At 43.2% G+C, this 461,373-nt stretch carries 434 protein-coding genes, 5 pseudogenes, 1 riboswitch and 1 other annotated feature (2 of these 441 cut by a window edge); of the genes and pseudogenes, 72 read left to right on the plus strand and 367 right to left on the minus strand.

Annotated elements, in window-relative coordinates:
- The 45 genes from BMX69_RS09820 to BMX69_RS10030 all read right to left on the minus strand — a co-directional run.
- A protein-coding gene (locus tag BMX69_RS09820; protein WP_100042244.1) for an MATE family efflux transporter crosses the window boundary here: on the minus strand, window positions 1–484 show its start. The gene continues 836 nt to the left of window position 1, outside the view; the window shows 484 of its 1,320 coding nt (coding positions 1–484); it begins with the start codon at window positions 482–484; its stop codon lies beyond the left edge, outside the window.
- A gap of 195 nt (window positions 485–679) precedes the next feature.
- On the minus strand, window positions 680–832 hold the full coding sequence (locus BMX69_RS24085) for a hypothetical protein (RefSeq protein ID WP_157724404.1): 153 nt from the start codon (window positions 830–832) through the stop codon (window positions 680–682).
- Between the two features lie 49 nt (window positions 833–881).
- On the minus strand, window positions 882–2,018 hold the full coding sequence (locus BMX69_RS09825) for a sodium ion-translocating decarboxylase subunit beta (protein WP_100042245.1): 1,137 nt from the start codon (window positions 2,016–2,018) through the stop codon (window positions 882–884).
- A 315-nt stretch (window positions 2,019–2,333) separates the two neighbouring features.
- Window positions 2,334–3,530, minus strand: a complete 1,197-nt coding sequence (gene hydF / locus BMX69_RS09830) for a [FeFe] hydrogenase H-cluster maturation GTPase HydF (RefSeq protein ID WP_100042246.1) — start codon at window positions 3,528–3,530, stop codon at window positions 2,334–2,336.
- An 85-nt stretch (window positions 3,531–3,615) separates the two neighbouring features.
- The gene (gene hydG / locus BMX69_RS09835) at window positions 3,616–5,031 is read right to left on the minus strand and encodes a [FeFe] hydrogenase H-cluster radical SAM maturase HydG (protein ID WP_174715211.1); all 1,416 of its coding nucleotides are present in this window, start codon (window positions 5,029–5,031) and stop codon (window positions 3,616–3,618) included.
- 103 nt (window positions 5,032–5,134) lie between these two features.
- On the minus strand, window positions 5,135–5,386 hold the full coding sequence (locus BMX69_RS09840) for a TM1266 family iron-only hydrogenase system putative regulator (RefSeq protein ID WP_054789961.1): 252 nt from the start codon (window positions 5,384–5,386) through the stop codon (window positions 5,135–5,137).
- 247 nt (window positions 5,387–5,633) lie between these two features.
- A complete protein-coding gene (locus BMX69_RS09845) occupies window positions 5,634–6,068 on the minus strand; it encodes a MarR family winged helix-turn-helix transcriptional regulator (protein WP_025233560.1) in 435 nt (144 codons plus the stop codon).
- A 105-nt stretch (window positions 6,069–6,173) separates the two neighbouring features.
- Entirely contained in the window at window positions 6,174–7,073 is a 900-nt protein-coding gene (locus BMX69_RS09850; RefSeq protein ID WP_100042247.1) for a lipoate--protein ligase, read from the minus strand.
- The gene (lpdA, locus tag BMX69_RS09855; RefSeq protein WP_100042248.1) at window positions 7,073–8,755 is read right to left on the minus strand and encodes a dihydrolipoyl dehydrogenase; all 1,683 of its coding nucleotides are present in this window, start codon (window positions 8,753–8,755) and stop codon (window positions 7,073–7,075) included. Before lpdA ends, BMX69_RS09850 begins: the two co-directional genes overlap by 1 nt.
- Window positions 8,756–8,824: 69 nt before the next feature.
- A complete protein-coding gene (locus BMX69_RS09860) occupies window positions 8,825–9,265 on the minus strand; it encodes an OsmC family protein (RefSeq protein WP_092250826.1) in 441 nt (146 codons plus the stop codon).
- Between the two features lie 323 nt (window positions 9,266–9,588).
- Window positions 9,589–10,560, minus strand: coding sequence for a PHP domain-containing protein (locus BMX69_RS09865; RefSeq protein WP_054789958.1), 972 nt, complete (start codon window positions 10,558–10,560; stop codon window positions 9,589–9,591).
- 19 nt (window positions 10,561–10,579) lie between these two features.
- Window positions 10,580–11,839 carry an MFS transporter gene (locus tag BMX69_RS09870; protein WP_242941434.1) on the minus strand — a complete coding sequence of 420 codons (1,260 nt, stop codon included), beginning with the start codon at window positions 11,837–11,839 and terminating at the stop codon, window positions 10,580–10,582.
- Between the two features lie 11 nt (window positions 11,840–11,850).
- The gene (locus BMX69_RS09875) at window positions 11,851–12,849 is read right to left on the minus strand and encodes a PHP domain-containing protein (protein ID WP_100042250.1); all 999 of its coding nucleotides are present in this window, start codon (window positions 12,847–12,849) and stop codon (window positions 11,851–11,853) included.
- Between the two features lie 77 nt (window positions 12,850–12,926).
- Window positions 12,927–14,309, minus strand: a complete 1,383-nt coding sequence (locus BMX69_RS09880; RefSeq protein ID WP_054789957.1) for an ABC transporter substrate-binding protein — start codon at window positions 14,307–14,309, stop codon at window positions 12,927–12,929.
- Window positions 14,310–14,438: 129 nt separating this feature from the next.
- Window positions 14,439–15,848, minus strand: a complete 1,410-nt coding sequence (locus tag BMX69_RS09885; RefSeq protein ID WP_100042251.1) for an alpha-L-fucosidase — start codon at window positions 15,846–15,848, stop codon at window positions 14,439–14,441.
- Window positions 15,849–15,862: 14 nt separating this feature from the next.
- Entirely contained in the window at window positions 15,863–17,038 is a 1,176-nt protein-coding gene (locus BMX69_RS09890) for a glycoside hydrolase family 88 protein (protein ID WP_100042252.1), read from the minus strand.
- 92 nt (window positions 17,039–17,130) lie between these two features.
- On the minus strand, window positions 17,131–19,296 hold the full coding sequence (gene gnpA, locus BMX69_RS09895; RefSeq protein WP_100042253.1) for a 1,3-beta-galactosyl-N-acetylhexosamine phosphorylase: 2,166 nt from the start codon (window positions 19,294–19,296) through the stop codon (window positions 17,131–17,133).
- A gap of 68 nt (window positions 19,297–19,364) precedes the next feature.
- Window positions 19,365–20,198: a carbohydrate ABC transporter permease gene (locus BMX69_RS09900; protein WP_100042254.1), complete on the minus strand. Its 834-nt coding sequence runs from the start codon at window positions 20,196–20,198 to the stop codon at window positions 19,365–19,367.
- 14 nt (window positions 20,199–20,212) lie between these two features.
- Entirely contained in the window at window positions 20,213–21,136 is a 924-nt protein-coding gene (locus BMX69_RS09905) for a carbohydrate ABC transporter permease (RefSeq protein WP_100042255.1), read from the minus strand.
- A gap of 146 nt (window positions 21,137–21,282) precedes the next feature.
- On the minus strand, window positions 21,283–23,160 hold the full coding sequence (locus BMX69_RS24685) for a sensor histidine kinase (protein WP_242941392.1): 1,878 nt from the start codon (window positions 23,158–23,160) through the stop codon (window positions 21,283–21,285).
- Complete coding sequence (locus BMX69_RS09915; RefSeq protein WP_100042256.1) at window positions 23,147–24,784, minus strand: response regulator transcription factor; 1,638 nt, start codon at window positions 24,782–24,784, stop codon at window positions 23,147–23,149. Before BMX69_RS09915 ends, BMX69_RS24685 begins: the two co-directional genes overlap by 14 nt.
- 216 nt (window positions 24,785–25,000) lie before the next feature.
- Window positions 25,001–25,465 (minus strand): GNAT family N-acetyltransferase, encoded by a 465-nt coding sequence (locus BMX69_RS09920; RefSeq protein WP_330387700.1) that lies wholly within the window; start codon window positions 25,463–25,465, stop codon window positions 25,001–25,003.
- 77 nt (window positions 25,466–25,542) lie between these two features.
- Entirely contained in the window at window positions 25,543–26,118 is a 576-nt protein-coding gene (locus BMX69_RS09925; protein WP_100042257.1) for a bifunctional adenosylcobinamide kinase/adenosylcobinamide-phosphate guanylyltransferase, read from the minus strand.
- Window positions 26,118–27,197, minus strand: a complete 1,080-nt coding sequence (cobT, locus tag BMX69_RS09930; protein ID WP_100042258.1) for a nicotinate-nucleotide--dimethylbenzimidazole phosphoribosyltransferase — start codon at window positions 27,195–27,197, stop codon at window positions 26,118–26,120. The genes BMX69_RS09925 and cobT overlap by 1 nt, the downstream gene beginning before the upstream one ends.
- A 38-nt stretch (window positions 27,198–27,235) precedes the next feature.
- On the minus strand, window positions 27,236–28,624 hold the full coding sequence (locus BMX69_RS09935; RefSeq protein ID WP_242941394.1) for a cobyrinate a,c-diamide synthase: 1,389 nt from the start codon (window positions 28,622–28,624) through the stop codon (window positions 27,236–27,238).
- A complete protein-coding gene (gene cbiT, locus BMX69_RS24690) occupies window positions 28,617–29,189 on the minus strand; it encodes a precorrin-6Y C5,15-methyltransferase (decarboxylating) subunit CbiT (RefSeq protein WP_242941395.1) in 573 nt (190 codons plus the stop codon). Before cbiT ends, BMX69_RS09935 begins: the two co-directional genes overlap by 8 nt.
- 59 nt (window positions 29,190–29,248) lie before the next feature.
- Window positions 29,249–30,709, minus strand: a complete 1,461-nt coding sequence (cobK, locus tag BMX69_RS09940; protein ID WP_100042259.1) for a precorrin-6A reductase — start codon at window positions 30,707–30,709, stop codon at window positions 29,249–29,251.
- Entirely contained in the window at window positions 30,702–31,442 is a 741-nt protein-coding gene (cobJ, locus tag BMX69_RS09945) for a precorrin-3B C(17)-methyltransferase (protein ID WP_054789955.1), read from the minus strand. The genes cobK and cobJ overlap by 8 nt, the downstream gene beginning before the upstream one ends.
- Entirely contained in the window at window positions 31,439–32,536 is a 1,098-nt protein-coding gene (locus BMX69_RS09950; RefSeq protein ID WP_242941396.1) for a cobalt-precorrin 5A hydrolase, read from the minus strand. The genes cobJ and BMX69_RS09950 overlap by 4 nt, the downstream gene beginning before the upstream one ends.
- Window positions 32,533–33,297, minus strand: a complete 765-nt coding sequence (gene cobM / locus BMX69_RS09955; protein ID WP_054789954.1) for a precorrin-4 C(11)-methyltransferase — start codon at window positions 33,295–33,297, stop codon at window positions 32,533–32,535. Before cobM ends, BMX69_RS09950 begins: the two co-directional genes overlap by 4 nt.
- A 2-nt stretch (window positions 33,298–33,299) precedes the next feature.
- A complete protein-coding gene (cobI, locus tag BMX69_RS09960; protein ID WP_054789953.1) occupies window positions 33,300–33,977 on the minus strand; it encodes a precorrin-2 C(20)-methyltransferase in 678 nt (225 codons plus the stop codon).
- 3 nt (window positions 33,978–33,980) lie between these two features.
- Window positions 33,981–35,174, minus strand: coding sequence for a cobalt-precorrin-5B (C(1))-methyltransferase CbiD (gene cbiD / locus BMX69_RS09965; protein ID WP_242941397.1), 1,194 nt, complete (start codon window positions 35,172–35,174; stop codon window positions 33,981–33,983).
- A gap of 265 nt (window positions 35,175–35,439) precedes the next feature.
- On the minus strand, window positions 35,440–35,661 hold the full coding sequence (locus tag BMX69_RS09970; RefSeq protein ID WP_100042262.1) for a small, acid-soluble spore protein, alpha/beta type: 222 nt from the start codon (window positions 35,659–35,661) through the stop codon (window positions 35,440–35,442).
- A gap of 157 nt (window positions 35,662–35,818) precedes the next feature.
- On the minus strand, window positions 35,819–36,007 hold the full coding sequence (locus BMX69_RS09975) for a PspC domain-containing protein (RefSeq protein ID WP_025233585.1): 189 nt from the start codon (window positions 36,005–36,007) through the stop codon (window positions 35,819–35,821).
- Window positions 36,008–36,103: 96 nt separating this feature from the next.
- Window positions 36,104–37,006 carry a DUF4097 family beta strand repeat-containing protein gene (locus BMX69_RS09980; RefSeq protein ID WP_100042263.1) on the minus strand — a complete coding sequence of 301 codons (903 nt, stop codon included), beginning with the start codon at window positions 37,004–37,006 and terminating at the stop codon, window positions 36,104–36,106.
- Window positions 37,003–37,746, minus strand: coding sequence for a DUF1700 domain-containing protein (locus BMX69_RS09985; protein ID WP_100042264.1), 744 nt, complete (start codon window positions 37,744–37,746; stop codon window positions 37,003–37,005). The genes BMX69_RS09980 and BMX69_RS09985 overlap by 4 nt, the downstream gene beginning before the upstream one ends.
- Window positions 37,743–38,063, minus strand: a complete 321-nt coding sequence (locus BMX69_RS09990) for a PadR family transcriptional regulator (RefSeq protein WP_025233588.1) — start codon at window positions 38,061–38,063, stop codon at window positions 37,743–37,745. The genes BMX69_RS09985 and BMX69_RS09990 overlap by 4 nt, the downstream gene beginning before the upstream one ends.
- A gap of 187 nt (window positions 38,064–38,250) precedes the next feature.
- Window positions 38,251–38,499 carry a PspC domain-containing protein gene (locus BMX69_RS09995; RefSeq protein ID WP_025233589.1) on the minus strand — a complete coding sequence of 83 codons (249 nt, stop codon included), beginning with the start codon at window positions 38,497–38,499 and terminating at the stop codon, window positions 38,251–38,253.
- Between the two features lie 196 nt (window positions 38,500–38,695).
- On the minus strand, window positions 38,696–39,736 hold the full coding sequence (locus BMX69_RS10000) for a TRAP transporter substrate-binding protein (protein WP_100043817.1): 1,041 nt from the start codon (window positions 39,734–39,736) through the stop codon (window positions 38,696–38,698).
- A gap of 66 nt (window positions 39,737–39,802) precedes the next feature.
- Window positions 39,803–40,879, minus strand: a complete 1,077-nt coding sequence (locus BMX69_RS10005) for an ABC transporter substrate-binding protein (protein WP_054790021.1) — start codon at window positions 40,877–40,879, stop codon at window positions 39,803–39,805.
- A 26-nt stretch (window positions 40,880–40,905) separates the two neighbouring features.
- Entirely contained in the window at window positions 40,906–41,955 is a 1,050-nt protein-coding gene (locus tag BMX69_RS10010) for an ABC transporter permease (RefSeq protein WP_100042265.1), read from the minus strand.
- Window positions 41,956–41,957: 2 nt separating this feature from the next.
- Window positions 41,958–43,502 carry a sugar ABC transporter ATP-binding protein gene (locus BMX69_RS10015; RefSeq protein WP_025233593.1) on the minus strand — a complete coding sequence of 515 codons (1,545 nt, stop codon included), beginning with the start codon at window positions 43,500–43,502 and terminating at the stop codon, window positions 41,958–41,960.
- A gap of 177 nt (window positions 43,503–43,679) precedes the next feature.
- Window positions 43,680–44,489 (minus strand): response regulator transcription factor, encoded by an 810-nt coding sequence (locus tag BMX69_RS10020; RefSeq protein WP_054789949.1) that lies wholly within the window; start codon window positions 44,487–44,489, stop codon window positions 43,680–43,682.
- Entirely contained in the window at window positions 44,461–45,978 is a 1,518-nt protein-coding gene (locus tag BMX69_RS10025; RefSeq protein ID WP_054789948.1) for a sensor histidine kinase, read from the minus strand. Before BMX69_RS10025 ends, BMX69_RS10020 begins: the two co-directional genes overlap by 29 nt.
- A 148-nt stretch (window positions 45,979–46,126) precedes the next feature.
- Window positions 46,127–47,362, minus strand: coding sequence for a D-alanyl-D-alanine carboxypeptidase family protein (locus BMX69_RS10030; protein WP_054789947.1), 1,236 nt, complete (start codon window positions 47,360–47,362; stop codon window positions 46,127–46,129).
- A gap of 188 nt (window positions 47,363–47,550) precedes the next feature.
- On the opposite strand from BMX69_RS10030, the gene BMX69_RS10035 reads away from it, so the two are divergent.
- Both BMX69_RS10035 and BMX69_RS10040 read left to right on the plus strand, forming a co-directional pair.
- The gene (locus tag BMX69_RS10035; RefSeq protein ID WP_054789946.1) at window positions 47,551–48,960 is read left to right on the plus strand and encodes a polysaccharide deacetylase family protein; all 1,410 of its coding nucleotides are present in this window, start codon (window positions 47,551–47,553) and stop codon (window positions 48,958–48,960) included.
- Window positions 48,961–49,167: 207 nt separating this feature from the next.
- Window positions 49,168–49,554, plus strand: coding sequence for a VOC family protein (locus BMX69_RS10040; RefSeq protein ID WP_054789945.1), 387 nt, complete (start codon window positions 49,168–49,170; stop codon window positions 49,552–49,554).
- A 117-nt stretch (window positions 49,555–49,671) separates the two neighbouring features.
- Here the strand turns inward: BMX69_RS10040 and BMX69_RS10045 are convergent, their stop codons facing one another.
- Together BMX69_RS10045 and BMX69_RS10050 are read right to left on the minus strand one after the other, a co-directional pair.
- Entirely contained in the window at window positions 49,672–50,625 is a 954-nt protein-coding gene (locus tag BMX69_RS10045; RefSeq protein ID WP_242941398.1) for a TIGR03943 family putative permease subunit, read from the minus strand.
- Between the two features lie 68 nt (window positions 50,626–50,693).
- Window positions 50,694–51,845 (minus strand): CobW family GTP-binding protein, encoded by a 1,152-nt coding sequence (locus BMX69_RS10050; RefSeq protein ID WP_100042266.1) that lies wholly within the window; start codon window positions 51,843–51,845, stop codon window positions 50,694–50,696.
- Window positions 51,846–52,092: 247 nt separating this feature from the next.
- Between BMX69_RS10050 and BMX69_RS10055 the strand changes: the two genes are divergently transcribed.
- Window positions 52,093–53,118 carry a PTS sugar transporter subunit IIC gene (locus tag BMX69_RS10055; RefSeq protein WP_100042267.1) on the plus strand — a complete coding sequence of 342 codons (1,026 nt, stop codon included), beginning with the start codon at window positions 52,093–52,095 and terminating at the stop codon, window positions 53,116–53,118.
- Between the two features lie 65 nt (window positions 53,119–53,183).
- Here the strand turns inward: BMX69_RS10055 and BMX69_RS10060 are convergent, their stop codons facing one another.
- The 14 genes from BMX69_RS10060 to BMX69_RS10125 all read right to left on the minus strand — a co-directional run bounded on the left by BMX69_RS10060 (window position 53,184) and on the right by BMX69_RS10125 (window position 69,376).
- On the minus strand, window positions 53,184–53,384 hold the full coding sequence (locus BMX69_RS10060) for a FeoB-associated Cys-rich membrane protein (protein ID WP_100042268.1): 201 nt from the start codon (window positions 53,382–53,384) through the stop codon (window positions 53,184–53,186).
- A gap of 21 nt (window positions 53,385–53,405) precedes the next feature.
- Entirely contained in the window at window positions 53,406–54,059 is a 654-nt protein-coding gene (locus tag BMX69_RS10065) for a potassium channel family protein (RefSeq protein WP_025233603.1), read from the minus strand.
- An 18-nt stretch (window positions 54,060–54,077) separates the two neighbouring features.
- Window positions 54,078–55,439 (minus strand): TrkH family potassium uptake protein, encoded by a 1,362-nt coding sequence (locus BMX69_RS10070; protein WP_100042269.1) that lies wholly within the window; start codon window positions 55,437–55,439, stop codon window positions 54,078–54,080.
- 7 nt (window positions 55,440–55,446) lie between these two features.
- Window positions 55,447–56,304 (minus strand): metal ABC transporter permease, encoded by an 858-nt coding sequence (locus BMX69_RS10075; RefSeq protein ID WP_330387730.1) that lies wholly within the window; start codon window positions 56,302–56,304, stop codon window positions 55,447–55,449.
- 8 nt (window positions 56,305–56,312) lie between these two features.
- Complete coding sequence (locus BMX69_RS10080; RefSeq protein WP_100042271.1) at window positions 56,313–57,017, minus strand: metal ABC transporter ATP-binding protein; 705 nt, start codon at window positions 57,015–57,017, stop codon at window positions 56,313–56,315.
- A complete protein-coding gene (locus BMX69_RS10085; RefSeq protein WP_408610340.1) occupies window positions 57,014–58,021 on the minus strand; it encodes a metal ABC transporter substrate-binding protein in 1,008 nt (335 codons plus the stop codon). The genes BMX69_RS10080 and BMX69_RS10085 overlap by 4 nt, the downstream gene beginning before the upstream one ends.
- Before the next feature lie 120 nt (window positions 58,022–58,141).
- Window positions 58,142–59,209 carry an LCP family protein gene (locus BMX69_RS10090; protein WP_242941400.1) on the minus strand — a complete coding sequence of 356 codons (1,068 nt, stop codon included), beginning with the start codon at window positions 59,207–59,209 and terminating at the stop codon, window positions 58,142–58,144.
- A gap of 32 nt (window positions 59,210–59,241) precedes the next feature.
- Window positions 59,242–59,895: an HAD family hydrolase gene (locus tag BMX69_RS10095; RefSeq protein WP_054789944.1), complete on the minus strand. Its 654-nt coding sequence runs from the start codon at window positions 59,893–59,895 to the stop codon at window positions 59,242–59,244.
- 145 nt (window positions 59,896–60,040) lie between these two features.
- Complete coding sequence (locus BMX69_RS10100; protein ID WP_100042273.1) at window positions 60,041–61,960, minus strand: PTS fructose transporter subunit IIABC; 1,920 nt, start codon at window positions 61,958–61,960, stop codon at window positions 60,041–60,043.
- Complete coding sequence (gene pfkB / locus BMX69_RS10105; protein ID WP_054789943.1) at window positions 61,960–62,877, minus strand: 1-phosphofructokinase; 918 nt, start codon at window positions 62,875–62,877, stop codon at window positions 61,960–61,962. The genes BMX69_RS10100 and pfkB overlap by 1 nt, the downstream gene beginning before the upstream one ends.
- Window positions 62,878–63,203: 326 nt before the next feature.
- Window positions 63,204–65,270, minus strand: coding sequence for a methyl-accepting chemotaxis protein (locus BMX69_RS10110; protein ID WP_054789942.1), 2,067 nt, complete (start codon window positions 65,268–65,270; stop codon window positions 63,204–63,206).
- A 300-nt stretch (window positions 65,271–65,570) separates the two neighbouring features.
- Window positions 65,571–66,425: a MurR/RpiR family transcriptional regulator gene (locus BMX69_RS10115; protein WP_025233613.1), complete on the minus strand. Its 855-nt coding sequence runs from the start codon at window positions 66,423–66,425 to the stop codon at window positions 65,571–65,573.
- Between the two features lie 109 nt (window positions 66,426–66,534).
- Window positions 66,535–68,079 (minus strand): metallophosphoesterase, encoded by a 1,545-nt coding sequence (locus BMX69_RS10120; protein ID WP_100042274.1) that lies wholly within the window; start codon window positions 68,077–68,079, stop codon window positions 66,535–66,537.
- 124 nt (window positions 68,080–68,203) lie between these two features.
- Entirely contained in the window at window positions 68,204–69,376 is a 1,173-nt protein-coding gene (locus BMX69_RS10125; RefSeq protein ID WP_100042275.1) for an SAM-dependent methyltransferase, read from the minus strand.
- A 174-nt stretch (window positions 69,377–69,550) separates the two neighbouring features.
- Here BMX69_RS10125 and BMX69_RS10130 point away from each other — a divergent pair, with 174 nt between their 5' ends.
- On the plus strand, window positions 69,551–70,483 hold the full coding sequence (locus tag BMX69_RS10130; RefSeq protein ID WP_100042276.1) for a DMT family transporter: 933 nt from the start codon (window positions 69,551–69,553) through the stop codon (window positions 70,481–70,483).
- On the opposite strand, the gene BMX69_RS10135 is transcribed toward BMX69_RS10130, so the two are convergent.
- The 30 genes and pseudogenes from BMX69_RS10135 to lgt all read right to left on the minus strand — a co-directional run bounded on the left by BMX69_RS10135 (window position 70,407) and on the right by lgt (window position 104,836).
- Window positions 70,407–71,048, minus strand: a complete 642-nt coding sequence (locus tag BMX69_RS10135; RefSeq protein ID WP_100042277.1) for a 4'-phosphopantetheinyl transferase family protein — start codon at window positions 71,046–71,048, stop codon at window positions 70,407–70,409. The genes BMX69_RS10130 and BMX69_RS10135 overlap by 77 nt on opposite strands.
- Window positions 71,049–71,066: 18 nt before the next feature.
- Complete coding sequence (locus BMX69_RS10140) at window positions 71,067–71,723, minus strand: MBL fold metallo-hydrolase (protein ID WP_242941401.1); 657 nt, start codon at window positions 71,721–71,723, stop codon at window positions 71,067–71,069.
- 361 nt (window positions 71,724–72,084) lie between these two features.
- Window positions 72,085–73,383 (minus strand): phosphopyruvate hydratase, encoded by a 1,299-nt coding sequence (eno, locus tag BMX69_RS10145; protein ID WP_054789939.1) that lies wholly within the window; start codon window positions 73,381–73,383, stop codon window positions 72,085–72,087.
- Window positions 73,384–73,766: 383 nt separating this feature from the next.
- Window positions 73,767–75,122 carry an NCS2 family permease gene (locus BMX69_RS10150; RefSeq protein ID WP_054789938.1) on the minus strand — a complete coding sequence of 452 codons (1,356 nt, stop codon included), beginning with the start codon at window positions 75,120–75,122 and terminating at the stop codon, window positions 73,767–73,769.
- Window positions 75,123–75,500: 378 nt separating this feature from the next.
- The gene (locus tag BMX69_RS10155) at window positions 75,501–75,743 is read right to left on the minus strand and encodes an RDAC family protein (RefSeq protein WP_100042278.1); all 243 of its coding nucleotides are present in this window, start codon (window positions 75,741–75,743) and stop codon (window positions 75,501–75,503) included.
- Between the two features lie 8 nt (window positions 75,744–75,751).
- Window positions 75,752–76,843, minus strand: a complete 1,092-nt coding sequence (gene trpS, locus BMX69_RS10160) for a tryptophan--tRNA ligase (RefSeq protein WP_054789937.1) — start codon at window positions 76,841–76,843, stop codon at window positions 75,752–75,754.
- A gap of 211 nt (window positions 76,844–77,054) precedes the next feature.
- On the minus strand, window positions 77,055–79,493 hold the full coding sequence (locus tag BMX69_RS10165; RefSeq protein WP_100042279.1) for a homocysteine S-methyltransferase family protein: 2,439 nt from the start codon (window positions 79,491–79,493) through the stop codon (window positions 77,055–77,057).
- A 28-nt stretch (window positions 79,494–79,521) separates the two neighbouring features.
- Window positions 79,522–80,166 (minus strand): vitamin B12 dependent-methionine synthase activation domain-containing protein, encoded by a 645-nt coding sequence (locus tag BMX69_RS10170; RefSeq protein WP_092250934.1) that lies wholly within the window; start codon window positions 80,164–80,166, stop codon window positions 79,522–79,524.
- A 73-nt stretch (window positions 80,167–80,239) separates the two neighbouring features.
- Window positions 80,240–81,097, minus strand: a complete 858-nt coding sequence (gene metF / locus BMX69_RS10175; protein ID WP_025233625.1) for a methylenetetrahydrofolate reductase [NAD(P)H] — start codon at window positions 81,095–81,097, stop codon at window positions 80,240–80,242.
- A 114-nt stretch (window positions 81,098–81,211) separates the two neighbouring features.
- Complete coding sequence (locus BMX69_RS10180) at window positions 81,212–82,276, minus strand: hypothetical protein (RefSeq protein WP_100042280.1); 1,065 nt, start codon at window positions 82,274–82,276, stop codon at window positions 81,212–81,214.
- A 15-nt stretch (window positions 82,277–82,291) separates the two neighbouring features.
- Window positions 82,292–82,618 (minus strand): hypothetical protein, encoded by a 327-nt coding sequence (locus BMX69_RS10185; RefSeq protein WP_054789934.1) that lies wholly within the window; start codon window positions 82,616–82,618, stop codon window positions 82,292–82,294.
- 145 nt (window positions 82,619–82,763) lie between these two features.
- On the minus strand, window positions 82,764–84,104 hold the full coding sequence (gene ftsZ / locus BMX69_RS10190; RefSeq protein ID WP_054789933.1) for a cell division protein FtsZ: 1,341 nt from the start codon (window positions 84,102–84,104) through the stop codon (window positions 82,764–82,766).
- A 121-nt stretch (window positions 84,105–84,225) separates the two neighbouring features.
- Window positions 84,226–84,951: a cell division protein FtsQ/DivIB gene (locus tag BMX69_RS10195; protein ID WP_100042281.1), complete on the minus strand. Its 726-nt coding sequence runs from the start codon at window positions 84,949–84,951 to the stop codon at window positions 84,226–84,228.
- Entirely contained in the window at window positions 84,948–86,198 is a 1,251-nt protein-coding gene (gene murA, locus BMX69_RS10200; protein ID WP_100042282.1) for a UDP-N-acetylglucosamine 1-carboxyvinyltransferase, read from the minus strand. The genes BMX69_RS10195 and murA overlap by 4 nt, the downstream gene beginning before the upstream one ends.
- A 68-nt stretch (window positions 86,199–86,266) precedes the next feature.
- Window positions 86,267–87,418: an FtsW/RodA/SpoVE family cell cycle protein gene (locus tag BMX69_RS10205; protein WP_025233631.1), complete on the minus strand. Its 1,152-nt coding sequence runs from the start codon at window positions 87,416–87,418 to the stop codon at window positions 86,267–86,269.
- Between the two features lie 196 nt (window positions 87,419–87,614).
- Window positions 87,615–88,958, minus strand: a complete 1,344-nt coding sequence (murD, locus tag BMX69_RS10210) for a UDP-N-acetylmuramoyl-L-alanine--D-glutamate ligase (RefSeq protein ID WP_054789932.1) — start codon at window positions 88,956–88,958, stop codon at window positions 87,615–87,617.
- 12 nt (window positions 88,959–88,970) lie between these two features.
- Window positions 88,971–89,939 (minus strand): phospho-N-acetylmuramoyl-pentapeptide-transferase, encoded by a 969-nt coding sequence (gene mraY / locus BMX69_RS10215; protein ID WP_054789931.1) that lies wholly within the window; start codon window positions 89,937–89,939, stop codon window positions 88,971–88,973.
- 75 nt (window positions 89,940–90,014) lie between these two features.
- Window positions 90,015–91,775, minus strand: coding sequence for a peptidoglycan D,D-transpeptidase FtsI family protein (locus BMX69_RS10220; RefSeq protein WP_092250948.1), 1,761 nt, complete (start codon window positions 91,773–91,775; stop codon window positions 90,015–90,017).
- 74 nt (window positions 91,776–91,849) lie between these two features.
- On the minus strand, window positions 91,850–94,006 hold the full coding sequence (locus tag BMX69_RS10225) for a peptidoglycan D,D-transpeptidase FtsI family protein (RefSeq protein ID WP_100042283.1): 2,157 nt from the start codon (window positions 94,004–94,006) through the stop codon (window positions 91,850–91,852).
- Between the two features lie 40 nt (window positions 94,007–94,046).
- A complete protein-coding gene (locus BMX69_RS10230) occupies window positions 94,047–94,529 on the minus strand; it encodes a hypothetical protein (RefSeq protein WP_054789930.1) in 483 nt (160 codons plus the stop codon).
- A 17-nt stretch (window positions 94,530–94,546) separates the two neighbouring features.
- Entirely contained in the window at window positions 94,547–95,485 is a 939-nt protein-coding gene (rsmH, locus tag BMX69_RS10235; protein WP_100042284.1) for a 16S rRNA (cytosine(1402)-N(4))-methyltransferase RsmH, read from the minus strand.
- A complete protein-coding gene (mraZ, locus tag BMX69_RS10240) occupies window positions 95,482–95,907 on the minus strand; it encodes a division/cell wall cluster transcriptional repressor MraZ (RefSeq protein WP_025233638.1) in 426 nt (141 codons plus the stop codon). The genes rsmH (BMX69_RS10235) and mraZ overlap by 4 nt, the downstream gene beginning before the upstream one ends.
- 269 nt (window positions 95,908–96,176) lie before the next feature.
- Window positions 96,177–97,094, minus strand: a complete 918-nt coding sequence (locus BMX69_RS10245; RefSeq protein ID WP_092251203.1) for an ABC transporter permease — start codon at window positions 97,092–97,094, stop codon at window positions 96,177–96,179.
- Between the two features lie 8 nt (window positions 97,095–97,102).
- Window positions 97,103–98,167: an ABC transporter permease gene (locus BMX69_RS10250; RefSeq protein ID WP_092250954.1), complete on the minus strand. Its 1,065-nt coding sequence runs from the start codon at window positions 98,165–98,167 to the stop codon at window positions 97,103–97,105.
- A 3-nt stretch (window positions 98,168–98,170) separates the two neighbouring features.
- Window positions 98,171–99,709, minus strand: a pseudogene (locus BMX69_RS10255) (ABC transporter ATP-binding protein).
- 64 nt (window positions 99,710–99,773) lie between these two features.
- Complete coding sequence (locus tag BMX69_RS10260; protein ID WP_054789929.1) at window positions 99,774–100,817, minus strand: BMP family protein; 1,044 nt, start codon at window positions 100,815–100,817, stop codon at window positions 99,774–99,776.
- A gap of 234 nt (window positions 100,818–101,051) precedes the next feature.
- Window positions 101,052–101,810, minus strand: a complete 759-nt coding sequence (locus BMX69_RS10265) for a response regulator transcription factor (protein WP_100042285.1) — start codon at window positions 101,808–101,810, stop codon at window positions 101,052–101,054.
- A complete protein-coding gene (locus BMX69_RS10270) occupies window positions 101,788–103,608 on the minus strand; it encodes a cache domain-containing sensor histidine kinase (protein ID WP_100042286.1) in 1,821 nt (606 codons plus the stop codon). The genes BMX69_RS10265 and BMX69_RS10270 overlap by 23 nt, the downstream gene beginning before the upstream one ends.
- A 194-nt stretch (window positions 103,609–103,802) precedes the next feature.
- Window positions 103,803–103,955: a Spo0E family sporulation regulatory protein-aspartic acid phosphatase gene (locus tag BMX69_RS10275; protein WP_174715213.1), complete on the minus strand. Its 153-nt coding sequence runs from the start codon at window positions 103,953–103,955 to the stop codon at window positions 103,803–103,805.
- Window positions 103,952–104,836: a prolipoprotein diacylglyceryl transferase gene (lgt, locus tag BMX69_RS10280; protein WP_100042287.1), complete on the minus strand. Its 885-nt coding sequence runs from the start codon at window positions 104,834–104,836 to the stop codon at window positions 103,952–103,954. The genes BMX69_RS10275 and lgt overlap by 4 nt, the downstream gene beginning before the upstream one ends.
- A 205-nt stretch (window positions 104,837–105,041) precedes the next feature.
- On the opposite strand from lgt, the gene ychF reads away from it, so the two are divergent.
- Both ychF and BMX69_RS10295 read left to right on the plus strand, forming a co-directional pair.
- Window positions 105,042–106,139 (plus strand): redox-regulated ATPase YchF, encoded by a 1,098-nt coding sequence (gene ychF, locus BMX69_RS10285; protein WP_054789927.1) that lies wholly within the window; start codon window positions 105,042–105,044, stop codon window positions 106,137–106,139.
- Window positions 106,140–106,373: 234 nt separating this feature from the next.
- A pseudogene (locus BMX69_RS10295) lies at window positions 106,374–107,012 on the plus strand (formate/nitrite transporter family protein); the annotation flags it as partial.
- A gap of 593 nt (window positions 107,013–107,605) precedes the next feature.
- On the opposite strand, the gene BMX69_RS10300 reads toward BMX69_RS10295, so the two are convergent.
- The 15 genes from BMX69_RS10300 to BMX69_RS10370 all read right to left on the minus strand — a co-directional run bounded on the left by BMX69_RS10300 (window position 107,606) and on the right by BMX69_RS10370 (window position 126,637).
- Window positions 107,606–109,093, minus strand: coding sequence for a glutamate synthase subunit beta (locus BMX69_RS10300; protein ID WP_100042288.1), 1,488 nt, complete (start codon window positions 109,091–109,093; stop codon window positions 107,606–107,608).
- Window positions 109,094–109,106: 13 nt separating this feature from the next.
- Entirely contained in the window at window positions 109,107–113,666 is a 4,560-nt protein-coding gene (gene gltB, locus BMX69_RS10305; protein ID WP_100042289.1) for a glutamate synthase large subunit, read from the minus strand.
- A gap of 582 nt (window positions 113,667–114,248) precedes the next feature.
- Window positions 114,249–114,515, minus strand: coding sequence for an HPr family phosphocarrier protein (locus BMX69_RS10310; protein ID WP_025233660.1), 267 nt, complete (start codon window positions 114,513–114,515; stop codon window positions 114,249–114,251).
- Window positions 114,516–114,636: 121 nt separating this feature from the next.
- Window positions 114,637–115,272: an epoxyqueuosine reductase QueH gene (locus BMX69_RS10315; protein WP_054789924.1), complete on the minus strand. Its 636-nt coding sequence runs from the start codon at window positions 115,270–115,272 to the stop codon at window positions 114,637–114,639.
- 71 nt (window positions 115,273–115,343) lie between these two features.
- Window positions 115,344–116,486, minus strand: a complete 1,143-nt coding sequence (rpoD, locus tag BMX69_RS10320; RefSeq protein ID WP_025233662.1) for an RNA polymerase sigma factor RpoD — start codon at window positions 116,484–116,486, stop codon at window positions 115,344–115,346.
- A 104-nt stretch (window positions 116,487–116,590) separates the two neighbouring features.
- Window positions 116,591–117,523, minus strand: coding sequence for a diacylglycerol/lipid kinase family protein (locus BMX69_RS10325; RefSeq protein ID WP_054789923.1), 933 nt, complete (start codon window positions 117,521–117,523; stop codon window positions 116,591–116,593).
- A 4-nt stretch (window positions 117,524–117,527) separates the two neighbouring features.
- The gene (gene mutY / locus BMX69_RS10330; RefSeq protein WP_100042290.1) at window positions 117,528–118,625 is read right to left on the minus strand and encodes an A/G-specific adenine glycosylase; all 1,098 of its coding nucleotides are present in this window, start codon (window positions 118,623–118,625) and stop codon (window positions 117,528–117,530) included.
- Complete coding sequence (locus tag BMX69_RS10335; RefSeq protein ID WP_100042291.1) at window positions 118,625–119,602, minus strand: biotin--[acetyl-CoA-carboxylase] ligase; 978 nt, start codon at window positions 119,600–119,602, stop codon at window positions 118,625–118,627. The genes mutY and BMX69_RS10335 overlap by 1 nt, the downstream gene beginning before the upstream one ends.
- 5 nt (window positions 119,603–119,607) lie before the next feature.
- Complete coding sequence (locus BMX69_RS10340; RefSeq protein WP_100042292.1) at window positions 119,608–119,916, minus strand: DUF6637 family protein; 309 nt, start codon at window positions 119,914–119,916, stop codon at window positions 119,608–119,610.
- Between the two features lie 3 nt (window positions 119,917–119,919).
- Window positions 119,920–120,855 (minus strand): ornithine carbamoyltransferase, encoded by a 936-nt coding sequence (gene argF, locus BMX69_RS10345; RefSeq protein ID WP_100042293.1) that lies wholly within the window; start codon window positions 120,853–120,855, stop codon window positions 119,920–119,922.
- Between the two features lie 158 nt (window positions 120,856–121,013).
- A complete protein-coding gene (locus BMX69_RS10350) occupies window positions 121,014–122,186 on the minus strand; it encodes a patatin-like phospholipase family protein (RefSeq protein ID WP_100042294.1) in 1,173 nt (390 codons plus the stop codon).
- Window positions 122,187–122,334: 148 nt separating this feature from the next.
- On the minus strand, window positions 122,335–123,273 hold the full coding sequence (locus tag BMX69_RS10355) for an SPFH domain-containing protein (protein WP_054789922.1): 939 nt from the start codon (window positions 123,271–123,273) through the stop codon (window positions 122,335–122,337).
- Window position 123,274: 1 nt separating this feature from the next.
- Window positions 123,275–123,715 carry an NfeD family protein gene (locus BMX69_RS10360; RefSeq protein ID WP_100043821.1) on the minus strand — a complete coding sequence of 147 codons (441 nt, stop codon included), beginning with the start codon at window positions 123,713–123,715 and terminating at the stop codon, window positions 123,275–123,277.
- Between the two features lie 217 nt (window positions 123,716–123,932).
- Window positions 123,933–124,712, minus strand: a complete 780-nt coding sequence (locus BMX69_RS10365; protein WP_100042295.1) for a TrmH family RNA methyltransferase — start codon at window positions 124,710–124,712, stop codon at window positions 123,933–123,935.
- A gap of 14 nt (window positions 124,713–124,726) precedes the next feature.
- Window positions 124,727–126,637, minus strand: a complete 1,911-nt coding sequence (locus BMX69_RS10370) for an NAD(+) synthase (protein WP_054790019.1) — start codon at window positions 126,635–126,637, stop codon at window positions 124,727–124,729.
- A gap of 273 nt (window positions 126,638–126,910) precedes the next feature.
- Here BMX69_RS10370 and BMX69_RS10375 point away from each other — a divergent pair, with 273 nt between their 5' ends.
- On the plus strand, window positions 126,911–127,351 hold the full coding sequence (locus BMX69_RS10375) for an RrF2 family transcriptional regulator (protein ID WP_025233674.1): 441 nt from the start codon (window positions 126,911–126,913) through the stop codon (window positions 127,349–127,351).
- 79 nt (window positions 127,352–127,430) lie between these two features.
- Here the strand turns inward: BMX69_RS10375 and BMX69_RS10380 are convergent, their stop codons facing one another.
- The 11 genes from BMX69_RS10380 to BMX69_RS10435 all read right to left on the minus strand — a co-directional run bounded on the left by BMX69_RS10380 (window position 127,431) and on the right by BMX69_RS10435 (window position 139,279).
- A complete protein-coding gene (locus BMX69_RS10380; RefSeq protein WP_100042296.1) occupies window positions 127,431–128,702 on the minus strand; it encodes an HD-GYP domain-containing protein in 1,272 nt (423 codons plus the stop codon).
- Window positions 128,699–129,520 (minus strand): oxygen-binding di-iron domain-containing protein, encoded by an 822-nt coding sequence (locus BMX69_RS10385; protein WP_100042297.1) that lies wholly within the window; start codon window positions 129,518–129,520, stop codon window positions 128,699–128,701. The genes BMX69_RS10380 and BMX69_RS10385 overlap by 4 nt, the downstream gene beginning before the upstream one ends.
- Window positions 129,521–129,770: 250 nt before the next feature.
- The gene (locus tag BMX69_RS10390; RefSeq protein ID WP_100042298.1) at window positions 129,771–131,138 is read right to left on the minus strand and encodes a sodium-dependent transporter; all 1,368 of its coding nucleotides are present in this window, start codon (window positions 131,136–131,138) and stop codon (window positions 129,771–129,773) included.
- Between the two features lie 179 nt (window positions 131,139–131,317).
- Entirely contained in the window at window positions 131,318–133,684 is a 2,367-nt protein-coding gene (locus BMX69_RS10395) for a ribonucleoside triphosphate reductase (RefSeq protein WP_100042299.1), read from the minus strand.
- Window positions 133,685–134,005: 321 nt separating this feature from the next.
- Window positions 134,006–135,277: a GTPase HflX gene (gene hflX / locus BMX69_RS10405; protein ID WP_054790018.1), complete on the minus strand. Its 1,272-nt coding sequence runs from the start codon at window positions 135,275–135,277 to the stop codon at window positions 134,006–134,008.
- Window positions 135,278–135,290: 13 nt separating this feature from the next.
- Window positions 135,291–136,070 carry a tetratricopeptide repeat protein gene (locus BMX69_RS10410; protein WP_100042301.1) on the minus strand — a complete coding sequence of 260 codons (780 nt, stop codon included), beginning with the start codon at window positions 136,068–136,070 and terminating at the stop codon, window positions 135,291–135,293.
- A gap of 50 nt (window positions 136,071–136,120) precedes the next feature.
- A complete protein-coding gene (locus BMX69_RS10415; protein ID WP_100042302.1) occupies window positions 136,121–136,558 on the minus strand; it encodes a dUTP diphosphatase in 438 nt (145 codons plus the stop codon).
- Complete coding sequence (gene scpB, locus BMX69_RS10420) at window positions 136,555–137,226, minus strand: SMC-Scp complex subunit ScpB (RefSeq protein WP_242941402.1); 672 nt, start codon at window positions 137,224–137,226, stop codon at window positions 136,555–136,557. The genes BMX69_RS10415 and scpB overlap by 4 nt, the downstream gene beginning before the upstream one ends.
- Window positions 137,210–138,043 (minus strand): segregation and condensation protein A, encoded by an 834-nt coding sequence (locus BMX69_RS10425; RefSeq protein WP_054790016.1) that lies wholly within the window; start codon window positions 138,041–138,043, stop codon window positions 137,210–137,212. The genes scpB and BMX69_RS10425 overlap by 17 nt, the downstream gene beginning before the upstream one ends.
- A gap of 84 nt (window positions 138,044–138,127) precedes the next feature.
- A complete protein-coding gene (locus BMX69_RS10430) occupies window positions 138,128–138,982 on the minus strand; it encodes a metallophosphoesterase (RefSeq protein WP_054789918.1) in 855 nt (284 codons plus the stop codon).
- 78 nt (window positions 138,983–139,060) lie between these two features.
- Window positions 139,061–139,279, minus strand: coding sequence for a hypothetical protein (locus tag BMX69_RS10435; RefSeq protein WP_100042303.1), 219 nt, complete (start codon window positions 139,277–139,279; stop codon window positions 139,061–139,063).
- 94 nt (window positions 139,280–139,373) lie between these two features.
- Here BMX69_RS10435 and BMX69_RS10440 point away from each other — a divergent pair, with 94 nt between their 5' ends.
- Window positions 139,374–139,649: a helix-turn-helix domain-containing protein gene (locus BMX69_RS10440; protein WP_054789917.1), complete on the plus strand. Its 276-nt coding sequence runs from the start codon at window positions 139,374–139,376 to the stop codon at window positions 139,647–139,649.
- Between the two features lie 47 nt (window positions 139,650–139,696).
- Here the strand turns inward: BMX69_RS10440 and BMX69_RS10445 are convergent, their stop codons facing one another.
- From BMX69_RS10445 to BMX69_RS10455, 3 genes are all read right to left on the minus strand, one after another.
- Window positions 139,697–140,977: a serine hydrolase gene (locus BMX69_RS10445; RefSeq protein ID WP_100042304.1), complete on the minus strand. Its 1,281-nt coding sequence runs from the start codon at window positions 140,975–140,977 to the stop codon at window positions 139,697–139,699.
- A gap of 135 nt (window positions 140,978–141,112) precedes the next feature.
- Complete coding sequence (locus BMX69_RS10450; RefSeq protein WP_054789916.1) at window positions 141,113–141,799, minus strand: NUDIX domain-containing protein; 687 nt, start codon at window positions 141,797–141,799, stop codon at window positions 141,113–141,115.
- Between the two features lie 24 nt (window positions 141,800–141,823).
- On the minus strand, window positions 141,824–142,303 hold the full coding sequence (locus BMX69_RS10455; RefSeq protein ID WP_025233690.1) for a COG2426 family protein: 480 nt from the start codon (window positions 142,301–142,303) through the stop codon (window positions 141,824–141,826).
- Window positions 142,304–142,632: 329 nt separating this feature from the next.
- On the opposite strand from BMX69_RS10455, the gene BMX69_RS10460 reads away from it, so the two are divergent.
- On the plus strand, window positions 142,633–143,289 hold the full coding sequence (locus BMX69_RS10460) for a phosphatase PAP2 family protein (RefSeq protein WP_100042305.1): 657 nt from the start codon (window positions 142,633–142,635) through the stop codon (window positions 143,287–143,289).
- Between the two features lie 69 nt (window positions 143,290–143,358).
- Here BMX69_RS10460 and BMX69_RS10465 read toward each other — a convergent pair whose 3' ends face one another.
- Both BMX69_RS10465 and BMX69_RS10470 read right to left on the minus strand, forming a co-directional pair.
- Complete coding sequence (locus tag BMX69_RS10465; protein ID WP_054789915.1) at window positions 143,359–144,378, minus strand: glycosyltransferase family 2 protein; 1,020 nt, start codon at window positions 144,376–144,378, stop codon at window positions 143,359–143,361.
- Window positions 144,375–145,118 (minus strand): CPBP family intramembrane glutamic endopeptidase, encoded by a 744-nt coding sequence (locus tag BMX69_RS10470; protein ID WP_054789914.1) that lies wholly within the window; start codon window positions 145,116–145,118, stop codon window positions 144,375–144,377. The genes BMX69_RS10465 and BMX69_RS10470 overlap by 4 nt, the downstream gene beginning before the upstream one ends.
- Window positions 145,119–145,490: 372 nt before the next feature.
- Between BMX69_RS10470 and arcC the strand changes: the two genes are divergently transcribed.
- A complete protein-coding gene (gene arcC / locus BMX69_RS10475; RefSeq protein WP_100042306.1) occupies window positions 145,491–146,429 on the plus strand; it encodes a carbamate kinase in 939 nt (312 codons plus the stop codon).
- 140 nt (window positions 146,430–146,569) lie between these two features.
- Complete coding sequence (gene pdaA, locus BMX69_RS10480; RefSeq protein WP_242883329.1) at window positions 146,570–147,346, plus strand: delta-lactam-biosynthetic de-N-acetylase; 777 nt, start codon at window positions 146,570–146,572, stop codon at window positions 147,344–147,346.
- A gap of 102 nt (window positions 147,347–147,448) precedes the next feature.
- Here pdaA and BMX69_RS10485 read toward each other — a convergent pair whose 3' ends face one another.
- The 27 genes from BMX69_RS10485 to BMX69_RS10615 all read right to left on the minus strand — a co-directional run bounded on the left by BMX69_RS10485 (window position 147,449) and on the right by BMX69_RS10615 (window position 174,081).
- The gene (locus BMX69_RS10485; protein WP_100042308.1) at window positions 147,449–148,513 is read right to left on the minus strand and encodes a tyrosine-protein phosphatase; all 1,065 of its coding nucleotides are present in this window, start codon (window positions 148,511–148,513) and stop codon (window positions 147,449–147,451) included.
- Between the two features lie 4 nt (window positions 148,514–148,517).
- Window positions 148,518–149,003 (minus strand): PTS sugar transporter subunit IIB, encoded by a 486-nt coding sequence (locus BMX69_RS10490; protein WP_054789911.1) that lies wholly within the window; start codon window positions 149,001–149,003, stop codon window positions 148,518–148,520.
- Window positions 148,978–149,460 carry a PTS sugar transporter subunit IIA gene (locus BMX69_RS10495; RefSeq protein WP_166433189.1) on the minus strand — a complete coding sequence of 161 codons (483 nt, stop codon included), beginning with the start codon at window positions 149,458–149,460 and terminating at the stop codon, window positions 148,978–148,980. The genes BMX69_RS10490 and BMX69_RS10495 overlap by 26 nt, the downstream gene beginning before the upstream one ends.
- 15 nt (window positions 149,461–149,475) lie before the next feature.
- Window positions 149,476–150,351, minus strand: coding sequence for a PTS system mannose/fructose/sorbose family transporter subunit IID (locus BMX69_RS10500; protein WP_054789909.1), 876 nt, complete (start codon window positions 150,349–150,351; stop codon window positions 149,476–149,478).
- On the minus strand, window positions 150,348–151,154 hold the full coding sequence (locus BMX69_RS10505) for a PTS mannose/fructose/sorbose/N-acetylgalactosamine transporter subunit IIC (RefSeq protein WP_100042310.1): 807 nt from the start codon (window positions 151,152–151,154) through the stop codon (window positions 150,348–150,350). The genes BMX69_RS10500 and BMX69_RS10505 overlap by 4 nt, the downstream gene beginning before the upstream one ends.
- 151 nt (window positions 151,155–151,305) lie before the next feature.
- Window positions 151,306–153,189, minus strand: coding sequence for a BglG family transcription antiterminator (locus BMX69_RS10510; protein ID WP_100042311.1), 1,884 nt, complete (start codon window positions 153,187–153,189; stop codon window positions 151,306–151,308).
- 306 nt (window positions 153,190–153,495) lie between these two features.
- Window positions 153,496–154,413 (minus strand): transporter substrate-binding domain-containing protein, encoded by a 918-nt coding sequence (locus BMX69_RS10515; RefSeq protein ID WP_100042312.1) that lies wholly within the window; start codon window positions 154,411–154,413, stop codon window positions 153,496–153,498.
- 41 nt (window positions 154,414–154,454) lie between these two features.
- Window positions 154,455–155,720: a nitrogenase component 1 gene (locus tag BMX69_RS10520; RefSeq protein ID WP_054789902.1), complete on the minus strand. Its 1,266-nt coding sequence runs from the start codon at window positions 155,718–155,720 to the stop codon at window positions 154,455–154,457.
- Window positions 155,721–155,780: 60 nt separating this feature from the next.
- Window positions 155,781–157,241, minus strand: coding sequence for a nitrogenase component 1 (locus tag BMX69_RS10525; RefSeq protein WP_100042313.1), 1,461 nt, complete (start codon window positions 157,239–157,241; stop codon window positions 155,781–155,783).
- A gap of 25 nt (window positions 157,242–157,266) precedes the next feature.
- The gene (locus BMX69_RS10530) at window positions 157,267–158,022 is read right to left on the minus strand and encodes an amino acid ABC transporter ATP-binding protein (protein ID WP_100042314.1); all 756 of its coding nucleotides are present in this window, start codon (window positions 158,020–158,022) and stop codon (window positions 157,267–157,269) included.
- A gap of 17 nt (window positions 158,023–158,039) precedes the next feature.
- A complete protein-coding gene (locus BMX69_RS10535; protein ID WP_100042315.1) occupies window positions 158,040–158,747 on the minus strand; it encodes an amino acid ABC transporter permease in 708 nt (235 codons plus the stop codon).
- Window positions 158,748–158,761: 14 nt separating this feature from the next.
- On the minus strand, window positions 158,762–159,478 hold the full coding sequence (locus BMX69_RS10540) for an amino acid ABC transporter permease (RefSeq protein WP_100042316.1): 717 nt from the start codon (window positions 159,476–159,478) through the stop codon (window positions 158,762–158,764).
- Window positions 159,479–159,499: 21 nt separating this feature from the next.
- The gene (locus tag BMX69_RS10545) at window positions 159,500–160,255 is read right to left on the minus strand and encodes an amino acid ABC transporter ATP-binding protein (RefSeq protein ID WP_100042317.1); all 756 of its coding nucleotides are present in this window, start codon (window positions 160,253–160,255) and stop codon (window positions 159,500–159,502) included.
- On the minus strand, window positions 160,248–160,958 hold the full coding sequence (locus BMX69_RS10550) for an amino acid ABC transporter permease (protein ID WP_100042318.1): 711 nt from the start codon (window positions 160,956–160,958) through the stop codon (window positions 160,248–160,250). The genes BMX69_RS10545 and BMX69_RS10550 overlap by 8 nt, the downstream gene beginning before the upstream one ends.
- Window positions 160,955–161,656 carry an amino acid ABC transporter permease gene (locus BMX69_RS10555; protein WP_100042319.1) on the minus strand — a complete coding sequence of 234 codons (702 nt, stop codon included), beginning with the start codon at window positions 161,654–161,656 and terminating at the stop codon, window positions 160,955–160,957. Before BMX69_RS10555 ends, BMX69_RS10550 begins: the two co-directional genes overlap by 4 nt.
- A gap of 4 nt (window positions 161,657–161,660) precedes the next feature.
- Window positions 161,661–162,491, minus strand: a complete 831-nt coding sequence (locus BMX69_RS10560) for a transporter substrate-binding domain-containing protein (protein ID WP_054789896.1) — start codon at window positions 162,489–162,491, stop codon at window positions 161,661–161,663.
- Window positions 162,488–162,922 (minus strand): NifB/NifX family molybdenum-iron cluster-binding protein, encoded by a 435-nt coding sequence (locus BMX69_RS10565; protein ID WP_054789895.1) that lies wholly within the window; start codon window positions 162,920–162,922, stop codon window positions 162,488–162,490. Before BMX69_RS10565 ends, BMX69_RS10560 begins: the two co-directional genes overlap by 4 nt.
- A gap of 26 nt (window positions 162,923–162,948) precedes the next feature.
- A complete protein-coding gene (locus BMX69_RS10570; RefSeq protein ID WP_100042320.1) occupies window positions 162,949–164,247 on the minus strand; it encodes a nitrogenase component 1 in 1,299 nt (432 codons plus the stop codon).
- The gene (locus BMX69_RS10575) at window positions 164,247–165,710 is read right to left on the minus strand and encodes a nitrogenase component 1 (protein ID WP_100042321.1); all 1,464 of its coding nucleotides are present in this window, start codon (window positions 165,708–165,710) and stop codon (window positions 164,247–164,249) included. Before BMX69_RS10575 ends, BMX69_RS10570 begins: the two co-directional genes overlap by 1 nt.
- Window positions 165,711–165,730: 20 nt before the next feature.
- Window positions 165,731–166,720, minus strand: a complete 990-nt coding sequence (locus BMX69_RS10580; protein WP_100042322.1) for a PLP-dependent cysteine synthase family protein — start codon at window positions 166,718–166,720, stop codon at window positions 165,731–165,733.
- A 31-nt stretch (window positions 166,721–166,751) separates the two neighbouring features.
- Complete coding sequence (gene nifH, locus BMX69_RS10585; RefSeq protein ID WP_334292482.1) at window positions 166,752–167,591, minus strand: nitrogenase iron protein; 840 nt, start codon at window positions 167,589–167,591, stop codon at window positions 166,752–166,754.
- 80 nt (window positions 167,592–167,671) lie between these two features.
- A complete protein-coding gene (locus BMX69_RS10590; protein WP_054789892.1) occupies window positions 167,672–168,031 on the minus strand; it encodes a NifB/NifX family molybdenum-iron cluster-binding protein in 360 nt (119 codons plus the stop codon).
- A gap of 22 nt (window positions 168,032–168,053) precedes the next feature.
- Window positions 168,054–168,926 carry a radical SAM protein gene (locus BMX69_RS10595; protein ID WP_100042324.1) on the minus strand — a complete coding sequence of 291 codons (873 nt, stop codon included), beginning with the start codon at window positions 168,924–168,926 and terminating at the stop codon, window positions 168,054–168,056.
- A gap of 257 nt (window positions 168,927–169,183) precedes the next feature.
- Complete coding sequence (locus tag BMX69_RS24695; RefSeq protein ID WP_242941403.1) at window positions 169,184–169,348, minus strand: YezD family protein; 165 nt, start codon at window positions 169,346–169,348, stop codon at window positions 169,184–169,186.
- A gap of 560 nt (window positions 169,349–169,908) precedes the next feature.
- Entirely contained in the window at window positions 169,909–171,546 is a 1,638-nt protein-coding gene (locus tag BMX69_RS10605) for a SulP family inorganic anion transporter (RefSeq protein ID WP_100042325.1), read from the minus strand.
- A 112-nt stretch (window positions 171,547–171,658) separates the two neighbouring features.
- A complete protein-coding gene (locus tag BMX69_RS10610) occupies window positions 171,659–172,327 on the minus strand; it encodes a Crp/Fnr family transcriptional regulator (RefSeq protein ID WP_054789891.1) in 669 nt (222 codons plus the stop codon).
- A 20-nt stretch (window positions 172,328–172,347) separates the two neighbouring features.
- Complete coding sequence (locus BMX69_RS10615; RefSeq protein WP_100043825.1) at window positions 172,348–174,081, minus strand: restriction endonuclease FokI recognition domain-containing protein; 1,734 nt, start codon at window positions 174,079–174,081, stop codon at window positions 172,348–172,350.
- 179 nt (window positions 174,082–174,260) lie between these two features.
- Here BMX69_RS10615 and BMX69_RS10620 point away from each other — a divergent pair, with 179 nt between their 5' ends.
- Window positions 174,261–175,421: an acyltransferase gene (locus tag BMX69_RS10620; protein ID WP_100042326.1), complete on the plus strand. Its 1,161-nt coding sequence runs from the start codon at window positions 174,261–174,263 to the stop codon at window positions 175,419–175,421.
- A gap of 3 nt (window positions 175,422–175,424) precedes the next feature.
- Here the strand turns inward: BMX69_RS10620 and BMX69_RS10625 are convergent, their stop codons facing one another.
- The 5 genes from BMX69_RS10625 to BMX69_RS10645 all read right to left on the minus strand — a co-directional run bounded on the left by BMX69_RS10625 (window position 175,425) and on the right by BMX69_RS10645 (window position 180,727).
- Window positions 175,425–176,582, minus strand: a complete 1,158-nt coding sequence (locus BMX69_RS10625) for a DUF4317 domain-containing protein (RefSeq protein ID WP_025233702.1) — start codon at window positions 176,580–176,582, stop codon at window positions 175,425–175,427.
- 129 nt (window positions 176,583–176,711) lie between these two features.
- Window positions 176,712–177,086: a desulfoferrodoxin family protein gene (locus BMX69_RS10630; RefSeq protein ID WP_054789888.1), complete on the minus strand. Its 375-nt coding sequence runs from the start codon at window positions 177,084–177,086 to the stop codon at window positions 176,712–176,714.
- A 104-nt stretch (window positions 177,087–177,190) separates the two neighbouring features.
- On the minus strand, window positions 177,191–177,955 hold the full coding sequence (locus tag BMX69_RS10635) for a response regulator transcription factor (protein WP_054789887.1): 765 nt from the start codon (window positions 177,953–177,955) through the stop codon (window positions 177,191–177,193).
- Window positions 177,948–179,666, minus strand: coding sequence for a sensor histidine kinase (locus BMX69_RS10640; RefSeq protein WP_100042327.1), 1,719 nt, complete (start codon window positions 179,664–179,666; stop codon window positions 177,948–177,950). Before BMX69_RS10640 ends, BMX69_RS10635 begins: the two co-directional genes overlap by 8 nt.
- Window positions 179,663–180,727 carry an extracellular solute-binding protein gene (locus BMX69_RS10645; protein ID WP_100042328.1) on the minus strand — a complete coding sequence of 355 codons (1,065 nt, stop codon included), beginning with the start codon at window positions 180,725–180,727 and terminating at the stop codon, window positions 179,663–179,665. The genes BMX69_RS10640 and BMX69_RS10645 overlap by 4 nt, the downstream gene beginning before the upstream one ends.
- Window positions 180,728–180,860: 133 nt before the next feature.
- Between BMX69_RS10645 and BMX69_RS10650 the strand changes: the two genes are divergently transcribed.
- Complete coding sequence (locus BMX69_RS10650; protein WP_100042329.1) at window positions 180,861–181,706, plus strand: hypothetical protein; 846 nt, start codon at window positions 180,861–180,863, stop codon at window positions 181,704–181,706.
- 68 nt (window positions 181,707–181,774) lie between these two features.
- Here the strand turns inward: BMX69_RS10650 and BMX69_RS10655 are convergent, their stop codons facing one another.
- The 14 genes from BMX69_RS10655 to BMX69_RS10725 all read right to left on the minus strand — a co-directional run bounded on the left by BMX69_RS10655 (window position 181,775) and on the right by BMX69_RS10725 (window position 199,191).
- Window positions 181,775–183,223 carry a phosphoglucomutase/phosphomannomutase family protein gene (locus tag BMX69_RS10655; RefSeq protein ID WP_100042330.1) on the minus strand — a complete coding sequence of 483 codons (1,449 nt, stop codon included), beginning with the start codon at window positions 183,221–183,223 and terminating at the stop codon, window positions 181,775–181,777.
- Window positions 183,224–183,286: 63 nt separating this feature from the next.
- Complete coding sequence (locus tag BMX69_RS10660) at window positions 183,287–184,939, minus strand: ABC transporter permease (protein WP_100042331.1); 1,653 nt, start codon at window positions 184,937–184,939, stop codon at window positions 183,287–183,289.
- The gene (locus BMX69_RS10665; RefSeq protein WP_092251036.1) at window positions 184,933–186,012 is read right to left on the minus strand and encodes an ABC transporter ATP-binding protein; all 1,080 of its coding nucleotides are present in this window, start codon (window positions 186,010–186,012) and stop codon (window positions 184,933–184,935) included. Before BMX69_RS10665 ends, BMX69_RS10660 begins: the two co-directional genes overlap by 7 nt.
- Before the next feature lie 116 nt (window positions 186,013–186,128).
- Window positions 186,129–187,244, minus strand: coding sequence for an ABC transporter substrate-binding protein (locus BMX69_RS10670; protein ID WP_025233711.1), 1,116 nt, complete (start codon window positions 187,242–187,244; stop codon window positions 186,129–186,131).
- A 280-nt stretch (window positions 187,245–187,524) separates the two neighbouring features.
- On the minus strand, window positions 187,525–188,151 hold the full coding sequence (locus BMX69_RS10675) for a VOC family protein (protein ID WP_054789883.1): 627 nt from the start codon (window positions 188,149–188,151) through the stop codon (window positions 187,525–187,527).
- Window positions 188,152–188,193: 42 nt separating this feature from the next.
- Complete coding sequence (locus BMX69_RS10680; protein ID WP_100042332.1) at window positions 188,194–189,945, minus strand: ABC transporter ATP-binding protein; 1,752 nt, start codon at window positions 189,943–189,945, stop codon at window positions 188,194–188,196.
- Complete coding sequence (locus tag BMX69_RS10685; protein ID WP_100042333.1) at window positions 189,938–191,761, minus strand: ABC transporter ATP-binding protein; 1,824 nt, start codon at window positions 191,759–191,761, stop codon at window positions 189,938–189,940. Before BMX69_RS10685 ends, BMX69_RS10680 begins: the two co-directional genes overlap by 8 nt.
- A 126-nt stretch (window positions 191,762–191,887) precedes the next feature.
- Window positions 191,888–192,505, minus strand: coding sequence for a TetR/AcrR family transcriptional regulator (locus tag BMX69_RS10690; protein ID WP_054789882.1), 618 nt, complete (start codon window positions 192,503–192,505; stop codon window positions 191,888–191,890).
- 143 nt (window positions 192,506–192,648) lie between these two features.
- On the minus strand, window positions 192,649–193,518 hold the full coding sequence (locus BMX69_RS10695) for a cysteine ABC transporter substrate-binding protein (protein WP_100042334.1): 870 nt from the start codon (window positions 193,516–193,518) through the stop codon (window positions 192,649–192,651).
- A 27-nt stretch (window positions 193,519–193,545) separates the two neighbouring features.
- Window positions 193,546–194,298 carry an amino acid ABC transporter ATP-binding protein gene (locus BMX69_RS10700; protein WP_100042335.1) on the minus strand — a complete coding sequence of 251 codons (753 nt, stop codon included), beginning with the start codon at window positions 194,296–194,298 and terminating at the stop codon, window positions 193,546–193,548.
- Window positions 194,299–194,302: 4 nt separating this feature from the next.
- Window positions 194,303–194,980, minus strand: coding sequence for an amino acid ABC transporter permease (locus BMX69_RS10705; protein ID WP_100042336.1), 678 nt, complete (start codon window positions 194,978–194,980; stop codon window positions 194,303–194,305).
- Window positions 194,961–195,620, minus strand: a complete 660-nt coding sequence (locus BMX69_RS10710; protein ID WP_054789879.1) for an amino acid ABC transporter permease — start codon at window positions 195,618–195,620, stop codon at window positions 194,961–194,963. The genes BMX69_RS10705 and BMX69_RS10710 overlap by 20 nt, the downstream gene beginning before the upstream one ends.
- Window positions 195,621–196,182: 562 nt before the next feature.
- The gene (locus tag BMX69_RS10720; RefSeq protein ID WP_330387731.1) at window positions 196,183–196,479 is read right to left on the minus strand and encodes a HAMP domain-containing protein; all 297 of its coding nucleotides are present in this window, start codon (window positions 196,477–196,479) and stop codon (window positions 196,183–196,185) included.
- A gap of 18 nt (window positions 196,480–196,497) precedes the next feature.
- On the minus strand, window positions 196,498–199,191 hold the full coding sequence (locus tag BMX69_RS10725; protein ID WP_100042337.1) for a diguanylate cyclase: 2,694 nt from the start codon (window positions 199,189–199,191) through the stop codon (window positions 196,498–196,500).
- Between the two features lie 227 nt (window positions 199,192–199,418).
- Between BMX69_RS10725 and BMX69_RS10730 the strand changes: the two genes are divergently transcribed.
- Complete coding sequence (locus BMX69_RS10730) at window positions 199,419–200,324, plus strand: DUF2935 domain-containing protein (protein WP_100042338.1); 906 nt, start codon at window positions 199,419–199,421, stop codon at window positions 200,322–200,324.
- A gap of 196 nt (window positions 200,325–200,520) precedes the next feature.
- On the opposite strand, the gene BMX69_RS10735 is transcribed toward BMX69_RS10730, so the two are convergent.
- The 4 genes from BMX69_RS10735 to BMX69_RS10750 form a co-directional block, all read right to left on the minus strand.
- The gene (locus BMX69_RS10735) at window positions 200,521–200,868 is read right to left on the minus strand and encodes a VOC family protein (protein ID WP_054789872.1); all 348 of its coding nucleotides are present in this window, start codon (window positions 200,866–200,868) and stop codon (window positions 200,521–200,523) included.
- Between the two features lie 47 nt (window positions 200,869–200,915).
- Entirely contained in the window at window positions 200,916–201,314 is a 399-nt protein-coding gene (locus tag BMX69_RS10740; RefSeq protein ID WP_100042339.1) for a RidA family protein, read from the minus strand.
- A gap of 187 nt (window positions 201,315–201,501) precedes the next feature.
- Window positions 201,502–202,065: an HD domain-containing protein gene (locus BMX69_RS10745; RefSeq protein ID WP_100042340.1), complete on the minus strand. Its 564-nt coding sequence runs from the start codon at window positions 202,063–202,065 to the stop codon at window positions 201,502–201,504.
- Between the two features lie 591 nt (window positions 202,066–202,656).
- Entirely contained in the window at window positions 202,657–203,145 is a 489-nt protein-coding gene (locus tag BMX69_RS10750) for a GNAT family N-acetyltransferase (protein ID WP_054789871.1), read from the minus strand.
- Between the two features lie 745 nt (window positions 203,146–203,890).
- On the opposite strand from BMX69_RS10750, the gene BMX69_RS10755 reads away from it, so the two are divergent.
- Complete coding sequence (locus BMX69_RS10755; RefSeq protein ID WP_100042341.1) at window positions 203,891–204,145, plus strand: hypothetical protein; 255 nt, start codon at window positions 203,891–203,893, stop codon at window positions 204,143–204,145.
- Between the two features lie 193 nt (window positions 204,146–204,338).
- Here BMX69_RS10755 and BMX69_RS10760 read toward each other — a convergent pair whose 3' ends face one another.
- Window positions 204,339–204,812 (minus strand): peptide-methionine (S)-S-oxide reductase, encoded by a 474-nt coding sequence (locus BMX69_RS10760; protein WP_100042342.1) that lies wholly within the window; start codon window positions 204,810–204,812, stop codon window positions 204,339–204,341.
- Window positions 204,813–204,852: 40 nt separating this feature from the next.
- Here BMX69_RS10760 and BMX69_RS10765 point away from each other — a divergent pair, with 40 nt between their 5' ends.
- From BMX69_RS10765 to BMX69_RS10775, 3 genes are all read left to right on the plus strand, one after another.
- A complete protein-coding gene (locus BMX69_RS10765) occupies window positions 204,853–205,275 on the plus strand; it encodes a YkvA family protein (protein ID WP_100042343.1) in 423 nt (140 codons plus the stop codon).
- Window positions 205,276–205,614: 339 nt separating this feature from the next.
- Window positions 205,615–205,947: a hypothetical protein gene (locus tag BMX69_RS10770; protein ID WP_100042344.1), complete on the plus strand. Its 333-nt coding sequence runs from the start codon at window positions 205,615–205,617 to the stop codon at window positions 205,945–205,947.
- 227 nt (window positions 205,948–206,174) lie between these two features.
- Window positions 206,175–206,450, plus strand: a complete 276-nt coding sequence (locus BMX69_RS10775) for a hypothetical protein (protein WP_054792167.1) — start codon at window positions 206,175–206,177, stop codon at window positions 206,448–206,450.
- A gap of 192 nt (window positions 206,451–206,642) precedes the next feature.
- Here BMX69_RS10775 and BMX69_RS10780 read toward each other — a convergent pair whose 3' ends face one another.
- The 5 genes and pseudogenes from BMX69_RS10780 to BMX69_RS10800 all read right to left on the minus strand — a co-directional run bounded on the left by BMX69_RS10780 (window position 206,643) and on the right by BMX69_RS10800 (window position 211,110).
- Window positions 206,643–207,353, minus strand: coding sequence for an SDR family NAD(P)-dependent oxidoreductase (locus BMX69_RS10780; RefSeq protein WP_100042345.1), 711 nt, complete (start codon window positions 207,351–207,353; stop codon window positions 206,643–206,645).
- A gap of 242 nt (window positions 207,354–207,595) precedes the next feature.
- Window positions 207,596–208,108 carry a dihydrofolate reductase family protein gene (locus BMX69_RS10785; RefSeq protein ID WP_100042346.1) on the minus strand — a complete coding sequence of 171 codons (513 nt, stop codon included), beginning with the start codon at window positions 208,106–208,108 and terminating at the stop codon, window positions 207,596–207,598.
- A gap of 233 nt (window positions 208,109–208,341) precedes the next feature.
- Window positions 208,342–208,569, minus strand: a pseudogene (locus BMX69_RS25110) (MBL fold metallo-hydrolase); the annotation flags it as partial.
- 95 nt (window positions 208,570–208,664) lie between these two features.
- A complete protein-coding gene (locus BMX69_RS10795; RefSeq protein WP_242941404.1) occupies window positions 208,665–209,093 on the minus strand; it encodes a GNAT family N-acetyltransferase in 429 nt (142 codons plus the stop codon).
- 349 nt (window positions 209,094–209,442) lie between these two features.
- On the minus strand, window positions 209,443–211,110 hold the full coding sequence (locus BMX69_RS10800; RefSeq protein WP_100042347.1) for a DUF2207 domain-containing protein: 1,668 nt from the start codon (window positions 211,108–211,110) through the stop codon (window positions 209,443–209,445).
- Window positions 211,111–211,538: 428 nt separating this feature from the next.
- Between BMX69_RS10800 and BMX69_RS24090 the strand changes: the two genes are divergently transcribed.
- Window positions 211,539–211,688, plus strand: a complete 150-nt coding sequence (locus BMX69_RS24090; protein WP_157724405.1) for a hypothetical protein — start codon at window positions 211,539–211,541, stop codon at window positions 211,686–211,688.
- Between the two features lie 238 nt (window positions 211,689–211,926).
- Window positions 211,927–213,690 (plus strand): exosporium glycoprotein BclB-related protein, encoded by a 1,764-nt coding sequence (locus BMX69_RS10805; protein ID WP_100042348.1) that lies wholly within the window; start codon window positions 211,927–211,929, stop codon window positions 213,688–213,690.
- A gap of 240 nt (window positions 213,691–213,930) precedes the next feature.
- Here the strand turns inward: BMX69_RS10805 and BMX69_RS10810 are convergent, their stop codons facing one another.
- Both BMX69_RS10810 and BMX69_RS10815 read right to left on the minus strand, forming a co-directional pair.
- Window positions 213,931–214,422: a DUF6773 family protein gene (locus BMX69_RS10810; RefSeq protein ID WP_100042349.1), complete on the minus strand. Its 492-nt coding sequence runs from the start codon at window positions 214,420–214,422 to the stop codon at window positions 213,931–213,933.
- Entirely contained in the window at window positions 214,419–214,619 is a 201-nt protein-coding gene (locus BMX69_RS10815) for a helix-turn-helix transcriptional regulator (protein WP_025233742.1), read from the minus strand. The genes BMX69_RS10810 and BMX69_RS10815 overlap by 4 nt, the downstream gene beginning before the upstream one ends.
- A 170-nt stretch (window positions 214,620–214,789) precedes the next feature.
- Between BMX69_RS10815 and BMX69_RS10820 the strand changes: the two genes are divergently transcribed.
- The 3 genes from BMX69_RS10820 to BMX69_RS10835 all read left to right on the plus strand — a co-directional run bounded on the left by BMX69_RS10820 (window position 214,790) and on the right by BMX69_RS10835 (window position 217,898).
- Window positions 214,790–215,539 (plus strand): GNAT family N-acetyltransferase, encoded by a 750-nt coding sequence (locus tag BMX69_RS10820; protein WP_054791688.1) that lies wholly within the window; start codon window positions 214,790–214,792, stop codon window positions 215,537–215,539.
- Window positions 215,540–215,631: 92 nt separating this feature from the next.
- Entirely contained in the window at window positions 215,632–215,946 is a 315-nt protein-coding gene (locus BMX69_RS10825; protein ID WP_054791689.1) for a nuclear transport factor 2 family protein, read from the plus strand.
- A 1,580-nt stretch (window positions 215,947–217,526) separates the two neighbouring features.
- Window positions 217,527–217,898: a YmaF family protein gene (locus BMX69_RS10835; RefSeq protein WP_054791691.1), complete on the plus strand. Its 372-nt coding sequence runs from the start codon at window positions 217,527–217,529 to the stop codon at window positions 217,896–217,898.
- Between the two features lie 305 nt (window positions 217,899–218,203).
- On the opposite strand, the gene BMX69_RS24430 is transcribed toward BMX69_RS10835, so the two are convergent.
- The 12 genes from BMX69_RS24430 to BMX69_RS10895 form a co-directional block, all read right to left on the minus strand.
- Entirely contained in the window at window positions 218,204–218,989 is a 786-nt protein-coding gene (locus BMX69_RS24430; RefSeq protein ID WP_054791692.1) for a CAP domain-containing protein, read from the minus strand.
- A gap of 140 nt (window positions 218,990–219,129) precedes the next feature.
- Entirely contained in the window at window positions 219,130–219,561 is a 432-nt protein-coding gene (locus BMX69_RS10845) for an RrF2 family transcriptional regulator (protein ID WP_054791693.1), read from the minus strand.
- A 24-nt stretch (window positions 219,562–219,585) separates the two neighbouring features.
- Complete coding sequence (locus BMX69_RS10850; RefSeq protein ID WP_174715214.1) at window positions 219,586–220,755, minus strand: PP-loop family protein; 1,170 nt, start codon at window positions 220,753–220,755, stop codon at window positions 219,586–219,588.
- Window positions 220,756–220,759: 4 nt separating this feature from the next.
- A complete protein-coding gene (locus BMX69_RS10855) occupies window positions 220,760–221,530 on the minus strand; it encodes a tRNA threonylcarbamoyladenosine dehydratase (protein ID WP_054791695.1) in 771 nt (256 codons plus the stop codon).
- Window positions 221,531–221,769: 239 nt separating this feature from the next.
- On the minus strand, window positions 221,770–224,469 hold the full coding sequence (locus BMX69_RS10860; RefSeq protein ID WP_242941405.1) for a cation-translocating P-type ATPase: 2,700 nt from the start codon (window positions 224,467–224,469) through the stop codon (window positions 221,770–221,772).
- A gap of 19 nt (window positions 224,470–224,488) precedes the next feature.
- Window positions 224,489–225,127 carry a helix-turn-helix domain-containing protein gene (locus BMX69_RS10865; RefSeq protein WP_054791696.1) on the minus strand — a complete coding sequence of 213 codons (639 nt, stop codon included), beginning with the start codon at window positions 225,125–225,127 and terminating at the stop codon, window positions 224,489–224,491.
- Between the two features lie 204 nt (window positions 225,128–225,331).
- Window positions 225,332–225,580: a hypothetical protein gene (locus BMX69_RS10870; RefSeq protein ID WP_054791697.1), complete on the minus strand. Its 249-nt coding sequence runs from the start codon at window positions 225,578–225,580 to the stop codon at window positions 225,332–225,334.
- Between the two features lie 71 nt (window positions 225,581–225,651).
- Window positions 225,652–226,200, minus strand: coding sequence for a hemerythrin domain-containing protein (locus tag BMX69_RS10875; protein ID WP_054791698.1), 549 nt, complete (start codon window positions 226,198–226,200; stop codon window positions 225,652–225,654).
- The gene (locus BMX69_RS10880; RefSeq protein WP_054791699.1) at window positions 226,188–226,808 is read right to left on the minus strand and encodes a hypothetical protein; all 621 of its coding nucleotides are present in this window, start codon (window positions 226,806–226,808) and stop codon (window positions 226,188–226,190) included. The genes BMX69_RS10875 and BMX69_RS10880 overlap by 13 nt, the downstream gene beginning before the upstream one ends.
- Before the next feature lie 15 nt (window positions 226,809–226,823).
- The gene (locus tag BMX69_RS10885) at window positions 226,824–227,006 is read right to left on the minus strand and encodes a DUF1858 domain-containing protein (RefSeq protein WP_025233757.1); all 183 of its coding nucleotides are present in this window, start codon (window positions 227,004–227,006) and stop codon (window positions 226,824–226,826) included.
- Between the two features lie 33 nt (window positions 227,007–227,039).
- On the minus strand, window positions 227,040–228,632 hold the full coding sequence (gene hcp, locus BMX69_RS10890) for a hydroxylamine reductase (protein WP_174715215.1): 1,593 nt from the start codon (window positions 228,630–228,632) through the stop codon (window positions 227,040–227,042).
- 44 nt (window positions 228,633–228,676) lie between these two features.
- Complete coding sequence (locus tag BMX69_RS10895; protein WP_025233759.1) at window positions 228,677–229,012, minus strand: cupin domain-containing protein; 336 nt, start codon at window positions 229,010–229,012, stop codon at window positions 228,677–228,679.
- Between the two features lie 112 nt (window positions 229,013–229,124).
- Between BMX69_RS10895 and BMX69_RS10900 the strand changes: the two genes are divergently transcribed.
- Window positions 229,125–229,802, plus strand: a complete 678-nt coding sequence (locus BMX69_RS10900) for a Crp/Fnr family transcriptional regulator (RefSeq protein ID WP_100042351.1) — start codon at window positions 229,125–229,127, stop codon at window positions 229,800–229,802.
- A gap of 86 nt (window positions 229,803–229,888) precedes the next feature.
- Here the strand turns inward: BMX69_RS10900 and BMX69_RS10905 are convergent, their stop codons facing one another.
- Window positions 229,889–230,590, minus strand: a complete 702-nt coding sequence (locus BMX69_RS10905) for an ATP-binding protein (protein WP_054791700.1) — start codon at window positions 230,588–230,590, stop codon at window positions 229,889–229,891.
- 159 nt (window positions 230,591–230,749) lie between these two features.
- Between BMX69_RS10905 and BMX69_RS10910 the strand changes: the two genes are divergently transcribed.
- Both BMX69_RS10910 and BMX69_RS10915 read left to right on the plus strand, forming a co-directional pair.
- The gene (locus BMX69_RS10910; RefSeq protein WP_054791701.1) at window positions 230,750–231,745 is read left to right on the plus strand and encodes an SPL family radical SAM protein; all 996 of its coding nucleotides are present in this window, start codon (window positions 230,750–230,752) and stop codon (window positions 231,743–231,745) included.
- 362 nt (window positions 231,746–232,107) lie between these two features.
- Window positions 232,108–234,435, plus strand: coding sequence for a methyl-accepting chemotaxis protein (locus BMX69_RS10915; RefSeq protein ID WP_160117911.1), 2,328 nt, complete (start codon window positions 232,108–232,110; stop codon window positions 234,433–234,435).
- A gap of 51 nt (window positions 234,436–234,486) precedes the next feature.
- Here the strand turns inward: BMX69_RS10915 and BMX69_RS10920 are convergent, their stop codons facing one another.
- The 3 genes from BMX69_RS10920 to BMX69_RS10930 all read right to left on the minus strand — a co-directional run bounded on the left by BMX69_RS10920 (window position 234,487) and on the right by BMX69_RS10930 (window position 238,333).
- Window positions 234,487–235,644 carry a glycerate kinase family protein gene (locus BMX69_RS10920; protein WP_100042353.1) on the minus strand — a complete coding sequence of 386 codons (1,158 nt, stop codon included), beginning with the start codon at window positions 235,642–235,644 and terminating at the stop codon, window positions 234,487–234,489.
- A gap of 51 nt (window positions 235,645–235,695) precedes the next feature.
- A complete protein-coding gene (locus tag BMX69_RS10925) occupies window positions 235,696–237,087 on the minus strand; it encodes a GntP family permease (protein ID WP_054791704.1) in 1,392 nt (463 codons plus the stop codon).
- A gap of 121 nt (window positions 237,088–237,208) precedes the next feature.
- The gene (locus BMX69_RS10930) at window positions 237,209–238,333 is read right to left on the minus strand and encodes a CdaR family transcriptional regulator (protein WP_100042354.1); all 1,125 of its coding nucleotides are present in this window, start codon (window positions 238,331–238,333) and stop codon (window positions 237,209–237,211) included.
- A 221-nt stretch (window positions 238,334–238,554) separates the two neighbouring features.
- On the opposite strand from BMX69_RS10930, the gene BMX69_RS10935 reads away from it, so the two are divergent.
- Window positions 238,555–238,938 (plus strand): DUF6483 family protein, encoded by a 384-nt coding sequence (locus BMX69_RS10935; RefSeq protein WP_054791705.1) that lies wholly within the window; start codon window positions 238,555–238,557, stop codon window positions 238,936–238,938.
- 74 nt (window positions 238,939–239,012) lie between these two features.
- On the opposite strand, the gene BMX69_RS10940 is transcribed toward BMX69_RS10935, so the two are convergent.
- The 13 genes from BMX69_RS10940 to BMX69_RS11000 form a co-directional block, all read right to left on the minus strand.
- Window positions 239,013–239,216, minus strand: a complete 204-nt coding sequence (locus BMX69_RS10940) for a DUF1858 domain-containing protein (protein ID WP_330387711.1) — start codon at window positions 239,214–239,216, stop codon at window positions 239,013–239,015.
- Entirely contained in the window at window positions 239,217–241,634 is a 2,418-nt protein-coding gene (lon, locus tag BMX69_RS10945; RefSeq protein WP_100042355.1) for an endopeptidase La, read from the minus strand. It abuts the gene before it with no gap.
- Window positions 241,635–241,747: 113 nt separating this feature from the next.
- Complete coding sequence (locus tag BMX69_RS10950; RefSeq protein WP_100042356.1) at window positions 241,748–242,311, minus strand: TetR/AcrR family transcriptional regulator; 564 nt, start codon at window positions 242,309–242,311, stop codon at window positions 241,748–241,750.
- Between the two features lie 340 nt (window positions 242,312–242,651).
- Window positions 242,652–243,350 (minus strand): tryptophan synthase subunit alpha, encoded by a 699-nt coding sequence (locus tag BMX69_RS10955; RefSeq protein WP_100042357.1) that lies wholly within the window; start codon window positions 243,348–243,350, stop codon window positions 242,652–242,654.
- Window positions 243,350–244,630: a PTS ascorbate transporter subunit IIC gene (locus tag BMX69_RS10960; RefSeq protein ID WP_054791724.1), complete on the minus strand. Its 1,281-nt coding sequence runs from the start codon at window positions 244,628–244,630 to the stop codon at window positions 243,350–243,352. Before BMX69_RS10960 ends, BMX69_RS10955 begins: the two co-directional genes overlap by 1 nt.
- 39 nt (window positions 244,631–244,669) lie before the next feature.
- Complete coding sequence (locus tag BMX69_RS10965) at window positions 244,670–244,945, minus strand: PTS sugar transporter subunit IIB (RefSeq protein WP_025233773.1); 276 nt, start codon at window positions 244,943–244,945, stop codon at window positions 244,670–244,672.
- Complete coding sequence (locus tag BMX69_RS10970; protein ID WP_160117912.1) at window positions 244,939–246,975, minus strand: BglG family transcription antiterminator; 2,037 nt, start codon at window positions 246,973–246,975, stop codon at window positions 244,939–244,941. The genes BMX69_RS10965 and BMX69_RS10970 overlap by 7 nt, the downstream gene beginning before the upstream one ends.
- A gap of 241 nt (window positions 246,976–247,216) precedes the next feature.
- Window positions 247,217–248,002: a MurR/RpiR family transcriptional regulator gene (locus BMX69_RS10975; RefSeq protein ID WP_100043830.1), complete on the minus strand. Its 786-nt coding sequence runs from the start codon at window positions 248,000–248,002 to the stop codon at window positions 247,217–247,219.
- Between the two features lie 121 nt (window positions 248,003–248,123).
- Window positions 248,124–249,500 (minus strand): M24 family metallopeptidase, encoded by a 1,377-nt coding sequence (locus tag BMX69_RS10980; protein WP_100042359.1) that lies wholly within the window; start codon window positions 249,498–249,500, stop codon window positions 248,124–248,126.
- A 16-nt stretch (window positions 249,501–249,516) separates the two neighbouring features.
- On the minus strand, window positions 249,517–250,965 hold the full coding sequence (locus tag BMX69_RS10985; RefSeq protein ID WP_054791709.1) for a M81 family metallopeptidase: 1,449 nt from the start codon (window positions 250,963–250,965) through the stop codon (window positions 249,517–249,519).
- A 147-nt stretch (window positions 250,966–251,112) separates the two neighbouring features.
- A complete protein-coding gene (locus BMX69_RS10990; protein WP_100042360.1) occupies window positions 251,113–252,483 on the minus strand; it encodes a PTS transporter subunit EIIC in 1,371 nt (456 codons plus the stop codon).
- A 195-nt stretch (window positions 252,484–252,678) separates the two neighbouring features.
- The gene (locus tag BMX69_RS10995) at window positions 252,679–254,088 is read right to left on the minus strand and encodes a glycoside hydrolase family 1 protein (RefSeq protein WP_100042361.1); all 1,410 of its coding nucleotides are present in this window, start codon (window positions 254,086–254,088) and stop codon (window positions 252,679–252,681) included.
- Window positions 254,089–254,312: 224 nt separating this feature from the next.
- The gene (locus BMX69_RS11000) at window positions 254,313–255,164 is read right to left on the minus strand and encodes an N-acetylmuramoyl-L-alanine amidase family protein (protein ID WP_100042362.1); all 852 of its coding nucleotides are present in this window, start codon (window positions 255,162–255,164) and stop codon (window positions 254,313–254,315) included.
- 204 nt (window positions 255,165–255,368) lie between these two features.
- Here BMX69_RS11000 and BMX69_RS11005 point away from each other — a divergent pair, with 204 nt between their 5' ends.
- The 3 genes from BMX69_RS11005 to BMX69_RS11015 all read left to right on the plus strand — a co-directional run bounded on the left by BMX69_RS11005 (window position 255,369) and on the right by BMX69_RS11015 (window position 257,135).
- Window positions 255,369–256,151 carry a class I SAM-dependent methyltransferase gene (locus BMX69_RS11005; protein WP_100042363.1) on the plus strand — a complete coding sequence of 261 codons (783 nt, stop codon included), beginning with the start codon at window positions 255,369–255,371 and terminating at the stop codon, window positions 256,149–256,151.
- A 64-nt stretch (window positions 256,152–256,215) separates the two neighbouring features.
- A complete protein-coding gene (locus BMX69_RS11010; RefSeq protein WP_054791711.1) occupies window positions 256,216–256,644 on the plus strand; it encodes a hypothetical protein in 429 nt (142 codons plus the stop codon).
- Between the two features lie 266 nt (window positions 256,645–256,910).
- A complete protein-coding gene (locus BMX69_RS11015) occupies window positions 256,911–257,135 on the plus strand; it encodes a hypothetical protein (RefSeq protein ID WP_100042364.1) in 225 nt (74 codons plus the stop codon).
- 130 nt (window positions 257,136–257,265) lie between these two features.
- On the opposite strand, the gene BMX69_RS11020 is transcribed toward BMX69_RS11015, so the two are convergent.
- Window positions 257,266–258,165 carry a UbiA family prenyltransferase gene (locus BMX69_RS11020; protein ID WP_242941406.1) on the minus strand — a complete coding sequence of 300 codons (900 nt, stop codon included), beginning with the start codon at window positions 258,163–258,165 and terminating at the stop codon, window positions 257,266–257,268.
- 355 nt (window positions 258,166–258,520) lie between these two features.
- Here BMX69_RS11020 and BMX69_RS11025 point away from each other — a divergent pair, with 355 nt between their 5' ends.
- Entirely contained in the window at window positions 258,521–259,069 is a 549-nt protein-coding gene (locus tag BMX69_RS11025) for a GNAT family N-acetyltransferase (RefSeq protein ID WP_100042366.1), read from the plus strand.
- A 93-nt stretch (window positions 259,070–259,162) separates the two neighbouring features.
- Here the strand turns inward: BMX69_RS11025 and BMX69_RS11030 are convergent, their stop codons facing one another.
- Window positions 259,163–259,666, minus strand: coding sequence for a GNAT family N-acetyltransferase (locus BMX69_RS11030; RefSeq protein WP_330387732.1), 504 nt, complete (start codon window positions 259,664–259,666; stop codon window positions 259,163–259,165).
- Between the two features lie 42 nt (window positions 259,667–259,708).
- Window positions 259,709–260,362, minus strand: coding sequence for a class I SAM-dependent methyltransferase (locus BMX69_RS11035; protein ID WP_197678664.1), 654 nt, complete (start codon window positions 260,360–260,362; stop codon window positions 259,709–259,711).
- A gap of 355 nt (window positions 260,363–260,717) precedes the next feature.
- Here BMX69_RS11035 and BMX69_RS11040 point away from each other — a divergent pair, with 355 nt between their 5' ends.
- The gene (locus BMX69_RS11040; protein ID WP_100042367.1) at window positions 260,718–261,392 is read left to right on the plus strand and encodes a DUF5680 domain-containing protein; all 675 of its coding nucleotides are present in this window, start codon (window positions 260,718–260,720) and stop codon (window positions 261,390–261,392) included.
- A gap of 147 nt (window positions 261,393–261,539) precedes the next feature.
- Here the strand turns inward: BMX69_RS11040 and BMX69_RS24100 are convergent, their stop codons facing one another.
- The 9 genes from BMX69_RS24100 to BMX69_RS11085 form a co-directional block, all read right to left on the minus strand.
- Window positions 261,540–262,019: a hypothetical protein gene (locus tag BMX69_RS24100; protein ID WP_157724406.1), complete on the minus strand. Its 480-nt coding sequence runs from the start codon at window positions 262,017–262,019 to the stop codon at window positions 261,540–261,542.
- 232 nt (window positions 262,020–262,251) lie between these two features.
- Window positions 262,252–262,539 (minus strand): DUF4491 family protein, encoded by a 288-nt coding sequence (locus BMX69_RS11050; protein WP_100042368.1) that lies wholly within the window; start codon window positions 262,537–262,539, stop codon window positions 262,252–262,254.
- Window positions 262,540–262,552: 13 nt separating this feature from the next.
- Window positions 262,553–262,948: a YbaN family protein gene (locus BMX69_RS11055; protein WP_054791714.1), complete on the minus strand. Its 396-nt coding sequence runs from the start codon at window positions 262,946–262,948 to the stop codon at window positions 262,553–262,555.
- A 205-nt stretch (window positions 262,949–263,153) separates the two neighbouring features.
- Window positions 263,154–264,125 (minus strand): phosphate acetyltransferase, encoded by a 972-nt coding sequence (gene pta, locus BMX69_RS11060; protein ID WP_100042369.1) that lies wholly within the window; start codon window positions 264,123–264,125, stop codon window positions 263,154–263,156.
- A gap of 125 nt (window positions 264,126–264,250) precedes the next feature.
- Window positions 264,251–265,639: a HAMP domain-containing sensor histidine kinase gene (locus BMX69_RS11065; protein ID WP_054791715.1), complete on the minus strand. Its 1,389-nt coding sequence runs from the start codon at window positions 265,637–265,639 to the stop codon at window positions 264,251–264,253.
- Window positions 265,636–266,343 carry a response regulator transcription factor gene (locus BMX69_RS11070; RefSeq protein ID WP_025233792.1) on the minus strand — a complete coding sequence of 236 codons (708 nt, stop codon included), beginning with the start codon at window positions 266,341–266,343 and terminating at the stop codon, window positions 265,636–265,638. The genes BMX69_RS11065 and BMX69_RS11070 overlap by 4 nt, the downstream gene beginning before the upstream one ends.
- An 83-nt stretch (window positions 266,344–266,426) precedes the next feature.
- A complete protein-coding gene (gene copZ / locus BMX69_RS11075) occupies window positions 266,427–266,633 on the minus strand; it encodes a copper chaperone CopZ (RefSeq protein ID WP_054791716.1) in 207 nt (68 codons plus the stop codon).
- Between the two features lie 22 nt (window positions 266,634–266,655).
- On the minus strand, window positions 266,656–267,378 hold the full coding sequence (locus BMX69_RS11080) for a hypothetical protein (RefSeq protein ID WP_100042370.1): 723 nt from the start codon (window positions 267,376–267,378) through the stop codon (window positions 266,656–266,658).
- Window positions 267,379–267,385: 7 nt separating this feature from the next.
- A complete protein-coding gene (locus tag BMX69_RS11085) occupies window positions 267,386–269,866 on the minus strand; it encodes a heavy metal translocating P-type ATPase (RefSeq protein ID WP_100042371.1) in 2,481 nt (826 codons plus the stop codon).
- A gap of 230 nt (window positions 269,867–270,096) precedes the next feature.
- On the opposite strand from BMX69_RS11085, the gene BMX69_RS11090 reads away from it, so the two are divergent.
- Window positions 270,097–270,465 (plus strand): winged helix-turn-helix transcriptional regulator, encoded by a 369-nt coding sequence (locus tag BMX69_RS11090; RefSeq protein WP_025233796.1) that lies wholly within the window; start codon window positions 270,097–270,099, stop codon window positions 270,463–270,465.
- Here BMX69_RS11090 and BMX69_RS11095 read toward each other — a convergent pair.
- The 5 genes from BMX69_RS11095 to BMX69_RS11115 all read right to left on the minus strand — a co-directional run bounded on the left by BMX69_RS11095 (window position 270,462) and on the right by BMX69_RS11115 (window position 275,012).
- A complete protein-coding gene (locus BMX69_RS11095; protein WP_054791719.1) occupies window positions 270,462–271,016 on the minus strand; it encodes a DUF2318 domain-containing protein in 555 nt (184 codons plus the stop codon). The genes BMX69_RS11090 and BMX69_RS11095 overlap by 4 nt on opposite strands.
- A 220-nt stretch (window positions 271,017–271,236) precedes the next feature.
- The gene (locus BMX69_RS11100) at window positions 271,237–273,114 is read right to left on the minus strand and encodes an urease accessory protein UreH domain-containing protein (RefSeq protein WP_100042372.1); all 1,878 of its coding nucleotides are present in this window, start codon (window positions 273,112–273,114) and stop codon (window positions 271,237–271,239) included.
- A gap of 139 nt (window positions 273,115–273,253) precedes the next feature.
- Window positions 273,254–273,700 (minus strand): chemotaxis protein CheX, encoded by a 447-nt coding sequence (locus BMX69_RS11105; RefSeq protein WP_054791720.1) that lies wholly within the window; start codon window positions 273,698–273,700, stop codon window positions 273,254–273,256.
- Window positions 273,693–274,118, minus strand: a complete 426-nt coding sequence (locus BMX69_RS11110) for a bacteriohemerythrin (protein WP_054791721.1) — start codon at window positions 274,116–274,118, stop codon at window positions 273,693–273,695. The genes BMX69_RS11105 and BMX69_RS11110 overlap by 8 nt, the downstream gene beginning before the upstream one ends.
- Window positions 274,119–274,229: 111 nt before the next feature.
- The gene (locus BMX69_RS11115; protein WP_100042373.1) at window positions 274,230–275,012 is read right to left on the minus strand and encodes a shikimate kinase; all 783 of its coding nucleotides are present in this window, start codon (window positions 275,010–275,012) and stop codon (window positions 274,230–274,232) included.
- A 225-nt stretch (window positions 275,013–275,237) separates the two neighbouring features.
- Here BMX69_RS11115 and BMX69_RS11120 point away from each other — a divergent pair, with 225 nt between their 5' ends.
- The gene (locus BMX69_RS11120) at window positions 275,238–275,870 is read left to right on the plus strand and encodes a GyrI-like domain-containing protein (protein ID WP_100042374.1); all 633 of its coding nucleotides are present in this window, start codon (window positions 275,238–275,240) and stop codon (window positions 275,868–275,870) included.
- Window positions 275,871–276,100: 230 nt separating this feature from the next.
- Here the strand turns inward: BMX69_RS11120 and BMX69_RS11130 are convergent, their stop codons facing one another.
- From BMX69_RS11130 to BMX69_RS11140, 3 genes are all read right to left on the minus strand, one after another.
- Entirely contained in the window at window positions 276,101–277,795 is a 1,695-nt protein-coding gene (locus tag BMX69_RS11130; RefSeq protein ID WP_100042375.1) for a methyl-accepting chemotaxis protein, read from the minus strand.
- 685 nt (window positions 277,796–278,480) lie between these two features.
- Entirely contained in the window at window positions 278,481–279,701 is a 1,221-nt protein-coding gene (locus BMX69_RS11135; protein ID WP_100042376.1) for a DUF438 domain-containing protein, read from the minus strand.
- A gap of 101 nt (window positions 279,702–279,802) precedes the next feature.
- A complete protein-coding gene (locus BMX69_RS11140; protein ID WP_024346194.1) occupies window positions 279,803–279,991 on the minus strand; it encodes a ferredoxin in 189 nt (62 codons plus the stop codon).
- 227 nt (window positions 279,992–280,218) lie between these two features.
- Here BMX69_RS11140 and BMX69_RS24105 point away from each other — a divergent pair, with 227 nt between their 5' ends.
- Together BMX69_RS24105 and BMX69_RS11145 are read left to right on the plus strand one after the other, a co-directional pair.
- Window positions 280,219–280,383 carry a hypothetical protein gene (locus BMX69_RS24105; RefSeq protein WP_166433190.1) on the plus strand — a complete coding sequence of 55 codons (165 nt, stop codon included), beginning with the start codon at window positions 280,219–280,221 and terminating at the stop codon, window positions 280,381–280,383.
- Window positions 280,384–280,426: 43 nt separating this feature from the next.
- Window positions 280,427–280,798 carry a nuclear transport factor 2 family protein gene (locus BMX69_RS11145; RefSeq protein ID WP_100042377.1) on the plus strand — a complete coding sequence of 124 codons (372 nt, stop codon included), beginning with the start codon at window positions 280,427–280,429 and terminating at the stop codon, window positions 280,796–280,798.
- A gap of 82 nt (window positions 280,799–280,880) precedes the next feature.
- Here the strand turns inward: BMX69_RS11145 and hcp (BMX69_RS11150) are convergent, their stop codons facing one another.
- The 4 genes from hcp (BMX69_RS11150) to BMX69_RS11160 form a co-directional block, all read right to left on the minus strand.
- Window positions 280,881–282,512, minus strand: coding sequence for a hydroxylamine reductase (hcp, locus tag BMX69_RS11150; protein WP_054791763.1), 1,632 nt, complete (start codon window positions 282,510–282,512; stop codon window positions 280,881–280,883).
- Entirely contained in the window at window positions 282,509–282,664 is a 156-nt protein-coding gene (locus BMX69_RS24110) for a hypothetical protein (RefSeq protein ID WP_157724408.1), read from the minus strand. The genes hcp (BMX69_RS11150) and BMX69_RS24110 overlap by 4 nt, the downstream gene beginning before the upstream one ends.
- 88 nt (window positions 282,665–282,752) lie before the next feature.
- Window positions 282,753–282,974: a hypothetical protein gene (locus BMX69_RS11155; protein WP_025233807.1), complete on the minus strand. Its 222-nt coding sequence runs from the start codon at window positions 282,972–282,974 to the stop codon at window positions 282,753–282,755.
- Between the two features lie 152 nt (window positions 282,975–283,126).
- Window positions 283,127–283,738 (minus strand): sugar O-acetyltransferase, encoded by a 612-nt coding sequence (locus tag BMX69_RS11160; RefSeq protein WP_100043832.1) that lies wholly within the window; start codon window positions 283,736–283,738, stop codon window positions 283,127–283,129.
- A 205-nt stretch (window positions 283,739–283,943) separates the two neighbouring features.
- Here BMX69_RS11160 and BMX69_RS11165 point away from each other — a divergent pair, with 205 nt between their 5' ends.
- Both BMX69_RS11165 and BMX69_RS11170 read left to right on the plus strand, forming a co-directional pair.
- Window positions 283,944–285,752 carry an aminotransferase class I/II-fold pyridoxal phosphate-dependent enzyme gene (locus tag BMX69_RS11165; RefSeq protein ID WP_100042378.1) on the plus strand — a complete coding sequence of 603 codons (1,809 nt, stop codon included), beginning with the start codon at window positions 283,944–283,946 and terminating at the stop codon, window positions 285,750–285,752.
- 18 nt (window positions 285,753–285,770) lie between these two features.
- Window positions 285,771–286,355: a class I SAM-dependent methyltransferase gene (locus BMX69_RS11170; RefSeq protein ID WP_054791764.1), complete on the plus strand. Its 585-nt coding sequence runs from the start codon at window positions 285,771–285,773 to the stop codon at window positions 286,353–286,355.
- A gap of 147 nt (window positions 286,356–286,502) precedes the next feature.
- On the opposite strand, the gene BMX69_RS11175 is transcribed toward BMX69_RS11170, so the two are convergent.
- From BMX69_RS11175 to BMX69_RS11220, 10 genes are all read right to left on the minus strand, one after another.
- Window positions 286,503–288,113, minus strand: coding sequence for a response regulator transcription factor (locus BMX69_RS11175; protein WP_100042379.1), 1,611 nt, complete (start codon window positions 288,111–288,113; stop codon window positions 286,503–286,505).
- A gap of 275 nt (window positions 288,114–288,388) precedes the next feature.
- On the minus strand, window positions 288,389–289,408 hold the full coding sequence (locus BMX69_RS11180; RefSeq protein ID WP_054791766.1) for a hypothetical protein: 1,020 nt from the start codon (window positions 289,406–289,408) through the stop codon (window positions 288,389–288,391).
- 17 nt (window positions 289,409–289,425) lie between these two features.
- Window positions 289,426–294,933: a polysaccharide lyase family 8 super-sandwich domain-containing protein gene (locus tag BMX69_RS11185; protein WP_100042380.1), complete on the minus strand. Its 5,508-nt coding sequence runs from the start codon at window positions 294,931–294,933 to the stop codon at window positions 289,426–289,428.
- Between the two features lie 59 nt (window positions 294,934–294,992).
- Window positions 294,993–299,708: an Ig-like domain-containing protein gene (locus tag BMX69_RS11190; RefSeq protein WP_100042381.1), complete on the minus strand. Its 4,716-nt coding sequence runs from the start codon at window positions 299,706–299,708 to the stop codon at window positions 294,993–294,995.
- Window positions 299,709–300,086: 378 nt separating this feature from the next.
- Entirely contained in the window at window positions 300,087–300,956 is an 870-nt protein-coding gene (gene aroE, locus BMX69_RS11195; protein ID WP_100042382.1) for a shikimate dehydrogenase, read from the minus strand.
- A gap of 132 nt (window positions 300,957–301,088) precedes the next feature.
- On the minus strand, window positions 301,089–301,802 hold the full coding sequence (locus BMX69_RS11200; protein WP_330387713.1) for a DUF554 domain-containing protein: 714 nt from the start codon (window positions 301,800–301,802) through the stop codon (window positions 301,089–301,091).
- A 93-nt stretch (window positions 301,803–301,895) separates the two neighbouring features.
- Window positions 301,896–302,582 carry an MgtC/SapB family protein gene (locus tag BMX69_RS11205; protein ID WP_092245953.1) on the minus strand — a complete coding sequence of 229 codons (687 nt, stop codon included), beginning with the start codon at window positions 302,580–302,582 and terminating at the stop codon, window positions 301,896–301,898.
- Window positions 302,583–302,596: 14 nt separating this feature from the next.
- Entirely contained in the window at window positions 302,597–302,920 is a 324-nt protein-coding gene (locus BMX69_RS11210) for an RNHCP domain-containing protein (RefSeq protein ID WP_100042383.1), read from the minus strand.
- 156 nt (window positions 302,921–303,076) lie between these two features.
- A complete protein-coding gene (locus BMX69_RS11215) occupies window positions 303,077–303,856 on the minus strand; it encodes a hypothetical protein (RefSeq protein ID WP_100042384.1) in 780 nt (259 codons plus the stop codon).
- Window positions 303,857–304,070: 214 nt separating this feature from the next.
- Window positions 304,071–304,589, minus strand: a complete 519-nt coding sequence (locus tag BMX69_RS11220) for a YehS family protein (protein ID WP_054791770.1) — start codon at window positions 304,587–304,589, stop codon at window positions 304,071–304,073.
- 149 nt (window positions 304,590–304,738) lie between these two features.
- Between BMX69_RS11220 and BMX69_RS11225 the strand changes: the two genes are divergently transcribed.
- On the plus strand, window positions 304,739–305,701 hold the full coding sequence (locus BMX69_RS11225) for an aromatic acid exporter family protein (RefSeq protein ID WP_054791771.1): 963 nt from the start codon (window positions 304,739–304,741) through the stop codon (window positions 305,699–305,701).
- 107 nt (window positions 305,702–305,808) lie between these two features.
- Here BMX69_RS11225 and BMX69_RS11230 read toward each other — a convergent pair whose 3' ends face one another.
- The 14 genes from BMX69_RS11230 to BMX69_RS11295 all read right to left on the minus strand — a co-directional run bounded on the left by BMX69_RS11230 (window position 305,809) and on the right by BMX69_RS11295 (window position 318,270).
- Window positions 305,809–306,378 carry an N-acetylmuramoyl-L-alanine amidase family protein gene (locus BMX69_RS11230; RefSeq protein WP_100042385.1) on the minus strand — a complete coding sequence of 190 codons (570 nt, stop codon included), beginning with the start codon at window positions 306,376–306,378 and terminating at the stop codon, window positions 305,809–305,811.
- Window positions 306,379–306,489: 111 nt separating this feature from the next.
- Window positions 306,490–307,467 carry a hydrogenase expression/formation protein HypE gene (gene hypE / locus BMX69_RS11235; protein WP_054791783.1) on the minus strand — a complete coding sequence of 326 codons (978 nt, stop codon included), beginning with the start codon at window positions 307,465–307,467 and terminating at the stop codon, window positions 306,490–306,492.
- 23 nt (window positions 307,468–307,490) lie between these two features.
- Complete coding sequence (gene hypD / locus BMX69_RS11240) at window positions 307,491–308,528, minus strand: hydrogenase formation protein HypD (RefSeq protein WP_054791772.1); 1,038 nt, start codon at window positions 308,526–308,528, stop codon at window positions 307,491–307,493.
- A 3-nt stretch (window positions 308,529–308,531) separates the two neighbouring features.
- Window positions 308,532–308,747, minus strand: coding sequence for a HypC/HybG/HupF family hydrogenase formation chaperone (locus BMX69_RS11245; RefSeq protein WP_025233824.1), 216 nt, complete (start codon window positions 308,745–308,747; stop codon window positions 308,532–308,534).
- Entirely contained in the window at window positions 308,704–311,064 is a 2,361-nt protein-coding gene (hypF, locus tag BMX69_RS11250) for a carbamoyltransferase HypF (protein WP_100042386.1), read from the minus strand. The genes BMX69_RS11245 and hypF overlap by 44 nt, the downstream gene beginning before the upstream one ends.
- Window positions 311,028–311,690: a hydrogenase nickel incorporation protein HypB gene (gene hypB, locus BMX69_RS11255; RefSeq protein WP_100042387.1), complete on the minus strand. Its 663-nt coding sequence runs from the start codon at window positions 311,688–311,690 to the stop codon at window positions 311,028–311,030. Before hypB ends, hypF begins: the two co-directional genes overlap by 37 nt.
- Before the next feature lie 14 nt (window positions 311,691–311,704).
- Window positions 311,705–312,043, minus strand: a complete 339-nt coding sequence (locus BMX69_RS11260; RefSeq protein ID WP_025233827.1) for a hydrogenase maturation nickel metallochaperone HypA/HybF — start codon at window positions 312,041–312,043, stop codon at window positions 311,705–311,707.
- Window positions 312,010–312,375 carry a 4Fe-4S dicluster domain-containing protein gene (locus tag BMX69_RS25115; protein WP_115639891.1) on the minus strand — a complete coding sequence of 122 codons (366 nt, stop codon included), beginning with the start codon at window positions 312,373–312,375 and terminating at the stop codon, window positions 312,010–312,012. The genes BMX69_RS11260 and BMX69_RS25115 overlap by 34 nt, the downstream gene beginning before the upstream one ends.
- Window positions 312,376–312,429: 54 nt before the next feature.
- Entirely contained in the window at window positions 312,430–313,509 is a 1,080-nt protein-coding gene (locus BMX69_RS11270; RefSeq protein WP_025233829.1) for a hydrogenase large subunit, read from the minus strand.
- A 36-nt stretch (window positions 313,510–313,545) separates the two neighbouring features.
- Window positions 313,546–313,887, minus strand: coding sequence for an NADH-quinone oxidoreductase subunit C (locus BMX69_RS11275; RefSeq protein ID WP_025233830.1), 342 nt, complete (start codon window positions 313,885–313,887; stop codon window positions 313,546–313,548).
- Between the two features lie 18 nt (window positions 313,888–313,905).
- A complete protein-coding gene (locus BMX69_RS11280; protein ID WP_025233831.1) occupies window positions 313,906–314,328 on the minus strand; it encodes an NADH-quinone oxidoreductase subunit B family protein in 423 nt (140 codons plus the stop codon).
- Between the two features lie 47 nt (window positions 314,329–314,375).
- On the minus strand, window positions 314,376–315,236 hold the full coding sequence (locus BMX69_RS11285) for a respiratory chain complex I subunit 1 family protein (RefSeq protein WP_025233832.1): 861 nt from the start codon (window positions 315,234–315,236) through the stop codon (window positions 314,376–314,378).
- Between the two features lies 1 nt (window position 315,237).
- On the minus strand, window positions 315,238–317,145 hold the full coding sequence (locus tag BMX69_RS11290; protein ID WP_100042388.1) for an NADH-quinone oxidoreductase subunit 5 family protein: 1,908 nt from the start codon (window positions 317,143–317,145) through the stop codon (window positions 315,238–315,240).
- Window positions 317,146–317,697: 552 nt separating this feature from the next.
- Complete coding sequence (locus BMX69_RS11295; RefSeq protein WP_054791774.1) at window positions 317,698–318,270, minus strand: ferritin family protein; 573 nt, start codon at window positions 318,268–318,270, stop codon at window positions 317,698–317,700.
- A 172-nt stretch (window positions 318,271–318,442) separates the two neighbouring features.
- On the opposite strand from BMX69_RS11295, the gene BMX69_RS11300 reads away from it, so the two are divergent.
- The 8 genes from BMX69_RS11300 to BMX69_RS11335 all read left to right on the plus strand — a co-directional run bounded on the left by BMX69_RS11300 (window position 318,443) and on the right by BMX69_RS11335 (window position 326,608).
- A complete protein-coding gene (locus tag BMX69_RS11300; protein WP_100042389.1) occupies window positions 318,443–318,880 on the plus strand; it encodes an iron chaperone in 438 nt (145 codons plus the stop codon).
- 199 nt (window positions 318,881–319,079) lie between these two features.
- The gene (locus BMX69_RS11305; RefSeq protein ID WP_054791775.1) at window positions 319,080–319,793 is read left to right on the plus strand and encodes a response regulator transcription factor; all 714 of its coding nucleotides are present in this window, start codon (window positions 319,080–319,082) and stop codon (window positions 319,791–319,793) included.
- Window positions 319,783–321,111 (plus strand): HAMP domain-containing sensor histidine kinase, encoded by a 1,329-nt coding sequence (locus tag BMX69_RS11310; protein WP_100042390.1) that lies wholly within the window; start codon window positions 319,783–319,785, stop codon window positions 321,109–321,111. Before BMX69_RS11305 ends, BMX69_RS11310 begins: the two co-directional genes overlap by 11 nt.
- 6 nt (window positions 321,112–321,117) lie before the next feature.
- Window positions 321,118–322,650 carry an amino acid adenylation domain-containing protein gene (locus BMX69_RS11315; protein WP_100042391.1) on the plus strand — a complete coding sequence of 511 codons (1,533 nt, stop codon included), beginning with the start codon at window positions 321,118–321,120 and terminating at the stop codon, window positions 322,648–322,650.
- Window positions 322,631–323,803: a diaminopimelate decarboxylase family protein gene (locus BMX69_RS11320; protein ID WP_054791778.1), complete on the plus strand. Its 1,173-nt coding sequence runs from the start codon at window positions 322,631–322,633 to the stop codon at window positions 323,801–323,803. Before BMX69_RS11315 ends, BMX69_RS11320 begins: the two co-directional genes overlap by 20 nt.
- 13 nt (window positions 323,804–323,816) lie before the next feature.
- Complete coding sequence (locus BMX69_RS11325; RefSeq protein WP_100042392.1) at window positions 323,817–324,044, plus strand: acyl carrier protein; 228 nt, start codon at window positions 323,817–323,819, stop codon at window positions 324,042–324,044.
- Window positions 324,045–324,047: 3 nt separating this feature from the next.
- The gene (locus BMX69_RS11330; protein WP_100042393.1) at window positions 324,048–325,631 is read left to right on the plus strand and encodes an MBOAT family O-acyltransferase; all 1,584 of its coding nucleotides are present in this window, start codon (window positions 324,048–324,050) and stop codon (window positions 325,629–325,631) included.
- An 11-nt stretch (window positions 325,632–325,642) separates the two neighbouring features.
- Entirely contained in the window at window positions 325,643–326,608 is a 966-nt protein-coding gene (locus BMX69_RS11335) for a hypothetical protein (protein ID WP_100042394.1), read from the plus strand.
- 56 nt (window positions 326,609–326,664) lie between these two features.
- On the opposite strand, the gene BMX69_RS11340 is transcribed toward BMX69_RS11335, so the two are convergent.
- From BMX69_RS11340 to BMX69_RS11360, 5 genes are all read right to left on the minus strand, one after another.
- Entirely contained in the window at window positions 326,665–327,882 is a 1,218-nt protein-coding gene (locus BMX69_RS11340) for a pyridoxal phosphate-dependent aminotransferase (protein WP_100042395.1), read from the minus strand.
- A 68-nt stretch (window positions 327,883–327,950) separates the two neighbouring features.
- Window positions 327,951–328,205, minus strand: a binding site (T-box leader).
- Window positions 328,206–328,283: 78 nt separating this feature from the next.
- On the minus strand, window positions 328,284–329,273 hold the full coding sequence (locus tag BMX69_RS11345) for a Gfo/Idh/MocA family protein (RefSeq protein ID WP_100042396.1): 990 nt from the start codon (window positions 329,271–329,273) through the stop codon (window positions 328,284–328,286).
- Window positions 329,274–329,303: 30 nt separating this feature from the next.
- Entirely contained in the window at window positions 329,304–329,846 is a 543-nt protein-coding gene (locus tag BMX69_RS11350) for a beta-class carbonic anhydrase (RefSeq protein WP_025233846.1), read from the minus strand.
- 39 nt (window positions 329,847–329,885) lie between these two features.
- Window positions 329,886–330,836 (minus strand): peptide-methionine (R)-S-oxide reductase MsrB, encoded by a 951-nt coding sequence (gene msrB / locus BMX69_RS11355; RefSeq protein WP_100042397.1) that lies wholly within the window; start codon window positions 330,834–330,836, stop codon window positions 329,886–329,888.
- A 54-nt stretch (window positions 330,837–330,890) separates the two neighbouring features.
- Window positions 330,891–331,466, minus strand: coding sequence for an NUDIX hydrolase (locus tag BMX69_RS11360; protein WP_242941408.1), 576 nt, complete (start codon window positions 331,464–331,466; stop codon window positions 330,891–330,893).
- Between the two features lie 364 nt (window positions 331,467–331,830).
- Here BMX69_RS11360 and BMX69_RS11365 point away from each other — a divergent pair, with 364 nt between their 5' ends.
- A complete protein-coding gene (locus tag BMX69_RS11365) occupies window positions 331,831–332,562 on the plus strand; it encodes a class I SAM-dependent methyltransferase (RefSeq protein ID WP_054791780.1) in 732 nt (243 codons plus the stop codon).
- A gap of 196 nt (window positions 332,563–332,758) precedes the next feature.
- On the opposite strand, the gene BMX69_RS11370 is transcribed toward BMX69_RS11365, so the two are convergent.
- The 13 genes from BMX69_RS11370 to BMX69_RS11435 form a co-directional block, all read right to left on the minus strand.
- The gene (locus BMX69_RS11370; protein WP_100042399.1) at window positions 332,759–333,355 is read right to left on the minus strand and encodes a DNA-3-methyladenine glycosylase; all 597 of its coding nucleotides are present in this window, start codon (window positions 333,353–333,355) and stop codon (window positions 332,759–332,761) included.
- A gap of 63 nt (window positions 333,356–333,418) precedes the next feature.
- Complete coding sequence (locus tag BMX69_RS11375) at window positions 333,419–334,525, minus strand: DHHW family protein (RefSeq protein WP_054791782.1); 1,107 nt, start codon at window positions 334,523–334,525, stop codon at window positions 333,419–333,421.
- Window positions 334,526–334,536: 11 nt separating this feature from the next.
- Window positions 334,537–335,898, minus strand: a complete 1,362-nt coding sequence (locus tag BMX69_RS11380; RefSeq protein ID WP_330387716.1) for an MBOAT family O-acyltransferase — start codon at window positions 335,896–335,898, stop codon at window positions 334,537–334,539.
- 49 nt (window positions 335,899–335,947) lie between these two features.
- Window positions 335,948–336,484, minus strand: coding sequence for a hypothetical protein (locus tag BMX69_RS11385; RefSeq protein ID WP_025233853.1), 537 nt, complete (start codon window positions 336,482–336,484; stop codon window positions 335,948–335,950).
- A gap of 313 nt (window positions 336,485–336,797) precedes the next feature.
- Window positions 336,798–337,202 carry a VOC family protein gene (locus BMX69_RS11395; protein WP_100042400.1) on the minus strand — a complete coding sequence of 135 codons (405 nt, stop codon included), beginning with the start codon at window positions 337,200–337,202 and terminating at the stop codon, window positions 336,798–336,800.
- A gap of 176 nt (window positions 337,203–337,378) precedes the next feature.
- A complete protein-coding gene (locus tag BMX69_RS11400; RefSeq protein ID WP_054791561.1) occupies window positions 337,379–338,107 on the minus strand; it encodes an MBL fold metallo-hydrolase in 729 nt (242 codons plus the stop codon).
- Window positions 338,108–338,156: 49 nt separating this feature from the next.
- Window positions 338,157–338,627 carry a pyridoxamine 5'-phosphate oxidase family protein gene (locus BMX69_RS11405; RefSeq protein ID WP_054791562.1) on the minus strand — a complete coding sequence of 157 codons (471 nt, stop codon included), beginning with the start codon at window positions 338,625–338,627 and terminating at the stop codon, window positions 338,157–338,159.
- Between the two features lie 60 nt (window positions 338,628–338,687).
- Window positions 338,688–339,110: a GNAT family N-acetyltransferase gene (locus BMX69_RS11410; RefSeq protein ID WP_174715217.1), complete on the minus strand. Its 423-nt coding sequence runs from the start codon at window positions 339,108–339,110 to the stop codon at window positions 338,688–338,690.
- Window positions 339,111–339,175: 65 nt separating this feature from the next.
- A complete protein-coding gene (locus BMX69_RS11415) occupies window positions 339,176–339,511 on the minus strand; it encodes a metallophosphoesterase family protein (protein WP_054791563.1) in 336 nt (111 codons plus the stop codon).
- 26 nt (window positions 339,512–339,537) lie between these two features.
- The gene (locus BMX69_RS11420; protein WP_054791564.1) at window positions 339,538–340,230 is read right to left on the minus strand and encodes an aspartate/glutamate racemase family protein; all 693 of its coding nucleotides are present in this window, start codon (window positions 340,228–340,230) and stop codon (window positions 339,538–339,540) included.
- Window positions 340,231–340,362: 132 nt separating this feature from the next.
- Window positions 340,363–341,373, minus strand: coding sequence for a GNAT family N-acetyltransferase (locus BMX69_RS11425; protein ID WP_054791565.1), 1,011 nt, complete (start codon window positions 341,371–341,373; stop codon window positions 340,363–340,365).
- A 48-nt stretch (window positions 341,374–341,421) separates the two neighbouring features.
- A complete protein-coding gene (locus BMX69_RS11430; RefSeq protein ID WP_025233860.1) occupies window positions 341,422–341,937 on the minus strand; it encodes a VOC family protein in 516 nt (171 codons plus the stop codon).
- Window positions 341,938–342,017: 80 nt separating this feature from the next.
- The gene (locus tag BMX69_RS11435) at window positions 342,018–342,980 is read right to left on the minus strand and encodes a helix-turn-helix transcriptional regulator (RefSeq protein ID WP_100042401.1); all 963 of its coding nucleotides are present in this window, start codon (window positions 342,978–342,980) and stop codon (window positions 342,018–342,020) included.
- 256 nt (window positions 342,981–343,236) lie between these two features.
- Here BMX69_RS11435 and BMX69_RS11440 point away from each other — a divergent pair, with 256 nt between their 5' ends.
- A complete protein-coding gene (locus tag BMX69_RS11440; protein WP_100042402.1) occupies window positions 343,237–344,919 on the plus strand; it encodes a flavin monoamine oxidase family protein in 1,683 nt (560 codons plus the stop codon).
- A gap of 80 nt (window positions 344,920–344,999) precedes the next feature.
- Here the strand turns inward: BMX69_RS11440 and BMX69_RS11445 are convergent, their stop codons facing one another.
- The 17 genes from BMX69_RS11445 to BMX69_RS11525 all read right to left on the minus strand — a co-directional run bounded on the left by BMX69_RS11445 (window position 345,000) and on the right by BMX69_RS11525 (window position 359,609).
- Window positions 345,000–345,521, minus strand: a complete 522-nt coding sequence (locus tag BMX69_RS11445; RefSeq protein ID WP_100042403.1) for a GNAT family N-acetyltransferase — start codon at window positions 345,519–345,521, stop codon at window positions 345,000–345,002.
- Window positions 345,522–345,548: 27 nt separating this feature from the next.
- Entirely contained in the window at window positions 345,549–346,112 is a 564-nt protein-coding gene (locus BMX69_RS11450) for a methyltransferase family protein (RefSeq protein ID WP_100042404.1), read from the minus strand.
- Window positions 346,113–346,145: 33 nt separating this feature from the next.
- A complete protein-coding gene (locus tag BMX69_RS11455) occupies window positions 346,146–347,042 on the minus strand; it encodes a DUF1648 domain-containing protein (protein ID WP_242941409.1) in 897 nt (298 codons plus the stop codon).
- Between the two features lie 632 nt (window positions 347,043–347,674).
- Window positions 347,675–348,256, minus strand: a complete 582-nt coding sequence (locus tag BMX69_RS11460; protein WP_330387718.1) for a YdeI/OmpD-associated family protein — start codon at window positions 348,254–348,256, stop codon at window positions 347,675–347,677.
- A gap of 7 nt (window positions 348,257–348,263) precedes the next feature.
- Window positions 348,264–349,148: a LysR family transcriptional regulator gene (locus tag BMX69_RS11465; protein WP_054791611.1), complete on the minus strand. Its 885-nt coding sequence runs from the start codon at window positions 349,146–349,148 to the stop codon at window positions 348,264–348,266.
- 19 nt (window positions 349,149–349,167) lie between these two features.
- The gene (locus BMX69_RS11470; protein WP_100042407.1) at window positions 349,168–349,779 is read right to left on the minus strand and encodes a hypothetical protein; all 612 of its coding nucleotides are present in this window, start codon (window positions 349,777–349,779) and stop codon (window positions 349,168–349,170) included.
- A 138-nt stretch (window positions 349,780–349,917) separates the two neighbouring features.
- Window positions 349,918–351,891: an FtsX-like permease family protein gene (locus BMX69_RS11475; protein ID WP_100042408.1), complete on the minus strand. Its 1,974-nt coding sequence runs from the start codon at window positions 351,889–351,891 to the stop codon at window positions 349,918–349,920.
- Window positions 351,881–352,645, minus strand: coding sequence for an ABC transporter ATP-binding protein (locus BMX69_RS11480; RefSeq protein WP_100043836.1), 765 nt, complete (start codon window positions 352,643–352,645; stop codon window positions 351,881–351,883). The genes BMX69_RS11475 and BMX69_RS11480 overlap by 11 nt, the downstream gene beginning before the upstream one ends.
- A 17-nt stretch (window positions 352,646–352,662) precedes the next feature.
- The gene (locus tag BMX69_RS11485) at window positions 352,663–353,475 is read right to left on the minus strand and encodes a TraX family protein (RefSeq protein ID WP_100042409.1); all 813 of its coding nucleotides are present in this window, start codon (window positions 353,473–353,475) and stop codon (window positions 352,663–352,665) included.
- A 184-nt stretch (window positions 353,476–353,659) separates the two neighbouring features.
- Window positions 353,660–354,289, minus strand: coding sequence for a biosynthetic peptidoglycan transglycosylase (locus BMX69_RS11490; protein ID WP_054791568.1), 630 nt, complete (start codon window positions 354,287–354,289; stop codon window positions 353,660–353,662).
- Between the two features lie 221 nt (window positions 354,290–354,510).
- Entirely contained in the window at window positions 354,511–354,987 is a 477-nt protein-coding gene (locus tag BMX69_RS11495; RefSeq protein WP_174715218.1) for a VOC family protein, read from the minus strand.
- 108 nt (window positions 354,988–355,095) lie between these two features.
- Window positions 355,096–356,106, minus strand: coding sequence for a sensor histidine kinase (locus BMX69_RS11500; RefSeq protein WP_054791570.1), 1,011 nt, complete (start codon window positions 356,104–356,106; stop codon window positions 355,096–355,098).
- Window positions 356,103–356,765 carry a response regulator transcription factor gene (locus BMX69_RS11505; protein WP_054791571.1) on the minus strand — a complete coding sequence of 221 codons (663 nt, stop codon included), beginning with the start codon at window positions 356,763–356,765 and terminating at the stop codon, window positions 356,103–356,105. Before BMX69_RS11505 ends, BMX69_RS11500 begins: the two co-directional genes overlap by 4 nt.
- A gap of 53 nt (window positions 356,766–356,818) precedes the next feature.
- Window positions 356,819–357,319 (minus strand): GNAT family N-acetyltransferase, encoded by a 501-nt coding sequence (locus tag BMX69_RS11510; RefSeq protein ID WP_100042410.1) that lies wholly within the window; start codon window positions 357,317–357,319, stop codon window positions 356,819–356,821.
- A 44-nt stretch (window positions 357,320–357,363) separates the two neighbouring features.
- A complete protein-coding gene (locus tag BMX69_RS11515) occupies window positions 357,364–357,672 on the minus strand; it encodes a DUF6506 family protein (RefSeq protein WP_100042411.1) in 309 nt (102 codons plus the stop codon).
- A 278-nt stretch (window positions 357,673–357,950) separates the two neighbouring features.
- Window positions 357,951–358,709, minus strand: a complete 759-nt coding sequence (locus BMX69_RS11520; RefSeq protein WP_054791573.1) for a class I SAM-dependent methyltransferase — start codon at window positions 358,707–358,709, stop codon at window positions 357,951–357,953.
- Between the two features lie 39 nt (window positions 358,710–358,748).
- Entirely contained in the window at window positions 358,749–359,609 is an 861-nt protein-coding gene (locus tag BMX69_RS11525) for an AraC family transcriptional regulator (protein WP_100042412.1), read from the minus strand.
- Between the two features lie 237 nt (window positions 359,610–359,846).
- On the opposite strand from BMX69_RS11525, the gene BMX69_RS11530 reads away from it, so the two are divergent.
- Both BMX69_RS11530 and BMX69_RS11535 read left to right on the plus strand, forming a co-directional pair.
- Window positions 359,847–361,037: a coenzyme F420-0:L-glutamate ligase gene (locus tag BMX69_RS11530; RefSeq protein WP_025233877.1), complete on the plus strand. Its 1,191-nt coding sequence runs from the start codon at window positions 359,847–359,849 to the stop codon at window positions 361,035–361,037.
- A gap of 677 nt (window positions 361,038–361,714) precedes the next feature.
- The gene (locus tag BMX69_RS11535) at window positions 361,715–362,257 is read left to right on the plus strand and encodes a hypothetical protein (protein ID WP_054791574.1); all 543 of its coding nucleotides are present in this window, start codon (window positions 361,715–361,717) and stop codon (window positions 362,255–362,257) included.
- 48 nt (window positions 362,258–362,305) lie between these two features.
- On the opposite strand, the gene BMX69_RS11540 is transcribed toward BMX69_RS11535, so the two are convergent.
- From BMX69_RS11540 to BMX69_RS11610, 15 genes are all read right to left on the minus strand, one after another.
- A complete protein-coding gene (locus BMX69_RS11540) occupies window positions 362,306–363,145 on the minus strand; it encodes a nitroreductase family protein (protein ID WP_100042413.1) in 840 nt (279 codons plus the stop codon).
- Window positions 363,146–363,165: 20 nt separating this feature from the next.
- Window positions 363,166–363,456: a putative quinol monooxygenase gene (locus tag BMX69_RS11545; protein WP_054791575.1), complete on the minus strand. Its 291-nt coding sequence runs from the start codon at window positions 363,454–363,456 to the stop codon at window positions 363,166–363,168.
- 4 nt (window positions 363,457–363,460) lie between these two features.
- Window positions 363,461–363,988: a nitroreductase family protein gene (locus tag BMX69_RS11550; RefSeq protein ID WP_100042415.1), complete on the minus strand. Its 528-nt coding sequence runs from the start codon at window positions 363,986–363,988 to the stop codon at window positions 363,461–363,463.
- Window positions 363,989–364,014: 26 nt separating this feature from the next.
- Window positions 364,015–364,473 carry a MarR family winged helix-turn-helix transcriptional regulator gene (locus BMX69_RS11555; RefSeq protein WP_100042416.1) on the minus strand — a complete coding sequence of 153 codons (459 nt, stop codon included), beginning with the start codon at window positions 364,471–364,473 and terminating at the stop codon, window positions 364,015–364,017.
- A gap of 155 nt (window positions 364,474–364,628) precedes the next feature.
- A complete protein-coding gene (locus BMX69_RS11560) occupies window positions 364,629–365,912 on the minus strand; it encodes an RNHCP domain-containing protein (protein WP_242941410.1) in 1,284 nt (427 codons plus the stop codon).
- A gap of 146 nt (window positions 365,913–366,058) precedes the next feature.
- A complete protein-coding gene (locus BMX69_RS11565; protein WP_100042417.1) occupies window positions 366,059–366,337 on the minus strand; it encodes a CD3324 family protein in 279 nt (92 codons plus the stop codon).
- A 140-nt stretch (window positions 366,338–366,477) separates the two neighbouring features.
- The gene (locus tag BMX69_RS11570) at window positions 366,478–366,927 is read right to left on the minus strand and encodes a GNAT family N-acetyltransferase (RefSeq protein ID WP_054791579.1); all 450 of its coding nucleotides are present in this window, start codon (window positions 366,925–366,927) and stop codon (window positions 366,478–366,480) included.
- A 488-nt stretch (window positions 366,928–367,415) separates the two neighbouring features.
- Entirely contained in the window at window positions 367,416–368,018 is a 603-nt protein-coding gene (locus BMX69_RS11575; protein WP_100042418.1) for a class I SAM-dependent methyltransferase, read from the minus strand.
- 111 nt (window positions 368,019–368,129) lie between these two features.
- On the minus strand, window positions 368,130–368,609 hold the full coding sequence (locus BMX69_RS11580; RefSeq protein ID WP_100042419.1) for a flavodoxin family protein: 480 nt from the start codon (window positions 368,607–368,609) through the stop codon (window positions 368,130–368,132).
- Window positions 368,610–368,764: 155 nt separating this feature from the next.
- Window positions 368,765–369,328, minus strand: coding sequence for a PadR family transcriptional regulator (locus BMX69_RS11585; protein ID WP_054791580.1), 564 nt, complete (start codon window positions 369,326–369,328; stop codon window positions 368,765–368,767).
- A 236-nt stretch (window positions 369,329–369,564) separates the two neighbouring features.
- On the minus strand, window positions 369,565–370,320 hold the full coding sequence (locus tag BMX69_RS11590) for a MerR family transcriptional regulator (protein ID WP_054791581.1): 756 nt from the start codon (window positions 370,318–370,320) through the stop codon (window positions 369,565–369,567).
- Between the two features lie 132 nt (window positions 370,321–370,452).
- On the minus strand, window positions 370,453–371,001 hold the full coding sequence (locus BMX69_RS11595; RefSeq protein WP_100042420.1) for a flavin reductase family protein: 549 nt from the start codon (window positions 370,999–371,001) through the stop codon (window positions 370,453–370,455).
- A gap of 893 nt (window positions 371,002–371,894) precedes the next feature.
- Complete coding sequence (locus tag BMX69_RS11600) at window positions 371,895–372,809, minus strand: aldo/keto reductase (protein WP_100042421.1); 915 nt, start codon at window positions 372,807–372,809, stop codon at window positions 371,895–371,897.
- Between the two features lie 55 nt (window positions 372,810–372,864).
- The gene (locus BMX69_RS11605) at window positions 372,865–374,043 is read right to left on the minus strand and encodes an iron-containing alcohol dehydrogenase (RefSeq protein WP_100042422.1); all 1,179 of its coding nucleotides are present in this window, start codon (window positions 374,041–374,043) and stop codon (window positions 372,865–372,867) included.
- Between the two features lie 51 nt (window positions 374,044–374,094).
- Window positions 374,095–374,856, minus strand: coding sequence for an aldo/keto reductase (locus tag BMX69_RS11610; RefSeq protein WP_330387720.1), 762 nt, complete (start codon window positions 374,854–374,856; stop codon window positions 374,095–374,097).
- 315 nt (window positions 374,857–375,171) lie between these two features.
- On the opposite strand from BMX69_RS11610, the gene BMX69_RS11615 reads away from it, so the two are divergent.
- A complete protein-coding gene (locus BMX69_RS11615) occupies window positions 375,172–375,570 on the plus strand; it encodes a MerR family transcriptional regulator (RefSeq protein WP_025233899.1) in 399 nt (132 codons plus the stop codon).
- A 59-nt stretch (window positions 375,571–375,629) separates the two neighbouring features.
- Here the strand turns inward: BMX69_RS11615 and BMX69_RS11620 are convergent, their stop codons facing one another.
- From BMX69_RS11620 to BMX69_RS11640, 5 genes are all read right to left on the minus strand, one after another.
- Window positions 375,630–375,983, minus strand: coding sequence for a metal-dependent transcriptional regulator (locus BMX69_RS11620; protein WP_054791582.1), 354 nt, complete (start codon window positions 375,981–375,983; stop codon window positions 375,630–375,632).
- Window positions 375,984–375,999: 16 nt separating this feature from the next.
- Entirely contained in the window at window positions 376,000–377,730 is a 1,731-nt protein-coding gene (locus BMX69_RS11625) for an ABC transporter ATP-binding protein (protein WP_100042423.1), read from the minus strand.
- A 13-nt stretch (window positions 377,731–377,743) separates the two neighbouring features.
- Window positions 377,744–379,483 carry an ABC transporter ATP-binding protein gene (locus tag BMX69_RS11630; RefSeq protein WP_100042424.1) on the minus strand — a complete coding sequence of 580 codons (1,740 nt, stop codon included), beginning with the start codon at window positions 379,481–379,483 and terminating at the stop codon, window positions 377,744–377,746.
- Between the two features lie 73 nt (window positions 379,484–379,556).
- Complete coding sequence (locus tag BMX69_RS11635) at window positions 379,557–380,567, minus strand: helix-turn-helix domain-containing protein (RefSeq protein ID WP_054791583.1); 1,011 nt, start codon at window positions 380,565–380,567, stop codon at window positions 379,557–379,559.
- A 95-nt stretch (window positions 380,568–380,662) separates the two neighbouring features.
- The gene (locus BMX69_RS11640; RefSeq protein ID WP_054791584.1) at window positions 380,663–381,790 is read right to left on the minus strand and encodes a cysteine desulfurase family protein; all 1,128 of its coding nucleotides are present in this window, start codon (window positions 381,788–381,790) and stop codon (window positions 380,663–380,665) included.
- Window positions 381,791–382,141: 351 nt separating this feature from the next.
- On the opposite strand from BMX69_RS11640, the gene BMX69_RS11645 reads away from it, so the two are divergent.
- Complete coding sequence (locus tag BMX69_RS11645) at window positions 382,142–383,176, plus strand: lactonase family protein (protein ID WP_242941411.1); 1,035 nt, start codon at window positions 382,142–382,144, stop codon at window positions 383,174–383,176.
- Window positions 383,177–383,265: 89 nt separating this feature from the next.
- On the opposite strand, the gene BMX69_RS11650 is transcribed toward BMX69_RS11645, so the two are convergent.
- The 4 genes from BMX69_RS11650 to BMX69_RS11665 all read right to left on the minus strand — a co-directional run bounded on the left by BMX69_RS11650 (window position 383,266) and on the right by BMX69_RS11665 (window position 387,933).
- A complete protein-coding gene (locus BMX69_RS11650) occupies window positions 383,266–383,940 on the minus strand; it encodes a response regulator (protein WP_100042425.1) in 675 nt (224 codons plus the stop codon).
- Window positions 383,912–385,540: an ATP-binding protein gene (locus BMX69_RS11655; RefSeq protein ID WP_100042426.1), complete on the minus strand. Its 1,629-nt coding sequence runs from the start codon at window positions 385,538–385,540 to the stop codon at window positions 383,912–383,914. The genes BMX69_RS11650 and BMX69_RS11655 overlap by 29 nt, the downstream gene beginning before the upstream one ends.
- Before the next feature lie 161 nt (window positions 385,541–385,701).
- Complete coding sequence (locus tag BMX69_RS11660; protein WP_100042427.1) at window positions 385,702–386,685, minus strand: 2-keto-3-deoxygluconate permease; 984 nt, start codon at window positions 386,683–386,685, stop codon at window positions 385,702–385,704.
- A 75-nt stretch (window positions 386,686–386,760) separates the two neighbouring features.
- A complete protein-coding gene (locus tag BMX69_RS11665) occupies window positions 386,761–387,933 on the minus strand; it encodes an NAD(P)-dependent malic enzyme (RefSeq protein WP_100042428.1) in 1,173 nt (390 codons plus the stop codon).
- Window positions 387,934–388,286: 353 nt separating this feature from the next.
- On the opposite strand from BMX69_RS11665, the gene BMX69_RS24435 reads away from it, so the two are divergent.
- Together BMX69_RS24435 and BMX69_RS11670 are read left to right on the plus strand one after the other, a co-directional pair.
- Window positions 388,287–388,436, plus strand: coding sequence for a hypothetical protein (locus BMX69_RS24435; RefSeq protein WP_166429703.1), 150 nt, complete (start codon window positions 388,287–388,289; stop codon window positions 388,434–388,436).
- A gap of 29 nt (window positions 388,437–388,465) precedes the next feature.
- Window positions 388,466–388,705 (plus strand): hypothetical protein, encoded by a 240-nt coding sequence (locus tag BMX69_RS11670; RefSeq protein WP_025233908.1) that lies wholly within the window; start codon window positions 388,466–388,468, stop codon window positions 388,703–388,705.
- A gap of 96 nt (window positions 388,706–388,801) precedes the next feature.
- Here BMX69_RS11670 and BMX69_RS11675 read toward each other — a convergent pair whose 3' ends face one another.
- From BMX69_RS11675 to BMX69_RS11695, 5 genes are all read right to left on the minus strand, one after another.
- Entirely contained in the window at window positions 388,802–389,542 is a 741-nt protein-coding gene (locus BMX69_RS11675) for an SDR family oxidoreductase (protein WP_054791586.1), read from the minus strand.
- A gap of 181 nt (window positions 389,543–389,723) precedes the next feature.
- The gene (locus BMX69_RS11680; protein ID WP_054791587.1) at window positions 389,724–390,647 is read right to left on the minus strand and encodes a metallophosphoesterase; all 924 of its coding nucleotides are present in this window, start codon (window positions 390,645–390,647) and stop codon (window positions 389,724–389,726) included.
- A 71-nt stretch (window positions 390,648–390,718) separates the two neighbouring features.
- Window positions 390,719–393,151: a glycoside hydrolase family 94 protein gene (locus BMX69_RS11685; RefSeq protein WP_100042429.1), complete on the minus strand. Its 2,433-nt coding sequence runs from the start codon at window positions 393,149–393,151 to the stop codon at window positions 390,719–390,721.
- Window positions 393,152–393,170: 19 nt separating this feature from the next.
- Window positions 393,171–399,296 (minus strand): glucoamylase family protein, encoded by a 6,126-nt coding sequence (locus BMX69_RS11690; protein ID WP_100042430.1) that lies wholly within the window; start codon window positions 399,294–399,296, stop codon window positions 393,171–393,173.
- Window positions 399,297–399,616: 320 nt separating this feature from the next.
- Complete coding sequence (locus tag BMX69_RS11695; RefSeq protein WP_100042431.1) at window positions 399,617–401,512, minus strand: heavy metal translocating P-type ATPase; 1,896 nt, start codon at window positions 401,510–401,512, stop codon at window positions 399,617–399,619.
- 179 nt (window positions 401,513–401,691) lie between these two features.
- On the opposite strand from BMX69_RS11695, the gene BMX69_RS11700 reads away from it, so the two are divergent.
- The 3 genes from BMX69_RS11700 to BMX69_RS11710 all read left to right on the plus strand — a co-directional run bounded on the left by BMX69_RS11700 (window position 401,692) and on the right by BMX69_RS11710 (window position 404,464).
- On the plus strand, window positions 401,692–402,255 hold the full coding sequence (locus tag BMX69_RS11700) for a TetR/AcrR family transcriptional regulator (RefSeq protein WP_054791597.1): 564 nt from the start codon (window positions 401,692–401,694) through the stop codon (window positions 402,253–402,255).
- A 12-nt stretch (window positions 402,256–402,267) separates the two neighbouring features.
- Window positions 402,268–403,197: a LysR family transcriptional regulator gene (locus tag BMX69_RS11705; RefSeq protein ID WP_100042432.1), complete on the plus strand. Its 930-nt coding sequence runs from the start codon at window positions 402,268–402,270 to the stop codon at window positions 403,195–403,197.
- A 106-nt stretch (window positions 403,198–403,303) separates the two neighbouring features.
- Window positions 403,304–404,464, plus strand: a complete 1,161-nt coding sequence (locus tag BMX69_RS11710; protein WP_100042433.1) for a uroporphyrinogen decarboxylase/cobalamine-independent methonine synthase family protein — start codon at window positions 403,304–403,306, stop codon at window positions 404,462–404,464.
- 84 nt (window positions 404,465–404,548) lie between these two features.
- Here BMX69_RS11710 and BMX69_RS11715 read toward each other — a convergent pair whose 3' ends face one another.
- The 6 genes from BMX69_RS11715 to BMX69_RS11745 all read right to left on the minus strand — a co-directional run bounded on the left by BMX69_RS11715 (window position 404,549) and on the right by BMX69_RS11745 (window position 408,816).
- Complete coding sequence (locus BMX69_RS11715) at window positions 404,549–404,965, minus strand: RidA family protein (RefSeq protein WP_054791599.1); 417 nt, start codon at window positions 404,963–404,965, stop codon at window positions 404,549–404,551.
- Between the two features lie 63 nt (window positions 404,966–405,028).
- The gene (locus BMX69_RS11720) at window positions 405,029–405,661 is read right to left on the minus strand and encodes a type 1 glutamine amidotransferase family protein (protein WP_054791600.1); all 633 of its coding nucleotides are present in this window, start codon (window positions 405,659–405,661) and stop codon (window positions 405,029–405,031) included.
- Between the two features lie 123 nt (window positions 405,662–405,784).
- A complete protein-coding gene (locus BMX69_RS11725; RefSeq protein ID WP_054791601.1) occupies window positions 405,785–406,651 on the minus strand; it encodes a DUF2785 domain-containing protein in 867 nt (288 codons plus the stop codon).
- A 41-nt stretch (window positions 406,652–406,692) separates the two neighbouring features.
- Window positions 406,693–407,346 carry a GGDEF domain-containing protein gene (locus BMX69_RS11730; RefSeq protein ID WP_157724409.1) on the minus strand — a complete coding sequence of 218 codons (654 nt, stop codon included), beginning with the start codon at window positions 407,344–407,346 and terminating at the stop codon, window positions 406,693–406,695.
- Between the two features lie 743 nt (window positions 407,347–408,089).
- A complete protein-coding gene (locus BMX69_RS11740) occupies window positions 408,090–408,353 on the minus strand; it encodes a GNAT family N-acetyltransferase (RefSeq protein WP_166433191.1) in 264 nt (87 codons plus the stop codon).
- 124 nt (window positions 408,354–408,477) lie between these two features.
- Complete coding sequence (locus tag BMX69_RS11745; protein ID WP_054791606.1) at window positions 408,478–408,816, minus strand: winged helix-turn-helix transcriptional regulator; 339 nt, start codon at window positions 408,814–408,816, stop codon at window positions 408,478–408,480.
- A gap of 177 nt (window positions 408,817–408,993) precedes the next feature.
- Here BMX69_RS11745 and BMX69_RS11750 point away from each other — a divergent pair, with 177 nt between their 5' ends.
- A complete protein-coding gene (locus tag BMX69_RS11750; protein ID WP_100042438.1) occupies window positions 408,994–409,545 on the plus strand; it encodes a flavodoxin family protein in 552 nt (183 codons plus the stop codon).
- A gap of 106 nt (window positions 409,546–409,651) precedes the next feature.
- On the opposite strand, the gene pgmB is transcribed toward BMX69_RS11750, so the two are convergent.
- Window positions 409,652–410,308 (minus strand): beta-phosphoglucomutase, encoded by a 657-nt coding sequence (gene pgmB, locus BMX69_RS11755; RefSeq protein ID WP_100042439.1) that lies wholly within the window; start codon window positions 410,306–410,308, stop codon window positions 409,652–409,654.
- 117 nt (window positions 410,309–410,425) lie between these two features.
- Between pgmB and BMX69_RS11760 the strand changes: the two genes are divergently transcribed.
- Entirely contained in the window at window positions 410,426–411,436 is a 1,011-nt protein-coding gene (locus tag BMX69_RS11760; RefSeq protein WP_100042440.1) for a LacI family DNA-binding transcriptional regulator, read from the plus strand.
- A 43-nt stretch (window positions 411,437–411,479) separates the two neighbouring features.
- Here the strand turns inward: BMX69_RS11760 and BMX69_RS11765 are convergent, their stop codons facing one another.
- From BMX69_RS11765 to BMX69_RS11785, 5 genes are all read right to left on the minus strand, one after another.
- Window positions 411,480–413,651 carry a glycosyl hydrolase family 65 domain-containing protein gene (locus tag BMX69_RS11765; protein WP_100042441.1) on the minus strand — a complete coding sequence of 724 codons (2,172 nt, stop codon included), beginning with the start codon at window positions 413,649–413,651 and terminating at the stop codon, window positions 411,480–411,482.
- A 75-nt stretch (window positions 413,652–413,726) separates the two neighbouring features.
- Window positions 413,727–416,021: a glycoside hydrolase family 65 protein gene (locus BMX69_RS11770; protein ID WP_054791608.1), complete on the minus strand. Its 2,295-nt coding sequence runs from the start codon at window positions 416,019–416,021 to the stop codon at window positions 413,727–413,729.
- Between the two features lie 3 nt (window positions 416,022–416,024).
- On the minus strand, window positions 416,025–416,903 hold the full coding sequence (locus BMX69_RS11775) for a carbohydrate ABC transporter permease (protein WP_025233926.1): 879 nt from the start codon (window positions 416,901–416,903) through the stop codon (window positions 416,025–416,027).
- Window positions 416,904–416,914: 11 nt separating this feature from the next.
- Window positions 416,915–417,826 (minus strand): carbohydrate ABC transporter permease, encoded by a 912-nt coding sequence (locus BMX69_RS11780; RefSeq protein ID WP_242941412.1) that lies wholly within the window; start codon window positions 417,824–417,826, stop codon window positions 416,915–416,917.
- A gap of 83 nt (window positions 417,827–417,909) precedes the next feature.
- On the minus strand, window positions 417,910–419,346 hold the full coding sequence (locus BMX69_RS11785; protein WP_242941413.1) for an ABC transporter substrate-binding protein: 1,437 nt from the start codon (window positions 419,344–419,346) through the stop codon (window positions 417,910–417,912).
- 319 nt (window positions 419,347–419,665) lie between these two features.
- Window positions 419,666–419,780, plus strand: a riboswitch (FMN riboswitch).
- Between the two features lie 152 nt (window positions 419,781–419,932).
- Between BMX69_RS11785 and ribD the strand changes: the two genes are divergently transcribed.
- Genes ribD through ribH form a run of 4 tightly spaced genes read left to right on the plus strand, consistent with a single transcriptional unit; the run spans window position 419,933 to window position 423,359 of the window.
- A complete protein-coding gene (ribD, locus tag BMX69_RS11790) occupies window positions 419,933–421,033 on the plus strand; it encodes a bifunctional diaminohydroxyphosphoribosylaminopyrimidine deaminase/5-amino-6-(5-phosphoribosylamino)uracil reductase RibD (protein ID WP_100042442.1) in 1,101 nt (366 codons plus the stop codon).
- Complete coding sequence (locus BMX69_RS11795; RefSeq protein ID WP_054791609.1) at window positions 421,015–421,653, plus strand: riboflavin synthase; 639 nt, start codon at window positions 421,015–421,017, stop codon at window positions 421,651–421,653. Before ribD ends, BMX69_RS11795 begins: the two co-directional genes overlap by 19 nt.
- 11 nt (window positions 421,654–421,664) lie before the next feature.
- Window positions 421,665–422,864, plus strand: coding sequence for a bifunctional 3,4-dihydroxy-2-butanone-4-phosphate synthase/GTP cyclohydrolase II (locus BMX69_RS11800; protein WP_054791610.1), 1,200 nt, complete (start codon window positions 421,665–421,667; stop codon window positions 422,862–422,864).
- A 24-nt stretch (window positions 422,865–422,888) separates the two neighbouring features.
- Window positions 422,889–423,359, plus strand: coding sequence for a 6,7-dimethyl-8-ribityllumazine synthase (gene ribH / locus BMX69_RS11805; RefSeq protein WP_025233932.1), 471 nt, complete (start codon window positions 422,889–422,891; stop codon window positions 423,357–423,359).
- On the opposite strand, the gene BMX69_RS11810 is transcribed toward ribH, so the two are convergent.
- The 5 genes and pseudogenes from BMX69_RS11810 to BMX69_RS11830 all read right to left on the minus strand — a co-directional run bounded on the left by BMX69_RS11810 (window position 423,334) and on the right by BMX69_RS11830 (window position 427,559).
- A complete protein-coding gene (locus BMX69_RS11810) occupies window positions 423,334–424,611 on the minus strand; it encodes an MFS transporter (RefSeq protein WP_100042443.1) in 1,278 nt (425 codons plus the stop codon). The genes ribH and BMX69_RS11810 overlap by 26 nt on opposite strands.
- Before the next feature lie 281 nt (window positions 424,612–424,892).
- A pseudogene (tnpA, locus tag BMX69_RS11815) lies at window positions 424,893–425,363 on the minus strand (IS200/IS605 family transposase).
- Window positions 425,364–425,540: 177 nt separating this feature from the next.
- On the minus strand, window positions 425,541–426,029 hold the full coding sequence (locus BMX69_RS11820; protein ID WP_100042444.1) for a MarR family winged helix-turn-helix transcriptional regulator: 489 nt from the start codon (window positions 426,027–426,029) through the stop codon (window positions 425,541–425,543).
- Window positions 426,030–426,129: 100 nt separating this feature from the next.
- Complete coding sequence (locus BMX69_RS11825; protein ID WP_054792101.1) at window positions 426,130–426,660, minus strand: PadR family transcriptional regulator; 531 nt, start codon at window positions 426,658–426,660, stop codon at window positions 426,130–426,132.
- 50 nt (window positions 426,661–426,710) lie between these two features.
- Window positions 426,711–427,559, minus strand: coding sequence for a sialate O-acetylesterase (locus BMX69_RS11830; protein WP_054792102.1), 849 nt, complete (start codon window positions 427,557–427,559; stop codon window positions 426,711–426,713).
- Between the two features lie 228 nt (window positions 427,560–427,787).
- Between BMX69_RS11830 and BMX69_RS11835 the strand changes: the two genes are divergently transcribed.
- Window positions 427,788–428,741, plus strand: coding sequence for a CatA-like O-acetyltransferase (locus BMX69_RS11835; protein WP_100042445.1), 954 nt, complete (start codon window positions 427,788–427,790; stop codon window positions 428,739–428,741).
- 206 nt (window positions 428,742–428,947) lie between these two features.
- Here the strand turns inward: BMX69_RS11835 and BMX69_RS11840 are convergent, their stop codons facing one another.
- Window positions 428,948–429,397 carry a GNAT family N-acetyltransferase gene (locus BMX69_RS11840; RefSeq protein ID WP_054792103.1) on the minus strand — a complete coding sequence of 150 codons (450 nt, stop codon included), beginning with the start codon at window positions 429,395–429,397 and terminating at the stop codon, window positions 428,948–428,950.
- Window positions 429,398–429,453: 56 nt separating this feature from the next.
- Complete coding sequence (locus tag BMX69_RS25230; RefSeq protein WP_408610341.1) at window positions 429,454–429,528, minus strand: winged helix-turn-helix transcriptional regulator; 75 nt, start codon at window positions 429,526–429,528, stop codon at window positions 429,454–429,456.
- Between the two features lie 108 nt (window positions 429,529–429,636).
- On the opposite strand from BMX69_RS25230, the gene BMX69_RS11850 reads away from it, so the two are divergent.
- Window positions 429,637–430,173 carry a flavin reductase family protein gene (locus BMX69_RS11850; RefSeq protein ID WP_100042446.1) on the plus strand — a complete coding sequence of 179 codons (537 nt, stop codon included), beginning with the start codon at window positions 429,637–429,639 and terminating at the stop codon, window positions 430,171–430,173.
- Window positions 430,174–430,303: 130 nt separating this feature from the next.
- On the opposite strand, the gene BMX69_RS11855 is transcribed toward BMX69_RS11850, so the two are convergent.
- Window positions 430,304–430,825: a nitroreductase family protein gene (locus BMX69_RS11855; protein WP_100042447.1), complete on the minus strand. Its 522-nt coding sequence runs from the start codon at window positions 430,823–430,825 to the stop codon at window positions 430,304–430,306.
- Between the two features lie 249 nt (window positions 430,826–431,074).
- On the opposite strand from BMX69_RS11855, the gene BMX69_RS11860 reads away from it, so the two are divergent.
- Complete coding sequence (locus BMX69_RS11860; RefSeq protein WP_100042448.1) at window positions 431,075–431,578, plus strand: cupin domain-containing protein; 504 nt, start codon at window positions 431,075–431,077, stop codon at window positions 431,576–431,578.
- 225 nt (window positions 431,579–431,803) lie between these two features.
- On the opposite strand, the gene BMX69_RS11865 is transcribed toward BMX69_RS11860, so the two are convergent.
- Window positions 431,804–433,162, minus strand: coding sequence for an 8-oxoguanine deaminase (locus BMX69_RS11865; RefSeq protein ID WP_100042449.1), 1,359 nt, complete (start codon window positions 433,160–433,162; stop codon window positions 431,804–431,806).
- Between the two features lie 49 nt (window positions 433,163–433,211).
- Between BMX69_RS11865 and BMX69_RS24440 the strand changes: the two genes are divergently transcribed.
- The gene (locus tag BMX69_RS24440) at window positions 433,212–433,355 is read left to right on the plus strand and encodes a hypothetical protein (protein ID WP_166433192.1); all 144 of its coding nucleotides are present in this window, start codon (window positions 433,212–433,214) and stop codon (window positions 433,353–433,355) included.
- A 234-nt stretch (window positions 433,356–433,589) separates the two neighbouring features.
- On the opposite strand, the gene BMX69_RS11870 is transcribed toward BMX69_RS24440, so the two are convergent.
- The 7 genes from BMX69_RS11870 to BMX69_RS11905 form a co-directional block, all read right to left on the minus strand.
- Entirely contained in the window at window positions 433,590–433,931 is a 342-nt protein-coding gene (locus tag BMX69_RS11870; protein WP_025233944.1) for a phage holin family protein, read from the minus strand.
- Between the two features lie 326 nt (window positions 433,932–434,257).
- Window positions 434,258–434,701 carry an SHOCT-like domain-containing protein gene (locus BMX69_RS11880; protein WP_100042450.1) on the minus strand — a complete coding sequence of 148 codons (444 nt, stop codon included), beginning with the start codon at window positions 434,699–434,701 and terminating at the stop codon, window positions 434,258–434,260.
- A gap of 19 nt (window positions 434,702–434,720) precedes the next feature.
- Window positions 434,721–435,110, minus strand: coding sequence for a DUF2089 domain-containing protein (locus BMX69_RS11885; RefSeq protein ID WP_025233947.1), 390 nt, complete (start codon window positions 435,108–435,110; stop codon window positions 434,721–434,723).
- A 503-nt stretch (window positions 435,111–435,613) separates the two neighbouring features.
- Complete coding sequence (locus tag BMX69_RS11890; RefSeq protein ID WP_100042451.1) at window positions 435,614–436,897, minus strand: 4Fe-4S dicluster domain-containing protein; 1,284 nt, start codon at window positions 436,895–436,897, stop codon at window positions 435,614–435,616.
- A 47-nt stretch (window positions 436,898–436,944) separates the two neighbouring features.
- Window positions 436,945–437,454 carry a GNAT family N-acetyltransferase gene (locus BMX69_RS11895; protein WP_054792106.1) on the minus strand — a complete coding sequence of 170 codons (510 nt, stop codon included), beginning with the start codon at window positions 437,452–437,454 and terminating at the stop codon, window positions 436,945–436,947.
- A gap of 55 nt (window positions 437,455–437,509) precedes the next feature.
- Window positions 437,510–437,899 (minus strand): (deoxy)nucleoside triphosphate pyrophosphohydrolase, encoded by a 390-nt coding sequence (locus BMX69_RS11900; protein ID WP_054792107.1) that lies wholly within the window; start codon window positions 437,897–437,899, stop codon window positions 437,510–437,512.
- Window positions 437,900–437,982: 83 nt separating this feature from the next.
- Window positions 437,983–438,810, minus strand: coding sequence for a MerR family DNA-binding transcriptional regulator (locus BMX69_RS11905; protein WP_100042452.1), 828 nt, complete (start codon window positions 438,808–438,810; stop codon window positions 437,983–437,985).
- Window positions 438,811–438,912: 102 nt separating this feature from the next.
- Between BMX69_RS11905 and BMX69_RS11910 the strand changes: the two genes are divergently transcribed.
- A complete protein-coding gene (locus BMX69_RS11910; RefSeq protein WP_100042453.1) occupies window positions 438,913–439,539 on the plus strand; it encodes a GNAT family N-acetyltransferase in 627 nt (208 codons plus the stop codon).
- A gap of 17 nt (window positions 439,540–439,556) precedes the next feature.
- Here BMX69_RS11910 and BMX69_RS11915 read toward each other — a convergent pair whose 3' ends face one another.
- Complete coding sequence (locus BMX69_RS11915) at window positions 439,557–440,411, minus strand: helix-turn-helix domain-containing protein (RefSeq protein ID WP_054792108.1); 855 nt, start codon at window positions 440,409–440,411, stop codon at window positions 439,557–439,559.
- Between the two features lie 155 nt (window positions 440,412–440,566).
- On the opposite strand from BMX69_RS11915, the gene BMX69_RS11920 reads away from it, so the two are divergent.
- A complete protein-coding gene (locus tag BMX69_RS11920; RefSeq protein WP_054792109.1) occupies window positions 440,567–441,730 on the plus strand; it encodes an epoxide hydrolase family protein in 1,164 nt (387 codons plus the stop codon).
- 127 nt (window positions 441,731–441,857) lie between these two features.
- On the opposite strand, the gene BMX69_RS11925 is transcribed toward BMX69_RS11920, so the two are convergent.
- The 8 genes and pseudogenes from BMX69_RS11925 to BMX69_RS11955 all read right to left on the minus strand — a co-directional run bounded on the left by BMX69_RS11925 (window position 441,858) and on the right by BMX69_RS11955 (window position 449,989).
- Window positions 441,858–442,382 carry a GNAT family N-acetyltransferase gene (locus BMX69_RS11925; RefSeq protein ID WP_100042454.1) on the minus strand — a complete coding sequence of 175 codons (525 nt, stop codon included), beginning with the start codon at window positions 442,380–442,382 and terminating at the stop codon, window positions 441,858–441,860.
- Between the two features lie 42 nt (window positions 442,383–442,424).
- On the minus strand, window positions 442,425–443,672 hold the full coding sequence (locus BMX69_RS11930; RefSeq protein WP_100042455.1) for a flavodoxin family protein: 1,248 nt from the start codon (window positions 443,670–443,672) through the stop codon (window positions 442,425–442,427).
- Entirely contained in the window at window positions 443,669–444,223 is a 555-nt protein-coding gene (locus tag BMX69_RS11935; protein ID WP_100042456.1) for a PadR family transcriptional regulator, read from the minus strand. The genes BMX69_RS11930 and BMX69_RS11935 overlap by 4 nt, the downstream gene beginning before the upstream one ends.
- 278 nt (window positions 444,224–444,501) lie before the next feature.
- A complete protein-coding gene (locus tag BMX69_RS11940) occupies window positions 444,502–444,783 on the minus strand; it encodes a YciI family protein (RefSeq protein WP_054792113.1) in 282 nt (93 codons plus the stop codon).
- Window positions 444,783–445,661: an SDR family oxidoreductase gene (locus BMX69_RS11945; RefSeq protein WP_100042457.1), complete on the minus strand. Its 879-nt coding sequence runs from the start codon at window positions 445,659–445,661 to the stop codon at window positions 444,783–444,785. The genes BMX69_RS11940 and BMX69_RS11945 overlap by 1 nt, the downstream gene beginning before the upstream one ends.
- Window positions 445,662–446,552: 891 nt before the next feature.
- Entirely contained in the window at window positions 446,553–447,206 is a 654-nt protein-coding gene (locus tag BMX69_RS24705) for a hypothetical protein (RefSeq protein WP_242941415.1), read from the minus strand.
- Between the two features lie 20 nt (window positions 447,207–447,226).
- Window positions 447,227–448,222 (minus strand): annotated as a pseudogene (locus BMX69_RS25235) (collagen-binding domain-containing protein); the annotation flags it as partial.
- A 315-nt stretch (window positions 448,223–448,537) separates the two neighbouring features.
- The gene (locus BMX69_RS11955) at window positions 448,538–449,989 is read right to left on the minus strand and encodes a DEAD/DEAH box helicase (RefSeq protein ID WP_100042459.1); all 1,452 of its coding nucleotides are present in this window, start codon (window positions 449,987–449,989) and stop codon (window positions 448,538–448,540) included.
- 295 nt (window positions 449,990–450,284) lie between these two features.
- Here BMX69_RS11955 and rsmH (BMX69_RS11960) point away from each other — a divergent pair, with 295 nt between their 5' ends.
- On the plus strand, window positions 450,285–451,334 hold the full coding sequence (rsmH, locus tag BMX69_RS11960; protein WP_100042460.1) for a 16S rRNA (cytosine(1402)-N(4))-methyltransferase RsmH: 1,050 nt from the start codon (window positions 450,285–450,287) through the stop codon (window positions 451,332–451,334).
- A 254-nt stretch (window positions 451,335–451,588) separates the two neighbouring features.
- Here the strand turns inward: rsmH (BMX69_RS11960) and BMX69_RS11965 are convergent, their stop codons facing one another.
- The 7 genes from BMX69_RS11965 to BMX69_RS11995 form a co-directional block, all read right to left on the minus strand.
- Entirely contained in the window at window positions 451,589–452,920 is a 1,332-nt protein-coding gene (locus BMX69_RS11965) for an MATE family efflux transporter (protein ID WP_100042461.1), read from the minus strand.
- Between the two features lie 14 nt (window positions 452,921–452,934).
- Window positions 452,935–453,711: an ABC transporter ATP-binding protein gene (locus BMX69_RS11970; protein WP_054791616.1), complete on the minus strand. Its 777-nt coding sequence runs from the start codon at window positions 453,709–453,711 to the stop codon at window positions 452,935–452,937.
- Window positions 453,712–454,827: a FecCD family ABC transporter permease gene (locus tag BMX69_RS11975; protein WP_054791617.1), complete on the minus strand. Its 1,116-nt coding sequence runs from the start codon at window positions 454,825–454,827 to the stop codon at window positions 453,712–453,714.
- Between the two features lie 2 nt (window positions 454,828–454,829).
- Entirely contained in the window at window positions 454,830–455,861 is a 1,032-nt protein-coding gene (locus BMX69_RS11980; protein ID WP_100042462.1) for an ABC transporter substrate-binding protein, read from the minus strand.
- Between the two features lie 201 nt (window positions 455,862–456,062).
- A complete protein-coding gene (locus BMX69_RS11985) occupies window positions 456,063–457,103 on the minus strand; it encodes a helix-turn-helix domain-containing protein (RefSeq protein WP_100042463.1) in 1,041 nt (346 codons plus the stop codon).
- Window positions 457,104–457,384: 281 nt separating this feature from the next.
- Window positions 457,385–458,155, minus strand: coding sequence for a 4,5-DOPA-extradiol-dioxygenase (gene ygiD / locus BMX69_RS11990; protein WP_054791618.1), 771 nt, complete (start codon window positions 458,153–458,155; stop codon window positions 457,385–457,387).
- Between the two features lie 182 nt (window positions 458,156–458,337).
- Window positions 458,338–458,637: an MGMT family protein gene (locus BMX69_RS11995; RefSeq protein WP_054791619.1), complete on the minus strand. Its 300-nt coding sequence runs from the start codon at window positions 458,635–458,637 to the stop codon at window positions 458,338–458,340.
- 352 nt (window positions 458,638–458,989) lie between these two features.
- Between BMX69_RS11995 and BMX69_RS12000 the strand changes: the two genes are divergently transcribed.
- Window positions 458,990–460,573: a ClC family H(+)/Cl(-) exchange transporter gene (locus BMX69_RS12000; protein WP_100042464.1), complete on the plus strand. Its 1,584-nt coding sequence runs from the start codon at window positions 458,990–458,992 to the stop codon at window positions 460,571–460,573.
- A 231-nt stretch (window positions 460,574–460,804) separates the two neighbouring features.
- Here the strand turns inward: BMX69_RS12000 and BMX69_RS12005 are convergent, their stop codons facing one another.
- Window positions 460,805–461,152, minus strand: coding sequence for a VOC family protein (locus BMX69_RS12005; RefSeq protein ID WP_054791620.1), 348 nt, complete (start codon window positions 461,150–461,152; stop codon window positions 460,805–460,807).
- 121 nt (window positions 461,153–461,273) lie between these two features.
- A protein-coding gene (locus BMX69_RS12010; RefSeq protein WP_054791621.1) for an SLC13 family permease crosses the window boundary here: on the minus strand, window positions 461,274–461,373 show its end. 1,181 nt of this gene lie beyond the right edge of the window; only the last 100 of its 1,281 coding nucleotides appear in the window; its start codon lies beyond the right edge, outside the window; it ends in the stop codon at window positions 461,274–461,276.

Genomic DNA, 461,373 nt, shown 5'->3' on the forward strand with positions numbered 1-461,373 from the left:
CAATCATCGACAACTTAGGATTATTGTCATTTCTCACAAATGCCAGCATGACATTGTTCAGGATAAAAAACGGAGCAAAGTAGAGTATGGTGCTTAAATATGCCTTAGTCAGTGGCAATGTAGCTGCGTCGGCTCCCAATAATACAGCCAGAGTCCCGGTGCCCAGGACTCCTGTGATTGCAAACAGCACTCCCGCCAGAATTCCCATCTTTAAACTGGTGGTAAAAACGGTATTTATCCGTTTCCCCCCATTCTGGGATTTCAGAATGCTGTAGCGGGTGGCACCTCCTATACCGATCATCAATCCAGTACCATTAATCAGGCTGTAAATCCCAATTGAAAAATTCAGTGCTGCCAGGCCTGCAGCGCCCAGTGCCTTTGATACAAAAAAGGTGTCAGCCAGGATATAGCAGGATAGCCCGATCATCCCCAAAATATTAAGGCTCACATACTTGGTGTAGTCTTTTAAGACAGATTGTTCCATCTCATATCCTCCTTTGAACATAAAAAAGGTGTTCTTAAAATATTCCTTCTACGACCTAACGGAATATTTCAGAACACCTTAAAATTCTTTACCCGGTGGCAAAGAACAGGTTATTTATTAAAAACCAGAGTTATCATAATATAGTTTTGACTATTTGTCAATCCTTTGTAATTTTAACCCTATCTTTATGATATTTCATACATTACTTTGCTCATCTTTTTTATCCAAAATGTTTTTTTCAAACCACTGAAATGCCATAATAAGCAGTGTGATAATGATGATAACGATAAATATACTGAACATTCCCTTCCACATGATGTCCAGGGACAAAAGAAATTTATCAAGCATAACTGGCTCCTTTCTATCCGATAGCCGAATTTCCGCCCGCGGATACTGGTCATAATAAGGTGGTCAAAAGGTTTAAGACAATACCGCCTGCCAAAACAGATGCAATCTGCCCGGAAACATTGGCCCCGATGGCATGCATCAGCAAATGATTGGTGGGGTCTTCTTTTATGGACATCTTCTGAACGACACGGGCTGACATGGGGAAAGCGGAAATGCCGGCAGCGCCTATCATGGGATTGATCTTGTTTTTACGGAATAAATTAATGAACTTGGCAAACAGCACTCCTCCTATGGTGTCGAATACAAATGCCACAAGGCCAAGGCCGAGAATAACAAGGGTCTGCCAGGTTACAAAGGCTTCCGCTCTCATGCTGAAGGAAACAGTAATGCCCAGCAGAAGGGTGACCAGATTGGCAAGAATATTCTGTGCCGCATCTGATAAGCTGTGCAGAACGCCGCATTCTCTTAACAGATTTCCGAACATCAGAAAGCCCACCAGGGAAACGGACTGGGGTGCTACAAATCCAGCAATCATGGTGACTGCAATTGGGAAAATAATTCGGATCCTTTTGGATACGGATACTGGATTATAAGGCATCCGGATCAAGCGCTCCTTTTTGGTGGTAACCAGCCGGATAGCAAAGGGCTGGACCAAAGGAACCAGAGCCATATAGGAATAAGCCGCCACTGCAATTGGCCCGATGTAATTTGATTTGAGTATCTGGGATACCAGTATAGAAGTCGGCCCGTCAGCAGCGCCGATAATACCTATGGAAGCCGCGTCTCTAAGGTCAAATCCAAGTAAAACAGCTACAGAAATCGTTAAAAATATACCAAATTGGGCCGCTGCACCAAACAGCATCATGATGGGATTGGATAACAAAGGCCCAAAATCGATCATGGCCCCGATCCCGATAAACAAAAGAAGAGGCAGCGCTTCTGAGGCTTCGATCCCGGATTCAAACAGCCACTGGATAATACCATGAGTATTTCCTATGCCGGGCAGCGTCTGATCGATCACGCCGGACAGGGGCAGATTGACCAGTATCGCCCCAAATCCCATGGGAAGAAGAAGCGAAGGCTCGTACCCTTTTTTAATAGCAAGATAGATCAGCAAAAATCCGACGAGATACATGATTAACTGAGGAACGGTTACAGAGGTAAGACCTGACAGCAAAAAATTCATATTAAATCTCCCTTCATGCTAGTGCTCTTTTGTATCGGTGAGGTCATCATATACAACCAAAAAGACAAGACTCGGCCCTAAAATTAGGACACAGGTCTTGTCTTTTCAAATTAAACCAGAACATTGCTGTTCAGGATGTTGATTTAACTGCATGCTGATAAATTAGAAGGCCTTTTTTAGCCGGCGCATGCTGACTACTCCCCCATATCTGATTGACTTTACAATATCATAAATATAGCCATAAGTCAATGTTGTCAGGAACTTTTATAACCTCTTAACACATATAAATTACGTAAAAAGAAATGCTATCTCCAATTAAGGCAGCAGCTCTTCCAAATCAGGAAGCGCTTTTAAGCTCCTTTTTAAAATTCCCTTCATATAAGCGATTGCAATTCCATAATTGGTAAATGGTACACCGGCATCTGACGCACACTTTCTTCGGTATTCTATCTCCCTTTCATTTAACATGCAGCCGCCGCAGTGGATGATCAGCTTATAGGCTGACAAGTCTTCCGGAAATTCCCGTCCGGAGGAAGTTTCTATGAGAAGCTCTTTCCCCGTATACTGCCGAAGCCAGCGGGGAAGCTTTACGGTACCAATGTCATCACACTGTCTGTGATGGGTACAGCCTTCTGAGATCAGGATCCTGTCCCCATCCATTAAATCACCAATGGCCGCCACACCCTTTACCGCATCCTCTAAAAAGCCTTTATACCTAGCCAGAAGGATAGAAAACGAGGTGAGAAGAATCTCTTCCGGTGTATCCTTACTTACCTGCTCAAAGACCTGGCTGTCCGTAATGACAAGGGCCGGTCTGGTTCCCAGCCTTTTAAGAGTTTCCTTTAATTCCGTTTCACGCACTGCCACCGATATGGCACCGGCCTCCAGGATATCCCGGATCACCTGCTGCTGGGGCAGGATGAGGCGGCCTTTTGGTGCCGCCTTGTCAATGGGGATCACCAGTACCACCAGGTCGAATGGATTCAGCAAATCTCCTACGATCCTCATTTTTGTATCCCCGGTGTTTACAAGGCTTCCGATCCTTTCCTTTAATTCGTGGATGAACAGGCCCTTAAAAGCACTGACAGAAAGTCCGTCATCATAGGCCTGTGGTCCGGTCAGATCACACTTATTATAAGCAACCACATATGGAATCTTCTTTTCCTTAAACAAAAGGATCAATTCTTCATCGGTTTTTGTCTTTCCAACAGCCCCATCTACAACTAAGACTGCGCAATCAGCCCGGTTTAAAATCTGCTTTGTTTTCCTTACCCGCATCTTGCCCAGAGCGCCTTCATCGTCAAACCCCGGCGTATCAATGATGACCACCGGTCCCATGGGAAGAAGCTCCATGGATTTGTAAACAGGGTCCGTGGTAGTCCCTTTCACTTCCGATACAACGGACAGCTCCTGCCCTGTCACTGCATTGACAACGCTTGATTTTCCTGCATTGCGGCGGCCAAAAAAGCCGATATGCACCCGCTCAGAGGATGGTGTTTCATTAAGTCCCATGCCTGTCACCTCTCCCTACTGTCAATTTTTGCAATTGCAGCGAGCCAAGGCCAAGTTAACTTTGCCCTGGCAACTGCCTGTTTGATCAAAAACGGAAATCCCTGATACCTTTTTCTATTTTCTGCAAATGATCTTCACAGATCAAACGAACCTTTTCCTTTGGAATATGGTTCAGCTCCGCTGCGATCAGGGCCTCACCAACTTTTTTCGTATCTTCGGAAGCATAATCCATCAAATATTCTTTTAGTGTCATCAGGGCATTGGGCTGGCAGCAGTTCTGGATCTGGCCGCTTTTGCAAAGACTCATAAAACGGTCTCCCGTACGCCCCTCCCTGTAACAGGCGGTACAGAAGGAAGGAATATAGCCCATATCCATAAGCCAATGGACCACCTCATCAAGGGATCGCTGGTCGGATACGTCAAATTGCTCCGTATCTGTGGGACGGATGTCCTCCTGGTAACCGCCAACGCTGGTTCTGGAACCGCCGCTGATCTGGGATACCCCCAAACGGATCACCTTTTCTCTTACCTTCTGACTTTCCCTGGTCGAAATGATCATTCCGGTATAAGGAACCGAAATCCGGATCAAAGCACAGATCTTTGCAAATATCTCATCATCGATCCCATTATCAAAAGCACCAGGATCAATATCATCGGCTTTCTTGATGCGGGGAACGCTAATGGTATGAGGTCCTACTCCATGAACTGCCTCCAGATGCTCCGCGTGCATCAGAAGTCCTGCAAATTCATACTGGTACAGCTCAAGGCCAAAAAGAACGCCCAGGCCTACATCATCAATCCCGCCCTCCATGGCCCGGTCCATGGCCTCTGTATGGTAGGAATAATTATGCTTGGGGCCTGTTGGATGAAGCTTCTCATAGCTTTCTTTATGGTAGGTTTCCTGAAAGAGAATATAGGTCCCGATCTCTGCCTCTTTTAACTTGCGGTAATTCTCTACCGTAGTTGCCGCAATATTTATGTTGACCCGGCGGATGGCGCCGTTTTTGTGCTTGATGGAATATATGGTTTTGACGCAATCCAGGATGTACTCGATGGGATTATTCACAGGATCCTCACCTGCTTCAATGGCAAGGCGTTTATGTCCCATATCCTGAAGGGCAATGACTTCCTTCTCCACTTCTTCCAGGGTCAGTTTTTTCCTGGCAATGTGCTTGTTTTTTAAGTGGTATGGACAGTAGGTACAGCCATTTACGCAGTAATTAGAAAGATAAAGAGGGGCAAACATAACGATGCGGCTTCCGTAGAAATCCTTTTTGATCTGTTCCGCCAGATCATAAACTTCCTGTATTTTCTCCGGAATGTCACAGGCAAGGAGGACAGATGCCTCCCGGTGGGTCAGGCCTTTTGCCAGCCTTGCCTTTGCAATGATCTGGTCGATCAGATCTACATTGGCTTTGTTTTTCTCCGCATAATCAAGAGTTTCAAGAATTTCTTCATGGGAAATGAATTCTTCCGCTTTCAGCGATTTTGGATCATACATTTTAATACTTCCTTTCTTTAGGGTCAGCATTTGCTTTTCCGTCAGTGGTTTATTAATTTCACAGGTATTACCCTGGAAAAAACCGTTTCATTTCTAATCTTACTTAACCTTTCACGCCCTGATAGGCCGTCTTGGAGCTGACTCCCTTTAATTTCCCGATCTTACCGGTCAGTGCGGAAATGGTGCTCTGAGGCGCATCCACAGCAATGCTTATGATGCTTACCTGCTTTTTCGGATAGGGGATCCCCATGCGGCCAATGATACACTTCCGGTATTCATGAAGGATGTCGTTCAGCAGCTCCACAGATTCTTCCTCTTCCACAACGATGCCGATAACGGCGATTCTCGTTTCCATGCTTCTTCCTCCGTTCCTTTATCCTGGCGATAAATGCTTTATAAAAGCAAAAAACCGCGCCATTTAGGCGCGGCAAATCAAAGACTCCTCATATGCCGAACCTTCTACTTCAAACTGCGTTTTTCGTGTCAGGATGCTGCTATGTTTGTATCATAACATATATGAGAAATTTTTTCAATTTGGTTTTATTGTATATTTTAACCTCATTAAGCAGGATCGCGGATTGGGAATATCCGACTGACTTTTCCTATTTGCTGCCGTCCTCAATATTTATCAGCATTTTGTTAAGCGTTGATTTAAAAACATCGAGGTCTTCATGAGATATGCCATTAAGCACATCGGATTTAAATTTTTCCGCAACATCTAGCATAGCCGTCTCAATTTCTTTACCGCTATCGGTTAACATTAAAAACTTCATTCTTTTGTCATCGTTGCTGCTGATACGATTAACCCAGCCGTATAGCTCCATCTTATCTAATAACCTGACAACACTAGGCTCTTTTAAAGACATTTTATCGGCCAACTGCTTTTGAGTAATCATATTATTATTTTCAATATAATAAAGTGCAATCCATTGGCTTCTTGTTATATTAAAATTATTCAGCCTTTTTTCTAAGGTATCCGCTAAATCCTTTGCCCCTTTACAAGTGACAAAAGCAATGCAATCATCTAAATTAAACATAGTACTCACCATTTGATTTTTTTATTTCATATATTAACATAAAACGACCTGGTGTACAATATTTTTCAAGGTCTTTTCCTGATATTATGAAAAATCAAGATGATTCTAGAGATATCCCTCGATATGGTCCCAGATCTCCTGTTCGTTAAAACGGGTATGATAGAGTTCCTTTTCACAGGCATTAAAATCATAAAGCTCCAAACTATCCGTGTTTATTTTTACATTTTGAATCAGGTTATCAGCGATAGAGATAGAAACAGACATCGTTCCAAATGAATATCTGCGTTCCAATTCAACATCAAATTTAGGCGATTGGGCATACATCCAATTGTCAGACGAGAGGATTTTCTCTAATGGCGGTTGAAAATTCATTTTATTAATGGATTCTATATGATTGCATTCAAAGGCTTCAATAAAAGCCAGGATCACTGACTGGGCAGTGATTTCACTGTTTATTTCAGATAGATTGATAACTCTGCTCCTTACTGATTCGACGCCTTTGGACTCCAGCTTTATTTTAGACGGTGTAAGGGCATTTTCCAGCTGTTCAAAATTTACGTTGACCAGTACCGTACCATGATACATGTAATTATCACCGTCCGTATAATAAGCGTGACCGGAAAATTTTCGGTTTTTGAATAATAAGTCATTTCTGCCGCTAAATTCACAGTCGATCCCAAGCCGCTGCATTGCAGATTGTATGAGCTTGATAAAATGGTCTTGACTGGCTGATGCCTCTTTTGTAATAAAAGTAAAATTAACATTGCCCTTGTCATGATATACCGCCCCGCCCCCGGAAAATCTGCGGACTGCTTTTATGTCATGTTCCCTTAAGTAATTTAAATCGCATTCTGCGTACAGGTTCTGGTTCCTTCCTATAATTACAGAAGAATCGTTCTGCCATAGAAACAGATGCAGATCTTCCTCGGAGGTTAAAAACAGCTGATGCTCTGCGGCTATATTAAAACAGGGATCAAATTCTTCGGATATCACTATTTTTTTCATTATTGGTGTAAGGCTCCAATTCCAAAATCCAGTGCGGCTTCATGAATCGTTTCACTGGTAGTAGGGTGTGGGAATATGGTTTCAGAGATTTCTTTATCAGTAAATCCATTGGCAATCGCTAAGGTTAATGAGCTGATTAAAGAAGATGCATCGGCACCTATGACTGACCCGCCTATTATTTTTCCTGTTTCTTTGTTCTTAATCAGTTTTAAAAAGCCTCTCGCCTCATTCATCGTCAAAGCTTTTCCGTTTCCGGCAAAGGAAAATTTGCTTACATCAATATCAATGCCTTTGCTTTTTGCTTCGTCTTCTCCGATGCCGACACTTGCGATTTCCGGTGAAGTAAATATTACATTAGGGACTGCTGAATCATTCATTTCTTTATGCTTTCCTAATATATTTTCTACGGCAACAATCCCCTGATGGGAAGCTACGTGGGCCAGTTGCATGATATTTGTTACATCTCCAATTGCATAAATATTGTCAACATTTGTACGCATGGAATGATCCACTTGAATCCCTTTCCCATTGCCATTTAACAGGACACCGCTCTTTTCTATGGATAATCCGTCCAGATTCGGCTCCCTGCCAATAGCCACCAATACCTTTTCACTTACCACTAAATGCTCCCCGGCGTTGTTTTCATAAGTAATAACTGCCATGCCGTCAACGGAACTTTGAATTTTCTTGACCTTTGAACCTGTGTGAATGTGAATGTTATTTTCTTCTGCCATATCCTGTATCTCTTTTGAGATATCACTGTCTACCATGGTCAGTAATCGATCCATAAATTCAATCACATGGACATCAACGCCGAAATTTTTATAGATAAATGCAAATTCCATTCCGATCACACCGCCGCCAATAATGGTTATGGATTGGGGGAGTTTATGATCAGACAACGCTTTTGTGCTGTTCAGCACAAACGGAAGTTCTATACCAGGAATTGCAATATTAGAGATTTTCGAGCCTGTTGCAACGATAATATTTTGTGCCTTAATGATATAATTTTCTTCGCCATTTATTGTTACTGTATTGTTATCCATAAAGGATGCCTGGCCGGAGATTACATTGATTTCATTCTTTTTCATGAGAAAGTCAATTCCTGAAACCAGTTTGTCCTTAATCTTATCCTTACGGTCAATGACCTGTTTCATATTTACTGCAACCGGGCTGCCTGATTCAATCCCAAAGGCTGACGCATTCCTTACCGTGTGGCAGACTTCCGCAGATTTAACAAGTGCTTTTGTAGGAATACAGCCGACATTAAGACAGGTACCGCCTAATGCCGATTGCTCAACCAGAGTTACCTTCAGGCCGCTTTTAGCGGCATAAATAGCAGCTACATATCCGCCGGGACCAGCTCCTATGATAAGTAAATCGGCAGTGGCTTCTTTCCCGGTTTTCTGTGAAGCACAATCACAATCAGTTAACGCAGCCTCTTTGACTTCAGGATCCTCGGTGATTTCAAACATCTCAGCATTCGATGCTATGTCCATGCCCTCTTCACATAATATCTTACTAACTGTTCCATCTGATGCGGCTTTAATCTGTCGGTTTCCTTTCGCCGTTTCTATTTGTACAAGGATATCGCCGGCAGCGACCTTATCGCCTGTTTTTACATTTATTTTACCTACCTTGCCCGTTTTTCCGCCAGGAATTATTGACATTTTAATAAGCATAAATTTTCTCCTTTTCTATAGAAAAAGAGCCAATTTTATATTATAGGCTCTTTTTGCTTTTCATACTATTTAGTCAATTGCAACACCGGATAACACTAATTTAACACCGTTAGATAAACAATCACCTACAGGGCAGGTATTCTCGATGAACTTTGCAAACTCTTCAATTTTTTCTTTTGGTTCATTTGTTTTAAAATGCATTACAAAACGAATCTCCTGAAAACCATTTCTTACATCAGCCAGTCCCATAAATCCGTCTGGATCAAGATCCCCTTCCAGCTCAACATGGAATTCCTCAAAAGTAATATTGTGAGCTGCTGCAAATGCTTTCGCCACGATGGTCTGGCATGCGCCCAGTGCGCATAACAGGGCCTCCACAGGGTTCATCGCAGTATCGGTACCACCCAGATCTTCGGGTTCGTCAAAATGAATTTTAAAACCTCTTGAATTTGTTTCAACCTGTAACCCCTCTGGCAATGCTTTTGCTGTTGCTTTAAATGTAGTCAACATAATACCATCTCCTTTTTTTATATGTATTGAATAGTAACTTTATTTGTTAATAATATAACATAGATAAACAAGAAAATCAATAGTTAGCTAAGCATTTATTTTTAATCTTTTTTACTACGATGCATATTTTGCTGCAGCAAGTCAGATCAAGACTGATCAATTCTTTCTAATATAACCTATAACTCAAATTAAAAAAGTTCCTTTCCGATGAATATCAGAAAAGAACTTTTTAACATCATTAAGCAGCGAAGCGGATTGCGAATATCCGATTGACTATGGCAACGGGTGCATGTTCAGCCGGGCCGTCTCTGCCGTACCCGGATTCACTCCAGCTCGGAAAGAAAATAAGCATTGCTGTTAGCAAAAAGCCCTTTTTCATCCTTGCATTCCACCCGGATATAGGTTTCGTTTCCTTCAAGAAGAAACCGTGCTTCTGTGAGGGGTTCTCCCTGCACAGCCGCTCTTTGGCAGAATCTGGCACTGTCCGTGATCCCGCAGATGGCCTGAACCGGTCCAGTCTTCACCACAAGCTCCCTGCCCTCCACATAAATCTCTTTTATCTCCGGTCCCATGGAGCTGTAGAAATGGCCTTTCACCAGCGCATTGATAACAGCAGCATAGCTTAAATCTTCTGCCTTTATCATGGTAAAGCCTCCGAACGAATCGCACATGGGGTCATCAAACGGATGACTGTTGTGATTATCGTCTGTTGCCAGGCACCACAGCCGTTTTCCCAAACGAAGCATCTCATCATAAGACTGGGGATTATAACCATACAGTCCGTCAAGCTCGCATCCGTAATTGTAGATTTCCATGGAAAAGAGCCCATTTAAGCCTTTGTAATCGTCATAGTTCTGCAGGGACCAGTAAGGATGGTTATAGCAGGCAAGAAATCCCAGTTCCTTCATTTCCTCTAAATATCTGTTCATGTAATCAAAGTCACCGTACCTGCGTTCCGGACATATCCCCCGCTCCTTCCTGGCCCGCTCATATCCGGGGGCAGTATCGTACAAATTAATGTGATACGTCTTGTCCTCGGGACGCAGTCTGTCTGAGCTTACTTCATTGATATCCACTTCTACGGCAGCAAGTGCCAGGAATTCCTCATCGTTTAATTCTTCATGGTTCCGATAGATCCTGTGATCCGTAAACGCCATAATCTGATACCCATGCTTCTTATAGTGTTCCTTAGCCTCTTCCGGCGTCAATTTTCCATCTGATATGACTGTATGGCTGTGAAGGTTTGCTTTATAAAACCTTCCGGCCTCTGGTAATAAATAAGTTCTGTTATTCAACCTGTTTTCCTCCCATCCCTTATATACCGTTTTGCAAAAAACGCTTCCACCGGGCTTTTCCGGCCGTGCAGGCCACTGCTCCCAAAAGGGCGATGATGAACCAGATAAAAATGGTGGCATCCCAGCCCACGCTTTCAGACAATACTCCGATTCCATAGGCGGAGACTGCTCCTCCCGCATATGCGGAGGAATTCAAAATCCCCGAAGCAGTGGAGGATTTTCCGTATGGAGCGAAATAAATAGGCACCATGCTGACCAGCATGGTATTCACCGCCATCATCGCCGTGGTTGCAAGACCAAATAAGATCAGCACTGTTACCACAGATCCTCCATGATAGAACCGTAACAGAATCAGCGCACCCGCGCAAAGGACAAAAAATGAAGCGGATGTGGCGGTCTCACTTTTGAAAATCTTCCTGTTTGCAATGGAAGCCAGATATACACCGCTTAAGTTAAAAATCGGTATGACCGTGGTGCTGATAATGGAAATTACGGATTCCATATGATACTCTTCGCGGATATAGGTAGGGATCCAGGTGGTCACTCCATCCTTTAAAACTCCCTGAAACATCAGTCCAAAGCAAAAGAAAATCATTCCGGAAACCAGAACTAATTCCCACATGGAAACGTCTGCCTGTTTTTTATTCTGTAAAACAAGGACCTGGTCTTCTAAAATCCCGTTTTCTTCCAAATCCTTTCTTATCTTTCGGCTGCCTATAAACCAGATCAGGCTGATGGCCGCCAGACACAGGGAAGAGAAGAAAAAAACCGTTCTCCAATGGAATTTCCATACAATGAGTGCCGTCAGCCCATAGGCTGCAAACGTACCGATGGGAACGCTGCTGTTAATGTTGACGCAGAACTTTTTCTGGCTGCCTGTGGGAATCCAGTCGGAAAACAGTTTGATGATCGGTGACCAGATCAGCGACTGAAACAGTCCATTGACACACCATACCACCGCCATCTGCCAGACGGTTCCCGATAGTCCCATGATTCCATTGCAGATTCCTGAACCCAGAACCCCTGCAAAGATCATCTGATAAGGTTTTTTCTTATCTCCCAGTATACCGCTGAAAAGCTGTCCAACTCCATAGGAAAAAAAGAATGCGGTTCCTATAAACCCTGCCGCTCCCTTTTCAAAACCTTCTGCCCTGATAATTTCCGTTAAGCAGGCCGAATAATTCAGCCTTCCCAGATAGGTAGAAAAATAGGCTGCCCAGCATAACCAGAACAGCATGGACTGCATTTTTTCTGACCCGATCTTTTTCTGTTGTATCATTGTGTCCAACCTTATGTCTCCTGCTCTGTGATAGATTTTAAAGGCAGATCTTTCAGAAAATATGCATTGGAATTTGCATACAGTCCCTCTTCACTGCGGCAGACTACACGGATGTAGCCTTCCCTTCCCGTTAGAGGAAACCTTGCTTCCTCCAATGAATCTCCTTTAAGCGCAATTTTCATGCGGCAGTTCTTGCCTTCCATTTTCATATAAATCTTCTCTACAGGGCTGGTCTTTACAACCAGGTCCTTGCCTTCGATGTAGAGGGAATGAATCTCAGGACCCATGGAGCTGTAGAAATCTCCTCTTTTTAAGGCCTGCATCACCGCCGGATAAGTAAGCTCCCTTGCCCTGATCTTTATAAAACCTCCGAAAGAATCACTGAGCGGATGCCCCATGGAATGTTCATTCTGGTTGCCGTCTGATGCCAGGCAATAAATTTCCTTATGACAGCGCAGCATCTCATCATAAACCTGGGGATTATAGCCATCCAATCCCTCAAGGTCGCTGCGGTAATGGTAAATTTCCATGGCAAAAAGTCCTTCAAGTCCTGTATAATCATCATAATTCTGCATGGAACGGTATGGGTGGCAGTCACATGCCAGGAAGCCCAGCTGCTTCATTTTCTTTATGTAAGCATTGGCGCCCAAACCGCCATCCTTCCGATTTTCCGGTCCACAGGCTCCTGCCTTCTCTTCCTGCATCTCATCCGGGCTGCAGTCATAGAAATTCATATGAAACGTTCGTTCTTCTGCCTGAACTCCATCCATAGGATCGTTCTTTATGTCAGTCCCAAAGCCTGCCAGGGCCAGAAAATCCTTTGAGTTCAATTCCGGGTGAGGGCAATATTTCCCGTGATCCGTATAGGCTACGATCTGGTATCCCCTTTTCTGATACTCCTCTTTCACTTCTTCAGGTGTCAGCTTTCCATCGGAAGCTGTTGTATGGCAGTGCATATTCGCTTTATAAAAATCCCCCTCCCTGGGGAGAAGATAAATCCGTTCTTCCATTGCTCTTCCCTTTCCTGCCGGTTCTTTCTACATTGGAAAGAAAGTACTGCCATATATATGGCAGCACTTTCCTATTATTACTCTGCTTCTTTTATTGCCTCATTCGCTCTTTCCTGAATGGACTTCATAGTGTCTTCCAGTGACTTTTGTCCCTGTCCGTATAACTGACCTTCCTCGGTGTAGATCTGTCCGATGGTTGTATCAGCGGTACCCATGATCTTTTCATTTAAATACAGTCTGCTGTTGTCAAACCAGCCTGCCATAAAGTCTTCTACGGTTAAGTTGTCATCTTTAAATTTAGGAAGCAGGCTGCTTTCAATATAGGATTTTGCTTCGTCCTCTGTTAAGATCTTTGCAGGAACGCGTCCATAACCTAAAGTATATTTGTTTTCGCAGATTGTTTTGATTGCTTCAAATGCTGCTTCTTTGTTCTTAGAGGTCTTAGGAATCGCATAGCAGTTAGTAATTGTCAGGGAAGATGGTTCGGAGCCTTCCGGATAAGGCATCGGAAGAATTCCCAGTTCCCAGTCTCTTGGGTATTTTTCCTTATCAGATAAGGCGCTTGCTACCCAGCCGCCGTATACGTACATACCGATGTTTCCATTTACCATAAAGGAGTTATATGGATATGTACCGGAAGCCAGATCCAGGCAGTTAGGCTGGATCTTTAATTCATTGCCCAGGCTATAGAACCACTTCATAGCATCCGCATATGCCGGATCATCAAAATTAGCTGTTCCATCTGCCTTATAAGGGGATACGCCCTTCTGGTTTGCCTGCAGATAGTTGCATGCAACATCATCGCTCATAAAGGAGCCCCAGACATTGTTATCAGGATTGTTAAGCTTTTGAGCGGTCTCCACATATTTTTCCCATGTCCAGCCTTCTGCGGTAGGATATGGAACGTTTGCATCATCAAAAATCTTCTTGTTATAATAGGTCAGCCAGATATCTTTTTCTGCTGGAATTGCATATGTCTGATCTTCAAATTTTACTGTTTGACCACCATACACGGTTTCCATATCATAATTATCTGCTTTTGCAAACTCATCCATTGGCTCTAAAACGGCAGCTTTGTAGAATTCTTCTAATTGAAGCGGAGTTCTGTTTACAATGTCCATTTCTTCGCCAGCCATTAAGCTTACAAGCACCTTGTCCATTTCACCTGCTTTAGAAGTAGGTGTGATGAAAAACTCTACATTAATGCCTGTCTTTTCTTTGATTAAGTCTACCATCTCTTTTGTTTCAGCGCCAGTTGCAGCGTTATCTGTCAGTGCCCATTTTACAGTAACACCATCGTATGGTTTGCCGCTGTCTGCTTTTTGAGTGGTATCCGCTGCTTTACTGCTGTCCGCACCGGCCTTAGTATTACCGGATGCTCCACATCCGGCAGTACCTAAAACCATCGTTGCAGCCAGGCTGAAAGCAACGCTTCGTCTTAATGCACTTCTTAATTTCATATCTGTTACCCTCCTTTTGTTTATAACCCTATTATAGCTAACATTTTATCTGGTTTATATAGGTTGTATTTTAACTTTATATGTTATTTTTATCATTCTATCGGTATTTTCAAAAGAAAACCGATTTTTTTATTCATATATACCAATAAACGAAAGGACGGGTTCAATCCTTGAATCTAAAATTTGTATAATCAGTATATCCGATTCTATCTGAGGAAAGCGGGCGATTTTTTTATAACCGACGGTAGTCCCCTTATATACGCTGACAGGGCTTCCATTCCTCAAAGACAAAATTTCAAAAGCCTCAATTCTCTGGCTTTTTAATATGTTCTCTTTTAAAATAACGGCTGAAATCTTTTGGGGCGTATCCCAGGAAATCTTAAATTCTGCCTTTGGACCGTTTCCATGGTAACAGGTCTCATAATCATCTTTATATACGCTTTTTGCTGCATTCCATTCATTTTCTTCTTTGACCAGAATTTCAGCTCCTTCTATCAGGTTATTCCTATATCTATTATGTATTTCCCTGCCCAGCTCCTGAAGCCTTTTTACATCTTCCTCATGAAGCTGTCCGTTTGGCATCGGTGGAATATTCAAAAGAAGTGTTGTGTTTCCCCCTACGGATTTTTCATAAATATCAATTAAGTTTTCCAGGGACCGTACTTTATCATCCTCTTCCGGATGATAAAACCAGCCCGGCCTTATGGATACATCCACTTCTGCCGGATACCAGATCAAGTGTTGTTCTTCTGCTAAACGTTCCCTGCTTCCTAAATCCTCTTCCATACTGCTTATGACTCTTTGCCGGAAAGAGGGATCATCCGTATGCTGGCTTAAAGCTGCTATCCGCTCTGCCACGGATAAATCTGCCGGTACAACACTCCATTCACTGGGGCGGGTATCACCTGCCTCATTGCCGCACCAGCGGACATCAGGACCGCTTACGGAAATACAGGCTTCCGGCATATAGTTTCTTACGGTATCGTAATAACGCTGCCAGTCATAAACCTGTTTTTTACCATTCGGACCTTCCCCGCAGGCACCGTCAAACCATACGCTAAAAATATCTCCATATCCGGTAAGCAGTTCTGTAAGCTGTGCTGCGAAATAATCATCATATGCCTTTCCCTGTCCATAGGTTTCCTGATTCCGATCCCATGGAGAAAGGTAGATGCCAAATTTCAGACCAGCTTTTTTACAAGCCTCTGATACTTCTTTAACAATATCTCCTTTTCCATTCCCATAAGGACTGTACTTCACAGAATGATTGGTGTATTTACTGGGCCATAAGCAAAATCCGTCATGGTGCTTACAGGTAAGGATTGCGCCTTTCATTCCTGCCGCCTTAATCGCTTGGATCCATTGGTCTGCATCCATTTGATCAGGATTAAAAATTTCAGGTGATTCGGTTCCATATCCCCATTCTGTTCCGGTAAACGTATTTACCGTAAAATGAAAGAATGCATAAAATTCTGTTTTCTGCAGCATGACCTGCCTGTCAGACGGTACAATGCTTATAAGTCTTTCATCTAATCTCATTTTTACTCTCTTTTCTACCAGTAGACCTTCCACTGTCCTATGATCCGTACAAGTGCTTCTGTATAAAAGTAATCCCCCCACAGTGTGCACTCATCAACTCCGCTATCCTTTACCGTGTTATAAGGAGAACTTTTGGCATAGGTGGAATGAAGCAATATACCGTTGGTATTTTCCCCGGTATGGTATAAACAGTGCTTTGTCAGTGCTTTTATTAAACGTTTTGCCTGCTGCTGTAGATCCTTTGCTTCCTCCGGTTCCAGATATTTTGCCATCTCGAGCATACCGCAGGCTGCTATTGCTGCGGAAGAAGAATCTCTCGGTTCCCCACTGCCATCGGTAAAATCAAAATCCCAATAAGGAACCAGATCCTTTGGTAAATGCTCCAGAAAACACGCTGTAATCTTTCGAAAGCTTTCCAGATACATTGGATCTGGACAATATTTATAAGCGATTGCAGAACCATAGATACCCCACGCCTGGCCTCTGGCCCATATGGAACCGTCTCTATACCCTTGAGCCGTTACTCCGCGAACCGGATTTCCTGCCTCCGGGTCAAAATAATAGGTATGGTATGTAGAAGAGTCTTCACGGACTACGTAGTTCATGCTGGTTCGAATATGACGAAGTGCAGTTTCACGGTATTTTGAATCCTTGGTTTCTAGAGACGCCCAAAATAACAGCGGCATATTTAAAAGACAATCAATAATTAACCGGTATTCCTTAGGATCTCCCAGCGTTCCCCAGGCCTGAAAGAAATCTCCTTTATCCTGAAACCGCCCCATCAGGTTATCTGCTGCCATCAGAGCAGTTTCCCTTGCCAGCTTGTCACCAGTAAGTTTATAGGCGGCCACACAGGAGGGAGTATATAAAAAGCCCATATCATGATGGTCTACTACAATTCTTTTGATCAGCCGTTCCCTAAAGCCTGGGACTTGATAAAGGGCGGCTTCCTTGAAAGCCGCCTCCTTTGTCTGTTCATATGCAAGCCACAGCTGTCCGGTCCAAAATCCATTAGTCCAGTCATTGTTTTCTGTGGCAGGATATATCTGGTTTACACTGCTTGCCCCCGGGAAACTGTCATAAAATTTTGAACTATTATTTCTAATGCGGGCAACCACATGATCCAGCGCATGATGCGCTTCCTCTACGGTGATCGCCTCATATGTTTCAAGTGTTTCCTTTGTCTGCATAATGATAACGGGCCCTTTCTAGTCTTGTATATCCGATTGATTCACTCGGATGTCAATCGGATATTCGCAATCCGCATTGCTGCTTGATGAGGTTAAAATGAAAACCACAAAATATCATTTGCCTTTAACTGCATGGAGCAAGCCTGGCCATTTCCGTCATAAATCACGGTTTCCTGAGGCTCATACGTATTGTTTACGATACAATACTTGCCGGTAGCCGGATAATAATTAACTTCTACATGATAGTTGCTGCTATACCATTTCTTCATTTCCTGCTCCATGCCTGCAGCCCAGAAAATTGCCCGGTAAAGCATTCTGGAATTCTCAAAGGAATAGGGGATTCCGCTGATATATACGCTTCTTCCGTCTCCAAACTGGTTGACAGCCATCTGGACATCTTCCCCGTCCTTTTTTAAGATCTCTGCATCGGAAAGAGCATAGATGTTTTTCATCCCCTCTCCGAAATCAATGGCTTCGGAGGAATCCTCTGTAATAAAATGGCTGTGTTCTTCCCAGTTGTATTTATCAGTTGACATAGAAAAGCCCACTTCTTTATTTACGCCCAGCACATTTGCCAGGGTAAAATACCTGCCTTGATATTCACAGGCAGACGGCTCTCCCACTCCGATCAATCCGCCGCCCTGTGCAACAAAGGCCTTTACAGCGCTGGTGACTTTAGGATTGGTCCAATAGGTTCCGCCGCTTGGAGCCGTATAGGCATCGCCAACATTGATGACTACCTTGCATTTCTTTAATACATCCGGATCAGCGATCACATCCTCAAAGCTTAAGAATTCCACATCAAACGGCATTCCGCTTAAGGCTTCCAGCACTCCGGCATAGGAATAGGTCTGTTTATAATCAATGGCATGGGCTACCATATGAGTTCCCCAGGAACGGATCTTTCCCCAGGAATTCAGCACTCCCACCTTAAAGTGGCTGTACGGGCTTTGTCCCCCTACATTTTCATAAAGAAGGCGGAATTCATCGCATACCTCTTCTATATACTGGATAAAATCAGGGAATTCCAAAGCCAGCTTTAAATATCCGCCATATCCGATCCGGTCTACCGGTTTCCTTAAGATGGCCCGCCTAGCTGTTACCCAGTTTACCTTTGCCTCCTTGATCGGATCGCCGCCTTCACAGAATACATCAGGGAAGAAATAAGGTAAAAAGCGGCCTTCTGTATATTTTACTCCCGGAATATCGGAAATCAGGCGAAGGGTGGTGCCGTTGCCCACGCTTCCCACAACCGCATCCAGTCCTACGTTTTTAAAGTACTCTCCAAATGGTTCCGTACCGATCCAATGATCTCCTAAGAACATCATGGCTTCCTTGCCGCTATCGTGGCAGATATCCACAAGAACCTTCATGAGCTTTGATACCTCTCTCTGCTGGAACTCCTGGAAATCACGGAACTCCTTAGAGGGCACCCGGTTGGTATTGTTATGATAGCCTTGGTCAATGATATATTCCGGACGGAAGGGATAGCCTGCCTCTTTTTCAAACTGCTCTAAAATATAAGGGCTGATACTGGCGCTGTATCCAAACCAGTCAACGAATTTTTCTTTTGCATATTCATTAAATACAAGAGTGAACTGATGGAAAAACGTTGTAAAACGCACTACATTGCTGTCTGGATTTTCCTCCATCCAGAGTTTTAATTTTTCAATTACATGGCCCTGGGTCTTTGGCTGTCGCACGTCAAACGTGATCTGATGCTCCACATCCTGCCAGTCGTTGGTAATAAAATTATACATATGAACAGGATCCCAGATGATAAACGCCAGAAAACTTACCGTATAATCGTGATATCTCTCCGGATTGGAGATTATGACTTCCTGGGTATTTTCATCATATCCCCATGCACTTGCAGCCAAAGGCTCTCCTGTTGTACGGTCCACTACCTCCCACCAGCGTTTGATATCATGAAGGGTGTTGGGCTTCAACTGATCTTTATACAGATGCTTCATCAATGGGATGCGAAGCTCTCCCTCTTCCATTGCCGTGTAAAACTCCGTCATCAAATATACCTGCTGGACCTCATCCGGGTTTTTATTTGCCCATTCGTTGTCCTTTCTGGTGGTATAATAGGTAGAGTAGATCTTAGCGGGCATCTTCTTAAGCTCATCCGGCATATTCGTCCCGTCACAATCCCGCAGAGCGTCAGCTCCCCATCTCTTGGCAATCTCTTTTGTCTCCTGAATCATATCCACATCCGTGGGAACAGTGACTCTTCCGGTAAGTTTTTTTTCCATCTTATATCCCCTTTCTTTTTATCCCTTTTTCATTTTCAGGTTATTTTTATACGTCTTAAATATCCATATTATCCCTTTACACCGGAGGAAGCAACACCTTCGATGAAAAATTTCTGGCAGAACAGGAAAGCAACCAAAATCGGCAAAAGAACTACCGTTGCTGCTGCCATCTGAGCTCCGTAATCCTGGATCAGTCCGGAGGAGAACAGCTTCACTCCAACGGACAGCATCTGCTTATCCATGGTTGATATGTACAGATACGGCCCCATATAGTCATTCCAGGACCAGGTAAAGGAAAACAGAGCCATGGTAGCAATGGCCGGTTTTGCCAATGGGAAAATGATTTTCCAATAAATCCGCAAATGGCTGCAGCCGTCAATTTTTGCCGCTTCACTGATGGAGTCCGGAATCGAAATAAAGGACTGGCGCAGAAGGAATACAAAATACACATCCACACAGCTTGGCAGGATCAGCGCCCACATGCTATCCAGAATATGTAGATTTTTAAAGATCATATATCTTGGTATGATCATAATGTCGCTGGGGATCATCATGGCTGACAGGAGTATGAGAAAGATTACGTCTTTTCCCCTGAATTTAATTCTTGCAAATCCATATGCCGTAAAGCTGACAAAGAATATCTTGATCGCAATGGTAAGAGCCGTCATGACCACCGTATTAACATACCATTTCTGAAAGTTATAAATGCCGTTTGTAAACAATGCTTTAAAGTTCATCATGGTGGGGTTATCCGGAATCAAATGCCATGGAAACTTCATGACTTCTCCGCTGACCTTAAAGGAAGAGGAGATCATGAACAGAAACGGAAAATTTGACGCCAGCCCGATCAACAGGATAAATACTGTAAGTGCTATCTTTATACTTTTCTTTTTGCTTTTCAATTGAATATCCTCCCTTAATAATTAACCCATTTTTTCTGCCCGCGCCACTGGATCAGTGTTACGATCATAACAATCACAAACATGACAAAAGCCATTGCACTTGCCAGACTTGTCTCATATTTCGTAAATGCAGTACGGACAATGTTTACGGCCATAACCGTGGTCGCCTGTCCCGGACCACCCTCGGTAAGGGCCTGTATGCAGGTAAAGTTCTGGAAGGAACCAATAATGGAACTTATTAAGAGGAAAAAGGTGGTAGGAGAAATCATCGGTATAATAATGTTGCGAATTCTCTGCCATTTTGTTGCTCCGTCGATCTGCGCCGCCTCCAAGAGCTCGGAGGGCACCTCCTGCAAAGCCCCAAGATATACCACCATGTTAAGACCCACGCTCTTCCATACGGATATCATGGCTACTGTGGGAAGAGCCAGCTTTAAGCTCTGTAAAAGCAGCGGCGGGTTAAATCCCAAATTTCTTAAAGCAATGATCATGGGGCTGTTATTCCCAAGCAAAACCTTAAAAATTACGGCTACTGCCACCATGTTGGACACATAAGGCATAAACACCATGGAGCGCATTGCTTTTTTCATATAGATCCCATTGTTCAGCATAAATGCCAGCACAAACCCAAGGATCATGATAACCGGCACATAAACCAGGGAGTATTGAAAGGTTCTTAACAGGGAATTTAAGATCTCCTTGTTAGTGAATATTTTTATAAAGTTCTGTAACCCTACAAATTTAAGATTATCCAACCTTGTAATATATTTCACGTTTAAAAATGACATTACAACTGCAATGACAAAAGGAATGCCGGTGAATACAGTGAAAAAAATCAGGTAGGGGGAAATAAACAGCCACCCATACCTGTCTTCTTTTTTCTGGGCTAGTGATGTCTTTTCTTTTGTTTTGGATATTGGTTTTATTTCCTTGTTCATAGGCCTGCCTCTCGCTTTTTATTTTAGGGAGAAAGACTTATGGGAAAATAACCTTTCTCCTACTTATATTCTAACGGATTTTTTCCTGATAAACATAGGCCGATTTTTGTATTTGTTGGTTATTTTCGCTTTTTATCCTGTTTTATTTATTTTTCCTTTAAATTGCCCTCCTCATCAATATCCTCAACGGTAATTCTGGGGATCCGTATGACGGTCAGGGTTCCTGCATCCTTTTTGCTGTAGATGGAAACAGCCCGGTCCACTCCAAAATACAGCTTGATCCTGGATTCTACGCTGTGAAGCCCGATTCCGCTGCTGCGCCGGTTCTGATCTTCCTCTTCCTTTCCTGCTTTTCCAAAACGGATCTGATCCCGTATTTCCTTTAACTTGTCCCGGTCCATTCCACGGCCATTATCCATAACTTTAATCATGACCCATTGGCCTTTTTCCTTGACCGTAAGGTGGATCGTCATGGGATGCTTTAGGCCTGTCATGCCGTACAGGAAGGAATTTTCCACCACCGGCTGCAAAATTATCTTTAAGGAAAACAGTTCATGGATCTGCCGCATGTCCGTCCGAAGGTCGAATTCAAACTCATCCTTATAACGGTTTTTCTGAATCTTTACATATGCCATAAGGTGCTCGATCTCATGTTCCATTGGGACGATCACCTGCCCTCCGCTTATGGATAAGCGGTACATCCGTCCAAGAGAAGCGGCCGTACGCCCAATGTCCGGCCTTCCCGCATCATTGGACATCCATACGATGTTCTCCAGGGTATTATAGAGAAAATGGGGATTGATCTGGCTCATGAGCACTTCCAGCTCCAGCTCTTTTTTCTTCCGGTCAGACTGAAGTTTTTCAATGATATTGGTATTGATCCGTTCCAGCATGGAATTGTAATAGCGGATCATATCTCCCACTTCATTTTTCTGTTTCACATCAACATAAGCGTTTAAATTTCCGCCATACACCTCTTTCATTGAGATGTTAAGCTTTCCAATGGGATCCATGAAGCTTTTGTATAAGTACAATATCATCATGGCGCAAAAACCAACGCATGCCACCATAACCAGGAAAATCCTGTAATACAGCACATCCACTTCCTTTGTAACAGCTTTTACAGGTACTACCATAACGATCTTCCAGTCATTTACGTCGGAGGCCTTTACCTGGATCATTTGATTTCCCAAAGCCTCCCACCCATCTTTTAAATCGCCTGTCTGTTTCAGAAACTCATCTTTCAGCTTCCCGGATATGGTTCCTGCCTCCACCACCTTTTCATCACTGGAGGAAATCAGACTGCCGTCTCCTGTGATCACATAGATATCGCCTGGTATGGATTCTGCCAGTTCCTTATATTGTTCATAGACAGCCCGCTCTTTTAAGGCAAACACCTGCACACATTCGTATCTTCCCTTTTCCCAGGAATAGATCCTCCGGATGCCCATAACGGCCTTTCTGTCCCTGGCCTCCTCCGGCCGGTCACTGAGAAGGAAATTATCCTGAAGGGGATACCAGCGGAATTTCATTAAGAGGTCAGGGTCCTCGATGTTCATAGCCTGCAGCTTCCTGACCACTTCTTCTGTATCGTTATTGGGGTCCAGAAAGTTAAATAGCTCCCCCTTGTAAGTATACATGGCGCTGATCCTCGCCCGCTGGTTTAACATATCATAAGCGCCGAAAATATTGCTGTAAATCCTTACAATATCAAGCTTCTTATACATCGGCTCCGTTGGAGAATATTCTTTTTCAATGTATTTATTCAACTGGTCATTGGCCGCAAAATTGTCGGAAACACTGTAAATGTCCTGAATCTTAGCATCAATTTTATTGGCAATATCCGTGATCCGGCTCTGAGTCGACCGCATATACTCCTGTTTCATAACCTTTCGCGTATGCCAGAACAGTATGGTGATGATTACCACAACCGGAATCAGCACCTGGAGAATGCCATACAGCATCCTGCGCTTTAATCCGATATTCCTTTTCTTTGCCTGCCCCTTACCCTTATTCATCTTCATTGTTTTTCTCTGTATTTCCTCCCTCCGGCTGGAGAATGTTCCGGTATTCTTTCGGACTTATCCCATACTTTTTCTTAAACAGTTTAATGTAGTTGGATACGTCTGCCCATCCCATTTCCTCGGAAATTTCATAGATCTTCCTCCCTGGATCCGCAAGAAGCTCCTTGCTTTTTTCCAGTCTTTTTGTAATGATGTAATCACTGAAATTACATCCAAATTCATTTTTAAATATTTTGGAGATATAGGCAGAATTCTTATGCACCTTTGCCCCTACATATTCTAAGGATATCTGATTGGAATCATACTCCTCATCCACAATCTCCCGAATCTTCTGGGCAAGGCTGCTCTGACTCTTCCATTCTCCTTTCATGCCGGCCATTTCTTTGGAAACCTCCCGAAGGATCCTGGATAAAAACTCCTTTTTCTCATGGAGACTCTTTAATGGATAGATGTCGGTATAGGTGCAATCCAGCTTTTTCATCACTTTTTCCAGGCGGACGCCATAACGCAATAACGCACGGGACAGATTAAACAGCAGCTCCAGGCTCAGGCGGTTAATGTAATCATAATCCAGAATCACCTTTCCCTTAAATACTGAAAAAATCCCATTCAGAATATCCTCAGCCTTATTTTCCTCCTGCTCCATGATTTCCTTTAAGATCTGGCCCGTATCAAAGGAAATCGCGTAGTAATCAAAATCAGCTTCCTGTATTTCCTTATAGGATATGACCAGATTCTTTCCCTCAATGTAGATTTTTTGGCTGGCACAGCATTTGGCCTGTTCATAGCACTGGGGAAGCATCTGAAAATCCGTATAAAAATTGCTGATACCGGCATATATGGGTATGCCGCTCTCCTGTAAGACCACTTCTGCCATGTTCTTTACATAAGATTGCAGTTCTTCTTCCCGGGGCTCCTCTCCGGCGCTTAAGATCCCGGTTATCTTCTCCTCAAAGTTCCAGATATAGGTTCCGGCGATTCCTTCTTTGGAAACCCATTCGTTTAATAACTTCTCCACCTTCATCTGATCCTGATAATAGGCGTTTTTATCTTCCGTATTCGGCACATCCAGATGGATCAGTATCACGCCATACCAGTTTTCTCCCTGGCGGAAGAATTCTTCTTCCATCTCTTCTTCATGATAGCCGTACCCCTTGATCAAAGCATTGTATTTCCTTCTTAACTTTAAATTCCTGCTCTCTTCATAGGCTGACTTTAATTCTTTTTCTTCTAATTCCTTTTTTCGTTCGTCGTCAAGACGTTCTTTTATTCTCCGGAAAGTCACTTCAAATTCATCAAGGTCCGTGGGCTTTAGTAAGTATTCCATGACCCGGTTTTTAATGGACATCTGCAAATATTCAAAATCATTGTATCCGCTTAAGATTATGATCTTGATTTCCGGGTAATGCTGATTTAAATGCTGCATCAGCTCCATCCCATCCATTTCCGGCATCCGGATATCGGAAAGTACCACATGGGGCTTATCTTTTTCTATTTGTTCCAGGGCTTCAATTCCATTGCCGCAGACACCGCTGATAACAAATCCCCACTTTTCCCATTCAATGCTGTTTGCGATTCCATATGCAATCGCCTTTTCATCTTCCACCACCAGTAGTTTATACATCTCATCCCTCCATCCTGCCATATTATATAACAAACTCTGTAATTTTCTCAAGCTTCTTTTCCGTTTACTGCCGGATAAACCTTCCAGCTGTTTTCCATCGTCAAAAAAATCGTTATGCGAATGCTGCAGTAAGCAATCGCACAACGATTTTATTCCGTGGAAGAGCCAGCTGATGTATCTTCTTTCAGCCTATGCCAATGCCTCTTTGGGAAATCATTACAGTAACTCTTTTTCCATTACATCATAGCAAAGATAATCTCCATTTTCAGTAATGATATGGTGTGATGCTATCTCTTTGAAACCGCGCTTTAAGTATATCTCTTTTGCCGGAAGTGAGGAATCCAGCTGGATTTTATTAAATTGACCTGCAATTAATTGTTCGGAAAATTCCAGTAACAGCCTGCCATATCCCTTTCCGTGATAAAGAGGCAGTACGAACAGCCGGCATATTTCAAAGTCCTTTATTGTTACGGTTCCGAACGCATTTTCTCCGTTCTCCAGTACATATACTCTTTGGGAATCAATGTCATCCATTATGTGATCCTCGTTATGATGAGATAGAAAAAAGTCGACCGCACCTGAAGGATAATAACGCGGATATATCGTTTGTATTGTGCAGCTTGTTATACTTTTAACAGTCTCTAAATCTTTTCTTTCAGCCTGCCTTATGTTCATACGCATCCTCCAACCATTTAAAATTCAACTTAAAATTATTCTGCCGCACAATCAAGGCCCTTTCATTTCCGCCTCTTTTTACCTTACTTCTTATCTGGCTTCTTGAAGTCCCTTCTCTTTTTCATCATAATGGGAATTCCGGCAACTACCTCAATCACCTCATCGGAAATTTCTGCTATTTTCTGATTGATCTCCCCAAGAACCTTGCGGTAAGCCATGGTCTCCTTGCTGTAGTTATCTCCATCGGAGAAAACCTCATTTGTCACGATGACAATATGTTCGGCTTCCTCCTTTAGCTTCCCGATTCCTTCCAAAGTCTCCGCAGCAGCCAAGGCTCCCTCTAAGCATGGGGCTTCCCCTTCTTCTCCCAGACCAAAAAGCTCATTGGATACCAGATTTGACATGCATTCTAGTAAAACCGCCGTCGGCTGCCCGCCTAGATCCAGTTTAACTTCCTTTAAACCGCGGTAACATTCTATGGTTTCAAACTGCTTTTTTGCCCTCATCTGCCTGTGGCGTTCAATCCTGCGCCTGCATTCCTCATCCCATGGTTTCATGGTGGCAATGTAAATCCGCCTCCCTTGTCCCAGGCTCATGACCAGGCTTTCCGCATATTCTGACTTTCCGCTTCCGCTTCCGCCTATTACCAGAGTGACCATTATACGCCTCCCATGGGCTTGTACGCCTCGATCTGAATGTCTTCAAAGGAACTCATTGACCCATAAACGTCTGCCGCCATAAGAAGAAGGGGGATTGCAGCCACTGCTCCGGTCCCCTCTCCCAGGCACATGCCTGCCTGTATAAGGGGTTTGAGCCCCAGTTCATCAAGAAGCAGCCTGCCTGCAGGCTCCGCTGAAACATGGGAAGCCAGCATAAAGTTCCGGCAGCCAGGATACATATGGTCAGCCGAAAGAGCAGCGACAGCGGAAATAAATCCATCCACCAGTATCGGGATCCGGTAAATGGCACCGCCTAAAAACACACCGGTAAGCCCTGCCAGATCAAATCCTCCCACGCAGGCAAGAACATCCACCACATCCTGACATGCCGGGCTATATTGTTCCACAGCCTCTTTTATCACTTCAAGCTTCCTTTTTAAGCCTTCGTCATTTAATCCTGCCCCTCTTCCGGTCAGTACTTCCGGCGGTTTTTTAAGAAGCATAGAAGCGACCGCACTGCTGGTAGTGGTATTCCCGATGCCCATTTCTCCGGTTGCGATGAGCTGATAGCCTTTATCTGCCAGCTCCCCCACCAGTTTGATGCCGGTTTCTATGGACCGGATTGCCTCCTCCCGTGTCATGGCAGGCTCATTCCGGAAATTTTTTGTCCCGTAAGCGATTTTCCTGCAAAGGAGAGGGTGACGGGAGCCGGGAATCAAATCCCTAGCAACTCCTATATCCACAGGAAATACATCCACTCCTGCCCGGTCTGCCATGATGCAGACACTGCTGTTTCCATTTGTCATGTTCTCAGCCACAAGGGCGGTCACTTCCCTGCCGGTCTGGGTGACTCCTTCCTCCACGATCCCATTGTCTGCGCAAAGGATGACCAGGGCCCGTTTCTCCATATCTGCCTTTATCGTTTCTCTTATTCCTGCAATCTTTATGATATCATCTTCCAGAACGCCTAAACTGTTAAGCGGCTTCGCCACCTGCGACCAACGTTTACGGGCCATTTCCATGGAGGAAGCACTGGGAGGACGGATCTGTGAAAGATATGTACTTAATTCATCATTCATTGTTTGAAGCCTTTCCTAGTCAAAGATTTTTCCATCGATTATTCTTCCCCTTTCATGAATCCTTTACAGGCCTCCACAAAACGCTTTGGCAGTACAGGGTTGGAAGGGTAATAAAAATGGGGAAAGCCTGCCAGGAGATTTCCTTCCCCATGAACGCAGCCCCAGCTTTTTTTCCCGCCTGGTTTCTTTGCTTCCATACAAGATCCGTTATTCGTGCTGTCCCAATAATGGAATTCATGCCCCCGGATGGACTCGCCCTTTTTCAAAAATGGGGTATCCGCATTGGGAAATGCCTCAAAATAACCAAACCTTAACAACCGTTCTGTAGGGAATGCCTTTCCTTTTATAATACCGGACATGGGATATGTTTTATGGTCCTTTGTTTCCAGCTGTTCATGAAGATACAGGAATCCTCCGCACTCAGCCAGTATGGGAATGCCGCGTTCTGACGCCTGCCTTATTTCCCGGAGCATGGATTCATTCTCCGAAAGCTCCCGGCAATAAAGCTCCGGATATCCGCCGCCAAGCAAAAGGCCGCAAATTCCTGAAGGCAGCCTATTATCGTGGATCGGGCTAAAGGGTATGAGCTTTGCCCCCATCTCTTTTAAAAGCCCTAAGTTCTCCTGATAATAAAAGCAGAAAGCCTCATCTAAGGCAAGTCCTATAAGCACTTCTTCTCCCTGGGGTGCCTGGAAAACCTGACTTTTTAATCCACCTTGAAGAGGCGGCAAAGTCTTGGCAGCCTGGGCCAGCTTTATCAGTCCATTGATATCTATCGTGGTCTCCAGCTTCATAGCCAGCTGATTCAGCTGATCTTTAAGACCCTTTTGTTCTCCTGGCAGAACCAGCCCTAAGTGGCGGCTGTCCAAAGCCCCCTCCTCACATTCCGGCAAATATCCGTAAACATGTACCCCCAGCTCTTCCATGGCCGGTTTCAGCCGTTCTGCCATGACAGATGATGTCCGGTTTAAGATCACGCCCTTTATGCGGCTGTTTTCCTTATATTCCAGGAAGCCTTTCACCACCGCGGCAAGGGACAGGCTGGCTCCCTTGCAGTCTAAAACCAGGACCACCGGCACATCAAGGGCGCATGCCACCTCATAGGAGCTAGCCTGGGTGGTGTCTCCTCCCACCCCGTCATAATATCCCATAACACCCTCAATGACGGAAATCCCTGCTCCTCTTGCCTGGTCCAAAAACTGTTCCCTGACCTGCTCTTTATCCAGGAAATATGTATCCAGATTTCCACCCTCAATGCCAAGCACATATTTATGAAACATGGGATCAATGTAATCCGGACCGCATTTAAAAGAGCGGCAGGACAGCTTCCTTAAAAGTAATGCATTTAAAAGCCCACAGGTCATCATGGTCTTTCCGCTGCCGCTTTTAGGGGCCGCAAGCATCAGTCTGGGATAGAAATTATCCAATATCGTTCCTCCCTTCCCCGCCAAAGGAAACCACATAAACCGGATTCTGCCCCATCATCAGATGGTAATCCCCCGCTTCCCTTCCTTTGGATATCTGAACCTGAACGATTTCTGCTTTGACAGAATGCCTTTTCAGCCAGGAAAGGATTTCTGCAAGGGACTCCAGAGCAATTACATTGATTACAATCCTGGTCCCTGGATTCTTCTTTAAAACCAGGGATAGTACTTGATCCATGGTGCCGGAAGTTCCTCCGATGAATACGTGAGTAGGGGCTTCAAGAGCGTCTAATGCCTCAGGTGCGGTTCCTTCAACGATTTCCAGGCAGCTTGCTCCAAATCTTTCCTTATTGGCCTTTATAAGATCTACTGCTTCCGCCTTCTTTTCAATTGCATATACCCGGCCTTCTGTGAGATACCGGGACGCTTCTATGGATACGGAACCGGTTCCAGCCCCTATATCATACAGGACGGAGTCAGGTTCCAGTTCCAGCTTTGATATGGAAACAGCCCTGACCTCACTTTTCGTCATGGGCACATCTCCCCGGATAAACAGTTCATCTCTCATAAATTGCCTCCTAATGAATCATGCGGATATGCCTGCATATCCAGTTATTCTTTTAAACCTTACCTCTCTATTAACACAGCAGACAGCCTATCAAAATCCTGCCCTTCCAGCTCTTCCGGGGTTCCAACGGTTATCCGTTCATCCGGATAGGAAAGCCGCTCGCCTACGGACAGCCTGACTTCATGAAATCCCTGTTCCTTAAGAAGTCGGCACAGACTTTTCACCGTATTGGTTCCGTCCAATAAGGCAAATACCCTGGGATTAAGGGTTAATTCCTTTATTATATCGCAGGTCCGGCCATGAAGGCTCACAAGCCGCACATCCTCCCAGTCCGTTTTCAGCCGGGAGCACAAATAAGAAACCGATGAGATTCCCGGCAGAACCACCGTGTCATATCTTTGACAATATGGTTCCCTGGCCAATGCTTCCGCCATCTTTTTGGTCCCGCTGTAAAAGCCTGTGTCACCGGAATACAGGATTCCGATCCTGGCATACTCCTCATGCGCATCAAGACAGGGCAGAATGTCCTTACTTGTATAAAAGGGTATTTTAACGGCACGGGGAACTGCAGGAGAGATGCCGGAGAGCATCCGCTCTGCACCGAAGATCACATCGCATTGCTGCAATTCCTTCCACGCCTTTACGGTCATCTGATCCTCTCCGCCCATGCCGGTTCCGATCAGGGATACCGTTCTCTTCTCAGTCCGGATCTGAAGCTCTGGCATTGCCTGAGACTGGGCCTTCTCCTCTTTATAATCGGATAAAAGCTTTTTAGCCTCCCTGACAGTCATTCCTTCTTCTTTTCCAGGCCTTCCTATGACAACTGCGGTTATCCCGCATTCTGCCGCTGCCTCCATCTTTTCCGGAAAACCTCCCGCATGGCCGGCTTCTTTCGTCACCAGACAGCTAATGTCATACTGTCTTATCATGGCCCGGTTCATCTCGGCGGTAAAAGGGCCTTGCATGGCAATCAAATGTTTCCCCTTAACTCCCAGCTGCTCACAGGCAGAGATTACGGACAGGCCGGGAAGGACTCTGGCAAAAACCCGTTCTTCCCAGGAGTCCAGTTTGGTAAAGGCGGAAAGCTCCTTGCTTCCTGTTGTGACAAGAATATTTCCAGGTATTTTTTGTAAGGAAAGGACCGCTTCCTCTAAGTCACTGACCCACAGAACCGTTCCTTCCCCCTGATCACCCGGCTTTAAATCTTCGGAAGATTCTCTTACAATCCTTATGCAGGAAGTTCCTGTATGGTTGCAGGCGGTTCGTATGTTCTCACTTGCAAGCGTGGCATAGGGGTGAGTGGCATCAAGTACAAGAGTGATGCCGTTTTTCCCGATAAAACCTTCCATCTCATGGGCAGTCATGGGTTTCTCATGAATGTGGAGATACTGACTTTCCAAAAGTACTGACCTTCCATATCCGGTAGCCACACTGACCCATGCATATATCTTCTTTTCATGGCAGTATTCCGCCAGGATCCGGCCCTCCGTGGTGCCTCCAAATATTAAAACTCTACACATTTTTATATCCTCGCGGTGTTACCATTCTGCCATTGATCACTTTTGTCATGGAATTTCCTATATAAACGGTGGTAAACATATCTGTCTGGGTATCTCTTAGTGCTTCCAGAGTCATGACCGCCATTTCTTCCTCTTCCCTGCCAATATTTTTTACAAGGCCGCAGATGGTTGACCTGCTTTTGTATTCCATTACGATCTCACAGGCCCGTTTCAAATAACCGGCCCTCTTTTTACTGGAAGGATTATAAAGACAGATGACCATGTCTGCCTGGGCAGAAGCCTTAAGCCTGTCTTTAATTAATTCCATGGGAGTGAGCAGATCGCTTAAACTGATAACCGCAAAATCATGGCCCAGAGGAGCGCCTAAAACCGCACCTCCGCTTAAGGCCGCAGTCACTCCGGGTATGATCTCAATCTCAAGGTCTTCTTCTGGCCGGGCCATCTCGAGGATCAATCCGCTCATGCCGTAAACACCTGAATCTCCGCTGCATACCATGGCTGTGGTTTTTCCCTTTTTTGCTTCCTCAATGGCCATCAAACAACGCTCCTGCTCCCTGCGCATCGGCGTAGTAAGCATCTCCTTATCCGGAAAATGCTCCTTGATCAAATCTATGTATACAGTATACCCTACAATGACCTCACTCTCTTCCAGGGCCTTAATGGCCCTTATGGTCATATCCTCGTAGGAACCTGGTCCGATTCCTACCACGTAAAGTTTTCCTGACTTTGTCATAAGTTACCTCCTAATGAATTATGCGGATCTAGCTGCACCTTCCAATCCCGGACAGCCACTGCTGCCGTCACCCCGTCTGCCGCCTGCTTTTTTACCAGCAATTTACCGCCGCCCAATTCCTTTACGCAGGCAAGGGCCGCCCGTTCGCATACATTATCAACTCCGGTGACCTGCTTGACAAAGGAGGAGGAAGTAAATTCCCCTTCTGTTTCCTCAAGCACAACCGCCGGATAAGTGTAATACGGGACTCCTTTAGAAGCAGCGAGCTGGCAGATGCCCTCTTCTTCCTTCTTTAAATCAATGCTGGCACACGCGGCCAGTGCTTCCGGGGATAAGTTCCATTCCTTGAAAAACCGGTCAAGAACCCATTCTATGGTTTTGGCAGGAACCCCTTTTCTGCATCCGATTCCCAGAACCAGAAGCCTTGGAACCAGCTTTAAGGATCCATTAAGGGACTCCTCTTTCCCGCTCTCCTTCATGGTGATCCAAAGATTTGCACCAGAAGCCTCCCCTGGGATAAGCCCGGAAGGAAGCTTTCCTGAAACCGGAAAATCGCAGTGAAACCCTACAGTTTCACCCTTAAGAATGGCTGAGGAAATCATTTTTATCTTTCTTAAATCTGTAATGACCAGTCCCTGCTCCTTGGCAAATAAGTCTACTGCAAATCTTCCATGAATGTCCGTGGCAGTGGTTATAACTGCCTGACCGCCTGCTATTCCTGCCAGCCGTTCTGCCAGTTCATTGGCTCCTCCCAGGTGACCGGATAAAAGGGAAATGGAAAATCTGCCCATATCATCCATGACCACCACAGCCGGGTCTTCTGCCTTACTCTTTAAAAAGGGGGCAATTGCCCGGACTGCAATACCAGCCGCTCCAATAAACACGATTCCTTCCTTCTGTAAAAACTGCTCCCTGGTCCATTCTGACAGGGATGCAGAAACAGGGATCATGAGATCCCCGTCAGGGCAGGACTTAAGAAGCCCTGACCGTCCATAGGCTTCGCAAGGCTGTCCTGCTTTTAATAACTCTTTAACCAGCTTTACGCTGAGCCTGGCTCCTGCTTCCGTAAAGCAGATGATCGAAAGCTTCATCATTCATCCCCCGTTCCCTTCCGGTATTCCGTAGTAAAAACCGGGTCATAAAGCTTGGAACGTTCATAGCCGTTCTGGGCTACCGCATTGCCCACAAGAATCAGGGCTGTCTTCTTTATATTCTCCCGTCTGGCACTTGCACTTAAGCTTTCCACCGTACAGCTTATGGTCTTCTCGTCCTCCCAGGTGGCCTTATAGACGATAGCGGCAGGAGTATCCGGAAGATAACCGCCCTTTATCAGTTCCTCTGACAGCTGATCCAGCATGCCGGTGCTTAAAAAGATCACCATAGTAGCTCCATGTGCCGCAAAGGAAGCGATGGATTCCCGCTCCGGCACCGGTGTCCTGCCTGCCATGCGGGTAATAATCACGCTTTGGGTGATTTTAGGAAGGGTATATTCCATTTTAAGGGAGGAGGCTGCACCGCAAAAAGAGCTGACTCCCGGACATACATCATAAGAGATCCCTCTTTCCTCCAGTTCATCCATCTGCTCTCTGATTGCGCCATAAATACAGGGATCGCCGGTATGGAGCCTTACCGTCATCTTTCCTTGCCGCTCCGCCTCCGCTATAACCGCAATCACTTCCTCAAGGGTCATTTTGGCACTGTCATAAACCTGACACTGGGTTTTTCTGTATTCCAAAAGGGCTGGGTTTACCAAAGAGCCTGCGTAAATGATCACATCCGCCCTCTCAAGCAGCTCCTTGCCTCTCACTGTAATTAAGTCCGGCGCTCCCGGACCTGCTCCTACGATATGTACCATACTTACCTCACAATCACCAAAGTATAATAGCCTGCATCTTCCGGAATCTCATCCAGGGAACGATAAATCCGTTCATCCGGCATTCCGCAGTTTTCCACCATCACGGCGCTGGCCCCACAGTCTTTCAGTTCTCTTTTCACCGCTTCCATCTGCCTGCCGGCCTTCATAAGCACTTTTACTCCAGGCAGCTTTAAGGCATCTCTTACCTGGTAAGAGGCCGGTATGATATGAAGCTCCTCTGCTCCTGATGCAAGAGGGATACCAAGCTTTGCCGCTACGGCGCAAAAGGATGGAATTCCGCTTTCTAAGCGGGTTTCATAGCCTTCCTTCCAAAGCCGTTCCATCAGATATGTAAAGGTGGAATAAATGCTTACATCTCCCAGGGTGATAAATCCCACATCTTCTCCCCTGTTTAAATACTCCATTACCGTTCTGGCCGCCTGATCATGGCTTTCCTTAAGCACATTTTCATCTTTTGTCATGGGCATGTGCAGATGAAGGCATTCTTTTTCTTCTATTTCCGGCACTGCCTGTCTTGCAATCTGATATGCCGTACACTGTTCTTTATTTTTATGGGGAATGGCAATGATATTTAATTCCCTGATCCTTTTTACCGCTTTTAATGTCATAAGCTCCGGATCTCCCGGCCCTACACCGATCCCGTACATGATTCCAGCCATTGTTTATTCCTCCTGTTCTTTCCGTCCGGACTCTGTACCGGAAAACAAGCCGATAAGCTCCATTGCTCCCCGGCTCATTCCCAGTATACCGTACATCGTGGAAAATGTCACCACTTCCACCTTTCTCCCTCCTGACCAGAGAGTCATATATCCCTGGATCCTGTCCACCACCTCTTTCATAACAGGCTCTAAAATCCCTAAGCTTTTAAGGATTCCCGCGGCCTCCTCCATGGTATTGGCTGTCAGTATCTTCTCTTTTAATCCGTCCCTGTCCTCTGAGAAAGGGGCAGTGCAGTCCCACAATATTTCCATACGGCGGTCCCCATATTTGGAATGGGTATTGGGTACACCTCCTGCAGTCTTAATCAGCTTCCCGATATGCCCTGCAAACAGGATCTGGTGAAATCCCTCCTCACCTGCCGATTGTAAAGCTTCTCCGATAAAATTGCTGCAGATCACGCCATCCTTTAAGTCAAGGCCAAGTGTTTCCTGTATAAAAGCTTCCCCATAATTTCCCGGAACCAGGATTACCTGCTTCTTTCCTGACACCGCCTTCATATGTAATTCCAGACGTATGGTGGCAATCAGCGCCTCTTCACTCATGGGTTTAACGATTCCTGTTGTTCCCAGTATAGAAAGCCCACCTTCAATTCCCAGCCTGGAATTAAAGGTTTTCTCCGCCAGTTTTTTTCCTTCCGGCATCCAGATGGTAATTGTTAAGGAACCATCAAAGCCCGCTTCCTTTCTGGCTTCCTCCACCCCGCAAAAGATCATGTCACGGGGAACTGGATTAATGGCCGGCATGCCCACAGGACAGGATAATCCAGGTTTTGTCACCCAGCCGATCCCTTCTCCGGCAGTAAGAAAAAGTGGGTCTTTCCCCTCCTCTCCGTCTCTGCGGTAGATTCCCCCGGTCTGTCCTTCTTCGTTTTTATAAGAATATTGAACGCTGGCAAACACCATGGCCTGATGTGTTACATCCGGATCATCTCCTGCATCCTTTTTAACAGCGCATACCGCCTTTTCCTGTTTCAGGACAACATGAAAAAGAGGAAGATCAGCCGACCTTCCTTTTGGCGTCATAAGTGTCATATGCTGTAATTCACTCCCGGTTAACAGCATGGCCGCTGCTGCTTTGGCAGCAACAGCGGCACAGGTTCCTGTTGTGAATCCGCTTCTTAATTCCTGTTTTTCCATCTTCCTGCATCTTTCCTGCCCATTCTTTCCAGGCATCACGGAATATCCAAAACGTATCTCCTCTTTCCCGCCAATGCTTTCTGTGCAGAGCCTGTCCCGCTTTACCGGACGGGATACCCACAGGATATTTCCTTTTAAGGTTTATTATAAAATATTTTCTCTTACGGTGCAAGAAAATCCTGAGTTTTCTTCGTTTCTGCCCACGCGTTCCAGGCAGGGCCCACCCCGCTCTATCGGGTGCTAAGGGATGCCCGCAGGGCATTTTCTATACTTCTTCACCCTTTAACAGAGCTTCGTTTTTCAATTCTCTTTTTCTTTTTGTAATCAGGCCTCCGATACGGCCGCTTTCCTTTGCACTCAGACTGCGCCAGCCGTTCTCTATTACCTTATCTCCAAGGCCAAGCTCTGATGCAATTTCAAATTTAAGTACTTCCTCCGGCTTCATATTACGAGGATCAAATGGTTCGTTTCTCTTTCCCTTTGACATATTTTCAAATCTCCTTTTCTTAAATCTAAAGAGAGTATGCCCCCTACCGGGAGAATTAAACGTACATTCCTTCCAGAATTTTCAAAAAAAACAGGCTGCGGCGGAACTCTGGTCCGCTTCAGCCTGTTTTTTAGTTTCCTGCCTTTGCAATGCCCTTTTATCTTCTGGGGATGATGATGGCCGCAATGAAATAGGCCACAATACCCGTGCCTGTGCAGGCCAGCACTGCCCACAAAAGCCTGATAAGGGTAGAATCCACGTTAAAATATTCCGCAATTCCGCCACATACCCCGCAAAGCATTTTGTCCGTATCGGAACGGTATAATTTCTTCTGATTGTCTTCCATTTGTTTATCTCCTTTCTGTTCTTTGACCTGTAAATCCTATCATTAATATTATCGGAACAAAAAACACTTCCGATAATCGGATGGGCGGGCTATATATTATAATTCATTCATAAAATCCACCTGGATCGCTCCTGTCTTACATTCCAGATCCATATCTTTTCCTGCCCCGTTATCCATCTGCTTCCTGCCCCTTAAGGCCGCGCTGCCTTCATCTCCGACCTTAACAGCTCCCATCTTACACGAAATATCGTAATTGTAATCTTCCTTTTTCCCGGCTAGTTCAAGCTTTATGGCACCGACCTGGCATACCGCCTCAACATCTCCGGAAGTCATTCCGGAAAATTCCACAGCGCCGGCACTGGTTTCCACGGAAAGATTTCCCACGCTGCCGCCATTGATCTTTATGGCGCCGGCCTTTGTTTCAATATTCAGTTCTTCTGCGGAAAGAGCCTGAGCCGTCATCGCCGGACCGGAACCCTCATAGCCTGAGAAACGGCTTGAATGAACTGATTTTAAGTTAACGTCGGAAAAGCGGTAATTCTTTGGAACCTGAACCGTAAAAAGCAGATCCGGGCCATCCTTTCTTTTCCAGCCATCGTATTCCTGAAGCTCCAAATCACCATTCTCTTCGTACAGGATAAAACAGGATTGATCCCTGTTGCAGAAAATCTTAACCTCATTTCCCTTGGGATCTTCCACAAAAACAACATTTCCTGTACGTATTACTATATCCAGATTTCTTACTTCCTGAGAAGAAAAAATTTCCTGCCCCTTATCTCCTATATTAAAAACTTCCGGAACATAAATATCATCAAAATTAACCCCTTCCCAAATACCATCCAGAGTAACTCCCGAAATTTCCCTTTCCCATTCAATGACTCTTTGAGGGACTATATCCCGTAAATTTCCTCCCAACACAGCGGCTACGGCTGAAATCCCCCCGCCGATCAGGACGCAGACACTTCCGGCAATCAAACAAATCTTTACAAACCTTTTCATAAACGGCTTCTCCTTCCATGTAATAACCTGCTAAGGGCATTCACACAGCTTCTGAAAAGAAATGGAAGAAAGCTCCCATAAAAAGAACCGCAGAGGGCCAGAGCGATCATTCCTAAGCCAAGGAACAGGACTCCCAGTCCTAAAAGCAGGGCTCCGCTTAAGGGATGAATCACCATGGAGACGACACTGCCCAAAATCAAACCGACCCCGGCCGCTAAAAGAGCAAAGGTAAGCGCCCCGACTCCAACAACTGCTGCCAAAAGGCAGCCTAAAATTCCTCCTAACAAGCCAACAAGACCTCCTCCGATTCCCATAAGGATAGGCGAAGCTGCAATGATTAATATGATCCATAAAACAGTTTTTACGGTACGGTTACCATCCATGCCTCTTCTTCGCCTGTTATGCTTTTTCTCCTGTCCTTCGTGACCGTATCGGCCGTCATCGGATACCTCCGGAAGATCATACCTCTTAGCCATCTGGTAATTCGGATCTTTAAACCGTTCATCCCGATAGCCAGTCTCCGTGAATTCTCCTCCGTCATCTAAATTCCCGGATATGTCCGAGCGGATAATCGCTGCAATCCGCTCAGGGCTTTCAAACTCCTTGATTACCTTTTCTTCATTTTCCTGCCCCGCTTCTTCCAGATAATCCCTGTAATATTCGATGGCATCCGCCTTCTCTTCATCTGGAATATCCGACAGCAGATACTCCAGCTCTCTCATAAACTCATCCCTGCTCATATATGTGCCTCCTCAAAAATCCGGGATATTTTCTGGGAGTAGCCTACCCACTCACCTTTATAGAGATTCAATTGAACCCTTCCTTTTTCCGTAATCTTATAATATCTTCGGTTCCTGCCGTCAAATGCCAGATCATAAACCTCCAGACACTCTTCCTTCTGCAATCTTCGAAGTACCGGATAAAGGGTTGATTCTGAAATCTCAATGACATTTCTCACATCCTGCGTGATTTTATAACCATAGGTACCCTCCTGATCCCTTGACACTATTGCAAGGACAATGGCGTCCAATAATGCTGCTCCTGTGTTAAAAACCATGTGCCCACTCCTATTCTTATAATTGCCCACGCGTTCTGGGCATTTAGGTATACCCGAAGGGTGTATCCTTATGATTGCCCACATTTCCGGGCATACAGGTATACCCGAAGGGTGTATCCTTATGATTGCTCAAATTCTCCGGGTATACAGGTATACCCAAAGGGTTATTCTTAATACTTGAACAACGTTATCTTATTTCATCCTTTGGCGCCTGAGGTATGATGACCGCAGCAATGACGTAAAGGACCAGGCTTCCTCCTACCAGAGAAAATCCCATAAACGAACGGAACAAATGGCGCCATGACTGAAGAAACATTAAAAGAACCCATATCAGCCTTATCATAACAGGATCCACCTGAAAATATTCTCCAATACCGCCGCATACACCACAGAGGACTCTGTTTTTTACAGACCGGTACAAACGTTTTGGTTCCACGATTGCCCACCTTCCTTTCTCCTATTGAACTGATATATAATATTATTTTTTTCTCTATATTATACGTCGTACAATAATATTATATGCCATATAATATTACTTGTCAACACCTATTGAATTTTTTATTCTACCCCCATAAAAAAATAAAAACGGATGCTTCAGGCAATTCACCTTGAAGTCATCCGTTATCCATTCATCACCGTATCTGGGCGATCCGGTTTACCACATCAATATATTCGCTGCAATACATTTGATAAACTGTCATGACAGCTGCCCGAAAGCGCACCTGTTCTGACGAGCTAAGCTCCGTGACAATGCAGCCGGCCTTTATCAGCCGCTTCCTGACATTCTCCTCACGAATCTCCCACAGTCTTCTTTCATACCTGGCAGACTCTTCAGCGCAGGCCGTAATGATCTTCCTGTCCGCATCACTTAACTTCTCCCAGGTAGCCTGGGAGGCCACCTGCATCTCAGGGATCCTGGTGTGGGCATCCAGCGTGATGTATTTTGCCACCTCATAATGTCCCATGGTTTCATAGGATGGCCAGTTGTTTTCCGCACCATCGATGGTGCTGGTTTCTAAGGCTGCATAAACTTCAGAATAAGCCATTGGAACCGCCCTGGCACCAAGTGCCTCCACCATAGCCGACATCATGTCGGAATTGGCAACGCGAATGCGCATCTTTTTCATATCCTCTATGCATTTTATAGGGCGGGAAGAATTGTAAAAATGTCTGGCACCTGCATCATACCAGGAAAGGGCCACCAGATCGCTTTCCTTTAAATCCTCCTTAAATTCCTCTCCGATCTCTCCATCAAGCACTTTCCACATATGCTTTTCATCTCTGTACAGGTAAGGCAGCTGCAGTACATTAAATTTAGGCTTTATTTCAGCCAGGATCATGACCGAAACCCGGGCAAAATCGATCCCGCCGTATTGAAGCTGTTCTACCACTTCGTTTTCACTCCCCATTTCACCGCCGGCAAACACATTGATCTTGATCCTTCCGGACGTCTTTTCCTGCACCAGCTCTGCAAATTTCCTTGCTCCCTGTACGGTTGGATAATCCTCCGGCTGGTTATCCGCATAGGAAAGCACATATTCCGGCGCTTCTTTCCTGCCCCCTAAAAAAAGAGCTTTCCCCGGATTTCCCGCTTTCAGGAGAATGATAAAAAAGCAAGCTGCAGCCACTGTAAAAACAATCAAAGCCGCCCTTTTTGCAATCTGTTTGTCCATTCCTTTTACCCCCAAAACGCCTCCCCTGGGCACAGAGGAAGCGCTTGTTATTTATATTATTTTTGATTATGGATTGATGATGCTCTGTACTTCAGCGTCATCAACATTATCAGTATTAACCAGGATTACACCTGTATCTACTGTCTTTTCTTTTACAGTGTTTCCAGCAGACAGTTCAAGAGCTGTCTTTACGCCGTCATATCCCATATAAAACTGGCGCTGTACTACAGAAGACACATCGTATTCGCCGCTGCGGATCATGGTTTCAATTTCTGCAGAGAAGTCAAATCCAACCATGGAGATGTCGGTGCGTCCGGATTCTGTAAGACCAGTTACAAATCCTACGGTAGAACCGTTGTTAGGACCAAACACTGCTTTTAAGTTCGGATATGTGGTGATAAAGTCCTGGCAGAAACCTACTGCCTTGCTGATATCTCCATCGTTTACCTTAATATCATTGTTTAATACCTGCCATTTTTCAGGAGCATTTTCCTGCCAGTACTCGTTAAAGCCCTTCACACGGTCATTGATGGTCTGAGAACCGGTGGAGCCAACCTGAATGGCGATCTGAGCATCTTCTGTTTCAGAAACGCCCTTGTCTTTCAGCCTGCGCATAAGTTCCTCAGCAGCAACTTTACCTGCTTCTACGTTATTGGTTAAAAGAGCAGCACTGTAGTTTTCGCTATTGATCACTGTATCTACCAGAACTACCGGTATTCCTGAATTATACGCCTCTGTGATCGGAGCGTCAAGGGATACACTGTCTAAAGGAGCGATTACGATTCCATCTGCCTGTGCTGATACTGCATTCTGCAGCAGGGTAAGCTGGCCTTCAATATCTGATTCCAGAGCAGTTCCTACTACTACTACGTTGCATCCCAGTTCCTTACCGGCCTGTTCTGCACCGGCCTGAAGCACGCTCCAGTACTGGTTTCCAAGAACCTTTACTATTACGTAAATGGTTTTCTCTCCCTTTGCTGTATCACCCTTAGCGGAATCTTTAGATTCTTCCGCCTTTTCAGCAGCCGCCCCCTGGCTGGATTCTGCTGCCGCAGTGGTAGCGTTGCTTGACTGGCTTCCACAGCCGGTCAGACCGGCAACTGCCATAGCTGCTGCCAACAAAACTGCCGTTACTTTTCTCATTTCATTTTCCTCCTGAATTGTTTGTTTTATTTTTTCAAGCCAAAAAACCGCTTGATTGCCCCTAAGTCTCCGCTCTTCTTCGCTGTCTGAGATGCTACTGCAATCAACAGGATAATACCTACGATCATCTGCTGCCAGAAGGAATTGACACCGTTTAAGTTCAGTCCGTTCCGGATTACACCCATCATCAAGGCTCCGATTACCGTATTAAGAATCGTTCCTTCTCCGCCCAGGATGGAGATGCCTCCCAATACAGACGCTGCAATTGCTTCCATCTCATAACCGTTTCCTGCCGTAGGCTGGGCACTGGAAAGACGGGAAGCAACCAGGATTCCGCAGATTGCTGCAGATAAACCGGAAATACAATATGCGAACATACGTGTCTTTACTGCATTAATTCCAGAAAGCTTTGCAGCCTCTAAGTTGGAACCACAGGCATAGATCTGGCGTCCGATCCGCATTTTTGCAAGTACAATTCCTAAAACCAAAGCATAAACCAAAGTAATGATAACGCTGTAGGGAAGTCCATCCCCTCCGATCCTTCCGCCGCCCAGAACGTAAAACTGTTTCTGAATTTCCTTAGAAGGAATGTTCGTTGTATACAGAGGTGCGCCGTTTACAAGCACGTTTGCCATGCCTCGGTATACCCACTGGGTTGCCAGAGTTGCAACAAAGGGCACAACCCCCAGGATTTCAATAAAAAATCCATTCATAATACCTGTCATGATACCCATGATCAGACAAAGTGCGATACATACCACAAGAGGCAGTCCCTGCATCAGAAGTGATACCATAATAATGCCTGACAGTGCCATGGAAGCGCCGGCAGATAAATCGTTTCCTCCGCAGACCAGACAGAAGGTCAGGCCGCAGCCGATGATGGTATAGGTAACGATCTGCTGCAGAAGGTTCTGCAGATTGGCCGGGGCTAAAAATTTAGCAGGCTGAAGAATCGAAAACAGCACAAACAGTCCGACCAGGATGCACAGTGAGTAGATTGCCCGCCGTGTGGCTGCATTTAGCTTGTTGAACGAACCGCCTTTCTTTTCCTGCACCATTGCTTTTAAGTTTCCCATCCTTACTCTCCCTTTCTATTACCGCTGCCTGTTAACACGGGCGCCGGTTTTCCTTCTAGTTTGTTATAACCTGCCGCAAGATACAGGATATCTTCCTGAGTAGCGGTCTTTGCATCTAATTCTCCGTTGATTTCACCCTGGTGAATGACCAGAATCCGGTCGCTCATGCCAAGGATCTCCGGCAGTTCAGAAGAAATCATGATAATGGACACTCCCTGGGCGCTCAGCTTGTTAAACAGCTCATACACCTCATACTTGGCTCCTACATCGATTCCTCTGGTTGGTTCGTCAACGATCAGCACCTTTACATCATTGCACAGCCATTTGGCTAAAACTACCTTTTGCTGATTGCCTCCGGAAAGATTTCCGCAAAGCTGGTGTACGCTTGGGGTTTTCGTACGCAGAAGCTCTACATATTTTTCCGCATTTTTAAGCCCTTCCTTGTCATTGATAAATCCATAATGAGTGATGTTTGGAAGATGGGCCATGTTCGTATTATATTTAATGTCAAGGCCAAGAGCCAGACCATCACGCTTCCGGTCCTCCGTAGCATATCCGATCCCATGTTTAATGGCCTGGATCACAGAGTTGATCTTGATTGGTTTTCCTTCCAGCGTAAGCTCCATGGAATCCGCCTGATCCGCACCGAAGATGCAGCGCATAAGCTCTGTTCTTCCCGCTCCTACCAGTCCTGATATTCCGAGGATTTCTCCTTTTCTCACACAAAAATAATCCGCATTTACTTTAGTGCCTCTGCGGACATTTCTGGCCTCAAGAACTATTTCTCCGATGTTACGCTTGTATTTAGGATATTTATCCTCCAAAGAACGTCCAACGATCATATTTACCAGTTCATCCATGGTGATCTCATTAAGATTCCTGGTACCTATGTACTGGCCATCCCTGATAATCGTAACCCGTTCACAGATCTGATTAAGTTCCGCCATTCGGTGGGAAATATAAACCATACCCACTCCCTTTTCTTTTAAGCGGCGGATGATACCGAACAACTGCTCGATCTCCTTTTCTGTAAGGGTTGCTGTCGGCTCATCAAGAACCAGTATTTTTGAATTAAAGCTGATCGCTTTTGCAATTTCTACCATCTGCTGCTGAGCAATGCTTAAACTTCCCACATGGGCATAGGTATTTAGCTCAATACCCAGATCATCAAGGATCTTCTGCGCTTCCTCATGCATCTTGCCGTCATCGATAAAAATTCCTTTTTTATGGGCCCTGCCGATGAATATATTGTCTGCCACACTAAGATGACCGCACATATTCAACTCCTGCATGATGATACATACACCAAGCTCATGGGCCTTTGCAACGGAATCAATGTCCACCTTATTACCTTCAATGAATATTTCACCTTCATCTGCCCGGTGAACACCGGATAAAATCTTCATCAGGGTGGATTTACCGGCTCCGTTTTCACCGACAAGCCCAAGGACCTCCCCCTTATTCACTGACAGACTTACTTTATCGAGAGCCTTGACTCCGGGGAAGCTTTTACTTATCCCTTCCATTCGAAACAATTCCTGTTTCATGCCCCTTCCTCCTCTCTGCTTTCTATACACTCTCTGTGTTTGAATCCATTATAACGACAGGCCCCGACAGATTCTATCGTAACTTTTTATCATCCATAGTAGAATTTTATCCTTTCAGCCAAATGTACATAAAAAAACACCTGTCATCTCATCATGACAGGCATTTTAACAAACAGATTAACTTTGGAGGTCTTTCAGACTGGACATTCTGTACTCCGAAGGATTTACCCCTTCCAGCCGTTTGAAAACCTTTGTAAAATAATTGGAATCCATGTAACCCACTCTGACTCCTACCTCCTTTACGATCACATTGGGCTGGGCCAGCAGCTTTTTCGCTTCCTCCACTCTGTATTCCGCCAGATAAGAGGTAAAGCTTTGCCCGAACTGCAGCTTGAACATCCTGCAAAAATAAGGCTCTGAATACCCCACGGCCCGGGCTGTTTCGCTCATTGAAATATCATTCATATAATTGGACCGGATGTATTCCTCCACCATGGATGTCATTACAGACAAGCGGCTGCCGCTAAAATCAGACTCCTCATCCAAAACCGGATGGGCCTCCTCCTCTTCTCTTTCCTTATGCGGTTTGATTTCCCCCTGCTTATCCTCTTGTTCCCCTGCAATCCGCAGAGCCTCCTCAACCACGTTCAAGACCTCTTTCTGTGAATAAGGCTTCAGAAGATATTCCATAGCCCTGATGGAAATCGCCTTTTTCGCATAGTCAAAGCGGTCGTAGGCCGTCAGGAAAATAAGGCAGCAATCCTTATTTTCCTTCCTCATGATTTCCGCAGCCTGGATTCCGTTCATTCCCGGCATACCAATATCCAGGATCACCACCTGGATATCTTCCCTTTTAAAAATCTCTACTGCCTCTTTTCCATTCTGAGCCTCAAAGACCTGGCATTCCTCTCCAAATTTCTTCAGCAGCATCTTTTTGAGCACAATCCGCTCTATCATTTCATCTTCCACTATCATTAACCGATACATGATCCATTATATCCCTTCTCCGACCAAATTCTATCTGTACCACTGTGCCGCTGTTTTCTCCGCTGTCAATGGTCACCTTTCCATATTCGTAGTAATAAGAAATCCTTCTATATATATTCCCCAGCCCGATTCCAAGGCCTGTCCCCTTTGTTTCAATGGCATTCCTGATAGCTGTCAGGGTTTCTGAGTTCATGCCCTTTCCCGTATCCGCTACGGATATCCATAAAAGTTCTCCTCTTTTCTCGATCCGTATGTTGATGCTTCCTCCGTTCTCCTTTTCCTGGATCCCGTGAATTACCGCATTTTCCACCAACGGCTGCAGCATGAAGACCGGCACCTCTTCCTTGTATAGGTCCATGCTGCAGTTGATTTCCCATTGAATCCGGTCTCCAAAACGCATCTTCTGGATGTACATATAATCCTTTACTACCTTAAGCTCCTGCTCAAGAGGTTCAAAGGCATTGGACGTCCGGAGGCTGTAACGAAGAAGACTGCTGATTGCCACAAGCATTTCCTCCGTCACCGGCGCTTCCTCCATCTGTGCCATCCTGGTAATCATATTCAGTGTATTAAAGAGAAAGTGGGGATTCAACTGACTCTTGATCAGCTGAAGCTGGGCCATGGAAAACCGCTTCTCAAGCTCCGCCCTCTCCAGTTCATGCCGGTACAGCTTTTCTTCCATCTGCCGTTTCTCTTCCGTCGCTGTGATGTAGTCCCGGGTGGCATGCTTCATCTTGTTGAATGCGCTTACCAGCTGTCCGATCTCATCCCTGCCATCCCAATGGACGTCAGGGGACGAAAAATCGTTCTTCTCGATCTTACCTGAGACCGTAGCAAGCTGCACCACTGTTTTTACAATGCTGCCTGTAATAAAACGCAAAAGGATCATAAGCACAAAAAAAGCGAAAACGCTGATGGCGACCAGAATGTAAGGCATGCGCTTAAGCACAGGGATCTGAATTTCGTAATAATCATTTCCTCCCATTAAAACCACCTTGGTCAGACGTGTTCCATAGAGGTCCAGATATTTCTGCATATTATATGTTTTGTACAGTTCCCTGATATAGTTTGGATCATTCTGATTCATTTCCACTACTTTTTCCCGCTGCTTTTCATAGGTATCATAACCGTTTTTGATGTTCCAGGTGATCCCATAGCGCTCTTCCCCGATTTTATCATAATCATAGGGCAGGCTGTTTAGATATACTCTGGTTTCCTGGCAGCCCTGCCGGTATGCCTCCTTATTTTCCGGAGTATTGTTTGCTAATACCTGGGCAAACAATCCCCTTTCATTCTCCATGGACTCCTGAAACTTATAACAGGCCAGGTTATCATCCATGATAATGCTCACATCGTTGATAAATATATATGCCACTTTCAGATTGATGAAAATGGAAGCTGCCATAATGATCCCGACACTTCCTATGATCACGTATAGTTTCCTTTTCAAAGACATCTGATACCAAAGGGCAAGCAATCGATCTCCCACCTGTTTACCTCCCACGATTCGTTTTCACACATGCACTAACTAATCTTATCCTTTCCTTGAACTTCCGTCAATAACAAAAAATACCCTGTAAGCGGTACACATATTTTTTGTGTACCGCTTACAGGGCAGTGTTTATCTCATAAATATACTACAGATTAAAGGCCTTCCAAAGGCGCTTAAAATAATCGGCAAATTTGGCTTCCCTGACTGACTCCGCAGTTAATATGGGAACTTCTCCAATCCGTTTCCCTCCAAGGGTATAAATAAGGTTCCCGGCCTTCTGTCCCTCTTCAAACGGAGCAGAAATGGAAGGTGCCAGCTCCAGCGTCTTTTCAATGGCTGAGAAATCTTCTCCCTTAAGGCTCAAATAAGAAAAGGAACCGCCATATTTCAACGGAACCTGATCCGTTACTCCGTTATCAACCACCATATCAGGAAGAGGAAGCATTTCTTTATCCTCATACAGCTTGCAGTTGGCATATCCATAGTTTAAAAGAGTCTGGGCATCGGCAAACCTGACTTTGTAATCCGGAGCTGCCATGATTGAGGCAATGAGGCGGACTCCCTCCTTCTCTGCAGTTGCAGAAAGACAATACTTTGCCACTGATGTGGAACCGGTCTTTAAACCGGTCACAGTGAAATTCGTAGCCATCTTTAATAGCTTATTGGTATTGGAAAGACCGAATTCCTTTGTTCCCTGCTTTGTCACATGGGTGATATTCTCCATCCAGATCGTGGAATAGTTATGAATCTGAGGATATTTGGTGATTAATTCTCTGGACATAATCGCAATATCCCTGGCCGTTGTGACATGGGTGGCAGAATCGGTAAGTCCGCAGCAATCTTCAAAATGAGTGTTTGTCATCCCAAGTCCTGCCGCACGCTCATTCATCATCTTAATAAATTCGTCTTCTGTTCCTGCTATGTATTCCGCCATGGCTACCGAAGCGTCATTCCCCGATGCGATAACAATGCATTTAATCAGGGTTTCCACCGTCTGAATTTCCCCTTCTTCCAGGAACACCTGGGAGCCTCCCATGGACTTTGCGTGGGCGCTTGTAACAACCTCATCCGACAGCTTGATTTTACCGGAATCCAGCGCGTCAAAAATAAGTATCAAAGTCATAATTTTCGTAATGCTCGCCGGGCTCCTTTTTTCATCCGCGTTCTTTTCAAAAATAATCTGTCCAGTTGACGCTTCCATCAGAACGGCGCTGGGGGACTGCAAAGCCGGACCGCCCTCCGCATTCACCCGTTTCGCCTCTTCTGCCTGGATAATCATGTCCGAGGCTACCGTCACATCCGGCTCTTGCCCTGCCGCCGGAAAGCATAAACAGAAAAACAGCAGAAGACAGCTTAAAACAAATGCCGTAACTCTCTTCATATGATACACGATCCCCTAAAATTCCTTTGTACCATTGTATGGGACTGCTTCCCTTACATATGCCATTTTTTCCAAAAATAATTGCCATCTTTTCGTTTCATCTTCCGGTAAAGTATGCTATACTTGTACCGGGTATGTTTAAAATCTATCAATACTGCCCCAATACTACAGAATTAAGAGGTTGTACTATGAACAGACATGACTTTCGTGGACGAAATTCTGGAGGAGGCCGGGACCATGCATTACAGGTTATCCTGATCGTTCTTCTTGGAATTTTAATCGTTGCCGTTTTGACTTTGTGCGGGGTTGCGATAAGCAAAAGGTTGAAATACAAGGCATTGCCTGCCGATACTTCCGTTGCAGAACACCCTTCCGATGAAGGAGCTCCGGATCCTTCCGCCGAAGAGGCCACAAGCGGACAAGCCAGTGAAGAAGAAAAATTAAAGTCCCTGCTTTCCCAGGCAGATGCCCTTTCTATTGAATACGATTACGATGGGGCAATCAGTCTTCTCCAGTCTGACCCCGAGTTCAGCGCAAAGGAAGAAGTGACCTCTGCCATTGCAGGTTATAATACCGCCAAGGAAGCCCTGGTGCGGTTCAATCCCCAGGATGTGACCCATGTTTTTTTCCATTCTCTTATCATCGACACTTCAAAAGCCTTTGATGGAGATTCCAAGCAGGGGGGCTACAACCAGATGATGACGACCAAATCGGAATTCCTTAAGATGATGCAGTCTATGTATGACAAGGGATATGTTCTTGTGAAGATCCATGATCTTGCATATGAGACGAAGGATGAGAACGGAAATCCTAAATTTGTATACGGAGATATCATGCTTCCTCCAGGCAAGAAAGCCTTTGTCCTGTCTCAGGATGATGTGTGCTATTACGAATATATGCAGGGCGACGGCTTTGCCACCCGCATGATCATCGGAGAGGATGGATATCCCACCTGCGAGATGACAATGGCTGACGGCAGCGTATCTGTGGGCGATTATGATCTGGTTCCGATACTTGAAGGCTTCGTACAAACCCATCCAGGCTTTTCTTACAAAGGAGCGCGCGGAATTCTGGCCTTTACCGGATATAACGGGATCCTGGGATACCGGACAGATGAATCCTACAAGGATACCAATCCCAATTATGAAGCAGACCGGGAGCAGGCTGCAAAGGTAGCCCAGTCCTTAAAGGATCACGGCTGGGAGCTGTCCTCCCACAGCTGGGGCCACCGGAACATGGGACAGATTTCCATGAACCATTTTAAGGCAGACAGTGACAAATGGAAACGTAACGTTGAGTCCTTAACCGGACCTACAGATATTATCCTCTTCCCCTTTGGAAGTGATATCGGAAGCTGGACCCCTTATACCAATGACAATGAACGTTTTACTTATTTAAAATCTCTTGGCTTCCGTTATTTCTGTAACGTAGACGCCAGCAAGCCGACCTGGATGCAGATGGGCACCGACTACTTCCGCCAGGCCCGCAGAAACCTTGACGGATACCGGATGTTTTATTATCCTGACAGCTTAACGGATCTGTTTAATGTACCTGATGTTTTTGACCCGGCAAGACCGACACCGGTTCCTCCAATGTAAGCAGTCCTTGAAAAAAGCCGTAGACTTTAAAGATCTACGGCTTTTTTCTGCCTTTTACCGGTTTTCAGTGAAGAAAAATTAATTGTAAAGGTGACTGGCCTGTGCTATAGTAAAAACTGGAAACAGAGAAAGGCAGCTTTTCAATGTGCAGAAGGTTGCGGCAGCCGGATCACGTACACAACAGGAATCATAAACAGGAGGGGTTTTATGAAAAGGTCAATGATGCAGGCATATGTTACAAGAAGCGATGAAGCTGTAGCTCTTTATCAAAAGGCTTTTGATGCTGCTCTTATCAGCAGCTATCCAAATAGTGACGGAACATTTTATCATGCCGAGCTTGACATTCAGGGAGAAATACTGGCTGTGGCAGAAAGAAACTCAGAATATGCCATAACCGGCGAAGAAACGGTTACAGGCAATGTCATGCAGTTTTGTCTGCACTATGGAGAAGGAAATGAAGATAAGGTGAGAAAAGCATATGAAATACTGAAAACGGATGCTAAAATTCTTATGCCGCTTGCGCCATGCGAATTCAGTTCTCTGATGACAGATTTTATTGATAAATATGGAGTCAGGTGGTGTTTATTTGTTTAAATGCCTCATTGCACAAATAGAAAGGCCGCCCTGCTGATTTTCTGTCAGCATGGCGGCCTCTTATCATCCTTAAATCATATTATTTGAAACAAGCGGCGATATTCCCGTCTGTTTTTCCTAAAACTGCACAAATCCCTTAATCGGCTGAGCCGGAACCACAGACTCCGCATACAACACGGGGCCTTCTCCTTCATAATCTCTCCAGAACTCATATGCAATCTTTGCCTTGACACGGACCCATTGTTTTGTTTCCAGCTCTCTGGCTTCCCTTGCCTTGGTGACAAAGCCTAAAAAGGTCATATCATCCTCGCAGCAGGTCATTGCCATACGTCCCGGCACAAAATAATTTTTGGGGAAATCAGGAGTTTTCAAAACCATAGCGGTAAATTCCACAGTCTTTCCCTCATAACGGTCCCGTCTTTCCATACAATCAAGATACCAGATCCCATAGGCTTCCGGTGAAATGCTCACTACGTCTGCTCCCAAATCATAAGGCAGATCTTCCTCCGGGATCTCATTGACCTCTCCCTCAGAATCTTCAAATACGATCTCTCCCTTGGGGCACATGGCCTTTAGGGTCCGCCGGTAGCCGGATAAATCTTCGATTCCGTCGCAGCGGTTGCATATAACCATCTCCGAATTACGGACCATGGAATACAGCAAAGGTTTCATATTGGCAGAATACAATTCAAAGGTGGACATATCGATCAGGGTAATCTGCTGATAGATTCTCCAATCATCAGGAAGCTTTAGCTCATCCAGATTCCACATTCCATTCCACTCGATCAAAACCCGCTCCGGATTATAAAGCAGTTCCAACTCCAAAAGCCTGTCAGGGTTCAGTTCCTCTATGCTTTCTATAAACACTCCAGCTGTCCTGGTGCGCTTTAACAGGGCCTGGTCATATTCAGTTTCACCGTCTTCACAAACAATCAGCAGAGTCTTCTCGTCAGACTGAAAATAATCCTGCTCCATGGTGAACTGAAGGAACTGGGTTTTTCCAGCTTCCAAAAATCCATTTATGAGGAATACCGGCATAAAGTCGTCATCCATTTTATCTGTGTTGCTCATGGTTCCCTCTTTCCTGCCCTTTTTCTCAGGGCATTAAGGTATCCCTGTAAGGGGTTCCCTCCATTCTGTTATCTTTCAAAGGATTTCTTGAGTTCCTCTTCCTTTAAATTCGCTCCGATCACGCATACCTTTCCGGTATATTCCGGCGCTCCGTTTCGGATCTCGTATTGCTCCGGCACCAGATCAAAATAAAGCCATGTACCTTTTTCCTCACCTGGAATCATCCCCTTGGCACGAAGTACATCTCCAAAACTATCTCCGTAAGCCAGTTCATCAAGAATCTTGTCCAACTCTTCTTTGCTCATAGGCGCCACATTCTCAAGGCCCCAGCTGCAGAATACTTCATCTGCATGATGGTCATGATCATGGCCGCAGCCGCAATCCTCACCATGCTCGTGGTGGTCATGATGGTGGCCTCCGCAGCCGCATTCTGATTTCTCGTGGTCATGATGGTGGCCTCCGCAGCCGCATTCTGACTCCTCATGGTCATGATGGTGGCCTCCGCAGCCGCATTCCTCACCATGCACATGGTTGTGGTCATGATGATGGCCTCCGCAGCCGCAGCCCTCATCCTGATGATGGCGGTGTTCTTTCAATTCTTTCATCAAATCCTCAGCCATGGTATCCGGTTTTTCTATAATCTCAAGAAGCTGTTTTCCGCTCAATTCATCACAGGGAGTCGTTACCACAGACGCCTTTGGATTCAGCTCCCGAATGATCTGGAGTGCCTGATCCACCTTGTCGGCAGGAGCAATATCGGTACGGCTTAATACGATAGTTCCTGCATTTTCGATCTGGTTATTGAAAAACTCTCCGAAATTCTTTCTATACATCCTGCACTTCTGCGCATCCACGATGGTGACCGCACTGTTTAAGGTCACCTCCACCTCAGAAGCAACGTCAATAACCGCTTTCATCACATCAGATAGCTTTCCTACTCCTGACGGCTCAATGATCACACGGTCCGGATGGTACTTTGTCAGCACTTCCTCAAGGGATTTGCCGAAATCACCTACAAGAGAGCAGCAGATACAGCCGGAATTCATCTCCCGGATCTCAACTCCCGCATCCTTTAAAAAGCCTCCGTCAATACCGATCTCACCAAATTCATTTTCAATCAGGACAACCTGCTCTCCGGCTATGGCTTCCTGCAGCAGCTTCTTAATAAAAGTAGTTTTCCCGGCTCCAAGGAAACCGGATATAATATCAATTTTTGTCATATCTAAATGTACCTCTTTTCTTTCCAGGGTTATGCATGAAATTACATTTATTTATTGTGTCACAAACCTTTAGCAAAGTCAAGCAGAGGGCCATGGGTTTTTCCTGCAGATATTGTTAAAAAATTATCATTTTCGAGGAAATTCTTCAAAAAACCTTGCAATTCGATCATTTTATGGTAGAATACATGACAACTGCTTTGACAAAGGTCAAATGTGTGCACCAAACTATTTAAAGGAGATTTTTAATATGGAAAAATGCGGCGTAAAAGAGTTCCTGAAAAGGAAAAACGTCACAATTACTGTCCAGACCTATCTCATTGATGCATTGGGTGCTATGGCATTTGGCCTTTTTGCGTCTCTTTTGATCGGAACCATATTCGGTACTCTGGGCCAGCAATTCAATCTCACTATTTTCAACGTGATCGCGGATTACGCGAAAAGTGCTACCGGCGCGGCCCTTGGAGTTGCCATCGCCTATGCCCTCCACGCCCCTGCTTTAGTTCTTTTTTCCGCAGCAACCGTTGGAATTGCCGGCAATACTCTTGGCGGGCCTGTGGGCGCTCTCGCTGCAACGGTGGTTGCCACGGAACTTGGGAAGATCGTTTCAAAGGAAACGAGGCTGGACATTCTGGTCACCCCCGGAGTGACCATCATCTCCGGAGTTCTCATTGCACAGTCCGTAGGACCGGGCGTAGCTGGCTTTATGAACTGGTTTGGCATACTTGTGAAAACATCTACTGAATTACAGCCATTTTTTATGGGAATCCTGGTATCTGCTCTGATCGGCATCGCTCTCACCCTGCCCATCAGCAGCGCTGCCATCTGTATCGCCTTATCTCTTGATGGTCTGGCAGGGGGAGCTGCCACAGCCGGCTGCTGTGCGCAGATGATCGGCTTTGCCGTCCTTTCCTTCCGGGAAAACGGGGTAGGCGGCCTTATGGCTCAGGGTCTTGGCACCAGCATGCTGCAAATGGGAAACATTGTGAAGAATCCAAAGGTCTGGATCGCCCCCACCCTTACTTCTATGATAACCGGCCCCATCGCCACCATGGTATTCCAGCTAAAAAACATTCCGGCAGGCTCCGGTATGGGAACCTGCGGGCTGGTAGGTCCCATCGGTGTCTACACGGCAATGAGAGGCGGGACCTTTATGTGGCTTGGAATCCTCATGGTCTGCTTCCTACTGCCCGCCGTTCTCACTCTCTTGTTTGGTGAAATACTTAGAAAAATCGGCTGGATTAAATACGGAGACTTAACACTTGATTTAAAATAAAGAAAAGACAGGAAGGAGGATGCCGCATAAAAATCAGGCATCCTCCTTCCGCTTTTTACTCTTTCTCAATCCTTCTGTTCATCATCCGCATTTCCAAAAACACAATGACCGCAGCTACCGCTGCAGTGGCTGCATCCTCCACTGCAATGTCCGCAGCCGCCTTTTCCCTTATTTTTTATGAATTGTCTGACTGAAAAACACACCAGTACCAATAGGACAAGGGCTACTAAAACCGTCGAACCATTAGAAGCTAACCATGCAGGCATAACAAACCTCCTATTGCTTCTTTACTTTAGTTCCTTTAATATATGCTCAATATGCTCTCTTTTGCCAATCACCATCAAATGCTCCTGAGCCTGGATTACATAGTCTGCCGGCGGCATGAGCTGGGCCCTGCCCTCCCGCTTGATTCCCAGGACACTGATGTGATACCGGTTTCTGATATCCGCTTCCCTTATGGATTTATGCACCCATTCCGGAAGAGGCGGGATCTCGTAGATCGAGTATTCCGGAGTTAGCTCAATATAGTCAAACACATGATCCGTGCTGTAGCGGACGGCCAGCTTTTCTGCAATGTCCCGGTCCGGATAAATGACTTCATCCGCTCCGTTTCTCAGCAGGAATTTGGCATGGATGTCACGGTTGGCCTTACTGATCACTCTTCTGCCTCCCAGTTCCTTTACCAGACTGGTGATCTCCAGACTACTCTGGAAATTCGTTCCGATACATACAAAACACAGATCGAAATTTGCGATTCCCAGGCTTTTTAATACCGTTTCATTGGTACAGTCACCAATCTTTGCGCTGGTTACATATGGAAGTAAGTCTTCCAGGCACTCTTCCTTCTGGTCCACGATCATAACATCATTTCCAAGCCTCGCCATATTAAGACACAGATGATGGCCAAACCGGCCAAGTCCAATAATTAATACTGATTTCATGATTTTACTCCCTTTCCTTTAACCCACATTAATGGTTTCTGCTACTTGTTCCACATGAGCCTTGCGATGACTTTGAGCAAATGCCAGGGCAAAGGACAAGCTTCCGATCCTTCCGCTGTACATGAGGATAATAATGATCACCTTTGATACAGAATAAAGATCCCTTGTGATACCTGTGGTCATACCCACTGTTCCGATGGCTGATGCCGTTTCAAACAGTATGTCCGAAAATCCCAAAGGCTGAATTGCCATAATCGCCAGGGAAGCAGAGAGAGCCAAAAACAGGTTGATGGTCAAAATAGCGCCTGCGCGCTTGATGACGCCCTCTTCCAGACGCCTTCCGAATATATTGACCCCGTAGGTCTGTTTGATGTTGGAATGTACGCACATAAGAAGGACAAAGATTGTAGTCGTCTTAATACCTCCCGCGGTTGACCCGGGGCTTCCTCCGATGAACATGAGGATTATGGTAAGGAGCTTACTTCCATCGGTCAATGATGCCGTATCAGTGGTATTAAAACCGGCTGTTCTGGCAGTTACGGAACTGAACAGGGAGGTTAAGATCTGTCCGCTTGCATTCATCCCAACCAAAAGATTGTTCCGCTCCAGCAGATAGAAAAGGAGTCCTCCTCCAAAAACCAGAACTGTGGTACTCACCAAAACCATTTTGGTATGCAGCATATATTTTTTAAAGTGAAGCTTATTCTTATAGATATCTTCCCACACGATAAAACCGATACCGCCTATGATGATTAAAGACATAATGACCAGATTCACCAGCCAGTCATCGTAATAGGAAACTAAGGAATTAAAAGGCTTCAGATTTCCCATTAAATCAAATCCTGCATTGCAGAAGGCTGATATGGAGTGGAAAATGCCATAAAACGTTCCTCTCCAGAACCCGTATTTAGGAACAAAACGGAGGGCCAGAAGTATGGCTCCTGTTCCTTCAATGAGAAAGGTTCCTTTTATAATCCCTTTCGCCAGCCTTACAACTCCGCCGATCTGCAACGTATTAACGCTTTCCTGCAAAAGCCCTCTCTCTTTTAAGCCTATCTTCCGCCTGAGCACGATGGAGATAAACACGCCCACCGTAACAAACCCAAGGCCCCCGATCTGTATCATTGTAATTATCACCATCTGTCCAAACAAAGACCACTGGGTCCAGGTATCCCTGACGATCAGTCCCGTCACACAGGAGGCGCTGGTCGCAGTAAACAGACAGCTCAAAAAGTCTTCAGACTGTCCATCCCTGCTGGAAATCGGAAGCATCAATAGCAGGGCTCCTGTTAAGATCAGACAGAAAAAACCATAAGCAATAAACTGGGTCTGACTCACGTGCCGCCTGGCACGCTTTAATCTTTTTTCTTCCACGTTCATCTCACTGTCATTCCTCTTTTCCTGCGGTACCCTGTCCCGCTTTTTTATCGGCCCGGCTCATTCTCACTCCATAGTCTATAGCTGAGAAAATCAAAAATGCCGCCAGATTCACCATCACCACGCTGGCTCCCGCCGGGGTAGAATAACGGTACGATGCCATCATGCCGATCACAAAACAAACAACTGATAAAATTCCGGAAGATATCACCACTCCACGGAAGCTTTTAAATACCCTCATCGAGGTAAGGGAAGGGAAAATGATGAGGCTGGAGATCAGCATGGCTCCCATCATCCTCATACCCAGAACGATGGTGACGGCGGTCAGTACCGCTATCAAAACATTGTACCAGGATACATTCACTCCCGTTGCCCTTGCAAAGCTTTCGTCAAAGGTCACTGCAAAAATTTTGTTATAGCAAATCAAAAACAGCCCCAGCACAAAAAAGGACAGGATCACGCTTAAACGGACATCCTCCTTGCTCATAGCCAGTATGCTTCCAAACATATAGCTGCTTACATCCGTCGTCATTCCGGTCGTCATGGAGGTAACGATAATGCCCGCCGCCAGTGCAACGGCAGATATCATGGCGATGGCTGCGTCACTTTTCATCTTTCCGTTCGACCTGATGCGCAGCAGGAAAAATGCAGCAATCACCACCACCGGAACAGATATCTTTAACGGAGACCAGCCAAAAGCCACTGCAAAGGACAAGGCTCCAAAGGAGACATGAGACAGTCCGTCACCAATCATGGAATACCGTTTTAACACCAGGCTGACGCCTAAAAGAGAAGCACATAAAGAAACCAGGATTCCTCCTGCCAAGGCCCGTACCAGAAACGGATAGGACAGCATTTCACTCATCATTCCCAACTTCACGCACCCCCTGTATAAAAATATCCGGCTTTGCTTTTTAAATACTCCTTTGTTGTCCCGTAGAATAAGACCTCCCGTTTCAAATGAAGGATCATGTCCGCCTCTTTTACAGCATTGGCCACATCATGGGATACCATTAGAATGGCAACCCCTTCCTCACGGTTCAATTTACGGATAATCTCATAGAATTCCGCAATGGCCGAGGGATCCAGACCTGTAATAGGTTCATCCATGATCAGAAGCTTATCCGTGGCGCAAAGAGCTCTTGCAATCAGGGTTCTCTGCTGCTGGCCTCCTGATAATTCACGGTAGCATTTACCGGCAATGCCCATAATTCCTAAACGCTCCATATTTTTAACTGCAAGCCTTTTTTCCTTACCGGAATAAAAGGGCCAGCTTCCTCTGCGGCTTAAACAGCCGGATAAGACCACCTCACGGACCGTTGCCGGAAAATCCTTTTGAGCCGCATTCTGTTGAGGCAGATAGCCGATCCCGCTCTTTTTCAATTCATCGGACACGGATATGACCCCGCCTGTGGGCTTTAACAGCCCTAAAAGTCCCTTCATCAAAGTACTTTTTCCGGAACCGTTCTCTCCCACGATGCAGACATACTCCCCCGGATTAACGTCCATAGTCACATCCACTACAGCATCCTGGTTCTCATATCCAAAATCCACATGACTGCATTGTATTAATGGGCTCATTCATCCAATCCTCTTTTTAAATTAATCACATTCTGCTCCATAAGGTCGAGATAGGTGACACCGCTGTCAAACTCTCTTCTTGAAACATTGTGGCAGGAATGAAGCAAAAGGGGTTCTGCCCCTGTCTCCTCTGCAATGATCTCAGACACCCGGTGACTGGAAAGCTCCAGGTAATAAATCACCGGAATCTGTTCCAAGCGCATTTTGTCAATGAGATATGCAATGGTTCTTGCACTTGGTTCCGTATCCGTGCTGCAGCCGGAAAACGCTGCCCGGTAAGACAGGCCGTATTCATCTGCCAGATAACGGAACGGAAATTTATCTCCTACAACGATCATATCCCGCTTTTTATTTTCTGTCACCTTACGGAACTCATCGTCGAGTTTTTTAAGCTTTTCAAGGTATGACTTTGCTCTCTCTTCATAATAACTCCGGTTTTCCGGATCTTTTTCTGAAAGGGTATCCCGGATCGACTCCACCAGGATCATGGCATTCACAGGAGAGGTCCAGATATGCTCATCATATTCTATATCCCCGCCATGGCCGTCATCGTCTTCATGGTGTTTTTCCTCTTCCATCCCTTCCACCAGTTCTTCCTGCACCGCATTCACCTGGTCCATACCCGTGACAACCGCCATGGAACCGGAATCAACTGCATTGAGAACCTGGGAAAGCCAGTGTTCTAAGGCCCCGCCGTTGCATATTAAAACATCTGCCTCCCGGATGACCTGTACATCTGCGGGAGTTGGCTCGAAGGAATGGCTGTCCATTCCTGCCGGAACCACCATGGTCAGTTCCACCTTGTCACCGGCCACCTGTCTTGTAAAGTCATAATATGGAAACAGGGTCGTCACAACCTTGAGCTTAGATTCTCCCGTATATGAGGGCCTTTCATTTCTGCTGCAGCCCAATAATGCCACGGCTGCAAAAGGAATGGCAAGGCATAAAAACAGGAGTTTTTTTAAGCTTTTTTTATTCATTATCATTCTCCTATCTGATTCCATCAGCATAGTATAGCACATTTTATTCAGAAGGAAAAGGATAGTTTTTTTTTAAAACAGGAAAAGGCCTGTAAAAGGCATAAGAAGAAAAACTTCCCCCTGTCTCTACAGGCCAAACACCTATTATTTCTTATTTTTTATCCGGAGCTCGATCTGTCTGCTGATCTCTTTTACCGTCTCTGAGGGTTCATAGTTTTCTTCATCAAACAGGAACTGATGAAGCCTTTTTACGTTTGATTCCAAGGTCACCGGGACAACACAGTCTCTTTTACCGATCATGACATCCTTAAGCTTTGATGGAAATCCTTCCGTTTCAGTCAGGTGAAACCTTTTTATATTTTTCATCATAGGAAGCAGATCCTTCATTCCGACGCTGGTGGATATCTGGGGAAGCACGGCAGCAGCCACCTTGCTTAAGGTTGCGGCATCCGCTTCCCTGGCCTTTTTAAGCGCTAAGTCGACCACTTCTCTCTGACGTTCCGTCCGTTTAAAGTCCGTATCCATTTTTCTGAGCCTTGCATAGGCAACTGCCTGGACCCCGTCCAAATGGTTAGGGCCTTCCTCTTTTAAGTGATAGGAGCCTACGCCCGTTGATTCCACCGTTTCCGTAATAAAGCCGTTAATCACCCGGAATTCCTCATGACTGATATCCACATCGATCCCTCCCAGAAGATTGATGGCATCAGCAACGGCCTTCCAGCTAAATGACGCGTAATCGTCAATGGTCAGATCCAGATTATCCTTTAGGGCCTCTATGGCCTGTTTCGGTCCTCCTTTAAAATATGCCTCATTGATCTTATCATAGCGCTCCTTCTCGTCTATCCGTAAATAGGTGTCCCGGTAGATTGAAACAATGCGTATTTCTCCTGTTCCAAGATCTACATTAAGGATCATCTGCATATCCGACCGGGTCCCTTTATCCAGGGTCCCCTCCCTGGAATCCACGCCAAACACCGCTACCGTCCAGTAGCCCTCCATCTTTTCCTGGGTCTCAATGCTTATATTCGTATTTTGAAGCTGAGGCATCTGCAGCTTGGGAGCTTTGGGCATATGCATGATGTTCCAGGCATATCCAAGCATCGTCCCAATTAAGGCGGCCCAGACGGCCGCTATCATAATCAATCCCCATTTTAAGTGTTTCGTCATGGTTCCTCCCATATTGTCAAATAAAAAGAAGAGATACTCATTCATATCTCTCCTTAATTTCCCTTTATTTTGAAATTTTATTCAAAAACATACTTAATCTCATTGGGATGATTTATCATGTACCTGGGATGAAATGCTTCCAGCTCCGCCCGTTCACGAAAACCCCAGGTTACGGCTGCCGTGTCCATTCCAGCATTGATACCTGTCTTCATATCGGTATTGGTATCTCCAAAATAAAGACATTCCGATGGCTTTGCATGAAAATACTCTGCTGTCATGAAGGCTCCTGATGGATCAGGCTTGCATTTGACCCCATTGCCCTCTCCGGTAATTAAATCAAAAAATCCTTTGCCGTAAACGGCTTCCACGCATTCAACGGCCCGTTCATGACCTTTGTTGGTCAGAACCCCGATCTTAATTCCCTTATCCTTAAGAAATGTCAGAAACTCTGTCATCCCTTCGTATGCCTCCACCTTGTAAAGGCAGTTTTTCTCAAAGGTTTCCTCATAAAATGCAAGGGCTTCCTCATAATGGATCAGCTTATCATCTCCCGAATAAATAAGGGCCCGTTCCACCAGCTTTTTAAATCCATCCCCTACAAACTTCTTGGTGTGATCCACATCGATTGATCCATAGCCAAAATGCTCCATGGTCAGGCTTATACTGTAAGCAAGGGAATGAATGGTGTTGATAATGGTTCCGTCCAGATCAAATATACAGCATTGGTACATATTGTTCTCCTTCCTGTTCTCTTTTGGGCGATTCTATCCTGCTTCTCTAAATTATAGAACATAATCATCTAAAAATCCACCCCAACCATACCTGACCGGTAAGCATAAAGCGCCCCAGCCGTTATGCCGGGACGCTTTAAATAATTTACTCTGTTTCCAGATTCTTCTTTAATGCCGCCATTACGAGGCAGCCTGCAGCAGAACCAATGACAATGGCTAACAGGTATCCCAAGGGATTTCCAATGGTAGGAAGGACGAATATCCCGCCATGAGGTGCCCGAAGGGTACAGCCAAGAGCCATGGAAAGGCCGCCTGCTATTGCAGAACCGACGATACAGGAAGGAATCACACGGATGGGATCAGCAGCTGCAAAGGGGATGGCTCCCTCAGAAATAAAGGATAATCCCATAATATAGTTGACCACGCCGGACTGACGCTCTTTCTCCGTAAATTTCTTTTTAAAAAATGTGGTGCAGAGAGCAACGGCAATTGGCGGAACCATACCGCCAGCCATAACAGCTGCCATAATATCAAAATTGCCTTCCGCCAGCTGAGCCGTACCAAACACATAAGCAGCCTTATTCACAGGACCTCCCATATCTACGGACATCATGCCTCCCACGACAACTCCAAGGATGATCTTGCTGGTGCCGCCCATACCGTTTAACAGGCCTGTAAGTCCATCGTTAATAGCGCCTACAAAAGGATTGATAAAGGTCGTTACCACAGCTACAAGGAAAATACCGATTAAAGGATACAAAAGAACAGGTTTGATTCCTTCCAGGGACTTTGGAAGCTTGCCAAATACCTTTTTAAGCATGATTACAATGTAACCGCCGATAAACCCGGCTAACAAGGCTCCAAGGAAGCCTGAGTTTACACTTCCGCCAGCCGGGTTTGCAAACGTTGCACCCATTTTAGCAATAAGCCCGCCGACAAATCCCACTGCCAGACCGGGACGGTCTGCAATGCTCATGGCAATATATCCTGCCAGAACCGGAAGCATCATTCCAAAGGCCTGTTCCCCAATGGTTTTTAAATAAGCGGCCAGGGGAGTGTTCTTTCCAAAATTAGAAGGATCAATGGAATAATCATCAAACAGGAACGCCAGGGCGATCAAAATACCTCCGCCGATCACGAAAGGAAGCATATGGGAAACGCCGTTCATCAAATGTTTATAGATGGAGCGGCCGACATTCTCCTGGTCTCCGCTTTCTGATGAGGAAGCAGATCCGGAATGATGGTAAACAGGAGTTTCCGGGCTGACTGCCCGTTTGACCAGTTCTTCTCCCTTTTGGATTCCTTCTGTTACAGTGGCCACGACCACCCGCTTTCCGTCAAAGCGGGCCATATCAACCTTCTTATCCGCTGCTATGATGATTCCGTCTGCTGCGGCAATCTCCTCTTTTGTCAGAGCATTGCCTACTCCTTCTGCTCCGTTGGTCTCCGCCTTAAGGGGAATTCCAAGCTTCTTCCCCTGCTGCTCTAAGTTCTCTGCAGCCATAAAGGTATGGGCAATTCCAGTGGGACATGCAGTCACTGCCAAAACCTGATATCCCCTGGGAACCTTTGCCGCCGGTTCCGCTTTTACTTCCTTCTTCTGATACCGTTCTGACTCTTTATCGTCAATGAGCTGTAAAAATTCTTCCTTTGACCTGGCTTTTGTTAAATCACCCTTAAAATCCGGGTCCATAAGAAGAGTAGAAAGCCTGGACAACGCCTCCAGGTGAACATCCGCTTCTCCCTCAGGTGCCGCGATCATGAAAATCAAATGAGCAAGGGAACCGTCAAAAGCCTCATAATCCACACCTTCCGGCACTACGATCGCAGAAAGGCCCGGCTCCTTTACCGCTGCCACCTTTGCATGGGGAATGGCGATTCCGTCACCAACCGCCGTACTTCCAAGGGCCTCTCTTGCCAGAATGCCTTCCTTGTATCCAGCTTGATCCTTAAGCCTTCCGCCGGCTTCCATTAAGCCGACCAGCCTGTCGATGGCTTCTTCCTTGCTTGTAACCTTTACTCCCAGCTCAATGCTTTCCTTTTTTAACAATTCTGAAATTTTCATCAAAACCCCTCCTTTGATAATTCTTCATACAATCTCATAATATCTTCCCTGCCTGCAAGCCCCTCCGAAAAGGCACTGGCACTTCCCGCTGCGCTTCCCAGACGCAGGGCATGCTTAAAGCTGCCGTTTTCCAAGTAACCTGCAATAAATCCTGCCACCATGGAATCTCCTGCTCCCACGGAATTCTTCACCGTTCCTTTAGGCACTCCCATCCGGAATACTTCCTCTTCTTCCGTAATCAGGATCGCTCCGTCTCCTGCCATGGAAATCAGTACATTTCTGGCACCTTTTTCCTGAAGACGCTTTCCGTAATCAATGATCTCCTCCGGGCCATGTAAGGTTACGCCAAACATTTCTCCCAGCTCATGATTATTGGGCTTAATAAGGAACGGATGATAAGGAAGTACATTAATAAGCAAATCCTTTGTAGCATCCACCACGATACGGACTCCCCTTCCGTCTAAAGACTCCATGATCCGCTCATAGATGTCATCGTCAATGGATTTAGGAATGCTGCCAGATAAGACCAGCACATCCCCTGCTGTCAGACGGTCCAGCTTTTCAAAAAGCTGCTTTACGTCTTTTCCGGTGATCTCAGGGCCCATGCCATTGATTTCTGTTTCTTCCTGGGATCTAAGCTTCACATTGATCCTGGACAGCCCCTTTTCAACGCGGATAAAATCCGAATGAAATCCCAGCCCTTTCACTCCCCGTTCAATTTCATCTCCGGTAAACCCTGCCACAAAGCCCAGTGCGGTATTTCCATACCCCAAAGTCGATAAAACCGCAGATACATTGAGTCCTTTTCCCCCATAATAGATGCTTTCCTGCTTCGTTCTATTGACTGCTCCCAGTGCAAAGTGATCTACCCTTACGACATAATCCAATGCCGGATTAAATGTTACGGTGTAAATCATATGTCACCTCTCCTTTTATATATAAAATTTTATTTCTTCCCTCTTTTACAATATACTACGATTGATTTATTTCGTCAATATGTTTCTTCAAGAAATATTGTTTCTTGTGTTTTTTCAGGATCTTGCACAATTTTTCTATCATAATTGCAAGAAAAAAACCGTCCTTTTATATCAATTAACTTGTTAACATAACCGTAAGCCTATCTCATAATATCTGCAACTTCAGCTTTGTTTATTATAGAAATCGCTCTTAAATAAAGCTTTTGTAAAAAAACAGGTTTGCACAGCCATCCTGACCTTGTGCAAACCTGGAGTTTCATGTACTTTTATTTAATCCTAAATCTTGCAATCTGTTCTTTAAGCATCTGAGCCTGTGCCGATAATTCCTGACTGGTCGCTGCGCTTTCCTCAGCGATAGCCGCATTGTTCTGAACGACATTTGAAATCTGATCAATGCCTGCGGTAACTTCTTCTAAAGAGGAAGACTGCACTTTTGATTTCTCTGAAATTTCTGCAATATCTGAAATAATTTCTTTGGCGCCTGCTACAACCTTTCCAAGTGAAGTCGCTGTAATCTCAGCAAATCTACCACCTTCTTCTACGGAATGAAGGGAACTTTCAATTAATCCGGTCGTATTCTTAGCTGCCTCTGCACTCTTTGATGCAAGATTTCTTACTTCATCTGCAACAACTGCAAATCCTTTTCCTGCTTCTCCCGCTCTGGCCGCTTCAACAGCCGCATTAAGAGCCAATATATTGGTCTGGAATGCAATATCTTCTATCGTCTTTATAATAATTCCAATCTGGCTTGAAGTTACAGTGATATCATTCATGGCTTTTAAAAGTTCATTCATCTGTTTATTGCTTTTTTCCAGTTCTGCTCCTACAGTCTCAGCCTTTTCATTTGCATTATTCGCGTACATTGCGCTTTCCTTGACCTGATTGGTGATTTCCATGATTTTAGCGGAAAGCTCTTCTACCGAGCTAGCCTGTTCGATTGCCCCCTGACTCAATGACTGGGAGCTGTCAGAAAACTGTCCGGCACCGGATGCCACCTGTTCAGCAGCTGCCCTCATTTCGTGGAACGTACTATTTAGAGAATTTAATATACGGCTTAAATCAATCTTTATTTTATTAAAATCTCCCATAAAGTCCCTGTCAATTGAAACAACCAGATTGCCTGAAGCTACATGTTCAAGCACTTCCGAGATTTCATTGATATAGCCGCCCAATACTTCCGAAGTTTCCGTAAAAATCTTAGCCAGCAATCCTAATTCATCATTTTTATAAATCATGTCCCTATTGCTGTGGGAAAGATCACCGTTTCTCATCTTTTCTGCCAGATCCATGACGGAATCCACTGGAGCAAGACCTTTCTTAAGTGCCATAACACTGACTAATATCAGTACAATTAATCCAATCGTACCAATACCCGCTAGTGCGAAAGTCATATTTGTCACTGAGTTCATTGCCTCGCTTTCATTCACTACAAAAGCACTCGACCAGTTCACATCAGTCCCATCTACATGAAGTGCTTTATGAATAGCCAATGCAGGTTTTCCCTGGGAAAAAGAATTCTTAATTTTAACTGTTACCGAATTTCCGCCTGTTACTGCATTCCGAATCGCTTCATAATCTGAAACAGACTGCGGCACGCTGCCAACGATTCCTTTGTCTATTGTGTGTGCCAGGCAGGTTCCATTATTTGTGACTATATAGCTGTAGGAAGTTTTATATCCTCCGTCTGCGTAGTCCAGACCAGCAATACTGGACATATCGATGTCGCAATTAGCAACCCCTAAAAATTCACCGTTTTTATTTACAATAGGGCTGCTCAATGTAATCAGCCAGACCTTTTCACCGGTAGAAAGCTGGTACTCATACGGTTCTGTTACATGAACGGATAAGTTGTTCTTTGCAGGTAAATAGTAATCTTCATTTTCATATGTTCCAAAATCATTCAAAACATCAAGACCTATACCGGAGCCGTCACGGAATGCATAATAAGAAAGTCCGTTGGGTGTATTCGCCATATATTTGTTTGGTTCAAACGCATAATATGCTGAAAATATCTTGTTATTATTTAATACCCCCTGTAAAGAATCTTTCAGCATTTTGTCTGCTTCCGCCATGTTAAGCGCCTGATATCTCTGCACCTCTAAGGATAACGCCTGGGAAAATACAAGCATACTGTCTAAATACGACTGCACTTCTTTTGCATTTTCATCTGCAATATAGTTCAGCTCCTTCTCCGTCATTCTGGTTACGGTAGTACCTGCTAACAAACTTAAACTGGAGCACATTGCTACAATGACAATTAAGATTATTATAGCCATTGTAATCGGAATCTTTACTGAAAGTCTGTTTTTCCATAGTAATTTTCCTTCGTTCATCTTAACATCTCCTTTAAATTTTTTTCTCAGGTAATTGTAAAATCTTCTGCATATATTCTCTCTTTATCCCTTCCTTTTCCAGCTTCTTGTGTATTATATCGACATAAATGAGTATATTTATAAGATTTTCAGTTTCATCTTTTCTTGAAATATAAAATCCTATTTATAATTTTAAGGGGATTTGGGAAAAAACTGCATAGAAAAAGGCCCGGAAGGGCCAGCGAAAGAATGTGTATGCATGTGGTAGGTAAGACGGGTCTTTCCTTAAAATAAACCGCCGGTTTTACCGGCGGAACTGATTTACTTCTTGTCATCGGAAATCGCGATCTCATGACGCCTGATGCGGTCATGGGAATCCTTTTTGCTGACAGACAAAAACAGATACAATATTTCAATCACTGTCGTAGCCGACACTCTGGAAAAACAGAATTCTCCCAGAAGAAGCTTTTCTCTGGTGGCAGTCGTAATATGGTAATCACAGGCACGTCCAAGAGGAGATGACGAATTATTCGTAATGGCAATGGTTGGCGTATGGTTTTCTTTTGCAACTGCCACCAGAGTCATTAACCGCTTGGAAAAGCCGGAATTGGATATGATGATGATCGCATCCTCTTCCTTAAGATTGCAGGTATAAGCCATCTGTGTCTCCCAGATGGTACCGGATACGGTCGGAATCCCCAGTTGATTGAATTTAAAAGAGCCATCCAGAGCGACCGGTATGGTATTTCCCACAGCAACCAGCTGCACGGTTCTGGCATGTTCAATCACAGACAAAATCCGGTCTAACTCTTCCGGATCCATCATGGATATGGTCTGGGTCAGTTCCGCTACCTTATTGGCCAATATATTCTGAAGGGACTGAGCAATGCTGTCCCGGCTGATGTCATTGGAGACTTCAATGGAATTGCCTCTTTCCTCTGCCACCTCTTTTGCCAGATTGATCTTTAAGTGATGAAAACCGTTAAATCCGCACCTTCTGCAGAATCTGGATACAGTGGCATCGCTTGTTCCGCTTGCCAGAGCCAGTTCCGCTACTGTCATATCGATTATTTCACTTTTATGTGCCAGAATATAATCCGCAATCTTTTTTTCCGCTTCAAAAAACGAATCATAGGATGAGCAGAGAACACCGGATACGCTAATATTTTCCTGCATAGACAATCCACCTCAAACTTTGTGCAATATTTTGTGTAATATTATTTCATAATTATATCACGATATGAAATTAATTGTAAAGAGGCGTCCCCTGCTTTTCCCTTCTGTTTCACTCCTTTTTCTGAAGATCATACTCCCAGGTATTGTGATCGTTACCTGTATCCTTAAGAATCATGCCGATTTCAGCAAACATCCTGCTGTCAGGCAGATTCCTCTGCCATAGACGGAAGGCTTCCTCTGACCGTATCTCCTTTGCATTAACAGGAGTCCCTTCACAGTAGGCTTTATTAATATCCCCATATAATCCTGCCATCTTTTCCACCTGCTCCTCCGGCAGGTTTTTGATTTTGCCGGAAACCTGGCTGCTGATCACATCTATAAGAAATTTCATGCCGTATTCCTTAAACATTAGAAGGTTTTCATCAGAAACTCCCGCACTTTTTGCCCAGCGTTCCACATCCGTTTCCCTGGTAGTATAAACCAGTCTTCCATCCTCCGTCCATTTAAGAATGCCGTATCTGCAGGGAGAGATAGCGAAGGAGTCCGCCACCACCTCACTGATGTGGTATGCATCTTCCCGCTCTCCCGGTTCCGGCTTATGCTTCTTTGTCCTCTGCAAATGCAGATGACCGCTTATGTAAACAGGAACCCGGTAAGATTCCAAAAGCTCTATCACATTCTGACTGTTTTCCAGGGTGCAGTCGTTTGGATAGAGAATGCTTTCCTTTAACAGGTTATGATGAGCAACCGGTATCACGGTTACCCCCAGATCCTTTGCCTCTTCCAGCTGTTCATTCATCCACTTAAGGGTTTCTTCTTTGATTCTTCCCCCTACTTTATTAAGGGGTTCATACTGGGCGGAGTCAAGCATTAAAAGCCAGTTTTTTTCATCCAGCTCATAAACATAGCTTAAGGAATCCTCATCCCGGCTCCTTGCCTGGTCATATCCAAAACGGCGGTAAATGTTATAAAAGCCTTCTGGATCCACGATATCCGCCACCTCCTTCTCTTTGCCGAAATAGGAGGCTGAAAAATAATTGTTGATATCATGGTTTCCAGGTATGACAAGCACCTTTACACCCTTTTCTTCCAGTATCTCAAGTTTCTGAGCCAATGCCTCATGCCCTGCCTTTTCCCCATTAAGAGTAAGATCTCCGCTCAGAATCACGGCAGATGGCTTAAGTTCCTCCATTTCAGCCGTAAATGCGTCCATGAGCTGAGGAATATAATGGACCAGCTTTCCATCGTCACCTTTTTCCATCTCTTCAAAGGCTTCCCCATAATCTGTCAGATCCGGAGAATAATAATGGACATCAGAGGCGACCACGATCACAGGAGGTTTATATTCCTCCGGCTCTTCCTCTTCTTCTATCACAGGCGGCTTAGCCGGCTGCTTTTTCCTGATCTCTTTCCTGGTTTCCTGCTTCCCCGTTTCACCATTTATCTCTGGATCAGGGTTTATAAGATCATTTATTTCTGTACTTTCCTCCTGGCCTGATTTATCTGAGCTTTCCTCATAAGGACTTCCGGTCGTTTCCTTCCTGTCACGGTCGGAGGTATCCAGGTGATCCACAACCATGACAATGCCAAAACAAAGGAGAATCATGATTGTATAAATCAGGACCAGGAGCCAGTTCTTTTTTCTTTTGTTCATGCGGTTATACAAAGATCCCTTTCCACTTCCTGTCAATTTTATCCTATGGAATCATAACATGCTTTCACAAATACGGCAACTATTTCTCCTCAGTAAACGACAGGACAGGCACGGTTTTTCTTAGCTATTCATACCACCTTGTCATAGGCAGGTGATTGTTTATCCCTTTGGATACAAGAATCTGGTGGAGATCGATGACCCCATTGTTAAACGTGGCGGCACAGGAGCTTAAATATAGGTCCCACATTCTGGCAAACTCTGTGCCCATTTTCTCCTCGATTTCCGGACGGTGGTCATTAAAATTCTGTCCCCATAAAAGCAATGTCTTACAATAATGACGGCGAAGACTTTCCACGTCCAGGGTGTAAAACCGGTGTTCGCTTAGAATATTGATCATTTCCCGGAGACTTGGTATGGTGCCTCCCGGGAAAATATATTTTTTCATCCACGGATCACCGGGATATTCCTTCAGAGCGCTGATGTAGTGAAGAAGAAGCAATCCGCCGGGATTTAACACCGACTCCGCATTTTTTACAAACAGCTCGTAATTATCCCTTCCCACGTGTTCCAGCATGCCAACGCTGACGACCCGGTCAAAGGTTCTGCCCCAGCTTTTTAAATCCCGGTAATCCATTAATTCCACAGACACCCTGCCCGTTAAGCCTTCCTCTTCGATCCGTTCTTCAAATTTCTTTTTCTGCTCTTTGCTTAAGGTGATCCCAACTCCCTGCACCCCGTATTCCTTGGCCGCCTTAATCAGTAAAAATCCCCAGCCGCAGCCGATATCCAAAAGAGTCATATCCTTTTTTAAGTACAGCTTCTTTAATATCCTCTCCACCTTATTGCACTGGGCATCGTGCAAGGTATCATTTTCCGTCTTAAAATATCCACAGGAATAGCTTAAGGAATCATCAAGCCAAAGGCGGTAGAAATCATTGCCGATATCATAATGGGAAGTGACCTCCTTCTCCTGATTTTTTTTGGACTGGGATGAAAAAATCAGCTTTCTAAGCTTTCCCTGATCCATTGAAAATTTCCCCATCTGGCCAAGGAAATGATTCAAAGCGTGATACAGATCCCCTTCCACATCCAGGGTTCCTTTCATATAGGCTTCTCCAAGTGCCAGCGAAGTGCTGGTCAGCAAATCCTTGCCCTCAATATCCTCTTTTAAGTTCACAATAAACGCCGGATTCCCTTCCCCGATATGATAGGTCTCTCCGCGGAGCTTTACATCAAAAGGGTGCTCGTCAAATCTCTGAAGAAAGGAAATTAAAAAGTTGTCTGTCATGGTTTTCATGGCTTTTCCTCCAATCTGCTCTTTATTCCTACTGAGATTTTTGCCCGATTTTTGTGATTTCATAAGCTTTGTTTTCAGCAAAGTTCCATTTTTTCAATATCAGAGGCATTCTGCAAGACATTTTTAATGATCTGTGTTAAAATCTAATAAAATTACTTACAGGAGAAGACAATTATGAATAAGCAGAACAATTTATACGGACATCTGGCCGCCGGATTCTCCATATTCGTATGGGGAACCACTTTTATCTCAACCAAAGTTCTTCTTGAGGCTTTTACTCCTCTTGAAATTTTGTTTTTCCGCTTTCTCATCGGCTATGTTGCCTTATGGCTGGCTTGTCCCCGCCTTTTGCGGACAAAAAGCAAAAAACAGGAATTTCTTTTCGCAGCCGCCGGAATATGCGGCGTTACTTTATATTTTCTTATGGAAAATTTTGCGCTTACCATAACCCTTGCCGCCAACGTCAGCGTAATCATTGCCGTAGCCCCATTTTTTACAGCCCTGTTTGACTGGCTGTTCTTAAAAGGGGAAAAACCCGGTCCCCGGTTCCTGGCCGGATTTTTAATTGCTATCATTGGAATCAGCCTGATCAGCTTTCAGAAGTCAGCCGGCATGAAGATAAACCCCAAGGGAGATTTTCTTGCACTTGCTGCCGCTGTTACCTGGGCCGCATATTCCGTAATTACAAAAAAAATAGGAGAATACGGCCATGGGACCGTTGAAACAACAAGGCGTATTTTCTTCTACGGCCTTCTGTTCATGGTTCCTGCACTGGCAATTCTCCCTTTCCGTCTGGGCTTTTACCGCCTTGCTGACACAAAGAATTTATTAAATATTCTGTTTCTGGGCCTGGGCGCTTCCGCCCTATGCTTTGCCACCTGGAATTTTGCCGTAAAGGAACTGGGCTCTGTAAAGACCAGCGTCTACATCTATGCAGTCCCGGTAATCACCGTGATCTCATCCATGCTTCTGCTTGACGAACGCATCAGTTTCCAGTCTGCCTGCGGAATCGTGATGACCCTGGCCGGCCTTATGGTTTCTGAAAGCAAGGCCCGGTCAAAAGGCTTTCAGCTCCGGCAGAAAAAACAAGGTTCTGCCCAAAATTAATTTCCTCATCACCCAGAGTGCATATGGAAAGTACATAGCCCCCCTTCAGCATGGTCTGATGGAAGGATGCTCCTGGGACAGAGCATGCAAAAGAAGCCTCCTCCTTCCATTCAAAAGAAATGGAAGTCAGGGGGACGGTAATACCTAGGCCTGCCGCTTTTAAGCAGCTTTCCTTTAATGTCCATATGCGAAAGAAATACTGGGAACGCTCTGACTCCGGTATTTCCTCCATACGGTGTCTTTCGGCATCAGAAAAAACCTTTTTAAGGATATTTTGCCGGAAGGGCCGTATCCTCTCCACATCGATCCCCACCTGCCTGTCTCCAATTGCGCAGGCTACCAGGCCATCTGTGTGGCTGATGTTATAATGGATGTGAGGAAAGTCCTTTAAATATGGTTTGCCATGCTCTTCTTTTAAAATGACCGGCTGGTCATTTAATTCAAAGTCCATTCCATATAACTCCTTAAGTCCCATTCGAAGAAGCTCTTTTCCAAGCCCGTGTTCCTGCTCCCTCTTTTCCTTACTCTGGGTTACTTCATACGTTTCCAGATAAATCCGTACCATACCGTCTTAAACCTTTGTCTAAATCCCTGTCCTGTTCCACGCCCGGTTTTCCACCGGACTTCCATGACCGAAATATACCTTTCTTGCGCCAAGAGCGCTAATCTTATCCGCGCTTTTTAACATCTCCGCCCTGTTCCAATACACCAGGGACAACCCGGGATAAAACATATTCATCAGCGCATCACCTACTATGACAGCCTTTTCATCAAGATCAATTCCTATGGACCCTCTGGTATGCCCCGGCAGCCCCATGATCCTGGCATTGATTCCATAATCCTTCAGCCAGTCACCTTCACCGATAAAGATTTCCGGGATAAACTCTGGTATCCGGTCCGTTTCAAAACTTTTCGCTGTAACCTCCGCAACCGCCATTCCTAACATTCCCTGAAAACGGAGAGGTTCCGTAAAATTGTCCTTTATAAGGCTTAAATCTTCTTTATGAAGGGCCACCGGTACTCCCAGTTCCTTTCTAAGATAGGCTGTATTCTGCACATGGTCCGCATGACCATGGGTGAGCACAATCAGTTCCACCTTCGTTTTCCGGCACTGGGCCAGTACTTTTTCTTCAAATCCGTTCCTTCCGGTATCTACAAGAACGGCTCTTCCATGTTCCTCAATCAGATAGGTGTTCACACTTCCGCATCTGATCCGTTTTACTTCTGCCAACTTTTTCATCTCACTTTCAAATACATTATTTCTCTGCCGGAAAATGCCCTTGGCACCATTACGCTATTGTTCATTGTATTGAAAGAAAGCCTTGTATATTCCCGATTTTTCCTCTATCTTTTTCTGTAAATACAATCAATTACTCCGTTTACCGTCTTCGCGGATCGCACCTTTTTTCCCGTTTTTTCAAACAGGCATTAGCTTCTTATGGCTTATAGCATATCATCCTTTGTCCCTTTCATCAATTCCTTTTCCAATCCGGAACAAAGAGTCTGCGAAACAAAATACCAAGCTTAAGTTTCGCTGCTTCAGAAGTAAAAAAGGCCCGGCAGGTCTAAAATGCCAGACCTGCCGGGCCTTTCTCCATTCCTTATGACCGCCGGATATGGAATGCATCCATTCCCGGATAAACCGCACTTTCTCCCAGCTCTTCTTCGATCCGAAGCAGCTGGTTATATTTTGCCACACGTTCGCTTCTGCTTGGTGCTCCCGTCTTGATCTGACACGTATTAAGAGCAACCGCCAGATCTGCAATGGTGGTATCTTCCGTTTCACCGGAACGGTGGGAAGCAATGGCCGTGTAACCTGCACTGTGAGCCATCTTAATCGCTTCAAGAGTTTCCGAAACGGAACCGATCTGGTTCAGCTTAATCAGAATGGAATTGCCGCATCCGTTTAAGATTCCTCTCTTTAAACGCTCTGTATTCGTTACAAACAGGTCGTCACCAACCAGCTGGATCTTGCTGCCCAATTCTTTCGTAAGCAATTCCCAGCCTTCCCAGTCTTCTTCATCAAGAGCATCCTCAATGGAATAAATAGGATATTTTTCACACAGCCTTTTCCAGTGCTCGATGAGTTCTGCAGAGGTAAAATGCTTGCCGCACTTAGGAAGGATATACTCGCCCTTCTTTGCACCCTTCCATTCACTGGAAGCCGCGTCCATAGCCAGAACAAAATCACGCCCTGGTTCATATCCTGCTTTTCTGATGGCCTCAAGAATCAATTCAATGGCAGCCTCGTCACTATCCACATCCGGAGCAAAACCGCCTTCATCTCCTACTGCGGTAGCCAGGCCCTTTGCCTTTAATATGGACGCCAGGCAATGGAATACTTCTGTACACCACCGGAGACCTTCTTTAAAACTGGAGGCTCCTGCCGGCATGATCATAAATTCCTGTACATCTACGGTATTGGCAGCATGAGCTCCACCGTTTAAAATATTCATCATAGGAACCGGGAGACGATTGCCGGTTATTCCGCCTAAGAAACGGTAAAGGGGAATTCCCATGCTCATAGCCGCCGCCCTGGCACAGGCGATGGATACTGCCAATATGGCATTGGCTCCCAGTCTGGACTTATCCTGTGTCCCATCTGCGGTAATCATAGCCTGGTCAATGGCGTAAATGTCGGAAGCATCCATTCCAGTGATCGCGTAATGGATCACTGTGTTAATATTATGAACCGCATTTAAGACACCTTTTCCGCCATAACGGGCCTTGTCCCCATCCCGAAGCTCCAGAGCCTCAAACTCACCGGTAGAAGCACCGCTTGGCGCCGCTCCTCTGGCCATAGTCCCATCTGCAAGATGTACCTCAGCCTCTACGGTAGGATTTCCTCTGGAATCAATTATTTCTCTTCCTATTACTTTTTCAATCTCCAGATAATTCATGGTTTATCTCCTTTTCTTTTATATGGTTTCCACTATGGAAAGGATCCCTTACGGGAATTCTTTTTAAGTTACCTTATCATCTTTCATCATCATATTGGTAACACTTCTGATGCCGTTCTCTAAGCTGCTGACTTAATCAAAATTTTGATCCGCCTTGGCAGCCATACTCCATTAATATGGCTTATTTCCATTATTATTATGAGTTAGTTTGTCCTAATTCATAGAATCATCATATCACATTTTACCAGTAATTTCAACACTGACATTGATAATTATTACTGATTTTTCCTTTAATGAGAAAAAAGCTTCTGCCCCTGCGTGATACAGGGACAAAAGCTTGTAATTTCTGCAGGATCCACCAATGAATATTCTAAAACCTGAACTTACAGAAAAGCCTGTAATGCAAAGTTTACAATAAACAGAATGGTTGCTATTATAATAATAGGATTTAACTCATTTGCTTTCTTTTTACAGATCTTTACGATGCAGTAGAAAATAAATGCTGTTGCAATTCCATAGGAAATGCTGTAGCAAAGTGCCATAAACACGCCAGCAAAGAAGGCAGGAACTGATTCTTCTAACTGACTCCAGTCAATCTCCTTAAACGAAGAAATCATCATACAGCCAACAATAACAAGAGCCGGAGCCGTTGCTACAGATGGAATTGCGCTGATAAAGGAGGCTAAGAATGCACTTACGGCAAAACAAACAGCTACAACTACGGAAGTAAGCCCGGTACGTCCGCCAGCTCCGATACCTGCTGCACTTTCCACATAAGTGGTTGTGTTTGAGGTACCAAAAATGGCTCCAATGGAAGTCGCTGTTGCATCTGCAAATAACGCTTTATCCATCTTGGAAGAGAACCCTTTGCCCGACTCTAAGGAAGCTTCATCTTCCGCACTAAAGATTCCGCTTCTGCGGCCTGTTCCAATAAAAGTTCCGATGGTATCAAAGGTATCGGATAAGCTGAATGAGAAAATAGTTATTAATACCAGAGGAAGCTTAGCCGCATCACTAAATAAGGCGGGAAGTCCTTCTGCCGTAAAAATTACTCCGAACGTCGTTGGAAGCACTGATAAAGCTTCTGAAAAGTTCACGGTATCTCCTGTCTTTGTAATGCCTAACGGAATACCGATCAAAGTTGTTAAAATAATACCGATTAATATACCGCCTTTTACATCCATAACGGTTAATATAACAATTAATACAAGACCAATCATAAATAAAATAAGAGCTTTTGTTGAAATCACTGACATTGCAGGAACGCCTGCTGCAAAATTGATGGCACCTGCATTCAGAAGACCTATGTATGCAATAAAGATACCAATGCCTCCGCCGATGGCATTCTGCAGACTTACTGGAATGGCTTTGATGATATACTTACGTATCCTGGTTACTGTGATGAAAATGTTAAGGAGTCCGCAGACGAAAACCATTGATAAAGCCTGCTGCCATGTAAATTTCAGTCCAAAGCAAACAGTGTAAACAAAAAAAGCATTCAAACCCATACCTGGTGCCTGAGCATAGGGTACATTGGCTACAAGCCCCATAACTAAAGTCCCTATAATCGCAGAAATAATGGTTGCTAAAAATACTGCTCCCCATTCCATTCCTGCCTGGCTTAAAGTATTCGGGTTCACGATAATTATGTACGCCATGGCAAAAAATGTGGTAATTCCAGCAATAATCTCAGTAGTAACATTCGTTCCATTTTCCTTGAGTTTAAAAAACTGCTCCATGGTAAAACTCCTTTTCATTTTATTTTGAGAGATTCTCGTTTTTAAGTTACCATTTTATTATAACTGTTTTTTCTCAATTCTTCAAGAAAATTTAATAAAATTTTAATCTTTTATTTATTATTAATTTTAATTTGATTTATTAGTTAGATTAATATTTGGAAAGCAAGTAATTAATACTGCTTATTTAACATGGACTGTTAACGCGTGTATTTACAGTTTGGCTGTTGTTCAGGGGGGAACCTGAGAATATGAGGGGAAAGGTACGTGTTACTATGTGGAAAGCTCAACGTTTAGATTTGGTTTTTGGTATAGAAAAAAGCCGGGGAGGTACAAAGAATAAGCTTCTATTGTACCTTCCCGGCTTTCCTGTCTCAGATATCACAACAGCCAGAAGTCTGTTTTATCTTCTCCGTATTCCAGCTTATAACGTAGTCTGCCAAAAAACTCCTCCAGAGCTTCATAAAGCTCCTCCCATTGTACGCTGCTGGGTGTTTCCTGGAATGGCTCGATCCAGCAGGATTGCTTCCCGCAGGCGTCCCTTAAATGGATCTTGAATTCCAAACCTTTGTTTTTAATATATTCATTGCATTGTAAGATCTCGGTGATGGAAACAATCTTCATATACGCCTCTATTCCTGGCCCTTATACTTCCTTGCCTGCTCCTCAATGTACTCCAGATCATCAAAATAATTGATCTTCATGGCATCTTTCACACCCTTTAAGGTCCTGGCTGCCATTGCCTCAGCTTTGTCACTTCCCTCTTTTAATATCTGGTATACGTAAGGGATGTTTGCCTCGTATTCTTTTCTTCTTCTGCGGATAGGCTCTAACTCTGCCTGAAGGATGCTGTTTAAGAACCGCTTCACCTTCACATCGCCTAAGCCTCCCCGTTTATAGTGGTCTTTAAGCTCGTCAAGATTCTTATAATCCGGCAGATATTTTTCAAAATCTTCATCTTTGCAGAATGCATCAAGGTAGGTGAATACCGTATTTCCTTCCACTTCTCCCGGGTCGGAAACCTGGATGTGATTCGGGTCTGTATACATGCTCATGACCTTTTTCTTTACTTCTTCTTCCGGATCAGATAAATAGATGCAGTTTCCAAGGGACTTGCTCATCTTGGCTTTTCCGTCGGTTCCAGGAAGACGTAAACAGGCTTTATTATTCGGAAGCAGGATCTCCGGCTCCACTAGGGCATCGCCGTAGACGGAATTGAACTTCCGTACAATTTCCCTGGTCTGCTCGATCATGGGCTCCTGATCCTCTCCAACGGGCACTGTGGTAGCCTGGAACGCTGTAATGTCAGCTGCCTGGCTGATCGGATAGGTGAAGAAGCCTACTGGGATGCTGGTTTCAAAGTTTCTCATGGCGATCTCGGATTTTACCGTAGGATTCCGCTGCAGCCTGGATACGGTTACCAGGTTCATATAGTAAAAGGACAGTTCCGTAAGCTCCGGGATCTGGGACTGGATGAAAAGGGTGCATTTCTTCGGGTCCAGACCGCAGGAAAGGTAATCCAGCGCAACCTCTATGATATTTTGACGAACTTTTTCCGGATTATCGGCATTGTCCGTAAGTGCCTGTGCATCCGCTATCATGATAAAAATCTCGTCAAATTCACCGGAATTCTGCAGCTCCACCCTGCGCTTTAATGAACCAACGTAGTGGCCGATATGGAGCTTACCGGTGGGCCGGTCCCCTGTTAAAATAATCTTTCCCATTTTTACCTCCAGATATTTTGTATCGTAAATCTGTAGTGCAGGGATCGAATCCTCCGGATTCGATCCCTCACGGGCATTCACCCTATGAAACAAGCCATAAAAAGATTTTCTTATGTGCGAGCACAACGAAAATCTTTTCATGCCCTGTTTCGCACTACTCATTGCTTTCGTGGATATTATACCATTCATTCGATATTTGTCAATCGTCGTCTTATTTTACCTGAAATAGTCCTTCCGCATAATTCACAGAAGCCATGGCATCCCTGCAGTACTGATCCGCACCAATGGTTTTTGCATATCCTTCCGTAAGAACCGCACCTCCTACCATTACTTTTGTGGAAGGAGCGGTTTCCCTAAGCTGTCTGATGGTCTCTTCCATGCTGGGGACGGTGGTGGTCATGAGGGCGCTTAAGCCTACCAGCTTTACTTCATCCTTTACTGCAGTTTCCACGATTTTTTCCGGAGGAACGTCTTTTCCCAGATCAATAACGTCATAGCCGTAGTTTTCCAGGAGGACCTTAACAATATTCTTTCCGATATCGTGAATATCTCCCTTGACCGTAGCCAGGATGATCCTTCCTTTTTTCTCCTGTGCCACGCCGCCTTCCGCCATCTTCTCTTTTATGACTTCAAAGGCGGCCTTGGCCGCTTCTGCACTCATCAGAAGCTGCGGAAGGAATACGGTTCCGTTTTCAAAGCCCTTTCCCACCCGGTCAAGTGCCGGAATCATCTCCCCATTTATAATGGTTAAAGGCTCCTGCTCTCTTAAAAGCTCTGTTACTGCTGCATATGCACGGTCTTTAAGGCCTTTTGCAATGCTTTCTGGCAGGGACATCTCCCCTCCGGAAACGCCTCCTGACAGAGAAGAGGTCCCCTGCCTCACGGTCTCACCCAGAGTAGCTACCTGGCCGCTGTAAACCGCGATGTAGCCGCTGCACTGAGGATCCATATCCGCAAGAGTCAGAAAGCTGTAATAGGAACGCATCATGGCTTCTGAATTGGGGTTTATGATGGCCGCGCTTAGGCCGTTTTGAAGGGCCATTGTGAAAAAGGCGGCATTGATGATTTCTCTCTGCGGGAGGCCGAAGGAAATGTTGGAAACGCCAAGTATGGTCCTGCCTCCCAGCTCATCTCTGACCCGTCTTAAAGTTTCAAGGGTCGTCAGTGCTCCCCGGCTGTCAGAGCTTACGGTCATGCAGAGGGCATCTATTATAATGTCTTTCTTATCAATTCCATATTCTGCGGCCTTATTGTAGATTTTCTTTGCAACAGCGATCCTGCCTTCTGCTGTTTCAGGAATGCCGTCTTCATCAAGGGCAAGAGCGACCACAACGCCTCCATATTGTTTTACCAGAGGAAAAATAGCCTCCATCACTTCTTTTTTCCCATTTACGGAATTAATAAGAGGCTTTCCATTATAAACCCTCATTGCCCGTTCCATTGCCTCTATATTGGAGGTATCGATCTGAAGAGGCAGGTCGATGATGCTCTGAAGCTCCCCTATCACTTCCACCATCATGGAAGGCTCATCAATTTCAGGAAGTCCCACATTCACATCCAGGACATGTGCTCCATTGTCCTGCTGAGCCACTCCCTCACGGAGAATATATTCCAGGTTATGATCCCGAAGGGCCTGCTTGAATTTGGATTTTCCCGTTGGATTGATCCTCTCTCCGATGATGATCGGTTCCCTGTCAATCACAACCGCCTGTGCATAGGAAGAGATCACGGTACGGTTTTTCTTATCCGGCAGTCTCACAGGAAGATCTTTGCAGAGAGCCACTGTTTTCTCAATATGTTCTGGCGTGGTTCCGCAGCAGCCGCCGATCACACAGGCTCCTTCCTCTGCAATTTCCTTCATAGCAGCCGCAAACTCAGCCGCATCGATATCATATACCGTTTTTCCTCCTTCGCTTCTTGGAAGTCCTGCATTGGGATTGACGATGACCGGTATGGAAACCACCTTCATGATATCCCTTAAAATGCCCTTCATCTGTATCGGACCCAGGCCGCAGTTGATTCCCAGGGCATCAACTCCCAGACCTTCTAAAAGGGCAACGGTAGATTCAACATTACCTCCGGTTAAAAGCTTTCCTTTATCATCAAAAATCGTGGTCACGAATACGGGAAGACTGCAGTTTTCCTTTGCAGCCAGTACAGCCGCCTTGGCCTCATAGCTGTCGCTCATGGTCTCAATGAGCACCAGGTCCGCTCCCTCCCGCTCTCCGATTTTAACTACCTGGGAAAACATTTTGTAAGCTTCCTCAAAGGCCAGATCTCCTAAAGGCTTTAAAAGCTTTCCTGTAGGGCCTAAATCAAGGGCAATATACCCCTTTTCCTTTCCGGCCGGATAAGAAGCTGTCTCCACCGCATTCTTTGCATTTTTTAAGGCTGCAGTCACTACCTCTTCCAGATCGAATTCCGCACCTTTATAAAATTTCAATCCATTGGCTCCAAAGGTATTTGTTTTTATGATGTCTGCACCTGCTTCCAGATAATCACGGTGAAGCTTTGTAATGATATCCGGATGCTTTACATTCCATGTTTCCGGCAGTTCTCCCGGTTCCAGGCCGTTTGCCTGCAAAAGGCTTCCCGTTCCGCCGTCAAAAAATACAATCCTCTTCTTTATCTCTTCTAAAATCGCTGCCATACATTCCCTCCATCTGCGTTTGTATCTTCTAATCTCTCCGGTATGCACAGTCCGTTTTTCCACAGGATTCGCATCCCTTTATCTCACAACGGTAAGGCTTTCCGCTGACTCCCATCACCGCAGTGACAGACTTGGAAGGGGTCATGAGAAGGCTGTCCGTCAGCATGATACCGATCCTTTTAGGCGTTTCTAAAACTGTCGTAATATCCTTCTGGCATTCTAAAGGGAAGTCTCCGTAGCCCGGGCTGAACCTGGGTCTTAAATACAGCTGCCTGTCCTCATACTCCTCCTTCAGCTTCCGGTTCTCTTCATCACAATATTCCTCAATCATGGCGGTGGCCGCTGCCTGCATGGTGACCGCCTTGCTCATCTGCAGTTTTGTATACTTATGCAGCAGCACATCCACCCCTGCACCTAACGTAGCGGCAAATAAGATCACCTGTTCACAGTCCTGTAAATTACGGCTTAAATTACGGCTTCTGGTCTTAAATACGGTAAAATCGATCCAGTCATCAGAAAGCAGCTCCAGGGGATATACCCGGCTTATGCTTTTAGGAGATGCCGCAGCCATTAGCTCCCTGATACATTCCTCAATCAGGGTATTTACGGCTTCATCACCTTCATTTTTCCCGTATCCCAGATATCGCCGGATCTCTCTTCGGCTGATTTCCATTGCTGTTCCTCCGTTTTTTCATTTTAAATGGGTCCGCCCCTTTTTTAAAGGAGCCGGACCCTGGTTAAAAGAATCACAATATCTCGGAAAGGTTCTCCTTGATTTTTAACGCCACATCCGGCTTATTCATGGAATAAACATGGATGGCATTCACTCCGTTGGCGATAAGGTCAATGATCTGTTCTGTGGCATAAGCAATTCCCGCCTGCTTCATGGCTGCCGGATTATCTCCGAACCTGTCCACTATAGCCTTGAAACGGGAAGGCAGATAGGTACCTGACAGCTGGCAGCTTCGGATGATCTGCTTTACATTGGTGACAGGCATGATTCCTGCAACGACCGGAACCGTAATTCCTTTTTCCCGGATGCGATACAGGTAATTGTATAAAATATTATTGTCAAAAAACATCTGGGTGGTAACGAAATCGCAGCCTGCTTCCACTTTCTGTTTTAAGTAATCCATATCAATGGTCTTGCTGACGGATTCCACATGACCTTCCGGATAGCAGGCCGCGCCAATGCAGAAATCCCCGGCTTCCTTTATCTCCCTGATCAGCTCAGAGGCGTAATGGTATTCCTTTTTAGCAGGAGCATCGGTAGGCATATCTCCCCTGAGAGCAAGCACATTTTCAATTCCAGCCTCTTTCAGTTCACCAAGAACCTGGTGTACCTTTTCTTTGGTAGAGGTTACACAGGTTAAATGAGCCAGAGCCGTCACATGATGCTGGTGATGGAGTGCAGAAGCGATATCAACGGTATATTGGCTGGTTCCTCCGCCTGCTCCGTAAGTGACGCTCATAAAAGCTGGTTTCAGCTTTGCGATCTCTGACGCAGCCTGTTCCACTGACTCATATTTATCCTCAGTTTTGGGAGGAAACACTTCAAAGGATAGGGTTGGCTTTCCCTGGCTCAATATATCTTTAATTTTCATGCTGTCTGTCTCCTATCATTCGTTTCATCATTAGCGCCATGGCATGCCCAAAAAGCTGCTTTTTATTATTTTAACACTTTACCACAAAAAATTGCTTCCCGCAATAGATTCTGCTTACGTCTCCTGGCTTTCCATCACCTGAGGATTGCTGTAAGAAACGTAAATTCTGACCCCATCCTTGGTAAGATAAAGGTTGATATCAAACATCCCTTCTGTAATGAACGCTCCATCTTCCTGCCATTCTCCTGTCCCGGCCTGTTCCATAATAGCAGGAATGCTGCTTTCTTCCTGAGGAATACCTGCTTCTGTTTCTACAAGCCTTAAAAACTCTCCTAAAAAGACAAGGGAATTTTCCCGGTCTTTCAGGGAAGAAATATAATCATGAAGCTCTCCGGTGGCAGTATCATAATTAATATCTACATACTGATATACGTAATCTTCATCTCCTGGATCCAGCTGACTGGTTGCCTCATCTTCAAAGGTGAAGCTTTCCACGGTCTCATAATAGGATATTGGGCCGCCCTCATCTTCAAACTGATAATTATCAGAATAAACAGCACCCTCTTCTATCTCATAGCCATAGTTGGTTTCGTTAAAAAACTGCTCCATGGAAGCTGCCACCTGTCTGCCGTCAACTGGAAAATGATCATAGCCGTTACAAGACTCCCCAATTGCCTTTACATCCTCTTCCAAAAGCTCCGTAAAGCCGGAATCATCATATGGAACGACTGTCTCATAGTTACTGATCTTTTCGTCCGTTATGGCCCGGTTTACCGTTCCAATGATCCTTGGAAGAATATTGATAAGAGCAAACAGAGCAATGGATATCACCACAGGCACAGTGGAATTCTTCTTTCCTTTTTCCTGGCCTGGCCGGGAAGTCTGTGGCGGATTATGGCTGCCGGCCGGCTTAGAGGAAGGTCTTCCTACATTTTGCCTGGGGTTTACCGGCCTCTCAATCGTACTTTTCCGTCCTGCCGCTCCCTGTACATTCCTTTTCTGCGGCTTTCCGGCTCCATCTGGCTTATGAACATTATGGCCGTTATTAGCCGGGCGCCTCTCATTCAAATAATACTCCGAATTCCACAAAAGGGGCTGTCGGATCAACTTCCTGCACCTCGGGCAATAATTCGCCTCATTAACCGGAAGATCACAAATCGGACAAATCTTCTTCATCATCCCAAAATCCCTCCTTTATCCCAGTACCAGATGAGCCACGGCAATCTCGTCATCCTCCCTGAATCCCTGGGCACAAACCTGTATATCATAAACATATTTCTCCTGTAGTCCGGTAATGAAAGCAATCTCAGCAATATTCTTTCCTTCCTGAGCCAGCACCAGCACCTGATGAACATCTGCTATTGTCTTTTTCAACAACTCATCCGATTGACCGAAAGGCTCAAAGTCAGCCGCCTGTTTATCTGACTCTGTGATAAAATCTTCCAGAGACAGGCTTCTTTCATCTTCTCCGCTGTTGTAGTAATCCTCTGAAATCTCCCAATCCTGTTCTCTCTCTGACATTCTGCCACTCCTTTCATCTTATCTGCCCATGCTTTTTGGGCATAAAGGTATACCCGTAGGGTGTTTCATCTTATCTGCCCATGCAGGGTATTTCAAAAACAGACAGGTTCATCGGAACCTGCCTGATTATGTAATCTGATAAATTTTATCTTTTATTTCTCAAAAAATCAGGAATATTGATCTGAACTTCCTTATTCACAGTCGGGCGATAAGGCTGTCCGCCTCCCTGGGGAGTACCCTGAGGGTTATTCTGCCCTGCATAATTCGGTTTCTGATAATTCCCTGAACCGTAGTTCTGATTTCCATAATTCTGGTTATTATAGTTGCTGTTATTATTTGGATAATTCTGATTGTTGTAAGCTGGATTGGAATAATTCGCATTCCCGTAATTAGGATTATAATTCTGGTTATATCCAGGGGTTGCTGCAGTGGCGGCTGCCTCCTGATTCCCGGCCTGGGTCTGTGCCGGTGCTTTCGGCTGTTTATAGTTAGAGTTGGAAAAATTCGTCATAACTTTGGATACCGGAGTCTCAGCCTGCATGTCCAGACCTGTAGCGATCACGGTGATGCTGGCTTCATCATGAGCATTCTCATCATACATTGCTCCAAAGATAATATTGGCATCATCTCCTGCCATCTCCTGAACGTAGCTGGCTGCTTCATTGGCCTCAACCAGGCTGATATCACCGGAAATGTTGATGATGACGTGAGAAGCGCCCTCAATGGTAGTTTCAAGCAATGGACTGGATACCGCCTGCTTCACGGCTTCTAATGCCTTCTCATCACCCTTTGCCCTTCCGATACCGATGTGGGCAATGCCCTTATCTGTCATGACAGTCTGTACATCTGCAAAGTCCAGGTTAATAAGTCCGGGTACATTAATTAAATCCGTAATACCCTGTACGGCCTGCTGAAGGACTTCATCTGCCTTCTTTAAGGCATCCGGCATGGTAGTACGTCTGTCTACGATTTCCAGAAGACGGTCATTAGGGATAACGATTAATGTATCTACGCTCTCTTTTAAACGCTCAATACCGTTAACGGCATTGCTCATACGGGTTCTTGCTTCAAAGCGGAATGGCTTTGTTACAACACCAACGGTTAGAATGCCCATATCTTTTGCGATCTTAGCCACAACAGGTGCAGCTCCGGTACCGGTACCGCCTCCCATTCCGCAGGTAACGAATACCATATCCGCGCCCTTCATGGTCTGAGCCAGCTCGTCCGCATTCTCCTCTGCCGCTTTTTCACCGATCTCGGGCTTGGCACCTGCACCAAGACCTTTGGTCAGTTTCTCTCCGATCTGCATGGCTGTAGGAGCCTTACAAAACTGTAAAGCCTGCTTGTCCGTGTTGATTCCTAGAAATTCCACACCAGCTATATTCTCATCAATCATGCGGTTGACCGCATTATTTCCAGCACCGCCTACTCCGATTACCAGAATTCTTGCGGCATTGTCCGCCTCATTTATCTTAATCTCTAACAAGATTATATCCTCCTTTAACCATAAACAGCTTACTCTATAAACCTAATTAATATAATATTTGATTTTACCAAAAATATCAACCACTTTTTAAACAAAATTCCAAGCAAATTATGTAAATTCATTAATTCTTCACAAAACGGTAAGATGTGACTGTTTCCGCCTCATCATAAGTATCCAGATATAGAATCCCTGACAAACCTTCTAAAACAGGAAGCTGATCCTTCAGCTCAGAGATTTTTCCATTCATCTGGTCATAGCTTCCAAGGAAAACACGAATCTCTCCCATAACAAGAGTAGCATCCCCCCGGGAATCATAACGGATCTGGTCAACAGGAATCGCCTTCGTTGATAAAAGCTGAGTCAGGTTCAGAATTTCATTGAAAATCTTCCCCTTTTCCACCGGAAGGGGCTGGTGCAGGGCAATATGCCCGAACTGCAGCCCCGTGACCCAAGGAACTCCTTCCAGTTTTCCGCTGGAGCTCTCTACCACGATCCCGTCCTTATCAAAATACATATAACTGCCCATATAGGATACATAGCCTACCACCGATTTCTCATAGACGATCACTTCCACTCTTACCGGGCTTAAGAATACGATTTTGTAATCTTCTACAAAAGGGATCTGTTCATGTTTTTTAAAACGATCCTTATAGAGACAAAAAACCGCATTCCGGTCCCAGCTGTCCTTGAACAAAATATCAACGATCTGTTCCGATGTATACTTTTTATTACCGCTCACCGTAATATTCCTGATCTGCAGCGACAAAAAGATGGCAGTTCCCAACAAGATCACGGCAGCTGTAATTCCAAACTTAATTTTTCTTCTGCTCTTTTTTAAATCATTCATTGCATCCCTCTGATCGCTGCACCAAGACTGCTCAAGTCACGGCAGATGTCTTCATATCCTCGTTCAATATGATGGCACTCATGAATCTCAGTCACGCCCTCACATGCCAGCCCTGCAACTACAAGAGCCGCGCCTCCCCGCAGGTCCGTAGCTGTTACACGGTTTCCCTTTAAAGGATAAAGTCCCCGTATGTCAGCACGCTTCCCCTCTATTATAATATCTGCGCCAAGCTTATGCAACTCCTTTGCAGTTCCAAATCTTCCCTCAAAGATCGTTTCTTTAATTCTGCCGGTACCTTTTGCGGATGCCATGACCGCCATTAGCTGTGACTGAAGGTCCGTGGGAAAGCCCGGATAGGGTTCTGTTATGACATCTACACAATCGGGGCGTCCCCTCATGGATACTTCCAGGCAGCTTTCATACCGTTTCAGCTCCGCGCCCATTCTATCGGCAAGTGAGATGGCGGAAGCTAAATGTCCGGGTTGGATTCCCTGTATTACGACATCTCCCTCAGCAGCCATGACAGCCATTAAATAGGTTCCTGCGACAATTCTGTCCCCTGCCACAGTAAATTCAGAGTCACAAAGCTCGTTTACGCCTGTGACTGTCAGAATGGAAGTACCGGTTCCATGTATTTTAGCCCCCATATTGTTTAAAAATTCACATAGGGTGATGATCTCCGGCTCCTTTGCTGCTCCATGTATCACGGTAATCCCCTGGGCATACACAGCTGCCATCAGGGCATTTTCCGTAGCTCCCACGCTGGGAAAGGGAAAATAAATATGGCTGCCCGTCAACTGATTTGCGGACACTATAAGCTTATCACCTTTTTCCTCAATGATAGCACCAAGTTTCCGAAAGGCAGATAAGTGTAAGTCTATGGGCCGCTCTCCTATGGAACATCCTCCAGGGAAGCTGGTGACCGCATTGCCAGTCCTTCCAAGCAAGGAACCGGAGAGCATAATAGACGAACGCATGCTTTTTATATACTCTTCCGGTATCTCCGCCTGTGTCAAATCCCGAGCATCAATTGTCAAGGAATGGCCGTCAAAGCAGCATATACATCCAATATGCTCAAGTATCCCCAGCATACAGAACACATCCTGTATCCTGGGGACATTATGAATCACTGTTGTACCTTTATGGAGAACCGCCGCTGCCATCATGGGCAGAACAGCATTCTTGGAACCCTGAATTTTTATCTCACCTTTTAAGGATCGTAACCCCTGGACCTGTATGACTGACAATCCGGTACCTCCCATGGCTTCTTATATACTATCCTATGTTAAAAGTGAGAGAATGTTTTCACATCCCATTATTTTTCCAGCTTTATCTGGTTGGAAACGCTTAAAACCATGCCCATTTCCATCATCAGAAAAAGAACAGAGGTACCTCCATAGCTGATAAAAGGAAGGGTGATACCGGTATTTGGGATGGTATTGGTTACAACCGCAATATTTAAGATAACCTGTATGGCAATATGTCCCATAACACCTACAACAAGCAAAGCCCCAAACAAATCCGGTGCATTATCCGCAATGAGCATGAACCGGTAGATCATGAAAAGGAATATCAAAATTACAGAAACCGCTCCGAAAAGCCCAAGCTCTTCACAGATGATGGAAAAAATCATATCATTTTGTGCTTCCGGTACAAACCCCATCTTCTGTATGCTCTCTCCCAGCCCTCTGCCTACCAGGCCGCCGGAACCTATGGCATACAGCCCCTGAAGCACCTGATAACCTCCGGTCGAGGGATAAGCCTCCGGCTCCAGCCATACCAGGATACGGCCCAGCTGGTAATCATGAAGAATATTAAGCTTTTCCAGAACAGCAGCCATTGGTCCTGCAAAGGCCAGCGCGCCTACGCCTGCAAGACCACAGGCAAAAAACGGCCATTTCTTTTTACATGCCACAAACAGCATGACAAAAGCGATCCCAATGATGATGATTCCGGAGCTTAAGTTATTTGCCGCTACGATTCCAGCTATGGGAAGGGTCGTCACAATAACCAGTAGAACGCCATTTCTCGTGTTAATATTCCTTCCCATCTGAACAATCAGAACAGCAAGCATGACAATCAGAGCAATTTTTACAAATTCCGTAGGCTGAAAGGAAAGGCTTCCCACTCCCAGCCACCTTCTCTTACCATTTACTTTACGTCCAACTAAGGATACGGTAATCATCAAGACATAAGAAAGAGCATAAGCAAACACAGCGAACTTCGCGTACCAGTGGTAATCCAGTTTGGATATCACAATCATGATAACAAAGCCTGCCAGGGCTATCTTGGCCTGCCTCATCATGAAATAAGCGGCGTCATTGAATTTAAGCTGAGCTGCATAAGAGCTGGCGCTGTAAATCATGACCAAACCAAAAACAGACAAAAATATAACAGTAAACAGAAGACTGTAATCATAAAAACGGCGCGGTTTGTTTTTTTTCTTCACTGGCCCTTTTTCTGCCATATCATTCCTCCTCGCCAACTGTTGATTCATTTTTATTTATATATATCACCCACCATGCATTCATCATTTGGCGGAAGGGCACCGCCAAATGATGAATAACGGGCGTTCGCCCTATAGAAACATGTGTAAAATATTTGCTTAGTGAGCAAGCTCCCACGCAAATATTTTACACATGTTTCTGCATGGTTCATTGCTTTTATAAATTTCTGACACTTTCCTTAAAGATTTCGCCGCGTTCTTCATAGCACTTAAACATCCCCCAGCTGGCGCAGGCCGGTGATAAGAGCACATGATCTCCTCTGTTGGCATAAGAAGCGCATACTTTTACTGCTTCCTGCATATCTTCTGCATACATTACATTGGTAAAACCATGTCTGGCTGCACACTCAGCGATCTTTTCCCTGGTCTGCCCCAGAAGCACCATATATTTAACCCTACCGTCAAAGGATTCAATCCACTCATCATACTGGGAGTTCTTATCATAACCTCCGGCAATGAGTAACGTTGGCCCTGGCATGGCTTTTATTGCCTGGATCGCTGCATCCGGATTGGTTCCCTTGGAATCATTGTAATATTTCACTCCGGCCTTTTCCGCAACAAATTCAATCCGATGCTCTACCGCCTTGAATTCCCTGATCACCTGAGCGATGACCTCCATGGGAACTCCCATTTCAGCAGATATAGCAGCTGCGGCCATGATGTTCTCATGGTTATGGCGGCCTAAGAGCTGTATCTCGCGAATGTCTGCGATCTCTGTCCTCTCCCCATCATGGTTGCGGATAATCTTATCCCCATCCATGCAGTAGCCTTCTGCTAAAGACTGGCGGCTGCTAAAATAGACAGCCTTTGGTCTGATGGTTTTTCCAAACTCACGCAAAACAGGATCATCGTAATTTAAGATACAAAAATCCTGAGGTCTCTGGTTTGATGTTATTCGTTCCTTTACTTCTATGTAGCATTCCATTGTTTTATGACGATCCAGGTGGTCTGGCGTTATGTTCAGGATCGCGCTCACATCCGGACGGAAGTCGGTGATCGTCTCCAGCTGAAAGCTGCTGACCTCTGCTACCGTTACCGAATCCTCAGTCGTCTTTAATGCTTCCTCTGTATACGGGACCCCAATATTGCCCACTACAAACACATGGTCATAATATGCTTTCATGATTTGCCCGATAAGGGCCGTAGTGGTTGTCTTACCATTGGTCCCAGTGATTGCCGCCAGCTTTCCTTTGGCATGGTGATAAGCCAGCTGAATTTCACTCCAGACCGGGATATCCGCCTCCTTAAGGACAGCAACAAAGGGGGCTTCTAAGGATATACCAGGGCTTATGACACATAAGCTTACCCCTGTAAGATCTTCCTTTTTAAGCTCTCCCAACAAAACTGAAATCCTTCCCTCTTCAAACTGATGAAGGAGCTCATCCTTATGAAGGGCAGCATTGCTGTCGTAAAGAATTACTTCATCACCTGTTTTAAGGATCAGGCCCACGGCGGCAATGCCGCTTTTTCCGCTGCCGGCAACTAAAATTTTCTGATTCATATGGTTTCTCTCCTATAATCCAAGGTATGCAAGCATGCAAAGAACCGCAGTCACGATAGCAAATACCGCTACCACCCGTGTTTCCGACCAGCCGCTCAGTTCAAAATGGTGGTGGATGGGGGCCATCTTAAAAATCCTCTTTCCGCCTGTTCTTTTAAAATATGTCACCTGAATGATAACGGATAATACTTCGATCATATAAATAAAACCGATAATGGCAAGGAAAATAGGAATCTGCATCATAAAGGCGCTGGAAGCAACAAATCCTCCAAGTCCCAGGGAACCTGTATCCCCCATAAACACCCTGGCAGGATACACATTAAACAGCAGAAATCCCAAAAGACTTCCCACAACTGCTCCGGTAATGGGACTGATGCCGGTATTTTCCCCGATAGAAACCACGGTTAAAAAGGTCGCCACCAGAATGGTCACACTGGTGCAAAGCCCATCCAGGCCATCGGTAAAATTCACACCATTATCAGTCCCTATTACGAGAAAAAATACCGCCGGTACGAAGAATATTCCTAAATTCAGATACAGCCCTTTTTCAAAGCCTCCGGAAAAGGGAATTAGCATTCCCGTCCCCACATCCTTTGAATGAAGCAGATAATAGGCAAAGATGCCTGTAATGATTAACTGCCCTGCCATCTTTTGAACAGGCTTAAGCCCCTCTGACCGCTTCATTACGATCTTAATGTAATCATCAAGGAACCCAACGATACCAAATCCAACTGTCACAAAAAGCACAGGAATGATCTTCGGATATTCCCTCACATAGAACAGCGACGTAATGATGATGCTGGTCAATATGATAAGTCCTCCCATGGTCGGAGTACCCTGCTTTTTCAAATGGCTTTCAGGTCCTTCCTTGCGGACCTCCTGGCCAAATTTTAATCTGTGAAGAAATGGTATTACAATGGGACACAGCATGGCGCTGATTGCAAATGCTATGATGATTGCCAGAATCGTTTCGTTAATCATGTCACACCTCAATATTTTATGTATTTGTATTTCAAAAGTACACAGTAAGTAGTATACGTCTTTTTGCCTGAATAATCAACCATAGATTCGAAACGCAGAAGCAGTTTTTTCCTCTGTTGGCTCTATTCCCAGGTATGGAAGAATATTCTTAAAAATGTCGGCAATCACCGGTGCAGCTATGGTTCCGCCGTAATAAATCCCCTCAGGTTCATCGATCGTAATGAGTGCAATCACCTGGGGATTATCCGCCGGTGCAAAGCCTATAAAGGATGAAATGTACTTTTTTAAACTTCTTGGAAGTTTTTCGGAGGTCGCTGTTTTTCCGCCCACCCGATAGCCGTCGACCTGCCCTCTTTTTCCACTTCCTTCCGCCACAACTTGTTCCAGGATATAACGCATGGTCTCACTGGTCTGGGCAGATATGATCCCTTCGCTTACCGGATAAGTAAATTCATGGACCGAAGCTCCGTCGGTGCTTACTGACTTCACTCCAAAATGTGGTGTCACACGGTTTCCGCCATTAATTATAGCAGAAGCGGTCGTAATCAGCTGCAGCGGCGTGATCTGGAAGGACTGGCCAAATGAAACGGTTGCCAGCTCCACAAGCCCCATATTATCTTTTTTATGCATAATAGTGGATGCCTCGCCGGGAAGATCGATTCCGGTCTTTCCCTTTAAGCCGAACTGCTCAAAATACTTATAATAATTATCTACGCCAAGGCGCTGTCCTACGTCGATGAGAACAGGGTTGCAGGAATTCATCATGCCCTGGAGAAACGTTTCCGAGCCATGGCCTCCCACTTTGTGACACCGGATTTTACGGTCCTCTACGACCCGGAAGCCCGGACATGAAAAATGGTCATCAAGCTTCACTACTCCTGCTTCCAGCCCTGCGGCTGCGGTAACGATCTTAAAGGTGGATCCTGGTTCATAGGTGTCGTTAATACAGGGATTTCTCCACATCTTGTTTAGCAGATCCTGCTTTTCTTTGTCAGATGCCGGGACTCCGGCGTCTGCACTTAGTGTAAACGGATCATTTAAATTAAATTCAGGTGCATTTACCATTGCCATAATTTCCCCATTCTGAGGATTCATAACAATAATTGACACTCTTTTTGCGCCTTTTTTCTCCATAACCTGATAAGCTGCCTGCTCACAATAACGCTGGACATTGACATCCAGGCTGATATGCAGATCCTGCCCAGCCACAGGCTCGATCCTATCCTCCGCCGCATTTTCTATTTCTATTCCTGCTGCGTCGGACATGGTCAGGATCTTTCCGTTAAGGCCCTTTAAATATGGTTCGTATTTTACCTCCAGGCCGATGATGCCCTGATTATCTCCTCCCGTAAAGCCAAGAACTGTGGAGGCAAGGGTATCATAGGGATAATAACGCTTGTAATCCTCATCCACTTTTACCCCGTCTAAATGGTAGGACCGGATCATGTCTCCCATAGCCTTGTCTACATTGGTTTTAATAATTTCCCTTGAACTGTACTTTTCTACCTTTTTCCGAACTTCCTCCTCCTGAAGACCAAGCTCCTTGGAAAGGACTGCCACAACCTCATCAGCTTTTTTGATCTGGTTATGTATGACCGATATGGTGCACACCGTCCGGTTGGTGGCAATGACGGTTCCATTGGCATCAATGATATTTCCCCTGGCGGCTTTAATGGTCCTTTCCCGTTCATGAAGGTCCAATGCCATAGCACTGTAATGTTCCGAACGAAAGATCATTAGAAAAATAAGCCGCCCCATAAGCCCTGTCATGGCAAGAAATAACAGGAAAAACAGGATGGCTATTTTTTCTCTGTGATGTGTCTTATTTGAACTCATGCACTGCTCCATCACCATTATTTCTACAGTATATGAATTTCAGGACTTTTTATGAGTTCTTAAAAAAAAGTTCCTTATTGGGCCGTGGTCTCTTCGGTCGGAAGTGCGGCCGGGAGATCAGAACCGTCATCCCCTTCTTCCCTGTTGACGTATTCTTCCGAAGGATTTAAATACTCATCCGGAATCGGATTTCCGTTTTCCATGGTAGGAGCCTGCCCAGTGGTCTCTTCTGCACCTGACTCTTCAGACGTATTTTCTCCCTGGGATGCGCTTTCTGTTTCACTGGTTATCCCTTCCTGCTCAGGAAGTTTTGCTGCTTCTTCCGGCAATGGAGAGGTTTCTGTGTCTGTATCCGGAAATACATTTATATAAGGAAGAATCTCCGCCATAATCTTCTGGAAAATCTGGCTGGCATAGGTACTGTGAGGCTGATCCTCCACATGAGGCTCATCAACCACAACATAAACCAAAACCTGAGGATTGTCCGCCGGAGCGTAACCGCAGAAGGATACCACATAATTGGTCTTATCACGGGGGATCTTCTCCGCAGTACCGGTTTTACCGGCAACTTTATATCCTACCACCCTTGCAGCGCCTCCTGTTCCTCCCTCAGCATTGACGGTCTTAAACAGTGCTTCATTGATGAATTTGGTGGTTGATTCCGATACTGTTTCCCTGACAAGAACCGGTTCTACCTTTTTAATGACAGAACCCTGTTCGTTAAGGATCTGCTTCACCACATGAGGTTCATAATAGGAACCTCCATTGATCACAGAGCTATAAGCAGCAGCCATCTGGATCATGGTCGTGCTGAAATTCTGTCCAAAGGAGTTGGTTGCAAGATCCGTAGGTCCCGCCGTATTCTGAGTATAAACAAGAGTCTTATTATCCGCTTCTCCAGGCAGATCAATTCCGGTCTTGGAGCCGAAACCGAAAATCTGCTGATACTTGTAGAACTTTTCTTTTCCCATCTGCTGAGCAATCCGCATCATGACCACGTTGCAGGATTTCATCAGGCCTTCCTCTACAGTGATAAGGCCATGTCCATATCTGCTGACGCAGTTGATCTTATGCCCTCCCACTTCAAGGAACTTGTTGCACTCATAAGTTTCCTTTCCGGTAATCGCCCCTTCTTCCATGGCGGCAGATATGGTAAAAATCTTTTCTGTTGAGCCTGGCTCAAATCCGTCACTGATGCAGAAATTACGCCAGGTCTGGTTCCATGCCACCTGAGTCCCCAGAGACATGATCTCTTCATTCGAATAGTGCTCTGAAACGTTTGCTTCCGTTAATGGCTGGGCGTTTTTATTCTTTCTCTTGTAATCGTCCATGGCTTCCTTGATCCCAAGCTGCCGCAGTACATCATCGGTGTACTCCGGCCTTAAGGTTCTTGGATTGTTTAAATCAAATGCCTTGTCATTTGCCATGGCAAGGACCTCGCCGTTATTGGGATCCATAACGATAACGCCTACCCGTTTGCTTCCTGTATTCTGTTCCCATTCATTAATATATTTTTCTACGATCTTCTGTATGTTGACATCCATGGTGGAAACCACGGTGCTGCCATTGGAGGCAGGCTTTATGACTCTCTCTAAGTTGGAGTCATCATTTAAGTATCCGTATTCCCTTCCGTTGATTCCCATAAGGGTCATATTATAAAACTGCTCGATCCCACCGGTTCCATCCATGCCGTCACCGTTGGCAAAGCCAATGACATTGCAGCCCATGGAGTTATAGGGATACACCCTTTTGTACTCATCCTCAAACCAGATTCCCTTAATGGCCTTCCCGCCTTTTTTCAGCGCATCCGCCTGGTCTGCCTTGTACTTATCATATTTTTGTTTATCGTCATAAGTCAGCTGCTTCGCATAGCGTACATACTGCTTATCTTTCTTTTCCTGTATGAGGTTCATGATTTCCGTCCGGTCATAGCCAAAGCATTCTGTCAGAGCCGTTACGCTGGGTTCGAGGTAAGAATCCTGGTCTGACATGATCTGTTTGGGATCCAGGATTAAGTTATATACCTTTTCACTGGTCGCCAGATAGGTTCCGTTGCGGTCCATGATGTCCCCGCGCTTAAAGGGTATGATGCGGCTGTCATATTCCTGCTGGGACAGCACGATCTGATTGTAATCTTCCTTTTTATTTGTCATCAGATTATACAGCGTCATAACTAATGCAAACAAAGCCAGCGTAATTACCAGTACAGTAATCGCCAGCTTTTCCTGCATATAACGGGGAAATACCTTACTCTTTTTATTCCTGTTTTTATTAGTGCTTCGGGATATCCTCATTCTGTCTTACATACTCACTTTCCGTCTTATCATAGTGAAGGATCTGGTCCTTATTCGCATAGACCATACCAAGTTCCTTAGTAGCCACTTTATACACATGATCCAAATCGACAGAAGTGTTGATATTCATTTCCAATGCATTATTTTCAGTTTTCAAATGTTCCAGTTTTGCTTCTAAAAGCTCAACGCCATGAATACTGGCTGTAATAGAGGATTGCAAATGCAGATAATTCACGCACAGGCAGAGGGTGCAGACTGCGGCGATGGTCAGCATAATCACATAAGGCAAATCCATCTGCAAGGCCTTTTCACGATTTCTTCTGACCTGATGGTTAACTGATGGACGACGGATTTCTTCTGGTGTATGAACCGGCATAGGAACCGGCATGGTTTTACGGACAGTATTCCCCTGTACGTAAGTGGAGCTCCCATAGGAACGCACATTCTTTCTTGCAGCCACTCTCTCTTCCTCCCTTTTTAAATTCGTTCAAATACCCGAAGCTTTGAACTCTTTGAACGTTTGTTTTCTTCAATCTCTTCTTCCGACGGTACGATTGGTTTTCTTGTAATCACCTTGCCTTTGCTCTTTTTTCCGCAAACACAGACCGGAAAATTAGACGGGCAGATACATGGGTCTTCGTTGGTCTTAAATCTTGTTTTTACGATCCTGTCTTCCAGAGAATGAAAGGTGATAACGGATAACCGTCCGCCCGGATTCAACAGATCGATCATGGTATCAAGGGACTTCATTAAAACTTCCAGTTCCTTATTCAGTTCGATCCGTATCGCCTGAAATGTCCGTTTGGAAGGATGTCCACCCACTGCCCTTACCTTTGCAGGAATCGCCCCTTTGATGATCTCAGACAGCTCTCCTGTTGTCTCGATGGGCTTTATCTGCCTTTCCCTTACAATGTGCTTTGCAATATTTTTTGCAAACTTATCTTCTCCGTAATCCCTTATGATCCGGTATAAGTCAAATTCACTGTAGGTATTGACGATATCGGCTGCTGTCTGTTCATTCCTCTGATCCATACGCATGTCCAAAGGCGCATCTTCTTCCCTGTAGGTAAATCCTCTTGACCGTATGTCAAGCTGGTAAGAGGATACCCCAAGGTCCAGGTAAATTCCGTCCACTCGTTCGATTCCTAAATCCTTTAATACTGTCTTTATGTTTTCGTAATTGCTCCTTACGACCGTCACCTTATCTTCATAAGCCTTCAGCCGTTCTGTAGCTGCCTTAATGGCGTCTCCATCCTGATCAATTCCGATTAATCTTCCGTAAGTTCCAAGGCGCTTGCACACTTCTAAAGCATGTCCGCCTCCTCCCAGCGTTCCATCTACATAGATTCCGTCTGGTTTTACATTCAGGCTGTCAATGGTCTCATATAGCAGCACTGACTTGTGTTCAAACATCATATACCAAGTCCTTCCATAGCTTCCGCGATTTCTTCCATATCTTCATAGGTATTGGCTGCGATCCATGCATCCTTGTTCCAGATTTCGATACGGCTTCCCACTCCTACAAGAACTGCGTCTTTTTCGATTCCCGCATGTTCCCTTAAAACTGCCGGAAGCAGAATTCTTCCCTGCTTGTCCACTTCGCAGGCGCTTGCTCCGGCCAGAAAGAATCTGGAAAACTTTCTGGCATTGGTGTTGGTCAGCGGCAGGCTTTTTAATTTATTTTCCAGGGCAGTCCACTCATCATTATCATACACAAATAAACAGCCATCCAAACCCTTCGTAACGACGAATTCTTCTCCCAGCTGCTCTCTGAACTTCGATGGGACTATGAGACGCCCCTTTGCATCGACTGTATGATTGTATTCACCCATGAACATACCAATCACCTGCTTGTACATCGGTAGGGTTTTGGACCACTATCCCACCATTTTCTACCACTTTGCACCACTTTCCACCACTTATGCTTTAATTCTAGTACATTTACCGTGAAATAGCAAGAACAATTTCGAAGAATTTTCAATTTGATCCTGCCTGCATGTAACAGTGAACAGCCGTTCTATCAGGATTTCCATATAATGGAAAAAAGGCATTCCCTAAGTCAGTAAATTGGAACAAACTGACCAGGGAATGCCTGTCTTTTTCATTATTAATTTTCTTTGCTGTATGCGACTCCCAGCTTAGCGGGTACATTGAAATTTCTTCTGGATACGGTCAATATAATGGTCAGCAGATAAGGCAGGGCAATGAATAATTCATTGGGGAAGTAGCTTCCTCCTCCCACTGACTGCATATAAATGGCAATGGCTTCCGTAAGCCCGAATACCACGGTTCCCAAAACAGCTCCTTTGGGATTCCAGTTGCCCAAAAAGCATATGGCAAATGCGATCCAGCCGCGTCCGCCGATGATATTTGTGGTAAACATTCCCAAATATCCAACGGAGTAAAATGCGCCTGCAATACCTCCCATCACTCCGGCCAAAAGAACTGTAAAGAACCGGACTGCATTTACATTGATACCGGCTACATCCACTGCCTCCGGATTTTCCCCCGTTGAACGGATTGTCAGTCCTAAGGATGTCTTGAATAAGAGAAAATAGGACGCAGGAATGAGTAAATAAACCACATAGGTCAATATATTCTGTTGGAAAAACACCGGACCCATAACAGGAATCTTACTGAGAACGGGAATAGCGATCTCAGGCAGAGGGCTGATTTTAAGGGGCGCGGTGGGAACGCCGAACAATACCCGCTGAAGGTAAGTGCAGATTCCGGCTGCCAGCACATTAATGGCCGTTCCTGTTACAACCTGGTGCTGTTTTAAATAAATACATACCACGCCATACACGGCTGCTGCAACAAGTCCCGAAAAGATGGCGGCAAGAATTCCGATGAATGCACTGCCGGTTAAATAGGTTCCCACGAATCCACCCCAGGCTCCCATAAGGAAGATCCCTTCGATTGCGGTAACCATCATGCCCGAACGCTCTGCTATGACTTCTGCAATGGAGCCAAACAGCAGGGGCGTACTCATCATCAGTGCACGTTTTAATAAGCTTATGATCATAACCTGTTTCACGCTCCTTTCTGCAGTCTGCGCTTCTCTCTCCTGTTTTCCAGATAATGCCGGAAGAAATAGGATATGATAACGAACAGCATGACAAACCCCTGCATCAGATCCACAATGCTTGCAGGAACATTGACTCCCGGCATGCGCCCCATTAAATTCCCCATGACACTTAAAGCGCCGAACAGGAGCGAGGCGAATATGATTCCGATGGGATTGGCATTAGCAAGTATTGCGATTCCCAGGCCTGCGGAGCCCACTCCGCTGTTAAAATCCTGAATCAGCATATGCTGAACACCGTTTACTTCCGTAAATCCGGCTGCACCCGCCAGGGCGCCGCTGATAAAAAATGCGGCCACAAAGATCTTGTTTGAATCAATTCCTGACATCCTGGAGGCAGAGGCATTGCTTCCCACTGCCCGGATCCGGTATCCCAGGGGGGTTTTATAGAGAAGCACCCAGATACCCACGGCCGCCAGAACCGCCAGCACAAATCCGATATGCAGCCTGGTCCCCTTTACGATAACAGGAAGCCATGCTGACCTTGTTATGGCATCGGTCTGGGGATACTCTCCTTTGGATTCTTTTAAAAATGTGCGCAGCAGATAATTCATGACTGCCAAAGCAACGTAAGTAGACATCATGCTGACAAGGAATTCATTGGCTTTAAAGCGTGCCTTTAAAAATCCGATCAAAGCGCCCATAAGCCCACCTGCCAGTGCCGCTGTCAGGCACACAAGAATTAAAAGCACTGCTGTGGGAACCTTTCCGTCAAGCTGCAAAGATAAGGCAATGGCTGCAATAGAACCCATATAAAACTGTCCCTGTGCGCCGATATTAAACAGATTTGCCTTAAACGTGAACGCAAAGGCCAGCGCTGTAAATATAAGGGGTGTCGCCTTTAAAAACACTTCCCCCATGGTATATTTATCCGTAAACATGGCATTGATGGAATATACAAATACTTCGACCGGGTTGATATGCAGCAGCAAAAGCATGAGGCCGCTTAAGAGCAAGCCGGCAATGATGGCAGCAGCATTTGTCACAATTAAGTCCCTGACTTTTGTATTCATGCTTTACGCCTCCTTCTCCTCTTTGTAGCCGGCCATTAATAGACCGATCCGTTCTGTGTTAAGCTGGTCATGGTCGTAGATTCCCATAAAGGAGCCCTTGTAGATAACGGCAATCCTGTCGCATAGCTGGAAAATCTCCGACAATTCGGTGGATACCAGCAGAATCCCCTTTCCATTCTTCCGCTCTGCCAGGATGTTGTTATGAATGTTATTGATGGCTCCCAGATCCAGTCCCCTGGTAGGCTGGTCCATGATCAGCACCTTTCCTGCGTTTCCCACTTCTCTGGCAAGAATCACTTTCTGCTGGTTACCTCCTGATAATCCCTTGATCTGGGCATCCGGTCCCGGTGCCTTGATATCAAATTCATCAATGGCATTTTGTGTGTCTTTTTGAAGTTTCTTCTTATTTAAAAAGCCATGTGAGATCCACTTCTTATCAAAGCTTGTTTTTAGCATCATATTTTCAGCCAGGGTCATCTCTCCTACCATGGCATCCCGGTATCGGTCTACCGGTACGTATCCGATTCCCTAATCAATGCGTTCCCTGATGGAAGTGGAGGTAATATCCGCGCCATTTAAAAGTACTTTTCCCGAGGTCACAGGAAGGGCACCGCAAACTACTTCGCAAAGCTCCTCCTGGCCGTTTCCGCTGACTCCTGCCACTCCAAAGACTTCACCTTCCATGATTTCAAATGACAAATCACTTAAAAGAGGAGGTTCTCCTTTACGCTGCACAGTGACGGAAGACAGCTCCAGACAGACCTTTCTTTCTTTTTGCTCTTCTGTCTGCTCCCTCTTTGGGGGCACCATTTCTTTCCCCATCATGAGCCTTGTCAGCTCCACCTCATTGGTATCCTTTGCAGAAAGATCTCCCGTAAGCCTTCCGTTTCGCATAACGATGATCCTGTCCGCCACCTCCATGACTTCCTTCATCTTATGGGTGATGAAAATAACAGAATTTCCCCTGGACGTATACTCTTTTACAAACTCCATCAGCGTTTCCGCCTCCTGGGGCGTCAGCACTGCCGTAGGCTCATCCATAATCAGGAGGCTTGTCTTTAAATAGAGGGCCTTAAGGATTTCCACCTTCTGCTGCACTCCAACCGCAAGCTCCTCCACTTTTGCATCAACAGGAATTTGAAACCCGTACTGGGCAGAAAGCTCCTCAACTTCCTTTTTGCATTTTTCGTAATCAATCACACCGTTCACATTGCCTAAAATAATATTTTCCGTAACCGTATGGGCGGACACCAGAGAAAAATGCTGCTGGATCATGGAAATTCCCAAAGCCATGGCATCTTTTGGGGAAGTAATCCTCTGTTCCTTACCATCCATCAGGATCTGCCCCTCATCCGCCTTATAAAGGCCATAGAGGATTTTCATAACCGTGCTTTTCCCTGCCCCGTTTTCTCCCAATAATGCCAACACCTCTCCCCTATTTACCGAAAAAGAAATGTCCTTGTTTGCCACGACCCTGGCAAAATACTTTGATACATTCTTTAATTCAAAAAATGGTGTATTCACGAAGCTCCTCCTCTTCATACGATGAGGGCGACCCAGTTCAAACAATCCTGTTTTTCTCCTGTGTCAGCCCTCCGGTTATATCTTACTTCTCAAAAAACGCCTGTAAATCTACCTTGCCGTCCTTAAAATCCTTGATTCCCTGGTCTACCGCATCTTTAACTTCCTGGGAAATATTATCGGTATATACCGGTACAAAGATATCTTCATTAATACCGGCTTCATGAACCATATTTCCGGAAAGCTTGCCATCCATATATTGGCCCAGAGCCCAGATATAGAAATTCTTGAAATCAAAATTTACAGAAGCTACAACAGTATTCGGATCGATGGTTGTCTGGTCACTGGAAAAACCTATGAATTTAGCGCCTTTTGCCTTAGCTGCCTCAATGCTGCCAAGACCTACTTCGTTGGCGTATACAAACATGGTGTCTGCACCGTTGTCGATCATCTGCTCTGCCATCTGTTTGCCAAGTGCTACGTCGTTCCAGCTGTTGGCATAAGCTCTTGTAGCCTTTGCACCGGATATGCCGCGGCTTTCTGCGATCTTAACAGAATTTTTCTCATATACATCCATCAAATGCTCCATTGGTTCATTGGGGAAGCCTCCGATGGTTGCGAAGTTTCCGTTCTTTGTTATATTTCCTGCAAGAATGGAAGCTATATAGCTGGCTTCATATTCTTTTGGGAAAATAGGAGCCACATTATCTCCGTCACATTTGGAGCCGTTTACCGCACAAAAAGTGGTATCCTTATAATTGGGAGCTACTGCTGCTACCGCCTCGTCAAACTGGGAACCGGCTGCCATAATGAGGTCATAGCCTCGTTCCGCATATTCACGGAAGGTTGACTCATAGTCAGATGCCTGTACGTTCTCTACGTATTCCATTTTGGTGCCCAGTTTTTCGTTGCAGGCTGTAAGACCTGCATAGTTTGTTGCGTTCCAGCTCTGGTCATTGATGGGCCCGGGAAGAATGAGGACAATTTTATAGTCCGCCGCGCTTTTCCCTCCTGCCTGAGCCTTAGTTTCAGCTGCACCCTCTGTCTTACCGCCAGTACTGCAGCCACTGAGTACGAGTGCTGCTACTGTTACCGCTGCCATGAGTAATGCGCCAAATCTTTTCTTCATACTAAGTTCCTCCTTTTTTTGCGTCCGTTCACATTAATATCTGACATTTCTTCAATTGTCGACACGGTTCACAGACGTTAGTGTGTTGTTTGTAGTAATAGATTATCATTTTCTGGCAGCCCTCGCAATTCTATAAGATTACTATTTATACCAAAATATTAAGTTATTTGTAATTATGACCAAATAAAATAAAGACAGGAGAGACTTTTTGGTCATTTTCCCGTCTTATTCACACTAAATCAAATGGCTCTGACGCCTGTTCCGATACTCCAGGGGTGTGATCCCATATGCTTTTTTAAAAGCACTGCTGAAATATTTCGCCTCTTTGTAACCTACCATTTCCGCCACATCTGCCACCTTATATTCCACATGGTTCAAGTATGACTTCGCCTTTTGCATCCGGTATTCCGTAACGTATTCCATGAGATTTTTTCCTGTATGACGTTTAAAAAGTTCACAAAGGTAATTGGGGGATAAATGAAGCTCCCCGGCCATATCTGTTAACGTAATCCTGCCTCCATAGTGAACTGCAATATATTGAATGGCTTTTAAAACCAATAAATTACCAACCTCATTTTCCCCTTCTGCGGGCCGGTCCTGCCTTTCTTCTTTTTCATGGGTTTCCGGAAAAAGCTCCTGTTCCAATTCTCTTAATACGGATAGCAGCTCTCTAGAATCCGTGGGTTTTAACAAATATCTGGTCACTCCCAGCTCAATGGCCTTCTGGGCATAGGAAAAATTGCTGTACCCGCTTAAAATAATAATGCGGATATTTAAGTTTCTTTCCCTGATCTGGCGGATCAGCTCTAGGCCGGATACTTCCGGCATCTTGATATCTGTAATGATTACGTCAGCTTCCAATTCATACAGAGCCTTGAGAGCCGAATGAACGTCTTCAAACACCCCTGTAACCTGAAAACCTTCCTGGGCGTCCAACAGCTTAGTAAGCCCTTTTCTGATTTTCGGTTCGTCATCCACGATGATCAGCTTCATGTCTTTCGCTCTCTCCTTTCCTTCCTCCGCCCTCTGTCACAATTTCATGGTCTTTGGGTATGCGCAGGTTTACAATCGTTCCTTCTCCATATGTGCTTTCTATAGAAATTCCATAGGCTTCTCCATAATGGAGCCGGATCCGCCGGTCCACATTCCTTACTCCGATTCCTGTATGCCCTTCCTTCTCTACATCAGGCACTTCTTCCCTTAAGTGGTTAAGCTGTTCCGGAGTCATTCCTATTCCATTGTCTTCAACCGAAATAAGCATTTCATCTCCAAGATCTTTTAAGACGATGCGGATGGTTCCCTTCCTCTTTCTCGGTTCAATTCCATGAGTGATGGCATTTTCCACAATGGGCTGCAGGATAAGCTTTGGAACACGGTCAGCTGCCAGGGATTCCTCTGACTCTACAGAATATTCCAGCCGTTCTTCCAGGCGGTTCTTTTGTATTTTCAGATAACACAGCACATATCCGATTTCCTTTTCAAGAGGTACAAAGGCATTTTCATCTTCGATGCTGTATCGCATAAGGCCTGCCAGTGAAAGGATGATGTCGCTGATATCATAATCTCCCCGGTCAATCAGCATCCAGTTGACAGAATCCAGGGTGTTATAGAGAAAATGAGGATTGATCTGTGCCTGGAGCGCCTGTACCTCCGCATTTTTCTGAGCGATCTTTTCCTGATAGACCTGCCTGATCAGGGTATTGATCTCTTCCAGCATGTAGTTAAAGGATTCTGTCAGTTCGCCGATTTCATCCTTTCTCTTATTGGGAACCCGAACGGCAAAATCTCCCTTCTGAACCTGTCCCATAGCCTTTGAAAGACGCTTGATGGGTCTCGCCATGGCATAAACCAGAAGAACGATGACTCCGGCAATGCCCAAGGTACTCACCACTGCCACCAGCCAAATAGCTTTTTTCAAATCTCCAGCCTGGGGAAACAGCCCTTCAAAGGGTATCGCCGAATAAGATCTCCAGCCAGTAATACCGTTATATTGTCCGCAGACATAATACCTCTTATTGTTCCATATCAGCTCAAAACGCCGAATCCCCCGCTCGAACCGGTCATTAATCTCTTCCTGCCACCCATTGTTTATCTTGGGATTACTGCAGATCACCTGTCCCTTCTGGTCTAAAATAAATAAATACTGATACTGAAACAGTCCCTGATTCCCTAAAAGCAGATTGCTGAACATGTCAGGATCCAGTTCAATGACCATAATTCCCAAACTCTTCTCTTCATTCCTGTCCTGTATGGCCCTGACCACGGTAACTGCCTGATGATCTTCCATTGGATCTGAAAAAAGCTTTGGCATAATACCCAGCCAGACAGTCTTATTGTTTCTGCCTCCTACGGCATCATCATAGCTTTTAAATGTTTTTACCGAAATATCTTTGGGAGCTACCCCATCGGTATCGACTGTAGTATACATTACCTGAGAAGCATTGATGATGGAAATATCCATCTGTTCCCCTACAGATTTAATGAGACTTCTGCAATAATCATCAAGGTAGGTACGGCTGACTCCCTTATCCCCATCGTCCCATCCAGGGGTACATGCATCACGCACAAGCTGGCTGGTCACCGCATTGTCAAGGATTTCCATGATATAGCGGACCTTGACATTGATATTGATATCAATGCGGTTAATAGTATCCGACATTTCCTGTTTCTTATTTTTTACAACAATGGCTTTGCTATGGGAAAAGGAAAGACTCCCTATAATAGCCCCTTCGATCATGGCTGTTATAATAAACACCAGAGTCAATTTCATTCGAAACGACAAATGCTTCATTTCCCCACCTCCGGACACTATTACCGTTTTTGTAACAGTTTTCTACAATTTATAGATAAATATTACATCCCACTGTGAATTGTGTCAAATTACTTTTATAAAAATCGTCTATCCATAAAAAAAACGCGGAAAGAGCTCCTTCTCTTTCCACGTCATTCTTAAATTTGCACAAAACGCATCACAGGCTCATGGTATCAGTAGCCTGCGGCAATATATCGTTCAATCAATTTATCCAGTTCTACACTCCTGTGATAAATAACATCTTCATCATCATGATCAATGCTTTTATTTAATCTTTCTCTTGCTTCTTCAATATCGTGTATTAACTCTTCTTTTGACATCATCATATCATTACTTCTCCTTTGCTCTTTTTTCGTATCTGTCTGTGTTTGCAGAAGAGCACAAGAGTAGATATCACTACCAGAATTAATGACAGTGCCTGAGACACCGGAATGCCAGTACTAAAGAATATTAGCTGGTCCGTGCGGAGTCCCTCTATCCACACTCGTCCCAAACCATAGCCAAGCAGGTATATAAAAAGCATCTCTCCATCAAATCTCTTACGTTTCCTGTACCAAAGCATAAATGCAAGTACACAGAGATTCCAGATTGATTCATAAAAGAAGGTAGGATGCACCTGTATATATTCTACTCCGTCCCTTACGATCAAATGGTTCAAAAGCTCTTTCGATATCATATTCTCATTAACCAGCGCTCTTCTGATTCTCATAGCAAACAGGCTGTCGGTATATCCGCCAAACGCCTCGCAATTAAAGAAGTTTCCCCATCTTCCTATAATCTGCCCGGTTATCAGTCCTAGGCATCCAGTGTCAGCCAACGAAAAAAAAGATAATTTCTTTACCCTGGCATAAACTATCAGAGTTATAACGGCCCCTATGACACCTCCATAGATGGCCAATCCTCCTGCCCTGAGATTTAAAATTTGAAGCAGATCATCTTTATAATTGTCCCAATCAAACATAACATAATAGATTCGGGCTCCCATGATAGAAATTATGATTGCATACAGAACAAAATCCAGATATATATCCGGGTCCTGCCCCCTGCGTTTTGCATCCCTTGTCGCAACCCAGAGACCTGCTAATATTCCAAACCCAATGATAATCCCGTAAAATGCAATGCGGAATCCAAATATTGAGATACTATTTTGCAAATGGTCGATTGAAATCCCCAAATGAACAAAACTAATATCTGCCGTATTTGCCATTCGTCTTCTCCTTTCGATGTTTTCTTTATTTTACCCCGGGAAAACTCAAAAATCAAACAGATTCGCCCGACATATTCAACTATAATTCGACAAAGCTTTGATTCTTGTGTTTTTCTCTTTTATTTTTACGGATAATATGCTATTCTATATTAGTTGCAGATAAAAATCAACTATGAATATTAACAATATTAGGAAGGTAATTGCTATGAAATTAGGTATTGTCGGATTGCCAAACGTAGGTAAAAGCACCTTGTTCAATTCTCTTACAAAGGCCGGTGCGGAATCTGCGAACTATCCATTTTGTACCATTGATCCCAATGTAGGAGTAGTTCCTGTTCCGGATGTGCGCTTAGGTCAGCTGGCCGCCCTTTATGATTCCGCAAAAATCACCCCTGCCGTGATCGAATTTGTCGATATTGCAGGACTTGTAAAAGGAGCTTCCAAAGGAGAGGGTCTGGGCAATCAGTTTCTTTCCAATATCCGTGAAGTAGATGCCATCGTCCACGTAGTACGCTGCTTTGAGGATACCAATGTAATCCATGTGGATGGAAGTGTCGATCCTCTGCGTGATATTGAAACCATAGATTTGGAACTGATCTTTTCCGATTTAGAAATTTTAGACCGCCGCATCTCCAAGTCCACCAAAGGCGCTGTGAATGATAAGTCTCTTGCAAAGGAACTGGAGATTTTAAAGAGGATCAAAGCTCATTTAGAGGATGGAAATCTTGCACGAAGCTTAGAAATTGAGGATGAAGATGAAAGAGAATTTATTTCCACCCTTAATCTTCTCACCTTTAAACCTGTGATCTTTGCTGCCAATGTCTGTGAGGACGACTTGGCTGATGACGGAGCTTCCAACGATTCCGTGGGAAAGGTCCGCAAATTTGCAGAAGAAAACAACAGTGAAGTTTTCGTTATCTGCGCACAGATCGAACAGGAAATCGCTGAATTAGAAGAAGACGAGAAAAAGATGTTCTTGGAAGATCTGGGACTTACAGAATCCGGTCTAGAAAAACTGATCGCAGCCAGTTATCATTTATTGGGGCTCATCAGCTACTTAACAGCCGGTCCTACTGAAACAAGAGCATGGACCATCAAAGAAGGAACCAAAGCCCCCCAGGCTGCCGGTAAGATCCACACAGATTTTGAGCGGGGCTTTATCCGCGCAGAGGTTGTGAATTACCAGGATCTTCTGGATTGCAAAACCTACAACGCGGCAAAGGAAAAAGGCCTGGTTCGTCTGGAAGGCAAGGAATACGTGGTTAAGGATGGCGATGTTGTCCTGTTCCGCTTTAATGTATAGAAGAAGTTTATTCACGGGCATTTATTAGGGACCGGAACATACTGGTCAGCGCCAGAAGGCGCTGGCCATCTTTTATGTCTTTTCCTATTATATATAAAGCCACCCGGTACGCATGGCTGATAAATTATGTCAATAAGGAAATTGTCCTTGTAAACCCCTTTCCTTATGCTATAATATGTCTGGTCATAGAAAAGGCTTTTTTGCAGTCAAGGCAAATGGGAAAAAAAGAAAAGGGAGTATTTAATAATGAAAACATTTATTAACGCAATAATTGCCGGGATTGCCATCAGTATGGGCGGAGTGATTTATCTAACTCTTGAAAACCATATTGCCGGTTCTTTTTTATTTTCAATCGGATTATTTACCATCTATACCTTCGGATTTAATCTATTCACAGGAAAGGTATGTTATATTGTAAATGAAAAGCCGTCCTACTTATTAAAAATACTTATTGTATACATAGGGAATTTTATAGGAACTGCCGGATCTGGGATTGTATTCAGACATACCAAACTGGCCAAGCTCATAGATCACACAAGGGAACTTGTAAATATGAAGCTGTCGGATACCCTGTTCAGCACTTTTATCATGGCAGTCATGTGCGGCATTATGATGTGCATCGCAGTGATTGGATATCAAACCATAAAAGACGGGATTGGAAGATATTTAGCTTTAGTCATGCCGGTCATGGTATTTATTCTTTCCGGTTATGAGCACAGCATTGCAGATATGTTTTATTTTACCATGGGAAATGCCTGGAATGCTAAAGCATTCCTGTATATTCTGATTATATCTGCGGGAAATTTGGTAGGGGGAAGCCTCATTCCTTTGGCAAAAAAATATCTTAGCGAAGAGGCTTCCCTTCTCCATTAGGGCGTTTTTTTAATATCCCGCTTATCGTTTCCATCTATCAGCGTTTTGCGTCATACGCCCCAAATTTGGGGCGTTCCTGATTCATAGCCACCTGGCTATGATATATACGGCTAGAACCGATATGAAAAGAGCTGTTTTGATTCCGTAGCCAATAAAGTTATTTCGGTAATACTTATCAAAAAGTTTTTTACTCATAGTTACCCCATCCCTTTCGTAGTACAGCAGAAAACAATTGTTACCTTCTACTAATACTATAATAAGGAACGTTATTTTTTCACAGGTTGTAATTATCGTTAATGGTAAGTCATATTTTCGTTTTATTAATCCAATTGTAATAATGCCTGGAATGGTGGTTCATTTTCAGTTCCTGCAATGCGGTACACATTTTATTAAGGATTGAAAAGAGTATACGCTAAAATCAGAGACTTGTGCAGTCAGGCCAGAAAAGCTGGGATTGATAGCTGATAAGAGAATTTATACCTTAAGCTTCCATCGTTCCATGATCTATAAAGAAAAAAAGGCTTTTGTTCTATAGATGACCGCCCATCTATTTTACAAAAGCCTTTTTTCCTTTACTGGATTATCCCTCCCAGCTAAGCCAGGTTGGAGTACCCCATTAAACTCTTATCAACTTCCTTCGCCACTTCCCGGCCTTCTCTGATCGCCCAAACTACCAGCGATTGTCCCCGGCGCATATCACCGGCTGCAAACACTTTATCTACATTCGTCTTATATTTCCCTTCTTCTGTCTCCACATTGCTTCTGCCGTTTAATTTCACGCCAAAAGCATCAGCGACATAAGTCTGGGCGCCCAGAAATCCTGCTGCAATTAAAACAATATCAGCGGGAACTTCTCTTTCACTGCCGGCTACTGGCTCCATGTTCATTCGGCCGGTTTTTTCATCTCTTTTAGGCTCCAGTCCCATGAGCACGGCTTTCACTACTTTGCCGGACTTATCTTTAATAAACTCCTTTACCGTTGTCTGATAAACCCTGGGATCCTTTCCGAATACGGTAATGGATTCTTCCTGGCCGTAATCAGTTTTCATTACTTTCGGCCATTCGGGCCAGCTATTGTCAGAGGTTCTTTTTTCAGGCAGCTTTGGCATCATCTCAAGCTGGGTGACGGAAGCGCATCCATGGCGGATGGCCGTTCCCACACAGTCGTTTCCGGTGTCACCGCCGCCGATGACGATGACATGCTTTCCTTTTGATGAAATATAGCTGTTATCCTGTAAGTTGGAATTCAGCAGGCTTTTTGTGGTGGACTTTAAGAAATCTACTGCAAAATGAATTCCTTCCCCATCTCTTCCCGGAACCTTTAGATCCCTTGGATTGGAAGCCCCGCAAGCCAGGATGATGCGGTCATATTCCTTTAACAGATCTTTGGCCTTCCGGTTTTTTCCGATATCGGTGCCTGTCAGGAACGTCACTCCTTCCTGCTTCATGATCTCCACCTTCCGGTCTATCACATGTTTTTCCAGCTTCATGTTGGGAATCCCATACATGAGCAGACCACCTATTCGGTCCTCTCTTTCCAATACGGTAACACTGTGCCCCCGTTTGTTCAGTTGATCGGCTGCTGCCAGACCTGCTGGGCCGGAACCGATGACGGCTACTTTTTTCCCGGTGCGGATCTTTGGCGGAATCGGGCTTGCTATGCCGCTTTCATAAGCGCGTTCAATGATGGCATACTCATTTTCCTTGATGCTCACCGGGTCTCCGTTTAACCCACAGGTACATGCGGCTTCACAGGGAGCCGGGCACACCCTGGCGGTGAATTCCGGAAAGCTATTGGTTTTTTTCAGCCTGTTATAGGCCTGCTGCCATGTCCCGGTGTATACAAGCTCATTCCATTCCGGGATCAGGTTGTTAAGGGGACAGCCGGAAACCATGCCCTTTAAGATCATGCCGGACTGGCAGAAGGGGACGCCGCAATCCATGCAGCGTGCACCCTGGCATTTTTGTTCTTTTTCAGAAAGAGGCAGGTGAAACTCGTTATAATTCTTAATACGAGTCTTGGGGTCTACCGCTTTTCCTGTTTTTCTGCTGTATTCTAAAAATCCTGTTGGCTTTCCCATGATCAGCTCCTCCTTACTTCTTTGTGTTGGCGTAAAATGCTTCAATCTGTGCCTGTTCGCTGCTTAACCCTTTTTCCTCCATCTGAACGATGGTGTTCAGCATGCGTCTGTAATCATGAGGCATGACCTTTTTAAACTTAGGAAGATACTCTCCGAAGTTATCAAGAATCTCTTTTCCTTTTGCGGAATTGGTATAAGCCACATGTTCCTTGATCATGTCTTTTAATTCAAGAACATCATATTTATTAGAGACCTCTTCAAAGGAAACCATTTCCTTATTAAGCCTCTTATATAAATCTCTCTTTTCATCCAGAACATAGGCGATGCCGCCGCTCATTCCCGCCGCAAAATTCTTGCCGGTGGGGCCCAGCACCACCACACGCCCGCCTGTCATGTATTCACAGCCATGGTCTCCCACGCCTTCCACAACAGCGGTCGCACCAGAGTTCCGTACACAGAAACGTTCGCCTGCGATCCCGCAGATGAATGCCTTTCCGTTTGTGGCGCCATATAAGGCCACATTTCCGATGATAATGTTATCCTCAGCCTTAAATTTAACGCCCTGAGGCGGATAAACCACCAGCTTGCCGCCGGAAAGTCCCTTTCCAAAATAATCGTTGCTGTCGCCCACCAGCTCTAAAGTAAGGCCTTTTGGTATAAAGGCTCCAAAGCTCTGACCGCCGCTGCCCGTACAGTTGATGGTAAAGGTATCCTCCAAAAGCCCATCCGGATAAAGTCTGGTAATTTCCGAGCCAAATATAGTACCCAGGGCCCGATCCGTATTGGAAATATCGATATGAAGGCTCTTTTTCTGACCGGCCCGCAGAGCATCTCTTAATTTCTTAAGGATGATCTTCTCATCCATGGTTTTCTCCAGTTCAAAATCATACACCTGCTTCTTATCGTATCCTAAAAGCTTCTGCCCTGCATAGGAATTTCCCAAGATAGCGGAAAAATCCACCTTTCCGGCTCTTTCAGAAGGAATACTGGCTTTCTTCTTTAACAGATCCGTCCTTCCCACAAGTTCATCTACGGTGCGGATACCAAGCTTTGCCATATATTCCCGAAGCTCTTTGGCAATAAAATTCATGAAGTTGATTACGTGCTCCGGTTTTCCTTTAAAACGCTTCCTCAGCTCCGGATTCTGGGTAGCAATGCCCACCGGGCAAGTATCCAGATTACAGACTCTCATCATGACACAACCCATGGTCACAAGAGGGGCTGTAGCAAAGCCGAACTCTTCAGCTCCCAGGGCACAGGCAATGGCAACATCCCGCCCCGTCATCAGCTTCCCGTCTGTCTCCAGGATCACTTTATCCCTTAACCCATTCATGATCAGGGTCTGATGGGCCTCCGCTACGCCAAGCTCCCATGGAAGCCCTGCATTATAAATGGAGTTTCTCGGAGCCGCTCCGGTTCCGCCGTCAAAGGCGGAAATAAGGATTACTTGTGCACCGGCCTTTGCAACACCGGCGGCTACTGTGCCCACACCTGCCTCAGAAACCAGTTTGACAGAAATTCTGGCATTGGTATTGGAATTTTTTAAGTCATAAATCAGCTGGGCCAGATCCTCAATGGAATAGATATCATGGTGAGGCGGCGGGGAAATAAGGCCTACTCCGGTAGTGGAATGCCTGGTTTTGGCAACCCATGGATATACCTTCCCGCCTGGAAGCTGACCTCCTTCTCCCGGCTTCGCTCCCTGAGCCATTTTAATCTGAATTTCTTTGGCACTGACCAGATACCTTGAGGTTACGCCAAAACGCCCGGAAGCAACCTGCTTAATGGCAGAACACCGGTTTACGCCGTCCGGACCTGTGGTCAGACGCTCCAGGCTTTCGCCTCCCTCACCACTGTTGGATTTTCCATGAATCCGGTTCATGGCAATCGCCAGGGTTTCATGGGCTTCCTGGGAAATGGACCCGTAGGACATAGCTCCTGTTTTAAACCGTTTAACTATGGATTCTTCGCTTTCTACCTCTTCCAAAGGTATTTCCTTTGTTTTTGCGTAATCAAAGTCCAAAAGACTTCTTAAATTAACCGTCTGCCCCTCTTCCGTCAAGGCATGGGTATATTCTTTGAAAGTTTCGTAGCTTCCGGTCCTGGCCGCTTCCTGTAAAAGATGGATGGTAAGAGGATTGTATAAATGTTCCTCTTGCCCTGCCCTTTCCTTATGGCTTCCCACACTGTCCAGGGTTAAATCCACGTCAAGGCCAAGGGGATCAAAGGCTGCTGAGTGAAGGACATCCACATCATTGGCTATGTCATCCAGGGTGATTCCTCCCACTCTGCTCACCGTATCGGTGAAATATTTGTCAATCACTTTCTTTGAAATGCCGATTGCCTCAAAAATCTGGGCTCCCTGGTAGGACTGTATGGTAGAGATCCCCATCTTGGAAGCAATTTTTACGATGCCATGAAGAACTGCCGCATTATAATCCTCTACGGCTGCATAATAATCTTTATCCAGCATGCCCTTTTCAATGAGGGAACGGATGGATTCCTGGGCCAGGTAGGGGTTAATGGCACAGGCTCCATATCCCAGCAAGGTGGCAAAGTGATGTACTTCTCTTGGCTCTCCGCTTTCCAGTATAAGCGCCACAGAAGTCCTCTTCTTTGTTTTGACCAGATGCTGCTGCAAAGCCGATACCGCAAGCAGGGATGGGATGGGCAAATGGTTTTCGTCAATATCCCGGTCAGACAAAATGATGATATTCGCGCCATCATGGTGCGCCCGGTCTACTTCCAGAAACAGCCTGTCAATTGCTTTTTCCAGGGAAGTATTTTTATAGTAGGTAATGGGAATCACTTCTACCTTAAAGCCAGGCTTCTTCATATTTTTAATCTTCAGCAGATCCGTACAGGTAAGAATGGGATTATTGACCTTCAGGATCTTGCAGTTTTCCGCCGTCTCCTCCAGGATATTTCCTTCCTCACCCACATAAACCGTAGTTGAGGTAACGATCTCTTCCCGGATGGAGTCAATGGGCGGATTGGTAACCTGGGCAAAGAGCTGTTTGAAATAGTTAAACAGAGGCTGGTGCTTTTTGCTTAATACCGCCAGAGGACTGTCTGCTCCCATGGCGGAAACTGCTTCCGCACCGTTTAAGGCCATGGGAAGGATCATGGTTTTGTATTCCTCATAGGTATAACCATAAGTCTTCTGCAGCTTCGCCCTTTCCTCTCTGTTCATGGCAGGAACCCCTATATTGGGGATGGGCAGCTTTCTCAGCTCAATTAGATTGGAATCCAGCCATTCCCCATAAGGCTGGCGGGCCGCATAATATTCTTTCAGCTCCTCATCGCTGACCAGGCATCCCTTAACTGTATCAATGAGAAGCATCTTGCCTGGACGAAGGCGCTCTTTTCTCACCACATGGCTCTGCTCAATATCAATGGCGCCCACCTCAGAAGCCAGGATCATCTGGTCCTCATCGGTAATGTAGTATCTGGACGGACGAAGGCCATTGCGGTCCAGTACAGCCCCAACCAGGTCGCCGTCACTGAATACGATGGAAGCCGGTCCATCCCAGGGTTCCATCATGGTTGCATAGTAACGGTAAAAGTCCTTGATTTCCTGAGGCATGGATTTGTCATGCTCCCAAGGTGCAGGAATGGTCACCATAACAGAAAGGGGAAGATCCATTCCGCTCATCATCATAAATTCCAGCGCATTATCAAGCATGGCAGAATCGGAACCTTCCTGGTTAATGATCGGAAGGACCTTATGCATGTCATACCGGAAATACTCGGACTCCATATTCTCTTCCCTGGCCATCATCTTATCCACATTTCCGCGAATGGTATTGATCTCACCATTATGTACAATAAGGCGGTTGGGATGGGCTCTCATCCAGCTGGGGTTTGTATTGGTGCTGAACCGGGAATGAACCACTGCAATGGCAGATTCATAATCCTTATCCTGGAGGTCCGGAAAAAATTTCCTAAGTTCCTTCACCAGAAACATGCCCTTATATACAATGGTTCTGCTGCTTAAGGAAACCACATAGGTATTGTCGTTGCTCTGTTCAAAAATCCGCCTTGATACATAAAGTTTCCGGTCAAACTCCAATCCTCTGGCCGTATCAGCTGGCTTTTTTACAAAGCCCTGGGCTATGCAGGGCATGCAGTCCACTGCTTTGGCGCCGATCAGCTCCGGATGAATGGGCACATCTCTCCAGCCAGTAAATTCAAGTCCCTCTTTCTTTACAATGATCTCAAACATCTTTTTGGCTTGATTTCTGGCAAGCTCGTCCTGAGGAAAGAAAAACATGCCAACACCATATTCCCTCTCCTCACCAAGCTCTATGCCCAGAGGCTTTGTTACCTTTTTAAAAAACTTATGGGAGATCTGAAGCATGATTCCAACTCCGTCTCCTGTCTTTCCTTCCGCATCCTTTCCTGCACGGTGTTCCAGGTTCTCTACGATATGGAGAGCCTGATCCACGGTCCTGTGACTCTTCACGCCTTTTATGTTGGCAACCGCTCCGATGCCGCAGTTATCATGTTCAAAGCGGGGATCATATAGGCCCGGCAACTCCTTTTTATTAGGGGATTGTAAACCTTTATCCATAATCTCTTCCTTTCCTCTCTCTTGCCCATGCTAGTTGGGCATAATGGTATGCCCGTAGGGCGTTCCTCTTACTTGCCAATGCTTCTTGGGTTTGGTGGTATGCCCGGAGGGCGTTCCTCTCACTTGCACATGCTTCTTGGGTATGGTGGTTGCCCAGAAGGCGTTCCTTATCCTAGCCCAAGTTTTTTGAGTATCCCTGATTACTTCCTCTTCTTTTGTGATGCCAATGAGTAACAGTAAATTTTTAGTTGATAATACTACATTTTTATCTCCTTGTAAACGAGTTTTATTCTTATATTTTCAGATAATTCGACTTTAACATATATTAAAAATTAAATTCTAACAATTTAGATATCTTTCAATATTTTTTCTCCTTATATAACACAATTCCTCGTCCTTTTAAGGATCCTGGTACAAACTTCTAATTATATGAAGTTTTCACTTTCAATCATTAAGTTTGCATTTCATATTCAAAACTTTTAAACTGCTTTTCCTCATAATCCCACCCTTTTTAACACAGAAAAAGCCCCGGGAATTTCTTCCCAGGGCTTATACAAACTTTTTTTAAAAATCAAAACTGAATTACATTTCTCCAAGTCCGCTTTCAATTGCTTCCGTCATGGTTTTCATTGCAGCTGCCTCATCTTCGCCTTCACAGATTAATTTGATCTCTGTTCCGCACTTAATTCCGGCTGCCATAACGTTTAACACGCTCTTAGCAACGATTCTCTTCTCTCCATATTCGATGATTACATCGGATTTAAATTTCATTGCTGTCTGAGAAAGAACTCCTGCTGGTCTTAAATGAAGTCCGGATGGATTTACTACGGTCAGTGTTTTTGATAACATATTTTTATCTCCTTTATCCTCAATTTTTTATACTCCTTGCAGTTAATTTTATAACAATATCCAATTTGTGTCAAGACAAACCAGTATGTCTTTTTACATATTTTACAAAGCATTTTCCTGGCTAAGAAATTTCCGAAAGCTCCTGCGTTTCTTTCTGGGAATAGATACAGCCGCAGTAATCCTGCCTGTATAGACCATATTTCTCAGAAAGCTCTACAGAACGCTTAAATCCATTTTTTTTCTTGAAATCAGAGGGAAGATAAGCAACACGATACTCCTTTGCAAGCTTCTCACCGATCTCATTGAGCTTTTCCGCATTCTTTAAAGGGCTTATGGACAGAGTGGTGGTGAAATAATCAAAGCGCCCGGCCTGAGCAACCTTTGCAGCCTCCTGGAGGCGCAGTTCATAGCATTTAAAACATCTGGCGCCGCCTTCCGGCACCCTTTCAAGACCTCTCACAATCCGGTGAAATTCTTCCGGTTCATAAGCTCCTGTTTCCAAAGTTACAGGATGAATAAAATCCATAGATGCAATGAGCCTTTCCTGCTCTTTCACCCGTCTTTTGTATTCCATCGGCTGATCTATATTGGGATTATAGAAATACACGGTTATTTCAAAATAGCGGGATAAATATTCCAGCACATAACTGCTGCAAGGCGCACAACAGCTGTGTAAAAGCAGCCTGGGAACCTTTCCCTGTTCCTCTAATCCTGCAATGATCTGATCCAATTCCTTCTGATAATTCCTCTGGTTCATGGTAGCTCCTTCCCTGCTGTTTTCAAAAGCACAAAAAGGCGTCTGCAGCAGCCTGCAACGCCTCTTGTTTCCTATAGGAAATCCCTGATCCTTTTACTGCGAACAGGATTTCTTAGCTTTCTAAGAGCCTTCGCTTCTATCTGCCTGATACGCTCCCGGGTAACATTAAACTCTTTTCCAACTTCTTCCAAAGTACGGGGATGGCCATCCTCTAATCCAAATCTGAGTACGATCACCTGACGTTCTCTCTCCTTTAAATCTCCAAGAAGAGCATCAATGTGCTCTCTCAGCATAACGGATTCTACGTTGCCTTCCGGAGTTACAACATTATTATCAGCCACGAAATCTCCCAGGTTGGAATCATCTTCCTCACCAATAGGAGTTTCAAGGGATGCAGGTTCTCTGGCGATCTGCATAATCTCCATAACCTTATCTTCTGTCATGTCAAGAGCTTCCGCCAGTTCTGAAACAGACGGCTCATATCCAAGCTCAAGAGTCAGCTTTCTCTGCATCTTAGACATCTTATTAATCGTTTCCACCATATGCACAGGCACACGGATTGTTCTGGCCTGGTCTGCAAGGGCTCTGGTTACAGACTGGCGTATCCACCAGGTAGCATATGTACTTAATTTATAACCTTTGGTATAATCAAATTTTTCCACGCCTTTAATAAGGCCTAAATTTCCTTCCTGAACCAAATCAAGGAAACTCATTCCACGGCCTGTATAACGCTTTGCTATGCTGACTACAAGGCGAAGGTTTGCTTCGATCAAGCGCTCTTTGGCATCATCATCACCATCCGCTTTTCTCTTAGCAAGGCGCAGTTCTTCCTCTGCATTCAAAAGTGGCACCGTGCCAATTTCCTTCAGGTACATGCGGACAGGGTCTTCCGTTCCGATGCCCTCCAGCAAGTCAATGGCGTCAAGATCAATATCTTCTTCATCCATTTCCTTAATAAAGCCGTCATCAAGATCATCATCCAAAAGCAGGTCGTCTGACATGAGCACATCATCAGTTAAAACGGAATCGTCAATGACCGGGATCACGTCTACGCCGCGATTCTCCAGGTACGTATAAATCTGATCCATCTGCTCAGTTGTCAGTTCTTCCCCCATAAAGAAGTTATTAATCTCCGTTACGTCCAACGCATTTTGCTTCGTTTTTGCAAGTTCGACCAGTTTTCCAAGCTTATCTAAAAAATTATCCTTTTCCACTTAATAACGTCCTTTCGCTAAGAGGTATACATAAAGCCCACACAACTTTTCATTATATACTACCGGAATCCATATTTCAACATATTTCTGTCAAAATAGCAGTTTTATTGCTTTTTCGGCGTTTTTCTCATAATACGGATTCTTTTCTTTAAATTTATGATGTTTACTTCCCTCCTGGTCCCGCCGAATTCCCCATCTAATACCCAGTCAATAGGCTCTTTTGAGAGAATTTTCAAAGACCTTGTCCGAAATTTATGGACGTATTCATTTGGTTCTTCCTTCAAAAACATGTAATTAATGATGTTGGTCAAATCCAGAGGAGTTTTGGGTGTTCGTATCAACAGCACTTCAAATTCACCGTCGTCAAGAGCCACATCCTGAGTCACAAGCCCTTTAAAACCCCCGACGCTCATGGTATTGGTAATCATGCCGAAAATAAACTCCCCCTCCAGTACCATATCCTCTTTCCTGCCCACGCCCTCAGGGCACTCTCCACACTCAATCCGCATCTCATAGGACTGTATGGAAGCCAGGCTCTTCATTCCTTCCAGCATATACGCCTGATGCCCCAGGACGTTCTTCTTATCCTGAGGGGTTAAATAAGAAACCTCTGTAAAGGCCCCGAACGCTGCAATATACACAAAGTGCCTGTCCCCGCAGAAACAGCCGATATCAATGGGAAAAGGCTCGCCAAAAACAGCCGCTTCCGCCGCTTTTACCATGCTTTTGGAAATCTTTAAGCTGGAAGCAAAATCATTGGTGGAACCGGCAGGGATATATCCCAGGTTTGGGATATTATCCAATTTCATGAGACCGCTTATGGTTTCATTCAAAGTCCCGTCTCCTCCGCTGCACACAACCAGATCAACACTTTCCCCGTATGCTGCAGCAGCCTCCATTGCATCACCTGTCCGCTGTGTCACATGAACCAGCAATTCATAGCCGGCCTTTGTAAAAATATCCAGGATATCCATCAGCTTGTTCCTGATCTGAGCCTTCCCGGAACGCGGATTAAATATAAATAGAATCTTTTTCATTATATCACCTGATCAATTTTGTATACGTCTTAAATGCACCTGGCAGGGAATAAGTTTTTTCTAAATCTTCCGCAGTAACCCATAAAAAATCTCCATTGGGCCGTTCTCCAAGTTCAATCCGAAATCCTATCATATGCCATTCCACATGGCTGAATACATGCTTTGCAGCAGGAAGAGGCGTTATTTTGGCCTCCTCTACTCCCAGCCTGGCAAGCAGCGCTTCCTCTTCTAAATGTCCCTCCACATTGGGGAACTCATAAAGAGAAGCCAAAAGCCCTGTATCATCCCGCTTGCGGATGGCAACCCGTCCATCCTGCCACAGGAGCATTACCGTCTTATCCTCCGCCTTGCGGGCCTTTTTAGGCGTTTTCACCGGAATCTCACCGGTAAGGTCCTTGATCCTGGCAATGCAGATGGAGGCCAGGGGACATTGGCTGCACAGGGGCGAACCGTTTGGCACACAGACAATCGCTCCGATTTCAATGAGGCCCTGATTATAAGAGCTGGCAGCCTGTTCTGGCATTACTGCTTTTAATTCCTCTTCCATACGTCTTTTGACTGCCTGCTTTAATATATCTTCCCTGCTGCCTGTTACTCTGGAAACCACCCGCAAAACATTGCCGTCAACCGCCGGGACCGGAATGCCAAAAGCGATGGATGCAATCGCACCTGCGGTGTAAGACCCGATCCCCGGAAGCTTTTTAAGCTCCTCGTAGGATGCCGGAAGCTCTCCGCCATACTGCTCTACAAGAAGCTCTGCTGTTTTCTTTAGATTTTTTGCCCTGCTGTAATAGCCAAGCCCTTCCCAGAGTTTCAGTAACCGGTCTTCGGGCACTGCCGCCAGATCATTGATTCCCGGTAAGGCCTCCATAAAACGCTGGAAATAAGGTTTTACAGCCTCCACTCTGGTCTGCTGGAGCATGATTTCCGATATCCATACCCGGTATGGTTCCGGCTTGTCCCTCCATGGAAGGGCCCTGGCATGCTCCCTGTACCAGGATAGAAGCGGGCGTTCCATGGCCTTTATACGCTCTCTGGCGTCCAGTTCTTTTTCCTGGGGTTCTAAAACCTGTAATTGATCATAAAGCGTATGGTTCTTCATTACACATATCCATAGATTCCCCGGACAGATACCTCTCCGGAGATCACATGTTTTACCTCTCCCGGCTGTACTTCCACAAGAAGCTCTCCCTTTTCATTAATTCCCAGGGCCACGCCAGTATAATCACCTGATCTGTCCAGAATTCTTACTTCCTTTCCCGTATTGACCATATGCTTATTATAGACACTTATCAGCCCGGATAAATCACCCTGGCTGATAAATTCTTCATAATATTGTTCAAATGCCTCCATAATAGCGGCAACCAACCGGCTTCTTCTCACCTTTTCTCCTGTTTCCAGAAGCAGGGAGGTGGCCATCTGACTTACCTCTTCCGCAAATTCTTCCATATTGACGTTGATACCGATCCCCACTACGACATAATGGATTCCTTCCAGTTCGGCGCTCATTTCTGTCAAAATACCGCATAGTTTTTTCCCATTTGCCACAATATCATTCGGCCACTTAATGCCGGTATCAAGGCCTGTAACGTTTTTTATCCCGTCATAGACCGCCAGGGCGGCTACCAGTGTAATCATGGAAGCGGAAGCTGGAAGAATATCCGGCCTTAGGATCAAGCTCATAAATATGTTCTTCCCGGATGGGGACACCCAGGCGCGGCCTCTTCTGCCCCGCCCAGCGCTCTGGCAGTCAGACACAACAAGGGTTCCACTGGAAGCTCCTTCTTCTGCCAGACGCCTGGCCCTTATGTTAGTGGAATCAATGACCTCGTGGTATTCCACGTCCCGGCCAAATTTCCCTTTGATACAGCTTTTAATCTCCGTTTTCGTCATTATATCACAAGAACCGATGAAATGATACCCTTTATTTCGAACCGCCTCAATTTGATATCCCTCTTCTTCAAGCTGGCGGATGGCTTTCCAAATGGCCGTCCTGGAAACCCCAAAGCGGCCGCACAGCTCCTGCCCGGATAAGTAGCCGTCACTCTCCTTAAGCAGCTTAAGAATCTCAGTTTTCATTGATATCACCTCCACCAGATGCTCACCGCACTGATTACAGTAAGGGCGATAAGAAGAAATCCGAACATGAGGACAGCAATGCCTGCCGCCTTCTTCTTTTTCTCTCTGCCGCTAAGCCTGATTTTATAAATCCCGTTGACCAGATTAAGCATGCCGGCCAGAAAAAATATTACCGGGAACAGAAACATATGATCTTCCGGGTTTAAAAATGATATGACTGCCAATGTTACAATCAGGATTCCTACTACAATATGGAAGACATCCACAATCATGGAAGCGTTTCTTAGGCTTCTTCCTCGTTCTTGTATATACATGTTCTACTCTCCTAACGTTGCCACCATTACCGCCTTAATAGTGTGCATTCTGTTTTCTGCTTCATCAAATACCACAGATGCGCCGGATTCAAAGACATCCTCTGTTACTTCATTTCCTTTGACGGCCGGCAGGCAGTGCATAAATATGGTAGTATCTTTCCCTGTTTTTTCCATCAGATCCTTATTCACCTGATATGGTTTTAAAAGTGTAATACGCTGGGCAGCCTTGTCCTCTTCGCCCATGGAGCACCATACATCGGTATAAATGGTATCTGCATCTTTAACCGCATCCGTATCCTCTGTCAGAGTGATGGTACTTCCGCTATCCCCGGCATAACCCTGGCATAATTCTACCAGCTCATTATTAGGCCAAAGGCACTTAGGAGCCAGGATGGTAAAATGAACACCCATCTTGCTCATACCGATCATCAGGCTGTTCGCCATGTTATTACGTCCATCCCCTGCGTATACGAAGCGGAGTCCCTTTAAATATCCGAAATGTTCTTTCATCGTAAGAAGGTCTGCCAGTATCTGTGTTGGATGATAATCATCAGTCAGCCCGTTCCACACCGGAACACCTGCATATTTAGCCAGATCTTCCACGGTCTTATGCTTAAATCCGCGGAATTCGATTCCGTCAAATACCCTTCCCAAAACTCTTGCCGTATCTTCCACGCTTTCCTTATGTCCAAGCTGAATATCATCTTTTCCTAAATATTCCGGGTGTGCGCCTTCATCAACCGCAGCGACCACAAAAGAACATCTGGTGCGGGTTGACGGCTTTTCAAAAATAAGAGCAATGTTTTTCCCCTTCAGGGAGTTCCCAGTGATCCCCTGTTTTTTCTTGGCTTTTAAATCAGCGGCTAAGTCCAGCAGGTATCCAATCTCTTCCGGTGAATAATCCTTTAATGTGATAAAATTTCTTCCTTTTAAGTTCATATTGCATCCTCCGCTTTTCTATTTGTATTTTTATACATTATTATAGTGTATCTCGCATAGTTATGCAATACTTTTTTTATTTTTGTATATTAATGCATTAAGGATATATACCTGCTGATCTAGTCTATTTATAAAAAAGGTGTGGAAGTTGTATTCTTTCAGACTATATCCCCCTGACGCGGCGGTTTCACCTTATCAAGGGACCGGAGCTTCTTTCTGATCTCCTCCATCAGCTGATCCACTGTATAAATCCGGAAGCGTTTGACCTTCAAACGTTTTGCCAGATCTTCCAGCAGGCCTAAGTACATATCCTTGTAATCCCAGTCCTCCTTCAGCTTAAATTCCACAGCAAGCTTGGGGAATATCGTTTCCGTAAAGGCACGGTAACCCGTCAGGGCCGCCATTCCCTCTTCATTAAGCGTATCCTGCATATATATTTTAAAAAGTTCCACTTCCGACATCATCTTATCAAAATAGTAGGGTTCGGTATATGGTGCATCAATATAATAGATACGCCCACAAAGGCCATATAAGAACCTTTTTGCATCAAAATATCCCAAAGTCATATTTTTTCTCGTCTGTTTTTTATTAAACTCCAGGATTCCCCCAAGGTCCTGTCTGGGTGCTATGTGATACACATGGATCCCTTCCGGGATCTCAGTCACCCGTTCTTTGTCATACCCCAGACCATAGATGCGGATCACAATGATGTCTTCATACCCATGATCAAGAAGAACATTAATGGGGACATTGTTGACTCCACCACCATCCATATACCGCTTTCCGCCCAGCTTTTCATTTTTAAAAGCCAGGAAGTAAGCGCTGGCTAGCAGCATATCCTTGATGGATCCTGCATCGCTTTTTATGATATCCTCAGCTATTTCCTTCCTGTCTGAAACCGAATAAGTTACGGTATAAAGTTCCCTGTCAGAGTTTCTGAGCTTTTCCTCATCTCCCACCACTTCTTCAATGAGACTTTTCAGAGGAGTGATATCAAATCCACCATCCTTTACGATCTGCAGTCCGCTGCTTATCAGTTCCTGTAGATTTAAGGACTTGAAATCCTTTTCCTTTAACGCCTTTATGGTTTCATCGTTTACCGACATGACATGAGAGTACTCAATGTTCTTCCATATCTCTTCCGCCCGTTCCAGATCATCCATGCAGATAAGAGCGCCGTTTAAGGAGCCAACGGAAACACCTGCAACTCCCTTTATCTTTACTCCTTCTTCCCTCAGAGCCTTCCAGGCACCGATCTGGTAAGCTCCCTTGGCCCCTCCCCCTTCAAGCACCAGTCCATACTCTCTGCCTAAATCCAGTTTCAGTTCCATAAGCCCTCCTTTTAGACTATCTAAGGAAACACCCTGCAGGTATACCTCTATGCCCAACAAACATGTGCAGAATCAAGAAATTATGCCAAAAACGCAGCAAGAGGGCATCTGCCCCCTGCTGCGGTGTATTTAAATGGAAGTATAATAACTATTCCACCGGATTCTTGGGAATCTCCGTAATGGAAGAAACCAGCCCAGCCAGGCCCTGAATATCAGAAGGAATAATGATCTTGGTCGCCTTACCGTCAGCAATCGTCTTAAATGCCTCCAGGCTCTTAAGGACTAAAACTGCCTGATCCGCACCGGCATCCTTGATCATACGGATTCCATCGGCATTTGCCTGCTGGATCTTAAGGATCGCCTCTGCCTGGCCTTCTGACTCACGGATTCTCTTTTCCTTCTCTGCCTCTGCACGAAGGATCGCAGCCTGCTTTTCAGCTTCCGCATCAAGAATAGCGGATTCTTTCTTTCCTTCCGCTACAAGAACGGTGGATTTCTTCTCTCCTTCCGCCCTTAAGATGGCCTCACGGCGTTCCCGCTCTGCCTTCATCTGTTTCTCCATGGCATCCTGAATTGCTGCCGGAGGCATGATATTTTTAAGTTCCACACGGTTTACCTTGATTCCCCATGGGTCAGTGGCAATATCAAGGGTTTCTCTCATCTTTGCATTGATCGTCTCTCTTGAGGTTAATGTCTGATCCAGTTCCAGGTCACCAATGATGTTACGAAGAGTCGTAGCGGTCAGATTCTCAATGGCCATGATGGGATTCTCAACGCCGTATGCATAAAGCTTCGGGTCTGTGATCTGGAAAAATACTACCGTATCAATTCTCATGGTAACGTTATCCTTAGTGATAACCGGCTGAGGCGGGAAGTCCGCCACCTGCTCTTTTAAGTTGACCCTTTTAGCCACCCGGTCAAGAATAGGCATCTTAATATGAACGCCTACAGACCATGTTTCCAGGAAAGCACCCAAACGCTCTACAACCAGGGCCTGTGCCTGGGGAACGATCCTGATACAGGATGACAATAACGCAAGAATAACTATCAATATAATAATAACTGCTGTAAATCCAACTGCTCCCATACTATGATTCCTCCTGATTCATACTCACAATTAATTTTACGCCTCTTATTTCCTTTACTTCCACCATAGCGTCAACGGGATAAACTTTGTCGTCCTCCAGCGCCCTGGCCGTCCATTCCTGTCCGTTTAGGATCGCTGCGCCTTTACTCTCCGCATTGTTAATCTCAACCGTAACTCTGGCTTTTTTTCCAATGAGGCTTTCCCAATTGGTTTTTACCGTGTTCCGGTTTACATACTTTAAAGCAAAAGGCCTGGTAAAGAATAGAAGAATAAATGATACAATTACAAAAACTGCCAGCTGCACCTGGGTATTTACCCCAAACAGTGCCAGCACAAATGCAACCAATGCTCCTCCCGCGAACCAAACGGTCGTTAAGGCCATGGTTACCGCTTCAATTCCAAGAAGCACTACAAATACAATAAGCCAATAGACTGCTGCCATCTTATCATTCCCCTTCCCTGCCATTGTAGGCAAAGCTGCCTGGCAAATCTATCTGTGGACATGCGTTATCGTTTAGCCATGCCATTCATAATTTGTCGGATAGAACATTATTTACGAAGGGCACATGTCTCTACATGGCTGAACTACTACTATCATACTATATGTTCCGATATTTCTCAATATTTCTGCAGCAAAAAGCCTTACAATTTTCTGACAGCTACATCCGCCGCTGTCTGGCAGCCTCAAACATCAGTACAGAAGCCGCAACCGCCGCGTTTAGGGATTCTACCTTCCCCTTCATGGGGATCTTTACATAAGCATCCGCCATCGCTGCCGTTTCATCTGTCAGGCCGTTTGCTTCATTTCCCACTAAAAACCCTGTATCAACAGTATAATCCTCTTTTTCATAATTATTCCTGCCATCTAAATGTGCCGCATACAGTCTGACACCGCCGGCTTTTAAGGCCTTTAAAGAAGCCGTAAGGTCTTTCGTATAAACAAATGGAACGCGGAAAACTGATCCCATGGTGGAGCGGATTACCTTTGGATTATAAACGTCCGCCGTAGTATCGCTCATGAGCACGCCGGTGATTCCAGCTCCTTCCCCGGCCCTTAGAATCGTTCCAAGATTTCCCGGGTCCTGAATGTTTTCCAAAATCATCAGAAACGAAGGACCAGGTGCAGCCAGCAAGTCCTTCTCCTTGAAGGCATACTGCCTTACAACGGCTAAAATCCCCTGAGGCGTCTGGGTATCCGACATAACCTTAAACACATCCTCCGAAACAACCTCATATTTTACTTCCGACAAAAGCTTTTTATGGGCTTCATCCTTTAAAAAACCTTCCGATACAAAAACGCTGTCAATCCTGTCCACCGGAATTTCCTTAAACATGCGAAGACCTTCCGCTACAAAGAGGCCGTTTAAATTTCTGACTTTGGCCTTCTTTGATAAGTTCATCACCTGCTTCACCCTTGCATTGGCACTGCTGGTTATCATAATGTACCTCTCTTTTATAAATTTTCCAGTTCTTCCAGCCACAGGCGGCTTACGGCATCACTTGGCATGCGTAAATCTCCCCTTGGGGATACTGCAACAGAACCCACCTTAGGTCCGTCAGGCATGCAGGAACGCTTAAACTGCTGGCTGAAAAATCTACGGTAAAATACCTTTAACCATTTTAATATGACTTCCTTCTCATAATTTCCTGTAAAAGCGTAGACCGCCATGCGGTAGACCTTCTCCGGCCGGCAGCCGAACCTTAAGATCTGATACAGGAAGAAATCGTGAAGCTCATAGGGACCTACCAGGTCCTCTGTCTTCTGGGCAATCTCTCCATCCTGAGGCGGAAGAAGTTCCGGGCTTACAGGCGTGTCCAAAACATCAAGAAGCACACCGCTTAAAGCAGCTTCCCCGCAGGTATCCGCATAGTAGTGGACCAGATGGCGCACCAGGGTCTTTGGCACCGATGCGTTGACTCCGTACATGGACATATGGTCGCCGTTATAGGTCGCCCAGCCCAGGGCTAATTCAGACATATCACCCGTTCCTATGACCATTCCGTTCAGCTTGTTTGCCATATCCATTAACACCTGGGTCCTCTCCCTGGCCTGGGAGTTTTCATAGGTTACATCGTGAATATCCTCCCTATGTCCAATATCCCGGAAATGAAGGCTTACGGCCTCCCTGATATTCACCTCTATAAGCTCAGCTCCTAGGGTTTTGGTCAGGGTGCAGGCATTCTGATAGGTCCGGTCCGTTGTTCCGAAACAGGGCATGGTCACCGCATGGATCTGATTTCTGGGGATTTCAAGCATATCAAAGGCCCGGACTGCCACAAGAAGGGCAAGGGTGGAATCTAAGCCTCCGGAAATTCCGATCACTGCATGCTTGCAGCCTGTATGGGCAAGCCTCTTTTTTAGGCCCATAGCCTGTATGGAGAGAATTTCCTCACATCTTCTATTCCTCTCCTTCGCATTGTCCGGGACAAAGGGCCTTGGATCAATAAACCTCTTTAAGTCCAGTTCCTTTTTCTTCATTTCGAAAGAAACTACCGTATAATTTGTATGGTCGGCCTGGGGAAATGTGGTCATCCGCCGTCTTTCGTGGATCAGCCTCTCCAAGTCCATATCCCCGTATATGGTCTCATTTCCAAAACGTTTGGATTCTGCAAGCAGGGCGCCGTTTTCTGCTATGAGGTTCTGGCCGCCAAACACCAGATCCTGAGTGGACTCTCCCTCTCCTGCATTGGCATAGATGAAGCCACATACCAGGCTGGCAGAATGTCCCGTAATAAGGCTTCTCCGGTAAATATCCTTACCCGTTGTCTCGTCGCTGGCAGAACAGTTTACGATCACCGTCGCTCCGGCGGTCGCATGACGGATGGACGGCGGATTTGGAACCCATGCATCCTCGCAGACTTCCGCAGCCACAACCAGCTGGGGTATGTCCTCACATGCAAAAAGAATATTTGCTCCCATGGGAATCAGTTCATCTTCCCATTTTACCATCACCGGTATTTCATTTCCCGGCTGGAAATAACGCAGTTCATAAAACTCTGAATAATTGGGCAGATTCGTCTTCGGTACGATCCCAAGAATCTTTCCGTTTTGTATGGCAACAGCCGTATTATATAACTTTCCGCCCCATTCCCAGGGCATGCCTATAAAGCATAGAAGATCGTGGCCTTCCGTTGCCTTTAAAATCTCTTTAAGCTCCTTTCGGGCCTTTCTTAACAGGGCATCCTGCCCGAATAAATCGCCGCAGGTATAGGCTGTCAGACAAAGCTCCGGAAACACCATGAGTTTTGCCTGCCTTTTAATTCCCTCTTTTATCTGCTCACAAATCCGCTCCCTGTTAAATTCCGGGTCTGCTACCTTTACGTCAGGGGTTGCTGCGGCAACACGTATATATCCATGTTTCATCTTTTTATCTCCTATCTGTTCATTGCTGCCCTTTGGTATTTGTTTCATCGGCATGGTTGTAATCCATGTTATAGGATGACACCGCATCACCGTTCCAAAACTGGAGAAATATGGCATCATCTTTTCCAAATTCTCTAATGAGTATTAGTATACATCCATTTTCATAAATTGGGAAGCCGGATAATTTGAGGTTTACTTTCCAGGTGGTTTCGTGTACAATATTTTTATATCCTACTAAACAGATAAGAATAATTAGGAAGGGGATTTTTTACCATGAAATTTTCTACCAAGGGACGCTACGCCCTTCGTATGATGCTTGAATTTGCGCTTCATCCGGGCGAATGCACAAAAATCAATCAGGTGGCGGAACGCCAGGAAATATCGGATAAATATCTGGAACAGATTGTCACCATCTTAAGCAGGGCCGGGTACGTGAAAAGCAGAAGGGGTGCCCAGGGCGGTTATTACCTGACAAAGGATCCTTCGGAGTATACCGTCGGCATGATCCTGCGCCTTGCAGAAGGAAGTCTGGTTCCCGTAACATGTCTGGAAGATGAAGTCAACCCCTGCAGCCGTTCCCATAATTGTGCCACACTCATGGTATGGAAAAAGCTGGATCATGCGATCTCCGATGTGGTAGACGGCATTACCCTGGCAGATCTGGTGGAAGAACAAAAAAGACTGGATGGCCAGGCCAATTATTACGAAATCTAAACAATGGCATATAAAAGTTCGTGTTCTCCAAAGGCAATGGAAAACACGGACTTTTTATAACTTAAATGCATTCAGCCGTTTATTCCTTACCGGCTAAAGTCCCATCGAATATATCACGGAAAGAGGAATCATTTTCAAGGAAAAGATCTACTAAAAGAGGATCGAAATGACTGCCTCTTCCCTGGGTGATAATCCCCAAACTTTTTTCGTGGGAATAACTCTCTTTATATACGCGTTTTGAGCGCAGCGCGTCATACACATCCGCCAAAGCCATGATACGCGCTGATATTGGAATCTCTTCCCTTTTAAGCCCCTTTGGGTATCCGCTCCCATCCCATTTTTCATGATGACAAAGTGTAATTTCCTTACCGACTTTGATGAATGCACTTCCTGTATCCTTCTTTTCAATGCTGGCCAGGGTCTGATATCCGATGGTGGTATGAGTTTTCATGATTTCAAATTCCTCCGGCGTCAATTTGCCGGGCTTTAGAAGAACTCCATCCGGAATTCCCACCTTTCCTATGTCGTGCAAAGGGCTGGCCTGGGCGATACCGTCTATAAAGGCCCGGTCTATTTCCTCCCGATGGGCCCCCATTTCCCAAAGCCTTTCCGCGAGGAGGCGGCAATATTGTGACGTTCTGACAATATGCTCTCCTGTCTCATCATCCCTGGACTCCGAAAGCTTTACTAACGCATGGATCGTAGCCATCTGAGAAGCGGATACTTCCGCCACCTTTTTCTGTACCAGATCTTCTAAATGATGATTATATTCCTCCAGCTTTTCCTCGATCACTTTTGCACTGGTGATGTCCTGGATCGTGCCATGGACTTTGGTAAACATTCTACCAGAATCCTTTGATCCCACAAACCGGATCTGAACCCATTTGATCCGGCCTCCCTCCATCAGCAGACGATAACGGTATTCAGCAGGCATCATTCCGTTTTGCATATCATGATAAATTTGATTCACCAGTTTTTTATCATCGGGATAAACCTTTTGAAAATAAACCATCAGATCCGGTTCTACGGACTGGTCAGTCTCCAGTATTCTGTACATGGTGTCCGACCACCATAGCTTCTTTGTGCCAAGGCTCAGTTCCCAGTTTCCTATTAGTGCTATTTCCTGGGCTTCCCGGCGGGAAGAGTCACTTTTCTCCAATTCCCTGCTCTTTATTTCCAGCTGTCTTGACACGTCTACATACCGCTCCATGATCTCCGAGACCAGTTCGGTATAAATCTGGTTATCCACCTGTTTTACAAAATGATCAAGCAGGGCTTTTACATATTCATCCGAACCCGGCTGTTCCAATACGATTCTTTGTCCCAGCAGGGCTGCATCTGTCCGTCTCAATTTTCTTCCTCCTCAAGAAAATAGTCAATCCCCACATTGGTCAATTCTTTCAGCTGTCTGATTACGGCTTCCTGAGCCGCAGGATTATCAAGAATACTTCCATGCTGAGGTGCGATCAGGGAAATATCCAGTTCCTCGATCCGTTCAAGAGCATACTGCAGTGCCTTTTTCGATGGCATAATCCGCTGGTGAAAGTCCAGAATGCCCTTTATCTGGCATGCTTTCCGGGTGATAGGGCAGATTTTAAAGGGCGTACAGTCCCTGCATTCCGCGCCGATCCTAGTATATAAATCCCAGTTGTAATCGTAGCTTCCGAAAATATCGCTGCTGAATAATGTTTTCGTCTTCACATCATAAGTAATGAAACTGCCCGGTGAGTGGGAATAAGGCGTCCTGATAAATTCAAGACGCCTGCCGCTTGCAAATTCAAAATGAAATCCTAATTGTTCAATGCACTGCTTCGGTGTACTCATGGAATAATAATTGATGAAAATATTGTTTTCATGATGAGAGATGATGTTTAAATCTTCGCTGTTAATGAGCGTTTCTATATGGGGAATATTACCGCATAAATCCGGATCATAGTGCTGATAAATCAGGCGGCTGATCTTGCCTGGACTGATTCCCGTGCGCATAACTTTCAACATAACTGTACTGAAATCATCCCGGCTTCCGCTGTCGATGAGCACTGCCTCATCACCGTCTACGATTAGGTAAGGATTGCAGTGAAGACCTGCACTTTCGTCAAAAAAGCCCACCCAGTAAATCCCTTCAGCAATTTCGACATACTCTTTATAATTCAAATCCTGCTTATTCATTTGTATTGTCCTCCAATATGTAATTGGCTGCGTTCCCTTCCATTTATGGCATGCTACAGGCACATGAATTCTGCCATGAAAATACTGCATGATATGACATAATATACCATATTTATTTTTACAAGTCTATTTCTTCCAGCCTGCCGTTTAAAATAAACAGATCTGATCCCGCAAGGAAAAATAGCAGAACAGAGGCCTGCAGGGTTTGGCCTGCGGGCCTCTGTTCTGAAATACGGTTGTACTTTTCCTGTTAAAAGAATTTAGCCACATAACCCTGGATAAAGATCACCAGAACAATGACAGGAAGAACATACGTTACATACGCCCTTGCCCATCTGGGAAAGCGGATTCCCTTTCCTTCATTGGCTTCCTTCATGAAATTCTCAAATCCCCAGCCATATCTGGAAGTACAGAAAGCCAGGTAGATCAGGCTTCCTAAGGGAAGTAAGTTATTGCTGATAATAAAGTCTTCCAAGTCCAGTACATTGCTTCCCTCGCCAAAGGGCATAAATCCGCTCCACACATTAAATCCAAGCACACAGGGCAGGGACAAAAGGATAATGGCAGCTGCATTCACCCACACCGCTTTTTTTACGGTGCATCCGGTCAAATCTGTGGCAAAAGATACGATATTCTGGAAAACTGCAATTACCGTGGAAATAGCTGCAAATGACATAAAAAGGAAGAACAGACTTCCTAGCAGTCTTCCGCCTGCCATGTTGTTAAATACGTTGGGCAGAGTCACAAAGACCAGCTTTGGCCCTTGGCCTGGCTCGATCTGAAATGCAAAGCAGGCAGGGAAAATAATAAGTCCCGCCATAAAAGCCACAAAAGTATCCAAAACAGCCACACTGATGGCTTCTCCAGCCAGCCTGTGTTCCTTGCCGATATAGCTTCCAAAGATGGCAAGAGCGCCGATTCCAATGCTTAAGGTGAAAAAAGCCTGTCCCATGGCAGCGAATATGACCTCGCCGATTCCCGCTTCCCTGATCTTGCCGAAATCAGGCTTTAAGTAAAATTCCAGTCCTGCCCTGCTGTTTTCCATGAGCACCGAATGAACGGCCAGTATGGCCATTAGGCCCAAAAGGCATAACATCATCCATTTTGTAATCTTTTCCACACCGCCCTGAAGCCCTCTGGCACAGATAGAAAAGCAGCCGACCACCATAATGATCATAAATATCCCCATGATAACAGGATCCGCCAGCATGTTCCCAAACTCTGCGGCTACTCCTTCCGCATCAAGGCCCACAAAATCTCCTTTTGCCATCTTAAGAAAATATAAAACCATCCAACCGGAAACCGTGGTATAAAACATCATAAGAATGTAATTTCCTGCCATTCCCAGATACTTGGCATAATGCCATTTGCTGCCCTTTGACTCCAGCACATCATAGGACAATGCAATGCTCTTCTGGCTTGCACGTCCCACGGCAAACTCCATTACCACAATAGGCAGCCCCAAAATAAGCAGAAACACCGCATAAATCAGAACAAAAGCCGCTCCTCCATATTGACCCACAATATATGGAAAACGCCAGACGTTTCCAAGGCCAATGGCACATCCCGCTGAGATCAGGATAAATCCCAGACGCGATGAAAATTTTTCTCTTCCCATCTTTCTAAGCTCCTCTTCAGTCACATTTTTCTGCCATATTTCCAAACAGGGCCCGCTATTCTCATATTCCGGCGGCCCCTTTTTTTGCTTGAAATGACAAAAGATTCCATGCCATTATAGCATGGAATCTTTTTACTGACTACCATATCTTAATGATGGACTGATGGAGGGGATCTCTTTCAGCAGATCGTGCTTTCCGCAAACTTTCTGATTTCAGAAGCATTGGTGATCTTCTGGATCTGATCGTTCTTTATAACCACCAGAGTAGGGGCCTGCATAATCCCAAACCTTGTGGCAAGCTCTGCATTTTCCTCTGCATCTACTACTTCATAATCCATGTTTTGTAAAAACTGTTTTGCCATCCGGCAATTCGGGCAGGTCTTAGTCGTAAAGAGATAGGTCCCGGCCGGAATCCCAGCCTTTTTCACCGATGCCTTATCCTGGACATCCAAAGCAGCTCCTTTTTTCAGTACAGAGCGGACAGGATCGTATGTTGTCCGGTTCTTGTATTCCTGGGTTTTACCCTCATTCCAGTTCTGCACCGGCCGGTAATATCCGGTGATCCGGCTGTATACCTCAGCCTTTTTTCCGCAGACCGGGCATACATTATGCTCACCGGAAAGATATCCGTGTTCCGCACAAATGGAATAGGTCGGCGACAATGTATAATAAGGCAGCTTGTAATTCTCCGCAATGGTGTGCACCAGCTTTGCCGCAGCTTCCCAGTCAGGAAGCTTCTCTCCCAGGAACGCATGGAATACGGTTCCTGAAGTATAGAGGGTCTGCAGCTCATCCTGAATATCAAGCGCGTCAAAGATATCTGCCGTATAATCCACAGGAAGGTGGGAGCTGTTGGTATAATAAGGGGTATCTCCCGGGTTTCCGGCTGTTATGATATCCGGATAATGCTTCTTGTCATGCTTTGCCAGACGGTATGTGGTGGACTCTGCCGGGGTTGCCTCCAGATTGTAGAGATCTCCGTAGATTTCCTGGTAATCGGAAAGCCTTTCCCTCATGTGATTTAACACATTCTTTGTAAACTGTCTTGTTTTTTCATTTGTCATATCCTGACCCAGCCACTTGGCATTTAAGCCTACTTCGTTCATTCCGATCAGGCCAATGGTGGAAAAATGATTTTCAAAGCTGCCCAGATAGCGTTTCGTATAAGGATAGAGTCCCTGATTCAAAAGTTTTGTTATAACTTCCCGCTTGGTCTTTAATGACCGCGCTGAAATATCCATCATATGATCCAGGCGTTTGTAGAAATCAGCCTCATTATAGGAAAGGTAAGCGATTCTTGGCATGTTGATGGTCACAACGCCCACGGAACCGGTGCTTTCGCCGGAGCCGAAGAATCCGCCGGTTTTTCTTCTAAGTTCTCTTAAATCAAGGCGCAAACGGCAGCACATACTCCTTACATCGCTTGGCTCCATATCGCTGTTTATATAATTTGAAAAGTAAGGGGTACCGTATTTGGAGGTCATCTCAAACAGCAGCCGGTTATTTTCAGTATTGGACCAGTCAAAATCCCTGGTAATGGAGTAAGTAGGGATGGGATACTGGAAGCCTCGCCCATTGGCGTCTCCCTCTATCATGGTTTCAATAAAGGCCTTATTGATCATATCCATCTCGGCCTTGCAGTCTTTATACTTAAAGTCCGCTTCTTCCCCGCCAATGATTGCGTTAAGCTCTGCCATATCAGCAGGAACGGTCCAGTCCAGAGTAATATTGGAGAATGGAGCCTGAGTTCCCCAGCGGCTTGGCGTATTCACGCCATAGATAAAGGATTCAATGCATTTCTTCACTTCCCGGTAGGATAAATCATCAGCCTTTACAAAAGGAGCCAGATAAGTATCAAAAGAAGAAAAGGCCTGGGCTCCCGCCCATTCATTCTGCATGATTCCCAGGAAATTGACCATTTGGTTGCAAAGTACGGATAAATGCTTTGCAGGGGAAGAAGTGATCTTTCCCGGTATTCCGCCAAGCCCCTCAAGAAGAAGCTGCTTTAAGGACCAGCCGGCACAGTATCCGGTGAGCATGGACAAATCGTGGATATGGACATCCGCGTTCCTGTGTGCATTAGCGATCTCCTGGTCATAAATTTCAGACAGCCAGTAATTCGCCGTAACCGCACCGGAGTTGCTTAATATCAGCCCTCCAACGGAATAGGTAACAGTGGAATTTTCTTTGACACGCCAATCCTCTACCTTTACGTAGCTGTTTACCACAGCCTTGTAATCCAGAATGGTATCCTTCATATTCCGTATCTTTTCTCTCTGCTTCCTGTATAAAATATAAGCCTTCGCCACATCGGTATATCCCGCCTGCTCAAGAACGTGTTCTACACTGTCCTGAATCTGTTCTACCGCGACCTGGCCCCCTGTCATCTTTCCCTGAAAATCAGCAGTTACCCGAAGAGACAGCAGTTCCAGTATTTCATTGTTATACTCCTTTTGAGTGGCTTTAAATGCTTTTTTAATCGCTTCCGTGATTTTATTCAGACTGAATTCAGCACTTTCCCCATCTCTCTTTACCACCTGGATCATAAAACTAAACTCCTTTCCTCTGCAAAACCCCTTATGTTCCTATTTTTATCATACAGTACATTATGAAAACAAGTTTTCATAATCCGATGTACGGCAGTAAAAATACTGCCTTTTATCAGAAATCCAAAAACCGATTTCTGATTAGCAATAACATTATCGGAATAAAAAAATACTTCCGACAATCGTATGTACGGCAGTAAAAAATACTGCCTTTTTTCAGAGATCTGAAAAGCGATTTCTGATAAATACATTATAGCAGAAGAAAAGAAAAAACACAATATGTGGATTAGTTTTTTAACACTAATCCACATATTGTGTTTTTCATTCATCAAAAGCATCGGCATTGTCTGCCAGAGAGGCAAACAGCTCCGATGGCACATAGGCGTTCACCAGAATCCCGTCTTCCTGATATTCTTCCTTAAGCAGCTGTCCGTATTTGCGGATCAGCTGGATTTTCCCTGCTTCCTTATAGGAATAAACCTTTTCCAGATATACTTTCTGGTTTCTAAGAATGGTTTCTAAAAGATTTAAAAGTTCGTCAAGGCCTTCTCCGGTTTTTGCAGAGATCCTCACCTGATGATCGGAAGAAACATCCCTTAGGATCACACCGCCTTCTGCCGTGTCGATCTTATTGAACACCGTGACCATCACCTTATCGCAAACCCCAAGCTCCCTCAAAGTTTCATACACAACATACATCTGCATGTCCATCTGGGGATTGGAGCAATCCACCACATGAAGGATGATATCGCTGTACTTGGCTTCTTCCAGAGTACTTTTAAAGGCTTCGATCAAATGATGGGGAAGCTTTCTGATAAATCCTACCGTATCCGTTAAAAGAATCTGCTGCCCGCCCGGCAGGCTCAAATTTCTTGTGGTTGGATCCAGGGTAGCAAAGAGCTTATCCTCAGCCAGTATCCCGGCATCTGTAAGCCTGTTTAACAAGGTGGATTTCCCTGCATTGGTATAGCCTACGATGGCGGCGGTGGGAACATGGTTTTTATCCCTCTGCTGTCTGACAACTTCTCTGTGACGCTTTACATCCTCTAAATCAGCCTTTAGCATTCCGATCCTGTCATGGATCAGACGCCGGTCCATTTCCAGCTTTTTCTCTCCTGGTCCGCGGGTTCCGATTCCGCCTCCCAATCGGGACAAGGAGCTTCTAAGGCCCACCAGACGGGCCGACCGGTACTTAAGCTGAGCCAGCTCCACCTGGATCTTCCCTTCCCTTGTGGTGGCCCTGGAAGCAAAAATATCCAGGATCACCATGGTCCGGTCCATGATCTTTGTATCCAGGGCCTCTTCCAAATTACGAAGCTGGGCCGGAGACAGTTCATCGTCGCAGACAATTCCGGTTGCATCAAGCTCCCAGATACGATCCTTTATTTCTTCAATCTTTCCTTTTCCCAGATAAGTACCCGGATGGATACTCTCCCGGTTCTGGATTATCTTATCCACGGTAACGGCTCCTGCCGTTTTTACCAGCTCTTCCAGCTCGTCAAGGGACGCCTTTGTGTCATTCTCATCCTCGGTACTGACTGCCACCAGGATCACCCGTTCTTCTATTTCCTTTAACTCAATCAGCTCTGCCATCAATCATTCCAACCTATCTTGTCTTTAAAAATGTGATCTCCCGCTCCGCTTCCTCATCAGGGCCGTGAGCTGAGACATACTGCTGCATCAGATCCAGGGCTGTTTTAAATTCCCCTTTACGCTCCTCGGCAACCGCCTGATTAAACAAAAGTTCCGGGACCTCTTTACTGTCGGTTGCTAAAAGGCCCTTCTTAAAATATTCGGCCGCTCCATCCCAATCTTCCCCGGCCATCTTACATAAGCCCATCCGGTTATAAAGCTGTGCGCTTTCTTCCCCGTCACTAAGGGCCTCCTCATAGAGGCTCATGGCATCAGAAGCCGTTCCGGCCTTTTCCATGGCTGCTCCTGCAGCCAGCAGGGCTTTCATCCTGCCCGGTGCCTTTTTCTCTTTATCCAGTTCAGCGCTTTTCTTATAGTCCTCTATGGCGCCGTTTAAATCTCCGGCCCCTGCCCTTGAAACTGAACGCAGATTTAAATATTCCGGCCGTTCTTCATCCACCTTTATGAGTATGCCATAGGTATCTGCGGCGGAAGAATAGTCTCCTGCCAGGTATTCAGCTTCTGCCCGGTACTTTAACACATCAACATCAAACTTCCCAACTAATCCTTTGGATAATTTGATGGCCTGATCAAAGGCTTCCACGGCATTGTCATAATTGCCCTGCTTAAGAGCCTCGATTCCAGCGGTCCGGAAAGAATATTTGTAATCCTTTTTTCCGCAGCCACCTGCTGCTATGGTAACTGTCAGTGCCAGTCCAAGGATGGCAGCTGTATATCCTGTCTTTCTTCTCATGCTATTATCTCCAACTTAAAGACGTTCGATTCGCCACTATCTCACCAATATTATTGTTTTCCCGTGCTTCCATGTCCGCCGCGGTCCTCATGTCCCAGAAGTTCCACTTCTTCTAAACATAAAGCAGGCTGATGCTCCATAATGCGGAACTGGCAGATGCGGTCATTTACATGGATCACCGTATCCCGCAGCGCATAAGCAGGGAAAAACCACTGGTCATTGTCCCCACAGTATGTCTCATCAATGATTCCCATGCTGTTGGTCTGAATCACGCCGTAATTTTTAAATGTGCTGCTTCTTGGAACCACATGGGCTTCAAATCCAGCCGGCAGTTCCATCGCTATCCCCAGAGGGATCAGTTTAAACTCGCCTGCCTTCATCTCCACTTCCTGTGCTGCCCGCAGATCAATCCAGTCAGATTTGCCGTCAATGTAGCGTAAACGTTCTATTTTATCCGTAAAATATTTGATTCTAATGGTTTGTGTCACCTTATGTCCTCCTGAATGTTATCATCTTTTTTATCTTCTGCCGGAATTAAATCACCGCTTTCAGAAAGCTCCTCTTCCACTTCCATCCGTATCTCAGCTGTTACAACCGGATCGGCAACCGGAAGATTCTGAGTAGATCCAATGCCAAATCTTCTTAAAAATTCTTCTGTGGTGGCAAATAGTGCCGGACGGCCGGGAGCATCCACACGGCCCACTTCATATACCAGGTTGTATTCCACCAGCTTATTGACCGCATGATCTGATTTAACGCCCCTGATTTTCTCTATTTCAAGCTTTGTCACAGGCTGCTTGTAAGCTATGATGGACAGCGTCTCTAAAACCACATCCGTAAGAACCTGCTTTTTAGGCGCAGATGCCACACGGATCAAGTTCTCATAATATTCAGACCGCGTGCACATCTGATAGCTGTTTTCCAGTTCAAGGATCTGCATCCCTCTTTTCCCCGTATCATAGCGCTTCATCAAACGGAGAACTACTTCCTTAGCAGTGGCCTCATCCTGTTCAATCGCTGCAGCAAGAGCCTTAAGTTCAACGGAATTCCCCATGGTAAAGAGAACCGCCTCGATCACGGCTTCCCACACCTTTTCTTCTTTTGTGCTCTTCTTCGGCCCATCGGGCAATAGAGTATCCTTATCCATCGATTCCATCGATTTCCTCTCCCTTAATTCCTTCCCCTTCATCCTGCAGTTCCGACAAATCCAGTTCCCCGTCTTCCCCTTCCGGTTCCAGGGTTTCAATGAACATATCATCAAACAAATGCTCCTGGGTCAGCCTGATCTTGCCGATCTTCATGAGCTCCAGAAGCGCTAAAAATGTCACAACAACCAGGGTCCGGTCCGGCTGCTGCTCAAGCAGCCCGCGGAAAGAAAATTTCCTGTGCTCTCTGGCATAATCCATGACCGATTTTATCTTGTCTTCCAGGCTTATGGATTCCCTCCGGATATTGCCAAACCGGCTGCGGATAGGATCCACGCGGTCCGACTTACGTTTCGTGACCGCCCGGAAAATCTCCTGGAGTTTCGCCAGGGTAAGCCCGTCAAGGAGCTTGTCCAAATCCACCGGCGGTTCGTACTTTGCCACCTCAGGCGGAATGGAAGGGGATTTATACAGCAGACGTTCCGCTCCCACTTCCCGGTCCTTAAGCTCCAGAGACATATATTTATAATATTTGTATTCCAATAGGCGTGCCACAAGCTCGGCCCTGGGATCCTCTTCCTCGCCTTCCTCATTGGTTTCCCTGGGAAGCAGCATGCGCGCCTTTATATCAATGAGGGTCGCAGCCATGACAAGAAATTCGCTGACAATGTTTAAATCCTCTGTTTCCATATGATTTACAAAGTCCAGGTACTGCTCCGTGATCGTCGCAATGGGAATGTCGTAGATATTCACCTTATTCTTTTCGATCAAATGAAGCAGTAAATCCAGCGGCCCCTCGAAATTATCCAGTTTATAAGAGATTCCCATAAAATCCTCCAAGGCAGAATAAGACATGCCTTTGACCAGTATATCAAATCCTGCTTCATCTGTAAATATATGGAAGGCCCAAAATCATGATTTCATTTTTAAATCCACCACTACCAGTTGAGGTTTGTTGTTTAAGCGGATATTAATGGAATGGGTTCCAAGCCCTCTGCTTACGATCATATGCCTCCCATCTTCTGTAAACTCTCCGGCGCAGTATGGAAGGAAAAATTGATATTGAGGTGTCATGACCCCTCCAAGGTATGGGAGCCTTATGGTTCCCCCATGAAAGTGGCCGGACAGAGTCAAATCTGCTCCCCAGCTTCTGCATGAGGAAAAATAAAGGGGAGAATGGCACAGCAGAATCTGAAACCGCTCCTTCGCTGCCTTTCCCACCTTTTGTTCAATCTCATCCTCTGTCAAATGATCCGGATGGAACTTCCGGTAAGCCCCTTTTTTTAGATCAATCCCGGTAACAGCGATATCTTCCCCATACCATTCTGTCCGGTTATCAAGAACTTTGATTCCAAGCTTTTTTAAACTGTGCACATAAGCTTCATATGCGCCTCCGTACACCTGGTGTTCCCAAAGCAGACGGTTCTCATGATTGCCATTGCCGCAAAAGACAGGATATTTACCTGCCAGCTTTTCCAAAAGCTCTAAGGCAGCGGCCATATCCGCGTTCCCTTTGCTGATGATCATATCACCGCCTACCAGCACAAGATCAGGAGCCGCCTCATTAACAGCGGCCAACAGCCTTTCATTGCCGTCGCCAAACCGGTGTTCGTGAAGATCGGAAAGGAACACAATGGTACGATCCGCTTTTATCTTAGCGCTTTCAAAAACAGTTCTCTCTATGCTAAGCTGTTCTTTTTCATATTCGGAACGCAAATATAAGCCTGCGCCCACTGCGGCGCAAATAGCTACGGCAGCAAACCCCATCTGATCTCTCCTCTTCTTCCTTCATTCTTTTTCCTGCTTTCTGTTCATCATACAATGAAGGGCCTGTCTGCGTCAAGTCTAAGAGGACCAGTTGCCCATCAGATATTCAATGATGAGATTGGGCACAATAACCATAAGCCCGATGCCAATACTCATGACAATGGTACCGTAATAATATTCCTGGTAACCTGGAGTTCCCGGAGCCGGCGGGACTGTATACGCAAGGCGGTAGATGGATTTGAAGAGAACAGAAAAGCAGATAAGATAAAAAATCACGTTAAATATATTCTTTTTCATTGATATAATCCTCCTTTCTCATAATATAAACCACTTATGGATAATATGCAATACTGGATAATCACGGTTTAATTAAGGACAGAGGTGATAAATCATGATTGTTTATGACAGACTATGGGAAACCATGAAAAAGAAAAACATCAGCCAGTATCATCTGATAAAGTACTGCAAGGTCAGTGCCGGGCAAATCGGGCGGCTTAAGAAAAATAACTTCGTTTCCACTCATACCATTGATATGCTCTGCAGGATTCTGGACTGCGATGTGGAAGAAATCATGGAATACCGGGCCGATATAAGCGAGGCCACCCTGATGTCAGAAAGCGATACGGAAACAAAACAGGACAATGCTCCTTCAGAGGATTTGGCATAGAAAAAGAGCCTATAGGCTCTTTTTCTATGCCAAAAACATCCATGTTCCTACCGGATCCAGGCACCGGAAGAATCCAGGCTGTATCCATCGGGCGTAATGGTATCCTTAAGCATGGCTCCATTGGCTCCCAGATAATACCACTTCCCATTGCTCTCCACCCAGCGGCTTGCCGCCATAAAAGAATCTGTGTCAAACCAGTAATACACTCCGTTTATATTCTGCCACTCGTTGCAGGCCTTATTCCCATCCTGCTTTCCGTAATACCACTTCGTCCCCTCCTGGACCCAGCCCTGGGAAGAAGCTTTTGCTGTCCCGCCGGCTGCCTTTAAGGCAAATCCATAATCAAGCAGAGACTTTGTATCTTCATAATGAGTGGATTTACTCTTCATGATAACCGCTATCAGCCGGACGCCGTTCTTTTCCACACAGGTGACTAAGGTATTGCCGGCCAGGGAAGTAAAACCTGTCTTACCTCCTATTACTCCCGGATAATACCTGGAATCTCCCGGATTAAGCATCTTATGCCCCATGGTCACTGTTCTGGCCGAAGCCTTCTTTGTGGCCGGTATCTGGTAACTTAAGGTAGAGGATACCTTTTTTACCGTGTCATTCTGATAGGCTGCTCTGGCAATGAGGGCCATGTCATGAGGTGTGGTATAATGGCTGGAGCTGTTAAGTCCATTGGGGTTGACAAAATTGGTCCCGGTACAGCCAAGCTCCTTTGCCCGGGCATTCATCAGGGCAGAAAACGCGCTGACACTTCCTGAAACATGCTCTGCCAGACCATTGGCCACCTCATTGGCAGACTTTAGCATGAGTCCGTAAAGGCTCTGCTCTACCGTCAGCTTGTCCCCCTCCGTTAGTCCCAGAGTTACCGCACCTGATTCCAGGTTTGTGGTGGCAGCCTTTGAGAATGTCACTGTATCTGACAAATTGCATTTTTCTGCAACAAGAAGGGCGGTCATAAGCTTTGTAATGCTGGCAGGATAATATCTTGTTTCCCCGTTCTTTGAATAAAGCAGGGTTCCTGTAGACGCATCCATAAGGATCGCACCTTCCGATTGAATGACCGGTTGCTTTATGTCCGCAGGTAATGTTCCTCCGGCATTGGGAGTGTCTCCCGTCTGAGTACTTCCCCCGCCGGTTCCGGCACCGACCCCAGGTCCGATCTCACCGGACGTGTTTCCCGACGGCCCGCTTCCCGACTCTGTCTGTCCCGCAGATCCCGGAAACGGCTGTATTAGGGGCGTCTCCCCGTATGATGGTATTGACGCCAGAATGCTGATACTGATTACCAGGCTCCACAGCCTGCATGATTTTTTTGCCATATCCTGTTATCTCCTGTATATTTCTGCATGCAAGAATCATTTCTTACAACAGTATAGCATAAAATCCATAATTTTCCGATTAAAATTTTCTTACAATAACTTAAAAACACCGCCTGGGTAAGGCGGTGTGATCTGCTAAAAAATCTGATCGCTATATTCTTTTTCCAATTCTTCCAAACGGTCCATTGCCACGTTTAAGATCTCAGCATGGTCAAATGCCAGCTTCTCCTGATCCAGCACATCAATGGCCGGCAAAAGATCGATCTCCGTTTCCTTTTTCCACATCATGCCCTGACGCTCATAGGTTTCGGTGATCCGATAGCTCATAAAAATATGCTCCTCTTCATTTTCAATGGTAAGCGCATAGGTGGCTCCATTCTCCAGTTCAGAGAGCTTCTTTTTCTTCACCTGGAACCAACAGGCTTCTTCGGCATCATCTCCGGCCTTTGGAGTCAGCTGATTCTTAGGTACTGCGGCCATATAAGATACTGAAATGACTCTTGTTCTGGGATCACGCTTTACGTTCCCCCATGTATAGAGCTGTTCCAGACAAATACCTTTTAACCCCGTCTCTTCCTCCAGCTCTCTGGCTGCCGCGGCCTCCAGGGATTCATCCACATTTACAAAACCTCCCGGAATCGCCCACTGTCCGATGCATGGATGGTTTTTCCGCTTAATGAGAAGAACTTCTGTTTCCATCTCCTCCTCATCTACCGCAAAAATCAGCATATCCACGGTCACCGACGGGCGTTCATAATTCCCCGGACGATACTGCAAAAGAAACTCTTTTTCCGTTAATCCCTCTTCATTCCTTCGTTCCATTCTGCCCTTCTTCCTACCAGTATCTTAGAAAATAACGGACTGAAGCGCCCCTAAAACTCCTGCACTGGCAAGTCCCATAATAGCCCCTGCCACCAGGACGCCTCCCATCACGGCTAAAATACTGGATTTAAAATCAATATCAAGCAGGCTGGCTGCCAAAGTGCCCGTCCAGGCACCGGTTCCCGGAAGGGGAACTCCCACAAATAACAAAAGTGCAATAAACAACCCTTGTCCAGCTTTCGCCTGCAGTTTTTCGCCGCCACGCTTTCCTTTTTCCAGGCACCAGGAAAAAAAGCCGCCGATCACTGGCTTATCTGCTCCCCATTCGAGAACCTTCCTCGCAAACAGATATATGATAGGTACCGGAAGCATATTCCCAAGAATCGCAACGATATAGGACTGAAAAAGCGGAAGTCCCATCACTGTTGAATATGGAATTGCACCGCGAAGCTCTATCAGCGGAACCATGGAGATAAAGAAAACGGTCATATATTTTTGTAACATATTCCATTCCTTTCGTGTAAAAGTCTGCCTTTATACTATACACAAAGTTTGACCGTCTATCAACCATTTTATAAAAAGATTATATTTGCCACAGCACGCCGGGATGAAGCAGAGCTGGCATACCCCTTTCTGCATATACCATATATTAATAGAAAGAAGGAGGCACTGTCCATGGAAGAACGGCAGCAAAAACGTACCTTTCGCTTAATCTTCTCTGAATTAAATATTAACATTTGTAAAATACTATTGTACTGTCAAAACGAGTATGATATAATCCTCCAAAGTTGATAATCATGATACCAATTGCCAGAACGGAGAAAGATGACTATATGAAAGATCTGTTTTACAGGTACAGGCATGTCTGGATCCTCGGCTACGCCTTTATCTATATTCCGTGGTTTATTTACCTGGAAAAGACGGTGACAAACCACTACTATATCATGCATGTTGCTTTAGACGACCTGATTCCTTTTAATGAATATTTCATTATTCCATATCTTTTATGGTTTGTTTATATAGCTGCTGCCATTTTATTCTTTTTTTATACTGATGTAAAAGATTATTACAGACTGTGTACCATGCTGTTTACTGGAATGACCATCAGTCTGGTGATCTGCACCGTGTTTCCAAACGGTACGGATTTCCGCCCTGTGATTGATCCGGGTAAAAATATCTGCTCAGATATTGTAGCGGTTCTATATTCCACGGATACTTGTACCAATGTATTCCCCAGTATCCATGTTTATAACTCTATTTGTGTACACATTGCAGTCCTTCACAGTGAACGCTTAAGGAAATACCGGTTAGTGAAGACCGGTTCCCTGATCCTGATGATTTCCATCAGCCTTGCAACTGTTTTCTTAAAACAGCATTCTGCCTTTGACGGTCTTGGCTCACTGGTTATGGCCTATGTTATGTACCACTTTGTATACTCTGACTCTTTTGTTCCCAGCAGAGAGAAAGTTACCGAAAAAGCCATCAGTTAAAAACATATCCCCTGACGCCTTTCATTGATCGGCCAGGGGATATTTGTTTTTTTACTGCCAGTGATCGTTTTAGTTAAAACCGAAAAATTTCTGGGTCATTTTATAGATCGTAATCGGGAATTTCCTTCCGCTTTTTCCGGGGAGATTGACCCCCTGACCCATAAAGCCCCATCGAAGCCTTAGGAACAACGGTAAGTTCTGCTTGCGGAGGTGTTGCCACAGTTCCTTTTTCTTTTCCATATTTTCATCATTGTCTGACTTGATTGCGAGGATGGAGGATATGGTCATCATGATCTCCAAATACCGCACCATGTAATGACGCAGCTTACGCTGCCTGATTTTCATTACATCGTAATAGCCAAGCATCAGTTTAGTCACCTTGATCTGTTGGTCGATTCGGCCGATCATGACCGATTCGTTTACAGACTGGTCGTCTCTTCCGATAAAGTAGCGGTAGAAATTTACATCCAAATAATACATGGTTCTTACGTGAGGCAGCGGCTGGTACACAAATATATTATCCACATAAAAAGTGTGCATGGGAAGTTCCAGACCGCATTGTATCAGAAGCTCTGTCCGGTAAATCACCGAATGCATGAGAATATAATGCCCAAGCAGGAATACCTTGACCTCATCCCAGCTGAATATCTCATTCTTAGGAAGGGCTGTGCGGTAATTCATGACTTTTTTCCGGATTGCCCCCTGCTTTTCATAGACAAAATTGCTGATCAGCATATCAAGGGTCTCTTCCCCATAAACAAATCGCCGCAAAGTGTCCAGAATTTCCATATAAGCAGACTCGTCCACCCAGTCATCGCTGTCTACCACCTTAAAGTAAATTCCAGTGGCATTTTTTAAGCCTGCATTCACTGCCGCGCCATGGCCGCCATTTTCCTGATGGATCGCCCGGCAGATTTCCGGATAATTTCTTTCATATTCATCCGCGATTTCCGCCGTATGATCTTTGGTAGAGCCGTCATCTACAATGAGGATCTCAACCTCATCGCCTCCCGGCAGCAGAGAATCAATGCAGTGCCTCATATAGGCCTCAGAGTTGTAACATGGAATTGCTACAGATAAAAGTTTCACACAACATCCTCCTTAAAATTGTTTTTCTGATAAATGCGGATTGCACAAATGGCAGAAGCCACCGCTGATGCTGCCGCCAAAACCGGTCTCCGGTCTGTATAAAACAAAGAATTCAAACGCTCTGTATTCACTATCCAGAGCGACAGGAAATTTGCTGATACGTGAAATAGATAAGGGGCCAGCAATGTTCCTGAAACCTCATAAAGCCAGGCTACAGCCAGGCCAATGAGAAAAGCGTAAACTCCCTGTGGAAGATTTCCATGGTAAAGCCCGAAAAGAGCTGCGGACAAGACCGCAGACAGCCAAAAGGGGAGTTTTTCCTTAAGCGCGGCATAACCCAGTCCCCGGAATATGATCTCTTCTGCAAAAGGGATTATAAATCCGGAAGCAAGAAGCTGAAGGAGGAAGGACGCTGAATATAAGTTGTTTTCGGCTTCTTTGTAGGACTTGGATATTTCAGTTAGTCCAAGTACATCTACTATATAATTGCCAAGGACGCATAAGGATGCTCCAAATATTAAGATATAGATCAGGCAGCCGTGAAGATTAAGTCCTGGGGAAGATGGTTGTCCACGGCGGCTTTGGTCTGCGGAATAAATGTAATATAAAACGGGAGAAACTAAAATGGCGGATAAGGCAGTGGCTTCCAATGGGCCTAAGTTTATTGATAAAAATAAAACAGTCGTCACAGCTGTGTAAAAAAACATGGGAAGGATCAAATGCAGGATGATTGATATCATGAATATGGTGTCCTTTCATTTTCTGTATCTTCTTTGATTTTATACCATACATCCGCAGTGCAGCTTGTAAAACCGCAGGTTTTACAAGCTCACGGGCTTTCGCCCTATGAAATAAGGCAGGCAAAAAATTTCTTATGTGCAAGCACAACAAAATTTTTTGCCTGCCTTATTTCGCACTGCTCATTGCTTTCGTGTACATTATACCATCCAATCACAAGATATCTACCAAAATTTTCAAAATTATTTCTAAAGAATCTCTCGGCTCCTTCTTAAGATTCCCTTCTCCTGAAACTTGTTGATTTTTTTATTTTCTGATAATATAATATCTTTATACTTTTTGACCAAACTATACGGAATTGAGAGGGAACTGATATGGCTAAAAAACGTATTGTCCTGGCTTTGGGACATCATGCATTGGGAACAAATCTTCCGGAACAGAAAAAGGCAGTTGCCGAAACATCAAAAGTAATCGCAGATTTTATTGAAGCCGGCTGGCAGGTGGCTGTCACCCACAGCAATGCTCCCCAGGTGGGCATGATCCATACAGCTATGAATGAATTCGGAAAACTTCACGACGGCTATACTTCTGCGCCCATGTCCGTATGCTCTGCCATGAGCCAGGGTTACATTGGTTATGATCTGCAAAATGGCATTCGGGCAGAACTTGCAAAGCGCGGTATTTACAAATCTGCAGCCACTATTTTGACACAGATGATGGTAAATCCTTATGACGAGGCTTTTTACACCCCTATGAAGCCTGTGGGACGCTTTATGTCCGCGGAAGATGCAAAAGAGGAAGAAGAAAAGGGGAACTATGTGGAAGAAGTGCCTGGCAAAGGCTACCGCAGAGTCGTGGCTTCTCCTAAGCCTGTATCCATTGTGGAAATTGACATCATAAAGGCCGTTATGGATGCGGACCAGATCGTTATCGCCTGCGGAGGCGGCGGCATACCGGTTATGGAACAGGGATACCGATTAAAGGGCGCCAGCGCAGTCATTGAAAAGGACCGGGCCGCCGGGCTACTGGCAAAGGAAATCAATGCCGATGTGCTTATGATCCTTACAAACGTTGACAATGTCACCCTGAATTTCGGAACCCTTGAGGAACGTCCCATCAGCCAGATGAGTCTGGAAGAGGCAGAAAGCTACATTCAGGAAGGACAGTTTGAATCAAGCTCCATGCTCCCGAAAATAGAAGCCTCCGTGGACTTTTTGCAAAACGGCAAAAACCGGAAAGCCATCATTACTTCTCTGGATAAAGCAGAAGCAAGCCTGGAAGGAAAAGCAGGTACGATAATGCAATCTTTTTGAATATGGACAGAGGTCCGTTTCATATATTGAAACAAATGTAATATAACGGAGCTTTATTCATGAAATTTTTGCAAAAATTAAAGATTGCAGAAAAAATCAGAAAACTTTCTATTCCTCCTGAATCAGGAAAGAAGGCAATTATGGTATTCCTGCTTTTCCTCTGCGCCTTTCTGGCCGGCCACCTTGGTGCCATGATGGTGGAACAACACAGGGCAGTGGAGACTGCTGCAGATGGAAACTGGGGGTTAAGTTTCCAGCAGGAAGGGCAGCCGCCGGTAGCCAATGCTACCATGGACTATTTAAAACAGTATAATGCCTATTATGCTGAAAAAACCCCAGATAAAGTTCTTTATCTGACCTTTGATGCCGGATACGAAAACGGAAATACCGCTGCTATACTGGATGCATTAAAGAAACATAATGCCCCGGCCACCTTTTTTGTAGTAGGAAATTACATAGAGACTGCCCCGGAGTTAGTAAAGCGTATGGTTGCGGAAGGCCATATCGTAGGCAATCATACCTATCACCATCCGGATATGTCTAAGATTTCTTCAAAAGAAGCATTTGAAAAAGAGATCAAGGATTTAGAGAACCTTTTTGAACAGACCACCGGACAGCCCATGAAACAATACTACCGTCCGCCGCAGGGGAAATACAGTGAGGCCAATTTAAAAATGGCGAATGATATAGGCTACAAAACCTTTTTCTGGAGCCTTGCCTACGTTGACTGGTATCAGGATAAGCAGCCCACAAAGGAGGAAGCCTTTAAAAAGCTTTTAGGCAGGATCCATCCCGGCGCAGTCGTGCTCTTACACAGCACCTCCAGCACCAACGCCCAGATTCTTGATGAATTGCTGACGAAATGGGAGGAGATGGGCTATCAGTTCAAATCTCTGGATCAGCTGGTGGCTCAGTAGAAACGCGGTCTTCTTAAATAGTATTAATATAAAAGATGAGCTTATAAAATGGGTTTAAACCATTCAAAGCTCATCTTTTTGTTCACAATTTGTATGCAGTTGTTATTCCAGGAAAATATCCTCCAGCTGTTTGATGATGGTGTCATCCAGTGATAATGCAGTTTTGGCATACTCTCTGATGGTACCGTAATCCTCAAGGATTTTATTGATGGAGGCTTCGATATACTCCGGCTTTGTATCAAAGAGGGAGAACAGATAATCTGCTACCCGTTTATCCTTGGCAAGCTCCAGATATTTTTGATAATAGCGGACATTTTTTTCTGCTCTTGCCCTTTTCGTGAGCATGTAATCATAGATCAAAATATCTTTCGGAACCCCAAGGATCCCTTCTAAAAGCATTGCTCCGAACCCAGTCCTGTCTTTTCCTCCCCTGCAGTGCTGGACGCTGGGATTGTTTGACCACAGGGCTAAGAGCCTTAAGCTGGTTCCAAAAGCAGCACGGCTTTCATCGGATATAACAAAATTCAATTGCTGCTGTATCATCCTTAAGTCACCGGCATTGGGATTTTCTTCTACCGCGATTCTGGCCTGCTCTATGATGGCCTCATCCTTTGCTAAGTTTTCGTTATTATGAAGGAGTCCGGCAACCATGGCCGTATGGGCATTGGGGTCGCAGGAATAAGTGGTCACACCCTCTCCCAGCTTCCGGTTGGGGCTTCTTTTTATCTCCCCTTCGTTTCTGTAATCAATGATGGTTTTGATTCCCAGGCTTTTTACATACTCCAGTCCGGCGTCTTCCAGAAAAGCGAAATAATCTGAGCGGAATCCGATGCCCCATTTTATTCTCTTTCCCGACCCGGTCATATACCCTCCCATGTCCCGCAGGTTATACATTCCATCTACCGGAAGGATCCGGTATCCAAACAGCATGGGGACCTGATTCTTCCATTCAATGATAAAATAAATCTGTTTTCTTTTTTCAGGTGCGGCATGAAACGTCAGTTTTTTTTCCCTGGATGAGAAAAGAAAACTGCGGTTTTGAGTAAAGGGATCTTTTTCATAGGTCCAGTACAGATGATATTCCTCCAGCGTCTCTTCATCCGAAACAATGTTTAATTCTGTTTTACCGTTATCCAGAGGAAAGGCCTCGATGTATTTTATCTCCATGGCACTACCTCTTAAGCTGTTCAATTTTCTTTTTCATATCCACAGGTGCATCGTAGGCCGCAACCTGATATTCGATCTTAACCCCCATATCCGCCAATTTATTAAAATCTTCCTCTTCCTTTGGGGAAAAGCAGATGATATGGTCATAGGATATGGTTCTTTCCGGAGTCGTTCTCATACCCCCGAAATTAATGTGGTCAATGGGCACGCCTCCCTCTTTCAGCCTTAACGCATCGCTGAAGCTTCCCATAATCAGAAATGTGTTTTTCTTAATAGGATTATTGGCATATACCCGGATAAATTTATCCACCCCGAACACGTGGACCGTATAGGCAGGCGCCGCCATTTTCAGCACCTGTACCTGCACGGGATTTTCCACAGCGGCATCACTGACACAGATGACTTGCTCTGCTCCGATGTGGCTTAACCAGGAAGTTGCTACCTGACCGTGAATCAACCGGTCATCAATACGAATCCATTTGATCGCCATCTTGTTCCCCCTCTTCTATCAGCTTGTCGTTAATGCGGACCAGACCCATTTCATAAGCTCTCTCAATTACGGAGCCCGCCTCTTCCAGTGTTTCAGGCTGTGCAATAAACAGTTCCATTAACACGGGCATGCTAAAACCGGAATACACCAGGATGTCAGGCGCTGTCAAGGCTAAGTAAGTGGCTGCCTTGGCCGGTGTCCCTCCATAAATATCTGTTAAGATCAAAATTCCTGACCCTTTGTCTTCATAGGAAGCATAGAGATCCAGCAGCTCCTTAAGACACTGGTCGTAGCTTTTATCCGCTGTCACGGAAATGACATCAACATATTTTGCAATATCTCCAATGATCAATCCGGCCGTATTTAATGCCTCCTGGGCATACAGGCCATGACTTGCCAGAATGATACGAATTCCCATATCTATCGCTTCTCCCCTGTTTTTTATTTCTGCAGGCAATGAACCGGTATTTGACTAAACCAGTATACCGGCCATTGCCAGCAAAGTTCCCACAATCAAGATGCCGAAAATAAGAAGGATCAGATATTTTCTCGGCATCCGGCTGTGAAGCTTATAAAGCCCTATGGTGAACAAAAGAGGAAGCAGCTTTGGCAGGATCCCGTCTAAAAGAGCCTGAATGTTTACGATGGTCTCATTGATGACGATTTCTGTCCCCACATTGATCTTCACATAATTTCCTATAAGCGCACCCAGCACGATCACACCTACCATGGTGGATATATTTATGATTTTCTGGATCACCTTTGCCTGCTCCCCGCTCTGAACAAATTCGATCCCTTTTTCATATCCCATGATGGTGCCGAAATATTTAACCCCAATGTTGATGCCATTGTAAATCAGGAACATCAGAATAGGGCCAATTAAATTTCCCTGCAGGGCATAAGCCGCACCGATACTTCCTGCAATGGCCTGGATGGTGATTTTAAATACGCTATCTCCGATTCCCGCCAAAGGCCCCATCATGCCTGCTTTTACTGCAACTACTGCTTCTTTTTCGTCCACTTCCGTGGTTTCCTCAATGGCCGCAGTGATCCCAAGGATCATACCCGTAGCCGTATTTTGAGAGAGGAAATAAGCCAGATGCCTTTGCATGGCCTCTACCCTGGCGGCTTTTCCCGCATCCTTATAAACCTTTTTTAATACCGGCGCCAATGCAGTAATGAATCCAATGGCCTGGGCATTACTTGAGGTTACGGTAATTCCAAGGCCGAAAATCTGCAGACGCCAATAGACCGCATTTAAATCCTTACGGGTTATTTTTATGTAGCTTCCTTTTGCCTGTGTATTGGGATTATCCAGCCCCACTGCTCTATCTTTCCCAGCACTCATAAGTCATAACCTCCATCCTCGTCATCTCCGCGCCCTGATACGGTCACCGGTGTTTCATTCTGACGGTCCTTTATCTCCATCATAACGGAATACAGCATAGCAAATGCCAGGGAAATCAAGGTCACCGGCAAAATTCCAAGTCCCAGATAGGTGGAGGCCACAAAACCAAAAATCAGGAAAGGCCACATAAAGCCCTTCATCATCATTGTCATGAGGATGGATAAGCCCACTGCCGGCAATATTCCGGAGGCAGTACTTAAACCCTTTAAAATATTGCTGGGAATGACATTTAAAATCTTATCCACGACCCCTGCAGAAAAATAAACCACAAGAAATGTTGGAACTGCCCGCAGCAAAAACTGGAATGCAATGGCCACATAATTCACCATTAAAATGCTGTCAAATTCCCCGGTCAGAGCCAGCCTGTCTGCCCATACTGCAAAGAACTGGCGGACGAAGTCAAAGATTAAAAGAAGCTGCTGGGACAAAACCGCCACCGTCGTAGCCGCGGCCACCCCTGCCGCGATCCCTTCAGCCGTTGCCCCTGTGCTCGTGATGGAAATGGTCGTTCCAACGATGGTTCCGATAATCATATCCGGCGTCTTATAACCGGCCATATTTCCCAGTCCCATCCACATAAGTTCCAAGGTTGCAGAAATAATCAGCCCTGTCTTTACATCCCCTAATATGATTCCTACGATCGGACCTACCAGCAAAGGTCTCCGAAGCATTTGCGGGCCCTGATCGTCAAATGAACAATACCCGGCCCATACCGCTATAAGTAGCGCCTGCCAAACTGCCATAATTGTATACCCCCTTTGTTTGATATAAAAAAAATATCATAGAACGTCCCTCACCTCAACGTTTACTTTCATCATTGAACCCGCATAAAATTAGCAGGAAATATTTGCGCCTTATTGCGCAGAAAAATAGGGCAAGACATGTCTGTGGGGATCAGCCATCAATAAGATGGCGCAGTTCAGAATCCCCGTTCTTCACCTCCACCAGCCCTTTCCTTAAGTCCAGAAGAATGAAATGGATCTCCTTGATTGCCGCTCCATTTAACAAGACCTCCTCTTTAAGACAGAAGATATAGTACTGCTGATGAGGCTCGGTTCCTGTAAAAATATTGATGTACTTTTTCTTTTCTTTCGCTACATAATCCGTATGGTAAATGGCGCTGTGAATTAATTTATAAAACCCCAGTTTCGTATAGCCGGGAGCAATATGTTCCCGCCAGAAATAATCCGCAATGGTTTCTGCCAGGTCTTCTATCCCACAGTCCAGCCCCACCATATCCGGGGATCCCATGTAATTTAAAATGGCTCCCACTTTTCTCTTCTTTGAAATAACTTTTGCCCAGATGTCATAAGAAAACTTGTTGAAAAAATCGTAATAGTAAATAGGTATAGGTAAATAATCCGATTTGAATTTCAGCCCTGCCGGCAAAAAGACGTAATCATACTTTGAATAATCAAGCCCCCCAGTTTCGTATAAATAATGGGAATGAAAATGAATATTCAATTCATCAGCATTTAACCTAAGCCTCCTTATGATCGTTGAATCAGCTGCCCTTCCTATTTCATTGATCAGAATGACATTGGTTGGCTCATACTGGTTCCGGATGCGGTAGACTAGATTATAGATCAGAATGATCATCTCGTAGTACATCATGTCCTGTATCTCATCGGTTCTGTGCCCCGGAAGCTCATTGTAAATATAATTTGCCAAAGCCTGGGAGGAAATCATCCGGTTAGTTCTGCATTTTATGGAATAGGGAAATTCCAGCTCCACAATGCCCCACCTGTTTCTCAGCCGCCATTTGCAAAAAAACAGGAGAAGGTGGTCACTGACCTCTTTATAGTGAGTAAGGTCCAAAAATATGCTGTCCTTTAAAAATTTCATAACCTCTTGATAGGTTTCCAGACCCTCGGGCGCTGTTTTCATAAAGCTTTCCTCAGCCCCGTCTTCAAACAATTCCCGGTTGCTCAATAGAAAAACTGCCATGTAATAGTATTCGGCAAGCTCCTTGCCCTCTCCTAAAATTCTTTGCCCCACAGAAAATTCCTCTAGTTTTTCAAGCTGAGGCGGGAAATCCTGAGGCTTCATAGTTCCACAGCCTGATCTTAAAGGCAAAACCGCCAGATAAAGGACCAGCCTTTGAAATCCCGTATCAGGCACCCGGTACCCGGTTTCATATAAAACTGATTTCAGCCTTGCAATGTTCTTCCTGATGTCTTCTATGGCAATGCCGTATTCCTTTAAACAGTGAAATAGAAAGATGTTCTGCTGGGAATCATTATAAATATCACAAAAGTCCATCAGACAGGAACGGATGGCAAGCTCTTCTCCCGTCACCTTCATTCCGTGATAAGGGATGGAAACAATCTGTATCTGGTAAAACAGCAAGTATTTTCTTACGGTTCTCATATCCTTATTCAGAGTTGCAAGGCTTATGTTAAGCAAATCGGCCAGTTCTTCTGCCTTTATGCCGTTGACGGAGGACACAAGGCGGCGGATGATATGCTGAACCCTTTCCTTACGGCCCAAAAGCCTGTTTAAGGACAGATTCAGATAGCCATAGCAGGAACGTTTCAGCTCATCGATCCAAGACTTATCTTCAGGAAAATACTCCAGAAAATATCCTTTTCCCCTCTTATTGCGTATCCTTACATTGGATCTGCCGTATTGTTTCAGCTTATCATTCAGGGATGCTATTTCTATCTGCACCGTACGCTGGGAAATATCAAACATTTCCATAATCTTCTCATTTTCCACATAACTGTTCTCCAAAAGCATGTTTAAAACACTGATTTCCTTGAAGCTGCAATCAAGCATAAAACCACCTTAGAGGCTGACCTTTGTATTTGCGTCAAAACCTTTCCTTCCTGTATTTCTTTTTTACAGGCACTTTCTATGTACTCTGACTGCCCCATAAAATAAACAGGGCAGTTTTTGAGTTTATCGTATATTGTTAAGCGATGAAACCCAAACAATTACTTAAACCAAAACCTGCCTCTATATAATTCTATCATCTATTTCGGAAACTAACAATTATTTATTTTTTTCGCTTAGAGCAAAAAAATAAGCCGGATTTTCCTTTTTTAATTTGAGGATCCGACTTATTCTACTTTAGTTTTATGTTTATTCTACCGGAATCACCAAATCCTTATATTGGTCAATGGTATTTTCACCGGTCCATTTCTCCGCAATTTTCCCTAAGGTTCCATCCGCAAACATAGACTTTAACGCCTCGTCAAATTTATCAATAAATTCATCAGGCACCGACTGGTTAAATACCTGATAAACATCTTCTACAATTACCGGTTCATCAGAAAGAGTAAGGTTTTCCAGATTCAAATCTTTTTGTACCGTATCGTAAGAACTTTTATAGATCAAAAGTACATTTCTTTGATTGGTGGCAATCTGCTGCAAGTTGTCAGCCGCAGTAGTGTCGCCCGATGTATCCACAATATTAATTTCCTTTCCGGGATTGGCTGCATTGTATGTATCTATGATTTCTTTCTCATAGGAGGTAGAAGCAAATTCCAGTGTCTCTCCTGCTATGTCTGACAATGTCTGCAGATTGTCTTCTTTTCTGCCCGCCAAATACATAGGGCTTAAGGCGTAATACTGAGCAGGGAATTTATAGGTTTCTTTTCGGGCGGCACTTGCCACATATTGACCGGAGCCGAAATCAATGCTTCCCGCCTGCAAAGCCGCAAACAGAGCCGGAGACGCATCAAACCCTACAATTTCCACTTCATAACCGTCAATGCGGTTAAATGCCTCAGTGACAACGTCTTCCTCCAATCCGATCAGATTCCCTTTATCGTCTGTGTAGGAAAAAGGGAGGTGCGCCTGCTTTACACCGCAGCGAAGTACGATCGGTTCCGCGTTCGTGTTCGCTTCTGCCTCCGTTTTCACTTCTGATGCCGCTTCGTTTTTTACGTCCGTTTGGGCTGCTGTTTTTGTATCTGCCAGCTTTCCTGTGCTGCAGCCGCTTAGCCATAGCGCTGCGGCCAGCACTGTAATAATTAATGCACTTTGTTTTCCTTTCATAATCTTTCTCCTTTTTATATTTTAATCTTTATAAAACCATGTTAATAATGATTGTACATATCCTCCATCAGTGAAATACACCCCCGGATACCAATATGTGATTTGTTTAAAATCTCCTTATCCAAACAGGGAGCGGATACGGTCACAAAGAATGAGTCCAGTTTCTTTGCAATATTCTTTTCATAGGTACTCCCAAGGAGGAGTGTGGCCTTTCCCTGATATTTTTCCGCTATCTGTTCCACTAAGTACACGTCGTTTTCAAAGTATACTTCTGCTTTTCTGTCACAGACCAAAGCTTTGATATGAGCTTCAATTTCTGATTGAAATTTGTCGGGTACACTATCTGTACAAATCACAGCCAACGGAATGTGTCCATGATCGTTCGTCAGAAATCTGGAGATTCCCAATACAAAATTGCTCTCACCCACTAAAATATATCTGTGACGTTCAAAATTGCCCATAAGAGAATCAAAATATTCATACACATACTGTTGTTCTTCTAAAATCACTTTATCAACCAAAGCTTTCTCAAGATTCAATTGCTCTGCTATCTGACGGATCAAGTCTGCCACTGCCGTGGGGCCTATGGGCATCCCGGGATAATTCAGAGTAGGGATACCAAACGTTTTCTCGTAATAAGCATCCAGATTTTTATTGAGCCAGGCTGAGATATTAATATTTAAAGCCGCATTCCCGGAATCGGTTATCTGCTGTATCCCGTCTCTGGCAATAAAAAAAGTGTTCAGTTTTAATCCCAGCTTTTGAAAGATACGGGAAAGTTCCTCTAAATCCCCACGGAAGGTCATATCCTCACTTGGAACCTGACCATAGAGATTGACCAGCTTCGGATTGGTCTCTGTTTTTCGAGCCAGTTTTTTTACCACTGCCAGAAGTGTATTCTGATAGCCATAATAAGTATCTCCTTTAAATCCTGCCACATCAACCGTAATAATAGGATAAGGACTGTCGTCGAACTCCCGCACTACCGCCTCTATGTCGTCTCCGTTGATCCCCATGCTGCAGCCGGTAAGGACAGCATAAAGCTCACCGTCCATTACCTCTAAGCTTCCGGCTATGGTTTCTCTAAGCCTCTCCGCCCCTCCGAATACTACTTCCTTTTCGTAAGCGTTGGAACTGGGCATCCCGTGATATCCTCCCAAATAATAAAGGTTTGTTTGAACCGCCGCCTGCATACTGCATCCAGGACTGGCATGTAAAATAGGAATTCCCTTATATAGATTTCCCACTACGTCTATGGCACCGTTTAAAGAACAAAGAATCCTTGGGCGCTCCGTGCACTTTTTCATCTGACCTATCCTCCATTTTTTTCATTTCCTGCTTTGAAGCATTTTTACGACTCATAACTTTTATTGTGCCGGAAAATCAAAGTATTTAAAGGCATCCTCGTTATACCAACTGTCCCTGAAAGGAGGATCAGAAAAATCCTTTAATTTTTCATTGAAATTATTATTGTCCAAAGCATCCTCGATCTTCCGCCCCAGATACAAAACACCCCGGTATCCGAACGTCGGTCGTTTTCCATCCAAAATATGGGTTGTGGGAATCCCAAGTCTGGACACCCAGTTGGCCATGCCGATAAATACGTCCGGTTTTAATTTTTTTATTAAATTGATTTGCTCATATGGCTGCATATCTGCTACATTAATGAGGAATTCACTTCCGTGGTATTCCTCCAGACGTTCAAAATCTTCCACATACGCTTTTTCATAATAGGGAGCATGGATACACAAAAGCTTCATTCCATATTCTCCCATTAAGGTGGCGGCAGCCAAGCCACGCCCGGTGCCCGCTGTTATACAGACCTTAAGACCCTTCGTCTTATTCCTGATATGGCCGATTTCTTCTTCTACCTCGCCCCGTTCTCTCTCTATAAATTCCTCTGCCTCTTTTTCTTTCCCTACCAGTTTGGCAATGGCTCTTAACCACCGGTCTGTGCTGTCCGAACCAATAGGCATACAAGTGACGGTATATGGAGTCCCATATTCCTTATGTAAGAAATCCATATACTCATCCCCAAAAATCTGACATACGGATATGTTATACTCTGCCGCTGGGATCCGCATGATGTCCTCATAAGTAGCATTGTAAGGCATAATATTGGCTTCCAGGCCAATGGCCCGAAACATACGCTTCATCTCTAACTGATCCGCCAGACTTAAAGAATGGGTTGCAAATAAATTAATTAGACCTTTCTCCTTTTGGGGCCTGGCGTTCTTGATGACAAAGTTTTGCAGGGCGCTTAAAGCCAGATCATATCCGGTCGCGTGGTTTCTGGATTTAAAGCCTTCACAATGAATGGGGGCAAAAATCACATCCGGATATTCTTCCTGTAATCGTTCTGAAACAGCATCGATATCATCGCCGATAATAGCGGAAGCACATGAAGATAAAATAAAAATCATTTTGGGATGGTGCCTTCTAATCGCTTCTCTTGCCGTTTCCTCTAAGCGGCCTTCACCGCCTAATATCACTTCCTTTTCTCCTAAAGCGGTGGATATGATCCTGCTGGTTTCCCCATTGGTATCACCCATATGATGTTTGTAAATATTGATTCTTTCGATGGCTGCCAGACTGCCACATGCGGAACAGCCATAGGGAGAATGTATAATCATAACCGAATCCTGAATACTGGCCAGCGCATTTACACTGTTTACCTGCACACATTGAATCCCCTGCTCAAATGTTCTGTGGGCATTTTTTAAACAATTATTCTTTACTCTGTCACGCATATGACCGGCACTTCCTACCTGTGCATCGGTAAACCCCTCCCGGGTATCACGGATCTTATCCCTGATGATTCTTTCCATTTTACCAGAACCTCTTTCCTGATTTTTAGATGTAATAAATACTGTCCTGCGTATTGATACGCGTTAAAAACTGTTTGGTTCTTTCATTTTTAGGCTTGCCGAAGATTTCCTTTGGTGTCCCCGTCTCTACTACCAATCCCTCATCCATAAAGATTACCTGACTGGCAACTTCCTGGGCAAACGACATTTCATGGGTTACCACGATCATGGTAATCCCTGTCTGGGCCACCTTTTTTATCAGTTCTAATGTCTCACCCACTAATTCCGGGTCTAGAGCCGAGGTTGGTTCATCAAATAAGATTACTTTCGGAGAGAGGGCTACTGCTCTGGCAATCCCCACTCGCTGCTGCTGTCCGCCAGATAAGTTGACAGGATAATAATCCATGCGGTCAGACAGGCCAACCCATTCAAGTGTTTCCACAGCGATCTTTTTTGCCTCTTCTTTTGTCTTTTTCTGAACTGTCACCAGCCCTTCCATGACGTTTTCCAAAGCAGTTTTATTCAGAAATAAACCATAATTTTGAAATACAAAGGCACATTTTCTTCGAATATTCAAAGCTTCTTTTTTGCTGCTTTTTTTCATATTCACGGTCAAATCATCGATCGTCAGTTTTCCTTCATCTGCTTTTTCCAAAAAATTGATACAGCGTAAAAGTGTGGTTTTTCCAGAGCCGCTGGGTCCAATGATAACCGTTACATCACCTTTATTTACCTGAATGGAAATTCCTTTTAAAATTTGGGAGTTTCCAAAGCTCTTTTTCACATTTTCCATTTCAATCATGATGTCACTCCCCTCTATTATAAAGCAATTCCCTTTTTATATTTGCTCATCTTCTGCTCAAACGTACGAAACAGTTTGGAAAAGACAAAGCTTAAAGTTTCATAAATCACCGCAATCAGAAAAAATGCTTCCAGAAATTGATAACTGGGACTGGCCAGGGTATAAGCCATACCCGTAATTTCCACCACGCCCGAATAATAAGCCAGCGTGGAGTTTTTGATAAGACCGATAAACAATCCTCCCATATTAGGCAAGGCAATAACAAATGCCTGTGGAAAGATGATGCGAAAGCAAGCCTGTAAGGTGGTCATTCCTATGCTTTTCGCCGACTCTAACTGGCCGTGGGGAATCGCAAGCAAGCTGGAACGAAAGGTTTCTGAGGCAAAAGCCGCCTCTGAAATGCTCATGGCTATAATAGGGTAAATGATGCTTTTATTTCCCGCCACAGAGGCTACGGAAAGTCCATGCTCGAAGCGATAATAGGCGATGAACGTAGGGATGGCATAATAAATAAAAAACATAATGATTACCAAGGGCACGCTTCTCATAAAAGACACATAAACAGCAAATAGCCGGGACAAGCCTTTTATTCTATTTATCCGGATTAATGCGATTACAATACCAAAGATCCAGCCAAAGAAGGCGGAGAAAACGGTGATAATTAGTGTATTTTTTACTGCAGGTAACATTGCAGGCAGCATTGATGCAATAAATTCAAAATTCATGAATCTCCTCCTCTTTAAATGATCTGTATTTTTTTACCTTTGGTATACACCCGTTCCGCCCATTTGGTGATCTGCTCTAATAGGACACTTACCACCCAGAATATGATGGATACTCCAAGATACAGCTCGGCACGGTTTAGCCCATATAAATTAGAACTGATGAGCTTTGCTCTGCCGAACACATCCACAGCTCCGATGGAAAAGGCCAGTGAAGTAGATTTAAAAATATAAATAATGTTATTCCCTAAGACCGGTATGGCAACTCCAAAGGCCTGAGGGAAAATAATTCGACGAAAGGCAGTTAAATTCCCCATTCCCACGCTATAAGCTGCCTCCCATTGATACTGATCAACCGACAGATAAGCAGAACGCATCATCTCTGCCATATTGGCCGCCGAAGTAAGAGACAGAGTTGCAATAATAAAAGAATCCTTGCTCCAGGATGCCCCATTGATTCCGATCTTTTTTAAATACAGGGGCATGACAAAATAAAAAATAAATATAAGTACCAGGATGGGCATCCCCCTCATAAAAGCGATATAACCCTTAGCCATGGCGTTTAATAATTTACTTTTTGCCAAAGCCATGCAGGCAAATACAAAGCCAATGAGCAGGGAAAAGAGCAGGGAAAACAAAACCAGCTTTACAGTGACCGGAAAAGCGGTCATCACCTTTACCATGAGCCCCGGTATTTTCATAAAGTTAAAATATTTATTCATTTTAACTACCATTCCTTTCGCCTTGGTTATCTGTTATATCGAATAGTTGGAATCCAGGGAAATGATCCTTGATAAGAATTGTCTGGTCCTTTCTTCTTTCGGATTTGAAAAAATCTCTTCCGGACTTCCCTCTTCCACAACAATCCCTTCATCCATAAAGATCACTTTATTGGCAACATCCTGGGCAAAGGACATTTCATGGGTCACCACGATCATCGTAATTCCTTTTCCCGCCACTTTCTTAATGATATCAAGGGTTTCTCCTACCAGCTCCGGATCCAGGGCAGACGTTGGTTCGTCAAACAGAATCACTTCCGGATTTAAGACAAAGGCTCTGGCAATGCCCACACGCTGCTGCTGCCCGCCGGAAAGATTGCAGGGATAACAATGATATTTCTCCCCCAGTCCCACCCAGTCAAGGGCCTCCTTCCCCCGTTTTATGGCTTCCTCCCTGGGAATATGCCTAGCCGTAACAAGGCCTTCTATCACATTTTCCAATGCAGTTTTATTGGCAAAAAGATTGTAATTTTGAAAAACAAAGGCCGTTTTCCTTCTGATCTCCAGAATCTGCTTTTTGGTGGCTTTTTTTAAATCCACACAGGTATCTCCGATGGAAAGCTGTCCGCTGTCCGCATTTTCCAGGAAATTAATACACCGCAGCAATGTGGTTTTTCCCGAACCGCTGGGGCCGAGGACAACCACCACCTGGCCATCCTCCACCTTCACAGAAACATCCTTTAGGACCTGCTGCTTTCCAAAGGCCTTTTTTACATTCTTTACTTCAATCATATGGATTCCTCCTAAATCTGCCTGTATGGCGCCTTAAGACCTTTGCCAGGTATTCGATCATAATGGTAAATGCCCAGTATATGACTGCGGCCGCCACATATCCTTCAAAAAAGGAATACGTCCGGGAGCTTGGAATGGTGGCTCCTGCCACGATTTCAATAATACCGATGGCCATGACTACGGAGGAGGCCTTGATTAAGCCGACCACATGATTGATCAGGGTGGGGATCGCTACCGGGATCATCTGGGGGATAATGATCCTCCTGATGTTCTGGACCTTTGTAAGCCCCACGGAATATCCGGCTTCATCCTGCCCCTTGTCAATGGACAGCAGGGCTCCCCGGATGGCCTCTGATATGGAACACACCGCTGTAAGGCTCAATGCAAAAATTCCTACCCAGATATTATCTACATCAGAAGCTTTTGTTTTAATATGTAGGAATTCTGCCAGGTCATTGAATTTGAGCATGAAAACCAGGTTATATATCATCAGAGCCACCACAATGGGAACACCCTGATATACGGTAACAAAAATCCCAAGAAGCTTACAGAGAACAGGCACTTTATAGACCCTGACCAGCGCAATCACTGTTCCCAGCGTCAGGCCAATGGCCAGCGGAATGAACACAAGCCTCAGGGTATTGGGAAAATACTTCATACCATAAAGAAAGCTTTCATAAAAATGAGCTGTATTAAAATTCATTCTACCCCTTCTCTCCCATACTCCAGTTTTGTATTCAGGTAATAAAAAAGAAGCCGGATTGTTAAACTGATAACAATATAGATGATCACCACAAACACATAGGCTTCCAGTACGTGCTTTGTGGCCGCGCCGATGGATTTGGCCCTTCCCATGATATCCGTAACACCGATGAGAAATACAAGAGAGGAATTTTGAAACAGTCCTACCAGATCAGAGCCAAAGGGAGGCAGGGCAATCCTCAACATCTGGGGCAAAAGGATTCTTCGAAAGGTCTGAAGCTCCGTAAGTCCCACACTGAAGCCCGCCTCTGTCTGCCCATAGGGAATGGATGTGATTGCACCGTAAAATATGGCAGAAAGAAATGCTCCCTGATTTAAGATAAAGGTAATATAAGCAAACGTTACCGCACGGAACCCCCGGTTGATGTTGGTACCGAAAACAGGATCAATAAGGGCCGGTATCCCGTAATAAATAATCATCAACTGTACCAGCATGGGGGTTCCTCTCATGAATGAGACATACACCTTAAAAAACGGATTCAGGACCGGTATCTTTTTAAGCTCTGCCAGAACAATGAACGCGGCAAGAAGCACTCCGAATCCGGTGGCATAAACCACAATCCGAAAGGTCACCGATAAATACGGAAGAATTTTAGGGATATTTTCAAAGAACCGCTCCCAGCCAAACAGTTTATCCATACCATTACTCGCTTTCCGTATAATCCCCGCCGATTACATCCTTTGATATCTGTGCAAGCTTTCCGCTTTCCTTTAATTGCTTTACCGCTCCATCCACTGCCTCCTGCAGCCCGGTATTGTCTTTTGCATATACGAAGTATGTGGAAGAAGACTGGACCGGTTCTCCCGTCACCTTTAAGACATCCCTGCCGCCTCCATAGTTTTGATTCAGCTTTTCCGTATCCCGCTTTGTCAGGATGGTGGCATCCCAGACACCGTTTACAAGGCCTGTAACAGTCTCTTCATCGGTCGAATTATCCACGTAATCAATCTTTATGGGATTATCCGGATGGTCTTTATTATAATTCTCCAGGATATACACGGAATTTGACCCGGTGGAGCTTTTTATCTTCCGGCCCTTTAAATCATCAAGGGACTTAATATCCGTACGGTCATCTGTTACGGCAAGGTAGGTCACATAGGTGGTATATGGTTCTTTTCCAAATAAATATTTTTCATCTCTTTCCTTGTTCCATTCGTATTGATGAGCTGCAAGATCAATCTTGCCCGCATCAAGGGAAATCAGCACATTGGCAAAATCTGAGGTCTGATATTCAAATTCATACTGGGGGAGCAGCTCATCCACTGCCTTTAAAACCTCGTACTCATATCCGGCAAGGTCTCCTTTCTCATCCAGATAGCAATAAGGCGCATAGGCATTACCGGTTCCTACCACCACTTTCGTGACCCCTGTGTCTGCGGCCGCTATTTTCTTGCCGCATCCTGTCAGCATTGTCGCTCCCAATGCTGTAAGAACTGCTTTTAAACCGATTTTTTTTATCCATTGATTCATCATTCCCTGCCTTCCTTTCCTATTAATGTTTCATTCGCCATTCCCCGAAGTGACTGATGATGATCCATCCGGTGAAAATACCATGTGATTTTCTCCATTGCGTCTTCAATTTTCCCTTCCACATCAAAAGCGCTGACCGCCTTTTTCTCAAGCTGTTTCTGAATGTGAAAACCGATCTTTTTGCAGATAACACAACGGCAGTCTGTTATGAAATCTACCCTGAGTTGGTTTTCGTGAGAGCCTTCGCAGCCCCTTCCTTTGCACCCGTCCTGACAGAAGGAAGACCCCCCGGCTTCCTTCTGTGCTTCTCTTATTTCCAAAAGGGCGTACTTCCCTTCTTCTCGCACTTCATAGATGAAAAATTCATGGGCCGCCCCAAAATTCATATCTATATTCTCACCATCAGAAGATGCAACTGCAATTTTATATGGCATAATACTCCCTCCATGAATCCCGCCTGTTAATTGAATCTTGTTCTGGCAACGGAATAGATGTCTTCGATCAGCTTTAAACCTCCGTCATATCCTGCATAATAGCTGTTCATGACCAGTCTTTCATTGACCGGCCAGGATACATTAAGGAAATGGGCATCGGTCTGCTTTGCGATCTCTTTCTCCCAATGGCCTCCAAGAATCAGGGGATATCCATGATAGTCATGGGCTTTGATCTCGTTGTGGATCTTGTAGCCATCGGTCTCAAAACTCACCTCTGCTTCTATGCCAAAATTCAGTTCCTTAAAATAGGAACAGACCTTTTCCCTGAATTCTCTTGGGGTGTCATCCGTCACGAACTGCTTTGCGGGAAATAAACCCAGATCATTGACCAGGAACTTTGTAATGCCAAGGGCATATTGGGCGTCGGCTACCACCGTAAACTGCTTTGACATGACTCTGGTCTCCAGGAATAAATCCGCATAGCGTTCGATGTAGTAGTAATAATAAGCTTCTTTCTCTGCAATCAGGCTTTCAATCTTCTCCTCTGGCACTCTTGCAAACCCGCCCACTTCCCGAAGGAATTTACTGGTTTCAAAGGCCCCTATAGGGAGGGTCGGATAGTGGAGGTAAGGGATTCCGAGCTTCTTCTCCATGTTCTTCATATTATTAAGCCCGACCCAAGGCGACACCAGTAAATTAAATTCGGCTTGCGGTATCCTCTTTATGTTACTTAATCCCCTTTGATAGCCAAATATCGTATTCGGCGTAAGACCAAGTTCCTTAACCAGTTTTTCAAGCTCTCTTAAGTTTCCCAGCCAGAACTCATCCTGATAAGGCACATCCGCCCATATATTCACCAGATTTTTTACCCGGATATCTGACCGTTCCAGAAGCTGGTCAATGATTGCATCCACCACCTGCTCGTGGCCCTTGTAGTTGTTGCCCTTAAAGCCTGCGGTGGAGGCATAGATGACCGTTTTTTTTGCATCCTGAAACCCTTCCACCACTTCTTCGGTGTTGTCACCCACGATCTCCGGGATACAGCCGGTCAATACCACATATAAATCGGCATCAATGACATCCAGGGAATGCTTGATGGTTGACTCAAGCTTTTTAACGCCTCCGAATACAACATCCCTTTCGTTGATGCTGGTACAGGGATAGATGTTGGGTGAAAAATAGCCGGAGCTTCCCGAGGAATTGGAGAGCTTCTGGGCACACCCCGGACCGGAATGAAGGACAGGAATCGCCCGTTCGATTGCCTGAACGGTCTGCATGGCGCTCATTGCGCATTTATACCTCTGTTTATCTAAGATCTTCGCCATCAGCCAATCCCCTCCTCTAAGAAGCTTCCCACATCCTGCTTATACCACCAGTCCGTGTAAGGCAGCTTCACTCTTTTTGCCAGATTCTGTTCAAAGCTCCGGTTCCGTATGGTATCTAAAACCGTATGAGCGAACTCCAGGGTATGCTTATATCCGAATATCATGTATTCGTCCGCCACATAGACCGCCGGCGTTCCCTGTTTAATGGCCCATACCGTGGAGCCGGGATGGCGGGAAAGGTATAAATCAGGGCGGTACTTATTTAAGATGTTCATTACCTCAAAGTTCTGCTGGTCCGCCACACTGGCTTCAAAATTGATCTCATTGTCAAGAAGATAACTCATGGCAGGAGGAACATCCCCATTTTCGTATTTCTTGTCATAATGCCATGCCAGCGCCCAAACCACTTCAATACCCAGCTCGTTTAACACTCTCGTCACCTCAAAGGTATAGCCCGGTCCCATTCCGAGAACCGCTTTTAATCCCTTTAATTCTTTCTTTACCGCTTCTATCTGGGGAATATAGATTTTTCTCTGTTCTTCTATGTAATGTTCCACTTCAAGCTGCTTGCCGGCAACTCTTCCGATTTCCCTAAGCCAGGTCTCAAATCCGACGATCCCTAAAGGATTGATGGTCCGGATATAGGGAACGCCGTATAGCTCTTCTAAGCCATTGCCCAGATAATTTCCAAGAACTCCGCAGATGCATGTCGTAGCAACGGATTCTGATAAATGTTCCAGTTCTTCCACCGTTGCGTTGGCATATAAAAATATGGGCTCTAAATCAAAATTCTTAAACATTTCAATGATTTCATTTCTGGCGCTTTCAAAAAAGTTTTTAAAGTTAACGGTGTTTCTTTTCTGCTCTGGCGGCTTTACGATTCCGCTTAACACCGCATGATCGGATATATCAAACCCAGTCGCCCAAATCCGTGATTTAAAGCCCTCGCAGTGAACGGCTATGACAGGCACCGGAATCTGGTCCTTTATCATCTCCACCACGCTGTCAATATCCTCTCCGATGATCCCCGTGGCACAGGAGCTGCTGACAAAAATTGCCTTTGGCTGGTAACGCCGGTTGACCTCCACAATGATATCTGCCAGCGCTTCTGTGGAACCGAAAATGGTATCATTCTCATTCATATCTGTACCAATATAGACGGATTTGTTTACGACCCCTCTTTTAGCAGCCACCTGATTGGTAATGATGTACTGAGAACTTGCCGTGGCCGAGCACCCGGAAGGGCCGTGGTGGATAACCGCCACATCCCGGATCCCTCCAAGCTGGCCGAGGGCACAGCCGGAAAGGCAGGTACTTGACTGGGAAAAACAGCGTCCGCAGCCCTTTAAGCTGCCGCATTTGCTCTGGCTGGCAAGATCATGCAAGTCTCCGACATATCCGGTTATGGAGCCTAGCCGGGTCTCCCTGGTGGCCAGATTTGAATTTGATAAATTAATTGCCATATTTAACCTCCAAACTTTGACTATGCTTCTTCAAAAAGCTTCGTGGACAGGTACCTAAGACCGGTATCCGCCAAAATAACTACAAGATTCTTCCCTTTGTTTTCCGTTCTTTTTGCCACCTGGGTTGCTGCGAAAATGGCGGCCCCGGAGGAGGTTCCCACTAAAATCCCGTCCGTCCTTGCAACTTCCTTTGCAGCTTCATATGCCTGATAGGTTTCCACCTCATATTTTTCATCGTAAATGCTTAAATCCATAGTATGGGGAATCCGTTCTGCGGGCACTCCTTCAAAGGGATGGACCCCTGTGATATCCGGCGGCAGCGGATCCGTCTCATTGGGCAGGGAACCTGGCCCAGGCTGTATGGCGATGATCTTAATATTTTTATTTTTACTTTTTAAGTACCTTCCTGCTCCCGATATGGTTCCTCCTGTGCCGACACAGGCCACCAGAATATCCACCTTTCCCTCCGTATCCGCCCAGATCTCCGGCCCTGTGGTCGCTTCATGAACGGAAGGATTTGCCGGATTTTCGATCTGATTGACAAAGAAGTTGGTTTTTTCTTTTGACAGCACTTTCTCCTTTAAGGTTCTGACAGCCGCCACAAAATCCCCGCCTGTTTCATCTAACACCGCCTGGACCTCCGGCACCTGGGAGAATCTGATTGCTTCTCCGCCAAAAGCTTTGATGTTTTTAAACCGCTCTTCACTGACATTGTCCTGGACATATACCCGGAAGGAATATCCCCTGGCTGCCGCGATTGCCGCCATGCCGATCCCTGTATTTCCGCTGGTGGTCTCCACAATGGTATACCCCGGCTTTAAGAGTCCTTTTTTTTCCGCATCGCCGATCATGGCAAGTGCTATCCTGTCTTTTACGCTCTGGTTGGGATTGAAATACTCAAGCTTTGCTATGATCTTCGCTTCCAGACCGTGTTTTCTTTCATAATTTTCCAGCTCCAAAAGAGGCGTTTTTCCTATGAGTTCCGTGATTGATTTATGAATATTACTCATTGATACCCTCCTTGATCCAGCATCTTCGTGCTTAGATCTTATAATCGTCATTGATGTTCATGAGTCCGAATTCAAAAAGAATCTCTTCCAGCCGTTCCTGGTCCATGGGAGTGGGAATGGTGAAATCCTGATTGTCGATGATTGCCTGGGCAAGATTCCGGTATTCATCTGCCTGGCTGGAATCGGGTTTGTATTCAATGACTGTTTTGCGGTTGATCTCCGCATGCTGCACAATGTTATCCCTTGGAACAAAGTAGAGAAGCTTAGTTCCAAGCTCTTTTGAAAAGGCGCGGAGTAAATCCAGTTCCCGGTCTACGTTCCGGCTGTTGCAGATGATTCCTCCAAGCCTCACCCCTCCTGTCTTTGCATACCTCTTGACGCCCTTTGCAATGTTATTTGCCGCGTATAGGGCCATCATCTCCCCGCTTGCCACAATGTAGATTTCTTTGGCCTTTCCTTCCCGGATGGGCATGGCAAATCCTCCGCAGACCACATCGCCCAATACGTCGTAAAACACATAATCCAGATCATCGGTATATGCACCCAGGTTTTCAAGAAGTCCTATGGAAGTGATGATGCCTCTTCCCGCACAGCCTACCCCTGGCTCCGGGCCACCTGATTCCACACATCTGGTTCCTTTATAGCCTTCCTTCAGGATGCGGTCAAGCTCTACACCATCCCCCTCTTCCCGCAAAGTATCAAGAACTGTTTTCTGTGCCAGGCCGCCAAGGAGCAGCCTGGTGGAATCTGCCTTTGGATCACACCCAACTACCATAACCTTTTTCCCAAGCTCCACTAACCCTGCCGTCAGGTTTTGGGTTGTAGTGGATTTTCCGATCCCTCCCTTCCCATAAATGGCTATCTGTCTGATTTGTCCCATTGATAAAATCCTCTCTTTCTGATTCGCATAATTAATTGTCGTATAAGTCTTCAATCAAAGTCAGGCTTTCTCTATAGCCCGCATAAGCTTTTCTGTACCTCAATATAAGCTAGAAGTTTCCGGATGGAATCTTCAATATATCCCGGCAGTTCAAAGGCCTCTATGTTGTTTTGATCCAGTGCAGCCCTTGCACCGGATCCAATCCGGCTGACCAGAATATAATCACAATCCTCAAGCATAGCTGCCACAGCTTTTAACTGTGATTCATCATGCTCCTGTCCCCTGCATACGGGAACCGTTTTCCGGCTTTCCTCATATGTGAATGTCATACCCCCGCTGTCTGCCTCCACAATGTAAAAGACCTCGGCTCTTCCGAAATGCTGATTGATCACCTTTCCATCGGTTGATGCCACTGCAATCTTATATTTCACGTTGTTTTTCCTCCCCCTTTCTTCATCCGTGGGAAAAGGTATCGCTTCCTGCGATCCTTCTCTGGTATATCATATCTCCAAAATCCTTTCCCCCGAGCATGCCCACTGCATCGGCACGGCAATGTTTACAATGGCGGAAAACATCAATATGCTTTCCTGCCAAAGTTCTGGCCTCGTCGATCTCCTGGCATACGGGGGCCGTTTCATGGGAAAGTTCCGATTGAGGGATCAGAGGGATAATGTTGTAGATGCATGCTCCTGCCTCTTTTACAGCCTTTGCAATATCCTCAATGTGCGCCCCGTTTATGTTTGGTACCAGGACGGTGTTCACCTTTACCGTGATCCCTGCATCCGCTATCTTTTTGATGCCCTTTAACTGGTTTTCTATCAGGATTTCAGCAGCCTGGACTCCCTCATAAATACGCCCATGATACAGGATCCACCGGTTCAGCTTTGCTTCTATTTCGGGATCCACCGCATTTACCGTAACGGTCACGGATTCCACTCCGATTTCAATGATCTCATCCGCCCGTTCATAGAGCAGAAGGCCGTTGGTGCTCATACATTTGATCAGTTCCGGATGGTGTTCCTTTACCAGACGGAAGGTTTCCAGTGCATAATCCGTAGCCAGGGTATCGCCCGGCCCGGCAATGCCTGCAACTGTAATCTCCGGGCAAAGGGTAAGAGCCTTGTCAAGAACCTCCAGCGCCTGTGTAGGAGTGAGCACCTTAGAGGTTACTCCCGGCCTTTCCTCCTCATCATTGATCCTTCTGTCGCAAAACTTACAGGAAATATTGCAGCCGGGGCTCACCGGAAGGTGGATCCGGCCCACGTTGTTTTTATTACCTCCAAAGCATGGGTGTGACTTTTGCAGGTTTTGATATGTATTTGCCATTTTAATCTCTCTTTCTCATCTTTCTTCAATCGGATATTCGCAATCCGCTTTGCTGCTTGCTCATAACCTAATAGCTGCTATTGCAGTTTGTCAGAAGGGTCTTGCACCCCTTCTGACACAAGTAAGTCCCCGCCCTCCACTTATGCCTTTCCGGCATTGAAGTGGGGGACTTACCTGATGAGGTTAAATCAGGATACAAAAAAGGACAACCTTCTCCTGATACGCATTCCTGCTTATCAGAACCTCCGGTTGTCCAGTCAGTCCTTTATTCTTATTTTTTCTATTTTTTCGATCTGTACGATCTTTCCATCCTGAATGGTGATGGTGATGGAACCATACTTTACATGGCTGGCCATTTCATGGATCAGCCTGATGTATTCTTTTTCTTGATCAGAAGCATTTGAATAGGATATCGGAATCACCTTCCCTCACTTATGGATCGCCGCCGGGCCTTCCTCTAAGCCCTGGCCCGGATTCTTTTTTCTCAGGTGGTTCTTTTTATATGTATTTGACGCATCTTTCGTATCTTCTGCATCTTCCTGCCCGTATGGATTGATTAAGTGGTGTTACTGATGAAATTTATCATCTATTTCCGCTTATAAAAAAACAGGTACAATTATAGTACCTGCTAAACTCCTTCCGCTGCGGATCCAGGTATTCTAATACATACAAAAATAAGCTGTATTCATATACATACACACAGTTTTACAACAACAGCAATCCATTTTATCAAAGCTTGAGAGAAGATTAACTCTGGCAGAAACCATTGCGTTTTTCATATGAATAACATCCTTTCTTGTATATCCTATTATTCTTGTAGGTTTAATATGTATTGATTATAGTATCATCTTTTGGGTATGTCAACATTTTTTTATATTTTTATGATATATTTTTAACAGCTTGTCTCAATGGAAAAGCCATAAGAAGCCGGAAAATTTCTTTTCACTGGCTTCTTATGGCTTTATTTTTACCTAACTGGTTTTTATAAAACAGAGGCACGCATTAAAGCATCATCAATACATCCCGCAATATTCTCTCTTCCCATATCTTCTACAAATCCCGCCCGTTCCATCATTGACATAGGCTGCTCGTTTACATGGGATAATACCAGTGTGACATTCTTTCTTTTTAAGTTATTGTAAAGCTTTTTTAAACTTTTTAATGCAGTTGTATCCATGGCCGGAACGCTCCGCATGCGAAGGATCAGCACTCTCTTACCATCTTCTAAGACCACCTTTGATATCTTATCGGCGGCCCCAAAGAACATCGGGCCATTGATTTCAAAAACGGCTACATGCCCTGGAACCGGCTTTAAGTCAATTCGGTCTCCATCATGATCCTCTTCATCCTCCAGATACTTCCAGCCATTTACCTCGGCCACATCTGCCATCCGCTTCATGAACAGCAAAGATGCGATGACCAGACCAACGCCTATGGCCATAACCAGATCAAATACCACAGTCAGGACAAAGGATACCAAAAGCACCGACCAATCGCTTTTGGGGGAGGTTTTTACAATGGAAACAAACTCTCTCCACTCGCTCATATTGTAAGCAACCATAAACAGAATCGCTGCAATGGCCGGCATAGGGATAAGGGCTGCATAGGGCATGAGGAATATGAGGATCAACAGCAGAAGAACCGCGTGAACCATTCCGGCCACAGGAGTCCTTCCCCCGTTTTTAACGTTGGCTGCTGTCCGTGCAATGGCGCCAGTCGCAGGGATTCCTCCAAACAGGGCGGAGAAGGTATTTCCAACACCCTGGGCGATCAGCTCCATGTTGGAATTGTGCCTGCTGCCTATCATGCCGTCAGCTACAACGCAGGACAGCAATGATTCAATGGCAGCTAATACCGCAATGGTCACTGCATCGGGCATGACCTTTCCCATCATGGCAAAGGACAGCCTGGGAATATGAAGAGCCGGAAGGCTGGGGGAGATGGTATACAGATCCCCAATCGTATGTACCGGAAGATCCAGTACTTTTACCAAAACAGCAGTCAGAATAACTGCAATCAAGGATGGGGGGACCTTTTTAAAATATCTCGGCCAGATGATAAGTATGGCAAGGGCAATCATTCCTACCGCCAGCGCCATTGGATTAAAGGTTCCGATGGTGCGTACCACCTGCTCCAGCTTTTCCATAGTCTCCACCGGTGCCTTTTCAAAGGTAAGACCAAGGAAATCCTTTATCTGACCGATAAAAATGGTCACCGCAATGCCAGCGGTGAACCCGGTTGTAATGGTATACGGAATAAAACGTATCAGGCTTCCCAGCCGTAAAAACCCCATGATCACAAGGAGAATCCCGGCCATGACGGTTGCCGCAGCCAGGCCGTCAAGCCCGTTTTTTAAGACGATTCCAGCTACAATGGATGCAAATGCTGCCGTAGGCCCTGCGATCTGCACCTTGCTGCCGCCTAAAAAAGAGATCACAAAGCCCGCAACAATGGCTGTATAAAGCCCTTGCTCCGGCGTCACACCGGAAGCCAGGGCAAGGGCGATGGAAAGGGGCAGAGCAATGATCGCCACGATGATCCCTGAAATGACATCCTTTGCGAACTGCTCCCTTGTGTAATGCTTCATTGATAAAAAAAACTGTGGGATAATATCCTTCATCTTTCCTGTTCCTCTGTATATTATAAATTTTTTATAAACTTTTTATAATATAACTGTGAAAAGAGAAGAATGCAAGGAAATTTCCTATGTTTTTCAAATAATACAAGAATTTCTACCGCAGGCTGTTTGCAGCAAGCAGCTCCAGACCCTCTTCACTTAGCAGCTCCACGTTTCCCCTGGTGAGCTTTACGAGATGATCTGCCTGGAACAGCCGTAAGAGCCGGGTGACCACTTCTCTTGCAGTTCCCAGGTGATGGGCAATCTGCTCATGGGTAATGGAAAGCTCACTGGAACCGTTAAGCCTTCCCTCTTCTAAAAGAAAGGCGGCAAGGCGGCCATCCATTTTCTTATTTAAGACCTGATCCATCAGCCACATGACATCGGAAAAACGGGAAGCCATCAGCTCATTGGTAAAATTGGAGACAACAGCCGACTGCTCCATCAGCGTCTTATAAACCTCCGGCGGGATCACAGAGACCACGGAATCCTGCTCCGCTTCCACCGTTACATCGAATTGAATGTTTTTAACCATACAGGGACCGGAGAAAAGGCAGATATCACGCTCAAGCAGACGGTAAAGCGTCAGCTCCCGTCCCTCATCCGATAACATGAAAACCCTTAGCTGCCCTGCGGTCACAAGCAAAAGCCCGCTGCAGCCGTCAGCGCCGCCATGGACCAGCATACCCTTTTCAAACTTTGCTTCCCTGGCCTTTTCTTTTAAGAGCATTCTCTGTTTCTCTGTCAGCTTATTCCAGAAAGGAAGGTATTCTCCCAACACCATATCATCAAACCTCCATGTGCCTAAGAACGTTGTAACACAATTTCATCGTTGCAGTCAAAAAGTTTAAAACATTCTTTGTATCCCAGTCTTCCGGACTTTAGTTCTTCCGCCATCAAAAGAAGATTCATGGAATTGACTGCGGCTCCGTAAATCCCGGAACGCATCCGGATGTTCTCAAGCCTTTCCCTAAATCCGCCGGTAAAGGCCCCGGAAACAAATGCAAAGTGATAATGAATCACATCGTTGTCAAAGATCTCCCACCACTTATTTGGATTAAGCTTCTCATTCCGTTCCTTATTTTCCTCTATATAACGGTACATCTCATCAGCCTGCTTGATCGGAAGGGAATACCCCTTTCCATAAGCCTTATTATCAATGATCAGCCCATCTTCTCCATAATATACGCACACATCCGGCTTTCTGGTATCGCCAAGCCTGGCGCCCTTAAAGTTAAGTTCCCCCGTCAGAAGCTGGGCAGTCTGTATCTCATAATCCCGGTCAGAAGTGCCGTCAAATCCTAAATCCAAAAGAATCAGATACTTATGGTCCACATGGTTCAAATGGGATCTTAAATAATCCTTGCACAGGGACACCTCTGATTTTACCGGTACCGGCCCATGGCTCTTAGAAGGCAGTTCAAGACCGGTTATCTCCTCCATGATCCGATAGGTATTTCCTGTCTTTTTTACATGAAGCCCAATATTTTCAAAGCTTCGGAGGTCATCGAGGATCGTTTCCTCTGCCTCTTCCATATCCAAGCCTTTTAAATACTCCTTTATCTGCAAAGGGGAGCGGTAGGCTCCTTCCAGGAATTTTATGATATGGGTCCTCCGGTTGCGTAAATATTCCCGGTCAGCTACCTTGGTAGCCAGCATATCCCACATCACCCGTTTGGGAATCCTGGAAAATCTTGAAACCCCTGTGACATGTTTTAATATGGTCCTTCCCTTTAACGTCAGCTGATAAGACTGTGGAATGGTTCCGGTGCAGGTAAGGCCTCCAATGGAAACGGTTACCTCTTTTGGCACCTTATTGATCCAACCCATCTGAAAAAGCCAGCTGCAAATAGTCCGGACGTATTTATCGCTGGTTCCTTCCGTATCCTGAAGAAGCTTTGTCCTCTCTTCCCTGGTTTCTGCTTCCGCCAGTCCCTGCAGGATCATGTACTGGGGAATGGAGGTAAAGCCTGCCTCCCCGATGAAGCCAAGTCTTGCTCCTATCTCAAACTTTGTCAGATGTCCTTCTTCTCCTAACAGGGACAGCACCCGGCATACGGGCGGATAGGAAAGCAGTGCGGTCTTTAATGCGCCGGCTTCTTCCTCGCTTCCTGCGGCTGCCTCCGCATATTGGCGTCCCAGAGGGGACAGGGAACAGACATCATCGTTCCGGCTGTAATGGAGAAAACCAATGCTTACCGCCCATCTTAGAAAGGAATCTGCAGGCCAGTCGCTTTGGTATTCCTTCCGCTGCCCTGGCAGAACTGCCTGGATGATCCCGGAACAGGGGGCATTGCTCCTTGTATAACCAACAGGTGTCCCCTTTCCTTTTAAATGGGTATAAGGAATGGTAATCTCCTCGCCGCTTAATTCCCGTATAAACTCATCTCTCCCGTCTTTTTCCGATATGAGCCTGGGTATTTTGTCCATGCGCAGGATCCTGTTGATCTTTGAATCCGGCACGAACGCGGATACCACATTTTTTAAGTTATCCAGGGTATAGGCCTCCTGTACCCAGCCAAATGTCCGATCTGCCACTGTTATTTCCTCTCTGTACGTTTCCTTTTTCTTAAGTATATCATAGCCTCCCGGGATTGACCACGAAATTTTCCCTGGAACACCCAAAGGGTTTGGTTTGTGATGACCGGCTTCCTGTGATATAATGATGGAAACTCAAGCCCTCGCGAGAATAACCGGACCGGAAAGGAACAGAACTTATGGGAAAATTACAGATGACAATACTGGCTTTTACAGCAATTTCCTGCTGCATTCATATCAGGCGGCAGCTCCAGGACAGAGATTACATCAAGCATCTGTTTTTAGGAAGTGATGCCGGAAAAAGCAGGATTCTCTATCTGGATTATGTCCGTCTTATTGCTGCTCTTTTCGTTATTTTAGTCCACTGCCTGGATGTTTCCACAGCCGGACTTACCGCCGGGACCAAAGAATGGGTGGCGGTGCAGTCCCTTTCTTCCATTCTTCTGGTCTGTAACACGCTGTTTATCATGAACAGCGGCGCTTTGATCTTAAGGGGACAAAGAGACAGCCTGGCTGTTTTTTACTATAAAAGATTCCTTCAGGTGGCTCTTCCCTTTTTTTGTTACTACTGCATTTATATCCTGCTCTCCTGCCAGTATTTCAATTCCGGCTTCCTAAGCGGAGTTTATAAGGCTTTAAAGGATATGGCGGCAGGCCCTATTGGGTGGGCCCCCCATTTATGGGTGATCTATGTCATTTTGTCACTGTATATCCTGGCTCCATTTTTCAGCATCCTTTTAACGCATCTGAATGACTCCATGCTTCACGGACTGGCGGTTTTGATCCTTCTCTTCCGCTGTCTGGCGGTTTATCTGCCTGCCATGGGCCTTCCTTTAAACTTTGAGCTTATGATCAGCCCATGGGAAGGGGTATTTTTACTTGGCTATTACTTTGCGCAACCAGTTTCCATGAAATACAGGAAAGCCTGGTGGGGACTTGGCCTCGCAGCCTGCTTATTTACCGTCCTCTGTACTGCCCTGCGGCCTGATTACAAGGCCATCCTATTGGCAGAAGGCGCTCCTGCCATGATCCTCTTAGCAGCCTCGGTCTTTCTTATGCTCCGCTCTCTGGAAAGCCGGCTTCCAAAGCCTGGAATCGTGATGAACTTCTTGATCCGGCACAGCTATTCTATTCTTTTAGTACACTGGGCCGTGCTCTATTTTGTCAGGGAGCGGCTCCATATAGGCGGACTTAATTTCAATATGGCAGGCAGCACCCTGATTTCTTTTCTTCTGGTTCTGGTTCTGTCAGCCGCAGCGGCATTTCTCTTTGACCAGACCGTAGTTCTTTGTGTCCAGACCCTTTTTAAACGTCTGGTCCATCCATTAAGGAGCCGGTGAGTGTTACTCTTCCGGCTCCATTGTTCTATCTGCTGCTATGGGCCTTACCGTGATTCCGTTGATTTCCACATGCTCACTGATGCCGATGACAATGCATGGCCGGCCGTCGATCATCCGGTTTTCTACAAGATAGGTTTTATCAGGCGCTACCTTGATACTCACATCCGTTGTCTTGATCTCAAAGCTTCTGGTATTAACTACATTGGAAGCGATGAAGGGAGGCACAGATGTTTCTTCGTTTTCGCTGTAACGCTGCTCAAACTCCTCAAGCTTCTCCTGGCTGGCTCCGTTGTTTTCCAACAGCCTTTTCATCTGATACTTGTCCAGGGTAAAGGGAGCCGGTTCATCCTTTGTTTCTTCAAGAATCTCATTTAAATTTTCGTGAAGGTTCTTAACTGTTTCAAAATCGCAGTTATCTCCCAGCGTTTCCTCCACAAGGGCCTGGAATGTTTCTTTCTGGCTCTTGGCTGACATAGGTATCACACAGCCAAGCAGCTCATCAATTAAGCGTTCCGGCATCTGCTCCGGGTTTTTGGCATAGTATAAAAGGCTGTGAATATCCGTATTCCGGTCATTAAAGGACGGGAATAAAAAGCCGGTATCAGGAGCCTCCACGATCCAGTCCCTGCTGCGGTTTTCGATTACATTAGACTCGGAATTGTAACAAAGGCCCGCTTTTGACAGTTTTACCGGGCAAACGGAGCACTGGATGAATTCATAAACAAAGTCTGAAGCATCATCCATTTCAAGTCCATCAGAGGACCTTGCGGGAATATCGTAGGCACAATGAATGAGGATAATGTAAAAATTCTCGCCGTAATCGTAGCTTGCGATCACCTTATCATAAAATTCCTCGATCAGGGCATCATCCTTTAACTGGCTGTCCCGAAGCTTTAATAGAAAGTTCTGGGTTCCGTCCTCAGCTTCCGTATGTAATGGAAATTCCATATTGACCATGTTCTTACCAATCGTCCCTGACAGGCCGCTTCTAAAAATGGCAAAATATTTAAACGCTTCTTCTTCCGGGAGTGATAAAAATGCTTCCTTAATCTCCGTTCTTTTGTTCTTTTCCGCATCCACATAACAGCCACAGATACGGCTGATGGCACAGTTAGCAGGAGTAAAAAGTTTCTTTATTTCGTTAGCTTCTTTCTTATTCATTCTACGGCTTCTCCTATCCTAATGTAAAACTTCAGAATTAATACTAGAGCAAATCCGGGCAGATGTCAATCATTGGTATTGCTAAAAAAAAGCTCACAGACCATCAGGTCCATGAGCTTTTCAACTTTTTTATTTATCTGCTTTCCATAATCCGTGAAGATTACAGTATTCGTATGCGGAAACTACTTCATCTCCGTCGCAAAGCATGAATTCAGCCACGGGTTTATCACCTGGATTCAATATCTTTCTCTGATTGCCCTGCTTGGTCTCTAATGCGATCCAACCGATGAAATGTTCAGGAAGCATTGGGTGTTCAACGGAACCAACTGTAACTTTTACATGCTGACCGTCAATCTCAATAACCGGAACGTGCTTCTCAGTTGCAGCATCTGTTGTATTGGCTACCAATTCGTGCATATTTTCTCCACAGCATGTAATGGTACCGCCCTTTTCCTCTACAACCGCTACAATATTACCGCAACGGTTACACTTTAAAAACTTCATAGTAATAACCTCCTTCGTCTTTTGAATCTTTATTGAATTATATTCTCATTATACCATATTTACCATTCATTTACAATAGAATTAAACCGGCAAACAAAGCCCTCTTATTTGCCGCATCTTTCCTGATATTCCGAAGGCGATACTCCCAAAAGCTTCTTAAACTGTGCACTGAAATAGGCAGTGTCCGAATACCCCACCTGATCCGCCACCTCATAAACCTTGACCCGGCAGTCCTTTAACAGGGACATGGCTACCTGCATCCGGTAAAATGTAAGATAGCTGGTAAATGTATAATCCGTTTCCTTTTTTAATACCCGGCTCAAATATCCTTCGCTGATTTCTAAGTATTCCGCCACCGTACTAATGGTGATGTTCTCCTGATAATGCATCCGGATGTACCGGATGGCCTCAGCCACATATTTGTTCTTGGACTTCTTGTCCGCATTAAAAAGAAGGACCGGTGCTGAAACCTCTCCTGCTTCCTTTTCCTTCCCCTGCTCGATTTGGCTCCGGATATGCAGGATGGCCTGTTCTAAATCTCCATCCTTTAAGGGCTTTAAGAGGTAATCACTGACCCCTAACCGCAATGCACTTTGGGCGTACTTAAAATCCCCGTAAGCAGTCAGGATAATGAACTTCGCTCTGCACCCTTCTTCCCGAAGCTTGGTGATCATCTCCACCCCGTCCATGCGGGGCATCTTCACATCTGTTACGATAATGTCCGGGGAGAGCCGTTTTGCCAGACTGGCCCCTTCCTCCCCGTTAGCGGCCTCACCCGCTATGACACAGTCCAGAGCCGCCCAGTTAATGGTCAAAATGATTCCCCGGCGGACCATCGTCTCATCTTCCACAACTATGACTTTATACATCCGTCACCTCCCTTTGGACCGGCAGTCTTAACGCAATGGTGGTTCCCTCCTTTGTCACTTCCGCCCTGATCCCATATTCCTGTCCGTAATAAACTTTCAGTATTCGGATCACATTATAAAGCCCTAAGTGTCCATCTCTTTTCACAGGATTGTCACTGTTGATCCAGTCCACCATTTCTTTATCCATCCCGCACCCGTCATCCGTAATGGATATGCTTAATACTCCATCTTTCTGATCTGCAAAAATACAGATGTATCCGTTCTCGCACCCATCAAGCCCATGGATGATGGCATTCTCCACCAATGGCTGCAAAAACATTCTGGGCACCATGCAGTCCTCCAATTGGTCCGGTATCTCGGTTTCATAGAGGAAACGGCCCGTAAAACGGATTTTTTGGATCTGGATGTAGCTTTCAATGGTTTCTAATTCCTCCCTCAAGGTGATGAAAGGGCGGCTGGAAATACTTCTTCGCAGGATTACCGCCAGATTCTCTGCCAATATGGCAATTTCCGGAATCTGGTTGATCCTGGCATTCCACTTAATCGTATCCAGGGTATTATAGAGAAAATGAGGGTTTAGCTGGGTCTGATACAGTTTAATGGTTGTCTTATTTAAATCCTTCTGCTTTTGAACCGTATCCTCTAAGTATTTCTGTAAGTCGCCTGTCATCTGGTTAAAGCTTTCCGTCAGCCTTCCCAGCTCATCCTGCCGGTTTGTATGAATGCGGATGGATAAATCCCCTTTTTTCACCTTTGCCATAGCCTTATCAAGCTGGCTCACCGGCTGGGCAATGCCTCTTGATAGAGCACCGGAAATCATCAGGCAGAGGACCAGACCAAGAGCCGATAAAAGTATGCTCACCGTTCCCATCGTGCGGATGGCATCTGCACTGATTGGTGCGGAACGTCTTAGGATGACATAGATCCCCTGGGAAGGTTCCCTGGTCCATAAATACCTGGTATACACTCCTCTTCCCTTTTCTCCCTCATGTCCTGATATTCCATGAAAGATGATGTCATTGATCTCCTTTTCCCCATACTCCGGACTGGAGCAGTAAATGGGCCTTTGATGGGAATCCAGCACTAAAAACGTATCCCCGGAAGAATAGAAGCCATTTAACAGATTGTCAAAATTTTCACGTGAGAAATCAAGAACCACATATCCGGTTCTTGCTCCATGGGAATTTTCCAGGGAATAGGCTCCCTGCATCAGGATATTTTTATCCGTTTCCGGGAGATAGGGATCCGTCCTGTAATAGGTAATCCCGCTCGCTTCCTGTGCCTTCATTAAAAGCCCCCAGCGTATGGGAAGAGAACTGTTTTTTGAAGCAGTGTCCGTTGTAAAACGAAGCTTTCCGCCTGAATCATAAATGCTGAACTGGGCGCTGCTGTATATCTCCTGAACCGCCTGATATAAGGACAGATATAAATCCTTTTGCATCTCAATGGCATCCTTATCGATCATTACCCTGGCTGCTGTACCGTCTGCCGTAAAAGTCTCACAGGCCTTCTCACAGTTTTCAAACAGCTGGGTCAGTTTCGTGCTTACCTCCTCCAGCTGCCGGTTTCCCTCCACCGCCAGCTGCCGGTTAATGGAAGCTGCAAAAAGCCTGGTAACCACCACGCTTGAAAAGGTAAGAGGCACCAGAGCTACCAATAGACATCCCAAAAATACCCGTGTCTTGAAAGAAAACTGACCGTACCACTTCATCCTCCAGTCCTCCTTTTATACACAGTCAGAACCTTATTCCATTGTTTTTGTATTTCCTTTTTTTTCCGGGAAAGACCCTTTAAATCCATATCTATGATGGGAAGCCTGTTGACAGGGGAAAGTCCTGGCAGAGGAGGCACATCCAGCCGCACGGAGCGCCTGTTTAAATCCGAAACAAGGATCCTCTGTGTATCCTTACTGACCGTGAAATCCAAAAAACGCCTGGCCGCCTCCGGGTGGGGACAGCCGTTTACAATGGCAGTACCATCCGGCAGCACCGTGGTCCCTTCTTTCGGGTAAATGTAGTCCACATCTGCGCCTCTTAAGCGCAGCGCCTGGGCCGCCCCTTCTATGGTGACGCCCAGGGAATACCTGCCATCCAAAATACCGGAATTCACCTCCGATAAGCTGGAAAGACTCCCGTATTCCAGGTTATCTGCCAGCTGCTTCATATAGTCTCCTTCTCCCCGGTATGTATAGACAGCCGTAGCCAGCGCTGAGGAATAGATATCCGACATACCGGGATCCACAAAAGCAACCCTGCCTTTCCATCTTGGCTCCAACAGGCTGGCCCAGCCCGCAGGCACCTCCCGGTATGTCACCACGTTGGTATTGTACATGATGACTAAGGGACAGACGGAAAAGCTGGTCCACTTATGATCTTCACACCGGAACGTCCCGGCTATGGTTGGGATTTCCGGGCTTTCATAGGCCTGCCAGTATTCCTTTTTTTCTTCCAGGGTCTCAATTCCTGCACCAAATACCACATCCCATGCTTCCCCCTCATCACCATATGGGCCGCTGCCATCCTCTAATTTTTTTAACAGTTCCTCCAAAGATCCGTTTTCTACCTTTACATGAAGGCCTGTCCGTTCTTCAAACTCCTTGACAACAGGTTCGCATATCCCTTTTTCCTGGACCGAGTAAACCACCAGATCCGCCTGGGAGTTCATGGGCTGCTCCCTCGTTTCCGGCCGGCAGGAAGACAGCAGGACGCAGCAAATAAGAGACAGCGTGCAGACCGCCGGCCATCGTTTCCTGGTGCTGTCAGAAAGTCTCATAGACGATTCCTCCTCTCCTGTCCGCAGTATGGTTTCGTTTTGTCCATTATATCAAAAAAGTGCTTATATTGCCATGGGCAGAAGACCATAATTATGGTAAACTTTACCTAATAGACAAATGGAGGTGCCTGCCATGGCCGTACGTATCATAGAACAATCCATTATCCCAAAACACACCGGAAGCAGCCTGTGCGAAGATGGACTGTTTGTAAATGAGAACTTTATCGCAGTAATCGACGGAGTTACAAGCAAGGGAACCCTTACCTGGCCCGAAAACCCGGGAGGCCGTCCCGGAAACATGACCAGCGGATGCTACGCAAAAGAGGTGCTGCTTGATGCCTTAAGCACCATGCCTTCCGACATAGACGGCGCCGGCGCCATGGACTATTTAAACGAATCCCTGGCCAGGGCCTGCCGCTCACGCCGCTCCATCCTGGAGGAAAGACCTGAAGAACGCCTGCAGGCAGTTCTCATCCTGTATAGTATCAGCCGCAGGGAGGTATGGGCCTTTGGTGACTGCCAATGTCTCATTGGCGGCATCCACCATCAGCAAGTCAAAGCCATTGACAGCCTGCTTTCCCAGGTCAGAAGCCTTTATATTCAAACGGAGCTTCTTTCAGGCCGGACAGAAGCGTCACTTTTCAGCCATGACACCGGGAGGGAATACATCCTTCCCCTCCTGCGCCGCCAGCTTCTTTTCGCCAATGAGGACTCTGATTATGGATATGATGTGTTAAACGGTTTTCCCATTCGCTCAGATCGTGTCATCATCCATACCGTACCTCCACACTCCCGGTTAGTTCTTGCAAGCGACGGCTATCCAGTTCTAAAGGAGACTCTGGCTGAAAGCGAAGCCGCCTTAAAGGAGCTCATACAAAAAGATCCCCTCTGCTTTCGGGAAAACAAGGGCACCAAAGGGTTAGTTATGGGAAATGACAGCTTTGATGACCGCACCTATATCCGCTTCGACACTTTATAAAGGAAACACAGAGAGGCTGCTGCAAAATAGTAACCTCCTTTTGCAGCAGCCTTTTCCTCTTCCTTTTCCTATCCTTCCTGCAGTCCCAGATATTCCTCAAACAAACTGCACACGCTCACGGAATCTGCCTCTGCTGCCATCTCACAGAAGATCCGCAACAAGGGTTCTGTGCCGGAGAATCTTGCAATCACCCAGCCGCCGTTTTTAAAGTAGACCTTACACCCATCGATATATGAGATCTTGTCAATTTCAAAAGGCAACTTTGGCAGTTTCCGGTCAATCATGAGAATCTGGTTGATTCTCTCCTTTTTCTCATTGGTAAAACGGTAATCCCGCTCTGCCATATGGATCGCCCCATACTCTCTGCGGATATCTGCTGCAATCTCAGACAGCTTTTTCCCTGATACAGCCATCATTTCTACCAGAAGGGAAGCGGCATAGATTCCATCCTTGCCATGAATATGTCCCTTAACCGTCAGGCCGCCGGAGGACTCTCCGCCGATGATGGCATCCGTCTCCTGCATTTTCGCAGATACAAACTTAAACCCTACGGGAACCTCGTAACATTTCTGCCCAAAGCTCTCCGCCACCCGGTCCAGAACATGGGTGGTGGAAAGGCTTCGGACCACGGGTCCCCGCCAGCCCTTGTATTTCAGAAGATAATAATACAGCATCACCAGAATGTTGTTGGCATGGAGATAGCGGCCCTGATCGTCAATGACCCCCAGTCTGTCCGCATCTCCATCTGTGGCGATCCCGATATCACAGTACCGGTCCAGCACATAATTCTGTAAGTTCCGCAGAGTCTGTTCCGTTGGCGCAGGCATCTTTCCGCCAAACAAAGTGTCATGCTGGTCATTGATGGTTTCAATGGTACACCTTGCAACGGAAAGGATGGTGCTTAAGGCTGTAAGGCTCACTCCGTACATGGGGTCAATGGCAACCCGGAAATCCCGGGAGCGTATGGCATCCATATCAATGACGGATATGATATTATCCAGATACTCGTTTAAAGGATTGATTTCCTCTACCACTCCTTTTTCTACAAGCTCAAGATAAGAGGCTGGAGGCATCTGTCCGGCCGCCTCATGGTCTGGCTCATAGATCCGCTCCGCTTCTAAAAGATATCTTTCAATATCCTGGGTCTGGACCTCATCCGCATCACGCCCGCCGTAGGTGAACACCTTGACCCCGTTATATATGGCCGGATTATGGCTGGCCGTTACCATCATGCCGTAGCTTAACCGGTGCTTCATTACATAAAACATAATGAGGGGGGTTGGGGAACTGCGGTTTACGAAATACACCTTGATTCCCTGATTCCCAAATATCTCACAGGCCCATATGACCGCCTCTTTCGAAAGGAAACGTCTGTCATATCCTATGACAATTCCTTCTCCCTCTACATTTTCCGCTTTCATCTTAAGACTGACGGCAAGCGCCAGCTTCTGGATATTCTCCTTTGTAAAATCTTCTCCGATAATGGCTCTCCAGCCACCGGTGCCAAACGTTACCATCCTTCGTATCCCTCCATGTTTTCTTAAAATGCCCAAAGCCTTCCTGTGAAACCTTTGGATGGACTATACAACTGAAACCTTTCCCTTGCTTACCTTTAGGAAAATGAGCAGGGAGATGACCGTGCTGACCGTTAATATGGAAGCCAGTGCTGCCGCCGTACCATAGCTGTTCCGTACAACTTCCGTATATATGGCCACGGATATGGTACTAGTCTTGCCGCCATAAAGCATAACGCTGGAGGACAGCTCATTGATGCAGGTGATCCAGCTTAAGATAGCTCCTGACAGAATGCCCGGGGCCATAAGCCTTGCCGTCACCTTGGCAAAGGTTTTCATGGGTGATACGCCCAGACTGATGGAGGCCTCTTCCACACTGGGGTCCATCTGCTGCAGGAATGCACTGCCCGACCGTACCGTATAAGGCAGCTTTCTGACTACAAAGGCTATAATCATAATAGCGGCAGTACCCGTAAGGATCATGGGCTGCTTATTGAAGGCCACGATCAGGCTGATGCCCAGTACCGCGCCCGGAATGACAAAGGGGAACATAATGAGAAGATCCATAAGCTGTCCTGCTATCCCTTTCTGACGCACTACGATGTAGGATATCAGCATGCCCAGTATGATAATGAATACAATGGCTGTGGCAGAGAATACGAACGTATTCCGGATATTGGTCCACAGTCTGTTAAAAATCGTCACATAGCTTTCGATACTGAAACCTTTTTTGAAACCTGTAAAATCGCTCTTAATAAAGCTGCTGACCACCACCACGATCTGGGGAAGGATGCCGATAAATGTTACCAGCATAACCGGCAATGTTACCAGGAAGCGCTTGAAACCGTGAAGCTGCTCTTCCTTAGGCGGTCTCATGGCTGTCATGACATAATTTTTTCTGGTCACAAAATATTTCTGCAGCAAAAGCACCGTAGTCGAGCAGAGTACCACAATCACGGACAGGGCGCTGGCTAAATGAGCATTGCCGCCGATCTCACTCATATATTCGTTGTATACTAACACGGGAAGAACCATATAGCCTTCGCCGATGAGCATTGGCGTACCGAAGTCCGCAAGGCTGGTCATGAATACCATAATGGCTCCCGCTGCGATGGAGGGCAGAATGACCGGTATGGTAATGGTCAAAAGCCTGCGAAGCTTGTTGCTTCCCAGATTTTCCGCCGCCTCCTCAAGGCTTGAGTCAATGCTTCCCATTGCCCCTGATGTATATAAGTAAACATATGGAAACAGCTTGAAAGTAAAAACAAGAATAATGCCCAGCTTCCCATAAATACTTGGAAGAAAGATCCCGATGCTTTCAAAAAACCGTGTAACAAAGCCAGCACGCCCGAACAGCATGATCCAGCTGTAAGCGCCGATAAACGGCGGGCTCATAAGGCTCATTATGATGAATATATGGATAAAGCGTTTTCCAAAAATGTTGTATCTGGACATCAGATATGCCATGGGCACCCCTACGACCAAAGTCGTAGCCGTGGTGACAATGGAGACGAACAGGCTTCGCCCAAGAGAGGAATAATAATACTTTTTCGAAAAAAACCGGATGTAGTTCTCAAGGGTAAAGCCTTCCACCTTGCCGGAGAAGAAGCTTCGCGTAATCAGGGTACAGAAAGGGTAAATCAGAAACAGCAGCATGAAGCCTACCACCACCACTTTTACCCAAAACCAGAAGTCAAACTTCCATCCTTTCTTTACCATGATATCACCTCCTGGGTCTTAGCATCGTATACACCTACCGCACTGATATCAAAGTTCACCCGCACTTCCTGACCGTCCGGCCGCAAGTCGCTGGCATCCTTTGTGTACTCATTCAATTGAATGGTCTGCCCGTTGTTCAGCTGTATTTCATACTCAATGAAATCTCCCAGGAAAGTGGAAATGACGATCTTACCGGGAAGTCCTTCCTTTTCATCGAAAAACAACTGCTCCGGCCTTGCAGAAATGATCCCATTTCCTTTGTAGGCGGATTTCAGCTTACATGTCAAGCTGCATTCCCCCTTAATATTTAATACAGCTTTCTCCGGATCGCTTCCATCCACTTCACAGTCAATAAAATTGGATACTCCGATGAATCCGGCTACAAAGGTATTCGCCGGCTTCTTATAAATCTCTTCCGGAGATCCTACCTGCATGATGTTGCCTTCCTTCATGACTGCGATCCGGTCAGAAATAGCCAGAGCTTCCTCCTGATCGTGGGTAACGTAAATGGTGGTGATCCCAAGCCGTCTCTGCAGCTTTTTAATAACCGTTCTCATCTGTACTCTGAGCTTTGCGTCTAAGTTGGATAAGGGCTCATCCATGAGAAGTACCCCCGGTTCTATGACAAATGCCCTTGCCAGAGCCACCCTCTGCTGCTGGCCGCCGGAAAGCTCGTTTGGTTTCCTGTCCTTTAGATTTTTGATCTGTACCAGGTCAAGGGCTTCCTCCACCTTGCCGGAAATTTGATCTTTTGGATATTTTTTTGCTTTCAGACCGTAAGCCACATTCTCCGCCACGGTCAGATGGGGAAAGATGGCGTAGTTCTGGAACACCATGCCGATATCCCTCTTGTGGGCATCCAAGTTGTTGATTACCCTGTCATCAAAGCAAATCTCACCGCCATCCACTGTATTAAATCCTGCTATCATACGAAGCAGAGTTGTCTTACCGCATCCGGAGGGACCAAGTAATGTGAAAAATTCCCCCGGCTTCATCTCCAGATCCACCCCATTAAGTGCTGTAAAATCACCGTATTTTTTCACGGCCTGTTTAATAATTACTGCATGGCTCATACCTTTCGTTCCTCCTTAAACCTTCGTTGCATTTCTGTCTGTTACAGTAAAAGACTGTCCTGTCCCCGAAGGGCCGGGACAGTCTTTTTCGTCAGAATGTATTCCTATCCTTTTTATTAGTCGACCATAATGTCATTGAATTTCTCAATAATGGCTTCCTTTTCATTTGCTGCCCAGTCAAAATCATAATCTACCAGCACGATATCCTGTAATTTAGCCATTCCTTCGCCTACTTCCATGTCGCTTCTTACCGGACGGCGTCCCCAGTTCTTGCTCTGCTCTGTCTGGCACTCTTTTGATGTAACGAAATCGATGAACAGCTTTGCATTCTCCTCATTGGGAGCGCCTTTTACAAGAGCTACACCATCTGGTACTGCACTGGTTCCGTCTTTGGGATATACAAATCCAACCGAAGGATCATCTTTATACTGAACTGCTGATTTCTCCAGGGTCAGACCTACGTAAAACTCGCCGTCTGCAACCATCTTGTGGCACTTACCGGAAGAGTCAACAATCTTACCATCCAGATTGTCATATAATTTCTTGATGAAATCCCAGCCGTCTTCCTTGCCGCCATGGCCCAGGATCATGGTACACAGCTGCGTGTACGCGGAGCCGGATTTAGATGGCAGGCAGTATGCGATCTTGCCTTTCCATTCAGGCTTTGTCAAATCTTCCCATGTCTCGGGAATGGCAAGGCCATCCTTCTCGATTAAGTTCTTGTTATAAAAAATGACCATAGGCAGTGGGCTTTCACCGATCCACATGTCCTGGGAGTCCTTATAAGCATCGCCGATGAACTCGTCATTGGCACATACATAGGGAGCGAAATGATCCTTAAACGCTGCCAGTGAGTCTGCACCGCCGCCCCACAATACGTCTGCAATAGGGTTAGCTGACTCGGCTGCAATACGGTTGCACAGTTCTCCTGTGCCGGCCGCGACAACTTCCACCTTAACATTTGGATACTTTTCCATGAATAAGTTCACACCTGCATTAAGCGGGTCCGCATCATGGGGAGAATATACGACAACGGTTCCTTTGTAATCCTCCGGTGCCTTTGCCGCGTCTGCTCCGTCCTTGGACTCCTCTGCCTTTGTTTCGGCAGAAGCTGTTGTCTCCGCCGTCTGGGGAGCTGCCGTTGTTTCTGCAGGCTTTCCGCCGCCGCTGCAGGCAGATAAGCTTAATGCCGCCAGTGCTGCCAGTGAAGCTGTTAATAATCTTTTTTTCATAAATAACCTCTCCTTTATTAAATTATTTTAGTTTACGCTTATATGGAAATGTTTAATTCGTATGGTCTAATTATAAGGTTTTGATGTGCACTTTTCCATTTAATATTCTTACATTTCTTTTGTCATTCTGAACTTTTGCACTACTTTCCATTGCAATTGCTGGCATTCATGTACATAATACATAATTCCAACCCGTGAAAGCTGTCCGGTGCCACTGGATCAGACCGCCTGCTTAGCATCTTGTTCTCAAAAAAATCAGCCGCCAAAATGGCGGCCTAATTTATATTTCCCTAACTGCATATTCAAATTCCAGATCTTTGATCCCTCTCCCTATAAACAGGGTCAATACAGGATCGTCACATAGTTCCTTGATAATTGGTATCAACTCTTCCCTCGTTCCGAAGGATATGTTCTTAATTCTTCTTATACCGTTCGGGTGTATAAAGTTCACAGGTTTCGGATCAATGTTAAAATAAGTCATAAGGAAGGGAAGCTGCATCTCATCCGGAAACAGGCATGTAAACCGTAATTTTCTTCCCTTTGTATCATTCCTCCGTGAAAGCATTTCAAAATATCCCTGTTTATACTTTTCCAGGATCCCCTTTTCTTCCCTTAAATCTGTTTTATAGTTCTCAAGGGCGACTCCGCATGGGCCCCCTTTATGGTTATCCCAATCATTCAGGCGGTCTGTCAATTTGCTTTTTCCAAGCATACGCAAAATCCTCTTCATGATTTCCGGCATTCCGGTTGAAGCAAGCAGTTCCAGATAGGGACCTTCGGAAAAATAAATAATCGCATTATATGGATTTTTCTTTTTTCCATATTCCACTACGAATCCCTTTTCCTTATATTCTTTTACTGCCCGGTGCAAGTCATCTACTTTATATACTATATGGCTGGTTTTCACCTGGATTCACTCCTCCTATCCGTCTTGGCGCACTTTTACCCCTTAAACACTCCAGCCCAGGCTTTCCTGCTGGATCCGATACAGCCTTTCATAAAGCCCCTTGTTGTTCATCAGTTCCTCATGAGTACCTTCCTCAGCCAGCCTGCCTTCATTGAGCACGATAATCTTATCCGCCCCTGATATGGTCCTTAAACGGTGTGCAATGACGATTACCGTTTTGCCTTCGATCAGTCTGGAAATTGCCTGCTGGATCAGCGCCTCATTCTCCGGATCAAGAGAGGCGGTTGCCTCATCTAAAAGAACGATAGGCGCATCTTTTAACAGAGCCCGGGCAATGGAGATACGCTGCCGTTCCCCTCCGGAAAGTGTGCTGCCGTTTTCTCCAAGCATTGTCTCATATCCCTGGGGCAAAGCGCTTATAAATCCGTCACAGCAGGCGGCCTTCGCCGCTTCCATAACCTGTTCCTCCGTAGCCTCCATGTTTCCGATGCGGATATTATTATAGACTGTATCGTTAAACAGCACCACATCCTGGAATACAAAAGACATATAGCTCATCAGATGTTCCGGATCCAGGGTTTTCACATCAATTCCGCCAATCTTCACGCAGCCCTCATTCACATCCCAGAACCGGGCGATCAGCCTTGAGATGGTGCTTTTCCCACAACCGGAAGGGCCCACCAGAGCCGTGATGGCATCGGAGGGTATGGATAAGGATAGGTTCTTGATCACCCTGTCTTCCCGGGATTTTTCCATATTATAGCCAAAGGTAACATTCTCAAAATCAATATTCCAATGTTTCAGCGGCTTAACTCCCTCACCATCCATGACCGGAACAGCCATAAGGGTGCGCATCCGTTTTGTGGCAATCCGATGGTAAAACAATTCCGGCAAAAGGGTAAATTCCACAAGGACCGGGCCGTAAATCCTGACAACGATGACAAAGAACATGAGCATGGGGATGAGCTGGATGCTGCCCCCTGTCAGCAGATAGGTTCCGACAAAAACGGTCAGCCCCACACCTGCCTGTAAAATCATCTGAGCTCCGGTGACAAAAGTTCCGGTGACGAATTCCATTTTGATTGCCATTTTCTTCATCAGGCGCAGAGCATCATCTAGCGCCGTAAATTTCGAACCGTCTAAGCCACAGGCTTTTATAACCTTAATCCCCTCTAAATACTCCTGCACCTGATCGGAGGCTTTCAGTTTTGCTTCCACCTGCTTCTCGCTTAATCTAGCCTGTATCTTTTTACTGCCTAAGATGACAAGCAGCGCAGCTGGTACAGTGATGAATACAGAGAGAGCCATTCTCCAGTCAAAAAGAGCCATCATCACACAGATAATAGAAATGGAAATAGCATTGGCACTCAGCTGAGGGATGACGTGGCTCAACACATGCTCCGTAGTGGAACAGTCAGCCATAATGTTTGTGGTCAGCTCGGAAAGGTCCTTTGCGTTAAAAAAGCTCATAGGCAGCTTCCGGATCCGTTCTGCAACACTGATCCTGGAATTTTCTGCTTCCAGATAAGAAGTGACATAGGTTTTTTTATAGTCGTTTTTACTGGCAAGAAATACAAGCAATGCAGAGACAAGGCCGCATCCGAATAAAAACCACATTCTCGTCCAGGAAATCTCCTGGGCCATCATCGGCTTTAAAAGCTCGGCAAAAACCTGAATGGTCACTGCAAAGGGAAACATGAGTGACAGATTCGTGATTGTGCAGGCGGCAATAGCCTTCTTTAAATCCTTGTAGCCTTTATCCGTAAGCATCAGTGATTCCTTCCAATTATGCATGTTCTTTCATCCCCTTTCTATCCATCTTCCAGTCAAGAGCTTTCGTATATACATTCCACATATCAGAATATTTCCCCCGTTTTTCCAGTAATTCATCATGCCTGCCCTGCTCCATAAGGCAGCCCTTGTCTACTACTATGATTTTATCCGCGCTGCGGATGGTTGACAGGCGATGGGCAATCATGATGACCGTCTTCCCATGCATCAGCTTCTGAAACGCCTGCTGGATCAGATGTTCGTTCTCCGGATCGGAAAATGCAGTTGCCTCATCTAAAAGAACAATGGGGGCGTCTTTTACAATGGCTCTGGCAATTGCAATTCGCTGCTGCTCTCCGCCTGAGAGATGGACGCCCTTTGCCCCTATGACCGTATGATATTTTTCCGGCAGCTTTTCAATGAATTCATGGCACTGCGCCGCCTTTGCCGCAGCAATCACCTGCGCATCAGTGGCACTCTGATTCCCCAAACGGATATTCTCCATAATGCTTTGCTTAAAAAGAAACACATCCTGGAATACAAAGCTGACCTTTTCCATCAGATATTCATTTCTCATATCCCGTACGTCAACGCCTCCGATTTTGATCCTTCCCTCTGTTACATCGAAAAAACGGGGAATGAGATGGGCAATGGTGCTTTTGCCGCCGCCGGATGGGCCAACGATTGCGGTGATCTGATTTTCCTCCGCCCGGAAAGAAATGTCAGAAAGTGCCTGGGACTCCTGACCGGCGTAAGAAAAGGATACGCTTTCAAATACAATCTCATGACTGGAAATTTCCTTCGGTCTCTGGGGATTCTTAAGGGGAGGCGTATTCAGGATTTCATCCATTCGCTCCACACCGCCAATGATCTGCATCCCGCTGGTAGAAACATACATGATCTTCATCAAAACAGAGGCAATGGATGGAACAAAGATCAGGTAAAAGATAAAAGTGGCTGCATAACCAGGATAATCCGTTGTATGCAGTCCGATCAGGATTCCAACCGGGATCAGGAATAAGTAAATGTTATTGATGACCGTCTGAAAAGCAGACATATAGTTTTCCCAGCTCATGGTATAAGGAATGACCATTCGGGTGTATTCCTTAATGGCGCTGTGCATCCGGCGGAAGGAGAACACCGTTTGCTTAAACGCTTTGACTACAGTGATTCCACGGACATACTCCACAGATGCATTGTTCATATCCTCCAGGGCGTTCTGGAAGTTTGCCATCATGGTTTTCGCCCCGTCATTGCCATAGGCTTTGATCTGGATCGCAAAGGCAATGACAATGCCAATCACGGCCGCAAGCCCAAAACGCCAGTCTACTGCCAGGAGAATGATGAACATGACCACCGGAGCTACAAAAGAGGCCACCAGATCAGGAAGCTGGTGGGCGATGAATCCTTCGATTTTCTCAATGTTTTCATCCATGATCTTACGCAGTTTACCGCTGCCGACCAGCATATGAAATCCCAGGGGCAATCCGGCAAGATGGGAAGCAAAGTTTACTTTCAGCTCATACAGCGTACCAAAAGCGGCCAGATGGGAACATATCAAAGCCGCAAAGTACAGCAATACATTAAGCAGGATTCCCCCAAAGGCCAGCCACCCGAACCCAACCGTTCTTTGCAGATCAAGATTCTTAAAGTCAGGGAACACTCCCATGACTTCCCTCACCACAAAGTAAATGGCGATGTAAGGCACAAACGAGGCGACAGATGCCAGCGCCGATAAGATCACCGAGGAGACCATAAGAGGCTTTTTGGTAGCAGCAAGCTCCATCAACCTTGCCATGCCGGTTTTGGGCTTGGCAGCCGCAGAATTAATTTGTTTCATGATAAACCACCTTTCTAGGTAAAATGTAACCGCTTTTTAATAACAACTCCCTGTATTAAATTGGTTAGTTCAAACTAACCAATATGTAAAACTTTTTTGTTCGAAGGAACCGGAAACAGCTCCACATCAAAGTCCCATAATCTTCTTCCACCCTGCGTGCTGGAAGGTCCCCAGAACCAGCGAGTAGGAAAGAGCTTTTTCCCTTGGGACATCATGGGCCACAAACTCTAAAATATGCTGGAAAAATGATCGGGATAAGATGTGGATCAAGGTGCCGTCAATATCCATAACCTCATGCCCCGATTCCTTCATGGCATTGATAAAATCCCAGCTTGATTTCTCTTCGATTTTAACCAGCTGAGCGAAATAGCTGTCACAGCCTCCCGCGCTGTTCTTACAAAAAAACAGCTTGAATATATCAAACCGGTCATAAATATAGTTGATCATCCAGGGAATCGTATCATCGGTAATATGATCCAGGGAAGCCGCCTGCTCTCCGGGAGACAGACCTGCAAATTCGTCATGAACCTGTCTGTACTTTTCCAGGAGCCCATCTGCCGCATCTCCGGTCAATGCATCAAAAAGCGCCTCCTTGCTTGGGAAATACCCATATATGGCTCCTGTTGTAACAGAAGCCTCCCTGGCAATCCTTCTTAGGGAAGCCCCCTCATAGCCATACTCCAAAAATTCCTTTCTGCCCGCCTCCAAAATGGCAAGATGTGTATCTTTTACCTGAACGCTCATCGTTTCTCCTTTTTTATAACACTGTTATATAACAATGCTATTATGAAATAAAAAAAGCAGGACGTCAAGACGCCCTGCCGGTTATTTTTCTCATTAAGTTCTTATTAAACAGCTGATGATATTTTTTCTCAGTTTCTTGTGTCTTAAACCTGGCCGCCTTCCACAACCAGATTTTCAGGATCGATCTCATCTCCATATACAGGCTTTAGAGTCTCCTCGAAATCCTTATGGAAGAACTGCTCCTTGCCAAGAGTTTCGATCTCGCTGTTGATCCAATCCAGAAGATCCTTATTTCCTTTCTGAACGGCCGGAGCAATGGTATCCAGATTTCCAATGGACTCAATTCCTACCGTGAATCCCTTATTCTGAAGGGCCCATGCAAGAACTTCCGTATTATCGGTAGAGAAGGCATCTCCTCTTCCGTCCAGAAGAGCGTCATAAGCTTCCTGATACTCATCAAACTTTAACAGCTTTATCTCCGGATGATTTTCGGAAAAATAAGTTTCAGCCGTAGTTCCCTTTACCACGATAAGGGTCTTATCCTTTAATTGTGCCACATCGTTAATCAGAGCTGCATCAGGAGATACGACACCAAGAGCCACCTTCATATAAGGAAGTGCGAAATCCACCTGCTCCTTTCTCTCATCAGTAACAGTGAAATTAGCCAAAATCACATCCACCTTGGCGGATTTTAAATATTCCACCCGGCTGGCAGCCTCTACATATACGAATTCAACCTTCTCCTCACTTCCAAGTAAATCTTTTGCCAGCCGCTTTGCAAGATATACATCATAGCCCTGGATCTTTCCGTTGGAATCCACATATCCAAATGGATTCTTGTCGCTGAATACGCCGATTTTAATGGTTCCGGATTCCTTGATCTCGGATAAGGTTCTTGCCTTTGCAGCTGCCCCTCCGGTGTTTCCTCCATTGTCCTTTGCCTGGCCGCAGCCTGCCAAAAGGCCTGCCGCCATGGTAATGCCTAATAATGCACCTAGTAATTTCTTCTTCATAATTACTTCCTCCATTTTATTTTTATTTTATAACGCTTCGTAATGAAACGTATTTAAAAACTGTTTTGCCCGCTCTGTCCGGGGTGAGGTGAAAAATTCTTCCGGCAGGCTCTCTTCCACTACTACGCCATGATCCATGAACAGGACACGGTCAGCCACCGCCTTAGCAAATTCCATTTCATGTGTGACAATGACCATAGTCATTCCGTCCTTTGCCAGTTCTAACACCACCTGCAGCACCTCCCGTACCATCTCCGGGTCCAGGGCTGCCGTGATCTCGTCTAAGAGCAGGATCTCCGGATGCATGATAAGCGCCCGTACAATAGCCACTCTTTGCTTCTGCCCGCCGGAAAGCTGCCTGGGATAAGAATCCTTTTTATCCAGAAGCCCTACTCTGGCAAGAAGCTGTTCTGCTTCCTCCGTCACCTCTTTTTTATCCCTTTTCTGCACCTTTACAGGAGCCAGAATAATATTTCCCAGAATGGTCTTATGTGGGAATAAATCGTAACTCTGGAATACCATGCCGATCTTCTGTCTTATTTCATAAACATCCCGTTTGCCCCTGTCAATGATCCGGTCCTTAAACTGAATGGTACCGGAATCAATAGGCTCCAGCATGTTGAGACATCGTAAAAAGGTACTTTTTCCGCAGCCGGAAGGTCCTACGACCACCACTACCTCTCCTTTTTCCAAGGTAAAAGAAATATCCTTTAAAACCGGCTGCCCGCTTTCGTAGGACTTCCTAAGATTCTCTGTCTTTAAAATCATTTCCTGACTCATATTATCAATCCTTTAATTTTTTATCTAGCAGGGCAGCAGCCCTGGAAAACGGGTAACAAATCACAAAGTACAGAATGAAGATCACTCCGTATACCCAGAGGGCCGCATCAGGCACTGTGTACCTTGAGGAGTCAATGATCTGTTTTCCAACCTTAACCACTTCAATCACACCGATTAGTACAACAAGAGAAGTGGTTTTGATCATTCTCGTCAAAAGGTTCATGACCGACGGAAGCAGCCTGCGTACCGTTTGGGGAATCACAATATACCGGTACACCTGAAGCTCCGTCATTCCCAGGCCAAAACCGCTTTGATACTGATGAGACGGTATGGATTCCAGAGCGCTTCGCACCAGATCTCCCATTTCTGCCGTCCCCCAAAAAGTGAATACAATGACCGCGGCCATTTCACCGGAAAAATTCACATTCAAATGCTTTGCAGCTCCAAAGTAAACGAGAAACAATAGAACCAGCTGAGGCATGATCCGGACTGTCTCCAGATAAATCCTTGTAAAAAACCGGACCGGCCTTTTTTTGCTGGTCATCACCATTCCAAGGAGTATTCCAAGTCCCACGGATAAAACCATGGATAAAACTGCGATCTTAAGTGATACCAGGAGACCGCCGAACAACCGCAGAAAATTATTTCCCTCAAACAGTATTCTAATTCCCAAATTCTGCATAGCGGACCCTCCTTTCTATCCAGGAACAGAATAAGGATATTGGCAGCAGGATGATTAAATATGCTGCCACCAGCATTAAGAGGGCCTCATCTGTTTTATAATAAATTCCGATCAGATCCTTAGCCACAAACATTAAGTCAGCCAGTGCAACCGCACTGAACACCGATGTTTCTTTTATAAGAAATATGATGTTGGCACAAAATACAGGGACTGAGGTGGTAACCGCCTGAGGAAGGATGATATACCGAAAAACCTGCCCTCTTGTAAGTCCCAGGCTGAGTCCCGATTCCGACTGGATGACCGGTACCTGTTCAATTCCTGTGCGGAATGCTTCCGCCATGTAGCTTCCTCCTAAAAATGCCAGCCCTGTGACTGCACAGCTTTCAGAGCTTAAAACAACACCGATTTTAGGAAGTCCGAAGTATAAAAAAAACAGCTGGATCAAAAGAGGCGTATTTCTGGATACCTCAATATAGCCATTCACAATACTCTTTAACACCGGTATCTTAAAAATCTTAACCAGGCTGCATAAAAGACCAATGGCTGCTGAAAGCAGGATCCCCAGAAAAGATATTCGAAGTGTCATACCTGCCGCCTCTGCATACAGCGGCATATAGGCACGAATAAACTCAAAATCCATGATTATTCCTTTCTCCCTCCTTTTTACTTATGTGATCCATCCATTACCTTCCTCCCTTTTTATATTATCAAAAGCAAAAGACGCTTTCGATGATCGGATGGACGGGCTCATAGACAGCCCTTTTATCTTCACCTGCAATGCAAGTTCCGATAAGTACTATATTAATAAATGCAAAAGGAAGCAGGTATACGCATATACCTGCTTCCTTCCATTTATTATTCCTATGTCTCAGGATAAAAATTGGAAATCAGATACCAAAACGCACACGTAAATAAACTGTATCTCTTCTCATGAAGCATCTACAGCAGCAACAATTCATCATAAGATTCATGTTACATACGCGGTTCGTTTTCATATCGTTTTGATTTCTCCTTATACATACTAAACATATATGTTTAATATACTATTATCCTGCCTATTTGTCAATCATTTTTTATAACCCTTCTTCTAAGACTGTGTTAACTGAAACTCCATAACCCCATCAATGATGTGAATGATACTCTGGATCTTTTTTGCAGAAGCATCAATGCTCGCCATGGACTGCTGCAGCCTATGCATTTCCTCATCTTAAGATCTGGTCCAGGGCGGACTGGATCGGAACGAAATCACCCTGATACTGCACGGCACTTCTTACGGCTAAATCTTTGGCCGCCACGGCATTCAGCACATTTGAGATATCCATGTTATATGACCGCAATCCATGGATGGTGTTCTGAAGGGCCATAATAAGCCGTGCACTTTCATCTTTTCCTCTCACCGGCTCAATATCATCATCAAGTTCTCCCCTGGCCAGCCGTCCGGTCCTTTGTGTTGCAGTCACAATCGGTTCGGTGATCTTTTTAGAGAATATGCGGGAAATCCAATGATGGAGCCACTATTAATTCTCCTTCATGATGAGTACAAACAATTCAGCAATCGTTGGATCATACTTTTGTCCGGAACCATTTATAATGGCTTGCAGCGCATTTTCTTTTCCCCCTTCCCGGTTATTTTCCCGGTTTAAGATTCTCTCATACCCTTCTGCAACAGATAAAATACGGGAAATAAGCGGGATCTCCTCGCCCTTTAAACCCTTGGGATACCCGGAACCATCCCAGCATTCATGATGTCCGTACACACCGTTGGCAAGGTCCAGAGTTTCCTGGGACAGATTCAGGATGCGGTATCCGATGGCCGGATGCTGTCTCATCATCTCATGCTCTGCTTCCGTCAGTTGTTCATGAGTCTTTTCAAGAATCGACTCACTCAGGGTGATCTTACCGATATCGTGGAGGTATGCTCCGTCCCGCAGTTTCTTAATTTCTGTTTCAGGAAGCTCCATGGCCATGCCGATCCTTTCGCACAGCTTGCTGACTTCTTCTGAGTGTTTTTTCTCCCATGGGCTTTTCACATGAAGAGAGGTGATAATGCCGTTAATTGCATGAATTCCAAAGTTTATGGAAGAAATGCTCTTCTCCTTATACATCTCGTTCTCTGCTGTCTCCAGGATCCGTTCAATCTTCTGCCAGTGCTTGGCCTTTGTTCCAATTCCAACCGCAACACTGCATGACACCATATTTACCTTTTCCACTGAAACCTGATCTTTTACCCTCGAAGCAATGGACTCCGCCTCTTCCCCGGACGTGCGGGGAAGCAGCATCGTAAATTCATCGCCGCCGATCCGTGCGGCAACATCCCCTTCCCGGCAGTTCTTTTTCAAGACCTGGGCGACCTTAACTATGAATTCATCTCCGGCCGTATGCCCAAAGGTATCATTGATGAGCTTTAAGCCGTTTAAATCCAGAAAAATCAGGGAAACCGGCTGGTTCTGCTGCGTGTCTGCTTTCTTCATCTCCTGCTCAAAACGCCTCCGGTTTACCAATCCGGTCAGAGGATCATGATAGCTTAAAAAGCGGATCTTTTCCTCCCCCTTCTTTCGCTCGGTAATATCGGCAAAGGTTATGACATACCCAACATGCTTTCCTTCCCTTAATTGGGGCAACGCGCGGTACTCCGCATCAAAGCAGGTACCGTCGGCCCGTCTAAGCACACCGGTTCTTTCCCCTCCATTCTTTTCAGGACTAAGAAAATCCGCAAAAAACTGCATATCGCTTCCCAGCAATTCCTCGGGCTTTGAATATCCCAGAAGGCGTAGACAGCTTTTGTTACAGAATGTGAATCTTCCGTTTAAATCCGTACCTAATATAGCTTCCGCCGCGGTATCCAGTATGAGCTGAAGCTGGGACTGACTCTCCCTTAATATCTCATTTGCCTTATTTAACTCCTTGGTCCGCAATTCAACAATACATTCCAGATGCTTGACCATATCAAGCAGATTATCTGCCAGGCGGTTAAATACATTGGATATTCTTCCTATTTCATCATTCCTTACGATCCCCACTCTTTGCTCTAAATTCCCTGCAGAAATGTTCTCCGCAATGGTCAGTAAGCCATTGATAGGCTTATAAAGCCTTCGGATGATCAAGAAGAAAATACAAATGGAAAGAGCGCCGGCAATAACAGCCAGTTCCGCCGAAACCCCGATATTCCGGTTCAGTTCTGCAGCAAAAAAACTTCCCGGAATCACAGAAATAATGACCCAGTCAAGACCTGCTTTCCGGTATTCCTTTACGTTCGAATACCAGTCCGTTTCTCCCTCCATCCATGAGAATTCAGTCTTCTGGGATTTACGATACTTCTCGTAACTGCTCTTCCAGGCCGGAAGGGAAAGGTCATCGATCGTATTTCTTTTCAGTGATCCGTCACCAGCTGCGGTATAATTATCCTCCCCCATGGAATTTGCAATTAAATACCGGGAGTCTTTCTCTATAACAGACACGTAGCCCTTGAAACTGGTTCCCTCGTTTTTCAGATAATTCCCAATATCGGAAAGAAGCATATGGGTCCCTAAAATACCCTTAAGCGTTCCTTCCTCATCATATACGGGACATGAAACAGACACTGCCAGGTCATTGACGATGAAATCTCTGTATACTTGCGAAAAAACAGGCCTCTTCTCTTTTTCAGCCGCCTGATACCATTCCTGCAGCCTGGGATCAAAGGTACCTGCGTTTCGTATCAACGCCCCCGCTGTCATATCCTCATTTATATCACAGCGCCAGCTTTCTCCGCCAGTTTCATCATTACTTTTTATGAGTTCAAGTTCCCCCTTATTATTTTTGAGGGCCCCATAATATTCTCCATCAACCGATGCATATGTAAAACTATAAATCTCTTTTTCACAAGATTCTAAAATGCCAATAAAAAAAGAGTTACGACTCTTTTCGTTTAAAAAATCAATGGTTTTATTTTCAATCAACTTTTTCCCTAGTTCATTTGCCGTAACTGGAACCCTGAAAAATGAATTCATCTTTTCAATCACATCCTGATTCATCTTTTCAGAAATCCCGGCAGTCTCTCTGGTTATGGAAGATTGCCAATTGTTTAAAACAAGTTTTTCAATAGTCACCAGGGACAAAAGGAACAGACAGATAAATGTGACGATTGTCACATTTTGGATTGACATGCTTTTTCGTGGTCTTCGTAATCTCATCTTCCTGATCGCTTCGGTTAAACGTACCCTTTCCTGCATGGCTCATTCCTTTATTACTTGCCGGCTGGCCCCGCATAAAATAAGTATAACTATTTCTATTGTAAAGTTCAACCTGAAAATATTTGCACGAAAACTAAGCCAAAACCCTTATAATTCATTGAAAGTGATAGGAAAAGCTCGTAAAGCAAAAACATTTTTTTGTTTATTCGTTAATAAACCATCAGCTCCGTCATATGATACTGGTAGAACAATAAAGGAGATATCCTATGATTACTGAACAGCAATATGTAATTCTATCACTAGAGCTAAATATGTTTTTTGGACGCATCATGAAAGAACATTCCTTATTCTTAGAGGCCGGCTTTACTCCTGCCAATCCTGACTTTTCCAAAGTTGCAGATCAATATAAGCAGCAGTTTGAGACTATTTTACATAATGCTGTAGTATTGGGGAATGGCATTATCAGCCCACTTGTAGCGTCCTCCGGTGAAATCGTCACGGATTACACCCTTGGCAGCGAACAAAAAACACAATACTTCACCGGCATAGCCATCAATCAGGAGATCACGAGGCTGGAAGAAGCACTTTATGGTGGAGCCAATCCCTTGATTACCCCTGCATTGATACAGCAGGTAAGTCAGCTAAATGCCCTCGTCAGACCTATGCTGGAAGGACTTATCGGTTTCAAAACAGGATTATTAAATGATGTATTGTCCTGTCGTATGTTCACGGCAAACTACCCGCTGCTTATTGATCATATCTTACGTGAAGCCAAATTGTATCATAGCCATTTAATCGCGCTGGAAAACCGGCAGAATCCAGAGGAAAACCTAAAAGAAACCGAGCTGTTCTGGGATCAGATCATGATGGAACATGCATTGTTTATCCGAGGTCTGCTTGATCCAACTGAATGCGACCTCATAAATACAGCAAATGATTTTGCTGGGGAATATAATAATTTAATGCAAGCGGCAATGGCGGCTACTGATATGACCATTGACAGCGTAACGGATACAACCTTGCAAAAAACTCAAATGTACCGGGATTTCAAAGAAGCGGGTACAAAAGGAATCAATGAATGCAAAATACGCAGTATTATTTTGCCTTTGTTGGCGGATCATGTGCTGCGTGAATCAAACCATTATATCCGGTTGCTTCGACAATTATCTTAATATTCTTTTTAAACAGGTTTTACTCTATACTTCTAGCATCGAGGGCGCGGTCAGCGGCCATTCTTGCATATTTTGCTTAGAGGCAGTGCTATGCGCTGCCTCTAAATTATTATCGAGTATATTCCATTAATAATTAGAATTCACCATTTTTAAAGGGGAGCCTTTCAGAATACATTCTAAAGGGAATTTGATGGGGTCATTTAGGAAAACATCTAAAGGTTATAAGATTATTATCAGGATCTAAGAAGCTCATATTTTTTGCCCCCCACGGTCTTAGGGTTGGAGGAGTAACAATTTCAATGCCAAATTTTTTTAATCTCTTAAATTCGGCATCTACATCATCTACCGTAAATGCAATACTAATGTTGTGAGCATTGGTCTTTCTCTCTACCCCATCATTGTAAACAGTCAGTGTTGTTTCCTCTGATAAGATAAATTGATGAATATTATCATTACTGCCGTTATCGATATTAAATAACATCTTATAAAAGTTTGATAATCGGATAACATCATTTGTAAATAAGCATACTTCTCCCACTTTCATTTATGCTCTCCCACTATATTATGTAAATGATATTTATAAGTAGAATATTATTGGTGATCTGTATGACTGTAATTACTGCAATTATTTATATGTAATGGTTTATATGCAACGCCATCCATTTGACATAAACAATTTTCATTGACAAACTCAGTTGTTGTTGTCATCCTTGCGGGCGATCCATTTTTAAAATATTCTTTAAAAATATCAGCGGCTAATCGAAAATCTTTAATATCTCTGAGATAAAGATTTATCTGTACCACATCATCCAGAGTAGCATCAATAGAAGCAAGCGTATTCTCCATGCTTTCAAACGTCTTTCGCATTTGGTGGATAATATCTTCTTTATCATGCCCGCCTCCATGGTGAGCCAGGAAAATGTAATCCCCAGCTATAACACATGACGAACAGGTATCATCCCCACAATGGGTTGGCATTCTTCTGATCATTTTAAAATCTCCTTCCCCAATACAGAACTAGTGTTCTTCTATTATAACATATCAGCTATCTATATTCAATTGTTAATGAGCAATCATTTTTTAATTTCAGTTTTTTTGCATAAAAAAACTACTAACTAATATTTCATAGTTAATAGTTAATTATAAAGAAACATAAAAACTTATTTATTGCAGAAATTTACTTTGCTTCATCAATCTTTTTAATGGTATCTTCAAGAACAGCTTGTCTTAAAGATTTTAAGTAATCGGAGAACGCAACCTTATCATCTGCGTAGGTTAAGTTGAGTTCAAATTCTTTTGGAATCCAAGTAGATAAGTCGGACATATTATGCTGAATCAATGCTTCAAGGCCATCAATGGCTTTATAAATTTGAGCTTCAACTGTTTTACGCTCCGCCATTTCCTCATAAAGTTCCCGCATTTCTACTTCATATTCCTTCGGTAAGGAACGAACCCAGTTATATAGCAGATTTTTTTCGGTCTGCTCATGGGCCTGGTTCTTTTCAAAAGTAGGTATATCTCCAGTAAAGCATTCTCCTAAGTCGTGAATAATGCACATTCTGATAACCTTATCCATGTCAGCTTCAGGAAACTCATCCCTCATAAAAAAAGCCATCAAAGTCATCATCCAACTATGTTCCGCAACACTCTCGTGTCTGCCATTGGAAGTATAGCAATGGCGAGTTGTATCTTTCAGCTTTTCAGCGACCAATAATGCATCCAATAATTTTCTTGCTTCCATATTCATTCCTCCCTATAAATAATCATTTTGTAAATAAGGATACACCAATCGCTACTAACTATCAATACAAATTATCAACTCAACCTACTATCATTTTTAAATAACCTGCTATATGCTAAAGTAAAAAGTTTGGAGGTTTCCTATGATTTCTTATTTTTTACTATTTGCACCGCTACTTGAAATATTTAAGTATGTTGTATATGTCATGGTTTTCCTATGCTGCATCAAGTATTTAAAAAAATGATATCATTCCTTTCTCCTGCCTCGGCACTGCCTGTTGGACGTTAGATAGGAATTTTAAATTAATTAAGGAATGTGTTTTATATACATTAATCATATTACTTATTAAGTTAATATTTTTTATAAATTAAGTTAATATACTGTAATTCGTTAAAGTGGTATAATGTATTTAGCTCTTTATTAGAGTGTCCCCAACCTGCGTGGCACTCCTTTTTATTCTGTTTTTCTGGTCCTTTATCTTTAATCAATATATACTTCAAATCTCCGTTTTCTGGATTTAAATCAATAAAAAACTACTAGCTTAATGCTGATAGCTAGTAGTCTTCTATACAAGTTTTAAAATAAACCTTTTTATTTCATTTTCTTTTCCATAATAAACTGTCGTTCTAATTTGTTAAAAGGTTCTTCAATGCGAATAATATTAAATCCACATTTATTAACATAAAAATGATGATTACTCATGGAATACCCGATTGTTTCTGTATGCCAAATTTTTGTTTCAGGGTACATATTTTCTATACATTTCCACAAATACGTTCCTATTCCTCTACTTTGCAGCTCTGGTTTTAAAAATAAGCAGCCTAATTTATTTATCTGTTTTTCAGTTATCCAAAGGATTACACCTCCGATACACTCATCTGATCTAAGTATCTTAAATGAAGTACTGGCGTTATGCAAAGCCCACTTATTCAAAAATTCACCATTATCATATCCCGGAGGACCATTCTTCACACCATTCCCTAAATTAACCGCTGAATCTTGATTAAATGATTCTCTCATAATACTTGTCAACTCAACAATATCTTTGTCCGTTATGGCATCGAAACTAATATCTTCCATTCCCTCTCCCCCTATACCTTTTCGTTCTTTTTGAATATAACATAATTTATACTAGCTATCAATATTAAGTTTTCAATGTTCCATAATACGTTAAATATCAGTTTAACTGATTTATGGCAACAAAAAACCAACTACCTGGTTGATAGTTGGTAATCTATTTTATCTATAAAACAAATTCTAGAACAAATTAACGAAATTAAGAATTAACAATACAATCTGCGGCATGAATAAGCTAACTATAGATGCTACTATTGCCAGCAATATAAAACGCCTTCCCCTACTCTTTATTTTCTCAGCGGCAATTTCCACGGTCTCTCCCACCCCAAGCTTGCTCTTGTCAATCCTCTTTGAAGCACCAAATACATCCCACAGTCCTGAAATCTACATCAGCAAAGCTCCAATCTGTAGCATTCCTCTTTCCCCCTTAGCATGAATTATATGATTTATCATACCGCATTTGCTATCAACTATCAATATTCAATTATCAAAGAACAATAGATCTTTTAAATCCTAATTCGTTCAAAATCATATTTATATCTTCTCATTTACATCTATTAACCGCATATCATAAATCCCACTAGATATTCTTTCCTATGAATATATATCAAAGACATATCATTTACATATAAATATATCATGCTAATACCTCTTAAAATTTCAGATTAACTTATTAAAAATTTTATACTTTTATTACCCTCACTTTATATTACTTTGTTATCATACTTGTAATATCGGAGGTTTACAAATGAAAACCAAATTAACTAATTTAATAGCTAAGGGACACGTGGGCTACGGTACAGGTCCGGGCATTATCGAGCACTTTGAATATGAGTGCCCATGCGGAAAAGGCAAAATCTTAGAAGAACACAATTTCATCCCTGGTTTTGAAGAACATGTTGTTAATATTCATTGTAATGATTGTTGCAATAAATATGAACTTAACACTGACCTTGGTATCCGCAGTTGGAATTTAAGTAAAAAAGATTATACTTTAAGTTAATTTCTTATTCCATGGCCGAAGCCAGAGCTTCGGTCACTCTCAGTTCACCTGATTCATGACAATAAAAAACCAAATTTCAGTTTTCATGTTTTAAATTATTGCATTAAAAAACTACCAGTTAAAATACTGATAGTTAGTAGTCTTCTTTATATATTTGATTTTGCCGGCTTCGTATTATACTCATAACGGTGAGTTATGAATATTTGTGTAATAAATCTTTAGGAATATGGCAATAGTCATTAGGACATCTATCTAATCTATCTTGATGTTCCTCAGCACTTTTAACGTAATTCATTAGTGGAAGAACTTCCACTACAATTTTGTTCCTATCTGCTCTTTCTGTTATATAATTCTTGGCATCTTCCAAATGTTGAGGCACTTTACTATATACGCCTGTGCGGTATTTTTTTCCAACATCATTACCTTGTTTATTCACACTGTAAGGATCTATAATCTCAAAAAAATAATCCATTAGTTGTGAAACAGTTACAATTTCAGGGTCAAATTCTGTTTTTACGCATTCAGCATAACCATCATACTCGCCTTCGAGAGTATTTGAATAACCATTTGCTCGTCCTGCTTGAGTATTAATAACACCTTTTAGTGTTTTGATAAATGCTTGTACACCCCATAGACAGCCACCTGCAAGATATATTGTTTCAACCATAGTATTCACCTGTTTTTATTCGTCAAATATAAAAACCTTCATGAGTAGAATACCACCATACTTACTAACTATCAATATTAATTTTCCAATTTGCGGTAATACTTTAAAAAAAGCACTACAATTAAAAACTGATATTCCCGCACTTTTCTTAGCTCTAAAGAGTTCTGAAACGCCCAATATTGCTAAAATTTTTGCAGGATTAACTGTCCTTTATGCTTTATCTCCGATAGATCTTATTCCAGATTTTATTCCTGTATTGGGATATGTTGATGATGTCATTCTACTTCCTGCTTTAATTTCACTTACAATTAAGTTCATACCAAAAGAAACCTTTGAAAAATGTAGAATTGAAGCCCAAAATATTTCACAAAAAAACCTCGCCAGGAAATGGTATTATGCTGTTCCTGTACTTACCATTTGGTTGCTAATTTTATGGTTAATAATTAAGGCCATTTTTATATGATTTTATATATTTCAAAATAAAAAGACTACTAAAATTATATGTAGGAATACCGTGGTATATTCTTTCTTCGGCACCCTTAAAAGTATCAAACGCAGTAAAACGTATCTCCACGTTGTACTTCCGGTTCAAATTTCAAAATATAAAAATCAATATCAGACATAAACTTTCTCACCATATTTAATCTTTAAACCATAGGTGACGATAACCTGTTTTACTGTTTGATGACATTCTTCTTCTCAAAATAGTTTTCTACAATTTCTCCATACTATCTACACATAATAATATTATCCTTTATGTATGCCAGTTAAATGCAAATATATAAAGAAAGAGGTAGTTAATATGAGGAAGAAACTAATTTCACTCGTGTCAGTAATAGTATTGGCACTGTCTATGGCAACAGCGGCATTGGCAGCTCCTGCAAATACACAGTACAAAACAGGGGCTTCCACCTATGGTGCTGCTTGCGGTGGTTTAGGATATGACCTGATGAGAGATGCCAACGGAAACTTTTTAAGTCAAGAAGATTTTGAGGCCAATCTCGACAAGGTGATCGCAGACGGCGATATTGCTTCTGCTGACAGGGGATATTATGTAGAAATGTTCGATTACTGTGTGGCAAACGGCGGCAGCTTTGGAGGAAGAGGCCTCGGCGGTCGTGGTTGCGGTCGATAACCCCTGACAAACAAACGAGAAATTAAAAAGCACTCCTTGTAGGCAAAGCTTGCAGGGAGTTTTTTTATCCCCCAAAATAACAGTTTAATGGTTCGTACAAGGTTGCATTCCTTCTTTGGTGCCGTGTGGCAGTATTTTCAATTATTTTGACATATCTTTTTACTTTTCTCATATAATTTATTTGTAGGCTTACGCCAGAACTGATTATAGACGAAAGGAGACGTTCCATGAAAAAGGCTAATCATTTTTCTGACTTATCTCTTCCTGATCAGGATATTCTGATCGATCACATTATTTTTAACTATAAGATGATTCCAAGCATTAACTATCAGCAGACTGCTTATGGTCTGAAAGCGCGCTTCAACCACTTAACAGAGGCTGATATGGGGCACCAAATCACTTCACAATGCTTCATGGAAGCCATGGTCAAAGCAGGTTACAAAGCGATTCCAGCTAAAAAGGACGTTATACCTAATTGGTATTTTAATGTTGGTAGGGTTTAATTTATAACCCATTGACTCATCTCATTTTGCACTCCATAACTTTTGGAGTGCTTTTTACGTAAAAAGCAATGACACCTTTCAATCTGAGTTTCTTCAAATTTCAATTTTCCGGAGTAACTCATTCCTTTTTGTATACAAAAAACTAACAGCTTTATACTGATAGTTAGTAGTTCAGGAATACTATTACTTTGCTTATTTTGAATACATGCTTGAGGAGGATACTCCCCCGTCAACAGGAAAAGCACCTCCTGTTATATACCCGGCATCATCGCTTATAAGAAAAGCCACCATATTTGCGATATCTTCCGGTTCTCCAATCCGCTTTAGTGGTATACGGTCGGAACAGCGGTCGGCTGTTTCCTTATCTGAAAAGCTCTTCTGCAAAAGAGGGGTGTTAATCGGCCCGGGCAAAACGCAATTGACCCGTATCCCAAGCTCGGCATATTGCTGCGCAAGGCACTTTGTCAGCATGACAAGTCCTGCTTTTGTTGTGCAATAAAGTGGTGAGGTTAGTTCCGGGACAAGCCCCAGGCAGGACGCAATTATAACAATTGAGCCTTTTGAAGCCTTTATTTTTTCAAATGCATTACGCGTCACAAGATAAGTACCTTTAATGTTAATATCCACCATTGTGTTTATCTCTTCATTTGTAGTGTCTTCCAGATATTTTTCAAAATAAACACCTGCATTATTTACAATAATATCCAACCGGAGGATATGAGACAGCGCTGATTTAATCTGTCCGTCATCACTAATATCAACACGGTAAAACTCAAAATTTTCCGGCGGAGTTTGTAAATCAAAAACAATAACATGCACTCCCAAATTCTGAAGCTTTTTTGAAATGGCAAGTCCCATTCCAGAACTTCCACCTGTGACAACCGCAACCTTTTTACCTTCCATAAGTATCTCCTATTCATCAAGAACTCCATTTTTCTTTATTTTATAATACAGGAGATTATACCAACTATCAATATAGAGTTTCCAATGTACAATACTTAATTATACATCAGTTTCATTGAATATAAAAAAGGACAAAAAAGACTACTAACCAAAATCAAGGTTAGTAGTCTTTTAATTTTTAAATTGGAATTTATATGACCAGACAATGGTAAAGGTAAAGGATTTTGAAAAGCTACGACGAACTATATTTTACTATAAATTAATTCTGCAAATTGTCCGTATTTTTTTACTTCCTTCAAGCAAAATCGCTTTAACCCTTCTTTCTGTGAGAATATTGGTATTCCCCTCCCCAATAACACAGGAGCGATCTGTATTATCATGTTATCAACCATATGATTATCTAACAGAGGGGCTAATATTGTGTTACCTCCGATGATCCAAATATTTTTATCCCTCTCTATTTCTTTCACGAATTCAACAACATCACAATTTATAGGAATAAATTCCTTGGCCGATAAGCTTTCAGCATGTGTAAAAACATAATTTTGGGTAGTGGGATAAAGACCGCCGATATTTTCTATGTTTTCAATTTCATTAAATGTTCTTTTACCCATTATAGTAATATCCATGTTTTTATAGAAGCTTTCATAACCAGTTTCTTCTATCGTGCCAGTTTCATAAAGCCAATCCAGGTTATGGTTTTTGTCAGCAAGATAACCATCCATAGTAATGCAGCCGTAAAAAAATACACTCATTTTTTAACCCTCCTTTGATTATTCCTGTTTAATCTTTAATTATATCTCCTGCAATTAAGCCTTCTACCGCTCCTTAAAAAAATAACCTACCTACCCGCCTGTAACGCCGACAATACCACCGGCAATTCCTTCTCCATAATTAACAGCTAATATTTTCTTTGTATAATCATTTTATTGGCTTCACATTATGCTCATCATGCGTCACTTACATGTACAATAAATTAAAATATTCATCACAGCCAAACAGCCCAATCTCCGAAATCAAAGGTACCGCCACCATGATGAAGGTTATCATCGACTTTCAACTGGAGGAAAGCGTCTCGCATACGGCTCAGAATCTCCGGTTGTATATCCAGACTATGATGAGCCGGAAATACTTTTTTCACGGGCAGTGCTGCTATCTTTTCAAGCGATGCAAGATATGCCTGAGGATCGGTGGAGGGGTAATACGCAATGCTATCAATGTACGTTAATACATAAAATACTAAACACCTGATTTTTCGCAATAACCAACTACCGAATATTGATAGTTGGTTAAAATACGATTATATTTTCATTAATTGACAAGCAAAGATTTTATAAAAAACAGTTCCGTGGGCTGTTCCATTTTCGGCATATCAAGAATCAAACAGCCACAATCCTTATACCCCAACTTTCTATAAAAATGTTGAGCCTGTTCATCAGAATTTGTTGATGTCATTACTGCGATGTAGCCTAATAACTTCATTTCATTTTCCCATGCAATCATCGCCTGTTTACCGTTACCTTTAGCACGGTATTCTGGACTAAAAAATATCATATTCAAAAACGGTATATTATCCCAAAATAAATTATATCTTAATACTCCGACACGCTTTCCATCATATTCTATAATGTAGCATTGTTTTTGTAGGATTTTTCTTTCAAGCTCTCCCTTACTTAAGTGTTTATCAAGCGAAAGCCAAAAATTTAAATCACTTATATTGGCGTAATGCATGTTAATCATGAAAAGATTCCTCCTAAATACCATATAATAATCCTTATATTATCCAACTACCATATTCGATTGTCAATGTTCTTTTACATTCTAATTCGTACTGCTTTACCAGACCTAATTTAGACTGTGAGTACAATTCTTCCATATTACAAATGATACCATCGACTAGAGTGAATGATCGCTTTACTCGTTAAATAATCTTATTAATTTATTTAACTTCCTATTTTTCTGGTTATTTAATAAATAATACGGACGCCATCCGGCTGCCTGCCATTCGTTTGAATTCCTCCCTTTCAAGTTGGATAATCATACTTGATTCCAAGAAACAGTAACACTGCGCTTATGGTGAAGCTGCCCATTACCGGCTGCCTCCACCGCCTCCTCCGGAGAAACCTCCACCGCCGGCCGAACTTACGCCTCCGCCGATGCCGTCCGTGTTATTGGTTGGCGTCGCAGCACTCGAAATGTGATTCGTCATGATCACAAGGTATCTCATGTTGTAGGCGTTGCAGCCGTACATACCTGCGAAGGTATCAAAATATGCGGGGTCAAGGGCTTTCATGCTTTCGAGGACATTCTCTCCAATGTCAAACAAGGTCGCAAACACAAGATAATCCCCCCAAAGTTCTCCCGGTACTGACCTGTCTTCCCTTTGTATGCGCATTTCTATCAGGTATTTCCTGAACCCCAGCAGTTTGACAGCCTGATTAAAACCCGATACAGTAAACCGGATAGTACCCTTTGTGTCCGTTGCCGCCGCGCCTGAACGGATTAATGCTTTTTCGCCTTCACTCTTCACTTCTGCCGCCCATGCAGTGAGTTTCTCATAAAGCGCTCCGGCCCGCTCTTCGATGCCCGAGGTGCAAAGGATACCGTCACGGTCAGTGTCGTCGGTTAAGATTTCGTACAGCAACCGCTCCACCCCTTGGTCCGGTGTTTTATCCTGGCTAAACACGATAGCTTCTTCTTGGGTCCTTTTTATAGTTCGCTCGTTTTCCCGCTCTTCTATGCGGATATAACCCGCCTCCTGCCAGCGGATAAGATACGCACCCATAAGCTTTTCACAGGAAATGCCCTTGCGTAGCAGCAGCATAGCGGAATAAACAGCAGGAATGCTGCTGTCAAAAGGAACCGACCAGTTCGTATCTAATTGTTTCTTTCCGGGAAGCCGAGCGGCTGTGCCGTCTACCAGTTTATATCGTGAAGAAAAGAAGGCGATTAAAAGGATTGTCACAACAATAACTGCCCCTATAACAGCAAGGATGATATATAAAGCCGTATCAGAGTTTTTATTTTCTGCGGATTCCTGTAACTTTTCAAAAGACATGTCAGCTGCAGAGGCCAGTGGGAACAAGCTTCTTTCAAAGCGGCAGAGCACATTTACATAGTCTCCTCCTTCTAGAGCTTCTGAAGAAAAAATATTAAGGTTGCCGTCGCTCCCGATCTCAACTTCTCCTGTAAAGCCATACGCCCAGATACGGGCATTGCTTGCCGTCAGACGTGTATCCGCCATCCGGATTTTAATAGAAACTGATTCCGGAGCGCTTGAGAGCTCCGATATAAACTGATGATAGAATCCTGCATAGTCGCCATAATCTTTTACCAATCCCTCTACGGTATATTGGATGGTATATTTATGGTTACCATAGCTGCCAATGCCCCAGCAGAGTTCATATCCTTTGGAAGTTTTCAGGATGCCGCAGGTACCGGACTTTTCCTCTCTGGAGAGCTTTGTGTCCCAGTCGCTCAGCGTTTTGTACTGAGCTCCGGACTCGTCCCATACAGCAAGGGAATGAACGCTCTTCCCATCCATGTTATTCAGAGCCTTGTAATATTCTGTACCGCTGGATACACCGCGAACATCCCAGATCTCCGTTATGACCGCAGTGCCATCACTCTGAAGAGTAACATCCAGATTAATCGACGGTATCGCATCCTCTTTCGCAAATACTGGTAATGCACCCAGGATGAACATTACCGTGAACATCACGAAAAAAGAGAACAATTTTTTTTGTTTTAATTTCATTAGCCTTCTCCTGTCTTGTATATATATCAATAAGTTGTTGAAATTCCCATTATAGAAATAATGCGAACGTTACTCGAGATTCCGATCATATCGGGCTCATTAGTGTAAGGTGTAATTACATCTTCTCTTCCATTTCTACATAAAGACCATTGTGAAATGTTTCAAAAAATCCGGAATGTCGGTACAATGTAATTGCAGGTTCAAGTATAATGCGTGTGTTTAAATGTAGCGTATGGCCGCCGCACAACAATCTTCAAGAGTAGCATATCATCATATTTACTTACTATCAATATTAAATTTTCAATGTATACCATTACGTCAAAAACTAATTTACATAATTATTATATTCTTTATATTAGATTTTACTTTCAATTCTTGGTTGTCATTTTACATTTTTATACCATAATATTTATGGAGGTTAATTAATCATGAAAAGACTATTAATTTTAATTTGGGCTTTTATAGGAGCTATCTTTGTCGGTGTTTATGAATACCGAGAATATTATGAGGACTCACATGAAGTTATAACAAAAACCATAGAAGATCCTTTGCCAAGTCTTTCGATATTTGAAGACTAAATTCAGTCCGGTTGAAAAAATCAATATATTTTCTCAATCAATTACTTAAAAACATACCAACCATAATACCGACTTGGAATATGAACTTCTTCTACTTTTATTAGAAAATCTCGTATATCGTACTAACCGGTATAAATTAACAGACATGTACAAACAGACATATTCTATGGGTATAAAGAATTAATTTCTTTATAATGTTTCCATATATAAGCAAATAATTATAGAAGGGAATTTCCATATGAATAACTATATAGAGTCTAATGATGATCACTGTTCTTGTCGTCGTCGATGTATCTTGACAGGGCCTACTGGGCCTACTGGGCCTAGGGGTTGTCAAGGACCAAAAGGCTGCCCAGGAGCTACTGGACCAACAGGACCTAGAGGTTGTCCAGGGCCTGTTGGTCCTAGGGGTGCAACTGGGCCCACTGGTCCTACCGGCTCTACTGGTCCTACCGGCCCTACTGGTCCTACCGGCCCTACTGGGCCCACCGGACCTATTGGCGCTACTGGGCCCATTGGACTTACCGGACCTACCGGACCTACCGGTCCTATTGGCGCTACTGGGCCCATTGGACTTACCGGCGCTACCGGGCCTACTGGGCCTATTGGCGCTACTGGATCCACCGGGCCTACTGGGCCTATTGGACTTACCGGCGCTACCGGGCCTACTGGACCTATTGGCGCCACTGGACCCACCGGGCCTACTGGACTTATTGGACCTACCGGCGCTACCGGGCCTACTGGACCTATTGGCGCCACTGGACCCACCGGGCCTACTGGGCCTATTGGACTTACTGGCGCTACCGGGCCTACTGGACTTATTGGACCTACCGGCGCTACCGGGCCTACTGGACTTATTGGACCTACCGGCGCTACCGGGCCTACTGGGCCTATTGGACTTACTGGCGCTACCGGGCCTACTGGGCCTATTGGCGCTACTGGACCCACCGGGTCTACTGGGCCTATTGGACTTACTGGTGCTACCGGGCCTACTGGGCCTATTGGCGCCACTGGACCCACCGGGCCTACTGGGCCTATTGGACTTACCGGCGCTACCGGGCCTACTGGACCTATTGGCGCCACTGGACCCACCGGGCCTACTGGGCCTATTGGACTTACCGGCGCTACCGGGCCTACTGGACCTATTGGCGCCACTGGACCCACCGGGCCTACTGGGCCTATTGGACTTACCGGCGCTACCGGGCCTACTGGGCCTATCGGTGTAACAGGTCCCACTGGACCTACCGGCACTACTGGGCCTACCGGGCCTATTGGTGCAACGGGACCCACTGGGCCAACTGGTGATACTGGTCCCACTGGGCCTATCGGGCCTACTGGCCCTATTGGTGCAACGGGACCCACTGGGCCAACTGGTGATACTGGTCCCACTGGGCCTATCGGGCCTACTGGCCCTATTGGTGCAACGGGACCCACTGGACCTACTGGTAATACCGGTCCCACAGGACCTACTGGCCCTATTGGCTTAGCGGGTGATGGAGCAATTATTCCGTTTGCTTCCGGTACACCTGTTACCTTGACCACAGTACTCGGAGGATTGCTTAACACCTCCAGTGCAGTTGGATTCGGAAGTAACCTTCCTGGCATTTCCGCTGCCAGCGGAACAGTCAATCTACTTGGGTTGACGAACTTGGCATTCTCCATGCCCAGAAATGGGATTATTACCTCCTTGGCCGGTTATTTGAGCATAAGCGCTGCGCTCAGCCTGATTGGTTCAACTGTAACAGTAACCGCTCAGTTGTTCCAATCCACTACACCTAACAATACCTTCGTTGCTGTGCCGGGCGCAGTGGTTACGCTGTCGCCTTCCCTCTCGGGAGCAATTTCTATCGGTAGTATCAGCAGCGGTATTGCCACCGGACTGAATATTCCAGTTACCGCAGGAACCAGGTTGCTTTTATTATTCTCCGCAGAAGTCACTGCTGGTCTCGATGTAGCAGCCACCATCGCGGGCTATGCCAGTGCTGGCTTAGGTATATCCTAAGAGGTTTATAAAGCACCCCCTTACAATCATGTATTTATAAAACGATAATGCTGGCTGTTTAGATTGAATCGCAGTATAGGGACGGGGCGTCTGTTCGAAGACGTCCCGTTTTCCTAATACAGTCTTACGAAGTATTTAAGAAAAGAAGCAAGGCATATATCTTGCTTCTAGTTTATGGATTCATATGATATGGATAAGGCGAAATGCCTGGTAATGCTTATTAACGAATGAAAGACAAAACTATTCGTCCTGTTCTTTTTCGTCTAACTGCTTTTGAATTTTTGCCTGTTTTTTCTTGTTCAGATAATTAAGGCAAGACAGTACTATAAAAGTTGAAATGGTTGCGCTGATAAAAGTAACTGCCAACACGGCAATAAAATAACCTATACCATCTTCCTTATATTTTTCTGCATACTGTGTATAGTTCAAAATACCATTAATCGTCGTTACTACAATTCCGGCTACTACACTGTTCACAAAAGGAAGGGTTTTAGCCTGTTTACCTTCGCCGTATATGTCAAGTCCCAAGGTCATATACCGTATTATCATATATAGGGATATACCAAAAAAACATATAACCTCAACAGCATATTGCTCAAATGGTGCGTTTAGGAAAAATTGTTGTACGAGTATTGAACTGAGAAGCACAATCATTAAAATACTGTACGCTTCACTATTTATTTTACGGCGTTGTGCTACAACTCTTTCGTCCTGTATATTTTGTTTATTCATTTCGATTCCTCCCAAAATAAATCATTTAATGTTTTGCCAAGCGCCTTACAAATCGATATACAAAGGTTTAACGTGGGGTTATATTCCCCTGATTCTATCAGCCCGATAGTTTGTCGGGTAACGCCTACGGCTTTTGCTAAGTCCTCTTGTTTCATATCAGCTTCCATTCGGGCGATTTTCATTCTCTTGTTCTTCATGGAATGCCCCCTTTCATAGTCATAGAATACATCATATATTACATAATGTCAAGTATATATTGCATTTTGTTATTTTAAAATTTAGTTAACAATCTTAATTGTTTTGGACAAACAAACGTAGTATACTTGAGTTTAACGATAATAGATGTTAATTTGAAGCGAGGGCGTACATGAAAACTGATTTTGTAAACTTAACAATAGAAAATCTTGTCAATGAGCATTTGTGCTGCATTATCCGCAGTAAAAAGCCTCATCAAGGTATTGACGCAAAGAAACAATGGCTTTCAGGCCGATTAAATGAAGGTCATGTCTTTAGAAAGTTAAATGAAAAGGCTACGGTTTTTATTGAATATGCTCCTCTTGAAACTGCTTGGGTTCCCATAACTGGTGACAACTATTATTATTTGTATTGCTTATGGGTTACTGGTAGTCACAAAGGAAAAGGGTATGGGAAATCGCTGATGGAGTATTGTTTGGCTGATGCCAAGGAAAATGGTAAATCCGGTATTTGTATGCTCGGGGCAAAAAAACAAAAATCTTTTCTTTCTGACCAATCATTTGCGAAGAAGTTTGGATTTGAGGTTGTTGATACGACCGATAATGGCTATGAATTGCTAGCACTTTCTTTTGATGGAACAACGCCAAAATTCGCACAAAATGTTAAAAGCCAAGAAATTGAGAGCAAAGAGCTAACAATCTATTATGATATGCAATGCCCCTATGTCTCTCAAAACATTGAGATGATAAAACAGTATTGTGAAATGAATGATGTACCTGTATCTTTAATTCAAGTGGATACGCTACAAAAAGCAAAGGAATTGCCTTGTGTTTTCAATAACTGGGGAGTGTTTTATAAAGGAAAATTTGAGACAGTGAATTTGTTAGATGTCGCCTACTTAAAGAGAATACTCAAAAAATGAAAATACAATTTCAGCTCTTTCCCGTTGAATATCGGGACTGTATTTCAAACATTATGCCGGATTCTATGTAGAAGACGGTTGGAGGAATACGGATGATTAGAGAAACCGCTCTTGCTTTTGTAGATGCAATAAACTCACATAATGCTGATAAAATAACCACCCTTATGACAGATGACCACACGTTTATTGATGCTTATGGAAACAGTTCCAATAAAGAAGCGATGCAACAATGCTGGCCCGGCTACTTTTCATGGTTCCCCGATTATCTGATTGAAATTAATGATATACTGATATCTGGAGATACCGTAGTATTACTTGGTTATGCTTGTTGCACATATCGGGGAGAAGAAACACCCAATAATGAAAATCATTGGCGCATACCCGCTGCTTGGCACGTATTAGTTTAGTAATCTTTCTATTAATGGTGTTTGAGATTTCCCCGGGTCATTTGCCGGGGGAATTATATCGAGTAAAAGTTGAATTGTATTCAAGTTGAATTTTCCGCAGGCAGATTGCAAAGAGCTTTTAAAAGCGGGCCCGGAATACCGAAACCCGCTCTTACCGTTAACTATCTTTTTCGTTTTTTTTCCGACTGCATACAGCCGTCTTTAAAGTTTTTCCAGTGGGCTTTTTTATTTCTTATTTTTACCAGTCACGTTCATGTTCGCATTCACATTCGCGTTCATGTTCGCATTCACATTCGCGTTCACGTTTGCATTCACATTCGCGTTCACGTTTGCATTCACATTCGCACTTGGGTTTGCATTCACATTCGCACTTGGGTTTGCATTCCCATTTGATTTTGCATTCGCATTCGCATTTAGGCTCGCATTCGCATTTACGTTTCTTTTCGCATTCGCGTTCACGTTTGCATTCACATTCGCGTTTTGGTTCACACTTTTCAAAACTTTTACATCTACATTTAAAAGCATCACTACTCATATACTTTCACTCCTTTCATATCGTACTACACAATATTATATGGGACAAGTAGGCGGGGTGTGAATTTTGAGTATGAGCAGAAAGAGGGGCCCCAATTCGGATCATCGGTGCCCAATTAGTTGGAGTGATTTATTGAAATAAATGCTTTGTACAATATATTATATGCAGCAATTTTAAATAGTAACTTATGAAATCGTCGTCTACTCTGCCAATCCCGGATACTGCAATGCTCCGCTCTGATCCTGAATGGATAACAGATGGGTTATGGTAATTTAATTTAAATAATGGGCGGGCCCGAGTTTTCGGATACCCGCAGCAATTTTTTGATGAAAGTAGAGTTAATGCTGACAAAACTGAAACATACTTTGGGGGACCGGAGATAAAATACAATCTAACGCCTACCTATATTCTATACGCAATTACCCTTATTTTTCAGCAAAGATTCCTGTACTTGTAATATTTTAACAGTATGTATAATATAATAAAAAAAGGCAATCGCCACAGGGTGGTTGGCTAATTAGAAAAACAAAAACCTTCCCAACCGGCCAAAGTACAGGGAAGGCTTTTTGTATTTAGCGACACGTCATTAAGACGAATGTCAGCAGTGCCAGAAAGAACATGCCAAAAGACATTAAGTCCTTAAAGTCAAAATACTTCATGAGCAACACCTCCATTCTATGTAGAATCGAGGCCTACCATCCTATACACGATTGCCAGCAGTTTGTACCTGCCAGTATAATTATATGTTCCAACGTAAGCATATACTATTAATAATATCTTACAAATTCCTTTGGAACCCTATTCGCTTAAACGTCATCATTCTTGTTAATGGTCCATATCTCTTGAGCACTCTTCTACCCCTCTGCTGATTAATCCTTTTGAAGATCCCATGTGTACCTCCAATTGAAAAAGGCCCAGGATAATCCCAGACCATACTTTTCCTTACCATAAGCCGTCTCAGAGACAACACATAATTGTACTATTTTCATATAATAATTATGGAAAACAAAGTTTTCCAAATATTGGAGTACAGGAGTAAATCAATATGGATAATTATAGCCAAGATTGGTTTAATGAATGTTGTGATTGCCATAATAAGCGGCAGACACACGTTCATGAAGTTCAAGGCAGCGTAGAGATAGCAGAACGCGAAGAAGATCCTCATAATCATCGTTTTGCTACGGTTTCTGGTGAAGCAATTCCTGCTGGTAAGAACCACATTCATGAAGTAAAATTTAGAACAGATTTTTATGAAAATCATTTTCATGAATTTCGTGGCAAAACATCGCTTGCAATTCCTGTTGGGGGTGGCAGACATGTTCATTTTCTGGAATCCGTTACAGAAGTGAGCGATGGTCACTTTCATGAATTTAGAGTGGCCACCTTGATTGAAGATCCTATCGGCGGAGAAGCCTAAAATTAATATCCACCACATTTCAAGCTGCTTTAATTTCGTTTGAGATGTGGTGGGTTAAGCTGTTCTAACCAACCAGGGTCCGCCTCCTTTCCCATTATTCAGTTAAATGAGAGCCTTATCATATTTCAGTTGCCACCATGCCGCTGATGCCATGGCTTCTAAGAGTGTGGATATATTCGAAAAGGCGGCCTCCATTTGACAACATCTTAAAAAAGGTTGTCAAACGGTTGTCACCGCCCATCTTGTTCACTAATGAATCCCTCAAAAACTCTTATATTATCTTGGTTTGTAAGGCATTCGTACTATTAATATGTAAATAACTGTACCCAGTACTGAGTTCCGGAGTTATTCTGAGTATTACCTACACCAATATGTGTATAGCTCTTATTCATGATGTTTGCACGATGACCTGCACTGTTCATCCAGGCATTTACAACATCCTGAGGAGTTTTCTGTCCCCATGCGATGTTCTCGCCTGCGCCGCGGTAATTCACGCCCTGCTCTTTTAAAGCAGTTGAAAATGAGCTGCCATTTGGCCGTGTATGGTCAAAATTTGACTGTATCTCATTGGCTCTCACGGTTGCTGCTTTCTCCACATTAGGATCAATGGTAAGAGGAGCCAGTCCTTCTTTTGCTCTTTCAGCATTTACAAGGTCTACTACCTGCTGGGTATAGGACTTATTGGTCGAAGTGCCCGTAGAATCATCTGGAGTAGTACCGGTATTTCCATTATTGCCGGTATTTCCGGTGTTACCGTTGTTACCGGTATTTCCAGTATTGCCATTATTTCCAGTATTTCCGGTATTGCCGGTATTACCGTTGTTACCAGTATTACCAGTGTTACCATTATTACAATTCTTGCCTGAATTACCGTTATTGATGAGTTTAGACCAGTCGACGTTATTTCCATCAACTCCTAATTGCTGCAATCTAGACTTTAAATCATCTAAATTACAGTTCTTGCTCACTGTTACTACATTCCTTCCATTGTTGCATTGGCTGTAAGGTTTTGCCACCGCTGCATTAGCTGTCAATGGTATCATACTCGTTAAAGTAAGTGTAATCATTCCAAGTGCCGTTAGTTTTCTCAATTCAATTGCCTCCTTTGAAATTGTTACATTTGTGTTACGTTTGTATTTCATTTATGTTACAAACATATAATAACACTCTTGTTACCATTTTTCCAGTGGAAATAATTGGGAATTTTTTTGGCAGTCTTTTGCATTTGATTTTATATAATATAATCGTTTGAATAATCGCTGCTGGAAACCAGATCAGCTATGGTTATTCCGTCAAAGTAATCATTAATCAGCTTATTGAAACCCTCCCACATGGGTAGTGTCCGGCAATGACAGGCCCTTGAGCAGTCATTCACCTCTCCTTCCAGGCAGGAAACCGGAGCAAGAGATCCTTCCGTAAGCCTTAATATACTGCCTACGGTATAATCCTCCGGGTTTTTCGCCAGTTTATAACCGCCGCCCTTTCCCCTCAGGGAAATGAGCAGATTGCTTTTACTCAGAACCGAAACAATGGATTCCAAGTATTTTTCCGATATCTCCTGCCTCTTTGCAATATCCATGAGAGGGATATATTCTCCATGATTGTGCTCAGCCAGATCTATCATGAGTCTTACCGCATAGCGGCCTTTTGTTGAAATCTTCATAAGACACAGCCTCCGGATTCATTATTATGTGTCCAAATCATAACCGTCAAGGAAGTGATGTACATTTCCATTTTCCTTGTATGCAATGATGGTATTTAAATTTACATTTTCCACGCTCTTAAATATATTACTTTCAATATACGGGTTTACTTCCTTTAACTGCCTGATTAAATCTTTTATCTCCATTCTCTTTGATCCTGTGCTGCCGTCGGTCCTGCAGGTCGTGCAGGTATCTGTAAACCGGCATGCACATTGAATGAAGTGCAGGTCATTGTAATCTCTCCAACCCTTAATATCATCCTCCCGTATGAGATACATAGGACGGATGAGTTCCATTCCTTCAAAATTCGTACTGTGCAGTTTGGGCATCATGGTCTGTATCTGTGCTCCGTACATCATGCCCATCAGTATTGTTTCAATGACATCATCGTAATGATGTCCCAGGGCGATCTTATTACAGCCCAGTTCCTTTGCCTTGCTGTATAAATAACCCCGCCTCATTCTGGCACACAGATAGCACGGGGATTTCTGCACATCATAAACCGCATCAAAAATCTGGGTTTCAAATACGGTGATGGGTATATTCAAAAGCTTTGCATTGTTTTCGATTACCTGCCGGTTGGTTTCGTTGTAGCCTGGGTCCATGACAAGAAAGACCAGCTCAAAAGGAAACTTATTGTGCCGCCTTAATTCCTGAAACAACTTTGCCATGAGCATGGAATCCTTACCCCCTGAAATACAGACGGCAACCCTGTCATTTTCCTTTACCAGCTCATACTCATTAACGGCCTTGGCAAATCTACTGAACAGTTCCTTATGAAATTTCTTCCGGATGCTCTTTTCTATTTCTTCCAGGCGTTCTTTTCCCGTATCCTCTTTCTCCATGGCCCGAAGCAGCCATTCTCCATAGCCGCCGCGAAGATTATACGCTTCATATCCCTGTTTTGTCAGATAATCTGCAGCCTCTTCACTGATGATCCCTTTTAAGCAATATAATATGATCTTCCTGTCCCTTGGAAGGGAAGGCTCTCCATTTAACAATGCTTCTTTTTCAATATTGATAGCCCCCGGTATAAATCCATGGTTGTATGCCGTCTGATCCCTGACGTCTACAAGCACATATTCCTCCGGGCTCATTTTCTTCATTTGTTCCAATGAAAGATCGTGCTCTTGAGCCATATCGCCGTCAAACATGTGATTACCTCCCCATCTTTCCATTTAGAGACAGATCCTTGATCACTTCTCCGGCTATGATAAGCCCTGCCACAGAAGGAACAAAGGCCACGCTTCCGGGAATATCTCTCCGCTCCGTGCACTTATGTTTGGCTCCCGGCGGGCAGATACAGTTTGTCCTGCAGCTGATGGACATATCCTCCAGGGGCCTTGTTGGCTTTTCTGTGGAAAAAACAACCTTAAGCTTCTTTACGCCCCTTTTCTTAAGCTCTCTGCGCATGACCTTTGCAAGGGGACACATGGTGGTTTTATAAATATCCGCAACCTGAAATTTTGTAGGGTCCAGTTTATTGCCTGCACCCATACAGCTGATGACCGGGACGCCTGCCTCTTTTGCCCGCATGATCAGTTCAAGCTTTGCGGTTACGGTATCAACTGCATCTACTATATAATCATAATTTTTAAAATCAAAATCATCCGCATTTTCCGGCAAGTAGAAGCACTGGTGCATTTCCACTTCGGCATCTGGATTGATTTCCAATATTCTGTCCTTCATTACTTCAACTTTATATTTGCCTACCGTTTTTCTGGTGGCTATGATCTGCCTGTTTAAATTGGTAAGACAAACCTTATCATCATCAACTAGTACAAAGGAACGGATTCCGCTTCTTACCAAGGCTTCTACCACATATCCGCCTACGCCGCCGATACCAAATACAGCAACCTTTGCACTCTTCAATTTTTCCATGGCATCTTCACCCAACAACAACTGGGTTCTTGAAAACTGGTTTAACAATTGATTCTACCTCTTTCTTTAATTTACTATCAATTTAGTAGGAATAAAAAAGCACTTCAATTATTATACTTCTAAATGCTTATTTGGGCAATTGATTTTTACTGCTGATGAAAAACAAAATAGCAAACAATTACTGGACCGCTGATTGCTAAACGGCTTTTCGTTGCCTGCTATTTTTAGAATTTTCGCTAACTGTTAGTCAATCGGATATCCGCAGTCCGCGACCCTGCTAGATGAGGTTAAAAACTGTCGTCTTTTCTTATCCGGTGGCGGATCACACGATTTCGGTATTCATAAACCTCGCGAATGTTTGTCTGTTCATCAATGAACTTTCCAATCTCGGCTACGATCGTCGGTATTACGGAAAGACCAGCTGCAAGCAGCCAGTGATGAGAATCTATGGCAGTTAAACCAAAGATTTTTCCTAAGGGCGGGAATGCCACCAGAAGGCTGAATACTGCAATCATGGCCATGGTACTGTATAATACCGGCGGATTATCTTTAATGGTCCGCTTGAAGATAGACTTCCTGCTGCGGACTGTAAATAAATGTAGGATGGAGGTCCAGCCTAAAACCAGAAAGGCAACGGTCTGTCCGATTGCCTGAGAGGGTTCCTGCATTCCCGGAAGTGTCCGGAACGTACCGATGTAATATCCAACCAGAACCACAACCGAGCACGCAATGGTCTGCTGTATAATTACCGGAAGAAGGCCACCGGATAAAAATCCTTCGTCTCTGCGGATAGGTTCCCGATCCATAAGACGAGGATCCGAAGTATCCCTGGATAAGCAAATTCCTGGAATACCGTCACCCAGCACATTGACTAACAACAGCATGATCGGTGTTACAGGGATACCCCAGCCTTTTAACTGGGCAACCAGCATAATGACAATTTCCGAAATATTACATACCAGCAGAAAGTAAACAGTTTTTCTGATATTCGAGAAAACATTCCTACCCTCTGATACCGCATCTATAATCGTAGCAAAGTTGTCATCTGTTAAAACCATGTCAGAAGCACTTTTTGCTACTTCAGTTCCGCTTTGACCCATGGAGATTCCAACGTCTGCTGCCTTCAGTGCCGGCGTATCATTGACACCGTCTCCGGTCATGGAAACAACTTCCCCATTTTCCTGCCATGCTTCAACAATGCGGATCTTATCCTCTGGGGAAACCCGGGCATAAACAGAATAATGATGGATATTCCTGCAAAGGTCTTCATCAGACATATCATTTAACTGCTGTCCGGTAAGAACCTTTTCATTTTCACCTAGAATTCCAATGTTTCTAGCGATTGCACTTGCTGTCGCCGCATGATCCCCGGTGATCATGATGGTACGGATACCGGCCATCTTTGCCCTTTCTACTGCCTGGGCTGCTTCCGGACGAGCCGGATCAATTAAACCAATAAGCCCGCATAATTCCAGATCCTGCTCAATTTCCTCCGGGTTTTCCATAGAAGGAGCTTCCTTTACATATCGGATCCCAAGGGCCAGAACACGAAGTGCCTCTCCGGCAAAAATCTTATGAACATAGTCAACTTCATTCTTTGCTTTCTCATCAAATGCTTTGAGAGGCAATCGGTCAAGAGCACCTTTCGTAAGAATTAAATATCCTCCCGAGGACGCCTCTAAAACAATGGTCATCATCTTACGTTCAGAAGAAAAAGGAATTTCTCCTACGATGCGGTATTGCTCAGAAATACGTTCTTTGGATAAGCCCTTTTCATGGAGAAGGCGCATGATGGCTTTCTCCGTCGGATTTCCCATGATGGTTAAGGTTCCATCCTCTTCTTCCTGGACAGAGGCGTTGCTTGCCAGTGCAAACATCGAAAGAAGCTCTGTCTGATCCTTCTCAAATTCATCTCCGGCTTTAAACGGCTCATTTCCAGGAATCCAAAGCTTTTCAATGGTCATCCGGTTCTGGGTCAGTGTTCCGGTCTTATCTGAGCAGATGACCGAGGTGTTGCCAAGAGTCTCTACTGCGGACAGCTTGCGGATCAGAGCATTTTTATTCACCATATTTTTAACGCCCTGGGAAAGGGATAAGGTTACAATTAAATTCAGGGTTTCCGGTACTGCTGCTACAGCCAGAGTGGCCGCAAGCATAACCATGGACCAAACGGATTCACCCTGTAATATACCGATGGCAAAGAGCAATACAGCTGCTGCAATGGCAACAATGCTGATGGACTTTGCAATTCGCTCCAAACGCCGCTGCAGCGGTGTTTTTAATTTCTGTGAGTTGTTAAGATATCCTGCAATCTTCCCCATCTCTGTCTGCATTCCGGTAGCAGTAACCATGGCTAACCCATGCCCTGATGTTACATGGCAGCTGGAGAATACCATATTAAGCTGATCTCCCAGAGGTACACTGCCCTGCAGCAGAATATCCGCATCTTTTTCCGATGGCTCGCTTTCTCCTGTGAGCGCCGATTCATCCACCTGTAAATTGGTGCTGGTGATCAGGCGTGCGTCGGCAGGAACAATGCTTCCCAGTTGAAGCTTAATGATATCACCGGGAACCAATTCACTTGTATCCATCTCTTTTTGTACGCCATCCCGTATAACAATACAGTTAGGAGAGTTTAAGCTGGACAATGCCTCCAGGGCTTTTTCAGCGCCCCGCTCCTGGGTTATTGCAAGTATTAGGTTTAAGATAACAATCGAAACGATTACAACTGGCTCTATAAAGCCATGACCATCCTTCAATGCCATCCCCAAAGACAGCAAGGCAGCCAAAAGAAGTATTATCGTTGAAATATCTTTAAGATGGTGCAGGATTTCTTTGATCAGACTGGTTTTTTCCTGCTTTGCAAACTCATTTTTTCCATACTTGCTTTGTCGGTTTGCTACCTCTTGATCCGATATTCCAGTATTTTCGTTCGTGTTAAAATGTTCAAGTGTCTCTGCTATGCTAGCTACATACCAATTTTCCACTTAATCATCCTCCTTTCAGTTAAAATTCTTCATTCATTGGTTCCTTAAGTTTCTCTTCCATCAACCTTTCCAGTCTTCGCTCCATGGTCTCCGCGCAGCAGTCCACTTCCTGCGTGATCTGCTTGATCGACTGGAATGCAGCATCATAAACGGTTCTTGGCTTATCATGAACTACCTGTCTGATGTTCTCTTCCGAAACCGATAGCTCCTTAAGTTTCTTAACCGGAACCGCAATATCGCCCTTTAAATTTTCATAGCTGTATAAAAGCCTGCGAACCTGTACACAGAGTAGATTTACTACATGTACAATTTCATCGGTCATATCCAGCTCCACGGACTTTTCCAAGGTCTCAATAAGAGAAGAGATCATCTCCTGTATCTCCGGCTGGGGAAGCTTTTCCATAATTCGGAACAGCTTTTCCGCTCTTTTAAGAGATACGATTTCATCCTGCTTGTAGCGATACTCAGTCGCTCCCATTAAATATCCAACCGTCACTCCGAAATAATCAGCTATATGCCCGGCAAAATCAATATCCGGTGCCCGCTTCTCATTCTCGTAATTGTTGACCGTCATCCGGCTCACTCCGAGCTCTGCAGCCAGCTTTTCCTGGCTCAAGTTCCTTTCTTCCCGAAGAGTTCTGATACGTTTTCCTATCATTGTTACCACACCTTTCTAAAAAAGTATAAAAAAAAATGATAACAATGTAAATCGTTTTTATTAAATGATACTGAATATTATCAAATCTTTACCTTTTCTTTATACGAAGGAATCTAGACATAGCCTTCCCAAATTTACGGTTTTATAACAAAAAAAGAGACTGTTACACTGAGTATTCGTGTACAGCCTCCGGATTTTTTCTTCTTATCTTACCAGGCGGTATAAACCGCTTTCTTCTTTTTGCATCCTGACATCAATGCTTCTCATGATTTTATCAGCTTCGCCGAAAAAGCTTTCCTTTTCTGAAAGGATTTTAATTTTCGTGTTATATTTATCTTTAAATTCTGTAAACATGGCAAGCAGGTTCCCCATTTCCCTTTGATATTCCTCCGCCTGATTCACCAGCTTTGAATCGCCGGATCTTAGGAAGGCCGGGTAGAGATACTGATCCATGCCCCTTTCTTTTGTATCTTCCCTGTAACAGGCGGGACGGCCTGTTTCCCCTTCAGGCCGTCCCGTGCTTGTTACCTTGTTTTTTCGCGGATCCAGGATTCGTACTTATCCTGTACGCCCTGATCCTTTGCCTGTCTTTCAAATGATTCCGTTTCGTCATCCACAGCTTTTAACTTATCTTCTGCCAGTGCACGTACTGCAAATGCATAGGCGGCCTCATCTTCTTTTTCAATATGGCGCTTTAATAAGGCACCATAGCCAACTGCATTGGAGATAATATCTAGCTTTGATTCTGTTCCCGGATTTTTCTCATATTCATCAATGGCTTTTTCCAGCTCAGAAAGGTAAAGTCTTCCCAGATCATGTTCCACAAGCATTCCATTCCTGATTAGCTTTTCCGCAACAGGTCCCATATTTTCCATCATGATCCGGAACAGGATCTTTTCTTCCTTTCCGTGATGATGCTTATCTGCGTAATTTCTTGCAAATTCAAGGCATTCCCGCAGCAGGGGGGCATCCACCGGCTTCCCCTCCAGAATATCGGCGCTGATGCTTCTTAGAAAGCCGGTAAAAGTCAGAATGTTCTCATGCTCCTTCATTAAGATATCTATTCCGTACATAAGCGTCTCCTCAATTCATATACCTGATCCTCAATCTGATGAAATTCCAGTTCGGAATCCTCAAACATTCCTTTTATCAGAGATTCTCTTAAGGTATCGTAATGTGTTACATCTCCATGGATCATTGTCCAATAAGCGCCATGGATATCCTGGGTCTGCCTCCATACCAGGTTGTCTTCCGTTTCCTGGACTAACTCGTTCACTCTGTCACAGGGCATGCCGTTGAGCAAGGTGCTTTCCAGATAATCATAGCCTTTGCGGACAGTGATATTTTTATCCGCAGAATTTCTTTTACCAAATTCTAAGACAGCATTAACAATATGGGATAATCTTTCCTGATCTGGTTCCATGAGTTCGGTGACTACATAAGCAAGTCTGTTTTCCACCAGGCTCACCTTTTCCTGCAGCCAGCCGTGGATATTGCCTGTATCGATCATATCCTCCAGATTTCCTTTCTCAAGCACTCCGTATCTGCTGTCAGTCCTGGCTCTAAGCTCTTTGCCGCAGCCATTTTCTTCTGCGCAGTCCAAAATTGCGTCAGTCATTGCATCCTGAAATTTTATTTTGTTGTATAACCAAGTATGAATCGGTCCTAAAAAGGCACTCATGTTACACCTCTTTTCTTATTGGTTCAGCTTGTCCAGCACTGTGTCTGCATCAAGCCCGTGTACCATACAAGCATCTTCTAAGGATTCCATCTGGGATGACGGACATCCCAGACAGTGCATACCGCAGCCCATTAAAATCTCCGCTGCCTTTGGATTGCTTCTTAATATTTCTCCAATATACATTTCTTTCGTTATCATATAATTATCCTCCTGATTTATTAATTGTTTATATTATCCAAGAATTTTCTTTAAATCTTCTTCCGGTGTGCTGATCGGTGATATTCCGTAGTTTTCAACAAGGAAGTTTAATACATTAGGTGATAAGAATGCAGGTAAAGATGGCCCCAGGTAGATATTCTTGATTCCAAGATGCAGCAAGGTAAGAAGAATGCACACTGCCTTCTGTTCATACCAGGATAATATCATGGACAAGGGAAGTTCATTGACCCCGCATCCAAACGCTTCCGCCAGAGCAACCGCTACCTTGATGGCACTGAATGCATCATTACACTGCCCCATATCCATGATTCTTGGAAGGCCTCCAATGGTTCCAAGATCAAGGTCGTTAAAACGGTATTTTCCGCAGGCAAGGGTTAAGATAATAGAATCCTCAGGCGTCTGCTTTACAAAATCGGTATAATAATTTCTTCCTGTCTTAGCACCGTCACAGCCGCCTACTAAGAAGAAGTGGCTGATTGCTCCCTGCTTCACTGCATCAATGACCTGATCTGCAACTCCCAATACGGTTCCATGGGAAAATCCTGTCATGACTTCTTTGCCGCCGTTGATTCCTGTCATTTCATGGTCTTCTTCATATCCGCCAAGCTCCAGCGCCTTTTTAATGACAGGAGCAAAGTCTTTATCATCTCCTATGTGGACCATTTCCGGATAGGAAACCACTTCTGTGGTGAATACACGGTCGGCATAGCTCTTTTTCACTGGCATCAGGCAGTTTGTAGTAAAGAGAATGGGTGCAGGAAGGTTATCAAACTCTTTTTGCTGATTCTGCCATGCAGTTCCGAAATTCCCCTTTAAATGTGGATATTTCTTTAATTCCGGATAGCCATGGGCCGGAAGCATCTCTCCGTGGGTATAGATATTGATCCCCTTATCCTTTGTCTGCTCAAGAAGCTGTTTTAAATCATATAAATCATGTCCGGTGATTACGATAAACGGACCTTTTTCAATGGTAAGAGGCACTTTGGTTGGCTCCGGAGTTCCAAATGCGGTGGTATTTGCTTTATCAAGCAGCTCCATGCATTTTAAATTGATCTCTCCCACTTCAAGAACCACCGGAAGCAGCTGCTCCATGGTCAGATCATAGCTAATAACTGACAACGCCTTATAGAAGAAATGATTGACTCCTTCATCTTCATATCCTAAAACCATAGCATGATAGGCATAAGCTGCAACGCCCCGAAGTCCGAATAAAATCAAAGATTTTAAGGAACGGATATCTTCCTGGTCCTCCCAAATGTTCTTCATATCATAATCGGAAGTATTTCCGCAAACAGAGGTACATTTGCTGCAATCCGGCACGATCTTTTCTTTTTCTTCCCGTACCCTTTTAATCATCTCTGCTAAAACTTCATCATTGAAATTTACATTTGTGATGGTGGTAAACAGCCCTTCTATAAGGATTCTTGTGGTAGTCTCCAAAGGGGAATTATTGCCGCATGCCTTTGCCAGCCCGCTCAGGGCGCCTGTCAGTTCATCCTGTAAATTTGCGGTGCTTGCGGATTTGCCGCACACTCCTGCGCTGCCCGTACATCCGCTGCAGCCTGCCGTCTGCTCACACTGAAAGCAAAACATTTTATGATCCATATCTATATCCAACCTTTCTATTCTGTTCTTTTTATTCCAACTGGTTAAAATACTACAACCAATTCCATCTTAAAGCGTTCCTCTGCATAAACCGCATGAGGCTTTTTTGCAGGCATGATAAGGGTCTCTCCTGCATTTAACAGATATTCCTTACCATCTACCGTAAATTTTCCGGTTCCTTCCAAAACAGTCACCATGGCATCCCCGTTGGATTCGTGGGTACTGATTTCTTCCCCTTTATCAAATGCAAATAACGTAATGCTAAGGGCTTCATTCTGTGCAAGGGTCTTGCTGACAATCTGGCCTTCATTTGCCTGAACCAGATCAGATAACATTACGATTTCTTCATGCTTTATATTTTTAATGAATTTCTCTGTCATTTGACTGCCTCCTTGTTTTCCTATTGCTTTTATAAGCAGATTATAATATAATAATCTCATCATTTCTGTTGTAATTACAACATTATAAAAATAATTTAAAAGGAGGCGGCAAATGGAGGAATACTTATCCATATTAAAAAAGTCAAACCTGTTTTCCGGAGTACAGCCGGAGGAAATAAGCGCAATGCTAAAATGCCTGTCGGCCCGGATTAAGCATTATAAAAAAGATGAATTTATTATAAGAAGCGGAGATTACATCCGTTCCGTTGGAATGGTGCTCACCGGGACTGCTCTCATCATACAGGAGGATTTCTGGGGCAAACGGACCATTATTTCCGAGGCGATGTCCGGCGCTCTTTTTGCGGAAACCTATGCCTGCATCCCCTCCATACCGATTGAAATGAGTGTTATCTCTGATTCCGAATGCGATGTGCTGTTTATGGATATTAACAGGATAATGAACGTCTGCACCTCCGCATGCACCTTCCACACACGCCTGTTACAAAATTTTTTATCTTCCATTGCCAGGCGGAATTTAATCCTCACGAAAAAAATGCAGCATATGTCCAAAAAGACCATCAGGGAAAAACTGCTCTCCTACCTTTCCGCCGAATCCTTAAAAAACAATTCCTCCACTTTTGATATTCCATTTAACAGGCAGCAGCTGGCGGATTACCTGTCAATTGACCGCAGTGCCCTGTCCAATGAAATGAGCAAATTGCAGGACGAAGGGATTTTAACCTATAAAAAGAACCGGTTCACGTTAAAAGAAGATCTCCGTGAAGGATAACTTCTTCCTGCCTGACGGACCCTATCTTGTAATACTATTTAAAAAGCGGAATCCGGTGCAATTATCCCCGGATTCCGCTTTTAAATTTATAAAATATTTCCATCAATAGAGATGGTAACTGCGTCACATGGAATTTCTTTGCCGCTGTCCTCAAGGGCTCTTAAGGCCGCATGTTCCAGACCGCCGCAGCATGGTACCTCCATTCGGACGATCGTAATGCTTTGAATGGCGTTGTTCTTTATAATCTCCGTCAGCTTCTCACTGTAATCCACCTGGTCCAGCTTCGGACATCCCACAAGAACGACCTTTCCCTTTAAAAATTTCTGATGAAAATCTCCATAAGCATAGGCGCTGCAGTCCGCAGCGATCAATAGATCCGCCTGATCAAAATAAGGCGCTTTCACAGAAACCAGCTTGATCTGAACCGGCCACTGTCTTAACTGGGACTGGATAGGAGCCTCAGCCGTTTTCTTTGTTTCTACCGTGCGTTCAATCTGCATAGCCCGGCTTCCAGGGCAGCCGCTAAAGGAAGCGTGTCCTTTTGCTTCAGCCTTTTTCTTATTTAATTCCACTGCCTCTTCATCATAAGCGGCTGCTTCCCGCTCTACGAATGTAATCGCTCCGGTAGGACATGTCGGAAGGCAGTCCCCTAATCCATCGCAGTAGTCATCCCGCATAAGCACTGCTTTTCCATTTACCATTCCAATGGCTCCCTCATGGCATGCTGCTGCGCAAAGACCACAGCCATTGCATTTTTCTTTATCAATCTGAATAATTCTACGAACCATTCCTTATAGCCTCCTCATATTTGCTTTCTGAAGCTATCATACTATGCTCTTTGGCTTCTGTCCGTTGTAATTACAACAAAAATTAGAGAAAAAATTATACGGTTTTACAGGTTTACCGCTTAACTTTTCACACATACTACTCCTTATCGGAGGTATCCCATGTTCCCAGATAAGATATATTACGAACCAGAATCCCTAGACTATGAGCTGGGCCAGCGTCTAAAGGAAAAATACAGCATGATTCCATGGATTCCCATTAAAAGCCACAATAAAATAGACGAGCTGCGAACCCGCCCAAACAGTGATTTTCCGGCCATGAAGCACCATCTCATCATAGGGGTCCGCAAAACCCACAACTTCATTCCCAATCACAAGGTATCGGACTTTCTTGTTCCTTATACCTCTTCCGGCTGCACCGCCATGTGCCACTACTGCTATCTGGTATGCAACTACAACAAATGCGCCTATTTACGTTTGTTTGTAAACCGGGAGCAGATGCTGAAAAAAATTATGGACCACGGAGCCCGCTCTGAAAAAAATTATACCTATGAGATAGGAAGCAACAGTGATCTTGTTCTTGAAAATACCATAACCGGAAATCTGGCATGGACAATTGAAAATTTCAGTAAAAGCAACTATGGATTTCTCACCTTCCCAACGAAATTCAATAAGGTAGAACCCCTTCTCGGCATCAGCCACGGAGGCCGTGTCATCATGCGGATGAGTGTCAACCCCCAGCCTATCATCACCCGGTTTGAACCGGGCACCTCCGGCTTAGACGCCAGAATTACCGCCTTAAACAGCATGTGTGACGCCGGATACCGGGTGGGACTTTTGATTGCTCCCATTATTATGACCGATGACTGGAAAGACCTGTATTCTAAACTGGTTGATACACTCTCAGACCGGCTATCCAAAAAAGTAAGGGAACAGGCACCCATTGAAGTTATTTTCATGACCTACAGCTATGTTCAGAACGCAATCAACACAGAGGCATTTCCTCAGGCAGAACGTCTTTATAACAAGGAACTCATGACCGGGCGGGGAAAGGGAAAATACTGCTACCGTGATGATTTAAGAATCGACGGGGAACAGTTTTTAAGACAGCAAATAGAAGAAAAGCTAAAAGGAATGACAATCTTATATGTAGTTTAGAAAAATACCCGGAGCACTTCCAGCTCTCTTAAAATGGCCGCTTCCATAAGTTATGGGCGGCCAAAGGTCTTCCTATAATCCTTGTGAATTATCGCAGTTATTGTTTCATTCTTTGAAAAAACAAGATATACTATTAATTTTTTATCCTTTTATGTCGAATATACAATTGTTATATAGGTAGTATAACAAGGTTACTAAGCATGCTTAAAATACGAAAGGAGGATCTTTTCTTTTATCCGCATATGACCATAAAATTTTACTGCATAACATGCAGTATATTTTTTCACTCATTAGCTGGTAAAATTTTCCGTTTTTTCCACAAAGCGGACCGATCAATAAATCAAAGGGAGTGTAATACAATTATGAAGATATTGAAAAAGCTAAAGTTCAGCGATTTGAAACTTGCTGCAAAGACTTCCATTGCTATGGGAATCATTCTGGTAGCGAGCCTGATCTTGCTCATTACGATCTCTGCAATGCAGGCAAGCAAAGCAGTTTCAAAGGCAATCAACGGTGAATTTTCAGGAATATCCGCCCAGAATGGCCTCATGGTACAGTCCATAATCGACGATGCTTCTGGAACCGCCAAAAATTTGCAGGATTACTTATACCGTGCATACAACGACCGGAACGCTATCGGCGATTGGAAAAGCACCGTCCGCAAGAGCAGGGTATATGATGTTGGACTTAAGGAAATTAATTATGCGATCGAGAATTATATCTTAAATTCTGCCTGGTCAACCGTGGACACCAATCCTGATATTTATGGGATCGGTGCATTTTTTGAGCCATTAGAATTTGATCCCGGGGTCAAGGATTACTCCCTCTATGTAGACAAGAAGGAGGCTGAAAATAAAACCGCTCAGTCTCTTGGAGCATACAGCGACTATTCCACAAAGGATTATTACCGTGTTGCCAAGGAAACAAAGGCGACTTATATCACCGATCCTTATTTTTACGACGGAATTATGATGAGTACCATTGCTTTTCCTGTTATGAAAGGGGAAGACGTCATCGGAGTTATTCTGGCCGATATTAACGTTTCTAACTTTTCTAAGATAAAAACTTCAGATTCAAAATATCATACGATGTATGTTGATATCTACACGGAAGAAAACATGATTGTCTATGACAGCCAATCAAACGATAACATCGGCAGAAACCTAAGTGAGATGATTTCTCCTTCCGATTATGCTAAAATTACAGCCCTGCAGCAGACTAAAACCGAATTCCAGATTGATACCAAAAGATCCGACGGAACCATGGAATCCAGATATTATTACCCGATTACCAGCGGATCACAGACCTGGTGGGCTGCCAGTAGTCTGGAAAAGAAAGATCTGACAAAGGATGTAGTAAAGATCATTGAAGTAATGAATCTTCTTGCAGTCCTGGCACTGATCATAATTAATGCGGTTGTCATCATTTTCTTAAAAAAGACTCTTCGCCCTATTGACGGTGTGATGGCCGCTGCAGCCAGCATCGCTTCCGGTGACTTGGATATCCAGTTGGAGGTTCAGTCCATGGATGAAATAGGTGTACTGTCCAAAACATTTATGGATATGGCGGAAAATTTAAAATTCATCATCCAGGATATCAATGAGGTTCTGGGCGAAATGAGCAACGGCAACTTCAAGGCAACTTCCAATCATGAGGAAAAATACACCGGCGCATACCAGTATATCCTGGAAGCAATGCGGAACATCCGAATTACTTTAAGCGATACACTTTTAGAGATCGACCAGGCTTCCGAACAGGTTTCCACCGGGGCCTCCCAGGTATCTGATGCTTCCCAGTCTCTCAGCCAGGGAGCCACGGAACAGGCCTCTTCCATCGAAGAGCTGTCCGCAGCCATTAACGAAGTTTCAGAACGGGTAAAAGAAAACGCGTCCAACGCCTTAGAGGCGAATACCCTCTCCCTGGAAGCATGCGAAGGCATGCTGGCGAGTGATCAGAAGATGAAGGATATGATTTCAGCAATGAATGAAATCGCAAGTACCTCCGGCGAAATAAGTAAGATCATCAAAACAATTGACGATATCGCTTTCCAGACCAATATCCTGGCACTGAATGCAGCCGTTGAAGCTGCAAGAGCCGGTTCCGCCGGAAAGGGATTTGCGGTGGTAGCCGATGAAGTCCGTAATCTGGCCGGCAAGTCTGCGGAAGCTGCTAAAAATACCACGGCTCTTATTGAAAACGCTATTACTGCCATTGGAAACGGAACTAAAATAGCAGATGAAACTGCAGAAGCGCTGCGGCTTGTAGTTGAAAAATCCAATATTTCTTCCGTCAGGGTCGCAGAAATCGCGGAAGCATCCGCCGCCCAGTCTGACGCCTTGCTGCAGATTACAACCGGCATTGACCAGATATCCGCCGTTGTACAGACCACTTCCGCAACATCGGAAGAAAGCGCAGCCACTTCAGAAGAACTGACCGCCCAGGCCTATAATCTAAAATCCCTGGTAGAAAAATTTCAACTGATGGATAAAGTACCTTCCACAACCAGTGAACCAACTGCTGCCTGGAGGGATTTCACTACCTGGAAGGATTCTGCTGCTTGGAAGGGTTCTTCTGCTTTTGAGGATTCTGCTGCTTGGAAGGATTCTTCTGCTTTTGAGGGTTCTACTGCTTTGGAGGATTCTACTTCTTGGGAGGATTCTGCCCCGGAAGAGACTTATGATAAATATTAATAGTTTCAGGATTCTTTTCTACTGGCAAATGCCTGAAAAAAGGCTGCGGATTTAAATATCCGCAGCCTTTTTCTGCATTTTCATGCCAGTTTTTATAAAACGGAACATCCGAAGAGCTCCCTGATAATATAAGTCCTCGGCATCTTCCAAGGCCTTATCCAGTTCCATGACTCCATTGACCGTTGTCATGATGGAGCAGATTCCAAAGTCATAAATCTTTTCTGCACCTTCTCCCATAGCTCCTACCAGAGCAACAGCCGGAATTCCTTTTCTTTTACACCTCATCCCAATGCCCTGTATTACCTTTCCAAAACAGGACTGCCAGTCCGTGCGCCCCTCTCCGGTCACAACCATAGACACATCTTCCAGGCGGGAATCAAAATCAATCAAATCCAGAACCGTTTCAATTCCTGATTTTAACTCCGCCTGGAGAAATACCAGAAGTGCCGCGCCAAGGCCCCCAGCGGCTCCGGAACCTGGCATATGATCAGGATTAATCCCCAGTTCCCGTATCATCACATCCCGGTAGTTCTGCATTCCTCTTTCCAGTTCATCAAGAACCTGAGGGGAACCGCCCTTCTGCTTTCCAAACGTGTAGGTGGCTCCGTCTTTCCCACATAAGGGATTATTGACGTCGCACATAGCTGTCATTTTCACTTTAGAAATCAGGGGATGGAGGCCGGAACTATCGATATGAGCGACTTTTTCCAGATCTCTTCCTGTTCCTTCTAGCTCTCTTCCCTCCGAATCAAGGAATTTTACTCCTAATGCCCTCATACAGCCCATGCCGCCGTCATTGGTCGCTGAACCGCCGATTGCTATGGAAATATCGGTAAAGCCCCGGTCCAAAGCATCTCTTATCAGCTCTCCGGTCCCATAGGTCGTGGTGTTCCTTGGATCCCTTAAATCTCTTGGAATCAGGGGAAGCCCGGAAGCCGCCGCCATCTCAAGTATGGCACGTTTCTCATCCAATTTTCCGTAATACGCGTTTACAGGAGCAAGAAGCGGCCCACAGACGGTTAAGGGGATTCTTTCTCCCTGCATGGCTGCGATCACCGCATCCGTTGTTCCCTCTCCTCCATCGGCCACGGGGATTCCGATACCTTCCCACTGATCAAACACTTCCGCCGCAGCTTTTTTCAGCAGGTCTATGGTCTGTTCACTGGAAAGAGTCCCCTTAAACGAGTCGGATGCAAACAATAATTTCATATACAAAGTCCTCCTTAGACCAGTGGTTTTTAATTCTCATTTCATCTTAAATTAATGCAGGATCAATGTCAGTATAAATATTTCCAGGATTCCTGCGATCCCCAGAATCAATGTTGCGACTGTTTGAGTCTTATATCCTTTTTCCGGAGTCATGGCTCCAAAATTCGTTACCACCCAGAAATAGGAATCGTTTGCGTGGGAAACAGTCATGGCTCCCGCGCCGATTGCCATACAGGCAAGAGTTACACGTACGGGGCTTCCAAGGCCCAGCATAGGAAGCAGCGGAGCCACAATCCCTGCAGTGGTTGTCATAGCCACGGTAGAGGAGCCTTGAGCACTCTTTAAGATCGCTGCCAAAAGGAATGGGAAGAAAATACCCATGGTGCTGAGTACGGAAGCATGATCCTTGATATAGTTCACCATATCGGTGGAAGAAATCACCTTACCCAGCACGCCGCCGGCAGCCGTTACAAACAGGATCGGTCCCACAGTTTTTAAAGTGTCATTGGTTATCTCATAAAATTCTTCCATTTTACCGGCTCCCTTTAGCTGAAGGACACCGCATACGGTACCTGCTGCCAGAGCTATGATGGGAGTACCTAAAAATTTAAGTACATCAGCCCCAAAGCCTTGCATATTGGCCATTGCCACGATTGAGGAAAAAGCCATAAGAAGGATTGGAAGAATAATCGGAGCAAGGGCATTGAATCCGCCGGGAAGTTTACCGTATTCGGCAACCAGCTCCTCATAGGTTTTTGCAATCTCACCCATATCGGCTTCATCGTCTGACCGTACTTTTCCACCGATGTATTTTGCGTAGAAGAAACCGGCAATCAGCGGGAAGATGGAACATAATGCGCCCATTCCCATAACAAGAAGCAGGTTTTCTCCAATGCCAAGGGTAGAAGCAGCCGCAATAGGCCCTGGCGTGGGCGGAATGAAAACGTGGGAAATATAGAGCCCAGAGGAAAGGCCTACAGTCATGGCGACTGAGGAGGCGGCAGTCCTGTTTACCAGGGCTTTCCGGATCGGGTTTAAAATTACGAAACCGGAATCGCAGAATACCGGGATGGATACCACCCAGCCCATCATCTCGATTGCAAGGACCGGATTGTTTTTCCCAACAAGCCGGATTACCATATCAGCCAGCTTAAGGGCCGCCCCTGTTTTCTCCAATATGGTTCCGATCAAGGCCCCAAGGATGATAACTATACCAATGCTTGTGAATGTACCGGAGAATCCAGCCCCTATTACATTTGCAAGGCCGCTTACCTTGGTCCCATCTTCCAATGTCTTATCCACCAGCGGAATCCCTGCAATAAGTCCCAGGAGCAGTGAGATGCTCATGATGGCGATAAACGGGTGAATCTTAAACTTGGAGATTGCAATGATCATTATGAAAATTGCAAGTACGAAAATAAAAATCAGTGGTAAACCTGTCATAAAATAACCCCCTTCTATACAATACAACAGTTTCTACTGTTATCATAACATCATTGACCCCGAAATTTCTAATGTCATGAGTATCAATATGACCCCTGATTTTTGTATCATCAATACAAAACTAGTGTTCTCTTCTTAAAAAACTATAAAAAGCCTCCAGAAAAAAGCGGTCTGCTGAAGATTCTATGGGATTGATATTTAAGGTATCCTTTATCTTATTGTAACGGTATAAAAGCGTATTCTTATGCACAAAAAGTTCTTTTGATGCCGTTACCAGATTATAATTTGTCTTTATAAGGGCTCCGGCAATTTCCATAAATGTCTTTATAAACCCTTCACTCAGCTCTCTTTCATAAACATTGAACATCCATTGCAGCTCATTCACCGGCACAATAGAGCGCACATAATTTCCTGTATGGTCATAAAAAAAAGCGGCAGAATCGGAATCCGCATTTTCTTCCAGCCACTTGCAATGCCGATAGGCATTATAATACTGGGTAAAGCTTCCCTGAAAGGAACCGATGTAGAATTTACAGCTCTTCTCCTGTTCCCGAAGCCATTTTAAGGCAGTGCTTAAATATTCTGCTATGATGTATTTGTAATCTGCAAATAATTTTCGAGACTGTTCCGGCATAGTTTTAAATATGAGAATATGGCTGTTGTCCAGGACAATGCTGATGTCCTCCGTTCCGTGCCTGGGGCTGTTCTTGATTATGTTAAGAAACGGCTCAGGCCTGGTGTCATCCAGCTTGCACAGGATGGGGATTCGTACGATGTTTTCCGAATAATTTAACTTCTTTGCTACGCTCCGAAGTTCCCCCGGGTCCGGATATTCCACATGGATCAAAAGGTTTGTGAAATGCTCCTTCCGATTCCTCCTGCGCCTTAATTCCTCTTGCTGCTTCTCGTATTTCAGCATGGCCTCGATGGCCATTTTGGTGATCAGAGCGACAGGCTTTATCTCCCCAGGATCACCGGTGATTCCTACCACTCCTTCCCGTCTGCCGTCAATGTTAATGACCATGTTGATCCCAGGCTTTACCCCAGGATAATCATCCTCTGTGGAAGTGACCACGATATCCTCGCTTCCTGTTACAATATAATAGGCCACCTCATGAAATGCCCCCACCCGCTTTGGATCCCGACTGGCGATGATAACCCCCTGCTCATTCATTATGTTGATATTGTATTCTGTATATTGAGTGACCTGTTCAATGAATTTCTTAGCCAATTCTGTTTCTATCATCTGCATCCTCCCGAAGCTTGAACTTTATCATACGAAATCACCGGATATCTCTTCATCATTATTGAAAACAGCTTACCATACTTTGCTTTTTCCTTCAATAGCAGTGGATTTTATCCTTTTCTTACTATATACATTTTACTTTTTCTAGGATTTGTGGTAAATTATTTTTTATCATAACATTTTATACTTATTATATATGACGGTTAAAAAAGGAGAATTTTATGTTACAAGATGATTTTATCATGCGCATGATTCATGAGATGGTAACAACTTTGCTAAAACTGATTTTTCATATTGAATTAGGGGAAAATGAGGAACAGAATTTTAAAGACCAGGAGACAGCATCAAATTATCTTGAGCTCTTAGCTTTCATTCAGGCCGGAAAGATCAATGAGGCAGAAAACAAATTATTGGATGAGCTGGATTCCGACGATATGGAGCATTTTAAAATGGCGCTCATGTTTTATTATCATTTAAATCAGATCGACTATAACTTTCTTGAAGAGCATGATTATTCCAAAAATGAAATTACGGACGGATTAAGATATGTATCATCAGTTTATGGCTATGACAGCATGGCAGAAGCTCTACTGGGCAAAGGTTAATCAGAAATCCAATTACAATATAAAAGGGAGGCATCTTCATTTGAAGACGCCTCCCTTTTATATTGTTAAGACCATTACTCAGACATATGCTTATTTAACTTGTCGATCAGTTCTTCAGCCGGAACTCCGTGGACCATGCAGGCCTCTTCCACGGTCTCAGCGGCAGATGCGGGACAGCCAAGGCAATGCATTCCCATTTCAAAAAAGAAGTGTGCGGTGGTTCGGTCTGCTTCTAAGACCTCTCCGATTAAAGTATCCTTTGTCACTGTCATATTCATTTATATTACCCCTTTTCTTTCAATATTTTTATGTGGTGTGTTTAACCCTTCGGGAAACAATCCATTCCCGTTCTTTTGAAAATATACATGTTCGATTCTGGGCAGGAAAATCCCCAAAGACTCCTTTAGTACATCCTCTACCGTTTCCACCGGTATGATCGTAAGCTGATTCTTCACTTCTTCCGGTACATCCTTTAAATCACTTACATTATCTTTGGGAATCAAGACCCTGTTGATTCCGGCTCTTTGTGCGCCCAGAAGCTTTTCCTTTAAGCCTCCGATGGGCAGGACCGCTCCCCGCAAAGTGATTTCCCCGGTCATGGCAAGTCTTGAATCTACCTTGTTGCCGGTAACAAGAGAGGCCAAAGCGGTAAATAATGCGATTCCGGCCGATGGGCCATCTTTAGGAACCGCTCCTGAAGGAACGTGGATATGAAGGTCTCTTTCTTTAAAATTAAAGGCATTTAAAGGCAGTCTGGATTTTAATAAGCTTAAGGAAATCTTGGCAGATTCCTTCATTACATCTCCCAGCTTTCCGGTCAATATGACCGCTCCGCTTCCCGGCATATCGGTTGCCTCGATAAAGAGTATTTCTCCTCCCACCGGAGTCCATGCTAGGCCTGTAACCACACCCGGAGGATTATCCTGCTGGGCCTTATCGTGACGGGAGACCTGACTGCCAAGATATTCTTCTAAATCTTCTTCCTTAATCACAAGAGGCAGCTCCGCCTTTTTGGATACGATTTTTTCCGTTGTAATTCTGGCCAGGCTGGACAGCTGCTTTTTCAGCCCCCGCACGCCGGCCTCCAGCGTATATTCACTGATAATCTTCTGTAATACTTCATCTTCAATTACCAATTGTTCCTGCTTTAAGCCATGTTCTTTCAGGACCTCCGGAATCAGATGGTTTTTGCCGATATGGAACTTTTCATCCATGGTATAGCTGGTTATCTGAATGACCTCCATCCGGTCTAAGAGAGGACCCGGGATGCTTTCCAAAGAATTGGCTGTTGCCACAAAGAAAACATCGGATAAGTCATAAGGAAGATCCATGTAATGATCGGTAAAGCTGTTGTTCTGTTCCGGATCAAGAACCTCCAAAAGTGCGCTGGCAGGGTCTCCGCTGAAACCGCCGGACATAATCTTATCCACTTCATCCAATACCATGACAGGATTGGTCTTCCCTGCCTTTCGGAGGCTCTGGATAATTCTTCCCGGCATGGCTCCGACATAAGTTCTTCGGTGCCCTCTGATTTCCGATTCATCCCGGATACCGCCTAAGCTTAAACGGATGTATTTTCTGCCAAGGGCCTCTGCAATGCTTTTTCCAAGGCTTGTTTTTCCGGTTCCCGGCGGCCCCACAAGGAGGAGAATGGAACCTTTTTTAGCTTTGTTTAGCTGCATGACTGCCAGATGCTGAATGATCCTGTCCTTAACTTTTTGCAGCCCGTAATGCTGTTCATCAAGAATCCGTCTTGCCTCGTCAAGATCAATGTCCTTATCCTCTTCCTTTTTCCATGGAAGCTGAACCAATAGATCCAGATAATTACGGATCACGTTGTAATCCAGTTTATTGGGGCCCTGATCATCAAGCTTTTCCAGTTCTTCAAGAGCCGCCTCTTTGATCTCAGACGGCATACCTGCCTCTTCGATCTTCTTTAAATAATCCGGCTCCTTTTTTCCTTCGTCCTTTTTGCCTTCTCCCAGTTCTTCCTGAATTGCCTTTAACTGTTCTCTAAGTACGGACTCCCTGTAATACCGGTTTGCCTTCTCGGAGAACTTTTCGGAAATCTCCATCTGCAGTTCGATCATTTCCTTTTGTTTCAGCATGTAATCCAGGAAACGAAGGCTTCTTTCTTTTAAGGACATTTCCAGAAGCTCGTGCTTTTCATCGTTGGGTATCTGAAGGAATTGAGACAGATACACAATTATGGAATTTAAATCCTTAAACTCATTGACAATTTTCTGGTACTGTTCTCCTCCTGAAAATTTGGAGCTTATCTCACTGGTAACGTTTTTGATATATCCAAGCATTTCTTCCCGGCTCTTCTCGTCTAAATCTTCTTGATTCTGACTAATCTCATACTGGGCATAGATAACGCCGTTTTCTGCGTGAAGCTCTTTTACGTTGATCTGGTCCCTCAGCCTTACGGAAAGCAGGATCCCTTTATCCGTCTGGTCTATTCCTGTGACCTCAAAGGTCAGGCCTGTCCGGTAAAAATCTTCCTCATTCTTTGGGTTTTTACCAAAATTCTGTTTTAACGGCAAAGCTATCTTTATGGTTTCTTCGTTTTCCAGATACATCATATGTGTTTCGTCAAGGGCTTCCAAACGAACCGTAGTTACGACGTCCGGCAATAAAACTTTGTTGGAAATTGGGAAAACGATTCCTATGTTATTTTTATCATGATTTGTCATAGTTTTATCCTTTCTGTGCGTATTCCTTAAGTGAATGTTCATTTAATATGGAATTGTTTTTATGCGAGACTTTTTGTAAAATATATTCACAAAATAATCCCGCTTGTAAAAACCTAAAGCATTATTGCGTCTTGAATCATTTGAATCATTTCCTGCAGCAAATCCTCTTTCTGTGCCTCATTCTTGCGGTTATCAACAGCAATTGCTTTCACCGGCTGAAAAATGATGGCCAAAAGATTATCCTCTTTGTAATTCCTTATGAGATTACTCCTCTTCATATCCGACATCAGGCTGTAAATATTACAAATGCCCTTTTTCCCGGAACAGTTGTTGGCCAATGAGGGGCAATTGGAAAATTGCTCCACAAAGCTGAAGATTTCCTTGTTCTCTAATATATAGTTATAGTAGCTTCGGATGAGCACCTCGATCTGCTGCCGTCCCTCCATTTCCCGTTTTACGCTGTCCAATAAATAATCATATATTTCTTCCGAGTATTCCAGGTAAATATCGTGCAGCATATCTTCTTTATTCTCAAAGTAGATATAAACCGTTGCCGGCGAAACCCCTGCCATCTTAGCGATTTTAGAGACAGAAGTGCCATGGAAGCCCTCCTGCAGGATCAGCTTGATTACTGCTTCCTTTATGCTTTTCACTTTTTCGTCGTCTTTTTTTCTCATGCCATCACCTCTATATTTTTATAATAAATGATCATTCACTTATTGTCAACTGTTTTTTTAATTAATAAGATCAAATTATTATATTCCTATCTGCAATAAGGGTTTTCACAATAAAATAGCCTTCATAATATAAAAAATAAGTCTTGAAAATGACTTTTCAGGCCAATCAAGACTTATTTTTCGTACATAGCTTTTTGACAGGGCCATTTTAGAGCCTCTATCTTTTTATATATCATTATCATGCTGGCAGCATTACTCTGGATACTAAACTCTTGCCTGCCCTCTGCTCTGCAATATCATAACACTCCCCTTGTCATGCTAAGCAGATTGGAAAACCAGCCTATGCATCGGCTAACTTCAACTCTTCCAGATAAGCATTCAAAGCATCCATACCTCCAAGCTGGTAACGCTTTATGAACTCTGTCCCTATAATGGCACCATCGGCACCATTCTTCATGACTTCCTTCACGTCCCCGGCGGACTTTATACCAAAGCCTATATAGGCCGGTGTCTTTGAAACAGATTTTACTTTTTTTACAACTTCAACGTATTCCGTAGGAAGCTTATCAAACGATCCGGTTTTCCCTTCCCCGGAAACGATATAGGCAAACAGGTCATTATGAGCAAGAGCCTTTGCTATGCTCTCATCACTAAGGGACCGTCCCAGTACAGTGATCTGATTGGGGAAGGAGCCGGTAGGAAATTCTCCATCCACACATAGAAAACCGTCATATAAGTCTTTCGGAACGTCAGAAAGATGAAAGTATTCCACACCTTCCTTATAAGTCATTAACACAACTTTAAACGTGAAACGCCTGCGGATTTCTTCCAGCGTGCGGATTACATCGTCTGAGCTTATCTTTTGCTCCAATGCCTCTTTATGAGTCTGCCGTATCACTGCCCCGTCTACAAAAGGATCGGTAACCGGTATGCCGATTTCAACAAAACCGGCCTTTTCATGATCCAATAACTCTAAAATCTGAAAAAACGTTTCCCTGTCCGGATAATTCAAGGTAAGGTAAAATACTAAATTTTTCATTAGATGCCTCCAAACAGCTTAAGCACCCAGCCTAAGATCGGACCATAGAAGGAATAATCTGTCTCGCTTAAAATACGCATGATCGGCGCATAAGATCCAATCATTGGAAGGAGCAGAGCCTGTCCGAAAATAAGAATCAAACCATTTGCAAAGGAGCCTATGATCGCACCTCTGCGTCCGCCATGGGCATTTCCGAAGATGGCTGTTACCGCACCGGTGAAAAAGGTGGGGATCAGAGCCGGGAATACCACAACCGGATAATTAATAAATCCAAGGATCATCATACCGATCAGACCTGCAATCAAGCTGGTCAGGAAGCCCAATATCACGGAATTAGGATAATTGGGGAAAAGCAGAGGGATATCAAGCCCTGGTACGGAATTAGGGATGATCTTATTGGCAAAGCCGTGGAATGCAGAGATGATCTCGGAAAGCATCATTCTTACACCCGTAATAATAACTGTGATCCACATACCAAAGGACAAGCCACGTAAAAAGCTGAACACAACGATATCCTGTCCGCCGGTGATATTTTCACGCATCCAGGCCGGACCGGAAATCAGGCTTATGACCAAAAAGAGAACCGTCATAACAATGGTTAAGGAAATGGTCATCTCCCGTAAGAAATTAAGCTTCTTTGGAATATTTAAGTTTTCAAGATCATTTTCCTTGTTTCCAAAGGTTTTGGCAAGCAGGGAAGAAATCAGAATTCCGATGGAGCTGGAATGGGCAAGGGTAAAGCCCTCTCCTCCCTTTACTTCCTTCATAAATACCGCCACGTAGGCGCAGGAAAAGGTCATATAGATTCCTAACAATATGGAACCGGTTATTACAAGCGGTACAAAAGCCAAATTGGTTCCGAATTTTAACAGCGCCGCAATCAATCCGGCATAAAAGAAGGATACATGAGCTGACAAATGCACATATTTAAAGCGCGTAAATCTTGCCAGTAAAAGGTTCACCAGAAAGCCCAGTGCAAAGATCAATGCCATTTCCGTACCGATCCCGGTAAGGCTTTCGGCTTGAGCCGCTCCAATATCCACTGACACAGGCGGCATATTAAATATCTTGGTAATCATTCCCTGCAAAGGCAGCAGGGACATACCAAGGGTCTGTCCTCCTACGTTGATCATGGTAAAGCCGATCATCGTCTTAATCACGCTGGGAAGGATCTGATCCCAGGTTTTCTTCTGGGCAACCATACCTGCGATTACAACAATTCCAATAATGAATACAGCCTGGCTGAAAACATTATTAATCAAATACATTACTACTCCCATTTTTCTCTCTCCCTTCCAAGGCCGCCATCAGCCTTCCGGTTATCTCTTGTTTATTGCTTCAAGAAGCTGCTCTTTTAAATACTGCTTATCCATCATATTGTCGATCCGGATAATGTGCGCCTTAGAATCTCTTAAAACATCGGCAAAATCTGAAGTTGTAATTAAAATATCATAGGAATCCGGGCTGACGGAACCGATATCTGAAGCATCTACGGTTGCTTCAATCTTTTCTGCATCAAGAATCTGTTGGGTAAACAGGCGAAGCATCATGGAGCTTCCTACTCCTGCACCACATACTGTAACTATTTTTAACATTGTGAATCCCCCTTTATGATGTGTAATATTTCCTCTGCGGAATTTGCATTGGTTATTTCATTTACCTTTTTTTCGTCCATTAAAATGTCCGCAAGCTCGGTAAGTGCTTTTAAATGTGATTGGTGGTCAATGGCACAAAGGCCCACCACGATTTTAACCGGGTCGTTTTTCGGATGTCCGAATACAACGGGTTCTTTTAACGTTACAATACTAAGGCCGATATCCAGGGCGCCTTCCTCAGGTCTTGCGTGCGGCATGGCGATTCCCGGTGAGATTACGATATAGGTTCCGTTTACCTCAACATTTTTTAGCATTGCCTGGATGTAAGACTCATCTGCCAGCCCCTTATCTACAAGGAGCCTGCCGCTTTCCTTAACGGCTTCATCCCGACTGGCGGCCTCAAATTTTGCTTTTATTAATTCTGTGGTCAAAATTTCTTTTAACATCGGTTGATAAATTCCTTTCTTTGGTTCTGAATTTTCTGTAATTCCCAAATATATACTCAATTCATTTTTTAAAGGCGCCAGCTTATGATCCTCGATTTCCACATATTTGCCAATAATGTTCATCACCTCGGCCATATGGATCCTGGCAGTTAAAAATGACAATTGGCTCTGTATTTCCTTTATGTCATAATCCGATAAATAAGGGCTTACTTTCAGTACCTTTGTGTCCTTCCACTTAAAAGGTACCGTGGATATGATCAGGTCCGGAGTATGTTCCTTCAGCCACAGTGCCGCATTTCTCACACTGAATGTCCCCAATATATTCACATGGAAGATTGCCTGCAGCCTGCTCTTTAATATCTCAGAAGTGCTGATTCCTGCGTTGCAGACAATGATGACATTGGGTGTCCTGCGGATCTGTTTTTCATTTCTTTCTATTACGGAAGCAAAAAACAATGTGAAATAAGATATCTCGTGCTCATTAAAATGCACTTTAAGCTCTTCTTCAAGTACCTTTACACTCTTTTCCACTGCTTTGTTAAGCTGATAGAAATTTTCCAGGACATAGCTCAATAATGGATTTTCAGCCCATTCCCCAGCCAACGCCCGCTTATAGGCAGGACGCAGATGGTTGAGCAGTCCCTCATAAAGTTTGGAATCGGTTCGAAAAGCTTCAAAGGAGTATTCCTGTGCCACTGCATCGATAAACTGGTTCGTTACCAGATTAAAGGGCAGCCATTTTTCAGATAACAGCTCCTCGGATTTGACGACAGATGCTTCTGCCAGCTTATTGGCCAGATAAAAGCAGTCATCAATCGATACTTCCCTGCCGAATATCGCTTCAATTTCATCATGCCGTTCCACAAAAGCCTTTTCTTCTCTCGTTAAAACATCCTTTGGTCCCCCGGTGAACGCTTTTCCGATGGAGATCCTTGCATAAGTGACATAAAAGGCGATCAGCATACGGTTAAATGATACATCGCTTAGTTCTACATTCAGCCGTCTTGCTACATCATCAAGAAAGGCTTCACAGGAATACAGGATCTGCATATCTTCCTTTCCTGCCCTGTCCTCAAAAAACAGCGGATCCTCACTGATGGAAAGAATCAGAAGATTCCTGATGTTTTGCTCTTTACCGGAAATCCGGTATCCTTTAAAGGGTGTGGCCTCTACTGCGATGGAATGAAAGCTGAGCATTTCCCTTACTTCCTTTAAATCACCGATGAGGGTATTTCTTGAAATATCAAGTTCCTTCAACAGGTCATCCACCGTGAACTGATCCCCGGACAAGAGTATGGACGTGGTGATCCGCAGGCGCCGAATTCTTAAATTTGACAGAACAAAAGCCGGGGTAGAGTGGATCAGACTCTCAAACTCAATCATCAGTGGTTCCGTATAAAACATCTTACCCTTATCTGCATTGATTTCAGGGTATCCGGAAGCCTCCAGTAATTCATTTAATTTTTTTATATCACTGTAAATCGTTCTGCTGCTTACAGAAAACTGCTGCGCCAGCTCCCGCACGGTAAACTCACGGTTGCTCTGGCAGACAAGGCGGAATATTTCTAAAAGTCGGTTTTCCATGGTTTCCTCCTTTATGTGATAAGTATAGCATTCCAATGAAATCATCTACAAATCCAATTTGCTTCACTTTTTTTGAATGGATAGGTATATGGCGGGCAAACCACAAAAAAAGACGCCGCTTACGCTGACGCCATATGATGATTCATAAGTCAAGGTTGTTTGAAATACAAAATTTTCAGAAGCTTCCTTATAACTGAATTTGTTCAAGTATCAGTTATAAGGAAGCTGAATTTTAAATCATCTAAGAATATAAAAATATATATTGCATGGATAATAAATCAAGTATATAGGTAATGCCATATTTCCCATAAATACTAAGGTAGTCATTTGAGATACTATTCTTACTTATATAAAAAACATCTTCATAAGCACTTTTTAAACTTTGATCCCTGTTTCCTGTTATTAAAAATTTATGGCCTTTTAAACTTTTAACAAATTCAAGTGACAGCTCTGCAAACTTTCCAGATGCTGATACAGTAATTATGATATCCTCAGCATTGAAGGATTTTAATACATTGTTCTTAGTAAATGAATTTGAAATAACATGAGTGACCTTAGATGCAAACATTAATTCCTGCTGAAACTTTGCGATTGTTCCGCTGGTATTGTTTGCACATAAGAATACGATATTAACATCTTTATGAAGCAGCTGACACAAAAAACTTATCTTTTCAAAATTAAAATGCTCATCGATATCTATAATCATGTCATTAATAAGGCTTTTTATATGGCTTTGATAATTGGAATATTCTTCAATATCCCTATATCTTAAATTACTTGGAAATACTAATTTAGTCACTGAACTTTTTAATTTGCTGAAATTATCGTATCCCAGTTGCTCGCAGAATCTTCTGATGGCTGATATGGATGTAAAGCATTCCTCTGTGATTTCTGAAATACTAACACTGGAAATTCTATATAGATTCTTTAAAATGTACTGTGCTAATACATATTCAATATTATCAGATTTTCCTGCGTTTACTATTAATGATAAAGAGTTTAAGAGACCTAAGTTATTGATTTCCACATTACATTCCTCCATTGAGCTTATTAATGCATGATTCCTCTTCTATTATAAGCTGTTTATAACCGGACGGGTATGCAGATAAACGTGTTCAAGACAGACATTGGAATAACGGTCAGAATTCTCATTTGGAACCTGTGAATGCCGCTCTCTTATTGAGTAAGAATGGGCGGCAGTAAGCAGTCGCATTACTAGTTGGAATAACTTCTTCCGAAAGATTGATTGCCAATTCTTCCATGATATAAGACCTGCGTTTCTGGATTCGATTCCACATTTCCGGATATTCTTTTTTTATTGCTTCCCGCAAAGCCTTGTCAGCCAGCATAACTCCGCTCTCACAGCTGATTCCGCCATAACCGGGAACGGCTGGAATGATATCAATCTGGAACAGCATTCCGCTCTTTATTCGTTCCCCAGAACCTTTGTATACCGGAGAAGCAAGCCATTCTTCATCAGCACATAAGTGACCGGGGTTTAATGACCATCCATACTGGGCTTTTGGCAGCACTTCCTCTATCTTATCATATAATTCGTTTCCGTCCATACCAATCTTAATCGTTTCTAACCAAGTCTTTACTGCCGTGTAGTAGGGAATTGCTACCTTCTTCAAGTAGTCTTTTTCACCTTCCGGCAATTCCTCTTCGCTTAATACCGCATATCCGCCGCGGCTTTGTAATCCCCCCTTGAATCCCGTAGTGATTGAAATACGGTCTCCTTTTTTAATTACTTTATTGGTTGGGTATATATTGGCTTTTACAAAACGCTCCCCAGCCGCCATGATAGTTACAACATTATGAGGCTGTCCAAATGCAGCTAATTTCTCTGCAATCTGCATTTCTGTTTTACCTTCATCAAACGCTTCCATGGCTTCTAATATACAATTTCCTGCAAGTGCAGCCCCGAATTCATAATGTGCCAGTTCATTGGCATTGTTTGTGGTACGTATGCCTCCATCACCAATGAATAAGCCCGCAGCATTGGAAAACCTGGCTTCCCTGCAGTTGCTCATGATGGCTTGTACGATAAAGTATGGAATATCATATAATGCAGTATTATCCTCGGATTTGCCGGTAAAATTCTTCCAACCAACAAAACCAATATTTTTTGCTTTTTCCAATCCGCACTGCATGAAAATTTCAGCCACGCTTTTCTCTGTCTCCATCGGCTGGTTTGGAAGGGAAAAATACGGCATGTGCACAGCCGTCACTTCAATTCTTGATTTTGCTGCTTTGTTCAAATTCTCATTTCCTAATACCATATACGCCTTACCACAGGAATGAAGCACGAATAAGGCCTCTTCAAAACGTGGCAGGAAACCGCATATGTATTCAAAATTACTTCCATGTTCCAAATCGGCATAGATAACAATAGTATCATAACCTTTCTCTTTCATCTTTGCCAACAATTTTTCTTTTCTTTCTTCCATTGTTTTATCACTTAATGCAACTGGTACAAGATCCTGCTCTAATTCCGGCGCTTTTATTTCTTTTAGCTGTATCATTTTATATTCTCCTTCTTTAAATGTCATCAATCGGAAACATTGGACGCATAATGCGTTTGAATAGCAGCTTTGAAGTATCCTGCAGCGTTGCTCCCTGTGTTAATGACATAATAGTTAATTTGCCTTCTTCTTTTAATTCCGGGAAAATATATCCCTGTTTAACTATTATAATATCATAGTCTTCATAGTTTACACCAGCCGTATGAAACTGGTGTATTTCCACAAAAGGATGATTATTTCCTGAAACTATAATATCAATTGGTTTATCTTTAACACCAATGGTAATACAATCACCAAAATTTCCTTCTCCCACATAAGAGTATCCGGCCAAATATCCTTTCGCTTTGACCGCAACGTCTAAATCTACTTTTTCGGATAACTCATCCAAATTCATTCCTAAAGAAATTGATATTTTCTCCTCTTCTTCCAAACCGGCTAATTTTGTTAATGCCTCTGCATCATTTATGCCGGCAAACAAAAACTTCTTGTTGCAGGTATTGTCAAGTGCCAGCACCTGGCGCAATAGAAATGTATTGCCTCCCACAGCTCCAGAGGTCACATTATCCCCGGAATCAGTGATGAATACGGGCTTACCTTTAAATTCTACCGCCATTTTCATTGCTTCTTCCGGCGGTGCAGTCAGTCCGGTATAATGGAATTCATGCCGTTTATCCCATACATACTTGGCTAATTTATCAGCAATATGATTTGCATATTCCTGGTCGGTTTCTTTTGCAGGGATAACAACAATACCGCATCCCGCAACATCACAGTCATGACGGATATATCCCACATGCCAGGAACAGCTTAAAATTCTTTTATCTTCTTCTAATTCTTCTAAGTATTGATTGATGGTTTTAACTGGTTCATCCGCAGAAACACTTTGTTCCCCGCCTAAAATCATGGGTAATTTGCGGTATACCGGTGTGATATTTTGACGGGTCTTCAACAGTGCTGCCATCTTTTCACAAACAAACGAAATCGTTTCCTTTATATCTGTATGGGGAGAATTCCGGTAACTGCGAATCAGTGTTGTGCTTTCAACATATTCCTTCGATAAGTTGCCATGAGGATCACAAACCACTGCAACCGGTAAATAAGAACCTACTAATTTGCGGATCTCCTTCACAATATGGTGATCACCTGATCCGCCTTCTAAATCTTCCACTTCACTTGCTCCATGCAGGTGAAGGTAGATACCATCAATTTCATGAATGTGCTTTTTGACATCTTCCAAAATTCTATTTTCAATGAAATCAAATGCATCTTTCTCTAATACACCGCCGGCTGCCGCATTGGCATAAATGGAAGGGATGATTTCGACTCCTTCTCTCACAAATACATCTTCACATTTCATTTCCCGAATGCAATCTTCTCCAAATAAAAGATTAAAATTTTCCAATCTACTTTTATACGGAATGTTTGCATTGGATTCAATAACAAATTGGGCTATCAATACTTTCATTACATTCTTCCTCCTGGATACGGTTAGAAGTGTGCCTCTCACTATAAAAAATCACCCCTATGAATATTATTCACAGGAGTAATTTTTATAATATTCTTACATAATAGATTAAGTCACCCTTATTTTAAAATTTATTTTTATTTTTTATTACTCTGTTTTTGAAAGAATAATCTTGCATGATACAAAAGATACTGCAACTGCCACTACTGATACAATTGCAGCTAAAAAGAAATTCCCCAAGCCGCCATCTTTATCAACAAAGAACAAAGCAGTTAATAATCCTGGGCAGCCTCCCATAACATAGCTCTTTAATCCAAAGATACCAGCAACTAAACCAGCGCTCGCCGCTCCGATTGCAGTACCAATCAAAACTCTTGGCCTCATGATTAATGATCCATAAAATGCCGGTTCCGTAACTCCGCAAAGTGCAGTAATACCAAAAGATGCAATCATACCTTTTTTGCTTTTATCGTTTCGAATGGTTGTAGCTACTGCCAATGCACTTCCACCGATACACAGGTTCGAGATAAATCCCATAACCATAATCGCCGGATCATATCCAATTGTCGCAACGCTGTTAAATCCAATCGGCATAATGGCTTTGTCTAATCCCAGCATGACCATGTAAGGGTAAACCACCGCAAAGATCGGCATGGCTATTCCGCCAATTGCATTCATTAAGTTTGTAATTCCAACACCTACATAAGTACTTAAAATGGTTCCTATCGGCCCTAAAATAATTAAAGTGACAGGGACAACAACGATCATTGTACATAATGGTTTCAAAAAGTATCTCACGGTTTCAGGAATATACTTCTGGAATAACTTGTCCACAAAATACATAAATCCAATGCCTAGCATAATCGGCAATACACTGCCTGTATATTCTACCACCGGAATACCAATACCCAAGAAGCTTAATCCTGCTGCCCCGCTAATATTTGAACTAACTAACAGTCCGCCTAAAAATGCGCCCATGATTGGTTCCATTTTTAAACGTTTTGCCATTGTAAATCCAATGTAAACCGGCAAAAAGGTAAACGCAGCACTGAAAATCGAAGTTAAAATAACCGCAGTACCAGAATCCATAGCAACACCAAAGTAGTTGACAAGCAAGTTTTTAAATGCCAGAATCATTCCGCCTGTAATCAGCGCAGGAACAATCGGCATAAAAACTGCGGCCATGAAGTTACCAAATTTGTTAACATAGTACATCGCCTTTTTTTCTTCCGGTTCTTCCGGGGAAACTGTTTCGCTGGTTACGCCTTCTTTCCAGCCTGACGCATCTAAGAAATCGTTATATGCTTCATTCACATTAGGCCCAATGATAATCTGGACCTGTCCGGCTTTGCTGACAATGCCCAGGACATTTTCAATTCCTTTTAATGCTTCTTCATTTACAAGTTTCTTGCTGTTGTAGTGTAAACGAAGCCTGGTTGCGCAGTGCTCAACATGATTTAAGTTTTCAATACCACCGACATGTTCTAATACTTGCTTTGACATCTCAACATATTTCATTTTATTTTTCCTCCACCCATAATTATTCTTCAATAAAATTTATCATTATATAGCTATATCAAAATTTTTTAAGCATGTTAACAGCCAAATCGTATTCCGTTACCATATTTGTATCCTTCAATAATATCTTTATAAAAACACCTTGAAACCGGTGGCGAAAACTTCAGGTGGATGCCATAGGATTTTCTACCCTTTTTAGATGCCCCTTTTGGCTGCGATAAGCGATTTATACCAGTAGTAGCTTTCCTTTGGAATTCGTCTGTTGTTGTTTTTAAAATCAACTCTGACAATTCCATACCGCTTTTCATAGCCATTAATCCAACTATAGAGATCCATGGAAGACCACATATAATACCCTTGTACATTGACTCCTTCTTCTTTCGCCTGTAACATGTAGTCAATAAATTCACTGCATATTTCTATTCTTTCAGTATCTTTCACATAGCCATTATCATCGGGAGTTTCATATTGACCGCATCCGTTTTCCGTGATATAAACCAAAATATCTCCATATTTTGCCTTGATTTCCTTTAAGGCATTATACATACATTTTGGATAGACTTCTCTTCCCCAAAGATTGCGTTTAACATCAGGGTCAAATGATGTTTCAAACAGATCCTTTATACGAATGCCTTCTTTTGATTTTGATCCTTTCCCCTTATTATTGTGGAAAATTTCTGTTTCACCCTCAGAATAATCGGTTACATACTGACGATTATAAAGATTTAAGCCAATATAATCGATCTTGCCTTTTTCAAAGGCAGGAATATCTTCTTCACAAATAAATGAAGCATCAACATGGTTATCCTCTAACACCTCGTTTAGTTCAGCCGGTATTTTACCAAATACGGCGGTATCTAAAACCATACGGTTGTAAAAAATATCAGCCCTTAATTTTACTGATTCTTTTTCTTTCGTGTCAGGGTCTAATTCAACATTTCCATTGTCATGAACAACCCCAATGATTCCTTTCATACCTAACTCTTTATAGCTTTGAACGGCTTTTGCACTACCCAGCATCAGGTTATAAAGAACGTTCCAAAAGCGACTAAAATCAGCCTTATAGTTTGGCGGATAATTTCCTACAACATAGCTGCAGTACGCATAATATCTTGGTTCATTGATCGTAGACCAAATCTTAACCCGGTCTCCGAAGTTTTCAAAACACACTTTTGCATATTGATTAAAAGCATCTACAACTTTTCGGTTCTCCCATCCGCCGATTTTAGCCATCTCATTGGGGAGGTCGTAATGAAATAATGTCACATTAGGAATAATTCCTTTTTCCAGACAATAGTTAACAACATTGTTATAAAATTCAATCCCTTTCGGATTGACCTCACCAACTCCCCGCGGAATGATTCTGGCCCATGAGATTGAGAATCTATAAGTATTTTGGTTTCCTTCTGCCATCAGGTCTATATCTTCTTTATACCTATGGTAAAAATCACTGGCAACGTCACCATCTTCATGGTTAATATTCAGAGAACTTTCATGGTTAAAGACATCCCATTCATTTAAGCCTTTCCCATCTTCGTCCCAACCTCCTTCACATTGATAAGCAGCGGTTGCCGAGCCCCATAAAAAATTTCCTTTGATACTCATGTTTTTTCTGTATTCCTCTCTTAAACAATTATCGCAAAACGTTTTACACTTTTTATTATAATCTTTTTAAAAATTTCATGTAGTTCAGAATACGAACGATTTTATAACCGGCTTTAGTTTTCGTTATCTATCATAAAAATAAGCATTAAGGTGAGGGGACTTCTTTCACCTTAATGCTTATTTTATTAACTATTTTTTGTTTTGAAATTAGCTTGGATTTGCTGTTATCTTAATACGCCATTTTCATCGGGAATAAATGTCTTGGCTGAAGTAAGCATGCGGCCATCTTTTTGAAGATAGTAGGTTTTGCCTTCCAGGGTGATGAATCCTGTTCTCATTATTCCACTCTCAGGATCCAAGTAATACCAGTCACCGTTATCTTTCAGCCAGCCTGTATATGATAGGCTATTGTTATCATAAAAATACCAGTTGCCGTCCTTTTTTACCCAGCCGGTCTGCATATCCGATGTGCCGGAATTTGGGAATACCATAATTTTTGAAATCGCATTATCCGTTGACCAGACCAGGCAATTACGTCCTTTTGTCAGGTCATGGACTGTAACAATGTTACGTGTTAAATATGGAAACAGGTTACTTTGCTCTGTTATCCTGTATTGTTTCCCTGTATCAGAGGTAAGGATGCCCGTCTTCCCATCTGAGTTTATAGACATAGACGCTACCGTTATGTATTCCGGAACCTGATAATCAGCCGGGATTTTACAAAGCACTGTAAAGGCATTTGTCATAGGCGGCAGACTCATAGTCATAACCGGACTAATGTCAGCATAAATAAATTCTCCTTCCTGTATTTGTTCAACTGCTTCAGGATCTCCGCTGACGGCGTTTAAAATTTTCGACTCAGAGGAAAGGTTCAAAATGATTTCCTGGTCTGCACTGGCACCGTCTTTCCTTATCATACGGAGTCTGTTTTCGGAAACCTGGGTAACTGTTCCGTAAATACGTATGGAGCTTGGCAATGAAGTCTGTTCCTCTGCTTGTGTTGTAAAAGCACTCGCCGACAGGACTAATGCTAAGGAGCTAATACCGGTTAACAGTAACTTTAAATATTTCTTCATGTTTTGTCCTCCTTCATCTTTATAAGAATAGTATAACAGCAGATCCCAGATTTTGGCATTACGATATATTTACAATTTACTTAATGATCGTTAGGATTTAGTCAATTTCCTTACATTGGGAACTTATTATTGATCGTTAGTAAGTTCGATGGTACTATTATAATAAAGATTATTTATGTAACTGCAGGGGTGGGGGATGAATTTATGCCAGTAATCAAAGGATTGGAATGGACTTTTAACACTGAGGCCGAAAAATATGAAAAGATGCGCCCTGGTTATGTTCCAGAGCTATACGAGGATATTTTTAATTATATTACAATTGATAAAACCAGTAATGTTTTGGAGGTTGGAATCGGAGGAGGGCAAGCAACATTACCGATTCTAAAAACAGGCTGCAAGCTAACCGCAGTGGAATATGGTGAAAATTTCGCAAAATTATGTTGCCAGAAATTTATGGAATTTTCGAATTTTTCAACTGTAACAGCAAAATTTGAAGACTTTGAGTATGACAAAAATATTTATGATTTAATTTATTCTGCATCTGCATTTCACTGGATACCAGAAGAAATTGGGTATACGAAAGTTTTTGATATGCTAAAAAGCGGCGGTGTTTTTGCTCGTTTTGCAAATCATCCATATAAAGATAAAGGCAGAGAAGAAATTCATGAGGCACTTCAGAAGATATATTCTTTATATATGCCTGGTGCTATATGTGCCAATGAATACAGTGAGAATGAAGCTAAAAAGCTTGCGGATATGGCTCAGAAATATGGTTTTGTTGATATAAGTTATAAATTATATCATAGAACAAGATCCTTTACAGCAAGTGAATACATATCGCTACTCGGTACTTATTCCGACCACATTGCTATTGAAGAACATACCAGAAATAAGTTCTTTTCAGAAATTGAAGAAACGATTCATAATTTTGCGGGCCAAATCGATATATATGATACTATTGATTTACAGCTTGCGAGGAAACCATAATATTCTTTTGTTGAACTAATGGGAATATAATTATACAACCAGATTCATTACTTAGGAGGTTTAGATGATTTCAGATAAAAATAATGATTGGAAAAATAGCTTGCCTCTGACGATTTGTGCTATCATTATAGCAGTCGGATTTATTATTGCTGCATTGGTTTTTGCGAACATTATGGCTGACCGTCCTATGATGGGCAATTTTAACGGTAGTATATCATCGAACAGCTATACGTATCCCGATCTTATGGAAATTGATGTTTTGCAGCAATATTTGGGTATATATCCGTCTCATGATGAATACGATAGCGAAGGTTATGGTGATAACTATGACAAAATAGACAGTAAACTTCGTTCCGATTTGCAAAATGATATTTTGAATGGAGTTTGGCCAGAGTTCCCTTATGTTCAGATTAACGGCCGGCTTTATTTTAGTAAGCAAGCAGTTGATGATTGGTTTGCTGAACAAAGTAAACAACAACTTCGCATTAAATAAACATTATATGAAGCAGATAAACTTCAGATCAATAATGGTGATCATAGACAACTAATTAATCAGTATGCTTCCCTTATATAAACAGTTAACTATAAAACTGTTTATATAAGGGAAGCATATTTTCATGTCTGGAAAACTTGAAGACTGTTTAAACAACGAAACTAATGTTAAACGTATTACCGCACATTGAAAAATCGATATTGATAGTTAGTATGTTTTCTTATATTATTAAATAAAAGAAAAATCATAAATTGGGGAATTAAGAAATGAAAAAAGAATTCAAGCGGTGTCCGGAAACAATTAACAAATCAGAGTTATATGGATTTTCATGGATTGAGTATGTTCTTGCAATACCTTCCCCTCTCATTGTGGTAACAAGCTATAAGGATAATGGAAAACCAAACGCTACATATCCATTCCCCAAGAAATCCAGAAACCGGAAAAGTAGAAGAAACTTATATTGGCATTATTCAGAAATCAGCAACCTATGATGAACTGTAAATTCCAGCTTTTATGATAAGAAACATGAAGGATTAATGATTAATATTATAGTTTTTTGAATGAAAGAGAAATTGACCGGAGCCGCAGCTCCGGTCAGTAATTAGAATCTTGAGTTACCCATCAAAAAAATAAACCACTTAAAAAGATCACCAGAGTTTGAGTACCCACAATGATAATATAATTCTGTACCGAAAGGACAAAGGTCTTTTCTTTGATATGTTCCTCTCTGAAGCGGCAGATGTTCTTATGCACAGGAATAATGGTGATTAACGCCAGCAAACAGACCGGGGATAAGATCCCCAGCGCAACAGACGCCGCCCATGTCAAATAAGTTACATAATATAGTCCGGCAAAAACTCCCAATGCATTTTTGCCGAAAAAGTAAGGTAATGTATAACGCCCTACCGTAATATCCTTTTCCAGATCGCAGATATTGTTAGCCAGCATAATGTTGGCAGTCGCACAAATTGGTCCTGCTGAAACTAAAAGCAGAGATAACGCAGGCGCAATGTTTAAAACGAACCGGATTGCATGCCAATCCACTGCCAAGGTCAGGAACGTTCCTGACGGCATGTTCATATAAAGCATCAAAAAGGGAATAAACAGGCCATAAAACAGTCCTGAAAAAATCTCGCCCAAGGGTAAACGGGAAATTGGAACCGGCCCCCAGGTATAAAACACCCCGCAGAGAAAGCACAGTCCGCCTAACAGAAGCACGACCAAATCCGTGCGGTATGCCAGGGTAAGTCCCAAAGCAGTGCTTATGCCGAACAGCAGATAGATGATAAGCTTTGCTATGCCCCGTGAAAAAGGCAGCTTTTGACCATTCGTTTTGGTGTCAATATAGTTATTGATCGCGGTTGTCGTTAAGTCGAACAAAAACATAGAACAAAAAAACAAAACCGTACGTTCTATATTTACCGGCTGCCTGCGGTAAAACAGATAAGCCAGAGACATAAGAAACGGAATCAGACTTGTGATCTTGGTACGTATCTCAGTAAATTCAAGAAACTTTTTCATATTAGAATGATAATCAACTACAGCGGTCTTTGTTTGCATTGCAATCCTCTTTCATCTATTAATCAAATGGTATTAATGGGGACTTCCTAAACGAAACATATTATATCCGTATAGGAATCCTTTCGATCACAAATAAAATTGTGCTCGTCAATATTATAACAATACTGAAAAAAATAGTCAAATCAATCAGTATGATGATTGCATATACCAGAAAGGCTTAACTACTGTAGGATTTAAAGGACCACTGTATATTGGAAATTTATATTGATCGGTGATGTTTTTTTTGATAACATGATATTTACTATAAGAAATCTAAGTAAAATTATAATAAATAAGGATATCATGGAGGATCATAATGAGAGTAGAGGAAACCACATATATATCTAACAATGGTAAAAAAATTGTTTTAAGAAGTCCTGAGATATCCGACTCCAAAGATTTACTTGAATATTTAGTGAAATGCGCTGGTGAGACCGACTATTTGGGAAGATATCCTGAGGAAATTAACAGCACTCTGGAGGAACAGGATTCTCATATCTCCAAATATCTGGAAGATAAAAAAGGCTTTGAAATCTCAGCGTTTGTAGACAATAAGCTGGTTGCTAATGGGACTATTTATTGCATTAGGGAAAACATGAAATCAAAACACAGAGCTGGTTATGGAGTTGCAGTGTTAAAAGATTACTGGGATCTGGGAATCGGTCATATGTTAACAAAATGCTGCCTCGATCATGCGAAAAAGCTAGGATATGAACAGGTCGAGCTTCAAGTCGTTGCAGGCAATAAAAGAGCAGTCCATGTATATGAACAACATGGATTTAAGATATGTGGGACAATTGAAAATGCCGAAAAATTAAAGGATGGGACGTATCGGGATCTACTTATGATGATATGTAAATTATAGGATTGCTATATGTAGAGGGGGTGTATCAATTGAAAATAGAAAAAGCAGAATATGAGGATTTAAAAGTACATCCCTTTATCAGAGGACTGCCGCTTATGGTATTAAGTTAGCATTCCTCTGAAGTGCCTCAAAGATTTTTAATAAAAAATGGGCTACCGAAACATTTCCATCCATTTCTGTACCACTTACTATAAAACCGCATTTTTCAGTATAAAACTTTATGTTTTCCTCTTTGTCCGCAGGGGTTACCAATGTTATCTTTTTCCAATCGCAATAAATGTCCAGAATATAGTGAAATGCGTGTGTGCCAATTCCTTTGCCCTGATATTCAGGAATAATGCAAAGACAGCCCAAATAATACTCTCCATCTCCTCTGTCAGCAATTGAAATAGCTCCAATGGGATTGTTTACGCTATAAATAATTAGTTTCTGAAACTTTTCAATCGATGCTTCCATTTCTTCTCTTGTTTTGCCATAAGCAGGACATTCCCCATACTTAACATAATCAGCATAGAATGCTGCATTATAAATCTTGATTAATAAATCTACATCTTTCTTTTCAGCTCTTATATATCTCAATCCCATAATACTTTTCATCCAATCCAAAAATTTCACCTCTTGTATGTAAGGAAATAACAATCATTTATATGCTTTCAAAATGTTCGTACTTTGCCATTTATTCAGTAGTCCGACTTTTGAAAATCCTCCGGAGAGTAACGCTTCTGTTTCATGCGCTCGTGTAAGCGGTGTATCATAGTGATAGAACTCACCGTCACATATTCCCAATTCTTTTTTCAACCGGGAAAGCTCTAAAAAGTTATTCTTTTCTTCTTCATCATTTTCAGCCATATAGTCCGTTAAAATAAAATATCCGCCCTCTTTCAACGAACCATGCAGCTTTTTATAAAGCAGAATTTTCTGTTCCAGAGTGAAATGATGCAATGATTCCACAGAAACGGCAGCATCAAATACATTTTCACCAAATGGAACCTCAAAATATGAACCATTGATAAGCGTAAGCTGTTTGTCTGGAAATTTGGCCTGAAGTGTATTTAACATCCCATTTGCCAAATCGATTCCTGTTATGACAGCAAGTGGATTAAACATAAAATATTCGTTCAATTCAAGCCCTGTCCCACAGCCCAAATCGAGTACTTTACAGCCTTCGGCCATAGGCAGCTGCGATGCCGTATAAGGATAAAATATTTTTGCAGAATCAATAGCATTAAGCTGGTGGTCCTCATACCCGTCTAAACGACTATCAAAAAATTCTTCCATCTTTTCAAGCTTCATTACAATCCCCCCATATGATCAATCAAATAAGTTTTAAGAATATACTACCATCTAACCTACGAACTATCAATATTTGTTACTGAATGTACATCAAATTTCAGCTTATTTATTCGTGATAAGTAAATTATAACATGAATAGGTATAATCCTTAAAAAATTCAATATTGAATAACAGAGTATAATTCTTTTCACCTAAAACTGCCAGCTATCCATATATTGCTCTCATTATACGAAAATGCCAACGGCACTTATTAATTACAATAAGCAAATAAAAGTAGCAAAAAAGCAACCATCAGGGACTACAAAAGTATAATTCAAATATGGTAAGATAGTAAAAAACACGGAGGTGGATCTCTATGATTTTTCCAGAAAAATTACAGCTTCTAAGAAAAAGCAAAGGCTTAACACAGGAGGAGCTAGCTGAAAAAGTATCCGTATCCCGACAAGCCATAACAAAATGGGAAAGCGGCCAGGCATATCCTGATATTTCCAATCTCATCAGTATATCAGAATTTTTTAAAGTTACGATTGACCACTTGGTAAAAGATAATGATTCCTGCATTACTTCCATCGTCAAGGAAGATTCCTGCGACAGTAATGAATTAATTGATTTTCTTATTAAGGCAAAATGTAATACTTATGCTGCGAAAGGAAAAGAATGTGCCTCTTCAAGGCCAAACTCCCATGATTTACGATATGAAGAAGGCCTCTTATTGTATTTAGACACGTACATCGGCGGCGAGTGTTTTTCCGGAGAAGAAGCTGTTTGGAAAAACAGCATCCCAATCTATGCAATGAATTACTCCGGTCGGGTAATAAGCAGTAATTTTAACAGCGACTTTTTAAAGGCGGTCTTATTAGCTGTCCCCCGGGATAAACCCTTCCGCGGTCCTGACTTCTATCAAGAAAATGATTATCTTTATAAATGCAAGGTATGCGGAGATTTTAAATGGTATCAGGGATACGAAGAAATATACTATAAGAATTTACAGGTTTATGAGTGTTATTTTCATGGAGGAATCGTAAAGTGAATAATTAGCACAATGCATGTATTTACAATTTATCAATATGGCTGACCTCATAAGTATCGAACCATGTATTAGAATGAGAACAGTCTATACCTATATCCGATTTGGCATAATCCTTATTTTCCTTCCGGTTCATGGCAATTCCCTTTCCTATATCTCATATAATATTAATATCAACATCTGGAAAGGAAGTAAAAATATGCCCCCATTCCCACCTACCGATAGATCGCCAACCTCACCTATTGATAGACCCCAAAGACCCCCATCCCCACCTACTGGCAGGCCGCCATCTCCACCTACCGGCAGGCCGCCATCTCCACCTACCGGCAGGCCGCCATCTCCACCTACCGGCAGGCCGCCATCTCCACCTACCGGCAGGCCGCCATCCCCACCTACCGGCAGGCCGCCATCTCCACCTACCGGCAGGCCACCATCTCCACCTACCGGCAGGCCGCCATCTCCACCTACCGGCAGGCCGCCATCTCCACCTACCGGCAGGCCGCCATCTCCACCTACCGGCAGGCCACCTGGAGGAGGCGGTCCGGTACCTATGGGACCTCCACCATCCGGCGTTCCCCGAAGGCCTGGCCCTCCAAGCCCTGGAGTCAGATTTGTCAATCCTGGGTCCATGAGAAATTGCATTGGACGTTTTACTTATGTATGGTTAAGCAACGGATTAGAGTTTTGGTTTTTCCCAGTTCAGATCTGGGCAAATACTGTCGTAGGATTCCGTTGGGACCGAAGGTTTGGTTGGTCATATACCGGAATATCATTAAACAGAATCGATATGTTTTCTTGCACCTGACGGCCATTTCTTCACAATTCAAAAAGCGATCCTTTATGGATCGTTTTTTGTTTGTCATTACCATTTTCTTTTAGGATTTCTGGGAAACCAACCCTTTTCCACCCTTTCTTTCTGCTCTTTAAGCTCCTTTATACTCCATAAAAGTGAGAAGCCCAAAACTGCTAAAAGTGCGGATGATACTACCTTGGCGCATGCAAGAGAGAAACCGATACACAAGATTCCCCCTATCAGAAAAAGCGGCCAGATTCTGCTGCTAAAGTAATATTCTGACTTGATAACAACAGGATGTAATAATCCGATGATAAGAAATGTTCCGATACCGATAAGAATTCCATTATAATTCATATTTGTCACCAACCTATCCCTTTGTAGTCGTTTCTGTTCTGCCTGCCTGACGCGTTTTAATAACAAAGATAAAAACATAATTGTGCAGAATAAAGGCTGCGATAAGAAGCAGACGTACAGCCATATTTCCGATCAATAGAAAGGAGATAAACATCATCAAACCTGCGACAGCCTGAATGATAAGCTTCTGCTTTCTTGTCATTGACCGGTCATATTCATACCCTTTCACGTATTTTGCATACAGACCTGTGCCTCTGAACCAGCAATTGAGCTTTTCGGAGCTTTTTGTAAAACAGAGCAAGGCCAGCAGGAAAAACGGTGTGGCAGGCAGGCCAGGTACCACCGTTCCCACAGCTCCCAGAGCCATGGCAGCGATTCCAATAGAAGCATATATAACTTTTTTTAACAAGCAAGACCCTCCTGTTCATTCCCCGCTGAAGCTTCCTGCAGTCCGGATATGTTTATCATGATCTATATAATAGTATTGGAGCTATGAGTTGATTATTCGTGCCGCCGCATCGGTATCCGCGGCAATTAAAAATCGCCAAAAGCATCACAAGACTCCATTTTGATGCTTTTGACGCTTCAAGTTATCTCTACATTTTAAAGCAGGCTTATATCAAAGCCGCTGTTATAATTGACATTTTATAAACTTCATCAGCATTGCATCCTCTTGAGAGATCATTGATCGGAGCATTGAGACCCTGCAGAATGGGGCCGAAAGCTTCAAAACCTCCTAAACGCTGCGCAATTTTATAGCCGATATTGCCGGCATCAATATCCGGGAAAATGAATGTGTTGGCATGTCCGGCTACATGAGAGTCCGGAGCCTTTACCTTCGCTACTGTAGGAGAAAAAGCGGCATCAAACTGCAGCTCTCCGTCTACCGGAAAGTCTAAATTCATTGCCTTCAATTTCTCAGCCGCATTGTGCATTTTGTCAACGGATTCGCCTTTTCCGGAACCAAGCGTACTGTAAGAAAGCAGTGCAACATTGGGATTAATGGAGAAAGTACTGGCTGTTCTGGCTGTCTCCAATGCAATTTCTACCAGCTCGTTTTCATCGGGATCAACATTAATGGCGCAATCAGCCATCGCATACATTTCACTGCCGCTTTCTGTCTGCCGGTATAGAATAAAGCAGCTGGAAACAATTTTGCTGCCAGGTCTGGCCTTTATCAGCTGCAAAGCCGGTCTTACCGTATCAGCAGTCGAATAGGTTGCTCCGCCTAACAAACAGTCTGCTTTTCCCATTTTGACCAACATGGTTCCGAAATAATTGGATTTTTCAAGTGCTGCCCGGCAGGCTGCTTCATCCATCTTACCCTTTCTCAATTCTACCATTTTGGATACCATTTCTTCTAATCCTTCATAATTAAGCGGATCAATTTTTTCAATGCCATCGACGGGCCAGCCAAATTCTTTTGCAGCTGCGTCTATTTTACCAGGATTGCCAAGAAGGACCGGCGTAAGAACACCTTCTTTGTAAAGGCGGCTGGCTGCTTCCAGGATTCTTGGATCAGTGCCTTCGGTAAATACGATTTTTCTTTTTTGAACTTTCAATGCGGCAACCATATTTTCGAACATATTCATTTCCTCCTCTGGTTAAATGATACTTACTTCATCAAGTATAAACCAAATCACATGAATAAATCAATAACGTTTCCCTAATTGCCCAAAACTTATCAATATAATCTCTCATACCGTTGGTTTCATTTGACTTCCTTTGGAATGCTTACTGTAAAACAACTGCCCTGCTCTTTTACGCTCTCCACCGTCACAGTTCCATCATGGGCGGCGACAATGGATTTAACAATAGCAAGACCGATTCCGGCGCCTCCGAATTTCCGGTTCCTGGATTTGTCGGTTCTGTAAAAGCGCTCAAAGATTAACGGCAACTCCGCTTCAGGAATTCCAATTCCCGTATCCTTTACCTTAACAATCCCCCACCGGTCCGTTTCATATACTTTAATCTCTATAGCTCCGCCCTCTGGCGTGTATTTGATAGCATTGGAAAGCAGATTGGCCACGACCTGGCTGAATCTGTTTTTATCCGCTTCGGCAAAGACCGGACTGCCCTCTATGGAAAGAGATAAGTTCTTCTTGCTGATTTCTCCCTCCATCGTATCTGACACCGTTTGTACAATCTCCAGCAAATCGATCCAGGTTTTATTTAAGACCAGGTTTTCGCTCTCTATCTTCGCCAGCTGCCCCAAATCCTCAACCAGTGTTCCAAGACGCATTACCTCCTCATGGCAGCTTTTCAGCCGTTCAGGGGTTGCATCCCATAAGCCTTCAATCATGGCTTCCAAATGGGAACTCAAGGCAGTCAGCGGTGTCCGCAGTTCATGAGCCACATCTGCAGTCATCTGTTTGCGCAGTCCTTCCTGTGTTTTAAGGGCATCGGAGAGATGATTGATTGCGTCTGCAAGATCATCAAGCTCCCGTATCCTTGTACCTGGCTCGAACCGGATGTCATAGTTGCCTTTAGATATTTGTTTGGCAATATAAGCCGTTTTTGTGACTGGACGGGATATTCTTCGGGCAAGGAGACACCCTACCACCACTGAGCAGGCGCTGGATAAGATTCCTATGACAAGAAGTACTGTATTCATGACATTGATAAAATTAAAATCTGCCTCATTCATAAAGAACGGACCGTAATACTTAATAGAGACTGCTCCCACCTTTTTCCCATTCTGATCGATTTCAAAGGAGTGGTCCACAAAGCCGCCCTCAGCGCCCCTCTCTTCCATACGCGCTGATATCTCATTCATAATCTGTCCGCATAGGCTCATGTCATGGTTTTCCGCATCCCATACCATGTTTCCTCCTGCGTCATACAGTTTCACGATATACCCGTCATACAAGGCATTCATGCCGATGGCATGAACGTAGTCAAGCTTCCAGTTCCGTTTGAATCCATCGTACTGCCTGCTTAAATCATCTACGATATTTTCCCTGCGCTCCCGCCCAAGTTCTGTGATATACTTCTCAAACTCCCGGTTAATAACCCAGTTGGAAAGAAGGCCAATCAGCCCAATAGTGACCAGAAGCGTCAGCAAAATAGAAAGAGACAGCTGTTTTCTCAGGCTCTTCAATCTCCATCCCCTCCGAATTTATATCCCAGCCCCGGGATCGTCCGCACATACACCGGGTTTTTGGGATCGTCCTCAACCTTTTTTCTAATGTTTTTAATGTGGCTGTCTATCGCCCGGTCATATCCGGCAAAGCCCTTGTCCAGAGCCGCTTCGATCAGTTCCTCTCTGGTAAATACCTTCCCAGGGTATTTGATGAGCACCGACAGGATTTTCAATTCGCTGGGCGTCAGAGTCAGGCTGATTCCCTTTTTACGAACTTCATTCTTCTCAAAATCAATGACCAGATCTCCGTTTCTCCAGGAATTCCGCTTAACAAGGGGAACCAGGTCGCTTTCTGTCCTGCGGAGAACAGCTTCAACTCTGGCATACAGTTCTTTTAATCCAAAGGGCTTGGTAACATAATCATCTGCCCCAAGGCCCAACCCTTCCACCACATCACCTTCATCGACCTTGGCGGTCAGCATGATGATGGGAACCCGGGATTTTTTACGGATCGCAATGCACACCTCTTCTCCTGAGATATCCGGCATCATAAGATCCAGAATAACAAGAGAAATATTTTCCGAATCGAATATCTCCAGGGCCTTCCTGCCGTTTTCGGCAGGGAATGTGCGGAATCCCTTGCTTTCCAAAAGCAGACAGACTACCTCCAGTATTTTAGGTTCATCATCCACAACCAATACATTTTTGCTGCTTTTAAGCATTTTAGCACCTCTATCTAATAGAAATTAAAACGCGAAAGGCGGGAACCGCCTGGTTATGCGGTTCCCGTCCTCTTTACTTACTGCTAAATGATATCATAGCCCTGATCTTCAATCTCAGCTTTGATCTTGTCTATGGATGCCTGATCCGGGTCATGATCCACGGTTACGGTATTTGCTTCCAGGTCCACTGAAACACCGGATACGCCTGATAAAGCACCTACCGCATTTGTGATCGCCTTTACACAGTGTTCACATGCCATTCCATCTACATTTATAACTGATTTTGCCATTTAAGTTACCTCCGTTATATTTTTATTTTAAATTAAAGGGTTTTAATAATTTATAAACCTCTAAAGTCTTTCCGCCTTCCATTACTGAAACCGGGGCATATACCCAGCCTTCCACTTTTTCCGGATCAACACCGGCCGCAATGAGAGGTTCGGGATTTAATACAAAAACAATGTCCTTATCCTGATCTAGGTTTTTCACGGTATTTGTTTCCATATTTTTTGCCCATTCAAACATATTGCCGTCTCCCAGCTTTACCCCATAGTGATCCATGTCCATATGGTAGTTGATAAAGCTGCGGTGCTTATTTACGATCTGCTCATAGGCTGCAAGAGGAGTTGCCTCTCCCTCAGAAACCGGTTTTTCAGTTCCAAGCTTTGTTCCTACCATCAGCATTCCATCATAGGCTGCATAATTATCCGGCAGTTTATCCGTATCAAGCCCTGCACCGGTAAATGGGGCTGCATCAAGCTCCAGCATTACATCATGAAGTGGGCTCTGGCTGTAATCTCCGCTCCAGATAAAGCGTACACCGCCATCTGGGGCAGTTAAGGACCAGCCTCCATTGATTTCATCAGCTTTCACATTGTCGGGAATCGTATTTAAAATTGTTTCAAAGGATGTGGCAGATTGTTTTCCGACTACATCCAGATTTCCCCCCGCTGTCCGTATAACCGCTACAACGATCACTGCCACCAATACTGCGGCGGCTCCCACCGCTGCAATTAATTTTCCATTTTTGTTCATATCCGGTTCACCTCGTTCCTGTGGTTGGTTTGAATCGTTTCAGCCGCAATGCATTCGTCAGCACGGAAACTGAGCTTAAGCTCATGGCTGCTGCTGCAAAAATCGGGTTAAGAAGCGGCCCGTTAAAGAGCAGATGTAAAAGCCCTGCAGCGATGGGGATTCCAATCACATTATAACCGAAGGCCCAGAAAAGATTTTGCTTGATATTTCGGATGGTCTGCTTGCTTAAGTTAATTGCCGTGGGCACATCCATTAAATCTGAACGCATGAGAACGATGTCAGCGGATTCCATGGCTACGTCTGTACCGGAACCGATTGCGATACCGATATCCGCCTGGGCAAGAGCCGGAGCGTCATTAATTCCGTCACCTACCATGGCTACCTTGCGGCCTTCGGCCTGCAGCTTCCTGACCTCATCGGATTTATCCTGAGGAAGCACCTCGGACAATACCCGGTCGATTCCTACCTGTTTTGCAATAGCCTCTGCAGTTCTCTTATTGTCACCGGTAATCATGGCTACTTCTATGCCCATCTTATGCAGGCGTTCAATGGCAGCCCTGCTGGATTCCTTTACAACGTCCGCAACGGCTACAATACCTGCCAGCTTGCCGTTAATGGCTACATACATCGGTGTTTTTCCTTCCCCGGCCAGCTGGTCTGACGCTTCCTCCATTCCTGTTAAGGAAATGCTGCGTTCCATCATCAGCTTCCGGTTCCCGGCAAGGATATCTTCTCCGTCTATCTTCGCTTCTATCCCCCGTCCGGTTAAGGACTCAAAATGTTCCGCTGCAGATAAGGTAAGTCCGGCATCTTCCGCACCGTGGACAATTGCCTGCCCCAGAGGATGCTCAGAGCCCTTTTCTGCTGAAGCCGTAAGCTGAAGCAGCAGTTCTTTGGAAACCCCTTCTACAGCCAGTACATCAGTCACCGTCGGTTTTCCTTCGGTAATGGTGCCAGTTTTATCAAATACGATCGTACTGATTTTATGGGCTGTCTCAAGAGCCTCTCCGCCCTTGATCAGGATACCGTTTTCCGCGCCCTTTCCGGTTCCAACCATGATAGCAGTAGGTGTCGCAAGACCTAAGGCACATGGGCAGGCGATAACCAGAACTGAAATAAATATGGTAAGTGCAAACTTTAAGTCTCCGGCGGTGCCGATATACCAGGCAATACCGGAAAGCAGGGCAATCACACAAACGACCGGAACAAAATATCCGGAAACAATGTCTGCCATCTGAGCGATTGGAGCCTTTGAGCCCTGAGCGTCCTCTACCAGCTTGATGATCTGAGCAAGGGCCGTATCGCTGCCGATCTTTTCCGCTCTGAACTGAATGGTTCCTGTGGTGTTTAGGGAAGCGGCATAAACCTGATCCCCTTCTTTTTTATCCACCGGCATGCTTTCACCTGTCAGCATGGATTCATCGATGGCAGTGTGACCGCCTATCACGGTCCCGTCTACCGGGATCTTTTCGCCGGGCTTTACTAAAATCATATCACCGATTTCTACTTCGTCAATAGGAATCTCTTTTTCCACGCCGTCTTCAAGAATGATTGCCGTCTTGGGCGCAAGGCCCATCAGCTTCTTGATCGCTTCACTGGTTCTTCCCTTTGAAACTGCTTCCAGGGATTTTCCCAGCAGAATAAGGGTTATGATAACTCCCGCCGATTCATAATACAGGGAATCCACTGCCATAAAATGTCCTTCTGCAATCTGGAACGTGTTGTAGATGCTGTAAAGAACAGCAGCCGTAGTTCCTATAGCGATCAGGGAATCCATGTTTGGACTTCTCTGAAACAGGGCTTTAAAACCTATGGTATAGAATTTATATCCAACGCCTATGACTGGAACCACCAGCAGCAGTTCCACCAGAGCATAGATCAGGGGATACTCCATGGGAGCGATCCCGGCCGGGAAAGGCAGACTGACGATCTTGATCATGGGTGCCATGGCAACGTAGAGAAGAGGTATGGAAAACACCGCAGACACGATGAACTTCGTCCATAGGGTCTTAATCTCCCGCTGCTTGCGTGCCCGGTCCTCATCCGCTGCATCTGCTTTGTTTACTTCCAGGGCCTTGTAGCCTGCCTTTTCAATGGCTGCCCGTATGGCAGACATCCTGACCTTCTGAGGATCGTAGGCAACCGTAGCTTTTTCCGTTGCAAAATTAACCGATGTACTTATCACACCATCCAGTTTTCCCACAACTTTTTCTATACGTTTCGCACAGGCCGCACAGGTCATTCCGCCGATTGGTATGGTCACATTGGCATTTTCGGATTTTTCCACCACCTCATATCCGATTTTTGATACTGCTGCTTTAATCGCAGAAAGTTCAAGGGCACTGCTGTCATATTCCACAAACAGCTTTTCACTTGCCAGATTTACATTCGCCTGGCTGATACCGGAAAGCTTCCGCACTGTTTTTTCAATTCTCTGCGCACAGGCTGCACAGGTCATGCCCCTTATATTTAAAATTTGACTTTCCATTCTGATTCACCTCACTATTTTTTACTGCCCCTTCCTTTGGGCGTCCCCTCCGGCGTCGGCAAAGATCACAATAATACTAGTTTTTTCCATGGCCTCCAAAAATATGCTATCCTGTTATCTTGTATTTTTCGAGTACTCATGTTATTATTATGGCACTAATTGCGAAATTTGCAAGTATGCACTTTTTTGTGTTATAGTACCCAAAATGATACTAAGGGAGGAGATTTTAAATGAACAGCGACTGCACAACTTATCATTGCCCCGTAGATGCCACATTGGATATGATCGGAGGGAAATACAAAGCCCTCATCTTATGGCACTTAATTAACAATACCCTTCGGTTTGGAGAGCTTCGCAAGCTCATTCCCCAGGCAACACCCAAAATGCTCACCCAGCAGCTGCGGGAACTGGAGGAAGATCATCTGATCATCCGTACCGTATATCCGGTAGTGCCGCCAAAAGTGGAGTATATGCTTTCGGATCTTGGAAACAGTATCCGTCCTATTCTGGAAACCATGTATAATTGGGGAGCAGATTACTTAAGGCAGAATGGCCTTACCGTAAGCTGCTCCATGAAATTCCCCACAAAAGATTTTTAATAAGAAGCTTTCCAGTTAGCAAATATCTCTTTGGACTCCTTAAGGAAATCATAAGAGATCGTGATGGACTCGTCTGTCACGGTCTTTTCCTTGTCAAAAATAGGCCAGGGATTGCAGCCGCCTGCCTCCACTTCTACCCGGTTCATAGGAAAACGGTTTCCACAGTTCTGGCACACAAGAACATCTCCATCCTGCTTATAGTATCCTCTTCCTGAATCATAGCATACCTGGCAGGTGTTAAACGCTGTCCGGATCGTTCCATCCGGAGCCTGGACAGCAATGACCTCCATCTGAGTACCGTCTACATCAACCGGATAAAATTGGGCCGTACTTGAAATATCCTTTACCGGAATTACAAGGGTCTCTCCATTCTCTACCTTTTGGGTACTTTCTGCCGCTGCTTTGGTTGATTCTGTTTTCTCCGCCGTTTTCTTGGGAGCGCATGCAGTAAGAGCTGCGGCAGCTATCATCAGTAGTGCAAGCTTCATTGGAAGCCCACTGCGTTTCTTTCCGTTTCTTTTGACATATCCGTTCTGAAATTTCTGTAACATGTAAATGTCCTCCTGAATTTATACTTTGTTAATTCTTTTTCTGTTTGTCTCCCATAAAAAACATTGCTATGATAATACCAAAAACCGGGAGTATGCAGTGCCAGTGACTTAATAATAAACTCATCAATCCATTCTCCTTTCCTCTTTCCTTTCCCTATTCCCAGGGCATAGAGGTATCCCTGGAAGGGATTTCCTCAGCCCAAACAGATCGATTCCCTGTTTATCCGCAGCAGGAACCGCCTGCTCCCTGGAAGGTATCTTCAGGCCAGATAAGAGTCTTAAAACTGCTTATTTCTTTCTTAATGGCATCCATATCTAAGTTATCTAAATCATCCACAACCTTGATATACCCATAAAAAGCATTGTCCCCGGTGGAAAAGTCAAAGCTTCCTGCAGGTGTAAAATACAGGTTGTTTTCTCCCTCTTCAAGAGGAAGCTGGGTTGCAAAATCCGGAACAAGAAGCAGGGTTCCATAGGTGTCACCAGACGTATTGTCAATAATATTCCATTCCACATCCACACCGGATTTCACCACTGCCGCTGCCGGTTTAAAACCTTCATCCGTAAGTTCCATCGTAATTCTCTGAATGCTGTTTCCGTATTCATCCGTGGCGTCTTCCGCAACTGCTACCTCATCCGTTGGAATCGTATAACCGGCTGCTACCGGTTCTTCCGGCGCATATTCTTTTAATACGCCTTCTCCATCAGAGCCTGCGCTGTTCTTTACATCTCCTTCTTCCGACACATTAATGGACCCACGGATCATCCCCATCCAACAGCTGTAAGAGATCTTCCCTGTTTTCTCAGGAGTAAATTCAATGACATTTTCTCCGGTCTTAAAGGAATATTCAATGCCAAGATCCCGGATAATCATCCGGTTGTTACAGCCGTTTACGCTACCCTGGGGCGCTTCGATGATCCATTTTACCGGAATCCCTTTCTGAACATTGATGTTGGGATATCTACCTGGAGAAAGTGTACTGTTTATAATCTGAACTCCGTCTTCTATTTTTATATCTTCCTTTTTCTCCTGCCCTCCGGCTGCATAGGCGTTGTTTCCGCCACTTGAGAATAAGTCCGGTGCCTGGAATCCTGACAGGCTCAGCCCCTGGGAAAACATGGACATACCCAGTACCACAACCAGAACCGCTCCCACTGTCATGACCTTGCTTGTGAACCTTTTTCCCAGTGCTGAGGAAAGTGCTCCAAGTCCGAACATCAGAGGTACAGTGCCGAGGCTGAACAGGAACATGGACAGCGCGCCGGAAAAGGGGCTTCCGGTGGACAATGCATAGATCTGCATCGCCTGTAAGGGGCCGCATGGCATAAGGCCGTTTAGCAGACCCACAATCAGAGGACTGCTGCTTTTTGATTTTTCTTTGTCAATTTTTCTCGCAAATATTTGAGGCATTCTCGGATTCAGCCTGCGCAGCCACGGGAAAATCCCCAGCATGTTTATGCCCATAATGACCATAAACACTCCGGCTGCCAGCTTTAATACTCCCTGAAGAGTATTTGAGAACGTAACCACCGAACCCAGCGCTCCCACCAGGAAGCCTACCGCAGTGTAAGAGATCACCCGTCCCAGGTTATAAAGAAAAGTTGGCCGGAATGTAGATAAACGGCTCTTTTCTGAGACAGCATCTCCGCTTTTTGGAATGCACTGGGACAGATTGATTCCGCCGCACATTGCCACGCAATGAACGGATGTAACCAGGCCGATAACAAACAGCATTCCATAACTCATCTTTTCGTCTGCCAGCTGGCTGGGCGCAAGCAGGTTTAAAAGGCCGAACTGCTGGATCAGCATATATAAGGAAACAATGATAAGCAGGATTCCTATGACCCGGCTGCTATCCGGTCCCTGCTTTTCATGATCTGTTAATACCTTGTAATCCAGACCTTCAATAATCCCTACAATGCTTTTATACGAAATAATATCCGTATCAAAGGTGATGACAGCAGTTCCGGCGCTGTAACTTACTTCCGCTTTTTCGATTCCAGCCGTGTTGCGCAATTTTTTTTCAATTTTATTTTGACAGCTGATACAGGTCATCCCGCCGATCCGTAATTTTTTAGTTCTTACAGCAGATCCCATCGTCTGTCCTCCTTTTTCAATTTCTGAAACAAAGAATAGCAGGGCGATTTGTAGAAGTTGTGTAGATAAGATTTTTTTCAAAAAAAACGTGTATACCACTCATTCAAATGGTATACACGTGTCAATTTTGTATTTAAAATTACTCAGCCTGACTAAGCCTTATATCCAGACAAACATCACCGATGGATGTAGTCACACAGCAGGCAGTATGGAATGTATATTCTCCGCTCTCGTCCGGCTTACGTAAAACCGGCGGAAGGATATCACAGGTCAGATCTTCACCAGCAAGCATGGTAAGAACATTTCCGCTGATAATATTGGCAACTTCAGATACGGCAGAGGTGACAAACTCATCCACTGCATCAAATTCCATGCCGCTCATGATATTTACGATGCCAAGAGATGTCTCATGAGGAAGACGGTAAATCACCTCCCCCTTAAGATCTCCAATAAAGCCGATGGAAACGTCTAGTTCCTCCTCGCATGCAAAAGAATCTGCCGGGTGATCGGAAACATCGTTAAGTTCAAGCATCAGCTTAAATACATTCCGGGTTGCTTCTAAAAAGGGGCCATATAAATCAGTCATTCTTAGCTACCCCCTTTGATATCGCATAAGTGGCTATGCGCTGGTCTTCTGCTGCAACATGGTTGATAAGCCATGCCATAAGCTTTCCGGCGAACTTCTGCATCAGCTGCTCGTCATAACCGCTGCGCTCATATTCTTCCGTAACTGCAAGGACATAATTTACCATGTCGGTATGGATCTTCTTATGCTCTTCTCTGCCCGGATAACCGATTTTCTCCTGGTATGCCTCCTCGTCACGGAAATGCTCTACCACATACGCATTCATAAATTCTAATGTTTCATTCACCTTTTCTACTTTTTCATCCCAGGAAGCGGAGGAACGTAATACTTTCATAAAAATCTCTACCCGCTGAAACAGCTCCATATGCTGTACATCAATTAAAGGAACTCCCAGCTCATACTTATCCTTCCAAAGCATCGTAATCCTGTCCTTTCTTTAAAATATACCGGCTCATCAAGCCGGTATATTCTTTATCATTCGTTTAAAATCTTTGCTCATGCCTGTATTATAGCACGATTCGGATACAAGTCAATGTTCAAATTGAATGAGGGAAACAATCATTTCTTCACATATCTGCTGTACACTTTTATGATCCGTTTCTACGATTATATCCGCTGCTTTTTCATAAAAATCCTTACGTTTTGCCATAAGCTCTTTTATGAATTCCACGTTCATATTTCCATTTAAAATTGGACGCCCGCCATCATCCTTTACCCTCTCCAAAATGGTTTCAGGGCTGGCAGTTAGAAGTACGATACAACTTCCCTTTTTAAGATTTTTAACATTTTCCTCGCGGATTACCGCACCGCCCCCACAGGAAATAATAGTCTGGCTGCAGTTTTGCAGGTTAAGGATCGCATTGCTTTCACAGTCCCTGAAGTACTCTTCTCCGTATTTTTCAAATATATCCCGGATCGGCATCTTCTGGTCGTCCACGATCATGGCATCTACATCCACTTCCTTCATGGCCAGCATATCCCTTAAGTATTTGGATACCGTACTTTTTCCTGTTCCCATAAAACCGATCAAAGCAATGTTATGATCAAACAGTCTTTTGCTCTGTACACATTTGCTTTCTTCACCGATTTGTTTGAAGATTCTTAACAGTTCGTTGCAATAATCATGATCTCCTATTGCGGCAACTAACGTTTCGTGCCGGAGTTTCTCCTCTTCCATCTGAAATATAGGAAGTCCTTGCTCCTTCTTGTATTCCATGATCTCTGCTGCGTAACTAAGACGCCGCATCAAAAGGTCTAAAATTTCCATATCACAGCGATTCAAATCTTTTTTTATTTCATTCAGCTCTCTCATACTGTCTCTCCATATTTATCTTATCGTTCCTTTATATTTTTTACATTATACATAATATGGAGGCAAGCTGTAAAGCAATTCTTTCGGTTTGTTTTGTCAGGGATTTTTCTGGTCCATGGAACAAATTTACTCATTATTCATATAAATTCGTTGTTTGGAGGCAGGTAAACGTGATATAATTTTATTTATAGAAGTATATCATATACACGAAAGGTGGTATGTCTTATGGCAATTGATTTCAAAAAGATGGAAAAGGATTTATACCAACCCGGCGCGAAACCAGCCATCATCGAAGTGCCGGAAATGACTTTCATTATGATTGATGGGCACGGTGATCCAAATACCAGTGAGGCATATCAGACTGCATTGGAAGTCCTCTATGGTTTGGCTTATGCTGTAAAAATGAGCAAAATGGGCGGCAGGCAGCCCAAAGGGTATTATGACTTTGTTGTTCCCCCATTGGAAGGTTTGTGGTCAACGGATACAGGCGTCGTTGAATCTGGTATAACAGATAAGAGTGCATTTTGTTGGACCTCCATGATACGAATGCCGGAGTTTGTTACGCCAGAAGTCATTGAAGAGGCGAAAGTCAGCCTTTCAAAAAAGAAGCCCAGTCTTGATTTATCTATTGTGCGGCTTGAAGCTTTCAATGAGGGGCTTTGCGCTCAGGTTATGCACACCGGCTCCTATGATAACGAACCGGCAACAATTCTCGCCCTAAAAACATTTGTTGCGGATTCGGGTTATAGGATTGATCTTTCGGACACGCGCAAACATCATGAATTGTATCTAAACGACCCGCGTAAAACATCTCCTGAAAAATTGAAGACAATAATTCGCTATCCGATTATCAAGTAATGTAAGAGGGATATTATTAGAATAGAAAACTTTACGGTAATGCGAACATTTGTAAATAAGGTACTAATAAAGGTAAAAATACAAATAAAGATACAAATAACGGATGATGCGAATAGGTTATATCGCTTCATCCGTTTTCTGAATTATAAATTTTCTTATAGCTCCATATCTTTCGCCCATAATGGCTGCGTCCTCCACAGAAACGCCCTTGGGGTAAAGTCTGCTCTGCTTTAACGAGTATGCAGTGAGTCATCTTTAAAGAGTCTGAATCTGCCCACTTCCTGCTGGAGCATCTGCGCCTGGGCAGCCAGTTCTTCACTGGAGGAAGAACTTTCTTCTGCGGTCGCAGCGTTTGTCTGGACAACTGCAGATACCTGGTATAAGCCCTGATTGATCTGTTCTATCACCTGTACCTGCTGGGAAGAGGATTCCTCGATCCCTCTAATCGCTTGTTCCACAAACTGCGCCTGCTCCGCAACTCCCTGAAGAACCTTTGCCGTCTCATCGGCTATTTTCTCACCCTCTGAAACACTGGTCACCGAATATCTGATCAAATCAGCCGTCTGCTTGGCTGCTTCCGCAGATTTTCCGGCGAGGCTCCTGACTTCATCTGCAACCACTGCAAAACCTTTGCCAGCCTCTCCTGCGCGGGCAGATTCCACAGCCGCATTGAGCGCAAGAATGTTCGTCTGGAATGCAATATCTTCAATCACTTTCGTGATGCTTGATATTTTATCAGAGGCGGAACCGATTTCCTTCATCGCCTCATTCAGCTTTCGCATGTATTCATTGCTCTCGTTGACCCCGGCACCGGCCTGCCCAACATAATCAGCAGCCCTTTGAACATTTTTTGCATTTTCTTCTGCCTGCTCCGCCACGCTGCTGACGGAAGCATTCAGTTCCTCAATCGTAGCTGCCTGCTCCGCAGTTCCGGAAGCCAGAGCCTGTGCCGCAGAGGAAACCTGTTCTGCCCCTGCATTGACCTGATCGGATGCTGTGCTTATTAATAACAGTGTGTGGTTTAAATCTTTTCTGATTTTCTGCAGCGCAAGCCCAAGGATGTCCTGGTCAGAACGAAGGGGGACCTCATTGGTAAAATCTCCATTGCTGATCCTGTCGGCTGCATCCACCTGTTTTCCAATGCTGTCGATCATCTTAGTAAAGGCATTGGCAAGCTGGCCGGTTTCATCCTTTGAATCAATACTGCCAAGCTCCACATCCACATGCCCTAATGCGATCCGGTTTGCGGCATCCACAACCTGTTCAATTGGCTGACTGATCATTTTTGAGATTCTTGCCCCTAAAAATACTGCTGTACCGGCTCCAAATGCAACAAAAAGAACCAGAACAGCGGTCAGCCACAATGCAGTATCATGATTGGAATCATTGGTCCTTCCGGCTTCATCCATCCGGTTGTCAATTAATTTGTTGAAATTATCAAACATCTTCTGAATATTATTTGTTTCCTGAAGAAGTGCCTCCCATGCGGCAGCCTCATTCCCTGCCTCTGCCTCAGCCATACACTTCTCTACGGCTGGCTTAAAAGATTCATTAAACAGCGAAACAGACTCATCTAAAAGGGTAAAGGATTCCGGAATTGTTATAGTCTTGCGGTAAGCCTCTATGCTGGTTAAAAACTTCTCCGATCCACTGTCAAAGCTTTGCTTCAGTTCATCAAGCTTTTGGGCATCTCCCGTATAAATTACCATGGCTCTTGAGTCCACCCGGAACTGATAAAGGCTTTCAAGTGCCTCAAATAAATCTTTCATTGGAGCTGTCTGCCCTTTATACATGTATGTATCCATTTGACTGATCCTGGCAAGTCCGGCAATTCCTGCACCCCCGATCAGCAACATAATAAGCGTCAGGCTTAAAAAACCTGTCGCCAGTTTTCGCGAAATACTGAAATCCTTAAAGCTTTTCATTTTATTTCCTCCCTGTTTTCTTAGGTATGATTAAAAATAGGACAATCCGGCTTCCCTATCCGGGAGCGCAATGCTGTCCTGGCAGAACGTATTCGCAGTATATTTGGTACTGCGGTTTAGAAGAAATAATATGATATTTAAAGGGTTACAGAAGGCCATGACGGTGAATATGACGGCTTTTAAATTCTGCATGCAGAATTTATTGAAGTAAAGTCTCCTACAGCAGAGTTACATTTTTAAAACAGAAAAGCGCAGACACAGTATATTATGTTATCATCACATGGAAAAGGAAAAATACATAGACCCGCCAAATGACGATGTTATTGACGGCTGATATATAAATTTTCAATAAAATATTCTCAATCCAGCACAATAATTCAAACAAAAATTCTTTTTTATTGCCTCAATTATAAATTTATTTGATAATTGACAAATAATATTTTTCTGTTGTATAATGAATATTGTCGAAATATACATATTTTTGTAACCGCAGTACCAAATATACTGCGTCTTTTTATTTTATTTATTGTGTTAATTAATTAAATTACCCATAAATCATACAAACTTCTTCATATATATTCTGATTATTATAATAAATTTTTCCCAACACCAGTCAATAGAAAGACTCAAAAAACCGGCCAGAGCATAAAAAAACTCTGGCCGGACGGCTATACATATGGAACTTCTATTCAGTAATCAACCGCTTTTCACCGGTAATCTCCTGTATTGTTTTTATGTCCTGGGTTACTTCCAGAACACCAAGATATTCTCCTTCATGACTTCTCACCGCATAATAGCGGATCAGAATATATTTTCCAGCCATTTTGATCCAAAAGTCTTCCTGGTCTTTCTTTCCGGTTTTGAAATCCTCAACAATCTTTTCAACAATATGAACACTGGCCGGCGGATGACAGTTGGAAACATTTCTTCCGATAATGGCTTTTGTTCTCGGGAAAGCACGCTCCTTTCCTTCTGAAAAATACTTTACCACATCATCCTTATTTACAAAGGTAATGTCAAAGGGAAGCGTATTTAACATGGAAGTCAACTCTTCTAACTTAAATTCCCCGGAAGGAAGCTTTATAAGACCTGCTTCTCCTGCTTCCTTTATCTCCGTCTTATCCTTTTCCTTGTCGGCTGCGGCCGGATTCCATTGCGGAACATGGTCGATCATAAAACCTATTTCTCCGCTTTCATCAGCTATTGTTTTCCACTCTTCCTGAGTCAGCTGTTCTAAAAGCATGGGAACCATGATATTTTCTTCTTTAAAAATCATTTCCGTGATCTTATCCAGTAATTTTTCAATCTTCTGTATCAGGGACTCATTGATTTTTCCGTTCTGATCAAGCAATTCCACGGTTTCTTTCACTTGATTCCTGATCTCATCATCTACTCCCCACATGACCTTTGGAGGTGCCGTGATTCCGTATTTCTCCATGTATGGAAACAGCAGATTTTCCTTCTTCCCATAATGAACGGACAAGTTTTTTAATTGATTTACTCCTTCCCTAAGCTTTAAAAATTCTTCCTTAACATTCTCTTTTGTAAGAACCAGATACGGGCGGATTCCGTTTTCAATAATATGAGTAATTTTCTTATTTTCTCTGACCAGCACATTTAACGGATGTCCAGGAATTAAGGTTGGATCATCCGGCTGATGGATTTCTTCAATAGAGCCTTTAAAAACCAAGGCGTGTACATCACAAAGCTTCTGTACCTCCTCCACCGGCAGCCCATCTGCGATCAGAGCAGCCTCAGCCGCAGAAATATCAGAGGCAGACACACCTTGAAAAGCCTTCTCAAACAGCTGCTTTACCTCTTCCACTGATTTTCCTTCATGAAGCTTTTTAATGATCTCTTTAATCGCATTTTGCCTCATTTCGCGATTGTTAATATATTCACTCATAGTATTCCTCCTTCTTCCACGGCCTGAATCCACTTCCCACTATATAAAAAACGCCCCCGTCTGATTGGATCATTTCCCTCAGAAGGAGGCGCTCTTCCCAATTATTCTACTGTTATTACTGAAACAGGACAACCCTCCTGTGCTTCAACTGCCGTTTGCTCCGCAGACTCCGGCACTTCATCAACATATGCTTCTGCAGGTCCGTCATCCCCCATTCGGAACACCTCGGGGCAAATCGATGCACACAGTCCGCATTCAATACAACCCTCTCTATCTACCGTTGCTTTCATATCAACAACTCCTTTCCCAAAGATAACTTTATTGTTGGTAATTTCTTAAAAATTATCCATTTTCCAAAGATATGTTTTATTTTTTTCAGAATATCACCTCCATGGTTTCCTGTATGTTGTAATTACAACATTTTCCATTTTTTAGTAAAGTATTGATTAATGTATGGAAATATGAGAAGAAATATGATACATTTTTTGATAACAGGAAATGTTGATAGGTATTGAATATGATTGGTAAAGGAGCAAAATTGATGAATATATGGAGTATGATGCAGCTGGATAAGGATAATAAAAATATTGATATACTTATGGATTATGATACTTTGGAAACAGTGAAACTTGGCGATTTATACCCGAATTGGTGGGCAGACAGCCATTTTAATCAAACCTAAAGCAGCCGATAAATGTGACTATGAATTAAAGCAGGAGTAAAAAATGTGGCAGAAAAAATCAGTTGAAAGTTATTTTCAGGCATGGATCGAAAATGATGCGGACGTACTAAGGACAGTCTTATCAGATGACATTATATACAGCGAATGTTATGGTCCGGAATATCATGGAATCGAACAGGTTTTTAAGTGGTTTGATGATTGGAATAAGGCGGGAACTGTTTTAGAGTGGTCGATGAAGCGGCTTGTTTCAGAAGGAAATACAATTGTTGCGGAATGGTATTTTAAATGCAATTATAACAATGTAATCAATGGATTTGACGGAGTTTCAATGATTGACTTTGATGATAATGGGAAAATCAAAGAATTGAAAGAGTTTCAATCGAAAGCAGAACATTATTTTCCCTATGAGAAATAAAACAGGGAGGCTGCATAACCAATACCCGTTCGTTATGCAGCCTCTCTTTTTATTATGCCTATATCCGGTTATTACGCGGTTATTATGCGTTCATGAAGAATTCAATGTCATCTTCTACAGTACCAATTCCTGCAATTCCAAAAGTTTCAACAAGAACCTTGGCAACGTTTGGAGATAAGAAACCAGGTAATGTCGGCCCTAAGTGAATATTCTTCACTCCTAAGTAAAGAAGTGCAAGGAGTACGATAACAGCCTTCTGCTCATACCATGCGATGTTATAAGCGATTGGAAGCTCATTGACATCATCAAGACCAAAGACTTCCTTTAATTTCAAAGCAATTACTGCCAGAGAATAGGAGTCGTTACACTGTCCTGCATCCAGAACTCTTGGAATTCCGCCGATGTCGCCCAGTTCTAACTTATTGTATCTGTATTTTGCACAGCCAGCCGTAAGAATGATGGTATCGCTTGGAAGCTGCTTTGCAAATTCTGTGTAGTACTCTCTGGATTTCATTCTGCCGTCGCAGCCTGCCATAACAAAGAACTTTTTAATGGCTCCGGATTTTACAGCATCAACCACCTTATCTGCAAGTGCCAGTACCTGATTATGAGCAAAACCGCCTACAATACTGCCTGTTTCAATTTCATCAGGAGAAGGGAGCTTCTTTGCCATCTCTATGATAGCTGAAAAATCCTTCTTTCCGTTTTCATCCGCAGGAATGTTTGGACATCCAGGGAAGCCCGCAGCGCCTGTTGTAAAGATTCTGCCTGCAACTTCAGGAGTCTTTGGAGGAACAATACAGTTTGTGGTAAAGAGAATCGGTCCGTGGAAGGACTCAAACTCGCCAACCTGCATCCACCAGGAGTTTCCGTAGTTACCAACAAAGTTGTCATATTTCTTAAATGCCGGATAGTAGTGGGCAGGAAGCATCTCACCATGGGTGTAAACATCCACTCCTGTTCCCTTTGTCTGCTCTAAAAGCTGTTCCATATCTGTCAGATCATGGCCGGAGATAAGAATGGCCGGATTCTTTCTGACACCGATATTAACGGAAGTGATTTCCGGATTTCCATAGCGTGATGTATTGGCCTCATCAAGAAGAGCCATTCCTTTTACTCCGTATTCACCGGTCTTTAAGGTCAGGGCAACCAGATCATCGGCTGTAAGGCTGTCGTCAAGTGTTGCAGCCATTCCCTCGTATATGAAGGAATAAATGGACACATCTTCATTTCCGATGTTGAATGCATGCTCAGTGTAAGCAGCCAGACCCTTGATTCCGTAGATGATCAGCTCTCTTAAGGAACGGATATCTTCATTTTCCGTAGCCAGAACTCCTACCAGAGAAGCCTTGGAAAGCATGGCTTCTCTGGAGTCCACAGTAAATACTGCTGCATCCTGATTTCCGTTGTATCCTGTATCCTTTGCAAGCTGGTCTCTTAATCCGAGAACCTTTACGATCTGCTTTTCAATTGCATCCGCATCAAAGTTTGCGTTTGTGATCGTAATAAAGAGGCTTGTAAGTACCTCGTGGTTGATTGTATGTAGCTCTGACGCATTGGTTTTTGTCTTTACAACAATTTCAGAAATTCCCTTTATCGCATAAACAAGCAGGTCCTGAAGCTTTGCAACCTCCTCGTTCTTGCCACAGACACCTTTGATGGTACAGCCTGTGTTCTTTGCTGTCTCCTGACACTGATAGCAAAACATGCTCATATTCCATTACCTCCTAATGTAAATTTTCTATGCACAGCACCTTTTTTCAATGCTCCTGCTTTCTTTTTAAAGGATACCACTGGAATAAAGCTATGTCCGTTGTTATAACAACATACTTGGATTTTATTTTTTTCCATAATAAAAACGGCCATATCAGCAATTTGTCTCTCCCAAAAAGCTGATACAGCCGGTCCTACCAAGAAACAGTGCCACAATTGGCCTTAATCGTTCGGAACCGTTTTAACGTTCTTCCATACAAATTTTCACAAATTTCGCCATAATCAATATATAACTGAAAATGAAAACAAAGCCTGCGGCCATAAGAGGCCATTTTCTCTTTTTTTCCGGGATCGATAATCCAACCATGATCCCCACTGCACACAGGCATATCTTTAATAGTGCAAAATCTTTTATGCTGCACTTTTGCACAAATGCATCGGCACACTTACAAATCTCTTTCATCCGCACCGTCTCCTTTCATGAATTTTCTTCTCTGGTTCATTTAATCACGTCCTGTTTGTTTGATCCATAGTTAGTATACGCTTTTGGAAAAATATTATTAGATTCTAACCGAAAATCCTGTCCAAATTTGAACGTCAAGGCCAAAATCGGAATCAACGATAATCCTGCACATCAAATTCTTTATTTTTATAATAGTATTTTCTGTCATCCTCTACAATCTGCCGGACTACTCGGCAGGGATTCCCCAGAGCCACCACACGATCCGGGATATCTTTTGTCACAACGCTTCCGGCTCCGATCACCACATCATTTCCTATGGTAACGCCTGGATTAATGATAACGTTGCCTCCGATCCACACATTGTTCCCTATGGTGACAGGAATGCCGTACTCATATCCTGAATTTCTGGAATCCGGATGTATGGGATGACCGGCAGTATAGATAGAAACATTGGGCGCAAACATTACATTGTCCCCGATTATCACCTTTCCTACATCAAGGATCGTACAGTTATAATTTGCATAAAAATAATCCCCTACCTCAATATTGGTCCCGTAATCACAATGAAACGGCGCCTCAATATGAACATCCTTTCCTGCCTTTCCAAGAATACTCCGAATCAGCTCTTCCATTTTTTCTTCGTCATCCGGGCACAGCTGATTATACTGGTATATCTTAAGCTTGTTCTCCATTCGCTCCTCGCGGAGCCCATCCAGCCAGGCCTTGTAAGGCAGGCCAGCCAGCATTCTTTCCTTTTGGTTCATGATCATTCCACCCTTTCTTCTTTCCTCTTAATTGAAACGGATACTACAATGATAAATCATGAAACGCCGAATATCAACCGTAAGGTCCACCATAATATTTTTGGGGAATATATTTTTATTTCACATCTATTGACAGATTATCATTAATCTGGTATTATGTTCAATAATTTATAAAATATTATATTTTTGAACAAAGGAGTATGCGATGCAGGCAATTATTCTGGCCGCCGGTATGGGACGGCGTTTAAAAAAGCTAACAGAGAACCAGCCAAAATGCATGGTCACTGTAAATGGCATTCCTATGATCGTACGCATGATGAAACAGTTGGATCATTGCCATTTGGACCGGATCATCATTGTTACCGGTCATAAGGGCGAAGAGCTGCAATCCTTTGTATCCTCTCTCCCCCTCTCCACTCCGGTCACCTACATAGACAATCCGGTTTACAAAACAACAAACAACATTTACTCCCTTTACCTTGCTAAGGACCAGCTACTCAAAGATGATACCATTTTGCTGGAATCTGACCTGATTTTCGAACAGGAAGTGCTGACCCAGATCGTAAACGATCCCTATCCCAATCTGGCACTTGTGGCCCATTTTGAAAGCTGGATGGATGGGACAGTGGTTCTGCTTGATGAACAGGACAATATTATGAAGTTCCTCACACGAAAGGATTTCCGTTTCGAGGATATTCATTCCTACTATAAGACTGTCAACATCTATAAGTTCAGCCGCAATTTTTCCACCACCCACTACGTTCCCTTCCTGGAAGCGTACAGCAAGGCTTTAGGAAACAATGAGTATTATGAACAGGTATTAAAGGTCATATCACTTTTGGATGACCACGATTTAAAAGCCACCAGACTGGAAAACGGCTTCTGGTATGAAATCGACGATGAACAGGATTTAGATATTGCAGAATCCATTTTTACGGATTCTCAAAGCAGACTATCCCGGCTATCAAAGCGCTTTGGCGGCTACTGGCGGTACCCTGGCCTTCTGGACTTCTGTTACCTGGTCAATCCCTATTTTCCAAACAGCCGTTTCATGGGAGAAATCAAGGCCAGCTTTGAAGCCCTTACCACCAGCTATCCCTCCGGCCTTGATGTTAATAACCTGCTGGCTGCAAAATCCCTGGGCCTGGACAGAAACCAGGTTCTCACCGGAAACGGGGCCGCAGAATTAATAAAGCCTTTGCTCCGCAGCTTTAAAAATGCAGTCGGAGTCCTGCGCCCTTCCTTTGAAGAGTATGGGGCATGTTCCCAAAATGCCGTTTATTTTTCCGTAACAGCTCCGGATTATACTTATACCGCCCAGGATATCATGGACTTTTACAACAATAAGGAGCTGGATGCTCTGGTTTTAGTCAACCCGGATAATCCCACAGGAAATTACATTCCAAAGAAAGAGGTTCTTTCTCTTGCCAGGTACTGCAAGGCCAGAGGCATTACATTCATTCTGGATGAATCCTTTATTGACTTCTCCTCTGCAGAGGAATCGCCGTCGCTTATGTGTCAGGAAATATTGGATGAGTATACGAACCTGGTTCTTATTAAAAGTATTTCAAAGTCCTATGGGGTGCCAGGGCTGAGGCTGGGGCTCCTCACCTGCAGTGATCCGGAAATTATCAGCCTTGTCCGGAAAGAACTGCCCATTTGGAACATCAACTCTCTGGCTGAGTATTTTCTTCAGATTTTCGAAAAGTATCAATCAGACTATCAGGAGGCACTGGATCGTTTTAAAGGGACCAGAGAAAAATTATACCAGTCCCTTCATTCCATCAGGCAGTTGAAGCTTTACCCTTCACAGGCCAACTTCATCATGTGTGAAATCACCGATGGCTGTTTGGCAACACAGATTGCGGAGTTGTTGTTAAACCGCTATAACATTCTGGTAAAGGATCTGTCCCATAAACCCGGAATGGAAGGCAGAGAGATAATCCGCATTGCAGTCAGAACAGAGGCAGACAACGAACGTCTGGCGGATGCGCTGAAACACATATTACGCTAATTAAAGGAGGCAATTATTATGAATACGCAAAATGAATCAAAGGAAACCTGGAAACAGATCTGGACCCGGAAAGGCCGGGCAGATAGCTCCGTTACAGACTTACTGGCATACGATGGATATGAAGCCACCAAGGTAGATATGGAAGAAGTGGCAAGCCAGATCATCAAGCGGCTGGATATACATAAAAACGACAGAGTCCTTGAAGTGGGATGCGGCGCAGGTGCCCTGGCTCAGTATCTGGACTGTGATTACGTAGGCATTGACTATTCCCCTACTCTTGTACAAAAGCACATCGAGTTTTTACAGAATTCGGTCCTGACCGGAGAAGCCGCAGACTTACCGTTTAAGGATAAATCCTTTGATAAGGTGATCTGCTACGGCGTATACCTTTATTTTGATAATAAGGAATATGCTGAAAAAGCAACGAAAGAGCTGCTGCGGGTTGCCAAAAAGGGAGTGCTGATCGGAGAGATCCCCATGCGTTCTCACCGGGAGGAACACCTGTTGTTTTCCAAGGAAGAATTTCGCGGCTGGGATATCAGCGACGGTTTTTATGATCCATACAGAAAAGACCGGTTCAATGCTGTTTATATCTTCTCCTAACAAATGTGTTAAGGCTGTTTCGTGCAGTCATCATACATTAAGACGAATTCAGAATCAGATTAAGGGAAAGGCGATCGCCTTTCCCTTTCAATTCTTCACAGTACGCCGCATTATACCATTCCCGACACAGCACGCTGCATCATTCATTCAGGAGCAGTTCTTTTTTATTGTTATACTCTCATATTCCTTTGGAGTATGGCCCGTGATCTTTTTAAATACGGTACTGAAATAGTATTGCGTATCAAAACCAAGCATATCTGATATTTCATACATCATATATTGATACGTCCCTATCAGCTCCTTTGCCTTTTCAATTTTAACCTCTGAGACATAATCCGAAAAATTTTTCCCAGTCTGTTTTTTAAAAATGCTGCTTAAATGTCCCTGGCTGATATTTAACAGAGCGGACATCTGATTTAAGGTTATCTTTTCCCGGTAATGCTCCCGGATATATTCCTGAACCAGCTCAATATACTTGTCCTTCCTGCTTTCCTTATAGGTCTCCAAACCTTCTGCCACCTGGTCCCGGACCCCCTCCAGCCAGGCGATCACGGCATTTAAGTCAGACAGATGGTTTAACTGTCCTGCCACATCTGAAATATAGGGAAAGCCCTGGTCCTCTCTCTCTTCCAAAAGGAATGTAATATAGTAATAAAGTTTACTGCATGCATTAACCGCCTGGGATCGGGATGGCTTACACCGGGCAAACAGCTGAATGATCTGGTTCATGATATTGGAAAAGCCGTCCCGGTCATTTTGACGGATAATGCCAGTTAATTCCTTCTTTAAACAATTAATATTGAAGCTGCTGCTGTGATAGAAGTTCTCTTTACAATTATCTAAATAATATACAATCGCACTGGAACTGTTATCATACGTTTCTTTCATAGCACTCATAGCCTGGTAAAGAAGATCCTGAACTCCTTCCGCTTCCCTCACCGGCCGGCTGACCGCAAAGGACACAGGAATATCAAAATATTCCCTGATTACCTTACGGAATTTGATGCTCATTGCTTCCACTGACTCTTTATAATCATCCATTCCCTCCAGAGAAAGAACAAGGATAAAACCTTTTTGCTCCTTTTTCAAAAGGCAGCATCTGTCAAAAAAACCCTTTACCATTTCATGAATGATATTTTCCGCAAAATTAATGATTCTTTTCTGGTCAGCCCTGGTAAATGTCTCGGAAAAACCCTCATGCTTGTAATTAAAATGAATTACCATCAAAAGAAGCACCGGGTAACGTTCCCGGATCATTACAGACAGCCTTTCATCCGGATGCGCATCCGCATCGCAAATCAAAATATGCCTGAAATAATTTTGAATGCGTTCGTCGGCGGTTACCTCTCCGCCTTCCATAAATCCTATCCTCCGACGGGTTAGGTTGCATCTGTCTTTGGCTCGTTCCAGAGCAGCGATTAACGCTTTCTCATCAAGTTCCAGCTTTATGAGATAATCAACAGCTCCCAGACGCAGCGCCTCTTTCACCAGAGAGAATTCCTCCAGGTTTGACAAGAAAATAAAAGATGCAGTATATCCTCGTTCAACAGATGCCTTCATAAAGCTGATCCCATCCATGACAGGCATTCCAATATCCGTTATCACAATATCTGGTCTTAGAGCTTCCATTTGTGCAAGAGCCTGGCAGCCATTGGTGACCTTTCTGACTATTTTACACTGATGCTCTTCCCAGTTTAAAAGAGAAGATACCCCTGCCAGAATCAGGGGTTCGTCGTCAACGATCATAATCCGATACATATTTATTACTCCAAAAGAATATTTACAGTTACCTGCATTTATCCCTCAGCCTTGGTTCCCATTATGCTTATCTCATTGATTTATGGGCCGAGGTATCTTCTCTTCTGGTATTCCGGTTCCATTATCCCGTATCGTAATTCGTATCTCTTAATCGTTTACTTTATATTCCGTTCTTTAATTCCGCTCTGTTATTCCGCACTGTTATTCCGATCTGTTATTCCGCTCTTTTACTCCGCTCTTTTCTCCACGTTCATTGCCGCATAAAACAGGATTCTTTAAATGGAATACCCATACTCTTCCATACACTGTTTTATGTATTCCTCATAGGCTCTCTCCAGCCACAGATTCCTTAGAAGCGTCACAGATTCCTCATAATCCGCCCTTCCGTAGTCATGCTTATCCAGTACCTTTAAGATTCCCTGGGAGGGTCCGTAGTCTAATACGCCGCTGCTCTGCCCCGGCTCCATAGACCGGGTCTGTTCTGCAAGCCAGGTCATTTCCTGATTATCTCTTGGAAAATCCGCTGTATCATATTCTACTTCCTCGTATTCAATTTTAACTTCTGATACTTCATTGATCTTATTAACAATATCCGCAGGCTCTTTTCCTTCAGCAAATCCTTTCTCCACAAAGCTCCAGACCTTTTCCAGTTCCTCCGGATACGCTCCTGCCTTCATGCCGTAATACATATAGATTCCGATCCTGGCTTTGCACCCCTTATCAAACAGGGTTGGGTCTGCACTGGCGTAGAGCTCCTTCAGCTGATCCTCGGAAGGCTTCAGTTTTTCCTCTATGAGTTTTCCCTTCAGTTCATCCCTCACTTCCATCTGCGTTCTGGAGATATATTCCATCAGTCCGTATTGACCGGGGCCGTAAGAAACGCTCTGGGAGGACTGCCGTTTTTTGTTCTCTTCCTCCAGGGATCTTTTGATATCCTTCAGAGTGATATCGGCAGGAATCCCATATTGGGAAGCCTTTAGCCGTTCCACCGTGTCCCGGTAAAGACGTTCCATTGCCTTTTGTTTTAATACCTCCCCGGGGACCTCGCCCTGGATTTTAGTCTCCCAAAATCCGTTTTCATTTGGGTCTAACTGATACTTATTGTAAAAATAGGACGTAACTTCGGCCCGGCAGTCATTTTCATAAAGCGCCAGATGGTCCTGAGTAATGGTATAACTTCCAATTTTCAGCACTTCATGGGAAGGGCCATTTAGCCACCAGATTCCTAACATGAATAAAGCTATGAATACAACCGTTCCCATTATCACGTTCCATCTGCGCGCTTTCTGTTTCATTGTTTCCTCCCTGCTCCTTACAGCTTTCTTCTATATTTTACCAGTTCCTGAGTCAAACGTCTCTCCATTTCATGAATTTCTTCCATTTCTGCATCCGGATCCCGGAGAACACGTTTTGCTTCTTCAAGCAGCTGTGTCAGACCTGCCTCATCCACATTGCTGTAATTCTCTGCATTGATATTGGAAGCCATATCAACAATAAAGCTTAAATTCTTTTTTATCACCTTTTCCGGTACATAATCGGATTCCCAAACCAGCAACGGCTTTACGGCTCCTTCTTTGGCAGTTCTGGAGGAGTGAATGTCCAGGTAATTATTTTTTGCTGCCGTTGGTATGCTGATCTCAAAGGAGATCTCTGCGTCTTCATTCCTTTTAGCCCTGTTAACAGCTTCCGTTACATCAAGCTTCTGGATCAGGCTATCGGATGTCATGGCTTTTGTAAGGAAAGCTGCCGGATTTGTATCCATACGGGTCGGGAAACTATTGAAGGTTACCGTTGCCCCTTCCCAATCGCTCTCCACCTGATAAATATCCGCGCTGGTAAAATCCGCACTTGGCGTACCGGACAGCTCAAAGGTCAGATAAACTGCCTGAGCGGATTCCGGCACTTGTTCTAAGCTGAACTTCATAAGGGATTTTCTTGTATAATTTTGTGCTCCCGCATCATTTTTAACAATCAGGTAGGAAGAACCGCTGAAATTTTTATTGCTGTCCGATCCGCCTTGTACGTAAACATTGTCCATGACCGGTGTGGATTCGTCGCCGACCTGCACCTGGATCCGTGGGGTAAATCCTGCCGTATTGCAGAGCCCCTCTGGCAATACCAGTTGTCCGGTTAAATCATAGGTCCCGAATACGTCTTTCTGATAATCCCCTCTCTCCCATAAAATATCCAGTGTGTGGGTTCCTCCTGCATTGTCATAAGCTTCCACTGTCTTAGGAAGCTGCAGATCCGTGAACTTTGTTCCGGGATCTGCCTTGATCCGGTCAAACTCTCCGGAAAGACCGATGATTTCACATGTCTTAGGTTCTTTAATCTTTAATGTGATCTTGCTGGTCCGGCCTGCCATTCCTGCTGTCCTTACAGCCAGCTTGATAAACGGAGTTTTCTGAAGCACCTCTACATTGGCATCGGATTCTTTTATGTCTCCGCCTATATATGGGAGTGAAATCTCAATGGTACCATGGTTCTCCTGGGTGGGATCCGACACCCCTAGGGTTGCTTCGTCTCCATTGATCTGCATTGTTACAGAAGCGGCTTTACTGGATGTGATCCCCGCTGCAGTCGTTGCCTTGTTATTCCAGAAATTCACTGCCGTGATTCCCAGGGCCTTTTCTCTGACTGCATGGGCGTCTTCGCTGCACACCAGGACTTCAATTTCCGGATTTTCACAGTACTGCGCCGTTTCTTCCGCAGTCTTACCTGGAAGAATCACATAGGAATAATCCGCATTCGCTGGCTTTTTCCCGTGCTCGAACCAGAATGTGGCAAACTGGTTTGTCTCCTCCCCTTCACTGGTTCCCTGGGCATTCCAGTTACCGGTCCTCTTTTCTTTCAAGGCCATGACATCGGTTTTCCCAGGAAAATAGTAGCCTATATCGGAGCCTGCCGCATTTCCCTCCAGATGGATCCAGGAGACACCGGCTATGTTAGCTCCTTTTGATACACATTCCTCACCATCGTCCCTGATATCCTTTGCTTCCCCATCGAACAGCACCTCATTGCTTCCGTCCTTATTAAGCTTTCGGTTGTCAATAATGGTCTCCACGTAATTGCCGGTGGAGGAAGTGATCCCGCTTCCCACTGCTGCGATTTCGTCATCAAATAGGAACCAGGACTTTTTAGCGTCCGTGCCTGATCTGGTACTGCCGCTATTGCCCAAGGTCTTATAATGCATTCCTGCTGCACCGTAACTGCCAAGGCTGGAACCGCCCACCCAGCTGTAAATATTCTTTGTCCGGTCGCCGGCGCCGTTGGGCCGGGTGACATATTCGGTGGTCGTTCCTGCCAGGCGCTTTGGATCTACAGTAGCCCAGTAGCCTTCCCCGTACTGGTCTCTGTCTCGGTTGTAAAGGTATGTCATACCATCGGAAACATTCCATGTGTGCTTGCCTTCATCGTTGATCAGCTCATGCCCGTACGTACGGCTGGAATGCATGGATAAAGCGAATCCGAATTCCGGCATAATATGGACCAGCTTATCCATACCTGCAAACAGCTTGTGAAGCACATACTCACTCCTCGGTTCAATGGAAGCATCGTTCATAATCTGATTCGCCTTCATTAATGAAGCAATATGGGTACTGTGGCTGTAATAATAATCCTCATCCATCCCAATGAAATATTTCATCATGCTATTAAAGCAATCCTGCTGTTCTGCAGGCATGGCATCACCCATCAGCATCATGGCATCCATGATTCCCGCACCTCTTGTTTTGTCGTTTGAAGTCTTTCTGGTAATATCTCTTCCCGATACCATATCCATGCACAGCCCGCGATAAATAAATGGCTCGATCCCTTCAAATACCATATCAAAGATCAGCTGTTCTGCGTGATCCTCATAGGTAAGTTCAAAATCAGTGCCGGAAAATATGGAAAACAGAATACTCAGCTTCTCATAGAGCTGAGAACCGTATCCGCCCATATAGGAAAGGGCCTGATGCTGGATAAAGGACCCGTCCTCGTAGAATCCATCTCCTGTCGTCACATATTCAAATACGGTCTTATATGCCTTTTTCACATGATAAAGCTTATCCCTGTCGCCGGTCAAAAGACCGGTTTGGACCACTACCATGCCTTTGTCGATTAGATTTGCACCTGTCATGGCCGGAGATCCAGGATAGCCGGAGGGACGGTCACATACGTTCGTAAACCGGTTGACTGCCGCTGCATAGCGATCAATTTGATCCGGTGTCAAGTCCTCATATAGAATCAGGGCCGTATCCAGAAATGCAATGGGACCTCCGATTTCCCAGTGCCACCAGTTTCCGAACACCGGGGTCTTTTCATCGCTGCTGTTATAATGATATTCATTCATAAAATCCAGGGCCAGGATCAGCTCTTTTTTTACTTTCTCATTCTGGTATAGCTGGCATCCCTTTGTTGCCCATGCGATTGCCATATCTTTTAACCGGTAGAAGGTCACAGCCACATTGCCGGAATGGACCTTGGCTTCTGCGCCGGTTCCTTTGATGTAGCTCATATCCAGATCGCTCCAGAGATTTGTCCTGGACTCATCGTTTCCTTTTATCATGGCATTCCAGTATTCCCCGGCCTTTTCATCAAGCCCATGGATATATGTGCGGACTGCTTCATTGCCGGTATTAAGCTCTCCGCCTAACAGCGTAACCAGCCACTTTTTCCTTAGTTCCTGAAACTGGGAATCAACAGGTTGTGCATTCATTGCCGTGGAAAGTTCTGACGCAAGTTCATTGATCCTTTCCCTCACCTCTCTGGTAAACAGGCTGACCCCAGGAGGAGCCACATTTTCATAGGTCAGCTTACTCTGATCGTATTCCTTTTGGAAAACCGATTTCCCCTCTTCCATAAGCTGTAATATTTTCCCATAAGACTCGGGCGTATAAGCGCCGGGATTTAAGCTTTTCGCCTTTTTATACAGGGAAGGAAGACCGGGAAGAGCCACGGTTATATCGTACTCCGGCAGCCAAACAGAGGTTTTAAAGTTTCTTGCCTTAAATACCACACTGTCTTCATAAATCTTTACATGGTAGCCGGTTCCGGCTTCTTTTACTCCGTTTTCCGACTCATTATAAGAGGGCAGATCAATCAAGATGCCGTATTCCCTGTCAATGGCTTCCGCCACGCCGAAACCGTTGTGAATATGACCGGACATGTAAATCACCTGGGGATATTTAGCAAATATCTCCTTTACTTTGGAATCCTGGTTACCGAAATCCAGCAGGATATTGCTTCTCCAGTGGCTGTCCTTTAATGCATTGTGTCCCATGACAAAAATCGGCTTATCCGGGCTGGCATTTTCAGCCAGAGTCTCTTCCAGCCAGTTTAACTGTTCTCCGGAAAGGTACATGGTATCCTTTAATCCGTTTTCCGTATTGAGTACAATAAAATGATACCCTCCCAGCCACCGGTCAAAATAAAGGGTTTCACCGCTTCCCGGCATATATCTTTTATTATGTTTCAGATAAAGAGCTTTTGCGGTTGGCCAGTATGCGCTGATAACAGTTTCATCCTTGTTCCAGTCAGCAGAATTGAATCCCCTGACATCGTGATTTCCAAGGGTCATAATAATCTTGTCGTCAGAAACCGGCGAATACTGATCCATGATATTATAAATCCCACGATACTGGGCCTCTGTGCCGCTCTGTGTAAAATCACCCAGATTTAATACCCCCAGAGAGTCAGGAGCTATGGTTTTCATATCCTTTAACCCTGCAATGAAATTCACTGCATTGGTTTCCGACAGGTTATCAGATTTTATATGCACATCGGCTACCACCTGGAAACTGCAAAGCGGCTCGCTGCCTTCTAAAAATTTATTGTATTTTTCTTTCAGACTGCTGACGGCGGCCATAGCTGCGGCGGCTGTCATGCCCTCCAGTTCTTTTTCTACATTCTCAATTTCCTGCTCCATTCCACGGATCCCATCCAGAGAATACTGGGAACCCGGTTTGATGGAGGCCAGCTGTTTTTTCATTTGTTCCACTGCTGCCATCACTCCTTCTGCTTCATAAATTGTTTTTACGGTAGAGGCATTCATTGCCTTCTTGTACACCCGGAGCTCATCAACGGTACAGCCGCTCATGCCATAGCACCCTCTGCCATCGCCGCCTAAGATGAAGTCCAGTCCCGTATCAACAGATTTTCCTTTGTGCCCTGTCATAGATACAGACGAATATTTCTCTCCATCCAGATAAACCGTCATTTCGCCATCCCTGTCAAAGCTGCCGGCTACATGATGCCATTTGTCATCGTTTGCAGGGATTCCTTTTAATTCCACCCGGCTGTTTCCTGTTCCTGAAAAATTCATTCTCATATCCACATCACTGACATTATTAAAATTACCAAATGCCCACCCCGTATTGCTGCCGCTTATATAGTTTTTATTGGAAAGGATGGTACCGTTATTCTGCCCGTGATTTTCCGTCTTCAGCCAGAAGGACAGGGAAAAATCTTCCGTTCCAAATTTCAAATCCCCAGTCTGACCATAGGAAATATAATGGTCGGCTTTGGTGTTTGGCTGTCCGGCTTTGCTCCCGTTATCCACGGAAACGCCGTTTCCCCGGATCCCCTTTACAAAGACCGGCTGTCCGTAAATGATTCCATCATTTCCTCTTCCGGTCTGGTCTTTTACCCTGCTCCCGGATATACTGCTTTCATCAAAGGAAGAATGCATGACCAGCCCGTCATTTAAAACCGTTTCCAGAGCGTTTTGATCCGTATCAGACGCAGGATTCCCTGGTATAGGAGCTGCATAAATAAGAGTCTCCATAAGTATAGAACAAATCAGCGCCGCCCCGCATATTTTTTTCCATTTTACCTTCATAAGACCGCTTCCCCCAAATGGTCCCTGAAAGAGGGAAATCCCTCTTTCAGGTTAAATTATCACTGGACCCAGGCTCCGTTATCATCCACCCGATATCCGTCAGCCGTTGTGGTATTGGTACTAAGGGCTCCCATCGGTCTGCTTCCTCTTTCTCCAGTCTGATGTCCCCATTTGCCGTCTTCTGTTTTATGCCAGCCGGTTTCTCCCTGTGTAGCAGGGTTAAAGTAATACCAGATTCCATTGATAAGAATCCAGCCGGTTCCCATGGCGCCGGACTCATCAAGGTAATACCAGTACCCGTCTGATTCTTCTTTAACCCAGCCCGACTCCATGGAACCATTCTGGCTCAGCTTATACCATATGCCCTGATCCACGATCCATCCGGTCTGCATCATGCCGTCTTTATCGAACCGGTACCATGTTCCATTAATTTTTGCCCATTCATTGGAAGCATAGGTTTTGTCAGCCTTTAAAAATCTCCATGCCGTTTCATTGACCTTCTGCCATTGTCCGCTTATACCGGCCCCCGTCCTTTGAGAGGACGTGCCTCCTCCAGAGCTGCCGGAACCGCTTCCCTGGGAAGTCTCCTTTATCACCGTTATCTGGAAGACGTCTGTGAATACTTTAATGGCATTGTTGACCGCTGTACGATAAGTGATGATCACATCCTTTACCCCCGGCACCGAAGTGCTTACATCTGATATCTCATAGCCGTTTATGGCTTTTAATGAGCCATCACTATATACGGCGGCCACCTTTAGGCCGAAATGGCTGATTCGCTCTCCTGTTTTATATATAATTTGATTCGGTAATGTGATAATATTAATCCCTGTGATAATCCTGTTTTCCGTTCCCGAATTCCCGCTAAATTCCAGGCCTTCCAAAGCCTCTTTCAAATTGTCGTATGCCTGGTCTACTCGGTCCTGGTCGCCCTTTGTAAGCGTTTTATCCTTTAAAACAGACTTAGCTTCTGAAAGAGCATCTTTTAATACCCCATAGGACTCTTCGGTATAATCCTTCTTGTTCTTGGATTCCGCTATGAGCACCAGATCCCGGAGGGCGGAAGTATCAGGCTTTAAATTCTCTTCTGATTCCAGATACCAGATAGCCTCCATCAAATTGACATATGCCTTATGAACTTCTGATTCGGTTGCTTTCGTATTGATCAGTACGGAAGCAGCCTGGTTGAACGCCTTTATAAAGCGGTTTTTAGCTCCATCGGTCAGCTTATCCAATGCGCCTTGATTGACCAGATCCGCCGCTTCGGTATAAAGGACAAGGAGTGCATTCTTGTCTTCCGGTTCAATTATATTCACGGTTACCGCGGCAAACTTCTGATTCGGATTTTCAATTGTCTCATGGCCGGTAAGATCCAGATATCCGATGCAGGTATAGGAGAACACCTTTTCCGGGTCATAAGCATGATCGGGGAACCAGTATGCAATGGGTACTTCCGCTTCCTGCCCATTATCTAACAGTGCTGCTGCTGTCCCCGGAAGTCCCAGTTCCTCCCATGGCGTTCCAACCAGCTGGATGATCGGAGCAATATCCCTGACCGAGACAACTTTATGCATCGCCTCCATGACATAAACCGTACACCTTATGGGAAGCTTTACCCCATTTGCCTTCCCATACACCACAAAGCTTCCCTCGCTCTGGTAATTTGCAGAATCAATGCTGTTCCATTCCACGGTCACATTCTTCTGTTCTCCGCTCGAGTAACTGACTGATACCGTCTCCGGAAGAACCGGACTCTTCCCTGCCGGTGTTGATACGGAAACAGCTTCCACCGACCTTTCGTAAACATTGCTTAATACCATGGTAGGAGCCATCTTTCCGCTTGCCTCTTTGGACGCGAAATCAATACCGCCGTTGTCACCGTTAGCATACTCACCGAAATAATCGGTTGTCATAAGGAAGGAAAACTTTGTCTGTCCTTTTTTCGCATAGGCATTTTTTACCCAATCGGTCACATCCAGTTCCAGTATATTCTCATGGGCATCTCGGATATTGGCATACACGATTTTTTTATCTTTGATCACCAGGTTCTTAAAAGAAACATTGGGAGAGGAATTCCACGTCACTGTTCCTTCATTCCAAATGTCATCCACCTCATAAACCTTGAGATAAAAATGATTGTTAATGGTTTTATAATCCGCCTCCGAAACGGGTCTTGTCATCTGCAGCTTTATGGTAATGCTGGAGGCGGATCTCAGCATCTGCTCTTCATCACATAAATCAAAGCCGATCAGCCCATTTCTTGTGTAGGAAGGCGAGTTATTGGCTGTTTTGACCTTAATAACATTGGGATCGGAGCTTCCGTAAGCTTTGTTTCCGTCGTTTTGCTGGGTATAGGCATCCTTGGAAGTCACCTTTTCCTTTACGCTTGTTCCATCTCCCAGTTCACCGATGACCGTTATCTTTGCCCTGCATCTTTCCTTCAGGCCCGAAACAGTCCCTTCTACCGTGATCTCACCTTCGTGGGAATACTGTTCCAGGGTAAGCGTTTCCCATGTCACCCCAAGCTCCAGGGTCAAACCGCCTGTAAATTCTGCGGTAACCTTATCAGGGAGTACCGGGTAGATTCCTGCAAACGTCGATACATCAACCGGCTCAAAACCTTCCGGTGCATCTGCCACAATAATAGAAGCCACAACCTGATTGGATAATCCTGGAAGGACTCCGGCAAGTTCGATCACTCCCGCCTGCATGCAGTCTTCCTTTGTCAGTTCATCCCACTTAACCGGATAATCATAGGATTGCCCGTCCAGAATGATCTTTAAGGTTGCCGGCAGTTTCGGTACAACTCCGGGAGTCGTTACAATATGAACCTCCTCCACTTCTTCTGCCAGCTCATCTTCACTGGAATATTCCAGAGCGCCTATATCCACACGTCCGGCAATGGTATTGCCCATAATATCCTCGGTAGGCATGCCTTCGAGTCTCTGACCGGTGCGGATACAGGGAGACCCTTCCGTCAGCTGATACGGCTCTGCAAGCATCTGGATCCTGTCTTTGGTAAAATCAGAATCCATAAGGTCTTCCAGCTCCTCCAAAGGATACTTAAATTTGGAATAATCCTTTCCCGCCTTATAATCGATCAGCATGGGATCCTTAAATACATTTCCTTTGGCTTCCAGGCTCTCCTTATTCAAAACAGAACCAGCACTGGTGTTTGCAATGGTATCCGGGTAAAAACAGTTGTTTTCTATCACACTGTCTTCATGGATGGTGGATCCCTGGGCTAAAACTGCAAAGTCAATGGTTGCTCCATCTTTGGCCAGAACAATATTGTTTTTGAAATCCACAAAACAAGTTCGTTTGCTCATTCCGCCAAACAGTGAGGTTTTTTTATCTTCCCCAAAGACAACGATGGTATTGTTATAAATTTTGCCTACGCCGGGTCCTGCAGATGATGTATTGTCATAATGGAAGGTCTGCTGCTGCATCCTGTTTTCCCCGGGATAAGTGCCTGTACCGTCATTAATGCTTATATTATAGCGGAATATGGTATTTTTCTGGCTCGACATAAACAGCATGACACCGCCGCCGCAGTCATGGCTTAAATTGTATTGGAAGATATTGTCCACATTCATCATATCGGAGTCAAAGGCCTCGCCGTCATCGTACCCGTACCGGTTGCCGTAAACTTCATTATACTGTACGGTGACATCATCAGCAAACATGGTCCAGCACTGGGCGTAGTTTACTGAACCCCGGTCAAAGCCGCAGGAGGAATTTACCATATTTCCCTCGATCAGTCCGCCTTTGGTTTCTGTCAGAACGATGCCGTCGCCTACGACATTTTCCAGATAATTATTACGAATGGTTACATTGGAATAGTTTTTAAGGAATTCGTTTTTCCCCCAGCCGGAACTGGATATATCCGTATTGCATTTATTCCGGATCCCTTCAATAGCCACATTCTTTACATAATTCCCCTCAATGATCACCTCCTCAAAAGCTGCCCGCCCCATGGCTTTGGCGGTCAGATTGCCGCTGTCATCAACGGTGACCCTGTTTCCGTCTTTGTCCAGGTAATGGCCCATAACGATAATGCCGCCGGATGTTTTTCCGCCTTTGAAGTTGGAGTTGACATCGTGTACATAACAATTCTTCACGGTAATGTGTTTGTATATCTTTTTCTGATTGGAAGAATAGATCAGGATCCCGGCACGTTCACTGGTACCGCTGTCCATGGCTTCCCCCATCTTATCCGTATCTTCCAGATTCGTCACTTCCAGGTTATAAATTTCCCAGTACTCTTCGTTGTAAATCGTCACCGCGCCAGTAATGGAAGGCCCGGAGGTACCATTGCCGTTAATCAAAGGGCGGCTGCCTTCTCCATATGTATCAATGATGATGGGCACTCCCTCTCTGCCGCTGCCTTTGGGATTCAGTGCCTGATTCCAGATGCAGTCTGCTTTTAGCAGTATCTTGTCACCGGGTAGAAAGGTTTTGGAATTGACCCTGTCAAAGGTCTTCCACGCAGTCTCTTCTGTTTTTCCGTCTCCACTGTCATTGCCGTTTTTGGCATCCACGTAATACACAGTTCCCTCTTCCTGCAATTCCTGTGTTTTCTGCGCATTGGATGCAGTGGCATAGCTGGCATTGGACCTTGTCGCCTTGTGTTCATCCGAGTCTTCATAGCTGTCCGGCGACATTTCCAGGACATCAGCAAATCCGATCATGTTCACGGGCAAGATGCCGATCATCATCACTGCTGCCATCATGCCGGCCGCTTTTCTTTTGAAAAGCCTGCTGCTTTTAAGCATAAGAAAAGATCCCCCTTACTTTTTTTTTACGCCCATATCCGTTCATTTTAAACCCATAAGCACTTTCTGTAAAACAGCGGAATCATGGCGTTTCGTTATATAAAAAGTATAGCATTTATGGACCGGCGTAAAAATAAATCATCTTAAGGTTTTTGGCAATATCTTCATTTTTCTGTTTTTATTTATTACAGAATTTTACGATTTTTATATTTTCATCATCTTTTCTTATTTAATATTTCTTAGAACGTTATACCATTCATGTCTGAATTAAATGGACGATTATATTATAGCACAAACAAGGTCCAAAGAACCGCAACCGATTCTTTGAACCTTTCTTATACTTCTTCTTTTTCTCATGCTGTAAACGGTACTAACTCATTAACTAAAAAACAGTTCCTTCACTTCCTGTACAGGCATCTCCTGGCCTGTATAGAGTTTAAGAGCCTCAGCACCCTGCCATACAAGCATTCCCTGTCCGTCAATGCATATGCAGCCGGCAGCCTTTGCCTCTCTTAGCATCTTCGTTTCCTTTGGATTGTAAACCGCATCAACCACGACTAAGCCAGGGCGGAACATGGTCACATCCTTAACAACGCTCTCCTGATCCATAGGCTTCATCCCAACAATGGTGGCATTCGCCAAAATATCACTGGAAGCGATCTCTTCCCTCATCTTTTCATTATCCGCAATGTCATATACATTAACTACGCATTCCGGTTTTTCCTGCCTGATCTTTTCGGCGGTCTGAAGGGTTCTTTCAAAGAATGCATCCTTGATGTTAAAAACAGAAATTTCCCTTGCTCCCTCTAAGGCGCACTGCACCTGGATTGCAGCAGCCGCTCCGCCTCCGCCGCAGACAATGATCTTCTTGCCAGCAATTTCTACTCCGTGATCCCGGAGATTATCTACAAAGCCCTGGCCATCTGTAATATGTCCGGTCAGCCTTCCATCTTCATTTACTATGGTATTGACCGCGCCTATAATACGGGCGGCGGGCGATAGCTCATCCATGTATTTCACAGCTTCATTTTTACAGGGCATGGTCACGTTACAGCCCCTCATGCGGAATGTTTTTATAGCATCGATCGCCTTCTCAACCTCTTCTACCTTGATATCAAAGGCAAGATATGCGTAATCCAGCCCAAGCTTCTCAAAGCAGTAATTATACATAGCCGGTGAACCGGAATGTCCCACCGGCGAACCAATCAAACCTAACAAACCTGTTTTTCCCGAAATTCTTTTTTCCATCGTTCTTTTCTCCTTCTCACTCTATTGCCCATCTTTACCGGGTGTAAAGGTATGTCTGTATTAACGATAAGATACACTTATTTTACCGGCTTGTCAACAATTTCCTTTCGGCTGACTTAGAGCCGTTTTCCATCAGAGAATGGCTTTTATTAAAAACCATAAGACAGGCACAAGCAATGAAGGAAGCATATTTAACGCCTTACAGTCTTTGATTTTTAATATAGAAAGGCCGGAGCTAAAGATTAAAAAACCGCCTACAAGTGAAATTTCGGTTAATAATTCGGGAGTTAAAAAAACAGACAGGCAGCCGGAAAAAAGATAAATGCTTCCCTGCCACAAAAACAGAACTACAGCGGACAATGCAATCCCGATCCCATAGGTGGATGCCAGAACCATGGAGGTAACAAAGTCCAAAGTTGCATTTGTAAAAAGATAAGTATTGTCTCCATGAAGAGCGCTCTCCATGGGACCTAAAATTGAAAGTGTTCCGATACAAAACAGCAATATGGCCGTAGACAGCCCCTGCCCCAAATCTCCTTTTGAAAAACGGGCTACCACCCGATCAAACCTCTCCACCAGATTTAACCTGGCTCCAAAGAGGCTGCCTGCTGCAAGGCTGATGATAAACAGCACAGGAAAGCTGCTTTTTGGCATATTCTGTACGACTGCATGAATGCCAAGTCCGCAGGCGGAAAGTCCCATGGCATTATATAATGCATCCTGATATTTCTCTTCGATCCCCTTTTTCACACAAGTACCGATTAAACTGCCGGTCAGAATCGCAGCTGTATTTACAATAGTCCCTATCACGGTCATTCTTCCTCTCTGTAATAACAAATCTTCCATAGGCTTCATGTTTTTCCTATGAAAAACAGTATAACAGATTCCTTCCATTTTGCAAGATATTGTATCAGTCCGGTTCTACGATTCTTAACCCGCTTATGCCACCTCTCTCACATAAAGAATACCAGGCAATTGCCTGATTTCTTCTATAATCTTTACATGATTTACCTTATGGCGGAAATTGACATCAAAGGTCAGGGTGCCAAATTCCCCGTTTAAGGTCTTTATTTTACCTGCTTCCATATCAAAAATTTCGTACTGGGATTGTTCTGTATACAGAGATAGATTCTGCATGGAAAATTCTTCGTTGTATTCCAGATATATTTCCATGGTTTTTGCATGTGTTTTTATATAAAGGTCAATCTTTTTTAAATACATCAGAGAAAAAATAATAAAAATACTTCCTATAATGGCTCCGCCGTAAAAACCGATTCCAACCGCCAGCCCAACCGCTGCGGCCGCCCAGAGGCCCGCCGCAGTTGTCAGGCCCCTGATCTCGTTTTTAGCGGTGGTGATAATGGTTCCGGCTCCTAAAAAACCAATTCCGCTCACCACCTGGGATGCCATTCGGGTAGGATCCACATTGGTATAGATTGTTGCAATATATTGATTGGTAATCATAATAAGGGCTGAGCCGCACCCCACCAGAAGGTAAGTCATAAAACCTGCCGGTCGGTTTCTTAAACCCCTTTCCATTCCGATTGCCCCGCATAAAATAATGGACAGAAAAAGCCGGAATGCAATGGAGGCTATATTTACCTGTGATAACATATAATGAATCAATCACCTCTCCCGCTCTATGTAATCAGATACATAAGTTCCTGAATTAATTCTCTATTATCTGGCTGGCAATTACCTTCACAAATGACATTGTGCCTGTATGTCCCGCACCTGGTACACCGGTGGATCAATTGAAATCCCTTTTTCGTATGATATCGGATCCCTGTCGGTTCCATAAGCCCCTTGCAGCTGTTTTTTCTGTCACCAGGGACTTCACCATCTACATGGAGAGAAAACAGGCAAAAGGGGCAATGGTTTCTGTAGCTGCCGTTTTGAATAGGCAGCACCTCTCTTTTACAATTTTGACAGACGAATGCCGTATTCAATATTCTTTTCTTCATAAAAAACCGCCTCCATTTTAAAAAACGGAGGCGGTGTCTCATGATCCTATGACAATGAGCCGCATACTAAAACATATGCAGCCTCCGTTTTTCATATTCTTTTCTTCTGTTCCGCTCATATTCCATACGCATCACTCCTTTTCTTTCCCCATCTTTCTACTGGCTCAAAGGCTTTAACTTGTTTACCAGGCAGAAGTACTGGTAAAATTCTTCTGCATCTTTCCGACGCTCCGCATCAGTCAGACCATTTTGCATATCAAAAAGAATCTTTTGCATGATCATATTGGAAAAATATTTAAGTTCTACATTTCCCCATTTTGAAATCTCCGCTCCGTCGGAAAAATAATCCCAGTAGAACAGAGTTTCTTTATCATTCAGCTGAATCCTGAATTTTTCGTGGCTTTGAATTATCCCATCTCTGCAAGCAGAGCTTTCAAAATTATCCTGCAGCATAAAGGCCCCTATGATACGCCGCCTCTTTTCTGCCACCCCCTTGGGGCATTCCGTGAGGAGACAGGCTGAATTCAGTTTAAGCCTTACCGGAAGCTTGGGCTTTCCTTTGGAGGCTCCGCTCTGATAGGAACCTGCATAGACTGACCACGTAGAAAAAACACGTTCCTTGTTATTCTCTACAAATCCAAAGGACGCCTGGGAATCGGGACGGATCTTCAAGTTTTGTATTTCCTCCAGACGTTCCTGCTCACTGATCTCCTCTGCACGTCTGCTTTCTTCTTCCTCCATAATATGCTTCAGCATATTGTTCATTTCTGTTTGCACCTTCTTATCCTTGAGGGTCAGAAATTTGTTAAAGGAATTTGGATACAAAAACTTTTTTTCGCCCTGAGGGAACAGTATGGTGATGTATTTCTCCTCAAGCTCCATGACCTTCCCTTCACCGAACTTCATATGGCTTACTTCCATTCCTTCCAACTGCATAATATTCCTCCTTTCAAAAAAAAGAAGGGCTTTTCATATCCATGCCATTGGCACAATACTAAAAGCCCTTCTTAAAAAGACGGTTCTTTACATGTCAATTATATGATTGTTCATGAAACATCAAATCTTCTGCAACGCTCGGATTTAACGTCTAATTACATTATAACACAAAAAAAATAATAAGCAAGGCCCCCCCTCCAGTATCTTCTGCCGGCTATCTGTATCTGATTGCAAGGCCCTTTAAGAAATTTCTGACATACCGGTCCTGGCATTCCTTATAATTGCGCTGCCCTTCCCTTCGCAAAAGTGCACTTAATTCACCGTTGGACAGATTGATTCCTACAGACTTAAAAATATCAAGCATGTCATCACCGGTAAGGGATAAGGCAATTTTAATTTTCTTTAGCAGGACATTATTGACTGACCGGTGATCCTTCACCATGAACAGTTGTTTTTCCGGCTCTCCCGGTTTTGTTTCCTGCTTTCCCCGTTTAAAAATAATGTAACCGTTTAAAAAGGACTCCAGCGTAAAATCATTGCAGATGTCCCTGTTTTTATCAACAATAGCCTTTTGCGCTCCGGAATCACTTAAATCGGCTTGAGGCTTTGCAAGAAGTCTTCGGACCCCTTCTTTTGTAATAGTGATTCCGCCCAGTTTGAATATTTCAATCATATCAGAATCTTTAATATCCATCGCATACCGCAATCTTATTAAAATATCGTTGTTATCCACACGGTTCCTCCTTAGGAAATACATTTTTACATGAAAACTGCAATATAGGAATTATACTAATTTGTGAAGGAAATAGCAATCTTTCTGATGGGATGTTTTTAAAAATATGGTATACTGGTAATACAAACTGCTTTTTACGAGGTAACACAATGGAAAAGGAAAAGATCATTAAAAGCATAAAAATTGCAGCTGCCGCTGTGTTGGCAATTACCATTGCGGCTGAGCTTGGTTTAAAATATTCTGCTACGGCCGGCATCATCACGGTGCTCAGCATCCAGAATACAAAGAGAGAAACCATTAAAAGCGCCAGAAACCGGACGTTTGCTTTTGTGTGCGCGTTAATACTCGCTGCCGCTTCCTTCCGTCTTTTGGGTTTCACTCTTTTTGCATTTGCCTGGTACCTTTTATTATTCGCCCTGCTTTGCCTGTATGCAGGCTGGGGAGAAGCAATTGCCATGGATTCCGTCCTCATCACTCATTTTCTGTCCGAGCGGTCTATGTCTGCGCCTCTCATAGGAAATGAGATTGCTCTGTTCCTGATCGGCACTACGGTTGGGGTTCTGGTTAATATGCATCTACGGAAAAAGGAAAAAGTATTTCAGAAACTGGCAGACGATGTGGATTCACAGATAAAGGGGATCTTAAGCCGCATGTCCCACTGGCTGATGGAGGAAGATAAAAGCGGATATAACCCGGATTGTCTGATACAGCTTAAGGAAAGCCTGGACCTGGCAAGAACATGCGCGCTTAATAATTACAACAATGCCCTTTGGAAAAAGGATTCTTATGAAGTGGATTATATCCAGATGCGCCAGCAGCAAAGCATGGTGCTTCAGGAAATCTATGAAAATATTAAAAGCATCACCTGCCTGCCCAGACAGGCAAAACAGGTGGCACTGCTTTTTGAAGGAATTGAACAGGGGTATCACAGAGAAAATACGGCAGAAGGTCTATTAAATAATTTGGACCTTTTGTTTCAGGATTTAAAAAGCCATGAGCTTCCTTCCAACCGGGAAGAATTTGAGGCCAGGGCAATCCTGTTCTATATTTTAAAACAGACAAAAAAACTGCTGATGATAAAGAGGGAATTCATTCTGACCCACCGCAGATAAGAGCCGCATGCTGTCTTAACGGAAAAATGCCCTCCTTGCAGCAAATAGACGGATTCCTCATCCAATTACCACAAAGGGAGCATATCGCAGCCGCCTGTTTGAAAACATTATGCAAAACCAAAATACCTCATAAGACCTAAGAAAATGCCATAAGCAAATCCATACTGATCATCGCGCAGCTTATTGGCATCCGACAAGTTGCTTAAATACCCCAGTTCAACAAGGTTTGATGGCATGTTTGTGTTTCTTAATACATACAGAGCCGGATTTTCCCTGATTCCGTTGTTTGCCGTTCCTGCTACCTGGTTTATACCTTCCATAACATGTTCTGCCAGCCACTGAGACTGGGTATAGAACTGATAAATATATACTTCCGTACCATTAATTGCAGGATTCGGATTCACATTACAATGTATGCTGATAAAATAGTCGGCCGGCCAATCATTTGCCATAGCTACTCTCTGCGCCAAACTGGTAGTATTATTGGTTCCTAATACGGTATTGGGTTCCGGCCTTGATACGCGCGCCTCAAACCTTGGGTCACTGTTTAGCAAATTTTGCAGATAAATTCCAACCTGAAAATTAATTTCAGACTCGCTTAAACCATTGGCCTCCGCCCCACTGTTAAAAAAGCCGCTAGGATTATGACCTTGATCAATAAATATTTTAATAGCCATATTAGCATTTCCTTTCATACTTAACTATAATAAATATATGACATAATCCTGCAAATGCCACATTTTATCCAGTTTTTTGGCTATTATTACATATAAAAGCACGATTTTTCCCTAGCAGATTCTGGGAAGGCCCTCTCCATATAACACATCAATGGTTCTGCTTCCCTGAAGCCTGGTTTTCATTGTTACGCCCCTGCCTTCTATAACAGTTCCGATAATTCTGGCATTTTTTCCATATTTGCTATTCTGAACTGCCTGTAAAGCCTTTTGCGCCTGGCTTCCTGGAACAACTGCTATCATTTTCCCCTCATTTGCCATGTAGAGGGGGTCCAGGCCAAGAATATCACAGAACCCTCTCACCTGGGTGCTGACTGGAAGAGCTTCTTCCCATATCTCCACTTTACAGGAGGACTGGTCTGCTGCCTCATTAAGGACCGTAGCAAGCCCTCCCCTGGTAACATCTCTCATACAATGGACCTGGATATTTTCGTCAAGAAGATTTTTTACGATGGAGTAGAGGGGAGCGCAATCACTTGCGATCTGATTTTCAATCCCCATCCGGTGAGACAGAATGGCCGCGTGATGCTCTCCCAGATTTCCGGAAAGAATAATGGCATCCTTTGGCTTGCAGTTTGAGATGCTGATTCCTCCCTTTCGGATCTCTCCTATTCCGGAGGTATTGATATAAATTCCACCGTTTCCTTCCACCACTTTTGTATCACCGGCTACAATCCTAACTCCTGCCTCTTTTGCTGCCAGGGCCATGGAAGCGGCAATCTGCTCGATGGTCTCAAGCTCTGCACCTTCTTCTATAATAAACCCTGCAGTCAGAAATCTGGGGACAGCTCCCATCATGGAAAGGTCATTCACTGTCCCGCATACCGCTAGCTTACCGATATTTCCACCTTTAAAAAACAGGGGCGTGACTACAAAGGAGTCCGTGGTATAGGCTATTTTCCCCTTTATATTTAAGACTGCAGCATCTTCCAGTTTATTTATAGTTTTATTATTAAAGTGTTTAAGAAATACCTCATTGATGAGATTGCCGGTCTGCTTTCCTCCGCTGCCGTAGGACATATCAATTTTCATGGCTTTTCCTCCTCTTCCTATGATCATGAATTCTGATACCAGATGCCGCAGGATCCTTCTGGAGACACCATACAGGGGCCTACCGCGTGAAGCGGATTGCAGGCGGTCTTAAACAACGGGCAATCCGACGGATTGATCCGTCCGAGGATCACATCCGTACACTTGCAGCCGATTGGCATATCCTCTTCAAGCTCTTCTTCCGCGCTTCCCGCATCATAGGCTCCGTATTCTTCCTTAAGTCTCAGAGCGGATCCTTCTATGACTCCGATTCCTCGCCAAAAGCCATCCGCCGCTTCAAAATATTCTTTGATAAAAGCTGCTGCTTTCTGGTTTCCCTCTTCCGTCACAGCGCTGGCATACAAATTTTTCACCTCAAAGCGCTGCTTCTTTATCTGGGTCATGATCTCATATATGGCGGCAAGGATATGCTCCCCTTCAAAACCTGCTATTACAAAAGGCTTCCGGTATCTGGCTGCCAGCTCCCGGTATGCGATACTTCCGGTGATTACGCTGACATGTCCGGGGCTTAAAAAGCCGTCAATGTTTTTCTCATTTTCGCAGATAAAGGAAAGAGCCGGTACAATTGTCTTTAAGGAGGTCATGAGTTTTAAATTATTCAGTTTCTTCTGCCGGATTTCCTCAAGAAGCAGGGCATAAACAGGAACCGTGGTTTCAAACCCCACTGCTGCAAAGATATATTGGATCTCTCTGTTTTGTTCCGCTTCCGCAACAGCCATAAGCGGAGAATAGAGGATCTTTACCCTGCCTCCTGCCGCCTTTGCTTCAGTCAGGGTCATCTTGCTCCCTTTGACTTTCATCATATCTCCAAAGGTCAGCACGCAATGGTTCTCCTTTAGGGAGTATTCCGTCAGCTTATCAATATAGGCGGAAGGGGTAACACAGACCGGACAGCCTGGTCCTGAAATCAGCTGGATCTTAGGAGAAATCATGGAACGGATGCCGTTTTTAAAGATGCTGGACGTATGGGTCCCGCACACTTCCATGATCTTTACGGGCCTTCCGTCATAATTTTTCAGTTCATCTATCACCTGGTGGATCATATTCTACTGTTCCTCCTGAAGCTGGGAAAAAATCGTGAGAATTTCCTCGGCTACGTCTTCCTTTAAGACATCAATAACACAGCCGGCATGTATGAGAACATAATCTCCTATTTTCGCATCCACCAGCTTTATATTGGCATCGGTGATGTTGTCCATAATATTGACCTTTGCATAATCACCTTTTATCTGAATTATTTTTCCCGGTACTGCTACGCACATGGCATCCTGTCCTTTCCAAATCCATATGATCGGATTTTAAATAGTTATTTCCCAGATAAGCCTGACCCAGGCTCACTCCCCCGTCGTTTGGAGGAACCACACTGTTCAAATAGACGTTAAATCCCTTTTCCTTTAAAAGCCTGACCGTATGCCCTGTCAGCAGGGAATTCTGAAAAACGCCGCCGCTTAAGGCTACAGTATTGCTTAAGCATTCTCTCTCCAGTCTTTCACACACAGATGCTGTGGCTTGTGCCAGAGCAAGATGAAAGCCAAGTGCCAGAGAACCTGTCTCCACCTTATTTCTCATGGTGCTAAGAGCCTCAAAAACCGGACGTGGATCTAATTCAAGGATCCCCTCCCTTTCCTTTATGCCAAAACATAAGTCAGCCGGCTTTATATCCTTTCTTTCTGCAAGCACTGCCTCTTTTTCAAACAATATGGCACATTCCCCTTCATAATGGTTCTCATGGCCGATATTTAAAACAGACGCTGCCGCATCAAACAGGCGTCCCATACTGGAAGTAAAGACCCTGTTGACGTTATGCTCAAGGGCTGCTTTTATCACACAGATTCTCTCATCCTGGACGTAAGCTTCAAGGCCTGCGTGAAGCAGAAAACAGGACGCCGTTTTCTTAGCATCCCTCATTGACCCGTCACCTCCCAGAATGGGAAACATGCTTACATGGGCTGCCCGTATGAAGCCACTTCCTTCACAGATAAGAAACTCTCCGCCCCATATATTCCCATCGGTTCCATAGCCTGTCCCGTCAAAAGCAACTCCGATCACAGGCCCCTTTAAATCGTGTTCAGCCATGACCGACGCAATATGAGCATGGTGGTGCTGCACCTTAAGAACGGGGAGACCCAGAGTTTTAGCAAAATGCGTGGAGTGGTAGTTTGGATGGAGATCGCATACCGCTAACCCTGGAGCCATTCGTAACAGCCTGGCCAGATCTTCATAGGATCTTTGATATTCCTCCATCACTGTTTCTTCCTCCAGGTCTCCGAAATACTGGGATACCACTGCATTTCCTTTTTGACAGAGGCAGAAGGCGGCCTTTAAATCTCCTCCCGCCGCAAAAACTCCGGTGTTGGTCCCGCTTTCCTTTCCTTCTTCCTTAGAAAGAAAAACAGGATAAGGGACATAGCCTCTGCTTCTTCGGATCAGCTGGGGCTTACCCTCTATGATTTTGGCAACAGAATCATCCACGGAACGGACGATCCTTCTTTTATTATATAATACTCCGCTTAAATAAGGGGAGGAGAGAGCCAGCATGGGGCCATCCTCCCGAATAACAGGCTGCCCGGAAAAATTGGCGCTCGTCATGATAAGAGGCCCAAGTTCTGCAGTCAGCATATATTGAAGAGGTGTATAAGGCAGAAAAGCACCGCAATAAAGACTTCCATTCCCCGTGGAAGGTGCCATAGGATCCTGTTCCATGGATAGCAGCACGATTGGCCTTGCTTTTGATTCCAGCAATGTCTTTTCTTCCTCAGAGACCAGACAGAACTTTCTTATCTCCGAAATTCCCGGGAACATGACTGCAAAAGGCTTTTCCTCCCTCCCCTTTAATTTTCGAAGCCGGTTCACGGTTTCTTCCAAAAAAGGAGAACAAACCAGATGAAAGCCTCCGATCCCCTTAACTGCAACAATTCCTCCTTGTGACAGAACCTTTACCGTCTTTTCAAACGCTTCTCTTTCTGACAGTTCATGAAAGCCATTTTCCTTATCCTGATAGATTAAGTAAGGGCCGCAGTCATTGCAGGAAATGGTCTGTGCGTGAAAACGCCTGCTTTCCGGTGAGGTATATTCTTCCCGGCAGGCATCGCACATAGGAAAGTCCTCCATGGATGTCCGGTTTCTGTCATAAGGCAGGTCTTCCATTATGGTATATCTGGGGCCGCAGGACATACAGCTGATAAAGGGATTCTGATATCTTCTGTCCGATGCTTGGGAAAGCTCTCTCATGCATTCCGGACAAACCGGAAGGTCCGGCGGGATCACTAATATTTCCACACTGGACTCACTCTTTATAATGAGAAAATCTTCAAACTCCTGGAAGGGAAGTAACTCTGCTTCCATCTTTATGATTTCATAGCCGCCCCTCTTGTTTTCCTTAAGGCCAGATAGAAACCGGCCAAGAACTGCCTCTTCAGACTGTGCCACGATCTCAACATAGCCACCCACGTTGCGGACCGTTCCCTTTATCCCGTATTGTTTGGCTGCACGATAAACAAGGGGCCGGAATCCAACCCCTTGTACAATGCCGTAAACCTTTATTATTTTTGTAATGACCTTGTTTTTTCCACAATCCATTCTACTACCTTTTCGTAACCTTCTTCTGTCTTTCCAGATACCTTGATCACCGGAGCCGTTTGATTCAAAGCCCGGACTCCCTTCATAAAAAAGTCCTCGTCAAAATCAATATATGGCAGAAGATCACATTTATTCAGCAAAATCAGATCAGCCTTTTCAAATGCCAGGGGATATTTATATGGCTTGTCACTGCCCTCTGTTACGGTTGAAATCAGCATCTTTGCGTGTTCACCGATCATGAATTCGGCAGGACACACTAAATTGCCGATATTTTCAATAAACAGAATTCCATCGCTGATCTTCAGTTCATCCACCGCAGCTCCGATCAGGGGCGAATCCAGATGGCAGGCTCCGCCTGTATTGATCTGAATGGCCTTTACCCCAAGGGACTGAAGGGTTTTTGTATCAAAGTCCGCCTCAATATCTCCTTCGATGACATAAGAGGTCACATCCGTAAGGCGTTTGATAATCTGTATCAGGGAAGTGGTTTTTCCCGCTCCCGGTGCTCCCATTACATTGATGGCATAAATACCGTTATTTGTTAATGATGCATTGATCTGTGATGCAACCTGGTCATTCTTGTCGTAGACCGACTGCATGATTTCTATTTCCCTGTTCTCAGACATCGTTTCCTCCATTTCTAAACTTCAATCGACTTAATATAAAATTCCTGTCCGATATCTGTGGGCCGTCCTTCTCCTTTACAAAAAGGACATTCAAAGGTGAAGGGCTTCCGGACAAATAATTTCCCGCAGGTGCTGCATTTCAGCTCAGGTGTTACCCTTTTAATATGAAGTTTTGCTTTTTCACAGGGAGTTCCTTCCGCTATTATGTCAAAATAAAGTTCAATGGAACTGGCCACATAACCGCAGGTATCTCCCACCACCAGATTGATGACCTTTACTTCCTCTGCGTGGTGCTTTTCAGCATATTCTCCGGCAATTTCTATGATTCGCTGGGTGATTGGGTATTCATGCATTTCACATATTCATCCCTTACATTTCCGTATGATGGCTTTGTGTATTGATTTTCCATCCTCAGACATTTCTTCGGACATACTTCACTGCAATAACCGCATTGAATACACTGAAGCCTCTCAATGCTCCAAAGAGCTTTCGATTTATCTGTCTGAATGGCTCCTGTAGGACACTTTCTTTCGCACATCCCGCAGAATATACAATCATCCACCGATATCTCGATTTTTCCTCTGGTGCGTTCATATGTTTCCTTTCGCTTAACCGGATATGGAACCGTATAGGGACCATGTAACAGGTTTTTTAAAAGCGTCTTTGACATCCTTAATATAGACATACTATCCTCAATTCCGCTGTTCTTCCCAGCAATGATATCTATGAACCGGGCCGATCATCGCTCGGTACAGCTGATGCATGGATCAATGGTAAGGATCAGAATCGGCACATCGGCAAGAGAACAGTTCTTTAAAGTCTCCAGCAAGGCCGGGACATTGGCAAAGGTAGGAGTACGGACCCTGACTCTGTCTAAGAATTTTGTTCCGTTTGCCTTTGTATAATAAAGCACCTCTCCTCTCGGCTGCTCCAAACGGGTAAAATGCTCTCCCTTTGGATTTCCCGTTACCTTTCTTTTCACCTCACCATCGGGTATGATGGCAATGCACTGCCTGATAAGATCAATGGACTGGAACAGTTCCCCGATCCGGACTTTGGTTCTTGCATAGCAGTCCCCGCCCTGATCTGTGATCGGCTTAAAATCCAGTTGACCATATGCCGCATATCCCTGAGACCTTATATCCATTTCAATCCCGCTGGCCCTTGCCATGGGACCGACGGCTCCCAGTTCGAACGCTGCTTCCTTAGACAGTACGCCAACTCCTTTTGTGCGGAGTTTTACGGTGGAATCGTTTAAAAATACGGCGGCAGCCTCCTTTAATTCCTTCTCCATGCCGGTTAAGACCTCTTTCATCTTGTTTAAGGTCTCAGAAGAGATATCCTTTTTCACACCGCCGACATCGCATACGGAAAATATGACCCTGCCTCCGGTAGTCTCTTCAAAAATGTCTAAAACCTGCTCTCTTAACTTCCAGGAATGCATGAACAGGCTTTCAAATCCAAAGGCATCTGCCAGAAGGCCCAGCCATAAAAGATGGCTGTGCAGACGGGACAGCTCTGCCCATATGGTCCGCAGGAATTTTGCCCGCTCCGGAATTTCCACCTCCATAATGCTCTCTATAGACATACAGTATCCCATGCCATGCATAAAGGAACAGATGCCGCAGATCCGCTCCGCAACATAGACATACTGCTGATAATCCTTCTTTTCTACCAGTTTTTCCAGACCTCTGTGAATATATCCGATTCTGGGGATCGCCTCAATAACCCTTTCATCCTCCAAAACCAGATCCAGATGGATCGGTTCCGGAAGCACCGGATGCTGAGGACCAAACGGAACAATTGTCCTGTTTCCCATAAGTAGCCTCCATTCTGACGCCAGATGGCATCATACCTAATCGTTCATATGAAACGGTGTTTTGACCGGGATCTTATATAAGTTATCGTTAAAGTCCGGCGTTATACCCGTGATCTTTACCCCGAACAGTTCCTTTATCTCATTTTCATACAGAAAGGAATACGGATATATAATACTGATACTAGGCAGTTCCGTCTCTGTATCGGTTAAGATCCGAAGGTTTATAAGATCATGATCCTTATCAAAGGAATAGGTCAATTCCATACCGTCTTTATTGGTACAGGTAACAGCAACAAGCCGGTAACCGTCATTTTTTATTTTCAGTGTCTCCGCCAGCAGATCATTCGCGGAGATCTCTTTTAATATCTGTTCAGCCATAATTTGCCTCCTCATGAATCAATGCTTCTTTCTCTTTTCTTCCAGAATATCAAGCGCTTTCACAACGCCATCAATAATCGATTCCGGACGAGCTGCACAGCCCGGCACGTAAACATCCACCGGGATCACCTTATCTACTCCGCCGACCACGTTATAGCACTCTGCAAAAATGCCTCCTGAGGTGGCACAGATTCCAACAGCCACCACTGCCTTTGGATCAGGCATCTGTTCATATAGCTGCTTTACAACTGGGATATTCTGTTCATTTACGCTGCCCGTAATGAGTAAAATATCCGCATGCTTCGGATTGCCTGTATTGATGATTCCAAAACGCTCCACATCATAAAGAGGTGTAAGACATGCCAGTACCTCTATGTCACAGCCGTTGCAGCTGGTTCCGTCATAATGCAGAATCCATGGCGATTTTTTTACAACACTCATAATATCCTCCATTCCGCCTCTTGGCAGCTTTCATGACCTGCCAGGAATTATCTGAAAAATGACAGGATGATTAAGTTCACCGTACCCATGATTCCGGTTACGATCCACGCTGATTTAAGAGCCTGCTGCCATTTCACCCTGGCAGCTCCATTATCTATGATAATTTCAAGAAAATAAACCAGCAGGCATACGATGACCGCAAAAACACGGCTCATCGGCGCAGCCGTTGCAAAAAACACATACACAAGAGCCAGAGTAATAATCACCTCATACCAGTGAGTTACCTCAATCACAGCCAGATCCTTACCGGAATACTCAGTGGTAATACCCTTTACGATTTCCTGATGCCCATGATGGGACATGCTTAAATCAAAGGGGGATTTTCTAAGCTTAAATGTCAGGATAAACAAAAGTCCAACAAACACTCCCGGAAGATAGATGATCGAGGGCGTTTGTGCCGTTACGATATCCCTTACAAAAAAACTGTTCTCAGCATAGTAAAGGCCAACGCAGGTAAGCAGTACCATTGGCTCATAAGCCATGATCTGCAGCAATTCCCTTTCCGAACCAATGGTATTATAGGGAGAATTGGATGCATAGCCGCCTAATACGAAAAATACAGAACCAAGAGTCAGGGCAAATATAGCTAACAGGATATCTCCCCCTGAAAGCAGGATCACCGTGGTGAATACCACGAATGCAAGGGAGATATACACGAAGAAACGGTGCATGGAATTCACCTCTATGGATTCCTTCTGGCACAGCTTCAGTACATCATAAAATGGTTGTAATAAGGGCGGTCCCTGTCTCCCCTGAAGTCTGGCTGATATAATACGGTCAATTCCTGTCAGCAGCCCTCCGGCAACAGGAGCAAGCACGGCGATCCCAATCATGATCAAAATATTCATATTACGCCATTCCTCCTATCATCATTATGACTCCGCCAACTAATATTGCGGCAGCTATGACATCACTCCACAGAGTTAATCTCTTGGGGCTAAAATAATCTTCCATATACCAGTTGCTCAGTTCCATCTTTCGTTTTTCATTCATGGCTCCATAGAATGTTTCGTTATCTCCGGTGTTTTCTCCTGCCATATAAACCGGTACTTTTCTTCTTTTATCATTCTTATACATCGGAATAAAACTGATGGGCAGTAGGATGAGCATACTCAGCATGCACAGCATCAGCTTAATATCATTTGTTCCGATGGGGATCAAAGCCGTCCTTCCAAATACCTCCGTCAGATAAGGAATCAGAGCATATTTTGATACCAGCGGAAAGGTAAAGCAGGACACCACTACCATTGCCGCAAGGATTGTAATGGGAATCTCTTCATCAAGATGAAATTTGCTTTCAATCTGATGGCTCATATTGGCCCTTGAAACCAGTTTCCCCATCCATTTTGTCCAGTAAAACAATGTGGCGGCGCTTCCGTAGGCAAGTATAATAACAGTGATAACATTATTGGAATCAATAAACGCCTTCATGGCTACCCATTTTGATATCAGCATTCCAAAGGGGGCCAGAAACATTCCGGCGATACCGATCATCATATAGAGCGCAAGCTTTTTAGAAATTCCAAGGAGTACATCCATGTTTTCCACATCCCGGTTTCCGATCTGATGCTCGATGGAACCAACGGATATAAAAAGCAGGGATTTGGATACTGCATGGAATATAATCAACAGGATGGCAGCCCATAAGGATTCCTGGGTTCCGATGCTGGCACATATTACGATGAGCCCTAAGTTTGCCAAAGTGGAATAAGCTAAAATCTTCTTTGCGTCACTTTGGGAAATAGCCATCAGGGAACAGGCAAGAAACGTGATTCCTCCCACAAAGGTTACGGTTCTTCCAACAGGAGTCGATCCTAACAGCGGCGCAAGACGGATGATTAAGTACACTCCTGCTTTTACCATGGTTGCGGAATGCAGCAAAGCGGAAGAAGGAGTTGGCGCCACCATTGCTCCGAGAAGCCAGGAGGAGAATGGAAGCTGGGCTGATTTGGTCAGTGCAGCCAGGGACAGGAAAAATACGGGTATCATCATTGCCGCTTCCGGCTTCATGGAAGTAACCACTGACAATTCCAGGGTTTTATAATAAATGCCGATGAAAATGATCCCAGCTGCAAAAGCAACTCCGCCGCCCAGATTAATCACCAGGGCACGGAAGGAATTGTTTCTGGCTTCTGTTGTCTTTGTATAACCGATCAGCAGGAAGGAGCAAAGTGTCGTAAGCTCCCAGCAAAAATACATCCATGTAAGATCATTGCTCAATACGATTCCAAACATGGCAGAAAGGAATAAAAATAGAACTGCGAAAAAGAAGCTTTTCCTTTCTTTGTATTCTTTGTGGTGGGTATGGTAAGTCTTCATATAACCCACGGCATAAATACAAATCAGGCTCCCTACCAGTCCAATAACCAGTACCATAATTGCCGTAAGTTTGTCGAAAATCATGGCATGCTTAACTTCAATATTATGCTTTACCGTAAATTCAAAACAAAGCATTGCAGCCGCCTGTACAAACGACAAAACCGAAATAACATATTTTTTATACCTGATTCCGATGGAAATTACATACGCAGCGATTGCCGTCTCTGTAATTGCCATGATAACCTCAATTGCTTTTTCCAAACGGAAGGACAAAGCAATTCCGCTCTTAAAATATAACCCTACAACTGTCAGTGTCAAAACAGCCGTACCTGCGGCTCCTACCCTGACAATCATATTTCTTACCCCATCATTTTTGACCAGTAAGATTCCTAACGCTGCAGCCAATGGAAATAAAATCAATACTGTAATCGCACCCATACACTCATCACCTTGCTTTTGTTTTATTATATCTGTCACAATTGAGAATAAAAAAAATCAACGATACCGTCAAAATTCTCCAGATGTATCCTCTTTACCGCATCATCGATTAATTCGTGCTCATTATATCACACTAAAAGTGGTTGTCAATGTTTTGTTTTGTGTACAATTTACACAGTTTTTACACGAAAAAACACAGTATAAAAAACCAATTCAAAAGAAAGTGAGAGCTCTCCACAAATCAGAATAAAAGGGGGAAATACAAGAATAAACCATATATTTTTGCAAAAATATATACAACTTCTTAACAGGCCTTCAAAAATAACACACATTTTTTAACGAAATTTTAACTTTCATACAGAAAACCGGTGTGTGAAGAAACCGTTAAATTAGTAGAAAAAGGCATCCCAATGGCCTTTGATGATGTTCTCTCTGTATCTCCTGCCGTCACGCCCATTAATAGGAAGGAACATCACATGAAATATCATGATAAAACAGCAGAGAAATAAGCAGCCGGATTTCATAGGATCCGGCTGCTTAGTAAATATGATTTTAGGCGTTATTTGTCTGATTCTGATTTTGCCTTCCGCAGCCATTTTTAGAATAGAGATAGCTATATAAAATTCCGTGCCTGATTTCGTCTGTGATGATTTCAACCATTATATTTATATGAAGACGTGACTGCATGGCATAAAGGATCTTACGGTATTTTTGTACTGCACTCTGCTCGCCTAACAAGGCTCTTGACAAACCTGCGCAATAGCTTTCTGGCTCCACAAAAGCTTCTCCTTCCGCAGATGGGGGCATCTCACCGGTTAAATCCTGATAAATTTGCCGGAACAATGCATAATGTCCCAATTCATTGTCACGGATACCGGATATTATCTGCTTATCCTCTTCTGAGGAAGCCTGGTTTATAAGCCACATATAAAATATCCTGTCCTCTGTTTCACCCGATAGTGCTTCCAGAATAAGTTCAAGGGCACCATTTAGATTCTGGGGATATGTGAAAATATCAGTATTCATCATCTGTTGAAATGACAGGGGAGTTGCCGGTGTATTCCAATATGGCGGAATATAATCATAAGAATATGGCTGGTAGCCTTCGTAGTCGTAATAACCCATTTTGTGATCTCCGAATAAGAGTCTTTCCATATTCTATGATATTTTCGTATAACCAGTGTTGGTTTCAGGCAAAATTAATGGAAATGTGATATTATTTTTTAAATATAGAGAAGTCTCTTAAACAGGGCATTTATGGTAAAATAATAAAAAGTGCAGAAAAAGGAGGTATGATATGGAACAGAAGCTCCCAACTACCATTGGTGAATACATCGCAGCACAAAGCATGAAAATACAGCCCATTCTGGAAAAGCTGTACCAGACCATAAAAGAGTCAGCACCGGAAGCAACGGAAAAAATCAGCTGGGGAATGGCCACATTTGACTATTACGGCAATCTGGTACATTTCTCAGCGGGAAAAAAACATGTCGGTTTTCATCCGACCCCATCCGCAATCATTGCCTTTCAGGAAGATTTGAAGGAATACCATTGCTCAAAGGGCACGGTCCAGTTTCCATATGATAAGCCCCTTCCCCTTGAACTCATAGGAAGGATAGTCCGCTTTCGGACAGCCGAACAGGCCGTTCTTATGGAAGAGAAAAAAGCGGGGAAAACAAAGGAAAAGACCTTGCGCGTCCAGAACCCGCAGAAAGCGGATCGACCAGATGCTTGATGAGCTGCGGTCCGGCGATGCCTGCATGGGCATGGCATATTCCCTTAAAAAGAACACAAAGACCGGTCCTTCCTGACCGGTCTTTTTTACTCACGGACCAAATCTTAATAATTCTTAATTCCCCTGAATTTCATTGTCATTCTATCCATAAATGATATAATTTTTCATATTGAAATAATAGAAAGGAGGCTGCCGATCCATGAGTACATTGCAGCAGATATTGGTAGTAGATGACGATGCAGACATCCGGGAAGTCCTTCGCATTCAGCTGGAAAACAAAGGCTATTCCGTGTCAGAAGCAGCAAACGGAAGTGATGCAGTCGCAGCCGTCACAGATAATCCTGATATTGACCTTATTATTTTAGACATCATGATGCCAGGTTTATCAGGAATCGATGCCTGTACCCAGATCCGGAGGATATCTTCTGCCCCCGTCTTGTTTTTAACCGCAAAATCAAAGGAATGCGATAAAACAGAAGCCTATGAAAACGGCGGTGATGATTATCTTGTAAAGCCATTTTCACAGGCAGAGCTTCTTATGAAGGTCCAATCTCTTTTAAGACGATATGTTGTTTATAAAGGGAAAGGAACACCTCTTTTCAATAGTTCAGAAATCCGGCTGCAGGATCTTATGATCGATACAACAGGCCATTTCGTTTATCGGGAAAATCAAAAAATCGAGCTTACGGACACGGAGTTCCAGGTTCTGATGTATCTTGTAAAGAACAGAGGAAAAGCCAAGGATGCACAGGCAATCTACGAGGACGTATGGAATGATAAGTTCCTCCCGTCTTCCACTAATACTGTTATGGTACACATTTTAAAGCTTCGTAAAAAACTGGAGCTGGATTTTAACAATCCTACCATCATACGAACCGTCTGGGGAAAGGGCTATCAGATCGATGAAGCATAAATGGATCTCGTCTTTACGATATAAGCAGGTATTTGTATTGATCATTGGCGCAGTCATCAGCTTTGGGATGTACTTTGCCTCCCAGGCTTTTGGCGATTATCTGGTATCCAGGAACCATATGAATGAGGATGCCGCATGGAAGCGATTGACCGGTTATCAAAATTCGTTTGAAAATTACATTAATAAATATAACATATCAGTAAAAAATGTAAGATCCATATCCAAATGGGTAAAGAACCATAAATACGTCTACGTAACAATTTTTAACGGCAACGAAATCATCTATGAATCCGGATTCTGGAATGATGCATACGCTCCCTATGAAACTGCCAGTTCCATTGGGGAAAGCAGCAAACAGGCCATTCGGGATATTTCCTTCAGCGACGGCACCTATTCCGTGTCCATCATTGATTCCTCGGAAATCAAATGGTATAACCTGGTAACTTATATTTCATGGGGAGTTTTTTTCCTGTTTCTGTTTGTGATCCTGATTTTCTATAACCACCGGATCATTGCCCGGATCATGCTTTTGTCAAAAGAGGTATCCCTGATAGAAAAAGGGGATCTGGAGCAGCCGATTTTCTATAAAGGGAATGATGAGATTGCATTGCTGGCAAAAAATGCGGATAACATGAGAAATTCTATCATTACAAGGTATAAAAGCGAAAAAGAAGCCTGGGAAGCAAACAGTGAGCTGATCACTTCCATGTCCCATGATATCCGCACTCCCCTAACCTCGCTGATCGGCTACTTGGAAATACTGGATTCAAAAAGCTATCATTCGGAAGAACAGTTTGACAAATACATCAAAAGCTGCAGAGATAAATCCATTCAGCTAAAGGATTTATCTGACCGGCTATTCCAGTATTTTCTTGTGTTCGGCAAAGAGAAGATATTGATGCAGATGGAGACCTTTGACGCTAAGATCCTTCTCCAGCAGCTGCTTATGGAGTACGTATTTGATCTCGGCAACCTGGGGCTTGACGTTAAAACAGAATTTGTAGAGGAGTCCTGCAGCATAACCGCTGATATCCAATATTTAAGACGGTTATTCGATAATCTGTTTTCCAATGTAAGAAAATACGCCGGCAGCAACGGGCCGGTCTTTGTCAAAAGCCATATAGACGGAATTGACCTGATTATTACCATCTCCAATGAAATCCGCAGGGACAGCATGTTTTTAGAAAGCACCAACATTGGACTTAAAACCTGCCTGAAAATAGTAGAACAGATGAATGGTACCTTTGAGATACAAAAAAACCGGACAAATTTTAAAGTTCGTGTGACGTTTCCAATCGAACCAGACAGAGAGGAGTAACAACCTATGAGAAACGTACTGGAGTATCTTGAGCACTCTGCAAGCATCTATCCGGAGAAAATTGCTGCGGTGGATCAGGAGAATAGCTGCTCTTACAAGGAACTGTTATTACATGCAAAGCAGATCGGCAGCTTTCTTACCGGTTATGAATCACCTGGAAACCCTGTTGTGGTTTTTATGGATAAAAGCGTGGAGGCTCTTACAACATTCATGGGCATTGTATATGCCGGATGCTTTTATGTACTGATAAACCCCGCACAGCCTGCTGTGCGGATCAGCCAGATTCTTAAGGTGCTGGAAGCAGATTCTGTCATCACTTTGGGGGATTCCAGAGTCCTGCCGGAAGGCGTGGAATTTTCCGGTCATCTGTTTGATTACCATGAGATTGTAAAAAGCGAAATCAGGGAGGAGCCCCTAAAGCTTATCCGTGATCAGGCCCTGGATATCGATCCTCTGTACTGTAACTTTACCTCAGGCTCTACCGGCGTTCCTAAGGGGGTATTGGTCAGCCACCGGTCGGTGATTGATTTTATGGAATACTTCCCTTCCATGTTCGGCATAACCGGGGAGGACAAAATCGGGAATCAGGCCCCCTTTGACTTTGATGTGTCTGTTAAGGATATATACTCCACCCTTAAAGTGGGAGCCACCATGGTCATTATCCCGAAAAAATTATTCTCCATTCCGACGGAGCTCCTTGACTTCTTATGCGAACACCAGGTAACGACCCTGATCTGGGCGGTTTCCGCCCTGTGTCTGATTCCCCAATTAAAGGGGTTCACCTATAAGGTTCCCTCCAGGGTTAGTAAGGTCTTATTCAGCGGTGAAGCAATGCCTGTTAAGCATTTAACAACCTGGCAGAAATACCTTCCTGATGCGAGATACGTAAACTTGTACGGACCTACTGAAATCACATGCAACTGTACCTACTATCCTGTGGAACGGAAATTTGAAGCCCATGAAACCCTTCCCATAGGAAAGGCATTTCCCAATGAAAAGGTCTTCCTCCTGGATCAGGATGACAAACTAGTCACAGAAAAGGACCAGATTGGAGAGATTTGCGTATCCGGAACCGCTTTGGCCCTGGGATATTATAACAATCCTGAGCAGACAAAAAAGGCATTTATCCAAAATCCCCTTAACACTCACTGCCTGGAAACGATTTACCGGACCGGGGATCTGGCCTTCTATCATGAGAACGGGGACCTTTGCTTTGCCGGACGAAAGGACTTTCAGATCAAGCACATGGGACACCGCATCGAACTGGAAGAGATCGAAGCCGTCATAAACAGCTTCCCTCTCATTCAGCGGGCATGCTGCGTCTTTGATGAGGAGAAAAACCGGATCCGGGCATTTTATGTTGGCGAGATGGAGGGAGGGGAAATTTCAGTACGGATGAGGGAATCCCTTCCGGTTTATATGATTCCATCCGCGTTTTATTCCCTGCCGGAACTGCCGGTTACCGCCAACGGAAAAATAGACAGAAAAAAATTATTGGAAGTATGTAAAGGAAACAGCCATGAACGAGATAAGATTTGAATATGACATTCATGAGTACCAAACCCCATTCTACATTTTTGATACGGATATCCTGGCTGAACAGATCAGAAAAATCAGGAGTGTCCTTGGAGAGGACGTGGAATTATGCTATGCCATGAAGGCCAATCCATTTGTAATTAAGGATTTAGAGGAAGTTGTGGATTCCTTTGAGGTTTGCTCTCCCGGCGAATTCGCCATCTGTGAAAGAGCCGGAATCAACATGGGGAAAGTTATTATGTCCGGTGTACATAAGAAGCCTGAGGACATAGAATATGCGCTGAAACATTATGGAGATAAGATCATTTATACCGCCGAGTCCCTCTCCCACTGGCAGCTTCTTTCAGACTGCAGCGCAATGCTTCAAACACCCATTCGTGTCCTCCTCCGCCTTACTTCCGGGAATCAGTTCGGTATGGATGAAAGCCTGATCCGGCAAATCATTGAAGACGGCACCCATGAATTTATAACCATTGAAGGGATCCAGTACTTTTCCGGAACCCAAAAGAAATCTATAGCAAAACTGGAAAATGAACTTCATATGCTGGACCAGTTCTGCCGGGAATTAAAGCAAGATTACAGCTTTCCTGTCAAACGGCTGGAGTATGGTCCCGGGCTTCCTGTCTGCTATTTTGAAGAAGAGAAAAATGAGGAAGATCAGATGTTAAATGGTCTTGCAGAGTCTGTCAAGAATCTTACGTTCGGAGGCAGGGTCGCACTGGAGATGGGCAGATTTATCGCCGCCCCCTGTGGTTTCTACGTAACCAGCGTGGTGGATCGGAAAACAAACAAGGGAGAGCCTTACTGCATTGTTGACGGCGGTATCCACCAGCTAAATTATTACGGGCAAATGCTGGCCATGAAAAGACCGCCTGTCCTTCATTTTAATCAACGGGAAGGAGAAAAAGAAGAATGGACGGTCTGCGGCTCTCTTTGCACGGTGAATGATGTGCTTGTTAAGAAATACCCTTTCAAAAACCTGCAGACCGGAGACCGGATCATATTCCAAAAAACCGGCGCTTATTCGGCAACAGAAGGCATGTCCCTATTTTTAAGCCGGGATTTACCGCAGATCCTTCTCTATTCTGCAAAAGAGAACTTCCGCATTGCAAGACCTCATATACAAACGAATGCTTTCAATTATTTTCAACTATAAAGGAGACAAAATCATGGAACAATTATTAGAGATCTTAAACGATATTAACCCAGGCATTGATTATGAAATAGAAACAAGGCTCATTGACGGAGGGCTCTTAGACTCATTTTCCATTCTCTCTCTCATCCCGGAGCTTGAAGATGCATTTGGCATTGAGATCACTCCCATAGACATGGTACCCGCTAATTTTAACTCTGCACAGGCAATTTGGGATATGATCCATCGGCTAAAAGAGGAATAAAAGATGGCCTACAATTCACTCCTGTACCTATTCATCTTTTTGCCGGTTGTATTGCTGGCCTACCAGCTTGCACCCCAAAGCTTCCGTTATAAAATACTTCTTACCGCCAGTTATGTCTTTTTCCTGTCCTTTAGCGGAAAGCTGCTGGTATACCTGCTTTTTTCCACCCTTTCCATTCACCACATCGGTCTATGGCTTACTTCCTGTAAAAAGGACTTTCTATCGGCGGCTCACGCCCCTGAGAATAAAAAGGCAGAAAAAGCAGCCTATGAGACCAAACGCCGCAGGATCTTATGGCTTGGAATCGGCTTGCAGCTTAGTATTTTATTGATTTTAAAATACTCCGGCTTCTTTTTTGAAAACTTTAACCTGGTATTAAAAGCAGTCTCTTTCCCAAGGCTTCTGCCTGCCATGAAGTTTGCCCTGCCTATCGGTATCTCCTTTTACACCCTGCAGGCGGTCTCATATCTGATCGATGTTTATTATGAAAAAATAGAGGCTGACGACAATCTAGGCAGACTGGCCTTGTATCTCTCCTTTTTTCCAACCCTGTTGGAAGGACCTGTCTGCCGCTACTCGCAGACTGCTAAGGCCCTTTGTCAGGGAAAACCTTTGGAATACAAGAACGTTACTTACGGCCTTCAGCGGATCATGTGGGGATTATTTAAAAAGCTTGTTATTGCAGACCGACTTAATCTGCTTGTGGAAACGATCTTCGATACCCCTAATCATTACGGCGGGATCATCGTTATCGCAGGTGCCGTTTTATATACCTTTCAGCTATATGCAGATTTTTCCGGCTGTATTGACATGACCATTGGAACAGGAGAAATGTTTGGAGTAACCATTCCCGAAAACTTCCGTCAGCCCTTTTTCTCCAAAACCGCATCGGAATTCTGGAGACGCTGGCATATCACCCTTGGCACCTGGCTAAAGGATTATATCTTTTATCCCATATCCTTAACCAAATTCGTTAAGAATCTGGGAAAGAAATCACGGGCTAAATTCGGAAAGCATTATGGGCAGATTATCTCCTCTTCTGTCGCTCTGTTTGGCGTGTGGATCTTAAACGGTCTGTGGCACGGAACGGGCTGGAACTATATTTTCTTTGGAATGTATTATTTTGTCCTCATTCTCATGGAGAATCTGTTGGAGCCGGAGGTCCAAAGGATTACAAGTACCTTAAGGATCAACAGGTCCTGCAGCTTGTACAGAAGTTTTCAGACAGTGAAGCTGCTTATCATTGTATTTACGGGAGAACTTTTCTTCCGGGCCAACAATCTGACCACCGGCGTGAATATGTTCCGGTCCATCTTCACCGGCTTCCACTGGTCTGCGGTCACTGACGGTTCACTCCTTAAGCTTGGTCTGTCTTTGCCGGATTTCATTGCGGTATTCTTTGGTTTTCTAGCGGTATATACCGTAGGTGTAATCCATGAACGGGGCATCTCAATCCGTGAAAGGATTTCCGGCTGGAATATGTTTGCCCGCTGGAGCTTTCTTTACGCCGCAATCCTCCTTGTCATTGTTTTGGGGGCCTACGGCGACGGATATATACCTGCAAAATTAATTTATGCCGGATTTTAAGAGGTGATGAGATGAAGAGCAAAAACAGGATAAAAACAATTTCATTTTTAACCGGACTTTTTCTTTTATTGTACATTGCCTCCTACCTGCTGATTCCATACAATAACATGGGAGACAGCCTGTATAAAAAGGCAAACGGCATCCTAAAGGAACCAAAAAACACCATAGACTATGTGGCGATCGGGGACAGCGAATGCAGTGCCAGCATTTCCCCCATGGAAATATGGAATGATTACGGCTATACAGGATATAACTGCGGCGTCCCAAGCCAGCAGCTTCAGGATACTTACTATCTGCTGGAACGGGTGCTTAAAAACCAGCACCCAAAGGTTGTTTTTCTGGAAACCAATGCATTTTACCGGGATTTCAAATACATCAATACCCTTGAGACCTCCATTGAGGAAACAGTCAAAAAAATATTTCCCATTTACAAATACCATGACAATTGGAAATATTTTCATTTTTATATGCTGAAATCCTTAGGCCATAAGATAAGGCAGGAGCAAATTACGGTTTATAAGGGATATCAGTACAGCGCTATTGTGAATCCCTATAAACGTGGGCCTTATGTTACTGAAACAGACGATATTTATGTGATCGACGAGCAGCCCTTATTATACTTAAACAAAATCGCAAGCCTGTGCAGGGATAAGGATATCAAACTGATCCTATACAGCGCACCGTCGCCAAAGTGCTGGTCCTACGCCAAGCACAATGCTGCCGCAGCTTTTGCCAACGAAAACCAGCTGACTTACATTGACTTAAATTTAGATATCGATACCCTGGGCATTGACTGGGCAAAAGATTCCCGCGATGACGGTGATCACTTAAACTACTTTGGAGCAAAAAAAGTGTCAGACTATATGGGGAAATATTTATCAGAGCACACAGACTTAACCGACCACCGGAAGAATGATCTGTTTGCAGGCTGGAACAAAGAGTTTAAAAATTATCTCAAACTGACAGAACAGCATTAACATTTAAAGAGCATTGGACAGCTGGAATACAGACTGTTTCCAATGCTCTTTTGTCACTATTTTTGTATGTAATAGGACATGAAATCCGCCAGCTTTTCACATGCCACTTTTAACTGGCTTAGCTCCGGAAGGTAAACGACCCGGAAATGATCCGGTTTTTCCCAGTGGAACCCGCCTCCATGAGTCAGCAGAATCTTCTTATCCTTTAAAAAGTCTAATACAAACTTTTCATCATCATAGATGTTACATTTACTGGTATTGATTTTAGGAAACATGTAAAAGGCTGCTTTTGGTTTTATGACGGAAATTCCCGGAATCTCATTTAACGCCCGGCAGGTGTATTCTCTCTGTTCGTATATTCTTCCACCCGGTATCATCAATTGCTTTGTTTCCTCTTCCATTTCCAGTGCAGCCTCGATTACGGACTGGGCCGGAACATTGGAGCAAAGCCTCATGGAGGACAATAAGTTTATCCCTTCCACATAGCCTTTTGCAAAGGATTTATCGCCGCAAAGGCTCATCCAGCCGCAGCGGTATCCTGCAATTAAATGGGACTTCGATAGGCCATTGAATGTGATGGTCAAAAGATCCGGTGCCAGAGAGGCAATGGATACATGTTCCAGGCCGTCAAAAACAAGCCTGTCATAAATTTCATCTGCAAAGATGATCAGCCCATGTTTCCGGCATACTTCCACAATCTCCTCAAGGACTTCCCTGGGATACAGGGTACCGGTAGGATTGTTGGGGTTGATGATGACAATCCCCTTGGTTCTGCTTGTAATTTTACTTTTGATATCGTTGATATCCGGGTACCACTCCGCCTCTTCGTCGCACATGTAATGGACAGCGGTTCCTCCCGAAAGGGTTACGGACGCGGTCCATAAAGGATAGTCTGGAGAAGGGACCAGAATCTCATCCCCGCTGTTTAACAGCCCCTGCATGGCTAGGGTGATCAGCTCGCTTACGCCGTTTCCCGTGTATACATCATCCACAGTGACCTGTTCGATCCCTTTTTTCTGACAGTATTTTACGATGGCCTTTCTGGCTGATAATAGACCCTTGGAATCCGAGTAGCCTTCCGTATGGGACAGGTTTTCGTTCATTAACCGAAGCAGTTCCTCCGGCGCACGAAAACCAAAGGGAGCCGGATTTCCAATATTTAATTTTAATATATCAACTCCCTGATCGATCATCCGGTTTGCTTCATCCATGACCGGGCCTCTGATATCATAACACACATGATCCAGCTTACTGGATTTTTCAAAATTTCTCATCATTGCTCTCCTCTTTCTATGTAATTTAATAAGTGAAGGTAATAAAAAAACGCCCTAAACGTCGAAACGTTTAGGGCGAATGTACAATCCGTGTTACCACCTAAATTCAGAGAAATCTCTGCACTCTCTACGATACTATCATATCGTGCCCCTGTAACGTGGGAATACGTTGAAGCCTACTAAACCATCTCCCTGGAATCAGGGAAACCATTTTTCGGTTCAAAGCTCCGAGACTGCTTCGATATACTAAAATAAAGATTCGCACCAACCATCTTCTCTCTGAAATTTATTGTATATGTACTATTTCTCTTCATTGCCTTTTCACTATTTCCGCAATAATAACACAGGCAGGAGGAATTGTCAATTACTAAAAATAATTTATCTCCACAGATAACCCGGTCTTAAATTTCCTCATCTGCCGGGAAGCGGATTCCTCCCTTATGTCTTGCAGTTGTCTGGATTTCGCTTACAAGCAGGGTGTGGTCCAGAAGCTGATAGCACCTTTCCAGATCATTGCCGCAGATCATATCCTGAAATTCCATAAATTCATTCACCATGCGGTGATCAAAATCATCTTCATTTACAAGGGATTTAGTCTCATCATTCATGATGATTTCAAAGCCTCTGCAGATGCTGGCAGGCGTATCCTGACGGATGACCCCCTTCTCTCCCTGGATATAATTAGCGATAGGAGCCTTGCAGTCCTTTGCTCCAACGCATGTACATTTAAAAGTGCCGTAGTCCAAAATTAAAATTCCAGAGGTATCAATCCCTCTCTCCACATTGGGGAAATATTCCACCTTAAGCGGCCTTCCGAATAATCCTGCAACGTAATGGATGTTATAGATATTGATATCCATGAGCGCACCGCCGGAACAATTGGGATCAAAGGCAGGCAGAATGCGGCCCTCTTTGAAGCTGTCATATCTACTGGAATACTGGGAATAGTTGAACTGAACGATTTTGATGTTTCCCAGGGTTGGCAGAAGCTCTTTTATCCTTTTATAATTCGGCAGATACAGGGTAGTAACAGCTTCAAATAAAAACAGATTTTTCTCTCTTGCCAGCCCGCTTAATATCTGGGCTTCTTTAAAGGTTGTGGTAAAGGGCTTTTCTACAATCACATGCTTTCCTGCCTCCAGTGCCTCTTTCGTAAACTGGAAGTGCAAATGGTTAGGCAGAGCTACATAAACCGTATCCACATCACTGTTTAAGAAGTCCTGATAATCTGTAAAAGTATGTTTTATGTTATATTTTTCACCAAGTTCTCTTCCCACTGCTTCACTTCTTTTCGTACAGCAAATGGCCGCAAGCTCTACCTTATCCAAATAATGAACGATTGGCAGAAACTCCTTTACAATCTTTCCTGATCCAACGATACCTAATTTCATCCTTATCTCCTCTCAAGTACATCTTAGTAGTTAAATAACCTTTCTTAATTCTCCTGTAACAGAATCTATTACCAGACCATGTATCATGATCTCCTCCGGGACAAAGGGATGGTTGCGTATCAGCTCAACGGACTTTTTGATGGATAAATCCAGATCCTTAAATCCTCCCAGCCAAGTATCAAAATCAATGCCATAGTATTTTACCAGGTCGATATTCTTTTGTTCAATTCCCCGCTGTTTCATTTTTTCAATAATTTTCTTGCTGTCCGTATGTCTGGCCCCGCAATCGGTATGGCCGATTACGAGGATTTCCTTAACATCCAATTCATAAATACCGATCAGCAGGCTTCTCATGGCACTTCCAAATGGGTGGGATATAATTCCTCCGGCATTTTTGATAATTTTTGCATCCCCGTTTTTAAGCCCAAGGGCCATCGGTAATAATTCCGTTAATCTTGTGTCCATACAGGATACAATCGCGACTTTTTTATCCGGAAATTTATTGGTAATATATTTTACATATCCTTTGTTTTCTACAAATTCTTTATTAAACTTCAGTATTTCATTAATCATCCTTCATTCTTCTTCCGCATTTTTATTTCAGTCCTGCCATTAAAACAGCTTCAAATAATCTCCGTATCCTTCTTTCTCCATCTCTTCTTTGGGAACAAACCTTAAGGAAGCGCTGTTAATGCAATAACGCAGTCCTCCGCGGTCCATTGGACCATCGTCAAATACATGACCCAGATGGGCATCTCCCAGCTTGCTCCTCACTTCCGTACGGATCCTTCCAAAGCTCCGGTCCTCATGGGTTTTAATAATCTCAGAGTCAATCGGCTTAGAAAAGCTTGGCCAGCCGCATCCTGACTCAAATTTATCAGTTGACATAAAAAGCGGCTCCCCTGTTGTAATATCTACATAAATTCCCTCTTCGAATTTATCAAAAAATTCATTTTGAAAGGGAGGCTCCGTTGCACTGTTCTGTGTTACTTCAAACTGCAGGCTCGTTAAGTTTTCTTTCAGTTCTTCCGTTTTTCTTTTTCCGTATTTTTTGCTTTTATCCTCCGCCTTCTTTGCCTTTTCAAATTTATCGGCACCAATATGGCAGTATCCGCCTGGGTTTTTGTTCAGATATTTCTGATGGTACTCCTCTGCCCGGTAGTAACAGGAAAGAGGTTTCACTTCAATTGCTATTTTTTCTTTATATTTTTTCTGAAGCTCATTGATCGAATCCTGGATCACCGCCTCATCCCTGTCATCCGTGAAATAGATACCTGTCCGGTACTGGGAACCAACATCGCCTCCCTGGCGGTTCACGCTTATGGGATTGATCACATCATAATAAAGCTGCAGCAAATAGGTAAGACCTATGATGCTGTCGTCGTATTCCACCTTCACCGCTTCTGCATGCCCGGTATCATGGCTGCATACTTCCTTGTAAGTTGGATTCTCAGTACTGCCATTGGCATATCCCACCTCTGTAAACAGGATGCCCGGGATATTTTCCAGATACTTTTCTGTTCCCCAAAAGCAGCCGCCTGCCAGATAAATTTCTTTCTTCATAGAAAACACCTCTCTTTAAAAGTATAAAAAACTGCCTTTTTCTCTGTCAAGGAATCAAATGATTTGATATTCTTCCATCAGCTTCACCGCTGACTTTACGATCAGAGCTGTCATACCCCATATGATCCAGTCTTCATATTTATAAAACAAGACGTCATAAGTTCCTTTAGCCCAAGGGTATTTTACCCCTCCCGGAATCCATTCATACGGAAAATCCTCCGGCGGCTCAGAAATCAGTTTACTCACAAATCTCTCCGGTTCCTGACTGCGGAAAAAATCCAGTGGTATTTTTATGACCTCTTCTACTTCATCTCTGCTGAATGTGTCCTGATAATCACTTATAACTCCTATAAAAGGATGGATCATTAAGTTAAAGGGTGACAGATAGATATCTCCCGGTCCCATCACCTCAATCTGCTGCGGCAATATGTTCAGTTCTTCAACAGTCTCACGTACCGCACATTCCTGAAGGGATTCCCCCGCTTCGAGCTTTCCGCCTGGAAAACAAATCTCTCCCGGCTGCCGCTTTAACTCATTGGATCTTTTTTCAAATAGCAGGTAAGTAACCCCTGAAATATGGATCAGGGGAATCAGAACCGCATACTGCCTGAATTTTTCTTCTCCGATCATTCCGGGACGCCGGATTGAAAATTGTTCTTTCTCCAGAATAATGGCCTCCTTCCGCTTGTGGTTTTGCTAATCAGTCCGGGCATGGACCGATCCCCAAAACCACGGGATAAATGCTATATAAATTTTACACTAAATCTTATATAATAACAATAGTAATTCCTACTTATATACTATATATTCATCCTATTTTTCCATGTGTCAGACCGGCAGAATGATATAGGAAAAATGTATGGCTACCCATGATTTATGTTCGGAATTTTAAAGCTTTTTTCGTATTATTGTGCTATAATCCCTTTAAAACTAAAAAAAGAAACTTATCCATGGGGATATGCGATGAAAGTGGCAGGAGGAGGAGACATCAACAATGAAACAGAATCCTTACGATAACAAAGCATTCTTTGAAAAATACAGCCAAATGGACCGCTCAACAAAAGGGCTTGCCGGAGCTGGGGAATGGAAAACTCTTGAATCAATGCTGCCTGAATTCAAAGACAAGCGGGTGCTGGATTTAGGCTGTGGATTCGGCTGGCATTGTCAGTATGCCATAGAGCATGGGGCCAGAGCTGTCACAGGTATAGACATTTCCGAAAAAATGCTTGCAGTAGCAAAGGAAAAGACAAGTGATAAAATCTGTTATCATCACATGCCAATCGAAGAGATATGGTTCAGCGAAAATTCATTTGATGCAGTCATCAGCTCTCTTGCGTTCCACTATCTGGAATCTTTTGAACAGATTGTTGAAAAGGTATCCTGCTGCCTTGTAAAGGGAGGAGATTTTGTCTTTTCTGTGGAGCATCCGGTTTTTACAGCGAATGGCAGTCAGGAATGGTATTACGATGAAGCCGGAACGATCCTTCATTATCCGGTTGACAATTACTTTTTCGAGGGACAGAGACAGGCCAGTTTCCTTGGAGAAAATGTTACGAAATATCATAAGACCCTTACCACCTATTTGAATGGTTTGATACAGGCAGGCTTTGAATTAACCGGTGTAGTGGAGCCTCAGCCATCTAAGCATCTGCTTCAAACCGTGGAAGGCATGGTAAATGAGCTTCGCAGGCCTATGATGCTGATCATTTCAGCAAGAAAAAAGTAACCGTTACAAGAGTCCTGCTTTACAGGCTCTTCAGAATGCCGGCTTATTGCTTTTTGGTTTGTTAAAAATCAAGAAGCAATTTCATTTTCTGTTGTTTTTTGTGGGAGCGTACAAAAATAGCGTATACCTTCTCACCTGTATACGCTAAATATTTATGATATTATGCGAAAATATTGCACTGCTTATTTTAAAGCACCTACAGGCACCCTTCTATATAAAACCGCCAAAGGTAGTCTTTAGCTTCCTCAGCGTAGTCAATTCCCACACGTTTTGTGGCTATAACATGAAAGTTCTCTCCTGTGCCCTTTTCAAGATATATCTGATCACCGCACAGGTCTATGCCGTTATGGCTTCGGTCCATGGATAATGCCTTACACAGCTTTCCCGGCCCGTTTGTAAAGCCCTTTAACTGGCTTTTAGACAACTCCTCATAAGGCTTTCCATATCTTTGCTGCGCCATCCACTGGATTCCCTCCAATGGTTCAGCAGCCCTTATTAAAACTGCCTGTGGAATCCCCTTCTCCCTTGTTACCACATTGAAGCAGCAGTACATCCCATAGATAAGAAACATATAAGCATGACCGGGATCTCCATACATCACTTCCACCCTTGGTGTCCTCTTTCCGCCGTAAGAATGGGCAGCCTTATCTTCAACGCCCATATATGCCTCTGCCTCTATGATCTTAACAGCGAGTCTCTGTCCCTCAATCTCGTGGACAAGCACCTTCCCCAATAGTTCCCTGGCAACCAGGACAGAATCCCTATTATAGAATTCTCTGTCTAGTTTTTTCATCCCCTCAGCCTTCCTTTCGTATGATAGCAACGATGAATTTTTAAAAGCAGACTATCATCCGCCCTATTTGAACATTGCACTGGAATTCAGTACCGAAGTACTGTATACAAAAAGCACATCCTGATCATCAAAGGTAATATAATCGCCGACCAAATCACTGGCAATGTAACGGATATCAACCATGGTCACTTTGGAATACCCGTCAAGCAAAAGGGTTGCCAGGCTGCTTCCAAAGGAATCCCGGAATATCACCAGCTCTTTTCCGTTTTTTACATTTGGATTGGTGATTTCCAAAAGGGCCGCCGCACCGGATAAATATACATCATACGGATCATTTCCTGTAAGCTTTTGGGTATCATACACGGCTGTAGTTTTTCCTGTCTCCCAATTATACACGGTACAGGCATCTATGAGGTCACTGGTAAGGTATTTCAGTTTGTCCGGTTTCATGGGAAGGGCAGAATGCCCATAATATACTCCGTAAAATGGTTTCTCCACTTCGATTTCCTTATATTGCCCGGTGCTCTCCTTCTCTTCTCCTAATGCATTAAGGATTTTATCCGCAGCCTTAGTAATCCTCTCCTGCTTCCAGTGAATATCTGTCTTATAATAATCTTCGATTTCCAATATATCCGATAGATCTATATACTTCGCAAACTCTGTATCCGCCTTCATCATTTCAAACAGCTTCTGGTAATCCATGGAGGGATAGCCATTTGCCTGGGAGAGAAAATACCCCTTGTCAGGAACAATGGTAAGATACGTTTTTACGTCTTTCCCAGCCATATATTTATCATACAGAAACCGGAACTTTTCCGCCGCTTTTTGAATGGAAGCTTCATTCAAGGGGTATTCCATTTTTACGGCGCAGCCATCCTGAATATAGATGCCGTTATTATCTTTCTGACCCAATGGATAAAACTTGACATACGCTTTTATGGTACGGTATAAAAAGCGGCCGGGGAACTGGTCTTTGGCATATTGCTCAAAGCCCTCCATAAAATCTGCCGTGGTAAGGCTTTTAAGGGTAAATTCCGGAAACCCGGCAAGCTTTCTTCTTTCACTGGCTGATATTTCCTGTGTTGGTGAAAGCCAGGAAGAAAGCGCCAGAAGAACCCATACCGTTCCTACCAAAATCACGATCATCCGATTTGTTTTTCTATTTTTCATTCCTGCCCTCCTTAAAAGCGAAAATACAGAAATGGATTAAAGGAAGCATCGATTAAATATGCCGTTGTCAGCAAAAGCATCACCACGCATACCACAGGCTCTGCCCAAGTAAGGGCAATCGCTCCAAATGGTGTTTTGCGGATTCTGCCGATGATTCTCTTTGGCAAATCAGTACTTCCGGTTATGGCTATCACAAATATGATAAAATAGCTTCTTAAATAATAGGCGGACTGGACTCCTGTAAGCGGCAATCCGCTCATTCCGAACATGGAACGAAGCCGTTCAGCTGATGTACTCAGATCAGGCGCATCAAATATGACGAAGCTTATGATTACAAGAAGCATGACATACAAATGAGAAATGCTTTCCGGCATTTTCTTTAAGAAACTGCCAAGCCACAGCTTCTCAATCATCAGGAGAACAGCAAATAACATTCCCCATATGACAAAATTCCATGCAGCGCCGTGCCATAAGCCGGTCAGCATCCATACCAAAAAGATATTAAAGAGCCAGCGCATCCTGCCAACGCGGTTTCCTCCTAAGGGAATGTATAAATAATCCCTGAACCAGGTTCCAAGGGACATATGCCACCTGCGCCAGAATTCAGTAATGCTTTGGGAAATAAACGGATAATTGAAATTCTCCTGAAAATCAAAGCCAAATATCTTGCCTAAACCGATTGCCATATCACTGTATCCGGAAAAGTCAAAGTAAATCTGTAAAGTAAAGGCCACTGCATAAAGCCAGTAGAATAAAACATTTCGTTCCGGAGAATCTGCAAAGTCTTTGCACAATTCTCCAAGTGTATTGGCGATCAGTACCTTTTTTGAAATTCCAAATAAGAACCTGCGTATTCCAATGCGGGCTTTTAAAAGACTGTGCTCCCTTCTGTCAAGAGCCTGTGCGATATCAGTATATCTAACAATGGGACCTGCGATCAGCTGAGGAAAGAAGGCCACATAAGTGGCCAATGATAACAGATTCTTCTGGGCCTTTGTGTTTTTTCGGTAAACATCAATGGTATAGCTGAGAATTTGAAACGTATAAAAGCTGATGCCAATGGGAAGAACTACGTTCAGCAAAGGGACTGATAATCCGGTCATGGAATTGATGTTTGCTATAAAAAAATCCACATATTTAAAATACCCCAGCATTCCCAGGGAAAAGACCACCGAAACTAGGAGCCATCTCTTCCCCCATGCAGAAACGGAGTATTGCTCGATGAGCAAACCAAGAATGTAATTCACCACTATGGAAAGGACCATAAATATGATGTATTTCGGCTCTCCCCAACCATAAAATATGAGGGAAGAAAAAAGCAATACACCGTTTTTCAGCTTCTTCGGACATACAAAGTATACGCCAATAACCAAAGGCAAAAAATAATATAAAAATGTTATGCTTGAAAATACCATGCTGTCACTATTTAGATAACTTAAGGTCGAAATCTGCACCGCACATTTCCTTAAAGGCATCTGCAACCTGCTGGGAGGTTACTGCGTCCTTTAAATTGGAATCAACCATAACAAGCATGATCAAATCATTGTAGGTAACAATCTGGAGGTCATCTGCCATAACACAAATCCACTTCCTCTGATCAATCCCATTAAGCATATCCTTTGCAACTGCTTCTGCATCAGCTGCATTATTTACACGGGCAAGTACGAGGGAATAGGCCTGTGAACCGATCATCGCCTCGGACACAACAGCTTCCTTTACTTTAGAAGCATCGTCAAGGCCCATATTATATTTCACCATATCCTTATTTGTTAAATCAATGGGTGTATTTCCCAGGCTTAAATCAACCTTTGCTTTTTCGTAAATTGTACCAATGATTGAGGTCAAATCTCCTTTCAGAGCCTCCGGCATATTACCCCCGCCCTCTGTCTTCTTGCATCCGGTAACTAAAACCATAAACATTGCCACTAATATAAAAATTGCTGATATCTTATTTCTCATCTTTATAAACGATCTCCTTTATTTTCATTAAATCAGTATAGATTTCTCATCGGGTACCCAAGTGCTGCATTACCGGCTAAATTCTATCTTCTTTAAAATAAAAATCGTCCTGTTTGAGGACGATTCTGATTTTAAGATAGCCAGAAAGATTATTTCTTCTTGCCTGACTGGTTCAAGGCGACGGCGGCCAGGATCAGCTCCTGAAACGCCTCCTCGTCCACTTCCTCTCCCTCATGAAAGTCAATGGCTCTCCTGGTGTTACCCTCCAGACTTGAGTTGAATATAATAGTTCTTTGCCGATTCAGACCAGTAACTATTTTAAAGCCGTAAACATCCAGTTTACGCCATATTTATCCTGTAAGGATCCATGTAATGCTGCAAAAAATGATGGACTAAGATCCATATAGATCTCACCACCCTTCTTTAAAAGATCCCAGGCACCTTTCACAAGCGCCTCATCCTTGGTCGTAATGGAAACATACATATTATTACCTTTTGTGCTTTTCTCAGAGCTGTCGGCACACATAATTTCCATGCCATCAATCTGAAGTCGGGCATGCAGAACCAGATTTTTGTTTTCTTCGGGAATAGGGAAAGCGGGGTTTGGCGGCATGTCACTATATTTCCGCATCTCAGTTATCGTACCGTTAAATGCTTTTTCATAAGTTTTAATTGCCTCTTCGCAGTTTCTATCAAACATCAAATAATGACCTAGCATAGTAAAACCTCCTGTTTTTATTTGTATCAAGTAATTTTAATGATCATTGTTATTTTTTACTTTCTCGTTTTAAATATACCATGAAAACAAACTCTCGCAAAGCAACGATTTTCTTAAATAAACTTTACATTTCATGTAAAAAGCCGCATAAGTATAACTTATGCAGCTTTTGATTATCATACGTTTTCCTGGCGTTCCATAAGAGAATGCATGATATGGAGGATATTTTCCTTACTCATTGGTTCGGCATGTCCCATGACACAAATATCAAAATCAAATCCTTCTATCCATGTAATTAATGAACGTAGTTTCTCTTTATCTAAGAAGCAGTTGTCATAATAATCAACCCCAACCGCATCTCCGATGAATAATATTCTTTCCTGAGGTATCAGGATACAGACACAATCCTCACTGTGAGGAGATTCCACATGATAAAGTTCCGCAGTTATATCTCCCAGATCAATTTCCATGGATTCTTCAAAAGAAAGATCGGAGGTTACCACTTGTATCTCTGAAAGAAGGGGATATTCTGTACGGATACTTGTATCAGCAAATTCAATTTCTACTTTTGCTTCCAGTCTTTTTTTCATTTCCACATCCGTCCATTCCCACTTCGCCATTTCCGCTAATTTAGCATTTGTTTTTTTATGAGCGATTGTGATCCCTTCCACCGCATGCATACCAAATGTATGATCCCAATGCCAATGAGTGACCGCAGTAATGCCTGGTTTTTCTAATCCTTCTTTGCACAGAGCTTCATAAAATAATTCAACATGCTTTTGGGAATTGCCTGCGTCTATCATGAAAGAATGCTTCTGTCCTTTTACATACCCGAGAACCGGCCTGTCGGCCGCTTTATCAAACATGCTGTAATACACACGATCTGTTAGTTGTCTAAATTCCATTAAAAATTCTCCTGTCATATTTGTATTTTGCGAATCCGGCTTAAAAATATTATAAGTGCTCTTTACAGGAAAGCGTTTTTACTTCCACCTTAAAAACACCGACTGCCTGAAGCATTGCATCAGGAAACTCCCAATCTTCTTTTCCTGTATTATGAAGCATAATGGTTTGCAGGGCTGCTTTCTTTTCTTCTGGTTCTTCAATAAATTTGATATCCCCTGATCCGATAATACTCTGAAAACGGGCAGAATGCTTACATGCTGTCTCCCCTTTTATGAGTTCATAATTTGCATCCAGTTCAAACCCAACCGTATGGTTTTTGTAAATTAAATCAATTTTTCTGCCTTCCTTGGCACTATGGAAATAGAATGTTCTTTGCCCATCATTTTCTTTAAATCCAAAATTCAACGGAACAATATACACCTCTCCGTCATCATAAAAACCCAGTCTGCAGCAGTGGCATGACGAAATGATTTCATTGATTTTCACGTTATCTATTACTTCTCTGTCTTTTCTTCTCATGCTTTTAATCCTCTAATCAAATGCTGATATGTAGTTGCATTATTCTAATAGCGGCATGTATCAATTACTGTTCTCTTTACTCTGGTTTCGAAGCATTCCACATCTGTTATCCGGCAAGTATTCAAATCGATGCTTATTGTACAGCAGGTCAGCAGGGCAATTTGCGATCAGGCAAATATAACTGTCCTCATGTGTGTTCTCTTCAAAGTAACGGTCAATGGCCTGCATAATTTGTTCCGCATAACCTCTCCGCCGGTATTCTCCATCAACCATAATATCACTTACGACGTAGGTGATGCCCCCATCCCCAACTACTCTGCCAAAACCGATCAGTTTTTCTTTATCATAAAGAGAAACGGTAAACAAAGAATTTTTTAAAGCAATTTTGCTTCTTTCCAAATCTTTATTATTCATTCCGGCACGTAACCGAAGACTTATGTAATCCTGGGCTTTCGGAGCTTCATATACTATCTGTATATCCATTTTTTCCTCTCTCAACTTTCTCTCTATATAATAGAATCGTTTACGCCTGATTGTTGAATCAAACTTTAATTTGCTTTTACTAAAATTTCTTCTACTGCTTGTCTCCAATATATTTCGGGAATATCTGGCCATATGCAAGTACCGGTTTCAGCTTCACATAATGCCATAGCCCTTTTCAATACTACGATCCAATAATCTTCTTTATTACCTCTGATGAAATAGCAGTTATAGTTTTCAGCCATTTCAAAAATCATTTTCATTGTCTTTTCAGGATATGCCAATTCACCAACATAATCTCCTAAAAGAGCAAAGGTTTTTACGCCTCTTGACAATGCGTATTCCACACATTTTTCCAAAGCAATGTAGTTACCATGTATATCTGATAGTACTGCAAGATCCATTTATAATTACCTCCTTATATCGGCATTTATTCTTCTATGGATAGCTTTGCAGCCCTGACTGCATGAATTTGTGCAGTATCAAAAACTGGTAATTCCAGATCCCTTTGCTGTATCAGCAGACCGATTTCGGTACAGCCGAGAATAACTCCCTGTGCACCTTGTTCTGCAAGGCCATGAATAATGCTGAGGTATTTTTCTTTCGATGCCTCTGAAATAATTCCCAAACACAATTCATTATAAATCACATCATTCACAATTTCAATTTCGTCTTCATCTGGAACAAGGACCGTAACTCCTGCATTCTCTAGCTTTTCTTTATAAAAATCCTGAGTCATGGTATATTTGGTACCCAGCAAAGCGACTTTTGTAATATTGTGAAGCTTTAATTCATCTGCCGTAGCCTCCGCTATATGAATGACAGGAATATGAATGCTGCTTTGGATCTGGGGAACTACCTTGTGCATTGTATTTGTACAGATCAAAATAAAGTCCGCCCCTGCTGTTTCAAGACGTTTGGCAGCCGCTGTTAAAATAACAGCACTTTTATCCCAGTCACCGTCTGCCTGGCACTTCTCTATTTCAGAAAAATCCACACTATATAAAAGCACTTTCGCCGAATGTAATCCTCCCAGCTCCTTTTTCACTGTTTCATTCAAAATTCTATAGTAAGTAACCGTGCTTTCCCAACTCATTCCGCCAATCAGTCCTATTGTTTTCATGTTTGTTTCCTCCCCCTAATTATTTATTGATATCATATCATAATTATCTTCTATTGTCTTTGGCTTTATTGATGGACGGGCTGAGTTATATTGGATCAAAAAAAGAGGCGGCTTTTATGAAAGCCGCCAGCCCTACAACTCCTTCAAACTCGGATTGTTGAAGTTTGCCCATGTGAAATTATTATCAATATATCGAACCATTCTATAAGCCATAGGCTTAAATCCGCACTTTGGCCAAAATGTTGAAGAGGCAAGATTGGTTATCCTCCAATCAGTTATGATTCTCTGATACCCTTTTTCTTTTACCAGCCTGCTGCCTTCATTCATTAATTTCTTCCCAACGCCACTTCTCATTTGGGTCGGGTAAATGCCTGCGATACTTAGCTCCACTCCATCATCAGGCGTCATTAAATCCGGAATAACGGGTTCGTATACCTGAAATCCCAATTCCTTCCTGTCTTTTTCCGCAATGAGGATCATTGCTTCCTCATCCTCTGCAAGCCCTTTGTATCCTTCCCTAATTCTCACTACAATCTCAGGTAAGGCTGGTTCAAAGACAGGCGCAGAATTTTGATAGGAAAAGATGATTCCAGACATTCTCCCCATTGCTTCCCTATCCGCTTTATTGGCGAGTCTGATTTCTGCATCAGATGCAGTTTCAAATAGATTGTAATCTCCAATATTCATTATCCCATGCACTTGCTGAATCGAAAAGCTCAGCCCAAGGAAAGCCTCATAATACATCTTGCTTCCAAGAGGTATTAATGCATAATGGTGAAAGCAGCCTTGTTCGATCCACAGGTTGGAAACTTTTGCATAAAGAGTTCTAATAAGTTCTGAGGGCTGGTCCCTCCTCACTGCGATCCCTTCATAAGGCACCCAGACATGCCTGCCTCTTTCATGGTCAATCTTTATCCTTCCTACTATATAGCCGACCAGTTCATCATTAACAAATGCCCCTATCCCAATTGCTTTACTATTTATGAATAGTTTTTCAAGGGAATCCTTGATATATTCTGTATTGAGACAGCTGTTTCTTAAAGATGGGAATTCATTGCTCTCAAGATTTTGCCTGCACATCAACAGGTCAACCATAGCTTGCACATCATCATAACTGATTTGCCTGAATTCACAAAATTTCATATCTCCTCCTCCTCCCACGGAACTTACATTACGGATTGTATCCGCGATCTATTCCTTATTCATACTTTTTGCCCATTCTTCTACTCTCCGGCTGCTTTCTTCTTCTGATAAATCCTCGATCCTGGTCATAATGGACCATCTCACTCCAAATGGATCCAGAATACTTCCAAACCGATCCCCTGACACAAAGTTCGTAACAGGCTCCCGGACTTTAGCTCCTTTTGCCACCGCATGATCAAACACCTCATCAACATCGGAAACATAAATTGCCAAAGAATAGCAGGCATTATCCTCTCCTGGCGGTAAAACCAGCTGATAAGCCGGATTCGCCGCTCCCAGCTGCAAAAAGCCGTTACCAAAATCCAGCTCTGCATGAACAATGATACTATTGCCGCTTTCATCGGAAAATTCCGTGCTGTCCTTAACCCTTGCATGGAATACGGACTGATAAAACTTAATTGCTTCTGAGGGGTTATTTACTACGATAAATGGTGTTATGGACGTAAACCCATTCGGCATACCATTATTCGTATGATCTCCTGTTGCACCCATATATTTTGCCATTGCTCTTCCTCCTTAATACAAATCATCAATAAGGGTTTATTATATATCATCTACACTGACAGCTACTGTCAGTATTATCGTTAAATTTGATAATATTCCATTAGCTCCGACGCAATGTCTGCCAGCCTTTTCTTCAAGCTCTCAGGCTCTATGATCTCAATGGCTCTCCCATAGGATAAGAGAAAATAAGGCACATATCCATTCATTACTCTTTCATCAAGTAAAAAGACAGCCTGATTTGGAGTTCTCTCTTTCAGATGATGTCCTAAATACCAGTGAATGCTCAAATCATCCAAGGCCTCTGCCCTGCCCCTGATCACGACGGAAACCACCCTGTCCTTATTTGCCAGGTCAGGCAAAAGATTTTGTAAGAAGAGTTCTTTGGCGGAAAAGGCTTCCGGACGTTTAAAAGTCATTTGTGTCCGATTTATCTGTAATATCCGTTCCGCACGAAAGCTGCGGATTTCATTTCTCAAGTGGCAAAATCCAATGGTATACCATTTATTGTTCCAGTATATTACGCCGTAAGGATCAATGACCCTTTGTCTGGATTCTTCTTCACGGCTTGTACGGTATTCAATTTCCACGGAATACTCATTTGCCACAGCCCGCTCTATTTCTACCAATTTCGGCTTAACGGAAGAGTCGATCTCGCGGCTTATCACTTCAAAACCGGTTAAATGGCGATTGAGAATGCGTTCCTGTTCCCGGTTGGAATACATTTTCAACTTTTCCGTTGCCCTGTTTAATGCCTCATTAAAAGGGTACCCCGCTTCTTTTGCAAATACTGCTGCATGGAGAATGGCCTTTTGTTCATCAACATCAAAAAATAAGGGCGCATTGATAAAATCATTCAGCAGACTATATCCGCCATTCTGGCCTGCATCGGATACGATCGGTACCCCGCTGGCACAAAGTGAATCAATATAGCGGTAAACAGTCCGTATATTGATCTCCAGTCTTTCCGCTATTTGTTTTGCAGTAATTTTTGTCCCTGAATTCAGCATCCAGAGAATTGCCAGCATATTATCGTTTTTTGACATTGTTTGACCTCATTTTCTCCTATGTTTCCCATTCATTATCAGAACTGCATGCTAAGATATTTATCTTCTGTAATTAATTTACACAATAAACATTAAAATTACAATCAGAAAATCAATTTCTGTACAGCGTTCGCCTTATGCACACGTCCATGAGAACCAAATTACGCCGGCCTGCAGCTCATGACTTCCCTATTTTGTTATATTCGGGGAAGGTTTCCAATATATTAAACTGTAATGATATTATGAGGTATAATCAATGGCTGTTCCATTAAATCAAGTTATAAACCCTACGAATGAACAACGGCGCGAAATGATCAGAACATCATTAGAAAGGGCTGGCCGGCCGGAAGATTACGAATATATTGTTAATTTACTGAGTCCTCCCCCGGATATCACAAATTATGCATCGCCGGGAGAAATGAAAGGGGTAAAAATAGGTGTCATCGGAGGAGGTCTGGCCGGTCTGGCCGCCGCATTTGAGCTTCGTAAGCTGGGAGCCGATATTACAATTCTGGAAGCCAATGAAAATAGAATCGGGGGAAGAGTTTATACCTATTATTTTGATCCGGAAGGCAAATACTACAATGAATTCGGCGCTCATAGAATTCCGGCAACTCATGAAACCACCTGGCATTACATCAATTTATTAGGCCTTAACACCCTTCCGCTGTCCGTAAGGCAGCGAAATAATTTTTTATACGTACATAATACCCGTCTGAGAACATCAGACTCCATTGAACAGATGCTTTATCCTTTATACGATTTGACCCCTCAGGAAAGAAGCACTCCCTGGCCAGAGCTTGATGACTATGCCTTTTTGTATCTGATGATGCAGCTTCCGCCTGATATCCGGTCAGAGCTAATACAAATTTTACCGGAATATTCCCCGGAATATTTAACTCTAACAAACTATACCGTCCGGCAGACCCTGGAGAACCTGGGGTTAAGCCAGGGGTTGATCAGCTTGATCTCTGGGGTCAGCCCAGGTACCGGCGCTTTGCTGAATATCAGTTATGATGAAATTACCCATGAGGAATATACTCTCGATTACCGTAACACCTATACCATCGAAGGCGGAATGGTAAATCTGCCCTATGCATTTGTCCAATCTCTTCTCGCAGATAATCCGACCCAGTATCAAAATATTCCGGCGTCTCAGCTTGGGACGGTTAAATATCAGCCCGGACAGACGGTTATCGGTATTTATCAGTCGCCTTATAATAATCAAATCATTCTAACTCACCGCAATGTACGGAATCTCAGGAGAACCACCGATGTATTTGATTACGTTGTATGTGCGATTCCCTACTCTACTCTAAGAGAAGTAGAAATCAAGCCATATTTCAGCAACCTTAAGATGCAGGCTATTTTAGAGTTTAACTATATTAATTCGCAAAAAACACTTTTTATGTGCAATAAACGTTTTTGGGAGCAGGATACCGAATACGGAAGAATGGTGGGGGGACTTTCCCAGACAGACCTGCCTATTCAGTCCATCTTCTATCCGGGAGATCATATCCTTTGCCCCGATGTTTCCTCCTGTTCGCCGGATGATCCTGGTGTACTGGTGGCTTCCTATAATTATCATTTAAATGCAACAAGGGTGGGAAATATGGACGAAATCCCCCGGTATAAACTGATAAGAAGAAATGTGGAGGAAGTTCACGGATTGCCAAGAAGATTCTTAGATTCCATTGTAGAAGACCATAAGACTGTTGTTTGGGATAATCAACCCAATAACCGGGGAGCTTTTGCTATGACACTTCCAGGTCAGAAAAAACTGTTTGCCTATGAGATGCTGAAGCCGGAATTTAATCAGAGAGTCTACTTTGCCGGTGAACACCTATCCACGAAGCACGGCTGGATGCAGGGGGCATTATATACCGGTAAGGAAGCCGCCAATCAACTGGCGAATACGTTTCACGATCAGCTTAAATGATACTCCAGCGGCATGAGTAAAAACCGCTTCAGGTTAGAGCCCATACATAAAACCGCTGCCCTGTAACATAGGGCAGCGGATCATTTAAGAAATAAATTCATTACTTTTACGGTATGTTCCCTATTTCCATAGGTCTTTTTCACTCTGTCAACTTCTATATATCCCATATTACACCAGAACTTATACCCCATGTGGTTATCTTCCAAAACCCCGATTCTTAATGCCCTGCCATGTTCTTCCAGAACCCAGTCTTTTATAGAATCATGTAACTTTCTTCCCAAACTGTTTCCTCTTTCCTTTGGGTCAAGCATAAGTAAGCCTATTATCCACTCTCCAGCCGCTTTATAATCTTTAACCATATCTATTACAGCAATTAAAACATTCTTTTTATATACTCCAAATACAAACTTGTCTTTCATTGCTTTACCCGGCGGCAAGTCAGACAGAATGCTTTTTCCTGCATCCTTTTTGGGCGGCCCGCCTTCCGTTAATTCAAAAAAGTCGGAGCATCTTTCACATAGATCCTGTACGTCTATCTCATCATCGCCTGACAATAACCTGATATTGTATTCATGCTGCCCTATTCTTTTATTTCCTAACAAGATTAATCCTCCTTTCCCTATCCTAAATTATAAAAACCGCCTGACTTTTTTACAATATGCCATATATTCTTCCCCGTATATTCCTTTTAGCGACTGTTCCTCCAGAAGGATTTGGCGTTTAAAAAGCCACATTCCGGCAAAAACATAGGTAAGGATTATCCAATTGGGGATAATGAAAAATACGCCTGATAAAACCAATCCAAATGCGGTATATATGGGATTTCGGCTTATGGAAAATGCGCCTGTGGTCACAAGCTCCCCCGGATGGTCTTCATCAAGACCTACACGAAAGCTTTTTCCAAATGAAATCAGTGCGTATATAAACAATAAAATACCCATAACACATAGTATCGCGCCTATCCAGCCGGTGAATGTATCGTCAAACAATTCAACTCCTATTCCAGGCAGATCAAAAGCACTTGCAAATACGATATAGAATAATAGAAATGCAAATGGCAGGATCAGAAAATCCGTTTTATCCTTTTCGCCAAATTGAATTGCTTTTATGCCCAGCCTCTTTAATTGAAAGGTCCGGATCATAACAAGCATTACAAGCAAAACCAATGTTGATGCTGCAAGATATCTTACCATATGATTCACTCCTCAAAGAAAACACATATCAGTTTACTCTAACAAGAATGGAAGCACTGTAGTTGCCAAAATAAAGACTACAAGTGCAGCGATCGCTATGAGACTTTTAGGATTTCCGAAATTTAAGGTATAACCTATTCCGAATCGTTTTTCCACAAAAAGAGATGGATCATCTTTGTTGCAATACAGAAAACCACCCAGCCAATAACGGTCATCGTCCACCTTGTTTCCTGTCGCATCATCCCTTATATCCAACCGGCTTCCTCCCTGGCCGACCCAAACCCCTAGATAAATGCAGCTTAAGAAAATAACAGCAAAAAAGGCAAAGGGCAGAATCATCATCAGCTTTTCATTTATTATGGACAGCATAGTAAGTTGAATGCAGGTAAATAACAGCATTACCATAAATCCGACAGCATATAAGAAAATACTCATTATACCCTGGAAGGCCTGAGTTCTCCGGTGACTCCGCTGATTCCTGGACGTGCCAATGCCAAAATTGATTCCTGCAAACAAAAGTCCAGTGAAACTTTGGATCAATGGCATCACAGCAAACGTTCCTATGGATTTTGCAGCATAACGGTCCACTTCTCCTGCAAGGTTGTAATGCATGGGGATTTGCCCGGGTAATGATGGATATTTAAACACTGCTGCCATAACGGCAATGGCAATCGGAACAAGATACAAAAGATACCACGCAGTACCAATCATTTTTTCGGATTTTTCACTGATATTTGTCACTGTCTCCGTATCAATCTCCCAATCGCGTTCTTGTTTGATCGCCTTGATCTCTGAACGCGCGAAAAAATATATGAAAGTACTGGCAGCGAGATACAGGAATATACCGCTCAGCTGGAGCCATAACGCCCGTTCTTCCGGCATCCAAATATAACAAATAGTGCTTCCAATTCCCAATACCAAACCAATCACAAGACAGCTGATGCAGTAATTGCGCCGCAATAATTTTATCTTAGGATCGTTATATTCGCTTACAGGTATAGAAATACCAAAGCAGATATTTTTTTGTATAAAATATGGGGTAAAAGCAGTAGCAAACAATATAAGAACCCAAGAGAACCCCATTATCCCAATTATATAACTTAAACTTTCACTCAAGACAATTTCCTCCTTCTATGCTTTTATTCAAAAGGTCATGCTTTATATCTGCAAGCCAATCTTTGCCGATGTACCGGGATCATCATACATCAAATATAGCACTAAAATAGGATTTGTCAATTTTATGATTTATAGCCATATAAATTTATGTTGGACTGCCTTAACGGCGATTTATTTTTTAATTTAGGTCCGTTTACATGGATCGGCATTCAGACCTTAGAACATGCTGCTGGCAGCAAAGAGGCGCCCTCCGGAACACGAAGCTTCTGCAAATTGTAGAATGCTATACGCTCTGTCAGCGTTGCCGCCTACTAACCCGAAATGACGTAAGGGGGTGACAAGGATGGCGAAACCGTTTGTTTGTTCCAGACACTCCCTCATGGTATTACTATCTGCACATTTGGAAACAAAAGTGTATTACTTTTTAAATTATCGTTTAAGTAAAATTACATTGGTTTTAGGTTTTTATTTAATCGTTCAATCATCCATGCCAGGCGCTTAACACGGCCGGCGTCTGTTTTCGCATCAAGATATGCCCGTGTATATGTCCTTTTTACAGATGGCGCCATCGCTTGAAAATTCGTATAGGCCGGTTCATGCTCTTTCAACAGATCACTTAAAAGTCCTATTTGTTCATCAGTAATCTCTGCAGGCTTTGGAGCATCCCATTGTCCGCTTTTCTTAGCTTCCTCTATTTTGACTTTGCCATAATCAGTCATCAGCCCTTGTTTTTCAAGTTTTTCAACCAGCGACTTATTTTTCTCCGACCACTTACTATTCTCTCTGCGAGAAGAGTAATATTTAATATATTTATTATCGTCAATGCTCTTCATCTGACCGTCAATCCAACCGAAACAAAGGGCTTCTTCAAGCGCTTCATTTGCCCCTATGGTCTTTGGCCCGCCTGATTTTCCGAATAACAGCCAGACTCCGCCGCTGGAGAGGCAATTTTCTTCTAACCAATTTCTAAATTCATCCCGTGAAGTAAATAGCAAATGTTCAATCAAAATGTTCACCATCCGATTCATTAATTTATCAATCGATTGCCGAGACCTTTTTTGCAGTGGCAATAAAATCTTTCAGACTTTTTGAAATCCATTTATCTCTATGATATATCAACTGTGAAGCAATTTTATAGTTTGTCATATAGTTAAGCGGTACCAATTCCCCGCTTTCTAACTCTTTCTGCACAGATAGCTGCGGGAGTACACAAACTCCAAGCCCGCTAAGTACCGTTTGTTTTATAACCTGCAGACTGCTTGTTTCAAGAACAACTTTTGGGGTTATGGAAGCTTCTGTTAAAGCTTTTTCAAACATTTTTCGGTAACAGCATCCTCTCCCTGTTAAGATTAATGGAATACCAGAAAAGTCCTCTATCATAACTTCTTCCCTTTTTGCAAGCGGGTATTCAGGAACAGAAAACGCACAAATCGTTTCATCAATCTGCAATTCAGTAATTATGGAGGAATTGCTTATGGGTACATCAAGAGTAAATGCAATATCAATTGTATTATTCGTAAGCAAAGGCATAAAGTCGGTTGTGTCCAAAACTTTTAAAAACAATTCAATATTGGGTTGTTCTATTTGATAAGATTTTATAATTTCCGGCAGCCGATATATACATATAGATTCAGATGCACCAATGGTGATACGGCCATAGTCATTTTTATCAGCAAATTTGCGCTTTAAATCATTCAACAAATCAAGCATCTGCCGGGCATAAACGATCAGTTCTTCACCCTCTGGTGTAAGGGTGATGTTTTTACCAATACGCTCGAAAAGCCTTACACCTAATTCTTCTTCCAGCTGCTGTATTTGGGTTGTAACATTGGATTGTGCGTAATGAAGATATTCAGCAGTCTTAGTGAAATTCTTTATTTCACTTAATATTAAGAAAGTATGCAATCGCTTTAAATCCATAAAGAGAAGGGCCACCACCTTACTGTGACTGCTTAAGTCTTAATAATACCATTCCACCTTTACGCTCGAAGCCAGTCTCCCACAGCTCATAAAAAGACAGCCAGCGAAACCCGCCATAGGTTGCAATTTTTACAAAAAATTCATCTTCAAATTCTTCATATCCCACAAGCATGAACCAATGCCAGACCAGATCCTTAAAATTAACATTCTTATGCCGCAGCAGCAAGAAAGGAATCGAGATCCCTTTGTCAATCTGGCTTATGATTTCCCTGGCTGCTTCCTTCGCCGGAACCTCTCCCGGACAGCCTGTCAGCTGTATATCCGTTGCACCCACCTCCTGCAAATATTTATAAAACCCGTCTATAAATATATCCAGTGTATCGATTCCATGAAATCGGGGCTTTAAATAGGGCTTCATTATCTTGGAAAAATTTATATAATCTTCCTTGTCAAGTCTTTTGATCTCATAGGGATACAGATGGGCTTTATTGTCATGGAGCGCTATATTGATGCAGGCATCACAGGCTGCTGCCGCCCCACATCCACCCAGATGCATCATTGGGTCCCGGAACCAATCCTGATTTCCGCCAAAGGAATCTCCGACTCTAAAATAGGACAATTCTTTCTTCATCTTTTCTCCTCACTTCATTTATACTATAGATGAATTATAGTACCAGTCTTGCATTTCGTAAAGATAAACAATATTACAAAAAGTCCATGTTTTTCAATATGTGAAAAACACGGACCTGTTTTAGGCTTTCAAACAAATTTAATATTGATCTCTTCTTAAAATATGCTTACACCCGATATAAGTCAATCCAAAATAAACGCCATAAATTAAAACAATAAACAACGCCGGGATAAAAACGCTATCCATCACATTCACACGTTCAAAGGCCATCATTACATTATTTACAGCCGTAAGCCCAACAATGGAATGAACAATTCCAAGTATAAAAGGCAGTAAAAAGTAACAAAGTATTTGTACAAACAATGCTCTGTCCAGCATCTTCTTTTCAGCACCCAGCTTCCTTAACAGTGCATAACGTTCCTTGTTATCCGATGCCTGGGCAAGCTGCTGGATTGCAAGAATTGCCGCGCAGGCAACCATAAACACAATGCCAAGATAAATGGCTAAAAAGGATATGATGGCTTTCATGGCAAGCGATGAAGCATAGATCTCTTCTCTGCTTGAATAGTACCAAAAGCCCTTTTCCTGATACTCCTCGCTGTTACTATATTGATTTAGTTTTTCCTGAAGTTCCTTTGATCCTTCCCCAGTTTTGCATATCATGTTAAGCACCTGATCCGGTGACTTGTTAAGGGTTTCAGAAAACCCGTCATTTACAACAAACGTGATACCGGAATCACTGTTGGAAAGCTTTATGTTTTGTACTTCCCCCTTTGGCTGGAGCGTTTTACCCCCAAGGGAGATTGTTACATTTCTATCAAGGAACTGCTGCGCAATATGCTGGTAAACGTCGCCGGACGCAATGATGAAATACCCATTTCCAGGAAGATCGGCTTTTTCCATTCCCTGCATTTCTAAAAACTTCTGGTAATCAGAAAACATAACAAAATCGAGGCCACGTTTCCCGATATCAAAGGACAGGGAAGAATAATCAACCGGGAAATCCTTGTAATGAAGATCCCCGCGGTAAATACTATATTCATGGCTGATTGCGTCAATCCCTTTAATTGACAAAGGCAGGCTTTCATATATGGTCTTATAATTCCCTTTCCCATCGCCATAAAAACTGACATCATAGGGCGCAGTCTCCTTTAAATCGGCTGACAGAATATTTTTCATGCTGTAACCGGTTGAAAAAATACCGATTACAAGAAGCAAGACAATGCTGACCACGGATATGGATATAAAGTTTGTGTTGATCTTACTGGTGAGCTGACGGGTTACAAACATGGTCAGGTTTTTATAATAAAGCTTTTTATTAGATTGTACCAGCTTTGTAAGTATTCCCGAAAGAGAAAAGAAAAACAGTAATGAACCAGCCGTTCCTAAAATAATGGACCAAAGGAAGATACGGTTAATATTAATAATTCCATTTTTCAAAACCAATGCATAGGCGGTTCCTAAGAAAACAATAGATACCAGGAAAACCAGCACCGATAATTTGGTACTTCTGATTTTTAAGCTTTCATTTTTCCGGCCGCCATAGATCAAGTCAATCAGTTTATACTTGCTGACTGCAATTGTATTGAAAATGATTACGGTTAAAAAAATAACTGCAAAATAAAGGATACTTTTCACCGCTGCATCTGGTGAAAATATGAATTTATAGGCGGTCATGTCTGCCTCAAATATTTTAGCAGTGAACACAGACATAAACTGGGATCCGAAAACACCGATGATCAACCCTGCAATTAAAGCAAGGAGTCCCATGAGAAATGTTTCAAATACAAGAATGGCAGAAATTTTACCTTTGCTCATACCCAGAGTCATGTAAATGCCCATTTCTTTTTTACGTCGCCTGATAAAAAAACTATTTGCATAAACGATCAAAAAACCCAGGATCACTGCAACAAACACTGATATGACTGATAATATCTTTCTAAGTGCAATCATGGAATCGGTCAGTATTTCCGTCACAACCATGATATCCTGCTGCGCATAGATGGAGTTAAACATATAAAAGATAGAAACGCCAAATACAAGAGTGAAAAAATATACCGTGAAATCCTGCATGCTCTTTCCGACATTTTTAAAAACAAGCTTAGTCAGCACTTAAATCACCTCCAAGAAGGGCCATAACCTCCATGATCCGGTCAAAAAATTCCTTGCGTGATTCCTTTCCCCGGATAAGCTCATTAAACAGTTTTCCGTCTTTGATGAACAAAATACGTTTGCAATAGCTGGCAGTAAATGCATCATGGGTTACCATTAAAATGGCAGCATTTATCTGTTCATTTAAATTTTTAAAGCTTTCCAAAAGCATCTTTGCAGACCTGGAATCCAGGGCACCGGTAGGTTCATCGGCAAGAATCAGGGTCGGATTTGTAATGATGGCTCTTGCTGCGGCTACACGCTGCTTTTGGCCGCCTGACATCTGATACGGATACTTATGCAATACCTCCGTGATGTTTAAAAGGGAGGCAGCCTGGTAGATCCGCTCATCCATTTCTCCTGCTGGAGCTTTCATAATAGCCAGGGCAAGTGCAATATTTTCATGAGCAGTCAGGGTATCCAGAAGATTAAAGTCCTGAAAAATAAAGCCAAGTTTTTCGCGTCTGAACTTTGATAAGGCTTCTGCTTTCATCTCAGTGACATCCATTCCATCTATATAAATATGACCTGAGGTCGCATCATCAATGGTGGAAACACAATTAAGAATGGTGGTTTTTCCGCTTCCCGATGCCCCCATAATACCGATATATTCTCCTTCTGAAACATTAAAACTGATATTGTCAACAGCCTTTGTAACATTCCCTTTATTACCGTAATATTTCTGAAGGTTCTCAACCTTTAAGATTGTATTCATAATGTCCATCCTTTCCTCTAGTGTATAGAAATAATATAGGCTAAAATCGTCAAAATATAAATATGGGCCGGATAAAAGGCATAAAAGAAATATTTCATTCCGCGGCCCTTCTGCTTATTGTAAAGCAGCATAAATGGTAAGGCAAATAGCATATACCACTGAATATTATCCAAAAACATACTCTTCACACCGATCTCGGGATTATAACCCATAGCAAAGATCAAAAGGCTGAGCAGAAAATAAAATATACCGATTTTCTTTTTATCCTGGTTGCATAAATATAATCCAACGCCTAAAACAACCAGTACAATACCGCCTTCACAGAATAAAAGTGAGGGAACAAAGAGCATTATCCCTCTTGTTATAAAGAATAATCCTGGATCAGACATGGCCAACATTATAATGATACTGCTGAAAACAGGAACAAGCATTAAAAATATATATTGCAGAAACGGACGTTTCTCTTTCCTGCATATAGAAATCCGCTGAATGCTGAATATGATCAGACATATTACAAATAGCGTGGAAAAAATATTATTAAAGATAATACCCCCATTAGGCAACGGGAAATAATGATTAATCAGATCATTGCCAAAGTTCATAAATACAAATCCAAACCATAAACGCATTAAATATTTTACCGGATTTCTTGTGTATCTCATGCCATTGGCTGTAGCAAAGATGAATAGAGGCGCTGATAATCTGCCCAGTATTGTAAACCACAGCGGAACCTGGAAAACACCTGTAAAAGTATAGTGAATATGATCGAATACCATGAGCACCAAAGCAATTATTTTAATCTGAAAACTATTGAGTCCTTTTTGTAACATTTATAATCTCCTTTTCTATTTCTGAATTATGTCTATTATAATTCCATCTGCCTCTGTCAGCCATTGATTTTACTTACATGGAACGAACATTTTTGTCACTTTTTATTATACCAGGAAAACAATGAGCCAAGCGCCGCAAAGCTGCATTTTGCGAATACAGCACGATAATAGTCGCTTGCGTCTATTATACAGGAATCGCTTTGTAAGCATTGGGATTGTACTTATTTGGACTTTTAATGGTCCATACAAGTGCCTTGATCTGCGTGTTTGTCAGGTCTAAAGGCTCAACACCGTAATAATGATTCGCCGCCTGCTTCAGCCCATAACATCCTTCCCCATAGTAAGCGATATTACAATAAAGCTCCAGTATTTCATCCTTTGTAAGATCTTTTTCAAGCTGAAAAGCAACAAATAATTCTGCCACCTTCCGTTCATATTTCTTTTCAAAAGAAAAGTACATATTTTTTGCAAGCTGCTGGGTGATCGTGCTCCCCCCTTGCACGAAGCTTCCTGCGATCAGATTATTTGCCATAGCCCTTGCCATGGCAATGGGATCAAAGCCAAAATGATAGTAAAAACGTTTGTCTTCTGACTGTAACACCTGTTCTTTATATCCATCCGGTATCTCATCAAATGAAATATAACTGTTTTGCTGTTTAAGCTCCTCTACTTTATCCGGCACGCTTATGGCTTCTGTCGCATTCCTATACATTTCATATCCGGCAGAAACTATAGGAGATATTTTTAAACTACCCATAAGGAAGCTGATGACAGCAAGTAGCAATATACTGATACTAATTGTTTTATTTTTCATCAAAATTACTCCTTTCGTGGTTTGCTTCCTCAGTATAACAGGAGAAGAATCATGGAACCATAGATTTTACTTACGATAATCGAACAAATTTGTAAGATAAAAGGCTGTATGCTCCCGCAGAGGGAACATACAGCCTGTTTTATTGACACACTACTTTGATTGTAATGTATCGTGTGTTATACGCTCTGTCAGCGTTACCATGACACAACGATACATTGAATTTAGCGCCTCTTTCTTTCGGTTTGATTAATCTGTCTCCAGCTTTGCAGTTCAAGAATATTGCCTTCAGGGTCCCGTGCATAAACAAATACCGCTTCTTTGCCGTTCGGGTATGCCGCAGTAACCAACTCACCGACGTTACTTCCTCCCGCCCTAATAACTTCTGCCAAAGTTGCTTCCACATCATCCACTTCAAAAGCTATATGTGCAATTCCCGGTCGGTTAATCTCTGAAGGTATGGTTCCTTCCAGCATGTCATATGAAAATATTTCGAGGGTTGGGTGGTCTTCCACGTATCCGGGCAAAAGAAGATGCTCTCCTGTAATATGTGCATCCTTCAGTCCTGTTAGTCTGTCCAACCACACCCCTCGGAGATCACGTGTCTCATTGATGCTTTTGCAGTGAAACACCGTTTTATAAAAAGCAATCAGTTTTTTTGCATCTTTAGCAATAATATTTGTGTGTACATAGCGAAACATGGCCATGAATCCCCCTCTTCCGTCTTATAAATAATAAGTTTCTGCATATCTCTGCTTCAAACGCAATGATACCGTACATATTTCAATTTCACAATTCGCCTGGACCCTTTACTGCAGGAATGACTGTCTGTCTTTTGGAAATGTTATTTTAATTGTTGTACCGTCTCCGGCGGCTGACTGGGCTTCTAATCCAAGATACATTTTATTACAGAGTTCTTTGCATAGGTATAGGCCGATCCCCGTAGATTTGGCAAAAGCCCTTCCGTTTTCTCCCGTAAATCCCTTTTCGAACACTCTCCCAAGGTCGCCTTCAGAAATTCCAATTCCGTTATCCCGGATAAAAAGAATAATATTCTCCTGGTTTTCTGAAGCAGAAAACCATAGTGTCAAAGCATCTTTTTTATATTTGATACTATTTGCAATAATCTGTCCAATAATGAAATCAAGCCACTTTTCATCGGCATAAACCGTATAATCAAGATTGTCCAGTTTCACCTGTGCGCCGCACCCTATCAGCTGCTTTGAATGTTTCTTTACAGCAGCCTTCACTAAGCTGTCAAGAGAAAGTCTTCTGATGCTATAGTCAGACGCTACGTTTTTGCTCCGGGCATAATAAAGAGCCTGTTCGATATAAGAATCCACCCGCACAGTTTCTTCGGATATTCTCTTTGTTATATCATTGCGGTTATTTTGGCAGATTAGTTCGATGCAGGAAATAGGGATCTTTATCTCGTGAATCCATGTTTCAATATATTCCCGGTATTCATCCTGGGATATCTTGTAGGAAGCAATCTCATCGTTCATTGCTTTTGTAACATGCTTAAGAATTTCACATAGAACTTCCGCTTCTGCAAAATTAGGCTCTTCTAACAGGGAAGCGATATACTGCTTTTGCTCCATTGACTCCAGCGTTTTATTTAATCTTCTATAATATCTGCTGCGTATCAGATATTCGTAAGCCAGAGCAGCGAATGAGGTTATGATAATAGTTGTACAAATAAGTATTACGGCATAACGGCTGATATGGTAGACATCTAACAGGAAGGCCAAAAAAACAATGATAAAGCTTTGCGTCAATAAAAACAGGATCTTATCCTTTAAAAAGCTTGAAAACTTCATATCATATACCCCTGGCCACGTTTTGTTTTTATAAAATCTGCAGCACCGATTTCTTCTAACTTTTTACGCAGACGGTTGACATTAACAGTCAGTGTATTATCATCGACGAATTCATCCGACTGCCAAAGCTCATCCATTAAATCATCCCGTGAAATAATGCTATTTGCATTTTGCATTAAAACAGAGAGAATACGCAATTCATTTTTCGTGAGCTCAACCTCTTTGTTTTCATAATATACTGTGCTTTTTGCCATTGACAAGGTTAAGCCCTTATATTCTACTTCTGATGAATAATTCTTCTGATTGGTGCGTTTAAGTATGGCTCCGATCCTGGCAAGCAAGATCTGAATGTTGTAGGGTTTTGTTATAAAATCATCTGCGCCCAGGTTCATGCTCATCAGTTCATCCATGTCATTGTTACGGCTTGTCACAACCATAATTGGTACATCCGATCGTTTACGGATCTCCCGGCATACGTGATATCCATCATAATAAGGCAGATTGATATCAAGCAAAATCAAATCTGCGTCTGAGTCCGTTGCTTCCGATATGATATTTTTAAAGTTATCACTTGTTTCACAAGAATAATTATAGCTTTCCAGCAGCGAAATCAATTCTGTTCTCAGAACGATATCGTCTTCTATAATAAACAGCTTCAAATTGAAATCACCTCCCAAATACCTGTTAAAGGGACTGATATTATACCCATCGCTTATAATAGTTTGGCCATATAATATTCGTCCACATACGTTCCATCCACAACCATGGAATTTTTCTTTGTTCCTTCAACGACAAATCCATTTTTTTCGTAGAGGTGTCTCGCAGCATCATTAATACACATTACCGTTAGTTCAAGCCTGGTAACCCCTTTCTCATTCGCCCACTTGTCCAGCTGCTTAAAAAATGAGGTTCCGATCCCCTGCCGCTGATAGGATGCACGAATTCCCACTACGATATATGCAGAATGTTTTACTCTTCTTAAAATGCCTTTTTGCGCAGATATATATCCAACAATTTCATGATCTGCTTCGGCAGCTAAAAACAGATTATTGCCTGTGGCAGCTTCCTGTATGGTGGATTTTATTCTATCCATATTTTTCGCCCGTTCATTTGGCTCGTACATCATATATTTTGTCTCAGCATCAAGTGCGGACATCATATGCCAAAGTGATTCAGCGTCGTTTTCCTTAATCGGTCTAATGATGACACTCATAAAACCATGTACCTCCTGTTTGTGAACTGTGCACGGCTTTCCTTTTATCGGTTAAAGCTTGAAAAGAAATCAGTAAATAACTGATCCTGTTCCGGCTTATGGGTGACATATCCGATAGCAATTTTATTGTTTGTCAGTTCTATCAATTTTTGCGCGCCTTCTTCACCAAATGCACCGCATAATTCAACTGCCCCAACACCTTCACGTTCTAAGAAAACAAGTTTATCACAGGCTTCTTTAAAATTTCTGACGGTAAATACATAGCTGATTTGTTTCTCTGTCTCAAAACAGGCCTGATGAATCTCTGGGTTATAGTGACCTCCCATCAGTAAAAACGCAAATTTTTTCTTCATATTATTATCTCCTTTCCCAATGCCGGCGAATCAGCAGCAAGTGACAATAAAGCCTGAAAGATATCATACAGATATCTCCCAGGCCTTTATTATTCCGCACCTCAATTATAAAACTATGAGTTCTCTCTTGGTCACAGACCGGTTAAAACTGCGGAACCCTAGAAAACCTAATCTCTTACTTTATATAACAATATTCTTTTCAACTGGTTATTATTATATATTTTATGAGATCATTCGTCAATAATCTTTGCATAGCGTTATGCAAACACGTTAATTTGTTATTTCGCTGCTATAGCTTCAAAAGTGATGACATCTTCTGATGTCGTTGGATACCTTCCCAAATTATAGTCTGAAGAAATCACGATATCTTTAAATCCAATACGTTCAAGTATGGACCGAAACTCTTCCACGCCATACCACCGTAACGGAAAACGCTCTAATTCCGTTTGTACAAGCGTGCCATCACGCCACTTTTCATACCGTCCATGGGAAATCGTATATTGATTGATATAATCAACTTCTACAATTTTATTCTCTAATGTAATAATATCCCCATTCGGACAGTCCCAGGTCCTTGTGGATACAATTCCTTTTGAAATATCACTTTGCAATAATATATCTACGATTAACCGGCCGCCTTCGGATAGATGCTCATGGAAGTTTTGTAATGCTTTTATGGAATCAGCTCTTTTGTATAATAAAAGAATGGTTCCCGTCGGTACTATAATAGCTTCATATTTTGTATCCAGTGAAAAAGACTCCATCTTTGCCTCAAAAAGATTAGGATTTAAGCCCCTCCTTCTGCAATTATCATGACAGATTCGCAGCATATCCTTAGAACTGTCAAATCCCTCAACTTGGAAACCTTTTTCTAAAAGCGGAATCAAAGCGCGGCCGGTTCCTGTTGCCGGTTCAAGAATCGGGCCTTTACACGACTTTAACCGTTCCGAATAAAATTCTATATCTCCAAAAGAATGGCCCACAGGCTTATCCAAATCATACACTTCGGAAGACAATCTACCATAATAGTTCAACATCCTTTATCACCTTCCTTCCTGATCATACTCATTCTGTCATTATGCCTTTTTAACAGGAATATAGATATCCATAACCGTATCCTGCCTATGATGACATCGTTCATCGTAGAATTCAAAATCAAATTTACTTTCGTCGTAAACATAGCCGCTGTCCCGAAACCAATCTTCAAAAATATATTTCCATGTTCCTGCAATAACCTTTGCAAACTCTTTCTGTTCCCTATCATTGGTGGTATCCACAGGATTGGTTGTAAAAACAGCGTACTCGGCATCTGGGATTTCTGCTGTCAGCATATCTTCCCCGACTTTTGTAAAATCGTCCACAATCACGCCCAAAAGATAAATTGCATTGCCGTCTTCTGATAAAGGAACATACAATCCCACTTCCCCATGCTTTGCAGGATTCAGAATTTTGTACATTTTACTTTCTAAATTATCGCCGTTATAATTGCTCCAGAAGGAAGCAATATCCTTTGTATAGGCAGCTCCGGTAATATCGGTTTTAATACCATAGCCGGCCACCTTAAATGCGGGCCTTTTTACAATAACAGGACATGCATTTTTTACATCAGCATACCCGGCCATCCGTTCCACATACTGTGTAGGCGTATAGCCATACGCTTTACGGAAAGCTTTTGTAAAACCACCGGATGTCTCAAACCCATAATCCACAGCAATGTCAATGACTTTCCTTCCCTTAAATAGTTCCGTAGATGCTAAAGACAATCTGCGCTCCCGTATGTATTCCATGGCCGATACACCCATGCATAGATTAAAAACCCTGCAAAAATGATAAAGAGAGTACCCGGATTGATTTGCAATTTCTTCTATTGTAATGTTTTCTCTGATATGATCTTCCATGAACTCAATACTTTTTTCAATATGTTCCCTGTAATTCAATGTCTATCCCTCCTGACGTTTCTTATATGGTATTATAGCATTCAATTTATAAGAAAGATGCTCCTGCCTTGCTAAATATGAATGAAGGAGCAGATTGATAATCGCTTCTGATATAAGTACAGCTTATGTCATATATAAAAAGCATTAAGTTTACCAATATCAATTATCATGATATAATAAAGTGAATTAAATACATCCCATCAGCATTTGTCATGGGTTTAAAGGAGAATCATGCATATGGAGAGATTAATAGGTACTGTATCAAGGGGTGTACGTGCTCCAATTATCAGACAGGGAGACGACATTGCAGATATCGTTATTTCTAGTGTACTTGATGCAGCCAAAAGCGAAAATTTTGAATTGCGTGACCGTGATGTCGTCGCTGCTACCGAGGCCATTGTTGCCCGTGCTCAGGGAAACTATGCTACTGTAGATCAAATCGCCGCTGATATTAAAAATAAATTCGGTAATGAAACCATCGGTATTGTATTTCCTATTTTAAGCCGTAACCGCTTTTCCATTTGTCTTAAGGGAATTGCAAGAGGCGCTAAAAAGATTGTAATCATGTTAAGCTATCCTTCGGATGAGGTAGGGAATCACCTGATCGATCTTGATGCTTTGGATGAAAAAGGCATTAATCCCTGGACGGATGTTTTAACTGAGGCACATTACCGTGAACTTTTTGGCTATCGTAAGCATACTTTTACCGGAGTTGATTACATTGAATACTACAAGGAACTTATCCAAAAAGAAGGCTGTGAAGTAGAAGTTATTCTTGCAAATGACTGCCGTACAATCTTAAATTATACAAAGCATGTTCTTAATTGCGATATTCATACCCGTTTTAGAACGAAACGCTTATTAAAAGCTGCCAACGCAGAGACTGTTTTTGGTCTTGATGATATCTTAACCGCACCGGTTGATGGCAGTGGATATAACGAAAATTACGGCTTACTTGGCAGCAATAAAGCTACCGAAGACACCGTTAAGTTATTCCCCCGCAACTGCGAACCCATTGTTAAAAAGATTCAAGACGGACTCCTTGAAAAGACTGGAAAGCATATTGAAGTTATGATCTATGGCGACGGTGCTTTCAAAGATCCTATGGGTAAAATTTGGGAATTGGCAGATCCGGTGGTTTCTCCGGCATATACAGAAGGTCTGGAAGGCCAGCCTAATGAAGTAAAATTAAAATATCTTGCGGATAACGATTTTGCTGATTTAAGCGGAGCGGAATTAAAGGCTGCCATTTCAAATTATATTCAAAGCAAGGACAGCAATTTAGTTGGAAGCATGGTATCTCAGGGAACTACCCCACGCCGGTTAACCGACTTAATCGGTTCCCTCTGTGACCTTACTTCCGGAAGTGGTGACAAAGGAACTCCTATCGTATTAGTTCAAGGCTACTTCGATAATTACACCAAATAAATCTTGTTTATGGGCAACTGCCGAGTAAAATGTCAAACAAGCGTATCGTTCTCAATGGGCGATGCGCTTGTTTTTTGTTTTCTCTGTCCCAGGAATTGCGATAGCGAAATGACGCAGAAAAAGCCGGGTTTGGGGGTGACTACCCCTGAATAGCGCCTTGATGTTTTTAACATCTGAGCATATAATATAAATATTATAGATTTAATACGGAAAAAAATCGATATAAACACAGACAGGAATAGGAACCAACAATGCTATATTCACTATAAATAACGGGAGGAAATGATTTGGGCGTGACATTGACACCCAGCCAAATAAGGAGGATGCCTATGAACTGGGAGCCGTGGACAGGCTGCGATATATTTATTTTTTTGTACTTCTCATTGCCTTTTTATGTTCGATACCAGGACTTTTCTTAAATTCGGAATATTCTTTTGAATCCACACCATAGATTGCCATTTCTTACCTTTCTACAGCCTTCCAGATATCTTTGTTAACTATAAAATCTTCTGCTTTCATACATTTTGAAATATGCTTTTTACCCATAAATTAGTGAACTCTTCCATATATACTTATCACCCTAAATGTTAAACTTACAGCGAAAATGAGGTTCCTATAATTAGTAACATTACTTGGACATGCAAAATATACTATATTATGAAAGGAGATATATTAATATGTTAAATAGTAATTGTAGCGATCATAAAATACTGAAATATAAATCATTAATATTCAACTCTGGAAATATGAATGATGCTAATACTACAGGACCTGATACGGAACAGCTTGGAGGATCCGGTATTTTTATACTTGGATGGCTTATGCCGCAAGGTGATACAGATGAATATTCCCTAACTTTTAGTGTACCAAAAGATGCTCGAAAAGGATACCGTAAATCGAGAGTGTTTGTACATTTAATAAGTGATAATTCAAGCATACCAATAGGAGACCGATTCTCAATCAGGCTCTCATCATTATTTACCAAAGCTAACGAAGTCATTGATATCGCTAATTTAAGTACTGTTAACAGGGAGAACATCCTTGTTCAAAATTCACCTGGCAGCCAGCAGTATAATCATTATGTAATAGAATTTTTTTTAGAGGATTTTATTCATGCAGAGGATTTTGCATTACTAAGTATTGCCCGTATTCCAGCTTTTAATGATTATGCCGGCGCGGTAGCTATAACCAGTATAGAATTTAGATATATAAGCTGTTAAGTTAAAAAATCCGCGGATCTGTAACATGGGATCAGCGGATTTTTGCCATTAACCTGGGATCCAAGAATAAATGTACTGCATCTGTTCCGGGCTTTGTATCCCGGGTTTTGCAAGCTTTTGAAATTTCCCCGGCAATTCCTTTTCCAATACGGCCATATGAAAATGGCAGGTTGCTATGCCCATATCCACTCTTTGAAGGTCAACTTTTTCGTTGTCGCTTTTTAGAGATCTTGCCAGATAAAAATGATACGCATCATTCTCCTGAACGATTCTCCAAGGCTGCTTATTTACAGCGGAAGGAGCCAGACGCACCATTTCCAACGGGAATGCAAACTCCCCCGCATCATCTTTCGTCAAAGGTCGTGAGAAATTCTGTTTAAAAAATAGTTCGCTCCATTCTTTTCTCTGATCTGCCTTTGATACCCACCTCATCAATGATTCTATAGTACTTTTTTTACCTGCAGGATATCCGATGGGAGAAATGCAAGGAAAAAGATCCCCTTCTTTTAGATTCATGGCCGCAGCAAAACCGCTGCGGTTAAAGGTCCCCCCAAGCCAGCAGGTACCAAGTCCAAGGGATGTGGCATACAGAATCAGTTTTTCAAAAGAATAGCCAAGGGCTTCCAAAGCCAGTTCTTTCTCTGCTGCTGATGCAGCAATATAATTCCCTGCACCTTTAATGACACCATAGGTTCCCAGCTTTTCTCCATGGGTTGATGAAGCCTTTTCCAGAAGCCGGAAGGTAACATCCGCGGAAAAAGGATTGGATAGGTTATCTATATAGGCGTTGATTTGAGCCTTTTCATTTGCTGAAAGATCACGGTTCTCATAAGTCCTGACACTGCTGCGGGCATTGACTGTTTTAGCAACAGGGAAATCCATTTTCATAGTTTGCTGCCCCTCCTTTTTCAGACTAACGTCTTATAAAGATTAATATTACCTGGTTTTTCCACGAGATCCGCAAATAAGGCGATGGCTTCCTTAAAATGCTTTGCCGCCATATGCTTGTTCAGCGCTTCCTGATCTTCCCATTCCTCAAGAATTGTCAGAAGCTGTGGGTCTTTTATATCCTGCAGCAGCTCATAGCGGATGCAGCCAGCGTCGTTCTGCCGGGTATCCTGTACAAGCTGCTTTGCTAATACGATAAATTCTTCTACCTTTTCTGATTTGATAAAATTCTCCGCAACAACTTTAATCATTGATTTATAAGCTCTCCTTTTCGTTTTGTCCCCAAATTTCGTAATGCACCCGATCCGCCTTATAACGGTCAACAAATTCATTATGCTGTCCATCAGGGTATCCGATGGAAATCAGCGCAAAGGGTCTGATATGATCCGGAAGATGAAACAAGCGACTCACATTTTCTGTAACAACATCAGATGTAGCAACGCCAAGCCATACGCCCCCTAGTCCCAGATGAACCGCTTCCAGAAGCATGTTTTGTGCCGCGGCGCTCATGTCCTGCTCCCAACCGGTGGGTACTTTCAATTCTTTGTCGTTGGCCAGCAAAACAAAGGTTACAGCGGAATTCTCAGCCAGTTTCGCATAAGGAGAAGTTTGAGCAATTTGAGCCAGTCTTTCCTTATTTTTTACCACAATGAATTCCCATGGCTGCTGATTGGCAGCCGATGGAGCCTGCATAGCTGCGCGCAGCAGCTTATCGATTTTTTCAGGTTCCACTTCCTGCTCTTTAAACTTACGAATACTTCTTCTGATATAAATTTCTTCCATAGACATGACCTCCTTAATTTGATTTCTCATTTAATTTTTTTATCGTCCAGGCTTTCTAGAAGCTTGTTGCTGATTTCTATAAATTTAAGGGTTTCGTCTTCTGTCAAAACGTCTTTGTATTTCTCTTGAAGCTGATTCCATGCTGTTAAAATATCATCTTGCATGGTAAGGCCCTCTGGTGTCGTATTAAGATAAACATTCTTTCCTTCCGCTTGTTTTGCAATAAGTCCTTTTCGCTCAAGTCTCTCCAGCAAACGGGTTATGGTTGACGGTGTCAGATGCAGCATTTCGCCAATTTCTTTCTGTGGTATACCACCTTTGAGGTTTACAATATACAGGAGCATTGCATGGCTGGGTGACAACCCGGTTTTGCTGAAGGCTTCATCTGCCATTTTTCCCAATTCCCGTGCGAGTTTCGCAGAAGTAAAAAACAAGCAGCCATTCAGCATACACTCCTGATCGTTTGATTCACAATTACAATTCAAAACTTTCCCTCCTTTGTTTGTACATACAAATATAACATTTCTTTATTTTACTGTCAAGTCTAGTATTCACAATCATGTGAAATGTGAAGCTGGCAGCTTGACGGCAGTAAAAAAAAATTAGGGCGTATGTATCTTCCGCCCTAATTACGATTCTCTTACGGACCAAACAGCTCCTCCAATTTATTCAGTGGAAAAGGTGTCATAGCAAGTGGCTTTACTGCAATGGACATGAGCATGGCTGGATTATCATCTGCTGCAATTCGATTTGAGCTCAAAGTACCGCACATTCGGCATCTGTGAATAATCGCCCATTCGCCCCCCTTGCGTACCCAAACACTGACCGGCTCCATAATTCCTTTACACAGGGAAGCGCGGTCGCCAGGATCATTGTCTATATGAATGCTTGATAAACACTTCGGACAATGGTTTCGATGCCGGCTCCCGGCACCTTCCGGCACCACAAGCGTACCGCAAACTTCACATGTGAAGCTCTCTGTGCAGGCGGTATGCCGGTAATCAATTTTGGGGGTAATGCTTGAAGCGGCTTTGACATCCGTCATCTTCTGATAAGCATCATATCGTTCCCTTTTAAGTTTCTTTGTGCGAAGGGCCTCAAGTACCTGACACCCATCTTCGTGGACATGGGTACAATTCCTGAAATAACAGCCTTGTGTTAATTGTGCCAGTTCAGGGAATACCGCGTTTCGCTCCTCCTCAGAGATTTGCTGCAGGGCAAAATCCCGGAATCCGGGCGTATCAATCCATAAGGTTCCTTTAAGGCCAACCTCCAATACACTGGTATGAGTGCTTGGCATCGGGCAGCGGGAATCACTTCCATGTATGAGAGTTGTTTTTCCGCAGGACCTGTCACCAACGACAACCACAGTTTTTCCCTCAACTGTTTTAAATAGTTCTTCCTGCTGCTCACGAGCAGAACCTGCAAATACAAAGCCGGCGGTGTTTTTATACAGTTCCAGTTTGGCTTCCAACAAAGCCTGAGCGCTTTCTCCAATCAAATCCCATTTGCTGATAAATATGCCGACTTGAATTTCTGAGCGTCTGGCGGCAATGATCGCCGATTCCAGGTAACCAGCCTGTTTGAGCAGGTAATCTGCGGTCACGATTGCCAAAAGACACTGGACATTCGCTGCTACCAGTACCTTCTCCTCTGGAGAACGGCGGTTTCCCCGATATAAGGCGGTTTTTCTAGGGAGTACATGTATTAGTTTATATTGACCGTTTCCGGCATTTCCTACTTCAACCTCATCACCAACAACCAGGGAATCCTTATTCGAGATCAATGAACCGGGAAGCAGGCAAGAAAAGACTTCACCTTTTGATAAAACTTTCACTTGTTTATTCATGATATTTACAATCGTAGCCTGAAAAGCATCTGTATTTATATCTTTATTGATTTTATTTTCTTTTTTCTTATTCACCTGTTATACCTCCTGATCAGGGACAAGCACTGTGGCTGCACTTGCTCTTTTCATAAGATATTATAGGTTCTGTTTCTATATAGCGGCAACCGATTTCACGTTTCAGAAGCAAAGAAGCACCATGCAGTTTCATGGCGCTTCTTTGTTTACTGGGTCTGCCGTTTTAATCTTGCAATAATTTTTTGTATGCTTTTTGGTGATAAATAGTAAGTCTCCGAAAGATGGGCAATTGATATTCCTTTTGTATATTTTTCGTAGATCTCCATGTTTCTGAAAAGAATCATCTCTTTGCTACTGGTGTTTTCACCCCATGCTTTTCGATTGATTTCTTTTCTTGGGACATAAATATATTCACCGTCAATATAATCTTGTATTAAATCTATTATTTCTTTTGGCAGCACATCGGCTGCTTTGATATAGCTCATTATGCTCCTCCCAATCTATATGTTCAGGAATGGGCAAAGGCTATACAAGTATCAATTTTCTGATGCCATGCAATAGCCCTTGCTATGCATAGCTAACCGTGCTAAATATCATAAGATGCTGCTTCCTCCCCTTGTAAAAGTTATTTATAGGCGATATTTTCTGTTTCAATCGGATTCCATACCATCGTGAGCTCGCGTTCTTTTGTATCCTCCTCAATCTGTTCCGTCATAACCACAAAGCCTTCTCTCAAATAGAACGCTGCTGCCCTTTCATTTCGTTTATAAACATTTAAAAGAAGTTTGTTATGCCTCTCTTTGGCATAACCAAGCAGTTCTCTTCCAATTCCTTTGGATTGATAGTCTGCATCAACAAAAATCCCTTCAATGTAATCCCCGTTCAGTCCAAGGAATCCTTGGATCTGACCATTGGAATCATACACATAAACAATTGCCTGGGGCAGAACTTTTTCAACTGTTACATAGCTTTTTAACCAATAGCTGCTGTCAATAAAATAATGAGCCTTGATATTCGTATCAAGCCATATTTTCATAATTTGATCGATATCGGTTTCTTTCAAGTTTCTGATCATAATAAAATATACATTCTCCTTTTGGCGAAATAATTTATTTCCATTATGCGATATTCTGAACAATAAAAAACAGATAACTCTGTCACTTAGAGCTATCTGCTTACTTATCGCACCCTAGCGTAAAAAAACACGCTTTACTGGTTCCCACGGAATTGCGGCAGTCTCCTGGCAAACTTCCATTGATGTTCACCTGATTCATTGCCTGCGCTAATAAGACCTATAATTTTTCAACCGAATTACAGGCAGCCTGAGCATCATATATCCGCAAAATAAGTACAACAAAAAACCCCTCGTGATATGAGAGCTAAATTTTATTGTTCATTATCTTAGCGAATAGACGACATCAAGCCACCTCCCTTTGTATCATTAAAATTATCATAACGAATTTTTCTAAACTTTGCAAGATGTTTTTTTGTTCTGCGCTGTTTTTCTAATGCTTTATTCGTTTTTGGCATGAACTGAACCAAAAGATTTTGATTTTTCCGGCCCTATTTATGAGAATCAAGAACAAACAAGGATGCATCATACCCCATGAATATTTTACTTCCTGTATAAATTGTTTTCGATTGAATATCCCTGTACCCTATTTTTGACATAACATCCGTTAATTCTGCCTGGTCAAAACCATTATGAACCATATCGGAGGCGATTTTTTCATTTTTATCAAAATCTACAATTATTAAATGCCCATCCTTTTCTAAAGTCTCATATAATCTTGATAAGACTATATCAAAGTCATTGATATGGAGTAACACCTGAGCCATAAAAATATAGTCAGCATGTAAATCTGTAAGGCTGTCTTTTTCAACGTCAAAACATAATGTAGCAGCATTCTGTATATTAGAGCTTGAAATTTTTTGCTCTATTTGATGAATCATGTTTTGTGATGTGTCCAGAAAGAGCATAGAATTAAAATCGTTTAGCAAATTCATTCCAACGAGGCCGGTTCCACACCCAAAATCAATGGCATTCTTACTTTTTGCATCAACCACGTATTCACGAATGGCATTTGATGATACCTTTGCAATCTGGATTCTTTCCGGAGTGTCGTATCTATCGGCCATCATTTCAAACTTATCCGTATTCCCCATTCTTGTATCTCCAATCTACCTTATTAAAAATCGATATGAAAGAGCCTTATCTCCCGCCATCTTTAATGTCTGACAGACGGCTGCCTTATGGCTGACAATTGTGTGTATATATCAGATAGCAAGGCCTTTGGCCCAACTGACAGCTTTCAGCAAATTTTCCTCTAAGCTTTTCTTTGGTTCTACAAAATCTATTTCACCGATGAATTCGTTCCCGGAAAGCTCTTTCTTTAGTTTTGTAAAGCACTTTTGGGCTCCGCCTCCTGCATGGCAGGCAAACAGCGCGATCCGTTTGTCCTGGATATTGTATTGACTGATAAAGCTTTTCATTGGCGGTGTAAATGACCCGGCCCATATGGGGGTTCCAATTATAATCGTGTCATACTGATTTAAATCAATGAGTTCGTTTGTTAACGTTGGCTTATCTCCAAAAATGACACTCTTTCCTCCCCAAAAGTATTTCCGGAATCCTTCTGTCGGATAGTTTTTGCTTGTTTTTAACTCTGTAATGTCAGCGCCCAGCGTTTCTGCAATCTTTTCTGCAATGAATTTCGTACTGCCAGTAAACGAAAAATATACAACCAGAGTGCTCATAGCTATTCTCCTCATATAATAAGTTTATAGCCGGAAAAAATGGTTATAGGCTTATTCTTTTTGTGGTATCGATGAATGGGTAGTTTTGTGGGAGATCCCTCTCTCCTTAACTCATCTATACGGTTAATGGTTACATATTGTATAAAATTATTCTGTCAGTTATCATCTTCTTTCTCTATAATAATTTTCTTTGCCTCAACAGCCCAATCCCTCATTGCAGAATAAACATAAACGCCGCAAAGTGCGGTCAGCTGACTGTAGGAGCAGTCAATATCTTGTTCCTTAAACTGCCCGCAGAGCTCCATATAGCCGTTCATTTCTTTGACCAGCTTATCATTTCTTCTGATAAAATTGTCCAGATGATCAAGCAGCACCTCCGGCTCCGTGTTTTCACCAAAGGAAACTTTAAGCAATAGTTCGTACCTGATCCTCTCGATTTCCGGCTCCTCCCTCAGCCAATCTGAGAGCTCTTTTCTGCCTGCGTCAGTGATATTGTATACGATCTGTCCCCGCCCATTTCCAGTCTGCGTGTTATTCGAGGTGACGGCAAGCCCCTCAGCCACCATTTTCTTGAGAGTCGGATAGATCTGACCATAACTCTCCTGCCAGAAATGGCTGTATTCGTTCTCTATCCATTTTTTTATGGTATAACCAGTCTGCGGCATGCGGGCGAGCATTCCCAGCATTACATATTTTGATTTCCCTGTATTTTCTTTCATCTGTGCACCTTTTGTTTGCTTTATATATCATTATGATATATTATTATGATATATCTTGTCAAGACTTTTTGATTGCAAATTTCATAAATTATCTTCCGAGCTGACATTCTGAGAATATTGGTGCTCTTTTCCGCAGCAGGTGACTCTAAGCTTATGAAACCTCCCCGCATATCAAGATAGAAAGCCCACCTGCTTTCCAGCAAGTGGGCTTTCTATCTTTCGGACCTTCTATAAACTTATTTGCAGTATATCGCTACTGCGTCACGCAGAAACGCTGCGCATCCGGGTGAGATCTTATCGTAATAAGCAGTAAAACGCGGATCATCCACATACATCTGCGTCACGCCTTTATGAGCTTCTTTGCTGTAATCGTCCCAATAAAAGCAGAGCCATTTTTTATGCAGCTCACAGGCTTTTTGCGCCAGTTCACTGGCTGGGCCGCCTTGCTCAAAGGCCGCTTTTAATGTTTCGCTCAAATCTTCCGTCAGCCTTTCCAATTCAGTGAATTGTTCCTTGCTCATATTTAAAACCTTGGCGTTGGAGCGGTTTACGCGCTCATCTCCATATTTTGCCCGGGCTTCCACTCCATATTGATGCTCGTTATGGTCCACCAGCTTTTGAAGGAAGCCTTCAAACTTCTCCTGATCACTCATTATCATTTCTCCTTTCATGGTCTTAATGGTCTTTTCGACATTGGCGACCAGCAAATTCAATTGCTCTCGCCTGGCAAGCAAGGCAGTCAAATGGCTTTCCAGCGCCGATAGCCCGTCAAAGTCTTTAGAAGCAAGAATATTACGGATTTCTTCCAGCGATACCCCCAGTTCACGGTAAAAAAGGATTTGCTGCAGCCGATCGATCTCCTTTTTCCCGTAAATCCGGTATCCATTGGAACTGACCCGGGCGGGTGAAAGCAATTCTAACTCATCGTAATACCTCAGTGTTCTTGTACTAACCCCGGCTAATTTCGCCAGCTTATTTATGGTGTATTCCATCTTTTCACCCCCTTGCAAAAACCACTATAAACTATTACGCGGCGTCAATGTCAACCGTTTTATGAAAGATTTATCCTGATGTTAGAATTTTCTTCAGCCGGTTCAGGCAAATACCTGTTTTGCTTTTTGTTTCTAACGATTCCCGCTGCATGATTGAAATATGGAACCCACTCTATCTTTTATATCAAAATACCCGGAATCCATCATGATGGTAGGGTTGACCTTTAAAGCATTTGGTTTGCCATTTTCCAGACAATCTTCATTCGCATAAGCCGCAACAATTTCTCCAAGGAACATTGTAAAATCAAAGATTGGAATCGTCTGAATTACTTTACAAAGATAATTTACCGGGCACTCTTTTATCATGGGTGCATTACCTGCATTATCGTAAAAAGACTCGAATATGTTTGATTTATCTGTTTGATTGCCCGTTGCAGTCCCGCAATAATCCGTTTTTTCTATATCATCGGAAGAGGGAATGTTTACAGAGAAGTATCCGTTTTCTATGACTCCGGCTGTTGTGTAATGGGTATTCTTTAGAGAAATATAAAGTACAGGCTTTTGACTTACAACTCCGTACGCTCCAATGGTGGCATAGTTTGGCTTTCCCTTTACAGAAGCCCCTGCTAAAACAGTAACATACGGTCCATAAGGGATATTGGCTATCTTTGTTTTTGTCATTTTTATTCTCCTATTAATCGTTTATTTGTTGCAACAGTTAAAATTATATAATGAAATTTTATAAAAATATAGACTTTTTCTTTCCAATCGGTTATCATATAGATAGAGTGCGCCCATGGGAATACTCTTTTTTTATTTGATATTCTATGTTAAAATTATTATACCCTCATATGGGAATCCATACATCTGTCGGACATTGTTGACAAAGTAAGTTATGTACTATAAAATGAAAACATAAAATTTAAAAGAAAAGGTGATGGAAGTCCGGCATATCTGATGCCACATAATCGGTGGCATGGATATCACTGGAAAAGAGCAGATAAAATCAATTCAATCGGTTTAAGAACAAGCTGTTTACACAGTTTTGTTTTTGTGCCTGATGTTTGATTTTATTTTACTCTTAACTTCTTTTTTTCTTAGGAAGATTAGTCGTAGAGTAAAATCTACGGCTTTTTCTTTTGTTCATTTTGAAAGGAGAAAACATAATTCTTAAAAGTTTCATTCCATTTTTAGAAAGAAGGATGGGGGATTCTGGCGTAAAGAGTACTATATTGCATTTAACGGTTGCTATCGGTATCCAGAGAATGTAACACTAGAACAAACTACTATTGTTCAAGATAAAGGGACTATCTCTTACTATTTATGGAATACCTGTATACCAGAGAAATGTTGATGAAAGAAGCAACTGATGTGGGTTTTAGAGTATGCGAAGTGTTTGGAGATGTTGCAGGCAGCACTTATCGTACAGATAACACAACAATTTCTATACTGCTGGAAAAATAAATGAAACGGTAACTCATCATTGCACCCTGCCGAATAAAAAACTGTAATTCGGCAGGGTGGTTCATGAATGGCGGCTTGAAGATATCCGCTATATATATGCATCTTTTTACTTACGGTAAAATGTTCCCTGCGCTAAGGTAAATCTCGTACCATTCCTCCCTGGTAAGCTTAATATCGGCTGCTTTGACACAATCCTTCAATCGCTCCACATTCATGGTCCCGGTCACAGGCTGCATATGGGCCGGGTGGCGAAGCAGCCATGCCATGGCGATGGTCGTGTTGCTGACTTCATATTTAGCAGAAATTTCATCAATTTTGGCATTGAGCTTTGGAAACTTTTCATTGCCAAGGAATACCCCCTCAAAAAATCCGTACTGGAACGGAGACCATGGCTGAATGGTGATGTCATTTAAGCGGCAGAAATCAATTACGCTGCCATCCCGGTTCACGGCCTGATCATCAAGCATATTGACATGAATCCCCTGGGAGATCATGTTGGCGTTTGTAATGCTTAACTGCAGCTGATTCGCAATAATCGGCTGTTTAACAAACTTCTTAAGCAGCTGTATCTGCATGGGGTTTTGGTTGGAAACACCAAAGTTACGTACCTTACCTGAACTTTGCAGGATGTCAAATGCCTCGGCAACCTCTTCCGGCTCCACCAGAGCATCCGGACGATGGAGCAGCAATGCATCCAGATAATCCGTTTTCAGTCTTTTTAAGCTGCCGTCTACTGCTTCTAAAATATATTTTTTGGAAAAATCAAACGCAATGCCTGGACGAATCCCGCATTTGGATTGCAGGAACATCTTTTCACGAACAGATGCGTTCATATGGGCCGCTTCTGCAAATATCTCCTCACACACGCCGCCACCATAAATATCTGCATGATCAAAAAAGTTTGTGCCTAAATCCAGTGCTTCCTGTACGAAATGTTCTGCTTCCGACTTATCCAGTTTATTGATGCGCATGCAGCCGACTGCAATTACCGGTACCTGCAAGTTCCCTAATTTAACTGTTCTCATGACCTTGAACCTCCTTAACTGAATTAAATTGTATTCTCTTATTTCAGACTATTTTTTATTGGGCCAGCTTATAAATCTCAAGTACATCCTGCCAGTAAAGCTTTTTTAAGCCGCCAATGGGCGCCTCATTTCCAAATGCAGCACCTGTCGCTTTTTTAGCCATTATTTCAAGCTGGCTGGCGTCGATGCCGAGCTCTCCAAGAGTTGCCGGGAGTCCCATCTTGTTAAAAAATTCACGCAGACGTAAAATCGCTTCCTGGATCATTGCGTCCGGATCGCGATAACTGCCCTTCACACCCATGACATTAACCGCAAACTGCACGAACATGTTCACGTTATCCTTGTATACATACTGCATCCATGCAGGAGTCAGCACCGCCAGACCTGCCCCGTGCGCTACATCGTAGATGGCACTGAGTTCATGTTCCATGCCATGGCAGGCCCAGTCCTGTTCACGTCCCATACCAACCAAGCCATTATGGGCAACTGTACCTCCAAAACCTACCTCGCACCATGCATCGTAATTCCCTGGATTTTCAAGGACAAGCGGAGCATTCTTTATGATGGTCTTTAATACTGTTTCGCACAAACCATCCGTCAGATCGGTATGTGTGGTGTTAGTAAAGTAACGTTCAAAAACATGGCTCATCATGTCAGCCACACCGTTTGCGATCTGATTCTTTGGCAGGGTGTAGAACAATTCCGGATTCATGACGCTGAGCAAAGGACGCAGGTGGGGACTGCCATAACCGTATTTGAGCTGTTTTTCCTCATTGGTGATAACTGTATCACCGCTTGCTTCGCTTCCTGCAGCAGGAATGGTAAGAATTGTGGCTACGGGCAGCGCCTTTTCGATTGCTTTGCTTTGTTCATAAATCTCCCAGACATCACCATCATAATATACACCCATTGCAATGGCCTTGGCAGAATCAATGGCGCTTCCGCCGCCCACTGCCAGGATTAAATCCACCTTTTCTTCTTTGCATAAGGCAATTCCTTCATGTACCAGGGAAAGACGGGGATTTGGCACCACGCCGCCCAGTTCCACATAAGAAAGCCCATTCTCTTTCAGTGAAGTGATCACTGTGTCATATAGTCCGCTCTTTTTAATGCTGCCTCCGCCGTAATGCAGAAGAACCTTGGTTGCATGGGGTTTTAAAAGAGCACCAATCTGTTTCTCCGTGTCTTTTCCAAATAGTATACGAGCCGGTGAATAGAAATCAAAATTAAGCATTATTTTTACCCTTTCTTTTGGTTTATTTTTTGGTTTGTTTATTTGTCTGTTTTACCATGTGATTGTATCAGGATCTGCAGAATATCCACAGCAGCCTTTTAAGCCGGCAATTGCCTGCACATCCTCAGGGGAAAGCTGGAAATCAAATACATCAGCATTTTCCCGGATACGTTCGGGCGTGATGGATTTTGGCAGCGGCAGATATCCGCGTTCCAGACTCCACCGCACGCAAATCTGGGCAATGGACTTTCCGTACTTTTGTGCCAGTAACTGCATCTGCGGAACTTCAAAAATCTTTCCTACGCCAAGAGGGCTGTAAGCCTCCAGAAGAATCGAACGCTTTCTGCAATAATCTACCACGTTATCCTGTGTATCGCCGGGGCAAAGCCGGATCTGATTGACCATTGGCTGAACCGACGCCGTCTGCATAAGCGCATCAAAATGATGAGGATGGAAATTGCTGACTCCTATCGCGCGAATAAGTCCGGCTTTGTGAAGCTCTTCAAAAGCTTTCCAGGTGCCGGCATTGGCTTCCTGCCACTGATCGCGGTACTTGATTGGATTAGGCCAGTGAATCAGGTAAAGATCCAGATAATCCATATCAAGATTTTTCATCGTCTTTTTAAAGGCTTCCATGGTATTTTCATATCCATGCATATCATTTTGAAGTTTGCTGGTAATAAAAATATCCTCGCGGGCAATACCACTTTCCTTTACAGCTATGCCTACACTTTCCTCATTCCCATAACCTGCGGCGGTATCAATATGACGATAACCACATTTTAAAGCTTCTTTCACCGATGTGACAGCCATATCTCCGTTTTGTGCCTGCTATGTGCCGAAGCCAATACATGGGATATTCACACCGCCTGAAAGTTCATAACAATCTGTTAATGTTTTCACTATATTTTCCCCCAATCTGCAATTTGACAAACTGTTATTTTGATTGTATATTGGTATCATAAACCTTAATCTTAACTCTAAGTCAATAACAAATTGCAAAATTATTAAAATGAATGGTTTAACCACAAAAAAATGAAATTTGGAGCTATTTTTTCAGGAATTATCTCTGATGTTTATATTTTTTGAATAACAACTACAATTCCATCATAAGGGGAGGAAATCTATATGGGTTATACTATCAAACAGGTATCGGAACGTACAAACCTAAGCGCACACGTACTGCGTTACTATGAAAAAGAAGGTCTTTTGTTCAATATCAACAGAAGCACAAGCGGCATCCGAAGTTATACTGAAGATGATTTAGAATGGCTGGGATTGATCTGCTGTCTCAAGAATACAGGCATGTCCCTGAAACAAATCAAGGAATTTGTGGAATTAAGTGCAGAAGGCAGAGAGACACTCAAACAGCGGTGCGATATATTGATCGAACATAAGAAGAATGTGGAAGCTCAGATTCAGGAAATGAATAAGCATCTTGAAAAAGTATCTCATAAAATCAACCATTATACAAAGCAGTATCATGAGTACAACCATGACGCATCCCATCAAAATTCAGAAACCTAGTTGCAGCGGTCCGTTCAAAACCAAAAGCCAAAACATGGTTATGGCAAGAGCCTGTCCTTTTATAAATGGGACAGGCTCTTTAAGTCTTGTACATTGATCCGCATCGCAGATAAACATCTTAAATTCTCAGCTTTACGCCTGGTGATGGCTATCCTTACAAGCTGATTTTTAAAAAAGCAATGACGTTCATAAATCTTTTCTGCAATCTCCTGCCCTGAGTCAGTCAAAAGAAGGCACCCGTCCTCGTCGGAATCCAGAAAACCTCCTTTTTTCAGCATGGCAACAGCGTGACTAATGCTGGGCTTTGAATATCCCATGTATCGGGCAAGATCGACGGAGCGTACCGCGCCGGTTTGCTTCTTTAACACAAGAATTGCCTCCAGATAGTCCTCACCTGATGCATAAAGCAGCATATTTTCTCCTCCTGACTTATTTTAATTTCCAGCCGATTGCCTTTTTCCGTATTCCAATGAAATCAGCATAGATACCGTTCTGATTCACCAGTTCTTCATGAGCCCCTTTCTGCACAATATGCCCATTGGCTAAAACAAGGATCTGGTCAGCTCTCTGAACTGTCTTTAAGCGGTGAGCAATCATAATAACCGTTTTGTTTTTCGTCAATTCTGCAATTGCATTCATCAGCAGACTCTCATTCTCCGGATCAACACTGGAAGTGGCCTCATCCAAAATGATGATGGGAGCATCCTTTAAAATGGCGCGTGCAATGGAGATCCGCTGCTTTTCCCCGCCTGACAGTGTAGCACCGCCTTCTCCAATCACGGTTTTGTATCCGTTTGGCAGGCTCATAATGAAATCATGGCAGCAAGCCTTTTTTGCGGCAAGTACCACCTCCTTATGAGAAACATCCGGCCTTCCGAACTTCATGTTATTCTCTATGGTATCGGCAAACAGATATACTTTTTGGAATACCTCGCTGATATTCGTCAACAGGCTGTCCAAGGTGTAGTCCCTGACATCAATGCCGCCAATTGTAATTCGTCCGCTGTCCACATCCCAAAAACGGGCAATCAGATTACAGAGGGTGCTTTTGCCTGATCCGGAGGGCCCCACGATGGCTGTTGTTTTCTTTTGAGGAATCAGCAGGTTCACATGATCCAGGATCTTATGATCTCCATAAGAGAACGATACATCCTCAAAGGCAATATCAAAGTTAACGGGCTTTTGGGTTTTCCCCTGTTCATCCATCACAGGGGTTTTATTAATTTCCTCTACCTTATCCATGGATGCATCCAAAAGACGAAGCAGGGATGAGGTATTTCCGGCCGACTGGAGCTGCCCGAAAAGCATAAAAGAGGCCACTGCCATTAGCAGGCACATCGGAAGGTTCATGGAACCATTCAGGTAGAAAAGCAAAGCCTCCACAATCACTATGACGCTGGTTCCATAAAGGATGATCTGCTGAAGAACCGTATAGGGAATGAATAAATGCTCCAGCATCAGATTTTTATTTTTACTCTCCACAATCGCATGCTTTATCTTGCTGTTGGAGTCACGTCCCAGGTTAAAGGATTTTACGATGAGCATTCCCTGTACATATTCCAGCACATTGGAAACAAGAGCTTCCTGTGCAGACTGCCGTTCCGGTGAAACCTTTTCCGATTTCTTTTGCAGGCTGCTGATACAGTAAGTGAATAACAGGATGCCGCAGAAAATCGTCAGTCCGATGCGCCAGTCAATACAGAACATAACCAGTGTGATGACCGCTGCGTGTATATAACCTCCCAGTATATTTGTCAGTACCATGGAGGCGTTGTTTTCAATATCTCCCATCGTCGTGGTAACTGCAGAGGTGAGACTGCCGAGATTATGGTCGCTGAAATAGCCCATAGGCATATATTTCATGCGGTCCCCTATGTGAATGCGTTTTTCTGCACACATAAAGTAGCCGATCCTTACTTTATTAAAATCAGTCATATAGCTGCAGCAGATTTTTAGAATCATGCCGGCAAAAGCAATGCCGAATATCTGCCAGATAGCAGCTGTCTCGAATCCATGGATTATGCCGGAAAAAACCAGGGCAAGGGCTGCAAAAGTCATCATATCAAAGATGGAATGAAGCACAGAAAACAGGATTGCTGTTTTCATGGTTCCCTGCATTCTGCCGGAAAAACGATATATTTTTCTTAAGGTACTTACCATTTTTTACACCTCCTTATGCGGCATCCTTAGTATCCATATGTGCTCTCCACATGTTCTGATACAAGGTACAGGATGCAAGCAGTTCTTCATGAGTGCCTTCCGCTTCAATGTGTCCATTCTTTACCACTACTATTTTGTCCGCATCGGTGATTGTCGATAACCGGTGGGCTATCATAAGAACCGTTTTCCCGGCAATGACCTTTGCCATAGCCTCCTGGATCAGCGCTTCATTCTCTGCATCAATGTAGGCGGTAGCCTCGTCCAGTATGACAATAGGGGCATTTTTTAAGACAGCCCTGGCAATGGCAATTCGCTGGCGCTCACCACCGGAAAGATGGCCTCCGGAACTTCCCACAACAGTCTGGAAGCCCTTTTCCAGCTTCAGGATAAACTCATAACAGCCGCAATCCTTTGCCGCCTGATACACCTCTTCATCGGTTGCTGAAGGTTTGCCCATTCGGATATTTTCAAGAACCGTTTCATCAAACAGATAGTTGTCCTGGGAAATATAGGCAATCTGATCCATTAGCTGCTCCAAAGGTATTTTTCGGATGTCGATGCCGTCAATCCTGACTGCCCCGGATGTCACATCCCAAAAACCTGCGATCAATTTTGTAATGGTAGACTTTCCTCCTCCGCTTGGGCCGACAAATGCAGTGATGGTCTTTTCCGGAATAGATAAGTTTATCTCCTTAAGAAGAGAGGTTCCTTCCTCATAGGTAAAACTGACATTATCCATTGAGATATCTGATGAATGAATCATGGCAGGTCTTTCAGGCCGCTCCAATTCCTTTTCGTCCAGAACGGAACAGATTTCTCCTACTACAGATTTCATCTGGGCTATGCTGTCAGTAAAGTTCATTGCATTCAGGACCGGGGTAATAATCCCCAGCGACAAGATCATGCAGGTGACAAAAACCGGAACGCTGAGACTTCCGTTTCGGTACAGGATACAGCCGATGGGAAGAACGCTGACTAACACGCTGGGCCAGATTGTAAACAGCATGGACTTATAGAGCTGGACACTTTTCATCCAGTTTACAGCATAAGCGGCATTGTCCTCTACCGCGTCAGAATATTTCTGATAGGAATTTGCGGATTGATTGAAGGCTTTAATAACTTCGATTCCTCCGATGTATTCCACAACCGTATTTGACATCTTGCGGCCACGCATCATAAGTCCCTGGAATTTTTCCTCATAGCCCTTTGCCATTCCCTTATAACAGAGCATTCCAATTGGGAATGTCACCAGGGAAGCAAGTGCCATTCTCCAGTCAAGGAATAGCAGGTAAATCAAAATACAAAAGGGAACACAAAGATTTGCTGTCAGTTCAGGAATCAAATGGGCGAGAGTCGTCTCCATCCCTTCCACCCGGTCTACCAAAATGTTTTTAAGATGACCGGAAGGGGTATTCATCATATAACCCATAGGAACCCTGGTGAGTTTGTCTGCAAGACTAAGGCGGATTTCGGCCAGAGTTTCAAAGGTCGCGGTATGGGAAACAAAAGTGGAAAGATTGGAAAAGCAAACTTTCGCCAGAAAACCGATACCTGCTGTCACACAATACCCCATATAGGCAGTAACAGAGGTTTCCCCATTCATCAGCAGCAGTGCGATTTGAGAAACAGCATAAAATGGTACGAATCCTGCGGCAACACCCAGGATTGCTAAAATGACTGATAGAACATATTTACTCTTGTATGGAACAGCAAATTCCAACAGTCTGGACATAGGACTTTGTTCTTTATCCATGATACATTACTCCTTTGCTATAAAAATAGAGGTTGGTTAGCTAAAACTAACGAACAACCTCTATTATAGTGTTTCATTTTATTCCTGCTACTCTGATTAGGTGGTTACTCCCCCATTTGGACAACGTCTTTCTGAATTCGGACGGCAGTTCCCCAAATTCCTTTTTAAAAACCTCGGAAAACTTACTTGGGTTATCATATCCCATCTTCATGGCGATCTCTGTTATGCTTTCCGTTGTATCCCTCAGTAAAATTTTGGCTGCCTGCATGCGGTAGGATTTCATATAAGAATAAACAGAACAGCCGTAAATCCCCTTAAAACACACTTTCATCGATGTAAGAGGAATATCGAATTTTTTTGACAGCTCCTGCAGCGTATGATGGATTTGTAAGTCAGAAGTCATGTATTTCTGCATTTGCTTGATCACCTGAACCTGATTTTTTGAAAAGTACCGCCGTTCTTCCGGATATTCGTCGACCTGGACATCATTTAAGAACATGAACAATTCTAATACTTTAACTTTTAAATAGCGTGCTGCCATTTTGGGCGTAACCTTATACAGCTCAGAAAAAATATGTTCAATATTGCTATGCCCCCGCAGGACAAAGCAAGTATCTTTTCTGCAAAGGCGCTCTGTTATCTGGTATAAATCAATATGCAGCCCGCCCAGTACAAGTTCCACCAGCTTCATTGTTTCCGCTGCCTCATTCAAATCGATCGTAATGGAAATTCCATGATAATGGGATAACGGGAACGTGGTCGATGTGGTTTCATTGGTAAGCCGATTGATGGAAAGATCGCCGGCTCCCACATATTGGCAATCACCATTACCGAACACGCATTCAAACCGGCCTTCCCTGCAGTGATTGATCTCAAATATATCCGGATGGGGAAGCTTATTCTTATTTTGCCCATCCCGCATATGAAAATCATTATAAAACAGTTCGATGCCAGGTAAGATTTGATATCGGGTAATAACACCCTCTCCTGTTTCGTTTTGCATCTTGTATATCGAACAGCCTGCTTCACTTGCTGTCTTTTGCACCTCCGGATCAAAAAAATCCGTGAAATTCTTGTTATTCATGATATGACATCGCCTTTACTTTTTTCAATTAGGTACGACTAACCAACAATATCATATCAGTTTTCAAGCTTACCGTCCAGAATAAATGAAGTTTTTCAGCAGCTTGCAATGGAAAACCCGTATCCTTTTAACAATTTCATTGCATGATCAATCTCTTGCTTAGTGGTATATCTGCCCACACTAAAGCGTACAGCACCAAATGCAATTTCCTCTTCAACACCCATAGCAGCTAACACAGGAGAAATGGTTTTTGAACCAGAATGGCAGGCAGACCCGGTTGAGGCACATAGTTCAGGCAGCGCCGCCAATATCTGGGCCCCATTTTCTCCCACAAAGCTGACATTAAGAGTATTTGGCAAGCGATGAACCGGGTCACCGTTGAGGTGAATATTACTGCCAAACACTTCCTTTAGCTGATTATAAAAATAATCTCTTATCGGCATCAAATCATTTTGATCCAGGTGTTTCCTTGCCTGTGCCGCTGCCTCTCCCAAAGCTACAATATAAGGCACATTTTCCGTACCGGCACGCCTGCCATTCTCCTGGCTTGCGCCATGCAGAAATGATTCTATTTCAACTCCATCACGAATAAACAATGCGCCAATTCCTTTTGGAGCATATAGTTTATGACCGGCAAGAGTCAGAAAGTCCACTGGTAAACGGGAAACGTTAATATCCACTTTTCCAATGGACTGAGATGCATCTGTATGAAACAAAACACCTCGTTCTCTGCAAATTTCCCCCAACTCCCCAATTGGCTGCAAGGTACCAACCTCATTATTGGAATGCATAATACTAACCAAAATCGTTTCCTCATTGATGGCATTTCTTAAATCCTTAGGATTCACAGATCCTTGCCGGTTTACTGGAAGATAGGTTACTTTATAATCGTTTTTCTTTAAAAACGAGAGTGGTTCCATGATGGAAGGGTGTTCGATGCAAGAAGTAATAATATGCTTTCCCTTATTCCTAAAAGTGTAGGCGACTCCCTTGATTACAGCATTATTGGATTCACTGCCACAGCTTGTGAATAAAATCTCGCTGCTTTTGGCACCAAGCAATTCCGAAACTTGTTTTCTGGAATTCTCAACTGCACCTTTCGCGAGCAGTCCCAATTCGTAACTGTTGGATGGGTTTCCAAACTCTGACTCCAGATAGGGAAGCATGGCATGATATACCTTTTTGTCGATAGGGGTCGTAGCATTATAGTCTAGATAAATCATAAATTATCCTCCTTACACAGATAATATTGAGCATTTAACAAACCAATATAGAACATGATTTTTGTTAAGTTTCTTGTTCATATCATTGCCTTTTTCTAATAATAAAAAATAATCCTGTGTGCAATATGGAGCAATATGCAAAGATTCAGCATGCTGTTTCATTACATGCTAAGTTTGACAGCAATATACTTTCTTAAGACAGTTTATAATCGCATTTAAATAAATATAGCATATATTAATATTAGCGTAAACACCATATTACGCACATTCCTATTAATAATATTTCGTATAAGGAGTGATAAATAAATGTACGATATAACAAACTGCCGGCATGGATATGCCGTTTACTCTATGACAAATAACGCTGATGAAAATGAAATAATAGCGATTCGCCAGAAATTCAACGATGATTTTACATTTATTAAGGCTTACAAGACAGGCGGTCAAGGAACCGGAACCCCCATTGTTGATCCTCTTGGTTCACAGGGATCAATTGTAATATCCGATGATGGACATTTCCTTTTTGTCGTGAACGCTGGCAGCAATAATATCTCCAGCTTCAAAATCACCAGATCGGGAACCTTGATTCTTGCAGACGTTAAGCCGTCCGGTGGTTTCCTTCCAATAAGCCTGACAACTCACCGTAATCTTCTCTATGTGGCAAATGCAGGCAATGGAAGCAGTATTGCATCCAATGTTACCGGTTTTCATATAGACGAAAACGGCATGCTTACCGAAATCATTGGCTCTGCTAAGCCATTAAGTACAGTAAATGCCAAGCCAGCCTGCATTGTCATCAATTATAACGGCAAAAAAATAGCTGTTTCCGAGCAGAACACAAACCTAATCAGTGTATTTACCGTTCAACAAGATGGATCCCTCACTGGCCCTATCCTCAGCAACTCCAGCGGTCCCGGACCTTTTGGCTCTGTCTTCTTAACAAATGATATCTTGCTGGTTACGGAAGTTGGAATAAATGCATTATCTTCCTACAAAATTAATCATGACGGAACACTTTCAGTCATTAGTCCATCTGTATTGAATTTTCAATCAGCTACCTGTTGGGTCTCACTATCTGAAAACGGACGTTTTGCTTATACATCCAATGCTGGCGGCCACACAATAACGACGTATGAAGTCGAACGTAACGGACGTCTTAAAGTTACAAATATTACCTATAGTACGAATGATGGATCTGGTGCACCGATTGACAGCGGTATTTGTTCCAATAACTTGTATGTACTCAACGGAAATGAGGGCTCCATCAGTGTTTTCTTTACTGACCGGAATGGCAGACTAATCCGGACAGAGGTTATCCGCGATACACAGTTACCGTATTTAGGTTCACAAGGTTTGGCAATCCTATGCTTGCCAAAGAGGTATTAAATAATAGCTTATAAATCATTTTAATCTCAATTTGCCTGATATCATTTACACAATCCTGTCAGGCAAATTGTGATCGCTCCGAACCATTATTATATCTTTCTATATTTGTGCTGCGGTCTTCCAACCTTTCCGTATTCCACTAATTTATATATCTTTTCTTCCTTTTCCATAAGCTCCAGATATCTTCTTACCGTGACTCTTGCGATCTGCAGCATTTCTGCAAGATTTTCCGCTGTATAATACTCTTCTCCGCCCTGCTCAATTTTTTCCCAGATGGCATGATAGGTGTACTTATTAAAGCCCTTGGTAAAATCCGCTTCGTTCTGGGAAGCAATCTGGCCGGATAAGTACCGGTCCAGATCCTTCTGCTCAATCATGTCGCTGTTTTTAAAGCTGTCATACCGGTCCTTAAACTGCAGTAAGGCTTCCTTAAAGCGCTCAAAGCGAAAAGGTTTAATCAGATAATCTACCACTCCATACCGAAATGCCTCCTGGATTCGTTCTATGGATTTATCTGCTGTAATTAAAATGATATCTGCATTCATTTCCTGGCTTCGGACCCATTTTAAAAAATCCATTCCATTTTCATTGGGAAGATACACATCAAGCAGAATCAAATCCGGCTTTTTAGAAAGCATCGCCTTTTTTGCTTCCTCCAGATTTGATACCCCTTTGTATAGAGTAAATCCTTCCACTCTTCTTAAAAACTTCGAGTTGATTTCCAGAACCATTGGATCATCTTCCACAATCATGACTCCAATCAAGTTCTTCCCTCCTTTCCATAGGAATTGTAATATCCCATTGTGCTCCTTCTTCTGATGTTAAATGGATTGATCCCCCATATTCCTCTATGATCTTTTTCACAATGAACAATCCGCATCCACGCTGCCCCTCTTTGGTGGAAAAGCCCTGTTCAAATATCTTTTCGTGAAGCTCTGGAGGGATTCCTTTTCCATTATCCTTGATCCGGATCGTAAGAAACTGCTTCTCCTCAGCAATGTTAATATCGATCCTGCCTGTCCCGTCATTTTTCACTTCATCCAGTGAATTTTCGATCAGATTTCCGATAACCGAACCCAGATCCTGGGAATTCATGCCACAGGGCAGTTTGTTCAGCCTGGAGCTTTCATCTATGGTTAACTTAATTCTGCATTCCTCCGCTTTATTATACTTGGACAAAAGAAGAGCGGACACGGCTGAATCCTTGATATGATCCGTGAGAATGTGGCTCATTTCCGTCCTTATCCTGGCAACATCGGATATAAACTGCAGGGCTTCTTCATACTCCTCAAGCTGTATGAGACCGGCAATGGTATGAAGCTTATTCATAAATTCATGATTCTGTGCCCGTAAGGACCATGTCAGTTTTTTTACTCCGGTCAGTTCCTCCGCCAGTCTGGTTATCTCTGTTTTGTCCCGGAAGCTGGCTATGACCCCGATCACCTGTCCCCGATTCAAGATAGGAATCCGGTTGGTGACAATCAAAGTATCATGAAGCCTTTGTTCATCATCAAATTCTGCCTGTTTCGTGCTTAATATATTTGTCATACGGGTATTGGGGATTATCTCTTCAATACCGCGTCCAATTACCTGATCCTTCATTTCATCTTTATTAAAACCAAGAATCTGTAATGCCGAATCATTCATCAATGTGATCCGGCCTTCCTGGTCAATGGCTACCAGCCCTTCATGAATGGCATCCAGTATTCCCATCTTCTCATGATAAAGCTTTGCGATCTCATCGGGCTCTAATCCCAGCAGCATCCTTTTGATATGGTTCGCCAAAAGAAAGGCTCCCACGCTTCCTGCCGACAGCCCTCCAAAGCCGATTAACATGATATAGAAAACAGCCATGTGCTTCGCCTTTTCGATCCGCGCAATCAGCGTACCGACAGAGACAAAACCAATCTCTTGATGGTGCTCATCATAAATCGGTGCAAAAGCACGCAGGGATTTCCCCATAGTTCCGGTTGCTTCGGATACATAAGTCTCTCCCAGGCGCACCACACGGTACTCATCTCCGCCCTCAAACGCTTTTCCGATCATTTGAGGATTGGGATGGGAATAACGGATTCCCTGGTTATCCGCCACTGTAATATAATCCACCAGCTCCAGATTCTTAAGCTGCATATCAACATAAGAAGCAATTACCTGAGTATTCTTTTTTCCCAGCGCACCGATCACCTCGCTGGAATGTGCTACAAGCTCCGCCACGTTCATGACATTGGTCTTCGCTTCCTTTTCGATACTCCTGGTCATCCATGAAGCAACAAAAGAAATAATGATGGCAATTGAAACAAAAACAACTGCAATGACGAATAAACTAAGCATGGTCTGCAGCTTCATTGGTTTTTTTCTTTCCATAGCTCACAGTTGTCCTTTCTCCCTCTATTTTACCAAATAAACCGGCGGATCACAATGTCCTTCTCTTACGCAAAAGAATACTCCCACGGGATGCAAACATGTTTTATTCTAGTCTGCCTCCGTGGGAGCATCGTATTCGTTATTGGTTTCTTATACCGTTTTTATCCGGCCGCCTCAGCCCTGTCATTGTGTTTAACCGCATTCGACTGATTCTGCCTTAGCTTTTTAAATACAAAGGAAACAATAAACGGACAGATGATTGCCGATACCACGCAGGCTGCGGCTACTTGTGCGGTTGCTGCGGCTGCAACTACGGCAAGAGTCGGGTCGGCCGCTGCAACCGCCTCAGGCGTTGCCACCGCATTCCCTGCCGTGGAACCGGTCGCCAGGCCGATGATGGGTTCCTCTTTAAACAGCTTAAGGAGTATGTATGCCCCTATTCCGGTAAATGATGCCACAATCCCAAGCAAAATCCCAGGACCTCCTGCTTTCACGATTGTTTCCAGGTTCATTCCAGCTCCCAGAGGGAAGGAAAAGAACGGAATCAACAGTAATTTACTACTGCCTAAGAAGGCTCTCATATCGGAATCCAGATTTCCCAAGATCATTCCGATGACAATGGGGATCATCACTGCCAGCAATGCTTTAAAAGGAACCTGTGCCAGACCGGAAGCTCCAAGTGCCACCAGGGTAAAGAACGGACCATCCTTAATTGACAGCAGAGCATACGCTCCCACATCAGTCTCATCCCCATACTGTGAGGCAAGTGAAGCATAAAGGCCTCCGTTGCAGTTGGTTAATCCCGCAAGAATGGCTAACGGGGAAAGTCCAAGCACACCGGCTGAGCCAAAGACCTTTCCGACGAAAATACCAAGTCCCGCTCCTACGATAAATTTACCTGCAATCAATAAAGCACCCTTTTTTATTGCCTTTGGAGCCAGTTTAAAATGAATCTGTGAACCGATCAGAAACATAAAACATGCTAAAATCGGCGTGGACGCAGTTTTACTGAATAAGGCGGTGGTAAAGCCTCCCATTTCCAAAAACTGTGGGAAAAAGGTGTTGACCAGAACCCCTAAAAACAAGGGAACCACCATCATTCCTCCCGGAATTTTATCCAGCGTTTTTTTGATTGGAATCTGCATATTTCAATCCTCCTATTATAAAAAAGCCTATTCTTATCTGCTTTGCGGCTGCTGCAGGTGATTTGACTCCTTCTGCTATATTCTGGCTGCACCGCTTTCTCTTGCCGCCTTTTTTACTGCTTCCGCCACATTTTCAGAAACCTTTTTATCCAATGCATTCGGAATGACGCATTCCTCATTTAACTCCTCATCGGAAACCATGGAAGCAATGGCATAGGCTGCCGCAAGCTTCATTTCCTCATTGATTTCCCTTGCCCTTACCTCCAATGCGCCTTTGAAGATTCCAGGAAAAGCAAGAACATTGTTTACCTGATTTGGGAAATCCGAACGGCCGGTTCCAATGACTCTGGCGCCTGCTTCTCTTGCCGCCTCCGGCATGATTTCAGGAGTTGGATTTGCCATGGCAAAGAGGATGGCATCCTGGTTCATGGAGCTTACCATTTCCCTGCTTACAATGTCAGGAGCAGAAACTCCGATAAACACATCTGCACCCTTTAATGCATCGCTTAAATCTCCTTTTAACTGTTCCGGATTTGTTATTTTCGCCAGCGCCTGCTTGGCATGGTCAACACCTTCTATTCCCTGATAAAGAATGCCTACTTTATCACAGACAATCAGCTTTGAAACGCCGCAGGCAAGCAGTAGCTTAGCAATGGCGGTACCCGCTGCTCCTGCACCGTTTACCACAACTTTAATTTCTCTGATATCTTTGCCTACTACCTTTAACGCATTGATAATTCCTGCCAGCACCACAATGGCGGTTCCGTGCTGATCATCGTGGAACACGGGAATATCAAGCTCCTTTTTTAACCGTTCTTCTACCTCAAAGCACCTTGGTGCTGAAATATCCTCCAGATTGATGCCTCCAAATCCCGGTGCAATCCATTTAACTGCTGTTACAATTTCATCCGTATCTTTGGTATCCAGGCAAATCGGAATCGCATTGACATCCGCAAATTCTTTAAATAAAATCGCCTTTCCTTCCATAACCGGAAGACCTGCCTTTGGTCCGATGTCTCCAAGCCCAAGCACTGCTGTTCCGTCAGTAACGACTGCGACCAGATTTCCTTTCGAGGTATACTTATATACATCTTCCTCATTGGCATGAATTTTCCGGCATGGCTCCGCTACTCCCGGGGTATAAGCAAGGCTTAAGTCTTCTCTGGTAACTACAGGAACCTTAGATCTGATTTCGATTTTTCCGGCATGGCGTTCATGCAATTTTAAGCTCTCTTCAAAATAATTCATTATGGATCCCCTTCCCTTCCAATACTTCCTTTGGTTGTTTTTGCTACAAACCGAGGATAACACAAACGCATTATGATGAAAATATTATTAACATAAAGAAATCATATTGTTCATATTGTATAATTTGTTAAATATTAAACGTTTTTAACAGAGTTTTTATATACTCCAGACAATGGTTCACCCAACACACTTTCCTGCTGCCGTATCCTGAAACAAACGCTGCTATGCTTCAATGAGACGCTGCTCCAGTCCAGGCTGTATCAGTAAGAAACAAGCTCGAATACAAAATCCGAAAGCGAATAATATCCTTTTACCTGTAGATAATAACCTTATTAATATTAAGGAGAATAATTATGGCAAAAGATTCACAACTTGACCCAAAATCAATCCGTAAGAAAAAAGCCAATGGTGGCCCTACCATGGCTGAGAGCGCATTAGACGGAGAAAGCCGAAATACTAAGAAGCAGTCCGGCAGCCGTCACAAACCCGGTAATGATAAATAATTGATTTTTTATGCAAAGGAGTAAATTGTATGAACCGTGATAAGCTCATATCCCAAGTAAAAGACGAATATGCAAGAATAGCCTCGTCTGAATCCCAGCAGCATTTCCACCAGACCACAACTGAAATAACACCGGAAGCATACTATGAAAACTTGTTGGGTAAAGCCATTAGTGAAATCAACAGAGGTACCTTTGATAATTTCAAATCAGGGGAAGAGATCGTAAATGCAATTGCAAATGACAAGTCCTGGCTTTCTGATTGGAAGTAACTTTAGTCTGCAAATGAAAACCGCAGTCCTTTTTAAAGGATTGCGGTTTTCATTAAATTTCAGTATAAGTACTTCCGTTTGTAAAAATCCTTTCTCTCAGTCAGCGTTATAATGCCAGTTCCAATCTCCATGATAAATCATCCGTTTATTCATTCCCCCATCCACGGTGATGGTCTCCCCTGTTATAAAATCCTGTTCACATAAAAACAACACCATATTTGAAATATCCTTTGGTGTTCCTACTTTTCCTGCCGGAATTGCAAAGCGGTCTTCTTGGCTGAATTCCTGCTGCTCTGTTACATTGATCCAGCCTGGAGCAATACAGTTAACGAGAACATCCGGCCCCAGTGATACTGCCAGAGCATGTGTCAATGCAACAATTCCGCCTTTCGCACTAGCATATGCTTCTGTATCAGGCTCCGACTGAAATGCACGTGATGAAGCAATATTAATAATTCTTCCGTGATTTTTGATTAATTCATCTTTACATAGGCGGCTTAATTCAAATGGAGCTTTCAATCCGATGGATAAGGTATGATCAAATTCTTCATAGGTTAAGCCGGATAAAATACCTTTATTACCACGGCAGGCATTGTTGACTAAAACATCGATCCGAAAAAGCTTTTCAAGAGAAAATTCAATGAACCTTTTTAATGTCAGAGGTTCTGCCGCATCTCCGCAAAAGTAAAACAGATTTGGATTTTCTTCTGCAAATTCAGCAGATCTCTTTTCATCTATATCAAGAAAGCATACTTGATCGCCCGCCTGAGTAAAATCCAGGCATATCTGTTTTCCTATCCCATGTGCGCCACCGGTAACAACAATTCCTCTATTCATGATATCCTCCTTTTTATAACAACCTATTGATGATAAAGACAATATAACATTAGAGTTATCATTAATGTCAAGAGCTTCTTTTGTTCAGATATCAAATCAACCATAACGGTGGAAAAACCCCTGAACGGTAATCAAGGCAAGTGTTACGGCCTTTATGACAGTTCAGGGGTTTAACTCCATCTCAGTTATTATAATGAGTCGAAAAAGGATTGTTTTTATAATCATAATTTTCAAGTGGTACCGGTCCTCTAACTACTGTCCTGTGAACACGTAATTCTCCTATTTCATTGGCAGCAATTCTCCAGTCAACCATTTGTATCATGCCATTTGCAATTTCAATTCCATTAATCCCACGGGTACGTATGCAGCAGCCAGTATTAAAGTATGGGAGGTCATCTTCTTTCGGGAACTTTGGTCTGTGAGTATGTCCACAGATCAGCATCATTTTATTTTTTTCTATCCATCTGTCATAAACCTTCTCTACTTTATGTCTTTTAAATAAATTACGGGCCGGGCTGGTTGGATTGCCGAATCCAACGATATGCAGATACCTCCAAAAATACCGAAGTAATAACATGGAAAAAAGCCATAGCTGATCATTCATAATATCACCCTGATGCCCATGAAGCACAAAAATCTTCTGTTTGGTTTTCTTGTGTTTAAGAATGATTGCTTCCTTCGGCTTCAGTCCCCTGTATAAGTCCACTCGCATTTGATTGTATTCATCATAATATTGATAATAATTTTCTCTGATAAACAGCTTTGACTTTAAATAAATATTATGATTCCCATATAACATGATAAAGCGGCCTTCATCATAAAACTTTTTGATCACTGTAAAAACATCGCTGTGGGCCAAACGGATAACACTAAAATTCTTGTATTCCCAAAGCTCATCTCCATCTCCAACTTCTATATATTCATATCCTTCTTTATAATAGTAATTTAATGCATGCAAAAAAACATTCTGATTTCTGGTAAATTCATCTGAGATGCTGTCATCCCCTCTGTGGATATCACTAAAAAATATATATTTTGAGTTATCATCAAAATACACTACATCAGCATTTTTATATGCATGATTCAATCGTCTGTCAGTCTTCATGTTACCTCCTTTCCGATTTCCCATTCCTGTTGCTTTAGGACTCTGTCTCTAAGGAACAGCAAAACAAGGTACTAAACGATAACCAGATGCTTTTCTCCGTCATCCACAAGCAAAACCCTGTTCCCTTTTATGAGCTTGTCATCTACAGTGATTGCTTCCGTTGTCAGAGTTCCCTTGCTTCTGCTTTCGACCCTGATTTCATAGATAGACCTGCCATACTTATACTCAATGGAAAAATCGCCGAAGCTTGCCGGCGTGGCCGGATCAATGACCAGCTCATTCACCTCTTTCCGAATGCCAAGAAACCAGCATAATAACCCCTGGTACATCCAGCCTGCGGAACCGGTATACCAGCTCCAACCACCTCTTCCGGTATAAGGAGGGCTTAAGGAGATATCCGCCGTCATGACATAAGGCTCCTTCTCATACCTGAGCACATCCTTCCTGGTTTGCGTCACGTGAATCGGATTAAGTATGGTGAACAGAGTTTGTGCCATGTGATAGTCATGGAGCATTGACGTGGCAATCGCCAGCCAAACCGCCGCATGGGTATACTGGCCTCCGTTTTCCCGCATACCTGGGATGTAATTTTTGATATAACCTGGGTTTTTGCTTGTTTTATTAAAGGGAGGCGTCAAAAGCAGGGAAATAGCCTCTTCCTCTCTTAGGAGATAACGCCATGCCGACTGCATTGCCGTTTTTGCCCGTTCCTCTTTTGCCCCCTTAGATATCACGCTCCAGGACTGACTGATGGAATCGATCCGGCACTCATCATTTTCCTTGGATCCCAGCTTCGAGCCGTCGTCATAAAAGGCACGAAGATACCACTCCCCATCCCAGGTGTGTTCTTCGATGCTTTGAAGCAGGCCTTCCCGTTTCTGCTCCAGTTCCCGGCCGTAAGCCTCATCATTCTCCTGACTGCACAAAGGAATAAAGTCCCCCAGCACCGTATAGAAAAACCATGCAAGCCATACACTCTCTCCCTTCCCCTCTATTCCTACCTCATTCATACCGTCGTTCCAGTCGCCACCCCCCATGAGAGGAAGTCCATGTTCTCCGAAGTTTGTCCGGCCGATGGCTTTTTTACAATGTTCATAAACACTTTCAAAGCTTTGGGATATTTCCGGGGTAAACATCATATCATGCTCCCCCTCCTTAAGCAGCGGACCCTTGATATAAGGGACCTGCTCCTTTAAAATTGTGGTATCTCCGGTACTTCGGATATAAGCTGCAGTGCAATAAGGAAGCCACAGCAAATCATCGGTGATTCTCGTTCTCACACCGATCCCCATAGGAGGATGCCACCAGTGCTGGACATCGCCCTCTTCAAACTGCCTGCTGCATGCAATTAGAATCTGCCTGCGTAAAATACTGGAATCCGCAAAGAGAAGGGAAAGGGTATCCTGCAGCTGGTCCCGGTATCCATAGGCTCCTCCACACTGATAAAAGCCAGCTCTTGCCTGAATGCGGCAGGATACCGTCTGATAAAGCAGCCAGCCATTCACCAGGATGTCCACTGCCCTGTCCTTTGTTTTGACTTTAACCGTCCCTAATAAACCGTCCCAATAGGTTCTCACCCTTTCAAGCTCCTTTTCAGAAGCGGCGGTTTCCCTGTACTTGTTTCTGATTTTATATATCTCTTCAAGGCTGGTGCTCTGCCCCAGACCAAACAACACCGTCTTGCTCTCTTGCGGCTGTATTGCAACGGATACCTGAATCGCTCCGCAGGGATCATAGCAAACACCCGTATTGCAGGATAGCTTGACCTCCGCCCCCCGCGGCTCCCGGACACTGCCCTTTTGCCCCAGAAACTCCTTCCTGTCCCCGGTATAACCGATGATGGTTTCACTGGAAAACAGGTAGGAATAGGTGTTTTGAAAGTTCATGGTATAAATGTTCTTTGAATATAAGCATTCATGCTCATTGTTATAGGAGGTCAGGATATAGGGATTGGTTTGCTCTCCCTGGGTTCCCAAAACCCATTCCACATAATAGGTCAGGCTTAAATATTTCACTTTATCCGAGCGGTTGGTAAGCGTAAGGCTCCATAGCTTTAATGACTCATCCAAAGGAGTAAAAACAGTCAGCTCCTGATTAATAAGAGCTTCCTCATGAAGGAACCTGCTGTATCCAAAGCCATGCCTTACCCGGTAAGTGCCCCGGTCAGACCTTCCTAAGGACATGGGAGTCATAACCTCACCGGATATTTCATCCAGAATATAGATTGCCTCAGAGGCTCTGTCACTGACTGGGTCATTGGACCATGGAGTCAGCTTATTCTCCCTGCTGTTGATACTCCAGGTAAATCCGGCACCAGACTCCGATATCTGGAATCCAAAGTTTTTGTTTGAAACAACATTAATCCAGGGTGCCGGCGGCCGGTTATTACCCTCCAGCAGAATTTCATATTCCCTGCCTTCACAGGCAAATGCCCCGAAGCCGTTAAAAAATTCATAATTCTCTGTTTCTTTCTCCTGTGTTGTAGGTGCATATGCTGTGTCCAAAACCCTTCCTCCTTAAAGCCTAATATTCTTCAAGCAATTCATACTGTTTTTCTTTGCCATTGGTAAAATAGATCCCCGTTTTCTCTGAAAATACGACCCGTGCTACCGTATACAGCAAATCAAGCTCCGCCGGTTTCATCTCATACGTATGCAGCATAAAGAAGCTTGGCTTCTCGCTTCTGGAATCATAGATTCGAAGAGAGCTTGTCATATCGTTGATTAATTCATCCACCTCCTGATGATACCCATGCTTGGAATCAATCAGGATAATTAAATCCACCATAACACGGTTAATTCTTAAATATTCGTAAGCCTTTAATGCATCCTTTACGATTCTTTCCTCTTTCATGGACCGGATCATTAAAAGCAGGATGGGGTTATCCCCTGACACTCCGAATTTCCACAGGAAGCTTTGATTCATAAAGTTCCGCCTTATATTTTCAGCCGGCCCCCGGTAAATGCCCGAAGGATAGAAGACAGGGCTGATTAAGTCCTGAAAGGCGTTTAACTGGGCTCTGGTAATCTCCAGATACTTTAACTCCAGGTTCGTTTGAAGCCGGAATTTTTCCAGGATATCATCGATCCGGTAGCTTACATTTAATTCCCCTGCGATTTTTATTGCTTCCTCTTTACTTGCGCACACTCCGGTAATGAATGAAATGCAGGCGGTTTCACCCGCCCCTATGCAGATCTGTGCCCGCAGGCTCATGATCGGGTCATTGCAAAAGCCTGAATTATTTAAAAAGGCAATGCTGTTAACCACTGAATCCGGATTTTCCAGGGTATTGTTTCTTCCGATAAAGCGTTTTCTGTCATTTTCATATTCCAGTTTTTTGCATAGCTTTGTTCCGGTTCTAACCATGTGCATCATATAAGGATTATCATCATCATCATTATCCTTCCGCCGTCTTTTTGCCAGAAAGATGTCCTGCTCTTCCAGGTACTCACTCTCCAGGAATAGCTTATTGAATGCAGGATGGCTTATTTCTGCCAGATGGGTATCATCCACCACCTCCAGATAGCTGGTCACCTCCAAGTGCTTTTCCTCATTCCCGTGATTGGTGAAGATGATTTTACGTATCTCATAGTTTTGGTCCGCATTTAAGCTGACAATCATGTGTGATGAGATATCTCCATCCCTGCGTTTAAATTCCGCCTGGTGCGGGCTGAAAATTACCTGGTAAGCATCCGGTGTCTTTCTGGTCGGATGATAAGCGGCACTCCAGACCCTTCCCCGCTTCATATCTTTGATATAGATATAATTACCTGTATTCGCATAAATATCCGACCGGAAACGGTAAAGCATCCGGTCTTCATATTTACTGAAGCCATCCCCATCGGTGGTTATCATCAGTGAATAATTACCATTTGATAAATAATTCACAACCGGTGGATTCATGCCGGTACGGTTGACATACCGGCTACTGTAAATGTCTTCTTTAAAAAGAGGCTTTCCAATCTTTATGGTATATCCCTGCTTTGCAATGGAAATCAAATAGGACTGACGTTTTTCTTCCAGCAGAACTTCTGTGGCTTTTATCATCATCTCCCCGTGAAACCTCTCCCGAAGGATTCCCCCATTCAGATAATTATTAATTGCAGCCAGATTCATCCCCTGATGATGGGCCATATAGGATTTTACTATGCAATAAGGGGTCAGTTCCACAGAATTCGGCACATTAAAATCTACGGATTCATAGAAACCGTAAGTGCCGTAAGCGCCTAATTCCTTCAGTCGTTTTAAGTTTTCCATACACTCTTCTTCTGCAATATCCAGTGCCAGCATCGTCGCATAGGGAGCAACCACCATGGAGTTCTTACGGACCGGCTGGAGTCTTATCTTTGGAACACCGAAGGCCTTGTACTGGTAATTCGAGTTTAGGTCGAACCGGTAATACTGGGATTCCGATATTCCCCAGGGTATTTCCGCCTCTTTTGCATACTTCATATGCTGGAGCACCGCCGCCCTGGAAGTCTGTGCATAGACGGAGTCTTCATATTCTTTGAATACAAGATTTGGCATCAGATATTCAAACATCGTACCGCTCCAGGACACAAAGCAGGGAATGCCTCCCACAATGGTCAGCGGTCTTCCCAGTTTATTCCAATGCTTTAGCGGCACTTCTCCCATGGCTATGGCAAGAAGGCTTGTAAGCGCCGATTCAGACGCCATAAGGTCATAGCAGCCTTCATCAAGCGTGTGGGTTGAAACATGATATCCGATGTGGAACAGCATTCTCTTTTCGTTAAATAAAAAACGGAAATCTACATTTGTTAAAATGCCGTCTATTTTATTGCTGAGCGCTCTGATCCGTTCTATCATGCTATCCGCAAATTTATTGTCCTCCGATGTAATACTGCGAAGGGAAGGATAAGAGAAATAGGTCTTCTCCTTCAGTTTTAAAGCTTCAGCTTCTTTTACAGTGCTGTCAATGAGATTCATTAACTGTCTGGTCCAGGGGTAGTCTTCCGGCGGTGAAAGCTCCCTATGGTTTAAATCTTCCCTGATTTGCACAATATCATCTATCAGCTCCCCTATCCTTTGATACCTTGGTTTCAGTTCATGTCCGGCAGAGCTGCCTGTTCTTATCCGAAGTTCTTCATTGCTGTTTTCAACCGCAATCCTGAGCTCGGACAGAAAATTCTCCGGATAAACCGGCCTGTCTATCTGTTCCAGAAGTCCATTTTTAAGCGCCACCAGATGCCCCAGGAAATTGCCGCTGTCAACGGTTGATATATAGGCAGGGTTTAATACCTCCAGGGTCCCGATATGATACCAGTTATAGAGATGCCCATTGAATTTGGGCATTTTCTGAATCGTTTCCATCAGATTTTCCACGACTTCAACCGTAGAGCTTAACGTTTCGAAACCAAAATCCCTGGCTGACAGGATTGCCAGAAACTGAAGTCCCATATTGGTCGGCGATGTTTTATCGCTGACTTTTTCCACCATTGAAATCTGGTAATTATCCGGACAGAGCCAGTTATTTTCCTTCGTGGAAAGCTCCTTAAAAAACTGCCAGGTTCTGCGTGCAGTATCCAGGAGCAGTTCATTGTTCTGTGCTAGATTCTTAAGTTGAAGCTTTTTATCCGGCTGACTGATCCCGTAGGCGATTTGGGAGGCAAAGCACCAGTCGGCAATTACGATTGCTGTCAAAATCATTCCGGCCGGGTTTAAATGTCCCATAAATAAGATTATCACAAGGGCAGCCGCCGGAAGAAGAGAACTCCACATGGTGATAAAATATCCCCTTCTGGTATTGACAATGGAGGCGTCCACTGCTTCCGCCGTATTCCAGCGAAGCAGATTTTTTTTGCTGATAAAGATCCGGTACATGGTTCTGATCATTGCATCCGTTGCGACATAAGCTCGGTAAGGAGTAATTGTAAACTCCAGGAAAGCCCGATAAAGCATTGCAGCAAGTTCCCTAAAAAAGCATTTATAGACAAGGGCGAGCTTTGGCCGGATCAGCTTCTGGGAGATAACTGCAAGCAAAAGAATCACCAGAGTAAATAAATCATTAAAGAAAACAATGGGTAACCAAAGATAATATGCCTTAGGCATCCATGCCAGATTAAACAATACAAATAACGTCTTGCTTAAAGGAACCATGCTTCTTCTTAAGTTGTCAAAGATCTTCCATTTTGACAGAGCACATAAGTTTTTACCATCCTGGGTCTTTCTTAAAAACAGCCAGGGCAGAAGCTGCCAGTCCCCGCGCAGCCATCGGTGTTCCCTTTTGGTAAAGGATAAAACACTGGTTGGAAAATTGTCCATAATCTTGACCGTACTGGAAAAAGCCGTTCTTGCATAGCAGCTCTCAAAAAGGTCATGACTGAGAATCCTGTTTTCCGGCACCTTGTTCTGAAGCACCTTGTGGAAGGCCTCCCGATCGTAAATGCCCTTCCCGGTATAGATTCCCTTATTAAAAATATCCTGGTAAATATCTGATATTACGGTTCCGTAATGAGCCAGGCCTGATTCCCCACCGAAGATTTTCGCAAACCTGCTGCCGTTCTTATCCACAATATGGTTTCTTACTGAAGGCTGAATGATGACATAGCCTTCTTCTACCTTTTGGCCTGCCGGGTCAAGAATCGGCTTATTTAAAGGATGATCCATCAGACCGACCAGTTTTGCGGCATTGTCACGAAGCAGATTGGTATCCGCATCCAGCGTGATTACATACCGGAAGGTGGGAAGGAGCTTTTCGTCGCAGTAAATAGAGGAAAAGGTGGTATTCTCCTTTTCTTCGCCATTTAAAAGGTTATTAAACTCTTCCAGCTTTCCTCTTTTACGCTCCCAGCCCATATAACAGTTCTCCGCTTTATTCCATTTGCGGCAGCGGAAGAATAAGGAAAAGCGCTGCTGTTCAGACGGATAGAGCTCATTTAACTCCTTCATACGTGCAGCAAGGGCGTTTTCAATCACCTTGTCATTTTCCATGAACTCGTCCGTGGAATCCGCAAAATCAAGCAGCAATGCAAAGTAAAGATTGGACTGACTGTTTGCCAGATAATGCTTTTGAAGACGTTCCATGTACCCCAGGCCCTGTTCCTTTGAGGAGACAATAACCGGCATAACCACAAAAGTTTTTGCATCCTCTGGTATTTCCTCCAGATAGTTCAGAGAAGGAATCTTCCTGACTTTAATTCTTCTAGTAAAAATAAAATTTGTAAGCTCTATGGAAATACCCATTAACAGCGGCATTGCCGATAAAAAGAGAATGACTAGCCGGCTGATATTCCTAAGCCCGCCAAGGTTCCAAAAGGCATAAAGCAGACAGGCACAAAGTCCCGGAATAATAAGGAACATGGCTAGGAAATAAAGGAAGCCGCTTACGTTCATTCTTTTTTTAATATTTTGAGGAATCGGCTTTCCTAACGCCTTTGCTTTTAAAATCGGATACCCTTTACCCAAAAGATAGGAACCCACATGATGGGAACAATGCAGGTCCTCTCTTCCCTCAACCGCCAGTTCCAGACAGTCTCCTGCTATCTTTTCCTCCAACAGCCGGTAACGGTGCGATAATTTAACGATTACCCCACGGTACATGCCCCTGGATTCCAAATCCATCTTTGGATATACCCCATCCGGATCCTGTGATAAAATCTGCTCCAGATAGGAATATTCCTCAAAGAACTTCTCTTCATCAACTTCATTGATATCCCTCAGGCTGACAATCAAGGTCCGGATATTTGTCTCAAGAAATGATTCAATCTTTCCTTCCTCCATGAATATGCCGGAGGTCTTTACCTGTCTCTCCAGGGAAGAAAAGTGATGTTCCAGGTATTTTTGAATGGAAGCCTCATCAAAAGACAGGTTCTTCAGCAGATGTATTACATGGGCATGGAAGGAGTAGTTAAGCCTTAAGTTATCCTCTGTTTTGCAAAGCAGCGCGGATATATCGGCCGGTCCCTTTTTATCTGCCAGCTTATCACGGAGAAATTTTTCTGCCTTTGATTTCACATCAATCATATGAAGAATTTCTTCCGCGATCACAATGATTTCTTCAAGAATACAAAAGCCCAGCACTTCCGGCAAAACCCAGATTTCCTTGTCTGTAAGGGGGATCTTTTGCTGATAAGCCTTTAACATCACAGAAATGTTTTCTTCACTTATGTGCCCGCCGGAAAGAGCCACCATTTTTTTTGCCACAACATAGATACGGGGGAAGTTCCGGTATTCCTTTCCCTCCAGAACCGGCAAAACGGCATAGCTGGTTCCTGATGTACGGACCTTTTTAATTTCCCGGTACAGCATCTGGAAATTATCAAAGAGCCAGCGTGCTGCCGGTATCAGGGAAATGATATCCGTGGAAACGGCAGAGATACTGTCTCTTATTTTATTCAGTTTTTTATAAGCAGCCTGGTTATAATCATTAAGAACAAAGCTGCGTCCCACCAGCCTGACCTGGTCATGACCTTCTGCCAGAACAAGCATCTGCTTCTCCCATTCGCTTGGGTCAAATTTATTTTCTTCTCCCTGGAAGCAGTCCGGGAAATGCACGTTCTTACTAAAATGATAACGCCGGTAATACAAAATGAATAGTACAAGGCAGATCGACGCAGCCAGCAGCAATAGAATATTCAGCAGAAACGGTGAATTTATATAAAAATTAGTTTTTTCCAAAAAGCTCTGCAATTGAAGCTCCTCCTTATTTAAGAAATCCTTCCGGCATAACAAATCTTTTTACAGATAGTTTGTCTGTTTTTCTATAAAAAATAGCGCAGTATTATATTGTAGCACTTTTTATGTTTTTTTATTAATTTCCTGTCAGATTTATAAAATTTATACGAACTCCGTGTTCCTTTGGGTGCGTTAATGAATTGAAGTTCAATAAATAATGGTAAAAGAAAGAGCATCCCCATACATAAAAGGATGCTCTTTCTTCTATTTATTTTTCCTGAATCCTAATATGTATCCAAAGAATTCTACATTCATAAAGCCACAATTCTTCCGCATTACGTAAATTTCCGGTCATAGAGCAGCGCCGCATTCAATACCACCAGTACAGAACCAGCATTATGTACCAATGCACCGCTAACCGGGTTTAGTACGCCTGTTACCGACAAAAGTATGGCGGTAACATTAATTGCCATTGAGATAGTGATGTTGAATTTTATGGTGTGAACCGTGGAATTGGACAGCCTTTTCAAATATGGAATCATAGAAATATCGTCGCCGGTCAAAGCAATGTCTGCCGCTTCGATAGCGATATCACTTCCCATACTCCCCATAGCCACACCTACGTCTGCGATTTTTAGTGCAGGTGCATCATTGACGCCATCCCCGATCATGCATACCTTTTTCCCTTGTTTTTTAAGCCCTGAGATACTGCTTACTTTATCTTCAGGCAGCAGCCCGGCTTTTACAGTACCAATGCCAATCTTTTCGGCAAAATATCCTGCCGCTTGAATATGATCTCCAGTCAGAAGCACAACCCGGGTATTCATGCCATGGAGTTCCTTTACCACACCATAAGCGGTATCCCGCAGCGTATCGGAAAGGGTAATCGCTCCGATCAATGACCTTTCTCTTGCTACAAGTATCATCGCTTTTCCCTGTGCACGATACTTCTCTAATTTAATGGACACCGATTCATCCACAAGTATCTGCTTTTCTTTTAGAAAGCTTACGGTTCCGCATAGCAGGGTCTGTCCGTTGACCGTTGCCGAGATGCCTTTTCCCGGCAGCATCTGAAAATTCTCTGCAGGTTCTATTGTCATCTGCAATTCTTTCGCATGAGAGACAATCGCTTTGGCCAAGGGATGTTCTGAATAGGCTTCTGCAGAGGCCGTCAGTCTTAAAAGCTGTTCTTCCCCTACTTCTTCTTTCAAAGGAACCACATCTGCGACCACCGGAATGCCTCTGGTCAGTGTACCGGTTTTATCAAAGGCAATGCAGTCCACTTTTCCCATGTTTTCCAATGCTTCACCGGATTTAATGATAACACCGTGCTTTGTTGCCTGTCCGATGGCCGCCATAATAGAGGTGGGGGTGGCCAGAGCCAATGCACATGGACAGAATACCACAAGGACGGTAACGGCGCGGTTTAAGGCTTCCATGATTTCATATCCAAGGGCCCATGTGATACCTAATGAAGCCACGGAAATCCCTAATGCCACAGGCACAAGCCAGGCCGCCCATTGATCCGCAATACGCTGTATAGGTGCTTTTTTATTTTCAGCTTCCTGAACCATTCGGATCAGTTTTTGAAGGGAAGAATCCTCATTAGCCCTGGCTGTAACAACCTCAATCGAGCCGTAACGGTTGATGGTTCCGCAGAAAACCTGATCTCCTACGCTTTTATCCACCGGGAGTGATTCTCCGGTTATGACCGATTGGTCGATTGAAGTGTTGCCTTCCGTTATTTCGCCGTCTACGGGGATCGTTTCCCCAGGCAGGATCCGAAGAATATCGCCCTGCTGGATCTGTTCCAGCGGGATCATTTCTTCCCGGCTTCCCGATGCATCAGTAAGAATTCTTCTTCCCATCATGGGGGTAAGACTGATTAACTGCTTTAATCCTCTTTTTGACCGTTCAACTGTCTTTTCCTCTAAAATTGCACCAATTGCCATGATAAAGGCAACCTCACCGGCAGCAAAGAACTCACCGATGGCAACTGAGGCAGCCATCGCAATGGAGATCAGCAATGCGGAAGAGATCCATTTTTCATATACCAATCGGGTGACTGCAAGATAAATAAGCGGGTATCCGGATAAAAGAATGGTTATCCATGCCGGATTTAAAGGGACCTCCTTCCCCGTCAGCAGCAGTATCAGGCTGAGCACCAGAAACGCACCGGAAATAATTGTCATTGTAAGACCAGCGAATAAGTCGCTTATTTTTTTCAACATGATCTGTCCTCCAAAATTATCCCTTGATTCTTTCGTCATTTTTCAGTACAATAAGTTCGTAACAGAACATATTGTTCTTTAAATAGTATAACAATGGTATATAAGCGATACAAGAAACGATTTTTTTAAAATGTACGATACCGAACAAATCTGCAAAATTGTTCAAAATGGAGAGGTATATGGACAGACGACAAAGAAAAACCAGGGAAGCTATTTTCGATGCATTCAGCAAACTGCTGATTCATAACAGCTATTCGCAAATCACCGTACAGGAAATCATTGATGAGGCCAACGTGGGCCGGACAACCTTTTATGCCCATTTTCCAACAAAGGACGATCTATTGCGGGAAATGTGTGCCGAACTGTTTGAGCATGTTTTCTCTCATAAGCCGGAAGCAGAACCGACTCATGACTTTTCAATGGCAACCGGCGATCCAAAGGCGATAGTGACTCATATTCTATACCACTTAAGAGAGCATGGACGGACGATGATTATCCTTTTGACCTGTGAAAACGGGGAACTGTTCCAGCGTTACTTTCATCAATACTTCCATGAGCTTGTTACGCTGCACATATTTAGCGGGAGCACCCGTAAGAATCCCATTGTACCGGAGGACTTTCTCATCGATCATATATCAGGGAGCTTTGTTAATCTGGTGCGGTGGTGGCTGAAAAATCATATGAAGCAGCCACCGGAGGAAATCGCAGACTACTTTTGGGCAGTCATACAGCCGGTTGTGTAAGGGAGAAAAAAGATGACATTACAACAGTTAAAATATTTTATTGAAGTGGCAAACTGCGGTTCCATCAACAAAGCCGCCGAACGATTGTTTATTGCCCAGCCAAGCCTTTCAAATGCTCTTCGCGAATTAGAAACCGAAATCGGACTCGAACTTCTCACCCGGACTCCCAGAGGCATATCTTTAACCACTGACGGAGCGGAGTTTCTGGGCTACGCCCGGCAGGTCGTGGAACAAGCGAGTCTCTTAGAACAACGGTGGCTGAATAAGAAACCGTCACGGCGGCTGTGCTCCATATCCACCCAGCACTATGCCTTTGCTGTGAATGCATTTGTCAATATGGTAAAAAAAACCGATGCAGAAGAATATGAGTATACGCTGCGGGAAGCAAGGACTTTTGAGATTGTGGAGGATGTGAAAAACCTGCGAAGCGAACTCGGTATCCTCTACATGAACAATTTTAACCGCCAGGTGTTAGAAAAGCTGCTGCGTGAAAACAATCTGACGTTTCATCCGCTGTTTGCCGCTGTTCCTCATGTTTTTATAAGCACCTCCAATCCCCTTGCCAGGAAAAAATATGTAACTCTTGAAGACCTGGCTGATTACCCCCGATTGTCCTTTGAGCAGGGGGATTACAACTCCTTTTATTTCTCAGAAGAAATACTCAGCACCGAATACGCCAGGAAAGATATTCATGTCGGTGACAGAGCCACTATTTTTAACCTTATGATAGGGCTTAATGGCTATACAATTTCTACAGGAATTGTAAGCGCAGACTTAAACGGGGATAATATCACGGCAGTACCTCTTCGCGTCAACGATTCGATAGAGGTTGGCTGGATTTCCCACAAAGATATTCAGTTGTCACGGCAGGCGGCAATGTACCTTGAGGAATTGAAAGCAGTTGTGGCCGAATATGGCGTTGATATTAAAAATGAGTTATAGCCTGGAGCTATAACTTGGCATATTTTTTTCATGTTACCAATAAGTCCTCCCTGGATGGTACAATCAGCTTACTAAATTGATGTACCTGATAAAGGAGGATTTTTCTATGAGCAAAAAATTCCAGATAGTAGGCAGTCTGCTGCGCCCGGCAGCTTTGCTGAAATACAAGAACCAGATAGAGAAGCAGGATGATATTACCTACCCGTTCTACAACGGTTTTGAAGGCTATAAGCAGTGTGAGGCAGAGTCTACGAAAGATGTCGTCGCAAAACAAATCGAACACGGGTTAACAGTCATTACCGATGGCGAGTATTCCAAGTCCATGTGGCACCTGGACTTTGTTTGGGGATTTCACGGCGTCAGCCGTTACATCGCGGAACACGGCTACTTTTTCCGTGACAAAGATGATACCCGTAAATACGAAACCCGCCGGGACATCGGTCTTAAAATCACGGAACCGCTCTGCGGCAGGAATCACCATTTCATCAAAGTCTTTGAGCAGCTTAAATCCATTGCCGGAGATAAGGAAACAAAGCTTTGCATCCCATCCCCATCCCATATCTTTGGAGAACTGTTATGGTCAGATAACATCGGCGGAAATGGCTCTGTTTACAATAACCCGCAGGAGCTGAAAGCAGGACTGACACAGGCTTACATAGAATTTGTAGAGGAATACGCTTCTGCCGGCGGAAAAATCCTGCAGTTAGATGACTGTCTTTGGGAGCTTTTTGCAGACGATAATCCCAATTCCCCCTACACGGGCGAACACATCAACCAGGATGAAGTTAAGGCACTTGCGGCTGAATTTATCGAAATCAATAATACAGTGATTGATTTCGGCCACAGCCTGGGGCTTGCTATGTGGACCCACAACTGCCGCGGCAACTACGATTCACGGAATATGGGCGGCGGATCCTATGTAAAGATTGCCAATCTGTTTTTAAAGCAGTTAAAATATGACCGTTTTTTCCTGGAATGGGATGACGACCGTGCGGGATCCCTAGAGGCGCTGAAAGTTTTTCAGGATAAGCCGGATACAGAGATTGTTCTGGGCTTATTGTCATCAAAAACCAATACGCCGGATGACGAAGCCCGTGTGATCCGGCTGCTTAACGAGGCATCTGAAATCATCCCAAAAGACCGCCTGCTCCTCTCTCACCAGTGCGGATTTGCTTCCTGTGACGGCGGCAACGAGCTGACGGAAGAAGAACAGTGGGCAAAAATTGATCAGGGGCAGAGAATCGCACTGTCATACTGGGGAGAATGAGTTCGTTCAGTTTAATAAGCATGACAAATACCGGCAGGAAAACCTGCCGGTATTAAGTATTATGATTACTGAATGCCAGCCATTTTAGTCTTTATCCTCAATGACAGCAATTCCGTCCACTTCAAGTAAGCACCCTGGACGTCCGACTCCTGAAACAAATAAAACAGTGACTAACGGCGGATTATCTGATAAACCAGCCATTTCCTGAAACGCTTTGTAGCCAACTTGCGGGTCGCATCCATTTTGTAAATAAATGTTGAGTTTAATCAGATTGGCAAAGCTTGCATTTTCAGAAGCTAATATGGCTGCAATATTATGAAGCACCTGCTTTGTCTGTAATTCCAAATCTCCGGCTCCTACAAGCTCTCCTTTTGAATTAGTCGCATTTTGTCCGCCTATATAAATTGTTTTTGCCTTACCGCTAACGGTAATCGCCTGACTAAATGCTTTTGATACGAATAACCCCTCCGGATTCTTATGCTCCACTTTAAATCCGCTCATAATTTCTTCTCCTTTCAATAAACCAGATCTTATCACTCCATTGAAACCTTAGCGCTTATCCCCTCATGATTGGATTGAATCCATCAACTCATAGAAATATTCCGCTTTATGTGTCTTATAAAGATGATACCAGGAATCTAATGTTTTTGCAGAAAATACATCCAGAGCTTTCAGGACATGGAGGGAAAATTCCAGGGGCGCTATTCCGGAAGCAGTTATCAAATTCCCGGCAGTTACGGCAGGTTCCTGCATATAGTACTGTTCTCCCTCATAGCCTGGACAGATCATCTTAAGATATCCCAAATCATTGCTCGTATGCCGGCTGGAATCCAGCAATCCTTTCCGGGCAAGACCTATTGTAGCTCCGCAAATAGCTGCCACAATAATACCTTCCTTTAAAAACTGCTCTGCCATAGATAAAATGGGATCGTGAACCTGTTCTGTCCATGTATTTCCGCCAGGTAAAATCAAGGCGTCTGCGTTTTCCATGGTACACTCATGAAGTTCTATATCCGGTAATATGTTCAGGCCTCCCATTGTGATAACAGGTGTCTTACTCGTTCCGACCGTAACGATTTTTGATGGGGCTACGCCTTTCTTATAATATCTTCCGGAATTCAGTTCCGCAGTTAAATAACCTATTTCCCAATCAGCCATTGTATCAAATACATAAAGATATACAACGTTTTTATTCATACACACATCCTCCATTTTTTAATTTTCCAAGCGCGGATCAAACAAATGGCCGCGAGAGAAAATGATGTTATCTTTATAATAAAACAACTTCACTGACAACTACTGTCAGTGAAGCTGTTAAAATTAATTTTCTATTAATTCCCGATCTATTTTATGGAAACGGTTTAATTTTTCTTCTGCATGGAATAGTACATTTATAAGATCCAATGTACTGTCGTAATGCATTGTTTTGAAATACAGGCACCTTATGAAGTTCTTTGAATTGACTCTTGCAATATACTGCATCCGGTTATTCTGCCAGCCCGCACATTCACTTAGCTCTTCGATCCAATTGATAATCTCTTGGTTTGATAACAGATTCCCTTTCATGATTCTGAAAACAACACGGCAGATACGCTCGTCTTCTTCTGTATGAAAAATATAGGTTCCATTATGCAAGATTTTCTTAAAGGCATTTAAAATTTCTTTCATTATATCCTCGCTGCATTCACGGCATTGTACCAACTCATCCATTACATCTGCACCGTGTGCTGCTGCATGTGCCCATTCTGATTTCTGAACATATCCCCTTAAGTCCTTTTCCGAAGTGTAGTATTCTATCACTTTGTCCTTGATATCAATAAACTCATCAATACTTAACAATGCCTTTTTTCTATGTCTATTTAAAACCAGAACTACGACCAGCGCTGAAAACGTCCTAGTAAAAACGCTGTCATTTCCGTCGCTGCCTATTTGATAAAATAAATGTTCCTTATCCATCAGGATGGTAAGAATATATTTAAGCTGCTCTTCATTGAAAGATTCCTTCTCTTCTATCCACTCACTGAAGGTATTATATATTAACTCATCACGAAACTCGGAATCCGTATCACCGATATGGTCAAGCATCTGCAATACATAATCCCACGGATCCTGTTCTCCTGCCACCATGTATTGATTTTCCTGGATCTTTCTTAATTCTAATATAAGTTGTTCTCTTTTATTATTCAATCGCTCTACTCCTTTAGCATTAATCCCCCATGATCCATAAATCATGATTTAACTACTTCAATCCGATTCCGTCCATTCCTTTTTGCCGCATACAAAGCATCATCACTTATTTTATACAGTGTGTTTATAGAAGTGTGTTCATCTGGAATAACGGTGACGATTCCTATACTTATCGTATATTTTATAATATGATCTCTGCCAACGTTGACAGAAGCTTTCTCTGCAATCCTTCTTAATCTTTCTGCGACTTCTAAAGCCTCCTTTTCATTCGTTCCAGGAAGCAGTACTGTAAACTCTTCGCCGCCGATTCTGCCAAACAGATCATAATCCCGTAATTGATTTTTTATTTTCACTGCAAAATCTTTTAATACCATATCCCCTGCAAAATGGCCATAAACATCATTGATTTTTTTAAAATTATCCAGGTCAATAAGAAAGAATGAAATAGGCTCCTTTCTTCTTGAGAATAATGAGATGTTCTCTTTTGCCCGCAGTAAAAATGCTCTTCGGTTGAATATATCCGTCAGTTCGTCATATGTAGCAACCTTAGTCAATTCTAAATCCGACTTTTCCTTTGCCATAAGGATAAAACCAATATTCCCGATCAGCATAATCAGATATAAGCAAACGAAAAACAAAACATTGTACATATTATTCGACATCAAAGATACGGATTCACTTAATCTGATTCCCATAAAAGCTCTTAGAATAAGCAAAATAAATCCTGTTAAATAAATGAAAGCGACTGTCTTTTGTAAAACCGATGAATTTTTATCCATTAAAAATACATAGATTGGGAAGCACCAAAGTATAATCATACTGACGGACATAATTGAAACCCGCACACCCTCCGCATATTGCAGCAATAAGGCCAGATGGATCACCGCATAACATATACCCGTTTTATTGATCTGTTACAGCGTTTCTTTATAATCAAGAACGCAATAATCTGCGTGGCCTGAGCAATAATTAAAAAGGAATTACCAAAGGATATTGAAATACATAGATTGATAACGTCCCTTAACCCAAGAAGAACCCATGCAAAGGTATCAAACAGTCTTGCAAATAAAAAGATATATAAAGAAGAATCCTTTTTATGTTGGATCATGTAGGCAATACCTAATATTCCAGAAAAAAGATGTCCTATCACAATTGTAAATATAAGAGTTTTGATGCTGAAGTCTAAACTCATTTTATTGCTCCCCACCTTCATGTTGAAGTTCCAAGCTGAAATTATAAACAATTAACCTTCTCAAGCAAGCCGGACCTAAAGCCTACTGAACTATTACCATTATAATCTATAAATACTGAGCGTTACAGCTTCCACATGTCATGAGATTCTGCCTGAATTACTCTCCCCCATCGTATACCTTCATCATTAAAAATTCGTCTATCCCTTTACGATAAAGGCTTGGAATTGTTGCCAGGTACTTATATCCTAATTTCTCATAAAAAATCTTTGCATCTGGATTGTAAGTAATTTCTTTCCTATCCCTTTTCCCCTGTATTCCTCTTTAATAGCAATGAGATGCAGGTAATGAAATGCGTGAAAGGCACCTTCTGGAATAAAATATGCAAATCCGGCGCATTCACCGCTGCACAGAACCACATACAAAGTTCCTCTATGTATACCTTCCATTACTGCATTCGCTCTGCTCTCTTCCGATTGAAAATAAGCCGTACACATTGATGAATGTTCCATCGCTTTTATACAACTATCTAAATATTCTTCCGTTCCTTTTCTAAATTGTATGTCCACACCCGCCCCTCACCAGATATCTGAAACTATTTCATCGTACTTATTGAAATCAATCAAATGTTCCTTGTTACGTCGTACGGTTGGTATTCCCCCATTCACACATGATATCAAGAATTGGAATCAGGGATTTGCCCCGTTCGGTTAAGCTGTATTCCACCTTAGGCGGAATTTGCGGATATTCCTCCCGATGGACAAGCCCGTCAGCCTCTAATTCTTTCAGCATTGTACTCAAAGTTTTATATGATATGGTTTTGATATATTTTCTCATTTCATTATATCTTACTACTTCAAACTCCATCAAACAATATAATATTACCATTTTATATTTTCCGTTGATCAGAGATAAGGTATAACTAAATCCTGTATTCTCTAAATCTTCAGCTTTTGAAATACACGAAAAACTCATTTACACTCTCCTTTTCGTAAGTACTACACCTTAATATTAGTATTGAACATTTATGTGCGTACTTGAATAATAGCTAGTTTACAATATAATTAAAGCAGACATACTGGTTGGTGTCAACATTCTTTGTAATAAACACCGCCCGGTTTTGTCATCAATCTTAGCAGAAAGGTGGATCATATGAAAAAAAGCAAAAAAATCGTTATACTTACCGGCAGTCCTCGAAAAACCGGCAATAGCATTGCTATGGCGGAAGCATTTACCAAGGAGGCAGAAAAGAAAGGGCACAGTGTCACGCGCTTTGATGCAGCTGATATGACTATTAAGGGATGTACCGCTTGCGAAACCTGTTTTAATACAGGTAAGGCTTGCAGTTTTGATGATGATTTTAATAAAATAGCTCCTGAGCTCTTAGAAGCTGATGTATTTGTTTTTGCCACACCTCTGTATTGGTATTCATACCCGGCAAAATTAAAAGCCGTAATTGACAAATTTTATGCATTTTTAGTTGGCAAGAGAGGGGTCGGCAATAAGGAATGTGCTCTCATTGTCTGTTGCGAAGATAAAGATATGCCTATGTTTGACGGAATCCGCTTTTCTTACAAGCAAACCACTGATTTGCTTCAATGGAAGTCAGTGGGTGAGGTTTTGGTACCATCGGTTGCTGCACCTGGGGATATTTACAAGACAAATGGGTTGGAACAGGTCATAGCATTAGCCGATAAGTTCTAAGTCAGAAAGATGATTCAATCCCAGCCAGGCATATTCCTGCCATAAAAATACCTCCAAACTGAGTAATTCTTTCTTACATCAGTTTGGAGGTTTGGCTATGCTTAATCTAGTAGTTATCTCCTAAAATCCCTATCCAGTCAATATCTGCCGCAAGTCCGGGGGCTGCATAATCTGCCCTCAGCTGTGCATGCTCTGGCCCGACTCCCAGGGTTTTCATATGTACCGCTTTTGCGGCTGCTATACCGGCCATTGAATCCTCCACTACAAGGCAATCCTCATTTTTTAAACCCAATTTATTTGCAGCAACTTCAAAAACTTCAGGATCCGGTTTCGACCTTGTAATATCAAGTCCGCAGCTTACCTTATCAATGTGAGAAAGAAGTCCTGTTCTTTCAAGAATGAGAGGTGCATTCCTGCTCACTGAACCTACACCGATTAATAAGCCTTTGCTTTTTATCATTTTTAAACACTCGATCGCCCCAGGAAGGATCGCCTGCTCATCTAACTTCTCTAAGAGCTCTTTATAATAATTATTTTTCCTCTCAGCAAACTCCTCTTTCTCCACCTGGGTATAAATCTTACTTCCCTTTCCCAGCACCACTTCAAGAGATTCCATTCTGCTGACACCTTTTTGCTTCTTGTTATCTTCCTTTGTGAATGTATCAATTCCAAGTTCCTCTGCCAGTATCTTCCACGCTTTAAAGTGCAATTCATCCGTGGATACCAATACTCCATCTAAATCAAAAATCACTCCGAGAATCATAATTATCTCTCCTTATATTCTTTAGGTCTCTCATTTCATCTGTACAATCTCTTTCAATTATGCTAAACTATTACTAATTCAGTTTAACATTAAACTTGCGGAAGAAAGGAGCATAAAATGGCTACAATAAAAGATATTGCACAGGCTGTAGGGGTAAGCTGCACCACCGTCTCCAATGTGATTCATGGAAGGGCCGGTCGTGTATCAACAGAGACCATTACCCTTATTAATGAAGCCATCGATCAATTGGGTTATGTTCCAAATATGTCCGCCCGTGCTCTTGTGTCAAACTCCTCTAAAGTTATCGGGATGATCAGTCACCTGACTTCAAATAAAAAAGAAAGTATTGTAGAAGATCCCTTTCATTCTGCCTTCATAGGTTCCATTGAAAAAACCTTAAGGGAAAACGGTTATTATCTAATGCTCCGTACCGTGGAAACCACTTCCGATTTAATGAATTTCCTTCATAACTGGAATGTTGACGGTCTTTTTTGTACCGGTGTATTTCAGGATGAATTTTTTGAAGCACTTACCAAACTTAAAATACCCGTGGTATTAATCGATAGCTATGTAGCTCATCCGAATATCTGCAATGTGGGCCTTCAGGACTATGACGGTGGATATACCGCCACAAAATATCTCATTGACAAAGGTCATAAAGATATTGCATTTGCCTCTCCTCCCATCAAAAAGAAGGGCGTTGTTGACGAACGTTTTCAGGGTTATAAAAACGCTCTGGCGGATGCTTCCATTCCTTTTCGTAAAAATCTGGTTTTTGAACAGGAGCTTGATACGGCAACTACCATAACCCTTGGCACACAATTAGCCGCCAGAAAAGATATAACAGCCATATTTGCTACAGCGGATATTTTGGCTGCAGGAATCATGGCAGGTCTTAAACAAGCCGGTAAAAGGGTCCCTGAAGATTTTTCTGTCATGGGCTTTGATGATATTAACTTATGTCAGCTTACATCACCAACACTTACCACCATTCATCAGGATGCTCCTTTAAAGGGCAAACTGGCTGTTTACTTCCTCATGGATAAGCTTGACAACAAACCGATACCAGACAATGAGATCATTCTTCCAATTCATCTTGTTGAAAGAGAAAGTGTGATATCACTCTGATCTTAGTAAGAAGGGAATGTTAAAACGCATTCCCTCCTTATTTTTATCTGATTTTTTTTACCTGTGCTTCATCCTTAGTTACAGTAATCTGATACAAATCTCCCAGATAATAAACCTTAAAGCTTAATCTGATCCAGGCGGATGATAGCCGGGAGGATACTTTTAGCTTTCCGTCCTCGATCCGCAGTCCGGCAAACCCTTCCACTGCAGTCATATACGCTCCGCCGCTGGCTGCCGGATGGGTGCCGCCGATATAGATAAGTCCGGCCCATTGCTTTCCGCCATCTCCAAGATCTGCTCCGGCTGACTTGATAAAGAAAGGATATGCTTTATCCGCCATACCGCATTTGCAGGCAAGCATGGAATACATGCAGGCACTTAAGGAAGAACCGTGTTCCGTCCTGGGTTCATAATAAATCCAGTTTTTATAACGTGTTTCAGCATCATACTCTTCGGAGAATAGATTGATCATGGTTACAACATCTGCCTGCTTTATGATCTTGGTATGGGATGCCACGCCATAAGCTCCTCCCCAGTATTCTTTTTCGTGAAGAAGCCTTTCCTTAACCTCAGCAATTGAAACTTCTTCCAGTTGCTCGTAGCCGTCAAACTGTTCAATAATACCGGTTTTTTCGTCGGGCGCTGGGATGTAAAGATGTTCTGCTGCATCCTGCAGTCTCTCTAGCAGCTCTTTCTTCTGTAATGAATCTTTATTTGCTTCTTTTTTTTCTTCTTTTAGAATTTCAACGGCTGCATCAAAGGTATACTTAGCCATTCGGTTTGTATAAGCATTATTGTTTACTCTCTCATGGTACTCATCTGGACCGATTACATCCCAAAGTTCATAACGCTCATCTTTAATTTTCCTGATCAAAAGGCTGTAATAGAACTTCGCACATTCCAATATTACTTCTGCCCCGCCCTCTGACAACAAATCTCTTTTTCCGGTAAATAAGGTATAACGCATAATACCGTAAACCACTGCTGCCGATATATGGATCTGCTTATCCTTAAAATAAGTTCTCATGGGACGGCCGGTAAATACATCTGTTACATTGTAATCAGAGCAGGCATCATATCCGCCCTCCTGACTCTCCCACGGGTAAAAAGCACCGTCTAACCCATAGCTTTCAGCTTTCTTTTGGGCACCGGGCAGCGTATCAATCCGGTATTTTAACAGTGTTTTCGCTATTTGGGGCTCTGTAAAGAGGAAAAAATCCAGCATAAACATCTCAGTATCCCAGAATACCGCTCCCTTATAGGTCTGACCTGATAGCCCTCTGGCTGCGATGGACAGGCTTTCAGAGTGTCTTGGCGCAATGCTGTGGAGATGGTAAAGAGAATAGTTAAGAGCTTCCATTGCCTCATCGTCTCCTTCAATTGATACTTCTGATACCTTCCATTTCTCTTCCCAGTTGTTTTTATGGCCTGACAGCAGCTTTTCATATCCGGCTTCCTTTGCTTTCAGTGCAAGCTTTTCTGCTTCTGACTGATAGTTCTCACCGTCTTTGCTGGTATAAACAGCTATGTATTTATAAAATTTGTACTGCCCACCGGCTTTTAAAGGAATACTGATGCGCCGCATTACTTTTCTGTCACCATTGCTGACCATCTGGTCTGTTTTCTTAAGAAGCCCAATGGCCTCAACCACGGCCACATGGTCCTGATTCTCATGTGTAGTGCCAAATGCATACAGGCATTCATTCAAAGAACCGGTATCTATGCTGTCATAATGAGGACCGTTAATATCCCAGACATCACCATCAATACCTGTTATTATCTCAGCCTCTCCGTCAAAGGAAGGAGTAAGCGTTACCATTAAGGCGATCAGGTGTTTTTCTTCCATGCTTGCAAATCTTTCCGTCTGTAACGATATACTTCCTTTTTTCGTCTGAAATACAGTCTCACGGCTAAATAGACCATGCCTGTAGTTCAGACTCATCTTATGGGACAGCCACTCCTTTTTTAGCAGGCTATATTCTTCCCCTTCGACCAGAAGTCTGGTATATAGGCCATTGGGAGCATTTAAAGGTTCTCTCCATCCATTTGCCTGATCATAAATACCTGCAAGATTTATCGCGGGAAACTGTTCTTTTGTGTACTCCTCCAGGGTTCCCCTGATTCCCATATAACCATTGCCGGCTAGAAATTTATTTCCCAGATTTGCTGTTTTCCGGGGATCATATCCATTCTCTTCGATCTTCCAGCTAATCATGTATCATTCCTCTCATTCTGCCGCTTAAGCGGCATAAAGTCTAATGGAATAAGCCGCCATAGGGCGGCTCATTACCTAATAGATTATAGGGATAACCACTTCTTCCTGACCTATGGCATATTCTTTTTCATAAATCAGAACCTTAATGCTGCTTCCTTTCTTAGAGGATATTCTCATATGATCCTTGTCAATGGCAACGAATAAGATATCTCCTTTCAAATGCACCCGAAAGGAGTATCCTTCCCACTGCTTCGGCAAAGAAGGAGCAAAGGTCAGTTCTTTCCCGTCAGATCTCATTCCTCCGAATCCGTATACAATATTCATCCAAGCGGCTGCAATGGAAGTAGTATGCAGTCCTTCCCCGGTATTTCTGTTATAATTATCAAGATCCATTCTGGTTGCAAAACCAAAGAATTTATATGCTTCCTCCTCTTTTTTAAGCTGAGATGCCAAAATGGAGTGGACCGATGGGGAAAGTGAGCTTTCATGGATACATCTGGGTTCATAGTAGTTATAGTTACTCTCCAACTGATCCCTGGTAAAATCTTTGTTGTAAAGGAGCATCATCATTAAGACATCCGGCTGCTTTAACATGTTATTGCGGTATATCCTGTCATAGCTCCAATGGTGGTAAAGAGGGAATTCTTCCACAGGTATTTTATCAACGTCAATCTGGGGAAGATTAAAATATCCCTCATGCTGTTCAAAAATTCCTGTTTCTTCCTCATAAGGAATGTACATATGTTCTGCTATCTTACGAAAGTTCTCAATTTCTTTCTCTGTCAGGCCCCTGTCCTTCGTGACAGCACCATAGATTTCAGGTGCCGTTTCAGAGCATCTTTTTATTACATCCAATGTATATTCCAGGGTTTTCTTCCCCATATAATTGGTATAGCAGTTATTATTTACCATCATCTGGAACTCATCCGGTCCCATGACTCCATAGAATCCGTAGCGGGTACCGTCACCGCTCCAATCCCCTCTGGAAGCCAGCATTCGGCTGACCTCAATCAGAATCGGAAGACCCTTTTCAAAAATAAATCCATTGTCACCTGTATTATTCTCATAATGCCAGTAACCATAAGCGACTGCTGTGGATGCCTGCAGCTGAAGGCTTGCATGCTGCCAGAGAGAACAGCATTCCCTTCCTGTTATGGTAGCGATAGGATAGAAGGCCCCTTCACAGTCAAGTGCTTTTGCCCTGTCCATGGCTTCTGAAAGAGTCAGATAACGGAACTCCAGCAAATGCTTTGCTGCCTGTGGATTGTTAAAGATATAAAATGGCAGACAGTACGCTTCTGTATCCCAGAATGTGTTGCCGCTGTAAGCTTCTCCTGTTAATCCTTTCGCACCAATGATCGTTCCCTGATCCGCACCGTGATACGTCTGATGCAGCTGGAAGATACAGTATCTGATCCCCTGCTGGTTCCGCTCATCTCCTTTTATCTCTATATCAGATTCCTGCCAGGCTGCATCCCACCATGCAAGGGTATCCTCTTTTAATTTGTTATAAGTCAATACATTTAAAACTGCCGCATTCTCTTCACATTTCTTTTTAAAAGCTTTCTTATCAGACTCTGCAATACCCTTTCTGCTGATATTTCTTATAATCTTAGTGAATTCAAATTCTTTACCTTCTTCAAGAGAAAGTGTGAATTTTCTGACGTATCGTTTCTCTTCCTGTTCATCTTCCCTATTTACATAATCACAGAGAAATTTACAGCTAACGAAAAGAGACTGATCTGTACCAATGGTAGTTCCAAGCATACTGATTGTATTCTCATCTGCTGGCTTAGACACGACATTCCACATATTGCGTCCAGTCATTTGATGAATCCCGGTAAAATCAATGCCGGAATGAAGCGTTATTTCTCCTGAAAAGTTAAGAGGAGTTATGATTATCTTCTGCGCTGCAGACTCTGCCTCTTTCATAGGCAGGAAGCGTATGAATTCAAGTCTTATTTCCTTGCCGCTTGTTAATACCCATAGATAGGATCTGGTCAGAATACCACTCTTTAAATCTAATTCCCTGTAGAAGTCTTTAAACTGTACCGTGTTTAAATCTAATAATTCTCCGTCTGCTTCTATTCGGGTGTATAACCAGTCTGCAGAATTTACAATGAACTCTGTTTCGTCTACAATCCCTTTGTAACTTGATTTTTCAAGCTGCGTCTTTTCATAAATGCCGTTAAAGTAATACCCCATAAGACTGTCGCCGGAATACCCTTCCTCAAAACTGCCTCTGGTGCCCATGTATTCATTACCCAGTGAAAAAATAGATTCAGAAACCAAAGCATAGTCCTTGTTAAATCCCTCTTCGGTAATTTTCCACGGATGTACCTTATAATAAAAATCTGCTGATTTTGCCATATTCTACCCCTTTAATGCTCCTGCTGCTGCACCTTCTGTTATTTGTTTTTGGAATAAAGTAAATAATACGATAGGAGGTATGATTGAGAATGCTACCGCTCTTAATATCTCTACGTCCGTTGCATTGGAAGTGCGGAACATAAACAGTCTTACCATCACCGTTTCCTTACCGGAACCATTAAGAACCAGATAGGGAAGAAGGAAATCAGACCAGGCAGCATTAATTGCAAAGATAACCACTACCACTACAATGGACTTTGACAGGGGAAGCACGATTCTGGCAAATGTCTTTAAATAACTGCATCCGTCTAACTTAGCTGCTTCAATTAATTCCTGGGGCAGACTTTCAAAGAACTGTTTAAATAATATTACATAAAATGCATTGGCTCCAAATGACAGCCAAAGCGGTAAAAAGGATTGATTCAATCCGATTCTGTTGATGTTGACAAATAAAGCTACAACACTGGTTGTGGCGGGAATCAAAAGACTCCACATAACCAGTCCGAAAACGATTTTATGTCCCTTTGGCTTTATAATGCCAAGTACATAAGCAATAAGACCATTAAAAATAACAGCACTTACAACACTGCCTAACACGGAAGTAAAAGAGTTAATATAAAACTTACCGAACTTTAAATCATTCCAGGTCTTTATATATGTACCAAAATCAAAATTGGAAGGCAGAAGTGTTGCGCTTCTTCTAAACTCCTTAATATCCTTAAAGCTCGCTAAGAATACCCATAAAAGAGGAAACAAAGAAGCGATGACTATGCCAATGCATAACAAATAGATAACGATAAGCAAAGTTCTGGTGCGTTTGGAATGAAGGTCATAAAAACGGACGACTCCGTCTTCTTTTTTTCTGTAACTGTCAAATAACATTCAAATCCCCCCTAATCTTCTTTTGACGCGGTGAATTTAAAATACAAACCGCTTAGAATAATTAAAACAATGCTCATCATTACGGATAATGCAGCCGCCATGGGATAATTAAAATCCCTGAAGGCGTAATTATATACCAATTGCATAATCGAAATACTTGCATTATTAGGCCCGCCATTGGTCATAACCAGCGGTTCATAAATAATCTGGAATACTGCAATAATTTGAAGAATCAGTAATGTCTTACCAAGAGCAAAAATATTTGGAATGGTAATATAACGCATTCTGTTTATAATTCCTGCACCATCTATGGTAGCTGCCTCATACAGCTCAGGATTGATGTTGGATATGCCTGCCATATAGATAAATGCAGTAGAACCGGCACCTTTCCAGGTCATCACAGCTACAATTAAGGGGATCGTCCATTTAGGATTTGTAAGCCATATCTGCGGTGCTGCCCCGATCTTATCCAAAAGAATGTTTAAAACACCGGTATTGCCGGGGCGGAAAAAGAAGCCCCACATCAAAACCATGGCAAGACCCGGCATAACATTAGGGAAATATATTCCAACACGGAAAAAGCTCTTTAAACACGTTGTTTCTGTTATGAGAATTGCCAGTATGATAGGTACAAAGAACCCGATGATCAAGGACCATAAAATATAGACAAATGTATTGGAAAACGCCGCAAGAAAGTCCGGGTGTTTCAAAACCTTCGCATAATTCTGAAGGCCCACAAACTCCTGAAGACGAATTCCTTTCGCTGTATAAAGAGAGAGTCGGATACTTTCAATCAATGGCTCCCACACAAAAAATGCAAATAACAGGATTGTAGGCAGCATGATAAACCATCCCGTCAGATCTCTTCTTTTTAACCCCGTCCAAGGTTTCTTATTTGCCAGTTTATGTTTTGTTTCAGCCACGTTATCTGCCCTCCTTATGTTTTAATGTCTTATCAAAGCTGATGGGCATCTTGCAAAAGATCCCCATCAGCCTGATGCTATATTTATTTGTTAACTTTTTGGTCTAACATCTCCTGATAGTTATCGTTTGCTGTTTTCATAAGTGCTGGAATATCCGCATTCTTATCTGTGATGACTGCCTGAAGAACTTTTGTGAGTTCCGCATATAAATCCTGTGCGGAGCCGGGCTCTTCGGCTCTTAAGTTGCCACTCGTTTTGATAATATTAAAGTAGTCGTTGTAAAGCTTCATATCAACGTTACTATATTCTTCCGTTACTGCTGTTTCCGCATCTAAAACTTTCTGATCGACCCAGCAGGGGAAACGGGGAATTACAGGTACATTGTTATTAACTTTGTTCTGATCATCCGCTTTCATGCCGGCAATCGCTACATCTGTTGCAACAGGTGCTTTCCCCATAATCTCAAGGTAATCAAGAGCAGCATTAATCTGTTCCGGTGTTGCATCCTTTGAGAACATATAAGGTGTACCCCCAGATAAAGAGTATTGTCCTTTCGGTCCTGCCGGAATGGGAACGATCGATAACTTATCAACAGGAAGACCGTTAACCTGTGTCGGCTGGTTTACGGCATCGTTTGCAGCTATATACATAGCAGCTGTTCCGGTTCCTAACGCACCGAAACCAGTCCCCCAGTCTTCATTGGTAGGATCAGCAGTAAGTACGTCATAATCCCATTTTAACGATTTCACATATTCCATAGCTGCAATCGCCTCAGGACTATTTACATTAGCAGCATATTTTCCGTCTTTTAAAAGTGTAAATGTTGCCCCAAATCCCCAGGCAATGTTGCTGAAGTGCCACCCGCCTGCGCCATCTTTCGCTAAGAGGCATAAACCTGCCTGACCGGTCTTATCTTTGATTATCTTAGCTGTTTTAGCTAGTTCATCCCAAGTCTTTGGATACTGGGGAGATCCGTTTGCATCAACTAAGCCGGCTTCTTCAAAAAGCTCAACATTAAGCATCAGACCAAGTGCATATCCATCACGGGGAAGTCCATAGATCCTGCCGTCTTTGGAAAGCATATCGCGGATAGAAGGATTCATTGCTGCATCCCAGCCCCTGGCTTTTAATTCATCTGTAATATCAGCCACAAAGCCTCCATTAATTAACTTCTGGGGCTCTGTAAACCAAGTATCGAAAATAGTGGGCAGATTCCCTGACTCTGCTAAGGATACGAAGGTATCCGTTGCGTATTTGTAATATGCAGGAATCACTTCTACATTAGGGTGAGCCGCATTGAAGGTTTTTACATATCCTTCATGAAGCTTAACATCGTCAGTTAATGTATCTTCAGGCCAGATACCAAGCTTGATCTGGAATTTCTCAACAGGCGCCCCCGCTGCTGCTCCCTCTGTAGATGCTGCCACTGCAGACGTTTCGTTTTTTTTGCATCCAACTAACGTTGTTGCGACCAGCAGTAAGCACATAAGCATACTGACAAGCCTTTTCATTTTTTTCATAAATCTTCCCCTTCCTTTGATATGCTTTTATGTAGTTTTACGTTAAACTTGCATCGCAGTATGTTATGTATTGTTGATTTAACGTTAAACCTATTATAGCAGTTGTGAATTTTGTTGTCAATGAGTTTTAATTATTATTTATTGTTGTATATATTGCATTAAACGACATAATATTTGAACTGATACCATAGGTTTCATACTGCTGCTTTTGGCTCTCAAGGCAGCCTGCTTTTGGCCTATTCAAGCACTTAACGCAAAATAGCAGATATATTTCTAGTTGACAAATGAAAAACACATAGTATAATGATTTTTAATTGAATAATATCTTCAGGGCAGGGTTCAATTCCCTACCGGTGGTAAAGCCCACGAGCCGCAAGGCATGATTCGGTGTAATTCCGAAGCCGACAGTATAGTCTGGATAAAAGAAGATGATAAGTCACAGTATCTCTGTGTATATGTAAATTTGCTCTGGAACTAGTTTTTTTGTTCCAGAGTTTTTTATTGTAGTATATACCCTTCTGTACACGTGATTTTTATATGCCTTGAACGACTTTGTTCAAGGCATTTTGTTTTTAGGAGGTGCTGTATGACTGATACGGAATACATGCGATTAGCTTTGCAGCTTGCAAAGAAAGGATGTGGTTGGACAAATCCAAATCCCATGGTGGGGGCAGTGATTGTAAAGGACGGTAAGATGATTGGTCAGGGATATCACCAGAAGTACGGGGGCCTTCATGCGGAACGCAACGCCCTGGCCAACTGCGAGACATCGCCGGCGGGAGCAACCATGTATGTGACACTGGAGCCTTGCTGCCATACTGGAAAAACTCCCCCCTGCACCGACGCAATCCTGGAAAGTGGTATCCGGCGTGTGGTAACCGGCTCTTGTGACCCGAACCCGCTGGTAGGGGGAAAAGGCATTGAGCTGTTGCGTTCCAGTGGAATCGAAGTCACCAAAGGAATTTTAAAAGATGAATGTGATGCACTAAACCAAAGCTTCTTTCACTACATCCAAAACAAAACACCTTATGTGATCATGAAGTACGCCATGACTCTGGATGGGAAGATTGCGACACGTACTGGAAAATCCCAATGGATCACCGGTGAAGCGGCACGGCACCGTGTTCATGAGGACCGGCACCGCTATTCTGCCATTATGACAGGGGTTGGCACCGTCCTTGCAGATGATCCGCTGCTGACCTGCCGGCTGGAAAACAGCAGAAACCCGCTCCGCATCATCTGTGACACCCATCTTAAAACGCCCCTAAGCGCAAAGCTTGTTGCTACATCAGGCATGACCGCTACCCTCCTTGCTACGGCAGACACGGATCATGACAAACATCGGCCATATCTGGAAGCAGGCTGTAACATTTTGGTACTTCCTGAAAAGGAAGGGCATATTGATCTAAGCTGCCTTATAAAAGCTCTGGGCGAAAGAAAAATTGACAGTGTATTACTGGAAGGAGGCGGTACATTAAACTGGTCTGCGCTGCAATGCGGAATCGTCAACAAAGTACAGACCTACATTGCCCCTAAGCTGTTTGGAGGCAGCGGGAAAACACCGGTAATGGGCCTTGGAGCAGACAGCCCGGATAATGCGTTTCATTTAAGCAAGCCGGTCATCTCATGGTTGGAGGAGGATCTTTTATTGGAAAGCGAGGTAATCAGGTGTTCACAGGAATCATAGAAGAAATCGGCAGAATACAAACCGTCCGCAAAGGTGCAGAGTCCTCTTCTATCTCTGTTCAGGCAAAGAAAATCATGCAGGATGTCCGCATTGGGGACAGTATCGCTGTCAACGGCGTGTGTCTCACGGTTACAACATTTTCTCAGAGCGGATTTACTGCCGATGTTATGCACGAAACCTTTAACCGCTCCTCTCTCGGAAGTTTACCAACGGGTAGCCCTGTCAATCTGGAACGTGCAATGCCGGCTAACGGAAGATTTGGGGGGCATATTGTCTCAGGCCATATTGATGGTACCGGAATGGTTTCTGCCATTGAAAAAGACGATAATGCCGTCTGGTATACGATCAAAACCACCCCTGGCATTCTGCGGTATATCATTGAAAAGGGATCTGTAGCGATCGACGGAATCAGTCTTACCGTTGCAAACGTAGGAAGGGACTTCTTCCGCGTTTCTATCATACCCCATACTGCATCAATAACTACTTTATCACATAGACGCGTTGGCGACAGGGTCAATCTTGAGAACGACTGCATCGGTAAATATGTGGAACGGCTGATGGGCATACAGCAATCCAAACATAATATCACCGCCGACTTTCTTACAAAATATGGATTTTAGGAGGAATTAAAATGGTTCAATTTAACACCATAGAAGAAGCACTGGAGGATCTGCGGCAAGGAAAAATTGTTCTGGTGACAGACGATGAAAACCGGGAAAACGAAGGAGATTTTATTTGTGCCGCTGAATTTGCTACCACGGACCATGTGAATTTTATGGCAATCCATGGCAAAGGTCTCATTTGCATGCCAATGAGCGCAGAGTTATGTAATAAGCTGAAGCTCCCTCAGATGGTCTCTGACAATAATGATAACCACGAAACGGCCTTTACTGTGTCCATCGATTATGTCGGTACCACCACCGGAATTTCAGCAGCAGAACGCAGTCTTACTGCCATGAAATGCGTGGAGGACAACGCAAAGCCGGAAGATTTCCGCCGGCCCGGTCATATGTTCCCTCTTCTTGCAAGAAAAAATGGCGTTCTGGAGCGTAACGGACATACCGAAGCTACGGTGGATCTCATGCGGCTGGCCGGATTAAAGGAATGCGGTATATGCTGCGAGATCATGCGGGAGGACGGAACCATGATGCGCACACCGGAATTAATAGCACTGGCAGAAACGTGGGGGCTAAAAATAATTACCATAAAAGCCTTACAGGAGTACCGTAAAAGAAAAGATAAACTTGTTGAACAGGCTACCTGCGCGGATCTTCCCACAAAATACGGTGATTTCAAGGTTTATGGGTACATCAATAAGCTAAACGGTGAGCATCATGTGGCGCTAGTAAAGGGTGAGATCGGTGATGGCCAAAATCTTTTATGCCGTGTTCATTCCGAATGCCTTACCGGCGACGCGTTCGGCTCTGAGCGCTGTGACTGCGGACAGCAGTTTGCTGCGGCAATGACACAAATAGAGAAGGAAGGCCGCGGAATTCTGCTCTATATGCGCCAGGAAGGCCGCGGAATTGGATTGATCAATAAACTGCGGGCCTATGCCCTTCAGGATAAGGGTATGGATACTCTGGAAGCTAATCTCGCCCTTGGTTTTGATGGGGATATGCGGGAATATTTTATCGGTGCGCAGATTCTGCGTGACCTTGGGGTAAAAACATTGCGTCTGCTCACAAACAACCCGGACAAAGTCTATCAGCTTTCCGGCTTTGGGATAGAGATTACAGAGAGAATTCCCATCCAGATGGATGCTAACGCAAATGATCTGTTTTATCTAAAAACCAAGCAGGAAAAGATGGGACATATTTTGAATTATTAATATATTTTTAAAGGAGAGCTTACAATGAAAACATTTGAAGGAAAACTCGTATCAAAGGATATTAAAATCGGCATTGTTGCTGCACGTTTCAATGAATTCATAACTGGAAAGTTACTAAGCGGTGCCTTGGATGGACTAAAGCGCCATGAGGTCAGTGATGACAGCATAGACATCGCATGGGTTCCCGGAGCCTTTGAAATTCCGCTGATTGCCTCTAAAATGGCAAAAAGCGGGAAATACGATGCGGTGATCTGCCTTGGTGCAGTCATTCGCGGCAGCACATCTCACTACGATTATGTGTGCAACGAGGTGTCCAAAGGCATTGCCAGTATATCCCTTTGCAGTGATATTCCGGTTATGTTTGGTGTGCTGACCACAGAAAACATCGAGCAGGCCATTGAGCGTGCTGGCACCAAGGCCGGCAACAAAGGCTTTGACTGTGCGGTCGGAGCCATTGAAATGGTCAACCTCATCCGTGAGATTGATGCCCGTTAAGGCCTGTCTGATCCATTCCATAGAACATAGGGCGGGTAAAGACACTAATTCCTAACATGATCAAGGCAGCCATATAAAAAGGTAGGTATGTACTGCTTCCGATCTTTTCAAACACAAAACCATAGAGGAACTGTCCAAGAGGATTCGTACACATGCAAATACACATAACACAGGAAATGACTTTCCCTGTTAATTCTTTTGGCGTTAATATCTGAAGATATGTCATTACTTGTATTTGGAATAATGTTGACAATACCAACATCAGAGAACACCCCATAAGCAAAACAATATAAACCTCCATTGGCCCTTTTAGAACCTGAAGTGCAGCCCCTCCTAAAAGAATGGAAATCGCACATCCCATTAAGAGAAATGGACTTGTCTTTGATTTTAGTTTCTTAGAAAATACTCCGGCGAGCAGTCCTCCTAATATGCATCCGGCAGCGATGGTACCTTGCGCAAATCCGTATAACCGATTGGCAGTATTAGGGGCAAACCCCAGACGCTGAGTAATTAGAACTGGAACTCCTATTAAAACCAGAGAAGTCAAAAAAAGATTGATAGAAGCAAAAATTAATGACAGCTTCCACAAAATCGGCTGCTCCTTAAACATAAAACCAAAACTTTCTTTTAAGTCGTTGAAGCCGGTAATGAATATATTTCCTTCTGCCTGCCTTTTTTCAAATGGAATATGGATAAAAATCTCCATTACGGCAGCCAGGAAAAAGCAGCCGATACTTACATATAGAATCGGCGCTAACCCAACAATGGAAAATAATATACCGCCGATTACCGGCCCAACCATACCGGCCAGTGAGCTTATTAAATCAACAATGGAATTAGCCTGCATGATATTTTCTGTATCTACCAGAACAGGTACGCTTGCCTTTACTGCCGGCTGATATGCGCCCTGTATACCATACAGGATTATCATTGTTATTGTCATAAGCGGAACAACATCTAGTTTCCCTACCATCAGACAAAACAGGGAAATAAGTAATGCTGTGCTAAAGTCCAGAATCACCATGATATTTCTCTTGTTCACACGGTCAGCAATGATTCCTCCTATAGGAAACAGAAATAGCATCGGAATAAAAGAGCAGGCAAGAATTGTCCCAAACAAAACAGACGAGCCCGTTTGATTTAACAGGTAAAGAGGTAGGGCATATCTTAAAATCTGATTACCAAACAAGGAAATGACCTGACCGATTGCAACAAGTATAAAATCTTTTGATAATATCGCTTTGGTTTGCATGATTATTTATTCTCCTTTCGCGGCACTTTTTGTGTCCTCGGAAACATACTTTATCACTTTTTTGGGTCCTTGTCAACAATAATAGCAACAATCAGTACCGCCGGTAAAACCGGCGGTTTGACATACCCCCTATAAGGGGGTTACTCCGACCTACGCCTAAAGGCGCATAGAAAGGTTCGCCTTTTGTACCACATTCTCTTGCTAGCCCTTTCGGGCCTATTTTCTATGCACCTTTATCCATTATCCCCTTGGGATCTTCTGCCGCCCCTTCTGGGGCATGCTCATTTTTTCTTTTTTACCATTTCTCCGGTAAACGGATCAATATATTCCGTTATACTCATTTGATCATACAGCAGATCTTCCTGCATCTGATTTTGAATATATTCTTTTATCTTCTTCTCATTTTTTCCTACTGTATCCACAAAATATCCTCTACACCAAAATTTTCTACTTCCATATTTATATTTTAAATTAGCATGTCTTTCAAATATGATAAGAGTACTTTTTGATTTTAGATATCCCGTTATTTCTGAAATACTATATTTCGGTGGGATATTTAACAGCAAATGAATGTGGTCTGGCATCAACTCTCCCTCTAATATTTCTATCCCTTTTCTTTCACATTACATCTTAATAATTTCTCGGATGTCTTCTCGCAACTCTCCATAGATTGCCTTTCTTCTAAATTTAGGCGCAAAAACTATATGATATTTGCAATTCCAAGTTGTATGTGTTAATGTATTCTTATCCATTTGGATACCTCCAGTTTTTTATTTGTGGCTTGCGAACCCACATTTATTATAGCTGGAGGCTTTTAATATAACTATAAGTTTTATACCTTCCCCCTGTATAACAGGGGGTTTTATTGTATGAGATACAAAAAAGCAGCCCGCTCTCTATAGAGCCGGGCTGCCTGTGGTTTCACATAACTATAGTTTATCATAGCTTTCCGTCTTAATATCTACACCCAGTTTTTTTATTTCCGCATCCAAATGCTTATTATATTTTTCAGCAAAACCAATCATGCTGTCTAGTTGTTTCTCAGTTACATGATCAAATACGGCCTTATCCCGTTCTTGGAACTCTTTGTGCAGTTCCTCGTGGACTTTGTAAATTGCTTTCCCTTGTTCCGTAAGCTTGAAATAAATCTCTTTCTTGTTATCAGGCCTCTGATAGCTTTCAATAAGGCCTTTTTCTATGAGTTTTTTCGTTATTTTACTTATGCCGCTTCTGGTCATATAAAAGGTCTCTGCAAGCTTTGTCACGTTGGAATCTTCACTTTTTCCGATGTATTCAATGCAATGTATTTCAGAAGGCTTATAATCCTTAAGGCTCTCTTTCATCTTATACCCATCAAGCCAGATCTTCTTGCTAAATAAGTCCCAGAAACCAGCTATGACCTGCTCTTCTTTTTTCATGGCCTATCCTCCCACCCTTTGGTGTATTAACAATATTATACTGAAAATATGTCTCTATTTCAACATCGTAAAGGAATTATAAATAAAAAAGCCCTTGCATTTATACATCTTTGGATCTTATTTCATTTAACAGTCCTTCAAACCATTCAACATTTACTAAATGGTGAGCAAGTGAATTATTCAACATGTGGTTAAAATAGGCAGGATTCCTATCATCTTGTTCAAGGGATTTTTCTAGTAGAGTAATCTTCTCTCTGGTTTGCATGATTTGCATGTTTAATAATTGAATAAAATCCTCTGTTTTATATTCATTGGCAAACAACATGGTTGTATAAAATGATAAATTTACATACTCTGTCTTCGAACCATACTGATACATTAATTTTTCAAATTCTTTATTTCCCAGTTCTGTAATGATATAATTGTACGTTTCTCTGGTGCGGTCGTTCTTGTCAACATCCACTTGTTTAATAAGTTGTTTTTCTTCTAATTGCTGAAGATTGTAATAAAAGGATCCTTTTGTAAAGTTCACTATATATTTGTAATGATTTTTTTTCATTAAAGCTAATAATTCGTAACCATAAGAACCTGGATTTTGCTTCAATAAGCCTAATATTAATAGCGGTATCAAGAAGTTACCTCCTATGCTTATAACATACTGACAGCCTTTTCATAAAAAGGTTAATTCTTGCTGATTTGTGTGAGCTGAGATTGGAATTCCTCAAACGACATTTTTCCTAATGCAAAATCCTTGCTTATGATATAGATCGTTTCAGTTTTTGTATGAGTTCTGGTGTCGTTACGTTTTATCAGCTCATTCTCATTCACTAATGGCTCCATTATATGCTGCCTTTTATCAAACGCTTCAAAATATCTTAGACCAAACTTTCTTTGGGAAACTGCATCAATATGGATCCCATCTGGATTAGAAGTTAAACCTGCAGCGGTAACGAAGTAACAATTGTCTTGCTCAAGGGCAAATTTCTGCAACTCTTGATTGATATAATTATATTCCGTGCAGCTTTTTCCAAACCCTTCTTTACCCAAGAAATCTCCTAACCCGCCAATGATCAGAGGAATATTTGGAGAATTCAATTCTTTCCTAAGGGTTTCAATGATTGAAAGTAATTTTTTATAATAGACTTTATAATTTCCATTGGTACTATCACTTTCCCCCTGATGCCATAAAATTCCTGTCAGCTCACTATTCTGGACTGCAAATTTAGCTTCATTCACTGCATGTTTAAAAAGTACCCCATCGGCAGCCCATTCATCAAGGGTACTACCGCCCTCAGCGCAAGGAATCAATCCAATGGTATCCTTCTCATTTACCTGGCACCATGCGTCTGCAAAGGATGCTGCAAGGCTTATTCCCGAAACAGGGCGGTCATAGTTAATGGGTTCCGTCATCATCTGCCATCTGCCATTGCGCAGCATCTGTATCCTTTCGCTATAAATAGGGGATACTTCGTGAATAAATCCCCGACCAGCCATATTAGACTGTCCTAACATTAAAAATGATTTAACCATTTTTTTACCCTCTTTTTCAATATCGTACTGTAGTCATGTGATCTGATTAGACTATACATTTTTATCTTAGTCTAATTAGACTATCTTGTCAACTTCTATTGCAATGATGGAAGAACTCTACGGAGCGTTTATTGAAAAACCAAAAATCAGGGGTTACAATAGTTCGTGAGGAGATCATTTCATTTATTTTAGATGATACGAAAATGAATTGAAAAGGAGAAAATAAATTTGGATAAAATTAAAATAGATAAATTTCTTGATGATCAAGGTAAAATTACGCAATTACCACAAAAGCAATCCACCAGAGCTGCAACGCTCTGTCATCTGGCGGAAAAATTTGAATCAGACCGTAATTATACAGAAAAAGAAGTGAACTCTATCTGTGAAGATTGGCATACGTTCGGGGATTATTTCATACTCAGGCGGGAACTGATTGACAATGGTTTATTATGCCGTGAGCCAAACGGATCACGTTATTGGAAACCCAAAACCGATCTGCCGAATAAAACAAATAAAGAATTACGATTAAATACTGCCTTTCATCCCATTGATTTTGATAATTGGGATAGGAAACAATATTTTTACTATTTTACTAAGATGTTACCTACCGGTTTTTCCATTAGTGTTGATGTTGACATCACCAACACCTTCAACATGATAAAAAAGCAAAACAAAAAGTTCTTCCCTGCTTATTTATATCTGGCTTCAAAACTAATCGCTGAGCAGCAGGAGTTTCGTATCTCCAATTCAAATGATCAGCTGGGATTTTATGAGGTTTTGCACCCCTCTTATGCATGCTTCCATGAAGACGACAAGACGATGTCAAATATATGGACGGAGTATGACCCCAATTTTGAGACTTTCTATCATAATTACATGGAAGATCAAAAAAAATATGCAGATAACCATGGGATATTGGCAAAGCCTGATACTCCACCCCAGAATAGCTTTATGATAGGTATGCTGCCATGGATAAAGTTTACAAGTTATACACCGGTACCTTATGCCGATATCAATAATTACTTTCCGGTAATACAGGCAGGGCAATTTTTTGATAGAGAAGGAAAAAAAATTATGCCCCTTTCTATTACCGTTCACCATGCTGTGGCTGACGGATATCATGTGGGGTTATTTTTAGAAAAGTTCAAGACTGGTATCGCTGCTCCCGAAAGCTGGATGTAGTTACTGCAATTATATTAATGAGATTGTGAATGGTGAATTGGAAACAGCAACAGCTTTATTCCGTTGATGAGATAAAAAATATGCAAATCAATGGGTATGCAGGTAACTAAAAAGATGTGTATTACCAAAACAGGCGGGCCTATGGCTAATGTCACAGACCCGCTATTATTTCGATCAGTTATTTTTACTTTTCCATTTTCTGATATTCACTCCTCATTTAAGGGTCTACTATACTTCATTAAATAATATAACCCCTCATTACCCATATCTTCTTTTTCAATTTTCCAATTATGCGATTTATAGTAATCGAAAGCCTTAGTGTTTTCTTTTACACATTTTAAAGTTAATGGCAGTCCTACCCTTTTAGCGGCTTCATTAATAAGAGCTGTTCCAACACCTTTGCCTTGAAAGTCTTTTAGTACAAATAAATTATGTATAAATTTATCTGGTACCCAAATTGATACAAACCCAACTATATTATTATTTATGAATGCAGCCAATATTAGCTCATCTTTAGTACTTTCATCATAATCTGACAATTTCAGCGCGTTTAGTTCTATCCAGTGAAAAGTATCCTTACGTACCGTAAAAAATATCTCTCGTAATTCCTCGTGATTTGATTGTTTGGCTTCTAAAATTAAAATATTATCTTTCATTTATAATCTCCGTCGTATGTCCTGATTTATATGCTCATAAAATTTTTCGTATTATATTATTCCACAAACTGATGTCCCCATTTACACATTGCGTCTAGCACCGGCATAAGGGACTCCCCTTTATCCGTCAGCCATTCTAACTCTCCTTTTTCATAGTATCTAACCTAAAAGTGCATACTTGCTAATATAATTATCCTATCATAATATAATAATTATAAAATGACAAGGAGGATCACACAATGAAAAAAGAAATTGAAGTATTTGATTATACCAATGAGATTATGAAAGCACTAAAAACAGGTGTTTTGTTGACCACAAAGACGGAAGACAAAGTGAATTCTATGACAATTTCCTGGGGTACCCTGGGAATTGAATGGTCAAAGCCGATCTTTACTGTTTTCGTTAGAGAGAATCGTTTTACAAAATTTCAACTGGAAAAAAATCCTGAGTTCACGATAAATATACCATATGGCAATTTTGACAAAAAGATCTTAGGGGTTTGCGGGACAAAATCCGGTTATTCCACTGATAAAATCAAAGAACTTAACCTTACGCTTGAAACACCCAATACCATTTCTGTTCCTGGTATTAAGGAACTTCCTTTAACGCTTGAGTGCAGGGTTGTATATAAGCAAAAGCAAGATGAGCACGAAATTACCGAAGAATACAGAAACGCATTTTACCCGCAGGATGTAGACAGTTCATTCCATGGCGCAAACAGAGATTTTCATACCGCTTATTACGGAGAGATTCTAAGTGCATATATTATCGAATAATATCAATATCAGGCCTGTTTTTGTGCGTATGGGGACAATATTATATAGCTATCAGGCATGACTAAAACCTCCTGTCGTATTCTAATCCTACGACAAGAGGTTTTTGAGGGCAATATCCATCTTATTAGATTTAAAATTTGTTGTAATGAAGCTTTTGATATGGCATCGTACGTTCTTCATATGGCTTTTTCTCCTCTGCGGGATAGCCAATGGCAATCATACATTCAACACTAAATTGCTCAGGTATTTCCAGTACTTCTCTTATATAATCTCCTGCTGTCTCCTGTTCTGTATGGAATCTCTCTCTTACTTGAATCCAACACGACCCAAGATCTAAATCCTGTGCCATCAATTGAATAATGGCTGCCGCTATGGACGTATCCTCAATCCATACGTCACTTGAACCTTTATCCGCTAATACTACTATTGCCAAAGGAGCACCTGCTAAAAACTGTGAACCAGGTTCTCTGCAAAGAGAGAGCTGGCGGATCAGATCCGCATCGGTGACTGCGATAAAATGCCAAGGTCTGATGGACCGGGATGATGGAGACAGCAGGGCACTTTTAAGAATCACATTAATTTTTTCTTTTTCAACTTCCTTATTTTGAAACTTTCTTATGCTTCTCCTGGATTTTAAAATGTCAAATAGCATAAATTGTCCTTTCTATGACCTTTGCGTTTATTACCTTATTAATTTTATCCTTAGAAATGAAGAAAGTCAATGATACAAACACCTCCTATACTGCCATCTGCAGTCAGGAGGTATTCTTATGGCTCTTCCATACGGAGTTTTTTTCATCTCCTCTACATCTTATTTTAAATGTATCATTTGTAGAATTAAATTTACATATCCAAATAATAAGATATAATAAAATAAGAAAAAAATGAAAGGAGTATCACTATGCATACTGCAGATTATTTTATTAAAAACTTGAACATGACAGCACATCCGGAAGGTGGGTTTTACAAAGAAAATTATGCGTCGGAAGAAACTATAACATCAAAAGAGTTAAAGGTTGACTTTGAAGGTTCACGAATACTTTGGACAAGTATCTATTTTTTACTCAGGGACGGAGAAGTATCTAATTTTCACAGACTAAAATCAGATGAAATGTGGTACTATCATTCGGGTTCTCCCCTGACGATTTATATGATCAGCCCAAAGGGAGAGCTTCTCACCGAACAGCTGGGACTTGATATTGAAAATAATGAAAAGCCTCAAGTATTGGTGCCAAAGGATTATATATTTGGTTCCGCTATGAATAATAAAGGATATGCATTAGTGGGCTGTATGGTATCGCCAGGATTTGAATTTAAAGACTTTGAGTTATTCAAAAGAAGTGAGTTGATAGAAAAATATCCTCAGCATCAGCAGATCATTCTTAAACTGACTTCCAATGAATAAATGTTGACTTCGATGATCATATTTATTTGGTTTTAAAGCGTCCGAAACTTTGGGCCTTCAAAATCAGACTTAAGATCCGTAATACTACTTGACTGTTCTATACGATTCTCCAGTATTTTGCCTATTGTAAGGGCTGCGGACAAAACAGTCGAAAGGCAGCCCCTACAATCAGTTCTTCCTTGGCAATCATGGCGAACAAATCTGTTCAGTGATGCAGGAAATGTTTCAGTTATTTAAATAGTCAGCTACGGCCTCATTTGCTTTCCGAACCAAAATCTCTTCGTCCATTCGCACCAGCCGGCCTTCTTTCACAACAATATTGCCATTTACAACCGTATAGTCCACACTGCCCTTAAGCCCCACCGTGCTCAAAATCGACATTGGATCAAACTGAGCGCCTATCATATCAATACGGTTTAAATTGACCAGGAAAAAATCCGCCGCCATACCTGCGGAAATTTCTCCTAAATTTTCCCGGCCCAGTACTCTCGCACTTCCCTTGGTTGCGATTTTCAGCATATCATATCCGCTAGGTGCCTTCCGGCTGTCATTTAGCCTGTGGAGAAGGTAGCCCACTCTCATTTCTTCCAGAAGATTAGAGCCGTCGTTGCTGGCTGATCCGTCCACAGCCAAGCCTACAGGGACATCCAGATTAAGCATTTCCGGGATGGAAGCGATGCCTGAAGACAGCTTCATGTTGGAGATGGGACAATGAGCTACACCTGTCTGAGTTCTGGCCAAAAGCTCCAGTTCATCCTCGTTAAAATGAATCCCGTGGGCATACCATACATCGGGGCCGACCCAGCCCAGGCTTTCCATATATGCTAAAGGCCGCATACCGAAGTGAGAAAGGGTAAATTGTTCTTCATCCTTTGTCTCTGCCAAATGAGTATGTAGTCTTACCCCCAGCTTTCTGGCCAACTTTGCCGATTCCTTCAAAAGTTCCCCGGTCACACTGAAGGGGGAACAGGGAGCCAATGCCACCTGGCGCATGGAATATGGGCTGCCATCATGGAATTTTTTCACAGCAGCTTCGGAATCCTTTAAAATCTCATCCACTGTCTGGACAACGGAATCCGGCGGCAAACCGCCGTCCTTCACACTTAAGTCCATACTGCCTCTTGTGGCGTGAAAACGGATGCCAAGCGCCTCCGCTGCAGAAAACTGGGCATCCAATAGTCCTGTTCCGGCATGCTTGGGGAACACGTAATGATGGTCCAAACAGGTGGTACACCCTGTTTTTAACAGCTCCCCAAGTCCTGTAAGGGAACTGTAATAAACCACGTTCTCATCTACGTGCTTCCAGATTTCATATAAAGTTTTTAACCACGGGAATAATTCCATCCTCTGAACCTGAGGCAAATTACGGCTGAAGGTTTGATATAAATGATGGTGAGTATTAATAAGTCCCGGATACATCACCATATTAGATGCGTCGATCACATCATCAGCTGTTTGTTCATTGCTGCCGACTTCGGCTATTACACCGTTCTTTATCAGCACATTCACTCCCTCCAGCAGTCTGTCATCAGCGTCACATGTCACAAGATGTTTTACATTCTTTACAAGCAGGGTTCCTTTCATCATTACCTCCTGGTATTAAATACATAACAAGCTTTGTTTCATAGACTATATGACTGGTGTACTGCCGGCGGTTCGGGTGGCCACGAAACACCCTCATACGCTAATCGGTATATATGATACCAGCAGTATGCCGCGTGTTCCCAGCTACGTTTTAAACAGCTATATAGATATGATTTTTTCAAAGAACAATTGATACTCTGTTATTATATTGGTTTTCTTTTTATTATTCAATGTTAATTATATAACAATTATCAGAATTATTTTGTGTAAAAATCACAATTTTTTAGTTTATTGCAATCTTCTCCCACCGGCTTTATTTGCAGAACGTAATAAAGAAGAGGCTACTCCAAAATCATTTCCGGACTATCCTCTTCTTTTCTTCGATTTTAATATTACCATATGCGTCTTACACCTGTAACCTATCAATTTATCCCTTATTCATATCCCTGAGCAGATGATTAAAGATAGCAATGATAAAGGCAGCCAGAAGTGAATTAAGAAAGCCGCCCATGCTTATGTCTGCTACAAATTGATCTGCAATCATAATCGTCCAGGCATTCACTATAAAACTGAATAATCCTAAGGTCAGTAAGTTGACCGGCAGTGTAAACAGCAGCAGAATCGGCTTTAATATAAAGTTTACTGCCAACAGTACCAATCCCATAATAAGAAGTGCCGGGATGCTGCCAATATAAACCGAGTGTGATACATATGACATTAGATATATGGTTAATACGATTGATATATATTTTATGAACGGCTTCGTCATTTTTACCTCCAATAGACATGCTTTACCTGATTTTAATTAATACTTTGACTTTGTCGGTTGTGACATCGACAAGATTATATGGTTCATCCTCGGATAATGAATCCAGCAGCTTCATGGCTGCAATATTGAGCACTTTCACTGAATGGATGGTGATTGAGGAGGATGAGCCGGGATCAGGCACTTTCGGTACAAAGAAACATGCGACAGTCAGTAAATCCTGAAAACAGTCCAATAATTCCTGAAAGATATACAGGGGAATGGGAAAGGGAATTCTTATGAACCTTCTGTTCTCAATCTGGAGCTTGATCCGCAAAAAATGACAGCCCTTAATCGACATATACTTTCACCTTTACCATTGCTTTATGGCTTTCATCCCAGGCTTCTACATCAACGATATTCGGATCTTCCAAGGTGCCGTTTATGATCTCTTCGATTATCTTTGCAAAATCGATGCTGGAAATATCGATCCCCTTTGCTTCCATCTCTCTTCTGGCATCAGCAGGAACCATAGTAGTCATCTTATCAGCGATTTCACTGATCGTAGTCAGCAATCGTAACGGTATATTTACGTTAACATTAACGGAATTGTCATCCGAAGTTACTTTTACTTTAAGGAACTTATAGTTTCGTCTTGCAGATGTTACAGTTTCAACCCTTTGGATTGATTCTGTTCCCTTAGTCACATTCAGAGCTTCCAAAAGCTCCATGCCTTCTGCAGCGGTAATTTGCCCTTTTTCTATCATTTCCAGTATTTTTTGTTGCTCACTCATGGACTGACCCTCCTATTAATTATAGATTTTTAATTCGTTCCGTTGCTTCCTTTGGGGAGATTTCACCTTTTGATAATTGGTCAAGAATTTCATTCCTGGCGGTTGCTTTATCTTCATTCTCCTTCATTGATTCTTTTGATGATACTTCATACCCAAGGCCTCTTATGACCGAATCCAGTTTACCCCGGACCGTGGGATAAGAGATGCCCAGTTCTTTTTCAACATCCTTGATATTACCGCGGCATCTTATGAATACCTTGACAAACTCGAGATCCTCTTCTGGAAGACGGCAGAATTCACAAGGCTGGAAATCGCCTTCAATGGCTGTAGAACACCTGGGACAGCTTAGCTTGGTTATGGAAAGCTTCTCACCACATACGGGACATTTACCCGGAGCTTTGTATTTCATATTTTCACCTTTCTGATGTAGTATTTGATTATAATATACAACCGTAAATTAAATATGTCAATATTCAAATCAATAATATTAATATTATTATTAAAATAATTGATTCAAATGTTGAATATATTAAATCGGTCTTTTAAGAATATTAATAAAGCCTGCCCATTTGATAATAAAAATCCACCATATGCTCTTTCGTGTCATTTTTTCCTTAAAAATTCTATTATTCTTTAAACTAACTGTATATCACTTGATAATCTACTGTTAGATTATGTGATTATGCAGTCAATCTTGCCTTTAACAGCCTTCGTATACATAATATCAGTTTTTCCGGAATCAACAGGTTTTTATTGTACTTGTTCGCTCACGCTTCTGTAGATTTCTTCCGTTCCGCATCTTTGTAAAAAAGGCTAAGTTTTTAGGTCGTTAATGCCGACCTAAAAACTTAGCCTCTTGATTTTATAGTAAGTTATATCTCAAAATTACTCCTCATTATTTCTGCATACATTTTACGACCTTTTGCTGCTCTTATTTGACAACAATTTATCCAAATATATGGATTTAAACTGTTTGCTGGCCATCATCTGCTTTAAAGGAGGTAATTTAAGAATAACTCCGAGTACTGCTGCCATCGCACGATGATTGGCAAATGCCTGATTATCAAATATGAGATTTTGCAGGGTTCCTTTTTCGATTGCTTGCAGCACAAATCTATGAGTACTATTTACCGGTGTAATGACTTGTACATCTCTTCGCACTAATTCAATGGCATCTTTAGGACAGCTCCGCACACATACACCACAGCCAAGGCATACCTCCTCGTCCACTTGAGCTACTGCTTTCCCCTCTTTGTTTTTTTGCATGGAAATAGCCAATACCGGACATACCTTTGCACATTTACCACATCCTATACATTGCTGCGAAATCTTAGGTATATAATTTGTGGTAGCTACAGGCTGCATTGGACTGAATTTTCTTGCTGCCTGTAAGGCCTCACAGCAGCAACCGCAGCAATTACAGATAAATGCCGGGGCTTCACGAACATTTTCGCCAATTTGTACCAGATTCGCAGCATAAGAACGTTCTAACACATCCATTGCTTCTTTCTTATCAATTAATTTTGCATGCTGCCCATTTTCCGCAAGAGAACGGGCCACATTACCAAGGGTGAGGCAAACATCCAACGGGGCATTTATTTCACATGGGTGGCCTGCATGCAGCATCTTATGCCTGCAATAACAGGTTCCAAGGCCTATATAAGCTGCATCTTCAATTATATGACTGGCTCTTTCATAATCCAAAATATGAATTGTGTTCTCACTTGTCAGTACCGGCTCCTGAACATAGACTCGTCCAAGATATGTCTCTGTTGCGAAAAATAAATCCTTAACAAAATCTTCTTCTACATTCATGTATTGATAATACAATTCACTTAAATATTTCTGATCAATATCGCCTCTTGTGCGCATCAATGCAAATTCAATGAACCCTGCCATTGGCGGCGGCATAACAAATTGACGTACCCCATTATAAAATGAATCCACAAGTAACGCTTTCCCGCAAAGATGTTCTAAAAAAGCTTCTGCTTTCCATTCACTGGTGTTCCAGATCTTAGCTGCTTTTTTTGCTGTAAATGGACGAACCGGCAATAATGCGACCCATTTGGCTTCCTTTTCTGTATATAGAACTTGCAAAATTTTATACAGGCTTTCCGTTGGCGGAGCCCCTTGTGTGAACCAATTGATTCTTTCTTCTAAATTCTTATAGGCATCTTTGCTTGTAATATGTCCCATGGATTCACCTTCCTAATATAAAGTATGGATCGTGTATATATAATTTATCAATCCTCTTTAATCAGTGCATACATTTTCATATCGAGGATAGCCCCATTTTTAATTGCATTCTTTCTTAAGATACCTTCACACTGGAATCCTGCCTTTTCAAGAATACGGCAAGATGCCGTATTATAAGCAAAGGGTTCTGCAAAAATCCGAATAATATCCGTATTTTCAAAAATATACCTGCAGGTCTGTTCCACTGCAATTGTACCAATTCCTTTCCCCCAATAGGATTCTGCTATATAATAACCCATTTCAGCACTTCTGAAATGAATGTTGTTACAGCGGAACACTCCAATGCTTCCCATCACTTTATCGTCTACCGTAATTGCAAAAGCATATGTCTCATCCTTGTCCGCTGACAACATAGAATCAATGTATTCTTTTGCATTTTCAACGGTATAGGGATAAGGTAGCCCATCTCTTAGATTATCCTGGATTTTCTTGTTATTTATTACTAATGCTAAATTTTCGGCATCCTCTATCTGCCATTTACGAATTTTACACTCCATTTAAATATCTCTCCCTTCACAGCTCCTTATTATCCTTTTCTTCTCTGTTGTATTTTCAGACAGTAAGCCTCTCCAAACACCCTTGCTGCACCATTAATTCATCCACTGGCGACAGCTTATACTTATGCAGCTGCTCCTTCTCCACCCATGCAGTTTCACTATGCACACTGAGCCGGAAGTTTTCATCTAATAAAACTGCCTTGTACAAAACCATCATATATTCTTTTCTATCAACAAAAAACTGCTGTTCACCAAGACACTCTTCTATCTTGAGTTTCACAGATAATTCTTCCATAATTTCTCTTTTTAAGCATTCTGCATCTGTTTCATTACCTTCTGCTTTTCCACCTGGAAATTCCCAATAGCCTGCCAGCGATCCGTAATTGCGCCTCGCTATAAAAGTCTTACCTTCTTTTACAATGGCTGCCGCTATAATTCTATTCATACTAATCACCTCAAGCTCATTATACAATATATCTGCCTTTTATTTCCACTCCAAAAAAACTTTATTCCAACACATATATAGGATTATACCGGATTATGGGGAAAGTATATTTCCACAAAATACTCATGGTCCATACTTTTATGAGGCAACGCAAATCGAAATTTAATTAGCAGAACAGTATCATGCAAATCAAAATGACGACATAATTCATATAGATATTCCACTAAATCATTTTGAGTTCCCCAAAATGAAATGATTCCATAACTACCGGCTACGTGGTGCCGTGATACAAAATCAGACTTAGATGCAAATTCTAAACTACTTTTCAATCTCTTCGTATTTATCATATTATCAAGAACGGAAAGTCCGATTGTCTCGCCGTTTTCTACAATTGTTCCGTTTGCTTTAACATGATAAGAAAACCATTGCTCAAAAGATTCCATTCCATCTATTTGATGGGAGATTGTATTTTCACCTAGAAGTGTTTGTAAATCCACGTTGTAAATAGTCAAATTCAACTCTTTATTAATGGTAACGGAAGAAAAGCTGTGATCATTTTTAAATTCAGTAATCGTTTTCAGTAGTTCCAGCATACCCTCCGTATATTGCCCAAGCTGGTTTAATATCTTTTGTTTTTCATAGATGCGGCTGCGCTGTTCTTGTATCATGGACAAATAACCATTAATACTTTCCGAATCTATTTTTTCTTTCATTTGATCCAGAGGGATTTCAGTAAATTTTCCTACCAGAATCATTTCTAAAATATCCAGATGTTCCAGAGTATAATACCGGTAACCACTTTGGGAATCGACGATAGGTTCAAGCAACCCCTTTCGATCATAGTGTCGTAAAGTATCCAAAGATATACCATATAATTTACTTACTTGTCCTATACGTAACAATCCGTGCATCTTGCCCTCCTAAAATTGAATTGAGCCTATTGACTCTTGAGCCGCTCAAGGGTTTATGGTAAGTATAGTACCTAAATAATCGTTTGTAAAGGAAGGCCTGTCATGGATCATATTATTATTGAAGAGTATCAAGACAAAGATTTCGAAAGCGTAATTGCTTTATTGGTTCATTCTTTTAACAGCAAGTTTTGCCATCGTCAGAATTTAAGCATTAGCGAAATAAAAGATATTATATATGCTTCTTGGGATTTAAAAGCCGGTGATCCCTCCTATCTCCATTTTGTTGCAAAACAAAATCAGAATATTGTTGGAGTGATATTAATACTCTGCGGTAAAAAAGAAAAAGGAAATAAAAAAATACCGGTCATTTCCTTATGCAAAAAGTACGGCGTCATTAATACCATACTTCTGTTTTTTAAAATGCTGCTGCTAGATGCTAACACGCCAAATGAATGCTATATAGAACACATTGCAGTTAGTGAGGCATTGCGTGGGAAAGGAATTGGCAGGTTGCTGCTTCAACACGCCGAACAGGCATTATTGGATCGGGGCTATACTTCTTGGTCATTAGTGGTTGCTGAAGATAATTCTGCAAAAAACCTTTATTCCAGGTTAGGATTTAAAGAAATAAAAAAGATAAAAAGCCCCTTAAAAGGATTTTTTGTCGGAACATGTCATTGGACTTTTATGCGGAAGAATTTTTATCCCGAACTGAAAAAGAAGCATTGAATGTGAGAGCAATTCTCTCATAAAGATGCGGCATGTTCGCGGCAAATATTCCGATATGAGGTAGGAGATACTCCTCTTTTAGCTGTAAATTGTTTTATAAAGTAAGTGTCATATTCAAATCCTGTTGAACGTGCAATTTCATTGAGACTCATATCTGTGTGGATTAGAAGATCCCCTGCTACCTGCATTCGGTACAACTGCAAATAGCCCATTGCTGTACAACCGCATCTTTCTTTAAACAGTTCATTTAAAGATACCCGGTTTAAGTGTGCACAGCTGGTTAAGTCCTCCAATATAATTTTATTTGAATAATTCGTGTATATATATTCTAATACTAAATCAACTGGTGATTGTTCCGCCTGGCGGCTTAGATTTTCAAGCAAACCCAATATTTGTATGAGGTATTTTTTTATTCTGCATACCCAAAGTGCATCGCTCTGAGCAAACACTTCTGTTCCAAGCACAAAAAACCACTCAAATAACTGCGGATATGCTTTAGCGGTTAGAAGGGGTACCCCGGTTTGTGTATGATCTCGGCGAAAAAGTGAAAGACCGGTTTGTATTCTTAAATTAGTTGAAACGTTGTCCAGTTTTTCAGAAATTCGTGTACTGTTTAAAAATTCCGTATGAAAGCTGAAGGATTGTGCTGATACTTTCTTACTGTCAGATATTTTTATTGTATCTTCTTTCGACAAACACAGAACACCTGGTGCAGATATTTTCATTGGGCGGTCATTCAATATCCCTGTGATACTTCCATCTGTAATAAAAATAATTGTAAAACGCTCCTTATAGGGAAGAGTTTTAAAGTCCTCGGCAGTAACAAATTCAATCTTTACCGTCCGTTTTTTATGGCGGTCAAATTGAGGCATAGCAGTCTACCCCCTCTCTGCAGATAGTATAGTTAAAAACTACATTTCTCTCATTGTATCATATTTTTAAAATGGTACACTTTAAATATAATTAATTTTTCATCAAATTAAGGTAAAAACATTTGCATGAACCTATAAATGGAGGGAGAAAAATAATGGACATTGAACGTTTTCATATCCAAGTATCCAATGAAACACTTGATGACCTAAGATACAGGCTGGAGCATGTTCGCTGGCCAGACCAATTAGTAAACACCAGCTGGGAACGAGGGACTGATATTGGTTACTTAAAATCTCTGATTACGTATTGGCGGGATCATTTTAATTGGCGCGCACAGGAAACCGAATTAAACCGCTTTTCTCAGTTTCAATGTGATATCGATGGTATCAATGTACACTTCATTCACGAACGCGGTAAGGGGCCGTGCCCTTTGCCAATTATTCTTACTCACGGCTGGCCTGACAGTTATTTGCGTTACCGGAAGATGATCCCTCTTCTCAGTGATCCGGCTCGCCACGGCGGTGACCCGGAAGACTCTTTCGATGTAATCGTCCCTTCCATACCTGGATTTGGTTTTTCCAGTCGCCCTGAGCATGGCGGTGTGAACAATTATCGGGTTTCTGAGCTTTGGTCTAAACTAATGACCGAAAAACTCGGCTATGAAAAGTTTGCTGCTGCAGGCGGAGATATGGGATCTGGTGTTACGAGATATTTAGCATTAAACCATCCGGAGCTTCTATACGGAATTCACCTGACAGATATCGGAATAATAAGAAATATCGTATATACGAAAGACCTAGAGGATCTTTCGGAAGACGAACTGCAATACAAAAGAAATGCGCAGGAATGGATTTCCAATGAGGGAGCCTATATGTCGATCCAATCCACAAAACCTCAGACCATTTCCTACGGACTTACCGACTCGCCAGTCGGTTTGGCTGGTTGGATTATTGAAAAATTCCGTTCATGGAGCGATTGTAACGGCGACCTTCGACAAAGGTTTAGCGAGGATGAACTACTCACGAATATCATGATCTATTGGGTTACTAATACTATAGGGTCATCAGCTAATATGTATTATGAAAACGTGCATTCTTTGCCTTTGATGGGGCGCATAGAGGTACCCACAGGCATTGCCCTTTTCCCGGCTGATGTCTTGCTGCCGCCTAAAAAATGGGCTGAGCAAAATCTGAATATAACCCGCTGGACTTCAATGCCTCGCGGCGGACATTTTACTGCCATGGAGGAACCCGAAGTTATGGCCGATGATATTCGCGCATTCTTCAGACCATTTAGAACGAAGAATAAAACGAAATAAAAATTCTTGGAATCATAAGTTCTCGGGCTAATAAGAACTAACGCCGAGCAGCATGGAGGCTGCTCGGCGTGATGCGCTTGTTTTATCTTCCTTAATCTGTAAAATCGGGCATTCATGATAAAACCTATTATAATTTTCCTCTCCCGATTTCATAAGACGGATGATACAATCCCGTCGGTTCATAAAAATTCAAACCAATATATTGAAAACCCAGTCTCAAAAGCAGCTTTTCTGATGCTTTATTTTGCGGATGATGTCCTGCATACAATTTATCTGCTTTTAAAATATCAAAGCTGTAATTTATGACGGCTCTTGCTGCCTCAGAGGCATATCCCATGCCCCAGTATTTTTTTCGCAGATGAGAACCAAACTCATAGGAATTCGTATCCGTTTTAAAGGGGCGGATACCGCAACATCCAATCAGTTCATCTGTAGCAAGCTCAAAAATAGGCCAGTACTGTATATGAAACACCTCATCATTATGGAATTCAATATCCAGGCGGTTAATGATATCCTGATATGAAAACTTTCCGGCAGCACAAATAAACTGTGTAACCTCTTTATCCCCCCATAGCTGAGCAGCCAAATCCAAATCGGAAGCACTCCACTTCGAGAAACCAATCCGGTTTGTTTCTAGAAAATACTCTCGCATCGTACGATTCCTCCCTTACTATAAAAACTTCCCCACTTGCTTTCATTCCGTATATGGTTTTGCAAATCTTTTTTCATAAGCACCATTCTTCTTAAGATTGAAATCCCAATAGTAGTTCGTTAATCCGGTTAATGTGAATATAGAAAATAATAATTGAGTCCCTTTTGATAGATACTCCGATTTTTCATATTCTTTTTTCAGGTCTAAATCCATGATTCCTTTGCTGGCATACGTTCTTCCTATTAACTCCATTTGATCAAAGAACTTTTTGTTGGCTTTTTCCGGTTTCATTTGGATACCTTCCACACCGCCTTTTATAATGGTTCCATCAAAGGATACTCCCAGCCTTTTTGTAATTAGTTCAAGATAAGGTCTCAAATAGTACGACTGACTAGTCTCTGGAAAACCGGATTGAACTAAAAATGCCATATGTACCTCTTTATTGTTAATTGGCTTTAGTAGTTCAAAGAATTTCATTACTGATCCGGGCATAGCGTGAACATAAAGCGGAAATACAAATAAATTATTTTCAACGGAGCTGAAATTCTCAGCCCAATTTTTCTGTTCTTTTATATTTATCAAATTCCTAACTTCTATATTTTCTGCTCCCTGTGCCTTCATTCCCATTATTATCTTTTCAATGATCAGCTTACTGTTAGAATGATTCCCTCTTGGAGATCCATTATAAATCACCCATTTGCCGCTTGGTTTTCTTTCAATAACTTCCTTTGACAAAACCTCAGCCATAGGCTTTGTGCTTTCTAAGACAGCTGTTTGTATACTTTCGTTTTTATACAAAATTTCTTTACAAGAGCTTTGGAAATGGTATGCCATTCGGGTGAGATAGTCCTTTATGACTTTTTCTTCCTCAGTACTTAACCCACTCTTTTCAAAATAGAAGTTCATAACAGGATATTTATCATATCGTTTCAAGTGACCGCATTCACCATTTCTTAATTTAATGTAGGGTAGATAATGTTGAATTAATCGATCCAGAAATGTTTTTCCCTTTCCATCAATAAAGCCATTTGCTGTATGAAACAAAATAACCACTTCATCACTGTTTATATAGTCCTTATACAATCTAAATGCATCATCGTTCAACGCACATTTTCCAGGGGTCTTCCACCAGCAACTCCAACAACCGATACAATCCTTCATTTCGGTATCCATAGAATGATAGATGACTACCTCTGTTTCCTTTTTTGTTTCCAGATAGTAATTCTTAATTTCCTGAGCCAGTGATTCATTTCTATTATTTTGTCCTAAATCAAAAATTGATATTTTCATGACTCCTCCTCTATCCTTATAAAATAATCTTCAAACCACTTTATCACAAAGCTGGTATACGCAAGGCCAAACGCAAGAGCATCATTTTCATATTTTGCCGGCCTATGGTTTTCCAGAGATACCCCCATTTCCTCAAGGCGCAGATTCCCTTCCTCTCTAATGTTTACAAGGTCTTTCTGCATATTTTTAAAGTTCTTAATATGGAGGTTGATCGATTCCAACCGTTCCTCTTTGGTTAATTCATTAAAGAATAGCATCTTTAGCAATTGTGTGGACTTATACTTATCAAAACCCAAATCCTGCCTCATCAGCATACTAAATCGTTCTCTTCCAGAATCCGTAATTCTATATAACTTTTTTGTCCTGTTATTCTTAACTTCCTCTTTTGAAGTTATATATCCATTCTTCTCAAGTTTCACTAAGGCCGGATGGATTGCGCCTTGACTTGTACTTGCAAAATATTCGGTACTTCTTTCCATTCCCTTTTTTATGTCGTATAAGGTAAGAGGATTATTATAAGATAAAAATCCTAAAATGATTAACTCTATCATGCAATTACTCCTTTATAAAACTGTAGATTATATGTCGTTTAGACATATATAAACACTACTCCAATTTCTATATTTTGTCAAGAATATATGTAAAATCCCTCGATATGTTTTCATAAACACATATCGAGGGATAAAAACAAGACGAAATATTAACTTTTATAATACAGTATCAGTATCCGTGTACCCTAGTATTTTCAAGACTTTAAAAGCTGCACACTTTTGAAATCAATACCAAGGGTTCCATGTTTTGATCCGTCAAAAATGATCCGAATGCCAGTTTATACTCCCAAAAGGTAATTGTTATCGTCATTAGCTGGTTCCAGCGTTCTGATTTCAAAAGATTTATATCCGGAAGCAATGAAAGGGTCTGATTTTGCAATCTTCGTTGCTTCTGCCAAATCTTCAGCTAAAAAAATGACCATTCCTCCGGGGTAATCTGTAAAAGGCCCGCAAAATACAAGTCTGCCTTGATTCTTTAATTCTTTTAAATGATCCACATGACTCTTTATGAGTTCCTTATTTAATGGTTTTACATTATTCATCAAATATATATACGTCATTACTCTTCCTCCTTAGTTACTCTATATCCCTCAGGTGCGGGGATCGCATTTTCCGATGCACGGCTAACTGCCTCCCATTCCTCCCAAGCATTCATACGTTTCTTTAATGCGTCCATTGCCAAATCATAAACCATGCTGCCTAGGATAAGCCGCAGGGGAGGATTATCACTATCTACTAATTTCATAAGGGCTTCCGCTGCCAAGGAAGGATCACTATCTGCCGAACCTTCGGAATACTGTTTGGCCAGTTCTTCGCGAAGTGTCCCGTATGAATCCAATGGATTGCTGTAATTCATCGAAAGGTATAAATCTGTCCAGTAGCCTCCTGGTTCAACCATGGTAAGTTTCACTCCGAAATGTTCAGCTTCTTTTGCTAAAGCTTCACTCATTCCTTCCAGAGCAAATTTACTTGCACTGTAAATGCCCGACATTGGTCCCGAGATAATGGCACCAATACTGGTTATCTGTATTATATGTCCTGAACGCTGAGCCCTTAAATATGGCATCACCGCCTGGCAGACCCAAAGGGCTCCAAAAAAGTTTGTATCCATCATTTTCCGGGCTTCCATTTCGCTCAATTCTTCAATCATTCCTAATGTCATGATGCCCGCATTATTAACGACAATATCAAGCCTGCCAAAATGTTCAATCGCTGTTTTAACCGTAGAAAAAACAGCTTCCCTGTCTGTAACATCCAGGTTTAATGGCAGCAAAGTCTCCTGATACGCAGCTTTTAGTGTTTCCAATTTGTCAATCGTTCTTGCAACTGCTACAACTTTATCCCCGGCTTTCAGTGCAGCACAAGTGAAGGCATAACCAAGTCCTTTACTTGCTCCGGTAATAAACCATACTCGTTTATTTATCATATTATGTGTCATAGATATTCTCCTTTTCTATTTTACTTAATTAATGTTCAACATTGAAATGAAGCATTGTCAACCTACTCTTATCCAGCGCATTTTGAAAACTCCCTTTCAAGGAATAACAAAAAGCACAGGCAATTTACTGCCTATGCAAAATAGAATCGGAAAAAGTATACCATAATTATAATAAATGCCAACACAAAAACCAACCGTTCCTTAAATCGGAGAGGTTTCGTTTGCTATAACATAAATAAGGTATCACGTATGGACAGACTTATCCCGATTATCTGCATAGGCAGATTTAAAAGAATATTGCATTTAATTGCAAAACTCCCTTTATCGGAAAAAAATCAACACACGTAATCCCTCCATCCAAGTAATATAATTACAAGATAACATATGAGTTCTGGAAAGTCAATGAATGCTGTCGCTTATTATATTATTTACTCCTATACTTATAAAATTTATCCGCTGCCTTCGTTTTCTGCCAGAGAACGGGCAGCATTTCCATTTCTAAAGGTAAGGCAAACATCTAAAGGAAAATAAAAAAGCTGCTGCAATTAAGGTATCCCCCGCATGCAGCAGCTCCGATAAAATATAATAAACAGCAAATTGATATAAAATTAATCAATCATAAAACAGGCTACGCCAACATTATTCAACGTAATGATTGGTTTACACCGGAATGCCTTGCAGCAGTTATCAGACATTCTTACTTTTAAGATATAAAAACCTTCAAAAGGAACTGTAAACTCAAAGCAGCCGCAACCATTGATCTGTACGCAGCACAGTAAGGTATCAATGTCTTTGCATCTCTCATATAACTTTACATCCCAATCATGGAAACTATTGCAGCAACAGCCCCAGACACAGCCCGCAATAATACAGGGTTTAATCAGGCATTCCTCACAAACAGGGCAGGGTTCCGGTTCCGGACACTCTGCAGGAATTGGTATTGGAATGGGAACAAATATGGTTTCCGGTTCCGGGCAGGCTGGGCAGGGCTCCGGTATCGGGCATTCCGGACATGCAGGGCATGGTTCTGGTACCGGACAGGGTGGCGGTACGGGACATGGTGGACAAACCGGACACGCTGGACAGGGTTCTGGTACCGGACACGCTGGGCATGGTGGTGGTACCGGGCACGCTGGGCAGGGTTCTGGTACCGGGCACGCTGGGCAGGGTGGTGGTACCGGGCACGCTGGGCAGGGTTCTGGTACCGGGCACGCTGGGCATGGCTCCGGGGTAGGGCATGGTGGTGGTACCGGACATGCCGGACAGGGTTCCGGAGCAGGACATGGTGGCGGTACTGGACAAGGTGGTGGTACTGGACAAGGTGGCGGTACCGGACATGCTGGGCAGGGTTCCGGGGTGGGGCATGGTGGTGGTGTCGGACAGGGTGGTGGTGTCGGACAAGGGATTGGTGCCGGACAAGGTGGTGGTGTCGGACAAGGTGGTGGTGCCGGACAAGGTGTGGGTGCCGGACAAGGTGGGCATACCTGTTCTTCCTGTCCTGGTGATACCTGAGGTACTTCCGGCGCTGGTGCTGCAGCTGGACATATTACTCCTCCAATAAATGGGTAATAGTGAAATTCAAAGCCGCTCTCAGCATTTACGGCAAAAGATCCTAAGGCAGCATTGCCGCTTACATGGCCGCCGGTAGGATGAGCATGGAACATAGCCTGTGGTGCTAATATACTTCCCCAGATATCAGAAGACTTTTCCATATAAATATTAGTTGCATCCTCAAACACATACAATGTCTGATTAGCCTTACTTCTTTCCCCATAAACACCGTATTGCAAATGGGCATTTGCTCCTGTTCTCAGCCTTACAATAACTCTGCTTCCTTGTGGAACTTCTGCACGAATTCCTTTATTGATTAAACCATTTGGTCTTACATCGATAAGGAATACATTCTGTACAGGATCATTGCCCCTTAAAATCCACTCGTAATTATTATCCACTACATTTCCATTTGGAGTTAAAGACTCAATACAGTCTTTGTAGAAACCGATGCTTTCCCTGGCATCACTAAAAAATCTGGGTAGGTCAGCACCTATCCTGCTTGCAGGTATATATCTTGGTACGTCATAACTGGGAACCACATAGTGATCACCTTTATCTGATGGTGTCCAATATTGGCTGCCTCCATTGGCCTGGTACAAAAATTTCAGTTCTTGTATCCCATCATTCATTCCATCTTTTCCGATTAAATAGGTACTTCCCTTGGCTGCACGGAATCCTCCGCCCACAACCACATGACCGATCACAACCAAAGGGCCGGTCATAGATACATTACCGCCAACTAAAAAGCGTACTAAATCCGGTGAGTAATTGACTGCTTTGTTACCTTTACTGACAAAGCCAACACTCAAACCCCTGGGGCTGTAAAAACTTCCGCCTATTGCTACAGGCCCTTCAATATCTATAATGTTATTGGCATCATTAAATACAATAACATTAAATCTAGAGGCAGTACCAAAAGGCTGACCCGCAATATTATACCAATTTATATTATCATAAGGTAATCCTGCACTTGTCATTGCTTCATCACTATAGCTGATATTGTCCATATAAACTCCTGCAAACTGCTCGATTTGCAACGCATTTTCATTCTCAATTCAGTTTATTCTAAAGGAATTGGTTCTGTGCAGTTTTCTATGCAATTGGACGAAACTTTATGTTAATTTTCTGAAATTCATTGGAATTTATGTAAATGTGGACACGAAAAATATTAGACAATAAATCCATTTTTCCTGTGATCAAGCCTAAAATAGAAAAGAGATTGACCAATTAATCAGTCAATCCCTGAAGTTCACACGCCACTGAAACCTGGACAGTGGCTCAGCCCAGCTGGCATCTCAAATTTCTCTCCACAATGCAGCATTTTAAATTTTATCCACTGCCTTCGTCACCTTCAATTGTTTGCCGCAAATCATTGTATTTTTCATTGCTTCCAGTACCAATGGGCCTTTCCCGTTTAATATTTCTATATAGGTAAGGGTATCTTGAATGGTTATTATTCCGATATCTTCTGCCTTCACACCTTCCAGATTGGATATGACTCCGACAAAATTAGTTGCTCTGAGTTTCTTTTTCTTTCCACCGTTGAAGCGTAATTTCATTATATCCTTATTTAATTGATCACTTTTCATCTTTTTAATCTTAGGGGCCGTATTCATTTTTTCATCAAAGGAAGGTTTTTGATTGGCTACTTCCTCTTTGGAAGGTTTCATTTTTTCCTGAATTTTAAACCCGATCAGATCTTCGATTTCGCACAGATATCTGGTTTGAGTCGGAACAACAAATGAGATGGCTTTTCCTTTTCGCCCTGCACGCCCTGTTCTTCCTGTGCGATGAACATAATTTTCTTCATCCAAGGGGATGTCATAGTTAATTACCAGAGAAATATTCTCTATATCTATCCCTCTTGCAGCTACATCTGTAGCTATTAAATAGCGGTACTCTCCCCTTTTAAAACGCTTGATTGCAGATAATCGATCGTCTTGTTCCATGCCGCCATGCATTTTATTACAGGGATAGCCTAAATCATTCAGACGTTCACAAACCATATCCACTCGGTCCTTTGTACTGCAAAAGATGATACAGCTATCCGGATTTTCAATAATCATAACATCGGTCATTAAGTCAAATTTTTCTTCTTCATCTGTAATATAAAGAACGTGATTAATATCAGCCGTCACGATTCCGGCTTCGCTGACATCTATATTGATAGGATCTATCATATAATTTGATGATAAATTTTTTACTTCATCGGACATAGTAGCAGAAAACAACATTGTCATCCGTTCCTCGGGCAGTTCTTTCATAATTTCTTCTACCTGTTCAATAAATCCCATATCCAGCATTCGGTCAGCTTCATCAATGACTAAGCAGTTAATCTTATTTAAAGGTAACGTACCTTTCTTAATATGATCCATGACACGCCCTGGTGTGCCAACAACTACATGTGTTTTTTGCTTCAAATCGGCTTTCTCAATAGAAAACTGGTGACCTCCGTAGATTGCTGCTGCTTTTATTCGTTTAAATCGGCCTATATTGGTAAAATCCTCTTTTACTTGAACAGCAAGCTCCCTTGTTGGAGTCAAAATAAGCGCTTGTGGTTTATTTTCCAGCCATTCAATAAATTCACATATCGGAATTACGTATGCGGCAGTCTTACCGCTGCCCGTCTGGGCTTTGACGATTAAATCATTTTTTTCCAAAGCGGCTGGAATGACTCTAGCCTGAACTTCCGTAGGTATATCATACTCCAGACCATTAAGCGCCTTTACAATATCCTCACTGATTATATAATTATAAAACTTTCTAACATCCATATCTAGCCTTTCTTTCCATTTAAATTCTTTTTAATAATAAAAAAGATTCCTCAATCTTGGGTAAGTTACGTGCTAACCCATTTTACATGAGAATACCGTTCAATGCAATAACTACTGTTTTATTAACTTCCATCCGAGGCAGGCTTGATTTTTCCTACAGATTCATATATTATGCATTTGCTATTATGACATGCATTTGATATCATGTAATGTGTAAGAATATTTAAAGCTGTCCGCTTCCCGGGCGCTTTGGATCATAGATAAAAAATAGATATTTAAAAAGGTGGAAACAAAAATGGATAATCAAGAGCAAAAACATAAGCGTCGCCCAAGATATAAAGGCACTCACCCAAGAGCTTTTAAAGATAAATATAAGGAACTTCAACCAGAGTTATATGCTGATGCTGTGGCAAAGGTCATTCAAAAGGGAAATACTCCTGCTGGTATGCATCGCTCCATTTGTGTAAAAGAAATATTAGAAATTTTACAAATCGCCCCTGGTCAAACTGGATTAGATGCAACTTTAGGTTATGGCGGTCATACTTTAGAGATGCTTAAATGCTTAGATTCAAAGGGGCATTTGTATGCTACTGATGTAGATCCTATTGAATTACCTAAAACCAGGGAGCGTTTGGAACACTTAGGTTTTGGCCCGGAAATTTTAACGGTCAGGCAAACAAACTTCTCCAATATCGATCAGATTACTTCTGAATCAGGACCATTGGATTTTATATTGGCAGATTTGGGCGTCTCTTCCATGCAAATAGATAATCCTGAAAGAGGATTTTCTTTTAAAACAGAGGGACCGCTGGATCTACGTCTAAATCCATCGAAAGGTATCTCTGCAGCGGATCGCCTTAAAACCATTTCACAAGACGAATTACATGGTATGCTGTTAGAAAACGCGGATGAGCCACATTCTGCTGAAATCTCTCGTGCCATTATTTCCGCAATAAAAAAAGGAGAAGACATTATAACAACTAATCAGCTCCAACAAATCATCAAAGATGCATTGAATTTCATTCCGGAAAAGGATAGAAACGAAGAAATAAAAAAATCCTGTCAAAGATGTTTTCAGGCGCTGCGAATTGATGTCAATAATGAATTTGAAGTGTTATATACATTTTTAGAAAAACTTCCTGAGGCGATGGCTGAGGGCGGGCGTGTTGCGATCCTTACCTTTCATTCTGGCGAAGACCGCCTTGTTAAAAAATCATTTAAACGCTTCTATCGTGAAGGGATCTATAGAGAAATTGCTCCTGATGCTATTCGGCCATCGGCAGCCGAATGCAATTCCAATGGCCGCGCTCGATGTGCGAAATTACGTTGGGCTATAAAATCTTAAAAGAAACGGGTAAGCCATTACAGAAAAATAGTACAAATTTCTGTTAGGCCTACCCCTTTTTCATGTATTGAGCTAATGTGCAACGTGCCGCGAAACTTCTTGAGGTCTGCAATTATCTAACTGCTTTATTAGTATCGGCAAAACAGTTTTCGCATAAACTTCGTAACCATAAAGTTTAAAATAAAGGCATCAGGATTTGCTTATCCTGATGCCTTTGGATTTTCCTGTTGCTTTAAATATAACTATTGATTAAACTAACTAGCCTTTTTTTGCAGCATGACTTTCTTGTACATATAAAATCCTAATAAATCTGACAAAAACCATCCTACAACAATCGCCCAGCAAACACCCGAAAAGCCCCTGACAGGTGCTAATGAATAGGCCAGCAATACTCTCAAACCTTGTGATACTATGGTCATCAAAATTGATATTTTAATGGCTCCAAGACCCCTGAAAAATCCATAAAACATAACAATAAAGCCAAGCAATACATAAAATATGGAAACAATTCTAAGATAGCCGACACCGACAGCGATTACCTCTGTTGCATTTTTGTTTACGAAAAGAGTGATTAAGTTTGGGGCAAAGATAAACGCGACAATGCTGATTACTGCCGACAGGATTATAATAATCCTTGAAGTTGCATGAAACCCCTCCCGGATTCTTTTTGTTTCTCCAGCACCTTCATTCTGTGCAGTATATGTAGAAAAAGAATTACCCAGATCTTGCAAAGGAGCATTGGCGACAGAGTCGATTTTAGAGCAAGCTGCAAATGCAGCCATAACCGTTGAGCCAAAGGTATTAACCAATCCCTGAATTAGCATCATTCCGAAGCTGGAAATTGACTGTTGCAGCGCTGTCAAGACGGAAAAAGTGGCGATTTTATTAAATGCAGACTTGCTGAATATTAAGTCCTCCCGCTTGAAGTTCAGAAATTTCATTCGTTTTATTGTATAAATACCACAGCCTATAGCAGCGAAACCCTGAGTAAGTAGCGTGGCAATCGCTGCACCTGCGGTCCCCATGTGAAACACCACTACAAAGATCAAATCTAAAATGAGATTTGATATACAAGAGGCAATTAAAAAATATAATGGAGTTTTTGAATCTCCAAATGACCGTAATAGAAAAGCGAATGCGTTATACATACCGACAAAAATAAAACCATAAAATACATATTTTAAATAGTCTGCAGCATAGACGGCAGTTTTCTCTGGCATTTGATAAAGGGCGATAATCTGTGGTAAAAAAATTGATGTTACAACCGTAATTAATACGCTTACACTAAACAGAAAAATTAAGGCTGTGGAAATCGTTTTTTTCAGTTCATCATACTGCCCGCCTCCATAGAGCTGAGAAAAAATTGCCGAAGCGCCCATAGCAAGTCCCAGCAAAATAGATGTTATAAACACGGTTACAGCACTTGAGGAACCAACTGCTGCAAATGCATCTGTACCTACAAATTTCCCTATTACAATTGCATCAATAATACTGTAAAATTGTTGAAGTAAATCTCCGATAAATAACGGAATGAAAAATTTCAGAATAATCCGTGATGGATTTCCTTTGGTCATATCAATTTCCATTTTTTTATTCCCTCCTAGCGCCTATTAGTAGAGGACAGGTATGCGATTGCTAAATCACCGGTAATCGGATTGGAGTAAACCTCACAATCTATTTCAAAAACCTGCCTGATAAGATTTTTCGTCAGCACTGCTTTTGGATTTCCTGAAGCTATGATCTGTCCGTCTTTTACTACGTAAAGAATGTCGCAGTAAACAGATGCCATAGAAAGATCATGCAGGGCTGCAAGAACACCAATATTTAATGATTTGACAACTGATAGAATCTGAAGCTGATATTTAATATCCAGATGATTGGTCGGCTCATCAAGGATTAGAAACTTTGGCTCTTGAGCTATTGCTCTGGCCAATATTACCCGTTGTTTTTCACCGCCAGATAATGTTAAATAGCTTCTGTCCGCATACTTAGCCAAGTTGACTCTGTCTAACGCGTCGGCTGCGATTTTATAATCCTCCATATTGTCAGATTCCATGAAATGTTTGTGCGGTGTTCTCCCCATCATCACCATCTCGCGGACAGTAAAATCAAAGCTCAATTCATTAAATTGGCCTACCACCCCCAAATCTTTTGAGATAGCACGCGCAGATGATTTTAAAACATCCTTATCTCCTAAAAAGACAATGCCTTTCTGCGGTTTGATAACTTTATAAATACTTTTCAGCAAGGTGGATTTTCCACACCCATTTGGTCCAATAATTCCAACAAATTGTTTTTCATCCACTTTCATGCTGATGTCTTTTACAATATCTGCACCCGATAAGGTGACTGATACGTGATCTACTTTTAAATTCAATTATCTTCCTCCGAATCCATAGCTTTTTCTAATCAGTATATACATAAACACAGGTGCACCAAAAAGTGAAGTGACGATACCTATTGGCATTTCTCCATTTGGAATTACTGTTCGGGCAAAAATATCTGTCCACATCATAAACAAACCTCCGAAAAGAATTGACGCAGGGACTAGCCGCTTATGATCTGACCCCACAATGCTACGTACAATATGAGGAATGATAAGACCTACAAATCCAATAATTCCGCAGCTGGAAACCAGAACACCTGTTACTACGGAGGAAATCACCATGTACAACCGTCTATAAAAATTCAAATTAACACCCAAGGTGATCGCAGTTTCTTCTCCCATTAGCATCGTGTTCATTACTCTTGATTGGAACAGGAAAAAGATTATTGCTGCTATTACCACTGCAGACACAAGAGGCAAAGTATCCCATTCCGCTGATGCCAGACTTCCCATTGTCCAAAAGGATACAGAACGTATACCCTCTGAGTTTTTCGCGAAATAAATGATAAAGTTTGAAGAAGCACTGCATAGGGCATTAATTACAGTTCCAGCTAAAACAAGCTTGACAGAAGATGTTTTTCCTCCGATACTGGCAAGAGCTAATACAAGTGCTGCAGCACTCAGCGCACCAATAAATGCCCATGTCGCAACCCCGAACTCTCCGAGCATTCCTCCTGCCCCAAATCCAAGCATAATTGAGAAGGTTGCTCCTAAGGCACCTCCAGATGAAATTCCTAAGATATAGGGGTCAGCCAAAGGGTTTTGTACGGAAGCCTGCATTACTACTCCGCAAAGTGCCAGCCCAGCCCCCACAATCATTGCCAACAGAACCCTAGGAAATCGGATTTGCCAGATAATATCTGCAAACATACTGTTTACCAACTCACTATCATCACCGATTTTGCCCCCAGTCAATTGGTGTATCAATATCTTAAATGATTGCTGAAAGGGTATCGATACTTGACCAATGGATACTGAAATTACAACTGTTGCAACGACAGCAACGAGTAAAATCATAAAAATTATTGAGAATGAAGATTGCTTATGTAAGCTGCATTTAAAGGTCTGCCAGGCATTCTTTTGTTCTTCTTTTTGTATTGAAACCATCCTTATTCCTCCCTAAACAATTCAGGATGAATAAACTCTGCAACATCCTCATATAAATCCGCAAGATTAAGGCTGCCGCGAATAGCATTCGTATAATCAGCCACCATTACACTCCCATTTTTAATAGCAGTAACATTTTTTAAGCTTGAATTATTAAGTAATAAATGCTTTGCAGCGTCGCTGTCGGATTTCTGGAACTCGGTGACAATAATTTTATCAGGGTTAATAGAAAGGATGGATTCGGTAGACATCTCCACATAAGTATCCTCTGATATTTTTATGTACTCACCGCCTGCGCCTTCCACCATTTCATCAATGACACAGAGGGTAGGACCGTAATAGTAATAAGTATCCTTTTGACCTCCAGCAAAAAGCAAAATCCGTGGCTTATTAGCCGACTGTGAGGCTTTGTCCTGAATCACTTTAATTCGTGTTTTCTGATCCTCTACAAAAGCATCTGTTTTATCTTTCATATTTAATACCATTCCCAAATTGTTGATGTCGTCAAAAACACTGTTAATTGTACGGCCCATGGTATAGTTAATACCTGTAAGAACAGGAATTCCTCTTTCATTCCAAAACGAAATGTCACCAAGGCGTTCATCGGTAAACGTCGAAGACATGGCAACAATTAAATCCGGCTCCAGTGCGATAATAGATTCCTTAGAAGGCCACGTATCCGTGAGCTGCGGAATCTGTTTGATCTGATCCTCATATTGGGAATAGGAATTGTCTAAATAGGCCAGCCCTGCAATCCTGTCTTTTTCTCCAAAGTGAATCATCAACTCTGCAAGGCCCTGCCCAATTACGACAATTCTCTCTGGCTCCTCATTAACAGTTTGCTGAATTTCGTTTCCTTTATCGTCATAGATCGTAAATTTTAAAGGATAATAACCGCCCTGTTGTGGGGTACTGGTCTGGTTGGTTGATACTGGTTTTGATGCTTCATTTTCGTTTGTTGACTGTTGCGAGCAAGCCGCCAATGCGGTACAACAGATAATTGCCATTAGAATAGATGTTGTTTTTTTTAGCATGTATATCCCTCCTGTATTGAATTTAGTTAGTTAAAGCTAACTAGTAGTATATTGTACCGCATAAACGCTTATGAACTATATTGCTTGCAATGCCGATTTATATTGAGTAAAAGACTTTCAATAAATGAATATGGAAAAAACAAAAAAACCACAAGTATGTACTTGTGGTTTTAGAACAACGTTTTTATATTATGATAAAACTTATTCTGCATTACGCAGCAATGAGGATTCCCGATATTTTAATGGGGTAATACCATATTGTTTTTTAAATGCTGCACAGAAATTGCTGGAGCTGGAATAGCCAATATCATAGGCAATTTCATTAACTGATTTCTCTGTGTTCAGCAGCATGGAAGAAGCCTGCTGCAACGAAAATTTCCTGTGATAGCTGAAAATAGTATCTCCATAAATAAGCTTGAAACCTTTGGTCAGTTTTTTAGGATTAATAACCAACTTCTTAGATAGCGAAAGAATGCTTGGTAATTCAAAAGGCTGTTCAAGCAAAATTCGTGGAATTTCCTTTATTTTTTTTAATTCATATGGGGTGAGCGCTGTTGGCTCAAACTTATCATACCTCATAATTTCGTTAGATACGATCATTGATAATATTTCCATAACTTTACTTTCGTAAAATAAAGTGCGGGTTTTTGCAGGGAGGCGGCAATTAAATATCTGCAGAAAAGCAGCTGCGATTTCAAGGGGAGTATCGAAACCTAAATAATACTCCGAGCGAAGCTGGTCTTCCAGTTTTTCTATTGTATCATTCCATACATCGACTCCTGTGCTTCCAAAATAAGAAGGAAGTACATGCCTGTTGGCTGTTATGGAAACTCCCTGATACTTTTGACCTGCACAGCGCTTGATGATACCTTTCATATCCTGTGATAAAGAGATGGATAAGTTGTTTTGGCTAAAGCAAGTATCTCCTGCCTTTTCTTCTTCTATATACATGCATCCGTCTATACAGTATTCAATCTCGAAATAATTGTGGGTTAAATCAAATGCTGTTACAATATCCTTATTAAACACAAAATCATAGATGAGCAGCATAACATTGCCGAGCAAATGATATATTTGTATGGTTCCCTTGCCATACTCCGGTTTTATATCATAAACGATTCCTTTCCTCATATCGTGGTTAGGCAAGAAACGAGCATCCCCTATTTGCTCATGCATGGCTCTATATTGCTCTAGCATAGCGGCATATCCATTATTTGAATTGATATAGAATTTATGCTCCATTTACAAGCTCCTTTCTTGTCTTATTATCAAAAAACTATATTTACTGTTAGTATAAGCTAACTATACCATACTGCCTTAATTATTTCTAATCAAATTTTAAATACGTTTAAAGCATTTTATAACATTGTGTTTGATCCGTGCACGGTCAAAAGCATCTTTTATCTCATCACGGCTAGCAGAAAGTTCCAGGTAGGCGCAAGAATGCAAGGCATAGTTTGTCCTTAGCGGCAGGGTATATTTTTCAGATCAATAGTTTTGTTATGTGGCATATGTGTTTCCATCTATGTAAATAAATAGCTTGTCATAGACAACGAACCCATCATGCAGCTGTTGTTATAGGTCGATATCTTATCTTCTTTATCGGAGGCGCCAAGTATATATAAGATTGGATTAAAATGATCCGGCGTAGGTACCGCTAATTTTGCTGTTTCTCCCAAGCTCAGATAATTAATGACATTCTCATGATTTCTATTTTCAATATTTTCTTTTATATAGTCATCAAACTTATATGCCCAATCAAAGCCTTTGTCTTTTATCCCCCAATCAATCATTCGAAGGTTGTGAACAATATTTCCGGTGCCAAACAATAAAACGCCTTGATGCCTTAAGGCTTTTAACTCCTTGCCTATCTGATAATGAACTTCCGGCGGCGCGGAGGCATCTATGCTAATTTGAATAACGGGGATATCTCTTTCGGGGTACATATGGACCAGAACAGACCAGGTACCGTGGTCAATGCCCCAGGAATTATCAAATACACTTTGTTTGCTGATTAAACTTTTTACACTCTCCGCAAGTTTCGGATCGCCGGGAACATTATATGGAATCTCATATAACTCTTTAGGAAATCCGTACATATCATAAATTGTCTTTGGATTTTCCTCATTCATAATCTTTGTGCCTTTCGTATACCAATGTGCCGAAATTGATACTATTGACTCAGGCTTAGGTATTTTCTTGGCCATTTCCTTCCAGCCCCTTGTATAGCGGTTATCTTCTATTGCGTTCATAGGCGAACCATGGCCTATAAACATCATCGGCATTTTAGACATATTGTCAACTCCCTTTCATTTTATATGCATCAATTGATACTTGATTTTATGAGTATAGTTGCGTTCTAATTTGAAACTTCCAATCTGGCTACTTGACTTTTAAATCTGACTCAGTAGACTTATTCACACGAACCGAATGTGGCATCCGTTAGGTGCCGCCAAATGCTACAGCAGTATTGATCTCATATTCCATATGCAGAAATATCTATGTATCCGTCCTCAGTCACCTCTATTCCTTCCGATATAAGAAGTTCTCTTTGAATAGCTGCATCTCTTTTATCCGTGATTGAAATTTTGCCTTTGGAGTTAATGATCCGGTGCCATGGGAGGTTGTACTTCTCAGACATAGAATGAAGTATCCTGACTACCTGCCTCGCACCTCTGGTATTTCCTGCAAGTCTTGCAACCCGTCCATAGCTCATAACTCTCCCATATGGTATTCCCTTTATTATTACTAGGACTTCCTCAGTAAACTGTGTCATATCAAACAAATCTCCTTATCACTTGGCATGTCCTTCAATATCGGACGTATCCTCGCCTATGTTTTTATCTTCCTCTGTTTCAATTTCATGATTATGACCTATAAACTGCGTTTATTACCGGCACTCAAATTATATCATATTTTTCGAGTTAATGAAATGCATCCCTCAGCTGTATTACCTAAATCCTACAAAACTCCAGACTGCAATTTCATACAGATGTATTAATAAAATTTTCTATGAGATAGCCATTACAGAGAAAAATACAGCATTTGACTTGCAAACAGAAATTTTAAGAACTATAATTTTATATTGTTTGCAGATGAAACAAAATACAGCTACAGGAGGGATGATTATGCAGACTGAATGTCACACGGTAAAGAATACCATCAATCGTTACCGAAGTTTTCGCTATGCTCTAATATTGGAAGGAATTGCTGTTGGTGCAATTTCAGGCGTTATTGTTGTGCTTTTCCGGTATCTCCTGACCTATGCGGAGAAATTGCTTAATATAGTTTTAAACTATGGAAAAGATCACATATGGGTGATACCGGTGTGGTTTGTTTTTTTGGCAGCCGCAGCTTTTGTTGTTGCAATGCTGTTGAAATGGGAATCCTTTATATCCGGAAGTGGGATTCCCCAGGTAGAAGGTGAGATGATGGGGGAATTAGACCCCTGTTGGTGGAAAGTTCTGATCGCAAAGATGGGCGGTGGTCTTCTTTCCATTGGGTGCGGTCTGTCACTGGGAAGAGAGGGGCCAAGTATTCAGCTGGGTGCAATGGCTGCAAAGGGCTTGTCGCGCCTGACCAAAAGAGCCAGAACAGAGGAGAAGCTTCTAATTACATGCGGGGCCAGCGCCGGACTTTCTGCTGCATTTAATGCTCCCATTGCCGGTGTTCTATTCTCCTTGGAAGAGGTTCACAAGCATTTTTCACCGGAACTGCTTTTATCTACTATGGCTTCCTCCATTACAGCTGATTTCGTATCCAGAAATGTGTTTGGTCTTCAGCCGGCTTTTAATTTTCAGATCAGCACCATGATGCCTTTATCAACATATGGCCATGTAATTCTCTTCGGGGTAATCCTGGGCGCTATGGGAGTTCTTTATAACAACTGCCTTTCCATGACTCAGGATTTGTATATGAGAATCCGGGTTCAGGCAGTCCGGGTTCAGATACCATTTTTACTGGCTGGAATTTTCGGTTTTACCTACCCATATGTACTAGGCGGAGGTCATTCTCTGGTGGAAACACTGACCAGTAGCCAGATGGTACTTGGGGCATTGATCGTACTTCTGATCGCTAAATTCAGTTTTTCCATGTTAAGCTTTGGCTGCGGTGCACCGGGTGGAATCTTTCTTCCTCTTCTGGTAATCGGAGCATTAAGCGGAAGTATTTATTACCATGCAGCTGGATTGGTAACCGGTTCCTTAAACGGACTTTTGGACAATTTTATCATTTTGGGAATGACAGGTTGTTTTTCTGCCATTGTCCGCTCTCCTATCACCGGGGTCATTCTGATCAGTGAGATGACCGGCAGCTTCTCTCATTTGCTGACACTGTCCATGGTTGCCCTGGTGGCCTACATCATCCCCGATATGTTTCATACGGCTCCCGTCTATGACCAGCTTCTTCACCGGTTACTGGCAAAGATGAAACCGGAAATTCATTCTTCTCTTAGCAGAGAAAAGGTACTGGTAGAAGGAATGATATTTCACGGAAGTGATGCAGATGGACAGAAGGTTTCCGAGATCGACTGGCCCCAGACATGTCTGCTGGTATCGCTTATGAGGGGCGAAGCGGAGTTTGTTCCGCGGGGAAATACAACATTATCGGCCGGAGATAAGATCGTAATCCTGTGCGATGAATCCGCTCAGGGGAAAATCCACAGAATCCTGCAGGAAATATGCGAAACAGTAAAAATATCTTCTCAAAAATAAAGTAAGCTGTTGATAGCTTATTGAATAATCACATCGTCATTTGAATTCAGAATATCTTCCATTCGCATCACGCAACGCCCTATATCTTTTTTCGATGACTATATACGAGAAAATTGTTACCTCTATAAAAAATTGCACCCCTTTCGCCTAACATGTTATCACATGCCTAACTTTTGGGGTGCAATTAAAAATGAGGTTGATTTCGTTGTGTTGATTCAATTGGTTTTGCCGTTACTTTTGCATAATATGGATGGCAAAGCCGCCAAACTCACCGTCTAAATAGACATTCTTCAGTTTGCCTTCCTCGGAATATGCTGCTGTATCCATGTTAAAGGAGAAGCCTTTCTCTTTTAACTCTTCTGCGGCAGCGGTCAAATCAGGTGTACGCATAGCTATATGGCCGTTTGCCCCCAGGAATGGAGCCTTCATACACTCGAAGTAAGGACCGCCGAATTCGGACTTTTGTCCATGACGAGGCTCCAGGTTAAACATCATGCTCAGAAGCTGAGCCAGTCTTTCTGCCTCCTCAGCATTTGGGGTATTGATGCCGATATGCTCCAGTTCAAATTTATTATCCATAATTATACCTCTTTCTCATAATGTCGGATGATTATCCGTTTTATATAAAGTCGGATATTTTTTTGATACACATTGAATGCATTTGGTCACTGCTTGCCATTCATTTAAGTAATTTGGAATCTTACATTGGGAACAATAGCAAAGCTCCGGCAGTTAAAGCAAGCAGGCGGATAAAGTACATGGGAATTGTGTATTTCCAAAACTCTATTAGATTGTACTTA

Origin of the sequence: Lacrimispora sphenoides JCM 1415, assembly GCF_900105615.1 — a bacterium.
Lineage (GTDB): Bacteria > Bacillota > Clostridia > Lachnospirales > Lachnospiraceae > Lacrimispora > Lacrimispora sphenoides.

Excerpts from the sequence above, each read along its gene's own strand:
- BMX69_RS24085 (WP_157724404.1), bottom strand. The coding sequence starts at position 832 with ATGCTTGATAAATTTCTTTTGTCCCTGGACATCATGTGGAAGGGAATG.
- BMX69_RS09825 (WP_100042245.1), bottom strand. The coding sequence starts at position 2,018 with ATGAATTTTTTGCTGTCAGGTCTTACCTCTGTAACCGTTCCTCAGTTA.
- hydF (WP_100042246.1), bottom strand. The coding sequence starts at position 3,530 with ATGGGACTTAATGAAACACCATCCTCTGAGCGGGTGCATATCGGCTTT.
- hydG (WP_174715211.1), bottom strand. The coding sequence starts at position 5,031 with ATGTATGATCCAAAATCGCTGAAAGCGGAAGAATTCATTTCCCATGAA.
- BMX69_RS09840 (WP_054789961.1), bottom strand. The coding sequence starts at position 5,386 with ATGGAAACGAGAATCGCCGTTATCGGCATCGTTGTGGAAGAGGAAGAA.
- BMX69_RS09845 (WP_025233560.1), bottom strand. The coding sequence starts at position 6,068 with ATGTTTAATTTAGATGATTGCATTGCTTTTGTCACTTGTAAAGGGGCA.
- BMX69_RS09850 (WP_100042247.1), bottom strand. The coding sequence starts at position 7,073 with ATGAAAAAAATAGTGATATCCGAAGAATTTGATCCCTGTTTTAATATA.
- lpdA (WP_100042248.1), bottom strand. The coding sequence starts at position 8,755 with ATGCTTATTAAAATGTCAATAATTCCTGGCGGAAAAACGGGCAAGGTA.
- BMX69_RS09860 (WP_092250826.1), bottom strand. The coding sequence starts at position 9,265 with ATGTTGACTACATTTAAAGCAACAGCAAAAGCATTGCCAGAGGGGTTA.
- BMX69_RS09870 (WP_242941434.1), bottom strand. The coding sequence starts at position 11,839 with ATGATACAACAGAAAAAGATCGGGTCAGAAAAAATGCAGTCCATGCTG.
- BMX69_RS09875 (WP_100042250.1), bottom strand. The coding sequence starts at position 12,849 with ATGGAAGAACGGATTTATCTTCTCCCCAGGGAGGGGGATTTTTATAAA.
- BMX69_RS09880 (WP_054789957.1), bottom strand. The coding sequence starts at position 14,309 with ATGAAATTAAGAAGTGCATTAAGACGAAGCGTTGCTTTCAGCCTGGCT.
- BMX69_RS09885 (WP_100042251.1), bottom strand. The coding sequence starts at position 15,848 with ATGAGATTAGATGAAAGACTTATAAGCATTGTACCGTCTGACAGGCAG.
- BMX69_RS09890 (WP_100042252.1), bottom strand. The coding sequence starts at position 17,038 with ATGCAGACAAAGGAAACACTTGAAACATATGAGGCGATCACCGTAGAG.
- gnpA (WP_100042253.1), bottom strand. The coding sequence starts at position 19,296 with ATGGAAAAAAAACTTACCGGAAGAGTCACTGTTCCCACGGATGTGGAT.
- BMX69_RS09905 (WP_100042255.1), bottom strand. The coding sequence starts at position 21,136 with ATGAACAAGGAAATAAAACCAATATCCAAAACAAAAGAAAAGACATCA.
- BMX69_RS24685 (WP_242941392.1), bottom strand. The coding sequence starts at position 23,160 with ATGAAGATGAATAAGGGTAAGGGGCAGGCAAAGAAAAGGAATATCGGA.
- BMX69_RS09915 (WP_100042256.1), bottom strand. The coding sequence starts at position 24,784 with ATGTATAAACTACTGGTGGTGGAAGATGAAAAGGCGATTGCATATGGA.
- BMX69_RS09920 (WP_330387700.1), bottom strand. The coding sequence starts at position 25,465 with ATGCGTATGAACATAAGGCAGGCTGAAAGAAAAGATTTAGAGACTGTT.
- BMX69_RS09925 (WP_100042257.1), bottom strand. The coding sequence starts at position 26,118 with ATGGTCACTCTGGTAATAGGCGGAAGCGGAAGCGGAAAGTCAGAATAT.
- cobT (WP_100042258.1), bottom strand. The coding sequence starts at position 27,197 with ATGAATGATGAATTAAGTACATATCTTTCACAGATCCGTCCTCCCAGT.
- cbiT (WP_242941395.1), bottom strand. The coding sequence starts at position 29,189 with ATGAGAGATGAACTGTTTATCCGGGGAGATGTGCCCATGACGAAAAGT.
- cobK (WP_100042259.1), bottom strand. The coding sequence starts at position 30,709 with ATGTGTAGAGTTTTAATATTTGGAGGCACCACGGAGGGCCGGATCCTG.
- cobJ (WP_054789955.1), bottom strand. The coding sequence starts at position 31,442 with ATGACAAAGTCAGGAAAACTTTACGTGGTAGGAATCGGACCAGGTTCC.
- BMX69_RS09950 (WP_242941396.1), bottom strand. The coding sequence starts at position 32,536 with ATGATGAAGCTTTCGATCATCTGCTTTACGGAAGCAGGAGCCAGGCTC.
- cobM (WP_054789954.1), bottom strand. The coding sequence starts at position 33,297 with ATGGTACATATCGTAGGAGCAGGTCCGGGAGCGCCGGACTTAATTACA.
- cobI (WP_054789953.1), bottom strand. The coding sequence starts at position 33,977 with ATGGCTGGAATCATGTACGGGATCGGTGTAGGGCCGGGAGATCCGGAG.
- cbiD (WP_242941397.1), bottom strand. The coding sequence starts at position 35,174 with ATGGAAAAACAGGAATTAAGAAGCGGATTCACAACAGGAACCTGTGCC.
- BMX69_RS09970 (WP_100042262.1), bottom strand. The coding sequence starts at position 35,661 with ATGTCAAAGGGAAAGAGAAACGAACCATTTGATCCTCGTAATATGAAG.
- BMX69_RS09975 (WP_025233585.1), bottom strand. The coding sequence starts at position 36,007 with ATGGAAGACAATCAGAAGAAATTATACCGTTCCGATACGGACAAAATG.
- BMX69_RS09980 (WP_100042263.1), bottom strand. The coding sequence starts at position 37,006 with ATGAAAAGGTTTGTAAAGATTTGTTTGATTGCCGGAAGTGTCTGCGTC.
- BMX69_RS09985 (WP_100042264.1), bottom strand. The coding sequence starts at position 37,746 with ATGAGCAGGGATGAGTTTATGAGAGAGCTGGAGTATCTGCTGTCGGAT.
- BMX69_RS09990 (WP_025233588.1), bottom strand. The coding sequence starts at position 38,063 with ATGGTTTTTAACACAGGAGCAGCATTATTGGACGCCATTGTCCTTGCA.
- BMX69_RS10000 (WP_100043817.1), bottom strand. The coding sequence starts at position 39,736 with ATGGACAAACAGATTGCAAAAAGGGCGGCTTTGATTGTTTTTACAGTG.
- BMX69_RS10005 (WP_054790021.1), bottom strand. The coding sequence starts at position 40,879 with ATGAGAAAAGTAACGGCAGTTTTGTTGGCAGCAGCTATGGCAGTTGCC.
- BMX69_RS10010 (WP_100042265.1), bottom strand. The coding sequence starts at position 41,955 with ATGGGAAACTTAAAAGCAATGGTGCAGGAAAAGAAAGGCGGTTCGTTC.
- BMX69_RS10015 (WP_025233593.1), bottom strand. The coding sequence starts at position 43,502 with ATGAAACAGGAATTGTTTCGAATGGAAGGGATAAGTAAAAGCTTCCCC.
- BMX69_RS10020 (WP_054789949.1), bottom strand. The coding sequence starts at position 44,489 with ATGTATCGGTTAATGATAGTGGAAGATGAAATGATAGAGCGGATTGTG.
- BMX69_RS10030 (WP_054789947.1), bottom strand. The coding sequence starts at position 47,362 with ATGAAGAGAGTTACGGCATTTGTTTTAAGCTGTCTTCTGCTGTTTTTC.
- BMX69_RS10035 (WP_054789946.1), top strand. The coding sequence starts at position 47,551 with ATGAACAGACATGACTTTCGTGGACGAAATTCTGGAGGAGGCCGGGAC.
- BMX69_RS10040 (WP_054789945.1), top strand. The coding sequence starts at position 49,168 with ATGAAAAGGTCAATGATGCAGGCATATGTTACAAGAAGCGATGAAGCT.
- BMX69_RS10045 (WP_242941398.1), bottom strand. The coding sequence starts at position 50,625 with ATGAGCAACACAGATAAAATGGATGACGACTTTATGCCGGTATTCCTC.
- BMX69_RS10050 (WP_100042266.1), bottom strand. The coding sequence starts at position 51,845 with ATGACAAAAATTGATATTATATCCGGTTTCCTTGGAGCCGGGAAAACT.
- BMX69_RS10055 (WP_100042267.1), top strand. The coding sequence starts at position 52,093 with ATGGAAAAATGCGGCGTAAAAGAGTTCCTGAAAAGGAAAAACGTCACA.
- BMX69_RS10060 (WP_100042268.1), bottom strand. The coding sequence starts at position 53,384 with ATGCCTGCATGGTTAGCTTCTAATGGTTCGACGGTTTTAGTAGCCCTT.
- BMX69_RS10065 (WP_025233603.1), bottom strand. The coding sequence starts at position 54,059 with ATGAAATCAGTATTAATTATTGGACTTGGCCGGTTTGGCCATCATCTG.
- BMX69_RS10070 (WP_100042269.1), bottom strand. The coding sequence starts at position 55,439 with ATGAACGTGGAAGAAAAAAGATTAAAGCGTGCCAGGCGGCACGTGAGT.
- BMX69_RS10075 (WP_330387730.1), bottom strand. The coding sequence starts at position 56,304 with ATGATGAGTGAAATGCTGTCCTATCCGTTTCTGGTACGGGCCTTGGCA.
- BMX69_RS10080 (WP_100042271.1), bottom strand. The coding sequence starts at position 57,017 with ATGAGCCCATTAATACAATGCAGTCATGTGGATTTTGGATATGAGAAC.
- BMX69_RS10085 (WP_408610340.1), bottom strand. The coding sequence starts at position 58,021 with ATGGAATCAGATAGGAGAATGATAATGAATAAAAAAAGCTTAAAAAAA.
- BMX69_RS10090 (WP_242941400.1), bottom strand. The coding sequence starts at position 59,209 with ATGAATGAGTATCTCTTCTTTTTATTTGACAATATGGGAGGAACCATG.
- BMX69_RS10095 (WP_054789944.1), bottom strand. The coding sequence starts at position 59,895 with ATGTACCAATGCTGTATATTTGATCTGGACGGAACCATTATCAACACC.
- BMX69_RS10100 (WP_100042273.1), bottom strand. The coding sequence starts at position 61,960 with ATGAAAATTTCAGAATTGTTAAAAAAGGAAAGCATTGAGCTGGGAGTA.
- pfkB (WP_054789943.1), bottom strand. The coding sequence starts at position 62,877 with ATGATTTACACCGTAACATTTAATCCGGCATTGGATTATGTCGTAAGG.
- BMX69_RS10110 (WP_054789942.1), bottom strand. The coding sequence starts at position 65,270 with ATGAACGAAGGAAAATTACTATGGAAAAACAGACTTTCAGTAAAGATT.
- BMX69_RS10115 (WP_025233613.1), bottom strand. The coding sequence starts at position 66,425 with ATGCAGGAAAATATTAGCGTATCCGGTGTTCTCTGCTCATCCTATGAT.
- BMX69_RS10120 (WP_100042274.1), bottom strand. The coding sequence starts at position 68,079 with ATGAACAAAAGAAAAAAGAACTGGCTCCTGGTCCTGATTTATACAATC.
- BMX69_RS10125 (WP_100042275.1), bottom strand. The coding sequence starts at position 69,376 with ATGAAAACCATGACAGACAACTTTTTAATTTCCTTTCTTCAGAGATTT.
- BMX69_RS10130 (WP_100042276.1), top strand. The coding sequence starts at position 69,551 with ATGAATAAGCAGAACAATTTATACGGACATCTGGCCGCCGGATTCTCC.
- BMX69_RS10135 (WP_100042277.1), bottom strand. The coding sequence starts at position 71,048 with ATGGTACGGATTTATCTGGAAACGTATGAAGTAACCCAGAGTAAGGAA.
- BMX69_RS10140 (WP_242941401.1), bottom strand. The coding sequence starts at position 71,723 with ATGAAAAAGTTGGCAGAAGTAAAACGGATCAGATGCGGAAGTGTGAAC.
- eno (WP_054789939.1), bottom strand. The coding sequence starts at position 73,383 with ATGAATTATCTGGAGATTGAAAAAGTAATAGGAAGAGAAATAATTGAT.
- BMX69_RS10150 (WP_054789938.1), bottom strand. The coding sequence starts at position 75,122 with ATGGAGCAGTTTTTTAAACTCAAGGAAAATGGAACGAATGTTACTACT.
- BMX69_RS10155 (WP_100042278.1), bottom strand. The coding sequence starts at position 75,743 with ATGAAGATTGTTTCCATCACCGAGATCTTACAATGCAATGAATATATT.
- trpS (WP_054789937.1), bottom strand. The coding sequence starts at position 76,843 with ATGGGAAAGATTATTTTAACAGGGGACCGGCCCACCGGTAAGCTCCAT.
- BMX69_RS10165 (WP_100042279.1), bottom strand. The coding sequence starts at position 79,493 with ATGGCAGCGATTTTAGAAGAGATAAAGAAGAGGATTGTATTTTTTGAC.
- BMX69_RS10170 (WP_092250934.1), bottom strand. The coding sequence starts at position 80,166 with ATGGAAATCAGCCGAAGAGAGATCCGGCGATATCTGGGATACGGGAAA.
- metF (WP_025233625.1), bottom strand. The coding sequence starts at position 81,097 with ATGAAAATTAAAGATATATTGAGCCAGGGAAAGCCAACCCTATCCTTT.
- BMX69_RS10180 (WP_100042280.1), bottom strand. The coding sequence starts at position 82,276 with ATGATGAAGAAGATTTGTCCGATTTGTGATCTTCCGGTTAATGAGGCG.
- BMX69_RS10185 (WP_054789934.1), bottom strand. The coding sequence starts at position 82,618 with ATGTCAGAGAGAGAACAGGATTGGGAGATTTCAGAGGATTACTACAAC.
- BMX69_RS10195 (WP_100042281.1), bottom strand. The coding sequence starts at position 84,951 with ATGAATGATTTAAAAAAGAGCAGAAGAAAAATTAAGTTTGGAATTACA.
- BMX69_RS10205 (WP_025233631.1), bottom strand. The coding sequence starts at position 87,418 with ATGGCAGAAAAAGGGCCAGTGAAGAAAAAAAACAAACCGCGCCGTTTT.
- murD (WP_054789932.1), bottom strand. The coding sequence starts at position 88,958 with ATGAATCAGAAAATTTTAGTTGCCGGCAGCGGAAAAAGCGGCATTGCC.
- mraY (WP_054789931.1), bottom strand. The coding sequence starts at position 89,939 with ATGATTAACGAAACGATTCTGGCAATCATCATAGCATTTGCAATCAGC.
- BMX69_RS10220 (WP_092250948.1), bottom strand. The coding sequence starts at position 91,775 with ATGAGTTCAAATAAGACACATCACAGAGAAAAAATAGCCATCCTGTTT.
- BMX69_RS10225 (WP_100042283.1), bottom strand. The coding sequence starts at position 94,006 with ATGCAGGAAAAGCTGGCGATTACTGTACTGGTAATTACGCTGGCTTTG.
- rsmH (WP_100042284.1), bottom strand. The coding sequence starts at position 95,485 with ATGATGTTTGAACACAAGTCAGTGCTGCTATATGAGACCATTGACAGC.
- mraZ (WP_025233638.1), bottom strand. The coding sequence starts at position 95,907 with ATGTTCATGGGTGAATACAATCATACAGTCGATGCAAAGGGGCGTCTC.
- BMX69_RS10245 (WP_092251203.1), bottom strand. The coding sequence starts at position 97,094 with ATGATCATAAGCTTATTAAAACGTGCACTGATGATGAGTACGCCCCTG.
- BMX69_RS10250 (WP_092250954.1), bottom strand. The coding sequence starts at position 98,167 with ATGAATACAAAAGTCAGGGACTTAATTGTGACAAATGCTGCTGCCATC.
- BMX69_RS10260 (WP_054789929.1), bottom strand. The coding sequence starts at position 100,817 with ATGAAGAAAAGATTTGGCGCATTACTCATGGCAGCGGTAACAGTAGCA.
- BMX69_RS10265 (WP_100042285.1), bottom strand. The coding sequence starts at position 101,810 with ATGAAGCTGATCATCGTGGATGACGAACCGAAAATCAGAAAAGGGCTT.
- BMX69_RS10270 (WP_100042286.1), bottom strand. The coding sequence starts at position 103,608 with ATGAAGCATTTGTCGTTTCGAATGAAATTGACTCTGGTGTTTATTATA.
- BMX69_RS10275 (WP_174715213.1), bottom strand. The coding sequence starts at position 103,955 with ATGATGATGTCAAAAGAAGAGTTAATACACGATATTGAAGAAGCAAGA.
- lgt (WP_100042287.1), bottom strand. The coding sequence starts at position 104,836 with ATGGCAAATACGGCAGATATTAGTTTTGTTCATTTGGGGATTTCAATC.
- ychF (WP_054789927.1), top strand. The coding sequence starts at position 105,042 with ATGAAATTAGGTATTGTCGGATTGCCAAACGTAGGTAAAAGCACCTTG.
- BMX69_RS10300 (WP_100042288.1), bottom strand. The coding sequence starts at position 109,093 with ATGGGAAAGCCAACAGGATTTTTAGAATACAGCAGAAAAACAGGAAAA.
- gltB (WP_100042289.1), bottom strand. The coding sequence starts at position 113,666 with ATGGATAAAGGTTTACAATCCCCTAATAAAAAGGAGTTGCCGGGCCTA.
- BMX69_RS10310 (WP_025233660.1), bottom strand. The coding sequence starts at position 114,515 with ATGTTATCAAAAACACTGACCGTAGTAAATCCATCCGGACTTCATTTA.
- BMX69_RS10315 (WP_054789924.1), bottom strand. The coding sequence starts at position 115,272 with ATGAACCAGAGGAATTATCAGAAGGAATTGGATCAGATCATTGCAGGA.
- BMX69_RS10325 (WP_054789923.1), bottom strand. The coding sequence starts at position 117,523 with ATGAAAAAGATTCTATTTATATTTAATCCGCGTTCCGGGAAGGCTCAG.
- mutY (WP_100042290.1), bottom strand. The coding sequence starts at position 118,625 with ATGAAGAACCATACGCTTTATGATCAATTACAGGTTTTAGAACCCCAG.
- BMX69_RS10335 (WP_100042291.1), bottom strand. The coding sequence starts at position 119,602 with ATGAAAACTGAGATTCTTAAGCTGCTTAAGGAGAGTGACGGCTACTTA.
- BMX69_RS10340 (WP_100042292.1), bottom strand. The coding sequence starts at position 119,916 with ATGTATATACAAGAACGAGGAAGAAGCCTAAGAAACGCTTCCATGATT.
- argF (WP_100042293.1), bottom strand. The coding sequence starts at position 120,855 with ATGAACTTAAAAGGAAGAAATTTTATCACATTAAAGGATTATTCACCG.
- BMX69_RS10350 (WP_100042294.1), bottom strand. The coding sequence starts at position 122,186 with ATGGAACTGAAACTGGATTTAGGCAGAGAGTATGGACTGGTGCTTGAA.
- BMX69_RS10355 (WP_054789922.1), bottom strand. The coding sequence starts at position 123,273 with ATGGGAGCAGTTGGATTTACAGCAGTTATTATTATATTGATAGTTATT.
- BMX69_RS10360 (WP_100043821.1), bottom strand. The coding sequence starts at position 123,715 with ATGGCAGCAGTCTATTGGCTTATTGTATTTGTAGTGCTTCTTGGAATT.
- BMX69_RS10365 (WP_100042295.1), bottom strand. The coding sequence starts at position 124,712 with ATGATAACCAGCAGTGCCAATGCAAGGGTGAAGCAGGTGATGAACTTA.
- BMX69_RS10370 (WP_054790019.1), bottom strand. The coding sequence starts at position 126,637 with ATGAAACATGGATATATACGTGTTGCCGCAGCAACCCCTGACGTAAAG.
- BMX69_RS10375 (WP_025233674.1), top strand. The coding sequence starts at position 126,911 with ATGAAATTTTCTACCAAGGGACGCTACGCCCTTCGTATGATGCTTGAA.
- BMX69_RS10385 (WP_100042297.1), bottom strand. The coding sequence starts at position 129,520 with ATGAATAAGCAGGATTTGAATTATAAAGAGTATGTCGAAATTGCTGAA.
- BMX69_RS10390 (WP_100042298.1), bottom strand. The coding sequence starts at position 131,138 with ATGGGAAGAGAAAAATTTTCATCGCGTCTGGGATTTATCCTGATCTCA.
- BMX69_RS10395 (WP_100042299.1), bottom strand. The coding sequence starts at position 133,684 with ATGATCCAGGTGGTAAAGAGAGATGGGGAAAGTGCTGAATTCAGTCTG.
- hflX (WP_054790018.1), bottom strand. The coding sequence starts at position 135,277 with ATGGCAGAGCTGATTGAGTTAAAGGAAATAGAAGAACGGGTGATCCTG.
- BMX69_RS10410 (WP_100042301.1), bottom strand. The coding sequence starts at position 136,070 with ATGAGAAGAAAGACAGGATATACAGCTGCCATCCTTGGACTGGCACTG.
- scpB (WP_242941402.1), bottom strand. The coding sequence starts at position 137,226 with ATGGAATCGATGGATAAGGATACTCTATTGCCCGATGGGCCGAAGAAG.
- BMX69_RS10425 (WP_054790016.1), bottom strand. The coding sequence starts at position 138,043 with ATGGGAATCTCTTATAAACTGGATAATTTCGAGGGGCCGCTGGATTTA.
- BMX69_RS10430 (WP_054789918.1), bottom strand. The coding sequence starts at position 138,982 with ATGGGGTTTGCTGCCGTAGCTATTTGCGCCGCAGTGGGCGCAGGCTTA.
- BMX69_RS10435 (WP_100042303.1), bottom strand. The coding sequence starts at position 139,279 with ATGAAAAAGAATATATTTAACGTGATTTTTTATCTTATCTGCTTTTCT.
- BMX69_RS10440 (WP_054789917.1), top strand. The coding sequence starts at position 139,374 with ATGATTGTTTATGACAGACTATGGGAAACCATGAAAAAGAAAAACATC.
- BMX69_RS10445 (WP_100042304.1), bottom strand. The coding sequence starts at position 140,977 with ATGGCAAAAAAATCATGCAGGCTGTGGAGCCTGGTAATCAGTATCAGC.
- BMX69_RS10450 (WP_054789916.1), bottom strand. The coding sequence starts at position 141,799 with ATGGAACGAAGGAATGAAGAGGGATTAACGGAAAAAGAGTTTCTTTTG.
- BMX69_RS10455 (WP_025233690.1), bottom strand. The coding sequence starts at position 142,303 with ATGTTACAAAAATATATGACCGTTTTCTTTATCTCCATGGTTCCGCTG.
- BMX69_RS10460 (WP_100042305.1), top strand. The coding sequence starts at position 142,633 with ATGAAAGATCTGTTTTACAGGTACAGGCATGTCTGGATCCTCGGCTAC.
- BMX69_RS10470 (WP_054789914.1), bottom strand. The coding sequence starts at position 145,118 with ATGATATCAATCATCCTGCATTTGATCCTTCCCATGTTTTTTTACACA.
- arcC (WP_100042306.1), top strand. The coding sequence starts at position 145,491 with ATGGCTAAAAAACGTATTGTCCTGGCTTTGGGACATCATGCATTGGGA.
- pdaA (WP_242883329.1), top strand. The coding sequence starts at position 146,570 with ATGGTATTCCTGCTTTTCCTCTGCGCCTTTCTGGCCGGCCACCTTGGT.
- BMX69_RS10485 (WP_100042308.1), bottom strand. The coding sequence starts at position 148,513 with ATGGAGATAAAATACATCGAGGCCTTTCCTCTGGATAACGGTAAAACA.
- BMX69_RS10490 (WP_054789911.1), bottom strand. The coding sequence starts at position 149,003 with ATGGCGATCAAATGGATTCGTATTGATGACCGGTTGATTCACGGTCAG.
- BMX69_RS10500 (WP_054789909.1), bottom strand. The coding sequence starts at position 150,351 with ATGAGTGCTGGGAAAGATAGAGCAGTGGGGCTGGATAATCCCAATACA.
- BMX69_RS10505 (WP_100042310.1), bottom strand. The coding sequence starts at position 151,154 with ATGGCAGTTTGGCAGGCGCTACTTATAGCGGTATGGGCCGGGTATTGT.
- BMX69_RS10510 (WP_100042311.1), bottom strand. The coding sequence starts at position 153,189 with ATGCTTGATTGCAGCTTCAAGGAAATCAGTGTTTTAAACATGCTTTTG.
- BMX69_RS10515 (WP_100042312.1), bottom strand. The coding sequence starts at position 154,413 with ATGAAAGGAAAACAAAGTGCATTAATTATTACAGTGCTGGCCGCAGCG.
- BMX69_RS10520 (WP_054789902.1), bottom strand. The coding sequence starts at position 155,720 with ATGAAAAAGTGCACGGAGCGCCCAAGGATTCTTTGTTCTTTAAACGGT.
- BMX69_RS10525 (WP_100042313.1), bottom strand. The coding sequence starts at position 157,241 with ATGGAAAGAATCATCAGGGATAAGATCCGTGATACCCGGGAGGGGTTT.
- BMX69_RS10530 (WP_100042314.1), bottom strand. The coding sequence starts at position 158,022 with ATGATTGAAATGGAAAATGTGAAAAAGAGCTTTGGAAACTCCCAAATT.
- BMX69_RS10535 (WP_100042315.1), bottom strand. The coding sequence starts at position 158,747 with ATGAATTTTGAATTTATTGCATCAATGCTGCCTGCAATGTTACCTGCA.
- BMX69_RS10540 (WP_100042316.1), bottom strand. The coding sequence starts at position 159,478 with ATGGTAGTTAAAATGAATAAATATTTTAACTTTATGAAAATACCGGGG.
- BMX69_RS10545 (WP_100042317.1), bottom strand. The coding sequence starts at position 160,255 with ATGATTGAAGTAAAGAATGTAAAAAAGGCCTTTGGAAAGCAGCAGGTC.
- BMX69_RS10550 (WP_100042318.1), bottom strand. The coding sequence starts at position 160,958 with ATGAATTTTAATACAGCTCATTTTTATGAAAGCTTTCTTTATGGTATG.
- BMX69_RS10555 (WP_100042319.1), bottom strand. The coding sequence starts at position 161,656 with ATGGATAAACTGTTTGGCTGGGAGCGGTTCTTTGAAAATATCCCTAAA.
- BMX69_RS10560 (WP_054789896.1), bottom strand. The coding sequence starts at position 162,491 with ATGATGAATCAATGGATAAAAAAAATCGGTTTAAAAGCAGTTCTTACA.
- BMX69_RS10565 (WP_054789895.1), bottom strand. The coding sequence starts at position 162,922 with ATGCCATATAAAATTGCAGTTGCATCTTCTGATGGTGAGAATATAGAT.
- BMX69_RS10570 (WP_100042320.1), bottom strand. The coding sequence starts at position 164,247 with ATGGCGAAGATCTTAGATAAACAGAGGTATAAATGCGCAATGAGCGCC.
- BMX69_RS10575 (WP_100042321.1), bottom strand. The coding sequence starts at position 165,710 with ATGGCAATTAATTTATCAAATTCAAATCTGGCCACCAGGGAGACCCGG.
- BMX69_RS10580 (WP_100042322.1), bottom strand. The coding sequence starts at position 166,720 with ATGAGTAATATTCATAAATCAATCACGGAACTCATAGGAAAAACGCCT.
- BMX69_RS10595 (WP_100042324.1), bottom strand. The coding sequence starts at position 168,926 with ATGGCAAATACATATCAAAACCTGCAAAAGTCACACCCATGCTTTGGA.
- BMX69_RS10605 (WP_100042325.1), bottom strand. The coding sequence starts at position 171,546 with ATGAAGGATATTATCCCACAGTTTTTTTTATCAATGAAGCATTACACA.
- BMX69_RS10610 (WP_054789891.1), bottom strand. The coding sequence starts at position 172,327 with ATGGTGTTGGGAGAATACCTTCCTTTCTGGAATAAGCTGACAGAGAAA.
- BMX69_RS10620 (WP_100042326.1), top strand. The coding sequence starts at position 174,261 with ATGGGAAAATTACAGATGACAATACTGGCTTTTACAGCAATTTCCTGC.
- BMX69_RS10625 (WP_025233702.1), bottom strand. The coding sequence starts at position 176,582 with ATGAATAAGAAAGAAGCTAACGAAATAAAGAAACTTTTTACTCCTGCT.
- BMX69_RS10630 (WP_054789888.1), bottom strand. The coding sequence starts at position 177,086 with ATGAAGTTTTTAAAGTGTAACCGTTGCGGTAATATTGTAGCGGTTGTA.
- BMX69_RS10635 (WP_054789887.1), bottom strand. The coding sequence starts at position 177,955 with ATGTATAAAGTCATAGTTGTGGAAGATGAGACGATGGTCCGCCGGGGA.
- BMX69_RS10640 (WP_100042327.1), bottom strand. The coding sequence starts at position 179,666 with ATGAAGTGGTACGGTCAGTTTTCTTTCAAGACACGGGTATTTTTGGGA.
- BMX69_RS10645 (WP_100042328.1), bottom strand. The coding sequence starts at position 180,727 with ATGAGACTTTCTGACAGCACCAGGAAACGATGGCCGGCGGTCTGCACG.
- BMX69_RS10650 (WP_100042329.1), top strand. The coding sequence starts at position 180,861 with ATGGCCGTACGTATCATAGAACAATCCATTATCCCAAAACACACCGGA.
- BMX69_RS10655 (WP_100042330.1), bottom strand. The coding sequence starts at position 183,223 with ATGGTAACGTTTGGCACCGGTGGCTGGAGAGCCATTATCGGAGAAGAT.
- BMX69_RS10660 (WP_100042331.1), bottom strand. The coding sequence starts at position 184,939 with ATGGTAAAGAAAGGATGGAAGTTTGACTTCTGGTTTTGGGTAAAAGTG.
- BMX69_RS10665 (WP_092251036.1), bottom strand. The coding sequence starts at position 186,012 with ATGAGCCATGCAGTAATTATTAAACAGGCCGTGAAAAAATACGGTGAT.
- BMX69_RS10670 (WP_025233711.1), bottom strand. The coding sequence starts at position 187,244 with ATGAAAAAAAGATTATTAACAGCTTCACTGGCAGCACTGGCGGCATTA.
- BMX69_RS10680 (WP_100042332.1), bottom strand. The coding sequence starts at position 189,945 with ATGCATAATTGGAAGGAATCACTGATGCTTACGGATAAAGGCTACAAG.
- BMX69_RS10685 (WP_100042333.1), bottom strand. The coding sequence starts at position 191,761 with ATGAAACAAATTAATTCTGCGGCTGCCAAGCCCAAAACCGGCATGGCA.
- BMX69_RS10690 (WP_054789882.1), bottom strand. The coding sequence starts at position 192,505 with ATGAGCGTTCAGGTAAAAGATACACATCTTGCCATTTTGGAGGCGGGC.
- BMX69_RS10695 (WP_100042334.1), bottom strand. The coding sequence starts at position 193,518 with ATGAAGAAGAAATTACTAGGTGCATTATTAGGCATTACCATGGCGGCA.
- BMX69_RS10700 (WP_100042335.1), bottom strand. The coding sequence starts at position 194,298 with ATGAGTCAGGAAATGATTTTAAAGACAGAGAATCTTAGGAAGTCCTAC.
- BMX69_RS10705 (WP_100042336.1), bottom strand. The coding sequence starts at position 194,980 with ATGCAGAATTTGGGAATTAGAATACTGTTTGAGGGAAATAATTTTCTG.
- BMX69_RS10710 (WP_054789879.1), bottom strand. The coding sequence starts at position 195,620 with ATGGATTTTGAGTTTATTCGTGCCTATATGCCGCTGTATGCAGAGGCG.
- BMX69_RS10725 (WP_100042337.1), bottom strand. The coding sequence starts at position 199,191 with ATGCAGGAAAGGGTACGTTTAACCGAAGCGATCAGGAAGATGAGATTA.
- BMX69_RS10730 (WP_100042338.1), top strand. The coding sequence starts at position 199,419 with ATGATTACTGAACAGCAATATGTAATTCTATCACTAGAGCTAAATATG.
- BMX69_RS10735 (WP_054789872.1), bottom strand. The coding sequence starts at position 200,868 with ATGAAAGTGGGAGAAGTATGCTTATTTACAAATGATGTTATCCGATTA.
- BMX69_RS10740 (WP_100042339.1), bottom strand. The coding sequence starts at position 201,314 with ATGATCAGAAGAATGCCAACCCATTGTGGGGATGATACCTGTTCGTCA.
- BMX69_RS10745 (WP_100042340.1), bottom strand. The coding sequence starts at position 202,065 with ATGGAAGCAAGAAAATTATTGGATGCATTATTGGTCGCTGAAAAGCTG.
- BMX69_RS10750 (WP_054789871.1), bottom strand. The coding sequence starts at position 203,145 with ATGGAAGATATTAGTTTCGATGCCATAACGGACAAAGATATTGTTGAG.
- BMX69_RS10755 (WP_100042341.1), top strand. The coding sequence starts at position 203,891 with ATGAAAACCAAATTAACTAATTTAATAGCTAAGGGACACGTGGGCTAC.
- BMX69_RS10760 (WP_100042342.1), bottom strand. The coding sequence starts at position 204,812 with ATGGTTGAAACAATATATCTTGCAGGTGGCTGTCTATGGGGTGTACAA.
- BMX69_RS10765 (WP_100042343.1), top strand. The coding sequence starts at position 204,853 with ATGAGTAGAATACCACCATACTTACTAACTATCAATATTAATTTTCCA.
- BMX69_RS10770 (WP_100042344.1), top strand. The coding sequence starts at position 205,615 with ATGAGGAAGAAACTAATTTCACTCGTGTCAGTAATAGTATTGGCACTG.
- BMX69_RS10775 (WP_054792167.1), top strand. The coding sequence starts at position 206,175 with ATGAAAAAGGCTAATCATTTTTCTGACTTATCTCTTCCTGATCAGGAT.
- BMX69_RS10780 (WP_100042345.1), bottom strand. The coding sequence starts at position 207,353 with ATGGAAGGTAAAAAGGTTGCGGTTGTCACAGGTGGAAGTTCTGGAATG.
- BMX69_RS10785 (WP_100042346.1), bottom strand. The coding sequence starts at position 208,108 with ATGAGTGTATTTTTTTACGGCTGCATTACTATGGATGGTTATCTTGCT.
- BMX69_RS10795 (WP_242941404.1), bottom strand. The coding sequence starts at position 209,093 with ATGATTAACATGCATTACGCCAATATAAGTGATTTAAATTTTTGGCTT.
- BMX69_RS10800 (WP_100042347.1), bottom strand. The coding sequence starts at position 211,110 with ATGAAATTAAAACAAAAAAAATTGTTCTCTTTTTTCGTGATGTTCACG.
- BMX69_RS24090 (WP_157724405.1), top strand. The coding sequence starts at position 211,539 with ATGAAAAGACTATTAATTTTAATTTGGGCTTTTATAGGAGCTATCTTT.
- BMX69_RS10805 (WP_100042348.1), top strand. The coding sequence starts at position 211,927 with ATGAATAACTATATAGAGTCTAATGATGATCACTGTTCTTGTCGTCGT.
- BMX69_RS10810 (WP_100042349.1), bottom strand. The coding sequence starts at position 214,422 with ATGAATAAACAAAATATACAGGACGAAAGAGTTGTAGCACAACGCCGT.
- BMX69_RS10815 (WP_025233742.1), bottom strand. The coding sequence starts at position 214,619 with ATGAAGAACAAGAGAATGAAAATCGCCCGAATGGAAGCTGATATGAAA.
- BMX69_RS10820 (WP_054791688.1), top strand. The coding sequence starts at position 214,790 with ATGAAAACTGATTTTGTAAACTTAACAATAGAAAATCTTGTCAATGAG.
- BMX69_RS10825 (WP_054791689.1), top strand. The coding sequence starts at position 215,632 with ATGATTAGAGAAACCGCTCTTGCTTTTGTAGATGCAATAAACTCACAT.
- BMX69_RS10835 (WP_054791691.1), top strand. The coding sequence starts at position 217,527 with ATGGATAATTATAGCCAAGATTGGTTTAATGAATGTTGTGATTGCCAT.
- BMX69_RS10845 (WP_054791693.1), bottom strand. The coding sequence starts at position 219,561 with ATGAAGATTTCAACAAAAGGCCGCTATGCGGTAAGACTCATGATAGAT.
- BMX69_RS10850 (WP_174715214.1), bottom strand. The coding sequence starts at position 220,755 with ATGTTTGACGGCGATATGGCTCAAGAGCACGATCTTTCATTGGAACAA.
- BMX69_RS10865 (WP_054791696.1), bottom strand. The coding sequence starts at position 225,127 with ATGATAGGAAAACGTATCAGAACTCTTCGGGAAGAAAGGAACTTGAGC.
- BMX69_RS10870 (WP_054791697.1), bottom strand. The coding sequence starts at position 225,580 with ATGGATCAGTATCTCTACCCGGCCTTCCTAAGATCCGGCGATTCAAAG.
- BMX69_RS10875 (WP_054791698.1), bottom strand. The coding sequence starts at position 226,200 with ATGTACGGAATAGATATCTTAATGAAGGAGCATGAGAACATTCTGACT.
- BMX69_RS10880 (WP_054791699.1), bottom strand. The coding sequence starts at position 226,808 with ATGAGTGCCTTTTTAGGACCGATTCATACTTGGTTATACAACAAAATA.
- BMX69_RS10885 (WP_025233757.1), bottom strand. The coding sequence starts at position 227,006 with ATGATAACGAAAGAAATGTATATTGGAGAAATATTAAGAAGCAATCCA.
- hcp (WP_174715215.1), bottom strand. The coding sequence starts at position 228,632 with ATGGATCATAAAATGTTTTGCTTTCAGTGTGAGCAGACGGCAGGCTGC.
- BMX69_RS10895 (WP_025233759.1), bottom strand. The coding sequence starts at position 229,012 with ATGACAGAGAAATTCATTAAAAATATAAAGCATGAAGAAATCGTAATG.
- BMX69_RS10900 (WP_100042351.1), top strand. The coding sequence starts at position 229,125 with ATGGAGGAATACTTATCCATATTAAAAAAGTCAAACCTGTTTTCCGGA.
- BMX69_RS10905 (WP_054791700.1), bottom strand. The coding sequence starts at position 230,590 with ATGGTTCGTAGAATTATTCAGATTGATAAAGAAAAATGCAATGGCTGT.
- BMX69_RS10910 (WP_054791701.1), top strand. The coding sequence starts at position 230,750 with ATGTTCCCAGATAAGATATATTACGAACCAGAATCCCTAGACTATGAG.
- BMX69_RS10915 (WP_160117911.1), top strand. The coding sequence starts at position 232,108 with ATGAAGATATTGAAAAAGCTAAAGTTCAGCGATTTGAAACTTGCTGCA.
- BMX69_RS10920 (WP_100042353.1), bottom strand. The coding sequence starts at position 235,644 with ATGAAATTATTGTTTGCATCCGACTCGTTTAAGGGGACTCTTTCCAGT.
- BMX69_RS10925 (WP_054791704.1), bottom strand. The coding sequence starts at position 237,087 with ATGACAGGTTTACCACTGATTTTTATTTTCGTACTTGCAATTTTCATA.
- BMX69_RS10930 (WP_100042354.1), bottom strand. The coding sequence starts at position 238,333 with ATGATAGAAACAGAATTGGCTAAGAAATTCATTGAACAGGTCACTCAA.
- BMX69_RS10935 (WP_054791705.1), top strand. The coding sequence starts at position 238,555 with ATGTTACAAGATGATTTTATCATGCGCATGATTCATGAGATGGTAACA.
- BMX69_RS10940 (WP_330387711.1), bottom strand. The coding sequence starts at position 239,216 with ATGAATATGACAGTGACAAAGGATACTTTAATCGGAGAGGTCTTAGAA.
- lon (WP_100042355.1), bottom strand. The coding sequence starts at position 241,634 with ATGACAAATCATGATAAAAATAACATAGGAATCGTTTTCCCAATTTCC.
- BMX69_RS10950 (WP_100042356.1), bottom strand. The coding sequence starts at position 242,311 with ATGAGAAAAAAAGACGACGAAAAAGTGAAAAGCATAAAGGAAGCAGTA.
- BMX69_RS10955 (WP_100042357.1), bottom strand. The coding sequence starts at position 243,350 with ATGAAAAATTTAGTATTTTACCTTACCTTGAATTATCCGGACAGGGAA.
- BMX69_RS10960 (WP_054791724.1), bottom strand. The coding sequence starts at position 244,630 with ATGGGAGTAGTAATGTATTTGATTAATAATGTTTTCAGCCAGGCTGTA.
- BMX69_RS10965 (WP_025233773.1), bottom strand. The coding sequence starts at position 244,945 with ATGTTAAAAATAGTTACAGTATGTGGTGCAGGAGTAGGAAGCTCCATG.
- BMX69_RS10970 (WP_160117912.1), bottom strand. The coding sequence starts at position 246,975 with ATGGAAAACCGACTTTTAGAAATATTCCGCCTTGTCTGCCAGAGCAAC.
- BMX69_RS10980 (WP_100042359.1), bottom strand. The coding sequence starts at position 249,500 with ATGATACAGCTAAAAGAAATAAAAGCGCCGGAATTAGAGCAGGATCTT.
- BMX69_RS10985 (WP_054791709.1), bottom strand. The coding sequence starts at position 250,965 with ATGAAAGTATTGATAGCCCAATTTGTTATTGAATCCAATGCAAACATT.
- BMX69_RS10990 (WP_100042360.1), bottom strand. The coding sequence starts at position 252,483 with ATGAAATATGTTGAGATGTCAAAGCAAGTATTAGAACATGTCGGTGGT.
- BMX69_RS10995 (WP_100042361.1), bottom strand. The coding sequence starts at position 254,088 with ATGAGTATCAAAGGAAATTTTTTATGGGGCTCGGCAACCGCTGCTTAT.
- BMX69_RS11000 (WP_100042362.1), bottom strand. The coding sequence starts at position 255,164 with ATGAAGAAATATTTAAAGTTACTGTTAACCGGTATTAGCTCCTTAGCA.
- BMX69_RS11005 (WP_100042363.1), top strand. The coding sequence starts at position 255,369 with ATGCCAGTAATCAAAGGATTGGAATGGACTTTTAACACTGAGGCCGAA.
- BMX69_RS11010 (WP_054791711.1), top strand. The coding sequence starts at position 256,216 with ATGATTTCAGATAAAAATAATGATTGGAAAAATAGCTTGCCTCTGACG.
- BMX69_RS11015 (WP_100042364.1), top strand. The coding sequence starts at position 256,911 with ATGAAAAAAGAATTCAAGCGGTGTCCGGAAACAATTAACAAATCAGAG.
- BMX69_RS11020 (WP_242941406.1), bottom strand. The coding sequence starts at position 258,165 with ATGAAAAAGTTTCTTGAATTTACTGAGATACGTACCAAGATCACAAGT.
- BMX69_RS11025 (WP_100042366.1), top strand. The coding sequence starts at position 258,521 with ATGAGAGTAGAGGAAACCACATATATATCTAACAATGGTAAAAAAATT.
- BMX69_RS11030 (WP_330387732.1), bottom strand. The coding sequence starts at position 259,666 with ATGAAAAGTATTATGGGATTGAGATATATAAGAGCTGAAAAGAAAGAT.
- BMX69_RS11035 (WP_197678664.1), bottom strand. The coding sequence starts at position 260,362 with ATGAAGCTTGAAAAGATGGAAGAATTTTTTGATAGTCGTTTAGACGGG.
- BMX69_RS11040 (WP_100042367.1), top strand. The coding sequence starts at position 260,718 with ATGATTTTTCCAGAAAAATTACAGCTTCTAAGAAAAAGCAAAGGCTTA.
- BMX69_RS24100 (WP_157724406.1), bottom strand. The coding sequence starts at position 262,019 with ATGGACCCAGGATTGACAAATCTGACTCCAGGGCTTGGAGGGCCAGGC.
- BMX69_RS11050 (WP_100042368.1), bottom strand. The coding sequence starts at position 262,539 with ATGAATTATAATGGAATTCTTATCGGTATCGGAACATTTCTTATCATC.
- pta (WP_100042369.1), bottom strand. The coding sequence starts at position 264,125 with ATGTTCGAAAATATGGTTGCCGCATTGAAAGTTCAAAAAAGAAAAATC.
- BMX69_RS11070 (WP_025233792.1), bottom strand. The coding sequence starts at position 266,343 with ATGCTTAAAAGCAGCAAAAATGTATTGGTTGTGGATGATGAACCTAAA.
- copZ (WP_054791716.1), bottom strand. The coding sequence starts at position 266,633 with ATGGCAAAATCAGTTATAAATGTAGATGGAATGGCATGTGAACACTGT.
- BMX69_RS11080 (WP_100042370.1), bottom strand. The coding sequence starts at position 267,378 with ATGAACAAAAATGGAAAATTAATTGCAGCGGTGGGAGCCGCCGCAGTA.
- BMX69_RS11085 (WP_100042371.1), bottom strand. The coding sequence starts at position 269,866 with ATGGAAAGTCAAATTTTAAATATAAGGGGCATGACCTGTGCAGCCTGT.
- BMX69_RS11090 (WP_025233796.1), top strand. The coding sequence starts at position 270,097 with ATGAACAGCGACTGCACAACTTATCATTGCCCCGTAGATGCCACATTG.
- BMX69_RS11095 (WP_054791719.1), bottom strand. The coding sequence starts at position 271,016 with ATGTTACAGAAATTTCAGAACGGATATGTCAAAAGAAACGGAAAGAAA.
- BMX69_RS11100 (WP_100042372.1), bottom strand. The coding sequence starts at position 273,114 with ATGGGATCTGCTGTAAGAACTAAAAAATTACGGATCGGCGGGATGACC.
- BMX69_RS11105 (WP_054791720.1), bottom strand. The coding sequence starts at position 273,700 with ATGACTGATTTATATGGCCCCTTTTTAGAAGCAACCCGGAATGTATTT.
- BMX69_RS11110 (WP_054791721.1), bottom strand. The coding sequence starts at position 274,118 with ATGCTTTGGAAGGATAAGTATGAGCTGGGAGTTCCTTTAATTGATGTA.
- BMX69_RS11115 (WP_100042373.1), bottom strand. The coding sequence starts at position 275,012 with ATGAGAGAGCTGAATGAAATAAAAAAAGATTTGAATCGCTGTGATATG.
- BMX69_RS11120 (WP_100042374.1), top strand. The coding sequence starts at position 275,238 with ATGGCAATTGATTTCAAAAAGATGGAAAAGGATTTATACCAACCCGGC.
- BMX69_RS11130 (WP_100042375.1), bottom strand. The coding sequence starts at position 277,795 with ATGAAAAGCTTTAAGGATTTCAGTATTTCGCGAAAACTGGCGACAGGT.
- BMX69_RS11135 (WP_100042376.1), bottom strand. The coding sequence starts at position 279,701 with ATGAGTGAATATATTAACAATCGCGAAATGAGGCAAAATGCGATTAAA.
- BMX69_RS11140 (WP_024346194.1), bottom strand. The coding sequence starts at position 279,991 with ATGAAAGCAACGGTAGATAGAGAGGGTTGTATTGAATGCGGACTGTGT.
- BMX69_RS24105 (WP_166433190.1), top strand. The coding sequence starts at position 280,219 with ATGATTGGTAAAGGAGCAAAATTGATGAATATATGGAGTATGATGCAG.
- BMX69_RS11145 (WP_100042377.1), top strand. The coding sequence starts at position 280,427 with ATGTGGCAGAAAAAATCAGTTGAAAGTTATTTTCAGGCATGGATCGAA.
- hcp (WP_054791763.1), bottom strand. The coding sequence starts at position 282,512 with ATGAGCATGTTTTGCTATCAGTGTCAGGAGACAGCAAAGAACACAGGC.
- BMX69_RS24110 (WP_157724408.1), bottom strand. The coding sequence starts at position 282,664 with ATGGCCGTTTTTATTATGGAAAAAAATAAAATCCAAGTATGTTGTTAT.
- BMX69_RS11155 (WP_025233807.1), bottom strand. The coding sequence starts at position 282,974 with ATGAAAGAGATTTGTAAGTGTGCCGATGCATTTGTGCAAAAGTGCAGC.
- BMX69_RS11160 (WP_100043832.1), bottom strand. The coding sequence starts at position 283,738 with ATGAACCAAAAGGAAAGAATGCTGGCTGGCCTGCCTTACAAGGCCTGG.
- BMX69_RS11165 (WP_100042378.1), top strand. The coding sequence starts at position 283,944 with ATGCAGGCAATTATTCTGGCCGCCGGTATGGGACGGCGTTTAAAAAAG.
- BMX69_RS11170 (WP_054791764.1), top strand. The coding sequence starts at position 285,771 with ATGAATACGCAAAATGAATCAAAGGAAACCTGGAAACAGATCTGGACC.
- BMX69_RS11175 (WP_100042379.1), bottom strand. The coding sequence starts at position 288,113 with ATGTATCGGATTATGATCGTTGACGACGAACCCCTGATTCTGGCAGGG.
- BMX69_RS11180 (WP_054791766.1), bottom strand. The coding sequence starts at position 289,408 with ATGAAACAGAAAGCGCGCAGATGGAACGTGATAATGGGAACGGTTGTA.
- BMX69_RS11185 (WP_100042380.1), bottom strand. The coding sequence starts at position 294,933 with ATGAAGGTAAAATGGAAAAAAATATGCGGGGCGGCGCTGATTTGTTCT.
- BMX69_RS11190 (WP_100042381.1), bottom strand. The coding sequence starts at position 299,708 with ATGCTTAAAAGCAGCAGGCTTTTCAAAAGAAAAGCGGCCGGCATGATG.
- aroE (WP_100042382.1), bottom strand. The coding sequence starts at position 300,956 with ATGGAAAAAAGAATTTCGGGAAAAACAGGTTTGTTAGGTTTGATTGGT.
- BMX69_RS11200 (WP_330387713.1), bottom strand. The coding sequence starts at position 301,802 with ATGGAAGATTTGTTATTACAGAGAGGAAGAATGACCGTGATAGGGACT.
- BMX69_RS11210 (WP_100042383.1), bottom strand. The coding sequence starts at position 302,920 with ATGAAGAAAAGAATATTGAATACGGCATTCGTCTGTCAAAATTGTAAA.
- BMX69_RS11215 (WP_100042384.1), bottom strand. The coding sequence starts at position 303,856 with ATGCAGTTGGAAGGAATGGAAGTAAGCCATATGAAGTTCGGTGAAGGG.
- BMX69_RS11225 (WP_054791771.1), top strand. The coding sequence starts at position 304,739 with ATGGAAAAGGAAAAGATCATTAAAAGCATAAAAATTGCAGCTGCCGCT.
- BMX69_RS11230 (WP_100042385.1), bottom strand. The coding sequence starts at position 306,378 with ATGGCTATTAAAATATTTATTGATCAAGGTCATAATCCTAGCGGCTTT.
- hypE (WP_054791783.1), bottom strand. The coding sequence starts at position 307,467 with ATGAAAATTGATATGTCCTACGGCAGCGGAGGAAAGCAGACCGGCAAT.
- hypD (WP_054791772.1), bottom strand. The coding sequence starts at position 308,528 with ATGATCCACCAGGTGATAGATGAACTGAAAAATTATGACGGAAGGCCC.
- BMX69_RS11245 (WP_025233824.1), bottom strand. The coding sequence starts at position 308,747 with ATGTGCGTAGCAGTACCGGGAAAAATAATTCAGATAAAAGGTGATTAT.
- hypF (WP_100042386.1), bottom strand. The coding sequence starts at position 311,064 with ATGGATTGTGGAAAAAACAAGGTCATTACAAAAATAATAAAGGTTTAC.
- hypB (WP_100042387.1), bottom strand. The coding sequence starts at position 311,690 with ATGTCTGAGAACAGGGAAATAGAAATCATGCAGTCGGTCTACGACAAG.
- BMX69_RS11260 (WP_025233827.1), bottom strand. The coding sequence starts at position 312,043 with ATGCATGAATACCCAATCACCCAGCGAATCATAGAAATTGCCGGAGAA.
- BMX69_RS25115 (WP_115639891.1), bottom strand. The coding sequence starts at position 312,375 with ATGTCTATATTAAGGATGTCAAAGACGCTTTTAAAAAACCTGTTACAT.
- BMX69_RS11270 (WP_025233829.1), bottom strand. The coding sequence starts at position 313,509 with ATGGGAAACAGGACAATTGTTCCGTTTGGTCCTCAGCATCCGGTGCTT.
- BMX69_RS11275 (WP_025233830.1), bottom strand. The coding sequence starts at position 313,887 with ATGGCTGAACAGATATTAAAAGAGATCTCCGCGAATGATCTGCTGGCG.
- BMX69_RS11280 (WP_025233831.1), bottom strand. The coding sequence starts at position 314,328 with ATGAGTGTTGTAAAAAAATCGCCATGGATTCTGCATTATGACGGAACC.
- BMX69_RS11285 (WP_025233832.1), bottom strand. The coding sequence starts at position 315,236 with ATGAATATTTTGATCATGATTGGGATCGCCGTGCTTGCTCCTGTTGCC.
- BMX69_RS11290 (WP_100042388.1), bottom strand. The coding sequence starts at position 317,145 with ATGGGTGCGATTACAGTATTGATTTTATTTCCATTGGCTGCAGCGTTA.
- BMX69_RS11295 (WP_054791774.1), bottom strand. The coding sequence starts at position 318,270 with ATGGGTTATTACGACTACGAAGGCTACCAGCCATATTCTTATGATTAT.
- BMX69_RS11300 (WP_100042389.1), top strand. The coding sequence starts at position 318,443 with ATGGAACAGAAGCTCCCAACTACCATTGGTGAATACATCGCAGCACAA.
- BMX69_RS11305 (WP_054791775.1), top strand. The coding sequence starts at position 319,080 with ATGAGTACATTGCAGCAGATATTGGTAGTAGATGACGATGCAGACATC.
- BMX69_RS11310 (WP_100042390.1), top strand. The coding sequence starts at position 319,783 with ATGAAGCATAAATGGATCTCGTCTTTACGATATAAGCAGGTATTTGTA.
- BMX69_RS11315 (WP_100042391.1), top strand. The coding sequence starts at position 321,118 with ATGAGAAACGTACTGGAGTATCTTGAGCACTCTGCAAGCATCTATCCG.
- BMX69_RS11320 (WP_054791778.1), top strand. The coding sequence starts at position 322,631 with ATGAACGAGATAAGATTTGAATATGACATTCATGAGTACCAAACCCCA.
- BMX69_RS11325 (WP_100042392.1), top strand. The coding sequence starts at position 323,817 with ATGGAACAATTATTAGAGATCTTAAACGATATTAACCCAGGCATTGAT.
- BMX69_RS11330 (WP_100042393.1), top strand. The coding sequence starts at position 324,048 with ATGGCCTACAATTCACTCCTGTACCTATTCATCTTTTTGCCGGTTGTA.
- BMX69_RS11335 (WP_100042394.1), top strand. The coding sequence starts at position 325,643 with ATGAAGAGCAAAAACAGGATAAAAACAATTTCATTTTTAACCGGACTT.
- BMX69_RS11340 (WP_100042395.1), bottom strand. The coding sequence starts at position 327,882 with ATGAGAAATTTTGAAAAATCCAGTAAGCTGGATCATGTGTGTTATGAT.
- BMX69_RS11345 (WP_100042396.1), bottom strand. The coding sequence starts at position 329,273 with ATGAAATTAGGTATCGTTGGATCAGGAAAGATTGTAAAGGAGTTTCTG.
- BMX69_RS11350 (WP_025233846.1), bottom strand. The coding sequence starts at position 329,846 with ATGATTAATGAAATACTGAAGTTTAATAAAGAATTTGTAGAAAACAAA.
- msrB (WP_100042397.1), bottom strand. The coding sequence starts at position 330,836 with ATGAAGAAAGAAATTTATCTGGCAGGCGGCTGCTTTTGGGGAACAGAA.
- BMX69_RS11360 (WP_242941408.1), bottom strand. The coding sequence starts at position 331,466 with ATGATCGGAGAAGAAAAATTCAGGCAGTATGCGGTTCTGATTCCCCTG.
- BMX69_RS11365 (WP_054791780.1), top strand. The coding sequence starts at position 331,831 with ATGAAACAGAATCCTTACGATAACAAAGCATTCTTTGAAAAATACAGC.
- BMX69_RS11370 (WP_100042399.1), bottom strand. The coding sequence starts at position 333,355 with ATGAAAAAACTAGACAGAGAATTCTATAATAGGGATTCTGTCCTGGTT.
- BMX69_RS11375 (WP_054791782.1), bottom strand. The coding sequence starts at position 334,525 with ATGAAAAATAGAAAAACAAATCGGATGATCGTGATTTTGGTAGGAACG.
- BMX69_RS11385 (WP_025233853.1), bottom strand. The coding sequence starts at position 336,484 with ATGAGAAATAAGATATCAGCAATTTTTATATTAGTGGCAATGTTTATG.
- BMX69_RS11395 (WP_100042400.1), bottom strand. The coding sequence starts at position 337,202 with ATGCTAGGTCATTATTTGATGTTTGATAGAAACTGCGAAGAGGCAATT.
- BMX69_RS11400 (WP_054791561.1), bottom strand. The coding sequence starts at position 338,107 with ATGGAATTTAGACAACTAACAGATCGTGTGTATTACAGCATGTTTGAT.
- BMX69_RS11405 (WP_054791562.1), bottom strand. The coding sequence starts at position 338,627 with ATGAGAAGAAAAGACAGAGAAGTAATAGATAACGTGAAAATCAATGAA.
- BMX69_RS11410 (WP_174715217.1), bottom strand. The coding sequence starts at position 339,110 with ATGGATATACAGATAGTATATGAAGCTCCGAAAGCCCAGGATTACATA.
- BMX69_RS11415 (WP_054791563.1), bottom strand. The coding sequence starts at position 339,511 with ATGGATCTTGCAGTACTATCAGATATACATGGTAACTACATTGCTTTG.
- BMX69_RS11420 (WP_054791564.1), bottom strand. The coding sequence starts at position 340,230 with ATGAAAACAATAGGACTGATTGGCGGAATGAGTTGGGAAAGCACGGTT.
- BMX69_RS11425 (WP_054791565.1), bottom strand. The coding sequence starts at position 341,373 with ATGAAATTTTGTGAATTCAGGCAAATCAGTTATGATGATGTGCAAGCT.
- BMX69_RS11430 (WP_025233860.1), bottom strand. The coding sequence starts at position 341,937 with ATGGCAAAATATATGGGTGCAACAGGAGATCATACGAATAATGGTATG.
- BMX69_RS11435 (WP_100042401.1), bottom strand. The coding sequence starts at position 342,980 with ATGTCAAAAAACGATAATATGCTGGCAATTCTCTGGATGCTGAATTCA.
- BMX69_RS11440 (WP_100042402.1), top strand. The coding sequence starts at position 343,237 with ATGGCTGTTCCATTAAATCAAGTTATAAACCCTACGAATGAACAACGG.
- BMX69_RS11450 (WP_100042404.1), bottom strand. The coding sequence starts at position 346,112 with ATGGTAAGATATCTTGCAGCATCAACATTGGTTTTGCTTGTAATGCTT.
- BMX69_RS11460 (WP_330387718.1), bottom strand. The coding sequence starts at position 348,256 with ATGAATCGGATGGTGAACATTTTGATTGAACATTTGCTATTTACTTCA.
- BMX69_RS11465 (WP_054791611.1), bottom strand. The coding sequence starts at position 349,148 with ATGGATTTAAAGCGATTGCATACTTTCTTAATATTAAGTGAAATAAAG.
- BMX69_RS11470 (WP_100042407.1), bottom strand. The coding sequence starts at position 349,779 with ATGAAGAAAGAATTGTCCTATTTTAGAGTCGGAGATTCCTTTGGCGGA.
- BMX69_RS11480 (WP_100043836.1), bottom strand. The coding sequence starts at position 352,645 with ATGAATACAATCTTAAAGGTTGAGAACCTTCAGAAATATTACGGTAAT.
- BMX69_RS11485 (WP_100042409.1), bottom strand. The coding sequence starts at position 353,475 with ATGTTACAAAAAGGACTCAATAGTTTTCAGATTAAAATAATTGCTTTG.
- BMX69_RS11490 (WP_054791568.1), bottom strand. The coding sequence starts at position 354,289 with ATGAAAAATAAAACAATTAGTATCAGTATATTGCTACTTGCTGTCATC.
- BMX69_RS11495 (WP_174715218.1), bottom strand. The coding sequence starts at position 354,987 with ATGTTTCGCTATGTACACACAAATATTATTGCTAAAGATGCAAAAAAA.
- BMX69_RS11500 (WP_054791570.1), bottom strand. The coding sequence starts at position 356,106 with ATGAAGTTTTCAAGCTTTTTAAAGGATAAGATCCTGTTTTTATTGACG.
- BMX69_RS11510 (WP_100042410.1), bottom strand. The coding sequence starts at position 357,319 with ATGAGTGTCATCATTAGACCGATTAAGGAAAACGACGCTGAATCACTT.
- BMX69_RS11515 (WP_100042411.1), bottom strand. The coding sequence starts at position 357,672 with ATGAAGAAAAAATTTGCGTTTTTACTGATGGGAGGTCACTATAACCCA.
- BMX69_RS11520 (WP_054791573.1), bottom strand. The coding sequence starts at position 358,709 with ATGTTGAACTATTATGGTAGATTGTCTTCCGAAGTGTATGATTTGGAT.
- BMX69_RS11530 (WP_025233877.1), top strand. The coding sequence starts at position 359,847 with ATGGAGAGATTAATAGGTACTGTATCAAGGGGTGTACGTGCTCCAATT.
- BMX69_RS11535 (WP_054791574.1), top strand. The coding sequence starts at position 361,715 with ATGTTAAATAGTAATTGTAGCGATCATAAAATACTGAAATATAAATCA.
- BMX69_RS11540 (WP_100042413.1), bottom strand. The coding sequence starts at position 363,145 with ATGAAAATGGATTTCCCTGTTGCTAAAACAGTCAATGCCCGCAGCAGT.
- BMX69_RS11545 (WP_054791575.1), bottom strand. The coding sequence starts at position 363,456 with ATGATTAAAGTTGTTGCGGAGAATTTTATCAAATCAGAAAAGGTAGAA.
- BMX69_RS11550 (WP_100042415.1), bottom strand. The coding sequence starts at position 363,988 with ATGGAAGAAATTTATATCAGAAGAAGTATTCGTAAGTTTAAAGAGCAG.
- BMX69_RS11565 (WP_100042417.1), bottom strand. The coding sequence starts at position 366,337 with ATGAGCTATATCAAAGCAGCCGATGTGCTGCCAAAAGAAATAATAGAT.
- BMX69_RS11570 (WP_054791579.1), bottom strand. The coding sequence starts at position 366,927 with ATGATCAGAAACTTGAAAGAAACCGATATCGATCAAATTATGAAAATA.
- BMX69_RS11575 (WP_100042418.1), bottom strand. The coding sequence starts at position 368,018 with ATGGGGAATACGGATAAGTTTGAAATGATGGCCGATAGATACGACACT.
- BMX69_RS11580 (WP_100042419.1), bottom strand. The coding sequence starts at position 368,609 with ATGAGCACTCTGGTTGTATATTTTTCGTTTACTGGCAGTACGAAATTC.
- BMX69_RS11585 (WP_054791580.1), bottom strand. The coding sequence starts at position 369,328 with ATGAAAGAAAATACAGGGAAATCAAAATATGTAATGCTGGGAATGCTC.
- BMX69_RS11590 (WP_054791581.1), bottom strand. The coding sequence starts at position 370,320 with ATGGAATACACCATAAATAAGCTGGCGAAATTAGCCGGGGTTAGTACA.
- BMX69_RS11595 (WP_100042420.1), bottom strand. The coding sequence starts at position 371,001 with ATGACAAAAACAAAGATAGCCAATATCCCTTATGGACCGTATGTTACT.
- BMX69_RS11600 (WP_100042421.1), bottom strand. The coding sequence starts at position 372,809 with ATGAGAACAGTTAAATTAGGGAACTTGCAGGTACCGGTAATTGCAGTC.
- BMX69_RS11605 (WP_100042422.1), bottom strand. The coding sequence starts at position 374,043 with ATGCTTAATTTTGATTTCTATTCACCGGCTCGTATACTATTTGGAAAA.
- BMX69_RS11610 (WP_330387720.1), bottom strand. The coding sequence starts at position 374,856 with ATGGCTGTCACATCGGTGAAAGAAGCTTTAAAATGTGGTTATCGTCAT.
- BMX69_RS11615 (WP_025233899.1), top strand. The coding sequence starts at position 375,172 with ATGGGTTATACTATCAAACAGGTATCGGAACGTACAAACCTAAGCGCA.
- BMX69_RS11620 (WP_054791582.1), bottom strand. The coding sequence starts at position 375,983 with ATGCTGCTTTATGCATCAGGTGAGGACTATCTGGAGGCAATTCTTGTG.
- BMX69_RS11625 (WP_100042423.1), bottom strand. The coding sequence starts at position 377,730 with ATGGTAAGTACCTTAAGAAAAATATATCGTTTTTCCGGCAGAATGCAG.
- BMX69_RS11630 (WP_100042424.1), bottom strand. The coding sequence starts at position 379,483 with ATGGATAAAGAACAAAGTCCTATGTCCAGACTGTTGGAATTTGCTGTT.
- BMX69_RS11635 (WP_054791583.1), bottom strand. The coding sequence starts at position 380,567 with ATGAATAACAAGAATTTCACGGATTTTTTTGATCCGGAGGTGCAAAAG.
- BMX69_RS11640 (WP_054791584.1), bottom strand. The coding sequence starts at position 381,790 with ATGATTTATCTAGACTATAATGCTACGACCCCTATCGACAAAAAGGTA.
- BMX69_RS11645 (WP_242941411.1), top strand. The coding sequence starts at position 382,142 with ATGACAAATAACGCTGATGAAAATGAAATAATAGCGATTCGCCAGAAA.
- BMX69_RS11655 (WP_100042426.1), bottom strand. The coding sequence starts at position 385,540 with ATGGAAAGAAAAAAACCAATGAAGCTGCAGACCATGCTTAGTTTATTC.
- BMX69_RS11660 (WP_100042427.1), bottom strand. The coding sequence starts at position 386,685 with ATGCAGATTCCAATCAAAAAAACGCTGGATAAAATTCCGGGAGGAATG.
- BMX69_RS11665 (WP_100042428.1), bottom strand. The coding sequence starts at position 387,933 with ATGAATTATTTTGAAGAGAGCTTAAAATTGCATGAACGCCATGCCGGA.
- BMX69_RS24435 (WP_166429703.1), top strand. The coding sequence starts at position 388,287 with ATGGCAAAAGATTCACAACTTGACCCAAAATCAATCCGTAAGAAAAAA.
- BMX69_RS11670 (WP_025233908.1), top strand. The coding sequence starts at position 388,466 with ATGAACCGTGATAAGCTCATATCCCAAGTAAAAGACGAATATGCAAGA.
- BMX69_RS11675 (WP_054791586.1), bottom strand. The coding sequence starts at position 389,542 with ATGAATAGAGGAATTGTTGTTACCGGTGGCGCACATGGGATAGGAAAA.
- BMX69_RS11680 (WP_054791587.1), bottom strand. The coding sequence starts at position 390,647 with ATGAAGACTGACAGACGATTGAATCATGCATATAAAAATGCTGATGTA.
- BMX69_RS11695 (WP_100042431.1), bottom strand. The coding sequence starts at position 401,512 with ATGTTGAAAAAAATAAGCGACTTATTCGCTGGTCTTACAATGACAATT.
- BMX69_RS11700 (WP_054791597.1), top strand. The coding sequence starts at position 401,692 with ATGGACAGACGACAAAGAAAAACCAGGGAAGCTATTTTCGATGCATTC.
- BMX69_RS11705 (WP_100042432.1), top strand. The coding sequence starts at position 402,268 with ATGACATTACAACAGTTAAAATATTTTATTGAAGTGGCAAACTGCGGT.
- BMX69_RS11710 (WP_100042433.1), top strand. The coding sequence starts at position 403,304 with ATGAGCAAAAAATTCCAGATAGTAGGCAGTCTGCTGCGCCCGGCAGCT.
- BMX69_RS11715 (WP_054791599.1), bottom strand. The coding sequence starts at position 404,965 with ATGAGCGGATTTAAAGTGGAGCATAAGAATCCGGAGGGGTTATTCGTA.
- BMX69_RS11720 (WP_054791600.1), bottom strand. The coding sequence starts at position 405,661 with ATGAATAAAAACGTTGTATATCTTTATGTATTTGATACAATGGCTGAT.
- BMX69_RS11730 (WP_157724409.1), bottom strand. The coding sequence starts at position 407,346 with ATGGGAATCAGATTAAGTGAATCCGTATCTTTGATGTCGAATAATATG.
- BMX69_RS11740 (WP_166433191.1), bottom strand. The coding sequence starts at position 408,353 with ATGGAACATTCATCAATGTGTACGGCTTATTTTCAATCGGAAGAGAGC.
- BMX69_RS11745 (WP_054791606.1), bottom strand. The coding sequence starts at position 408,816 with ATGAGTTTTTCGTGTATTTCAAAAGCTGAAGATTTAGAGAATACAGGA.
- BMX69_RS11750 (WP_100042438.1), top strand. The coding sequence starts at position 408,994 with ATGAAAAAAAGCAAAAAAATCGTTATACTTACCGGCAGTCCTCGAAAA.
- pgmB (WP_100042439.1), bottom strand. The coding sequence starts at position 410,308 with ATGATTCTCGGAGTGATTTTTGATTTAGATGGAGTATTGGTATCCACG.
- BMX69_RS11760 (WP_100042440.1), top strand. The coding sequence starts at position 410,426 with ATGGCTACAATAAAAGATATTGCACAGGCTGTAGGGGTAAGCTGCACC.
- BMX69_RS11765 (WP_100042441.1), bottom strand. The coding sequence starts at position 413,651 with ATGATTAGCTGGAAGATCGAAGAGAATGGATATGATCCCCGGAAAACA.
- BMX69_RS11770 (WP_054791608.1), bottom strand. The coding sequence starts at position 416,021 with ATGGCAAAATCAGCAGATTTTTATTATAAGGTACATCCGTGGAAAATT.
- BMX69_RS11775 (WP_025233926.1), bottom strand. The coding sequence starts at position 416,903 with ATGTTATTTGACAGTTACAGAAAAAAAGAAGACGGAGTCGTCCGTTTT.
- BMX69_RS11785 (WP_242941413.1), bottom strand. The coding sequence starts at position 419,346 with ATGAAAAAAATGAAAAGGCTTGTCAGTATGCTTATGTGCTTACTGCTG.
- ribD (WP_100042442.1), top strand. The coding sequence starts at position 419,933 with ATGACTGATACGGAATACATGCGATTAGCTTTGCAGCTTGCAAAGAAA.
- BMX69_RS11800 (WP_054791610.1), top strand. The coding sequence starts at position 421,665 with ATGGTTCAATTTAACACCATAGAAGAAGCACTGGAGGATCTGCGGCAA.
- ribH (WP_025233932.1), top strand. The coding sequence starts at position 422,889 with ATGAAAACATTTGAAGGAAAACTCGTATCAAAGGATATTAAAATCGGC.
- BMX69_RS11810 (WP_100042443.1), bottom strand. The coding sequence starts at position 424,611 with ATGCAAACCAAAGCGATATTATCAAAAGATTTTATACTTGTTGCAATC.
- BMX69_RS11820 (WP_100042444.1), bottom strand. The coding sequence starts at position 426,029 with ATGAAAAAAGAAGAGCAGGTCATAGCTGGTTTCTGGGACTTATTTAGC.
- BMX69_RS11830 (WP_054792102.1), bottom strand. The coding sequence starts at position 427,559 with ATGGTTAAATCATTTTTAATGTTAGGACAGTCTAATATGGCTGGTCGG.
- BMX69_RS11840 (WP_054792103.1), bottom strand. The coding sequence starts at position 429,397 with ATGAAAGATAATATTTTAATTTTAGAAGCCAAACAATCAAATCACGAG.
- BMX69_RS11850 (WP_100042446.1), top strand. The coding sequence starts at position 429,637 with ATGAAAAAAGAAATTGAAGTATTTGATTATACCAATGAGATTATGAAA.
- BMX69_RS11855 (WP_100042447.1), bottom strand. The coding sequence starts at position 430,825 with ATGCTATTTGACATTTTAAAATCCAGGAGAAGCATAAGAAAGTTTCAA.
- BMX69_RS11860 (WP_100042448.1), top strand. The coding sequence starts at position 431,075 with ATGCATACTGCAGATTATTTTATTAAAAACTTGAACATGACAGCACAT.
- BMX69_RS11865 (WP_100042449.1), bottom strand. The coding sequence starts at position 433,162 with ATGAAAGGAACCCTGCTTGTAAAGAATGTAAAACATCTTGTGACATGT.
- BMX69_RS24440 (WP_166433192.1), top strand. The coding sequence starts at position 433,212 with ATGACTGGTGTACTGCCGGCGGTTCGGGTGGCCACGAAACACCCTCAT.
- BMX69_RS11870 (WP_025233944.1), bottom strand. The coding sequence starts at position 433,931 with ATGACGAAGCCGTTCATAAAATATATATCAATCGTATTAACCATATAT.
- BMX69_RS11880 (WP_100042450.1), bottom strand. The coding sequence starts at position 434,701 with ATGAGTGAGCAACAAAAAATACTGGAAATGATAGAAAAAGGGCAAATT.
- BMX69_RS11885 (WP_025233947.1), bottom strand. The coding sequence starts at position 435,110 with ATGAAATACAAAGCTCCGGGTAAATGTCCCGTATGTGGTGAGAAGCTT.
- BMX69_RS11890 (WP_100042451.1), bottom strand. The coding sequence starts at position 436,897 with ATGGGACATATTACAAGCAAAGATGCCTATAAGAATTTAGAAGAAAGA.
- BMX69_RS11895 (WP_054792106.1), bottom strand. The coding sequence starts at position 437,454 with ATGGAGTGTAAAATTCGTAAATGGCAGATAGAGGATGCCGAAAATTTA.
- BMX69_RS11900 (WP_054792107.1), bottom strand. The coding sequence starts at position 437,899 with ATGAATAGAATTATAGCGGCAGCCATTGTAAAAGAAGGTAAGACTTTT.
- BMX69_RS11905 (WP_100042452.1), bottom strand. The coding sequence starts at position 438,810 with ATGCACGGATTGTTACGTATAGGACAAGTAAGTAAATTATATGGTATA.
- BMX69_RS11910 (WP_100042453.1), top strand. The coding sequence starts at position 438,913 with ATGGATCATATTATTATTGAAGAGTATCAAGACAAAGATTTCGAAAGC.
- BMX69_RS11915 (WP_054792108.1), bottom strand. The coding sequence starts at position 440,411 with ATGCCTCAATTTGACCGCCATAAAAAACGGACGGTAAAGATTGAATTT.
- BMX69_RS11920 (WP_054792109.1), top strand. The coding sequence starts at position 440,567 with ATGGACATTGAACGTTTTCATATCCAAGTATCCAATGAAACACTTGAT.
- BMX69_RS11925 (WP_100042454.1), bottom strand. The coding sequence starts at position 442,382 with ATGCGAGAGTATTTTCTAGAAACAAACCGGATTGGTTTCTCGAAGTGG.
- BMX69_RS11930 (WP_100042455.1), bottom strand. The coding sequence starts at position 443,672 with ATGAAAATATCAATTTTTGATTTAGGACAAAATAATAGAAATGAATCA.
- BMX69_RS11935 (WP_100042456.1), bottom strand. The coding sequence starts at position 444,223 with ATGATAGAGTTAATCATTTTAGGATTTTTATCTTATAATAATCCTCTT.
- BMX69_RS11940 (WP_054792113.1), bottom strand. The coding sequence starts at position 444,783 with ATGACGTATATATATTTGATGAATAATGTAAAACCATTAAATAAGGAA.
- BMX69_RS11945 (WP_100042457.1), bottom strand. The coding sequence starts at position 445,661 with ATGACACATAATATGATAAATAAACGAGTATGGTTTATTACCGGAGCA.
- BMX69_RS24705 (WP_242941415.1), bottom strand. The coding sequence starts at position 447,206 with ATGTCCAGCTGCAGCACCAGCGCCGGAAGTACCTCAGGTATCACCAGG.
- BMX69_RS11955 (WP_100042459.1), bottom strand. The coding sequence starts at position 449,989 with ATGGATGTTAGAAAGTTTTATAATTATATAATCAGTGAGGATATTGTA.
- rsmH (WP_100042460.1), top strand. The coding sequence starts at position 450,285 with ATGGATAATCAAGAGCAAAAACATAAGCGTCGCCCAAGATATAAAGGC.
- BMX69_RS11965 (WP_100042461.1), bottom strand. The coding sequence starts at position 452,920 with ATGGAAATTGATATGACCAAAGGAAATCCATCACGGATTATTCTGAAA.
- BMX69_RS11975 (WP_054791617.1), bottom strand. The coding sequence starts at position 454,827 with ATGGTTTCAATACAAAAAGAAGAACAAAAGAATGCCTGGCAGACCTTT.
- BMX69_RS11980 (WP_100042462.1), bottom strand. The coding sequence starts at position 455,861 with ATGCTAAAAAAAACAACATCTATTCTAATGGCAATTATCTGTTGTACC.
- BMX69_RS11985 (WP_100042463.1), bottom strand. The coding sequence starts at position 457,103 with ATGGAGCATAAATTCTATATCAATTCAAATAATGGATATGCCGCTATG.
- ygiD (WP_054791618.1), bottom strand. The coding sequence starts at position 458,155 with ATGTCTAAAATGCCGATGATGTTTATAGGCCATGGTTCGCCTATGAAC.
- BMX69_RS11995 (WP_054791619.1), bottom strand. The coding sequence starts at position 458,637 with ATGACACAGTTTACTGAGGAAGTCCTAGTAATAATAAAGGGAATACCA.
- BMX69_RS12000 (WP_100042464.1), top strand. The coding sequence starts at position 458,990 with ATGCAGACTGAATGTCACACGGTAAAGAATACCATCAATCGTTACCGA.
- BMX69_RS12005 (WP_054791620.1), bottom strand. The coding sequence starts at position 461,152 with ATGGATAATAAATTTGAACTGGAGCATATCGGCATCAATACCCCAAAT.